Raw genomic sequence first — 365,677 nt, 5'->3', positions numbered from 1 at the left:
CTGTGCCTGGACGAGCCGGCGGCCGGCCTGAACCCGCGCGAGTCGGGCGAGCTGGCCGAGATCCTGACCTTCATCCGTGATGTGCAGACCCCGCAGGGCCACCGGACCGGCGTTCTGCTGATCGAGCATGACATGAGCGTGGTGATGCGCATTTCCGACCATGTTGTGGTGCTGGACTATGGCCGGAAGATTTCCGACGGCGATCCGGAGCATGTGAAGAACGACCCGGCGGTGATCCGCGCCTATCTGGGCGAGGACGAAGACGAAGCGCTGCCGCCGGAAGTCGCGGCGGACCTCAATCTTGCCCAGAAGGGGGCCTGAGCCATGTTGAAGGTATCGGGCGTCCATACGTTTTACGGCGCCATCGAGGCGCTGAAGGGCATCGACATCGAGATCGGCGCCGGCGAGATCGTCTCGCTGATCGGCGCGAACGGGGCGGGCAAGTCGACGCTGCTGATGACGATCTGCGGCAGCCCGCGCGCCCGCCAGGGCCGGGTGTTCTTCGAGGGCGAGGACATCACCGACCTGCCCACCCACGAGATCGTGCGGCGCGGCATCGCGCAAAGCCCGGAAGGCCGGCGCATCTTCCCGCGGATGACGGTGCTTGAGAACCTGCAGATGGGCTCGATCGTCGCCCAGCCCGGCAGCTTCGAGCGCGAGCTGGAGCGGGTGCTGACGCTGTTCCCGCGGCTGAAGGAGCGCATCAACCAGCGCGCCGGCACGATGTCGGGCGGCGAGCAGCAGATGCTGGCGATCGGCCGTGCACTGATGAGCCAGCCGCGCCTGCTGCTGCTGGACGAGCCGTCGCTGGGTCTGGCGCCGCTGATCGTGAAGCAGATCTTCCAGGTGATCCAGGAGATCAACCGGGAACAGAAGATGACGGTGTTCATGGTCGAGCAGAACGCCTTCCACGCGCTGAAGCTGGCGCACCGGGCCTATGTGATGGTGACGGGGAAGATCACGATGACGGGGACGGGGGCGCAGCTGCTGGCCGACCCGGAGGTGCGGTCGGCCTATCTGGAAGGGGGGCATTGAGATGGAGACGATCCTTGGCTCTTCCGTTCCGGTCTTCGTGTTCCTGACGCTTCTGGTGTTCGGCGGCTGCGGCGTGCTGACCGGCCAGACGCTGGCGGAGGGCTGGAAGCCGGTGTCGAACGTCCTGGCCTACTCGCTGCTGCTGGGGGTGGGCGACCGTTTCCTGGCCTGGGGCCTGTTCGGCGAGCAGCTGCTGGCGCCGTGGGGCTTCATCGTCCACACCGTGGTGCTCGGCCTCATCACGCTGACGGCGCATCGCATCGCCATCGCAAGGCGCATGGTCAACCAGTATCCGTGGCTCTATGAGACCGCCGGACCCTTCGGCTGGCGGGAGCGCAATCCGGCCCGCGGCTGAGACGCTATGATCCTGGGGTGTCCGGTCCCCATAGTGAGCCCGGACACCCCAGGACAACGCACAACCAAAAGAACAGAAGCCGGATTAGCGATATATCCGGCATTGAAAGGCGCCGCTCCGTCAATGAAACGGCGGCGTCTTCACTTTGGACGCGTCCGCCCACGACTTTGGGATTGCCATGACAACTGGCAACCATCCGAAAGTCAGAGAAGAAGATCATGGCGCAGACCATGACGCTCCGTTACAATACCATTTAAATTTTGCAGTTCGTTGACGCTTCGACAGCGAACGCCGGTCATTCCGGCGGCTGATCCGTCATGCCTTGACGGTCGATGCGACGCGAAGGCGGCATGGGAAGGGCAAGAGCATGGCAGTGGACAAGGCGGCCGCATCCCGGCCGCGTCGGTTCTGGAGCGTCGGGCGGAAGGTGACGGCGGCCTTCGTCGCGGCCATCGTCGGCGGATTCATCGTCATCATGGGGCTGCAGGCCAAGATGCAGTACGACGACGCGGTGCGGCTCGCCACGCACGACGCCCGCGTCAAGACGGACATGCTGGCCAACGCCACCAAGACCAGCTTCGTCGCGGGCGATGGCGCCTCCATTGAGACGGAGTTCATGCCGCTGGCCGACAGCCACGAAGTCCAACTCGCCTCGCTGCGCGCCGCATCGGCATCGGCGACGCTGGCCGACTTCTCCAACCCGCGCTTCGCCAAGTACGACCTGAAGGCCGACCAGGATCTGGTCGAGGCGGTGCTGGCCGGCAAGGGGGCGCAGACCCGCTCGGCCAAGGGCCACATCGTGGTGACGGTGCCGGTGGTGACCGGCAAGAGCAACCGGCTGGTCGGCGCCCTGCAGATCGCCTGGAGCCTGGACCAGCAGATCGACGCCATCGCCACCCAGATGCGCAACCAGATCGCCATCTGCCTGATCGCGCTGGTGGTGCAGATCGCCTTGCTGAACGTCCTGCTCGGCCGCATCGTCATCCGCCCGCTGCGCGCCATGTCGGCGGCGATGGCGAAGCTGGCCGACGGCGACACCGCCGTCGAGGTGCCCGGCAACGGCCGCTCAGACGAGATCGGCGCCATGGCCGGCTCGGTCACCGTCTTCCGCGACAACGCCCGCGCCATCGAGCGCATGCACGCGGCCCAGGCCGAAGCCGACGCCAGGGCGGAGGCGGCCAAGCGCGCGGCCCTGCTCGACCTCGCCGACCGCTTCCAGGGCACGGTGAAGCGTCTGGTGGAGGGCATCGCCGAGTCGGCGTCCGGCATGGCCGACAGCGCCGACCGCATGGCGGTGGTGGTGGGCGAGGCGTCCAGCCAGACCCGCAACGTCGCCCGCGAATCCGACGACATCCAGTCCAACGTCCGCTCCGCCGCGGCGGCGGCGACCGAACTCGCCAGTTCCATCGGCGGCATCACCGAGCAGGTCGGCCATTCCGCCCGCATCGCCGGCGAGGCGGTGTCCCATGCCGACCGGACCAACGCCACCGTCCAGGGGCTGATCGCCAATGCCGAGCGCATCGGCCAGGTGGTCGGGCTGATCCACGCCATCGCCAAGCAGACCAACCTGTTGGCGCTGAACGCCACCATCGAGGCCGCCCGCGCCGGGGAGGCCGGCAAGGGCTTCGCCGTGGTGGCGACCGAGGTGAAGGGGCTGGCCGACCAGACCGCCAAGGCCACCGACGAGATCGCCGCCCAGGTCAACGCCATGCAGTCGGTGACCCGCGAGGCGGCCGAGGCCATCGGCGCCATCGGCAGCACCATCACCGAGATCGACGGCATTTCCGGCACCATCACCCAATCGGTGCAGGAACAGAACTCCGCCACCCAGGAGATCGCGCGGGCGGTGGAGATGGCGGCGCTGGGCACCCAGGACGTGTCGGCGACCATCGCCGCGCTGGCCCACACGGCGGAAAGCGCCGGCAGCACGGCGCTGGGCGTGCAGGACGCCGCCCGCGGCCTGTCCGGCCAGACCCGCGCGCTGGCATCCGAGGTCGACCGCTTCCTGGCGGAGGTGCGCCAGCAGGCGACCGGAGATGTGAGGGCGGCGTGAGTTCCTGACGGACCTCACGCCAGCAGCAGGAATCCCGCCCCGGTGCCGATCAGGGCGCCCGCCCACAGCAGATCGAAATTCACCCAGCCGCGGCGCAGGATGCCGAGCCCGACGGTTTCGAAGACCGCCAGCCCGATGACGGCGATCACCGCCAGCATCGCCGCCATATGCACCAGAACCACCGCCAGCCCGGCCGCCGCCGATCCCAGTGCGGCGACCGGGCCGGTCATCTCCGTCCCCGGTCCGCACAGGGACAGCGCCATCAGCTGCGCCGGCGCCAGCATGCCCAGCAGCAGGGGCAGGATCATCAGCCCGGCCCCGTGGGCCGACGCCATCAGGAAGGACCAGAGCGTCAGCCCGGCAAAGCCGGTGCGCATGCCGACCCGCAGCCGGTGGCGGTATCCGCGCGCCAGCCGGTAGAGGCCGAAACCGATCAGGAGGGCGGGCGTGACCAGCCTCAGCGGGGCCGTCGTGACGACCAGCTGCAGGATGGCGAATCCCGCCACCACCACCAGCACCGACAGGGCATGGCCCAGCGCGATGGGGGGCAGAGCCCTGATGACGGCGCCCCGCCGCCCCTCCTGAAGGCCCAGCGCCACGGCAAAGAGCCATCCCATCGCCGGGTTTACTCCATGGAAGGCGCCGAGCCCGGCCAGCGCCAGCCATTGCCAAGGGTCATCCATGGAGAGGCGTCCCTCAGAGTGCGATCTCGGTCATGGATAGCAGTAGGAATCCGAAGAGGCGTCGCCCCCCTCCAGCCGGATCTGATGACCGCGGAACTCGTCGTCGAAGCGCAGGAAGAACCGCTCGTCGATGGTCAGGCCACCATCGGAGTCGGCATCGAGCTTGACCATCCAGCTCTTGATGCCGTCCGGATAGAACTGGTCGTCCCAGCTCCGGTACAGCGAGTTGGTGAAGTAGACCCGCTTGCCGTCGCGGCTGACCTCGACCATCTGCGGGCCGCCGTTGAGGTCGCCGCCATCGGCATCGCGGCCGGGATGACGGCTGCGCCCGACGATCCCTCCCAACCGCACCGAGCTGGTCAGCCTGGGCTGGAACGGATCGGACACGTCGTACCGCCGCATCTCCCCCGTGCCCCAGCAGGACACGTAGAGCCAGCGGTCGTCCAGCGACAGGTCGATGTCGGTGACGAGCGGCGGCACCGCCTTGAAGCCCTTGAGCATCGGCGGCAGCAGATCCGGGTCCGCCGGTTCGGCCGGGATGTCGATCACCTTCCGCATGGCCCACCGGCCGTCACCGTTCCCGCCGGTCTCGCGATGCCAGAGCCAGATCGACGAGGACAGGTCCGACAGGTTGACCACGGCATTCATGAACCCATGGGCCTTGGTCGGGTCGTGGGCCGGCCGCAGTTCCAGCGCCAGCTGGTATTCCGGCCCCAGATCGATGGTCTGCCGGTGCCGGCGCTTGCGCAGATCCCAGAAATGGACCTGATGGCCGTATTTCGCACCGAGCAGCAGTTCGGGGTTCAGCCCGTCCTCGATCATGTCGGGCGTGCCCCATTCGCTGGTGATCAGCGTGTCCTGGCCGAGATGCCACCAGACATCATAGGCCAGGAACTGCGGGCCGCGGTCGATCTCCCACTGGCCGAGCACCTCGAAGGTATCGTGATCCATCAGGAAGACGCCGCCGGGTCCGCCACCATCGCCCTTCCCGTTGCCGAGCGCGCTGACATAGATGCCTTCCGGTCCGCAATGCAGCGTGTGCGGGCGGGAATAATTGGCGCGCGCCGCGAGTTCCTCCGGCTCGATGACCTTGACGATCCTGGGGCTGGCCGGATCGGGCTTGGTGTCCAGGATGTGGATGCGCGAAGACCGCAGCCCGGGCACGATCAGGTAGCGCCGCTCAACATGCGGATGCGGGGCGTAGGGGCACAGGGCGGAACTGCAGGCGTTCCAGCCGAAATGGTGCAGCTCGTCGCCGACGTTCGGCATGTCGACCCGCCGGAGGAGCCGGCCGTAGCTGGCCGAGGATGGATCGACATCGACCACCCCCAGCGCATCCGGCCCCCCTCCGACATTCAGCATCGCCACATAGGCCAGCCGTTCCGATGGAGCCTGCATCGCCATGCGTGGCGAGGGGTAGAAGCTGGGATCAGGAGTCCAGGTTGCCATGGAAATTCCTCCCAAATCGGCATGCGCCGAATTGGAAAGAATACCTCAGCCTTGACAGACCACAGCGGAAGAAAAGGGAGTGGATTGTCTATATACCGCGCCGACAGTCACCCCAATTCTGAAGTAGTTTTTGGGGTGAACCGGCTGAGTCCTCTGGAACGCCCGGCACACAGTTGAAAAATTCCCGCCTCGGGACAAAGGAAGCCGGTGTCAGCAGAGAAGAGGGGCTTGCTCCGGGAATCCGCAACCACACCGATTCCCGCAAGGTCCCCGCGCATCCGCCGCATCACGCCGGCTCCCTTCCTCTCCCCGGCACCGGACGGATCTGAGATCCGCCCGATGCCGCCGGCAACGCATGCGTTGGCACGAGAGGCGGGAAAGGGGATGGACTTCCCGTTTAGAAGAACGCCTGCAGGCCCGTCTGCGCCCGGCCCAGGATCAGGGCGTGGACGTCGTGGGTGCCTTCGTAGGTGTTCACCGTCTCCAGGTTCACCATGTGACGGATGACCTGGAACTCCTCGGAGATGCCGTTGCCGCCGTGCATGTCGCGGGCGACGCGGGCGATGTCGAGCGCCTTGCCGCAGTTGTTGCGCTTGATCAGCGAGATCGCCTCCGGCGACCAGCTGCCGTCGTCCATCATGCGGCCGACCCGCAGGCAGGCCTGAAGGCCCAGCGTGATCTCCGTCATCATGTCGGCCAGCTTCTTCTGGACCAGCTGGGTCTGGGCCAGCGGACGGCCGAACTGCTTGCGGTCCAGCGTGTACTGGCGGGCGGCGTGCCAGCAGAACTCCGCCGCGCCCAGCACGCCCCAGGCGATGCCGTAGCGCGCCTTGTTCAGGCAGCCGAACGGACCGCCGAGCCCCGACACGTTGGGCAGCAGGTTCTCGTCGGGGACGAAGGCCTCGTCCAGCACGATCTCGCCGGTGATGGACGAGCGCAGCGACAGCTTGCCTTCGATCTTGGGCGTGGAGAAGCCCTTGGTCCCGCGCTCCACCACGAAGCCCTTGATCTTGTTGTCATGGGCGTCCGACTTCGCCCAGACGACGGCGAGGTCGGCGATGGGGGAGTTGGTGATCCACATCTTGGAGCCCGACAGCAGATAGCCGCCGTCGACCTTGGTGGCGCGGGTCTTCATGCCGCCGGGGTCGGAGCCGTGGTCCGGCTCGGTCAGGCCGAAGCAGCCGATCAGTTCGCCGGTGGCCAGCCGCGGCAGCCACTTCTTCTTCTGCTCCTCGCTGCCATAGGCGTAGATCGGGTGCATGACCAGCGACGACTGCACCGACATCGCCGAGCGATAGCCGCTGTCCACCCGCTCCACCTCGCGGGCGACCAGACCATAGGCGACATGGCTGACGCCCGGCCCGCCATATTCCTCCGGGATGGTGGGCCCGAGCAGGCCCAGCTCGCCCATCTCGGTCATGATCTCACGGTCGAACCGCTCCTCGCGGAAGGCGGAGATGACGCGCGGCTGCAGCCGGTCCTGGCAGTAGGCGCGGGCGCTGTCGCGCACCAGCTTCTCATCCTCGGTCAGTTGGGCTTCAAGGAGGAAGGCGTCGTCCCACTGGATGCTCTGCACGGTGCGTCTCCTGGTCGGGTGGCGGTTCGGCCGTCGGTGGTCTTTTGGCCGGTCATTTATTGGGACGCACTGTGCCGCGCCGGCGCCATAGCTGCAAACACATATTTTCTATCATCCCCATATCGTTTTGATATGGTCCAAAGGAAACAGTCGCTATGTCGCACGGTTCCATAAAAGTTTTAACGTGAAGCTTACCATTTCCTATGCAATTTTGCCGACGGCACCGTAACCGCCCCCTACCCAACGGACACCCCGCACGTGTTTGCTGCATTGCAACCAATAACCGCTTTCGCCGGTTTTCCCCTGTTGCTGGGCCTTGCTTTGCTTACGCTTCTGCACGAAGACGTTGCAATTGCGGTTGGAGCGAGCCTCGTCAGCGTCGGCACGGTCAGCATTGGCGTGACCGCCATCACGCTGCTGTGTGGGATTGTTATCGGCGATTTGTTCATTTATGTCCTCGGACTATTGTCGCTGCGGGTGTCATGGATCCGGCGGCGGACCGAAGGGCCTATGCTTGAACGCTGCCGCGGAGCCTTGCAGAGGAACCTGCTGCCGACATTGGTGACTTGCCGGCTGGTGCCCGGCGTCTTGTTCCCGACCTATTTCGCCTGCGGCGTGATGCGGGTGCCGTTCCTGCGCTTCATCGCCATCACGCTGGCGACCGCCGGGGTGCATGTCGGGCTGCTGCTGACGCTGATGACCTCGTCGCTCGAAGCGGCGGCGATCCAGGTGCAGGTGATCGGCATCGGCTGTGCCGCGCTGCTGATGATCCTGCGGACCAAGCGGGCGCAATCCGTCGTCCGCGCGCTGTTCGCCCGCATCCGGGCGGCGCTGGAACCGCTGCTGCCCGACGCCCTGCGCGATGCGCTGCACGGCAGCCCGACCCCGCGCGCCATCGTCCTGCCCGGCCTGCCGGTGGTGCCGGCCGGCGCCCCCACCATCGGCTGGGCGGAGCGCATTCCGCCGCTGCTGTTCTACATACCGCTGGTGGCGCAGTGGTTCGCGCTCGGCATCCGCCACCGCAGCCTGACGCTGCCGACCGCCGCCAACCCGTCGATCGAGGCCGGCGGCCTGCTGGGCGAGTCGAAGATCGCCTGCATGGACCTGATCGGGCCGCAGGCGCGCAAATGGGCGGCGAAATCCGTCGCCCTGGTCAACCGCCCGTCGCTGACCCCGACACAGCTGGAGTCGCTGGCGTCCGGCGCCGGGCTGTCCTTCCCGCTGGTCGCCAAGCCGGACATCGGCTGGCGCGGCATCGGCGTGCGGCTGGTGCGCGATGCCGCCGATCTCTGCACCTATCTCCGCGGCTTCCCGGCCGACGTCCGGCTGATCCTGCAGGAGCATGTGCCCTATGCCGGCGAAGCCGGCATCTTCTACGTCCGCAAGCCGGGGGAGCGGCACGGGCGCATCTTCTCCATGACCTTCCGCTATTACCCGCATGTGGTCGGCGACGGCCGCTCCACCCTGCGCCAGCTGATCGCCGCCGACCCGCGCGCCTCCTGGAAGGCGGACCTCCACCACGAGGCGCTGGCCGACCGGCTGGACGAGGTGCCGGAGGCGGGCCGCACGGTTCGGCTGTCGCTGGTCGGCAGCAGCCGCGTCGGCGGCCTCTACAAGGATGCCTGCGGCCATGTCACGGCGACGCTGACCGCCCGCTTCGACGAGATCGCCGACGAGATGCCGGGCTTCCATTTCGGCCGATTCGACGTCCGCTTCGCCTCGGTGGAGCGGCTGGCGGTGGGCGAGGATTTCCGCATCATCGAGGTCAACGGCGCCGGGGCGGAGGCCATCCACATGTGGGATCCGGAATTCAGGCTGGGCGACGCCTACGCGACCCTGTTCCACCAGCAGGCGCTGATGTTCGAGGTCGCCGACGCCTGCCGCGCCCAGGGTGCCCGGCCGCTGACCGCGCTGGAGCTGGTCCGCTATCAGCGCCGCCAGCAGACCTTGCTTCCGCTCTATCCCGCCTCCAACTGAAGCGCTGCAGCCTCGGCTGCAGGCAATCGTCGGAGTCGAGATGCGCGGCAGCCTGACCCATCTGCGCAACCGCCCGTCGCTCAGCGGGGCGCTGGCGATCGCCCTGTTGGCCGGGTGCGCCGCCGCCGTCTGGCTGCGGCCGACCACCGCAGTGCTGATCGGCTGGGATTGCGGGGTCGCCGTCTACATCCTGCTGGCCAGCATCCTGATGAACCGGGCCACTGTGGCCTCCATGCGCCGGCGGGCGAAGCTGCTCGATCCCGGCAAATGGGGGGTGCTGGCCGGGGCGGTTCTGGCCTCGCTCGCTGCCCTGGTCGCCATCGTGGCGGAACTGGTGTCGGCCAAGGGCTCCCCGCACGAGGGCGTGGCGGCGGTCCTGTCGGGGGTGACGGTCCTGCTGTCCTGGGGCTTCCTGCACGTCTTCTTCGCCCAGCATTACGCCCATGAATACTGGCTGGACGGCGAAGCGGACCGGGAGCGCAGCCTGGATTTTCCCGGCAACGACGCGCCGGACTACCTGGAGTTCCTCTATTTCAGCTTCACCGTCGGAATGACCGCGCAGGTGTCCGACGTGACCACCCGCGGCGCCGGCATGCGCCGCCTGGTGCTGATGCACGGCGCCCTGTCCTTCCTGTTCAACACCGCGGTGCTGGCGCTGGGCGTCAATCTGGCCGCCGGGCTGGTCAGCTAGAGTGCGATCGGTTCAGACGGAATCGTCTGAAGCGTGAATCGCACGGCAAATCAAAAGGCTAGAGACAATCACTGAGCCGGTTCAGCGGATCGGCCGCAGGTCGGCGACCGTCCGGCAGCCGAGCAGCGCCATGGTCCGGTCGAGTTCGTCCCGCAGGATCGCCAGCGCGTGTTCCGCCCCCGCCTGTCCACCGGCCGCCAGCCCGAACAGCGGCGCCCTGCCGAGCAGAACCGCCGCAGCACCTGCGGCCAGCAGCGTCGCTGCCGCGCCGCACGCCGCTGTCGGCCAGCACCGTCATCCGGTCGCCGACCGCGTCCATGATCCGCGGCAGAACGCCAAGCGGCGAGGGCGCGCAGTCCAGGTTGCGCCCGCCATGGTTGGACACCACGACGGCCTCGACCCCGGTCCCGGCCGCGCGCAGCGCATCCGCCGGCGCCAGCAGGCCCTTGAGGATGATCCGGCCCTGCCAGCGGCGGCGCAGCTCCGCCACGTCGTCCCAGTTCACCCGGTCGCACAGCCGGATCGGGTCGTGGGCGGCGGCGTCGCTGATGCGGGTGCGGAACTGCGGTGGATAATGGGCGTATCCCGGCCAGCCGCCGTCAGCGAGCAGGCGCAGCAGCACCCCGCCCGCCCAGGCCGGATGGCGCGCCACGTCCAGGGCGCCGCGCAGGGACGGCGTGACCGGCACGGTGAAGCCGTTATGCCGGTTGTACTCGCGTTTCGGCGAAACGGCGGTGTCAACCGTCAGGATCAGCGTATCGACGCCGCAGGCGGCGACGCGGTCGAGCAGGGCATGGGTCAGGCTGCGGTCGCGCCAGACATAAAGCTGGAACCACAGTTCGGCCCCGGCCTCGGCGATGGCCTCGATGCTGGTGATCGACTGGGTCGACACGCAGAAGGGAATGCCGGCGGCACGGGCGGCCCGCGCCAGCAGAACCTCCCCGTCATAACGGACCAGACCGGCGGCGGCGGTGGGCGCGATGACGAAGGGCAGCGGGCGCTCGCGGCCGAACAGCGTCACGCCGGTGTGGCGGTCGGCGCAGTCGACCAGCACACGCGGCGTCAGTTCGGCATGATCGAAGCCGTCGCGCAGCCGGCGCAGGGCGGTCTCGTCCTCGGTGCCGCGGTCGATATACTCGAACAGGCCGCGCGGCAGGAAGCGGCGGGCCTGATGCCGCAGTTCGTCGATGTTCAGGCATGCCTGATGGGCCGCCATCGGATCACCGCCTCCCGCGGGAAAGGACGCGTTATCTGGAATAGCTGCCGAACTTGTGGACGGAGATGGAGGCCGCGGCCACCTGCACATGGCGGGCGAGTTCCCGCTCGACCTGCTCCGGCGTCCAGCGCGTGGCCGGGACGGAGATGCTGAGGCCGGCCACGGCGCGACCATGCTCGTCGGTGATGGCGGCGCCGACGGAGATGTCGCCCATCACCGTCTCGTTGATCAGCAGGGCATAGCCCTTCTCCCCCGCCTCGCGCACGCGGGCGCGCAGACGGTCGGGGTCGCAGACGGTGAAGGGGGTCAGCGGGCGCAGGTCGGTGCGGGCCAGGATGTCCTCCCGCTCCTCCTCCGACAGACGCGACAGGATGGCGGTGCCGGACGCCGTGTAATAGGCGGGCAGGCGGCTGCCGACCATGAACTCGATGTTGACCAGATGCTTGCCGGGAAAGCGGGCGACGAAGACGATCTCGGCGCCGTCCAGCTCCTGCAGGTTGGTGGTCTCGCCGACGCTGCGGCTGATGTCCAGAAGGTAGGGAAACGCCTTCTCGATCAGTTCGTTGGCGCGCAGGTAGTTGTAGGAGAACTGCAGCAGCTTGGGCGTCAGCGCATAGTTGCGCGTGCCGTGGACACGGCGCAGATAGCCCAGCACCTCCAGCGTGTAGACCAGCCGCTGCGCGGCGCTGCGGTCCAGGTTGGCGGCCTTGGCGATCTCCGACAGTGGCATCTGCCGGTGCGGCCCGTCGAAGGCGTGCAGGATCTGGAAGGTCTTCTCGGTCGAGCCGACGAACAGCGAGGATTCGCGCGGGTCGGCCTTCTTCGTGTCCGGCTCCGCTGCCGCCGCGGCCGGGCCTGTTTCCGTCACGGACCCTTGCGCCTTCGGCATCCGTCCTGCTGTCCGCGTCATCGGCAATCCCCCAAGACTTCCTCATCCGACCGGGCCAGCGCCTTCACGCCATCGCCCGGCGCCTTCCGCGCTAACGCATAGCATCCGGCGGACCGATTGCCACGCGCCGCGCGGTTGCCACCCGTCATGCCGGCTGGGCGGCCGGCATTCCCTCATAGGTGACCAGCAGGCGCGACAGCTCGCGCCGCAGCGCCTGCTTCAGCGGCTCGGCCGGCTCGCGCAGCGGCGCCAGCATCGCCGGCGCATGCACGCCGACCAGATCCATCACCGCCTTCATCGGGCCGGGGTTGGTCTCGGCGAAGGCGAGGTTCATCATCGGGATCAGCGAGCGGTGGATCTCCAGCGCCTTGTCCAGCTTGCCGGTGGAGGCGAGGTCAAAGATCAGACGCCACGCCCGCGGCAGCAGGTTGGCCGTCACCACGATGCCGCCCCTGGCCCCGGCCGCCACCTGCAGCGGGAACAGCGTGTCCTCGCCGCTCAGCACCGCGAAGGAGGAGTCGACCCCCGCTACCGTCCGCAGGAAATGGTACATGTCGGTGTTGCAGGCCTTCATGCCGACGATCCGCTCGTGCCGCGACAGCTCGTGCAGGATCTCCGGATCGATGGCGATGCGGGTGCGGTAGGGGATCTCGTAGATCAGGATCGGCACCGGCGATTCGTCGGCATAGCGCAGGAAATAGTCGCGGATGCCGGCCTGCGTCGGGTTGGTGTAGTAGGGGGTCAGCACCAGCAGCCCGTCCACCCCCGCCGCCGCGAAATCGCGGCCGGCGGCCAGCGCATCGTAATAGCCGGTGTCGAGCACCCCGGCGATCACCGGCCCGCGTTTTTCCCCGGCCCCCGCCATCGCCTCGACCGACAGTTCGGCGAAGCGGATGCGCTGGTCCTTCGCCAGCGCGCCGTATTCGCCGGTGCCGCCGAGCGGGACCAGCCCGTCGATGCCCTGGCGGAACAGCCAGGAGAACAGCGCGCTAGAGGCCGCCACGTCGATGGTGCCGTCGGCGGTCACCGGCGTCGGGGTGGCGGGCAGAATGCCGCGAAGCTTCGTGGCGTCAAGCATGTCTTGTCCTTGGAAGAAGCGGGTGGTGATAAGCGGTTGGGGAGCCGGTCTCAGCCGGCGAGGCTGCGCCGCCGCAGCCGGTCCGCGACGAAGATCAGGGTGGCGACGAACAGCAGCAGCCCGGTCGACACCGCCGCGATGACGGGGGAGACCTGCAGCGTCACCTCGTCCCAGAACTGCTTGGGCAGCGTGGCGCTCAGCCCGCCCGACGAGAACAGCGAGATGGTCAGCTCGTCGAAGGAGGTGGCGAAGGCGAACAGGAAGGAGGACAGCATGCCGGCCCCCAGGATCGGGAAGGTGACGTGCCGCAGCGCCGCCAGCGGCCGGGCGCCCAGGCTCTGCGCCGCAAGGTCGAGCCGGGTGTCGTAGTTGCGCAGCACCGCCATCATCGTCATCACGACATAGGGCACGGCGACCACCGTGTGGCCGATGACCAGACCCAGGATCGTGCCGACCAGCCCCATCTGGGCGAAGACATAGAACATGCCGACGGCGATGATCATGCGCGGCACGACGATGGGCGACAGGATGAAGGCCAGCATGGCGCCCTTGCCCCGCATCCGCCCGCGCACCATCAGGAAGGCGGCGGGAACGCCGATCGCCATCGACAGCAGACCGGTGCCGAAGGCCACGACGATGGAACGCCACAGCGCCTGCATCCAGATCGGCGAGTCCAGCAGCTGCTGGTACCATTGCAGCGTGAAGCCCGACGGCGGCCAGGCCAGCCCGCCCTTGCCGAAGGACAGCGGGATCATCAGGAAGGCCGGCAGGCTGATCAGCACCAGCAGCAGCCAGACGAAGGCGGTCAGCGCCAGCGGACGCTCGGCACGGCCGCGGAGCGGATGGCGGCGCGGCATCAGGCCGATCAGCGCATCGCTGGCCGATCCCAGCGCCGCCAGCACGCGCCCGCCCAGCCGCCGCATGGCGGTGTCGCGGTTGCGCACCACGGCGCTCTCCCCGGTCAGCGAGGCGAAGCCGAAGACGCGGTCGTACAGCACGAACACCACCAGCACGACGGTCAGCAGCAGGACCGAGATTGCGCCGGCCAGCCCCCAGTTCAGCGTCTGCTGCACCTGATCGATGATCAGCTGGGTGATCATCGTCTCCTTCCGGCCGCCCAACAGGGCGGGCACGATGAAGAAGCCGATGGCCGACACGAAGACCATGATCGCCGACGCGGCGACGCCCGGCAGCGACAGCGGGAAATAGACGGTCCAGAAGGCGGTGCCGGGCTTTGCTCCCAGCGTGCCGGCGGCGCGCGGCAGGGTGCGGTCGATGTTCTCCATCACCGCCAGCATGGTCATCACCGCCAGCGGCAGCATGGCGTGCACCATGCCGACCAGCACCGCGCCGAAGCCGTAGAGCAGGTCGGCCGGGCTGTCGATGATGCCCAGCGACATCAGCGTGCTGTTGACGACGCCGTTGCGGCCGAGGATGACGACCCAGGCGAAGGCGCGCACCAGGAAGCTGGTCCAGAAGGACAGCAGCACCCAGAAGATCAGCCGGCTCTTCGCCGGTCCCTTGGCGATGGAGATCAGGTAGGCGACCGGATAGGCCGCGACCACCGCCACCAGCGTCGTCGCCAGCGAGATCTTCAGCGTGATCCACAGGACGGTGACGTAGAGGCTGGAGGCGAACAGCTGCGCATAGGGCGCCAGCGTGAAGCCCTGCCCGTTGTAGACGCTGAGCGCCAGCAGCTGCCCGACCGGGAAGACCAGGAAGGCGACGAGCAGCAGGACGAGCGGTGCGCCCATCAGCACCGGCTTGCGCCAGGCGGGCGGGGGCGAATGGCGTTTGGCGCCGGGGACGTGGGTCATGGCCAGGGACTGTCCGCTCATCTCACGCCGTCCCGGCCGCGCGGGCCCTGTCGGCGGTCATATCGGCGATCACCACGGCGTCACGACCGCTCCAGGACAGCGTCAGCACATCGTCGATGCGCACCGCGTCGGTCTCGTTGCGGGTGGGGAAGGCGGCGACCAGCGGCGGCAGCTTTCCGTCCAGCGGCTCCATGTAGACCTTGGTCAGGCTGCCGGTGACCATCACCTCCGACACACGGCCCTGCAGGCCGCCGACAGCGTTTCCGGCCCCGCGCGCGACCGTCAGGTTCTGCGGACGCACCATCACCCGCACCTCGCTGCCCGGCGGCAGGTCGTTGCCGTTGGCGAGCGCCCGCCCGGGAACGCCCAGCGTGCCCAGCCCGATCTCCACCTCGTCGCCGCTGCGGCCACGCAGGGCGGCGGGCAGGATGTTGGATTCGCCCAGGAAATCGGCGACGAACAGCGAGCGCGGACGGAAATACAAATCGGCCGGCGTGCCCAGCTGTTCGATCCGCCCGGCATTCATCAGGCAGATGCGGTCGGACATCGTCATCGCCTCTTCCTGGTCGTGGGTGACGTAGACGACCGTCGTTCCCAGCTCGCGGTGCAGGCGCTTGATCTCCAGCTGCATGTGCTCGCGCAGTTTCTTGTCGAGCGCGCCCAGCGGCTCGTCCATCAGGATGATCGACGGCTTGTAGACCATGCAGCGGGCCAGCGCGACGCGCTGCTGCTGGCCGCCCGACAGCTCGCGCGGGTAGCGGCCGGCGATGTGCGGCAGATGCACCATCTCCAGCGCCTCGCCCGCGCGCCGCTTGGCCTCGGCCGCCGCCACCTTCCGCATCTTCAACGGGAAGGCGATGTTCTCCTCGACGGTCATGTGCGGGAACAGCGCGTAGTTCTGGAACACCACGCCGATGTCCCGCTCGTAAGGCGGGGCATAGGTGACGTCCTGCGACCCGATGCGCACGCTTCCCTCGTCGGGCGGCACCAGCCCGGCCAGCAGGCTGAGCAGCGTCGTCTTGCCGGAGCCCGACGGGCCGAGCAGCGTCAGGAATTCGCCGTCGGCGACGACGAGATCCGTCGGGGCGAGCGCCACGAAGTCGCCGTAGCGCTTGGCAAGGCCCTGGACGGAAAGGCTGGAAGAAGACATGCGCGCCTCCTCGCGAAGGGGGTGGGGCCGAAGGGGGGATGGGAGGTGGGGCCGGAGCCTGTCGCCCCCTCCCCAACCCTCCCCCGCTGGGCGGGAGAGGGAGTTGGTCGCAGAGCGGCGGAGTTCCCTCTCCCACCGAAGGTGGGGGAGGGCTAGGGAGGGGGCAAAACCGAGGCTTAGCCTCAGCTCAGCAGCCAGGCGTTGTAGCGCTCCAGACCCTTCTGCTGGTTCTTCAGCCAATAGTCGGCGTTGATCTGCACGCCGCGCTCGATGTTGGCCGGGAAGGTCGGGCAGTCGGCGGCGATCTTGGCGTCGATGTGCTTGAAGGCGTCGGGCTGGGTCACGCCGGCCGGGAAGAACTTCACCAGCTCGGCCTGCCGCTTGGGATCGGAAGAGAACTTGATGAACTGGCGGCAGGCGTCGGCATTCGGCGTGCCGGCCAGGATCGCCCAGCTGTCCAGGCCCCAGATGTTCTGGTCCCAGACGATGCCGACCGGCGCGCCGGCGGCGATGGCGGCCTGCGGACGCGATACCCAGGTCGGGACCATGTCGACTTCACCGGACAGCAGCATCTGTTCGACCTGCGCGCCGCTGGTCCAGAACACCGCGATGTCCTTCTTGATGCTGTCCAGCGCCTTGAAGGCGCGGTCGAGGTCGCAGGGATAGACTTGGCCCGTGGGCACGCCGTCGGCCATCAGCGCCTGCTCGATGGTGTCGAACGGGTGCTTGCGCAGGGCGCGGCGGCCGGGGAAGTTGGCGACGTCGTAGAAGTCCTTCCACGAGGCCGGCGCCTTGCGACCCTTGAAGGCGTCGGTGCGGTAGGCCAGCACCGTGGTGTAGACGTTGGTGCCGACGCCGTATTCCGACATGTACTGCTTGGGGATGGAGGCGACGGCCGGGTCGGCCTCCAGCCCGTGCTTCTCCAGCAGCGGCTTGTCGCCGCCGGTCAGCATCAGGATGGCCGGCTGGCTGATCTTCGCCATGTCCCAGGTGTAGGACTTCGCTTCCACCATCGAGCGGATCTGCGCCGTCGGCTCCGCATTCGCCTGGACACCGACCACCTCGATGCCGGTCGCCGCGGTGAAGGGCTTGTAGAACACCTCGCCATAGGCCTTGGTGTAGATGCCGCCGTCGTCGCGCACGACGATCCGCTTGTTCTGCGCACGCGCCGGGCTCCAGATCGCCGGCATGGCAAGGGCGGATGCGCCGACGGCGCCGGCTTTCAGCAGGGTGCGGCGGGACCAACCGGATTGGCGGATGCTCATGTCGGAACTCCTCTTGGTGGGCCGGAACGGCGAAGGAACGGCGGAAGAATGGACGGAAGGCGGGCTCAGCCCGGCGGCAGCAGGCGGCCGGGATTGAAGAGGTTCTGCGGGTCCAGCGCCTGCTTCACCGCGCGCATCAGCGCCAGTTCGGCGGCGGGCTTGTAGCGCGCCATCTCGCCCAGCTGGACGCGGCCGACGCCGTGCTCGGCGCTGAAGGTGCCGTGCAGCCGGGCGGCCTCGTCGTTCACCGCGTGGCGGATGGCGGCGGCCATAGCTTCGCGATCGGCGACCGCATTCCCCACGGCATTCCAGGCGTCGAAGGTGAAGAAGGGGATGAAGTGGACGTTGCCGTCGCCGAGATGGGCGACGACGATCACCGGCAGGTCGGCCACCAGCGCCTGCACCGCGGCAGTCGCGGCGTCGATGAAGGCGGGCACGGCCGACAGCGGCACCGCGCAGTCGGTGGTCAGCCCGACGCCGGCCTTCTTGTTGGCCTCCGACACGCTGTGGCGCACCTCCCACATGGCGTGGCGCTGGGCGTCGCTGGCGGCGAGCGCCGCGTCGGTCAGCAGCCCGTCGCCGAAGGCGTCCTCCAGGATCAGCTGAAGTTCCATGTCCAGCGCGTCGCCGTCGCTGTTGTCGGACAGTTCGATCAGGACATGCCAGTCGGCCGGCGTCTCGATCGGGCTGCGGCGGCCCGGCACCTGCTCCACCACCAGATCGAGCTGGAGGCGGTTGATCATCTCGAAGGCAGACAGCCGGGCGCCGCAGCGTTCCTGCACGCGGGTCAGCAGGGTCAGCGCGTCGGCCGGATCCGCGATCCCGACCCAGGCGACGGCATGGCGCGTCGGCAGCGGGTGCAGCTTCAGCGTCGCCGCGGTGATGATGCCGAGCGTGCCTTCCGACCCGATGAACAGGTGCTTCAGGTCGTAGCCGGTGTTGTTCTTGCGCAGGCCGTACAGGCCGGACCAGATCGTGCCGTCGGCCAGCACCACCTCCAGCCCCAGCACATTGTCGCGCGTGTTGCCGTAGCGAAGGACCGAGGTGCCGCCGGCGTTGGTCGCGATGGTCCCGCCGATCTGGCAGGAGCCCTCCGCGCCCAGGCTGACCGGATAGAGCCGTCCCGCCGCCGCAGCCGCTTCCTGCACGGTGGCGAGCACGCAGCCGGCCTCGACCTCCATCGTGCTGTTGACCGGGTCGATGCCGCGGACCGCGCGCATGCGCGCCAGATTGAGGATGACCGGCGCCGGTCCCGTCTCCGACGGGGTGGCGCCGCCGCACAGGCTGGTGTTGCCGCCCTGCGGCAGCAGCGGAATCCCGCGCCGGGCGCAGCAGCGCACCACCGCGGCCACCTGCTCGGCGTTCGACGGCCGGACGAGGCAGAGGGCCGGCCCGCGGTAACGCCCGCGCCAGTCCTCCGTCGCGCCCTCGAGATCGGATTTTGATGTCAGAACGGCGTCGGCGCCGATCAGGCCCGACAGCTCAGCGATCACGTCCACACGCGATCTCCTTGATCTGCATGGTGTCTGTTTAAGTAATTGCTATTCGATTACAACAACTGAAATATGATACTCTGTGATTGGCACGCCAACAATCCACTTTTTGCATAGAGACCGAATTTTTGGTCGGGCGGCCGAGTTGGGCGCCATGCGGGCGAGCCATCCGGGATGCCTGTCCTGCGACGGCACGGACTCTCGACCTGCGGTGGCGGGCCCGCCTATAGTCGGCGCGTGTTTGACGTGGCAGGGCCGTCCTGCCCCCGGGGCGAGAGGTCATGAGCCGTTTGATCGATGCAGTGCGTGCCCGTCCGGCGGCGGCGAAGCCCACACCGACGCAATCATCCGCCCGCCGTTTCGTCGTGATCGACTGCGAGACCACCGGGCTGTCGCCGGCCGGCGGCGACCGCATGGTCAGCTTCGCCGCGATCGAACTGGCGGAGGCGACGCCGACCGGCCGCTGCCTCAGCCTCATCTTCAATCCGGGGCGCAAGTCGAACCCGCATGCGCTGAGGGTGCATGGGCTGCCGGATCACCTGCTGCGCCACCAGGATCCCTTCCACAGCGTCGCCCGGGACGTTCGCGACTTCCTCGACGGCGCGGTGCTGGTCGGCCACAATGTCGGCTTCGACATCGACTTTCTGCGGCACGAGTTCCAACTCTGCGGCCTTCCCTGGGCGCCGGGCCAATCGGTCTGCACGATGCAACATGCGCGGGCGCAGGTGGCCGGACGCGCGTCGCTCGACGCGGTGGCGACGCTGTTCGGCATCGATGTCGGCATCCGGGCGCGCTTCCACGGCGCCTTCGTCGACGCCGAGATCACCAGCCGCCTGTTCCAGAAGATGATCCTCGGCAGCGCCGAGATGCTGGCGGTTCCCCATCTGGCGCCGACCAACCAGATCGACCCGCCGTCGGTGGTCCGGCAATCGGCCGCTCCCATCACGCACGGCATCGATGGGCATGCTTTCGCCGTCACCGGTGAACTGACCGGCCTGTCGCGCGAGGCGGTGATGGCCCGCATCCTGGCGCTGGGCGGAATCTGGCATCACAGCGTCCGCAAGGACACCGACTATCTCGTCGTCGGCCACGCCCCCGGCGCCACCAAGCTGGACACCGCCGCCGCCCGGCGCGCCAAATACGGCAAGCCCGACATCATCGACGAGGCGCAGTTCTTCGCCATGGTGGCGGCGTCCCGCGCCGGAAAGCGCGGCTGACGCCGCCACCACCGCGTCAGCGTCGCCGGCCTCAGGCCGCGCGGACCTCGCCGATGAAGGCCTGGATCCGCTCGCGCAGGCGGTCGGAATCGCGGGACAGGCTGTCGGCGGCGCCCAGCACTTCCCCGGCGGCCTGACCGACCTGACCGGCGGAATTGCTGACCTCGGCGATGTTGCCGGTCACCAGCTGGGTTCCCTGGGCCGCCTGCTGGATGTTGCGGCCGATTTCCTGGGTGGCCGCGGTCTGCTGTTCCACCGCGGCGGCGATGGCGCCGGCAATGGAATCGACGTCGTTGATGGTGCGGCCGATGGTCTGGATCGCGGTCACCGTTCCGTCCGTCACCGTCTGGATCTCGGCGATCTGGCTGCCGATCTCCTCGGTCGCCTGCGCGGTCTGGGTGGCCAGCGCCTTCACCTCCTGCGCCACGACGGCGAAGCCCTTGCCGGCCTCCCCCGCCCGCGCCGCCTCGATGGTGGCGTTCAGGGCCAGAAGGTTGGTCTGGCTGGCGATGTTCTGGATCAGGCTGACGACGTCGCCGATCCTCTGGGCCGCCTGCACCAGCCGGGTGACCAGCGCATTGGTCCGTTCGCCCTCCTCCACCGCGTTGCGGGCGATGGCGGCGGCGGCGTTGACCTGCCGGCCGATCTCGCCGATGGAACTGCCGAGCTGTTCCGACGCCGCGGCGACGGTGGCGACGTTGGCGGAGGATTGCGCCGTGGTGGCGGCGACGGACGATGCCTGCTCCGTCGTGCGCGAGGCGATGGCGGTCATGGTCTCGGCGTTGCCGCGCAGATGGCGCGCGGCCGACGCCACCGCCTGCACCACGTCCTGCACGTCGGCGTCGAAGCGGTCGGCCAGCGCCCGCATGCCGGCCTGCCGGTCGCGCTCGGCCTGTAGCTTCTGCGCGTCCCGCTCCTCCTGCAGCGCTTGCATGGCAAGGCCGTTGCTCTTGAACACCTGCAGCGCGCGGGCGAGCAGCCCGACCTCGTCCCCGCGCCCGGCGCCCTGGATGTCGACCGCGAGATTGCCGTCGGCGATGGCGGTCATGTCGGCGACCAGCCGGTGCAGCGGCCGGACGACGAAGGCCACGATGATGGCGCCGAACAGGCCGAAGGCGACCAGCAGGCCGACGCCCGCGACCCCGTACAGACGGGCCATGACGCCGGAGGACAATGCCTGGGCCCGCTCCTGGGCGCGCCTTGTCTCCTCCAGGCTGCGCTCCACCCGCTCCGTCAACGCCATTGTCAACTTCTGCCGGACCGGGCGGCCGACGTCGATCGACACGCGGATGGCGCTGTCGGTGTCATAGGCCCGCGCCAGTTCGACCGCCTTCTCGGACACCCGCTCATACTCGCCGACGATGGACTTGATGCCGGCGATCGCCTCGCGGTCGGCCGGGGCGTCATAGGCGGCGGCAAGCCGGTCGATGGCGGTCAGCGCCGTGCCGATGTTCGACTTGTAGGTCGCGAAGGCGGCGTCGATGCGCTCGCGCGTGCCGCCGACCAGTGCGTTGGATTCCGCATCCATCGCGTCGCCCATGGCCGACTGGATGGCCAGCGCCGCCGACAGCCGGCCGGCCACCACGTCGGTCACCCGGCTGGTGGAGGCGGTCAGGTCGACCAGCGCCGACCGCGCGGTCCAGACCACGCTGCCCATGACGGCAAGCAGCAGGACCGCCGGGATCAGCAGCTTATGAACCAGTTTCCGGTCGGAAAACCAGCGGTGCAGGGCCATGGGATGTCTCTTTCCAAAAGACTCGGGTGGGCCGAAGGACTCGGGTGGGCCGAGCGGGAGCGTTCCGCCCGAGCCAGTCGGCGGGCAGCCATTCCCGGAATTTTTAATTGATATGCGATTGCTTTACGCGCATTATGATAGCGAAAGATCCGTTCCTAAACAAACGGATTTGTCATCGGCCACGCGCATGGCATCGGCGGCTGCGCCCGGCAGCCGCCGTTGGAGAAGACTCGGCGTCGAGGAAGATTGGAGCGCCGGCGGCCCGAACGCGCTACGCGCCCAGCAGTCCGCGGGCCTGCAGGTCGGCGAAACGCCCGGCATGGGCAACGCGGCCGCCGTCCAGAATCAGGATGCGGTCGGCGCCCCGGATGGTTTCCAGCCGGTGGGCGATGACGATCCGCGTGCAGTCGAGCGAAGTCAGGGTGCGGATGGTCGCCGCCTGGGTGGCGTTGTCCAGCGCGCTGGTCGCTTCGTCGAGGATCAGGACGTCGGGCTTGGTCACCAGCGCGCGGGCAAGCAGCAGCCGCTGCACCTGCCCGCCCGACAGCGTGCGCGACGCATCGGCGATGGGCGTGCGCACGCCCAGCGGCATCGCCCGGATCTCGTCGGCGATGGCCGATGCCGCCAGCGCATCCCAGATTTCCGCCTCGGTCGCCTCGCTCAGGCCGCGGACCACGTCGATCAGCGCGCCGGGCGGCAGCTGCGCACCCTGCAGCACGGTGCCGACCCGTCGCCGCAACAGTCCGAGATCGAGCGAGGACAGATCGTTGCCGTCATAGGTGACGCTGCCCACCCGCGGCCGTTCCAGCCCCAGCAGGATCCGGACGAGCGTGGACTTGCCGCAGCCCGACCGGCCGAGGATCGCCACATATTCGCCGGCGGCGATGGAGAGGTTCAGGTTGGCGAACACCGGAGTTTCCGCCTGGGCGTAATTGAAGTACAGGCCGCTGACCGCGATCTGGCCGGACAGCCGGCCGGGGTCGATCCGTCCCAGCGCCGGCTCCGGCGCGCATTGCAGAACCGGATCGGCGAAGGCGCGGGCGGCGTAGATCTGGTAGAAGGCGCCGAACCCGTCGCCCAGCGCCGCCGCCGCGCCGTTGGCGATCATATAGGCGGTCATCATCGCGACGATACTGGCGCTGTCGGTCCCGGCGGAATGGAAGACCAGGAACAGCGCCGCCATCGCCAGCACCGGCAGGGCGGAGTTGACCGCCGCCATCCGCCCTTCGATCTCCTGCACCTCCATGCGCTTCTCGCGCATGCCGATGAAGCGCTCCGACCAATGGGTCAGCGCCCAATGCTCGGCGGCGGCCAGACGCAGCTTGGCGATGCCGGTCAGGAACTGCATCGCCAGGGAATCGGCCTGCCCGCTCAGCGCCTCCCCCACCTTGTAGACCCGCGCCCGCAGCACCGCCGACAGGACCGCCAGCCCCAGCTGCACCGCCAGCGCCAGCACCGCAACCACCGCGCCGGCGCCATGGAAGGACGCCATCGCGAAGATGCTGGCAACCAGCACCGCGCCGGTCCCGATACCGGCGACCGTGAAGCCCTGGGCGGCCAGCGGCAGGGCCATCGCCATCCCCACCCGCGCCGCCATGTCGCCGGCCGAATGCTGGCGCAGCACCGGCATCGGCAGCCGCAGCACCCGGTCCCACAGGCCGGCATGCAGTCCGGCCTCGCGCATGGTCTGCATGCTCTGCCGCGTCACCTCGCCGACGAGCTGGATCACCAGCGTCACCGCGGCGACGCAGCCCAGCAGGATGCCAAGCTCCAGCAGGCCGCCATGGTCGCGCGCCGGCACCAGCGACGAGAAGGCGAATTTCATCCCGAACGGGCTGGCGAGGCCGAGCAGCGCGCCCAGCGCCGCCACCGCAAGCGTCAGCAGCCAGAAGGCCGGCGGGGTGCGGACGAACCGCATCAGCGACCCGACGGTCTGCGGCCGGTCGGGCAGCGGTTCGACCATGGTCCAGGCCGACGGCGACAGTCCGGCGGCGACCGGCGCGGTGATGCGGACCGGCCTGGCGCCCTCGCCGGCCAGCAGCTCGTAGCCGCGCCCTTTCGGCAGCAGCGCCACCGGCCGGCCGTCCAGCGTCGCGCCGACCAGCGGGCCGAGCGGGCGGCGCCACCAGCCCGCCGTCAGCGTCACCGGCCGCATGTGCTGGCCGGAGGCGCGGGCGATCTCCTCCATCGTCGGCTGCACGTCGAGGTCGCGTTCGCGCAGCAGAGTCGGCCGGCGCAGCCGCAGGCGGGGGTTGGTGCGGGCGGCGACCGCGCTCATCGCCGTGAACAGCGGATCGTGATGGCCGCCGTCCGCCGGCGCCGGCGCCTTGCGGGCATGGTCGAGCAGGCGCCCGGCCAGATGGACGAAACGCTCGCCCTCCTCCGCCTCGCGCGCGCTGCGCAGCGACAGCCGGCCGGCCTCGTCGGCTTCGGCCAGACCGCGGGCGCCCATCAGCATTTCGCCGCAGGCCGCGGTCAGCGCATGGATGCCGGTAAGGGCGGCGGGCAGGTCGCGCGGCAGCGGGCGGCGGCCGAAGACGATGCGCATCGGCCCCGCCGCCTTCAGCCACGCGCGCGGCGGCAGCGGCATGATGCCCTGGACGATCTCCTGCTCCAGCAGCAGGGCGCCGGGGGCGGGCACCGCGCACCACAACCCGGCTTCCTGCACCATCGCCAGTTGCCCGTCCGCCAGTTCGACCGCCATGCCGCTGCGGGCCTGCCGGTCGATGCGGTCGGGATGCCAGAGGATGGCGGCGATGCCGGAGATCAGGGTGGACGACCACGCCTCCATCCCGGCCAGCAGGGCGTCCGGCTCGATCTCCTCCAGCGGGTCGGCGACGGCCTCCAGCCGCGACCCGGCCGCCGGAACGGCGATCAACTCCTGCATGAAGGCATCGATGCCGACCAGCAGGCTGCCCGCCGGCAACCGGCCGAGGAACAGGCGGGAGCCGGCGTTGGCGCCCATGGCGGCGACGGCGAAGATGTCGGCCTCGCCCTCCTCCAGGAACCAGATCGATCCGGCAGGCTCCAGCGCCACGGCCGGCTGCTGGAAGGCGATGACGGGAGCGCCGGACACCTCTTGGATGTCGGATTCCGGCAGGGCGGCTTCGGCTGCTGTCGTCATCTGCGGCTCATCCGGTCAGGCCATGCTCAGCATCAGCGAGGAAAAGGCACCAGCGCGGCGCGCCAGCTCGGCCGGCGGACCGGACTCGACGATTTCGCCGCTCTGCATCACCAGCACCCGGTCGCAGTCGCGGATCGCCGTCAGCCGGTGGGCGATCACCAGCATGGTGGATCCCCGGCGGCGCAGGTTGGACAGCAGCTGCGCCTGGGTGTGGTCGTCCAGCGCGGCGGTCGCCTCGTCCATCACCAGGATGCGCGGGTTCTGCACCAGGGCGCGCGCCATCTCGATGCGGGCGCGCTGGCCGCCGGACAGGTTGGCTCCGCCTTCGCTGACCGGGGAGGCATAGCCGTCGCGGCGGTCGATGATGATGTCGTGGATCACCGCGTCGCGGGCGGCGGCGAACAGCCGCTCGTCCGACACCGTCGGATCCCACAGGGCGATGTTGTCGCGCACGCTGCCTTCGAACAGCGTCACGTTCTGATCGACGACCTGCACGCTCTGGCGCAGCACCCGGCGCGGGATCTCGCGCAGCGGCTTGCCGTCGAGCAGCACCTCGCCCGACCAGGGTTCGTAAAGCCCGGCGGTCAGCAGCGCCAGCGTCGATTTGCCGGAGCCGGAGCCGCCGACCACCCCGACCCGCTCGCCCGGCTCGATGGTCAGCGACAGGCCGCGGATCAGCGGCGGCGCCCGGCGGGAATGGCCGAAGGTCACGTCGCGCAGCTCGATCCGCCCGGTCAGCCGGCGCAGCACGGCGGGGGCCTGCTGCGGCTGCGGCTGCCGGAATTCCTCGGCGATGGGATGCTGCATGGTGTCGTCGAGCAGGCGCAGATAGGAGCGCGCCTCCTGGATGCGGGCGCCGAGCTGGACGAGGCGCGACACCGGCGCCAGGAAGGCCGACATCAGCACCATGAATCCCATCATGGCGCCGATGGTCATGCCGCCTTCCGCGACGATGCCGCCGCCGACGGTGACCACGGCGGCCGACGCCACCCCGCCGACGAAGGCCGGCAAGAGCCGCAGCACGGCGCGGCGCAGCATCAGCGACTGGCGGATGTTCAGCACGCGGGCATGGCGGGCGACCAGCCGCTCGAACAGCAGCCGCTCCGCCCCGGCGGCGCGGTAGGTCTCGATCATGCGCAGCCCCTGCTTGGCGTCGGCGCCCTCCTGCGCCGATTCGTTCAGCAGACGCTGCTGGCCCTCCTCCAGCTGGCGCGACAGCAGGGCCAGCGCCAGCGCCAGGCTGGCGGCGGCGGCCACGGCGACCAGCGCCAGCGCCGGCTGGTAGAAGGCCATCGCCGCCAGATAGGTCAGCGCGGTCAGGATGGCGAACAGGCAGCCGCCGATCTCGCCGGCCAGCAGCTCGGCCAGCCGGTCGCTCTGCATGATGCGGTCGGCGACCGCCGCCGGCCCGCGCTGGCCGAAGAACCCCATCGGCAGCCGCAGCACCCGCTCCATGAAGCCGATGCCGCCCAGCAGGGCCAGACGGGTCTCCAGCCGGTGCAGTACGCTTTTCTGCAGCCATGTGAAGGTGAGCGTGACCGCGCCGACCATCATCATCGCGCCGATCAGCGGCGTCATCCAGTCGGCCAGCCCGCCGACCAGCACGCTGTCCATGAAGATCTGGCGGAAGGCGGGGAACAGCATGCCGGGGATCGCCAGCAAGAGGCTGATCGCGGCGGCGAACCACACCGCCCTCCAGGATTTGCGCAGCCGCCGGGCGAGGCCGCGCAGCGCGCTGGGCGCCGAACCGCCCTTGCGGAACTCCGGCCCCGGCGCCATCAGCAGGGCGATGCCGGTGAACTGGCGGCGGAACTCGGCATCGTCGACGCGGCGCCGGCCGCGCGCCGGGTCGTTCAGATACCACCAGCGCCCGCGCCGTCCCTCCAGCACCAGGAAATGGTCCATTCCCCAATGCAGGATCATCGGCCCGGCCTGTCCGCGCAGTCCCTCCGGCTCGGTGCGGACGCCGCGGGCCTGCAGGCCCAGTTCGCGCGCGGCCTGGACCAGATTGGCGGCGCGGCTGCCGTCGCGCGAGATGCCGCAGCGCTCGCGCAGATCCTCCAGCGTCAGCCAGCGGCCGTAATGGGCGGCGACGATGCCCAGCGCCGCGGCGCCGCATTCCGCCGCCTCGATCTGCAGGATCGACGGGGTGCGCATCTCAGGCCCCGGACGCCGCCGGCGCGGCCTTGGGAGTCTTGCCCGCGTCCGGGGCCGGCTCCGTCGCCACGTCGGTCAGGTCCAGCCGGAGCCATTGCTGAAGGATGGGCAGGGCCAGCGCGATCAGCCGGACCTTCTGCACGGTGATCTCCACCGACACCAGCGTGCCGCCGTCCATCGAGAATTTCGGAGGATTGCCGGTGGACCAGCGCAGCGCGCCGCCCGGGTCGCGCTCCAGCCGGATCATGATCTCGAACGGGGTGCGCAGCGTCTTCTGGAACTCGCCGACCAGCGCGTCGTTCTGCAGGGTGCGCAGCATGCCGACGCTGCTGGCGGGAGTGTCGGCCACGCGGTCGACCCGTCCGATCAGGTGCCCGTGTTCCTCCTTGCGGACCGATGCCGGCGACACGTCGGCCTCCATGCCATGGCGCAGCTTCTTGCCGTCCTGCGCCCCGACATAGACCAGGGCCACCAGATCGCCCCCCTGGCCGGCCAGCGCGCCGTCGCGCTCGATGCTGACGATCGGCGCTCCGCTCGACACCACCTGCCCGATGTTCGCCTTCGCCTCCACCACCCGGCCGCCATAGGGCGACAGCACCGCGGCATAGCGCTTCAGCCGGTCGCGGGCGGACTCCACCGCGCGCGAGGCGGTCGCCACCCGCTGCTCGGCCGCCAGCATGTCCTTCTCGCGCTGGGTCTGGCGGCGGGCGGCGTCGAGCGTCATGGTCTGCAGCTCGTTCCGCTGGGCCTCCAGGTCGGAGCGGATGGTGAACAGCTCGATCTTGGCGGAGATGGCGCGGTCGCGGGTGATCAGTCCGCGTTCGGCGAGCTGGCGGACCAGCTCCTCGCGCTCGCTCATCATGCGCTGGCGTTCCTGCAGCGACGCGATGTTGCCGTTGACCGCCTGCTCGCGCGCCTGCCGCCAGACCTCGTCGGCATGCAGGTCGCGCTCCTGGAAGCGTTGCATGTCGTCGCGGGCGGCGATGGCGTCCTGCAATTCGCCCTCGGCCTCCGCCAGCTTCAGCTTCTGCTCGCTCTGGTCGACAAGCGCTACGACGTCGCCGGGGTGGATCACGTCGCCCGGCTTGAAGCGGATGTCGTTGATCCGGCCGCTGGATTCCGACACCACGTCGATGACGCCGCCCGGACTGACCAGGATGCCCTGCCCGGTGATCTTGATCGGCACGTCGGTGAAGGACGCCCAGACCACGACGCCGACCACCAGCAGGGCCAGCGTGACGCAGAAGGCCAGCACCGGCGGCCGCACCACCTCCAGCGCATCGTCCACCTGCGAGACGGAGGTGGCGGCCTCCGCGGCCTCGGCGCGGAAGCTCGCCTTGCCGCCATCCTTGCCGGTATTGCCGCCGGAAGCGGCCGGACCGCCGCCCCCGGCCGGCGAAGTCGCCGCAACCGGCCGTTCCGCCTGCCGTTCCGTCGTCGCGCTGTCGCTCATGCCGCGATGCCGTCCGCCGCCATGACCGCCGCCGATCCGCCCGGCATCACCACTTCTTCATCTTCTTCTTGATGGAGTTGGTGACGCTCTTCGCCGTGTTCGACACGCTGTTGACGGTGCTCTGCGCCGTGCTGGACACGTCGTGAACGGCCGTCTGCGCGGTGTTGCTGACCGTGCTGGCGGTGTTCTGCGCCGTGTTGGACACCGTGTGCGCCGCGTCGGTCACCGCCGGGGCCGCGGTGGTCGCGACCGACTGCGCGGTGTTGGCGACCGTGTGGGCGGCGTCGGTGACGGCCGGAGTGGCCGCGGTCACCGCCTGGGCGCCGGCATGTTCGAGCGGGGCGGTGTTGACGGTCACCTCCTGGCCCACCGTGACGCCGCCGATGCCGATCGCCGCCGTGGCGCCGAGCCCAAGGGTGACGTGGCCGTCGGCATAGCCCGCCGTCACCTCGGTGCCGGCACCGACCGATCCGGAATCGATGACGCCGACCGTGGTGGTGCTGCTGACGTCGTTGTTGCCGGCGGTGACCGATGCCGTCACCTCCACGTAATTGCCGGCATAGGTGCTGACGTCGCCATGGACGCCGCTCGCCCCGATGGAGCCGCTGACCTCGGCGCCGGCACCGACCGCGATGGTCTGGGTGACCGAGCCCTCCACCGTCACGCCATGGCCGACATTGCCGCCGACCGTGGTTTCCGTGGTCACCGAAACGCCGACCGAGCCGGATGCCGAGGCTTCCACCCCGGTGTAGGAAACCGAGACGCTGGCGCTGCCGCTGGCGCCGGCCTCATAGCTGATGGTCTGGGTGACCGGCCCGTTGGTTACCGTCACGCTGCCGTGGCTGCCGGCAAAGCCGTCCGCCGTCGCGGTGACGCCGCCCGAGCCGACGGTGACGCCGGCCGACCCGCTGGCGCCGGCCCCGACCTCGGTGGTCACGGTGGCGCCGCCGATGTCGTGGCTGGAGGAGGTGGAAACGCCGACGCTGCCCGAAGCGCTGGCGACCTCGACCCCGACGCTGACGCTGACCCCGTTCTCATCCTCCTGCGCATGACCGGATTGGGCGTTGGTCGATCCAGTTCCGCCCACCACCACCAGAAGCTCGTCATCGGAAATTTCGACCATCGCCGCCTGCGTCTTGCTCATGCCTGCAATCCCTGGTTATTGGATGATCGGAAGTGATTCGCCCCAGCATTGGCCACCGCCGGGATCCGCGCAAAGTTTGCGCCAAATCCTTTGTATGGGCGCCAGCCGTTCGAGGTAATCCCATGTTTATGGGAGATCTGGAGAAACCGGGATTCTCGCAAGTTCTGGTGGCGCCGAATCGATCCCTGCTCTATCGGATGCTTTAGAAGTCCGGCAGGCGGAATGGCAGATCGATGACGACCCGGGTTCCATCCGGACCGGTGGCCAGGGTCAGGTCGGCACCCAGCGACGCCGCGCGCTGGCGCATGTTGTTCAGCCCCTTGCCGGGCCTTGCGGCGATTCCGTCCGGAATGCCGCGACCCTCGTCTTTGACGACGATGCGGACCGCGAAGCGTCCGTTGCCGTCCGGAGCCGGCGCCATGACGATGCCGACCCGGCGGCAGCCGGAATGGCGCACCGCGTTGGTCACGGCCTCCTGCAGGATGCGGAACAGGGTCAGGGCATGTTCCGACCTGAGCCCCTCGATGTCGGGCAGCGGCGCCATCTGCCAGTCGAGTTCCATCCCCTGCGCCTGGAGCTGGGGACCGATGCGCTCGTGGAACTGCGCCAGCATCATGCCCAGGTCGTTGCCGACATCGTCCAGCGACGCCACGACCAGCCGCAGATCGTCCAGCGCCTGCCGGGCCGCCGCAGAGATGCGGCGGTAATCATGCTGCGGCAGCTCGCATTGGGCGACGATCGACACCAGCTGCCCGGCCAGCCCGTCATGCAGATCGCGGGTCAGGCGCAGCCGCTCGCTTTCCAGCGCGACGGCGCGGGTCTGCGCCTGTTCGCGGGCGAAACTGGCCCGCAGCTCGGCCTCCGCCGTCGCCACCTCGCGCCGCAGGATGTCGTTGAAGCGGCTGACCTCGCCCAGCGCCTGGGCGAACCGCCACATCAGCGTCGCGCTGACCACCGTCATCAGCAGCGGCGCCATGTAGCGGGTCATCGACGGCACGCGCAGGTCCAGAACGCCGGTCACCGCCAGGATGTCATGGCCGGCCATCAGCAGGATGACGATCAGGCCGCCAAGCACGAGCTGGGCGGCGGCATGGTTCCGCCGGATCGCCGCCGACAGCACGATCCGGCCCGACCAGCCCAGCATCGCCACCGCCCAGGGGATCCCGAGGACGAGCCACAGCCACGCGAACCACGGCTGCAGCGTCGGCGGATCGAATGCCGCGAGCAGGAACGCGCCGGCGACCACCGCCGGCACCACCAGCAGCCACCGGATCGGAACCGCCAGTTCGCGCCCGACCAGACGGGACATCACGAAGGGCAGCAGCGCCCCCTGCCACTGGCCGGCGAAATTGACGACGCGGAACAGCCGTTCCAGGCCGTTCGGCTCGGTGCTGAACATCGGCAGGCCCTGGAGCACGCCCAGCCCCAGGATCAGGCTCATCACCAGATGGATCGGCTCGTCGCGATGGCCGGCCCACACGATCAGCAGGGACAGGCACAAGGCCGCCTGCCACGCCACCAGCAGGCGCGGCAGCGTGACCATCATCCATTCGCGCTGGCTGTAGGCGGGACGAAGCAGGCGGTCGGGACCGACCACCACGGTGTCGAGAAAGCCGCCGGACTGGCTCCAGGCCGCGATGCGGATGTCGATCCGATTGTCGCCATCCTTCAACAGCGGCCGGGGGATCGGCTGGATCAGCGGCAGCGACTGGTTGACGACCACGTCGGACTGGATGGTCATGCTGTCGACCAGCAGCGCCCCGTTCAGCCACAGCGTCGCGCGCCCGGACAGGATCGGCACGTAGATCGACCAGAGGTCCCCGTCGCCCGGATCGTCGCCGGGATCATAAGGGAAAGTCAGGCGGAACAGGCCGGAACAGCCGACCGGATCGGGAACGGCCTTGCAGCGGTAAGGCAGCGGGACGGCGGCGGCCCCCGGCGGCATCGTCTCGGGCGGCGGACGTTCCATGGCCAGATCCATGGCCACCGGGGCGAAGGTCGCCTCGGCGACGGCCAATCCGCCGTCCGGCATCTCCGGGGTCGCCGTCACCAGACCGAGCCCGAAGATCGCGGCCAACCCGTAATACAGGAGCAGCAGCGGGCCGCGGCCTCTCAGCCATGCCCGCAGGCGCCCCGGCAGGGACGGACCGGACGCCGGCAACCCGGCGATGTGCTGGCTCACATTCGACTCAATGGCGTCAGTCCGACAGCTTGATGATTCTCCGCTCCACCGCAGTGTAGACCGCTTCGCTTCGGGAATTAACCTCAAGCTTGCGGTAGATGTTCTTGATGTGGCTGGGAACCGTTTGCCGGCTGATGCCCAGCCGGGCCGCGATGTCGTTGTAGGTGAAGCCCTTGGCGATGCCCCACAGGATGTCCATCTCGCGCGGGGTCAGGGCGGGCGGCGCCTCTTCCGCCAGGGCGGGCGGAGCGGTCTGGGTCTGCCGGATGATGTGGCGGGCGATGGAGGCGGAGATGGGGGAGCGGCCGTTGGTCAGATCGTGGATCGCCGCGATCAGGTCGATCGGCCGCGCGTCCTTCAGGATGTAGCCGGAGGCGCCGGCACGCACGGCCTGCATCACCGACGACTCGTCGCCCAGGACGGAGATCACCATGATCTCGGTCTCCGGCATGCGTTGCCGCACCTCGCGGATCAGATCGCTGCCATGGCCGTCGGGCAGCTTCAGGTCGGTCACCAGCACGCCCGGACGGCTGCGCTCCAGCGCCGCGCGCGCGTCCGCCAGCGTTCCGACCGAAGCCTGCAGACGGATCCCCTCGCCAGCGGCCAGCGACGCGGCCAGGAAGTCACGGGTCGGCGCGTCGTCCTCCACCAGGACCACGGAGATGACGCCGCCGGTCCCGGCGGCCGATCGTGCCTGATCCACTGTGACGACCCCATGCGGACTATCGGATCGAATCTTCGATTCGGAATTCATCATACCGGGCCGTGGCGGCAAATCGCCATACCATGAAAACGGGATGCCTTCCCCGGTATGCAGTCTGCCACCATGCACCGCACCGCCGCCACGACGACCGCATCGGGACCGCCCCAAAATGCCCAGGATGCCCACGCCGCCCGCCCCCCTTGCCGCTTCGCCTGCCGCCAGCGAACCGCCCGCCGACGCGCTGGAGGAGTGGCGCCGCATCGTCGGGCCGGAGCATGTCCGAACCGCCGAGGCCGAGCGCCTGGACTGGGGCCGGCGCACCTTCGCGCCGGATGTCCGGGTTTCGGCCGTCGTCAGTCCGGGCGATGCCGACCAGACCGCCGCCTGCCTCGCCGTCGCCACCCGGCACCGCCTGCCGGTCCATCCGGTCAGCCGCGGCGCCAACTGGGGGCTGGGGTCGCGGGCGCCGACGCGGGACGGGGCGGTGGTGCTCGATCTCCGGCGGCTCGACCGCATCTCCGGCTTCGACGGCGAGCGCGGGCTGGTGCGGGTGGAGGCCGGGGTGACCTTCCAGGCGCTGGCCGCCTTCCTGGCGGAGCGGACCGACCGCTTCTTCGTCCCCGTCATCGGCGGCCCGGCGGAGGCCAGCGCGCTCGCCAACGCGCTCGACCGCGGCGACGGCAGCATGGGCGAGCGCTGGACCTCGCTGTGCGAGCTGGAGGTCGCCCTGCCGGACGGCCGGCGGCTGCGGACCGGCTGCGGGCCGCTGGGGGCGGAGCGGACGGCCGGGCTCGACCCGGCGCCGGCCGGGCCGCTGATCGACGGGCTGTTCAGCCAGTCGAACCTTGGCGTGGTGACAAGCGCCGTCATCCGGCTGGAGGCGATGCCCAGCGACCTCGCCATCCTGTCGGTGGACATCGGCGGCCTCGACGCCCTGCCCGCCTTCCTGGAGCTGTGGCGCGACTGCCAATGCGAGCAATCCCTGCCCGACCGGTCGCTGACCCTGTGGAACGGCATCAAATGGCTGGCGCTCGACGATGTCCGCGCAGCCGTCCCGACCGACAGGCTGGCCCCGGCGGCCCTGAACGAGTGGCACGCCTCCGCCCTGATCCGCGCGGAGGCGCCGGAGGTGCTGGAGGCCCGCGCCGGCCGCCTGTCCCGCCGCTTCGCCGCGGTGTCCCAGACGGTGGAACTGGACATCGCCCGGCGGGACGGCGCCTGGATCGAGGGGTTCGAGGATTGGCTGGGCGTGCCGGACGGACGCAACCTGCGAACGGTCTATTGGCGCAAGGATCGGCACCCCGACCTCGCGGCGGCCGACCCCGACCGCGACGGCTGCGGCCTGATCTGGCTCTGCCTCGCCTTCCCCTTCGAATTCCAGGCGCTGGCCGATTACCTGACCTGGGCGCGTGAGCGGCTGGAACACGCCGGGATCGACCTCAATGTCGGGATCGAGTCCAACGGCTTCCGCTGCCTGCTGACCTATTTCACCCTGGGATTCGACCGCGAGATGCCGGGTGCGGACGAGGCGGCCCTCGCCGCTTACCGGGATCTGATCGAAACCGCGCTGGAACGGGGTTTCGCGCCCTACCGGCTGGCGAACGGCCTGCCGGTGCCCGAGGCGCTGCGCCGGTCACCCGCCGCCGCCCTGCTGACGGAGCTGCGCGCGGTGGGCGACCCGGCCGGCATTCTGTCGCCGGGCCGCAACGGCATCGGCTAGAGTGCGATCGGTTCAGACGGAATCGTCTGAAACGTGAATCGCACGGAAAATCAGAAGGCTAGGGTCTGTCCGATGCTTCAATAAGCATCGGACAGACCCTAGCAGACGGGGAGCCGGCCGGTCAGGAGGGCCACTGCCGCCACAGCTTGGCCGCGCAGACGGCCAGCGGCACCGACAGGGTCGCCCAACACAGCCAGTCCCACACCCCGTCGCCCAGGATGGCGGCGGCAAGCCCGATGACGGAGAGCACGGCCAGCGCGGCCGGAATGCGCCAGACCCCGGTCATGCCTTGCTCCCCAGCTTGGCGCCGGTTGCAGCCGATGCCGCCCGCGCCCGCGGCCGTTTCAGCCAGACGACGAAGCCGGTCACCGTCACCACGCCGGTGACGATGGTGAACAGCGCCCAGACGATCTGCAGCGGCAGCCCGCCGTAATCGCCGAAGTGGAACGGCCCCGACAGCATCAGCACCGTCATGTACCAGGGCGTGCCGGCCGTTTCCGCCACCACGCCGGTCTCGGCATCGACAAGGGCGACGCTGAGCAGCCGCTGGGTCAGTTCGGTGTGGCCGCGCACCAGCACGCTGAAATGGCGGCTGCCGGCATATTCGTTGCCGGGATAGGCGATGAAGGCCAGATCCTTGCCGGGAAAGGCTGCCAACCCGGCTTCGGCCACCCGGTCGATCGACACCGAGCTTCCGGTCATCGGCTCGGGATGGCGGGCGGTCATCGCCGCCAGCTCGGTCTTCTGCCAATAGCCGGTGATCAGCGGCGAGAAGGACAGGATGGCGCCGGTCAGCCCGACGACGAAGGCCCAGACCAGGGTCGCCACGCCGAACAGATTGTGCAGGTCGATGTTGCCGATGCGCGTTCCGCGGCCGAAGCGCAGGATGCCGAAGGCCAGCTTCTTCATGAAGGGGCCGTAGACGACCAGCCCGCTGACCGTGCTGACCACGAACAGCAGCCCCATCACCCCGACGAACATCTGCCCGGCGAAACCGGTGAACAGGTCGACATGCAGCTTTAGCAGAAAACCGACCAGCGTCTCCGTCGGCTGCTTCAGCATCTGGTTGGCGCCGGTGAAGCCGTTCAGCACCACCCAGCGCCCCAGCTCGAATCCGCTTTCCTCCGGCGGTCCCAGATAGATGTAGTTGACCGCCTTGTCCTCCGGATCGAAGGACAGCAGCTTGGGCTGCAGCGTCGGATCGGCCTTCTGCGCGATGTCGACCAGCGACTGGAGCGGCAGGCGGGCCTGCCCCTCCGTGTAGCTGCTGTCCAGCTCCTCCCCCATCAGATGCTGGATCTCGTGGTGGAACACCAGGATCAGCCCGGTCACGCAGAGGATCAGCAGGTTCGCCGAACAGATCAGGCTGGTCCAGCGGTGGACGAGGCGCCAGCCCCGCAGGCTCGCAGGCGTCATGACGGCTTCCTTCGGCAATGACGGAAGAAGGGGGGAAGGAGGGACGGCAAGGGGGCTTACCAGCGGTAGCGCAGGCCGGCGGTCACCGTCCGCTGATAGCCGTAGGCGCACCACTCGCCGTAATAGCAGGAGGCGACATACTCCTTGTTGAACAGGTTCTTGCCGTTGACGGTGACCTCCGCCCCCTGCAGCTTCGGCGACAGGGCGCCCAGGTCGTAGGACACGGTGGCGTCGACCAGGGTGAAGGACGGCACCTTGAAGGTGTTCGCCGTGTTCATGGTGCTGCCGGTGAAGCGCACGCCGGCGCCGACGCCGAGCCCGGTCAGCGGGGTGCCTTCCGGCATGTGGTACATGGCCCAGGCCGACGCCTGATGGCGCGGCACCGCCGCCAAGCGCTTGCCCTCCAGCCCGTCATTGTCCTTGGTGTATTTGGTGTCGAGGTAGGTGTAGGTGCCGATCAGCTCCAGGTCCCTGGTCACGCCGACCTTGGCCTCCAGCTCGATGCCGCGCGACCGCGCCTCGCCGCTCTGGATGGAGAAGCCGGGGTGGGCGGGATCGCTGGTCGTCAGGTTGCTGCGGGTCAGGTCGAACAGGGCCGCGGTGAACAGGCTGTTCAGGCCCGGCGGCTGGTACTTCACGCCGACCTCGTACTGGGTGCCTTCCTCCGGCTTGAAGGGCGTGCCGGCGAAATCGACGCCGCTGCTGGGCGTGAAGGACTCGGCATAGCTGATGTAGGGCGCGATGCCGTTCTCGAAGACATAGGTCAGGCCGGCGCGGCCGGTCCAGGCCTGATCGGACTGGGTGCTGCTGCCGAAGGCGGTGGTCGAGGTGGTCTTCGCCCAGTCGCGGCGCCCGGCCACCGTCAGGATGAAGCCGCCGAGCCGCATCTGGTCCTGCAGATAGATGCCGGTCTGCCGCCCGTCGATGTCGGTGCGGCTGACCGCCGGCGGGGTGACGGCGACGCCATAGACCGGGTTGAACACGTCGATCGACGGCGCCAGTCCGAAGCCGGCGGTGTAATGGCCGTCGAGCCGCTGGTAATCGACGCCGGCCAGCACGGTGTGGCCGACCGGACCGGTGGAGAAGCGCCCTTCGATCTGGTTGTCGAAGGCGTAGGCGTTCATCTCCTCCCGCGAGGTGGCGATACCGCGATAGAGTGTGCGGTAGTCCGCCGACAGGCCGTTGGCGTACAGGCTGTCGTAGGCGACCTTGGCGTTCAGCCAGCGCCCGTTCAGCCGTACGGTCCAGACGTCGCTCAGTTTCTTGTCGAAGGCATAGCCGACCGAGGCCTGACGACGGTCGAACTTCTCGAAATTCGGATCGCCGTCATAGAAATCGACCGGGATTTTGCCCAGCGGGTTGCTCAGCACCGTGCCCTGCGGCGGGATGCCGCCATAGGAATTGCCCTTCGGGTCATGCTGGTAGAAGCCCAGCAGGGTCAGGCTGGTCTCGGCATCCGGCCTCCAGGTGAAGGAGGGAGCGATGGCGACGCGCTCGTTCTCCGTCATGCGGATCTGGCCGTCCTCGCTCAGGCCGACGGCGGTCAGGCGGTAGAGGAACTTGCCGTCCTTGTCGATCGGGCCGGAGAAGTCGGCGGTGCCGCGCCAATGGTTGTCGGTGCCGTATTCGATCCCGACCTCGTTCAGCGCGGTGGCGGTCGGGCGCTTGGAAACCTGATTGATCAGACCGCCGGCCGGCGACTGCCCGTACAGCACGGAGGTCGGGCCCTTCAGCACCTCCGCCCGTTCCAGCAGATAGGGGTCGATCTGCGACGCCGCGTAGTAGAGCGACTGCAGCTTCAGCCCGTTCAGATAGGTGTCGGCGTCGAAGCCGCGGACCTTCAGCTGGTCATAGCGGGTCGCCACCGCGCCGCGCGTCTCCGCCGTGACGCCGGCGGTGTAGCGCACCACCTGATTCAGCGTCTGGGCGTTCTGGTCGCGGATCTGGTCGGCCGGAATGACCGAGATCGACTGCGGCGTCTCGATCAGCGGCGTGTCGGTCTTGGTACCGGTCACCTGCTGGTTGGCGACATAGCCGGTCACCGGCGACAGCGCCGTTTCCCCCTGCCCGGTCACCGTCACCGCCGGCATCTGCAGCGCGGCACCATTATCTGTGCTCTGCGCCCCCGCCACCGCCGGCACCATCAGACCGCCCAGCACCACGGCGCCGAACGCCGCCCCACGCGACACCAGGCCGCCCTCAACCCGTTTCTGCACTTGTTTGCCCCCAGCACGAATAAGAATCATTCGCAGTTAAAAGCCCTAATAATGCAACTCATTCTCAAATTCAATGCCTATTCGCGTATGTGCTGCGACAATCCCGCTCAACGTCCTCCGCCGGGTCGGGAGGGAGCCGCCACTCGGAAAAAATCTTCGCCGCTCCCCGACGAATCCCTCCCGCCGCTGCGTATCAGGAACGGACAGAAAGACCGTGGCGGGCGAAAGCGCCGTCCGGTCGAACGTCGGGGCAAGCGTCGGAACACGTCATGACGATTCGTTGGAAGCCGGTGGTCACCGGTGTTGTTCTTGCCGGACTGGTCGGCGGCGTCGGTTACGCGGTTCAGCAGAAGCTGGCCCCTCCGGCGGCGAAGCAATCGACCGGCGCCGGCGGCCCGCCGCCCGGCCCTCCCGGCGCACCTCCCGGCGGCCCCGGCGGCGGGCGCAACAGCGTGGTGGCGGTGCAGGCCGGCACCGTGGCGCGGGAGGACGTGCCGATCTGGTTCGACGGCATCGGCACAGTCCAGGCCTTCAACACGGTCACCGTGCGCGCCCGCGTCGATGGCGAGCTTCAGCGCGTCTCCCTGCAGGAAGGTCAACTGGTCAAGACCGGCGACCTCCTTGCGACCATCGATTCCCGCCCGCTCCAGGCCCAGCTCGCCCAGGCCGAGGCGAAGAAGGCGCAGGACGAGGCGCAGCTGGCCAACGCGCGGCGCGACCTCGAGCGCAACATGAACCTGAAGGAGTTCGCCTCCCGCCAGACCGTCGACACCCAGCGCGCGCTGGTCGCCCAGTACGAGGCTCAGATCCGTGCCGACGAAGCGGCGATCGAGGCGGTGCGGGTCCAGCTGAACTACACCACCATCACCGCCCCCATCAGCGGCCGCATCGGCCTGCGCAACGTCGACCAGGGCAACGTGGTACGGGCCAGCGACCAGAGCGGCATCGCCACCATCACGCAAATCCAGCCCATCGCCGTCATCTTCACCCTGCCGGAAAAGCAGCTGCAGGCCGTGCTCGCCGCCCAGGCGCAAGGGCCGGTGACGGTCGAGGCGCAGGACCGCGAGGGCCGCCGCGTGCTCGACACCGGCAAGCTGTCGGTGGTGGACAACCTGATCGACACCGGCACCGGCACCATCCGCCTGAAGGCCGAGATTCCCAACGACCCGCAAAAGCTGTGGCCGGGCCAGTTCGTCAATGTCCGCCTGTTGTCCGCCGTCCGCCGCGGCGCCACCACCGTGCCGGCCACCGTGGTGCAGCGCGGACCGCAGGGCACCTACGCCTATGTCATCAAGGACGACCTGACGGTGGAGCAGCGCCCGATCAAGGTCGCCCGCCAGGAGGAAACCAAGGCGATCATCGACGAGGGCCTGACCCCCGGCGAGCGGGTGGTGGTCGACGGCCAGTACCGTTTGCAGCCCGGCTCCAAGATCCGCATCGTCGAGCCCATCGCCTCGGCCGCACCGGTTGGCGCCGCCCCCGCCACCCCCGCGCCGGAGTCCGCACCCGCCGGCAAGACGCAGGACCCCGCCGCGCGTGAGGAACGGCGGCGCGAGCGCCAGCAGCAGCGCGAGAACAACGGCGCCCCTCCCGCCCCCGGAAACGCTCCCGGCCCCGCCGCCCCGCGTGAGGGACGGCAGCCCTCATGAACATCTCCGCCCCCTTCATCCTGCGGCCGGTCGCCACCGGGCTGCTGATGCTTGCGGTGGTGCTGCTGGGCCTGCTGGGCTACAGCGCGCTGCCGATCTCCTCGCTGCCGACGGTCGATTTCCCGACGGTGCGCGTCACCACCCAGCTGCCGGGCGCGGCGCCGGAGGTGATGGCGTCGTCCGTCACCGCCCCCCTGGAACGGCAGCTCGGGCAGATCGCCGGCATCTCCTCCATGGTGTCGACCAGCTCCTTCGGGTTGTCGGTCATCACCCTGCAATTCGACCTGACCCGCGACATCGACGCCGCCTCGCAGGACGTGCAGTCGGCGATCAGCGCCGCGTCGGGCACGCTGCCCAAGGGGCTGCCGAACCCGCCGGTCTACGACAAGGTCAACCCCGCCGACACGCCGGTCATGGTGCTGGCGCTGAGTTCGGACAGCTTGCGGCTGGAGACCGTCAGCGACGCCGCCGACACGCTGCTGGCGCAGAAGCTGTCCCAGGTCGACGGCGTCGGCTATGTCGGGATCGAAGGGGGCTTGCGTCCCGCCGTCCGCGTCCAGGTCAACCCCGCCGCCGTCGCCGGACTCGGCCTGACGCTGGAGGATGTGCGGACCACCATCACCCAGGCCAACGTCAACGCGCCGAAGGGCAGCTTCGACGGCCCGCGCCAGTCCTGGTCCATCGGCGTCAACGACCAGATCGAAAATGCCGCCGCCTACCGCCCGATCATCGTCGCCTACAAGAATGGCGGCCCGGTGCGGCTGACCGACATCGGCACCGTGGTCGATTCGGTGGAGAACACCCGGCTCGCGGCGTGGCATGACGGCAAGCCGGCGGTGCTGCTGAACGTGCTGCGCCAGCCCGGCGCCAACATCATCGACACGGTGGACCGCATCCGCAAACTGCTGCCCTCGCTCCAGGCCAGCTTGCCGCCGCAGATCCACATGGCGGTGCTGACCGACCGGACGGAGACCATCCGCGCCTCGGTGGTCGACGTGCAGAAGACGCTGGTGCTGACCGCCGGGCTGGTGGTGCTGGTGATCTTCCTGTTCCTGCGCAAGGCGTGGGCGACGGTGATCCCGGCGGCGGCGCTGCCGCTGTCGCTGATCGGCACCTTCGGCATCATGGCGCTGTGCGGCTTCAGCCTGGACAACCTGTCGCTGATGGCGCTGACCATCGCGTCCGGCTTCGTCGTCGACGACGCCATCGTGATGATCGAGAACATCGTCCGCCACATCGAGAAGGGCGAGAAGCCGATGCAGGCGGCGCTCAAGGGCGCCCGCCAGATCGGCTTCACCGTCGTTTCGCTGACCCTGTCGCTGATCGCGGTGTTCATCCCGCTGCTGTTCATGGGCGGCGTGGTCGGCCGGCTGTTCCGCGAATTCGCCATCACGCTGTCCATCGCCGTGCTGGTGTCGGCGGTGATCTCGCTGACGCTGACGCCGATGATGTGCGCCCGCCTGCTGAAACCGGAGGCGGAGACCAAGCCAAATGCCCTGTTCCGCTGGACCGAACGCGGCTTCGACGCCCTGTTGAACGGCTACGCCGCCTCGCTGCGCGTCGTCCTGCGCCACCAGCCGGCGACCTTGCTGGTCACCATCGCCACGCTGGCCGCCACGCTCTATCTCTATGACGTGGTGCCGAAGGGCTTCCTGCCGCAGCAGGACACCGGCGTCATCATCGGCGTGACCGACGCCGCGCCCTCCATCTCGGTCAAGGCGATGGCGGAGCGCCAGCGCGAGGTCGCCGACATCGTGCGGCGCGACCCCGACGTGGCCGGCGTGGCGAGCTTCGTCGGCACCGGCACGGTGAACGCCACCACCAACACCGGCAACCTGACCATCGCGCTGAAGCCGCGAGACCAGCGCAGTTCCTCCGCGGAGGAGATCATCGCCCGCCTGCGCGCCGCCACCGGCGACCTGAAGGGCGTGTCGCTGTTCATGCAGGCGGTGCAGGACGTGCAGATCGACAGCCGCGTCAGCCGCACGCAATACCAGTACGTCCTTCAGGACGCCGACCCGCGCGAGCTTGAGAACTGGACCCCACGCCTGCTGGACGCCCTGCGCGCCCGGCCCGAACTGACCGACGTGGCGACCGACCAGCAGCCCGACGGCTTGCAGGTCTACCTGACCATCGACCGCGACGCCGCCAGCCGCCTGCACGTCCTGCCCCAGGCCATCGACGACACGCTCTACGACGCCTTCGGCCAGCGTCAGGTCTCCACCATCTACACCCAGACCAACCAGTACCGCGTCATCCTGGAGGTCGAACCGTCCTTCCAGATGGACCCGGCGTCCTTGTCCAAGATCTATGTGAAGGCCAGCGGCGGCACGGTCGTGCCCCTGAATGCCGTGGTGTCGGTGGAGCGCAAGACCGCCCCGCTGGTCATCACCCACCAGGGCCAGTTCCCGTCGGTCACCCTGTCCTTCAACGTGGCGCACGGCGTCTCGCTGGGGGCGGCGGTGGCGGCGATCCAGCAGGCGCGCGACGGCATCGGCATGCCCGACACCGCGACCGCCCGCTTCGCCGGCACGGCCGCCGAGTTCCGCTCGTCGCTCTACACCCAACCCTGGCTGATCCTGGCGGCGGTGGTCGCGGTCTATATCGTGCTGGGCGTGCTGTACGAGAGCACGATCCACCCGATCACCATCCTGTCGACCCTGCCGTCCGCCGGCATCGGCGCGCTGCTGGCGCTGATGGCGACCGGCCACGACCTGTCGCTGATCGCGCTGGTCGGCATCGTGCTGCTGATCGGCATCGTCAAGAAGAACGCCATCATGATGATCGACTTCGCCCTGGAGGCGGAGCGCAACCAGGGCATGGCGCCGGAACGCTCGATCTATGAGGCGTCGCTCCTGCGTTTCCGCCCGATCATGATGACCACCATGGCGGCCCTGCTGGGCGCCCTGCCGCTGGCGCTGGAGAACGGCACCGGATCGGAACTGCGCAAACCGATGGGCATCGCCATCGTCGGCGGCCTGCTGCTCAGTCAGGTGCTGACGCTCTACACCACGCCGGTCGTCTATCTCTACATGGACCGTCTCGGCAACCGGCTCGGCCGCTTGCTGCGGCCATGGCGGCGGAAGCCGTCGGCCGAGCCGGGCAACGCCCAAGAGTCCGGCCACGCTCCCGGCCGGGCGGCGGCGGAGTAGCCGGCCATGCTCCCCGCAAATCTCCTGCCCTCCGGCGCCTCGCTCTCCGCCCCCTTCATCCGGCGGCCGGTCGGCACGTCGCTGCTGATGGTCGGGCTGATGATCCTCGGCATGGTGGCCTACCGCTTCCTGCCGGTGGCGCCGCTGCCGCAGGTGGAGTTCCCCACCATCATCGTCACCGCCTCGCTGCCCGGCGCCAGCCCGGAGACCATGGCCGCCTCCGTCGCCACGCCGCTGGAACGCAGGCTCTCCCGCATCGCCGGCGTGTCGGAGATGACCTCCAACAGCAAGCTCGGCAGCACCACCGTCGTCGTGCAGTTCGACCTGAACCGCAACGTCGAGGCGGCGTCGCGCGACGTGCAGGCCGCCATCAACGCCGCGGGCGGCGACTTGCCGGCCGACCTGCCCAGCCCGCCCAAGATGCGGCGCATCAACCCGGCCGACGCGCCGGTGATGACGCTGGCCATGACCTCCACCACCCTGGCCCCGGCCGACCTCTACAACCTTGCCGACAGCGTGATCGGCCAGCGGCTGAGCCAGATCGAGGGGGTGGCCCAGGTCTCCATCAACGGTGCGGAGAAGACGGCGGTGCGCGTGCGCGTCAATGCCGCTGCCGCCGCCAACATGGGCGTCAGCCTGGAATCGATCCGCAGCGTCATCTCCCAGGCCAATGCCAACGGGCCGAAGGGCAGCTTCGACGGCACTCATGAATCCTGGTCGATCGGCGCCAGCGACCAGCTGTTCGGCGCCGACGCCTACCGCCGGCTGATCGTGACCGAGAAGAGCGGCGCCACCGTGCGGCTGGGCGACGTCGCCGAGGTGATCGAGGCGCCGGAGAACAGCCGCACCGCCGCCTGGCAGGACGGCCAGCGCGCCGTCCTCATCAACATCCAGAAACAGCCCGGCTCCAACGTGGTGGAGACGGTGGACCGCATCCGGGCGGAACTGCCGACGCTGCGCGGCTGGATGCCGCCGGGGGTCAGCCTGTCGGTGCGCACCGACCGCACGCCGACCATCCGCGCCTCAATCGACGACGTGCAGAAGACGCTGGCGGTCACGGTGGCGCTGGTGGTGATGGTGATGGCGCTGTTCCTGCGCCGGCTGTGGGCGACGGTCATCCCGGCGGCGTCGGTGCCGCTGTCGCTGGCCGGCACCTTCGGCGTGATGTGGATCGTCGGCTACAGCCTGGACAATTTTTCGCTGATGGCGCTGACCATCTCGGTCGGCTTCGTGGTGGACGACGCCATCGTCGTCATCGAGAACATCGTCCGCCACATCGAAAAGGGCGCCAAGCCGTTCGAGGCGGCGGTGAAGGGCGCGCGGCAGGTTGCCTTCACCGTGGTGTCGATCAGCCTGTCGCTGGTCGCCGTCTTCATCCCCATCCTGTTCATGGGCGGCATCCAGGGCCGGCTGTTCCGCGAATTCGCCGTGGTGCTGTCGGTCGCCATCGCCGTCTCGGCCGTGGTGTCGCTGACCCTGACCCCGATGATGTGCGCCCATCTGCTGGCGCCGGAGGCGGAGCGCGGCCCTCCCGGCCGCCTTGCCCGTGCGCTCGCCTGGATCGGCGACCGCCTGTTCGGCCTCTATGCCGCCGGGCTGGACTGGGTTCTGGCCCACCGCCGCACCATGCTGGCGGCGACCTTCGCCATCGTCGGCGTCAGCGTCTGGCTCTACGGGCAGGTGCCGAAGGGCTTCGTGCCGCAGCAGGACACCGGCCTGCTGATCGGCTTCAGCGATCCGCCGCCCGACATCTCCTTCAAGGCGATGGTGACGCGCCAGCGCGCCTTGCAGGACGCGGTGGCCGGCGACCCGGCGGTGGACAGCGTCGGCGGAACCATCGGCGGCGGCGGTCCGGGCGGCACCTATTCCGGCCAGATCTTCATCGGCCTGAAGCCGAAGGCGGGGCGTGACGATCTCCAGACCGTCACCCAGCGGCTGCGCCAGCGCGCCGGCCGGGTGCCGGGGGTGCAGCTTTACCTGATGCCGGTGCAGGACATCCGCGTCGGCGGCTTCCAGGGGCGCAGCCAGTACCGCTACAGCCTGCAGGACGCCGACATCGGCGCGCTGAACGAATGGGCGCCCAAGCTGGTGGAGAAGATGCGCACCCTGCCGGAACTGGTCGACGTCGCCAACGACCGCCAGAACGGCGGCATCCAGGCCAATGTCATCGTCGACCGCGACGCCGCAACCCGCCTGGGCGTGTCGTTGAGCGCTTTGGAGGCGACGCTCTACGACGCCTTCGGCCAGCGGCAGGTCTCGACCATGTATCTGGCGCAGAACCAGCACAAGGTGGTGCTGGAGGTCGCGCCATCCGAGGCGCTCGGCCCCGACGACCTCAAGCGCATCTATGTGTCGGGCCGCAGCGGCATGGTTCCCCTGTCGGCGGTGTCGCGCGTCGTCATCGGCAATCAGGCCGCCAGCATCCAGCACCAGAGCGGCTTCCCGGTCGCCAACCTGACCTTCGACCTCGCCCCCGGCGTCTCGCTGTCCCAGGCGACCGAACTGATCCAGCGCGCGGCGGAGGACATCGGCATGCCCGCCAGCATCCGCGCCGGCTTCCAGGGCGACGCGCGGGCCTTCCAGCAATCCTCGTCCAGCCAGCCGCTGCTGATCCTGGCGGCGCTGATCACCATCTACATCGTCCTGGGGGTGCTCTACGAAAGCCTGATCCACCCGCTGACCATTCTGTCGACCCTGCCGTCGGCCGGGCTGGGGGCGCTGATCGCGCTGATCCTGACCGGCTACGACCTGTCGATCGTGGCTCTGATCGGCATCATCCTGCTGATCGGCATCGTCAAGAAGAACGCCATCATGATGATCGACTTCGCCCTGGAGGCGGAGCGGGAACGCGGCCTGTCGCCCTTGGAAGCGATCCGCGAGGCCGGACTGGTCCGCTTCCGCCCGATCATGATGACGACGATGGCCGCGCTGCTGGGCGCCGTTCCCCTGGCCTTCGATTACGGCACCGGCGGCGAGATCCGCCGCCCGCTCGGCATCGCCATCATCGGCGGCCTTCTGGTCAGCCAGATGCTGACGCTCTACACCACGCCGGTGGTCTATCTGACCCTGGAGCGGCTGGCCCTGCGGCGCACCCGCCGCGCCGCCATCGCCGCCCCGGCGGAATAGGGGGCGGCGGATGGGTGCGGCCCCCTCTCTTCACTTCGCGCTGCGCTGGCGCCCCTCCGCCCTGTTGGGCATAGTTCTCGCCCACGGCATGAGCGGAGCCCCGGTGGCCGACGACACCGACAGCGACGACGGGTTGATGGAGCGCGTGGCCGGTGGCGACGCCGCCGCCTTCGACCGGCTGGCCGCCCGCCACATGCGCCGCGCCGTGGCGCTGGCCCAGCGGATGACCGGCAACCCGTCCGACGCCGACGAGATCGCGCAGGAGGCCTTCCTGCGGGTCTGGCAGCATGCCGGCCGCTGGGACGCGGCGCGCGCCGCCTTCACCACATGGCTCTACCGCATCGTCATGAACCTCGCCATCGATCGTGGCCGCCGCCCCGGCTGGTCGCCGCTGGAGGAGGCCGGCGATCCGCCCGACGAATCGCCCGACGCGCTGGCCCGCATCGCCGAGCGCCAGACCGCCGAGCGGGTCAACCGGGCTCTGGCCGCCTTGCCCGACCGCCAACGCGCCGCCGTCGTGCTGTTCCACCAGGAGGGGCTCAGCCTGCGGCAGGCCGCCGAGGTCCTGACCATGAGCGAGAGCGCCTTCGCCTCGCTGCTGGCCCGCGCCCGCGCCGCGCTGAAGACCGCGCTCACCACCTCCGAGATCCTGTGAGGGAGGATGCCATGACCGACGAAGACTTCCTCCGCCACCTGGACGATTACGGCGCCTCGCCGGAGCGCTGGCCGCCCGAACTGCGCGCCGCGGCCGGCGCCGCGCTCGCCCGCTCCCCCGCCCTGCGCACGGCGCTGGAGGACGCTCAGTCCTTCGACCGCCTGCTCGCCGCCCCCGCCCCGCCGGTGGAGGACGCCCGCGTCGACCGCCTGCTGGCCGCCGTCGGCAAGGCGGCGCGGCGATCCCCGCAGGACAGCCTCGTCATGCTTCTGCTCGGCCGGATGCCGCGGCGGACGGTGGCCGGCTTCTGCGCCGCCCTGCTCGCGCTCGGCTGGCTGACCGGAGGCTGGCTGAGCGGCCAGCTCACCGGCCCCGCCCCCACCGCGCCGCGCAGCCAGGAACTGGCCCTGCTGAACGACGAGGTCGTCACCCTGTTCGACGGAGACTCCCGATGAGCGGTACCGCCGCCACCCATCGCCCCCAGCCGTCCGTCCTGACCAGGCTCCGCCGGTGGTTGGGGCAGCGGATCAGCCTGCGGACGCTGGCCCTGGCGTCGCTGGCGCTGAACCTGTTCCTCGGCGCCATGCTGGTCGCCACCATCCGCAACCCGCCGCCCCCGCCCTACCGGCCGATGCCCGACCGCTTCGTCGAGCATGTGGCCGCCGACCTGTCCGACGCCGACGCCGCCGTCCTGCGCGCGGCCTTCGAGCCGCTGCGCCCGCGTTACGACGCACTGTCCCAGGACTACCGCGAGGCCGGGCAGCGGGTGCGCGCCCTGTTGCAGGCCGAGCCTGTGGATTTCGACTCCCTGCGCGCCGCGACCTCCGCCGCCCGCGCCAAGCGCCGCCAGATCGGCGAACTGACCGAGGAAACCGTGCTGTCCATCCTGCCCGACCTGTCGCCGGCCGGCCGGCTGCGGCTGGTCGGCGGGCCGGGACCGGAGAGAGCGCTCAAGACGCCTAAAAAATAGGCAAACCCACTCATCCACAGGCCGGATGGGCCGGCCGGAAGGGTGCGGATGATTCTGTTCGGAGATTGCGCACACATCTATCCACAGATTCTGTGGAGAAGAAAACCGGATGAGATTTTATCCACACAAATTCACAAGTTATCATCCCCAAGTTTTATCGCCCGCCTTCCCATGGATCCTTGTATCCACCACCGATCCGGCATATCCAAATAACGTGGATCAGCAAGATTGGTGGGGGATCGTCATGATCGGAGATCCGTTTCATCCAAAGAAGGCGACGATCTCTTTGCGCGTTGATCGCCGAATCAAAGATGTCGCCAAGAATTACGCACGTCAGCGGCAGACGCCTCTGGCCGAGGTCATGCGCGACCTCTTGGCCCGCTACGTCGCCGAATGCGCGCGGGAGAATGCCCAGGCGACCCCGGACCTGTTGAAGGACCGGCCGGCGCAATATGTGGATTTCGCAAAGCTGGAAGGCCTGATGGGCCGGCAGGAGTAGGCCCGCCCATCTTGAGCGGGCGGCTCCGCCCCCATACATCGACGGTGGACAAGCTGCCAGGGGAAGGAGCCCCGCCATGCCGCCCACCGCCCATTCTTCCACAGGCCCCGGTTCGTCCACAGGCCCCGATTCTTTGGCCGCCGACAGCCTGCACATCGCCTGCCCGCATTGCGACACGCTGAACCGCGTGCCTCCGGCCCGTCTGGGCGGCGGCAAGTGCGGCCGTTGCGGCAACGCCCTGTTCGAAGGAAAGCCGGTGGCGCTCGACGCCCGCCGCTTCGCCGCCCATGCCGAGAAGAGCGACCTGCCGCTGCTGATCGACTTCTGGGCCGAGTGGTGCGGCCCCTGCCGCATGATGGCCCCCGTCTTCGCCCAGGCCGCGGCCCAGCTGGAACCCCGGGTCCGCCTCGCCAAGATCGACACCGAGGCCTCTCCCGACCTCGCCGGCCGCTTCGGCATCCGCAGCATCCCGTCGCTGGTCCTGGTCCACCACGGCCGGGAAATCGCCCGCACCGCCGGCGCGATGCCGCTGCCGTCGCTGGTGGCCTGGGTGCGTCAACAAATCCCCTCTCCCCCCCGGGGAGAGGGTTAGGGTGAGGGGGTCGCGCGGCGAGGATCTTCAAGCATCGCGTAGTTCCCGTTCCCCACCAAATCGACGCTGTGCATCCCCCTCACCCCGACCCTCTCCCCGGGGGGGAGAGGGGGATAGCGCACTCCCCCCTACGCCGCCCGCACCGTCGCGATAAAGGTCCCCACCTCCTTGCGCAGCCGCTCGGCCTCGACCGCCAGTTCCTGCGAGGTGCCGTGGACGCGGCCGGCGGCGTCGCCGGTCTCGTGGACGGCGGTGCTGACGCCGGCGATGTTGCTCGACACCTCCTCGGTGCCCTGCGCCGCCTGGGTGACGCTGGAGGCGATCTCGCGGGTGGCGGCGGCCTGTTCCTCGATGGCCGCGGCGATGGCGGTGGTGATCTCGCTCATATGGCCGATGGTCTTGCCGATGCTGCCGATGGCCTTCTGGGCGCCGCCGGTGGTCTGCTGAATCTCCTGCACCTTGGCCTGGATCTCGTCGGTGGCGCGCGCGGTCTGGCTGGCCAGCGCCTTCACCTCGCTCGCCACGACGGCGAAGCCCTTGCCGGCCTCTCCGGCGCGCGCCGCCTCGATGGTGGCGTTCAGCGCCAGCAGGTTGGTCTGCGCGGCGATGCCGCTGATCAGTTCCACCACCGCACCGATCTGCTCGGCGGCGGAGACCAGATCGCGCATGGTGCGGTCGGCGCCGTCGGCGTCGGCCACCGCCTGGGTGGCGATGCGGGTGGAGTTCTCCACCTGCTGGCCGATCTCGGAGATGGAGGCCGACAGCTCCTCCGTCGCGGTGGCGACGGTCTGCACGTTGGCCGAGGCCTGTTCGGAGGCCGAGGCGACCAGCAGCGACCGCTCGCTCGCCTCCTGCGCGGTGGCGGTCAGCTCCGTCGCCGCATCGCGCATGCCGGTGGCGGCGTGGGCGACGGTGTCGACGATGCCCTTCACCGTGCTCTCGAAGGTGTCGGCCATCTGCATCATGGTCTGGCGGCGCTGGGCGGCGGCCTGCCGCTCGCTCTCCTCCTGCGCCTTGCGCATCCGCTCCATCTCATAGGCGTTGGTCTTGAAGACCTGGAGCGCGCGGGCCAGCGCGCCGATCTCGTCCCGGCGCGCGTCGTCGGTGACGGCGACGCTCAGGTCGCCTTCGGCCAGACGGCCCATCGCCCGCGTGATGTTGCCGAGCGGCCTGGTGATCGCCCGCGAAATCGCCCAGGCCAGCAGCAGGCCGATCAGCAGGGCGGCGACCGTCACCATGGTGCCGCGGCCCTCGGCCGCCGCCACCTCGGCGGCGGCGCTGCTCTCCAGCTGAGACAGGAAATCGGCGGAGTGGGAGCGGATCAGCCCGATCTTGTCGCCGATCTCCTTGCCCGCCTTGCCCAGCGTCTCATTGTTCAGCGACTTCAGCTGGTCGCTCAAGCTGGCGATGCGGTCGATGCCGGCGCCATAGGCCGGAAGCTTGGCGACCGCGTCCGACAGCTTGGCCTTGACCGGCCCGTCCGCCATGGCGTCTCGCAGCGCCGTGGCCTTGGCGGTCACATCGGCCAGATCCTTGCGGATGCGCGCCAGATCCTCGGCCTGCGTCTCCGCCACGAAGCGGGCGACCAGCACGCGGACCAGCAGATACTGCTCGCTGACGTCGGCGGCCTTCACCGTGCGGTCGAGATCGCCCAGATCCTTCTCCGCCTTGACGGTCTCGCTCAGCGTGCGGCGGATGTCGGCGCCCAGCTTGTTCACCACCGACGCGACGATGGAGTCGCGCTCCGTCCGCGCGGCGACCAGCTGGTCGAAGCCGCCGGTCAGCGTCTTCTGCAGGCTGGCGATCTCCTGCGCCGCCTGACGGTCGGTCGCGCTGGTCATGCGCGCGGTGGCGGCGTCCAGCTTCCTGGCGAACTTGTCCACGTCGGCGCGGAAGCGGTCGGCCACCGCGGCGGAGCCGCTGGACACGAACTCCTCCGCCGCCCCCAGGGCGTCGGCCATGTTGGTGTCCGCCTCCGCCACCGCCATGGCGACATGCGACTGCCCGGCATAGCGGCGGAGCGCGTCGTCGCTGGATCGCAAGCCCGACCAGGACACCGCCCCCAAGCCGACCAGCAGCGCAAGCGTCACGCCGAAGCCGGTATAGATCTTGGTCGCCGTGCGCAGGTTGGCGAAGGGGCCGGCTTTGGTCGGTTGGGCGGCGGACTGCCGGCCTGGGTGGGTGGCGTTCATGGCTGGGGACCTCGTCTCTGACCCGGCTGCTGGCAAGTTTCCGATCTTTCGGGTGATCGGTTGTCAACGAGGTACCCTACAAGAACAATGCCAAAGGACCATTAACGCCGCGGTGTTTTTCTGCCCTGTGAAATCACCCTCTTTCCAATAGACAGCGATCCTCAACCATTCGCAATTCGCCAAGATCGTTGAGACCGCTTTGCATTTTGCCAAAGCTTGACCTTCGCAATTGCGAAAAACTACCCTTTAGTTATAGAACTGACCGCCATTTACCTCGATCGTTTGGCCGGTGATGTAGCCGGCCAGCCGGTTGGAGGCGAGGAACAGGTAGGCGCCGACGCAATCCTCGGCCGTGCCCAGCCGTTTCAGCGGGATGCGCGCCGCGGTCTGCGACAGTTTGTCCGCGGTCGAGTAGCGCTGATGGAAATCGGTGTCGATGGTGCCGGGCGACACCGCGTTGACACGGATGCCGTGCGGCGCCAGCTCCGTCGCCAGCGAGCGGGCGAGGCTGGCCTGGAACGCCTTGGCGGCGCTGTAGAGCGACGAGCCGGCGCTGCCGCCGGTGCGTCCGGAGATGGAGCCGGTGTTGACGATGGCCCCCTTCGCCGCGATCAGCGCCGGCAGGGCGCTTCGGCTGGCGACGACCGCCGAAGCGGCGTTCAGGTCGAACTGCTGTTGCAGGAACCCGTCGTCGATGTCGGCCAGCGCCACCCGGCCCAGCATGGTGCCGGCATTGTTGATCAGCACGTCCAGCCCGCCCAGCCGATCCACCGCCTGTTCCACCACCGCGCGGGCCTGGCCCTTGTCGGCGAAATCGCCGGCCAGCCCGACCACGCCGTTGCCCATCGCCGCCGCCACGGCGTCCACCGCCGCCCGGTCACGGCCATGGATGGCGACGCGGGCGCCGAGCTGGGCGAAGGCCGCCGCCACCGCGGCACCGATGCCGCGGCTGCTGCCGGTGACCAGCACCCGTTTGTCCCGGAACTCCCGGGCCAGCAGGTCGGCGGGCCAATTGGTGGTGTCGATTGCGGTCATTACGCGCGGTCTCCCTGCTGGCCGGCCGATTCCGTGTTCGGAATCGAAAGCCGGCTTGATTGTTCGTGTTCCAATCCGATCATAGGGGGCTGCGGCCCGCCGTCAATTGCCGGGTCGGCCGCGCCTCCTGGGATTTGCGAGAATCCTGTCGTAGACGGCCGGCCTTCGGGCTATGTAGGCGGGATGAACACCGACCAAGACAAGACCGCCGCCGCGCAGCCCTTCGAGATTTTCCTGGTGGCCGCCCCCGGCCTGGAATCCGTGCTGTGCGCCGAGGCGCGCGACCGCGGCTTCGCCAACCCCACCGCCGTGAAGGGCGGGGTGACGGTCAGCGGCGGCTGGCCGGAGGTCTGGCGGGCCAATCTGGAGCTGCGCGGCGCCACCCGCGTGCTGGCGCGCATCGCCAGCTTCCGCGCCCTGCATCTGGCGCAGCTGGACAAGCGCGCCCGCCGGGTTCCCTGGGCCGAGATCCTGCGCGCCGACGTTCCGGTGCGGGTCGAGGCGTCCTGCAAGGCCTCGCGCATCTACCATGCCGGCGCCGCCGCCCAGCGCATCGAGCGCGCCATCGCCGAGGAACTCGGCGCCCCCATCGTCAAGGCCGCCCCCAAGCCCACCGGCAAGAAGCCCGCCAAGGATATGGAGGCGGAGGCGGAGGACACCCGCGCCGTCCAGACCGCCATCCAGATCAAGGCGCGCATCGACGACGACCTGTGCACCGTCAGCGTCGACAGCTCCGGCGAGTCGCTGCACAAGCGCGGCCACAAGGAAGCGGTCAACAAGGCGCCGATGCGCGAGACCCTGGCCGCGCTGTTCCTGCGCCAGTGCGGCTATGATGGCCGCGAGCCGGTGGTGGACCCGATGTGCGGTTCCGGCACCTTCGTCATCGAGGCCGCCGAGATCGCCGCCGGCCTGAAGCCCGGCCGTTCCCGTCATTTCTCCTTCGAACAGCTCGCCAATTTCGACCCCACCCTGTGGCAGAGCCTGCGCGCCGGCGGCACGCCCACCGCGCCCACGGTGCGCTTCTACGGCAGCGACCGCGATGCCGGCGCCGTCGCCATGAGCCGCGCCAACGCCGAGCGTGCCGGCGTCTCCGCCTGGACCGAGTTCACCCACCACGCCATCAGCGACCTGACCCCGCCGGAGGGTCCCCCCGGCCTCGTCATCGTCAACCCGCCCTACGGCGCCCGCATCGGCGAGGGCAAGTCCCTCATCCCGCTCTACCACGCCATGGGCCAGACGCTGAAGACGCGGTTTGCAGGCTGGCGCGTGGGCATCATCACCAACGAAGCCGCGCTGGCGAAGGCGACGGAACTGCCGTTCGAGGAAGGCGGCGTGTCGGTGTCGAATGGGGGGATCAGGGTGACGCTGTACCAGACCGACCCCCTGCCCTGACCGCTCACCCGCCGGTCACGGGCGACAGCTGCAGGCGCAGCGGCTTGTCCGGCCGCAGCGACAGCCGCATGACCGGCCGCGGCGGCGCCACGCCGGCAGGGACCGAAAGGGCGAAGCATTGCAGCAGCATGGCCGCGATCACCGTCAGTTCGGTCATCGCCAGATGCTGCCCCAGGCACACGCGCGGCCCCGCCCCGAACGGCATGTGGGCGCCGCGCGGGATGGGGGGTGCGCCGGGCGCGAAGCGCTCCGGCCGGAAGGCCAGCGGTTCGGGGAACCAGCGCGCGTCGTGCTGCATCGCCTGCACCGGCAGCAGGAACAGCGTCCGGGCCGGGAACCGCCAGCCGCCCAGGCTGATCGGCCGGGTGGAGCGGCGGGTGCTGAGCACCGGCGCCGCCGGGTAGAGGCGCATGGTTTCCTGGATCGTCTGCCTTAGGTAGGGCAACTCCGCCAGCCGGCCGGCCGTCGGTTCCTGCCCATTCAGCACCCGCCGAACCTCCTCCCGCGCCGTGTCCTGCGCCAGCGGGTTCGCGGCCATGCACCACGCCCACCAGATCAGCGTGGCCGCCGTGGTCTCGTGGCCGGCCAGGAAGATCGTCATGCACTCGTCGCGCACCCCGTCCAGGCGCCACCCCGCCCTTTCGTCCCGGTGCGCCTGCAGCAGGCGGGTCAGCAGATCGTCCGGCCAGTCGTCGGGCGAAAGGTCCAGCCGCGCCCGCAGATGGCGGTCGATCAGCCCGCGCAGAGTCGCCAGGGCACGGCGCTTGGCCCGTTTCCAGGGCACCCAGTCCGGCCAGCCCGCCGGCCAGTACAGCTCCGCATTGGCGGCGCGCAGGAGAATCTCCACCGCCTCCTCCGCCATGCGGGCATCCCCGCCCAACGGAGTGGAGAACAGCATGCGGACGATCACGTCCATGGCGAGCGCGGTGAAGCCGCTGCCGACCTCGCAAATCCCGCCATCCGCCGGCCAGCCGGCCAGCATCCGCCCGGCCGCCCCGGCGATGGCGGGGACGAAGCCCTGCACCGCCCGGTGCTGGAAGGCCGGTTGCAGGGACTGCCGCCGGACGCGCCACTCCTCCCCTTCGGCGACGAACAGGCTGCGGCCCTGCAGGCGGCTGAACACGGCGGTGCCGCGTTCCCAGCGGATCAGCGCGTCATGGTGGGTGACCAGCAACTCGCGCGCCAGGTCCGGGTGGACGACGATGACCTGATGCTCCGGCCAGATGCGCAGATGCACCAGATCGCCATGATCGCGATGCCAAGCCTCCAGCGCCGCCGGCAGGTCGCGGGCCATCCGCGCCAGATGGCTCCAGCCGGTCAGGCGCGACGGCGGCCCCGGCGGCCAGCCTTTCAAGGACGGGGGTTCGGGATGATGTGAGGCCGGCACGGGGGACAGCGCATCCCCGTGGAACGGGCAGGTGGTGGGCGATTGCGTGTTCATGCCCGCCAGTCTCCACGCAGGCGAGCCGGTCGTATTGAACGCAACCGTCATCGACGTTCCCGGCCCCTTGCGGGTATGATCCCGTCATGATTTCGCTGTCGTCATTACAGCCATCACCGGCGCCGCCGGGCGTCGGCTGCCCCGATCCGCTGGCCCGCGCGCCCCGCGTTTCGCCAGGGTCCGACCGCGCAAGGCTGTATCCGGCACCGCCATCGTTACAGGGAGCGGCGACGGCGATCGTCTGCCGGGACACGCGCGGGCAGGTGTTGGACGATCGCCAACGGCTGTCGCATTTCCCGGCCTCGCCGCTGCTCTGCCTGTCCTGGTTCCGCGGCATGGAGTCCGGCCTTGTCGAGCGCACGGCCGGGACCCCGCGCTGGCGCCCGTTCGGAGCGGCGGTCCTGCTGTCCGGCAGCCAGTCGCGCCCGATTGTCAGCTGGTCGCCGACGACCGGCCGCGCCGGAATGCTGTGCTTCCCCGCCGATGTCGCCCGCCCCCTGTTCGGCATCGATCCGGCAGCCCTGCACGACCGCTTCGTCGATGCCCGCGACCTGCTGGACGCCAGCCTCCATCCGTTGCTGGACGCCCTGACCGACGCCGACAGCGACGCGGCCACCCTGTCGGCGCTGGAAAGCCATCTGGCGACGCGCTGGCAGGCGGTTCAGGGGCAGCAGTCGCCGGCCGCCGCCCTGCGCCGCTTCGGCCGCCATTGGGTCGAGCGCCTTGCGTGGCAGGCCCACCAGTGGCGGCGCACCCACGGTCCCCGTCAGGTCGAACGCCGCATCATGGCGCACAGCGGCCGGTCGCTGCGGCACTGGCAGACCTTGGTGCGGACCGAAGGCGTCTTCTTCACCGCCCGCGAGCGCCACGAGGCCGGCCTGCCGCTGGACTGGGCCGCCCTGGCCCAGGAGGAGGGCTTCGCCGATCAGGCCCACATGTGCCGCGCCGCCAAGCACGTCACCGGCTTCTCGCCGACGGACTTTGCCCGGCGGTTTGTGGAAGACGAGGCGTTCTGGCTTTACCGGGTGTGGGTTTGAACGCGATGACTGTGGAGCGACAAATAAAAAAGCCCCGCGAAATCGCGAGGCATAAGCATTCCGAAGTAAATCCAGATGAAGTGGCGTCCCCGACGGGAGTCGAACCCGTGTCGCCGCCGTGAAAGGGCGGTGTCCTAGGCCTCTAGACGACGGGGACGTTGTACCTTCAAGCCTGCGCTCAATAACGCATCCAGCGCGTGGATGGCGTCCCCTAGGGGATTCGAACCCCTGTTACCGCCGTGAGAGGGCGGTGTCCTAGGCCTCTAGACGAAGGGGACGTCTGGTCCCGATGCGTGGCTCGCGGCGGTGGAGGCTGCCACCGGCCGCGCGACCCAACCTTGGAAGGTTGGCGTCCCCAAGGGGAGTCGAACCCCTGTTACCGCCGTGAGAGGGCGGTGTCCTAGGCCTCTAGACGATGGGGACGTCATCGGCGTGGGCGGGTTTCTAACCAAGCCCGCCCCGCCGATCAAGCCTTTTCTTGGAATCGGCGCAAAATATCCAGCAACCCGTCAACCGCCGCCGCCGGCGTGTCGAACGCCGTCACGAAGCGCGCCGTGCCATCGTCCCAGCGGTAGAAGCCGTAACCGGCCCCTTCCAGCGCCTCGGCATAAGCGTCAGGCAGGCGGACGAACAGCTCGTTGGCCTCCACCGGGTGGGCCAGCTCGACGCCGGGCAGCAGGGTCAGCCCGGCGGCCAGACGGTCGGCCATGGCGTTGGCGTGCGCGGCCAGGCGCAGCCACAGTCCGTCGTCCAGCCAGGCGTCCAGCTGCGCCGACAGGAAGCGCATCTTCGACACCAGATGGCCGCCGCGCTTGCGGCCGAAGCCGAAATCCTCGGCCATCGCCGGGTTGAAGAACACCACCGCCTCGGCGGCGAGACAGCCGCCCTTGGTGCCGCCCAGCGTCAGCACGTCGACCCCGGCGCGCCACGTCACGTCGGCGGGCGTGCAGCCCAGCCGGGCGATGGCGTTGGCGAAGCGGGCGCCGTCCATGTGAACGGCCATGCCGTTGGAATGGGCGGTCTCGACCAGCGCCTCGACCTCCGCCGGGGTATAGACGGTGCCGGCCTCCGTCGCCTGCGTCAGGCTGAGGGCGGCGGGCTGGACACGATGGACGACGCCGACGCCTGCCTTGGCGATGTGGCGCGACACGCTGTCGGGAGTCAGCTTGCCATGCTCGCCGGCCAGCGGCACCAGCTTGGCGCCGCCGGTGAAGAACTCCGGGGCGCCGCATTCGTCGATGCTGATGTGCGCCTCGTCATGGCACAGCACCGCGCCATAGGGCGGCACCAGCGCCGACAGCGCCAGCGAGTTGGCCGCCGTGCCGGTGGCGACGGGAAAGACCGCCACCTCCGTCTCGAAGATCGCGCACAGCCGCTCGGTCACCCGCGCGGTCCAGGGATCGTTGCCATAGGGGGAGGCGGTGCCGGCGGACGCGGCCGCCAGCGCCGTCATCACCTGCGGGGCGGCACCGGCGACGTTGTCGCTGCGGAAATCATGCATGATCGCGAGACCTGTCTGTTACGGAGCGGCTTTGCCGCCTGCGGGGCCGGCGGTGACCGTCGCGGTGACGGCGCCGGTGCGCGGGTCGATCAGATAGAGGCGGTCCGGACCCTGCGGCAGGGTCACCTTGAACAGCACGCGGTTGCCGACCGCCAGCATCTCGCCGATGCGGGCGCCGGCCGGGACGTCCAGCGTCACCTCGGCCGGGCGGTCGATCACGGTGGTCGTGGTGGAGGGCCCGGTCAGGGAGGCGCGGTTGGGGTCCGACATCCGCTTGTACAGCTCCACCCCAAGATAAGTGAAGCCGGCGATGATCAGAACGCCCATGATGACGACGAGTGCCTTGAGGATCTGCACGGTTTGGGGTCCACTCCCGGACGATTGAAACAGGACGCGATACGCAAAGCCGATGGCCGCCGATAACTCCGAAGACCTGTCCGACGATTTCCTCGATGCGGACGACGACGCCGGCCCCCCCGCCTACGCCACTGCCCGCGCCCTCGCCTACACGATCCCCGACGAGGCGGCGGGCCAGCGGCTGGACAAGGCGTTGGCGGCGGGCCTGCCGGACCTGTCGCGGTCGCGCGTCCAGGCCCTGCTGGAACAGGGCTGCGTGCGCGGCGACGGCCGGACGATAACGGACCCGTCCCTGAGGGTCAAACCCGGCCAGCGCTTCGAGGTCGAGGTGCCGGGGGCGGAGGCCGCCGAACCGGTGGCGCAGGACATCCCGATCGACGTGGTGTACGAGGACGCCGACGTGCTGGTGATCGACAAGCCCGCCGGTCTGGTGGTGCATCCCGCCGCCGGCAATCCGGACGGCACGCTGGTCAACGCCCTGCTGGCCCATTGCGGCGACAGCCTGTCCGGCATCGGCGGGGTGAAGCGGCCGGGCATCGTCCACCGGCTGGACAAGGACACCAGCGGCCTGATGGTGGTCGCCAAGAACGACCGCGCCCATCACGGCCTGTCGGAACAGTTTTCCGACCGCACGCTCAGCCGCACCTATCTGGCGCTGGTCTGGGGCGTGCCGAATCCGCGACAGGGCCGGATCGAGGGCAACATCGGCCGCAGCAGCGCCGACCGCAAGAAGATGGCGGTGGTGACCGGCGGCGGCAAACCGGCTGCCACCAAATACCGCGTGGTGAAGAGCTTCGGCATGGCCGCCTCGCTGGTCGAATGCGTGCTGGAGACCGGGCGCACCCACCAGATCCGCGTCCACCTGACCCACATCGGCCATCCGCTGGTCGGCGATCCGCTCTATGGCCGCGGCCGGTCGGGGCGGCCGGGGGGCAAGTTCGCCTCGCAACTTCCGGAACCGGTCCGCGGCACCCTTGTTGGGTTTCCGCGACAGGCGCTGCATGCCGCGGCGCTGACCTTCCGTCATCCGGTCAGTGGCGAAATTGTGGCATTCCGCTCCCCAATTCCGGCGGATATTCATGAACTAATTGTCACCTTGGAGTCGCTTTAAAACGGTACACCGGGAAATCTTTCTTGGATAGACTCCCGGTCAATGGCGAGGTTCCGCCGCCCGCTCATTGCGAGGGGCCTTTGGAACCCGCGCTGAAGAATGGCCGCATGCCCATGAATTCCTTCTCATGGGTATACCGGCCGTCAGGAGAGGGGTTTGGTCATGGCGACGGCATCCAATCTTCCGGCCATCGGGTCCGAGAGCAATCTGTCCCGCTATCTCCAGGAGATCCGCAAGTTCCCGATGCTGGAACCGGAGCGGGAATACATGCTGGCCAAAAGCTGGCAGCAGCATGAGGATTCCGGCGCCGCCCATCAGCTCGTCACCAGCCATCTGCGTCTGGTGGCCAAGATCGCCATGGGCTACCGCGGCTACGGCCTGCCCTTGTCGGAGCTGATCTCCGAAGGCAATGTCGGCATGATGCAGGCGGTGAAGCGCTTCGATCCCGACCGCGGCTTCCGGCTGGCGACCTACGCCATGTGGTGGATTCGCGCGGCGATCCAGGAATACATCCTGCACAGCTGGTCGCTGGTGAAGATGGGCACGACGGCGGCCCAGAAGAAGCTGTTCTTCAACCTGCGCCGGCTGAAGGGCCAGATGCAGGCGATCGAGGAGGGCGACCTGTCGCCCGAACAGGTCCAGGCCATCGCCACCAAGCTGGACGTGCCGGAACAGGACGTCGTCAACATGAACCGGCGGCTGGCCAGCCCCGACCATTCGCTGAACGCCCCCCTGCGGGCGGAGAGCGAGGGCGAATGGCAGGATTTCCTGGTCGACGAGACCGCCAGCCAGGAAATCACGCTGGCCGACCGCGAGGAACTGGGCAAGCGCCGCAAGCTGCTGGCGAACGCCATGACCGCGCTGAACGACCGCGAACGCGACATCCTGACCGAACGCCGCCTGCGCGAGGCGCCGACGACGCTGGAGGACCTGTCGCAGAAATACGGCATCAGCCGCGAGCGCGTCCGCCAGATCGAGGTCCGCGCCTTCGAGAAGCTGCAGAAGGCGATCAAGGCCGCCGCGATCGAACAGAAGATGGAGACGGAGGCGTAAGGCGCGCCTCCCTCCCCTCACGCCTTGACGTAGACCCAGGCCTCCGCCCCCGACTTCAGCCGGACCATGACCCGCCTGTAATCCGCGACCTCGTACGAATCGGCAGCGGCCAGTTCTTCCGCGGTAATCTCGAACAGGGTGCCGGCGACCTCGTCGGCCGGATCGCCGCTTTCGCTCACCACCGGGTGGAAGCGCTTGCCGCTGGTGCGGATCACCTCCGGATCGGTGATCTCTAGCATGTCGCGGCGGTATCCCGGCATGGCGTCCGGCCGCCCGGCCAGCAGCCGGCCGAAGGACGCCATCTGCACATTCTCCTGCTGCAGGGTGCCGTAGGAGAACAAAAGGACCGTGTCCTCAGCCATCGCCGGCCTCCATCACACCAGGATCGAGCCTTCGAGATACAGCACCGCCTGCCCGCCGATCTTCACCCGGTCGCCGGCCAGTTCGCACAGCAGGTCGCCGCCGCGGGCCGAGACCTGACGCGCCGTCAGCACCGTCTTGCCCAGCCGCTCCGCCCAATAGGGGGTCAGCATGCAGTGGGTGGAGCCGGTGACCGGATCCTCCGGGATGCCCTGGGCCGGGGCGAACAGCCGCGACACGAAATCGACCCCGCCCTCCCCCGGTGCCGTGACGCAGACCGCGAACAGGTCCAGCTTCGCCAGCAGCGCCATGTCCGGCGCCAGCGCCCGCACCGCGTCGGCCGACTCGTAGACCACCAGATAGTCGCGCCCGCTCAACACCGCGGCCGGCGCCGGGCCGCCCAGCGCCGCCAGCAGGTTGGGATCGACACGCTCCGCCGGCTTGGCCGGGCGGTTGGGGAAATCCAGCGTGTAGCGGTCGCCGTCGCGGGTGACGGTCAGCGTGCCGGCCTGCCGGGTGGCGAAGTCCATGCGCTCGCGGCCCGGTTCCAGGATGGTGGAGATGACGAAGGCGGTCGCCAGCGTGGCATGGCCGCACAGATCGACCTCCACCGCCGGGGTGAACCAGCGCAGTTCGAACTCCTCGCCGCCCCCTTCGCCATTACGGATGAAGAAGGCGGTCTCCGCCAGATTGTTCTCCGCCGCGATGGCCAGCAGCTGCGCATCGGGCAGCCAGGATTCCAGCGGCACGACCGCCGCCGGGTTGCCGGCGAAGACGCGGTCGGTGAAGGCATCGACCTGATAAATGGGCAGGCGCATGGCTTTCCCGGTCATGGGATGGATCCCTTACGTCTTGGGGTAATCGGATCCCCTCTCCCCGGGGGGAGAGGGGGGATTCTGGCAACGCAAAAGCCTCTTCAGCCCGCAACCAGCGAGGCGAAGCGGCCGAGGTCGACGTTGCCGCCGGTGACGACGATGCCGACGCGCTTGCCGCGCACGTCGATCTTGCCGGACAGCACCGCGGCGGCGGCGAGGCAGCCGGTCGGCTCGACCAGCATCTTCATCCGGCTGGCGAAGAAGCGCATGGCATCGACCAGCTGGTCGTCAGTGACGGTGTCGATGTCGTCGACCAGCCGCTGCATCACCGTGAAGGTCAGCTGGCCGACATTCCGGCTCTGGGCGCCGTCGGCGATGGTCTTCGGCGGTTCGATGCGGACGATGCTGCCGCTGCGCAGGCTCTGCTGGGCGTCGTTGCCGGCCTCCGGCTCGATGCCGATCACACGGCAGCCGGGGTTCAGCGTCTTCGCCGCCACCGCGCAGCCGGCCAGCAGCCCGCCGCCGCTGGTCGGCACCACCAGCAGGTCCAGCGGTGCCCCACCGCCCTGGACGCCGCCCGCCAGAACCTCCTCGATCAGCTCCTTGGCGACGGTGCCCTGGCCGGCCATCACGTGCGGGTGGTCGAAGGGTGGGATGAAGATGCCGCCGCGATCCTCCAGAACGCGGGCGACGGCGGCGTCGGGCGGCTCGGCATAGCGGTCGTAGAGCACCACGTCGGCGCCATAGCCGCGGGTGGCCGCCAGCTTGGACGCCGGGGCGTCCTGCGGCATGACGATGGTCGCCTTCACCCGCAGCATCGACGCCGCCAGCGCGATGGCCTGGGCGTGGTTGCCGGACGAATAGGCGACGACGCCGACCGCGCGCTGGACAGGGGTGAAGCGGGCGATGGCGTTGTAGGCGCCGCGGATCTTGAAGGCGCCGGTGCGCTGGAAATTCTCGCACTTGAACAGCAGCTCGCCGCCGGTCAGCGTGTCGGCGGTGCGGCTGGTCAGCACCGGCGTGCGGTGGGCGACGCCGGCGATCCGCTCCGCCGCCCCGGCCACGTCGTCGTAGGAGATGGCGAGACCGGCGGTATCGGCCGCGCTCTTGATGATCGTATCGGGCATGGCGGCGGTGCTCCCCCCTTTGTCTTGTTCCTGGGCCTTGCTCCAGGGTCTTGCTCCGGAGTCTTATTCCAGATCGGTGAACAGGAAGGCCTGCTCGTGCCGCTTCAGCCCGGCCTGCTCGTAGAAGCTGATGGCCTTGGGTGCGGACAGCAGCAGGCACATGGTGCCCGGCCCCATCGCGTCGCGGGTGCGGCGCATCAGCTCCTTGCCGATGCCGCGCCCCTGCAGGGCGCGGTCGACGGCGAGATCGGACAGATAGCAGCAATAGACGAAGTCGGTGATCGACCGGGCGACGCCGACCAGCCGGCCCTGGTCCCTTGCGGTGACGATCAGGCCGGCATTGCGCAGCATCGCCTCCACCCGCGGACGGTCGCCCACGGGCCGGCGTTCCGCCAGCCCGGAGCGTTCCAGAACGTCGATGAAATCGTCGGCGCTCAGGTCCGGTTCGACCGCGTATTCGATCGGACCGGATTGTCCCTGAACGGATTCGCCCTGAATGGATTTGTCGGCCATCGTCTCATCCCCGCCAGAACGGCTTCGACACCTCCTGCTCCACCTCGGACCGGCTGACGCCGATGTCCTTGAGCTGATGGTCGTCGAGCCTCATCAGTGCATGACGTTGTTTGCGCCGTTCCATCGCGGAAAACAACACGTCGAGCAGCCGCCAGAGGGGGCGCGAGGCGACACGGGTGACGCGGTCGGCGGCCGGGACGGCGCCCGGGGCTGCCGTGTACGGGCCGGAACTGCTGGTCACATCGGTGTGGCGCATCGGATCCTCCATCATCTGGCGCACAACGCTCGAACAATCGAGACAATCAGGATTATGGAGACGTATTCGGCGGGGTCAAACGGAACATTGTCACCATTACATTTCCGATGTCGGATGTATCTTTTCGGCCACAGGCACAACCGCTGTCCCGCGACATGATTAATGAGACAACGACAGAGATAGTGAGACAACGCGACAGAATTAATGAGACTCCTGGGTTTTGAGGGCGCCCGCGGATGTCAGCGGGAGCGCTCAGCACGGCGACGGAGCGTTCGATGCCACAGGGGGTACAATCTGCGGCCTCGAAATGAGTTGTCACGCCGAACAGTCAGCGTTGGACAATTATCAAGCTCGCGGCGACGACCGCGCTTGCTCCAGGATAAACCGAGTACCGAGTGGTCTTGCCCGTTCATCCGGATCAGGCGCATTTAGCAGCGCGCTGCTGCTTTCCGGTCACCGTTCTCCTCGCCTACGTCGCCCGACTAAATGGTCGCCTGCATAGACATCTGGTTCCCAGAGATGTCTTGCAACGAGAGCTCGACGCCATATTCCTTTTCAACCAGCGCTCAAAAACTAAGCGCTTGCCCTCGGTTGCGCATGCGGGCAGCATCCCCACGTACTGATTAGGGAGACAGGAATGCGGATTGAACTCCGGAGATACCAACATGATGGGCAAGACTACTGGGTTGGCGCAGTTAATGGACTTACTGTAAGTGTAGCTCACTCATCATACGAGGCATTGACTGACAGCTTGGGAGTGGTCAACGGCATAACGAAAATGAAAAGGAAGCCACCTGCAAATTTTCAGGCACCTATGTACGGAACGGGACCGCTCACCGACGGCTCTTCGGTTTGGCAGGTGGCTCACGACGTGTTCGTGATTCTACATTCGGACGGAGTGCTATCAGAGCAAGCATTCTTTGGAACGGCCGAACTCATTCAGCATTTTGACTATTTAGGTGTAACCTTTATACAGGCTCCGCCTGGGAATCAGTAAGCATCCCACACACACGTTGCCGGTTCCACAGGTGTCGTGGATCAAGTGCACGGGGCAGTTCAAATGCCATGGTGACCTTGAGCAAAGTCGATTGCTCATCAGGCGTCGTGCCCTCAATCATATAGATCCTCCCATTAAGGGAACGCGCCTGAGCCATCGGAGCGGCGCCCTGCATTGCCTCATCGCGGATAGCCTTCACAGAATGAAGAGACAACGCGAGTATTGGTGGATTGTAGGAAACGCTGCTCTGGATGGTCCGGAGCACGTGCTCAATCTGATGATCATAAACATTCACAACATTTCTCCTTTGACATCACCACGCATCAGAACAAGGCATCGCGATTAGCCATATTTCGTTCGGTTTGAACCAAGCATAATTTGGCCATATGAAATAAAAGTTCATAAAATTTTTTGGTATATACAAGCAATTACCATATCTTATACGCCGTATTTTTGTAATTATTGAAGAATTTTGCCAAGATGACGAACTCATTTTGCCTGAAACCTGCCCTTCCTGTCTTTCGCACTTGCCCCAATAGAGCAATCCAAGCGCTCTCTTCCATTCTGGATCGAATCACGTTCAAGATGGAAGCCTCTGCCACCACATCGGCCAAGTATCAAGCTCGCGGCGAAGCCCCGTGCGCGACCGGCATCCGTTCGATGGCGAACCGTGCACCCATCGGGTCACGTTCATTCATGCGGACCAAGCTCTCGTAGCAATGCTGGGCCGTCGCCAAGTCAACGGCTTCCTCGCAGGCCCGCCCCAACGCGTAGATCGCTCGCATGTAAGGCCGTGTGCCCGGGAAATCCCACCAGGACATTTCCTTGCCGTATTCCTTCTCGACTGGCGCCCACAGCCTGCTGCCGACCTTCACGGCGCGCTTCAGCACCTCAAGTCTGCATTCCTTGTCCGAGGTGATGTACCCGGCTTTGGCAACCAGCGCCTCGATGTTATCCGGGTCGGCCTCAAGCGCCAACTTCACATACGCCAGACGTTGCAACCCCGAGGCTTCGCCCATGGTAGCCACGTACTCGTCACCGGGGCTTTCCACATAAGGTCCGAGCGCACCATAGGCGATGGCGCTGGCCAGTTTCGACGAAGCCGTCCGCATTGAAGCCTCCCTATTTGCCGTGAATGTCCTTGCAAACAGGATCAGACCGTCCTCAGCAAGGAACAAGCCCGCGTAGACCATTCTCCTATCCGGGCACTGCCGCCACCCTTCCTCCTGAGGAACATGACGGCCTTCATGGCAGCACCTTCTCGTCGCCCATGCGGTTCTGCGCGAAGGTGATGTCCACCAGGCCGTGCAGTACCTCCATTCTCCAGCACCGGAAGCACAGCGCGGGAACTGCGCTCCTGGTGCTGGAAAACTTGATTAAACCGTCAGTGGTTGGGCTGCTAGCCGCTAACCCATGCTGCAAAGGCATCGACATCGCCACGGATAGTGACCGCGGTAGACTGTCGGACGAGGTGGCCAGTCGCCGCGTCAATGCCGACCTCAAGGCTGGCCGTCCAGTTCCATCCGTTCACCGACAGCCGATTGCGGACCAAACCAAGCGACTTCAGTCCCAAGTCGAAGACGGTCGAGGCAATGGAGCGGCGGCGACCAAGATGGTCGAGTGTTCCACGCACCGAGCGGCAGTGATTCGCGGCACCAACCAACACCTCCGAGTACGCGGCCGATTCCGTCCGGTAGGTCTCGTGGCTCCCCAGGATTTCGACGATTTCCGGGTGCACGGTGGGCACTGAGGCGATGTTCAAATGGGCGTTAGGGCCGCCGTCGATCGAGTGAACATCGAACCCGCAGGAGATGGCAGCGGCGATGAACACGCCATTGGCGATGTAGCTACCGCGCTCCAGACCTAGCTTGCTGGCACGCTTCTCAATTTGATGCTTGAAGCCGTAGCTGGACACCTTTCGGAAGGGCTTCTGACGCTTGCCGCACAGAGCCAGCCACTCCTCCGCAGCAAGGAACTCATCGACAGCTCCAGGCGACAACAGGTTCTGTCGCGCCTCATCGAACTCACCCTGAGTCTTGTGGTGGGCAAACCTGCCGATGCCTTCGGAGATACCTGAATAGGTCAGGCGCGGCATCTTCTCGACGGCTGCTCGCAACCGCTCCAGCGGGTCAGAAGGACGCACCTGGATACTGGGCACGGACGTAAGAACCGAAGCCAGCAGACCAGGAGAATAGACGATCGAAGCCCCCACCACCGCCAGTCGGGGGGCGACCGCACTGTCGTCGAATCCCAAGGTGGCGGTGCCGTCTTTCAGCGCTTTGCGCAATGCCGCATTGTTTTTGTATCCGAAGCCTGCGGCGAGCGCCTCAGAGAGGTGGGACGAGCCGACCTCTGGCAAGGCCGCGCGGGCGGCAACCTTCACAAGCTTGAGATTGTCGAAATTTATGAGGTAGCGCATCGTCGATCTCCATTACGACGGTCAGCGCCTGCCGATTAAACGCCGACCGCATGGGATCGGTCGATGCAATGGGTACTCTTTTGAAGCGATTTCACCCGGCAGGACGTGACGCTCGCAATGCGCCTGTCCAGGGTGTCCCATTCAGCGGGCAAATGCAAGCCGAAGCTACACCAGATAATTCACTCAGTGATCCTCCCCGCCGTGAACAGGGGGCTTCCGTCGGTTACGCGGCTTGTGGAAGGCCGGTTGGCTGACGCTTCTTATTCCTGCCTCATGGCCCGGCCAGTGCCCAAGGCTCCGCAGGCTGCCACCGGCGATCCACCGGCGGTGACGACCAGGTCGCCGACGTTGTCGTTGATGGCCATCTTACCCCCGGCCAGGATGTTGCGCGCCGCGTTCACGTCCGCGTCGCACGCGAAGCTGCACAGCGGGCAAACGAACCGCTCCCGCCAGACACGACCGTGCGGTAGGAGAGCCGTCTCTGGGGAATCCTTGGGATGCCGTCCGCAGCACGAGCAGGTCTGGCTGGTGTAGGCCGGGTTGACCGCCACCAGCTTCCTGCCGTGCCGCTTCACCTTGTACTCGAGCATCCGCCGCACGGTTCCCGGCGCGACATCGAGCATCGCTCTGTTCAGCCCGGCCTTGGCGCTGACGTTCCGGCCGGGCTCCTCGACGGTCCACACTGCGGAGGCCGTCATGTTCCTCACCTTCAGATCCTCGATCACGACCAGCCGCTACGAGCGGGCGATCACGGCCGTCGCCTTGTGCAGGCCGTCCTGGCGGCGACGACGCAGCCTCGCCTCGAAGCGAGCCAGCGCCTGCCGGGCCTTGGCCCGATTGCGGGAGCCCTTCTTCTTCCGGGCCAGGCTCTTCTGAAGGCGGGCCTTGCGGCGCATCTCCTCCGGCGTGACGCGCGGCAGGTCTTGCACCGTCCCGTCGGACTGGACGATGGGCTGGGCCACGCCCAGGTCCAGGCCGACGGCGGTGCCGGTCGGCGCCTGCCGGACCCGGCGGCGGAGTGAGACGCAGATCGAGGCGTACCAGTGGTCGCCATCACGGCTGACGGTGATGTTGCGCACCTGCCCCTGGACGGGGCGGTGCGCCCGCATGCTGACCTTCCCAACCTTAGGCAGGTCGACGAAGTCCGGACTGACCTCGAATCGGCCGGGATCGGGGAAACGAAAGGAGTCCTCGCCTCGGTGCTTTGACTTGAAGCGGGGGAAGTCAGCCTGGCCGGAGAAGAACCTGGCGAAAGCCTTGTCCAGATCGCGCATGGTCTGCTGGAGGCAGTGGCTGGGCGCCTCGGCCAACCACTCCACCTCGCGGCGCAGGTCCTTCAGTTCGCTTGCCTGGGCCTTGAAGGAGATGGTCCGTCCGCGGCGGCCGTAGGTTTGGCGCTGTTCCAGCGCCAGGTTCCAGACGACACGGCAGCAGCCCGCCGTACGCCGGAAGAATTTCTCCTGCGCCGGGGTGGGGTAGAGCCGCAATTGGTGTGCCTGGATGAGCCGCATGTCCTGAGCATGCGGTCGGCGCTTAAAGGGACGCGCTTTGCGCGGTCCGCCTTACTCCGTCCTGAAGGACCGAGCTTGCGGCGGACGGCATCGGGTCAAGAGCCAAGGGTACGAGCCTCGCGGCCCAAACCTCCGGGACGCAACCGTGGATCGTGACCTTGGTGTTGCAGCAGCCGCGCACTGTGTGCACTCTGGCGCCGAAGGAGGACCGGCATGCGCAACCGCCATGAACCCGAAATTCGGCTTTCGGATTTGCATTTCCGGCGCCACATTGTCGAACTCCAGCCTCTTCAGGTGCTGCTCGACAGTTACCGACAAGCTGACGAGGCTCGCCATCACTCCGCGCTGTCGTCGGAGCAATATTATGAGACCGTTCTGAAGCCGATTGAGGATCGCATTCAGGCTGCGTTTCCAGCCGTTGCTACTGAGCGGCAGGTCTGGGAATCGATCCAGCGGGAGGAACACTTCAGGTATCTGCTGTCGAAGTGGCGGGGTAACGGCGAGGCATGGAACGAATACCGTCGGTTCGTGAGTGATCCGGATACCTTTCTTGATGAAGCAGCCGATAAGCATCTCGATCCTGACCAGAAAGCATGGTCGCCTTTCTGGATGATAGTAGTCGAGTTCACCTTCAAGCCTCGGGGACGCGGTCCGGCGCCCCTGTCCACGGCCGAGCTCTTGGACATGCCGTGGCTGCGGTTCGCATTGAGCTTTCCCTCGCACCGCAACACTGTGGCCGAAGCTGTCGAATACGAACGGCGACGGGGGCTGCCGATCGACACCTACTACGAAGAGGACAGCCACAACGATGACGACCTACGCCATGTCATCAGCCACCCCGAATACCTGGACGATGTTGTTCGTTTGGTCTTCAACGTCATGTGCTATCTGAACTGGCCTGACCGGGATCAGGAGCGGCGTCTGAATGATGCGCATGCGCATGCCCGCGTCGCTCGAGCCTTAACTCGCAAGGATCGTGATGTCGCCGAAGCCCGTGCATTGAAGGATGGTGCCCGCTGGATCGAGTTCTGCGGGTACCGGGCAGAACGTGGTGGTCATCTGGGGGCAGGCGGTGCCGTACCGGCTCACTGGCGCCGCGGGCACTGGCGGCACCATCGCCATGGCAAGGGGCTGACGGAGAGCAAACTGCTTTGGATTAGGCCGACCATGGTCGGTGGCTCGGTCGGCACGGCGACACCGACGGTCTACCAGATGGAAGGTTCTGCGCCGGGGCACTGACGGGTTTTCCGGCCTCCCTTGGTTCGGCCGGGCTCTGCATGATCTGTGGCAGTTGACTACCAGGAAGACCTAGCCATGGGCTACCATACCCGAACTATCGGCGGCACTGACGACATGGACGAGCCGGACGCCCTGTTCATCCCCTCGCCCCCGGAGGTCGCCTCCATGGTGAACTACCGACGCCCTTTCTGAACAGCAAAGGGCGAGGCGCATCCCACCAACGGGCCTCGATGCCACAAAGAGGTCGCCATCATGCCGCCTTGAGCGTGGCGTGGAATCTATCAACCACCAAGGCCGGTTGCATGTCTTGCAGGGTGATGCGGTCAAGTGCTGCTGGCGGACTGAACTGTCTGAAGACGGGGAGAAATTTCAAGGTGAAAGCGCTGGCGCATGAACCGCTTCTGCTGGTCGTCCAGTGTCGTTTGAATAGCGGTGCTCACCGCTTTTAGCAGCAGACGATCTATGTCCTGGGGGATGCCGCGATTGTTGTTGGATGCCCAATAAGCTTGGATACCATTAAGATCATGCGCATTCAAAGGCGCAACAAACGCGGCGACCGCCGACTCAATGTCCGAAGCGCTTGCCACAGTTGAAGCAACCGGTGCTGGAACAGTGCCAGTTGACGAAATGGATGCCTGAATGGGCGCTGGCCCCTGCTGAACTGAAAGGAAACTGCCAACCATTGCAGCACCCCATTCCGACAACGTATCCGCCTCTTGGCGAAGCCAACGATTCTGGTTTGTGTGGGCTGGTGCGAAGCCAAGCAGGTGCACCCGGACACCATAGGTCTGCGAAACCTGTACGCCGACACGGAGATCATCGTCACCGCCAATCAACACCGCATCGGCGATAGCCTTGTTTCGAGCAAGCTCGATCATGTCGGTGACAATCATCGCGTCCACGCCCTTCTGCTGACCGGAACCATTGACTTGCCCGAGGCGGAGCTTGATGTTGGGGGCCAAGCCCAGACGTGATTGGACAGTAGACAGGGCGCCGGTTGCAAGCATACCGTCGTACCAGTACACTCGCAGGAGGGGCATTTTAACTTCCTGTTGGAGGAAGTCCGTCAACTTCTCCATGAACCGGTGCTCATTAATGGAGATCAATTGACGGCTGGTGTTTTGACCAGAAAGCAACGTTGAGCCTTGGGCAAACAGGTACCCGGCATCCACAAAGACGGCAACGCGATCCACAACGCCTCCGGAAAATAGTAAGGGCCCCCGCAGGGGCCCTTGGTAGGCCAGCAAACCCGATGGAGAAATAAGCCGGGAGCGCTGGGTGATCCTCATATAGCGGTTTCACCGATTCTCTTCAAGGGAAAAATGAGGAATGGGCCGCGATTGTCCGAACGGATCATAATTTTCCCCAAGCTCACCGATCCCAGTGTGGTCAATCGAGAGTTCGTGCTTGCTCCTGCAAAGCTGGGTTGATGAGGGTGATGCGCGACGCGGAGGCCAGGTGCTTTCCGTGAACCTAATTCGAGATCAGCACCGATTATATGTGCTGGACGCCTACGGCTCCCCTTCAGAGTAGTGATTCTCCAGGATTCAGTGCGGTAAGGCGCTGGCCCCAATCGTCGCTCTTGAAGTCTGCGCAGCGTCCCTGGCTTGCCCCCAATGCAGCAACCGTTTCTCTTACGTCCGCCACATGCACAGCTCCACCCTTACCGCTGCGGGAGTCGTTGGGATGCAACCGTTGAAGCAGACACTCGAAGAACAAGCGCAGCCTATCCGATCGAATTTTCCTTGTTGCGATACACATGAGACACTATTTTCCATTTGAGACACAAAGAGCGGATCTGTCCCATGGAAAGCGCGCCGTCATTCCACGACCGCTGCCAGCACTTGTTCAGCGACCGACTTGGGCATGGCCGCCGGTGGAAAACCGCGGCGGCGCAGGCGCTTGGCATTGGACGCGCAACGCTGTACCGATACTTCGAGGAAGGTGCGGAGGTTGCTGCGGTCGTCCTGGCCCGGCTTGCCGACCTTGAGCGCGGTGACAAGCCGGTCCGGGACGACCGCTCCATGGTCGTGCTGTTGGCCAGCGCGCTGGTAGACGTCCAAAAGCAGATCGACGAGCGCGGTTGGCTCAAGGACGGCTACCCACCGGGCCTTCGGCGCGTCCTCGATCTCGCGGCGGCTCGCAACATCCAAGACGGCGATCTCTGGCCGACGAGCTTGGCGGATATGGCCCGGCTTGCCCAGAAGCCCCTCTACAAGTGGGGCATCGACCTGTCCTGGGACGTTGAGGGGGAGTTCACTGCGGCCAAGCTGATTGACGGCGGCGAGATCACCACCGAGTGCGTCGCCCTGGCGCAGCCCGGCAAAAACCCTGAAACCGAACTCGAAGAGAACCTCGGCTACAAGCTTCTGCTCGGCCTATGCCGTGACCGGCGCGATGGCCAACAGGTGTACGTTGCATGGCGCCGGGCTGTGGTCGAGAATCCTGTGCTGCCCAGTTGGACGACCACCCTGCTGTCAGACCCGGTTTTGGCAACTGTGGAACGCATCGACGAGGTCGTCGATGCGTTCTATCAGCGCGTCCCCGAAGCTATGGCCATCAGCGGCATGCTGCCGATCTGCACGGTGTCCGGTACCATCCTCCGTCAGGACGGCCGCGCCTTCCACACCGAAAGCCGAGATCCGGAGGCGCGCCGCCGAGCACGAGCAGGCAAGCACGCCACCATGCGCTTCCGGCCGGGTATGCTCTATCTGCGCCGCCCCTTCCGGACCTTCTGGTGCCTGCCTGGCAAGGCCGAACTGGTTCTGCACACCAAGCTGACCAAAGCTGGGTGGATGTCGTCGCTGTGGCCGGACCTCGACCGAGTGGATTTGGTCGCGATGTCGCCGGACGGTCAGACCCGCATCGCCGTTGACGTAAAGGACTACGTCTCTCCGGAAAATCTCGCCTCTCGTTTTGAGGGCTTCAAGGGCTTCGCCGAAACCCACCGCTGCTACGTCGCCATCCCCGACCACATCCCCGAGATCACTCCCAACTTCGAGGCGCGCTTCGAGGCCATCCGCGCCTCCCGCGCCAAGGCGAAGGTGCGGCTGCGCACCATCTCGGACCTGCTCGACGAACTGGAGATCGCCCCATGAGGACCGACCGCACGTTCGTCGCCGAATACCGAGACGCGCTGGCGTCCATCGACCCGACCTGTGGCGGTCTGGATCGGGAAACCATCCGCACCATGGCGGCGACCGAACTGTCCCTGCTGTTCCTGACCGAGTTCCTGCCGGGCGAAGGTGCCTCCGCGGTGCCGTCGCTGATGCTGGGGTATCCGCAGCTGCTCGATGAGCTCCGGACCCAGCGCGCCGTCCAGGCGCTGGCCACGGTACGCCACCTCTGCTCCCGCTTCATCTCGCTCTCGGCATGGCTCGATGCCCGCCTGCGGTACACGAGCATTTCCGAAGCGCTGCGATGCTTCGACGTTGTGGACGGCCGCGTCACTCTGCGGGCCACTGCGCCAGGCACTACCCGCGTTGTGCTCGAGGCTTGGCTATCGAAGCCAGTTCCCTGGGTCAGCCGCACGCTCAACGTCGCGGATCCCGGCGAGGCCCAGGTCCTGGTCGGCCGGGGCAGTGCAACCCTGGCCTACGACATCCCGGCGGTTCCCGCTGAACGGCGGGTGGTGCAGCAGCATGACCTGACGCCGCGGCGGACTAACCAGCCGATTCGGGTGCGCATTGCCGACCTGCTCGCTGTCGCCGCCACGGTCGACGAGCGTGAGGCAGCCGCAGACTGGCCGCACGAAAGCATGCCGCCTTTAAACATGGTCGAGCGCATCCGGAAGCTCCGCATCCAGGGGCTACTAGATGGATTCTACGAGGACGGCGTCATCACCCTGGACGGCACGACCCACTTGGTCGGCATGCTGTCGTCCGGCAAGTCCAGCTTGGTGATGGCGCTGCTGCTCGGCCTGACGCTGGGCAGCACCGGCAAGCGCATCGCTGTTCTAGTGCCCGACACCATCCACGGCGCCAAGCTGTCGGCGCGCCTGCGGCGCCATGGCGTAAAGGCGACCGTGCTGTCCAGTCTGCGTCAGCGCCCGCGGCACTTGAATGGCATCCACTGGCAGCGCAGCCTCGACGCGACCGGGTGGTCCCTGGCGTCGTTAGGTGACCTGTCCGACGGCTTCGGCACGGCCTGTCCACTGGACGGCTTCCAGCGCGAGCCGCAAGTCGTGCGCGGCTCCCAGGCGGAGGCGCGCTTCCCCGATTTCGACGAGAAGCAGTGCCACCGCCTTTACCAGAAGGCGGTGCCGGACGAGGACGCTGAGGACAAGGATCCCGACGACATCGGTGAGAGCAAGGGGCGCTCCTGCCCGCTGTGGGCGTGCTGCCCGGCCCAGGAGCAACAGCGCTCGGCGGTGGACGCCCAAGTGCTGATCATGACGCCGCAGGCCTTCATCCACATGACGCCGGATGTCTGGACGACGTCGGAGCGCATCACCATCCCGGAGCTTCTTCAGTTCACCACAGACTTGGTCATCATAGACGAGGTGGATGGTGTCCAGAAGGTGTTGGACGACATCTTCGCGCCCCGTTCCCCAATCATGGGCGACGAGCAGGACGTGTACGCCCCCTCCATCGGCCAACGGTCATCGGCGGCTCTTCGGGCACGCTCGGGCGCCCAGTTCCGGAAGTCGGTGAACGCGAAGTGGCAGAACAACTTCTTCACCTTCTTCCGTTTGGTCGGCATCATCTATGCCCTACTCCAAAATGAGCAGGAAAGCCTATGGCGGTTCTACCGCAATACGCCATTCACGGCTGCCAGCATCCTGTACGAGCTCTGGCGTCGCCACCTATCGGTATCCGGCGTCTCGACTGCGGAGATGCGGCTCGACTATGCGGAGAACGAGCAACAGTTTCTTGAGGTCCTCAAAGTCGCTACGGCGATCTCCCGCTTCTCTCATGCCTCGTCGGTGTCGACAGATGAGGCCGACGAAGCTGCGGTGAGGGACCTGGCAACATTCCGCGACGAACGGTTCCGCGTCGCCACCGAGACGCTCCAGGCGATTGCGCGCGACGTGCTGGTCGCTGATTATTACGATGAGATCGACCAGCGGATTGAGGCGCTGCTAGACGGCGCGCTGGCGGTCTTTTCCGCCGTCAGTAAGACCGGCCCAGCTCGGGACCGCCTTGATCGCCGCGCCAATGCCTTGGCGATCCTGCTGGCGGTTGTTACCGAACTGGCGCTTTCGCACTACAACTGGCTCATCAAGACCCAGCCCGCCGTAGCGAGCGACTTGGACATCGACGATACACAACTGCTGAGCCAAGCGAACAGCTTGATCAAGCACTACAGGACCCTGTTGCCCAGCAATCCAGCGGGTGCCGTCTTCGGCCTGTTTTACAACGAGCCCGACGACGACAGACAGGGTATACTTGGCGGCAAACTGACGCTGATCAACCACCTCGGCGTTGGCCGCCACCTGATCGCCCACCTGCATAACCTACTAGGCGACGAAGGCCAGGCTGGCCCGCACGTCTTGCTCCTGTCTGGCACCAGTTGGGCGGGCGGCGGAGTGCACTCCTTCGATCCAAAGACCAAGAAGCCGATCAGCGTGGCATCGCCGTCCTTTGATGTCCAGGTACCGGTGCGCGGCGTCCTCCTTCAGCCGGACGCCGAACTCGATGCGATCAGTCAGTCCGTCTTCTCGCTGGTCAACGTCCGGGACGGCGATGGCCGCCAGATCCGAGTGTCGGGTGTCGAGCAGCAGCGGCGGAGAGAAAACCTCTCCTTCATCAGCGAGCGTCTGGTGTCGCGCCGCGATGGCATCAACATGCTTGAGAATCACTGGCGCGTAATGACCGGGCGCTGGGGGGAGGAGGCGATCGCCGACCGCCGTCGAGCCATGCTGGTGGTGAACTCTTACGCCGACGCCGCAGTGGTTGCTGACACCGTCATGCAGACCCTTGAGGCGAACGGCTACGCCGATTGGCGCGTCTACTGTTTGGTGCGCGACCGGGCGGACGACGCAGGGCAGGCTGACGACGCCAAACTCCGCCTTGCCCGACCGATGCCGCGCTCAATGGTGGAGCGCTTCGGCCTGGAGCCGGAGAAGTCGATCTTGGTGGCGCCTATGCAAATTGTTGCCCGCGGGCACAACATCCTGAACGGTCGGGGTAAGGCGGCAATCGCATCCATCTACTTCCTGCACCGTCCGCACCCGCGGCCGGACGACCTGGGTCCAGTAATCGCACGTCTAAATCGGTACGCACTTGAACGCTATGACAAGGGCGTCGCACCGCTGCCGGGGGAGAGCCTGCCACGGCGCTCGAACCGCATGCGCCAAGCCGCAGCGTCAGTGGCTCAGATGGCGCTGGAGCGCACCCGATATGGCTACAGCAACATGTCGGCCGAGTATAAGGCCCAGTTCGCCTGGGACATGCTGACGCCGCTTTGGCAGACCGTCGGCCGCGGTATCCGCGGTGGGTGCCCGGTCTTCATCGGCTTCGTCGACTATAAGTTCGCGCCCCAGTCCTTCGACGGAAATCCTGATGGCGATACAGCCGACACCAGCGCGCTGGTCCAATGCATCAAGCAGTTGGATCTGGCTATGGACCCCACCAGCAATCCGACCGGGCACGATGTGGCGCGACGGCTTTACGAGCCGTTCCACGACGCCCTGAGCAAGACCGAGGGCCTTCAGTCATGACCGACGTGTCCAATCTCCACATCTCGGCCTGGGTGGCGGACCACCTCCCCGAGACGCTCCTCCTGACCCGCTTCCGCATGTCCGCGGAGGCGCACGGCACCCTAGTGCAATGGTGTCGCGAGAAGACGAACCGGCAGGAGCTTCCGGCGAGCGTTATCCTCAGCGGCCTGTCCGAAATCCTCGGCTTCTTCGTGCCCGAGACGGCATATATGAAGCTGGAAAACGACGGCAACGGAGAAGGAAGCACCCGGCTCAGCCTCTACTACCTGCGTGATCGCACGGCCGAGGCCGATCTGCGCGCCCGCATCCGCACCGGTATCAATGTCTGGCTCGGCATCCTGTATCCGGCCAAAGACCCCGATGTGCGCGGTGCGATCGCCGGGAGCGCGTTGGACGACGCGAACTGGCGGCTGATCGAAGTGCCCACCGGCTTGGCCCAGCACCGCGGCGCCTGTGCGATCCCGACCGATCCGATGCTGTTCGATGCGCTGACCGTACACGCGGTGGACCGCCTCGCGGGGGCAGCCCTGCGGTACCGCTCCGGCATTACCCGGACACTGGTGCCGCACACGCCGCTGTCGTCCCCTTTCAACGGCATTGAACTCGTCGCCTTCCCTCCGCGCGTCGACCGGGGCAGCGGTGCGGGCATCTGGAGCGAGGTGATCACCGTCTCCGCCGCCACCTTTCCCGAGCGATCAGACATTCACCTCCTCGCCAAGCCGTCCATCCGCAACTGGGGTCCAGTGAGGGGCTACGACGCCGACACTGCCCCCACCAGGTCACTCGACATCTTCATGCCGTCCGAGGGCGACGACGGCGACCACATGGCTTACAAGCACATGTCGTTCGCGTTTCGGGCGAAGCAGTTCGGACAGAAAAATGAACGGCGCATCGAGGCGGTTTGGGACTGCGACCGCGAGCAGCGCGCCTTTGACCTTCTGCGCCGCCTGGTCGGCAGCGAGCGCTTGACCGGTGCTGACCTGCTGAACCCGGTGCGGGGCGAGGAAGGTATGTGGGTCTTGCCGCGCTTGGCACCCGGGAGCGGCGACCGTTACTTGGCGGGCAGCAGCGGCTTTGCGTGGCCCGATCGCGAAGACGTGGCCGTTTCGTTAGACGCCCCTCTGGCCGTGGCTGGCTTTACCCGTGCCCCTGCCATGGCGCGCTTGAAGGGGCAGTTGCCGGTGACCAACCTGTTCAAGAAATCCGATGTCACCCTTCCGGCAAGGTTGAAGGACGCCCCAGACGAAGAGAAGAAGGCCTGGAAGGACGCTGAGTTCGCACGCAAGGAGGTGCTGCGGCACGCAGAGGTCCGGAAGGCCTTGCTTCGCACGCTGGAAGCGGTCGGCAACCGGAACGGGGAACTCGATCTCCTGATCTTCGCTCAGCAGGACAGCACAGTAACGTTGGTACGCGAAAACATCGTTAAGCTGCTCGGTCAACCGGATGCGGCCGATGGCATTATCATGCGCTGGGAGGACGGACTCACTCTGCACATCGCTTCTGCCCCGCCGGGGCCGCTGGCCGAACAACTGCCGTATATCGAACTGACGGACGCTGAAAAGGCTCGGCTGAACCAGAAGCAGCAGTCAGAGGTGTGGAAGACCAAACAAAAGGAGGCACACGAGGATGCAGCCCGCCAGATGGCAGCGCGCATCCGCGGAGTGCGAAACGGGCGTACCGGGATGGCCTGCGCTATTCTGGAGATGCACGAGAGCCTGAAGACTTGGGCGCGCCGCGACCCGTTCGCCATGGCGCGCCGCGAGCTCGCCAAGCAGGGGTGCCTGCCTCAGGTGGTGCTGATCGGAGAAAAGATCCCCGAAGACAAGTATCTCGCCTCACTCAAGGACTGGTTCCGCATGCTTGGCGTGCTACCAGTCTTCGATGATCGGCTGCCCTTGGCACCGGCGGCGATGACGGTCATCCAGCGAAACGAGGACGTGGTCGGCGGTGGCACCCAGAAGGCGCACGCCTTCCCGCTGGCCGCCCGGGTCCGCGGCGGCATCCTGGAGTGCGCCATCCCCGAGGAGAACGGCGACCCCTCCTGGATCCCGTACGCCAAAGCGGCTCTGCGCATCATGTCCGGGGACTACGGCAGGTTCGCCCGAAATCGCCAGGAAGAGAACCAAGCCAAGTTCGCCACCTTCTTCTCGGCAGCACTGGAGCAAATCGACCGCCGCGGCGGGGCGCTGGTGCTGACCGAGATGGACCAGATTGCCCACCGGCTGCCCGCATTGCTAAACGGCAAGCTCCTCTTCGACGACCTTCAGATCGGCAGCCGTAACTATCGGCCGGGAGACCTGCCGAACACCCGTGTGGTCCGGATCATCACCGAACCCAAGAAGCTGCCGTCCTACTACCACGGCGTCGACAACAAATGGCCGTCCGGCCTCTTCGTCTGGGAAGGCGCCGAGCGCACCGCCTACGGTCTGAAGCCGAAGCCTCCCACAGTGTCGAAGCCGTCGAGCTTCGCGTCGATGGTCTCGCGGCATCTCGAGCCGGGCAGCAACGAGGCCGTAGACGACGTACCGCGGGTATCCTCCCAACTTGACGAGATGTGCGTCGCCTTCATGCAGCCGACCGACGAAGCGGATGAGATCCTGCGCCTTACGCACAAGCTGCGCAATGCCCATGCCCAGTACGACTACAGCACCCGCAAGCCGTTCCCGCTTCATGAGCTTCGGCTACTCGGCGGCGCCATCACCTTCTCCTGACACGGATCCGGTGTAGTGCCCAAGCCGGGCTGCTGGACGACCGACGTCGACGGCCCATGTTGGGGGAACTATCCCCCAAAGCCACGTATCGAATAAGCGGAAAGAGATGCCTCCTCGAGGAGGCATCTCAAGGGTCATGCGCTCACTGGGTGTAAACGAGGTCGCTGATTTTGAATCGCTCCCCGTCGGTCAGCCGCTCAATGTCGGCACGGTACACGGCCTTAATCCAGTCGCCAACTTCGTCCCTGTAGACCATCAGGGCGGACTTGTAGCGAGCGTGCTCGGATCGAACCTTGTCGGTGTTCCCGCGGCTGAACAAGCGCCCAGTCCTGCCATCGTCCTTCACCTCGGCCAGCGCGATGTTGTCCTCCGACTTCCGCCGAGCATCCACCCCGATGACAAAGTCCGGGTAGTGCAGCCGTCCATTCGGCAGGACGATGGAAACCGCCCAGCGGGTATTTTCAACGTTGCGCAGCCACCACAAGACTGTCCCGGTCGTGTCAGCATCCAGCAAATCCGCGAACGCCCGCTCCTCACGGTTCATAGTTGACGGAAACACCCCATACACGGACTTTGCCGATCGTTGCAGAGTGCCCATTGCTTCGATGTGATCGGGAATGTCGACGTCCTGATGGATCTCGACCACGCTGGCGAGACAGGACCGGCAAGCGTCATGGAGGAGAGACGGCCGGGTCATTGCGATGAGATTCACCGCCCTGCGCAGGTCCTTCTCCTCGACCTCTTGCCCTCGGTCATCGAGCTCACGCCGGAGTCGACTGACCAATGCAGGCCTGAGTTCGCGCTCGTCGATGCCATCATTGAACCGGAAGGCCATCTGGGCTTCTTGAGCGATCCGGACATTGGAAATGGGAACGCTCTGTGTCCCGACCAACACCTCGTGGCCGAAGACTTCCTCCTCGGTCACGACCACCTTGCCCTTGGTACGGTTCACAAGGTTCACGACGGCATCGTCGATCTGAATGCGCTCGGCGATGCAGGCCACCAACCCGTCCATTGTGCGCGGTTTCACCTCGCGCGAGAGGCGCCGGGGGAACGTGATGTCGGTCCGCAGAGGATAGCGATGCACCTTGAAACTCGAAGTGCCAGGATCGGCGCTGGACAGCCTCTCCTTCCCGGCGCTGCGAACGAGGGACGGCTCGGGAGCCTCGAGAATGAAGTCGAGCGCCGACTGGACCCGGAGCGCCGCCGCGCGTTGCACCGTTTCCTTGGCGTGTCCGCCCGACGAATCGGGGTCCGATGTGGACTCCGGCTCTTCATGAACGTCTTCGTGGGCACTTGCGGCTTCCTGGGCGCCTTTGTCTCCTGAAGCCGGTGTGGGCGGAACCAGGAGTTCCGCGAAGCCGGACCGCGGATCGAAGAGGGCCGCCTTCGACGACCCGAAGTCAACAACCACGACGTTGTCGGTGACCGTTTCGATGCTGTCCTGAATGGTCTTGAGTTCCTCGGCCGCCGCAGTCATCGCAACCTGCTGGTCTGGGTTGGCGAGGAACACGTAGCCATGATCTAGGATATGGTTCGGCAGACGAGGCGGTTCCGACGCGAAGGCGTGCAGGTGCTGAACCCGGGGGTGGACGCGCATAATGCGCCCAAGAACCTGAAGGCCGAACTCCTCGCCCACCGATTTGCGCAGCGACACCAGCGTCCAAGCGCGCGGGGCGTCGAAGCCCGTCGCGGCCGCCATTTTGAAGATCAGAACTTCCTTGGTTTCGTCGTAGGCCAACGTATGGAAGTATGGGTCCGGCTCACTCGAGGTGTGCCAACCGATTGCCGAATCGGGAACCTTCAGCGTCTTCAGGAAGGTGACGACCTGCTTGACCCGGTCGTCCTCCCCCTCCTTGTCGTTCTCGACCTGGATCAGCAGCAACGGGGTGAGATCGACACCCTCGTCCTTTAAAGCGCGCTTGATGGCCAAGTGTCGCTCCCATCCGGCGTAGATGGCGACCTCTTCCATGTCGAACAGGTTCTTTTCCTTCTCCTCGGCCCGGAAGTGGACCGCGCGGACGCCAGGCTTGTTGAGGCAAGCCCGAACGACCTCCTCCCGGCCGACCTCTACGCGATTCGGCGTGCCGATGCGTGCGATCTTCGCGAATCGCTCGAGTTCCTCGTCCCGGGGCGTCGCGGTCGCAAGGATCGTGAAGTCCGGCTGGAGAACGTCGAGGTAGAACTCCGCTGCCCGTCGCGCACCGGTACCGAAGTTGAGGTGAGCCTCGTCGATGACCACGCCGATGTACCAGCCATCGGCGCGGAGGGCGGCGATGAACAGATCGACGCCCGCCAGCGTCTCCAGGTTCCTCCGGGCCTTCTTCGCGTCCTTCTTCGCGGATGCTACGCTGGCCCAAGTCGCAATGAAGACATCGCCATCTTTGGTTACCTTGAGGTGGCGGTCGGTCTTCAGGTCACGCATCCGAATGCTGCGGCACTGCGAGCGCAACGCGTCTTGCGTCTGCGTGACCAAGCCGGAATACGGTGTGAACCAGAACCAGCAAGTCTTTCGGGGCAGCCCGCCTACCATGCGTTCCAGCGTCCGGCCGACAGTGAGGGTCTTCCCGCTGCCTGTTGGCGCCCGCAGAAGGGTGACACCCTGCGCCTTGGCGATGTCCCGGCGCCGGTCGCGAGCAGCCTCTATTTTCGCTGCGGTGTCGCGCACGACGTTCAAAATGGTGTCCGACGCTTTCGTCTGAAATTTCCGGAGCGGCAGCAGGGACGGTCCTCCGACAAGGGAGGCGATAGCGGCTTCGGCGGTCATGCGTGGAACCTCTTCATGAACTCGTCCGGCACCGCTCGGACTTCGATGCTGTTGCTGCCACGGAACGCATCCACGACGAGGCCTGGCGTCCAGGTGTAGACAAAGACGCTGTGGTCGGCCGCGAGGCGGCGCAACATATCCTCGGCCTCTTGGGTGAACTTATTACAGTAGGCAACCGCCACCCGGTCGTCGGTGATGGCAGCGTTGACCACCCTGCCCGTGTCGAGCGGAACGATGGGCAGGTCATGCATCGCCAGGATGGAAACCCAGATCTGTTCCGGGGTGAAATCGTAAGCAATGTCTTCTAAGGCGATTCGCTCGGCTCGCAGGTACGCGAAGTCTCCGCCGAGTCCCTCGGTGCCGTTGAAGCCCCCGATGACCTTCCGGATCCGAGCAGCGCAGACATCGCGGCAAAGGTTTCGATTGGGGTCTTCGCCAGTTTTCTCGCGCGAGGAGACCAGGATGAACCGACGGTCGTCACCATCCTCAGCGTTTAGAGCCAATAAAGCATGGCCGGTCGTACCCGACCCGGCGAAGAAGTCGAGCACGATGTCCCCGTCGGATGCCACCTGCTTCAGCAGGTCGGTCATCAACGACAGCGGTTTTGGATAATCGAACACCTTCTCGCCGAACATCTTGTTCAGGAGCGTCGTTCCCTCTTCGCCCATGAGCGAGGACAATTCGATCAGACCGACTTCAGCACCGTGCTCATCCACCTTCGTGCGAACCCAGCTGGAGACTGGGCTGAACTCCGACTTGAGCTCGGACTTGTGGCGCCGGTATTTGGGGCTGCCCCAGCCGACAGTTTTGCCGACCCAGAATTCAAGGTTTGGCAATCCCTGACGGAGTACCGGGACACCCCCACGGAACGGCACGTCACGACGGTCGATGGCGTCGAGAAGTTCGTCCATCGTATTCCAGACGGCTGTGCGCTCACCAACGGGAAAGATCACCTTGTTATCGGCAATCAGATCCTCCATCGACGCCTTCTTGAGCTTCTGCCCCTTCTTCAGGAACTGCTTGCTCCCGAAACGCCACACACCGTTTGGATTGCAAGGATACCAGATGCCCGTCTTGGGATCGTGAAGTGGATAGTAAGCGTTGCCCGCGCGCTTATCGGTGTACTTGACGGAGACCGTCAGGTTGTCGGCGAACCAGTCGCCTCGCGGGTCGTTGTCCGAATTGGAATAATGCGCGAGTGCCTTCCGGTTGCCCCCGAAGCGGAACTTCGGACCGCCGTAAACTAGGACGTGCTCGTGGTTGACCGAGAAATAGCAATCTCCGGCATCGTTCCCGCCGATGCGTGAGCGCCAAACGAAGCTCCCCTTGCGCATTCCGGGGAAGACCTCTTCCATCAGCAGATCCAGCTTCGACCGGTTATCGTCGCTGATAGAGACGAGAACGACGCCGTCCTCGGTCAGAAGGTCGCGAGCGAGCATCAGACGCTGGTAAAGCCACTCCAGCCAAGTCGATTGCGGGTACCGGTCATCGGGGCAGCCGAAGTCATCGTTGTAGACCCAATCCTTGTTGCCGGTGTTGTACGGGGGGTCGATGTAGATGACCTTGATCCGGCCGGTGTGGGTCACCCTCAGCCAGCGAAGGGCGTCGTAATTGTCCCCTTCAATGATCAGGTTTCGGTATGGCGCGCCTCCGGCACAACTATCAGAATCGGCGAGGTTCATCGTCACGAAGTCAGCGTTCATGGCGGAGTCCGGCAGGTGGTCCCTGCGCTCCCAAACCAAACCGAGCTTGCTCTGCGCATCGCGTTTCACGAGCAAGTTGACCAATTGCTCGTGCGACAAATCCGTGTACTTCAAGTCAGCCCCCTTAGCGGCGCATTCTCTCCAGCGCGCAATGCGCGCATGGAGTATCATCGCCCGGCCGAAGTACACCTATCAAGCATATCAGCACAACAAAAATGTAGACTTAAAGATGTGCATCTGTTCATAAAAAGCGTTGACAGTGCAGCAAGCATGCTAGAGTTCTCGCATTTGCGAGTGACGAGCCGGTCACCGGCAGGAATGAAGCTAACGCCTGAGACCATATCGAATGCATGATGGCGCGCCCTCCGTACCGGGGAGGCTCCTGCGCACCTCCGCCGACGGAACCCTGGTGGAAATGCTGACCAACCTCGGCCGTGTCCTGCCCGTCGGCTGCCGCCCGGACCTCTGATGCCCGCTCAACATGTCGACAGGAGAACATCCAATGGAAACGGTCGAGAATAAACTGCTGCCGGTTATCTGATCCTGACGGACACCGAGGGACGGCGCTAAGCGGACCGCAAAACTGGCTCTTCAGCGACCTTGCTGTTGCAGCCTCAAGGTATCGGGAAGTTAACCCAATTTTCGACAGCTCCGAAAACTCGCCATCCGAACCTATACAGACCGAAAGCTGCATGTTGTGAGGAAGGCATAATAGATATACTGCCCTAAATTTTTAAGAACCCCGCATCCTACGCGCGACTAATTGCTTCAAGATTTCTATGCTCCAGACTTAGACACCTTGGTCATGATCGCGTGCGTGTTGGGTACGACCTCCGACAGCTTGCTGATCTACGACAAGGGTTCAGAACCCGACCAAGTCAGGACTGTTCTTGAGGCGTGGTTTCTTTCTGCTGCACATGCTCTGGTAAGGCTTTGGTGTTTTTCACTTGAGGGCGGCGAGAGGGGGAGGTGACAGGCACCTCCCCCTCTGAGGTAGCCGAGCCCTGCCTCGCCGAGGCTTGACATGCCAGAACACGCCCTGCCGGACCCGAGCTTACAATTTCTGTATTCGCCACGGCCTCTACAGAAAACCGGCCATAGCGGGGGCGGAAATCTCCAATACCGAGGAGATCGCCTCCTAATTTCAGCCACTCCTCGATAGAATTCTCGTCAACAACTGAGGGAAGGAATTTGATTTCTATAGTCGCTTGCCAATTTGGAAACGCCGGTCGGGTACGCATAACACGCCCTTTTGGCGTCCGAACGGGCATGCGCAACTGGAACCTGGGGTCTTTCCAGAGATCGTCCAGCGAGCTTGGCCCTTCGTAAACGAGCGGCGCATTGGCCGTGCAGATGAGGCCTGACCGGGCGTGCCCACCACGCTTCCGGGTGCGGGCCGCGGCAGCGATCATCCCCTCAATGACATGAGCGGGGATGCACGGCCGCCCATCATCCACCCAGACACTGCCGTGCCATTCGACTTGGGCCAAGCGTTCATGGTCGCTGATCGTCTTGTGTCGCTTTCCTGCGATGGCCGAGATTTCGCGTGAGTAGTCGTCCAGAGGATCGACAAGGCGGCTGTTGCGCATCAACAGCGGTGCAACTCCGCGAAGGCGGAAGCGCAAGGTTTCAGAGAACAACATGGCGCCATCCAGAGGTGCTGTCGATCAGCTGACGCTCCATGGGAGCGCCGACAGGAATGATGGGCGGCAGCCGCTTTCTCGAATATTTCCGTTTTCTGAGTTCTGCCGTAACCATTTCATGACAGTCATGGCAGAGCGTCGTGAGGTCAGAAACACTCTCCCGCCCCAGTCGAACGTATGTCCGGTGGTGCACCGTCAATCTTTGCTGCCGGTTACAGAGCCGACAACGGCCACCAGACAGCCTGAGCTCGGCTAGCCGGGCTGGGTTGGTCGACCACGCCGGGCTCTGAATGTACTTGCTGTACCGAGAGCTTCCCAACATCACCCCCATCAATTGGTGGACGCCGGTGCCGAGTCGCATGCCTTCTCTCCGCGACAAACCTATGTACCGCTTCGAAACAGGGTCAAGCAAGCATGAATCTTCTTATATGAGAAGATTAGTTCTTCTGAGAGAACCCATCTAGTGCGCCTGCATCTTCCGTTGGACATTCAGTCCCAACTGGGAATCTTTAGGCGCATGTTACCGAGCGCTAGCCAGATCCGGGCGGGGCGCGGGTTGCTCGGATGGTCTCGGACCGAACTCGCGTCCAGGGCCAGTGTTTCGAGCAAAACGCTCCAACTCATCGAAGACGAGGCGGTAAACCCGCGCGCTTCAACTCTTGAAGCGCTTGGCCGTGCCCTTGCCAAGGGCGGTGTTCTGTTTCTTACCCACAGCAAGTCAGGCGGCGAAGGCGTCCGACTTGCCCTGTCCAAAGATTCCGATCTCGAATAGCGCTCGGGCTCGCTTCAGGTCACAGGTAGGTTCTGCGCAGCCGTAGGGCGTTAGCAACCACGGATACCGAGCTCAACGCCATCGTGAAGGCGGCGATCACCGGCGACAGGGTCCAGCCGAACAGTGTGTATAAGACGCCCGCCGTGACCGGCGCGCCGAGCGCGTTGAGATGAACGCCAGAACCGGCATCTGCCAGATGTTCGCCTGATCGCCCGGTTCAGCACGCTGGTTATTGAGCCAAGCTAGTGCGCCGAACCAAACAGATCGTGTTGTTCTACAAACGATTCGATCTGTCCGGCGCACCACCAGGCGACCAACTCTTTCGGTGCATTTTCCCGCTTGCCGCATCATGGTGTCCGGCGGCAATGATGATGCCGCTTGCGGCGCTCCGGGAGGATCGGGTTCGTGCTTATCATATTTGCAGGACTGCCGGGGGTCGGCAAAAGTACCATCGCGCAACAGGTGGCGGCCTGCATCGGGGCGATTTATCTCAGAATCGATTCCATTGAGCAGGCCATCCAGTCATCTGGCATCCTGCTTCCCGGCGCAGACGTGGGGCCGTCTGGTTACATGGCGGCCTACTGTATCGCGGCCGACAATCTGCACTTGGGGCAGTTCGTCATCGCGGACTCGGTCAACCCCCTTAGGATCACGCGCGACGCCTATCGGGACGTCGCGGTGAAGGCTGGTGCCGGATTCATCGAAGTCGAAATTGTCTGTTCCGACCCGGTGATTCACCGCCACCGGTTGGAAACCCGGCCTCCGGGAGTCGAAGGCCTAAAGTCGCCGACCTGGGAGCAGGTTAAAACGCGTCCCTATGAAGCTTGGGACCGTACGCGCCTGCAACTCGACACCGCGCTTTTGCCGGTCGCGCGAAGTGTGGAGTTGATATTGGATGCCGTGTCAGCCGTCGGTCTGCGAAAGGTGCGTATCTGACGCCCGCTTCGCTTTGTTGACGCTGGCGATGATGCGGTCTGGATCAGCGGTCCAGATGAAGCGCTTGGCCGTCCGGTTGTGCTTGGCAATGAAGCGGTAGATGGCGGCCTGAAGGTCCACGATCCCACGGAAGCTGCCTCGGCGCAGGCGCTTTTGGGTCAGTTTGGAGAAGAACCCCTCCACCGCGTTCAGCCACGACGCCGAGGTCGGCGTGAAGTGGAAGACCCAGCGTGGGTGCGTCTCCAACCACGCGCGGACCTTGGGATGTTTGTGGTTGGCGTAGTTGTCTAGGATCACGTGCACGACCTTGCCGACCGGCACCGCCGCCTCGACGGCGTTGGGAAAGCGGATGAACTCCTGATGCCGGTGGCGGGCCGCGCACTGGCCAAGCACGGTGCCGTCCAGCACGTTCAGTGCTGCGAACAGCGTCGTCGTGCCATGGCGGGTGTAGTCGTGGGTCTGCGTGGCGGGTTGACCCTTGGCCAGCGGCATCCCCGGCTGGGTGCGCTCAAGGGCTTGAATCTGGGACTTCTCATCGACCGACAGCACCAGCGCGTGCTGCGGCGGGTCCATGTACAGCCCGACCACGTCCTGGACCTTCTCGACGAACTTGGGATCGCGCGAGAGCTTGAAGGTGCGCACCCGATGCGGCTTGAGGCCGTGAGCGCGCCAGATCCGGCGCACGGTGGTGCCGCTCACCCCGCTGGCGGCCGCCATCGTGCGGCTGCTCCAGTGTGTGGCTTCGCCGGGCGGCTCCTGGAGCGTCATCTCCACTACGCGCTCGACCACCTCCGGCGCCAAAGGTGGGATGCGCGACGGCCGCATCTTGTCGCGCACCAGCCCGTCCATGCCCTGCTCCTGAACGCGGCGTTGCCAGCGGTGCACGGTCGGCAAGGCGACGCCGACCTCCCGGGCAATGGCGCCGTTCAGGCGCATGCCGTCGCTCAGCGGAGCAATCCGGACGCGCGGCACCAGCTTCTGCGGCATGTTGCCGCTGCGGACAAGTGCCTCGAACCGATTCCGGTCGGCAGGCGCCAGCTTCAGGTCAATGGCCCACTGCGAGACATCCATGCCCTACAGCCTGCCAGCATCCTTTGTAGAACGTAGCTGCCCGTTCGGCGCGGACTACTAGGCACTCGTCTTGAAAGCCCCCGGCGAAAAAGAGGCGCAGGTATTACGTGGCACCCCCTTCGGCGAAACAGACGAAAACTTGGCTTGGTAGGCGGCTGAAGCCGTGTCGTCGCTCGGCAACCCTTTCTAAAACTTGATTGCCGCAGGAACGAAACAGGAACAATATCCTGAAGCCGACAATGGGAAGGAAGCAGTGTCAGACAGACAGATCGTATCTCTTGAGCGAACTGTATGAGGACGGGACCGACCGTTTCGTGACGCTGTCCTGCGGGCAGTTCCTGCCGGTGCCCCGCGCGCTTATCGAAGTCCTTGAGGAATTGAACTGACCAGCTTGCCAACGTTCCAACCGGCTCGAAAGACAACTCCATGGCTCCAGCGAGCGACATGAGCAGCGGATTCACCACGAAGCTCCATGGCCCCACGGTGATGGATTCAGGCTTGGATGCAGCGGTCCGCGACGAAACGCCTGACGACCCAGCAGAGGCAGCGGCTTTCGAACTCCTCCGCCGCGCACTGGACGCTGCACCGCAGCAGAAGGAAATGTTGGCGGCCAACGAGCCCATGGCCGTGATTGTCGAGGTTCCCGCGGCTGAGTGGGTTGATCTCATATCTATAGTCTGGGGCGAACTGGTCTGGCCGGATCTAATCAGAGGCGCAACCGGTGATGCCTTAAAGCGGTCATTCGGTTGGGAGCCATTCGAGGGCTCCTGCTGGGTGGCATACAGCCGCGACGGTACTGAGCAGCATCATCGGCCGGACGTGGGGAACGAGGGGGTATCAGCGATTCTCGGTGCAGGATGCTCGGTCGTGGGATTTAGCCAGTCGCCCGAACGACACCTTCCACGTGCCCTGATCCAGGTCGCCGAAATTCGTGTCGTTGTCCCACAGATGAACAGAGAGGCTTTGACCATGGTGGTCGGCATGCTGACCGGCTGTCGTCCATCGGTTGAGATCCCCGATCGACTACACAGCTTGATCACCATTGAGGCCCTGCGTTTGGCTTGGCGCCCCGACCGGAACGCGGATGCCTATGCGGCTCGCTTGCTGCGGCTTCTCGAGCGCAAGGCCAATCTTCGTCCTCAGCTGACCCTGGACCAGATGCATGGAATGGATGAGGCGGTCGCCTGGGGAACAGCGCTGGCGCGCGATCTCGCGGAATTCCGGCGCGGTTGTCTACCTTGGTCGACAGTCGACCGTGGCGCCCTGCTGTTCGGTCCACCCGGCACAGGCAAGACGACTTTCGCAAGGGCTCTGGCAGGGACGTGTGGCGTTCCGCTGATCTGCGGTTCCTTGTACCAGTGGCAGGCAGCTGGACACTTGGGCGACATGCTCAAGGCGATGCGTGCGACCTTCAACGAGGCGCGCGCCATGGCTCCGAGCATCCTGTTCATCGACGAGATCGACTCGTTCGGTGATCGGGCTTCCTTCATGCATGAATACAGGGATTACAGCACCCAGGTCGTAAACGGCTTCCTTGAAGAGCTCGACGGTGTCGGAGGACGTGAAGGCGTTGTCGTGGTCGGCGCCTGCAACACGCCGGATCGCATGGATCCGGCCATCCTCCGGTCGGGGCGGCTTGACCGAGCCATTCTTGTTCCGCGACCGAACCAGGAAGCGCTGGAGAGGATCCTTCGGCACCATCTTGGTGGTGACCTTCCGAACGTCGACCTTGCCGCCGCAGCGTTGCTGGCCCTGGGCGGCACCGGCGCTGACTGCGAGCGCTGGGTGCGCTGTGCTCGGAGACATGCCCGTCATAGCAGCCGAGCAATGACAGGAGACGACCTGCTGGAGGAGATCCGCGGGACACGGCATGCCCGATCCACCGAAGAGGTCTACCGTTACGCCATTCATGAGGCTGGGCACGCACTGGTGCTGGCAGTCGAGCGTCCGGGCGCCTTGGTCATCGCTTCGATCCGAGAAACCGGAGATGCCCAAGGTGGTGTCGTGTCCGACCGTAGGCACCGGGGGCTTATGACACGCAAGGAGATTGCCGGAGAGCTCCGAATGCTGTTGGGCGGTCGTGCGGCCGAGGAGGTGGTCTTCGGCGACGTGTCGGCTGGAGCGGGCGGCAGCGCGGACAGTGACTTGGCACGGGCGACTGCTCTGGCGGTTTCGGCACTACACGCCTATGGACTTGACGATGGTGAAGATGGGCTGCTCTGGCGCGGCATGCCAACACCGGATGCATTGGCGGCGATGCTTACTGCCCGCCCAGACCTAGGCAGGCGCATCACCGCTATGTTGGCGACCGCCTATGCCGAGGCCAAAGACCTGATCACCATTCGCCGCAAAGATCTGGATGCCGTGGCCCAACTGTTGATCGATCGGGAGACGGTTGGCGGCAGGGAGATCGACGCGTTGGTCAGCGACATGCGGATCTGACCGGCCGGTGTGTATCAGGCCTCAGTCCGTTTGGCCGGAAACGAGCGCTTGGCACTGGACCTTGTGAAAAGCAGCATTTATCGGCCGCTGCTGGGACGCCAAATAGGAGATGTCCGGGATGGCCCAGCGCCTGGATCGAGGAGGTCTCGTCGCCATGAGCTTCCCCAGCCGACAGAAGGCATCACGATGCCGGGGCGGACCCAGAGTCGACCGGTGCGCACGCTGCGGTCGGCGCCCGGACCAAGTATGGTTCGGACCCAATGCTCTGGATGGGCGGGACTGGTGGTTGATTTTCGAAATCGTAACGCTCTGCCCGGATTGCGTGGCTCGGTTGTGGCGCCGAGCGCCTGAGAAGGCGGACTGGGGTGACTATGAACAAGTCTGGGCGATGCTGCTGCGCGATGCCGGTCTACTGGATGACCGACAACGACGACCTCCCGGCACACCAACCATGCTCGACTGAGACCACCTTCTGCTCCCGGTGGGAAAGCCTCCTCCGGAGGATCGTGTCTGTGCATCGACGACTGGGCCGGAACCCGACACGTTCCGATGCACGAAGTCCTCGTCGGGCCGGTGACTGAAGCTCGCTGGATAGGGGGGAAGGTGGCCGCAGAACAGAATGCTGCGGCGCGGCGTAAATTTTCTTCATTCATATCAATGTATTATCTTGGGAAAACCGGTAGAATCATAGACTCTAAAGAGGGACCGCTGACGGTTAGGCAACTCTCGAGTTGTGCGCGCTTGGCGCACCGGCCACCCCCTTTGCTTTCACGGGTTCAAGGCCTGTACCACCCTTGGGCAAGATGAAGACCTTCCCACAACGGTCAGGCCGACTTTGCTAGAAGCCATTCCTTCAGCTTCGACCACCGGCGCCCTTCCTGCCGTGCCCGAACCGCCATCCCGAGCGCCTTCCGCTGCCCCACGATGACTACCAGTCGCTTCCCGCGGGTGACGCCGGTGTAGACGAGATTGCGCCTGAGCATGCTCCAGTGCTGCATCGCCAGCGGGATGACGACGGCCGGGTATTCCGAGCCCTGGCTCTTGTGGATCGTCGTCGCGTAGGCCAGTGATACCCGGTCGAGCTCGCCGAAGTCGTAGGGAACCTCCCGGCCGTCGAAGTCGATCAGCAGTTCGCTGTTCTCCGGATCCATGGCGGTGATGACGCCCAGGTCGCCGTTGTAGACCTCCTTCTCGTAGTCGTTCTCGGTTTGCATCACCTTGTCGCCAACGCAGTAGGTCCAGCCGAAGCGCTCCACCCGGACATCGCCCGGCGGGTTCAGGACCGCCTGGAGTTCCACGTTCAACGACCGGGCGCCGAGGCCCCCGCGGTTCATCGGACAGAGCACCTGGACATCGCGCACGGGGTCGAGGCCGAAGCGCTTCGGGATCCTGTTCCGAACGACTTCGATGACCTTGCGAACACCGTTCTCGGGTTCTGCCGCCTCGACGAAGTAGAAGTCCGAGCCCTCTATGGGTGTCAGATCCGGCATCTGGCCCTGATTGATGCGGTGGGCATTGACGATGATGCGGCTAGCCGCCGCCTGTCGGAAGACCTCGGTCAGGCGCACCACGGGCACGGCGCCGGAAGCGATCACGTCGGCGAGCACCTGCCCCGGCCCCACCGACGGCAACTGGTCGACATCGCCGACCAAGACGAGGGCCGACCTGTCGGGGGTCGCCTTCAGCAGCGCGTTCATCAGCGGCACGTCCACCATGGACGTCTCGTCGACGACGAGCAGATCGCATTCCAACCGGTTCTCCTCGCTGTGCTTGAAGCTTCCGGCAGCCGGGTCGAAGGCGAGCATCCGGTGGATGGTCCTGGCCTCCAGCCCGGTGCTCTCCGAGAGCCGCTTGGCCGCCCGGCCGGTCGGGGCGCACAGCAGGATGCGGATGTGCTTGGCGGCCAGAATTTTCAGGATGGAATTCACCAGGGTCGTCTTGCCAACGCCCGGGCCGCCGGTGATGACCATGACCTTGGAGGCCAGAGCAAGCCGGACAGCCTCCCGCTGGCTCGGCGCCAGCGTCAGTCCCGTCTTTCCCTCCACCCACTCCAGCGCCTTCTGCATGTCGATGGCGGGCCAGGGCAGCGTCCCGGCCGCAAGTCCCCGTAACCGGGCGGCGATGGCCTGCTCGGCCCGGTACAGTCCGGCCAGGAAGACGCAGTCCCTGCCCTCCAACTGATCGGCGATGACGGCCCCGTCACGAAGCTCGTCCGTCAGCGCCTCGGCCACCAGATCGGTGGCGACCTCCAGGAGTTCGCTGGCCAGCTTCTCCAGGTCCTCCACCGGCAGGCCGCAGTGCCCCTCGTCCATAGCCTCGGCCAGCGCATAGCCGATGCCTGCCCGGACGCGGACCATGGCCGTCTTCTCGATGCCCAGCTTGGCCGCGATGGCATCAGCGGTCTTGAAGCCGATGCCACGGATGTCCCTGGCCAGCCGGTATGGGTTCTCGGTGATGAGTTGGATCGCCTCCTGCCCGTAGGTCTTGTAGATGCGGACCGCCCTGGAGGTCCCGACGCCGTTGGCGTGCAGGAACAGCATGATCTCCCTGATCGCCCGCTGGTCGGCCCATCCTTTGACGATGCGGTCGGCCCGCCTGGGCCCGATGCCCGTGACCTCTTGCAGGCGACCGGGCTCGGCCTCGATGACGTCGAACACGGCCTCGCCGAATGCCTTCACCAGCTTCTTCGCGTAGACCGGGCCGATGCCCTTGATCATCCCAGATCCCAGGTACTTCTCGATGCCCTCCAGCGTGGTCGGCTGGGTTGCCTTCAGGAAGGTGGCCTTGAATTGGAGGCCGTGGGTGCGATCGTTGACCCAGCTGCCGCTCGCCTGGATCCATTCCCCGGCCGAGATCATCGCCGCATGGCCGACGACGACAACCAAGTCCCGATGTCCGCGGACCTTCACCCGGAGCACGCAAAAGCCGGTCTCGGCGCTGTGAAAGGTCACGCGCTCCACCAGCCCTGCCAGGGACTCCGTCGATGACGCGATGGCTTGCCCGCTCATGCCGGGATTGTGCTGGATTCCCGACCGCCGGGCCAGTCGCACTTGCGAAAACGATCATGCTGCTGAAGTGAGCGCCACGGCATCCGCACCGGCCGCAAGACGCATCGGACAGGATGGATCGTTCGCCACGCGCCACACCGCTTCCGCGACGTCGAGTGCCCGAGTGACAGTGGTGGACTGTTGCCAAGCTGCGAAGACGCTCTGCGCCATAGGCGCATACGGCTCGGGGATGTGGATGCGGGAACGAGCGCTTTCACCGAACGACGTCTCCGGCGCCCGTCCCGGAAGCACCAGGTGTGCACGTACGCCGAAAGGCTCCAACTCCAACGCCAAGGACTCGGTGAAGGCGTTCACCGCCGCCTTGCTGGCCGTGTAGACCGACAGAAGGTGCAGTGGCTTGAGGGTCACACTGGATGTGACGTTGATTATCACGCCGGACCTCCGCTCGCGAAACTGCGGCAGTACCGCCTGCGTCATAGCCATCGTGCCGAAGGTGTTCGTCTCGAAGACCTCGCGTGCCGTCTCCATCGGGACGCCCTCCAGGGCGCCCAGCAAGCCAATCCCCGCATTGTTGACCAGGACATCGATCGGCCCGGCCTCGTTCACGGCTCGGCGGATGCTGTCGGCATCCATTACATCCAGGGAGACGATGCGCAGTCGCTCGGAACGGGGCTGAAGGTCCTCGCGCGGCGTGCGCATGGTGGCGATGACCGTCCAGTCGCGATCAAGGAAGTAACGTGCCGTTTCCAGGCCGAATCCGGACGAACATCCAGTGATGAGAATGGTCTTCATGAGCATGTTCCTGTCGATGAATCGATCAACCAACCATAGACGGTCCCGCCCGGACTCCCTACCATCACAAGTCCAAGATTCATTTTCGCGAGTCCGGAATTGAGCGATCCACTGGCACAGGTGGTCGGCCTGCTACAGCCGCGGGCCTCCTTCTCGAAGATCGTTCAAGCGGCGGGTCCGTGGCGGGTCAGACGTTCGGAAGCCGGGCGTCCCTTCTACTGCGTGGTCCTGGGCGGCTCATGCCGCCTGACGGTCCGCGGAGGCGCCCCCATCACCCTGGAAAATGACGACTTCGTCTTGATCCCCGCTGCATACGACTTCTCCATGTCGAGCATGGAGCCGATGGCCGCGGACGCCGACGACACCGTGCCGGTCGAATTGGCCCCGGGCGAGTTCCTGCTCGGTCATAGAGACCGCCAGCCGGAGGTCCGCAATCTCATCGGCTACTGCGCATTCGGTTCGACCGACGCCGCCCTTCTGGTCTCGCTTCTTCCGCAACTCGTCCACATCCGCGGGGAAAAAAGGCTGACCGCGCTGGTGCAGCTGGTGAATGAGGAATCGCGTACGCACCGACCCGCTCGGGACGTCGTTCTGGCGCGGCTGCTTGAGGTTCTGCTCATCGAGGCACTCCGCTCCACGACGGGGGCGGGAGGGTCGCCAGGCCTGCTGCGGGGCCTCGGCGACGAGCGTATCGCCGTTGCCCTGAGGCGGATCCACGAGCGTCCAACCTGGCCTTGGACGGTCGCGCAGTTGGCGAAGGAAGCGGCGCTCTCCCGGTCGGCGTTCTTCGACAGGTTCAGACGGACCGTGGGCATGACGCCGATGGACTATCTGCTCGACTGGCGCATGGCCTTGGCAAAGGACCTGCTGCGGCGACGGGAAGGAGGCATCGTGGACATCGCCGAGCGCGTGGGCTATGGCTCGGCGAGCGCCTTCAGCGTGGCCTTCGCCCGTCATGTCGGCGTATCGCCCACGGCGTATGCGCGCGGATTGAGCTCAGCATGAAGACCCCGTCGCTACGCGATGATGCCCCGGTCCTTCGAGAACTAAATGTTGCGGCGCAGCATAAATAATATTCTTTTCTATCAATTCCTTACCCTCGGAAAACCGGTAGAATCATAGACTCTAAAGCGGGAACGCTGGCGAACAGGATACTCCGCGGCTGTCTGCCCAGCATGCCCTCTGACCTCTCTGCTTCCACCGGAGCAAGGCCTGTACCACGGTCAAACGTCAGACGATGGGAGCAATCACAGCGGATCCACCATGATGGAAGATGCAACTTAACCTCCTCCGGTTCTCCCGAACCAATTTCCGACCAGCGCACTGAATGCGACGAACACCAGGAATGCATTCACGACGATAAGCAGAGCGGGCGGAATGCGAGGCGTATCAGGATGCGGCGGCGGCCCAGCAAACAGCTGGCGGCAAACGGTTGCACCGAAGCAGGAAAAAAAATGCTGTGGTGCAGCATAAATTTTCTACATCTATATCAATGACTTATCTTGGTAAAACCGGTAGAATCATGGACTCTAAAGAGGGACCGTTGACGGATAGGCAACTCCCGAGTTGTGCGCGCTTGGCGCACCTGCTGCCCTCTTTGCTTCCACGGGTTCAAGGCCTATACCTCGAGGCGATGCTACCGACCGGCAGGTGACGGTGCATGTGCTGCCAACAGCTTCACCTTCGCACCGGTCACCGTAGGGTCGGCCGGAGTTTCGGCCTCCATGACTATCTCCAACGCGCGTTCCAAGTCAGTGATCCGGAACGGCTTCTCCAGGAAGGCGATGGCACCGGCAGCCCGCGCATCTTGGGCGGCCGCATGCCCGCTGCACACGATCACGGGAATACCGTTCCGGTCGGTCAAATGCCGGACGGCGGTCAGCCCATTCGAACCATAAGCCAGCCAGACGTCAATCAACGCCACGTCGAACGATTTTTCCGTGGTAAAGCCAATCGCAGCCTCGGCGGTGTCCACGACACCAACGACGCGGTGCCCCAGTTCATCCAGAATATCGGCCAGCATCGCGGCGATGCAGGGATCGTCCTCGGCAACCAGGATGTCCAGACAATCGGCCATTCCTTCCTCCCGTCAATGCGATCCTCTCTCACATGGCGGTTCGATGACAAAATTGCCTCCGCTCCGTAGGAGACGACGACACACTGTGTCATTTCAGCCTCCCTACTCCACCATGGCAGTTGCACCTTCTTCGCGCGAACGCGCGTCATGGTGTGTAGATCTGACAAAGCACTGCCCATCAGGGGCAGGAGCCGAGTCGTTCAGCGCCCAGCAACCGGTCCGGGATAAACCATTCGACCTCTTCCCTTTACTTCACTGCGTCAGGTCGCTGTCCTGCCTTCGCCTTGAATGCCCCACCGTCAACGACTTGCTGAAGATTCGGCGGTTTGCGCCCGATTTCCGCTTGTGACGCCGGGTCCATGATCACGTCAGCGGCCTGGAGAAACGTGACGCAACTGCCCTGACCTTGGCCGGAACAGGCTTAGTCTTGACTTATGTCCGGCTTATGGGGAACAAAAAGGGAACATAATCCTTCCCGGTCTGTCTCAAGAGACATGTATCCTGACCAGCCCCCTCGACCTGCCCTTCAGGACCTGCGTAACCGCATCCACCAGCTGGAACGCGGCGAGCAGCGCGTCATGCGCGTGCTGCCGTTCGGGCTCGCCGAGATCGACGATCGGCTGCCAAGCGGCGGGCTGGCGTTGGGAGTCGTGCACGAGGTGGCCGAGGGCGGCGACCTAGGCGTGATCCACGCCGCAGCGGCCACGTTGTTCGTCGCAGGGATCCTGTCCAGGATGACGGGGCCGGTGCTCTGGTGCCTGCGGGCGTCGGACCTGTTTGCCCCGGCGCTCTCCCAGGTCGGCTTGAACCCGAACCGGGTCATCTACGCCGAAGCTCCGGACGAGAGAATGCTGCCTCTGCTGATCGAGGAAGGCCTACGCCACCGCGGGCTAGCAGCTGTGGTCGGCGAGCTCGCCAAGTTGCCAATGGTTGCTTCCAGGCGCATGCAGATCGCCGCCGAGCACTCCGGCGTCACCGCCATCATCCTGCGCCGGTGGCGCAGCCCGGCCACGGCCGCCGTCGAGGTGGGCCAGCCTACGGCCGCCGTCACCCGTTGGCGGATCTCGGCCCTGCCGTCCAGCCCGCTGCCAGCGCCGGGAATCGGCCGAAGGCGATGGCGGGTGGAACTGGTGCGGTGTCGTGGCGGTGGGACCGGTGAGTGGGATTTGGAGGGCTGCGATGAGGAGGGTCGTCTCGGTCTACTTGCCAACCTGGCCGACGGATCTGCTGCGCGCCAGGGCACGCTCGTGGAAGAACCGCCATGGCAGGCCAGGCTCCGGATCGGCGCCTGACGCCGACAAGCCCTTCGTCATCGCGTCGACCGGCGCCCAGCGCGTCATCACGGCCGTGGACATGGCCGCCCATAGGCTCGACTTGCGCCGGGGCATCCCGCTCGCCCATGCGCGGGCAATGGTGCCGGACCTGACGATAGCCGACGCTGATCCCGATGCCGACGCCGAGGGCCTGCACCGGCTGGCGCTGTGGGCGCTCCGCTATAGCCCGATGGTGGCCGTGGACCCATCAGATGGCCTGTGGATCGACATCACCGGTGCCAGCCATCTGGTCGGCGGCGAGCGCCCGCTGCTCGATGACCTGGTCGGCCGCCTCGCCGGAATGGGCGTCGCCTCACGGGCAGCGGTCGCCGGTACACCGGGCGCCGCCAATGCCATCGCGCGCTTCGGTCACCGCCCGGTGTGTGTAGTCGACGATGCGCTGGAGGTTGTGTCCGCCTTGCCGCTGGCCGCCCTGCGGCTGCCGCCAGAGATGACGATGGAACTTCGACGCCTGGGTTTCGAGACCATCGGCGACCTGGAGGCAACACCACGCGCGCCGCTGGCCCATCGGTTCGGTACGTCGCTTGGCCGACGGCTGGACCAAGTCTTCGGCCGTGTCGCCGAACCGATCGTGCCCGTCATCCCGACCGAAGCCGTCCAGGCGCGCCGCAGCTTGGTCGAACCCATCAGCACGGCTGAAGCACTCCAGACCGTCGTCGGGGCACTGGTGACGGACCTCTGCGGACAGCTGGAGCAACGGGGGCTGGGCGCCAGGACGCTGGACCTGCTCTGGCATCGAGTCGACGGAACGATGCAGGGCATCCGGGTCGGGACGGCCAAGCCGGTCCGCAACGCGGTGCATCTCACCCGGCTGCTGAACGAGCGCGTCGACAAGGTCGACCCCGGATTCGGCATTGAGGCTGCCGTCTTGACAGCCACGCTTGCCGAGCCCCTGACGGCCGAGGAGGTCGGCCGCCTGGTCGGCGCTGAAACCGACCTTGCCGCCTCCGATGACGCGGCCACGATCGCCGGGCTGATCGATGTCCTGGGCAACCGGATCGGCCATGACCGGCTCTATCGGTGCGCACCCTTGGAGAGCGACGTCCCCGAGAGGTCAGTCGCGCGCATCCCCGCTCTGGCGCCACCGGTGCCGACTGGCTGGCCGACGCAATGGCCACGGCCGGGACGGCTTTTGTCGCCGCCGGAGCCCATCGAGACGCTGGCCCTGATGCCTGATCACCCGCCGATGGCTTTCACCTGGCGGGGTGTCAGACGGTTGATCCGCCGCGCCGATGGACCTGAGCGCATCCATGGCGAATGGTGGCGCAGGGACCGCGAGATGGCGGCGGCGCGCGACTACTATGCCGTCGAAGACCATGAAGGCGAGCGCTTCTGGCTCTACAGGTCTTGGGAGGGCTCGCCGGAGACCGGCCCAATGCGCTGGTATCTGCATGGGCTTTTCGGATGACGGCGGGGGACAAGGAGCCGATCACTGCGAGCGTGGCCTATGCAGAGCTCCAGGTGACGACGCACTTCAGCTTCCTCCGGGGAGCTTCGAGCGCGCAGGAGCTTTTTCTGACCGCCGCGGCGATGGGAATCCGGGCACTCGGCATCGTCGACCGGCACTCGATGGCGGGCATCGTGCGCGCCTACGAGGCGGCGCAGCAAACCGGCGTGCGGCTGGTGGTCGGCTCTCGAGTTGACCTGACCGACGGCACGGCCCTGCTGCTGTACCCGATGGACCGGGCAGGCTACGGGCGTCTCTGCCGGTTGTTGACCCTGGGCAAGAGCCGAGCGGGGAAGGGTGCCTGCGAGCTCACCTGGGAGGACTTGGCAGGCTGGGCTGAGGGACTGCTCACCATCCTGGTGCCGGGAGAAGCGGACGAGCACTGCGCCCGGCAGTTGGAGCGCCTGCGCCGGATCTATCCCGGCCGTTGCTACATGGGGCTGACCCTCCGGCGGCGGCCGGGAGATGCCATGCGCCTGCATCAGCTGGCGGCTATGGCTACCGCGCTGCGCGTGCCGACGGTAGCGACCAACGACGTCCTGTATCACGCGCCGGAGCGCCGGATCATGCAGGATGTCGTCACATGCATCCGCGAGGGCTGCACCATCGACGATGCCGGGTTCAAGAAGGAGCGCTTCGCCGACCGCCATCTCAAGCCCCCGGCGGAGATGGTGCGCCTGTTCGCCAAATACCCGGAGGCGGTGGCCCGCACGCTGGAGATCGTCGACCGCTGCCGCTTTTGCCTATCCGAACTACAGTACCAATATCCTGAGGAGGTGGTAATTCCAGGCCTGACGGCGCAGCAGTCGTTGGAGCAGCTGACCTGGTCGGCCGTTGCCGACCGTTATCCCGATGGCGTGCCGGAGAAGGTCCAGGCCGTGCTCCGGCACGAGTTGCGGCTCATCGGCCAGCTGGGCTACGCGCCCTATTTCCTGACCGTCCACAGTATCGTCCGGTTCGCGAGGGCGCAGGGGATTCTCTGTCAGGGGCGGGGTTCAGCCGCAAACTCGGCGGTCTGCTATGTGCTGGGCATCACCAGCATTGATCCCGAGCGCCACAACCTGTTGTTCGAACGCTTCGTATCGGCCGAACGCAGGGAGCCGCCGGACATTGATGTCGACTTCGAGCATGACAGGCGAGAGGTGGTCATCCAATGGATCTATGAGACCTACGGAATGCACCGCGCTGCTCTGACGGCAGTGGTCAGCCGGTACCGGGCTCGTGGCGCCATCCGCGACGTCGGGAAGGTCATGGGGCTCACCGAAGACGTCACAGCCGCGCTGGCCGGACAGATATGGGCTTGGTCCGACGAAGGCGTCGACGAGCAGCACGCGGCCGAACTGAAGCTCAACCTGGGAGACCGGCGTCTCAGATTGACCCTTGAACTTGCCCGGCAGCTGATGGGCACGCCCAGGCACCTGTCTCAACACCCAGGCGGCTTTGTGCTGACGCAGGGTCGGCTCGACGAACTCGTCCCCATTGAACCCGCCGCCATGGAGGACCGGCAGGTCATCGAATGGGACAAGGACGACATCGACGTCCTCCGCATCATGAAGGTCGACGTTCTCGGGCTCGGCATGCTTGGCTGCATGCGCAGGGCCTTCGAACTCCTGGAGGAGCACAAGGGCATCCGCATGGACTTGGCGAACATCCCGGCCGAGGACTCGGCGACCTACGAGATGATCCGGCGGGCCGACACATTGGGCGTCTTCCAGATCGAGAGCCGGGCGCAGATGGCCATGCTGCCGCGCATCAAGCCGCGGACCTTCTACGACCTAGTCATCGAGGTGGCCATCGTCCGCCCCGGCCCGATCCAGGGCGACATGGTGCATCCGTACCTGCGGCGCCGGGAGGGACTGGAGCCGGTGGAATACCCGAAGCCCGAGCTCGAGGCCGTGCTGGGGCCGACCTTGGGGGTGCCGCTGTTCCAGGAGCAGGCGATGCGGGTCGCCATTGAATGCGCGGGCTTCACCCCCGGCGAAGCCGACAAGTTGCGCAAGTCGATGGCCACCTTCAAGTTCACCGGCGGCGTCTCGGCTTTCCGCGACAAGCTGGTCAACGGCATGGTGGCGCGCGGGTACACCCATGATTTCGCGGAGGCGACCTTCAAGCAGTTGGAGGGCTTCGGCAGCTACGGCTTCCCGGAAAGCCACGCGGCCTCCTTCGCGCTGATCGCCTACGCCAGCAGCTGGATGAAGTGCCACCATCCCGAGGTGTTCTGCGCCGCCCTGCTGAATGCGCAGCCGATGGGCTTCTACGCACCCGCCCAGATCGTCCGGGATGCGCGCGAGCACGGCGTCGAGGTTCGGCCGGTCGACGTCCGCGCCTCGCGCTGGGACTGCACCTTGGAGCCGATGGCGGACGGCAGACTGGCCGTCCGGCTTGGCTTCCGGATGGTCAAAGGGCTGACCAACGCCGCCGGAGCCGGGATCGTTTCCGCCCGCGAGGACCGGCCTTATGGCAGCGTCGAAGACTTGTGGCGCCGAGCAGGGGTGCCGGTGGCGGCTCTTCGCCAGTTGGCGGCCGCCGATGGCTTCGCGGGCCTTGGCCTGAGGCGCCGGGAAGCGGTCTGGGCCATCCGGGCGCTCCGGGATGAGGCCCTGCCGCTCTTCGCGGCCGCCAGGGCCGAGCGGGAGGCTGAGGAACCGGAGGTCGCCCTTAAGCCCATGAACGCGGGCAGCGAGGTGGTCGAGGACTATTCGACGACGGGCTTGAGCCTGCGCAGCCATCCACTGTCGTTCCTGCGCCGGGATCTCCGACGCCAGGGCATCATCCCCTGCACTGACCTCGCTCGCACGCGCGACGGACGCCGGGTCACGGTGTCCGGCTTGGTGCTGGTCAGGCAGCGGCCAGGAAGCGCCAATGGGGTTCTGTTCATCACCCTCGAGGACGAAACCGGCATCGCCAACGTCATCGTCTGGCGACAACTGTTCGAACAGCAGCGCCGCGTCGTCCTGGGCGCCAGCATGATGGCGGTGAAGGGCCGTGTACAGGTCGAGGGCGAGGTCATCCACCTGATCGCCGAGCGGTTGACCGACCAGACGGACCTGCTGCGGTCCATCGGCAACCGAGGGGAGCCGATGCCGTTGCGGCCGTGCCGGTCCGACGAGGTCGGAACAGGAATAGCCGGACGGCAGATGCCGCAGGCAAAGGAGATGTACGACCCCAACCTGCGGCTCGGGTCCGGTATCAAGCCGCAGACGAGGGATTTTCGATAGGTCGCCTGAACCGTGATCGGCTTAGTTAAGGTTGGGCAGCTGAAAGCAGCGATCCGATCTCGAACAGGAGCATCGTCGCGAGACCGAAGGATGGAGGCTAACAGCCCGTTCTTTCCGGCGAACCCTCGACGGGTGGCGCGGGTGCGCAGGACTTTGCCGCACCATGTCCCACGTTACCATCGACGGCCGGTGTGGCACGGCCACCTACTCCACTCATGTCGTAACCGGTCCAGGCAAGATGGCCCGGCGACATCAGCAACGGCGCCCAGATTACGGCCGACAGGACGTTGAACGCTTGAAACTTCCGATGGGGCATCGCCATCATCCCAGCAGTCGTCGGCACCACCGCACGCAGCGGGCCGATGAAGCGTGCCAGGAACACGCTCTTGCTGCCATGCCGGAGAAAGAAGGCTTCGCCACGGCCGCGCAGTTCGGGATGCTTGCTGAGGGGCCACAGGCGGAACATGCGCTCACCGTAGCGGCGGCCCAGCCAGTAAGACGTGGCGTCTCCCAGGATGGCGCCGCCCGCGATCGCCAGATAGACCGGCCAAAAATCGAGAACACCCGCGGCAACAAGCGCGCCGCTCGCGGTCAGCATGACGACGCCGGGAATGAGAAGCCCGACGAGTGTCAGTCCCTCCGCGAACGCCATCAAAAAGATGATGACTTCGGCCCAGTCCGCGTGCGTTTCGATGAAGGTCGCGAGCGCGGCCCCATAGGCCGCGAAATCTGGAAGCCCCGTCAGCACGGTGTCTGCGCGCGCGTCGTCTCGCACCTCAATGAGGGTTGGCAGTCGAGGCAGGGCCGGTGCAGGTCGATCATGACGAGGGCTGAGTCCTTTCAGGGTTCAAGCGCTTCACACCTGGGCCCGGCGCCATGGCCGCACAAGACCGCGCTGTTCGGTTTATGGCGCGGGGACAAAAGGGACGGCGGTCAATGCCAAAGCCCGGAAACACGCCAGCGCGGTCGATGGACGGGCGGCGCGAGGTGACCAGGAAGCGTGATCGACCGCGCCTCATAAGCCGGTCGCAGGGATGCGACCTGAGGGAGCGCAAGAAGGCGCTCGATGCGCTCTTCGGTAGCCGGATGGGTGCGCAGCACGGACGGGTGGGGATTCCGCCGACCAGGGAACAGCATGCGCTCCCAAAAACTGGGATCGTAGCGCTGGAGCTTGGCCAGAGCGGAGGCCAGACCCGCAGGGTCCCCGGTGATCGCAGCCGCGTCCAGGTCGGCGTCGAACTCCCGCGTTCGAGACAGGGTGAGTTGGATGAGCGTGTTGACGGTGGGTGCCCCGAGAAGCAGGGCAATCAACAGCCAGGGGAACCCGACCTGCTCCGCCAGCATCAACGGCAGGCTGAAGAACAGCAGGATGATGCCGGTAGTTGCCATGGCTCCCGTGACCCGGCTGATGATGTCGGCCAGCCCCATGATGAACAGGTCATGGTTCCGGACGTGACTGACCTCGTGGGCCAGGACGCCGACGAGTTCGCGCAGGTTCATGACCCTCAAGAGGCCGTCCGTCAGGACGATGGCGCTACTGCTCGCGGAGCCTACGGCGAACGCATTCGGCACCGGCGTCGCGAGATAATGCAGTTCAGGGATGCTGGGCAGCCCAGCCTGCCGGGCCAATACCGCGAGGCTCTCCTGGACCTCTGGAATCTCGGATCGACGAAGGCGGCGGGCGCCGTATAGCCTCAGGATGACCTGGGGTGAAATGGTGGGGCTGAACACCAGCGCGATGGCGATGAGGATGATGACCCACAGGATCCCCGCCGCTCCGAAGAGCAACCAGCCGATGGCTGCGGCGAGAAGGGTCAGGCCTCCAACCAGCAGGATGGACTGCACCACGTTGCGGAGCTTGTGTCGACGAAGCTCCTGTTCATTGAGGTGGAGCGCGTACATGGTTGCCCGTGTTCCGGGTTTGCTATGCATGCAGATTTCGGAAAGGCCTACCTCCCGGTCAAGACAGCATGGCATCGTTGCGGCCTGTTCCAAGACCGAGGCCTCGGTCCAAGTTACCCCTGGCGTCGTCACGTCGCTGGACAATCGCAGGACATCGACAGGAAGACGCCTGCGGGGCCGGGCACATCAGCAAGCGCACGGGTTACGGTCATCCGTCCACCGCGAGACAGGCCGATGGGCTACGCGCGCACCCTTTCGCCGTCCTGCGCTGAGCGGGGGCACCATGGTGGTAAGCGGCGACCGCGCATCAGCACGGCCGCCGCCGACCGGTCACGCCGCCTTGAAGGCGCGCTGATTGACCTCGCCCTCGGCAAGCTGGGTCAGCTTCTCATCCGTCGCCTTTTTCTCGCTGAGGGTCTCATCAAGCAGCTTGGCGACATCCGTCATCCCGCACGTCTCCGCCAGCGTTGAGGGAGCCGTAGCTGGCGATCTCGTAATGTTCGACCTTCTGTGCGGCCATGATCAGGGCGACATCGAGAACCTCCGGCGAGAGCCCCTGCTCCATGATCTCCTCGGCCTCCTCGATCAGCCCCTGGGTGGCTTCGCAGGTGTTGCCCGCGGGGTCGGCCTGGAGGATCTGGAAGATCTGCTCCAGACGCTTCACCTGCCCATCTGTCTCCTTGAGGTGGGTCTGAAATGCCTGCTTCAGCTGAGGAGATGACGCCGCGTCCGCCATCGCGGGCAGCGCCTCGAGGATCTGGGTTTCGGAACTCTATGCGTCCTGAAGTTCCTCGATGAGTAGATCCTTCAATGCTTCTTTGGACATGGGGGTGCTCCTGACGACTGTTTTCGGTAAAGGCGGTTGGCGAGGGCGCCCCAACCTCAACAGGGATGCAGCACATTCCTTGCGAGCAAATCCTCGGATTGGTCGTCTGTACAGCAAGCACCGGTTGATCGCCGTGATTGGACTGCGGGCTTCGGTGACCACCGGTGCGCTGCTGTTGGCGGCTGGAGAGCATCCGCACTGGACGCGCATCGCGGGGTCTGTACTTGTCGTTACCGTTCCGACGGAATACGCCGCCAGGAGCATCCCATTACCTTAGATGGGCATCGGATTGAGCCGGGCGAAGCCTTCCTGCGTGCGGTACGGGTAATAGGGATAGGCGGGCATCACGTCGCTGGCCGCGTCGAGACGAGTGATCTGCCCGGGCTCGAGCGTCCAGCCGACGGCGCCCAGATTGTCCCGCAGTTGCGCCTCGTTGCGGGCGCCGACGATCACCGAGGAGACGGTCGGCCGCGCGAGCAGCCAGGCGATGGCGACCTGGGGAACGCTGCGCCCGGTCTCGGCCGCCACGGCGTCCAGCGCGTCGACGATGCGGTAGAGGCGGTCCTCTTCGACAGGCGGCCCCCACTGGGCGGTTTCGTGGAGGCGGCTACCCTGGGGGATCGGCTGACCACGGCGGATCTTGCCGGTCAGCCTGCCCCAGCCGAGCGGGCTCCAGACGAGCGCACCGACCTTCTGGTCGAGGCCAAGGGGCATCAACTCCCATTCGTAGTCACGTCCGGTCAGCGAATAGTAGACCTGATGCACGACATGGCGCGGCCAGCCATGGCGGTCGGCGATGGCGAGCGACTTCATCAGCTGCCAGCCTGCGAAGTTCGAGGCGCCGACATGGCGGACCTTTCCGGCACGGACGAGCGTGTCCAGCGTGTGCAGGACCTCCTCCACCGGCGTAAAGGCATCGAAGGCGTGCAGTTGGAGCAGGTCGATGTAATCCGTCCCGAGCCGCCGGAGCGCCGCCTCCACGGCGCCGATCAGCCGGTGGCGGGAAAGACCGGCATCGTTCGGCCCGTCGCCCATGGGCAACCCGGTCTTGGTCGAGATCAACACCTTATCGCGCCTCCCGCGGATCGCGGCGCCGAGCACCTCCTCCGAGCCGCCGTCTGAATAGACATCGGCGGTGTCGAAGAGCGTGACGCCAGCTTCAAGGCAGATGTCGATCAACCGCCGGGCGTCATCGACGTCGCTGTTCCCCCAAGCCGAGAACAGCGGCCCCTTGCCGCCAAAGGTGCCCGTCCCGAAGCTGAGCGCGGGCACCTTGAGGCCCGAGGCGCCGAGTGTCCGGTACTCCATGTCTTGTCCTTTCGTGATCGAAGCTGTCGCGGTCGCCGATGGCGGTGAGCGATGGGGGCTGCCGCCTGCCAAGGATATAGCCGACGGAACAGCTGTGAATTAGGCTGCCTCCAGTCTCAGGACTTGTGACGCAGGGTCATCATTGTGACGCGGATGGATGTCAACCGGGCGGCCGAGATGGAGGTTTTCACGCGGGTCGTCGATCTCGGCGGGTTCACCGCGGCCGCCCGTGCCTGCGGCCTCACGCCATCGGGTGTCAGCAAGCTGATCACCCGGTTGGAAGCACGGCTGGGTACTCGGCTGATCCACAGGTCGACACGCCGCCTCAGCCTGACGCCGGAAGGTCAGGCGTTCTACGCCCGAGCGGTGCGGATCCTGGGAGAGATGGAGGAGGCCGAGCGGGAAGCCTCGGCCGGTGCGGCGCCGCGTGGAAACCTGCGCGTTAACAGCAACGTCCCCTTCGGCATGCGCTACCTGATACCGCTGGTGCCCGAGTTCTTGGCCGCCCATCCCGGCGTCACCCTCGACCTCCTGCTGTCGGATGCGGTGGTCGACCTGATGGAGGAGCGGGCCGACGTTGCGATCCGGACCGGGCCCCTGCGAGATTCCAGCCTGATGATCCGCAAGCTAGGCAGCACCCGCATGGTCGTGGTCGCTTCCCCCGCCTACCTGGAGCAGCATGGAACACCGAGACACCCTGGCGACCTTGCCCGGCACAAGGGAATCGGCTGGACCTTCCCGCGGACCATCGGCGGTTGGCCGTTAAGAAACGGCGACGGAATCGAAGAACACATGCCGCCCGTCATCGCACGAGCAAGCGACGGAGAGGCCGCGCGCCTGCTCGCGCTGGGTGGCGTCGGGCTGGCGCGACTAGCACGTTTCCAGGTGGACGCCGACATCGGTTCTGGTGCGCTGATGCCGGTGCTGGAGGATGTGCATCCCGGCGGCAGCGAGGACATCCACGCCGTCTATCTCGGAGGCGTCAGCCCGCTGCCTGCACGCGTTCGCGTCTTTGTGGACTTCATGGCAAGCCGATGCCGCCTGACCGGAAACATCTAACTGGGAACCGGACAGCCGCTGCGGCCAGTGCTCGAAGGCGGGGGCGCCCGTCCTTATGACGATCGGGACGAACCTGATGGGGCGGCGCTGGCCGGACCGGAACGGAGATGGAGCAGACGAGGACGTTGCGCGACCAGATGAGCGCCATTATCGGACAGGATGACGCGGCGCGGTGACACGGAGAATCCTCCATTGATCACCTACTACGAAGGTCCCTAGCTTTTCAGGAAGTTCGCGGTCAGCGTAGCTGACCGGTATCGGTGTCTGCGGCCGCCCCCTTTAGAGTCAATGATTCTCCCGGAATTCTGCGATTAAGGCATTGAAGGTATTCAACATTTTATTCGTTGGACATGCTCCGACAGACGTAAAATATGTATTCTCTTCATCGTTGACGTTCTGCGGTTGTATCGCTAACGATGTCACTGTCCCGCTCATGGTTGGAGGATGTCGTGACCGTGACCACCAAAGCGCTGAACATTCTCCTGGCATGTAGCGTTGCCGCCAGCGCCTATCTGGCATGGGAGCTTCACAACCGTTTGCCGCCATCAACATCTGAGCTCGACCGCGACTTGGCCGCCTTGGCCGAGACGGCGCCCGTCGAGAACTCGGAAGACCCGCAGATCAAGGCGGAGCAGGGGCTGAGCACCGCCATCCGCGCCCAGACCCGCGACATGCTTGAACAGCGTCGGGCCGCTGCACTGCGCTTCATCGACGTGCGCTACACCGTGACCGGCGCGGCCGCCCCATCAGCCAACGCCGACCAACTGGCGTCACTCGAGGCTGACATCACCAAGCAGCGAGCCACCATGGCCGAGCGCAAGGCAGCGGTGGATGAGATGCGCGACGGGACCATCCGTACAGAACGCTTGGCCGCCTTGCGCCTCGCCGAAACAACGCTGGCGCTACTTGAGCGCCGTCACCTTGCCTTCAAGCACGGCATCACCCTGCCGACGGTGCCCACTGCCGCAACGGCCATTCCAGCCGCTGATAAGGACGCGATCGCCGCACTTGAAGCGGACATTGCGGAGCGCCGTCGCGTCATCGCCGACACCCGAAAGGACGCCGACCAATACAGCGGCGGCCTCATTAAGGTCACCCTGCTACAACGCTTGGCCACCGAGCAGACTACGTTGGCCGCGCTGGAGCAAGGTCTTCTATCACTCAAGCACGGCCTGCCCCCGGCTCCAGGCCTGACCCGTGTCGCATCCATCGCCGTGGCGCCAGAGGTTCTCGCACCCCTTGACGCCGACATCGCCGCGACGCGTGCCTCGATCGCAGCGGGCGAGCTCGAGGCCTCGCGCTACACCGGCGGGCTGATCTACGTGACCATTCTTAGCCGCGTTGCCACCGAGCGAATGACGCTGTCCATGCTCGAGCAGCGGCGACTGTCGATCAAACACGGACTGATGGCGGCACCGCCGAGCTTGGCAAGCAACGCCACGCCCAAGGTGCCGCCCGGCACCGTCGTAAACGACAAAGAAGCCCTGTGAGCGTGGAGAGAACCATGAACCGCTTTGCCGCTGTCGTGATGAGCTTTGCGCTCGGCGCTGTTTCGCCTGCTCTAGCCGCCGACCCGCCCAAGGCGGTACCCTCATCCCCCGCGGCTCCGGCTATGGCGGCCGCCCCCTTCGGACTGGAGTGGGGACTGTCCAAGGAGGATGTCGAAGCCAAAGGCATCAAGCTGGTCGAGGTGCCGAACAATGAGGGCAGCCAGCGATTCTCCGCAACCGGCCTGTCGAAGCTAGTCGCTGGGGTGGAGACGGTCGTCATCGACTTTGGTTTCGACAACCGGCTATGGAAGGTGATCGCGGCCAGCGAGGATTTCCCGAACGACCCGTACGGCTTTAAGATCAAGGCACGCTACGGGGAATTGAATGGCATCCTGACAGAAAAGTACGGTAGGGGAAAGGCGACCCACCATACCGGTGGCAGCATCTACGACGAGGCGCGCTATTTCCTGGCTGGCCTCAACGGCGGCAAAAGCTGGCACTTCACGACCTACAGCGCGCCCGGCTTAAACATCGAACTCAGCGTGCGTGCGAAGGACAGCGACACCGGGTATTGGGTGCTGATCTACGACAACACCGAACTGGCCAAGGGCTACGATAAGGCCAAGGCCAACCGCGAGAAAAACGCCCTGTAGGGCAAGCTGGCATCAGACAAAGGCTCGAGAGTTATCACCACATCCCGCAACACGTCGGTGCTCAGGGTGAGCACACGGTCCTGCGCTGCTGCTAAACAAGGAGGTCCGCCCATGGTCAACCGGCAACCCCTAACCTAGCCAATGTTGGGTTGTCCATCACCCCCGTGACCGCCAGCCCCTGGGCCCGCTGGAATGCCCGCAACGCCTCTTTGGTCCCTGGCCCCATCTTCCCGTCAATTTTGCCCTTGTAGTAGCCAAGCCTCATGAGTTCGACCTGCACCCGCATCGTCATCGCGATGGCGTCCTGCTGGCCCGCCCGAGGCGCCGCTGTCGTTCCAGACGAGTTCGATCCGACCGATGGTGTGGACGGCTGGTATGAAGGGGATGTCTTCGACGGGTTGGACCAGGACGGCGTCGTCACCGTCGAGGGCGCGCTGTAGACCGGAGGCGGCGGAGGAGGAGGAGGCCAATAGACCGGCGGGGAATAGGATGGGGACGTGTACCCGCCCGCGCTCGAGTGGTGGGAGCGATGGCTGCTGTGGCTCCGGTGGCTGGAATGACTGCGATGACCGATGTAGATCTTCGAGCCTTCCATCCAGTTCGGCATCACGAAATTCAGCGGCTGACGCCGGGTGTTCGACGGGTGCGCCCCAGGCAACAGTTGGCCGGGGGGGCGCGCATTACTGCCAGGAGTTCGTCGAAAAACTCAGCCTGACGCTCCGGCGATGTACTCGCAACCCAGTAGGCGAAGGCATCGCAGTGCCACTCCTCGGCGATGGCATTGTGATTGGACAGTAGCTTTCGCGATACCAGATCGGCGAGCTACGGGAGTCAGTCCGAGCGGATTGTAGTAGCGCTCTACGACCACGAGGGCGTTATAGACGTGTCATGGATCTACACCGTTATCACCCGCGCGGAACGATAGGTCGTGCTGGCAAGCGAGCCCGAGACTCTGGCAACCGCGCTCACCCGGCCGTCCGCCTGGATGGACAGGCGCGTTGCGTTCCGGCTTGGATCCGGGAGAGAAGAAGGCGACTCAGCAACCTGAGCCACCTACATTCACGTCGGCGCTCATCGGCCTCCTCCTTTCACCGTTCGCACAGGGAAGTGCACCTAAAGCGAGAAATAACTCCACATCCACTAACTTCACATGTACTGGGACAAATGCTGGATCTAGGTCCGGCAGAGTGGCAAAAGCCACTCAAACTTGGCCGGAAGATAGTAGCTGGCAAGAGCCTGACGACATACGATGCACTCGCCGAACTTGGCGCGATCAACGGTGTCGAGTTATTGAAGTGATGCTTCCGAACTGGTGCGAATAAGTCTACATGTTAGTGTCAGGTGCTTACTCTCCCGGAAGACGCACTGAGAGGTCATGCCTCTTGGTCAGTTGGGTAATCCAGAGGTGTCGCAACCACCCACCCCTTACGCAAAGGGATGTTCGCGTAGAAAATTTTCTGACCCTTCCCGTCATCAGTTGATACGACCCGCGCACCACGATGCATACATGCCCGTACGACTGCCTTCCGAGGATGATCTTCATCTTCGGATGCCGCACTGATGATCGCGGTAAATTTCTCTGAACCCTTCGGTACCGGCGTATCGAGGCGTTGGCCTAGCCATCTGTCGAGCAACTCTGTAGACACGTTTCGCCTGGACCCGTGATGTGGAACTTGAAAATAAGTAATTCCAGGAAGAAATAGGCCTGCTGTTGGAGCATAATCAGCAGCCTCGGCTAGACCGCCGCGTCCAGTGTCTCCTGTTAGCAAAATTTTCTTGTCGCAGATATTCGCATATTGAACGACGCTCATCTCATTTTCTGCGCTAGTTTCGTCGGTGGAGAAAACTTCAGCTCCCCACGCTGCTCGAATTAGGTTGATAGCCTTCTTGATGTATCCCTCTGCTGCGGTGGCGATTTCCTCAAGCACACCTCGTTCCGCAGGTTCAGCGGCTTCTGGTGTCTTGTCTGAAGCGACGACCAGATCAAGGAACCGAGTCCGAGTGGGAGCGAGCACCGTGAAGGCACCTATTTGGGAGCCTTGAAATGGCTCTTGGATATTAATTCCCCGTTCTTCAGCAATTTCCTCAAGAGCGGCAAGGTTGGAGTAGATGCTGCGCAGGCGGGATCTTAGACGATCCACTGAGTTGTAGGTTGCGAATCGCGGCAAAAGCTCTTCGGCGTATAGCCACGGTCTAAGCAACCAAAGTGTTCCAACCGGAAAACTCTCCAAAACCACACGTAATCCGCACGCATGATCGCCATCATTATGGGTTGCGACTACATGATCTATATAGCTAAGGGGTCCGTAATGATTATTAATATGTTCGACAATCTTCTCTCCAGTGGCTACGTAACCACCATCCACCACATGTATGAAGGTTTCGCCGCCGACCTCATACCGGATTGTGATTGCATCACCGCTTTTGGATGAGTGAACTTCCAAGAAATCAAGCTCAAAATAGTTCGCCACCGTCTTTTCCTTCGTACACAGTATAATCTTACAGTTGAGTGATATGGCAGGTTATATTCGAAAAATCAATTCTGTTCAACAGTGAAGTCATCTGAGATTGCATGCTTGCGGCAATGCTGGCAGATTCACGCGCCGCTTGGTTTAGGGGCCAACGGCGGTGGTATCACCACTAGTTATAACCAAAGTCTAAGGATGAGGACATGTCGCTGAAATCGCGTGTTGCGATGCAGTATATATTACCGTTGCTCCTGGCCTATATTGCTATCGTTACAGCATTCGCGGCGGGGGAGGAGCCATCCCTTGCTGTAATTACAAAAAAAACCGCCCCAGCTGCTATATTTTGCTTGGCGTGTCAGCTTCTGCAAGATTTTCTTCCAAGAAGCTGGAAAGAAGTGATTGTTTTTTGGAGGGTGAAAGATCGCCTGCCCGGGCACCGCGCATACACTGAAGTGTGTGATGGGGACACTCGAATTCCTGCAAGTTATATTGATAGGATCCGCCGTTCTGAAAATATGGATCCCGGAAGTCAGAACGCAATCTGGTACAGGCAATATTCCTCGGTTAGCAAGGAGCCTCAGGTTGCTCATGAAAACCTGCGGTACATTGCTTGGCGCGACACATCTATTGTACTCTTCTTACTCGCGGTGGGCGCTCCCCTTTTTGGCGCTTTTTCCATCATAAGCTGGGCTCAGGCGGGGGTTCTAGCGCTCGGTTGTTGCCTATGCGCGCTTGCTTCCATTCTCTGCGCTCGGAACACAGCCCACTCATTGGTGAGAAATGTCGTCGCAAGATGCGCGGTTCGCAGTTGATGACGGTAGCGTCGGCAGAGCGGTAGGTTTGAGGAGCAGATGGCGCTGTCTTCGGACCCCGTTGTGGCACAAGGACATCCTCACGGCCATCAGCGTGAGGCGGATGGCAATCCGCTCCGCCGAGCACGAAAATCCCACCCCGTCATCGTTTTGCAGATACCCCTGAGGACCTACCGATCCACCTAACCAATATAACCATCTGGTGAACAAATTCTCTGAGAATAATCCTACACCCGTTGGGAGCCCAGAACCTACCTACTCAAAATGAATAATCTCGCGACACATAATGAACGGCGCAGGAAATCGGCGTGTCCTGCCTCGGTATGTTGGCGCATTGTGCCGGGGATGGCTTTCCAAGCTACCAGAAACTCGAAAGCAGAATGGGTATATTCATGTAGTATGCCGAAGGTTACTTTCTGATCGAACCTGGCGCTCCACTGCGCCAGTTCGACAATCCAGGTTTATCCGGATGTTGGCTGTGCCATTGCCATGCAGACCGATCGTAGCGCCCGGCTGATGAACCTCAATGAAATAGCTGACGCTGCACGGCGGCAGGCCGCCCAGGCTCTTGGCATCCAACAGGCGGTTGTCCAGCGCTGCCGCGGGCGCGACGAACTCGTCGGCCACGCGCGACTGCCCGATGAACTGCGCCGACAGCAAAAATCTCATGTGACGTCTCCGTTTCCATAGGAAGCACATGGTGATGGATCGCGATGTTCCTACGGCTTGGCGCGGAGATCTGCGGGGCGCACCGTGTCCGCTGGCTCGGTCGCGGCGGTGAGGATGCGCTGTCCAACATGGTGTTGCTCTGCCCGAACCATCACCGAACTGTTCACGGTGTAGATGCGCCGTTCGATTTCGCGAACGGAGAGTTCCTCGTGGGCAGCTTCATTGAGCAATTCGCAGTGACCCATCACGAACTCGTCGCCTGACCGTCGTCGTCACGCTGCCTGCCACACCTTGTTCAGCACCTGTGCTGCGAGCGAGGCCTTGTCCGTCGGCAGGAAGCGCCCGTAGTGCTTTGCCACCACATCCGGCGTGTCCTGGATTGCGTAGCTGGCCTGCTCGTAAGATCCAGTCTGCTTCAATACGTGCGTGGCGAGCACATCGCGAACGTTGTGCGGACCATGGGGGAGCAGGCCTTTGATCGCCCCGCGGCCGGTGTAGGGATTGTAGATCCCAAAGCGCTGGATCGTGAGGCGCCATGCCTCATAAAAGGTCGTCTGATTGTAACTGGGATCGGCCGACGTTGCCTTGACGGTTTTCACGAAAAACGTTCCCGGATCGCGTGCGTTGCGGAGCAACCTGCCTCGATGCCGCCCCAGGTAGGCGTCGATAAAGCCATAGAGCCCGCTGAGGTCGGGAAGCGGAAGCCGGAAAGGGTTCTTCCCGAAGAAGGAGGACGTCGCGTTCTTGAATGCAGAAGCAGGGATAAAAAGCTCCCACGCGCCATCGCGGTCATTCCAACGGAGTTCGCCGCATTTTCGATCGGCCAGTTGGCGCTCGGTCAAATGAACTTGGCCGCGTGGGCAAACCAGCAGCTGCCGTAGGTTCTTCTGGCGCAGACCGGTGTGGAGGCCGAGCCGAAGCATTAAGATCGACCGGACAGATTCGGCGGCGGAGATCGGATAGCGCTTTTCATCAGGCATAAGCCGGATGATTTCATCGACGATTTTCCTGTATTCGGCGAGTGGACTATCGGCCTCCAGTACCGGCAGGATTGGCTCGAAGGGGTCGCGATGGACCCGAGCGACCCGATCGAGTTCCTTCGACCGAATGTGCGCGTGCTGATGCAACTGGGTACAGGCCTCACCCCAGTCTGCCCGGGCGCGATCGATTTCCTGGAACGACACCAACCCCTTGATCGGCTTCAGCCTATTGGCCAATTCAGGCGTCTGACGCAACCACCCGGTCTTTTCACGGGTGAGCGCGGCAGCTACCTGAAGCATGTCGATTTCCCAGTTGGTATAGAAGCCACGTCGGCGCTCCCGCCACTGGATGTACCAGTCCCACACAGCGGGGAAGACCAAGTGCGCGAAGGACATGTCGGTCAGCCGCATACCAAAGCCCTGAACGGGGCCAGTTGGCTTTGCGGCCAGCGCCCCGAATAGCAAGCCCAGGTGTTCGACCTTCTGGGCTGCCGTCTCTTCTCCCCAGACGCCGTTGCGTTGGTAGCCGATGGTCGTCAGCGTCGAGGTCTTGAACTGTATCAGGCGGGCCATCTCCTCATCGAGCGCTGGTGGGGCATTGACGCCACCACCCGTGAGGTCGGGATCAAGACCAGCGTGGGGATCGTCTTCATCAAGGTCCACCGCGTGCGCAGTCTCCCACCGGCGATGCGCAGATGAACCACATGAGAAGCGCACCCCGTATCGGTTTTTGACGGCAGCGGCTTGGAAGCGCCGGTACTCCGTAGAACCCGAGATGATCTTTTCGCGCACCCATTGCAGGATTTCTTCTTGCTCGGTTTCAGGACGGTCGTCGAAGTCGTCCGGAAGGTGCCAGGCGAGCCTGCGCCGCTCAGATGTAGAGATGCCCGGCATCGACAGACCCGAGGTAGAACGCGAAGGATGCGGTAGCTTGGCTTTGAAATAACCTAATGGGAGCCGATACCGCGCCTCAATTCGCGTGAGCATATTAAGGCTTTCAGCGCTTCGTGGGGCTTTCGTCCCACGACGCCAAGCGTAAAGGGTGGTCTGGTGAAAGGATTCACCCGGCTGGATGATGGACGCCCACAGAGCGTAGCTTCCTTCACCATGACGACGCATGTGCAGGTCCAAGGCCTCGTGAAAGGCATCCGGCTCATCCCACACATCCCAAAGAGCAGGCGGTGAATGCACACGCAGCTTCGGCTTAGGCCCTGTACGCTTTCTAAGCACTTTATTAGAGATACCGCTGGTCGATTCAGTTGGATTATGCTCTGTTTTGGGATCAATTATAGAATCTCTGACCTCACCACGACCCGCCCTCTCACCAGTTCTTTTGCCCGTCCCGGACGCCGTAACATTCTTTCTTGGCCTCCCCGCACCAGTCGTCGGTTGAGAGGAGGAGATCGGTTTAGGCGCCTCTCTGTACGGCGCCCGTTCGAGTTCGCGTTTCAGCGCGAGTAGTAGCGGCGCCACACAGTCCCTTTTTGCGCGCAGATGCTCTGGCTCGATCCCGCATCTGGTAGCGATCTCGGTCCAAGCCCATCCTGTGGAAGCCATAGGCGGACGTTTTCCCGACCTGAAGCAGTCTACGAGGTATTCTTCGAGCCTTTCCACTTCGCGGGGCGGGAAGGCAGCGGCAGCGCGCTGGCGACAAAACTGAGCGATGATGCGGGGAAAACGAGCGTTAGGCCGATTGGGCATAGATATGAACTCAAAAGCGTTGCTGACCACACGGTCGCCATTCAACAGGAAGAGCCGTTGATGGGGGATGTCGTGATGCCTTCGCAGCAGAGTGCCGCCAACAAACTTTCCTATGACATCGTAGAGTGCAGGCCCGACATCCGACCGTGTTAGCGCCTCTATTCCTAATCAGAAAGCGATGAGATCCACCGGTGGAGCATGACCAGCGTTGTCCTGCTCTCCACAAGACAATGACTCGGAACGGCCCGTTCAGGCAGTACCCAATGACCCTACAGGCCTGGAGTAGGGTTAGATTACTACAATGCTGATTCCCAATCAGAAGAAGACAAGGGACCAGCTTGGGGGCCGCTCCATTCCGGCAGTTGCTGCGTCGCTCTGAGCATCAACCGTTTCGCTGCGAGCGCTTCCAGGACTTGGGCTGGGCCAACATGCCCGTTTAACGCCGTCTCGACCGGCAATGACGCCGCCGCCTCCCGACCAAACCGGCGCGCAAGGAGATCCTCGCGTTGCAGATAGGCTCGCTCCCACCAACTCGAGATTTGGTCCGCCGACCGGTCCAAAAGCTCCGCGCTGATGAGCCGGTCGACTTTCTGGTGCCGGTTCACGCGCGCGTCGGCAGGCATCAGGTTCCAGAGATCGGCGTTGGGCCATGCGGAGAACGGCAGGCAATGGTCAATGTCCCACCTCTCCTGACGCAGCTTCCGGCCGGTCCACACGCAATAGACCGGCTGCCCGGCATCGAACATGGCGGCGGTGAGGCGCCGGACCTCTGCGGTGCCACGCTGGGGATCGAGCCAAGCGAGGGCCTCGGCGATATGCCCTTCAGGGACGGAGCGACCTTGACGGGCCAGATACTGCTGCATCAGCCGAGTCCACTCCATGGTGAGCGCGGGCTCGATCCAGGTGTTCAGTCGGGTCAGGGCGTGCCAGACGTTCAACGGAATCCGAAAATCGCCTACTGACCACAGATAGGGCGCGTCCAGCACCAGCCGTTCACCGATACGCGGGCCGCGCCGGGTCACGGCTCCGAACACTTGGCGGTCGCTTCCGGGGTAGGTGATGTAATGCGCAGGCATCTCGGCGATCGTCCTCGCCGCATCCCGGATGGCCCCCGCCAGCGCTTGGCCAGCGTCGCCCAGTAACTCTGCGCCGACCCGCAGTTCGGGCGGCGCAGTGCCAGCGAGCCGTCGGAAGGGCTCCTTGACGAAGCCCAGTCCAGCCCCGTTCCGGCTGGTCGGCGTCTGCGGCAGATCAGCCGCGACCAGCGGCAGGAACATCCTGATCCAGTAAAGAGCGATTAGCCCGAGCGGGAGAACCACACCATCATCGCCGTCGGCCATGGCAAGGCCAGGGGAGGCATCGGCCGCCCGCGCGACGACGCGCAACAGGGCCAGCTTATAGCTGCTGGATTTCGCGTCGTTGAGGACGATATGCCGGATCAGCGGCAACGCGCCGGTACCGTCATCCGCCAACTGGACAACGACGGTCTCCCAGCTGACGTCCGACCGGCCGAGATGGTCCGGCGTTCTGATGGCCCGGCTGACCATGGCGCTGTGCTCGGCGGCGAGGCGCTCGATCTCGGCGCGGCTTACGGGGAGCATCGGGCGTTCCGGATCGCTCGGCCCATGCCGCAAGCTGACGATCATCCGGCCACCCGGCTTCAGCAGCGTCACCAGTTTCCGGAAGGCACGCCGCCGGTCGGCCGGGTGAATGTGCATCCATACGGCGGCCAGAAGGATGAGATCGAACACCATACCGGTGCGGTGGACCCGCTCCAGGCCGGGCAACCTATCATCCATCCACTGGATCCCGGTTGCCGTGTGCCTGCGGGCGGCCTCCTCACGCATGCCCGCGGCGGGCTCGACGGCGACGACGGAATGACCACGACCTGCCAGCCAAGCCGCGTCGCGGCCAGACCCAGCCCCGACATCCAGCACGGCTGAAGGCTGGGACGGCATCAGGTCGAGGACGTCGGCGTAGAGCTCCTCGAAGGCGACGGTCTCGTACTGGGTGACAAACTCGCGGGCCCGGCGATCATAGGTCGCTACGGTGCCTGCGGGGTTGGGCTCGAAACCACCCTTGTCAGTGGGCGTACGTGGGATCATCAATTCCAACCTCCGGCTGCTCTTGGCCGGTTACGCCGCAGCTGCTTCCTGGAAATGCTGACCGATGGATAACCAGCCCCTCATACCCCAGCTGTTCACCGAGAGGCTCACGCTGCGCGGCGTCACTGAGGCGGACGTCAAAGCCTATGAGCGGAACTTCATTGATTACGAGGTGGTCCGCCATCTCTCCGCGGTCATTCCTTGGCCATATCCCGAGGATGGTGTCAGGACGTTCATCCGCGATCAGGTGCTTCCCGTTCAGGGGCGGGATCGCTGGGTATGGGGCCTGCATCTCAAGGACGTGGACGGCCTCATAGGCGCCATCGACCTCTGGCGGCCAGGACGGCCGGAGAACAGGGGCTTCTGGCTCGGTCGGTCTTTCTGGGGGCGCGGTTACATGACTGAGGCCGTTGTCCGCGTCACCGATTTCGCATTTCAGGATCTGGGATTTGACCACCTCGTGTTCACCAACGCCGTTGGCAATCGGCGGTCCCACGACATCAAGGCAAGGACGGGCGCCACTCTGGTCGGCGTTGCCCCAGCGAAGTTCGTCGATCCCGCCTACAACGAGCACGAGATCTGGCGGCTCACCAAGGCGCAGTGGTCGAAATGGCGTGGCCTGTCCGGGCCGGGCGCAACGGGAAAGACACCGCAGCCTTGAGGTCGGAAAAGGATAACGTTTTCGGCTCCGGTCGCTGAGCATGCCCAATGTCATCGGCTGCAAACTCAGGCGGCCATCTTGAACCGCTCGAACCGGAGTGCAAGGCGCTCTGGATCGGGCATCAGGGATTTTTCCTTCGGAGGCCGGATCACCTGTCCCTTTAGTGCCTTCAGGCCGAGTTCCAGCATCGGTCCGTCGTGCTGTTCGAGTAGGCGCTCGGAGATGTGGATGCGGTGGTCGGGGTCGATGCCGATCAAATCCGCATCGTAGGCAGCGTGATGCAGCTTGCTCATGCAGATGCCATTGCGGATGTCCGGCTGCCCGCGCTCGACGTCGCCGTCGGGAATGATGTGGGCGGCATCCACCAGGCGCACCTCAGGCAAGCCGGTCAGCGCACACCGACCGCCATAGGCCGCTACCACGCGCTCCCGGAATGCCGACTGGTGTAGCCGCTGCTTGACCTGCCTCAGAGCATACCGGCGCTCGTCCGGATTTGGCGGCGTCCAGAGGGTGGCGGTGTCTGCGAGAGGCTTCGGGGCGAGCTTCACCGACAGGGCCTTCGGATCCCACTCCACGACGTAGGACGGGAAGATCGGCTCGTATATCGCTGGGGCGACACCGAAGAAGTAGATGATCGGCAGTTGCCTGTCCCTGGCGTCGCGAAGGAGCCTGTTTTGCCTGCTATCGGGATCGGTGCCGTTGAAGGCATAGGACAACCCATCCGCCGCCATCGCCAACTTGGCTTCGGATTCAAGCTGGTCATGGTACCAAGCCCGCCGCCCGGCACGCGGGACCACCGTTGTAACGCTCAGCACGCCCGTCATCGGAGCCGGTTTGAAGATGCCCTCGGCTTTGGTAGCGAAATGAATTCGCGCACCCTCGTGGACGAAGCCCTCGTTGACCACGCTCCATGGTAACGAACCACCATGCAGCTGCACCAACAGCCTCAGGCGCTCGAAGGCAGCAAGCCGAAAAGAGGCGTCGGGATCGTTCATCGGTCCATGGGCTTCAGTTCAGACGTCGAAGGGTAGCAGTTTCATCGCCGCCGTACAGGCAGATTGTACTCTCTCGTGAAGGCTCGCGCACCAGATGTGAACTGAAGGCAAGTTGGCGAGAGGCACTGCTTATGGCTGACCGCGTGACCGAATACCGGCCTGGATTCCTTAATGGGATCTGCCCAGGGTAAAGAAACCATCAGCCTCGAACCGCGCTCCTGAACGCTGCCGATAAGGCCGCGAGCGCGGCGCGCGGTTGTCCGTCTCCGACCCTGGTGTGCAGAACCCACAGGCAGACGCGGAAGGGCCGGAAGCCCCCGCCGCGGGCCTACGTCGACGGCGCCGAATGGTACCATGCGCGGCGACAATGCCGCGATGCCGAGCTCGGCCATGGTGGCGAACCGGAACGGGCCAGCTTGGTGCCTGTTCTGGGAAACGGCGTCCTTCGCCACCACGCTGTATGCCATCGGAGACGTCGATGTTCGAAGGCTTCCGTCTTGAGATGGTGGATCTGCCGGAGGCTACCTTACGTGTGCGCTATGGCGGGAATGGCCCGCCGGTGCTGCTTCTCCACGGGCATCCCCGCACCCATGCCACATGGCACCGCGTCGCCCCTCTGCTTGCGGCGAATCACACCGTCGTCTGCCCCGACCTTCGTGCCTTCGGCCAGTCGTCGAAGCCCACCGATACGCCGGATCATGAAGGATCATCCAAGCGTGCAAAGGCCCGTGACTGCGTCGCGCTGATGCACCGCCTCGGCTTCGACCGCTTCGCCATCGTCGGGCATGACCGGGGTTCCTACACAGCCTTCCGCACGGCGATGGACCATCCTCAGGCGATCACGCATTTGGCGGTGCTGGATGGCGTGCCCATCGCCGAGGCACTGGGACGTTGCGATGCCCGCTTCGCCCAGGCCTGGTGGCACTGGTTCTTCTACGGCCAGCCAAACAAGCCGGAGCGGGCGATCCTGACCGATCCGGAAGCTTGGTACGGCGGCTCGTCTGACATGATGGGTGCCGAGGCCTATGTCGACTACCGGGCGGCCATCCACGACCCGGACACGATCCACGGCATGATGGGGGACTACCGCGCAGGCCTCGGCATCGACCGCGAGCATGACGAAGCGGACCGGCAGGCGGGGCGGACCCTTGCCTGCCCGACCCTCGCCCTGTGGTCGCTGCGCGATGACCTCGAAGCTCTCTATGGCGATGTCCTCTCGGTCTGGCGGCCTTGGGCGCCCGATCTGCGTGGCCGCGGCCTGGACTGCGGGCACCATATGGCCGAGGAGGCGCCGGAGGAACTTGCCCGGGAACTCCTGGTATTCCTGGCTACGGAAAGTGGACCATGAGTTGACAGGTTCGACCGAGGACGACGCACACCACCTTGTCAGGCCCAAGCAGCTGATGAGTTGCGCCTCCATAGACCGCCAACAAGGCACTCAGACAGGTTTGGCGTCGGATAAAGCGCCTTGAAGTCCAATGGAACGTGACGAAGCGGCCGGAACCGGGTGGCCTTGGTGCAAACTCCCAGCGAGAACGGCGAAAATCTGCGTTTAAGAGCGCATTTAGGTCGAATGCATACAGGGATACTCACACAATCCATCACCCAGCCCCCGTCGTTTTGCATGCCGAGGGGGCTTTGACACGATAGCTGCTTTACGTGTCTGCCCGGCCGTCCTTCGCCTCATGGTGCCGCGCCGGTGGCTCGGCGGGAAGGGTGCGCCAAGAGGCGATGGCCCTGACCGCCTGCAAGGCACTGGCGTTGTCAGCGATGTGGACATGGCGGCGCAGTTCCGCCACGGCGGGCCATTCACCCTGCTCATGGAAGACACGCTGCACGGCTTCCGCCATCTCCTTGCTCACGACGAACACCAGCAGACCCCACGAAAATGCACGCCTGGACAATGAACAGGCTCCGGCAGCCAAGCAAGCGACCTTTCGGCGGGCGCTTGGCGGGAAGGGGAAATTCCTGCATGACGAAGACGTGGCTGTTCGGTAGCATTAAGCTACAGCCGTTCCCTCATGAGTAGGCGCATGAACCTGCCATCCGCAGCGCTCCGCGGATTTCACCTAATTGCTCTTGCCGCCATGCTGATGCCTTTGGCCGGTCACGCAACCCTCGCGGCCGAGATCTCCGTGATCGCCGGAGACCGGATCGAAGTGGAAGGACGGGACATCCATCTCTGGGGCGTCCGGGCACCAGAGGCCGATGCCCTGTGCCATGGAAATGGCCAGGGGGAGCCCTGCGCCAGGGTATCCCGCCGCCTACTCCAGGCGCTCATCGGCAACGTTGATGTCATCTGCATCGTAAAGGACGGCAGCCCGGACAAGCCGGTCAGCGCCCAATGCTCGGTCGATGGCGCTGACCTCGGCCACCTGATGATCACCTCGGGATGGGCGACGGACGACCGGGCCGAGAGCGCGGGGTTCTACGAACTCCAGGAACAGGCCGCTCGGACCGAACGGGTGGGGATGTGGAAGTATCGGTGAGGCCAGCATCTGTTCAGCCGTCGATTGGGATCCTGGTCTCGTACTTGACCCGGCTGATCACCGTCAGAGTGATGAACCGCTTGACCAACGGACTGGCATAGAGCGTCGCCCGGGCGAATTTCTCGAACTCGCTCATGTTCCTGACGCAGACCACCAGGACATAGTCGGTTGACCCAGTGACCAGATAGCACTGCATCACGCAGTCCTGGGCGTGGATGGTCTTCTCGAAGGCATCCATCAATACCCGGTCGTCGCCCTTGAGCTCGACGGTCACAATCAGCTGGATGTGGCTGCCGAGCTTGCTGGGATCGACGATCGCGACATCCTTGGCGATGACCCCAGCCTCGCGCAACCGGCGGACCCGGCGCAGACAGGTCGGCGGCGACACCGCAACCGCGTCGGCGAGCTCCAGGTTGGTGATCTGGCTGTTCCCCTGAAGCAGGTTGATGATCTTCCGGTCGATCTGGTCAAGTTCGATGTCAGGCATGGGGCAACTGCTCGTGTGAAGAGATTTCACACTTATGAGTGTCGCGCGATGCGGCGTCAATTTTTCCATCGTGGCAAATCGAGTGGCAGAATTAGAAATTTCATACCGCCCAGATGGCGCTACAGTCTGCTCATCACGACGCAATGAACTGCGCCGCGGCGCAAACATCTTCCCAATAGTAGATAATTATCCCCGTTAGGCCGGGGACACTCACCTAAACACCAACAATAGAAACTGACCCATTCAGCGAAGAGGTTTCGAATGCCCGGAGATGTGATCTCTCGGTTTGCCTCCGTGCGCCTTGGCACCAGGGGAACTCAGCAAAAGGAACACGGTTTCGGCCAAGTCAACGGCCATCACGGCGAGATCCTCCAGGGAATCTTCCCGGACGATGCAGGCCGCCTGCACCGCGGTCTCGTCACGCTCCCGTGCAACATCGTTTCATCCACCGCCGTCTTCCGCCCGGCACCGGGAAATCTGGTCACCGTCCCGGACGACAAGCTCAAGGCGGCCGAGGCCGCGCGGCTGACGCTGGACAGCCTGGGCCTGCATGACCAGGGTGGCCACCTGACGGTGGAGAGCACCATCCCCGTCGGCCTCGGCATGGGGTCCTCGACCGCCGATGTGGTGGCCGCCATCCGCGCCGTCGCCGACGCCCATGGCGCGGCCCTCGGGGCCGACGAGGTCGCCCGGCTGGCCGTTCGAGCGGAAACGGCCAGCGACAGCATCATGCATGGAGACCTCGCCGTACTCTTCGCCCAGCGCGAGGGCAACGTGCTGGAGCATCTCGGCCCCGCCCTGCCGCCGCTGGAGGTCCTCAGCGTCAACACGGCTCCCGGCGCCCTTGTGGATACCGTGAAGCAGCCTCCCGCCGACTACGACGAGTGGGAGATCCAGGCCTTCCGGCCGCTGCGCGGCATGCTGCGGCGGGCGATCCGCATCGGCGACGCGGCGCTGCTCGGCCGAGTCGCCACGGCCAGCGCCCGCATCTCCCAGCGCCATCTGCCCAAGCCCGCCTTCGAGGAGATCAACGCCATCGCGACCTCCGCTGGGGCGCTCGGCATCCAGGTCGCCCACAGCGGCACCGTCGTCGGCCTGCTCTTCGACCCCCGCAACCCGGCCACGGTCCGCCGGGTCGCCGAGGCGGCCGCCAAGCTCGACGACATCGGCCTGCCCCCCGCTCTCCATTTCCGCACCGATGCCGCCGAGGTCCGCCATGTCGCTTGAGATGACGATGTCCCAGCCCCTGTCCCGCGAGTCCCGAGGCTTTCCCGACTATGAGCTCCCCCGTTTGGTGCGGCTGACGGACAACCTGCATGGCGCCGCCTTCTTCCTGATGAAGCTGCTCCCGGCGCGTCACATGCTGGACCGCGCGGCGGCTGACGGCCGCCTGAAGCCCGGCGGCACCATCTGCGAGACGACGTCGGGGACCTTCGGGCTGGCACTCGCCATGCTGGCGGCGGTGCGCGGCTACCGCCTCATCCTGGTCAGCGACCCGGCCATCGACGAGCACCTGCACAAGCGCCTGCTGGAACTGGGTGTCACGCTGGAGATCGTCGAGACGCCCTATGAGATCGGCGGCTTCCAGACCGCCCGCCTCGACCGGCTGCGCGCCGCGCTGGAGGCCAATCCGGGCAGCTTCTGCCCGTCCCAGTATGGCAACGCCGACAACCCGCGGGCTTATGCCGAGGTGGCCGAGCAGATTGCCGAACGCCTCGGTCATGTCGACTGCCTCGTCGGCACCGTCGGCTCCGGCGGCTCGATGTCGGGCATCGCCCGCTTCCTGCGCCACCTCAACCCCGATCTCCACGTCATCGGCGTCGACACCCCCAACAGCGTCGTCTTCGGCCAGCCCGACGGCAAGCGGCTGCTGCGCGGCCTCGGCAACAGCCTGGTGCCGCCGAACGTCGACCACCGCCAGTTCGACGAGGTCCATTGGGTCGGCGCCGCCGAGGCGTTCCTGGCCACCCGCCGCCTGCACCAGCACCATGCGCTCTACCAGGGCGGCACCAGCGGAGCAGCATACCTGGTGGCCGATTGGTGGGCGCGCACCCATCCCGACCGCAAGGTGGTGACGCTGTTCCCCGACGAGGGCCATCGCTACGTCGCCACCATCTACAATGACGACTGGCTCGCCGCGCTGCCGGGCTGGACCGGCGTGCTGCCCGAAGCCCCGCAACCGGTGGCGCATCCCAGCGACGTCCGGCCCAGCTGGAGCAGCTTCCGCTGGGACCGCCGGATGCTAGACGAGGTGCTGGCGGCAGGCACCCCGGTTGCGCACGACCTCGCGGAGGCCGCGTGATGCCGCGCCTCCTGCTGTTCATCGAGAGCAACACGTCCGGCACCGGCCGCCTATTCGCCCAAACCGCCCGTGCCCTCGGCTTCGAGCCGGTGCTGATTGGTCGCCAGCCCGGGCGCTATCCCTATGTCGCCGAAGACGCCATCCGCAGCATCGAGGCGAACACGGCGGACCTGACCGTCCTGCGCTCGCTGGTGCAGCAACTGGCGCGCAGCGAGGGGGTGGCCGGGATCACCTCCAGTTCGGAGTATTTCATCGCCACCGCCGCCCGCTTGGCCGCCGACCTCGGCCTACCGGGACCGGATGCTGACGCAGTGGCCGCCTGCCGCAACAAGGCGACCCAGCGCCGCCGCCTGGACGAAGCCGGTATCGACCAAGTGCGCCATGCCGAGGTCAGCGGCGTCGCCGATGCCGTCCAGGCCGCCATCGGCATCGGATTGCCCGTTGTCCTGAAGCCGGTGGCCGGATCGGGCAGCGTCGGCGTCCGGCTCTGCGCCACGATGGCCGAGGTGGCGGCCCACGCCAGAGTGTTGCTCGCCGACCCGACGTGTGGCGCGCTGCTGGTCGAGGAGGTCGTCCGGGGCGACGAGTATTCGGTGGAAATCTTCCACGACGCGGTCATCGGCGTGACCCGCAAGCACCTGGGCGCCCTGCCGCACTTCGTTGAGATGGGCCACGATTTCCCGGCACCTCTCGCCTCGACAGTGGCAGATCGGATCGCGGGCTTCGCGCTGGCCGCTACGCGGGCGCTCGGCCTCACCTGGGGGCCGCTGCATGTCGAGCTTCGCCTTGGCGAGGACGGCCCGCACCTGATGGAGGTCAACCCGCGGCTGGCCGGGGGATTCATCCCCGAGCTCGTCCGTCAGGCCACCGGCATCGACCTCATCCGGGCGACCGTCGAACTGGCCGTCGGCCGGACGCCGGAGGTGACGCCGACCCGGCAGGAGCACGCGGCGATCCGCTTCCTCACGCCACCCGACGACGGACTGTGGTTCGCCACCGAGGGTCTGGAGGCGGCACGGGGTGCGCCCTTCCTGCGCGACCTGCGGCTCTACCGTGCATACCCGCTGCTGATAGCCCGCCGCGGCGATTTCCAGGACCGCCTCGGCCACGCGCTCACCAGCGCCCCCACCCTGGAGGCAGCCGTGGCCGCCGCCGAACTGGCGCGCTGCGCCATCCGCTTCCGTGTCGCGGCCGACGGCACCGGATCCCTTGCCACCGTCGCCTGACCGGAACAGCAGCAGGAGCCCCCTTCCATGTCCTCAACCTCCATTGCGGCCGCCGGACCGTCGCGCGCCGGGGCGAACCCGGCGCTGCTCTCCCTGCTGGCGGGCGCGCTCGCCATTGCGCTCGCCCCCATCCTGGTGCGGGTCAGCGAACTCGAACCGATCGCCACCGCCTTCTACCGGCTGGTCATCGCACTGCCCTTCTTCTGGCTCGGCATGCTCGCCGAACGGAAGGCGCCCCAGTCTGCCAGCGCGCGCGTCACCGTCACCGACATGGCGCTGATGGGGGTGGCCGGGCTGATGTTGGCGGGGGACCTCGCGCTCTGGCATCTCAGCATCACCATGACCTCGGTGGCCAAGGCGACGCTGTTCAACAACTGCGCCCCAGTCTTCGTCGCCCTGCTCGGCTGGCTGCTGTTCGGCGAGCGGATCAGCCTCGGCCTGATCGTCGCCCTGGCGGTCTCGCTGTCGGGCATGGCGCTGCTGATCGGCGACGGGCTGTTCGCGTCGGTGGGAAGTGCTGCGGAGGGGCAATGGCAGGGTGACGCCATCGCAGTCAGCACCGCCGCCTTCTATGCCGTCTACCTGATGGCGGTGAAACGCCTGCGGGCCAGCCATTCGACCAGCGTCATCATGGCGGGATCGAGTGCTGCCGCCGCCCTGGTGCTGGCGGTGGCCGCTTGGATTGAGGGCGGCCCGCTGCTGCCCGCAACCGCTTGGGGTTGGGCCGTGGTGCTGGCGCTGGGCGTTGCCTGCCATGTTATCGGCCAAGGCCTCATCACCCATGCGCTGGCCCACCTGCCCGTAACCTTCTCCTCCATCGGCCTGCTCATCCAACCGGTCGCGGCGGCAGCGCTGGCCTGGATGCTGTTCGGCGAGGCCCTGGGGCCGCTCCAGTGGCTCGGCGGCGCGCTGGCGCTGGTCGGCATCACGCTGGCCCGCCGGACCTCCAGCCGCTGACCCGGCGACCAGCCTCGCTCCGACCAGCCATACACCCGAAATTCCTTCTCTCCGGGAGCCACCCTCATGGTGATCAGCAACGCCCAGATCCTGGCCCACCTCGGCGACACCGGCCGGGTGGCTGGGACGCTCAACCCGACCGCCCAGTCCATCCTGTTCGGCGACGTCGCCGATGACGCCATCGACCGTGACCTGCCCTGGATCACCCAGGTCGACCGGGCGCATCTGGTGATGATGGCCGAGACCGGCCTGCTGCCGGTGGCGCAGGTCTCCCCTCTGCTGCGGCGCATCGACGAGATGGAAGGATCGGGCTTCGCCGTCCTGCGCGGACGTTCGGCCCCGCGCGGCGTGTACCTGCTCTACGAGACCTATCTCATAGCCGACCTCGGCGAGGAGATAGGCGGCGTCCTCCAGACGGCGCGCTCGCGCAACGACTTGGGCGCCACCGTGCTGCGCCTGCGGTTGCGCAACGTCGTCTCTGACCTGCTGACCAGCCTGTCCAGGCTCCAAACCACGCTCCTCCGCCGGGCTGCGGCCTGCACCGACGCCGTATTCCCGATCTACACCCACTACCAGCCCGCCCAGCCGGTGACCCTGGCCCATTACTACGCTGGGGTCGCCGCGGCGCTGGACCGCGACGCCGAGTCCTTGCAGGCCGTGCTGGCCGATCTCGACCGCTGCCCGCTCGGCGCCGGTGCGGTGGGTGGCACCGGGCTTCCAATCGACACCCGGCGGACGGCCGCCCTGCTCGGCTTCTCGGCACCCTGGACGCACTCCATCGACGCCGTGGCCTCGCGCGATGCCGTCCTGCGCCTGCTGGCGGCGCTGGGCATCCTCGGCGTGACGCTCAGCCGCCTTGCTCATGACCTTCAGCTGTGGACCACCGGCGAGTTCGGCTTCCTGACGGTGGCCGACGATCTGGTCGGCACCAGTTCGATGATGCCGCAAAAGCGCAATGTCTACATGTTGGAGCACGTCAAAGGCTTGGCGGCAGCGCCGATGGGAGCGCTGACATCGGCAGCGATGGCGATGCACGCCACCCCCTTCTCCAACTCCATCGCCGTCGGCACCGAGGGCGTCAAGCCGGTGTGGTCGGCGGCCTCGGGAATGCTGGATGCGCTGACGCTGGTCCGGCTGATCGTAGCCGGGGCGGAGCCGAATCAGGGAGCCATGCGCCTCAGGGCGGTGTCCGGCCAGACCAACGCCACCGCGCTGGCCGACTGGCTGGTCCGGGAGCATGGCATGCCGTTCCGCCGCGCCCACCATGAGGTCGGGGACATCATCCGCTCGATGACAGTCCAGGGAGTGGTCGATCTGGAGACCGCCGCGCGCGAGGCCCGGCCCGAGTGGTTCCGCGGCACCCGGTCGCCGGTGTTGCGGCCGGTTGACATCGCCGCTGCCCAGGAGCATGGCGGCGGTCCCGGACGCGCATCCACTGCCAGCGAGATCGAGCGTGTGCGGGCGTCGCTCCGCAGCCGCCGAGGTGCGCTGATGGAGCAGCGGCGGCGCTGGCGCCAAGCACGCCGGTCCCTGCGTGCGGCGGTCGACGGCGTCCTCGGCATCGCCGTCCTCGACCGGACGAGCCGCGGCCGCTACAGCCAAGCATAAGCGGGAACGAGAGGTCGACCATGCCGAGTACGGCCAAGGCCTCGCCCCGGGCGAAGACCGGGAGACAGGCAGCCGCCGAAAGTCCCCGGCCGTTCCCGGTGATGAGGGACCCGAGGGTCGGCGGCAGCCTGGAGGGGATGCCGGACGAATCCTTGCTGTCCTCTTTGCTCGCGATGGCCGCCCCGGACGCCGATGGCGATCTCCTGGCCCTGCGCCTGCTGGCTGGGCATGGCTCATTGGAGACGGCAATCGCCGCGGCGTCAGCGGGGAAGCTGCCCGGCGGCATACCCTGGGACGATCATGCTGCCCTCCGCTTCCAGGCCGTGCTCGAACTAGCGGCACGCTTGGCAAGGCCTGTGCTTGAGCAACGCCCGATCCTGTCCTCTCACGAGGATCTGGTCACCTACGCTCGCCTTCGTGCCGCCTGCTCGGCGGTCCAGACGCTGCGCCTGCTGTTCCTCGACCGCCAGCGCCAGCTGATTGCCGATGAACTCCACCGGACCGGGTCTGTTGGTGACGTCGCCTTGTATGTCCGGGAAATCATGAGCCGTGCGCTGACCATGGACGCCAGTGGTTTGGTGATCGTCCACAGCTGCCCCAGCGATGAACCACCGAACCCGGCCAGCGTCAGGGTTTCCTGCGCGGACATCCAGAAGGCCGGGAGCTTGCTCGGGGTCGAATTGGTCGAGTACCTCCTCATCGGCAGGCGCTCTTACGTCACCCTGCTGGGCGAACCTGTCGTGAAGCGGCTGGCCCGCCTTGTTGCAGCGGAACGGGACGGTGCAACGGCGTCGCCGGAAGCCGCCGTCCGTTAGGCATCGGTTGCGGCCAGAAAGGCGTCTGCCGGGACGTCCGCTGCGGCAACCGCCCTGATCAGGTCCAGCAGCCGTCTGCGCAGGCCTCGGTCCTCAATGCGGTAATAGGCTCGGACGAGCTCAAGCGTCTCTCGCCTTGCCATCGGGTCCGGCTCTCCCGGTGTGCAGAGGTCGGGTTCGAGGACCACGTCCGGTAGATCGCCGTGGTCGGCAAATCCGTCGAAAAAGAAGGAAACGGGCACGTCCAGCGTCGCGCCGAACTGCCACAAGCGGGATGCTGAAACCCGATTGGCTCCCTTTTCGTACTTCTGGATCTGCTGGAACGTCAGGCCGACGGCTTGGCCCAGCGCCGTCTGGGTCATGCCCAGGAGTGTGCGGCGCAGCCGGATGCGACTTCCAACATATCGGTCAACCGTTGTGGCCTCTGCAATATCGTCTTTAGCCTGGGTTCCATTTCTTCGACGCGCCATGCTACCCAACCGATCCGGTTACGTGAGCGAATGTCGATCTTATACAACCTTTCTTCCTGCGCATCCAAATGCACTTTTCCAGACCGGGGTCGGGCACGGTAGGCAAGGAGTGCTTGATGGCATGCGCCGAGGGTCAGCGGGACAGCAAGGCTGTGAACTCTGTGCCCGCTGCCGTTCACCTGAACGGGTTGGAGTCAGGATGCAGCCATCTATCACCAACTTTGAGCGCTTTCCTCCAGCACCGCGATTTCGTCTCACGCCCAGGAGGTATGACGTATCTTCTGTCCGACGCCTGCGGGATCCCATTCCCCGGCTCACGGTGCCCGAGTATCGTCACTCCGGCGAAGCTGCGCAAATATCTCGGCCTGTCCGATCAGAACCTTTAGATCGCTGAGGTCCAAGGAGCGCGAAGCGGAGAGGAGACGCGCCTCAAGAGCCGCCCTGGCTGCGTCGGTTTCTGAACCTGTGTCGCCGGTCAGCAAGCTGTCGGTGGTTGCCCCTAACACCCGCGCGATTCTGACCAAGGTGTCGAGATCGGGCGCATGAACATCCCGCACGTAATGGCCATAGCGCTGCTCACTGAGCCCGGCCCGCCGTGCAACCTCGGCGTCGCTTAGCCCCAGCGCCTGCGCACGCGCCCGCAGTCTTCCACCGAATCCTTCCATAGGGCGGGTGTGCCCGCAGTGCGCTGTTCGGTCTATAAAGACATCCTTGCTGACAAAATAGGATTTCTTGTTTATGTGTCGCTGGACACAATTCAAGCAGAGGTCGGTATGCGGACGTTCCACATGTGCATCGCTGCGATAGCATTGGCGACCTCACCGGCCATGGCATTCGAGTGCACCATTGGCAAGGGAGCCTCCATCTACGACGGCGCCCCTGGCGGGAAGCTGCGCGCCGAACCTCGTGACGATGCTCCCATCATCGCGAAGCTGAATGCTGGAATGGCAGCCGTTGCTGTGCTGGAGGTCGCACCGACCTGCCGTCTTCCGAAGGGCTGGGTCCGCGCTGACCATAACGGTAAGAGCGGCTATGTCCGCGAATCCGATCTCAGGCCTCGCCTCCGGCCCGGACTGCCTGAGTAGCTGCGAAAATCATCAATCAATTGTAAGCAGCGGGCTCAGTGACTTCAAAGTCCGCTTACGGTATGTCGAGGAGCAATCGAAAATGACTTTGCGTCATTATCCGTTTTCCATCAACAACGACACCTTCGAGTTCAGTATTGTGTCCGGAACTGTCCTCAGCACCGACCAGCGGAGCGATACCAGGGTTTGGGGTGGTGGAGCGACAATCGTCGTCGATGGAACAGGTGGGGGCGGAACAACCATTGATTCGAGGGTCGACGTGGTATGCGACCTTTGGCTCCGTGCCGACAACGGTCAAGAACATCATTTCAGGTTCAATCAGGACATTCCACTTTGCGAAGGGCATCGCCTTTACTGCATTTTCCTCTCGGGGCGGGATCTAAATACACAGCAGAAATTTGAAACCGCCTACTCTGTCTTCGATGCTTCAGTCAATAAGTGCTGGCATCTCGGAGGCGTCGCAAATGCTGTGAAGATGCCTAAATATGTCAGCGGGGGCGATTGGTTCTTTGGTATCGTCCTGACATTTTTCTTTGGGATTGGCCTCCTGCTTCTGGCTTGGTTGATTTCGCTAAAATTCTCGGGACGCCCTTCGACTGAAGGGGCGAAGCGCATTCAATCGGCTTTGTTGTCGGGGATCAAAGATCACCATCAAAAGCTCATAGATGAATTGTACTCGGTGTATCAGTTGCAAAAGACGGAAGCGGTCGCAGCTGTACGGTAATCACCTTCTGGTCCGGTACCGAGGCGCCATACCCGGTGCCGGTGCGGGAGGAAGGTAACCTGGATAATTTACCGGCGAATGCTTGAAGGGGCACTTCAAGCGTTCGCCGTCCGCCGCTACGGCCCCGACGCTCCAAATGGTGTGGAAAAACCTGCGCGGTATTTGACGTTAGACAGGTGGGAAAGGAATGGCCTCATAGCGCGTGCTGACGGCTCTACGGAAATGCCGGTAGGCTTTGCATCCTCCGGCTCACCGATTACTGAAACGGGTTCTCGACCGTATCCGTCGGCTTCGGCGGAGGGATCTGATCGGGAAGGTCAGTCTCGTTCTCCAGGGATCTCACGACGGCAGCCAGCAGGTCACGCAGCTTGCGGGCATGCTCCAGTCCCTGCTTGTCGCGCGTGAGATCGATCGACCCATAGAGCGCCACCCGGTCGGTGCCGTTCTCGACCTCGATGTCCCCGATCTTCATGGCTCCGGCGTCGTCGGCATACGGCTTGATCATCGCATCAACTCCTTCAGGAACTTCAGGACGTCGCGTTCAGAGAAACCGGGCTCATCCTTCTTCCGTCCCCGCCCCGCGGCCTGGGGTTCCGGCAGAGCCAGCACCGTCGACTTGGCTGCGGCCGGGACGCCTGGAAAGACCGAGATGCCAGTTACCTCCTCCAGCTGTGCAATGGGGATGCGCTGGTAATCGTTCCCTGGCGCGTTGGGCACGAGATAGGCGGCAGCCTCACGACGGCGCGGATCGTAGATGGCCTTGAAGACGTGCGTCGGTACGAGAACACGGCCGCCGATGCGCTGGAGGTTGGCGCCCTGGAAGACGGGGCCGGTCACGACGTAGACCTCGCCGCGGGTGTTGGCGAGATGCCGGGTTGCCCCTTCAATAGCGCTCCAGATCCCACGGTTGCTCTCGCCGACCTGGGGGATCATGTTGGCCAGGGTAAAGCTCTCCTGCTGGGCCTTTTCCGTCGGCATGTCGCCATTGGGCGCCATGTGTCCGCGGTCGAATCCTGAGCGCTTGTAGTCGGCCAGTTCCGCCCGCTCGTCCCTCGGCAGGGCCGTTTCGGCGTGGAAGGCGCTGCCTTCCGGGCGCTCAAGGCCTTTGGCGGCCGCGACGCTGTCCCGGGTCAGGTGCTCGACCGCATAGAGCGGGGTGCGTGTCGCGCCGGAATGAAAAACGGCGAACGCCGAGTAGCAGAGTTCCCGCGTCTTTGCTGCCAGTTTGGGGTTGATCAGGTCCGGCGCCACGGCCCCGGCATAATGGGCCGGACATGCTGTTGGCGCGGCATCGACCGTCACCGGAAGGGCGAACAGAACGAGCGCCGGAAGCGCGCAGGCGACCGCCCATCGGGCAACGGCATGTGGTCCACGAGACATGTCTTCTCCGCTCCTTGGCGCGCTGAGGCTATGACGCTTTGAAGTGGGATGTCACGCGATGTCAGCGCTTTGACGACATGATGCGCAGGCTGCTCGCGGACATCGTGCGCGAACTCGGCATCGAGGTCAGACCTGCCCGAGGTCGGGAACGCTGTAGTCGCTGAGCTCATAGAGGCGTTCTCAGCCGGGCCGTCCATCCGCGATCTGAAGCGGGCCATCCGCCGGGCATTCGTCGCGACGGCCGACCTGCCACAGCCAGGCCATTGAGGTGACGGCAGATGCCATCATTGTGCGAGAGAGCATTGCAGACCCTTCGCTCAAACTATGATTATGCTGACTCAGCCGCCGCGGTTTCCAGGGCGCTCCGATCTGGTCCACCGGCCCCGCCGTCCGGTCCGAACCACAACAGCCCGATCCCTATGCTCTTCAGGTAGTCCTCGATCCAGTTTTGGATCGGCCTTTTGGACAGGACCAACCACAGCGACGCCGACGGGCGCCCGCTTCGCCAACGGTATTCCATCAGTTGGGACACCCCTGCCCGGACTTGGGCAGTCTCGTTGTCGTCGGTCAGCGACTTGACCTCGAAGATACCTATGAGGCTGCCTCGCGCGCCCAGCACGTCGATCCAGTCCACCTCCGCCTGAGCCCGCCACCTGTGGGCCTTCAGATACTGAATGAGAGCCTCGGCCACCCTGGCGTGTTCGGCGTTCGCACGCTCCGTCTTCAATCGGGCGTACTCGACCCTGACGAGGTGCTCGGCCGTACCAGCACCGGCAACGGCCGCGATGCTTGGCTTGGCTTGAAGGCGATCATCAACCGCTTCCTGAACGTCCGCAGGGGACTGAAGGACATGATGAACGGCGCCGTCATCGTCTCCGGCCTCCACCGCCTCGATGACGGCATCGAGTGTGGATGCATTCACCGAAGCAAGACCGGATTTACTGGCAGGTTTTGGCGGAATCGCCATCCAGCCTTCGCCTTTGGTCTCGGCGGCCGCTCGTATGATCGCACCGCGTATCCACCACGCGGCTACTGCAAGGCGATAGAGCAGATCGGGTGTCGCGCCGGGCACCGTCACGCCTGAGACGTTGATACGCCCGTGCGCCAGCAGTCCCAAAGAACGTGTCGGTTTCGCCGAGTGCTCAGCGGCACTCATGAGCCATATCTTGAATGCCTTTTGGCAATCGGTCCTCTCTTTGTGGATCAATCCGGGTACGAGGCTACGCATCCGGTCCGCCCCGGACACCTTGTCGAACCATTCGGAGCAGAACTTCAAGGCGGCGAAAGTAATAGTTGTGGGGTGAGCCAAGTGCCCAGTCGCGAGATAGCGGTCAAGTTCTTGAAGGGCCTGAACGTGGAGCTTCCGGATGCCATAGGCAGCAGGGCCTCGAGTGTGAGCTTTCGCGGCTTGTCGGGAGCCTCGCTTCTTGCCAGGACCGCCGACGCGCTTGATCTCACGCTCCCGGTCTACCCCAAGGCCGGAAACCGAAACCCGCGCGCTATTGCGGGCCATGTGCTGCATGAACCGGACCTGCCCCTTGCTCACGGCATCGCTCCTTTCTCCTCGCCTGCGACATGGATTCCTGCCCGCGGGGAATAGTCTTGCGGCTCCGTGATCAAGGCCGGTAGCAACGGCTTCAGGGCGGCAGCGTCGAGGCACCGGACGCCCCGGGTCGCGTCCGGGGTGCCGTCCCCTTCCCTCACGGCATCCAGCAGGCCAAGCCCGTCGAGGACGTACAGCACCATCGCCTTGCGGACCGGGACGGCGACCTCGCCGTCATGCATGCAGTGCTCGCGCTCGACCACGGCGCGCTGGGTGGCGCTCAGCCCCGGGTGCGGCGCCAGCCGGACGGTCACTGTCTCGTGCCACAGCGTGTCCGCCATCTGGTCCACCCAGGGGTATGACGGCTCCGGCTCGGCCGACAGGATACGACCCACGACGAAGTCCGTGAAGATCCGCCGCCGGTCATCCCAGGCCCGCACGTGAACCCGCGGCCCGTGGTCGACGATGTGGTGCGGGCAGATCACCCGCTGGCTCGGCTCGGCGCTGGTCAGGGACTGGTAGCGGATCGACAGGGCCGTCCGGGTCTCGTAGCCCCCGATCAACGCCATCATGATCTCCGCGTCCGCCCGCCGGGCCGGGATAGGCACCGACTCGCAGGGCAGAACCGAGAGGTCGCCGGTTTCGCGGCCCTGGCGCATCCAGACGAAGGCGTCCTTGAGGAACAGCGGCTGGAACCCCTCGGCCCGCACGTAGACCTTCGTCGAGGGGTCGAGGACCGCGTTCGAGGGGACGATCTGCTGGTATTGCGAAATGTCGGCGGAGGCTTGCTGCGGCGAGAGCGAGAAGCGCGCTACCATGTCGCTGCGGCGAAACGAACCATGCCAGTACAGCCTATCGTCTATCCATCTCAACCGACGTATGATGGCCGCCCCATTCCGCACACCTTTAAGATCGTCTACTGAATGGATTGACATGGTCCTGTTATCCGATCAAGTTCGCCCTTCCACTGGCTGAAGGCGACTATGGCCGAAGCATCCCCCGAAGTCACTGCGGTTCTGCTCGCCAAGGGTTTCTGCGACCTGCACGACCGCGCCGCCAACGACGGCTCGGCCGTCCAGCAGGACGCCTCCCTGCCGCCTGCGGCCCGGCGCGCGCTGTCCATGCTCTCCGGTCTCTCCCTGTCCGCCGGGATCGCTGACGACCTCGGGGCCAGCGTCCACACGGCGATGGATCTGGCCTGCGGACCCTTCCGCGACTGGGGCCTGCCGCAGTTCCGGCCGCCGTTCCGCCATGCCGACGTCGTCCTCGTCGAGCGCGACCTCGGCGTCCCCACCGCCGACTGCCGCGAGTTGGCGCGGGCGGGCGGCTCGGAGGCCGCCGCCCTGGAGGAAATCCACCACGAGGCGCTCCGGATGGCCTTGAAGGACTACCCGGCCCGCGAGCGTGGCCGGGCCTACACCAGCATCCGCGAGTTCGTGGTCCGCAACCCGGCCGTCCGCGACGAGGACCTTCACCGCTTCCTCGTCGAGGGCGGGCATGCCGCGGCCGCGCGCATCATCATGTCCTTCTACCGCCCCGTCCCGCAGGCCGCCCTCCACGGCGGGGTCGGCCGCCGCTGCGCCCATTGCGGCTCGCTGCTCTGGCCGGACCGCGACGCCGCGAGCTTCCCGGACGGCCGCTGCCGCATCCGCCAGTGCCGCCTCGCGAACCCCACGCCCGCCAAGCGGGACGACGTCGAGGCCCCCGGTCTCTGGCGCCTCGGCACCAACGCCGTCCTCGCCTACTGGGTCGGCCCCGGCCTCGACGAGATCCGAATACACGACGCGCTGAAGGCCGCGGGGCGGAAGGTCGTCCTCTACCCGCAGGCCGACGCCGCCGACGTCGGGGTGGACGGGCTGGACATCGGCATCGACGTCAAGACCTATGCCAGCCCGGTCGTGCTGGCGGCGAGGCTCAGCCGCTCCATCGGCCGCCTCGACATGTTCGCCCGCCGGATACTGGCCGTGCCCGACGACAAGCTGGACCTCAACCCCCGCTACCTCCAGCAGCTGCGCGACGCCTACCAGGGACAGCACGCGCTCGAGTTCATGACCTCCTCCCAGGCGATCCGGGAGTTCTCCTGATGAGGACCAAGTCCGAGGGATACGTGGGCGCCCTGGCCGCCCAGTGGCTCTGCGCCGCTGTCGAGACCCTGCTTGGCGAGCGTGACCTGTCGAACATCCCCACCCTGATGTCCGGCTATGGGTCCGTCCTCGACCATCCCAACGCCCGCGCCTTCGCCGCCGCGGCCTTCTCGCTGCGCCAGATGGGCGTCACCGCCTCCTCCGAGATCCAGCTGCGCCAGACGGTGCACGACGCGATCGGCTGGGAGGAGGCTCACGAGTTCGACGACGACTACGCGCAGCCGCCCTACGAGATCGACCCGGAGCGGCCGAACTACCCGTTCCGCCGCCGCTCCGGCACCGACCATGTCGTAGCCGACATGGTCCGCGCGCTGGTCGGCGGCCTGCCGTTCGCGGGCTGGGCCATCCCGGTGGCCGACCCGGCGCGGCCGATGCACGTGACGACCGGCGCCTCCGACGGCGCCGAGCGCATCGCGGTCGACCTGTCGGCGGTCGCGCCGCCGCCGGGGCCGCCCCGGCACGACCTAAGCCGCGAGCCGCGCGGCCCCATCGACGTGCCGCTCGCCGACCTTGAGGCCGTGGCCGCGCGCCTCGACGCCCTCGACGCCGCCCACCCCGAGCGGCCGCGCGGAAACTGGGCGGCCCGCCTGCGCGAGGCCACCGGCGAGCGCAAGTTCCATGTGCTGGCCCCCGACCGCGCCACCGGCGTGCTGGTCGAGGCCGACACCATCCGCCTCGACGGCCTGAAGCACCTGATCGGCCTGCCAGGCACCGGGAAGACCACGCTCATCGTCCTGCTCCTGGTCTGGCTGGACGCCAACGGCTATCGGACCGTCGTCCTCCTGCCGTCGATCGAGGCGTCGCTCAACCTACTCGGCGACCTCCGGTTCTACGGCGCCGACGTCGGCCTGCTCGTCGGCCAGTCGCCGCAGGCCCGGCTGGAGCACGCCCGCAAGCTCGGCGAGCGCATCGCCTCCGACGAGGCGCGGGGGTTCGGGCGCACCGCGCCCGGCGCCGACCTGCTCGCCCTCAACTGCGCGCTCGGCGCCTTCGACACCGACCCCGACGGCGGCCACGAGTTCCCCCACCTGGCGCCGCCCTGCACGACCGTGCGGCAGCGCAGCCTGAAGCGCGATGGCTCGCCCAAGGCCAAGGAAAGCAACCACCTGTGCCCGCTCTCGGGCTGGTGCGGCCGCCTCAAGGCCCCCCGCGAGCTCACCTCCCGGCGCATCTGGCTCGGCCACGTCCTGTCGCTCGACACCCGCATCAGCCCCCACTTCGCCGCCGACCAGATCCGCCACTTCGAGGCCGTCGCCATGACCGCCGACCTCGTGGTCGTCGACGAGGCCGACGGGGCGCAGGCCGTCCTCGACCGCAAGGCCATCTCCTCGCTCGACCTGACCGGCAGCGAGGACAGCTACGAGCACGCGCTCAACCGCGACCTCTTCACGCCGCTCTCGGCGGGCCGCAATGACATGACGGCGTCGAACCTGCGCCAGTACAGCATGGCGGCCAGCGACTTCCGCGAGCTCAACCACAGCCTCGTCCTCCAACTCCAGCGCGACCGCCAGCGCAACGGCCCGGAGGGTCCGCTGTCACGCTTCAAGGACACCTTCGTTACCGGCAACAACGTCATCACGGCCCTGTTCTGCCCGGAGGATCCGTCGGCCCTGCCGCCCGCGGCCTGCCTCGCCGAGGAGCGCCGCTTCAACGCCATCCGCGCCTTCTGGGACGGCTGCGTGCGCGCCGCCCTGTTCCGTCGCACCGACGTCGACGCCGACCTCGACCAGTACGACTTCGACCCCGAGCAGGTCGCGGCGAACCTCGGCATCAGCCGCGAGGAGGTCGAGCGGGCCGGTCTGCGCGTCGCCGCCCTCGTGCGCGACTGGATCTCCGAGCCGCTCCCGACGCGCAAGGACCGCATCGTCGACGAGATGCGCAGGGCGACCTTCGCCCTCGTCCCGCCGCGCGAGGGCCTCGGCCCGGAGACCGGTGCCGAGCTCTTCCGCTTTCTGGTCGGCGTGACCACCGTCATCATGCAGTTCCTCGCCCTCGTCCCGGCCCAGCAGGCCATGGTCGCCGAGGGCATCCACAGCGAACCCCTGTTCCGCCAGGGCATCTCCGAGGATCTCGCCCGCGTCGTCCCCGAGGCGCTCATCGGCCGCCTGTCGGGCATCCGCTTCCACATGGACGAGGGGGGCGGCCGCCCCAGCGCCCGCCTCCAGTACGTCTCCTTCCGCGGCGCGCCCCGAACGCTGCTATACCGCCTCCACCACCTGCTGCGCCACGATGCCGCCCAGCCCGACCGGCGGGGGCCCGCGGTGCTGCTGGCCAGCGCCACCTCCTTCCTCGCGGAGAGCCCGACCTTCCACATCCCGGTCGGCCCCGACCTGGTGCTGCGCCGCGCGGGCGCTGACGCCGGGTGGCGGGACAGCGCCTACGCCTTCGCCCCCATCCCCGATCCCGAGGAGCCGACGCGCGTCCTGCGCTTCAGCGGCGCGCCGCTCGGCCAGCGCGACCGCATCCTGCGCCGGATGACCGACCACTACTTCTCCGGCGAGGATCCGCTCGCCGTCGCCATGACCCGCGACTTCGACCCCGGCCGCAAGGTCGGCTTCGTGGTCAACAGCTACGCCCAGGTCCGCCTCGTCAAGGAGCACCTGCGGCGCACCCGGCCCGACCTCGCCCACCGCGTGGTCGCCGTCATCGACCAGACGCCGCCGGGCAACGAAGGCGACTGGATCACCGCGGCCCAGGTCGAGCGCCTCGGCCTGCGCGACGACTGGGACGCGCTCGTCTTCCCCATGAAAGCGCTGGCCCGCGGCGTGAACATCGTCTTCGAGCAGGGCCCGCGCCGCCGCGACGCCCTGCTCGGCACGCTGGTCTTCATGACCAGGCCCCATCCTGCCACCGAGAGCCTCGACCTCGTGGCGGGGCTGGCCGGGGCAGGGACGCTGGCCTTCGACACCGCCCACCTGCCGAACGCGATGCCGCTCCGCTCCGTCTCCGCAGCCTGGACCGACGCCCGCCGCCAGCTGATGGCGACGGCCCGCCAGCTGCTTCGCTTTCCCGTCCAGGCGAGCCGCCTCGGCCCGCTGGCCGAGCCGTTCACCGCAGACATCATGGTCGACGTCCTCCAGACCATCGGTCGCGCCATGCGCAATGGCTGCAAGGCCCGCGTGATTTTCGCCGACGCCGCCTGGGCGCCGGTCTCGGCGTCGGGCGACCCGTCCCGGCGCGACGGCCGTCAGACCAGCATGCTGGTGATGATGCGCGACATCCTGCGCGCCCGGGTGAACGACCCAGACCCGGTGGACCGCGAGGTCTACCGCGCCCTCTACGAACCCTTCCTGCATCCCCTCGAGCGCTGCTCCGGGGTCCGCTTCCCCGACGGAGCCAGCCTTGACGACGAGTGACGCCGACCTTCCCCCGCTCTACCGCGCGGTCAAGGGGAGCCGCGCGGGCAGCATCCAGCCGGTCGCCTGCGCCCTGACCGTCGAGCCGACCGGCAGCGTCCCCGTCGCCACGGTCCGGGTCTCCTGGTCCCCGCTCATGGCGGCCCGCCTGCGCGGCCTCGCGAGGCTGGCCGCGGACTCGGGCGAGCCCGAGGGTCGCTCTCTGCCCTACGCCTCGCTGCGCGCGGCCCTCCAGGCGCAGATCCCCGAGGCGGTTCTGCTCGCGCGGGATCTCGGCGCGCCCTGGAAACGGGAGGAGGGCTTCCCCTTCCTCGACGCCGAAGCGGTTCCCGGCGGCGCGCGCAATCCGGTTGCGCTCGCCGCCTCGGCGCTGCGGACCTGGATGACGATGGTCCTGCGCCCCTGGGCGGACCGCGTCGGCATCGACGAGGAGATGGTCGAGGCGGTCCACGCGCTCGCCACCCCCGCGGACGCCTTCACCGCCGAGACACTGGAGGTCGACCTCGGCGAGCGGCTCCGCGAGCAGGGCGGCTTCGACCGGGTGAAGCACAGCATCCTCCAGGTCGTCGCCCGGCGGCTGGAGGGCCGCGAGCTCTTCGACGGCCTCGGGCCGGTCCACCGCGTCGTGCGCGCCTCGTCCTCGGCCAACGAGGTCAGCTTCCAGACCTGGCCCGCCACCGCCTCGACGGGCGGGCTCTACTCCATGGTGGCCACGCTCTCGGTGGAGAGCAGGCCATACCTCGCCACCCCGGTCGTCACCGTGCACGCCTCGCGCCGCCGCTGGTACGACGCCGTGCCGGACGCCAAGAAGCTCCGCCGCCTGCGCACCCTGTCCGGAACCGTGATGGGGCGGGCGGGCGCCCCGGTGGCGGTGGATTTCACTACGCCGGTCCGGCGCGGCGTGCCGGAGGAGCCGTTCAGCCCCGCCTTCATGATCCAGGCCCTCAACGTCCGGCAGGATCTGGCGGCCGACCTCGCTGGGATGGTCGCCGCCCAAGGGGCGCGCGGGGTCTTCGTGGGCATTCCCTATTCCCCGCAGTTGGGCGGCTCCCACCCGGTCGGGGGCGGCGCCACGACGCGCGACCTGCTCGACCTGTTCGACGCCGTGACGGGCCTGCTGGCGGCGGACGGCTTCCGCCCCATGACCGTTCGGGAGGTCGTGGTAAAGGAGCGCGTGCCCAAGCGCGCGGAGGACCAGCACAAGGCGTTCCAGGCCGACATGATGATCGCCGACGTCGCGATCTCGCTGGGGCGCAACCACCTCGACGGCGAGGCCCTCGAGGACGCCTGTCGCAGGTTGATGACCGGCGGCGAGGTGCCTGATCTCAAGCCTGAGGCCGCCCTCAAGGCGAGGGGCGTGCTGGAGGACATCCGCGCGGCCAACCGCGACCGCATCCGCCGGGCCTTCGGCGGCGGGCGTCCCGTCGTCGCCCTCGTCGCCCGCACCGAGCGCGAGCGCGAGGTCATGAGGTCGTGCGTCACCGGTCTGTTCGGCCACGCCGTCGAGATCGCCGAGCACCAGCTGCCCGCTGGGGTCCACGGCCCCCGGGCGGACCTGCCGATGGCGGCGGGGAAGGCCGCGGAGCGCTTCGCCGCACGGGTCGCAGCCTGGCAGACGCTCGCGTCCGACATGGCCAGCGCCCACGGCGGCTGCCACGCGCTGGTCCAGGCCACCGACTGGTACGACCGGCGCAAGGACGACCCCGTCAACAAGCTCGCCGGTCGCTACGCCCTGGCCTCGGCGGCTGACGCCAACGTGCAGTACCTGCGGCCGCCGGAGACCGGGTGGCGCGGTCTGGCCAACTACCTCCACCGCATCCAGTCAGGCGTCTACGACCTGCTGTTCGGGCACTCCGGCCTCGTCTCCGAGGTGTCCAGCCTGCTCAAGGGATTCTTCCCAAGCGAGGCCGACCGGCCGCGCGCCATCGTCGGCATTTCCGTGGTGACCCAGGCCCGACTGCGGTACGGGGCGGGCGGCGGGCGCGTCTGCCTCGCCACCCGGATCGACGCGGCGACCGGCCGGACCACCGCGCGCGTCGGCTGGTACGACGGCCGCATGCTGTGGACCAAGACCTGGGAGCCGTTCTTCGAGGCGATGAAGCGCATAGCCAGCCCCGAGGTAACGGCGAGCCTGGGGGACGGCCGCAACGTCGAGCGGGATTCCTTCCAAAAGTTCGTGCGGACCGTGATCGACGACTCCGCCCTCGCCGGGGACCGCCCCCTCGTCCTCATCGATTCGACCAGCGCCGCCTCGCTGTGGCCCTGGCTGACCGACCGCGAGATCGGCGACGCGGTCACCATCGGCGGCGAGCGCGTGGACATGGCCTCGCGCTGGCCGGGCACCCGCATCGTCCGCGTCCGCACCGGCCGCGCTGGCCGCGTCGTCGAGCGCAAGACCTCGCGCTACGAGCGGGTCGACGCCGCGACCGGCGAGGCAACCGGAGAGTTCGTCGACCGCTACTGCCCGTCCATCACCGCGCGCGCGATCCGGCTGTCCGACGCCCCGGCAGGGCGCGGGGTCCATTACTGGATCACCTCCGGCTACTTCCAGATGTCGATCCCGCGCGGCCTCAGCGTCTACCGCAACCTCCACTCCTTCTTCCCGGCGAAGAAGGAGAAGGGGCTGGCCCTTCCGCGGGGCGTATCAGCGGCCGGGCTTTTCACCCGGCACGTCTTCGACATCGCCAAGGCCCTCTACCGGTTGCCCAACCCCATCGACGTGACGGTGGCGGCTTGCGCCGAGGGCGACGACCCCGACCGCATCGCCCACCTGGTGGCCAGCCTGCGCTACGGCTACGGGCACACCGGGGCAACCACCACGCTCCCGGCCCCGCTCTCGTTCGAATCCAAGGCGCGCGACTACATGACCCGCTTCGCCCTGGACGAGACGGACGCCGAGGACGCCCTGGATGACGAGGGCGGCGACGACCCGGACGACGACGGAGGCGGGGGGCCGGGAACCCCGGCATCTGACCCAGACGACGGCGACGATGCCCCCGACGGGGCCGCGGTCGACCCGGACACCGGCGGCCCAGACCCGGAGAGCGAGGCGCTGGGGGAGAGCGAAGGGCCGGGAGGGGACGAGCCGGGCGCCGCCGTCCTCCCGTTGGCGCGGCCGATGTCGACGGGACAGCCGCCCGAGGTCGGGAGCGATCGGTGGGCCGAGCTCCTTTCGGCATTCGCCGTCCCGAAGACGCTAAGCGCCCTGAGATCGAGCACGGCGCTCGGCGGGGCGCAAACGGCAATCGCCTGCGCCGGAGCAGGTGGCGCGCCGGGTGGATGGACGCGGTGGGAACAGGAAGAAACGGAGGACGAGGACATGGGCACGAACGGGCAGACGGGGACGGCTTGGGTGGCGAAGGCCAGGGAACCCGTGCTTCCCATCCCGGCCTTTGTCACCCGGGACTGGTTGAGGCCGAAGATCTCGATCTCGAACATGGCACTTCGTGAAATCCAAAACGCGCGTGCGGAGATCGAGCTCATCTCAGGCTTCCGATGGCCCGAGGAGCGGCCGACCCAAGAGGCGCTCCTTGACCTGATGCTGGATGGCCTGCGCTATCCCGGCTTCGTCCGCGCCGTCACCAGGGCCGCGATCCGTCAGGTCAAGAACCCGAAGAAGCTGGCAGACTACGGCCTGTTCGGCCCATTCAGGACGCAGGTTTCCGGCCTGCTCTTGAACTTGAGCAAACGTCTCCGCCAGCCATACCCGGCCAAACTGAGCGAATCCACCCCGATTTTGATAGAGGCCGATAAGGCGGACATCGCCGCCACCAACATCTACCTCAGATGTCACGGAAGCGGGTATTACGACAAGCTGCTCGACATGGCCACCGAGCATGAGAACGTGCTTGGCGACCTCATCCCCTTCCTGGAAGTCGCAAAGGACCATCTGGCCTACAAGGAATTCTCCTGGAAGGACGAGATCGTGGAGCAGCGCACGGTCTTGCCGTCCTCCGCCGTCGGCGCGGCGGTGCCGTCGGCCACCGCGACGGACATCCCCTTGATGGCTGCCTGCGACGAAGAGGCGCCTTCCGCCGGGACTCCCCCCGGCGAGCCGGACGGCATTTCGCCCGAACCGGCCCCGGCAGAAGTCGGCGCCGTGGTCGAGGCGGCACCCTCCCACGAGGAGGACCCCATGGAAGAGAATGACGCGGCCGGGCAAGCCGATGACGAGAAGCCCGAGTTGACGCCCTTGGAAGTCGCCCGGGAAGCCTGGGAACGGGCATTGCTGGACGTGGCGCTCCTGGCAGCGGTCGCGGCGGCCGGGGATCCGGATGACGGCGCCCTGGCTGCCCTGACCCCGGTGCTGGACAGGGCGCGCGCCGCGGCTCGGGACTGGGAGGATGCCAAGCCGAAGCTGGTCGACGTCGCGCCGCTCATCGAGGAGATGGGCGCAATGGCCGTGACGCTCGTCGACATCGCGGACACAGAGGAGGCCAAACCCGTCGACCTCCCGTCCGTGACGCTGGTGCTCGAGGAGGCCGCCGCCGCCGCCGGAAACGCCCTCGCCGAGGCGCGCGAGGCAGCGGCCGAGGCCGCCAAGGAGCGCGACCGGGCGATCTCCCTGATGGGCAACTACAAGAAGCTGGGGGAGGCCGCCGCCTCCAAGGAGCGTGGGGTGAAGCTCGCCCTCTCCGGCCTGGAGGCTGTCCGCCAGGCGGCCGCCCTGCTCGCTGATGGCGCGGCCACCCCCGCGTCCCCGCGTCCGACGGCAGCGACCGCATCGGCGCCCGGTGGCGCACGTCCGCAAACGCCTCCGGCGGACGAACCCCAGACCGCCATGGCCGTGGCGGTCACGCAGGAAGGCAATGGCGCCTCCGGCAAGCCGGACCTGCTGGATGTTGCCGAGGTACCCGCCGAGGAGGCCGACGGCACCGCCGCGGACGAGAAGCCCGGCTCCGGGCGCGACGTCCCGGCCGAGGAGCCGACGGCTTCCGCCGTTCCGTCCGATGACGAGTTCGGGCCGGAGTTCGACGCGGCCCTGGAACTGGCGAACGAGTTGGCCGCGGAGGGGGCGGACGTGATCGCGGCCGACGCGGCCATGGCTCCGGCGGCAATCGACGCCGCGGGCGAACCGGCCGAGGCCGCCGCCGATGCCCCTGAAGCGTTGGACGTCGCGTTCGAGGATCCGCTCGCGGCGTCGATCCGCAACAAGCTGTTGGTGCTGTTCGCAGAACAGGAGTTCGGGCTCGCTCACCACCTCTTGCTCGCCGCCGAGCGCATCTTCCCCAATGGCGACTTCGGTCTCTCGGTCGCCGAACTCAGGCTCGCTGCGGTCGCCGGTCACATCAACCACGCCTCCATTCAAGGCAACCCGGCCTTCCTCGATCTGCTGGAGGCCGTCCTCGCGAGCGCCGGGACGGTGCAGCCGGGGGCGGCCTCCGTGCCCGACGAGGTGGCCGCCGCCCGGCGCATCGTCCTGTTCGGCGCCACCGCCGCCATGGCCCTGTTCCATCCCGGCAGCGCCGCCGTCAAGATCCTTGAGGCAATCAACGGCGTCGCCACCGGCCTCGAGGAGCACATCTACCCGCTGCGCGACGCGCTGACCGAGGCGGAGCGGTCCGGCATCGGCTTCACCCCCGCGATTTTGCGGGCCGTCAGCCGAGCGGCCGAGAACGACCGCTACGGGGACGAGTGCCTGGCCGCGGCGATCGAGAAGATCGACCACATCGCGGGCCTGCACTTCCGCTTCAGCCTCGGGAACCGGATTCGAGCCGCCCTGGTGCATGGCGACGGGCTGCTCGGCGAGCTCAAGGAGAGCCTCGGCAGCGGCGATCGCGAGGCCGTGGATGCCGCGCGCACTTTCGCGGCGACCTACGCCGAGCGCAGCGCCGTCATTTTCATGTTCGACGAGACCGAAGCCAAGTTCCACTCCAAGATCCAGGGCATCGACGGGGACGCGCGCGAGCGCCTGCTCGCCAACATCCAGGATCTCGCCGCGCGGTGCGCCGAGTTCGTCCAGGCGCGCGAGGCGGCTCCGGCCATACGGAACCCGATGCAGCGCAAGCTGGTGGAGGGAATCCGCAACGCCCTGCTGACCGGCCTGACCCAGGCGCAGACGGCCATCTCCGGGATGACCGACCACGATGACCCGCTCATCGCAGCCGCCGCCGGGTTCGCCACGACCATGCTCGCGCGGATGCGCCTCGCTGTTGACGGGGACGCGCCGGTGCCCGGCCCGGTCGACCACCTGCTCGCCTTGCACGGTCCCCTGCTCTGGCTGCCGGGACTTCGTTACGGACGTTCCTGGCTGCCGTCGCCGTACCAGCCGGAAATCGTCACCAGCGCCATCCTGGAGGCTCCCGTCCCCCTGCTGCCGCCGCCGGGCGAACGCACCGAGGCGCTGGAGCGGGCCGTGCGCGATCGGCTGGACGAGAACTCCTTCGTCGCCGCCAGCCTGCTCGTCGAATGCGCCGCATTCCACGGCGTGCCGGAGGACGAGCGGGGGCGCCTGCGCGAGATCGCCGAGGTCGACGTCCAGACCCGGCGCGACGAGATGGGACGCAGCGTCGCCGAGGCCCGGCGCATGGTCGACCGGGTGCAGCGCATGGACATGCTCGCGGACGCGGACGAGGCCCAAGCGATGCTGTCCCTCCTCGACCGCATCGAGATCGACGCGCTCCCGGCGGCGCCCGACATCGACTCCCGTTCGGAGGCGGAAGAGGGAGAGGTGATCCTCGATTTCTCCTCGGCGCAGGTCGTCCTCGACGACGTGGGCGACCGGGTGGCGCGCCTCGCCGCCGAGCGCCGGGGGAATCTCCTCAGGCGCGTCGACGAGATGCTGGCCGCCGGTCAGGTCGGGGAGGAGGACGCCAGGCACGTCCGCGGCATCATCGGCAAGGACGACCTGATGACCGCCCAGGAATACCTCGACTTCCTCCGGGACGGCCGGAAGCTGACGACGGCCGCCTCGCCGAACACGCGCTTCCGCGCCTTCTTCCCCGCAGTGCCGACCGCCCTCTCCCGATCCGCCGCGCCGGGTCTCGAGGCGGTGGCGGACTGCATCGCGCAGGGACAGGATCTCGACGCACTGCCGTTCTCCCGCATCCCCGAGGGAGGGCGCGAGGACGCCCTGGACATCCTGTCCCAGTGGCGCAACCTTCGCACCAAGGTCCATGCCGGGAACTTCACGGAGAACGTGACCAGCCTGCTCCACAGCTTCCTGGAGCGCCTGGGCCTGACCGTCGCCTTGAAGGCGACCGAGGCCAAGCTCACCAAGCTGAGCCGCAAGGTCTACGTGACAGCGATGCAGATGAGCATCCCCACGGATCTCGAGAGCGTGCTCCTGCCCGACTTCGGGAGCCAGACCGGCGGCCATTACCGCGTCTGCATCGTCGCGAAGATGCCCACCGAGGCCGAGCTCACGGGGCTGTGCGACAGCACCGGCGTCATGGGCGTGATCGTCTTCGTCGCGGCGCCGGTCGACGCCGAGCGGCGGCGGCAGCTGGCGGCCAACAGCATCAAGCTGGGCCGCAAGGTGCTGGTCATCGACGAGGCCATCCTGCTCTTCGCCCTGTCCGAGCCCGAGTTCCGGCCCCTGACCATCTTCGAGTGCGCCCAGCCATTCTCGTTCGCGGCCCCTTACCGCGACTACGGGAACCAGGCGGTCCCCAGGGAGATGTTCTTCGGCCGCGAGACCGAGTACCGCAAGCTCGTGGAGCCGTCGGGCAGCTGCATCGTCTACGGCGGACGCCGCCTCGGCAAGACGGCGCTCCTCCAGCACATCAAGGCGACCAAGCACGACCCGGCCAGCGGCATGGCGGTGGGCTACGCCAACATCCTCGACATCGGCAACAACACGCTGCCCGCAAGGATCTGGGAATACGCCTCGCGCGAGCTTCCCACGGTGTTCCGCGAGCCGGTGTCGACGGCGGCCGATTTCGCGGCTGGCGTCATGGCCTGGCTCGACGCCGACACCCGCCGCCGCATCCTGCTGCTGCTCGACGAGGCCGACCGCTTCATCGAGACCGACGCCCGCGACAACGGCTTCCGCGAGTTCATCCGGCTCCAGCAACTGATGGACAACTCCAGCCGCCGCTTCAAGTTCGTCCTGGCGGGCCTGCACAACGTGACGAGGCTGGTCCACACCGAGAACCCGCCGCTCAAGCAGATCGCCTCCGACCCGCAGCGCATCGGCCCGCTGATGCACGAGGAGTTCAAGGACGCCGAGCTCCTCGTGACAAGGCCGTTCGCCGCCATGGGCTACCGCTTCGAGAACCGCGAGGACGTCTGGCGCATCCTCAGCCACTGCAACTACTACCCGGTGCTCGTGCAGACCTTCTGCAAGGGCCTCCTCGAGGCGCTCACCCGGCAGGTCGCGCAGGGTTCCCGGCCGCTCGACACCATCACCGCCGAGCATGTCCGCGCCGCCCTGGAGAATGAGCGGATCGCCCACGAGATCGGGGAGATGTTCGACTACACCATCAGCAAGATCGAGGACCGCTACGCCCTCATCGCGAACATCATGGCCGACCACGCGCTGAAGGACATCGCGGCCGGGCGCGTCGACGAGGGGGTGACGGCGGTCGAGGTCATGGACGCCGCCCGCAACTACTGGCCCGCCGCCTTCCAGCACGTCAACCGGCTCTCCACCGTCGAGGACCTACTCGACGAGATGGAGGGCCTCGGCGTGCTGCGCCGGGTCGGGAAGGACACGTGGGCGCTTCGCTCGCGCACCGTCCTGCGCCTGCTCGGCAACGACGACAAGGTGCTGGCGAAGCTGGTCGAGTTCATCGATCGCCCGGCCCCGCCCGTCTTCGAGCCGCGTTCCATGCGCCGGTCGCTCAACCAGTCCGACGTCCTGAAGATTCCCGCCGGATACACCTGCCCGCTGACGCTGGGACAGGAACACGACCTGCTGACGCTGGAGGCTCCCTCGCCGACGGCCGCCCTCGTCCGTGTCGTCTTCGGTAACGAACTGTCCGACGTCTCCATGGTCGGCGCCGCGATGACCACGGCGGGTCCCCTCGTCTCCGACGGCACCAAGGTCGAGGTGATCGCGCGCGTGTGGGGGAGCTCCGCCGACCTCAGGGAGGCGATCGGCCGGGTCAGGCCGAAGGAGGGCGAGAGCGTCCTGTACGTGGCGGACGCCAGGACGAACTGGGATTTCGACTGGATCGAACCCGTCCTCCGCAGCCAGGCGGTGAGCGGGCCGAACGGGCGCGTCCGCGTCGCCTTCGTCGGCGGCCCGAACCGCGCCCTGCGCTGGGTATCGGACGACAAGACCCGCTCCCTGCACCCGCAGGTCCGCGTCATGCCCCTCCAGACCTGGTCGTCGGCCATGGTGGCGCACAGCCTCAACCACGCGAACCTGCCGACCGAGCAGTTCGCCGACCTCCTGAGGCGCCAGACCGGCGGCTTCAACAAGCCGATGACGCACCTGCTCGGCACCGCCGGGACGCGCGACCGCTTCCCCGGCCGCGTCGAGAAGCATCACGAGAAGATGCTCGCCGACCCCGGCACCATTGCCGAGCTCGGCCTCGTCGAGCCGATGCGTGAGGTCTTCCTGCGCATCCCCGAATGGCTCGACAAGGCCGGGCGGATCACCGCCAGCGACATCGGCGCGGTCATCCTTCCCGAGGTCCCCACAGCCGCGGGCTTCACCGGGCGGCAGGTGGTCGAGTTCGGCGTCCTCATGGGCCTGCTCGAGGGCGAGGCGCTGGACCACGTCACCGAGGAGGAGGGCCGCCTCTACGCGCTGAACCCGCTCCTGGACGCCGTCTTGAAGTCCGCGCGGACGATGGAGGGCACGCGATGACGGACTGGCGCTCGCTCGACTGGTTCAGCCTCGCCGGACCAACCAGGTTCCTCGACCTGGCCGTCGCGGCCATCCTCGGGGCGGAGGCCCGCGTGGTCGGCCTCACTCTGCCCGGCCGACGCCCAGACGGCCTCCTCGACGCGCTCGCCGGTCGCCTGGAGGCCGCGACCGCTTCGGCGACCCTGCGGGTCGATGCCTCGCCCGGCCTGCGGGGGCGCTCGCCCACCACCGTGCTGGCCATGTCCGCAGGGGAGGGAATCTCCGGCGTCAGGTCGGTGGCGGATCTCCTCGACACCCCGCGTCTGGCCGGGAAGGTCATCCTCGTGGACGGGATCCTGCCGGAGGAATGGTTGCGCTGGGCATACGTGCTGCGGCAGGTTCCCCCCGAACGCGCCCGCCGCGCGCGCATGATGCCGCCGTCGCTGGCCGTGGTGTTCCCGCCGGGGATTGCCCCGAGCGACGCCCGCGCCGCAGTCGACCGCGACCTGCGCTGGAGCGGCCATGTCTCGCGCCTCGATACCCAGACCTTCGTGGAAGCCCTCCTGGGCTGGCCGGACGACAGCCTCGCGTCGCGGACGGCTGCCTCGGTGATCACGGAGATGACGGGGTGGGATCCCTCGATGGCCCGCCTCCTCGCCGACCTCAGCGTCGAGCAGCAGATCGACCCTCGTGCCACCATGGCCGCCCTGCCGGACGTTCTCGATGGCCAGCGTCCGTGCTGGGAGAACGGCATGGTCGATCGGTGGGACGGGGCTCCGTGGGTTCACACCGCGGCGCTTTCCTCGGCCAAGCGGCACGATTCCATCGCCCAGAGGGTATGGCGCGGGCAAGTGCGCACCGTCTTCCCCTTCCTCGACCAGATGCGCAACGCCTTCGTCGCCAAGTACCAGGACCGCATCCGCGCTCAGTTGCCCATCGTCAAGGACTACAATGGCCGGAAGGTCACATACGACGACCCGTGGACGCTGGAACTCTTCGACCTGAATGCACTGATCAAGGCCGACCTCCCGGCGAAGGAGGCGGCGTTGCTTTCGGTCTGCATCACCGTGCGCAGGGGGATGGCACACTACGATCCTGCCGACGGTGCTCTCATCCGGAGGGCGTCGGACCTGTGGGAGGAAATCGGCCACAGCTTCCCTGACGGCTGCGCCGCGTGGGAATGGCCGCGCTGCGGGCAGAAGCTGGTCCTCATGGTCGGCCCGACCGGGGCCGGGAAGTCCCGCTGGGCGCGGCGGCGCTTCGCCGAGAGTGACATCGTCGAGGCCGACGCCATCCGCAGGTCGCTCAACGGCTCCCTCGACATGGCCGGGGACCAAAGCCCCGTCTTCGACCGCATCCGCCGTGAGATCCTGGAGCGCCTGTCGGTCGGCCGGACCGTCGTCGTCGACGCCACCAACATGAGGCGCGAGGACCGGCTCGCCAACGCCCTGCTGGCCCCGCCCGACATCCCCGTGGAGTACGTGGTGGTCGACCGCCCGCTGGAGGAGAAGCTGGCCATGGCGGGATGGCGCGCCGACAAGCCCGGCCTCATCGAGGGCCACGCCAGGCTGTTCGAGGACAGCCTCCCGGACATCCTGGAGGGCGACGGCCTGCCGAACGTGCGGGTTGTGGACTTCCGGGTCCAGCGGGCCGGAGACGCACCGGGGGGCGCCTCCGGCCCGTCCCGGTGACCGGACAGCATCCCAGCCATCATCGAAAGCAGGACACAGGGAGATCAGACAGCCATGCCAATCGAAACCATCCGCCGCGGCCTCGACTACGCCGCCAAGGACTACGGCCTGATCGCGCTGCTCGACCACAAGGACGTCAAGCCGAAGGAGGACCAGATCAAGTGCGCGCTCTATCGCGCCTTGTCTGAGGACGGTTACTCCGTCCGGGTGGAATCCTCGACGTCGCGGGGCGGCTGCCGAAGCGACCTGCTCGCCGTCCGGGGCGACGACAGCATCGGCATCGAGATCAAGACGGCGTGGGCCGGTAGCGGCGGGTGGAATAACAAGTTTTCGGAGCAGAGCAACTCGTGGACGGCGGACATCGGGCGGCTCAAGGATCTGTGCCAGGGCCAGGCGATGAGCGCCGGGTACTTCGTCCTCGGCTTCGCGCATGAACGCGGCTCACGGGCCGAGGCGAACCTGCGGCGGTATATCGCCGTCATGGAGGGCGACGCCGTCGTGGAGCCGGTTCCCATGGACCTGCCGAACTGGAACGGGCTGGACAGCATGGAATTCCACGTCATGAGGGTCTTCCGGCGCACCTGACGGCACCCCGGCAACCTCGAAGGCCGAACGCGACCATGGCCAAACGCTCCCCCTCCGGCGGCCCAACCCGCCTCATCCGCGAGATCCTCCACGTCCCGACCGGCGAGCGCAGGCGGACCGACGACGGCTGGCTGGACGCCATGCCCGACGACGAGTTCGTCCGCGCCCGGCGCCGCGCCACCACGGCCCGGAACTCCGGCGCCTCCGAATGGGCTTGCGCGGCATGCGGGCACCCGGCCTACCCGTCCCGGCACCACCTGACGGGGCTGCGCCACTTCCGCCATTTCGCCGGGGCGCCAGCCGACTGCCCGTGGCACCAGGACGACGGCTTCGACCTCGCCGAGCTCGACACGCTGCGCTTCGGCGGGAAGGGCGAGGGCGCCCGCCACCGGGAGGTGAAGCGCTTCCTCATGCACATGACCTCCGTCGACCCCCGCTTCTCCCCACCCAATGTGGCGAACTACGATCCCTACAAGGAGCATTGGGTGACGGCGGCCAACGGGGACCGGCGCAGGCCGGACGTCTACCGTCACCTGCACGGGAACCCCATCGCCTTCGAGATCCAGCTGGCCCGGACCTACCTGAATGCCATCCAGGGTCGCGAGACCTTCTACCAGGAACAGGGCATCCGGCTCGCCTGGGTGTTCTGGGAGTTCGAGAAGGTCCGCGATCATCTGAGCGCGCAGGACATCTACCACTTCAACCGCTCCAACGCCCTGTCGCTCGACCAAGAGGCGGTCGAGCAGTCGCTCAGCACCGGCAGGCTCCAATTCCGGGTCTGGTGGTGGGAGCACGTCCTCGATTCCTGGGGGAAGCCCGGCCGGGTCTGGCGGGAGCGGTTCGTCGACGTAGACGAGCTCCTCTGGGATCCGGAGAGCGGGCTACCCTACCTGGTGGATCCCGAGGCGATGCGCGTGGCCGCCGAGGAGGAGCGCAAGGCAACCAAGGCCCGGCGCGTCGCCGCGCTGGCCGACGGTGTCGCGGCGATCTGGGCCGTCGAGGCGGACCGCCACCCCTGGAGACTGTCGGATCGCGGCTTCGATCGGGAAACCTACGAGCGTTTCACCGAGCCTCCCTGGCGGACCCTGGCCCGAGCCGTCGGCTGCACGGTTTCCTGGGACGAGGCATCAGAGGAATATGGCTGTTCCAGCGTCCTGCCGCTGCTCCACGCCATCCGCGACGGCCGCGGTTACGGAGGGATGAACTTGGCGGCGGTGGTCATGAACCTGCTGGAGCATCGGCGCTGGGCCACCCACGCGGTGGTCGCGGTGGCCAGGGCCTACGGCCGCCGGGATGTCCTGGAGGAGCGCCTGAAAGCCGCCACCAAGGTCCGCCGCAACATGCGCGAGGCGTTCCAGGGCGTCCCCGGCAGCACGCCGGTGCGCCAGATGGACGAGGTGCTCGCCACCCTGTTCCCCGAAGCGGCGGAGGCCATCAGGCAGCCCTGGCCGCCGCAGGTGGCCTTGGAGCACGTGCGCGCACAGGCGGAGGCGCCGGACCCGGAACGATAGGGCCGGGGGCGGACCGACGGTCTATCGCCACCATGCAGGCCGCCAGCGACGGGGGCGTTGCCATGTGCTGGCGAGCCAGAACACGCCCCTTGCTCCTGCGCTGGCAGCGGGGCAAGAGATCTCGGCAACCAAGGCGGAGCCGTCATGTCCAACTTCCTCGAGACCCTTGTCGCCGAATGGTATGAGTTCTCCGGCTACTTCGTTCGCCGGAACGTGCTCGTGGGTCGACGCCCGAACGGTGGGCACGACTGCGAGCTCGATGTCGTCGCGTACCATCCGGGGGAGCGCAGGCTGGTCCACATCGAGCCGTCCATGGACACCGACAGCTGGGCCAGGCGGGAGGAGCGGTACGCGAAAAAGTTCGCGGCCGGGCGCCGCCACATCCCCCAGCTGTTCGCCGGGATCGACCTGCCGGACGACATCGAGCAGGTGGCGCTCCTCGTCTACGGCTCGACGGCCAACCGGAAGCCGCTGGGCAGTGGCCGCATCGTGCCGATGGCGGAGTTCATGGCCGAGGTCCGTGCCATGCTCGCGGGCCGGGCCATCGAGCGCGCCGCCGTGCCCGAGGGGTTCCCGACGCTCCGGGCGCTCCAGTTCGCGGCCCACTACTGGAACGTGGCGCCGTTGCCTGTGTCCTGAACGCCATCCATGCTCTGCTCAGAGACTTTGAAACAATATATTAGTTAAATTTCATGTTTTCCATACCGCCAAAACCCCGCATGATTTCTTGTTCCTTACCGCTCAAGCGCACGGTCAGAAGTGCCATAAAAGCATCAGCTTGCTGCGCTTGGTCGAGCCAGACCGACTCCGCCGGATATGCTTTATCAGTTGTGTAAAACGTTATTTTGCGCCAATTATCATCTTTTTCCATTTTGAATTGAGTAATGGATTTGAATGGCATTGCTCGAATACGATTACTTCGAAGAAGTACGATTTCTTGCAAACCATCATCGAGAATGACGCTTGGGCGTCTGTGATAGTTTGTTGATGGCCAAACATAGGGATCCCCGCGCCCTTTCAGGGCGGTTTTTAACTGCTTCTGCATCCCGAACATTCGAAGTAGGAAGCGAATGAATATGAAAATGAATGGAGCAGCGCATATCAGATAAAACATTCATTCTCCCATTTCTAACTGAAGCACGGAGTGAGAAGGATCCAGAACAAGCTCAACGAAGGGGTCGAGGCTGTAGGGCTCAAGCGATTGGTTGTCGAGCAGCACCTCGGTGTCGAGGATAGGTTCCCGACAGTCGCGAACCCGTTCGCGGATCAGGGTAAGGGGGGCAGACATTACCATGTCTCACTCCGTCGCTCGAACGACATCGAGGGCCTTGCCCGCCGTCAGGCGCACTCGTTCATCCCTTGGGTCCGGTCGGACTTCCACGAGTTCCGCGGGGCCGTGATAGCCGTCGAGAAGCATGACGGCCCCATCCGCGGTGCGATACCGCACATCTCGGAGGTCGAGGGTCGAGGGGTCGATCACCACGGCCACAGTGGCGTGCTTGCCCACGTTCCGGACCCAATCGCCCCGCGTCGGGAACCCCGCGAAGGCGTACGCCGCCTTCCTTCCCTTGAGACCGACCGCGCTGAGCCTACCCGACGACGGCCGGACGTGAACCCAGCCCGGCATGCCGCCCGCCATGCTGGAACCGCCGCGCGCCATCTCCATCGCCCGCTCGGGGGTCGTGAAATGAACGACCGGCCCCCGCATCACCTCATCCCACTTCTCGCCGGTCATCCGTCGCGGCCAGTTTCCCGGAAGCTGGAACACGACCGGAACCACGATCAACAGGATCGCGACGACCGGAAGGTATAGCCATGGCAGGCCAAGCTGATACCCCCCCGAACAGGAGTGCGGCGAAGACCAGATCCCGTGTGAACGAGGCACGCATGATGGCGTGCCATTTGGATACTCGCATCCTTGCTCACCTCGGCATCATCGAAGGTTCATTGGTTGCCATGCCCCGGCGCCCCCCACTCGCGTCCGCCTATGCGGGAACCGGCCGCCGAGCCTGCCTCAAGGCGTCGTAGAGAAGCGCGAAGATCGCGTCGGCCTGGGCATGCGCGTCCTCGGGCAGAAGCCTCTCCACGTGCCCGGAGAAGGCGGTGACGTCGAATTTCGCCTTCGGCGACGAGGCTGCGTTCGCTCGGATGGCCCCGACGAGCCTGCCTACGAGCTTGCTCTCGTCATCGTCGCAAGCAACCCCGTCGAAGGCGGGGTTCACGGTGATCCAGTCCCAGTCCACGCGGACGTGCTGGCGGCCGGTCCTCACGTAGACGTAGGGGATGCCTCGCCGTTGGCACTCCCCGTGCCAGGCGTTGAGGGACAGGCGGTCGCCGTCCTTGAACACCGCCCAGATCCGGTCTGGGAGATCGGGCGAACGGGCGAGAGCGTCAAGCGCCGGGAGCGTCGCGACCCGATGCCGGAGGTCGGCCAACCGCGCGGCGAAGGCGGCCTGGTCGACGGTGGCGAGGGACGGCATCTCGGCCCCGTCCTCCCCCATGCGGGTGGCGAGCGTGATGCCCGTACGGCTGCCAAGGGCGGCGTTCAGCGCCTCGGACAGGTGCGAGGTTTCCACGGCGGGAAGGTCCGCCCGCAGGGAGCGCTTGATGAAGGCGAGGTTGTCGTTCGTGAGGGCAAGCAGGGCCATCTCGGATCCTAACGCTCGGTCGATGTCCGCCGATTACGCATCGACCGCGTGGGGATCGCGGCGACTCACGAACCGTCCTCTCAACCCGGCGGCAGGTCTGGTGGGACAACCGCACGAATGGTAGCCAAGTGACTTAGCTTCTGCAACCGCTATGCAAGCTGCCTTGGATGCAAATCGTCACCCAAGGGGATGATGGCAATCCGGGTTGTCAGGGGACGAGCAGCATGCACCTGAGAATACTGCCGCCCGCTTCAAATCTCCTCGAAGGTCGCTTCCATCGTTCTGATGAGCCTACTCGTGGCCCCGGGCTGATAGATGACGCCGCCGACCGCCGACCAATGAAATTTACGAGCAGGACGCGGTCCTTGCCATCCTCCTCCATAAGGCACCTATGACTCCTTGTGGAAGGCCGAGCGCATATAAACAGACAGGCGATCCAGCACGTTCTCGTATCTGTTTACAACACTGGGCGCAACGGCTATGTATGTGTAAACAGATGCAAAAGAATGGGAGTGGAGGACAAGATGGACGTAGCGAGAGAACAGACAGAGGTATTTTCGATGCGCCTATCGGCTGGCAAGGCCGCTGCATTCAGGCGACTTGCTTCGACCGAAGGGAGGGATCCGGCCGAGCACCTTGAGTATCTCGCCGTCGAAGCGATGATCGCTGCGGGGCTGCTCCCACCGCATGAGGTAGAGGTTCATCGCCTGCGTGAAGGGCTGGTCCGCCGCTTCGTGGATGCCGCCGTCAGGATCTACGCGGCGACACCGCGCACCGACATCACGGCTGAAGCGGCCAGGCAGATCGTTGCGGAAGCCAATTGGCTGAAAGATTACGAGAGATACAAAGAGCTACGGGAGATTAGGACGATCAACCCAACATTCGGGAGGCGGGTCAAGCTGAGGCTGAACCTGCTCACCGGCAAACAGTTTGCCGTACCGCAGCCGAACATCCTTAGCTATGCCTCACACCTTCTGCCCCAAGACGACGGGGGTCCCCATGTCCTCCCAGCGGGTGACGACTCATAATCTGACGGTGCGCAGGAAGGCGAACTTTGTCGCCATGGCTATTCCCGGCGGTTCTCAATCCCCCAGACTGCGAGAAGGTGGGCGACCTGAAGGCGCCCCGCGTGCCAATGGTCCCACCGCTTCGGTTTGCTGCATCATGCGCCCATTTCTGCGTTTGGCACAAAATCTAGTAACTCTTCTGCCGTGACTGTGCGAACATCCCCGGAACTTCGATGCAATCCAACTGCCCTTCCCTGATATGGCCCCTGAGGCCAAGGGCGGTGTTTCGAGAGGGGTGTCATGGTATTCCGCGATAATCACGACGGCATCGGCTCTCCGTTCAACGCTCGTGGTTTTCTGAAGGAAGACCTTGCGGCGCTCACAGCTTCGGCAAGATCAACGAGCGAAAGTCTTGCGACTGCGACCGCAAGGGCAGTATCTGGGCAGTTGCCGTGGGATCCTGCGACCCAGGCGGCGAGAGCTTGGAAAGACAATTGCGGGATGCGCGGGTTGGATGCCGCCATGGCCACGGCCAACGCCAGCGCAAGCATGTTGGCGGGTGTGCAAGGTGCTGCGTCGACCGCAATGGACCAAGCACGATTGTTGGCCGACCGGTATTCTACCGCCAGCTTAGGCGCCGGAGCACATTCATTGGATATGGCACTGTCGAAAAGCGCCTGGGCAACAGCCAAGTTGAGCGACCCTCTTGCCGACGCTTGGGCTTCTGTTTCCTCCTGGGGTGATCCCGCTGCAACGAAATCCGTTCATCCTGGGATCGCACGGGTTGCGGACGAGCGAGGGGGCGCGAGCTTGATTGATTCCGCAAGCCAAGCCCCTGTGCTGGAGAGAGCGGGACTAGTCGGAATGACGCCCTTGATAAATGATTTGATCACGAAGGCGCGCGACCACCTGAACCCCCTGTCCTTGTCAGCCCAGCATACATCAATTGCTTCGAAACAGGGACGAGCGAATGCGGCGGCGGAAGCAATGGGGGAGGTCTCGGAACGCTGGCGTCACATGGGAATGGCTTCAGCCACATTCATCGCAAGATCTACCCAAGACGCCATCGACGACGCGCGCCTCCATGTGCAATCTCTAGCGATGCAGGCGCAAGGCAGGCTCCAAACTTTCGGTGTTACCGAAACGATACGCTGGATGCTGAATGCGTCTCCTCATGTACGGGCCTACGACAATGGGTTGCTCACGCAGTCACTCGCAGCTGCGGCTTTGGTCGAGGTCAGCCGTTACGATTCGGCAGCCCTCGCAGCCCTGCACGGGAGGTCTTTCCTGGTTGATGCCTTCGCCGAGGTTGACAGTTTCCTCGTCGATGAGAACAAAGGTAGCGAGACCGAGACCGGAGATGAACCGAAGGTTCTAAGTCTGGTCGAAAGGATTCTTCTCATTTTCCAAGGCCACTTAGCAAAGGCCAGATCCGAATACGAGCAGAAATCACTGTTTGACATATTTACTTTTTTGATGACTACGGTCGGCTTGGTGGTGTCACTTCATCAGTCCTTGGATTCCAGCGTTGAACAGGCATTAGAAAAGCAGACGTCTTCCAACATCGCTCAGACAGAGCGGCTAGCAAAGATTCTGGAGGCGATTGATCAAAAACTTACGATGCCCAACAAGGAAATGGCAGGGAAGAAGGCCGACCATTATATCGTACGGCGGACGGTTCCGCTTAAAGAGTTACGGTCGATGAAGTCGAGGACGCTGGCCACGCTTTATCCCAACCAAGTAGTGCTCCTGGTCGAACGCGACCAGAATTGGATCGAAGTTGAATATTTTGATCATCTTGCCGGTGAGACGCGAACCGGTTGGCTAATCAAAAAATACCTGAAACTGATGGAGCGCTGATTTGGTGGCTTGATGCTGCGGATGGCTTTTCTTCCAGGCTCTCGGCCTGTCGGACCAGCCATTCGGCATCGGCCCATGAGTTCAGAATATGATGATCCGAAAGCGTCCACCAGTGCATGCCTCTTCATGGCTGATGGGACGAGGACGATTCCCTGCATCCTCGCGCCACTCAAAGCGCCACTCCAGGATGCATTTCGGACGGTGTAGATCTTGGAAGCCTCCCGCTGCCCCCCCGAAGGACGGTCTCCGTACACTCGGATTTAGGTCAGTGCCAGGAGGCGATAGTTCTCTCTACAGAAGTTCACCAAGATCGACCTGCATGAAGGCGTCGAGCCGGTATGGCGCCCCAGGGGCTGACGTAAACATTAACGTGCTCCGGCGGCACGGACATCATCGATCACCTGCTTCAGCAACCGCACGCCACGTCGGATGGCTTCCTCATCAAGGCTCGCGTAACCCATGACCAGCCCGGCGGCCGCTGGCTTTGGCGCGGCTGCGGCCGGGTCGAAGAGCGAACCGATGGCATAGATACCGAGACCGGCTGCGCGGGCCTTGGCGATCAGCATCTCCTCCAATGTCCGCGGCACCATGTTCAGCCAGACCACGACGTGAAGTCCGGCAGCAGCGCCGACGATCATGACATCGTTGCCGAAAGTGTCGGCCAAGGCTGCGAGAAGCGCCGCGCGGCGTTCTCCATTCCTGCGACGGATGCGCCGCACGTGCCTCTCGTAGGCCCCGTTCTCAATCAGGTCGGCCAGCGCCTCCTGTTCCGGCCCCGTGGTGTGCCGGTCCATCAGTCTCTTCGCCCGCGCAAAGACGGGAGCCATGGCCTCAGGGACGACGAGGTAGCCAAGGCGCAGGTCAGGCGAGAGGATCTTCGACACCGTGCCGAGGTAGATGACCCGGCGGGCATCGTCCAGCACCTGCAAGGCCGGAATCGGTGAGACGTCGAAGCGGTACTCGCCGTCGTAGTCGTCCTCGATGACATACCCGCCGCTTCGCTCGGCCCAGGCCAGCAGGTCACGGCGGCGCGCCGCCGACATGACAGCCCCGAGCGGGAACTGGTGAGAAGGCGTGGTGTAGGCCAGGCGCGCCGGGGGCAGCCCATCGGTCTTCATGCCCTCCTCGTCGACTGGGATCGGGACGACGTCGGCTCCCGCCGCCTGGAATACCTGCCGGGCGAGGCCATAGCCGGGATCCTCCATCAGGACCCCGTCGGCCCGGTTCAGCAGCAGCCGTGCACAAAGGTCGATGCCCTGCTGCGAGCCGTTGACGATGACGATCTGGTCCGGTTCGCACCGTATGGCCCTCGCCCTCCAGAGATAGCCTTGCAGGGCGACCCTGAGGCGCGGGGAACCGCACGGCTCACCATACCGCAGGCTCGGCCGCTTACGGAGCAGCGCGGCCGTGATCGCCCGCTTCCACATCAAGCGCGGGAAGTCGGCGCCCGCGATGTCGCCGTAGCGGAAGTCGACGGCCAGCGCCTCCCGATCGACATCGGCCGGGATAGCGAAAGCCGCTACCCGCTGGCCGTATGCGGATAGACCACCAACATGCTCAGCGCGCGACGAATGCTGCGGCCGAGGTGACGATGGGGAAAGCAATGGAGCGACCCTGGTGGCGGCTCCCTGGCGCGCTTCCAGGTAACCCTCGGCAATCAACTGATCATAGGCTGCGGTCACCGTGGTCCGTGACGCACCCCATTCGGTTGCCAAGGCACGGGTCGACGGCACCTGCGCGCCAGGAGCCAAGTCGCCGGAAGCGATCCGGTCCCGAATCGATTGGCAGATCCTGCGGGTGAGGCGGACCGGTAATGGGTGCTCCGACATATCGCTAAACTGGCCCAGCAAAAAGGTGGAAAACTGGATGTTTATCGTGAACCAGTTCCAGCCCATGGTCCAGCCCACGCCCTGACGTGGAGACACCCCGATGTATGTCCCGCCCGCATTTCGCGAGGATGATCTGCCGACCCTGCATGCGCTGATGCGGGAGACGCGCCTCGCCAACCTTGTGACCGCCACCGACGAGGGACTGATGGCGACGCCATTGCCGCTGTTCCATGCGCCTGATGAGGGTCCTTGTGGCACCCTCTACGGTCATCTGGCCCGCGCCAACCCGCAATGGAAGCAGCAGTCCCTAGGCGAGGCCATGGTCCTGTTCACCGGGCCGGAGGCATACGTCTCACCATCCTCGTACCCATCGAAGGAAGAGCATGGGAAAGTGGTGCCGACCTGGAACTACATCGCGGTGCATGCCTACGGCCCGGCCGAGTTCTTCGACGACGCGGATCGCCTGCTGGAGGTGGTCACGCGACTGACAGACCTGCACGAGGGTCGCCGCGCCGCACCATGGGCCGTCGCGGACGCACCGGTCGACTTCATCCGCGCGCAGCTGCGGGGCATCGTCGGGCTGCGGCTCCCGATCACGCGCATTCAGGGCAAGCGCAAGATGAGCCAGAACCGATCCGCCGAAGACCGAGCCGGGGTGGCTGCGGGACTCGCCGCCAGCGACCAAAACGCCGACCGGGAGGTCGCTGCCCTGATCCCAACCTGATCCAGCCTTCCCGACGCTTGTCGGCGCACATGCGGAACTCATCGCCTCCGATCTTGAAGCGGCGAGTTCCACCTTCAATCGGGCAGCTTGGGCATCTGCGCAAACGTGCTCACCAGCAAGAAGCCGGTTGCAGCGTTATTTGGCGCCCAACCCCGCCGGTTCGCGGGCAAGGCCGAGGGCGATTCGGGCCATCGCCAGCGCGCCCTCGCGCGAGCGGGCAGCGGCGATGAAGCGGTTCAGGTGGCAGAACACAGCATCCGACACCTTGGACACGCGGGCAAGTTCGGCGTCGCGCAGGCCTGCCCAGGCCGCGGGCAGCGGCAGCTTCTGGGCGAAGCTACCCGGCTCCGGCGGCATGCAGCCGACCATCCAAGCGTCGCCGCCCTTATCCGGGTAGACGGCGAACAGCACCGGCAGGTCTGCATCATGCGCCGGTCCCTGCCAGGGCATGCCGCGGTCGAGCTCCAGCACGCGCGGGTCGGCCGAGCGGGCATGCGCCTCCAGCACGATGTCGCGGGCGGCGATGCGGGCGCGGATCTGCTCGACGCGACCGTCGAGGAAGGCGCCCGCGATCTCGGCGGCCCGGGCGAAGCGCTCGTCCTCGGCCAGAGCCCGGTCGATCACGTCGGCATCCCAGGGCAGGTTCAGGACCTCGACCAGGGACGACAGAGCCATCCCGTCGGCGATTCGGGCCGCCCGGTCGAGGCCCTCGTCGCCGAAGTCAGGGACAGGGCGCTTGCCGTTGTCAGCTAGGTCGACGAGGCGAATTACCTGTTCGTCCATCTCCGTCCAGATCTTCCCGACGACGTTCTCGTCGCCACGTCCAGCCAGGATGGCGCGCACCGCGTCATGGCCGAAGGCGGCCCACAGCAGGCCCGCCGAGGAGTAGGGCGACCCGTCAGGACGCACCGGGGCACCGCGCTGATGGTGGTCGAAGCGCCCCCGCGTGGGATCGAAGACGCCGCCGACGTCCCAGACAATGTCAGCGGCCTCGATAACGCCCTGGTCGCGGGTGCGCATCAGCGTGGAGGCGGCCAGCGCCTCGGGCAGCAGGGCCCGGCACAGGATGGCGTATGCCAGCACCTCATCGCAGTGGAACGAGCCACCGTGGGTGACAAGCCGAAGGCACTTCGTCATGGTTTTCCTCCAGATGGATTCCAGGACAGCCCTCGGAAATCTGCATCTTACAGCCCTCTTTTAGGAGATGAACCATGGCCCGCACCATCGCAGAAAAGCGTGAGGCCTTCCTTGCACTCCATGAGGAGGGCTGCTTCATCCTGCCGAACCCCTGGGATGTCGGCAGTGCCAGGATGATGGAGCACATGGGCTTCAGCGCCTTGGCGTCGACGAGTTCAGGCTATTCCTGGTCGCAGGGCCGCCCCGAAAACGGTGTCGAACTCGACGATGTCCTGGAGCATCTTGGGAACCTCGTCCTCGCCACGGACCTCCCGGTGAACGCCGATTTCGAATCCGGCTTCGCCCACGATCTTGAGGAACTGGCTGCGAACATTCGCCTCGCGGTCGACGTTGGTGTCGCGGGCCTGTCGATCGAGGACATCCGCGCCGATGGCGGATCTGGCTTCTACGATACCGCCACATCCGTCGAACGCATCCGGACCGCGCGTGCCGCAATCGATCAGACCGGCGAGGATGTCATCCTGGTGGCGCGTACCGAAATCCTGCTGAGCGATCCCACGCGGGTATCCGAGGCGATCGACAAGCTGGTAGCCTTCGCCGATGCAGGCGCCGATTGCCTCTACGCGCCCGGCGTGATCGAGAAAGCCGACATTGCGAGCATGGTCCGCGCCGTGGCGCCCAAGCCGGTCAACCTGCTTGTGATGCGCCCGGACGCCACCCAGGCTGAGATCGCCGATCTCGGTGTGCGGCGGATCAGCGTCGGCGGCGGGCTGGCGCGGGCGGCCTGGGGCGCGGTCATGCGCATGGCGGAAGCGATGAAGGTCGGGTCGTTCAAGGGACTCGCATCCGGAACCTCAAATAAGCAACTCAACACAATCTTTGGCCGCGGAGATTGACCTGCCGCACCTTCATCCTCGATGTCGTCCCATTTATCCCCTACCTCTGCGTCGGCATCTCTCTGCCCCTGCTTCGACTGTTCGTGGCCGGAGACCTCGACCTCGGCAAACTCTCGGCAGGGGCTGGGTGTCGGCAGCGCCTTCCTCGCCACCATCCTCACATGTGGGTTCGCCGGAACGCTCTTGGATCGATGTGGTGCGAAGCCAGCCGTCAGCCGGGGACTGGTCTTCAACGTAGCGAGTGGGCTGGTCTCGATAGCCGCCGAATGCTGTCTCGGGCATCACGGCACAGGAGCCAGACTAAAACCTCGCTCTGTGCTCCGAGTTAGAGCCGCGCGCCACCCGCAAGAAACTGGAAATGCATTTATTCCTCTTTGACCCGCGGTTTCAGCCGCTAGGCGCTCTCCAAACCCGTTCATAAACCAGCGAAATTGCTGACCGATACATTTCCAATCCCGCGCTTGCCAACCGTCGCACCAGAGTCATTCACAAGGATTTCATAGCATTGAAAATCTCAGACAGGCGCCACGAGATTTCTTTGTCAACATAACTGCGGAAATATTCTCACAACCAGACCGTAATCATTTCGGATGGTGCAAATTTATGCTGACTATCACCCAATGGAAGTTTCCGGTAGCATGGCTCGCGGCGTTACAGATTCAGGATTGACATCCGAACACTTGAGGAACATTATCCCGCCTATGGATGACAGGAGGGATAAATGTCCTATCATGGAGCCATCATCTTACAGATGTACCGGTGCACCGCAGATGCCTCGGAACTGATGCGCGACGAGCCGGTCATCTGCCGCAATGAAACCGACGCTTGGAGCCGCATCGAGCGCATGATGGCCCGACCTCGGTATCGGGGAGCGCATATCCTCCGCACCAACGCCAACGGAACCCCGGTGGAGATCCTGGCCCACATTGGGCAGGTCCTGCCCATCAGCAACCTCCCGGACCTCTGATCGCCCGCTCAACAAGTCGACAGGAGGGCATCTCATGGAAGCGATCGAGGGTGAACGTGTCGCAGGCTACCTGATTCTGACGGACATAGAGGGGCGCCGCCACGCCCTACGGGCCTCCACAGTGCTGGGTATCAGCGAGGCCGACGACTTCGGCGACGAATGCCTGCTTCAAATGCCCGGCGGTCGCTTGTTGCGGGTGAAGCGCTCCCTGGACGAAATCCTGACTTGGTTGTGCTGAGCAGAACGAAGGTTCCCTGCCTCCGTGACGGTCTGAACCGATCGCGTGCAGGTCGAACTTGATAGCAAGGACAAAACCCATGTTGACAAGGATCGACAGCCGAGGGTACAAAGTGATCATGTCGAATCGCGCCCCCGCATATCATTGCTCTCTAGTCAGCCCGGTGGCTGGCTCGCGCGCCTTTTTCGGCATCATATCGGCCTAATCCCCTGCTTTGAACCTGCCGTCGGCTTCTGACGACGGCTTGCCACGTTCACAGTGGATTGGCGTCCTATGCGCAAATTCAGCCCCCTTGCACCTTTCGGTGCCACCCCTGAGCTTGGCATTTTCAAGCTTCAGGCCACGCGCTGCCGAAAACTCTTGCGCAGCCCTCAGAAGCCGAAGAAAGCGCCCACCAAAGAACGCAAACCCGTTCTGCTCTTTCCGAGCATGAAGGCTGGCCTGATCGGCGCCCGACGGTACTGGTACATTGACCTATTTTACCTGCTGGACGCTGACCCGGTCGTGGTGTCGTACACCACCGAAACGACACAGATGGTCTTCGGATCCGACGGCGCGGCGCGTACTCACCGGCCGGACATCGTGGTCGAGGAGCGGTCCGGCCGCCTTGCCCTCAGCTTGCTGCTCGAAGCCGAGGCCACCAACCCCGATAACGTCCACGGCATTGCCGTCCTGAAAGAACTCTACTCCGAACGCGGGATGCGGTTCCAGGTCATCACGGATGCCGACCTGAAGGGGTCCTCTCGGCTCAACAACGCGAAGACCCTGTTCCGGCACCGCGACATCCCCTTGCCGAGCACGATGAGCTTCGCTTTGGCCGCTGCGGTGGCGCGTGGCCCCTTGCCAACGCTCGGCGCTGTGCATCAAGCGCTGGGCGGAACCAACGAAGCCTGGATAGCGGTGCTTGGCCTGGTCGCCCGAGGGTTCATCGAGGCCGACCTCGGCATTCCGCTCGGCTCATCCACCCGAATCATCCGAATCGTTGGCGATGGAGTACGCTCATGACCGCCCAGCGTTTGCGCAAAGACCAATTCGTCGCCATCGACGGGAACATCTTCCAGCTTCGCCGGGTAGTCACCCGCCAAGCTGACGGTGCCCGTGCCTACCAGTTCGAGCATCCCGAGACCGGCGAAATCATCACCAAATCCATTGCCGAATACGAGCAGGGCTTCGTCGAAGGCACCATCGAACTGGCGGAGGATCCGGCCAAGGCATTGGATCCCGAGACCAAAGCGTTGCTGAACGTTGACTTCGGATCTGTGCCGGAGACCATGCGCAAGGCGGCCCAGCGTATCTTGCCCTACGTGCGCGGCTTCCATGACCGCTGCATCCGCAGCAAATCCAAAAAGCCGCTTACAAAATTCATCAATGAACTCGCCGCGGAGATCGGCGATACGCATCCGCCCGCCTGGAACTCCTTGTGCCGACATCTGGGCCAATGGGAAAAGGCAGGCACTCGCGACGTCCGCATCCTGGTTCCTAAATATCACAAGCGTGGTCCCAGACAGCGCCAGATGCACCCGTTCATCCAGGAAAAGCTGACGTGTGCAATCAACGAGGTCTACCTCACGACTTCCAAGAACAAGGCAAAGCATGTCCGAGCGGCGCTGTTCGAGGAGGTCAAACGCTGGAACGCTGAACACGGTCCCGAACAGCAGTTGGCCTGTCCGGCGCTGCGAACCATCCAGCGGGCCATCAAGGACATCGACCAGTACACGAAAGCCTTGAAGCGCTTCGGCAAGGCCTACGCCGACCATCACTTCAAAGCGGTCATGGTCGGTCCCGAGGCCAAAGACCTACTCGAGTTCGTGGAAATCGACCACACGCAGGTCGACCTCAAGGTGTTGGATGACGAAACGGGTTCGGTCCTGGGGCGGCCATGGATCACGGCGGTCATCGACCGCTACAGCCGGTGCATCGTCGGCTTCTACATCGGCTTCACCCCGCCCTCGGTCACGTCGGTGATGATGGCGCTACGGCACATGATGACGCCGAAGGAGTACGTGAAGCAACGTTACCCTGAGGTGCAATCCGAGTACCCGTGCTGGGGCGTGCCCGATCAGGTCATCTGCGACCATGGCGCCGAGTTCCACAGCGAGAGCCTCATTGAAGCCTCCCAACAGCTGGGCTTCACGATGACCTACGCCCCGGTCGGTTGCCCGGAGTTCAAAGGCAAGATCGAGCGCTTCTTCCGAACCGCCAACGAGAATGTCGGCCACACAGTCACCGGTACCGCTCATCCCGGTGTGCGGGATGCCTTGGTCGCGAAGACGGCAGGAGAAACGCAGATGCCGTTCAAAGTCTTCGTCGCTCGCTTCCACCGCTGGGTGCTCGACGTCTATCACCGCAGCGTTCACGAGGGCATCGTTGACGTCCCGTTACGCCGGTGGAAGGAGGCCGAAGCCCGTCGCGAACCGCGCCGCCCTCCGTCTATGAAGTCTCTGAATGCTCTGCGCCCGAGCGATAACGTCGCCATCACTCGTCAAGGCATTAAGCGGGGGCGTCTGCGCTGGAACAGCCAGGAGCTTCAAGCCATTCGGACGCTTCCCGATTTTAAGGCGCAAGACACCGTAAAGATCCGCATCAATCCGGATGATGTCCACACCATCGAGGTCATCCATCCGAAGTCCGGTCAGCCGTTTACCGTCGGACCTGCGGACCCGAACTTCCCGACGGGTATTACGCTGTTCCAATGGGAACGTGCCGTGAGCTTGGCCAACTCCCGAGCCTCGGGGGCAGTCAACCACGACATCATCATGACGACGCTGAACGACCTGCGCATCCAGGCTGACCAGCTTCTCCGCCAGAAGAACCGGTTCCACACGAAGAAAGTAGCCCGCTTCAAGAACATCGGCATGCAGCCCGGAGACTTCACTCCCAAGGATCCGGCCGATGGCAACGCTACTCCCGAGCCTGCGAACGAAATGCCTGCCTTGAGTGCACAGGAGGTCGCCGACCCCATGCCGCCGTCGGCTCCACCAGCACAGGCCTGGGCGACGAAGATCCTGCGCAAGAACAATCCTTCAACCATCTGAGGCCCGTCCCATGACCACCGAAGACAGCAAGAGCGCCCGCATGCGCGCCGTCGAAGCCATCCGAGCTTGGTATGTCCGCTACCCGGGGCTTGAGACCATCCGACAACAGTTCGACCGCATGCGCGACCGCGACAATTCCCCTGGCGAATCGGGATGCATGCTGCTGCATGGCCCTTCACGGTCTGGAAAAACGCGCCTCATCACGGACTATGTCGAAGACCACCCGCCTGTTCGTGGGGAAGACGGCGACCGCCAGGAGGTCGTTTACATCAAGGCGCCCTATCCGTGCACCCCGAAGAACCTGATGGAGCAGGTTGCCCGAGATCTTGGGCACCCGCGCCCGAACGCCATCCGCACCGGCCGTTACGGACGGGGTGGGCGCCTGTTCGACACCATGGACGTCGTGCTGAGCTATGCCCGTGAACTCGGGCTACGGCTCATGTTCATCGACGAGATCCATCAGATGATCGACCAGAAAAACAACCGCGCAGTGATGGATGGCGCGACGCTGCTCAAGGACCTCGTGAACGAGGCCACGTTCTGTCTGGTGGTATCCGGCACCTCGTCTGCCAAGCGCATTTTCGAGTGCCATGAGGAACTGCGCGGGCGAATGCTGGGGAACTTCGAACTCCAGCCGTTCCAATGGTATGATGTGGACCGGCGGGCCACGTTCATCACCTTGCTCGAGCGCCTCGATGGCGAGTTGCCTTTCGAGCGCTCCGGACTGGCCGACGACGATATGGCGGTGCGCATCCATGTCGCCTCGCGCGGTCTCATCGGTGAAGTGGCCAAGCTCATCGAGAACGCGGGGATCCTGGCGGTTCAGCAAGACGCCCCGCGCATTTTGATGCGGCACCTCGCCGAGGCCTTCGAGATGGCGGCTCTGGAAAAGGGCGGCGCCAACCCGTTCCTCGGCCCGACTCCCAAGCCGCAGAAGCTGGATGCACTACCTCCGGACGGCCTGATCATCCGCCATCCTGGGATGCGCGGTGACGAGGTCTTCCGCCCGTAGGAGTTCCAAATGTGCCCGCTCCGCCTACGCATCCGTCCAGAGAGTGGGGAGAGCTTGCCCGGTTTCCTGGTGCGGCAAGCGGAGCGCGCAAGGCTTCGGAGCGTGTCCGAACTCGCCGCCATCGCAGGCCTGCGCCAGCCCAGCTCGACGGTTTCCAACGACGACCTTACCCCTCTCGCTTTCCTGACCGGCATTCCATCCGACCGCCTGGACGCGATGGCCTATCGGCCAGTCGACGGTGGGCGGCACCGATACCTGGGCAGCGCCATCGACCGCGACCTGATCGCTCTTCGACCACGGCGGGTCTGCCCCGTGTGTCTGAAGGAGACGGGTTTTCACCGCATGGAATGGGACTTCGCACCCGCCACGGCCTGCCTTCGCCACCATTGCCGATTGGAAACGTCATGCCCGTTGTGCGGTCGGCGCTTCGGCTGGGAACATCCGTCGTTGACGGAGTGCCCTTGCGGCGCGTCGATCACAGCCCTGCTGCCACGGATTATACCTGATGCCGTGGTATCCGCGCTCAGCGACCTCTACGCCATCACCAGTGGCGCCAGTTTGCCATGGATACCCCCGGAGCTTACCGACTGCACGCCTTCGGATCTCCTGAAGGCGACGCTGATGATCGGGATGGTGGTCACTGGATGGAACGGGCGCCACCGTGTGGCGTCGATGGTCGCCGCCGGGGTCGAGGCCGTGGACGCCATCATGGTCGCCGGAGCCAACGGGTTGCACCGGTGGCCCGCGTCCTTAGAAGAGATACGTCGGACAGGAATTCGTCCACCATGGGTCTGGGCAGGCTCAGCGCCCTATCTGCTGCACCTCCGTAGGGTAATTGGATGATGGAGTCCATTATCGCCAGACTCTGGCACTCATACTTGTGATCAAATTCCTGCTCTTAAAGTAGCGCACTTCATTAAGAACGGTTAATAAAATCTTACTGCGCCAAAAAATGCAATTGCCCGGCTGGCAGAGGTTGCTAATATTGTGGCCCATTTGAATTGATGAGATGGTTGCAATGATTTCAAATAGCTATGGATTGTGTGAGGATGATTTTGAGATTGCTCATGATCCCGCAGAACGATGGCTCATCCGGCTTCCCACCTCCGACGGCGGAGTCGTTGTCATGGAAGTACGGCAGCGGGAATACCTCGTTGGCCCAAAGTGCTTTTTTCGAGCCGAAGCTCGCCCGATTTGGACGGAGTTCGCCGAGCAGCCATATTTTGAAGAGGAACGGAGTTTCATCCGCTGGCAGAACGCCGTCCAAGCAACAATCGACACCGTCAAGGGAACAGTCAAGTTCGGCCCCACGGGACACATCATTATGCATCCGCACGGATGCGGACTCGGCTCCTATCTCATGAACCGCGTCATTCGTTGGCTAAAGGGCAACTTCGCCGACTTCCAGGTTCTACATGGTGATCTCGCAGCATGGGATGCTAAGGACGAAACAAACAGAAAGCGGCGAAACCGTTTCTATGAGTCCCATAATTTTGACTTTGATTGGATAGAGGAAGGTATCTCGGGATACTTTTTCAAATCCCGAGCCGGTGACCTTATGGAAAGCGATGTTTCTAAGATTTCGGAGTTTTCCATTGACGACCTTGCCAAAAACTACTGCAAATCAGCTAGAGAAGCAAATAAACTATCTAACTCTCTTACCGCATCCAAAAGGCATCGAGTAGAATTGGAAAATTATGTTGCTAAACGAAACAACTATCTAACTATTATGTGCATTATTTCTTTTCTCCTTATCGTTTTTCCGGATCTGACAAGGAAAATCCACGATTTGGCCCTAGCATTAGTCAACATGCAGAACGTCTGAACAATTTTTTGATTCTCGACATGCTCAGAAAGCAGGTGTGGGAATCTGACCACCACCGGGTCAGAGGCAATCAAAATGCTTGCCCTGTCTGGGGTTGATGGGCTTCGACGCTGGCCAGTCTCGATCGACGACATGGTTCGCAATGGGCGTCTGCCGCCGGGACTGTGGCCGGGGACATCAAGCAGTCTGTTTGTCTGTCGGGCACACCAAAGTCCGAGCCAGTCTATAAGGGCATACCATCCGGTCGCTCTATTTCAACAGTTGATGACAACAGCAACTGTCGAGGCGGTCGGAGCAAAAAAAGATTGAATGTTGTGTATTTCCTTGGCTTTGTCGCGCAAACGGAGCCTGCCAAGGATTTCAGAAATTGTTGTCCCGACTGCGCTTTCGTGAAACGCCTATTGATGGCGAGAGCCTACTCGGGTTCCTATGGCGGGTTGCCGCCCGGAACTGTGCCACCTTGGGAACACTGCACGGTACAGCCGGGATCACCTATCGAACGAACAGCCCAACTCATCATGCTCTTGAGCGCTTGGCTGACCTAACAGGCGTAGCAGTCAACGTGCTCGACGAAATGTCCTGCCGAACCAATGCTCCGAGCCGGACACGCCGGTTCGGCAAGCATATTCTCCCCCGCCGCCTTGTGTCCTGGCAGCGCCGCCGCTTTTGCCCAGGCTGTATCGCTGAATCGCCGCACCACCGCGCCATCTGGGACATCTCCTTAGTATCCGCCTGTCCGCTTCACGCCTGTCGCTTGGTATTCCAGTGCGATGCCTGCGGAAAGTCCTTGGAATGGCTGGGCGATAATCTCTGGACCTGCCGGTGCGGACGAGATTTCACAAGAATTCCGGCAAAGTCGATCGCGCACGCGGATCTTGTTGGTACTCAGGTCGTCTATGGCATGCTCGACCAACCGTCGTTCAAGGCGGAAGTCCAAGAACTGAGGGTGATATTGCCCTTCGCGGACCTCGATGTCGGGCAAGGACTCGATCTGCTACACAGTTTAGCCATGACGCGTCCGGCACTGGCGCATTGGAGCGTTCCGGGGGATGAGGCTGACGAGAACGTGCACCTGGCCTTGAATGAAGCGCTCGAAGCGTGCCGCAGGTGGCCGACCGGAATGGAAGCGTTTCTAGCCTCGGCTGCTCAGCGCTTTAATGACCCAGTGCGGATCTGGGTGAGAGCACTGCCGAGCGGCGTCGGCGAGCAAGTAAAGTCAGACCTGCTGGAATGCTTGGCTACACCGGAGAATGAACAGCCAAAAGAGGCGCAAACCGTTTCTATAAAGGAAGCTGCGCCAATCTTGGGAATCCCTGTGGCGCGTCTCCAGCGCGCCCATAATGTTTGCACCTTCCTGAGCGGAAAACGTATGCGTGGTATGACGCGTGCTCCGCTGTTGCGGTCTCTTGTGTTCAAGCTTCTCTCGTCTACAGAGCGCCTACTGACAAAGTTGGAAGCCAGCGAGATCTTAGGCGTCCCACCCATGACATTCGAGGCCATCGTGCAAGCCGGACTGGTACTGGACGTAACCGGCAAGGCGCCGAGTTCCGGAACTTTGTACGACTCCGCAGAGGTCCACCGCTTCCTCGATGAGGTCCTCGAGCGCCTTATTGTTAACCCCGCACTCGATCGGGGCCAGGAGGTACGTCTCGGTTCGAGTACGACACAACCGGCGTTACATGGCAGACGCTGCATCCCAGTCCTGCGTGGAATTCTTGATGGGCGCCTGCGGTGCGCCCGGGTCGACGAACAAGCAATCGGCCTGCATCGCATCGTCCTCAACGCGATTGAGACATCCAGGTTCATCGCAAGCGAAAGCTGATCTCGGGGACACGCTCGACAGCTATCCCGCAGGCGATGATGACTCGCATGAACCGCTGCATTCCCGTCGGGCCGCATCATTCCACTTGAGCAACGCCCCTGAAAGGGGCTCCAGACGCGATTTCTGATCCAGACAGCGTCCAGTAGGACGACAACGGACTCCGCCATGGATCCAACATGTTCGGTCACCATGATAGGGGGGCGATATTCTTTCAATCATACCCCATCACCATCTGCCAGCTTCGCCTCCTCCCTTCCCTCGGCCTCAATCATGTTGTCTACAAAAGTCGTGGGCGTGGTCATCGAGATCAGCGGCGACGCAGGGGCCGCTGCCGTTCCCGCATAGCTTGGCCTTCATCAGGAGTGGGTCGATCAGCAGAAGCATCCTCTCCTTCGCTGGTGACGTCGAGCGAGGATGCGGTCGAGGTTGGCAAGGATCGCCGCCTGCATTGAGGTGGCTTCTGCTGTCAGCGGCGCGAAGAGAATGTTGCGCCAGCAACTTGCCGTCGGCATCTCGCTTGTTTATGGTCTCCCGCGCGTTCAGGGGAGCACAGCTATGAGTTCTGAGGGATTTGTGTACGACGCGTCTCCGTACGTGGTTGACGGAACCAAATGGTTCGTATGCAGGGGGCGGTGGGGGCTGCCCTCGCGGTCCTGCCGGTCGCAGATGGAAGCCGAAAGCGCCGCCGAAGACATCGACGAGGAGTTGGACCTTCTCGATTTGGCGATGAACGAGCACGTACCGCCGGATTGGCGGCCAAAGGGAAAAGCGAAAGGAAAGTCGGCGATCCGCGTCCTTGATCCGGAAATTCCAGAGAGCTATTGCGTCTGGAAGGTTGCGCCGACCGGCTTCGTCGTTGGAGACGATAATGGTTTGCTGCCAGGATGGTTCAAGACAGCAGAGAATGCCATCCAAGCAACCTTAAGTTATGCCGCGCGTCGCCCTCCAGGTCTCTAGTTCCTGGCTGCGGGTAGGCTTCCCGCGAAAGGCAAGAGCCTGCTCTACCCAAATCTCAGTTGGATGATCCCAATTAAGGATGCTGAAGGGGCCGTTCGCATCTTCGTACGCGATAGCTTCCGCGAGCCACTGCCTCATCTCGTCCATCTCGGCGACCTCATCGACAGTGCCTTCTGTTTCAACAAGCTCCCCAAACACTTCCAGCGTCCGAAGAAGTGCCCAGCAGTTGCGGGTTTCATGCCTTGAGTTCCGCAGCGAACACAATGCGCGTTCGGCCGTCTGGGGGACTTCGCAGACATCGGGCAAGGCTGCCCACTCCTCGTCGGTCATTTCCGGAGCGGCAGTCAGGGAGACGGTGTCTGGCATCTTGTTTCTCCACTCTACCCGCGGCGGCGAGTCATTGGGGTATCTTCAAATGATGGATCACGTCGGCTTCTGTTCGCCAGACTGTTGATCCTGTGGAGGGGCGTCGATGCGCTGCGCCCGGGTCGACAGCAAAGCCATCGGCTTGCGTCACATCGTCCTCAACGCGATTGAGACATCCACATTCATCACAAGCGAACGTTGATCTCAGGAATCGTGTCGTTTGCTGCGGGATGTCTCATTATTCGTGTCGCGGAGTCTCAAGAATAATGTCGCTGACCTCCGCAGAATCAATGGGTTAGCAGGCCACGAGTCTCGCTAATTCTGTCGCAGGACAACCGCCACCTTCGACGGACCGGAAAAACCCTTGCGATACGAAGGGTTGCGCCGGTCTCCACCGATATGGTTCGGCCTCGCAGATGGTTTGTGTGACAAGTGAAGGCCGGACCACCGGATTGTCATGGTAGCATTGTGCCGGTCGCGTGGCCCGATCCGCCGGCCGCGCTCTCCTTCCCTCCGCCATATGACCGGCCGCGCCATTGCGCCCGGCCCCACCCCCGCCCTATGCTGATATATCACTCAAGATCACATCGGGAGAACGCCATGCAGCCGCCCTACCTTGCCGCCGACCGGCGATACGACGGCATGAGCTATCGCCGCACCGGCCGCAGCGGGCTGGACCTGCCGGCCATTTCGCTGGGGCTTTGGCAGAATTTCGGCGGTACCGACGTGTTCGCCACCGGGCGCGCCGTGCTGCGCCGGGCCTTCGACCGCGGCGTCACCCATTTCGACCTCGCCAACAACTACGGCCCGCCGCCGGGCTCGGCGGAGGAGAATTTCGGCCGCATCCTCGCCACCGATTTCCGTCCCTACCGCGACCAGATGGTGATCTCGACCAAGGCCGGTTACGAGATGTGGCCCGGCCCCTACGGCAACTGGGGCTCCCGCAAATATCTGGTCTCCAGCCTGGACCAGAGTCTGAAGCGGATGGGTCTCGACTATGTCGACATCTTCTATTCGCACCGCGTCGATCCCCGCACCCCGCTGGAGGAGACGATGGGCGCGCTCGACCACATCGTCCGCCAGGGCAAGGCGCTCTATGTCGGCATCTCCTCCTACTCGCCGGAGATGACGCGGCGGGCGGCCGGCATCCTGAAGGATCTCGGCACCCCCTGCCTGATCCACCAGCCCTCCTACTCCATGCTGAACCGCTGGATCGAGGGCGGGTTGCTGGAGACGCTGGACGATCTCGGCATGGGCTGCATCGCCTTCTCGCCGATGGCCCAGGGCATGCTGACCAATAAGTATCTCGGCGGCCAACCTGCCGACGCCCGCGCCGCCAAGGGCGGGACCCTGCGCGCCAACTTCCTGTCGCCGGAAAACCTGGAGCGCATCCGCGCGCTCGACGCCATCGCCCAGCGGCGTGGCCAGACGCTGGCGCAGATGGCGGTCGCCTGGGTGCTGCGCGATCCGCGCGTCACCTCCGCCCTGATCGGCGCGCGGAATGTCGAGCAGCTCGACAACTCGCTGGACGCGCTGAACAACCTGTCCTTCACGTCGGAGGAGCTGGCGGAGATCGACACCCACGCCGTCGCCGACGCCGGCATCAATTTGTGGAGCGCGTCCTCCTCCGCCGAAGCCGGCTGAGCATCACCGCCTGAGAAGAAGGTTGGGAGGGACGGCCCCGGCCGCCCTCCCCCACCCTTCAAGCGGTTTCAGCCGGGTTGGCCGGCCGCAAGACGCCCCAAAATCGCCGCATGGCTGCGGATGCCGTTGCGCAGGCATTTCAGCTCGAACTTCTCGTTCGGCGAATGGATGCGGTCGTCGTCCAGTCCGAAGCCGACCAGGATGGTGTCCAGCCCCAGATGCTCGCGGAACCAGCCGACGATGGGGATCGACCCGCCGCCGCCGATCAGCACGCCGTCGCGCCCCGTCGCCTCCTTCAGCCCGCCGCGCACCGCCTCCATCCACGGCGTGTCCGTCGGCACCTCGATCCCCGGCGACGAGCTGAAGCTGCGGAAGCCGACCGTGCAGTCCGCCGGCAGCCGATCCTCGAAGAAGCGACGGACCGACGCCTCGACCGCCGCCGGGTCCTGGCCGGGCACCAGACGGCAGCTCAGCTTGCACGACGCCTTGGCCGGGATGACCGTCTTCGACCCCTCGCCGGTATAGCCGCCCCATATGCCGTTGATGTCGCAGGTCGGCCGGGTCCAGATCCGTTCCAGCAGCGTCCGCCCCGCCTCACCGTGGCTGCGCGTCAAGCCCAGCGCACCCAGGAACTGCGCCTCGTCCAGCGGCAGCCCACGGATCTGCGCCCGCAGTTCGTCCGGCAGTTCGCGCACGCCGTCATAGAACCCATCGAAGCGCACCCGCCCGTCGGCATCGTGGATCTGGCCCAGGATGCCGGTCAGCACATTGATCGGGTTGGGCACGGCGCCGCCGAACAAGCCGGAATGCAGGTCGTGGCTCGGGCCCGTAAGGGTGGCTTCCAGATAGAGCAGGCCGCGCAGCCGGGTGGTGATCGCCGGGGTGTCGACGTCCCAGGCGTTGGTGTCGGTGACCAGGCAGAAGTCGGCTTGCAGCTCGTCCGCATGCTCCGTCAGGAAGCGCGGCAACGACGGGCTGCCGGTTTCCTCCTCGCCCTCCAGCAGCACGGTGGCGCGGATCGGGATGGAGCCGTGGACGGCGTGCCAGGCCTCGAACGCCTCCATGAAGGTCATGGTCTGGCCCTTGTCGTCGGCAGCCCCGCGGGCGACGACGCGGCGGCCCCGCTCGGCCTCGACGATCACCGGATCGAAGGGCGGACTGTTCCACAGCTCCATCGGGTCGGCGGGCTGCACGTCGTAATGGCCGTAATAGAGCACATGCGGCGTCTTCACCCCCTCCGGCCCTGGGCCCGGCCCCGGATGATGGGCGACCAGGATCGGGTGGCCGGGAGTATCGTGGATGGTGACGGCGAAGCCCATCGCCGTCAGCCTGTCGGAACACCAGCGGGCGGCGCGGCGGACCTCGCCGGCATAGGCGGGATCGGTGCTGACCGACGGAATGCGCAGCAGCTCGCAAAGCCGGCCGACCGACTCCTCGAAGGACTCGTCGACCTTGCGCAGAACGGCATCGACAGGAAGCATGACGGCCTCTTCTCGTTGATCGTAGACGCACGCGAGTGCCCTCTCCCGCCCCGGGAGAGGGAGCGACTTACCCCCCCAACCCCGCCAGCAGCTTGCCCAGGATCGGCTGCCCCACGGCCGCCCCCAGCGCGAAGCCGGCGAGCAGCCCGATCACCAGCCCGATGACGCCGGCCCCCATTCCGCCGCCCGACCGCGATCCGCCGCGTTCCGCCTGCCGCGCCCCGTTGCCCCCGCCCGACGGCTCGTCGCCCTCGTCGATGGAGGAGGCGCGGCGCGCGCTGTAGGAGGTGTCGGTCGCCTCGTGCCACGCCTGGATGCGCTCCAGCGCCGGCTTCAGCTGGGCGTCGTCGGGGGTGCTGCCGCGGCCATGGACGATCTCCCAGGCCAGCGCGGCGAAGCGGCTGGTGGTCCGCCCGTCCGGCGTGAAGATCATCGCCGGCATGCGGCGGTAGGTCGCCTTCACCACGTCCACGTCATAGGGGAAGGCGGTGCGGAACATCTGCTCCGGGAACTCGTTGCGCAGCTGGTTCAGCGATTCGCGCCCGACCTCGTCGTTGGTGATCGACAGCATCAGGATGCCGGCCAGCGCCAGGCTGGGGTTCAGCCCGTTCTGGATATGCTCCACCACCTGCAGGGTGCGCCGCAGCCCGTCCAGCGCGTAGCGCCCCGGAAACACCGGCACGATCAGCCGGTCCGACGCCGCCAGCGCGCCGGCCGCCAGATGGCCCAGCGCCGGCGGGCAGTCGATGACGACGTAGTCCGGCGGGTTGCGCGAGAAATGCAGGGCCTTGCGCAAGCCCCGTTGCGAACCGCCGCGGCTGTCCAGCGCATGTTCCAGCGAATAGAGCTTGCGCGCGCCGACGATCATCGACAGCCCGTCGAAGGCGGTCGGGGTGATTGCGTCCTCGACGAAGGTTTCCTTGCGCAGCAGGTCGTTGATGCCGACCTTGGCCTTGTCGCGCAGCAGGAAGTTGCTGGTGGCGCTGCTCTGCGGGTCGAAATCGATCAGCACGACGTTCTTGCCCAGCGCCGCCAGCGCCAGCGCGAGGTTCACCGAGGTGGTCGTTTTGCCGACGCCGCCCTTCTGGTTGTAGACCGCCAGGATGGTCGGCTGCCGTGTCTCCGGCGTGTCGAAGACGTCTTCGTGACTGGTCATGTCCATTCCGCTTCGCCGTTTCTGCGGCTATCCCCTGCCCCGCACCCTTTGTCCTGATCCAGGGTTTCCCAGGGCTGGAGCGCGGGCGCACTATAAGCGCCGGGCGCGCCCAAGTCTCCCCACACGTTCGGGGGTTGCGGACGGCCATCGGAGGGCGCTTGCCGCATTCCTGCACAACCGATGCGCAAAGTTTCGGGTCGCCTCGAAGGGCCGCTCAGGTCCACATGGTGACAAACAATCCCGAGGGAGGACAATAGGATGACCACCGAACTTCAGCACCTGATCGGCGGCAAGCTGGTTTCCGGAACGTCGGGGCGGTTCGCCGACGTCTACTCCCCGATGACCGGCGAGGTGCGCGCCCGCGTGCCGCTGGCGAGCGTGGAGGAGATGCGCGCCGCGGTGGAGAACGCCAAGGAGGCGCAGCGCGGCTGGGCCGCCACCAACCCGCAGCGCCGCGCCCGCGTCCTGATGCGCTTCCTCGACCTCGTCCAGCGCGACTATGACGAGCTGGCGCTGCTGCTGTCGCTGGAGCATGGCAAGACCATCATCGACGCCAAGGGCGACATCCAGCGCGGGCTGGAGGTGGTGGAGTTCGCCTGCGGCATCCCACACCTGCTGAAGGGCGAGTTCACCGACGGCGCCGGCCCCGGCATCGACATCTATTCGATGCGCCAGCCGCTGGGCGTCGTCGCCGGCATCACGCCGTTCAACTTCCCCGCCATGATCCCGATGTGGAAGTTCGCCCCGGCCATCGCCTGCGGCAACGCCTTCATCCTGAAGCCGTCGGAGCGCACGCCGGGCGTCCCGATCAAGCTGGCCGAGCTGATGCTGGAGGCCGGCCTGCCGCCGGGCATCCTCAACGTCGTCCATGGCGACAAGGTGGCGGTGGACGCCATCCTCGACGACCGCGACATCAAGGCGGTTGGCTTCGTCGGCTCCACCCCGATCGCCGAATACATCTACAACCGCGGCTGCGCGGCGGGTAAGCGCGTGCAGTGCTTCGGCGGCGCCAAGAACCACGCGCTGGTGATGCCGGACGCCGACCTCGACCAGGCGACCGACGCGCTGATCGGCGCCGGCTTCGGTGCGGCGGGCGAGCGCTGCATGGCGATCTCCGTCGTCGTGCCGGTCGGCAAGAAGACCGCCGACGCCCTGATGGAGCGTCTGATCCCGCGGGTGGAAGGCCTGAAGGTCGGCCCCTCCACCGACAGCAGCGCCGATTTCGGCCCGCTGGTGACCGCCGAGCATCTGGCGCGGGTGAAGTCCTACGTCGATCTCGGCGTCAAGGAAGGCGCCAAGCTGGCGGTCGACGGCCGCGAGTTCAAGATGCAGGGCTACGAGAACGGCTTCTATATGGGCGGCTGCCTGTTCGACGAGGTGAAGCCGGACATGCGCATCTACAAGGAGGAGATCTTCGGCCCGGTCCTCTCCGTCGTCCGCGCCGACTCTTACGAGGAAGCGCTGGCCCTGCCGAACGACCACGAGTACGGCAACGGCGTGGCGATCTTCACCCGCGACGGCGACGCCGCCCGCGACTTCGCGTCCCGCGTCGATGTCGGCATGGTCGGCATCAACGTTCCGATCCCGGTTCCGCTCGCCTACTACACCTTCGGCGGCTGGAAGCGCTCGGGCTTCGGCGACCTGAACCAGCACGGCCCCGACGCGGTGCGCTTCTACACCAAGACCAAGACCGTCACCTCCCGCTGGCCCTCGGGCGTCAAGGAAGGCGCCAGCTTCGTCATTCCGACCATGGATTGATGGGCGTAACATTCCCCCTCCCGCCTCCGGCGGGAGGGGGGTTACACGAGGTGACGCATGTCCTTTGAACTGACCGAAGACCAGATCGCCATCCGCGACATGGCGTTGTCCTTCGCCCGCGACGAGCTGGCGCCCAACGCCGTCGAATGGGACCAGAAGAAGCATTTCCCCGTCGACACCCTGCGCGCCGCCGGCGAACTCGGCATGGGCGGCATCTATGTGTCGGAAGACCATGGCGGTTCGGCGCTGAGCCGCTTCGACGCCGTGGTGATCTTCGAGGCGCTGAGCCAGGGCTGCCCGACCATCGCCTCCTACATCTCCATCCACAACATGGTGGCGGGGATGGTGGACAATTTCGGCAATGACGAGCAGAAGGCCCATTGGCTGCCGAAACTCTGCACCATGGAATGGCTCGCCAGCTACTGCCTGACCGAGGCCAACGCCGGCTCCGACGCCGCGGCCTTGCGCACCAGGGCGGTGCGCGACGGCGACAGCTACATCCTGAACGGCGCCAAGCAGTTCATCTCCGGCGCCGGCAGCTCCGACCTCTACCTCGTCATGGCCCGCACCGGCGAGGACGGCCCCGGCGGCATCAGCGCCTTCCTGCTGCCGAAGGACACCCCCGGCCTCTCCTTCGGTGCCAACGAGCACAAGATGGGCTGGAACGCCCAGCCGACCCGCGCCGTCATCATGGAGGACGCCCGCGTCCCGGCATCCGCCCTGCTGGGTCAGGAGGGGATGGGCTTCAAGTTCGCCATGAAGGGGCTGGACGGCGGCCGCATCAACATCGCCGCCTGCTCCATCGGCGGCGCCCAGGCCGCGCTCGACAAGGCGCTGACCTACATGAGTGAGCGCAAGGCCTTCGGCCAATCGCTCGACCGCTTCCAGGCGCTGCAGTTCCGCATCGCCGACATGGCGACGGAGCTTGAGGCCGCCCGCACCTTCGTCCACCGCGCCGCCTCGGCGCTGGATGCTGGCGCCAAGGATGCGACGCGTCTGTGCGCCATGGCGAAGCGCTTCGCCACCGACACCGGCTTCGAGGTGGCGAACAACGCCCTGCAGCTGTTCGGCGGCTACGGCTATCTGGCCGATTACGGCGTGGAGAAGATCGTCCGCGATCTGCGGGTCCACCAGATCCTGGAAGGCACCAACGAGATCATGCGCCTGATCGTCTCGCGCAGCGAGATCGGGCGGATGTCCTGACCCAACACAGCACCTAGTCCCCTCTCCCCGCTATCGGCGGACCAAAGGTCCGCCTGTCGCGTCAGCGCAAACGAAGTTTGCGCGTGAGCGGGGGGGAGAAGGGGAAGCACCATAAAAACCAAAGCAACGGGAGACGCGACGATGGCGGTGATCGGTTTCATCGGATTGGGCAACATGGGCGGCCCGATGGCCGCGAACCTCGTGAAGGCGGGGCATCAGGTGGTTGGCTACGACCTCGTGCCCGCCGCCATCGACGCGGCCAAGGCGGCCGGCGTCACCATCGGCGACAGCCCCGCGGCCATCGCCGCCGCGGCGGAGGTGGTCATCACCATGCTGCCGGGCGGCCGCCACGTTCTGGGCGTCTATGACGGCGACACGGGCATCGTCGCGGTGGCGCGGCCGGGCACCTTGCTGATCGACTGCTCCACCATCGACGTCGATTCCGCCCGCAAGGCGCATGCGCTGGCCGCCGCCAAGGGCGCCGCCTCACTCGACGCGCCGGTGTCGGGCGGCGTCGGCGGTGCGTCGGCCGGCACGCTGACCTTCATGGCCGGCGGCGAGACCGACGCCTTCGAGCGCGCCCGTCCGATCCTGGAAGCCATGGGCAAGAAGATCGTCCATTGCGGCGGCGCCGGCGCCGGCCAAGCGGCGAAGATCTGCAACAACATGATCCTCGGCATCTCGATGATCGGTGTCTGCGAGGCCTTCGTCCTGGCGGAAAAGCTGGGCCTGTCGCATCAGGCGCTGTTCGACGTGTCGTCAACCTCGTCGGGCCAGTGCTGGTCGCTGACAAGCTATTGCCCGGTCCCCGGCCCGGTGCCGGCCAGCCCGGCCAACCGCGATTACCAGCCCGGTTTCGCGGCGGCGCTGATGCTGAAGGACCTGAAGCTGGCCCAGGAAGCGGCGCAGAGCGCCGGCGCCCCCACCCCGCTGGGTGCGGCGGCGGCGCAGCTCTACGCCATGATGAACGCCCAAGGCGAAGGCGGCACCGACTTCTCCGGCATCATCCGCATGCTGCGCGGCGAGGGGTAAGTCAGCCGGTAAATCAGGCCGCGGCAAATCAAATGGTCGGCGGGGGCAGGAACAGCGCCTGCTCCCGCCGCACCAGATCGGCGATGTAGTCGGCGGTCATCGAAATCCGCGCCAGCGAGCGCAGATCCTCGTGCACGATCAGCCAGAAGGACCGGGTGATCGTCACCTCTTCCGGCAGCACCTGCACCAAATCCGGCTCGCCGGCCGCGATGAAGGCGGGCAGCATGCACAGGCCGGCGCCGGCCAGCGTCGCTTTCAGCTGGGCGACGAGGCTGCTGCTCTTGATGCGCGGCGCCACCTCCCCGATGGTCTCGACATAGTCCAGTTCGGGCGCGAAGATCAGGTCGTCGATATAGCCGATGAAGGAATGGCCGCGCAGGTCGGCGCGGCTGCGGATCGATGGCCGCGCGTCCAGATAGGCGGCGGTGCCGTACAGCCCCAGCCGGTAATCGGTCAGCTTCCGCGCGTAGAGCCGCCCTTCCTGCGGCCGCGACAGGCTGATGGCGATGTCGGCCTCGCGCTTGGACAGGCTGAAGACGCGCGGCATGGCGACCAGCTGCACCTCCAGCTCCGGGTGGCGTTCACAGAGCGCGCCGATGCGCGGCGCCAGGAAACAGCTGCCGAAGCCGTCCGGCGCGCCGATCCGCACCGCACCGGCCAGCGAAAGGTCGCCGTCGGCCACCATCCCCTGCGCCAGAAGCGCCGCGCTCTCCATCACCTCGGCGGTCTGTTTCAGCCGCTCGCCCTGCGGCGTCAGGGTAAAGCCGCTGGGACGGCGTTCGAACAGGGTGACGCGCAGCGCGTCCTCCAGCGCGGTGATGCGGCGGCTGACCGTGGTGTGGTCGGCACGCAGGCGCTGGGCCGCCGTGGTCAGCGTGCCGGCGCGGGCCACCGCCAGGAAAAAGCGCAGGTCGTTCCAGTTGAAATCGGCCATGTCGCCGGCGCCGCCGTCCATTCTCGCAAGGGAAACAGGGGCCGAACTGTCCCACCAACCCGCCCGCCTGACAAGAGCGCCAACCCGCCCCTGCGACAACGCCGCACCCGGCACCCTGCCCCACCGCCGAAAGAGCCCGCCCGGAAGGAGTACCGCGTCTCCCGGACACCGCCCCCATTTCGCGCGGACGAACAGGCGCGCTGATGCGTTTATCTGTTGAGAGACGCGAGCGCGACAATCGAAAGGACGGAGGATGCCGGGCGAGGGCCGGACGACGACCGGAAGCGGGGCAATGATGGCGGCGGCACTCGCGGCCCTGCTTGCCCTGTCCGTTGCAGGACCGGCCTCTGCGGAACCGCTGCTGTACGCGCCGGAGACCGCCAGCCCCCTGCCCTCCCCCGCTCCTCCGGAGCCGGTGGCCGCACCGCCGGGCGCCCCGGTCGCTGTCGCGGTGCAGGCGCCGAAGCGGCCGCAGACCGACGCCTTCGACTGCTGGATTCTCGACCCCAACCGGCTGGAGCGGGCGGCCGACCGCGGCCTGTGCAGCGACGCCTTCGCCAGCGCACCGGAGACCGCCGCTTTACCGGACGCCCCTCCCCCGCCGGCGGTCACGCCGCTGCGCAAGCCGAAGGCCCCGAAGCGCCCTGTGCGCAGCGCCGGCCGCCAGTCCAGCCACAGCGAGGCCCACGAGATGACGACCTCCGCCGCGCGGGCATCCCGCAACGGCGGCGGCGTCGATTTCTTCGGCAATTTCCAGCGCGACTTCGGTGCGTTGACCGACCTGCTGAGCGGCGGTTCGTCCCCCGGCCGCGGAGGCAGCCGGAACGGCATCGCCTCCCATTCGTCACACGGTCACTGAAGCCGGATCAGGCCGCGCCGTCCGTACCGGGACCGATGTCCTCCGCCTCGACGTCGATGGTGACGCCGGTGCGGCCGGATCGGCCATGGTCATGCTCCGGGTCGATGCCATGGTCGCGGCGCAGCTCGTCGCGGACCTCCGCCATGCGGGCGCGCAGCCGGGCGTATTCGGCCAACAGTTGCCGGCGCCGGTCGTTCGGCGTCACGTCCTTCGGCGGGCGCAGCGACCGCTTGAAGTCGATCAGCTGCCGCCGGGTCACGTCGGGACGGATCAGCCCCTGCGCCTTGGCGCGTTCCAGTTCGTCCGGCGTCATGGTGACGATCTGGTAGGCGACGCTTTCCGCCCCCGGCAGCACCTCCAGCGACAGCCGGCCGGTGTCCACCGCCTCCGCCACCGCGCGGAAACGGAAGGCGGTCTCGACCGAAAACGGCATGTCGCTCTCGATCATCGCCTCGAAGTCGCCATGCGGCAGGATTTCCTTGGCGCGGTTCAGGTACCGGCCGATCGACAGGAACTCCTTGCGGCTGCGGTTCCAGTGATAGCGGATCTCCTGCGCGAACTCCTGCCGGGTGTGGCAGGGCACGATGGCGTCGCTGATGTCGGACGCCCGGCGGTCCGCCTTCGACGGCGCCACCGCCGTCCCTGACCGAACAGGGGTAGACGCTACCTCCGGCTTGGCCGCCGGCGGGGGAGCGGCCTTGCCCTGCTCCGCCACCTTCTTCATGAAGGACTTCACGTTGGCCATGCTTAAATCCCCAGCTCGTGCCGGATGAAGTACCAGGCGCCCAGGCATTCGTCGGCACCGTTCACCGCGCCGACATCGACAATGGAACAGCCGATGTCGTCGACCCGGTGCATGTCCTCGATGTCCGGCACCTCGTGCGGCACCAGCCGGCCGACCCGGCCCAGCTCCAGCTTGGCTTCGCGCAGGCTGACCGACCGGCGCTTGACCCGGTTCAGCAGGAAGGCGGCGGGGCGGCCGTAATCGCGCAGGAACTCCATCCAGGGGATGACGCTCATCTTGTCGAAGCGCCCGACCCCGGTCGGCACCAGCACCAGATCGGCGCGGCGCAGCAGGATCTTGGTCGCCTCCGGATACAGCTCCACCGACGGCGGCGTGTCGATGAACACCACGTCGTAGCGACCGGGGTCGATCTGGGCGAGCGCGGCGTCGATCTCGTCCAGCGTCCCTTCGTAATGGTCGATGGCCGCCACGTCGTGCGGACGGCGCAGCTCGTGCCACTGCCCCAGCGTGCGCTGCGGATCGAAATCCAGCGTCGCCACCCGCATGCCGTCCTTGGCCGCGGCGACGGCGGTGTTCTTGCAGCTGGTGGTCTTGCCGGTGCCGCCCTTCGGCGCACTGTACACCACCCAGCGCGCCGGCTTCGGCGCGGCTGCCTTTACCGGCTCTCCGGCACCCTGGGCCGCTTGCCTGCCGCTTGATTTCCCTAACGATTTGCCCGCAGACTTCCTCGTGGCGACGGCGGTCGGATCGGCCATCTGTTTCCCCTGCATCGCGTGCCAGTCTACTTGATGGCCTTCTTATTAGCGGATCGGCGGACGGCTCGAAAGGGCAAAGGCGATACCTGCGCCATGGAAATAGGCCATCTCTGTACCGCGAAATCCGTTACCGGTAACGCCTGCCGCCCCGGTTCCGTTACCGACATCCGTTACCGGTAACGCTTCCGGTGCCTGCACGCGCACAACCTCTGTTGCCGGCACGAAACATTCCGTCACCACTTTCGGGATTTCCGTACAGCCGCCGGGTCGCTAAAATGTTTCGTATCCATTGGATTGTGACAGCGTATTGCCTTCCCGTCGGGTTTCGGGGGCGGCGAGAGGATTGGATCGGCGATGCGGGTATCACGGGTGTTCGGCGGGACGGCGGGACGGCGCGGCAAGGCCCGGCACCGCACAGCGTTGCGCCACAGCACGGCACTGGCTGGGGCGGCCCGTTTCGCGATCGTCGCCGCGATCACCTCCTTCGCTCTGGGCCTCCCTCTGGCCCTGCCCCTCCCGGCCCTGGCCAATCCCGAAGGCGGCGTGGTCACCGACGGCACCGCCACCATCCAGGCGACCGCGCCCGGCCGGCTCGACATCATCCAGTCGACCTCCAGGGCGGTGATCGACTGGCAGCGCTTCGGCATCCGTGAGGGCGAACACACCAATTTCCAGCAACCCGACGCCGGCTCCATCACGCTCAACCGCGTCACCGGCCCCGACCCGTCGGCGATCCTGGGGCGGTTGACCGCCAACGGGCAGGTCTGGCTGGTCAACCCCAACGGCATCCTGTTCGGGCCGAACGCCCAGGTCGATGTCGGCGGGCTGCTCGCCACCACCCACGATATCCGCAACGACGACTTCATGGCCGGCCGCTACAAGTTCGAGGGCCGCGCCGGCTCCACCGCGACGGTGGAGAATGAGGGCACCATCACGGTGGCAGAGGCCGGGCTGGCGGCGCTGGTCGCCCCCGGCGTCGCCAACCGCGGCACCATCCAGGCCCGGCTGGGCGAGGTTTCGCTGGCCTCGGGCAAGCGCTTCGTCGTCGACCTGTTCGGCGACCAGAAGATCAACATCGCGGTGGACGCGAAAACCGACGCGCGCCCCGTCGGCGCCAACGGCAAGCCGGTGGATGCGCTGGTCAGCAACAGCGGCAGGATCTTCGCCGACGGCGGCCGGGTGCAGATGACGGCAAGCGCCGCCAAGGGGCTGGTCGACCGCGTCGTCAACATGTCCGGCACCGTGCAGGCGCGCCGGGTGGAGCAGCAGGGCGGCGACATCGTCCTGCTCGGCGACGGCGGCGAGGTCGAGGTCTCCGGCAAGATCGACGCCGGCGGCAACAGCCCCGGCCAAACCGGCGGCTCCGTCACCGTGTCAGGCAACCGCACGACCGTGGCGGCCACGGCGCGCATCGACGCCTCCGGTCCGGCCGGGGGCGGGGAGGTGCTGATCGGCGGCGACGTGCAGGGCGGCAAGGCGTCCGCCGCCACGCTGGCCGGCTACAACATCCGACCGGCGCGCAAGCCGGTGCCGCCCTCAACCGACACCGTGGTGGCCCCGGGCGCCACCATCACGGCCGACGCCACGCAGGCGGGCAGGGGCGGCAAGGTGGTGGTGTGGGCCGACAACTCCACCCGTTTCGACGGCACCGTCTCCGCCCGCGGCGGCGCGGCCGGCGGCGACGGCGGCTTCGTCGAAACCTCCGGCAAGCTGTCGCTGCATGTGCGGGGCAGGGTCGATGCGGGGGCCAGGGGAGGGGCAGCGGCAGGGAAGGGCGGTTCCTGGCTGCTCGACCCGACCAACATCATCGTGGCCGACACCGGCGGCACCATCACCGCCACCGAGATCCAGGCCTCGCTGAACAGCGGCACCAGCGTCACGCTGCAAACCGACACGACCGGGTCCGAGGCCGGCGACATCACCGTCGACCAGCCCATCCTGAAATCGTCCGGCGGCGACGCCTCGCTGACGCTGCAAGCCTACCGCAACATCTATGTGTTCGAGAGCATCACCTCCACCGCCGGCGCGCTGAGCGTCACGCTGAATTCCGCCACCGGGTCCGGCAAGGGCGTGGTCCAGGTGACCGGGACCTCCGCCAAGTCCGTCACCATCGACACCAACGGTGGCGCCTTCATCGTCGGCGGCGGGTCGGACCCGACGCAGAAGCCGGCGATCGGCATGTATGGCGGCTATTCCCCGTCGGACATCCGCGTCGGTGCCGCCTTCAGCTATGCCACCGTCAGCACGGGCGCCGGGGCCATCCTGATCAATGGCGAGGGCGGCGAGAACAACGGCGAGGGCAACCACGGCATCTCGCTCTACAACAGCCGTCTCGCGACCACGACCGGCGCCATCACCCTGAACGGGAAGGGCGGCAACGGCATCTATTACGGCGGCAATGGCGGCGTCGTGATCGCCGACTCCGTGCTGCAGACCGCGGGCGGCGCCGTTCAGATCACCGGTACGGAAGGTGGCGGCGAAAGCAGCATCGGCAGCGACGCCGTCAACATCGATGGCACCTCCACCATCACCGTGCTGGTGGGCAACGGCCCCATCACCATCCGGAGCGGCGAGAACTCCGACGGCGACATCGTGCTGAACGGTGCGGAGATCTCCAACGCCGCCGGGATCACCTTCGAATCCGGCGGCAATCTGCTGCTCGACTACGGCACCAGCCTCTATTCCGACGGCGCCGTGACGCTCAAGGCCGCCAAAACCGTCGCCCTGTCGGACAGCACCATCATGACCGGCGGCTCGGCGGTAACGCTCGACAGCAACGTCGGACAGTCGGGCGGGGCCGTCCGCCTGCTCTCCAGCCGCATCACGACATCGGGCGGCGCCATCACCCTGGGCGGCGGCAGCGACCCGACGCAGGAGGCGGCCAAGGGCGATTGGGACTACGCGGCCGGCGTGACGATCGAAGATGCCACGCTGGACTCCGGCGGCGGCGCCATCTCCATCCGCGGCGAGGGATCCGATTACGACAGCGAGGGGCACGGCGTCGCCATCACCGGGACCAGCGAGCTTCTCTCCGGCACCGGCAAGATCGCCATCCGCGGCAAGGCGGTGTCCAACTATGGCTGGAATGCCGGCGTGCTGATCGCCACCGGCTACAACGGCAACCCGCTGATCCGCTCCGAGTCCACCGCCTCCGACGCCGTCCTGATCGACGGCGACGCCGCCCAGGTGGATGCCGACGAGGCCTGGGGCGTGAAGCTCCACGGCACGGCGACGATCACCTCGTCCGGCGGTATCGCCATCATCGGCAAGGGCGGCACGTCGGCCGTCACCTACGAGGTCGCCGGCATCGGCCTCGATGCCGACACCGACGGCAGCATCCGCATCGCCGCGGGCGGCGGAGAGGCGAGCCTTCAGGGCACCGCCGGAACCGGCGAAAAGGCGATGGCGCTGTACAACAACGGGGACGTGGTGGTCACCAGCTCCCCGCCGCCCCCTCCTCCGCCGCCACCCCCTCCACCGCCACCGCCGCCTCCCCCTCCGCCGGTAACGCCCCCGGTCACACCGCCGGTGACGCCCCCGATTACGGATGACCCGACGACACCGACGACACCGACCACGCCGACCACGCCCACGACGCCGACCACCCCCGGCACCGACAACGGAGACGGAACCGGTACGCCAACCACCGGCACCGACACGACCGGGACGACCACCGGCGGGACGACCACCGGCGGAACCGGCACGACGGACACGACGTCGACCAACCAGTCCACCGTGACCGGCAGCAGTTCCGTGCAGACGGTGCTGCAGACGGTGGCGCAGATCGCGTCCAACCCGACGGGGACGACGGCCACCGGCTCGACCACGGCGGCGACCGGCACCACGACCGGCACCACAGCCACGGTCGCCACGACCGGCTCCCCGACCACCGCGACCACCCCGCAGACCTTCCTGGCAGCGCTGGAGCAAGGGGCAGGGCAGGGGACTGCACAAGGGACCGGGCAAGGGACCGGGCAAGGCGGCCAGACCTCCGACGGCACCCAGCCGGCCGGCAACGGCCCGACCTCTCCGCCTCCGCCTCCACCGCCACCCGCGCCCGCACCGGCGACGGTGGTGCTGCCGTCCGGACGCTCCGTCACCTTCACGGCGGAGGCGACGCAGGCCTACGCCTCCGGCGCCACCCTGTCGCAACCGGGGCCGCAGCTTCTCGCCTCGCCGCCGGTGCAGGCGGCTGCCGGCACCCTCATCCAGGCGGCCGGCAGCGGCGGCATGGTCCAGGCGGTGACGAGTCTTTCGACCGGCGGCCTCTCGCTGCCGGAACAGCGCGCGGTGCTGGCCAGCGTTCCCGTCCCCACCCTGATCGGCGGCCTGACCGCCAGCAACGACCCGGTGGCGGTGCGGGTCGGCGGCATCCTGCAGAACAGCGCGTCCGGCCAGCCCGGCGGCTATGCCCAGGTGCGCGCCGCGGTGACCCAGGCCAACCTGCCGCCCCAGGTCGCCCGCACCTACCTCGCCATGGTGCAGCGGGTGGAGCGCGAGCAGCGCACCCAGGCTTTCTCCGGCGCGCTGCGGCAGCTGGTGGCGAATCCGCGGGCGGCGGACATGTTCGGCCGGCCGACCGCCGCCTCGGCCCCGCCCAGCCTGCAGCAGGCGCGCGGCGGCCGCACCCGCGGCGGCAGCATGACCCTGCGCGGCATCGTCGCCGACAGCGCCAACCTGGCGGAGGCGCGGGTGAACGGCCGCTGGGTCTTCATCGACGAGAAGGGCCAGTTCCGCACCAGCATCCCGGTGGAGCCGGGGGCGACCGAAGCCACCCTGACCATGACCGACGAGGCCGGCAAGACGACCGAGCAGCGCATCGCCATCGACAGCGCTGCGGCCGCCCCCGATCCCGCCGCCCCGCCGAAGCCGCGCAAGATCGCCCTGATGATCGCGGTCGACAGCTACCGCGACGGCGCCATCCCGGCCCTATCCACGCCCGGCGCCGACATCAAGGCGGTGGCGCAGGCGTTGAACGACCATCTCGGCTACGAGACCCGGACCCTGCGCAACCCGACCAAGGCGCAGATCGGCGAGGCTCTGCGCAAGCTCGGCCGCGAGGTCGGCGAGCAGGATCAGGTGATGGTCTATTACGCCGGCCACGGCTACGAACTGGCGGAGACCGGCACCGGCTATTGGCTGCCGGCCGATGCGGAGACGACCAGCGCCCGCAACTGGGTGTCCAACAACGACATCGGCCGCTTCCTCAGCCGCATGCCGGCCAAGCATGTGATGGTGGTGTCGGACAGCTGCTATTCCGGCGCCTTCACCAAGGAACAGAAGATCGACGCCAGCCGCCTCGCCAGCGAGCAGGAGATCCGGCAGCGCCGCTCCGTCATGGCGCTGTCGTCGGGCGGCGACGAGCCGGTCGCCGACGGCGAGGTGAATTCCCCCTTCGCGGTGGCCCTGAAGAAGCGGGTGCTGGGCCTGCCGAAGGACAGCAACGGCTATGCGCTCTATCAGGAAGTCCGCCAGGACGTGACCAGCGAAGCGCCGCAGACCCCGCAATATGGCGTGATCCGCACCGCCGGCTACGACGAAGGCGGCGACTTCATCCTGGACCTGCCGGATCGCGCCATGAACTGAGATGGGGAGGGGAGGTTGCTGCGGAGGCCCCCTCCCCATCCCTCCCCCACCTTCGGTGGGAGAGGGGGTAGAACGCTTGTCGGCGTAGATCAGTCGCGAAGCGGCGGAGTTCCCTCTCCCGCGATAGCGGGGGAGGGTTAGGGAGGGGGCACGCGCAGCGACAACTCACAATTTTCCCCTGGCGCATAGTTTCAAAAGAAACTATATGAGCGACAAATGGTCGCGCCCGGCGCCCACGCCGGCCGCATCCCCCGGATCAGGGAGCTGCCCGCATGACGTCCCCCGCCTTCACCTACCAGTCCGGCTTCGGCAACGAGTTCGCGACGGAGGCGCTGCCCGGCGCCTTGCCCGTCGGCCGGAACTCGCCGCAACGCCCGCCCTACGGCCTCTATGCCGAACAGATCAGCGGCACCGCCTTCACCGCGCCGCGCGCCCACAACCGCCGTTCCTGGCTGTACCGCATCCGCCCGGCGGTGGTGCATGAACCCTTCCGGCCGCTGGAGTCCGGCCGCCTGACCAGCCGCTTCGACGAGGTGCCGGCGCCGCCGACCCAGCTGCGCTGGAACCCGCCGCCGATGCCGGACATGGCCACCGACTTCGTCGCCGGCCTCACCACCATGGGCGGCAACGGCGGACCGCAGGCACAGACCGGTTGCGGCATCCATCTCTACACCGCCAACCGGTCGATGCAGGGCCGCTTCTTCTACGATGCCGACGGCGAGCTGCTGATCGTGCCGCAGCAGGGCCGCCTGCGCCTCTACACCGAGCTCGGCGTGCTGGAGGTCGAACCGCAGGAGATCGCCCTGATCCCCCGCGGCCTGCGCTTCCGGGTGGAACTGCTCGACGGCACCGCGCGCGGCTATGTCTGCGAGAATTTCGGCGCGCCCTTCCGCCTGCCGGACCTCGGCCCCATCGGCTCCAACGGGCTGGCCAACCCGCGCGACTTCCTGACGCCCGACGCCTGGTACGAGGATGTCGACGGCGATTTCGAACTGGTGGCGAAGTTCGACGGCGCCCTGTGGACCGCCCGCATCGACCATTCGCCGCTGGACGTGGTGGCTTGGCACGGCAACCACGCGCCCTGCAAATACGACCTGCGCCGCTTCAACACCATCGGCTCGATCAGCTTCGACCATCCCGACCCGTCGATCTTCCTGGTGCTGCAATCGCCCAGCGACACCCCCGGCGTCGACAGCATCGACTTCGTCATCTTCCCGCCGCGCTGGCTGGTGCAGGAGGACACCTTCCGCCCGCCCTGGTTCCACCGCAACATCGCCAGCGAGTTCATGGGCCTGATCCATGGCGTCTACGACGCGAAGGAGGAGGGCTTCCTGCCCGGCGGCGCCTCCCTGCACAACTGCATGAGCGGCCATGGCCCCGATGCGGAGACCTTCGCCAAGGCGACATCCGCCGACACCGCCCGGCCCCAGCGGGTCGCCGACACCATGGCCTTCATGTTCGAAACGCGCGCCGTCATCCGTCCGACGCGGCACGCACTGGAAACTGCCGAGCTTCAGCACGATTATTACCGCTGCTGGCAGGGGCTGGCGAAGCGCTTCGACCCGAACCGGCCGTAAGCCGGGCCAGAAACCGGGCCAGAAACCGGGCTGAAACCAGGGAAGGCGCACCCGCCGGCCCCCGCCATGCGACGTTTTGTCTCGACGGCGCGCGCGCAGCCTTTCACACTGCTGCCGTGCCGTTCGTGCGCTTGGCGAGGGGAGGGGGCCGATGGCGGCCGAATTTGGTGATGGTGCGGAAAGCCGGTCGCTGCTCGACCGGATGATCGACCGGATGACGGTACAGCGCAACGCGCTGGCCTGGGCGCAGCGCGCGGTCGCCGGGCGCGACGGCATGGTGCTGGAGGTCGGGTTGGGCAAGGGCCGCACCTTCGACCATCTGCGCCACCTGTTCCCGCCGCGCGACATCCTGGTCTTCGACATGTGGGTACGCGTGCCGCCGGAACTGACACCGGACCAGGACCGCCTGTTCGTCGGCGATTTCCAGGAGACGATGCCGGCCGCCGCCGAACGCTTCGGCCGCTGCGCCCGGCTGGCCCATGCCGATTTCGGCAGCACCGACCGCACTCATGACGCCAGACAGGCGGCATGGCTGGCGCCGCTGATCGACGCGCTGATGCTGCCCGGCGGCGTCGTGCTGTCCGACCGGCCGCTGGAACGTCCCAACTGGACCCCGCTCCCCCTGCCGCGGGACGAACGCTGGACCTATCACGCCTGGGCGGTCGAAGGCTGAGCGGAGCGTCATCAGTGGAAAATGGCCCGGCCGACGCCAATCTTCCGTCCTTCATCCCCGCGCGCGACCCCTGCGGCCCTCACCGGCCGCGACGCTGAAGGCCATTGATGGACCGCAACATATTTCAGTTCATTTGGAAGCACAGCGGACGCCAGCAGATCCTGCTCGCCCTGTTGACGGTCGCGTCCTTCCCGGTGCTCTACGCCTCGCTTGAACTGCCGAAGATCATCATCAACCGGGCCTTGTCCGATCCCCAGCCGGTGCGCGAGATCCTCGGCGTCGCCATGGGGCCGGTGACCTATCTGCTGGTGCTGTGCTTCACCTTCCTGGCGCTGGTGCTGGCCAACGGCGCCTTCAAGATGCGGATCAACACCTTCAAGGGCGTGGTCGGCGAACGGCAGGTGCGGCGCCTGCGCTTCATGCTGCTGGACCGCATGCTGCGCTTCCCGCTGCCGCATTTCTCCAAGGTCAGCCAGGGAGAGCTGATCTCCACCATCTCGGCGGAGACCGAACCGCTGGCCGGCTTCATCGGCGATTCCTTCGCCCAGCCGCTCTACCAGGGCGGCACGATGCTGACCATCCTGCTGTTCCTGTTCATCCAGCAGCCGACCATCGGTCTGGTGTCGGTCGCGCTGATCCCGGTGCAGGCCTACATCATCCCGAAGCTTCAGATGAAGGTGAAGCTGCTGGGCAAGGAGCGGGTGCGCAAGGTCCGCCAGCTGTCCGAACGCATCGGCGAAAGCGTGGAGAACGTCCGCGAGGTCCGCGTCAACGGCACCGTCCGCTACGTGCTGGCGGAATTTTCCCAGTATCTCGGCAGCATCTACTGGATCCGCCTTGAGATCTACAAGCGCAAGTATTTCGTCAAGTTCCTGAACAACTTCATCAACCAGATTACCCCCTTCTTCCTGTTCTCCATCGGCGGTTATCTGGTCCTGCATGGAAACATGTCCATCGGTGCGCTGGTGGCGGCACTCTCCGCCTTCAAGGACCTGACCGCCCCCTGGAAGGAGCTGCTCGACTATTACCAGAACATGATCGACGCCCAGATCAAGTACGAGCAGATCGCCGACCAGTTCTCGCCCCCCTTCCTGTTCGAGTGGACGCCGCCGACGCCCGCCACCCCCGCCGACCTCAAGGCCCCCTTGCGGCTGGAGGCGGTGACCTGGGCCAACGAATATGGCGACCGCATGCTGCAGCGCCTGTCGCTGGAGGTGCCGCCGGGCTCGCTGGTCGGCATCGCCGGCACCAACGCGCTGGCGCTGCGCCGTCTGGCCGAGGTGCTGGTGCGGCTGTCGCCGCCGACATCCGGCCGGATCACCATCGGCGACCTGTCGCTGGAAACCATCCCGCTGGAACTGCTGGGACGCCGCATGGCCTATGCCAGCCCCGAGCCGCGCATGTTCACCGGCAGCATGATGCAGAACATCACCTACGGGCTGCGCCACCGCCCGCCGGCCGACGATCCGGACAGCATGTCGCCCGCCCGCCGGCGCGAGATCGTGGAGGCCGAGGCGTCGGGCAACTCCACCGACAGCATGGAGGGGATCTGGACCGACTTCGGCATGATCGGCGCCACCGACTGGACCAGCCTGCGGCCCTGGTTCATGCAATGCCTGGCGGCGACCGGCGGCGAGACCGCCGTCTACCAGCGCGGCCTGCGCGAGGTGTTCGATCCCGACGACTACCCCTTCGTCGCCCAGCCGCTGCTGCGCGCCCGCCACTGGCTGCGCGACGCCATCACCGAACGCGGGATGGACAAGCTGCTGGCCCGCTTCGAGCGCGATTGCTTCAACCCCTACGCCAGCCTTGCGGAGAACATGCTGTTCGGCCTGCCGGACGGCAAGCGGCTGACGGTCGCCCGCATGGTCTGCAACCCGACCGTCCGCGAGCTGATGGAGACCTACGGGCTGTGGGACTCCGCCGTCCGCATCGGCCGCCGCTTCGCCATGCGGGTGGTCGGCGTCTATCGCGACAGCGCCGACGGCGACGTCATGATCATGCGCTACCCGCACATCGACGACTCCCTGTTCGAGGAGCTGGTGGAGGCGGTCACCCGGCTGAAGCGCCGCTCCGAACGGCCGCAGCGCCGCCATCAGGAGGCGGACACCCTGCTGTTCGCCACCATGTTCCTGATGATCGTGCCCAAGCGCGACGGAATGGACTTCGTGCCCCCGGCGGAGCGCGAGGCGATCATGGCGATCCGCCACAGCCTGCTGAACGAGATGCCTTACGAGCTGCGCGACAAGGTCGCCGTCTTCGATCCCGACCTCTACCACCCGCGCCTGAACGTGATGGACAATCTGCTGTTCGGCCGCATCACGACGGAGGATCCGCGCGCCATCACCCAGCTGCGGGCACTGGTGGACGAGGCGCTGGAGCGGACCGACGCGCGCGCCTTCGTGCTGATCCTGGTGGCGCTGGGCGAGGTTGGCATCGGCGGCTCGCTGCTGCCGATCAGCGTGCGCCAGCGGGTGCAGCTGATCCGCGGCCTGATGAAGAAGCCCGACATCTTCGTCATCTATCAGGCGCTCAACAGCTACGATCCGGAGGAGCGGCTGCGCATCTTCCTGCGCATGAAGGAACTGCTGCCGACCATGACCCTGATCGTGCTGGAGGAGCGGATCGCCGACAACCCGGCCTTCGACGCGCTCTACGACCTGGAGGACGGCCGGCTGGTCCGGCGCGGCCAGCATGGCGCCGACCACGACGAGGACACCATGCCGGGCGAGGCGGAGGAGACCGACGAGCCGGCCCTGCGCCTGCTGTCGCGCTCCCCCGTCTTCTCCGACCTGCCGGAAACGGTTCTGCGCCGCCTGCTGACGGCGTCGGAATGGCGCACGGTGGCGGCCGGCGATTTCATCTACCGCAGCGGCGAGCAGTCGGAATTCACCTTCGTCCTGGCGGAAGGCGAGGCGGAGCTGGTGCGGCTGATGCCGGACAACCAGCCGCCGCTGCACATCGCCTACATCAAGCCGCCCGAGGTGATCGGCGATCTGGAGCTTCTGGCCGGCGTCCGCCGCTTCTCCACCATCCGTGCCCGCACCGACCTGCGTCTGCTGCGGCTGGACGGGGCGAACATGCTGCGGCTGCTGTCGTCGGTGCCGGATTTGCCGCTGCGGGTGATCCAGCAGGTCGGCAAGCGCCTGACCAGCGAAGCGCCGGCCGTCCCGCCTCCTGCGACCCAAACTCCTCTCCCGCCCCGGGAAGAGGGCATGGAGCCGACGGCCGCAGGCCGGGCGAACGCCGAAGGCGATCCCAGGCGGAATGCAGTCGCGAGACTTGCGAGCGACTTCGGGGGCCAGGCGGAGCTTGGGAAGGGTGAGGGGTGAGGCAAGGGATGCGATGAGCCTGGAGACACCAAGATGCTGACCGTCGAAGGCCTGACGATCCGCTTCCGCAACGCCCCCCGCCCGGTGGTCGACGGCGTCGGCTTTTCCATCGGCGCCGGGCAGAGCGTCGCGCTGGTCGGCGAGTCCGGATCGGGCAAGACGCTGACCTGCCGCAGCATCCTCGGCATCCTGCCGCGCGGGGCGACGGTCACCGGCGGCTCGATCCTGTTCGGCCAGGGTGCAGAGGCGGTCGATCTGCTGCGCCTGCCGGCGTCCCGCCTGCGCGACATCCGCGGCAGCCGCATCGCGATGATCTTCCAGGAACCGATGAGCGCGCTGTCGCCGCTCCACACCATCGGCGACCAGACGATCGAGGTGCTGCGGCTGCACGGCAACTGCAACAGGACCGGTGCGCGCGAACGCTGCCTCGCCATGTTCGACCGCGTCGGCTTCCCCGATCCGGTGCGCGCCTTCCGCTCCTATCCGTTCCAGCTGTCGGGGGGCCTGCGCCAGCGCGCGATGATCGCCATGGCGATGGTCGCCCGCCCGCAGCTGCTGATCGCCGACGAGCCGACCACCGCGCTCGACGTCACCCTGCAGGCCCAGGTGCTGGCCCTCATCAAGGAGCTGCAGGCCGAGACCGGCATGGCGGTGCTGCTGGTCACCCACGATCTGGGCGTGGTCGCCAACATGGCCGATGCCGTGGTGGTGATGCGCGCCGGCCGGGTGATGGAATCGGGGGCTTGCGCCGACGTTCTCGGCCGGCCGCTGCACGGCTACACCCGCAAGCTGATGGCCGCCGCCCCCTCCATCCCCGCGATGACCTGCGCGCCGCCGGGCGAGGACGTGCGCGACGCCATCCTGGAATTCCACGGCGTCGCCAAGACCTACGAGCGCGGCAACCAGCGTATCCGCGCGCTGGACGGCGTCGACCTGTCGGTCGGCCGCGGCGAGACGCTGGCCATCGTCGGCGAGTCAGGATCAGGCAAGACGACGCTGGCGCGGCTGGCCATGCTGGCGGAGCGGCCGGATCCCGGTGGCCGCCTGCTGTTCCGGGCATCCGCCGGGGAACCGCCGCTCGACCTCCTTTCCGCCACCGGGCCGGAGCTGACCGCCTACCGCCGCCGTGCCCAGATGGTGTTCCAGGACCCCTATGCCTCCCTCAGTCCCCGCATGAGCGTCGGCGAGATCATCGCCGAGCCGCTGGCGATCCACGGCGTCTGCGGCCGCGGAGAGGGGCGCGAGCGGGTGCGGGCGCTGATGGCGCAGGTCGGCCTCGATCCCGCCTGGACCAACCGCTATCCGCATGCCTTCTCCGGCGGCCAGCGCCAGCGCATCGGCATCGCCCGTGCGCTCGCCCTCGACCCGCAGCTGCTGATCTGCGACGAGCCGACCTCGGCGCTCGACGTGTCGGTGCAGGCGCAGGTGCTCGACCTCCTGGAATCGATCAAGCAGCGGCTCGGCCTCAGCCTGATGTTCATCTCGCACGATCTGGCGGTGGTGGCGCGGCTGGCCGACCGCGTCGCGGTGATGCGCGCCGGCCGGGTGATGGAGGAGGCGCCGCCCGCCCTCCTGTTCTCCGCTCCGCTGCACCCCTACACCCGCGCGCTGATCGCCGCCTCGCCGGAGCCGGACGTCGACCGTCCGATCGACATCGCCACCGTGGCCTTGGGCGCCGGCCGCCCCGACCTCTGGCCCGAACCCTTCCGCCCCACCCCCGACGGCGCCCCGCCCCCGCTGGTGGAAGCGGCGCCCGGACATTTCGTGAGGCGGGCGGCATGACCAAGCACTTTTGCGGCGCCGGAGCCTCTCACCCTCTCCCCCCCGGGGAGAGGGAAGGGGCCCACCGCTCTGCGGTGGGAAGGGTGAGGGGGACGCGCGGCGGGATGCTCGCGAAAATCCTGCAATGCATCCCCCTCACCCTGACCCTCTCCCCGCTTTCGGCGGACCACAGGTCCGCCTGTCGCGTCAGCGCAAACGAAGTTTGCGCGAGAGCGGGGGGGAGAGGGGAAAAGCTCCGGGTGGTCGCAACCCTCCTCATCACCCTCCTCCTCGCCACTCCCGCCGCCGCCTTCACCCCGCAGGAGCCCACCCTCCTGCGCGACGAGGTCGTCTACGGCCTGATCCCGCCGGTGCGCCAGCGCATGCCGGACGAGCCGCTGATCGTCGATCTGGAGGCGAAGGGCCGCGACCTCGGCCGCTCCGGCGGCTGGATCCGCACCTTCATCACCCAGCGGCGCAACAGCCGCATCGCCGTGCTCTACGGCTATGCCCGGCTGGTCGGCTACACCGAGACGCGGGAGATCGTCCCCGACATCCTGAAGGACGTGACGGTCCATGACGGCCGCGACTTCACCCTGACCCTGCGGGCCGGCCACCGCTGGTCCGACGGTGCCCCATTCACCAGCGACGACATCCGCTATTGGTGGGAGGACATCGCCAACAACCCGATGCTGTCGCCCTCCGGCCCGCCGCGCTTCATGCTGGTGGACGGCAAGCCGCCGGAGGTCAGCTTCCCCGACGCGGTCACCGCCCGCTTCCGCTGGGACGAGCCGAACCCCTATTTCCTCCCGGCGCTGGCCGCCGCCCGGCCGCCCTTCATCTACCGCCCGGCCCATTACCTGAAGCGCTTCCACGCCCGCTACACCAGCGATGCCGACCTCGCCCCGCTGATCGCCAAATACAAGGTCCGCAACTGGGCGGCTCTGCACAACGCCCGCGACGACATGTTCCGGATGGAGAACCCGGACGAGCCGACGCTGCAGCCCTGGATGGCGATCTCCAAGGGCACCGGCACCCATCTGCTGTTCCAGCGCAACCCCTATTACCACCGCTTCGACGCCCGCGGCATGCAGCTGCCCTACACCGACGGGCTGGACGTGACGGTGATGGCCGGCGGGCTGATCCCGGCCCAGGTCGCCACCGGCAAGGCCGACCTCCAGGCCGAAGGGCTGACCTTCTCCCAGGTGCCGGTGCTGGTGTCGGGGGAGCGGCAGGGCGACTACCGCACCCTGCTGTGGCCGGAGGGCAAGGCGGCGGAGATCGCGCTCTATCCCAACCTGAACTACAACGATCCGGTCTGGCGCGCCGTGCTGCGCGACGTCCGCTTCCGCCGCGCCCTGTCGATGGGCATCGACCGCCGCATCATCAACCGTTCGCTCTTCTTCGGGCTGGCGCAGGAAAGCGGCGTCGACGTGCTGCCGCGCAGCCCGCTCTACAAGCCGGAACGCACCGGGGTGTGGACCGGCTACGACCCGCGCCAAGCGGCGGCCCTGCTGGACGGGATGGGGCTGAAGCGCCCGCGCGGCGCCGCCTACCGCCGGCTTCCCGACGGCCGGCCGCTGGAGGTGATCGTCGAGACCGCCGGCGAGAAGCCGGAGGTGGCCGACGCGCTGCAGATCATCGCCGAGACCTGGCGCGACATCGGCATCCGGCTGCTGGTGCGCACGGTGGACCGCGACGTTCTGCGCAACCGGGTCTATGCCGGCCAGACGATGATGGCGGTGTGGGGCGGCTGGGACAACGGCATCCCGGACCCCGACAGCAGCCCGGAGGAGCTGGCGCCGATGACCCAGGAGAATTTCAGCTGGCCGAAATGGGGGCAGTATTACCAGACCTCCGGCAGCGCCGGTGAACCCATCGACATGCCGATTCCGCGGGAGCTGATGGAGCTGGCCCGCCGCTGGCGCCACACCACCGACGAGACGGAACGCCGGGCCCTGTGGTCGGCGCTGCTCGACATCCATGCCGACCAGCTCTTCGCCATCGGCGTGGTGTCGAAGACGCCGCAGCCCATCGCGGTCAGCAACCGCCTGCGCAACGTCCCGGACAAGGGGCTGTGGCTGTGGGATCCCGGCGCCTATCTCGGCGTCTACCGCCCCGACGAGTTCTATTTCGCCGACGCCCGCCCGGCCGATCCGGAGCCGGCCGGCAGCCACCGCGGGGGGGAGTGACCGCCCATGCTGCGCTTCATCCTGCACCGGCTGCTGGTGATGGTGCCGACGCTGGTCGTGGTGTCGATGCTGATCTTCATCGTCATCAACCTGCCCCCCGGCGACTATCTGTCCAACCAGATCGCCGAACTGCGCGCCACCGGCCAGGAGGCCGGTCTGGCGAAGGCGGAGTTCCTGCGCCACGAATACGCGCTCGACCGCCCGTTGGCGGAGCAATATCTGGTCTGGATCGGCGTCTGGCCGGGGCCGAACGGCTTCCACGGCCTGCTGCAGGGCGATCTCGGCTGGTCCTTCGAGTTCAACAAGCCGGTGGCGGAGGTGGTGGGGGAGACGCTGTGGTTCACCGTCATCCTCAACCTCGCCGCCGTTCTGTTCGTCTATCTGGTGTCCTTCCCGCTGGGGGCGCTGGCGGCGATCCGCGCCAACAGCTGGGTCGATTACCTCGCCGCCGCCGTCGGTTACATCGGTCTGGCGACGCCGAATTTCCTGCTGGCGCTGATCCTGCTCTATTACGGCCAGAAATGGCTGGGACTGCCGATCGGCGGGCTGGTCGACGCCCGCTACGAGGATCAGGCGCTCAGCTGGGCCAAGATCGGCTCGGTGCTGGAGCACCTGATCGTGCCGACCATCGTCATCGGCCTGTCCGGCACCGCCGCCATGGTGCGCCGCCTGCGCGCCAACCTGCTGGACGAGCTGGGCAAGCCCTATGTCGTCACCGCCAAGGCCAAGGGCGTGCCGCCGCTGCGCCGGCTGACCCGCTATCCGCTGCGCATGGCGCTGAACCCCTTCGTGTCCGACATCGGTTCGCTGCTGCCGTCGCTGGTGTCGGGATCGGTGCTGATCTCCGTCGTGCTCAGCCTGCCGACCATCGGCCCGGCCCTGCTGGAGGCGTTGCGGGCGCAGGACATCTTCCTGTCCGGCTTCATCCTGATGTTCATCTCGCTGCTGGTGCTGGTCGGCATGCTGGTCTCCGACATCGCGCTCGCCCTGCTCGATCCCCGCATCCGCCTGGGCAAGGCGAGGAAGGCGCAATCGTGAAAGACGAGGCCATGAAGGGTCCGGGCACGGAACACCCGGGCATGAAAGGCCCGGTCATGAACGGCGGCTGGGAGCATTACGTCGACAGCCGGCCCTATCCCGATCCGGAGGCGCCCGACGCCCCGGCCACCCGCTTCGATCCGGGCGCCTCGGCCGGGCGGCTGATGCTGCGCCGCTTCCTGCGCCACCGGCTGGCGGTGCTGGGGGCGCTGTTCCTCGGCCTGTCCTATCTCAGCCTGCCTTTCGTCGATTTCCTGGTGCCCTACGGCGCCAACGAACGCGACGTGGAGCATCTCTACGCCCCGCCGCAGGGCGTCCACCTGTTCCACGAGGGCACCTTCATCGGCCCCTTCGTCTACCCGACCATCGGCCATCCCGACCTGAAGGACTATCGCTGGCGCTACGAGACCGACACCAGCCGGCCGATGCCGCTCCGGTTCTTCTGCCCCGGCGCGCCCTACCGCTTCCTGGGTCTGGCAGAACTGCGGATGCGGCTGGTCTGTCCGCCGCCGGATGCCTCGCTGCATCTGCTCGGCACCGACCGGCTGGGCCGCGACATGCTCTCCCGCCTCGCCATCGGGGCGCAGCTGTCGCTGACCGTCGGGCTGCTGGGCATCGCCGTGTCCTTCGCCATCGGCATCACGCTGGGCGGCATGGCGGGCTATTTCGGCGGCTGGATCGACGCCGGGGTACAGCGCCTGTCGGAAATCCTGAAATCCCTGCCGGAGCTGCCGCTGTGGCTGGCGCTGTCCGCCGCGGTGCCGGCGCAATGGTCGCCGGTGACGGTGTTCCTCTGCATCTCCGTCATCCTCGGCCTGCTCGACTGGCCGTCGCTTGCCCGCGCCGTGCGCTCCCGCTTCCTGGCGCTCCGCGAGGAGGATTTCGTCATGGCGGCGGAGCTGATGGGCGCCAGCCCGGCCCGCATCATCCGCCGCCACCTGCTGCCCAACTTCGCCAGCCACCTGTTGGCCAGCGCCACCCTGTCGATCCCGGCGATGATCCTGGGCGAGACGGCGCTGTCCTTCCTGGGGCTCGGCCTGCGCCCGCCGGCGACCAGCTGGGGGGTGATGCTGAACGACGCCCAGAACCTGATGGCGGTGGAAACCTATCCTTGGGTGTCATTGCCGATGCTGCCGGTGATCCTGGTAGTCTTGTCCTTCAACTTCTTCGGCGACGGCCTGCGCGACGCCCTGGATCCCTATCATGGCGACTGACCCCCAGAAGCGACGCTCGAAACGGCGGGCCTCACCAAGCGTGAGCTTGGCCTTAACTCATATATCACAGTGCATAGCTGGGTTGCCGTCTCCTGGCCGGAAGGCGGGTTGATGCGCGGCGCGATCCATGTGAGGGGTTCTATCCAGGCTGGAGCGCTGCTGCCGGCATCTGGACCAGACGCGCAACCACCGGGACCGAGCCGGTCCTCAGACGAGTACAGTGAACTGTTCTGCAACGGCTTTTCGGTTCCGACGCAGTGCTGAAGCGGAGTGTCCGAGCATGCACCAGCCCCTGGCCCCCCTTCGCTCCATCCATCCCGACCGCACCCCGCCGCGCATCCTGCTCTACAGCCACGACACCTTCGGGCTGGGCCATCTGCGGCGGTCGCGGACGATTGCCCAGGCGCTGGTATCGGCCTTTCCCGATGCCTCGGCGCTGATCCTCACCGGCTCGCCGGTCGCCGGCCGCTTCGATTTTCCGGAGCGGGTCGACCATGTGCGCCTGCCCGGCGTGGTGAAGCTGCCGGACGGCGGCTATACCGCCCGCAACCTCGGCCTGCCGATCGAGGAGACCGCCGCCATCCGGGCGGAGATCATCCGCGCCACCGCCCGCGCCTTCCGCCCGACGCTGGCCATCGTCGACAAGGAGCCGACCGGCCTGCACGGCGAATTCCTGCCGGCCCTGGAGGAGATGCGGGCGACCGGCAACACCCGCGTGGTGCTGGGCCTGCGCGACGTGCTGGACGCGCCGGAAGCCCTGCAGCCGGAATGGGAGCGCAAGGAGGCGGTCGCCGCCATCGAGCGCTATTACGACCAGCTCTGGATCTACGGCCTGCCGGAGGTCTACCGCCCGCTGGACGGCCTCGACCTGCCGGCGGAGATCGCCGCGCGGGTGCGCTACACCGGCTATCTGAAGCGCGAACCGACCGAGGGCGGCGGTGCCGTCCAGGCCGCCGACTCTCCCATGGCGGCGCCCTATGTGCTGGTGACGCCCGGCGGCGGCGGCGACGGGGCGGCCCTGGTCGACTGGACCATCGCCGCCTATGAAGCCGATCCGGACCTCACCCCCCGCGCCCTGATCGTCTACGGCCCCTTCCTGGAGGATGCCCGACGCCAGGAGTTCGCCGCCCGCATCCGCCGGCTGAAGGGCAGGGTGGAGACCATCAACTTCCATTCCCGCATGGAGGATCTCTATGCCGGGGCCATCGGCGTGGTGGCGATGGGCGGCTACAACACCTTCTGCGAGATCCTGTCCTTCGACAAGCCGTCGGTCCTGGCCCCGCGCACCCGCCCACGGCTGGAACAGCGCATCCGTGCCGAGGCGGCGGAGGCCCTGGGCCTGCTGCGCACGCTGGACAGCGACCGCGACGGCACCGACCCGCTGGCGATGGCCGCCGCCATCCGCGCCCTGTCGAGCCAGCCGCCGCCCTCGGCCAGCCCGCTGCCCGGCCTGCTCGGCGGGCTGGACCGCATCGTCGGGCTGACCCGCGAGGTGCTGGAGGCGGATTCGGTGGTCGCCCGCGCCACCCCCGTCACCCCGATCCGCCGGGCGGCGGAACGGATGTCGCGCGCGATGGCGGGCAAGCGCGCATGAGTTCGCCGTCCGGCGTGCCGACCCGTTCGCCAATAAAGATCGCGGTGGTGGTCAAGGGCTATCCCCGCCTGTCGGAGACCTTCATCGCGCAGGAGCTTCTGGCCCTGCAGCAGCGCGGCGTCGAACTGGCGATCTGGTCGCTGCGCCACCCCACCGACAGCCGCCGCCACGCCCTGCACGACCGCATCACCGCTCCCGTGCACTACCTGCCGGAATATCTGCGCGACGAGCCGGGCCGCGTCCTGCGCGCGCTCGGCCGCCTGATCCTCCGCCACCCGGCCGGGCTGGTCCGCACGGCGGCGGCATGGCTGCGCGACCTCAACCGCGACCGCACCGCCAACCGGGGGCGCCGCTTCGGACAAGCCCTCGTCCTCGCGGCGGAACTGCCGGCCGACGTGCCCTTCCTCTACGCCCATTTCCTGCACACCCCGGCCTCGGTCGGGCGCTATGCCGCGTCGATCCGCGGCATCGGCTGGGGTTTCTCCGCCCATGCCAAGGACATCTGGACCACGCCGGAGTGGGAGAAGCGCGAGAAGCTGGCCGACGCCCGCTTCGGCGCCACCTGCACCGCCGTCGGCGCCGCCCATCTGCGTGGCCTTGCCGCCGATCCCGGCCGCATCGACCTCGTCTATCACGGCCTCGACCTCTCCCGCTTCCCCGCCCCGCCGGACCGGACGGACGCCACCAGCCGCGACGGTTCCACCCCCGACCGCGCGGTGGAAATCCTGTCGGTCGGCCGGCTGGTGGAAAAGAAGGGCTATGACCGGCTGCTCGACGCGCTGGCGACGCTGCCGGACGGCCTGCACTGGCGGCTGGTCCATATCGGCTCCGGCGATCTGAAGCAGGCCCTGCGCGCCCAGGCCGAGCGGCTCGGCCTGTCCGACCGCATCGACTGGCGCGGCGCCCAGGATCAGGCGACGGTGATCCAGGCGCTGCGCCATGCCGACCTGTTCGTTCTGACCAGCGTGGTGGCCGGCGACGGCGACCGCGATGGCCTGCCCAACGTGCTGATGGAGGCGGCGAGCCAGCGCCTCGCCATCCTCTCCACCGCCGTCTCCGCCATCCCCGAATTCATCGCCGACGGCACCCACGGCCTGCTGACCGACGGCACCCCGCCCGCCATTGCCGCCGCGCTGGAACGGCTCGCCACCGACCCGGCGCTGCGCCTGCGGCTGGGCGAGGCCGCCCATGGCCGCCTGCGCGCCGAGTTCGGCATGATTGCCGGCATCGACCGCCTCGTCCGCCGCCTGGAGGAGGCCGCGGCGTGACCGCACCCCGCGTCGCATTCTACGCTCCCCTGAAACCGGTCGACCACCCGATCCCCTCCGGCGACCGCCAGATGGCGCGGCTGATCCTGCGCGCGCTGGAGGCCACCGGCCCGGTGGAGGTGGCGAGCGGCCTGCGCGTCTATGACGGCGCCGGCGACCCCGCCGCGCAGGCCAGTCTGTCGGCCGCCGCCGCCGCCGAATGCGACCGCCTGCTGGCGCTCTATGCCGCCGAACCGACGCGGCGCCCGGCGCTGTGGCTCAGCTACCATGTCTATTACAAGGCGCCCGACCTGATCGGCCCGGCTGTCGCCCGCGCCCTCCGCATCCCCTATGTCGTGGTGGAGGCGACCCGCGCCCGCAAGCGCCTGAGCGGCCCCTGGTCCGCCTTCGCCGCGGCCGCCGAATCCGCCATCGAGCAGGCCGCCCTCGTCCTCTGCGTCAGCGCCCGCGACCGTCAGGCGGTGGAGGCCTACGGCCCGCCCGGCCAGCAGGTGGCGATGCTGCCGCCCTTCCTCGACCTCCCCCCTGCCGTCGAACGCACCGAACCGAACTCCCCACCGCGTCTTCTGACCGTCGCCATGATGCGGCCGGGCGACAAGCTGGCCTCCTATCGCCTGCTCGCCGGCTCCCTGTCCGGTCTCGCTGCCCGGCCCTGGACGCTCGACATCGTCGGCGACGGCCCGGCGGCGGCGGAGATCTCGGCCCTCTTCGCCCCCTTCGGCCAGCGCGTGCGTCTCCTCGGCGCCTGCGCCCCCGCCGATCTCGCCGCCCATTACCGCGCCGCCGACCTGCTGGCCTGGCCCGGCCTGAACGAGGCCTTCGGCATGGTCTATCTGGAGGCGCAGGCCCACGGCGTTCCCGTGCTCGCCATCGACAATGCCGGCACCGGAACCGTCATCCGCGACGGCGTCGGCGGCCGGCTGACCGGCCCGACCGCACAGGATTTCGCCGCCGCGCTGTCCGCCCTGCTGGCCGACCCGCCGGCCCTGCGCGGGCTCGGCCAGCGCGCCCGCGCCCATGTCGAGGCCCACCACGCCCTGCCGGCGGCGGCGGAGCGCCTGCGCGGCCTCCTGACTGGCCTGCTGTCATGATCCGGCTGGCTTTCCTGCGCCACGGCATCACCGCCTGGAACCGCGAGGGCCGCATCCAGGGCCGCACCGACATCCCGCTCGACCCGGAGGGCCGCGACCGTCTCGCCCGCCTGACCCTGCCGCCGGACTGGCGCGACGCCACCCTGCACGCCAGCCCCCTGTCGCGCGCCATCGAGACCGCCCGCATCCTCGGTAACAACCGCCCCGTCCACACCGACCCCCGGCTGATCGAGATGGACTGGGGCGCCTGGGAGGGCCGACACGGCCACGACCTCCGCGCCGACCCCGCCAGCGGCTACCGCGACCTCGAACACTGGGGCTGGGACTTCCGCCCCCCCGGCGGCGAAAGCCCCGCGGATGTGCGGGATCGGTTGATTGGGTGGCTGAAGGACTTGGTGGGGGAGGGGGGGCCCCACCAGCTCGTCGTCACCCACATCGGCGTCATCCGCGTCGCCCTGGCGCTCGCCTGGGGCTGGGACTTCCGCGGCCCGCCGCCGGTTCCGGTCAAGCGCGTCCGCCTTTACGCCATGGTGCTCGCCGACGACGGCACGCTCCACCCCGCCGGCCCAAGGGAGGGGCAGCGCCTGTCATGAAGCTCATGATCGCCGTCACCCACCTGCTCGGCACCGGCCATCTCAGCCGCGCCCTCGCCCTGGCCGAGGCCTTCGCCGCCCGCGGCTGGAGCGTCGATGTGGTCAGCGGCGGCCGTCCCGCCCCGCATCTCACCCCAAATCCCACCGGCGCCGGCGCCACCCTGCACCAGCTGCCGCCGCTGGCGAGCGACGGCGCCGACTTCGCCACCCTGCTGGCCGCCGACGGCCGCCCCGCCGATGCCGCCCTCTTCGCCGCCCGCCAGGCGATGCTGACCGGCCTGCTCGACAGCCTCCGCCCCGACGTTCTCATCACCGAACTCTTCCCCTTCGGCCGCCGCGCGCTGGCCGCCGAGTTCGACGCCCTGCTGGAGCGCGCCCGCGCCCTGCCGCGCCCGCCGCTGACCCTGGCATCGGTCCGCGACATCCTGGCCCCGCCCTCCAAACCGAAGCGCGTCGCCGAGACCGAAAGCCGCCTGCTGAGCTTCTACGACGGCGTGCTGGTCCATTCCGACCCCGCCCTGATTCCGCTGGAGGACAGCTGGCCGCTGACCCCGGCGATGCGCCCGCTACTGCGCTACACCGGCTTCGTCGTCCCGCCGCCGCCCGTCCCCGGTGACGGCACCGACGGCAATGCTGAGATCCTGGTCACCGCCGGCGGCGGCCCGGTCGGCCGCCCGGTCTTCGAGGCCGCCGCCCGCTGTGCCGCTTTCGGAGCCTTTCCGCAGCGCTGGCGCCTGCTGGTGGCGAAGGGCGACGCGGCGCTGGCCGACCGGCTGCGCGCCATGGCCCCGGCCGACCGCCTGCTGGTGGAGCCGGTGCGCCCCGACTTCCGCGCCCTGCTGGGCCGGGCCTCCGCCGCCGTCGGCCGCTGCGGCTACAACACCGCGCTGGACTGCCTGACGGCGGGCGTGCCCAGCGTATTCTGCCCCTTCGAGGACGGCAGGGAGGTCGAACAGACCATCCGCGCCGCCATCCTCGCCCGCCAGCCCGGCATCGCTACCCTGCGCGAGGCCGACCTCACGCCCGACAGCCTCGCCCAGGCGTTACAGTCCGTGCTGGGCGCCCGCATCCCGCCGCTCAGCCCCGCCTCGCTGACCGGTGCGGCGCGCAGCGTGGAGATCGTCGAAGCCATGCTGGCGGAGAAGACGTCATGACCAACTGGACCGCTACAAACTGGATTGCGGTGGACGACGAACTGGCGCGCTGGACCGATCTCGGCCGCCGCTGTTCCCTCTGGCTGCGCGACGACGACGCAATCGCCGCCAGCCCGCAGCTCGACCGCCTTCTGCACTGCTGCGCCCAGGCCGGCATCCCGCTCGGCCTCGCCGTCATCCCGGCCGACGCCGACCCCTCGCTGGCGCAAGCGCTCGCCGGCCACCCGAACGTCACCCCGCTGGTCCATGGCTGGTCCCACGCCGACCATGCCGCCCCCGGCGCCAAGAAGTGCGAGTTCGGCCCGGAACGCCCCGCCGACCTCCGCCAAGCCGAGGCCGAACGCGGCCTGTCGGTCTTGCGAGCCCTGTTCGGGGCCCGCCTGCTGCCGCTGTTCGTCCCGCCCTGGAACCGCATGGCCGCCGACATGCCGTCCCGCCTGTCCGCCGCCGGCTACCGCGCCGTCTCCGCCTTCGGCCCGGCGCCCGCAAGCCGCGACGGCATCGCCTGGGTCAACACCCACCTAGACCTGATCGACTGGCACGGCACCCGCTCCGCCGTGCCGTTGGATGCCCTGCTGGACCTGCTCTGCCGCGAACTCCGCGACCGCCGCGAAGGCCGCCAAGAGGGCAGGGGCAATCCCGCCGAGCCCATCGGCCTGCTGACCCACCACCGCGTCCACGACGCCGCGATCTGGGATTTGCTGGACCACCTGCTCGACCGTCTGGCAGCGCATCCGGCGGTGGAGTGGCCGGCAGTTGAAAGTCTTGGGTGACCATAGGGCAGCGGAAGCTAATGCCGCAGCTTCCTCCCATCCTGGGAGATTTCCGCTTGCTCCCATTTTGGGAGGCGTTACAATGGCGCGATGAGAATCATCGCCTACAAGATGCTTCGCGAGCATTGGGAACGGCCCGGCCGGGCCGATAGCCGGGAGCCGCTGACCCAATGGCATGCGGTGGTGGAGCGGGCGGATTGGACCGGGCCGGCACAGCTCAAGGACCAGTTCCGCAGCGCAAGCTTCGTCGGAGACCGGGTGGTCTTCAACATTGCCGGCAACAAATACCGGCTCGTGGTGGCGGTGAAATACAAATGGCGCATGGTTTACGTCCGGTTCGTCGGAACGCATGTCGAGTATGACGAACTGAATCGCTCGGGCAGACTGGAGAGCATCTGATGGAGTTGAAACCGATCAAGACCGATGCCGACTTCCGCGCCGCGCTCGCCGACATCGAAGCCCTGTGGGATGCGGAACCTGACACACCCGACGGTGACCGCCTCGACCTCCTGATGACGCTGGTCGAAGCGTACGAACGGCGCCACCACCCGATGCCGCCGGCCGACCCGATCGCCGCCATCGAGTTCATGATGGAACAGCGCGGCCTGACGCGCGCCGATCTGGAACCGATCATCGGCTCCAGCGGCCGTGTTTCGGAAGTCCTCAACCGCCGCCGCGCTTTGTCGCTGTCGATGATCCGCCGCCTGTCGGACGAGCTTCGCATCCCGGCGGAAATCCTGATCCAGCCCTACGACCTGAAGCAGGCCGCCTGAACACAAAAAGCCGGCCCGCGCCTTTCGACGCGGACCGGCCCCTTTGTTGCGGTAGAGGAACTGCCCCTTACGCCGCGTGGTCGGTGATGTAGCCCGTGGCGGTGCCGAGGTTGGCGGTGCCGTGGGTCAGGTGCAGCAGGAAGTTCTCCGTGCCCTCGGTGACGTTGTCGCCGTTGATGTGGACGGAGACCGTCTTGCTCGTCTCGCCCGGCTGGAAGGTCAGGCTGCCGTGGGCGGCGGTATAGTCGCTGCCGGCCTTGGCGGTGCCGTCCTCGGTCGCGTAGTCGATGGTGGTGGCGGTGGTGACCGCCTTGGCCAGCTGCACGGTGAAGACCGCCTCGTCGCTGCCCGGCACCGAACCGGATTGGCCGGAGCTGGACGCCAGACCCGCCTTGATGATGTTCATCTTGGTCGGATCGATGGTCTTGTAGTCCTTCTCCAGCAGGCCGCCGACGTCGCCCGATTCCGGGGTCCAGGCCCAATAGGTCCAGTTCATGCCCTGCTGGCCGGCCGGCAGGTCGCTCTTGCCGTCCAGGTTCCAGTCGCCGTTCATGTACTTGACGAAGGCGTTGGCCCAGGTCTGCTCGGCCGCGCTGTTCATCTGGCCGCCGAACTCGCCGATCAGGACCGGGGCGATGTTGTTCTTATAGATGAAGCCCCACATGCCGTCATACTGCGCCGGCAGGTTGTTGGGGAAGTTGCTGTCGGTCAGCCAGCTGAAGTTGCCGACGCTCTGGCCATAGGCGTGCGGCGAATAGACCAGCTTGTTCGGCACGTCGAACTCGATGGGATGGTTCTTCACGCCGGCCAGCGTGCTGCTCCATTCCGTGCCCTCGACCAGCAGCAGCCAGTCCTTGTTCACGGTCTGGATCGAGTTGCCGATGCGCTCGGCCGCCGCGGCCCAGTCGGTGGCCTGGTTGCCGTCGCCCCAGGTGGCGGTGACGCTCGGCTCGTTGTGCAGGTCGGCGCCGATCACCGCGTCGTTGCCGGCATAATGCTGGGCCAGCATCTTCCAGTCGGCGATCACCTTCGATTCCGGGTTGTTGGCGGTATACCACAGCCCATGCTCGTTGGTGCCGGCGCCGCCGTCGTTGCGGTGGTGGTCCAGGATCACCTTCATGCCGACCTTGCCGGCGTAATCGATGACCTTGTCATAGACCTGCAGGCGGGTCAGACCCTTCAGGTCCGGGTTCTTCGAGTAATCGATGCCGTTGGTCACGGCCTCGCTGTCGAACATGTCGTCGGCCCAGGTCAGGCGGATGACGTTGAAGCCCAGGCCCTTCATGCTGTCGATGTGGCCCTGGTAGCTGTCGGCCCACAGGCCGGCGGGCACATAGTTGTAGCCCTCGCCGCCGAACCAGTTCACGCCGGTCAGGCGGACGTTGTTGCCGCTTTCATCGACGATCTGGTTGCCGTTGGTGTGCAGGAAGCCGTTGATCGAGCCGCTGCTCTGCACCATGCCCGGATCGGACGCGGTGACGTTGCCGACCTTCAGCGACAGCGAGGCGTCGCCCGTCGAACCGCCAGTGGAGCCGCCCGTCGAACCGCCGGTGGACCCACCCGTGGACCCACCCGTGCTGCTGCCGCCCTTGCCCGCGTCGGTGGAGCCGCCGGTCGAGCCGCCCGTGCTGCTGCCGGTGGCCGCGAAATGGCTGGCGTCCAGCTTGGCGGTCAGCGTGGCGTCCCAATAGAGGTCGCTGGTGGCGCCCAGCTCGGCGCCGTCCGCCGTGCGGTGGACCGACATGGCGGCGTCGGTCGCCGCCACGGTCTTGCCGTCGACGCCGACGCTGTGGACATACAGGTTGCGGTCGCTGCCGCCGATGACGGCGTCATTGTCGTACTTCACCTCGACCGCATGGGCGGTGCCCTGCGCCAGATCGGCGGTGAACTTGAAGTCCTTGGCGTCCGGGCTGGTGGCCGTGCCCTCGCCGATCTGCTTGCCGTCGACCAGCACGGTGAAGTGCGCGCCTTCGCCGCCCGCCGAATTGCCGGCGGCGTTGACGGTGATGACGTTCTGCGCAGTGCCGGCGGCGGGCACCGCCGGAGTGGCGGCCACCGGGGCGGCGTAATGGCTGGCGGGGGTCTTGAAGGTCAGCGCGCCGTCCCACCACATGGCTTCCTGGCCGGCCTGGGTCGGCGCCGGGGCGGCATCGTCATGGCGCTCATAGACGGCGTCGGTCGGCTTCAGCGTGTGGCCGTTCACCTCGATCGACTGAACATAGAGGTCACGATTGGCGGCGTTCGCGGTGTCGTTGTCGTAGACGACCTGGACGGTATGCGCGGTGTTCGCCGCAAGGTCGGCGGTGAAGCTGTAGGCCTTCGACGAGGTGGCGGCCGCATTGGCCGAACCGACCTCCTGACCATCCACCAGAAGCTTGAAATGCGGCGCGACGCCATCCTGGGACTGGCCGTAGGCGTTGACGACGATCTTGCTCGGCGCGGTGGTCGTGCTCATGACTTCAATCCTATGTCCGTTGTGTTGAAGCCATGCTGGGGCTTGAATGGTTAACGAAACCTTTCCAAGTCCGGTTAACTTTTCTCGAAGCTTGTGGCAAATTTGGCCCAGCCGATCACAGGGCCGCTCTAGGGGGACGAGTCATGGCAGCAAACTATATCCCATCTTGGTCACAGGTTTTTCGATCATTCCCACAGTCTTCTTTTCATCACAACAGTATATTCTTTGTCTGCACTCACTTTTGCAAGATAATCTCGAAAGACATAGACCAACCAATCCCCGACAATATGTGCATACACGCATCATCCTTTCAAAAATACCGCCGATTGATGCCATATGTTCGCCGATTATACTGACCCATTTGGACACTGGATTGATAGATTGCTGTCGCGCTGGATTACGGCCATGGGGGTAAGCCGAATTCGAAAACGGCCTTTTTCGCCGACAAAAAAGTTAACACCCGTATCTTCGCAACGCCGCCCGCCGGGTTCGTTAAGAGATAAATTTACAGATTATATTCCTTTCATACCCAAATCGTTCGAGTGACGACCGTCACTTTCCTTCCGCCTGCCGCGCGGTATGATGGGATAAATCGATCGCCTGCGAAGGAACGGACCCATGGCCACCGGCACGCACGCCGCCTTTCTGAACAGCATCAAGGATGCGGCGCAATCGCGCATCAAGACGGGCGTCTTCGCCGATGCCGCGGCGTCGAAGGCGGAGATCGAGCAGGTCGGCCAGTCCATCGCCGCCAAATACCGCGGCGTCATCTCCGCCGCCCCGATCAAGAGCGAGGAGCGCGCGTCCCAGAAGGTCGGCATGGACTATGACGGCGACTGGCATTCCATCAAGGATCTGGCGCGCATGACCATCATCGTGCCGACCCTGGCCGATTGCCGTTCGGTGCTGGTCGATCTGAAGCGCGCCTTCACCGCCTCGCAGGGGCGCGGCCTGATCCAGGTGAAGGAGGTCGGCGCCGACGCCGATCCCTGCGGCTATTCCTCGACCACCGTCTTCGTCCGCACCTCGAACGGCCGTCCGGCGGAAATCCAGATCAACGTGCCGGAGATCATCTACGCCAAGCAGTCGGAGGAGAGCGTCCGCCGCATCCTGGGGCCGGTGCGCTTCATGAACATCAAGATGAAGTATCAGCTGGACGGCGGCCTGGGCCACGCCCTGTACGAGATCTACCGCGTCGCCCCCGGCTCCAGCCGCGGCCAGTCCGCCGCCGCCCTCAGCCGGAGCTATTACGCCTTCTTCCGCCAGACCGTTCCCAGCCCCGCCGCCGCGTCCGGCCTGCGCAAGGCGCTGCTGGACCTCGGCGTGCGCAAGCACTGACCGGGGCAGGGCGGGGGAAAGGGGCCGGAAGGGGAGGGCGCGCCGCTCAGCGCGCCGTTCAGCGTGCTTCCACCATGCCGATGAACTGCGCCAGTTCGGGCGTAGCCGGCCGGTCGAACAGCTCGGCCGGCGGTCCCTGTTCGATGATGCGGCCGCCATGCATGAAGACCAGCCGGTCGCAGACCTCGCGGGCGAAGCGCATCTCGTGCGTCACCAGGATCAGCGTCATTCCCTCTTCCGCCAGCTTGCGGACCACCCCCAGCACCTCGGCGACCAGTTCGGGGTCGAGCGCCGAGGTGATCTCGTCGCACAGCAGAACCTTCGGCGCCATCGCCAGCGACCGCGCGATGGCGACGCGCTGCTGCTGGCCGCCCGACAACTGCGACGGATAGGCGTTGAATTTCTGGCCCAGCCCGACCTTGGCCAGCGCCGCTTCCGCCGCGGCGCGGGTGGCCGCCTTGTCCTGCTTCTTCACCACCTTCAGCGCCAGCATGACGTTCTCGCCGGCGGTCAGGTGGGGGAACAGGTTGAACTGCTGGAACACCATGCCGACCTTCTGGCGCAGCGCCCGCAGGTCGATCTGGCCGGGATCGACGCATTCGCCGTCCACCTCGATGACGCCGCCGTCGATGCGCTCCAGCCCGTTGATGCTGCGCAGCAGCGTGCTCTTGCCCGATCCGCTGCGGCCGATCATGGCGACGACCTGACCCTCCTCCACCGCCATGTCGACGCCCTTCAGCACCTCCACCGGGCCGAAGGACTTGCGGATGCCGGACAGCTTCACAAGAGGCCTGCCGGTGGCGAGCCCACCGGCGACGGGCGTGTTAACGGGCGACATTGAGCTTCCTTTCCAGCGCCTTGGCCGACAGCGACAGCGGGTAGCACAGGGCGAAATAGATCAGCCCGACCAGCCCATAGACCAGGAAGGGCTGGAAGGTGGCGTTGGTGATCATCGTTCCGGCCTTCGTCACCTCGACGAAGCCGATGATGGAGGTCACCGCCGTGCCCTTCACCACCTGCACCGAGAATCCGACGGTCGGCGGCACGGCGATGCGCAGGGCCTGCGGCAGGATGACGTGGCGCATCTGCTCGCCGAAATTCATCGCCAGACTGGCGGACGCCTCCCACTGGCCCTTCGGCACCGCCTCGACGCAGCCGCGCCAGATCTCGGCGAGATAGGCGGCGGTGAACAGCGTCAGCCCGACGGCGGCGGCGGTCCAGGCCGTCGTCTCGATGCCGATCAGCGGCAGGGCGAAGAAGACGATGAACAGCTGCATCAGCAGCGGCGTGCCCTGGAACACCTCGATGAACAGCCGGGCCGCGACGCGCAGCGGCGGCACCGGCGACACCCGCGCCAGCAGCAGCAGCAGCCCCGCCACCCCGCCGGAAACGAAGGCGATCAGCGACAGCAGCACCGTCCAGCGCGCCGCCAGCAGCAGGTTGGACAGGATGTCCCACAGGGTGAACTCAAGCACGCGACACCCCCTTGGCGAACATCCGCCCGCCGACCAGGCTCAGGATCCAGCGCAAGGCCACCGCCAGCGCCAGATACAGCGCCGTCGCCAGGAAATAGACCTCGAAGGGGCGGAAGTTGCGGGACTGGATGAAGTTGGCGGCGAAGCTCAGTTCCTCCGCCGCGATCTGCGAGCAGACCGACGATCCCAGCATGACGATGACGATCTGGCTGGTCAGCGCCGGCCAGATCTTCCCCATCGCCGGCCCCAGCACGACGTAGCGGAAGATCTGCGGCCCGGTCATGCCCAGGCTGGCCCCGGCCTCGATCTGGCCCTTGGGCGTGGCGTCGATGCCGGCGCGGATGATCTCGGTCGAATAGGCGCCGAGATTGACGACCATCGCCAGCACCGCCGCCTGCCATTCCGCCAGCCGGATGCCCAGCGACGGCAGCCCGAAGAAGATGAAGAACAGCTGCACCAGGAAGGGCGTATTGCGGATCAGCTCGACATAGGCGCCGACCACCACCGCCAGCGGCTTGACCGTGGAGGTCCGCGCCGCCGCTCCGCCGATGCCGAGCGCCACCCCCAGCACCGTGCTGACCGCGGTCAGCCCGATGGTCGTCACTATCCCGTCCACCAGCACGGGCGTGTAGTCCAACAGGGACGAGAAATCGAAACTGTAGGCCATTATGCGGTGTCCGTAGGTGGGTGCCCCCTCCCCATCCCTCCCCCACCTGCGGTGGGAGAGGGGGTAGGACGCTTGTCAGGGTGGCTTTCCAGCGAGGCGGCGGCAGTCCCCTCTCCCGCGAAGCGGGGGAGGGTTAGGGAGGGGGCACCACGCCCCCGCTCACAGATCCTTCGGCAGCGGCGCATGCAGCCACTTCTTGGCGATGGCGTTCAGCGATCCGTCATCCTTCGCCTTGGCGATGATGGCGTTGACCTTCTCCATCAGCGGCCCTTCGTTCTTGTTCAGCCCGACGAAGCAGGGGGAGTTCTTGATCAGGAACTTCATGATCGGCTGGCGCGGCGGGTTGCGCTCGAAGATGGCGGCGGCGACGACGTTGCCGGTGGCGACCAGTTGCACCTGTCCCGACAGGAAGGCGGAGATGGTGCCGTTGTTGTCCTCGTAGCGGCGGACGGTGACCTTGTCCGACACGATCTTCGACAGCTCGATGTCCTCGACCGAGCCGCGGGTGACGCCGACGGTCTTGCCGTCCAGATCCTCCGGCTTCTCCGCCTTGATGTCGTCGGGGCCGAAGACGCCGTTGTAGAAGGGGGCGTAGGCGGTGGAGAAGTCGATGACCTTCTCGCGCTCCGCATTCTTGCCCAGGCTGGAGATGACCAGATCGACCTTGCCGGTGGTCAGGTAGGGGATGCGGTTGGTGCTGGTCACCGGAACCAGCTCGACCTTGGCGCCCATTTCCTTGGCGATCAGGGTGGCGGCGTCGATGTCGTAGCCGACCGGCTTCAGGTCGGTGCCGACCGAACCGAAGGGCGGGAAGTCCTGCGGAACGGCGACGCGCAGCACCTTTTCCTTGGCGATGCGCTCAAGCGCGTCGGCTTTTGCATGGGTCGGGGCCAGACCGCCGGCCAGAACCGCCGTTGCAAGGCCGAGAGCACCCAGAATCTTTGCGAACCGCATGGCACCTGATCTCCAGAGCGAAGGACGATGACCCCCTCCTTTTCAATCGGCGTGCCACTTCCGTCCTATGAATTCCGATGTGAGCCAAAGCACGGAAATGTTACGATTATCCCGTCATAGGCAAAATCCGTTACGCTTGTAACGCCACATAGGTCGCACTTCGAAAGCTGATTTTTTATGCAAATGCCGAAACCACGAGGCGATCAGCCTATGAAACAGGCAAACTCAGCCACCTCCGCGAGCGACGGCGCCGAGCCATCGCTGACCGCGCGCATCCGCGAGCGCTACGGCGATCTCAGCCCGCTGGAGCGGCAGCTCGCCGATGTGATCCTGGCCTGTCCGGGCGAGCTGTCGGGCTATTCGGCGACCGAGCTGGCGGGCCGGGCCGGCGTGTCGAAGATGACGGTGTCGCGTCTGGTCCGCCGCCTCGGCTATGCCGGCTTCGAGGAGGCGCGGCTGGCCGCCCGGCGCGGCGGCGACTGGGGCTCGCCCCTGTTCCTGCTGCCCCCCGGCGGCCCGGCTTCAACCTCCGAAAGCGATCCCGCGCCCTTGGAGGCGCATTTCCAGCGCAGTGCCGAGGCGCTCGCCGCCACCGCCCGCCAGACCGACCCGGCTCTGCTGGCCCAGGCCGCCCGCGCGCTTGCCGATGCCCGGCGGATCTGGGTCTGCGGTGCGCGCAACAGCGCCTTCCTGGCCGGCTATGCCCGCTGGCAGTTCATCCAGGTCCGCGGCGAGGTCCACCAACTGGCGGCATCCGGCGAGACGATGGCGGAGACGCTGGCCGACCTTAATCCTGGAGATCGGGGGCCCGGCGACCTGCTGTTCCTGGTCGGCATCCGCCGCCGCCCGCCGGCCATCGTCCGCCTGCTGCGTGCGGTGCGGGAGCGCGCGATTCCCACCATCCTGATCGCCGACAGCCACTCCGTCCTGGAGGCCCCGCCGCCGCCGCTGACCTTCCGCTGCGAGACGCGCAGCCTGGCGGCGCTCGACACCCATGTCGCCGCCCTGGCGGTGATCCACGCGCTGGCCGCCGAACTGATCCCCCTGACCGGCCCCGCCGGCCGCGCCCGCATCCGCGCCATCGAGGATCTGCACGAGCAGTTGGGGGAACTCTGACCCCGCCAGCCGCCTTGCTTTCCGGCTGCAATGGCGACACCTTGTTCAGGCACGCGAACAGTCGACGGGCTACTCCACCGGTTGCCCGCTCCGGCCGTTGCATTGCTGACCAGTCACCCCGCCGTCCCTCCAAGGTGGCCGCCGTCCCGTCGGCGCACCGGACGGCCCAGCCAAAGAGGACGGCCCCCGCGGCCGGAACCATATGCGCCGTCATCGCCGCGCCAAGATCGTCGCCACCGTCGGACCGGCCAGCAACTCGCCCGAGATGCTGAAGACCCTGTTCCTGGCCGGCGTCGACACCTTCCGGCTGAACTTCAGCCATGGCACCCACGACGACCACGCCAAGGTCCACCGCGCCATCCGCGAACTGGAGGCGGAGGTCGGCCGCCCCATCGGCATCCTTCAGGATCTCCAGGGTCCGAAGATCCGCGTCGGCACCATCCGCGACGGCAAGATCGCAGTATCCACCGGCGAGCAGATCCGCTTCGTGCTGAATGGCAGCGAGGGCGACAAGCGCTCCATCCCGCTGCCGCACCCGGAAATCTTCGCCGCCATCATGCCCGGCCACCATCTGCTGATCGACGACGGCCGCGTCCGCCTCGAGGTGACCGAGCTGGGCGACGACTGGATCGAGGCCCGCGTGGTCATCGGCGGCACCATCTCCAACCGCAAGGGCGTCAACCTGCCGGGCACCGTGCTCGACCTGTCGCCCTTGACCGCCAAGGACCGCGCCGACCTCGCCTTCGGGCTGGAGCTGGGCGTCGATTGGGTCGCCATGTCCTTCGTGCAGAAGCCGGGCGACATCATCGAGGGCCGCGGCCTGATCGGCGACCGCGCCGGCATCATGGCGAAGATCGAGAAGCCGCAGGCGCTGGAGCGGATCGACGACATCATTCGCCTGTCCGACGCGGTGATGGTGGCGCGCGGCGACCTCGGCGTCGAAATCCCGCACGAGGACGTGCCCGGCCGCCAGAAGGAGCTGGTGCGCGCCTGCCGTCTGGCGGTGAAGCCGGTGATCGTCGCCACCCAGATGCTCGATTCGATGGTCTCCGCCCCGACCCCGACGCGGGCCGAGGCATCGGACGTGGCGACCGCCATCTATGACGGCGCCGACGCGGTGATGCTGTCGGCCGAATCGGCGTCGGGCCAGTATCCGATCGAAGCGGTCACCATGATGGACCGCATCATCCGCTCCACCGAGCAGCACAAGCTCTATCACTCGCTGATCCAGGCGACCCATCCGGGGGAGGAGCACAGCCCGCCCCACGCCGTGGCCGCCGCGGCCGCCGATCTGGCCAACAGCCTGCATTCCTCGGCCATCGTCGCCTTCACCTCCAGCGGCACCACCGCGGCGCGCATCGCCCGCAAGCGGCCGGAGGTGCCGATCCTGGCGATCACCCCGGACAAGGCGGTGTCGCGCCGGCTCTGCCTGCTGTGGGGCGCCCACAGCGTGCTGTCCGACGACATCCGCACCTACGAGGAGATGGTCGACCGCGCCATCTCCACCGCGCGGGCGGAGGAGTTCGCCGGCCGGACCGGCACCATGGTCGTCGTCGCCGGCATCCCCTTCGCCCAGGCCGGCACCACCAACAACCTGCGCGTCATCCAGATGGACGGGAAGGCGTAAGGGCGGGAGGCCCCCGTTCCTTACCGGACGGGGGCCTCTCCTACCGTTCCATCTTCGTCGACAGCACGATCGACGACATCGTGCGCTCCACACCGGGCAGGCGGCCGATGCTGTCCAGCGCGGCGTCCATCGCGTCATGCGTCTCGGTGCCGACGGTGGCGCAGAGATCATACTGCCCGCTGATGCTGTGCAGCCGGATCACCTCCGGCATCTTGCGCAGGGCATGGACGGCGCGGTCGGCCAGCCGGGCGTTCACGCTGATCATCACCAGCGCCGACACCCCGCGGCGCGGCGCCGGGTCGCCCAGCTTCACGGTATAGCCGGCGATCACCCCGTGGCGCTCCAGCCGGGCGATGCGGTCCTGCACGGTGGACCGCGACAGCCCCAGCGCGCGGCCCAGCGCCGCCGTGCTGGTGCGCGCGTTCACCGTCAACAGATCGATCAGCCGCCGGTCGATGTCGTCCATGGAGGTCCGTCGCAGCAGGTCAGGGCGCGCAAAAAGGCCCTCTCCCGGGGCGGGAGAGGGGGGAAATACGCAGCCCCTCTTATCCCTCGCAGCCCGCCTGATAGCGCAGCATGGCGGCGCGGATGTCGTCGGGGATCGGCACCGCGGCGAAATCGTCCAGCGAGGTGGTGACCAGCGTCAGGCTGCCCGACAGCCGGACCTGCCCCTCATGCTCGCCGTTGATGCGCAGCTGAAGCGAGCTGCGGCCCAGACGTTCCAGCAGGACGCCAAGGGTCAGCGTGTCGCCCATGCGGCTGGGGATCACGAAATCGCATTCCGCATGCACGATCGGCAGGCCCAGGCGCCGCTGCAGGATCATCGTCGCATAGTCGATGTCCAGACCCTGGGTGAACCAGTCCTCCACCGCGCCGTTGAACATGTCGAAATAGACCGGGAAATAGACGATCCCGGCCGGGTCGCAGTGGGAAAAGCGAATGGGCCGCTGCATCCGGAAACAGCCCGGCGGCAACGGCCGGTGGCTGGGGTGATCGTCGGCGCGGCGCGGCCGCTCGCTGTACTCGTGCATCTCTCGGTCAATCCTCGTTCCGCTCGGCTTCCGGACATATGGGGGGCCGGAGCCTTACGGTCACCGCGTCTCATGCCGGCGGTAGACAGTTGTGGCTATTCCAAACAATCCGGGAAAAGCACCTTTCGTTCAACGGCTTCCTGCAGCAATAGGGGAAAGCCGCAATTTTCGCACGGCTCGCTGTTGCGGAAATGCTGCACTGCAATCACGACAACCGTGCGAATCGGCCCACGACAGGATTAGCCATAATTTGTCGCAGATTCGGCGCTTTTAAGCGAAAACATCACACAAAGATCCCGCCGGTCCTCGCCATCCTCCGCCGGCATCCGGGTTCAGGCCCAAAACGGACATCAGACCCCAGGGGCACGGCAATGCCCCGGGGCACATCAGGCGAGGACACCGAACCGATGGCCACCTCATCCACCAAGATCGTCGTCAACGCCCTGGGCAAGGCCGCAGGCGGCGTGAACGCCCATTTCACCCTGCTGGTCGACGGCCAGAAGGTGGGTGAGGGCACCGCTGGCACGACGGCGAAGGATTTCGTCTTCACGCCCGTGCTGACCACCGACACCGCGCACAAGGTGCAGATCCAGTACGACAACGATGCCGTCATCAACGGCCAGGACCGCAGCCTGACCGTCAACAGCATCAGCATCGGCGGCAAGACGGTCGCGCCGACCGCCGGCATCGTCAGCTACGACAAGGGCGCGCTCGACGGCAGGGACGTCGCCGCCGGCCAGTCGAACATGTGGTGGAACGGCACGTTGGTGGTGAACGCCGACAAGAGCTATTTCCCCGCCGCCACTCCCACCCCGGCGCCGGCCGCGTCCACGGGCGGCAAGGACACCATCGTCGTGAATGCGTCGGGCACCGCGGCGGGCGGCGTCAACGCCCACTTCAAGGTGCTGGTCGACGGCAAGCAGGTCGGCGAGGCGACCGCCGGCACCACCGCCAAGAATTTCACCTTCACCACCGATGCCGCCGACCGTGTCGCGCACAAGGTGCAGGTGCAGTACGACAACGATGCCATGATCAATGGCCAGGACCGCAGCCTGACCGTCAACAGCATCTCCATCAACGGCCACAGCTACGCCTCCACCAGCAGCGCCGTCACCTATGACAAGGGCGCGCTCGACGGCAAGGACGTGATCGCCGGCCAGAAGGGGATGTGGTGGAACGGCACGCTGGTGCTGAACGCCCCGGCGTCCGATTTCCCGGCCGGCACCACCACCACGCCGACGCCGACCACCCCCACCCCGACCACGCCGACGCCCACCAACCCGGCCCCCACCGGTCCGGCCTTCTACGTCGCCACCAACGGCAAGGACAGCTGGTCGGGCAAGCTGGCCGCCCCCAACGCCGACGGCACCGACGGTCCCTTCGCCAGCCTCGCCAAGGCGCAGGCGGCGATGCGCGCCGATCCCAACATCGACACCACCTACATCCGCGGCGGCGATTACCACCAGAACGGGCTGTGGCTGAACAGCCAGGACTCCGGCGTCACCTTCGCCGGCTACGGCAATGAGAAGGCGGTGATCCACGGCAGTTCTGCGGCGTCGGTGTCCTTCGGCCTCGGCGGCGCCAAGAACGTCACCATCGAAGGGCTGAGCTTCGCCGACGGCGTCACCACCGGCCATTACGTCTTCGCCGACAACGCCGCCGGCCTGACCTTCGCCAACAATGTGGTGAAGGGCGGCGGCTACGGCATCACGGTGCAGAACAGCGCCAACAGCAAGGTCACCGGCAACCAGTTCGACAACACCGGCGCCGAGTCGATCTTCGTCAAGGCCGGCTCCAACGCCACGCTGGTCTCCGACAACCTGATCCGGCATCCGAACGCCGCCGACCGCGGCGACGCCGGCATCTGGATCAACGGCAGCTCCGACGTCAAGGTCACCCACAACCAGATCGAAAACTCGCCGGAGAAGGCCATCGCCATCGGCTCGGTCCAGACGGATGGCAGCGACGCGGCCTATCGCGTGACCATCTCCTACAACAAGGTGATCAACGCCAACCTCGAGTCCAACGACGGCGGCGGCATCTACCTGATCAACCGCCAGCAGGATCTGGCCAATCACACCGTCGTCAACAACGACGTGTCCGGCACCACCGCGACCAACCCGACCGGGCAGGTGGCGAGCTGGGGCATCTATCTGGACGACTGGACCAGCGGCACCACGGTGAAGGGCAACGTCGTCCACGACAACATCGGCGGCGTCTTCCTGCATGGCGGCTGGAACAACACGGTCACGGAGAACGTGATCGCCGGCAACAGCGGCGCCCAGATCGGCCTGCAGCAGCCGGTGGCCTGGAGCGGCTGGAAGGGTCACGCCATGACCGGCAACGATATCTCCGGCAATGTCATCGACGTGCGCGAGGGCACGGCCGTCCACATCTATGGCCCGGCCAATGTCGGCAACCTGCACGACAACTTCTACAGCAGCCTGAACACCGCCGAGAAGGAGTTCGACGCCTGGCCGCAGGTGATGTCGAGCGGCGCCTGGGGCACCCTGTCGAACTGGCAGGCCGCCGGCTACGACAAGGGCTCGGTGATTCTGAACCCGGGCTTCGTCAATCCGGCTGCGGACGACTTCAGCCTGTCGTCGAACTCGCCGGTCTACGCCCATGGCTTCGACCACATCTCCGCCCACGACATCGGGCTGCTGGCCTGATCAACGCTTGTCGGCGACGGGAGATCCCCTCTCCCCCCGGAGGTGAGAGGGAGATCTCCCGTACAAGCCCTCATCCCCCGCCGGTCCTAAAACCTGCGGCCGGGCGGGGGCCGGCTGGAACCTTGGGGTGAACAAGGCGTTATGGCTTTCAGAAAGTCGCCCGGTCAGACGCCGGGGGTATCTTGAAGTGAAGACCGACCGCCCCAACCTGTCAGTCGTCATGCCGACCCCGCCTTCGAAAAGGACGGTGGGCGTCATCCCGAGAAAAACATCGGATGACCCGCCCGCGAAGCAGCTTCTGACGCAGAGTCCGAGGCAACTTCCGCAGGGGCGGCATGCCGCAGGTCTGCCCGGCATTCAGCCGGCGGCCAGCCAATTCAAGAGGAAACCATGGATCGCCAGGAATTCTGGATGAAGGACCCGGAGCTGAAGGCCGCCTACGAGGCTCTCGGCCCCAACTTCCGGCGCGAGGTCGAGCAAGCGCAACAGCGCCGCGGCCAGCGCACCCTGCAGGGTGCCGCCATCGCCTCTCGCGGCCGCTCCACCCGTCCCCACCAGCCCCATTCGGGCGCCGCCGCCCGCCGCTGAGGCCATATTTTCGCGCATGAACGGCCCCTTCGGGCCAGATCTGCGCGAGCGTGGATGGATCTGCGGAATAAAACGGACCTAAACTCGGCCCCCTGCCGTTTCATCCGTTCTTTTCCCCCGCTTCCGGCCTCAGTCCATGCCTTCTGCCAATCGTCCGCACCACCCGCTGCCCAACCGGCTGCGCCGGCCCCACCATGTCTGGATGTCACCCAGAAACTGGCGGCGGCGCCTGCTGTTCTGGTCCGGTGCCGGTGCGGTCGGGCTGGTCGCCGTGTTGTTCGCCGTCGCCGCGGACTATGCCCAGCAGCTGTTCCGGCTGGCGGAGTCGGCATCGCCCTGGCTGCCCTTCCTGCTGACCCCGCTCGGGCTGGCCTTTTCGGCCTGGGTGGCGTTGAAGGTCGTGCCGGGATCGCAGGGCAGCGGCATTCCCCAGGCCATCGCCGCGCGCCATGTTCAGGATCCGGCGGCCAAGCGCCGGCTGCTGTCGCCGCGCATCGCCGTGGGCAAGATCCTCCTGACCCTGGTCGGGCTGGCCTGTGGCGCCTCCATCGGGCGCGAGGGGCCGACGGTGCAGGTCGGCGCCTCGATCATGCTGATGGCCGGTTCCCTCGCCGGGCTGGGACGGGAGCCGGGTCTGATCCTCGCCGGCGGGGCGGCCGGCGTCGCCGCGGCCTTCAACACGCCGCTGGCCGGCATCGTCTTCGCCATCGAGGAGATGGCCCGCAGCTTCGAGAAGCGGACCAGCAGCCTCGTGCTGATCGCGGTGGTGGCGGCCGGTCTGGTCGCCGTCGCCATGCTCGGCAACTACGCCTATTTCGGCCACACCGCCGCCTCGGCCAGTTGGCACGACTGGAAGGCGGTGCTGGCGACCGGCATCGTCGGCGGACTGGCCGGCGGCGGGTTCAGTTCGCTGCTGCTGTTTCTGACGCGCTGGATCCGCTGCGGCCTCGGCGGGCGGGTGGCCCGCCACCCGCTGCTCATCGCGTCGGGCTGCGGCCTTGCCCTGGCGGCGATCGGCGCCGCCACCGGCGGCCTGACCTTCGGCACCGGCTACGAGCAGGCGCGCGCCGTGCTCGACGGGGTGGAGACGCTGCCCTGGTACTATGCGCCGGCAAAGCTGCTGGCGACCGTGCTGTCCGGCATCTGCGGAATTCCCGGCGGCATCTTCTCCCCCTCGCTGTCGGTCGGGGCGGGCATCGGCTCGATCATCGGCGGGCTGCTGCCGGACAGCTCGCTGGGCGCCGTGGTGCTGCTGTCGATGGTTTCCTATTTCGCCGGCGTGGTGCAGGCGCCGCTGACCGCCGTCGTCATCGTGACGGAGATGAGCGCCTCGCCGGAGATGCTGCTGCCGCTGATGCTGAGCGCGGCGCTCGCCACCACCCTGTCGCGGCTGGTCTGCCCGCATTCGGTCTATCACGCCATGGCCGACGCCTTCCTGGCGGTTCTGAAGACGGACGCGGCCGGCAAGCCGGCCCCGTCCAAAGCGGCGGCGATTCCCACTCCCTGACCGGCCGCCTCAATAAGCACTGGCCCGGTCGAGCCGCCCGATGTCCTCGGCATCCAGCCGTAGAGTGGCGGCGGCGATCAGGTCGCCCATCTGCTCCGGTTTCGACGCGCTGGCGATGGGCGCCGTCAAGCCGGGCCGCGCGATCAGCCAGGCGATCGCCACCTGGCCGGGCGTCGCCCCGTGCCGCCCGGCGACCTCGTCCAGCGCCGCCAGGATCGCCCGGCCGCGCTCGTTCAGATACTTCGACACCACCCCGTTGCCGCGCGCGCTCTTGCCGGCATCCTCGGCCGAGCGGTACTTGCCGGTCAGGAAGCCGGCGGCCAGCGAATAGTAATTGATGACGCCCAGCCCGTTCTCCCGGCAAATCCCCTCCAGCTCCGCCTCATAGCCCTCGCGGCTGTAGAGGTTGTATTCCGGCTGCAGGGTCTCGTAGCGCGGCAGCCCGGTGCGGGCGCTGACCTCCAGCGCCTCGCGCAGGCGGGGAGCCGTCAGGTTGGAGGCGCCGATCGCCCGGACCTTGCCCTGGTCGATCAGCTCCTTGTAGGCGCCCAGCGTGTCCTCGAACGGGGTCGCGGGATCGTCCCAATGGGACTGGTAGAGGTCGATGCGGTCGGTCTGGAGCCGCTTCAGCGAATCCTCCACCGCCGTCCGGATCCAGGCGGGCGACAGGCCCTTCTTCCCCGGCCCCATCTCCGACCCGACCTTGGTCGCCAGAATGATGCGGTCGCGGTTGCCCCGGCTCTTCATCCATTTGCCGATGATGGTCTCCGACTCGCCGCCCTGGTTGCCGGGCGCCCAGGCGGAATAGACGTCGGCGGTGTCGACGAAGTTGAAGCCGGCATCGACGAAGGCGTCGAGCAGCCGGAAGGAGGTGGCCTCGTCGGCGGTCCAGCCGAACACGTTGCCGCCGAAGCAGAGCGGGGACACCGTCAGGCCGCTGCGGCCCAGCGGACGTTGTTCAAGCTGGCGTCGATCCATTGCGTCGTCTCCTCGGATATCAAATCAGGCGGCGTGCCGCCCACGGAATTCGGTCAGGTAGAACAGCAGGCCCACCGCCGGAAAGGCGAAGCCGATCCAGGTCACCGGCGCCCAGCCGCCGACGGCGAAGGCATAGCCGGCCAGCGCCGAGCCTGCAGCACCACCCAGGAAGAAGATCGCCATATAAATGGCGTTCATCCGGCTGCGAGTCTCCGCCCCCAGCGAATAGATGGCGCGCTGCCCCAGCACCATGTTCATCTGCACACCCATGTCGAGCAGCAGCCCGGCCAGCACCAGCAGCGCGATGGAGCCCTCGCCGGCCCGCGCGACGAAGAAGGACAAGGCCGCCATCGCCAGCGCGAAGCCGGTCGCCGGCCGGGTCCAGCCGCGGTCGGCGATCCGCCCGGCGATGGGGGCGACCAGCGCGCCCGCCGCTCCCGACAGGGCGAACAGCGCGACGCCCCGCTGGCTGAGATGGAAGGGCGCCCCCATCAGCAGCAGCGGGACGGAGGTCCAATAGAGGCTGAAGGACGCGAACATCATGGTCTGATAGACGGTCCGCCGCTGCAGCACCGGCGTCCGCACCAGCAGCCGCCCCAGCGAGCCGAGCAGCGCGCCATAGCTGGATTGCCCCCTCGGCCGCCGCTGCGGCAGCACCCGCCACAGCAGCACGGCGAAACCGACCATCACCACCGCCGACAGGCCGAACACCGCCCGCCAGCCCAGGCTGTCGGCGATCAGGCTCGACACCGGCCGGGCCAGCAGGATGCCCAGCAGCAGCCCGCTCATCACATTGCCCACCACCTGCCCGCGCGAGGCCTCCGGCGCCATGTGGGCGGCCAGCGGCACCAGCATCTGCACGGCGACCGACGTGACGCCGATCAGGAAGGCCGCCGCCAGGAACAGCGAGGCGGTGGGGGCGACCGCCGCCACCAGCAGGGCCACCACCGTGCTGCACAGCGTCGCCACCACCAGCCGCCGGTTCTCCAGCAAGTCGCCCAGCGGCACCAGCAGCACCAGCCCGGCGCCGTAGCCGATCTGGGTCAGGGTGACCACGAGGCTGGCGGTTTCCGGCGACAGCCCGACCGCCGGGCCGATCAGCCCGACCAGCGGCTGGGCATAATAGATGTTGGCGACCACCACGCCGCAGGCCAGCGCCATCAGCACGACGAGCGAACGGGAGAGGGCAGGGTGGGCGGCGTCTTCCGTGGTGTGCGGAACAGCGGTGGGCGGCATCGCGCGGTCCTGTAGGGTCATGACTGTTTGGAACGGGCACAAAACAGCACGCAGCCTAAGTCGGCACCTGCGGCCCGCGCATCGGTCAATTGCGCCGCCCGGCCATGCGCCAAAAGGACCAAGGGGCTATTCCATCTCCGCGCACAGCGCATAGAGCCAGTCGCGGAACGGCGCCAGCCCCGCATCCTCGCGGCGGGAGGCGCGATGGACCAGATACCAGGAATGGACCATCGGCACCGCCAGCCCGAACGGCGTGGCGAGCCGCCCGGCGGCGATGTCGTCCAGGATGTAGAGCCGCGGCGCCAGCGCCACCCCGACGCCGTCGATGGCCGCCTGCAAGGTCATCGCATAGCTGCCGAAGGACAGCCCCCTTATTCCCGAGGCCGCTGCCGGATCCGCCACCCCGGCGGCGGCCAGCCAGCGCGGCCAGTCCTCCCCCCAATGCGACACATGCAGCAGGGTGGCGCCGGCCAGATCCGCCGGCCGGCGCAACTCCGCCGCCAGCCGCGGCGCGCAGACCGGCTGCAGGCTGGAGGAGAACAGCCGTTCCGCCTCATAGCCCGGCCACTGGCCGTCGCCCAGCAGGACGGCGCAGGTCCAGTCGTCGTTCATCGGCGCCCCCGCCCCGCCGGTGGCGATCCGCACCTCGATCTCCGGATGGGCGAGATGGAAGCTCGACAGGCGCGGAATCAGCCAGCGCACCGCCACCGTCGCCCCCATCCCCACCGTCAGCACCGGCCCGGCCCGCATCGCCGACACCTGCTCCACCCGCCGGGCGATGCCGTCGAAGGCCTCGGTCAATGTCGGCTGCAGCGCCCGGCCGCGTTCGGTCAGCACCAGCGCGTTGGCCCGCCGGTCGAACAGGGCGAAGCCCAGCCGTTCCTCCAGCAGCTTCACCATCCGGCTGATCGCGGCCTGCGAGACATGCAGCTCCGCCGCCGCCGCCGTGAAGCTGCCATGGCGGGCCGCCGCCTCGAACGCGCGCAGGCCGTTCAGCGAGGGCAATCGGCGCATGCGTCCATCCTTACTTCACCCCAACTTTTCCTGAGGCTGAGCATCGAACAATGCCGTTTGCGGCGCAACCGCGCGCGTGCGAATTTTCCCCATCATCTCCGACATTCAGGCAGATCATGCTGACGCTTCCGCTGATGGTGGGGCTTGGCCTCACCGTTCTCGTGACCTCGTTTCTGTCGGGCCTGTTCGGCATGGCCGGCGGCATGGTGCTGATGGGCCTGCTGCTGATTCTGCTGCCGGTGCCGTCGGCGATGCTGCTGCATGGCGTGACCCAGTTCGCCTCCAACGGCTGGCGGGCGTGGCTGTGGCGCCGCCATGTGGTCTGGCCGATCATCCTGCGATTCGCGCTTGGCGGATCGGTGGCCGGCCTGCTGTTCGCCCTGGTCGGCGCCGTGCCCGACCGTGCGGTGTCGCTGCTGATTCTGGGACTGACGCCCTTCCTGGCGCTGGCCATCCCCGCCCGCTGGGCGCTGAACGCGCAGAAGCCGCTGCACGGCGTGCTGGGCGGCTTCCTCTGCATGGGCATTCAACTGGTCGCCGGAATCTCCGGCCCCTTGCTCGACGCCTTCTTCATCCGCAGCGCCATGACCCGCCAGAGCGTGGTCGCCACCAAGGCCGCCATCCAGTCGGTCGGCCATCTGGTCAAGATCGCTTACTTCGCCCCGCTGGTGGCCGGCAGCGCCGACGAGACGGTGGAGTGGACGGTGATCCTGTTGTCGATCGCCATGGCCCTGCTCGGCACGAATCTCTCCCGCCGCGTTCTCGACCGCATGAGCGACGCCCAGTTCCGCCTGTGGAGCCGCTATCTGGTGATGGGAACCGCCGGCGTCTATCTCGGCCAGGGGCTGTTCCTGCTGGCGGCACATTGAAAAACATATTTTAAATCAATCTATTACCTGTTCCTGTTTTTCCATCCTTACTCCCTGGGGGCCCGATCCCGCCCTGGAGCCATCGAAAAGCCCGCCTCTCCAATCCTTACGGCTTGGGGGCGGGCTTCCTTACATCCTGGGGGCGGGTAAGCCCTTGAGACTCCTGACGCGCCCCAGAATCGAACTCCCAACTCTGCAGAATCCCGTGATCCTTACCTCTCGGGGGCCTGGATCCGGCATTGGGTGCCCCCAAGCCGTAAGGATGGCGCTTGTCCACCGACCCCCAGACAGCAAAAATGCCTGAACGCCCCCAGGCAGTAAGGATAGAGCAGGTCCCATAACGCCGCTCCGCAGACTCGAGTCGCTCCGATTCGCAGCATGAAGGCCTCCCGACCGGTCTGTCCGGCTGAGATTCGCAGATGGGAAGCCTTGCCGGATCCGGCACTTAGCGGGCGCATGCCTCTCCCTTTCCCTTTTAAGAGGATTCGTCGGCGCGAATCCCTAGGGGAGTCCGCGAGTCGCATCGAATCTTCCTTACAGGGTGGGGGAAACAGCCTTACCGGGTGGGGGCGAGTCGCACACCCCCCGGGGCGTAAGGGTCCCGCCCCCAGGATGTAAGGATGATCGGGATTCTGCGGCGCGACCCTTTCCTTACTTGTTTTTGGGGTAAGGATTGATTTAGCCTCGCTCGATTTCGCGGGAGGAAGGCGATGGCGGGTACGGGGCGCAGGAAGGCGCGCGGTGCGGTGGCGGAGGAGTCCGTCCCGTCGGACGCGGCTGCGCCCACCAAGGCGAACACGGCCCACACGGCGAAGACCGCTGCCCCCAACCTCGTCGTGCTGGGTCCGGAGGATCTGGCCGGTGGTGCTGTGATCGACGGCGATGGCGCCGCGGCCACCTTGCCGGCGGTCGGCACCGAATCCGCGGCTCCGGTCGCCGGCCTGACCGCCCGCGTCGCCAGCGCCACCTTCGAGCGCGACGGCTACAAGCATCTGATCAAGGCGGCGGAGGCGGTCTACAGCTATCCCGCCAACGGCACGCGCCTGTCGCTGCCGGCGCAGAAGATGCTGAACTTCATGATCCATCTGGCCGGCAGCCAGAATTTCGCCAACAAGCTCTACCGCCTGCCCAAGCGGGTGGTGCGCGGCAACCACAAGGGCAACGAGCGCATCTTCGACGCGCTGAAGGAGATCTTCGACTCCAGCCTCGTGGTCATCGGCCCCTTCCGCGGCCGCCGGTCGCGCGCCGAGCTGCGCATCCTCTCCAGCTATGTCCGGCCGGAGGAGGAGGAGGACAGCGACGCCGCCGACATCCATTTCCAGTTCACCGACGCCTTTCTGGAAATCCAGCGCTCGTCGCAGCTGTGGGCCAAGCTGTCCGGGCCGGCGATGGTCAAGGTCACCAGCACCTACGCGCTGAAGCTCTACGAGATCGGCATGCAGCGCTACCAGATGGACTATCCGTCTCTGGAGCTGGACATCGACACGCTGCGCAAGCTGATGAACGTGCCGGAGGGCGCCTACAAGGATTTCGGCATCCTGCGCACCCGCACCATCGACCGCGCCATCGCCGAGGTGAACCAGCTCGCCCCCTTCCGCGTCAGCATGCCGGAAGACAAGATGAAGCGGAAAGGCCGCAAGATCGAGGCGGTGACCCTCGATTTCAACGCCAAGGACGAGGAGGAGGCGGCCGAGACCTATCTGGAGCGCGAACGCCACAGCGCCGGCCGCCGTGCGCGGCGCATCGGCAAGGTCGACACCGTCGCCCCCGCCGATCCGGTGGAATCCGGCCTCGCCGATCTCGGCCCGCTGCCCGACGCCGACGACGTGACGGCCCTGTGGGCCGCCGTCCTCCACGCCCTGAAGGGCAAGGTCCCCGCCCCGCTGCTGGCCGAACTGGAGCCGGAACGGGTGGAGGAAGCCCCCCAGGGCGGCCGCCGCCTCGTCCTGAAGGCCAAGAACGCCGCCGTCGCCGACACCGCCCGCATGAACCACTGGCCGAGCCTGAAATCGGCCCTGTCGTCCCTCACCGCCGGCATGATCGAGGACGTCGCCTTCGAGGTCGCGGCCCGCAAGCCGAAGGCGGCGAAGGCAGCCTCCCCCGAGACGTAAGGATTGGGGTGCTCGTGATGAGAGGTCACTACGCGAGAGTTGTCAGGTCGTCCGGGATGTAAGAATCCGACTTGAGGGCAGGCTCACTAGTCCTGACCGAAATGGCTCTGGCCCGGCTAAGCCGGGCTTCAACTTCCGAGGGCTGGATGAGAGACAGTCGCTCACAAGATGTTGATTTCTGGCGGCCCAGCAGCTGCGGTGTAAATTCCGCCTCCATGCGAAGGCCAGCGGGACTAAGGACTTAGCCCGGTACAACCTGCACGCCGAACAGCGATTATGGAACATGGGGATTTGCAACCGCGCTTTGCGGCAGGCCTCAACGGTGTGATGATCACGATCACCGCCCACCATCTGGAGCCACCCCACGATGATCGACCTCGCCGCGCTCGCCGGACTCTTTCCGGCCGTGCTCCAGGCCACAAAAGAGTGGACCGAACCAAAAGTCGCCAGGATCGCCATGGGCACAGAGATGGAGGAGCCGGCCTATCTCGCCTTGAAGGAAAAGGGGCATGAATTCGGCTGGCCGCGCATCGAGCAGGTCCGCGACCGTTCACGCAAAGGGTGGGAGCCGGTAACCGAGCGCGACGCCCTCGGCCGCCCTACCATCTTCACCGACCCTCGGGAGGAGCTGCTGCTGGTTCACCGGCTTCCACCGACCAGCTGATCGAAAGAAAGCAACCAAGGGTGCCGCCAAACCGACCCGGGGACACTCCACAGATCAGTCTTCAGGGGAAGCGTGATTGCATCTGCCACCACGCAGTTCCTCAAGATCTTGCCATGAAATGGCAAGCGGCCCGCCAATCTGGCAGGTTTCGGCAGCGAGAGCCGCTCGGTAGAGCGCTGCAACCTCCATCTTCGATGGCTTCGAGATCCCATCCTCCGCCGACTGGCGCGCATAGCGGTACACCACGGTCACGCCGTCGATGACGACGCTGCGTTCCACCAAGCCGTGAAATCTCTGATCACGCAGATCCATCACCCGCCCCCTTTCGCGATAGCTGACGACTGCACACCCGGTGAGCGTGCGCCATCGTGCACGATACCACTGACACCGCGTAAAGCAGACTCCGGGCGTTATGACAAGAAGACCCTGTGGGTGGTCAAAGCACATGTTCTCACCGTGTCCTCAAATCCCGGACAATTTATGCATTTCCGTGTCGTCACTCCGTGAGAGGCGGGTGATTGAGGTGCTGACAACCGGTCGGCTGTGACGCCGGCTCGCCTGTGGCCGATCTTGTTGCACAGGGCACTTTAGCGACAGCATTACGACAGCCGAAGTCGCCCCTTCCCCTATTCCGCCGCTGCCGGCGGACGGCCGGGCCGGCGGGGGCGGTAGCGGGCGGCGAACAGCAGCGGATCACGGCTGAAGGCGCGGCAGACGATGCCGAGCATCGCCGGCACGGCGGTGGCGCCGGTGCGCCAGTTCGACCAGGTGTTGACATGCACCCCCACCAGATCGGCCGCCTCCTGGTTGGACAGGTCGTGGCGATCCTGCCAAGCGATCAGTTCGGGCTGACCAAAGGGGCGTTGCTGTTCGGCCAGCAGGGCGAGATGCATGCTGTCGATGGCCAGATCCTCGTCGCCGTTCCACTCCACCGTGGTGGCGTCGACCAGACGGGCGGAGGCGAAGAGGGTAGGGTCACGCAGCTGGTGGAAATAGGGGTGTCCGGACTCCAGCCAGCCGGTCAGGTCGACGCGGTCGGCGCGTCCGTCATCCCAGGTCAGAGCCAGGACGGTGCCGCCGGCCGACGCAACCGCGGCGAGCCGCGGGACCTTGCGGGGGCCTTGCGGCAGGACGGGCGGGATCATGGGCGCGCCTCCTTTCAGGCGAAGGGGATGTTGGGGTTCCAGGCGTTCCACTCGCTCACCAGCCGGTCCTTGTTGGCGGCGGCCCAGCTCTGGACCTCCTTGCGGATGGCAGTGGGCAAGTCGCCGGCGATGACCTCGAAGGTCTCGATCGAGACCAAGGCCTCGAAATCGGTATCCTTGACATGGAAATGCGGGGGAAGGTGGTCGTTGCCGAAGACCCGGATGGTCGCCTTTCCGATTGTCGCCAGCTTCCCCATCGTGCCCCCTTGTTGCCGGCTAAACATACCCCAATTATTGGGTGTGAAAAACACAAATTCTGTGTGAAGCCGTAGAAGGTGGGTATGGAAGTCCTCGCAACGGCCCGACCCATCGTCCGTAGCGAATTTCACAAAAACGCGCCATCGAGGGATAATTTTCCTATAACCTCTCCGCACCCTGTCCCATCACCTTGCGGAGCGACACCATGGCCCTCGACAGCCGTACCTTCCAGAACGACCACTTCCCCCTCTGGGCCGAAGAACCGCCGGTTCCCGCCGAAGGCTCGCTGGTTCCCGGTTCGCAGTTCCATGAGGAACAATGGATCATGGCCGCCGGCATGCTGGCGCGCGGCAGCAGCTTCCTCTATGTCGCCCGCGCCATGGGATGCAGCCGCACCACCCTGTGGCGGGCCTATTACGGGTCCAAGGATTTCCGTCACAGGGTCTGGTGGGAGCGGCAGGCCCTGAGCCGCGAGGCCGACCTGCGCCTGTCGTCGCTGCGCAGTCTGGTTGTCGAGCAGATCGAGCGGCTGGTTTCCTCCGGCGATCCGTCGACCGTGCGCTGGCTGGCCGACCGGCTCGGCATCCTCGACGGGCTCGGAGCCCAGCCGGCTCAACAGCCGCAAACCCCGCAGCCGTCGGATGACCCGTCCGCCGACATCGCCCCCGAACTCGACGACGACAGCATCCCCGGCGCCTTCCGGGAACGCACCGCGCCCGATCCGCGCGCCGTCGCCGCCATCCTTGCCCGCCCGGAATCGACCGGGCCGAAGGGCGTCTATCCCTGGACCCTCAACCCCGACGATCCCTACCCCAACCTCGGCTCGGCGCTGGAACGTCAGGGCGGAAAGGCCGCGTTCGGCCGTCTGTAAGGCTGGCAGGCCGGCAGACGGGCCAACGGGCCAACGGACAAAATGGAACAGCCGCCGGAAACCGTTCCACGCTGTTCCATCCCCCAGGAGGTAAGGATCAGCGGAGTCTCCCCCCGCCGATCCCTCGAACACTCAGCCCTGCTTGGCCTTCAGCGCCGCCAGACGGTCGGACAGGCTGGTCGGCATGGTCTTGCCCGACGCGGCGGCCAGGGCGGCGGCGATGTTGGGGTCTTCCTTCTCCGGGGTCGAGGGGTGCAGCAGCTTGGCTTTGGCCTTGGCGGCCTCGGCGGCGGCCAGATCCTTGGCGGCGGTGTCCTGCATCGCCTTCAGCGCGACGGTCAGGCCGCTGGTCGCGCCGGCGAGGCCGGCGGCCTGACGGGCGGCTTCGGCCTGGCGTTCGGCCATGGCGCGCTGCTGGTCGGCGCGGCCCATGTCGCGCTGGGCGCGGGTCAGTTCGGCGCGGGCGGCCTTCAGCTTGGCGCCGGCGTCGGCATAGTTCTTCTCCAGCATCTCCAGGAACTCGCGGGCCTCGACCGCATCGCGGACCTCGCGCTCGATCTCCGGAGCCATCTCCTCCAGCATGGCGACGACGGTCTCCAGGCTCTTTTCCAGGGCGGCCTTGCGCGACGGGTCGGTCTCGGCGTCGATCTGGCGCTGCAGATGCTCGGCCGCGGCCATGCGCTGGTTCGACAGCGCCTTGATCGCGTCGGCTTCGCGCTGCTCGCGGTCATGGATGGCGCGGGCCTCCGCCACCTGACGCCCCAGACCGTCCAGATGCTGCTCCATGGTCCGCAGCTCCGCCTCGGTCGCGGACTTCGGATCCCAGCGCACCAGCGCCTCCATGGCGCCCTGGACGGCTTGGTCGGTCTTGACACCCATAAGGTTGCGGATGAAGGCAAGCATGGCTGATTCCTGTCGAAGAAGGGTTGTTGGAGGCGCCCCTCGCAACGGGGCGACGGACGCTTCGCCTGCACAGATGGGGAGGGGGCGACCCCGGAACCAGACCCCCATCCTTACCTCTCGGGGGAGATAGTCTGACCTTCCTTGGCCCGCCCCTGTTATCCCGCCATGGCGGCGGCGTTGATCAGCGCCACCCCAAGCTGGACGCCGACCAGCGCCGCGGCCGACGCGACGTTGCCCGATTCGATCTGGCCGCGCAGGTCGCGGATCAGCAGGGTCGCCACGGCGAAGGCGACCAGCTGCAGGATCACCGCCACCACGCCCCACAACAGGATGTCCAGCACGAAGCTGCTGGTCGCCAGCGTCGCCGCCAGCGGAATGGCCAGCGCCACGATGGACCCCGCCAGCGTCAGGCCGCCGGCGGCATTGCCTTCCGCCACCAGCCGGCGCTCGTCGAAGGGGGTGATGCGGGTGTAGACGGCGACGCCCGCCACCAGCAGCGCCAGCGCGGTGGCGAGCTGGACCAGCAGCACCGGAAGTCCGGTGCCGAGCGCGGTCAGGATGGAACCGAAGGTGCTTTCCATGGGGCCGGCACTCTTGTCGTGTGGGTTAGGACAGGGAGAGGGAGGTGGGATTCACGTCGATGCCGGCGGCGATCTCGACCGACGCGCGGCCGGACCGCTCCACCGCCTCCACCAGGATGTATTCGGTGGCGGGCGCGGGGGACGCGGCGCCGGTGGCGGCGCCGTACAGCATCGACTGGCTGACCACCGTCTCGGTCCCGCGCAGGGTCTGGCGCGCCTCGCTGAGGGTGAAGGGCTGGATGCGGCTGGCGCCCGGCTGCCAGATGCGGGGATAGAGCTTGCCGTCCTTGGTCTGGAACTCCGGCCAGCCGATCATTCCCTCCGCATCGTCCAGCCAGAACCCCCACTCGCCCTCGTCGGACGGGGTGACGCTGTCGATCGGGGTGAAATAGCGGCACTCGTCCGGCTGCCCGTCGGGGCCGAGATGGATCTGGAAGAAGCCGCCGCCCGGAAGATGCAGGCGATAGACGGTCGCCGGGCCGGAGGTGACGGTGCCGACCGCCTCGATCGACACCAGCCGGTCGGTGCCGGTGTCCGGCGCCTTGACCTTGGTGGCGCCCTCCGCCAGCAGGAAGGGGGTGGGGTCGATGGTGACGGTCATGCCCAGCCGGAACAGCGACGGGCTGTAGGCCTTGCCGCTGAGCTTCTGGTTCACGTAATTGCCGATCGTTCCGAACAGGGGCACGTCCGATCCTCCCTTGGAGCCAGAGCCCTTGGAAACAGGGCTGTTGGAGACTGGACCCGATTTGGGTGGCGAATCCATCCGGCGCCGCGCCCGCCACAGCAGGAACAGCACCGCGACGCCGAGCAGCAGCAGGCCCCACCACCAGAAGCCGTGGCCGCCGGATCCGCCACCGACGTCGCCTGGGGCCTGCGCCGCGCTGGCGCTGTCCACCGAACTGGCGGAGTCGGCGCGGGCCAGATCCGCAGGCACGTCGGGCGGCAGCTGCCCCGCCTCGCGCGGGGTTCCGGCCTGGGCGGCCACCGACTGGTCGAGCTGGTCCAGCTTGGCGCGCAGCTCCGCATTGTCGCGGGCCAGCCGGTCGGCCTCCTGCCGCCATTCGCGATAGCCGGGGTCGTCGGCATTGTTGTGGAAGAAGGCCGCGTGGCCCGGCCGGGTCAGCGTGTCGAGCATGAACCACAGGAACAGCCCGTCCCAGATGCCGAAACGGCGCGGCGCGCTGTAGGCGTAGGGCGGCGGGCTCCAGCCGTAACCGCCATAGCGGTTGGCGGGGGCCGGCCGGGTGGACGGGGTGCGGTAGGAGGATCCGCCCGATCCCCAGCCCCACCCCCAGCCCGATCCGCTGGAGCCGTTGCTGCGGCCCTGGGTGGAGGCGGCGGGCGGCGGAGCGCTTGGCTGGGCCGGCGGCGTGCGGTCGCTCTCCTGCCGGGTGCGATAGCGGTTCAGCGCATCCGCCGAGCCCTGCTGGCTGAAGCTGCGGTCACCGGCCGAGCTGGGCGGGGCGGCGACCGGCGGGGCGCTGTTGCCCGGCCGGGCATAGCCGCCGCTGGAATTGGAAGAACCGCCGGAGAACCAGCCGCCGCCGCTTCCTGTGGAGGGCGTGCGCGGGGCGGAGGGGCGGGTGTAGCCGCCGCTGCCGCCGCCGACCGACGGGGTGCGCGACGGCCGGGAATAGCCACCCGACGACCGGCTGCTGGAGCCCGCGCGGGCCTCGGCCTCCGCCGGCGCCAGGGTGATGGCTGCAACGGAGGCGGCGATGGCAAGCGGAGCTGGGGCCGCGGGAGCGGTGAGGATTGCGCCGACGGGGACCGACAGCGGCTGCACCGTCATCAGAAGGGCGACGGCGGCGGCACGCCATCGGCCCGTCCAGCGGTCCTGACGCCGGGTGGGCCTTTGGGGCTTCTCGGTTTGCGTCATCTTCCTCTCGCGCGTCATCCGGAGCCGGTTCAACCGGCCCTTCCGGCGATTCGTTGCGCGAGCGTAGGCAGATACGCGGCCGTGCTCAAGGAATTAACCGTCGTGGCCCGTTGTTGGCGGCCGCCTTTACGAAACGGCGGTCACCGTGCGCTTGTCCCGTTCCGGTTCCGGCTGCGACGGGCGCAGGGTCGGTGGGCCGCCGGCGGCGGTGACGAGACGGTCGCTCGCGGCCTCCAGCCGCTCCTCCAGGTCGCGCATCGCCTCGGCGCGCGGGCGTCCGGGCATGATCGGCGGCAGGAATTCCACCACCACCGTGCCGGGGCGCTTCAGGAAGCTGTGACGCGGCCAATAGAGCCCGGCATTCAGCGCCATCGGCACGATGGGAATGCCCAGGCTGTCGTAAAGCACGCCGACGCCGATGCGGTAGGGCCGGTAGGTGCCCGGCGCGACGCGGGTGCCCTGCGGGAAGATCACGATCGGGCGGCCCTCGTCCCGCACCGGGCGCGAGTTGCGGATCAGCGACTTGATCGCCGCCCCGCCGGCGCCACGGTCGACCGGGATCATCTTGGCCTTGGCGGCGTACCAGCCCCAGATCGGGATCCACATCAGCTCGCGCTTCAGGATGATCGCGGGATCCTTCACCAGCAGGTGGAGCTTCATCGTCTCCCAGGCCGACTGGTGCTTGGCCGCCAGCAGGAAAGGACCGTCGGGCAGGTTCTCGCGCCCGCGCACCTCGTAGCGGATGCCGACGAGCGTGCGCTCCAGCCAGCCGACCGTGCGCAGATACCATTTCACGACCGCGACCATCTGCGGACGCGGCAGCAGCAGCATCCACAGCAGGGCGAAGCACATCAGCGCGGTCCAGAGATGGAACGCGATGTTGAAGGCAAGGGACCGGATCCAGATCATGGCCGGCAACTTGTCAGGTCTTCGCCGACTTCTCAAGTATTCCGCGTGGCCAGAGAGGGGACAGGGGGGCATCGCGGCAGGTTGCGGGGCGGGGTGGACTCCGCCCCCGGCCGGGTGCATTGTCCCCGGCGTGGAGGGGATGGCGAGCTGTGGTGGGATCGTGATTCGTTTCGAGAATGTCGGCTTGCGGTACGGCACCGAGGCGGAGGTGCTGCGCGACATCAGCTTTACCCTTCAGCCGGGATCCTTCCATTTCCTGACCGGCGCCAGCGGGGCGGGCAAATCGTCGCTGCTGAAGCTGATGTATCTGGCCCACCGGCCCTCGCGCGGGCTGGTCACCCTGTTCGGCCGCGACATGGCGATGGTGACCCGCCGCGACCTGCCGGAACTGCGCCGGCAGATCGGCGTGGTGTTCCAGGATTTCGCGTTGCTCGACCATCTGTCGGCGCTGGACAATGTCGCGCTGCCGCTGCGCATGGCCGGTACGCCGGAGGCCGACGTGGTCGCCCATTGCAGCGAGATCCTGCGCTGGGTGGGGTTGGGCAACCACCTGCACGCCAAGCCGTCGACCCTGTCGGGTGGGCAGAAGCAGCGGGTCGCCATCGCCCGGTCCGTCATCAACCGGCCGCGGCTGCTGCTGGCCGACGAGCCCACCGGCAACGTCGACGACGGCATCGGCATGCGGCTGCTCTATCTGTTCGAGGAACTGTACAAGCTGGGAACCACCGTGGTGATCGCCACCCACAACGAGGCGCTGATCCGCCGTTTCGACCATCCGCGCCTGCATCTCGACAATGGCCGCCTGATGGTGCTGCCGGCGCGCGGCCGCGTTGAGCTCCGCGCCAAGGATGCGCGGGCCAACGACTCGGCGTGGGAGTAGCGGCATGGCGCTTCGCCCCGTGCGTCCCCGTTCCGACCTGCCGCTGGCGGTCGATCCCTCCTCGCGCTTTCTCGGCTGGATCACCGCGCTGATGGCGTTCCTGGCGGCTCTGGCGCTGGCCGGCGCCATGCTGGTTTCGGACATGGCGCAACGCTGGGACAGCGGGCTGGCCGGCGGGCTGACCGTGCAGGTGGCGCCGATGCCGGGCGCTCCCGTGGCGCCACTGGACGAGCGGGCGGAGGCGGCGTTGACCGTGCTGCGTTCCACCCCCGGGATCGGGTCGGCGACCCTGCTGAGCGGGGGCGAGATCGCCCGGCTGCTGGAGCCCTGGCTGGGATCGGGGGCGTCGGACCCGCTGCTGCCGATGCCGCGGATGATCGACGTCGTCGCCGACGGGCCGGTCGACATCGCGGGCCTGCGCCTGCGCTTAGCCTCGGCAGCGCCGGGGGCGACGCTGGACGACCATGCGGTGTGGCTGGCCGACCTGCGCTCCTTCGCCGGGGCGATCCGGCTGGCGGCGCTGGGCGTGGTGGTGCTGATCGGGGCGGCGGCGGTGATGACCGTGGTCTTCGCGGTGCGCACCGGTCTTGCCATCCATCGGCCGGTGGTGGAACTGCTGCATCTGATGGGCGCCACAGACCGCTATGTCTCCCGCCAGTTCGAGCGTCACGTGGTGTCCCTGAGCCTGCGCGGCGGCGGGATCGGTCTGCTGCTGGCCGGCGGCACCATGTATGGGCTGCACCGCGCCTCCCAGGGCCTGCGGGCCAGCCTGCTGCCGGATCTGGCGCTGGAGCCCTGGCAATGGGTGGTTCTGCTGCTGGTGCCGGCGGCGCTTGCCCTGCTGGCGCTGGCGACCGCGCGCTGGACCGTGCTGCGCACGCTGGAGTCGATGCCGTGACGGGGTCGCGATGAGCCTCACCCACCACCGGCAGCGCGGCAGCGGGGTGATGGCGCGGGCGATCGGCCATCTGTTGACCGGCGCGCTGGTGCTGGCGGTTGCCTGGCTGGCCGGTCTGTTCTGGTATGCGGCCGACGTGCCGCGCTCGCCCCCCACCGGCGCCGATGCCCAACGGCCGACCGACGCCATCGTCGTGCTGACCGGCGGCAGCAACCGGCTGGTCACCGGGCTGGAGTTGCTGGCCGCCGGGCGGGCGAAGAAGCTGTTCGTGTCCGGCGTCTATGACGGGGTGGAGGTGCAGGAACTGCTGAAGCTCTCCCGCCATTCCCCGACCGAGATGGAATGCTGCATCACATTGGGCTATTCCGCCGACAGCACCATCGGCAACGCCTATGAGACGGCGGACTGGATGCGCGACCAGGGGTTCCGGTCGCTTCGTTTGGTGACGGCCAACTATCACATGCGCCGCAGCATGCTGGAACTGGCGATGGCGATGCCCGACGTGGAACTGGTCCCCCATCCCGTCGTCGCTCCCACCGTCCATCTGGACGATTGGTGGATGTGGCCCGGCACCGCCAACCTGCTGGTCAACGAATACAACAAGCTGCTGGTGGTGGGCCTGCGCTGGATGGTCCGCAGCATGGTTCGGGACTGACCGGGGCGATCGGATCGGAGCACCCTGAAAGCGAATGAGAATGACTTGCAATTAAGGTCGAGCGAGGGTAGGGTCCGGTTCAGGGTTCACGCCCGGACATCGCCGACCGCAACGTCCGTCCAGCAAGAAAGACACGCCATGCACGACATCGCCGTCTCTGCTCCCGCTTCCTTCATCGCCGCGTCCCTGCCGGTGGTCGAGTCCGCCCGTCTGATGTCGGGCAGCCGCGAGATCGTGATCCAGCACGCCGGACAGAGCTACCGCCTGCGCGTGACCCGCGCCAACAAGCTGATCCTGACCAAATAAAAGACCTTCAACGAACCTTCCGGGAAAACGTCACCGAGAATGGGCGCCGACCGCATGGTCCGGCGCCCATTTTCTTGTGCCGCCGACGCTTTACGCCCGGCCCTGCACCTCATAGCCGGCATCCTCGATGGCTTGCCGGATGACGGATTCGTCGGCGTTGCCTTCGATGGCAACCTCGCCGGCCTTCAGATCAACCAGCGCACGATCCACGGCAGGAACGGCTTCCACGGCCTTGGTCACGGTCTGGGCGCAGTGGCCGCAGGTCATTCCGGAAACCTTCAATGTCAGCATGGGTCTTCTCCCTTCGACGGCGTGTGATACCCGATTGGGACAGGCTGCGCCTTCCAGCGATTGGAAGGTCAAGCGGCATTCCATTGGCCCGCTCAACTGCCGGCCGCTGGGATCGTTTCACGCCGCCATCGCTGTCTGGAAAGTGAGACGAAATCTCAAATAGGAGATTTTTTGCCTGCGATTAGTCTCCAATGTGAGACATAAAACTTGGCTTGCAGTTTTGTGTGCAGTGCAAAAAGTCAGCGGTGTCAAAGGTTTCGCCTGCGACGACTGTGCTCCCTGCTGGTGGCATGACCCTTGCTCATATCGATGCATGTACCCGTAGCCGGGTCCACCACGAGAGGCTGCGCCGGCTGTCTCAGCCGCAATGCCCGGAACCGACATCCAAGACGTCGGCCATCCGAAAAGAACCACCGAGGGAGCATCGTCCAAATGAGTTTCCTGATCTGCTTGGGAGCGCTCGCGTTCCTCATGCTGGTCGCCTACCGGGGCTTCAGCGTCATCCTCTTCGCGCCGGTGGCGGCGCTGGCGGCGGTGCTGCTGACCGATCCGTCCGCCGTGCCGCCGGTCTTCACCGGCCTGTTCATGGACAAGATGGTCGGCTTCGTGAAGCTGTACTTCCCGGTCTTCCTGCTGGGCGCGGTGTTCGGCAAGGTGATCGAACTGTCCGGCTTCTCCAAGTCGATCGTCTCCGCCGTCATCAAGCTGGTCGGGCGCGAGCGTGCGGTGACCTCCATCGTCCTGGTCTGCCTGCTGCTGACCTATGGCGGCGTGTCGCTGTTCGTCGTGGTTTTCGCCGTCTATCCCTTCGCGGCGGAGATGTTCCGGCAGGGCGACATTCCCAAGCGCCTGATCCCCGGCGTGATCGCGCTGGGCGCCTTCACCGTCACCATGGATGCGCTGCCGGGCACACCGCAGATCCAGAACATCATCCCCACCACCTTCTTCAAGACTGACGCCTATGCCGCTCCCTGGCTGGGCCTGATCGGCTCGGTCTTCATCCTGACGCTGGGGCTGATCTACCTGGAGTGGCGGGTGCGCTCTGCCATCGCGCGCGGTGAGGGCTATGGGGCCGGCCACACCAACGAGCCGGAGCCGGTGGCGTCCGAACTGCTGCCGAATCCGATCCTGGCGCTGTCACCGCTGGTCGCCGTCGGCATGCTGAACAAGCTGTTCACCATGGCGATTCCCGGCATTTACGGCGCCACCAGCGAGGTGGCGCTGACCCCCGGCGCCAAGCCGCTGGTGACGCAGGTCTCCGCCGTCGCCGGCATCTGGGCGGTGGAAGGGGCGCTGCTCTGCGGCATCCTGCTGGTGCTGGCCTTCGCCTGGAAGCCGGTGTCCCAGCGCTTCGCCGAGGGCACGAAGGCCGCCATCGGCGGGTCGCTGCTGGCCTCGATGAACACGGCGTCGGAATACGGCTTCGGCGCGGTGATCGCGGCGCTGCCGGGCTTCCTGGTGATCCGCGATGCGCTGTCAGCCATCCCCAACCCGCTGGTGAACGAGGCGGTGACCGTCACCGCCCTGGCGGGCATCACAGGGTCGGCGTCCGGCGGCATGAGCATCGCGCTGGCCGCCATGGCCGACCAGTTCATCACCGCCGCCAATGCCGCCGGCATCCCGATGGAGGTGCTGCACCGCGTTGCCTCGATGGCCAGCGGCGGTATGGACACCTTGCCGCACAACGGTGCCGTCATCACCTTGCTGGGCGTCACCGGGCTGACGCACCGGCAGTCCTATGGCGACATCTTCGCCGTCACCTGCATCAAGACGCTGGCGGTCTTCTTCGTGATCGCCGTCTACTACCTGACCGGGATCGTCTGATCATGAAGAACAAACTCGTTTCCCTGGAAGAGGCCGTCACGCGCATTCCCGACGGCGCTTCCCTGCTGATCGGCGGTTTCATGGCCGTCGGTGGCCCCAACCGGCTGGTGGACGAACTGATCCGCCAGGGCAAGCGCGACCTGACCATCATCGCCAACGACACCGCCCGGCCCAACAACGGGCTGGGCAAGCTGGTGGTGGAGAAGCTGGTGCGCCGCGTTGTCACCAGCCACATCGGCCTGAACCCCGAGACGCAGAAGCAGATGATCGCCGGCGACATCGAGGTGGAACTGGTGCCGCAGGGCACGCTGGCAGAGCGCATCCGTGCCGGCGGCGTCGGGCTGGGCGGCGTGCTGACCCCCACCGGCGTCGGCACCACGGTGGAGGAAGGCAAGCGCAAGGTCGAGATCGACGGCGTGACCTATCTGCTGGAAATGCCGATCAAGGCCGACTTCGCATTGGTCGCCGCCAAGCAGGCTGATCTGTACGGCAACCTGACCTACGCTCTGACCGCCCGCAACTTCAACCCGCTGATGGCGATGGCCGGCGCCACCGTCATCGCCGAGGCCGAGGACATCCTGCCCGTCGGCTGCATCCCGCCCGACGCCGTGATGACGCCGTCGGTGCTGGTCGACCACATCGTCACCTCCAAGCCGCGCTGATCGGGGAGTATCGAGCCATGGATGAAAAGACCCTGATCGCCAAGCGCGTCGCGCTGGAACTGAAGGACGGCGACCTCGTCAACCTGGGCATCGGCCTGCCGACCCTGGTCGCCCGCTATGTCCCCGCCGGACGCCACGTGTTCTTCCAATCGGAGAACGGAATCGTCGGCATGTCCGGCCCGATCACCGGCGCGGAGAACCACGACCTGACCGACGCCGGCGGCTCGCCCATCTCGGCCCTGCCGGGGGCGGCGTCCTTCGACAGCGCCCTCTCGTTCGGGCTGATCCGCGGCGGCCATCTGGACGTCACCGTGCTGGGCGGCCTGCAGGTGGACCGCGAGGGGCGGCTCGCCAACTGGATGGTGCCGGGCAAGATGGTGCCGGGCATGGGCGGGGCGATGGACCTGGTCACCGGCGCCCGCCGGGTGATCGTCGCCATGCAGCACAGCGCCAAGGGCGAGGCGAAGATCGTCGAGCGTTGCGCCCTGCCGCTGACCTCGGTCCGCCGGGTCGATCTGGTGGTGACCGACCTCGCCGTCATCGAGCCGACCGACGCCGGGCTCGTCTTGAAGGAAACCGCCCCCGGTGTCACGGTGGAGCAGGTGATCGCCAACACCGGGTGCGAGTTGATCGTCGCTCCGGACCTCCGTTCCATGCCGATCGAAGGATAAAGAAGAATGACCAATCTGAAGGGGAAGGCCGCGCTCGTTACTGGGTCCACCAGCGGGATCGGCCTTGGGATCGCACGGCAGCTTGCGGGCCAGGGCGCCGACCTGATGCTGAACGGCTTCGGCGATGCCGGCTACATCGCCGAGCTGTGCCGGTCGCTCTCGACGGAGTTCGGCGTGCGCGTCGCCCACAACGGCGCCGACATGTCCAAGCCGGAGGAGATCGAGGCGATGGTCGCCGCCGCCGAAGCGGCCTATGGCCGGCTGGACGTGCTGGTCAACAATGCCGGCATCCAGCATGTGGCGCCGGTCGATGCCTTCCCGGTGGAACGCTGGGACGCGGTGATCGCCATCAACCTGTCGGCCGTCTTCCACGGCACCCGTGCGGCATTGCCGGGCATGAAGGCGCGCGGCTGGGGCCGCGTCATCAACATCGCGTCGGTGCACGGGCTGGTGGCGTCGGTCAACAAGTCGGCCTATGTGGCCGCCAAGCATGGCGTGATCGGCCTGACCAAGGTGACGGCCCTGGAACTGGCGGAGACCAACATCACCTGCAACGCCATCTGCCCAGGCTGGGTGCTGACCCCGCTGGTGCAAAAGCAGATCGATGCGCTGGCCGCCTCGCGCAACCTGTCGGTGGAAGAGGCCGGGCGCGAACTGCTGAGCGAAAAGCAGCCGTCCAAGTCCTTCGTCACGCCGGAACAACTGGGCGAACTGGCGGTGTTCCTGTGCTCGGAGGCCGCCGGCAACATGCGGGGTGCGGCCCTGACGATGGATGGCGGCTGGACCGCCCAATAAGACGGGCGGCGTAACGCATTGGGGGCGGGTCGATAGGCCTGTCCCCAAGAGTCCCGGCTTTTTTCAGGTGTCAGCTGTCGCTGGTGACCGGGATGATGTCGAAGGGTGTCGCGATGAAGGGGCGGCCCTGGCCATGACCGGCACGCGCATGGCCGCGTTCGGTCGCCGCCTGCCGGAAATAGCCGACGACGAACACACGCAAGGCATTGGCAAGCGACACGCCGGCCTGGGAAGAGCGGCGGCTCTGCTGCTCCATGCGGTCACGGACGTCGTAGCAGAGTTCGTCCACCGTCAGATCCTCCCGACGGCAGATTTCTTCGAGCCCTTCCCAATAAGACGGCTCCAATCGGATCGTGACATCGCGCCCGGACAATTTGAGCGTGCGGGACGTCAGTGAAGCGACGCCCGTAAATTGATCGACGCGAGATTTGTTATTCCCTTCGCTCGACATGCTCTTAAGCCCTCGTGCTACCCGTGCGATTGCCCCCAACGCATGCACACTATAACGCGACCACAACCCATTTTGGGAACAAAACTTTAGGCAGGTAAGGATTCCCCCTAGGGAACCCGTTCGGGGTCACCGGCCATGTCCTTTAGCAATGCCAGATCATTGATGACGATAAAACCTTTGGCATATGTCACCACTCCTGCCTTTCGCAGGGCGCCGAGGCACTTGTTCACCATTTCACGGGTGACGCCCAGCATGTTGGCCAGGGCTTCCTGCGACAGCGGCAGGGTCAGCCGCAGGCCGGCAGAAGTCTGCTGCCCATAGCTGTCCGACAGCAGCAGCAGCCGGCGGGCAAGCCGGCGCGGCACGTCGTGGAAGACCGCGTCCTCGATGTTTTCCGATACCCAGCGCAGCCGGTCGCACAGCACGACCATCATGCGGGTGCACAGGCGCGGATGGCGTTCCAGGAAGGGGATGAAGTCGGCACGGTCGATGCGGTAAAGCTCGACCGGCCGCAGGGCGATCGCGGCGGCCGTGCGTTCCCGCCCGTCGATCAGGCCGATCTCGCCCAGGACATCACCGGCTTCCAGGATGTTCAGCAGCATCGTCTTGCCGTCCGCCGAGGAAGTGCGGATGGCGATCTGCCCCTTCAACACGGCGAACAGGCTGTCGCCGGGGTCCCCCTTGTCGAAGATGATCTGGTCGGCATCGAAGCGGGCGATGCGGCCCAGCGTCAGCATTTCCGCCATCTGCCCGGCATCAAGTTCCCCGAGCAGCCGGTTGCGCCTCAGTACCGCCGCAATATCCATCGGCGCGTTCATCCATCCGTCCAGGCACAGTTTCGCGCCGGGCTGGCGGTCATCGCCACCCCGGCGCGATCAGTCTAGCGGATACGCCCTTACATCGCGAGCGGAGCCGCGTCGCGCAGGGCACGTTCCCAAAGGACGGTGCGCTCGAAGTGAAAACGGGCCTCCGGCGCCGCATCGTCACCCGTCGGACGGCCCAGCCGCCGGGCCATGGTGCGCAGCATCGCCTTGGCATCCTCGCGCTTCTGATCGAACCGACCCTGCGGCAACCAACTGCGGAACGCCGCCAATTCCAACGCCGGCAGGCCGATATCGCCGCCCAGCCGCAGCATCCGGCCGAAGCCGCGCTCGCGGTAGGGCAGTTCCTTGGCGATGGATTCCAGGCGCAGGGCCGTCTCGGCGGTCAGCACCCGGTCGGCCACCGCGTCGGACAGGGTGCGGCGGATGTTGACCATCGCCTCCGACAGGGAGGTGTAGCCCAGCTCGGCCGGGCCGTGGATCACCGCCACCTCGTCGTCATCCTCCAGCCGGCCGTCGCGGAACGCCTCGAAGATGGCGCCGACGCCGATCATGCCGAAGGGATACAGCTCCGCCGCGCGCAGCGCCCCCATGCTGGAGGCGCCGAACACCGGGATGCCGGCATGGATGGCATAGAGGATTTCCTTGTGCCAGACCGACGGCACGCTTTCGAAGAAACCGTCGATGATGCCGATGGCCGCAGGCTTTTCCGCGCACAGCCGCAGAACGTCGCCCTGGGCGACCGGCGGCAGATAGGTGGCGTCCAGCTCCCGCGCCGCGTCCTCACGCGGAAGGGTGGGGCCGAGAAAGACATAGACGCCGCTCATGCCGCCTTCTCCATGGCTTGGGCGCCGAGCACGCGCAGGCCGCGTTCGCCCAGCAGGTAATCGGGGGATTCGTCGGCACCCTCCAACCCCGGCACAACGACGCGCACGACGGGGATGCCGAATTCCGGCTTGGTCAGGTCGACCGCCACCGCCTCCTCGATGCCGACGGCGCGCAGCCGGTCGAGCTGGTGGGCGAGGTCGGCCTCGATGGTGGGGGCGGTGCTGGTCGGACAATGGTGGAAGGAGCGCCGGCCGGCGCCCTCCACGATCATGGCCTTCCAGCGGGCGTGATGGGCAGGGTCGAGGTGGCGCTCATACTCGGCGCGGGGCATGTCGTCGCGGGCGCCGGCGATGAAGGTCAGGCGGCTCTGCGCCGCCTCTGTCAGGGCGCGGGACAGGGCGATCTCGCGCGCCGCATGGCAACCCATGCCGGTGGCCGGGCGGATGGAGTGCTGGGGCATCTCCTCGCGCTCGACGATGCGGCAGAGGAAAGCGGGCAAGCCGACGTCGCTGGTGGTCTCCCACACGCCGACGGCGACGCCGGATGCTTCGAACCGGTCGATCAGCGAGCGGCAGACCGGATCGTCGATGCTGTCAAGGTCGATGCGGGTCGTCGCTTGGCCAATTGGATCCTGCAGGCGCCACAGGGTGGTCGCGTCGCGCTCCACCAGTTCGGTGACGGCGTGGCTGATCGCCTCCACCTTGTGGTTGCCCGACGCCAGCCCGTTGGAGCCGGCCAGGAAGGCGCCGTGGCCGGGGGCCATCGGCACGGTGAAATTCAGGTGGACCATCTCGAACGGAACCCATTTCGGGCCGCCGTTCAGCAAATCCTGCCCCTCGATCCACAGGATGGGGCTGTTGGGGTTGAAGCTGCCGGTCGACAGCCGGGGCAGGCGGTCGACGTCCACCACCGGGTGGGTCCAGCGCAGCTCCTCGAAGCTGGCGAACTTCAGCGGCAGGGTGATGCGTTCGGCGTGATAGCTCTCGATCGACTCCATGACCCCCGACGCCTTGGCGGCGGCGAGCGTCACTCCCTTGCCCTGCGACACCGAGATGGAGCGCGAGTTCGGCCGCGTCACCATCACCACCGGAATGCCGACGGCATCCAGTCCGGTGACGTTGGCGACCCGGGTGATCCCCATGATCGGCAGGAACGGGGCGACCCGTGCCAGGGTCTGTTCGGGCGCCATGACCCGGTGGGTGCCGACCGTGTGGGCCTTCACCGCATCCGAAACGGAGGCTTTGACATCGAGCAGATCGAAGGGCATCGCGGCTTGTCCGAGGCGGAGGAGAATCGAGAGGGCGCGTCCCGTTCCCGGGTCCGTGGCCGGTCAGCACCTGAAGCGGCGCTGGTGGCCACGGTCCGAAGAACCGGAACCGGGAACCCGATCAGGCGCCCGGGGTGATCAGGATGCGGGCAGCTTCATGGTCGGAGGACTGGAAGCCGGCGCGGTCACCGGAACGGATGTGGGTGCGGGCGGTGGCGATGGCGCTGTCGGCGACTTCCGACACGCCATGGGCGGTCACGGCATACAGACGGCCGTCGGCGCCGCGGATCATCGAAGCCTGGGAGATCGAAACGTTCATGAAGCTTCTCCTTCAAGTGTGTGGTGAATGGGCGAACTCTTCACATTCGAAGGGATGTTCGGCTGTGAAAAACTTCACAGTGCCGGTTTCGCATCCGGGGCTAGACAGATGAGCAGACAGAGTTGTGCCGCGCGCAAAGCTGTCCCATAGCGCACGGGAGGAGTGGGCCCATGTTCATTCAAAAGAAGGCCGTTGATCACATGCCTGGCATCATTGATCTCAGCGCCTTGATGACTTGGCCTACGATGGTGTCGCGTACCATTCCGTTGCCTGATCGGCGCGCCCGCCTTCGTTTGGAGGCTGTGGTTTGGAGCGGGTTGGACGATATTGCCCGTAAAGAGCGCAGACCTGTTCAGGAGCTTTGTCGAGACGTGGATGCACTGCGGCCGTCAGGCACGCCACTTACAAGTGCTATCCGCAACTACGTTCTTGATTATTACCGACAAGCCGAAAGCCGCTGATTGGTAGGTCGTAGCAGTGTTTTTTCCATTATGACCTTGAATTCATTAAATGGCGATTTCTCTCTTGCGTCTGGTGCATCTCGCCGCAACACGGGACATTAATAAATTGCGTGCGTCCTGTTCTGCCTGTGACAGCATTTGAGCTGCGTAGCCAGCTCCACCACTTTGGACAAATGCAGCCTCAGCTTCAAGAGCGCGTGCTTTTATAAGATAGCCATCTCTACCGGTTCTTTTCGCGGAATCCTGTACGAGAAGCGCTTGATGCAGGGCTGCCGACACGTCACCAGTTAACAAGCACGTCTCGCCAAACCAGATATGAACTTGGTGAATGTAAGCATTTCCGCCTTCGCTGCGAGCAGAAAGCAAGGAATCCTTAAGTAAATTCAGGCCATCATCTATTCGTCCGCAATGCACTTGTGCATAACCTGAGGCGCCAAGAAGAAAGGCTCTGTGGAGCTTTGAGTTGGTCGTGCCGCAGAGTTCCAGCGCCATCTCCAAGTGAGGTAGCGCATTGACATGATTGTCGAGCAGGAGATGCACCAAGCCTAAGTGTTCGAGCGCGAATAGTCTCGAAAAATTATGTGCACTAACTTCGGCAGCTTCCACCGCACTTAAAGCAATGGAGTTGGCCTCGGCCTCGCAGCCCATTTCAGCAAAACTGCGAGCTAGGTTTGCCAGTACTCCGACCTCACCGATGGTGGCAAGCCCGAATCGGTCCCTAGGTTGAGCACCTGTGAGCATCTTGCGCGCCACGCCGAGAATGCGGCAACTATCACTGAAACGACCTTTCTCGGCTAGAACACCGCCATACCGAACCAGAAGCTGAACGCGGGTGTTCAGATCAAATTTGCCGTTGTCGGCTCCCAGACCTTGCTCGCTGTACTGAATTGCTTGGTCGATGTTTCCATGCGCCCATTCCGTTGCTGCCATCATCGAAGAGGCCCGTGCGTAGCGGCGCACATCGGGTATTGCTAGTGAAAGTTGCCGAGCCTGTTCCAGTGGATGTGCAGTGTCTGTGAGTCCGCGCGGAAGATTGGCGCGCGCAAGCGCAATGGAGCCGTCAATCCGCCGCAGTCGATTGCGCGTCGTGTCCGGGCAGCGGTCAAGCGCGGCCAAGGCGTTTCGGTAATGCCGGCTCGCGTCCTCCAACCGGGAGCGCAGTTCCGCTCGCACACCGGCACGCCGGCCGAACAGGTGCGCGGCTGGCCAGTTCTCCGCCTTGAAGGCGTGGTGGGCCAGCAGGTCCAGGCGGTTGGGCAGGTCGGCGTCGCGGCGGTGGCGCAATGCCTCCAACACGCGGGCATGAAGCGCCCGGCGGTCGGACTTCGTCAGGGTGGCGTAGGCGACCTCCTGGATCAGCGCGTGCTTGAAGGAATATTCCAGGTTGGGCAGCAGGCGGGTGCGCAGCACGAAGCCGGCGCGTTCCAGATAGGCCAGAGTATCGGACAGGATCGGCATCGACAGAGGGGTCAGCGCATGCAGCAGCCCGACGTCGAAGGTGTTGCCGATCACGGCGGCGTTCATCAGCAGCCGGCGTCGCTCCAGCGTCATCAGGTCCATGCGCTCGCCCAGCAGCGCGTGCAGCGTGCGCGGCAGCTTGTCGACCACCAGCGGGTCGATCAGCCGGTAGGAACCCGGCGAACCTTCAATGGCGTTGGATGCCTCCAGCGTGCGCAGAACCTCTTCCAGATAAAGCGGAACGCCCTGGCAGCGGGTGGCGACCTGGACCTTCAACTCCACCAGCGACCAGTCCGGCCCCAGCCAATGGGCCAGGAAACTCTGCACCTGATCTGGCGACAGCATGCCCAATTCCATGCGCCGTCCGCCCGGCCGGCCGTTCCAGCCCTGCTCCCGAGATTCCGGTCCAAGCGGCGGCGGTCGCCGGGTGGCGAGCAGCAGCAGGCGCGACCCGGACCCCGGCAGCGCCTCCGCCAACCGATCCAGCAGCCGCACCATCACCGGCCGCGCCCAATGCGCATCCTCCACCAGGACCAGCAGCGGCCGGCCCACGATCCCCTCGCCATCGGTCTCGGCGCCATCATGCATTGGGACCGGAGCCGCCAGTTCAAGCGTCGCCCCCACCAGACCTTCGATGCCCAGCGACAGACGCTGCGCTGCGTCAAGTCCGCTCCACAGCGGGTCCAGCCCCGGCAGGCCGAACAGCGTCCGCACGGCGTCGCCCGCCAGCGAACCGGACCGGCGGCCCGCGGCCTCGCAAACCCAGCCGACACCCTCCTCGCTGGCGCGGCCGGCCACCTGCTCCGCCAGGCTCAGCGCCACCGCTTCGAGGTCGTCGGGATCGGCCAGCCGGCGGATCGGCATCTGCGGCCATTGCAGAAGGGTCCAGCGCCGGCTGCGCGGATCGCGCAGAAACTCTCCCACCAGCCGCGATTTGCCGATTCCGGCATCCCCCTGCAGCAGGAGCTGAGCCGACGCCCCGGCCTCCACCGAATCGGTGATGGCGAACAGTGTTGCCACCTCCTGCTCGCGGCCGACATAGGGGGCATCGGTTGCGGACAGCAGGTCGGTGGCGGTGCGGCGAACGGCGCGGGCTCCGTCGAGCAGGAAGGCCGGCATCGGCTCCACCTCGTCGGACAAACGCAGGCTTCCCATCGGGCGCGCCGTCACGCCGACCGGGATCAGGTCTAGCGTGTCGCGGCTGAGCTGAGCGGTGTCGGGGGCGGCGCGCTGCTGCAGCTTGGCGGCCATGTGCACGCATTCACCGACGGCACGATAGTCGGTCCACAGGCCGTTGGTCACCACATGGGTCACGGCGTCGCCGGAACTGATGCCGATGCGGATCTGGAAAAGCGGCTTTCCATGTTCATCACGGGTGGCGCTGAGGATGTCCTGGGCAGCCAGGCAGGCGCGCAGGGCGTGGTCCTCCTTGGCGCCGGGGGCGCCGAAGGTCGCCAGGAAACCATCGCCCAGCATCTGCGTCACCGTGCCTTCGAAACGCGGCACCGCCTCCGTCACGCGATCCAGAATGGAGAGGAGCAGGTCGTCCGCATCCTCCGGATCCCTACCGGCCACGATGGCGGAGGAGCGGACGATGTCGACGAACATCGCCGTTACCACCTTGCGCTCGCGCGGCTTGTCGCCCGGCAGGCGTGATGCCTCCTGCCAAGGACGGCCTTCGTCCGTCGCTGTGCCCAACATGGTGTCCGCCATGTCCGCCCCCTTTGCGGAATTCGCGTTGGCATATTAGAGCATGCAATTCGAATTTTGCGAACATCCGAGCGATGTATCGCCCTAAGATTTTCGCGCAGGCGGAAGCCAACATATCGGTGTATGTAATTCGGGGCAAAAAGAAAGCGCCGCGACTTGCGCGGCGCCTTGATTGTTACTTGTGATGAATATCCGCTGTGCCGGACTCGGCCGCGGTTGACGCTGGCCAGGGGCAACCTGGCTCAGCGGCGGACGGCGATATTCTCCACCTGGGACACGTCGCGCACGGCGCCTCGGTCGGCACTGGTCGTCAAGGCGGCATAGGCGCGGAGCGCCGGGGAAACCACGCGGTCGCGGCTGGCCGGCTTCCAGGCGTCGACACCCTTGGCGTTCATCGCATCGCGGCGGCGCTGCATCTCCTGGTCATCGACGGCGAGGCGGATGATGCGGTTGGGGATGTCGATCTCGATGCGGTCGCCGTCCTGCACCAGTCCGATGGCGCCGCCCTGCGCCGCTTCCGGCGAGACATGGCCGATCGAAAGCCCCGACGTGCCGCCGGAGAAACGGCCGTCGGTGACCAGTGCGCAGGCCTTGCCTAGCCCCTTCGACTTCAGGTAGCTGGTCGGGTACAGCATTTCCTGCATGCCGGGGCCGCCGCGCGGACCCTCGTAGCGGATGACCACCACCTCGCCCGCCTTGACCACGTCGCCCAGAATGCCGGCGACGGCGTCGTCCTGGCTCTCGAACACGCGGGCCGGCCCGGCGAAGACGAGGTTGGAGGCATCGACGCCCGCCGTCTTCACGATGCAACCGTTCTCAGCGATGTTGCCATACAGCACGGCGAGGCCGCCATCCTGGCTGAAGGCGTTCTCGGCCTTGCGGATCACGCCCTTCTCTCGGTCGAGGTCCAGCTCCGGCCAGCGGCGCTCCTGGCTGAAGGGCACGACGGTCGGGATGCCGCCGGGGGCGGCCCGGTACAGGGTGTGGACGGACTGGTCCTGTGTGCGCATCACGTCCCAACGGTCCAGCGCGTCACCCAGCGTCGGAGCATGGACGGTGGGGGCTTCGCGGTTCAACAGGCCGGCGCGGTCCAGTTCGCCCAGGATGCCGAAGATGCCGCCGGCACGGTGCACGTCCTCGATATGGACGTCGGCCACCGCCGGGGCGACCTTGCAGACGTTGGGGACGTGGCGCGACAGCCGGTCGATGTCGGCCATCGTGAAGTCGATGCCGCCTTCCTGCGCCGCGGCCAGGATGTGCAGGACGGTGTTGGTCGAGCCGCCCATGGCGATGTCGAGCGTCATCGCATTCTCGAACGCCGCCTTGCTGGCGATCCCGCGCGGCAGGGCGGTGGCGTCCTCCTCCTGATACCAGCGGCGGCAGAGATCGACGGCGAGGCGGCCGGCGGCGAGGAACAGTTCCTTGCGGTCGGCGTGGGTCGCCAGGATGGTGCCGTTGCCGGGCAGCGACAGGCCCAGCGCCTCGGTCAGGCAGTTCATCGAGTTGGCGGTGAACATGCCGGAGCAGGAACCGCAGGTCGGGCAGGATCCGCGCTCCATCTCCGCCGCCTCTTCATCGGAGACGGTCGGGTCGGCGGCGGCGACCATGGCGTCGATCAGGTCGACCGACTTGACCTTGCCGCGCCACTTGACCTTGCCGGCCTCCATCGGGCCGCCGGAGACGAAGACCGCCGGGATGTTCAGGCGCATCGCGGCCATCAGCATGCCGGGCGTGATCTTGTCGCAGTTGGAGATGCAGACCAGCGCGTCGGCGCAGTGCGCGTTCGCCATGTACTCCACCGCGTCGGCGATCAGCTCGCGCGAGGGCAGGCTGTACAGCATGCCGCCATGGCCCATGGCGATGCCGTCATCCACCGCGATGGTGTTGAACTCCTTCGCCACGCCGCCGGCCTTCTCGATCTCGCGGGCGACCAGCTGGCCCAGATCCTTCAGGTGGACGTGTCCGGGTACGAACTGGGTGAAGGAATTGGCGATGGCGATGATCGGCTTGCCGAAATCGCCGTCCTTCATGCCGGTCGCCCGCCACAGGCCGCGCGCGCCCGCCATGTTGCGGCCGTGGGTGGAGGTGCGGGAACGGTAGTGCGGCATGGATCGGTCCTCAGCTGGTCGATTCGGGCGAGTTGGCGAAAGGAATGGAACGAAACGGGTGGGCACCTTAGCAATCTCCTGTCGCGCGCGCCAGAGGCGCGATCCTGTCTCACATGCCTGAGGCGCGACGCCGGCGAGGCCCTGCCATGCACGCCGCGAGGATTGCCGATGATAAGCAGGCTTATTAATTCATCGAAACCGATAAGCAAGCTTATGATATGCCGATGTCCTCCGCCGCCGATTCCCGCTCTGCAAGCCCCCATTCGATGAGCTTGGGTGCAGTCCTGACCGATACGGCGCGCATGATGCGTGTCCGTTTCGACCAGCGCGCCCGCCATCTCGGCCTGACCCGCGCGCAATGGTCGGTGATCGCCACGCTGGCGCGGAACGAGGGGATCAAGCAGGCGGCTCTGGCCGATCTGCTGGAAATCGAACCGATTACGCTCTGCCGGCAGATCGACCGCATGGAGGAGGGCGGCTGGATCGAGCGTCGTGCCGACCCCACCGACCGGCGTGCCCGCCTGCCGCACCTGACGCCGAAAGCGCATGCGGTGCTGGAGCAGGGCCGGGCGCTCGCCACCGGGATCTATGCGGAGGCGCTGGCCGGTCTGCCGTCCGATGCCGAGGCCAAGCTGGTCGAGATGCTGGCCCACATGCGCGCCAACCTGTCCGACCGCCGGGCTGAACCGGCCGAGAAGACGGCTGCCGAGAAAATCGCCGCCAAGGCCTGACGCTTTCCGTTTTTTCCTTCGGGACCCGACCGCTATGACCGCCGTGACCGACCGCGATACCGAAACCCGTCCTGCCGCCAAGCCCGTTCGCCGGACGCGCTGGCGCCGCTGGCTGCTGATGGCCGCCTTGCCGTTGCTGGTGGCGGTCGGCGGCGGCTATGAGTATGTCGTCGGCGGACGCTACGTCTCGACCGACAACGCCTATGTCCAGCAGGACAAGGTGACGATCAGCCCGGATGTTTCCGGCCGCATCGTCGAGGTGGCGGTGCACGAGAACCAGCCGGTCCATCGCGGCGACCTGCTGTTCCGCATCGATGACGAGCCATACCGGCTGGCGCTTCAGCAGGCGGACGCCGCGCTGGCGTCGGCCCGGCTGAAGGTGGAGCAGTTGCGCGCAGACCTGGGCGAGGCGCAGGCCAAGCAAGCCGCGGCGGAGGAGAAGGTCGCCTTCGAGCAGCGCGAGTTCCAGCGCCAGCAGGACCTGCTGAAGACCGGCGTCGCCGCACGCGCGACCTATGATTCCGTGCGCCACGACCTGATGGCGGCGCAGCAGGACCTGAACACGGAGAAGCAGGCGGTGGTCAGCGCCCGTGCCGCGCTGGGCGGCGATCCCGACATCCCCACCGACCGCCATCCGATGGTGCTGGAGGCGCTGGCGAAGAAGGCCACGGCGCAGCGCGACCTCGACCATGCCGTGGTGACGGCGCCGGCCGACGGCGTGGTCAGCCAGACCGACCGGCTGCTGGTCGGGCAATATGCCTCGGTCGGGCTGTCGGCGGTCAGTCTGGTGATGAGCGGGTCGAGCTGGGTCGAGGCGAACTTCAAGGAAACCGATCTGACCCATATGGCGGTCGGCCAGACCGCGACCGTGGTGCTCGACGCCTATTCCGGACGCACCCTGACTGCCCATGTCGAGAGCATCGGTGCCGGTACCGGATCGGAGTTCTCGGTCCTGCCCGCCCAGAACGCCACCGGCAATTGGGTGAAGGTGGTGCAGAGGGTACCGGTCCGCCTGCGCATCGACGGGACGGACGGCGATCAGTCGGGGGCCGCAGCCGTGCCGCTCCGCACCGGCCTGAGCGCCGAGGTGGAGGTCGACACCCATTACAGCCGGCCGCTGCCCGGCGTGATCGGCAGCGCGGTCGCGGCGATCCGGTAAGGCCTTCGGCCCCCACCAACCGACAATCATCCGCAGGCATTCCATGGCCGCCAGCCAATCCCCTGCCGCCCCGCATGAGGTGAAGCATCGCGGCATGATCACCGTGTCGATCATGCTCGCCACCATCATGCAGGTGCTGGACACCACCATCGCCAACGTCGCCTTGCCCAGCATGCAGGGCAGTCTGGGGGCGGCGCAGGACACCATCACCTGGGTGCTGACCTCCTATATCGTGGCGGCGGCCATCGCGACGCCGGCCACCGGCTGGATGGCCGACCGGTTCGGGCGCAAGCGGCTGTTCCTGATCGCGGTGGCGGGTTTCACCGCCGCGTCGGTGCTGTGCGGGCTGGCGGGCAGCCTGACGCAGATGGTGGCCTTCCGGCTGGTGCAGGGTATCTTCGGCGCGGCGCTGGTGCCGCTGTCGCAGTCGGTGCTGCTGGACATCAACCCCAAGGAGCGGCACGGGCAGGCGATGGCGCTGTGGGGCGCCGGCATCATGGTCGGTCCCATCGCCGGGCCGACGTTGGGCGGCTGGCTGACCGACAGCTTCAGCTGGCGCTGGGTCTTCTACATCAACCTGCCGGTCGGGCTGCTCGCCTTCTTCGGCATGCTGGTCTTCCTGCACGAGACCAAGGGCCGGCAGCGCGGCTTCGACTTCTTCGGCTTCGCCATGCTGGGACTGGCGGTCGGCGCCTTCCAGATGCTGCTGGACCGCGGCGAGCAGCTGGACTGGTTCGGCGCGACCGAAATCTGGATCGAGACGGCGCTGGCTGCCTGCGCCTTCTGGATCTTCGCCGTCCACATCGCCACCGCCCACGGCAACACGAAGACCGAGCCCTTCATCGACCCGGCGCTGCTGCGCGACCGCAACTTCGTCACCGGCCTGATCCTGATCTTCGTGATCGGCGTGATCCTGCTGGCGACCATGGCGCTGCTGCCGCCGATGCTGCAGAACCTGCTGGGCTACCCGACGGTCACCACCGGGCTGGTGCTGGCGCCGCGCGGCGTCGGCACGATGATCTCGATGCTGGCGGTCGGACGGCTTGTGCGCAGGGTGGACGCGCGGTTGCTGATCCTGGCCGGCGTGCTGCTGACCAGCTGGTCGCTGTGGTACATGACCGGCTTCACCATCGTGATGGACCGTGAGCCGATCATCGTCAGCGGCGTGGTGCAGGGGCTGGGTTTGGGGCTGGTCTTCGTGCCGCTCAGCACCATTGCCTTCGCCACGCTGGAGCCGCGGCTGCGCACCGACGCCGCCAGCCTGTTCAGCCTGGTCCGCAACCTGGGCAGCAGCGTCGGAATCTCGGTGGTGATGACCCTGTTGTCGCAGAACACCCAGGTCAATCATGCCAGCCTGGCCGCGCATCTGACGCCGTTCTCCCAGGCGATGACGGAGCAGGTCACCGCCTCGCCCCAGGCGCTGGCGATGCTGAACGCCCAGGTCACGCAGCAGGCGGCGATGATCGCCTACATCGACGATTTCAAGCTGATGATGTACGTCGCGCTGCTGGTGATCCCGATGCTGCTGCTGCTCCGGCGGCCGAAGGCCGGGGCTCCGGCGCCGGAGGACACGGCGGTGATGGAGTAGGCCGTACGCTCAGGCGGCCATGCTCGACATCGAGCGGCAGCTTTCGGCGCAGCGGCGGCACATCTCGGCGCACCGCTTCATCATGGAGTCGTCGGTCATGCGGTCGCAGTCGTCGGCACAGGCGGCGCAGATCTCGGCGCAGGCACCGCAGGTGAGGTGGTGGAAGCGGGAGCCGCGGGTCATGAAATCCGCGCTGGTGCGGCAGATGTCGACGCAGTCCAGCAGCAGACGGATATGCCCGGCCTCCGCATGCGCACCGCCCTTGGTCAGGCAATGTGCGACGGTTTCCAGGCAGATCGTGTGGCAGTCGGTGCAGTTGCGGATGCAGTCGTCCATCGACGGCGTGCCGGCCATGACAGGTCCTCCGGAGAAGATTGCAGGATCGACCTGACAACCGGCTCCGGGGCCGCAGGGTTCCGCCGGTGGAGGGAAGAGCGGACTGGGGTCAGTCGGCAGAGGCGCTCTTGCCGCCGTCCTTTTTCGGGCTGCGCGGAGACTTGGCGGGGGTCGCCTTGGCGGTGGTCTTTCCGGCTGCCGGCTTGGGGGCATCCTCGGCCTTCGGCTTGGCCATGGCAGGCTTAGTCTTCGCGGGCTTGGCGGGGGTGGATTTGGCGCCATCCGCCGGGGCGCTCGCGACTTCGGACAGGGATTCGGCGGCGGCGCGGGTGCTCTTGCCGGCGGCCTTGGAGGTGGCCTTGGAGATGGGAGGCTTCTTGCGCGATCCGGCGGCCTTTTCCGTCGGCTCCAGCGCGCCGGCGCCGCGAATTTCCGCTTCCGCCTGGGTCCAATGGTCGGAATCGCGGCCGTGCGGGCGGCCCTCGCTCTCCCACAACTCGTGGGCGCGGCGTCGGATACGCTCCAGGATGTCGTCGGTATCGGCCATCGAGTCCCCCATGTGTCTGTCCGGCAATTGTCTGCGCGGCGCGGCTGCCATACCGTATTTTGTGGCAGTGCCCCGCCAACGTTGCAAAGCCACTCGTGAGAGGCACCACGAAAGAGACGGAGACTCCCGACTCCGCCGTTTCATGAGGGCAACACCGCAGGATCGCACTGGTTCCCAATCGTTCATTTCCGTGCCACAAGGCGCCCGCCGACCTGAACCGTGAGCGCAGCCCATCATGACGCCTGCACCTTCCATCGCCCGTCCCTCCCTGCTCGACCGTGTCGTGGCGGCGCCCTGGTGGCTGCTGTGTCTGGGGCTGGCCGCGGCGATGGCGCTGTCGGTCCTGTTGGTTGGGTTCCGGCTGCCTTACTGGGTGCATTCGGACCAGGATCTGGTGCTGGCCTATCATGGGCTGCTGTTCGGCGACGGGCTGCCGCAGGAGTATTTCGACCACCCCGGCTACGGCTATTTCCTGGTGATCGACGTCTGGTACCGGCTTCTGCATGCGGTCGGGCTGCTGCCGGTCGCCACCCTCTCGGCCTTGCCGCCGGGCAGCGACGTGGCGGCGACGCAGGCGGTCTGGCAGTCGCTGGTCCAGGCCGGGCGGGCGCTGTCGATCCTGCTGACCGCCGCCTTCGCCGTCAGCTATGCCACGCTGCTGCGCGGGCTGCTGGGCGACCGGCGGGTGGCGCTGCTGGCCGGGGTGCTGCTGGCCTTCGGCGTCGGGCTGACGGCGCAGGGGCGGCAGATGCGCACCGACCTGCTGTCGGCCGGCTTCGTCGTGCTGGGGCTGCTGCTGGTCCTGCGGGCGGTGCGGCCGGCGGAGGGCAGACCGTGCGGCGGCGCGTCGCTGCTGCAACTGGCGTTGGGCGGGCTGCTGGTCGGGCTGGCCATGGTGACCAAGGTGCAGGCGGTGTTCCTGGCGATGGGGCTGCCGGTGGCGGCGATCCTGTTCGGGCGACGGGCGGAGCCGGAAACCGCTCCGGGACCGGCCTGGGGCACGGCGGCCGTGGTCGGGCTGCTGGCGGCAGCGGCGGCGGTGCCGGCCTTCGGGCTGATCCAGGCGGGGTTGGCCGGCTGGGGACGCGCGGTCTATCCCTACACTCCCGTTGGCGGCGGGCTGTCGGGCGGCGGGTACCAGAGCATCGTCGCCGGCTGGGTGCTGGTCGGCATCCTGGTCCATGCGGTGGTGCATCGGGTGCCCCCGGTCCGCGCGGTGGCCGGGGCGGCGGCGGTGCTGCTGGGGCTGGCGGTCGGGCTGCTGGCGCTCGACATCCGCTGGAACGAGCAGAACGCCATCGCCGTTGCGAACTTCGTCGAGCACATGTTCGTCTTCTCCTCCTGGCGGCACGGGGCGGAGCTTCAGGGACAGGGCAACGTGGTGGGGCAGGGGACGCTGGCGCTTCTGCTGGCCGGCATCGGCCGCACGCTGGCGATCCGCACCATCGTCCTGCACCCCGACAACATCCCGCAGACCATCATCGTGGAGTGGTTCGCCATCGCCGGGGCCGTGGTGCTGTGGCGGCGGGGGGAAAAGCTGGCCGCGGTGCAGGCGCTGTTCCTGCTGCTGGTCGCCTGGGGGCTGGAGGCGCTGTTCTCGCTGCGCGGATTCCAGCGCGCCTATGCCGCCTACACCGACCCGCTGGCGATCCTGTCCGCCGCCTGGGTGCTGGCGCGAATGCCGGGGCTGCTGGAGCGGACCAAGCCGCGGCGCTGGATCCTGGGCGGAGTGGCGCTGGTGGTGATCGTAGCCCATGCCTGGCCGATCATCGAGACCCGGAAGCTGCCGAACCCGGCAACCCATTGCGAGTGGATCCCGATCTACATGCCCAAGGTGGCGCCGTTTCCCTTCTGTCATTAGGCCCCTTCTGCCGTTAGGGGACTCCCAAGTTCCGCGCGCGGTCCAGCGCCTCGACCACGCCGGCGCTGTCGATGTCGGCGAAGTCGGGGCGGTGGTGGATCAGCACCCGCGGGCCGGTGCTGTGGATCGGGTCGGAGGCGTCGGAGAACACCACCACGGTGGGGCAGCCGACCGCGGCGATCAGGTGGGTCGGGCCAGTGTCGTTGCCGACCGCCCCCCAGGCCCGGCGCGCCAGCCCGCCCAGTTCCGGCACGCTGGTGCGGTCGGTGAGATCGACAGCCTGCGGGCAATACTCGGCGATGCCGCGGGCGAGGTCGCTCTCGATTCCCGTGCCGATCACCACCGGAATGATGCCGCGTCCGGCCAGCGCCGCCGCCACCTCGGCATAGCGGCGGACCGGCCAGCGCTTGTCCGGCCGTCCGGGGGAGGAGCCGGGGACCAGCAGGGCGAAGCGTTCCGGCAGGTTGAACTTGGCGATGTCGGCGTCGAGCCAGGACAGGTCGGGCGTCTCGTCCGGCACGATGCCGAAGGGGGCGAGCTGGCGGACATAGCGGTCGCGCACCGGCACCTTGCGCCGCCCCTCGTAGCGGTCGGGATGGGAGGCGCCATGGGCGGTGCCCGACCATTCCGGCCAGGGGCCGGGGAACAGCAGCCGGTGGTACAGGTCGGTGCGCGTCTGCGCCTGGAGGTCATAGACGCGGTCGAAGCGGTGGGCGCGCAAGGTCCGGCGGATCGCCAGATAGGCCGACAGCGAACGCTCGCGCGGGTCCTCCAGCACCTCGTCGAACAGGCCGCTCATGCGGGCGAGCGGGGCGAGGGACGGCAGGGTCAGCAGCGTCACCCGGTCGCCGGCATGGTGGCGGCGGATGGCGGCGAAGGTCGTCTGGGCCAGGAAGAAGTCGCCGAAGGCGCCCAGCTTGATGACCAGGATGCGGAGCGGGCGCTTGCTCATCGTGTCTTGTCCCCGATACGGGCCCCGATACGGGTTGCCAGCCGCAACATCAGCGCGGCGGAAAGGAATCCTGCCATCCACCAGGGCTGCCAGATGCCGTAGGCGGTGCTGCCCATCGCCATCGCCGTGGCGAACAGGGCGAGCGCGAAGGGCTGGTCACGCCGCTCCAGCCGGGCGGTGGCGGCCAGCAGCAGCAGCATCACGGCCAAGGCCAGTGCCGCCCCGACCGCGCCGGTCTCCAGCCAGACCTGAAGGAAGGCGTTGTGGGGATGCAGCGGCAGCAGGCTGTCGCCGATCGGCGAGAAGTCCGACACCGCCCCTTCCGGCGGCAGGGAGCGCGAGGCGTCGATCCCCTGGCCGAACACCGGCGTGCGCAGCGCGCGGTCCGCCGCATGGCCCCAGATCTCCACCCGGTGCTGGGCGGAACGGAACAGCAGCGGCGAATGGTCGAGGTCGAGCGGACCGGAGAACAGCAGGGCGGCCGGCAACACCAATAGGAACGCGGCGGTCACCGCAGAGGCGAACAGCCGGCGGGTCCAGCGCGCTGACGCGCGGGCGGCGGCCAAGGTGACCAGCCCGGCGGCGATGCCCAGCATGGCCGAGCGGCTGGTCAGCGGCAGGCAGGCCAGCGCATAGCCCACCGGCACCAGCAGGGCCGGCATCCGGCGTCCGAAGCGGTCCACCGCCAGGGCGGCCGGCCAGACCAGCAGGCAGAGCAGCGCCGCCGTCCGTTTCGGCACATTGCCGTTCAGCAGGTTGGGCAGCTGGTCGTCGGGCACGCTGTTCCACCAGCGGTTCAGCGGGAAGTCCAGCGCCGCCTCCACCGCGAACAGCAGTCCGCCGGCCAGCCCGCCGGCCAGGAACAGCCCGCCCAGCCGCCGCGCGTCGGCCGCCGGCAGCCCGGCGATCCAGGCGCCGCCGGCCAGCGCGCCGAGCGCGATGTAGCCGATCTCCAGCACCGTCTCCAGCGCGCGGTCCGACGGGCTCCACAGGCTGGAGATCAGGGCCAGCAGCAGGAAGGCCGCCACCGCGGCCACCGCCGGGGTCAGCCGCAGCATGCGCCCGAAGGCCCCACGGCGGGCCAAACCGGTCAGCGACAGCAGAAGCATGAGGATGGCCCAGACCGGCAGCCCGCGCGGGGCGAGCGCCGCCAGCGGCCCCAGCACCAGGGCGGCGGCCCCGGCCAGACCCCGCAACGCGGCATCGACCCCGCTGCCGGTTGGGGGCGGGGCGGGAGACGGGGGGACGGGGCGCGACGCGGTGGCGTCCAGGGACTCGACGGGCATGAACTCGACGCGGATCAGCGGAAACCGGCGGGGACTTAACCGCACTCCCGCCGCGAAAGCAACGGCGCGCGGTCCGTGGCGGCGGGGCGCCGGGCAGGAGGTTTGGAACGGCGTGGAACAGGGTTTGGGGGGCTGTTCCATCGTTTCATCCGGCGGTGGGGTGGTCGGCGGACGGCGCCGGATGAGACGTTTGGAACACCGTGAAACAGGAATCCGGGCGGTGTTCCAGTGTTTCATCGGGAGTGAAGCCGTTGGTGGGGAACGCAGATCGGGCGGGCGGCATCCGGCGGGGCATGGCGGTCCCTTTCTGGTGGTGGCAGGATGGTATTCCTATCACAAGTGCGGAGCGATGGGGAAAGGGTGGGTGGAAAATGCGGCATCGGATTGCCCTGCGGCGAGGCCGGCGGTTACGCTCTATTCCATTCGTTCGAGGGAGGCGGCGATGGAACGTACCCAGGCGCAGGAGACGGACGGCTATCAGGTTCGGGTGATGAGCCGGGCCGACCTCGATCTGGCGGTGGATTGGGCGCGGGCGGAGGGGTGGAACCCCGGCCTGCATGATGCCGGGGCCTTCCATGCCGTCGATCCGGCGGGCTTTCTGGTCGGGCTGCTGGACGGCCGGCCGGTGGCTTCGCTGTCGGTGGTCCGCTATCCGGGGAATTTCGGTTTCCTCGGCTTCTACATCGTCCGGCCGGAAATGCGCGGGCGGGGCTATGGCTGGCGGCTGTGGCAGGCGGGGCTGCGCCATCTGGAGGGCTGCACCGTCGGCCTCGACGGCGTGGTCGCCCAGCAGGAGAACTATCGCAAATCTGGCTTCGCCCTGTCCCACCGGAACATCCGCTTCGGCGGCAGCGTGCCGGACGGCGGGGCAAAGGGCGGGGCGGGCGAGACCAGTCTGGTGGACGCGCGGACGGTGCCCTTCGACCGGCTGGCCGCCTTGGACGCCGAGCTGTTTCCGGCGCCGCGTCCCGGATTCCTCGCCAACTGGATCGCCCTGCCGGGCGCCACGGCGCTGGCGGCGGTTAGGGATGGCGCGGTGACCGGTTTCGGGGTGATCCGGCCTTGCCACAGCGGCTTCAAGATCGGCCCGCTCTATGCGGCGGATGGGACGGTGGCGCGGGATCTGGTGCTGGCGCTGGGACGGGCGGCCGGAACGGGGCCGGTGTTCCTCGACGTGCCGGAGCCGAACGGGGAGGCGGTGCGGCTGGCGCAGGAGTTCGGGTTGACGCCACAGTTCGAGACGGCGCGGATGTATCTGGGGGCGGCGCCGGTGACGGATCTGGGGCGGCTGTTCGGGGTTACGAGCTTCGAGTTGGGGTGAGGGCTTTCAGGCGCTCCCCAAAGGTGTTGTCCCTAAGCCGCGTTCAGGGTCGGGATCTCGTTCAACTCCTTGGCAAGTTCCCGGCCATAGCGATCGAGGTCGTAACGGGCCTGCAGGTTCAGCCACAGTTCGGGACCGTTTCCGCAGAGCTTGCCGAGGCGCAGAGCCATGGCCGGTGTCACCGGGGCCTCTTCCGAGAGGATGCGGTGGAGCATCTGTCGTGACACGCGGAGATGGGCGGCGAAGCTGCTCACCGAGATGCCGAGCGACGGCAGGATATCCTCGCGCAGCAGGGCGCCGGGATGGAGCGGGGGGAGGCCGCGCTTGAGAGGAGTGTCGGTCATCAGTGATAGTCCTCCAGATCGACCGCGATGGCATCCGGTGCTTCCCAGGCGAAGGTGATGCGGTAATTCGCCGTTACCCGCACCGACCAGCGTTCCTCACCCTCCAGGCCATGGAAGTGAAATCCTGGAAGGTTCAGGTCGTCCGGCTTGCTCGCGGCGTCAAGCGCCACGAGGATACGGCCGAGCCGGGTAATGTTCGCAGCACCCTGAATGGGAAGCTTATCGGACTTGCCTGTCTCGAAATAGCGTTTGAGCGCCTTGTTCCGGATATTGCGGATCATGACTGTAAACTATCGATTTACAGCCGCGAGGTCAAGCGGCCTGTAGATCGTCGGTTTACATATTGAAACAAGGACCAGCTAATTTTGGATCGCACTCACGCCAGCAGGTCGTCGTGCCGGTTGCGCCTGATCCACATCGCGGCGTAGCCGCACAGCGGGACGATCTTCAGCCCCTCGGTGCGGGCGGTTTCCACCACGCCCGCCATCAGGCGGCCGGCGGCGCCGGTGCCGCGCAGCGAGGGCGGGGCCTCGACATAGGAAATCACCAGGGTCCGGCCATTGCGGCGGTAGTCGGCGAAAACCGTCTGGCTGCCGACCGCCAGTTCGAACCGGTTCATCTCGCGGTTGTCGGTGACCGCCTGTCCCATCCTGTACGCTCCGTCGGTTGTGGGGCCTTCCCCCTTAACAATGGGATGCGGCGAACAGGCCGGCAGCCCCCTTTTGCGCGGAAGCCCTTTCACTGCCCCTGCCAGCCGCAGGCCGACAGCGCGTCCCGCATATGCTCCGGCGCCGGGGCGACGGCGCTGACGGCGTCATATTCGAAGGCCATGCGGAAGGCGACGGAGCGGGCCAGCAGGTGAAGGTTGCCGGGCGGCCGGCGCTCGGGGCCGTAGAAGGGTTCCCCCACCAGCGGGCAGCCGATGGCGGCGCAATGGACGCGGATCTGGTGGGTGCGGCCGGTGCGCGGGCGAAGCTCCAGCCAGGAGCGGCCGTCGGCGCTGGTGCCGAGGACCCGGTATTCGGTGACCGCCGGTTGGCCGGCCGGATCGGGCAGGATCGTCCAGGAGGAGCGCGACGCCCCCAACGAGGATTTGGGTTCGATCCGCTTGAGCAGGGGCAGGTCGATGACGCCGGAATCTGTCTCCGGGACGCCCTCGGCCACCGCCCAATAGGTCTTCTCGACATGGCCGGCGGCGAACATCTGGCCGAAGCGCTTCAGCGCCCAGGGGGTGCGGCCCAGGATCAGGCAGCCGGCGGTATCGCGGTCCAGCCGGTGGGCAAGCTTCGGCGGCTCGCCAATCGGGCCATCGCCAATCGGGCCATTGCCGTCCGCCTCGGCGAGATGGGGCAGGTACAGTTCCAGATGGTCGGTGATGCGGCCCGCCTTGTGGACGGCAAGGCCGGCCGGCTTGTCGATGACGAAGCACTCCGTATCCCGATGCAGGACGCGGGCGCGCAACTGGTCCGCGGTCAGCGAGGGCGCAGGCGGCGAGGGTGGGGGCGGCAAGATGGAGGTACGCGAGTCGGAGATCATGGCCGGCACCATGGCTGCCGGCGGGCCGCTTGCGCAAGTATTCGCGACGAAATCGCAATCGAGCGTCATACGGAAAGTCCGTAAGCGAAGCCATGGCGGCGGATTGCCAGCGGCACGGTGTCGCGCCCGTGGTTTGCCGCGCTTTTCCAAGCGTTACTGCCTATGAGAAAGGTCCGGGCCGACTTCGGACCTTGCGGATAAAGATCGGCTTGTACGAGGACATTCGGCCGGTTTTCTTTTGATTTCGGCCGCCGGGACTAGCCTTTTGCCCGGTCTCGGAAGGTTTGTTGCGCAGTCGCGGAAGGCGTGGCAGAAAGCCGGGGACCACGGCCCGTGCTTCCGCAGGCTTCGCTTGCGGTTGGGCGGTCCCGTGGGACCATGGAATTGATTTCGCCTCAACCACAAGAGACGTCCAATGCGGAAACCCGTGCGCAAGGTGGTGTTCCCGGTCGCCGGTCTCGGCACGCGCTTCCTGCCCGCCACCAAGGCCATCCCGAAAGAGATGCTGCCCCTGGTCGACCGCCCCCTGCTGCAGCATGCCGTCGAAGAGGCGCGCGCCGCCGGCATCGAGGATTTCGTTTTCGTCACCGGCCGTTCCAAGCGCGCCATCGAAGACCATTTCGACGCCGACACCGAACTGAACCGCACGCTTGAAGAGCGCGGCAAGTTGGACGCGCTGGAGGAGGTCCGCCACAGCGAGATCGCTCCCGGCCGCTGCTTCTACACCCGCCAGCAGGTTCCGCTCGGCCTCGGCCATGCCGTGTGGTGCGCCCGCGCCCTGATCGGCAACGACCCGTTCGCCATCGTGCTGCCCGACGATTACGTCCAAGGCAAGACCCCCTGCCTGAAGCAGATGGTCGAGGCCTATGAGGAAGTCGGCGGCAACATCGTCGCCGTCGTCGACGTGCCGCGCGAACGCACCAGCAGCTACGGCATCCTGGACGTCGAGAAGGACGACGGCCGTCTGGCCACCGTCCGTGGTCTCGTCGAAAAGCCGAAGCCGGAAGAAGCGCCGTCGACGCTGTCGATCATCGGCCGCTACATCCTGCAGCCGGAAATCTTCGACCATCTGGAAAAGCAGCAGCGCGGCACCGGCAACGAAATCCAGCTGACCGACGCCATGGCCAAGTTGATCGGCAACCAGCCGTTCCACGGCCTGCGCTTCGAAGGCACCCGCTACGACTGCGGCGACAAGGTCGGCTTCATCGAGGCGACGCTGGCCCACGCGCTGAACCGGCCGGACATGGCCGACAAGGTGCGCGAGATGCTGCGCAAATATTGCTGAGCGACGGGCTGCATCCCTGATGCCGTGCCCGCCCCCGTCCCCTGATCCGGACGGCGGCGGGCGCGTGCGTTTGGGCTGCGCCCCTGAGTGCTGGACGATGACAAGAGCCGGACAATCGAAAAGACCGGCCATGAGGAACGCCCCTTGGTAGGGCATCCCAGAGACATACAGGTTTCCTTATTTTCAAGGACATGAGGGGGACGCGATGCGCATAGCGATGATCGGCACGGGCTATGTCGGCCTGGTCTCCGGCGCCTGCTTTTCGGAGTTCGGCGTGCACGTCACTTGCGTCGACAAGGACGCCGGCAAGATCGAACGGCTGAAGCGCGGCGAGATTCCGATCTATGAACCCGGCCTGGACGATCTGGTCGCCCGCAACGTCGCCGCCGGCCGCCTGTCCTTCACCATGGATCTGAAGGAGGCGATGCAGGGCGTCGACGCCGTGTTCATCGCGGTCGGCACCCCGTCGCGCCGCGGCGACGGCCATGCCGACCTGTCCTATGTCTTCGGCGCCGCGGAGGAGATCGCCCAGCATCTCGACCACTACACGGTGGTGGTGACCAAGTCGACCGTGCCGGTCGGGACGGGCCGCGAGGTCGAGGCGATCATCCGCCGGGTGCGGCCCGACGCCGAGTTCGACGTCGCCTCCAACCCGGAATTCCTGCGCGAAGGCTCCGCCATCGGCGACTTCATGCGGCCCGACCGCGTCGTCATCGGCGCCACGTCGGACCGCGCGGGCGACGTCATGCGCCGGCTCTACCGGCCGCTCTACCTGATCGAGACGCCGATCGTGGTGACCTCGCTGGAGACGGCGGAGCTGACCAAATACGCCGCCAACACCTTCCTGGCCGCCAAGATCACCTTCATCAACGAGATCGCCGACCTGTGCGAGAAGGTCGGCGCCAACGTCCATGACGTGGCGCGCGGCATCGGGCTGGACGGCCGCATCGGCAAGAAGTTCCTGCACCCCGGTCCGGGCTACGGCGGGTCCTGCTTCCCGAAGGACACGCTGGCGCTGGTGCGCACCGCCCAGCAGGTCGGCAGCCCGCTGCGCATCATCGAGACGGTGGTGGACATCAACGACAAGCGCAAGAAGCAGATGGCCGAGCGCATCATCGCCGCCTGCGGCGGGTCGGTGGACGGCAAGACCGTCGCCGTGCTGGGCGTCGCCTTCAAGCCGAACACCGACGACATGCGCGACAGCCCGTCGCTGGACATCGTCCCGGCGCTGCAGGCGGCGGGCGCCCATGTGCGCGCCTTCGATCCGGCGGCGATGCACGAGGCCGAAAAGCTGCTTCCCGGCGTGGAATGGGCCAAGGACGCCTACGGCACCTTGGAAGGGGCCGATTGCGTCGCTATTCTCACGGAGTGGAACGAATTCCGCGCGCTCGACCTGCGTCGGGTCAAGTCGATGCTGAAGCGGCCGGTGATGATCGACCTGCGCAACATCTACAACCCCGAGGACATGGCGAAGGCCGGCTTCACCTACAGCTCCATCGGCCGGCCTGCGCCGGCGGGTGGAATGGACCGCGGCTAACGGTCCTGAGACGGCGTCCAACAGAGGACTAACGAGACGATGAGCGAAGCCCATACCTTCCACCCCACGGTGCTGCGCGAGTACGACATCCGCGGCATCGTCGGCAAGACGCTGACCCCCGCCGACGCCCGCGCGGTCGGCCGCTCCTTCGGCACCGTGGTGGTGCGCAAGGGCGGCAAGACGGTCTGCGTCGGCTACGACGGCCGTCTGTCCTCGCCGGAACTGGAGGAGGCGCTGGTCGACGGGCTGGTTTCCACCGGCCTGCACGTCCTGCGCATCGGGCTCGGCCCCACGCCGATGCTGTATTTCGCCACCCGCGACCGCGACGCGGCGGCCGGCATCATGATCACCGGCTCGCACAACCCGCCGGACTACAACGGCATCAAGATGATGCTGGGCAAGGGCCCGGTCTATGGCCAGCAGATCCTGGAACTCGGCACCATGGCGGCCAAGGCCGACTGGGAGCAGGGCCAGGGCTCGTCGGAGAAGATCGACGTCCAGGACGAGTATGTCGCCCGCCTGCTGAAGGACTATGACGGCACACGCGACCTGAAGATCGCCTGGGACGCCGGCAACGGCGCGTCGGGCGAGATCCTGCGCCGCCTGACCGCCAAGCTGCCGGGCAAGCATGTCCTGCTGTTCGACGACATCGACGGCAACTTCCCCAACCACCACCCGGACCCGACGGTCGAAGCCAATCTGGTCGACCTGAAGAAGGCGGTGGCGGAGCATGGCTGCGACATCGGCATCGGCTTCGACGGCGACGGCGACCGCATCGGCGCCATCGACCACAAGGGCCGCGTGGTGTGGGGCGACCAGCTGGTCGCGCTCTACGCCGCCGACGTGCTGAAGAGCCATCCGGGCGCCACCATCATCGCCGACGTCAAGGCCAGCCAGGCCCTGTTCGACGAGATCGCCAAGCATGGCGGCAACCCGCTGATGTGGAAGACCGGCCACTCGCTGCTGAAGGCCAAGATGGCGGAGACCGGGTCGCCGCTGGCCGGCGAGATGTCGGGCCACATCTTCTTCGCCGACAAGTGGTACGGCTTCGACGACGCGCTCTATTGCGGCGTCCGTCTCGCCGGGCTGGTCAGCAAGCTGAACACCACGCTGGCGGACCTGCGCGACGGCCTGCCGGACATGGTCAACACGCCGGAGACCCGCTTCCAGATCGACGAGGAACGCAAGTTCGCCGTGGTCGAGGAGGTCAAGGGCCGCGTCAAGGCGTCGGGCGCCAAGGTCAACGACATCGACGGCGTCCGCGTGACGACCGACGACGGCTGGTGGCTGCTGCGCGCGTCCAACACCCAGGACGTGCTGGTGGCCCGCGCCGAGTCCTACAGCCAGGAAGGGCTGGAGCGGCTGAAGAATGCGCTGATCGAGCAGCTGGTGGCGTCGGGGCTGTCGGCGCCGTCGTTTGAAGGCGGCGGGGCTGGGCACTGAGGTTTGGGGGGTGTTCAGGCTTCGGCTGACGAACGCCCCCTCACCTGAAACTTGCCAAGTGTCTTCTGAACCGCACCAGACTCCAGGCGAAGAACAGCGCGCCGATGCCGGCGGTCGCGGCGAAGCGCGGCCACACCACGTCGAAGCCGGCGCCGCGGAACAGGATCGCCTGGGCGAAGGCGACGAAATGGGTGGACGGTGACAGCTGCATCGCCATCTGCAGCCATTCCGGTTCGCTTTCCAGCGGGGTGAAGCCGCCGGACAGCATGTCCATCGGCAGCACGATCAGGATGAACAGCAAGCCCAGCTGCGGCATCGAGCGCGCCACGGTGCCGAGAAAGATGCCGAGCGCCGTCGCGAAGAACAGGTAGAGCGCCGTCCCGGCCAAAAACAGTGGGACCGAGCCGGCCAGCGGCACCGACAGCAGGCCGCGCAGCACCACATAGAGCGCCACCAGCGTCAGGCCCAGGATCACCGCACCATTCGCCAGCACCTTGGCGGCCATGATCTCGGCCGGGCGCACCGGCATCACCAGCAGATGTTCCAGCGTGCCGTGCTCGCGCTCGCGGATCAGGGCGGCGCCGGCCAGCAGCACCGCCAGCATGGTGACGTTGCTGACCACCGCCATGGTGCCGGTGAACCATTTGGTGTCGAGCGCCTCGTTGTAGGCGACGCGGATTTGAAGGCTGACCGGGGCGGCGGACCCCTCGGCCTCGCGGCGGACGAAGCGGCCGACCTCGTCATCGACGATGCCCTCGATGGTGCCGGCGCCGATGCCGGCCTGCATCATCGCGGTGGCGTCGATCAGCAGCTGGATCGTCGGGCTGCGTCCGGCCAGCACGTCGGCCTGGAAATCGGGCGGGATGTCGAGCACGAAGGTGTAGCGGGCGGAATCCATCGCCGGATCGACCTCGGCATGGCCGATCATCACCGGGGCCTGGAACTCCGGTTGGTGAAAGCTGGAGACCAGACGCTGCGACAGGGTGGAGCGGTCCTCGTCCACAATGGCGATGGCGGCGTTGCGCAGGTCATGCGAGATGCCGGTCGCCTCGCTGTAGACGGAGAAGGTGAAGGAATAGACGACGAAGCCCAGCATGAAGACGTCGCGCAGAAGGCTGATCCACTCCTTGCGCGCCAATGTCAGGCTGTTTCGGAGGAAGCGCATCATGGTTCAGCGCTCCTGTTTCGGCAGGAAGGCGACGCCCAGCGCCAGGAAGACGGGCACGAAGGCGGCGGTCGCCAGGATGAAGGGGAGAAGCTCCGGGAAGGCCAAACCCTTGGTGAAGGCGCCGACGGAGATCTTCAGGAAATGGGTGGTGGGGAACAGCGTGCCGAACAGCCACGCCCCGCCTTCCAGCGTCGCCACCGGTTGCAACATGCCGGAGAATTGGGTGGCCGGCAGCATGGTGACGATGGCGGTGCCGAACACCGCCGCCGTCTGCGTCGCGGTGAAGACGGAGATCAGCAGCCCCAGCGCCGTGGTCGCCACCACATAGACCAGCCCGCCGAGCAGCAGCCCGATCAGGCTGCCCTTCACCGGCACGCCGAACAGGGTGACGGCCATGGCGACCATCAGCAGCAGGTTGAAGGCGGCGAGCCCGATATAGGGCAGTTGCTTGCCGAGCAGGAACTCCAGCCGCGTCACCGGGGTGACGTAGAGGTTGGTGATGGAGCCCAGTTCCTTTTCGCGCACCACGCCCAGCGCGGCCAGGATGGCGGGGATGAAGACCAGCAGCAGGCCGATGGTGGCGGGGACCATGGCGTCCAGGCTGCGGAAGGCTTGGTTGTACCGGTAACGCATCTCCAAGGTGGCGGGCGCGGCGGGCAGGGTGGCTCCGGCGGCGAGGGCGGTATCCTGGATGAAGCGCTGGTGCAGGCCGGAGACGTAGCCCTGGATGGTCTCCGCCCGGAAGGGCATGGCGCCGTCGATGCGCACCGCGATCTCCGGGATGCGGCCACGGCGGAGGTCGCGGCCGAAGCCTTCGGGGATCTCGATGGTCAGCGACGCCTCGCCGCGTTGCAGGCGCAGCGCGAGGTCGCGGGCGTCCACGGCGGGCGGGGTGGCGCGGAAGCTGCGCGAGCCGTCGAACTGCTCGATGTAGGCGCGGCTTTCCGGCGAGCGGTCGTGGTCGAGGACGGCGAAGGTCAGGTTCTCCACATCCATGGTGATTCCGAAGCCGAAGACCAGCATGAGCAGCACCGTGCCGAGCAGGGCGACGGTGAGTCGGACTGGGTCGCGGCGCAGTTCGAGGGTTTCGCGCCATGCGTAGGCGAGCAGGCGGCGGCGGGAGAGGGGGGACACTCCCTCTCCCGTCCCGGGAGAGGGAAGGGGCCCATGCGGAGCATGGGAAGGGTGAGGGGTGGGGCACGAAGCGGTGCGGTTCGGGATTCTCGCATTCCCCCTCACCCTCCCCACTTCGTGGGTCTCCTCCCTCTCCCGGGGCGGGAGAGGGCGATTTTCGTCGGGTTCCTCCCCCTCCGCCAACTCCATAAATCCGATGAAGGCGTCGTCCAGGCTGTCGGCCTGCTGTTGGCGGCGCAGCTCGTCGGGGGGGCCGGCGGCGATGACGCGGCCGGCGTTCATGAAGGCCACCCGGTCGCAGCGCGCCGCCTCGTTCATGAAATGGGTGGAGACGAAGATCGTCACCCCCTGGTCGCGCGACAGCGCGATCAGGTCGCGCCAGAACTGGTCGCGCGCCACCGGGTCGACGCCGGAGGTCGGCTCGTCGAGGATCAGCAGCTCCGGACCGTGCAGGATGGCGACGGCCAGCGACAGCCGCTGCCGCACGCCCAAGGGCAGGCGGTCGGCCACCGCGTCGATGTAAGGCGACAGGCCGAAGCGCTCCACCAGCGCCGCCAGCCGGGTTTCGGCGTCGGGCAGGTCGAACAGGCGGGCGTGCAGGTCGAGGTTCTGGCGCACCGTCAGCTCGCCATAGAGCGAGAAGGCCTGCGCCATGTAGCCGACGCGGCGGCGGCTCTCCAGATCGGTGGCGTCCACCGGTTTGCCGAACAGCCGCGCCTCGCCGGCGCTGGCCGGCAGCAGGCCGGTCAGCATCTTCATCGTGGTGGTCTTGCCGCAGCCGTTGGAGCCCAGAAAGCCGAAGATCTCGCCGCGGCCGATGCGGAAGCTGATGTCCGACACCGCAGTGAAATCGCCGAAGCGGCGGGTCAGGCCGATGGCCTCGATGGCGGGGGCCGCACCGGCGGGCTCGGGCGGGCGGGGCGGGACGGTCAGGCGCTCGTGGCCGCGTTTGGCATCCTCCGGCAGCAGGGCGACGAAGGCCTCCTCCAGATCGGCGGCCCCGGTCTGCGCCTTCACCGCGGCGGGGGTGTCGTGGGCCAGCAGGCGGCCGCCATTCATCATGACGACCCGGTCGAAGCGCTCCGCCTCGTCCATATAGGAGGTGGCGACCAGCACCGTCATGCCGGCGCGGCCGGCGCGGATGCGGGCGATCAGGTCCCAGAACTGCCGGCGGGAGAGCGGATCGACGCCAGTCGTCGGCTCGTCGAGGATCAGCAGGTCGGGGTCGTGCAGCAGGGCGCAGCACAGGCCGAGCTTCTGCTTCATGCCGCCCGACAGCTTGCCGGCCGGGCGGTCGGGGAAAGGGGCGAGGCCGGTGGACTCCAGCAGGTCGGCGATGCGGCGCCGGCGTTCGGCGGCGTCGAGGCCGAAGAGGCGGCCGAAGAACTGGAGGTTTTCGGCGACGCTGAGTTCGGCGTAGAGGTTGCGGCCGAGACCCTGCGGCATGTAGGCGATGCGCGGCTGGAGGGCGGCGCGGCCGTGGCGGTCGGAAACGTCGGTGCCAAGGACGCGGATGCTGCCCCGCTGGATTTTCTTGGCGGTGGAGATCAGGCCGAGCAGGGTCGATTTGCCGACGCCGTCCGGGCCGATCACCGCGACGCTGGTCCCGGCGGGGATGTCGAGGGAGGCATCCTCCAGCGCCACCGTCCCGCCATAGCGGTGTCGCACGCCGGACAGCGAGACGGCGGGGGCGGGGGTCATGATCGGACATCCGGCGCTTCTTCCCCTCTCCCCCCCAACACAAGCTTCGCTTGTGTTGCCGACAGGCGAAGCGGAGCTTCGCCGAAAGGCGGGGAGAGGGTTAGGGTGAGGGGGATGCGTGGGGTGGATTGGGGGGCGGAGCGTGCCGTATTCTCGGCGAAGTCACGCAGTGCGCCCCCCTCACCCCGGCCCTCTCCCCGGGGGGGAGAGGGGGATACGGGTGGGGAAGAGGGAGAATCTTCCCGCGTCAGCTTCGATTCCAGCCAGTCCGGCCAGACCGCCTTGTCGTCCAGCTTCACATAGGCCATGCCGGTCAGGCCGGTCTTCACCCGCTCGATGTAGCGGGTCACCAGCGCCTCCGGCACGCGGGCCTTGACGCGGAACATCATGCGGTCGCGTTCGGACTTGGTCTCCACCTGCTTGGGCGTGAACTGGGCGCGCGGGGCGACGAAGGTGACGGCGGCGGGGATCGCGGTGTCGGGAACGGCGTCCAGCAGGATCCGGGCGTCGGCGCCGAGCGCGAGGTTTCCCGCCGTGTCGGTCGGCAGGAAGAAGGTCATGTAGACGTTGGACAGGTCGAGCAAGGTCGCCGCCTTGCCGCCCGCCGCCAGCACCTCGCCGGGTTCGGCCAGACGGTAGAGGACGCGGGACTTGCGCGGCGCCTTCAGAACGCCGTCGGCGACCAGGGTGGTCAGGCGGTCGGCATCGCCCGCCGCGGCGGTGATCGCCTCGTCGGCGCTGGCGAGATGGCTCTTGGCGGCGTCGAGGGCGGCGTCGGCGGTGCGGCGGCTGTTGCGGGCCTGATCGACGCGCTGTTCGGAGACATGGCCCTTGCCGAACAGGACCAGTGCCCGCTCCATCTCCTTGGCGGCGAAGTCGGCCTCGCTGGCGCGCTGGGCGACCAGGGCGACGGCTTCGTCGCGGGCGCGGCGGGCCTGGCGCAGCTGGGCCTCGGCGGAGCGGAGCTGCGCTTCGAGGTCGCGGGTGTCGAGCGTGGCGATGATGGCGCCGGCCTCCACCAGATCGCCTTCCTCGACCGGGATGGTCAGGACGCGGGCAGCGTATTTGGTGGCGATGTCGATCTCGTTCGCCTCGATCCGGCCATTGCCGGAGGCGAAGCCGGCGGGCAGCCGGTTGCCCTGCATCGCCCGCCAGCCATAGGCTGCGCCGGCGCCGAGCAGCGCCAGCAGGACCAGAGCGATGAGGATGCGCTTGACGGTCATGGCTGGGTTCCTTTCCCGGCTTTCTCGTTGGGGTCGAGAGCGCCCATGACGCCGGCCAGGATGCGTTCGCGCGCCGCATCGTCGGGGGCGGCGTCGAGCGTGCGGCGGAGCGCCAGCAGAGCCTCGGCATAATGGTTGTGCCAGTCGAGACCGGCGGCGAGATCGGCGGGGGCGAGGCGGGGGTGACGGTCGGCCGGCACCAGCGGGCGCGGCGCGGCGAGATCGACGCGGTCGTCCAGCGCCGGCTGGGCGATGCGCTCCGCCGACCAGCCCTTGTCGAGCAGGGCCTGGCGGATGGAGGCGCGGGCGGGCTCCTCGCCATGGACCAGGAACAGGCCGTGGCCGACGCCGTGGCGGGCCTCCACCCAGTCCAGCAGCGTGGAACGGTCGGCATGGCCGGAATAGACGTCGATGGAGCGGACCTTCGCCTTCACCGCGATCTCCTCGCCATGGATACGGACGCGGGGGGTGCCCTCCTGCAGCAGGCGGCCAAGCGTGCCGGGGGCCTGATAGCCGACCAGAAGGACGGTGTCCTGCGGACGCCACAGGCGGTTCTTCAGGTGGTGGCGGATGCGGCCGGCGTCGCACATGCCGCTGGCCGCCATGATGATGGCGCCGCCGGCGATGCTGTTGAGGCGCTGGCTGTCCGGCACGCCGCGGACATGGTGGAAATTGGCGCGGGTGAAGGGGTCGCCGTCTGTCTCCAGATCGTCGAGATGGCGGCGGAAGACGCCGGTCACCGCGTCGGCGAGCGGCGAATCGAGGAAGACGTCCACCGCCGGCAGCTGGCCGCCGTCGAACAGGCAGTCGAGGTCGTAGAGCAGTTCCTGCGTGCGCTCCACCGCGAAGACCGGGATCAGCAGGACGCCCCCGGCGGCCAGAGCCGTCGACACTTCGGCGCGCAGCACCGCCTGCCGTCCGGCCTCGTCCAGGTCGGTGCGGTCGCGGTCGCCGTAGGTGGTCTCCAGCACCATCCAGTCCGGCCGTTCCGGCCCCTCGGCATCGGCGTGGAAGCTCTTGCCGCCGGGGCCGAGATCGCCGGAGAACAGGATGCGGGTGGGTTCGGCGGCGCCGCCCCCGAAGCCGTCGAGTGCTTCGATTTCGATGGAGGCGGAGCCCAGGATGTGGCCGGCCTGCCAGAAGCGGGCGCGCAGGCCGGGCAGGATCTCGGTCCAGCGGTCGTACTCGACGCGGCGGAGGCGGCGCAGGCTGCGGATGGCGTCGTCCTGGGTGTAGATCGCCTGGACGGGTGGACGGCCGCGCTGGCGGTTGCGGCGGTTCAGCCGCTCCACCTCGCCCTCCTGGATGTAGCCGCTGTCGGGCAGCATGTATTCCAGAAGGTCCACCGTACCGCTGGTGGCGTGGATGCGGCCACGGAAGCCGAGACGGGTCAGCTTCGGCAGCAGGCCGGAATGGTCGATGTGGGCATGGGTCAGCAGGACCGCGGCGATCGAGGACGGGTCGAAGGGAAAGGGGCGGTAGTTCAGTTCCCGGATCGTCTTGGTGCCCTGGAACATGCCGCAATCGATCAGCACGTCGCCGTTCGGCGTGGACAGGCGGAAGCAGGAGCCGGTCACCGTGCCGGCGGCACCATGGAAGGTCAGCGACAGGGACATTGGTCGGCTCCTTGGCTTGTCAGTTCACCCTACCACCCGCACCCCATTGTCGTCGGCGGCATGGGCCTGGGCGAAGGTGAAGTCGGCGTTTGTGCTGGCGTGGATGCGGTACAGCGGTTCGCCCCGGCGCACCGGGTCGCCCACCTTGCGCAGCAGGTCGATGCCGGCGCCCTTGTCGGTCGGCGCGCCGGCCAGCCGCGCGATGCGGGCGAGGCGGTAGCAATCGAGCGACGACACGATGCCGTCGGCGGGGGACGCGATCTCCGCCACCAGCGAGCCCAGGGTCGCCACGGCGGGCGGCGGACCCTGCAGGGCGATGATCCGTTCCATCGAGGCCAGGGCGGCGCCGGATTCCAGCAGGTCCCGCGCCCGGCGGTTGCCGCTGCCGCCGCGCACCGCGGGGTCGAATTCCAGGATGCGGCCGGCCAGCAGCAGGGCGCGCTCCTTCAGGTCGGCGGGGCCGGCGGGGTCGTTGCGCAGGACGGCCATCACGTCGCGCGCCTCCAGCACCGGGCCGATGCCGCGCCCGACCGGCTGCGAACCGTCGGTGATTGCCACCTCCAGCGTCAGGCCGAGACGGTCGCCGACATGCTCGAACAGCTTGCGCAGGCGCACCGCATCACCGGCGCTGCGGATCTTGGCGCTGGGGCCGACGGGGATGTCGATCAGCAGATGGGTGGAGCCGGCCGCCACCTTCTTCGACAGGATGGAGGCGACCAGCTGTTCGCGGGTGTCGATGGCCAGCGGCCGTTCGACCGAGATCAGGATGTCGTCGGCCGGCGACAGCCGGACATGGCCGCCCCAGACCAGACAGCCCTTGGCCTCCCGCACCAGGGCCTGCATGCGCTCCATCGGCACGTCGACATTGGCCAGCACCTCCATGGTGTCGGCGGTGCCGGCGGGCGAGGTGATGGCGCGCGACGAGGTCTTCGGAATCGGCAGGCCGTGGGCGGCGACGATCGGCACGACGATCATCGAGGTGCGGTTGCCGGGAATGCCGCCGATGCAGTGCTTGTCGGCGATGGTTCCGAGACCTTCCCAGTGCAGCCGGGTGCCGGCGGCGATCATCGCGCGGGTCAGGCCCAGCACCTCGGCCGTCGTCATGAAGCTGGCGCAGGCGATCAGGAAGGCGGCGATCTCGATCTTGGAGTAACGCTGGTCGGTGACGTCGCGGATGATCGCGGCCAGCTGCTCGTCGGTCAGGGCGGCGCCGCCGACCTTGGCGCGCACCAGCTCGAAGCTTTCCGGCGGGGTCGGGGGGACGAGATGGACGGCGGAGCCCGCCGCCAATCCGAGCTGGCCGAAGGCGGGGTCGGACAGGCCGATCTCGTCGGGGGCGACGATGGCGGGGTCGTCGACGATGTTCAGCACCGCCAGCAGGGAACGGCCGTCGTTCCGCACCTCCACCCGGCCCAGCCCGAGGAAATCCTCGACATGGTAGCGGGTGCAGCGGCGGTTGAGGAAGGCGACGTTCTCCCGGACGGTGTCGATCGCCAGATGTCGAAGCGTCAGCATACGCACAGTCTACGCCCGGCCCCGCGGCTTAGCGACGCCGAGCCTGCGCGTCAGCCATGCCGGGCCTTACGCGCCGCGGTTGATCCGGATCATTGGCGGGGCGAAGGGGGTGTGCTCCCTCACGTGCTCTCCCGCGCGATGAAGGTCAGGCCGAGGTCGAGGCGGCGCTGCGGCGGCTCCTTGCCGTCCATCAGGTCGAGCAGCATGGCGGCGGCGTGGCGGCCGATGGCGTAGCGCGGCGTGGCGACGGTGGTCAGCGTCGGCGTGGTCCAGGCCGACGCCGGCAAATCGTTGAAGCCGGCGACGGCGAGCTGGTCGGGCACGCGGATGCCGCGGCGCTGGCACTGGAACAGGGCGCCCTGCGCCAGATCGTCGTTGCAGAAGAAGACGGCGTCGCAGTCGCTGTTCTCCGCCATCAGCCGGTCGATCATCGCCGCGCCCAGATGGATGGAGGACGGGTCGGGCAGGCGCCAGACGCGCTTTTCGTCATACAGCCCCGCCTCCTCCAGCGCGTGGCGGTAGCCGTCTAGGCGGGCGAGCGTGCGGGGGTCGAGCTGCACGGCGACGAAGCCGATGCGGCGATAGCCGCGCTCCAGCAGGTGGGTGGTCATCAGCCGGCCGCCCTCCTCCTGCGAACAGCCGACGCTGAGGCTGTCGGGGTCGTCCAGCAGCTCCATCATGTGGACGGTCGGGCTGGAGAGCGCCGACAGGTAGGTGCGGGCGATCTCCGTATGGTCGGTGCCGGTCAGCAGGATGCCGTCGGGCTGGAACTGCAGATAGGTGCGGATCAGCCGCTCCTCCTCCACCGGGGAATAGTGGGTGACGCCGATCAGGGCGCGATAGCCGCGTGGCAGCAGCATGTCGTGGATGCCGGCCAGCGTCTCGACGAAGACCATGTTGGTCATCGACGGGATCAGAACCGCCACCGTCATCGAGCGCGCCGAGGCGAGCGCGCTGGCGGCCTGGTTCGGCACGTAGCCCATCGATTGCGCGGTGTCGAGGATGCGCTGGCGAAGCTCCGGCGCCACCAGCTCCGGCCGCTTGAAGGCGCGCGAGACGGTGATGGCGCTGATGCCCACCCGCTCCGCCACGTCCGCCATGGTGGCGCGGCCGGTGCGCGAGGAGCGCGGCTTGCGCGTCTTGACCGCCGGGGTTGCTGGCCGATCACCGCCACGGGTCGTCACAGGGCTTCGTCCTTTCAGTTCCGGCGTTCTGATTCCGGCCGGCGCGACGGAAGGTCGCGCGGGCTCGCCAGTCACCGATGTGTATCATGCTCAGCAACAGCCGCATGCCACGCAGAGCTTAAGCCTGCAACCCGCGGCCATCCCCGATCAGTTTGTCCGCAACTCAAACAAAACTCTTTACGCGCGTCAAGGTTAGCGCTAACAGTATCAGCACCTCGTCTCGGCGTCATCCGTGCAGTCCGACCTCCATGGTCGTGGACCTCTCAGTGACCCGCGAATGATAGCGCTAACATAACCTTGTCAGTGCGTGGCCCGCCGCGACTTGCCGTCGCGGACGCCGTCCCGCACCGGTATTCGGGAATATGAGCCTCATGAACGGTCCCTCCATCGCGCCGTCCCCCGGCATGACCGCCATTCAGCCCGACCAGCCGGCCGCCCCGTCGGCCGGCGCCGGGCCGCAGATCGTCGTGGTGATGGGCGTGGCCGGCTGCGGCAAGTCCAGCGTCGGCCAAGCCCTGGCCCTGGCCCTGGGCGATGAATTCATCGAGGGCGACGCCCACCACCCGCCCGCCAACATCGAGAAGATGTCGGCCGGCATCCCGCTGACCGACGCCGACCGCGACGGCTGGCTGGGCACGCTGGCCGGCTTCATCGCCGATGCCGACCGCGAGGGCAGGGGGCTGGTCGTCGCCTGTTCGGCGCTGAAGCGGCGCTACCGCGACCGGCTGCGCGGCGACTGCAAACGGGTGGTGTTCCTGCACCTGCACGGCGACAAGGCGTTGATCGCCTCGCGCATGGGGGCGCGCACCGCCCATTTCATGCCAATGGCCCTGGTCGACAGCCAGTTCGCCGACCTGGAGATGCCGGCGGCCGACGAGCCGGTGCTGTCCTATGAGGTGACGCTGCCGGCCGAGGCCATCGTCGCCGATGCGCATGCCCGCCTGACCGGCGGCGCCAAAGTGAACAATAGCGGCTCCGCCGCTGGCCTGGAGAATAGCGGCCTCGCCGCTGGGAGGAACGCATGAAGCGCGTTGCTGATCTGCTGGAGCGGGTCACCGAATGGATCATGGCGCTGATGCTGGCGGTCATGGTCGGTCTCGTCTTCGGCAACGTCGTCCTGCGCTATGTCTTCAACAGCGGCATCGTCGCGGCGGAAGAGATCGCGCGGCTGATGTTCGTCTGGCTGGTGTTCCTGGGCGCCACCGTGGCGCTGCGTCACCAGCGGCACCTGGGGCTGGAGATCGTGCAGAGCCGCCTGCCGGCCAAGGTCCGGCGGGCCTGCGCGGTGATCGCGCACCTGATGATGCTGTACGCCCTGTGGCTGTTCGTGCAGGGAAGCTGGATTCAGCTGCTGATCGGGATGGAGACCTTCTCCACCGTCCTGCGCTTCCCCATGGCCTTCTATGCGGCGGCGGGCTTCTTCCCGGCCATCGCCATGGCGCTGATCGTGCTGGCGAATCTGGTGCGGATCGTCACCAACCAGCCGGGCGCCCGCGTCCCCGGCGACCCCGACACCACCCTGGACCATCCGGAATCGCACGGCCCCGCGGTTGCCCCGCCGGCACCCGCCGGCCACGGCAGCCCCGCCGTCGCCAAGCATTGAGCCCAGACCAATAGATTTCCTGCGGACGGAGACGCCGCCATGACGCTCACCATTTTCCTGGGCTCGCTGTTCGGCTTCATGCTGCTCGGCATGCCCATCGCCTTCGCGCTGATGCTGACCGGCGTCGCGCTGATGGTCCACCTCGACTTCTTCGACGCCCAGCTGGTCGCCCAGAACATGCTGAGCGGCGCCGACAACTATCCGCTGATGGCGGTGCCCTTCTTCATCCTGGCCGGCGAGCTGATGAATGCCGGCGGCATCTCGCAGCGCATCATCAATCTGGCGGTCAGCCTGGTCGGCCACATCAAGGGCGGGCTGGGGTATGTCACCATCGGCGCCTCGGTGATGCTGGCCAGCCTGTCGGGGTCGGCCATCGCCGACACCGCCGCGCTGGCGACCCTGCTGATCCCGATGATGCGCGACCATGGCTATCCGGTGCCGCGCTCCGCCGGTCTGATCGCGTCGGGCGGCATCATCGCCCCGATCATCCCGCCCAGCATGCCCTTCATCATCTTCGGCGTGACCACCAACACCTCGATCAGCGCGCTGTTCATGGCCGGCATCGTGCCCGGCCTGCTGATGGGCATCGGTCTGGTCTGCGCCTGGACGTTCGTCGTCCGCGACATGACGGTGAAGCTGCAGCCGAAGGCGAGCGGGCGGGAGCGGCTGAAGGCGCTGGGCGACGGCGTCTGGGCGCTGGCCCTGCCGGTCATCATCATCGGCGGCCTGCGCGGCGGCATCTTCACGCCGACCGAGGCCGCGGTGGTCGCCGCCGTCTATTCGCTGTTCGTCGCGCTGTTCGTCTACCGTCAGGTCACGCTGCCGCAGCTGGTCCCGCTGCTGGTCCAGGCGGCGCGCACCACCAGCACCGTGATGTTCCTGTGCGCCGCCGCGCTGGTGTCGTCCTACATGGTGACGCTGGCCGACCTGCCGCAGCAGATGACGGAGCTGCTGGCCCCGCTGATGAGCCATCCGAAGATGCTGATGCTGGCCATCGCCGTCCTGCTGCTGGCCGTCGGCACGGTGATGGACCTGACGCCGACCATCCTGGTGCTGGGGCCGGTGCTGACCCCTCTTGCGATCAAGGCCGGCATCGACCCCGCCTATTTCGGCGTGATGTTCGTTCTCGTCGGAACGCTGGGCCTGATCCATCCGCCGGTCTGCACGGTGCTGAACGTGGTGTGCGGCGTCGCCCGAATCTCGCTGGAAAGCGCCACCAAGGGCATCTGGCCCTTCCTTTTGACCTACATCGTGCTGCTCGGGCTGCTGATCGCCGTGCCGGAGATCGTCACCATGCCGCTGCACCTGTTCCACTGACGCCTACCAAGACCAATCAGAACGAAACACCAGACGTTAAGGGAGTTCGACACCCATGTTCCGCAAACTGCTGCTCGCCACCGGCATCGCCGCCGCGCTGCTCGCCCCGATCGCCGCCACGACCTCCGCTGCCGCCCAGGACGTGAAGACCCGCATCATCCGCTTCGGCTACGGCCTGTCGGAGAACAGCAACCAGGGCCGGGCGGTGAAGTATTTCGCCGAGGAGCTGTCCAAGCGCAGCGGCGGCAAGTTCAAGATGAAGGGCTTCGGCGACGCCAGCCTGGGCAGCGACATCCAGATGCAGAACGCCCTGATCGGCGGCGCGCAGGAGATGATGGTCGGCTCCACCGCCACGCTGGTCGGCATCGTCAAGGATTTCGGCGCCTTTGACCTGCCCTTCCTGTTCAACAACGAACGGGAAGCCGACGCCGTGCTGGACGGCCCGTTCGGCGAGAAGCTGCTGAAGTCGCTGAACGACAAGGGGCTGGTCGGGCTCGTCTATTGGGAGAACGGCTTCCGCAACCTGACCAACAGCAAGCGGCCGATCACCAAGGTCGAGGACATGGGCGGCATCAAGCTGCGCGTGATGCAGAACCCGGTCTACATCGACATGTTCAACCGCTTCGGCGCCAACGCGGTGCCGCTGGCCTTCTCCGAACTGTTCACCGCGCTGGAGACCGGCACGGTCGACGGCCAGGAGAACCCGGTCACCACCATCCAGTCGTCCAAGTTCTATGAAGTCCAGAAGTACCTGACCATCTCCCGCCACGTCTACAGCCCGTGGATCGTGCTGGCCAGCAAGCGCTGGTACGACGGCCTGTCGGCGGACGAGAAGAAGATCCTGAACGAGGCCGCCGTCGCCTCGCGCGATTTCGAGCGCAAGGACAGCCGCGAGGCCTCGGCCCAGAGCGTGGCCTACCTGAAGGAAAAGGGCATGCAGATCAACGAGCTGAGCCCGGCCGAGCTGGACCGCATGCGCGAGATGGTCAAGCCCGCCTTCGACAAGTACGCCGCCGACGGCGGTGCCGAGGTGCTGAAGGACCTGCAGGCCGCCATCACCGCCGCCCGGAAGTAATCACGGGCGACCTGTCGTGACGGTATGAAGGGGGCGGACCGGGACGACCGGTCCGCCCCTTTTCCTTGAGGACGCGGAGTGGAAGTTGTATGTGCCCGAAAGATTCGCGGACCAGTCCCAAAGTATGAATTGTTGATCCGGGTATGATTGATCGTCATTCATTTGAGAGTTGTTCTCACCATCTGTTGGGATGACAGATATATTAGCAATTAATTTACTTGAATTTAACGGAACCGCGGGACAGTCGGTCGGGGTGTCGGGCCCTTGTCCGGGTATGTCGCGGGGAATGTAGATGTTCAAGAAATTGCCATTGGTGACCAAGCTGGTGTTGGCGATCGGCGTGGTTCTGCTGGTCGGGCTGGGGGTCGGCACGGTCGTGATCTCCGCCAGGAGCGGGGCCGATACCGATGCCTTGTCCTTCAAGGTCGGGGACGAACTCGGCAAATACCATGCCGAAACCGTCGAGCGGCGTCTGAACGACGCCATGAACATCAGCCGCCTGATGCGGACCACCCTGCTGAGCCTGAAGCGCAACGGCGTCGCCGACCGCGCCAAGCTGAACGACTGGCTGAAGAGCCTGCTGGAGAGCAATCCCAACCTGATCGGCGTGTGGATCGGCATGGAGCCGAACGCGCTGGACGGCAAGGACTCCGACTTCGTCAACAGCGCCGGCAGCGACGCCAGCGGCCGCTTCATCCCCTATTGGAACCGCGGCAGCGGCAAGGTCCAGCTGGAGGCGCTGACCGGCTATGACGATCCCGGCCCCGACGGCCTCTATTACCAGCAGGCCAAGCGTACCGGCAAAGAGGTGATCGTCGAACCCTACAGCTATGCGGTGGCCGGCAAGACCGTCCTGATGGTGTCGCTGGTGGTTCCGGTCATGGAAGGCGGCAAGTTCGTCGGTGTCGCCGGCGTCGACATCGCCACCGACGAGATCTGGAACGAGCTGAAGACGGCGAAGCCCTTCGGGACGGGGTCGGTCTTCCTGATCTCCAACGGCGGGCTGTGGGCCGGCTACAGCAACGCCGACCATATGGGCAAGTCGATCCTGCAGACCAACGAACGGCTGAAGGAGGCGTTGCCGGCCATCCGCGACGGCAAGCCCTATGCCCACTTCTCGATGTCGGCCAGCCTGAAGACCGAGGTCAAGCAGCTGTTCCGGCCGGTCATCGTTGGCGACACCGGCACGCCCTGGTCGGTGCTGATCAATCTGCCGATGAACCAGATCGAGGCGCCGAAGGAGGAACTGCGCAGCTTCATCGCCGTCGGCGCCGTGCTGCTGACCGCCGGGCTGCTGCTGGCGCTGTGGCTGTCGACGCGGACCATCGTCGGCACGCCGCTGCGCCGGATCATCGCGACGGTGGAGGCGCTGACCGCCGGCCGGCAGGACGTGGAGGTGCGCGACCGCGACCGCTCCGACGAGATCGGGGCGATCAACAAGGCGCTGCAGCTGTTCAAGGAGAATGCCGGCCGCGTCGCCGAGATGGAGGAGCAGCGCCGCCGGGACGAGGCGCAGGCCGCCGAGCGGCGCAGGCAGGAACTGGCCCGGATGGCCGACCGGTTCGAGGGCACTGTCGGCGGCGTGGTCGCCAGCGTGACCGAGCAGGCGGAACTGATCCGCACCGATTCAGAAGGGCTGTCGGCCATCGCCGAGCAGACCAACGCCCAGGCCGCCGCCGTCGCCAGCGCCGCCGACGTCGCCAGCAGCAACGTGCAGACGGTCGCCGCCGCGGCGGAGGAACTGGCCCATTCCATCGAGGAGATCAACCAGCGCATCGCCGCCTCGTCGCGCATGGCGAACGACGCGGTGGGCGAGGTCGAGAAGACCAACGGCACCGTCGCCGGCTTGGCCGAAGCGGCGCAGAAGATCGGCGACGTGGTGAACCTGATCCAGTCCATCGCCGGCCAGACCAACCTGCTGGCGCTGAACGCCACCATCGAGGCGGCGCGTGCGGGCGAGGCCGGCAAGGGCTTCGCCGTCGTGGCGCAGGAGGTGAAGAACCTCGCCAGCCAGACCGCCAAGGCGACGGAGGAGATCGCCGCCCAGATCGCCGAGATCCAGTCGGTCAGCGGCAGCGCCGTCGGCGCCATCCAGGCCATCGGCCGCACCATCCTGGGCATCAGCGAGACGGTCACCGCCGTCGCCGCCGCGGCGGAGGAGCAGGGGGCGGCGACCCGCGAGATCAGCCGCAACGTCCAGCAGGCCGCCGCCGGCACCCGCGAGGTGTCGACCAACATCGAGGGTGTTACCCGCGCCGCCAGCGAGACCGGCAGCATGGCCTCCCAGGCCCGCGCCGCCGCCGACACGCTGTCGCACCAGTCGGCGCAACTGCGGACTGAAGTGCAGCGCTTCGTGGCGACGATCCGGGAGGGGTGATGTGGGGTGTCGGCTGACGATGCCCCCTCCCTAACCCTCCCCCACCTTCGGTGGGAGAGGGGACTGCCGCCGCTTCGGCAATTAGCTCCCGCTGACAAGCGTCCTACCCCCTCTCCCACCGAAGGTGGGGGAGGGATGGGGAGGGGGCACCCGGCGGCCTGAGTTCACCTCAACAATCAAAAAACACCGTCTCTCCCGCGCCCTGCAGGCGGATGTCGAAGCGGTAGACCACGCCGCCCGGCAGTTCGGCGCGCCGGGCGATCAGGGTGTCGCGGCGGTCGGCGGGGACGGTCGTCAGCACCGGGTCCGCGGCGTTCGCCGCAACCTCGTCGGAGAAGTGCAGGCGGGTGAAGGCGTGGCTCAGCATGCCGCGGGCGAACACCGTCACCGCGATGTGCGGGGCATGGCCGGGGTCGCAGGCGCCCGGCTTCACCGTGTCGAAGAAATAATAACCGGCGTCGTTGGTGCCGCAGCGGCCGAAGCCTGCCGCACCGGGGGCGTGTTTGCCGTCGGCGCCGGCCTGCCAGATCTCCACCACGCAGTCGCGGATCGGCGCACCCTCGCCGTCGTAAACCACGCCTTCGATGCGGATGTGCTCGCCGGGCATGTCGCGGGTGGCCAGCCGGTTGGTTGCCAGCGGGCGGCGGCCGTAGAGTTCCGGCGTCCAGGCATAGGCGAAATAGGGGCCGACGGTTTGGGACGGGGTCTGTTTCAGCATCTGGCTCATGTGGATCAGCCCTCCATCGGCGTGGCCTGGCGTCCGCGCAGGACGATGTCGAATTCATAGCCGAGCGCCCACACCGGCTCGGTCACGTCGATGGAGAAGCGGGAGATCAGCAGCTCGCGCGCGCCCTCCGGCACCCCGTTGTAGATGGGGTCGAGCAGCAGAAGCGGGTCGCCGGGGAAATACATCTGGGTGACCAGCCGGGTCAGGAAGGACGGCCCGAACAGCGAGAAATGGATGTGCGCCGGCCGCCACGCATTGTGGTGGTTGCCCCAGGGATAGGCGCCGGGCTTGATCGTGGTGAAGCGGTAGCGGCCCTCGGCGTCGGTGATGCAGCGGCCGGCCCCGAAGAAGTTGGGGTCGAGCGGCGCATCATGCTGGTCCCAGCGGTGGACGTAGCGGCCGCAGGCGTTGGCCTGCCAGATCTCCAGCAGCGTGTGCGGCACCGGCCGGCCGCTCTCGTCCAGCACGCGGCCGGTGACGATCATGCGCTCGCCGATCGGTTCGCCGTTGACGCGGCCGTTCTTCGTCAGGTCGTTGTCGAGCGGATCGACGCTGTCATGACCGAACACAGGACCGCTGCGCACCGACAGGCACTGCTTCATCGGGATCAGCGGCTTGCGAGGCGAGCGCAGTACCGTCGATTTGTAGAGCGGCGACAGATAGGGCGGGTGTTGCGCCCAATCGCGGGGGCTGAAATCTCCCTCCGCCTCGTGAACGGCTGTGTCCATCTCGGGGGTCCCTCCTTGGGAGCGGTCAGTTCTGCTGACGCTGTTGGTGCCTGTGGAGTGTCAGAACGCGGTCGATGAAGTGGGAGGCGGAGCCGGTGTAGTTCAGCGGGTCGAACAGGCGGTCGAGGGTGTCGGCGCCCAGCGCCTGCATCACTTCGGCATCCTCGGCCAGCACGTCACGCAGCGGGCGGGCGGTGTCGGCGGCGCGGCGGCTGGCCTCGGCCACGCGGGAATGGGCGGCCATCCGGCCCATGCGGTCGCCCAGCGCCATGGTGACGGCTTCGGCCAGGATCAGGCCGCGGGTGAGGTCGAGGTTGGCGCGCATGCGCTCGGCATCGACGGTCAGGCCGGCGATGGTCTCGCGGGCATGACGGGCGGCACCGGCGACGAGGCGGCAGAGGTCGGGCAGCGCCTGCCACTCGGCATGCCAGCCGCCGAGGCCGCGTTCATGCTCCTGCACCTGCGCCGCCAGCAGCCCGCCGACCATGGCGGGCGCGCGGATGGCGGTGGAGAGCAGGACGGCGCAGGACACCGGGTTGCGCTTGTGCGGCATGGTGGAGGAGCCGCCGCGGCCGGGCGCGGCAGGCTCGAAGGCTTCGGCGACCTCCATCTGCATCATCAGCGAGATGTCGCGGCCCAGCGTGCCCAGCGTGCCGGCGAGGATGCCGAGGGCCGAGGCCAGTTCGGTGATGCGGTCGCGGCTGGCGTGCCAGGGCAGGGCGGGCAGGGGGAGGCCGAGGTCGCCGGCCAAAGCCTCCGCCACCGCCGGGCCGGCGTCACCGAGGGCAGCCAGCGTGCCGGCGGCGCCGCCGAATTGCAGGGCGAGGCGGCTGCGGGACGCGGCGAGCCGCTGGCGGTCGCGGCCCAGCGCGTCGAGCCAGCCCGCCGCCTTCAGCCCGAAGGTGGTCGGCAGGGCGTGCTGCAGCCAGGTGCGGGCGACCATCGGCGTGGCGCGGTGGCGGTCGGCGAGATCGGCCAGACCATCGGCAAGGGCGGCCAGATCGGCGTCCAGACCGTCGAGGAAGCGGCGCAGTTGCAGCATCAGGCCGCTGTCCATCGCGTCCTGGCTGGTGGCGCCCCAATGGACGTAGCGGGAGGCTTCCTCGTCGGCAGCCTTCACCGCGCGGGTCAGGTGCCTGACCATCGGGATCGCGGTGTTGCCGGCCAGCGCCGCCTCCGCCCCCAGCGCGGTCAGGTCGTAGAGGTCTGCCTTGCACGCCGCCTCGATGGCCGGGACGGCGCGGGCGGGGATGACGCCGACCGCCGCCTCGGCCCGCGCCAGCGCCGCCTCGAACTCCAGCATGGCTTGCAGCCGCGCGGTGGCGGAGAAGGCATCGGCCGCCGCGTCGCTGGTGAAGAGCGGGTCGAGCAACGGGTCGGAATAGCGGTCGGCGGTCATGGCTTTTTACCCTTTCCGGGCGTCTTCCTCGTCCATCTCGGCATAGACGGCGCGGGCCAGCGCTATCGCGTGGTTTCCGGCGGGGACGCCGGCGTAGACGGCGGCCTGCATCAGGATTTCCTTCACCTCGTCGCGGGTGACGCCGGTGTTGCGGGTGGCGCGGATGTGCAGCTTCAACTCGCCATCCTTGCCCAGCGCCGCCAGCATGCCGATGGTCAACATGCTGCGCGTCCGGATGTCCAGGCCCGGCCGGGTCCAGATCTGGCCCCAGGCGGTCTTGGTGATGAACTCCTGGAAATCGGCGTCGAACCCGGTGGCGCGCTCCAGCGAGCGGTCGACATGGGCGTCGCCCAACACCGAACGGCGCACCGCCATGCCGCGGTCGTAGAGGTCCTTGTCCATCATTTCATGGTCGGCCATCAGAGGTCCCCCAGGAAGCCGCCGATCAGGGCGGCCAGTTCCGCCGGCTTCTCTACGCCGGGGATGTGGGCGGCGCCGGGCAGCAGTTCGAAGCGGGCGCCGGGGATGCCGGCCGCCAGTTCGCGGGCGGCATCGGGCGGGGTGGCGACGTCATGCTCGCCGCAGATCACCAGGGTGGGGGCGGTGATGGCGGCGTTGGCGGCGCGCAGGTCGGCGTCGCGGATCGCCATGGCGCAGCCGACATAGCCGTCCTCGGTGGTGCGCGCGACCATGGCGGTGTAGCCGCGGATCTGGTCGGGGCGGCCGTCGCGGAAGGCTTGGGTGAACCAGCGGGCCATGACCCCGTCGGAAATCGCGGTCATGCCGCGGGCGCGGATGGCGGCGATGCGGTCGGTCCAGACCGATTGCGGGCCGATGACGCCGGCGGTGTCGCACAGGATCAGGCCACGGATGCGGCCGGGCGCCTTGACGGCGAGGCGCTGCGCCATCATGCCGCCGATGGACAGGCCGCAGACATGGGCACGATCGATGCCAAGCGCGTCGAGCAGGCCGGCGGCGTCGTCGGCGAGGATATCCATGCTGTAGCCGGCATCATCGGTGACCGGCGTCACCTGGGTCAGGCCGTGGCCGCGCATGTCGTAGCGCAGGATGCGGTAGCGTTGCGACAGCAGGGGGATGACATCGTCCCAGATGTGGAAGCTGGTGCCGATGGAGTTGGCGAACAGCAGCACCGGCGCGTCCGCCGGGCCGGTCAGGTCGTAATGCTGGGTGATGCCGGCGGCTTCGATGAAGGGCATGGGGGCTTCCGCTGACGGTTATTGGGCGGTGATGTTTTTTGCCCCCTCCCTAACCCTCCCCCGCTTCGCGGGAGAGGGAACTCCGCCGCTCTTGCGCTTAACTCCCTCTCCCACCGCAGGTGGGGGAGGGTTGGGGAGGGGGCATTCGAAGCCTGAGGCTACACCCGCTCGATCATCACCGCGATGCCCTGGCCGACGCCGATGCACATGGTGCAGAGCGCGGTCCGGCCGCCGGACTGTTCGAGTTGGTAGAGCGCGGTGGTCGCCAGACGGGCGCCGCTCATGCCGAGCGGATGGCCAAGCGCGATGCCGCCGCCGTTCGGGTTCACATGGGCGGCGTCATCCGGCAGGCCAAGCTCGCGCAGGACGGCCAGCGCCTGGGCGGCGAAGGCCTCGTTCAGTTCGATCAGGTCGATGTCGGCGATGCTGCGGCCGAGACGTTCCAGCAGTTTGCGGGTGGCGGGGACCGGGCCGATGCCCATGACGCGCGGCGGGACGCCGGCGGTGGCGCCGCCGAGGATGCGGGCGCGCGGGGTCAGGCCGAAACGCTTCACCGCCACTTCGGACGCGATCAGCAGGGCGGCGGCGCCGTCGTTGACGCCCGACGCGTTGCCGGCGGTCACCGTGCCGCCGGGGCGGACGATGGGCTTGAGGGCCGACAGCGCCTCGATGGTCGTGGCGCGGGGATGTTCGTCGGTGGTCACCACCGTCTCGCCCTTGCGGGTCCTGATGGTGACGGGGGCGATCTCGCGGGCCATGCTGCCGTCGGCGATGGCGCGGGCGGCGCGGTCCTGGCTGCGCAGCGCGAAGGCGTCCTGGTCGGCGCGGGCGATCTTCCAGTCGTCGGCGACATTCTCCGCCGTCTCCGGCATCGAATCGGTGCCATAGGCCGCCTTCATCGCCGGATTGACGAAACGCCACCCGATGGTGGTGTCGAAGATCTCGGCCTGCCGGGAGAAGGGAGCGTCGGCCTTGCCCATGACGAAGGGGGCGCGGCTCATGCTTTCCACCCCGCCGGCGATCATCAGGTCGGCCTCGCCCGCCTTGATGGCGCGGGCGGCGGTGACGAGCGCGTCGAGGCCGGAGCCGCAGAGCCGGTTCATCGTCGTGCCCGGCACCGCGTCGGGCAGGCCGGCCAGAAGGGCGGCCATGCGGGCGACGTTGCGGTTGTCCTCGCCGGCCTGGTTGGCGCAGCCATAGATGACGTCGTCCACCGCGGCCCAGTCGACCGAGGGGTTGCGCTGCATCAGGGCACAGATCGGCATGGCGCCGAGATCGTCGGTGCGCACCGACGACAGGGATCCTGCATAGCGGCCGATGGGGGTGCGGATGGCGTCGCAGATATAGGCGTCACGCATTGCTTTATCCTTCTCCGCCGGTTTGACCATGGGCTGCAGCAGTGCGGGCGTGCAGGTCGCGCAGCGCCGTCAGGGTTTCGGCGTCCGGGATTTCGGTGGTCTTCAGGTCCGGCGAGATCCTCAGGTCCCAACCGGTGGCGGCCTTCACCTGCTCCACCGTCACGCCGGGGTGGATGCCGGTCAGGGTCAGCTCCTTGGTCACCGGGTCGGGGGTGAGGATGCCGAGGTCGGTGATGACCGCCGTCGGCCCGGCACCGGGAATGCCGGCCCTGGCCCGTGCGTCGCCGCCGTCGAGATATCCTGCGGAGGTGACGAAGGGCAGCTTGGCGACGAAGGCCTTCGGGCTGTGCTTCAGGACGATGAACACCTCCTTGGCCTGGGAGGCGATCTCCGGCGCGCCGCCGGCACCGGGCAGCCGCACCTTGGGCGCGTCATAGGGGCCGATGACGGTGGTATTGATGTTGGCGAAGTGGTCGACCTGGGCGGCACCGAGGAAGCCGACGTCGATCCGCCCGCCCTGCAGCCAGTAGCGGAAGATTTCCGGCGTGCCGACCACGGTGTCGGCGGTCAGCGCGAGGTCGCCGTCGCCGATCGACAGCGGCAGCACCGTCGGCTTGGCGCCGATCGGGCCGGATTCATAGATCAGCACCACCTCGGGCGCATGGGTCAGCCGGGCGAGGTTGGCGGCGGTGGAGGGCAGGCCGATGCCGACGAAACAGACGGTGCCGTCCTTCAGCAGGCGGCTGGCCGCCACCGTCATGATCTCGGTCGCGGTGAAATCGAGAGTCGATGTGGTGGTCTCGGCAGCACTCATCACACGGCCTCCTTCATGCTTTCGGCCAGCACGCGGCGGAAGCCGGCGAAATCGTCGGTGTCCAGCACATGGCGCTGCATCCAGGCCCGGAAGTCGTCGCGCGAGCGGGCGATGGGGTCCCAGGCCTTGTAGAAGCGGTTGTCGCGCTCCGAATAGCCCTGCGCGTAGGACGGATAGGCACCGCCGGGGACGGGACAGACGGCGGAGAGCGCCCAGCTCGGCAGCACGCAGGCATTCGGCGGCGCCTCCAGATCGTCGACGATCTCCTCCACCGTGACGATGGAGCGCTTGGCGGCCAGAACGGCTTCCTTCTGGACGCCGAGGATGCCCCAGAGCAGGACATTGCCGCGGCGGTCGGCCTTCTGGGCGTGGATGACCGTCACGTCGGGTCGGACGGCGGGGATGGCGGCCAGCTTCTCAGCCGTAAAGGGGCATTCGACGAAGCGGATGTTCGGGTTGACCTTCGGCAGGTCGGAGCCGGTGTAGCCGCGCAGCAGGGCGAAGGGCAGGTTGGAGGCGCCGGCGACATAGGCGTTGGCCATGCCGGCGTGGCTGTGCTCCTCGATCTCCAGCCGGTGCGGCCAGCCCTGTTCGACCGCGTCGCGGAAGCGGTGGAGGGATCCGACGCCGGGATTGCCGCCCCAGGAGAAGATCAGCTTCGCGGCGCAGCCCATGCCGATCATCTGGTCGTAGATCAGGTCCGGTGTCATGCGCACCAGCGTCAGGCCGCGCCGGCCCTGCCGGATGATCTCGTGGCCGGCGGCATGGGGAATCAGGTGCGTGAACCCTTCCAGGGCGACCGTGTCGCCGTCTTGCACGAGGCTCGCCACCGCCTCGCGCAGGGGCGTGATCTTCGCCATATGACCTCCTGATTGTGCGAAAACCGCACGAACAATCTTCTTTACGCACAGATTGGCGATGGTGCCGGCTTGGTGTCAAGGTCGAAAAGAGCGAATTCAGGGCGTTTATCGCCCATATTGCGCCGCAACATAAGATTCACGCGGTGTAGTGTACGGCGCTTTCACATAAAAACGTTCTGTTTCAGTGTTTTAGTGAAGAGGACGGTTTTGTGCGATTATAGAACATAGCATCAAATATCGCACTTGACGGTTCGTCCATCCCTCAGTACGGTTGGCACAACAGTCAATGACCGGAACCCAAGAATTCGGATTGGGATTCCGGCGCCGGCATATGGTCACATGTGGGAGGGACAATGACGAGGACTCTGCGCAACGCGCTGCTGGGTGCGGCGTTCGGTCTGGCGCTGGCGGCCGGTCCGGCCGGCGCCGCCACCATCAAGGTCGGTGTCGTGGCGCCCTTCTCCGGCCCGTTCGGTGTGGTCGGCAAGAGCTTCAAGGAAGCCATCGAGGTCTATCAGGCCGAACATGGCAAGACCGTCGGCAACGACACCGTGGAGTTCATCTACAAGGACCTCGACCAGCCGAATCCCTCCCAGTCCAAGGCGCTGTCGCAGGAACTGATCGTCAAGGACAAGGTGTCCTTCCTCGCCGGCTATTTCTTCACGCCGGACGCGCTGGCCGTCGCCCCGCTGATCGACGAGGCCAACATCCCCTGCGTGATCTTCAACGCCGCGACCTCCGCCATCACGGAGAAGTCGCCGCGTTATGTCCGCACCTCTTTCACCCTGTGGCAGAACACGGTGCCGCTGGCCGAATACATGGCCAAGCAGGGCATCAAGAAGGCGGTTTCGGCGGTCAGCGACTACGGCCCCGGCATCGACGGCGAGGCCGCCTTCAAGACCACCTTCGAGAAGCATGGCGGCACGGTGGTGGACACCATCCGCATGCCGCTGAAGTCCAACGACTTCGCCCCCTTCATGCAGCGCATCAAGGATTCGGGCGCCGAGGCCGTCTATGCCTTCCTGCCGGCCGGTCCGGCGACGCTGGCCTTCGCCAAGGCCTTCAACGACACCGGGCTTCGGGCCGCGGGCATCAAGTTCTTCGGCCCCGGCGACCTGACCCAGGAACCGGACCTGCCGGCGCTGGGCGACGCGGCGATGGGCATCACCACCAGCTTCAACTACAGCCGCGCCCATGATTCGGCGATGAACAAGGCCTTCGTCGCCAAGCACAAGGAGATGTTCGGGTCCTACGACAGCGTCACCTTCACCTCGGTCGGCGCCTATGACGGCGTTCACGTCATCTATCAGATGATCAAGAACGGCGGCGGCAAGATCGACGGCGCCAAGGCGGTGGAGTCGGTGAAGGGCATGAGCTGGGAAAGCCCGCGCGGACCCCTGACCATCGACCCGGACAGCCGCCACGTCACCCAGACGATCTATCTGCGCACCGTCGAGAAGGTCGACGGCAAATTGGAGAATGTCGAGAAGCAGGCGTTCCCGAAGCAGCCGGACTATGGGTACAAGTTGGCGAAGTGAGGGGGTTTTTGAAGCTGGCGTGGTGGTGAGTTAGACCCCCACCCTAACCCTCCCCCGCCCAGCGGGGGAGGGTTAGGGTGGGGGTAAGAGGCGGCAACGGGCATCAGCGCAGACGGACGCACATCATGGAAACCATGTTCGGGATCGCCGTCGACGGGGTCGCCTACGGCATGATCCTCTTCATCATCTCCGTCGGGTTGTCGGTGACGCTGGGGCTGATGCGGGTGGTCAATCTGGCACATGGCGCCTTCGCCATGGTCGGCGGCTATATCGCCTCCTATGCGGCGCAGGAGGCCGGGCTGCCCTATGCGGCGGCGCTGGTGGTGGCGGTGGCGCTGACGGTGCTGGCGACGCTGCCGCTGGAACGGCTGCTGTACCGCCGCATCTACGGCTCGGCCAACGAGCTGGCGCAGGTGCTGCTGACCATCGGGCTGACCTTCGTCATCGTCGCCGGCATCAATTACCTGTTCGGCCCGACGCTGAAGCGCATCCCGCTGCCGGACCTGCTGATCGGCACGGTGGAACTGGGTCCGAAGGCGATCCCGACCCACCGCGCTTTCGTGATCGCCGCCGGGGCGGTGACCCTGCTGGGACTGTGGTGGCTGCTGGAGCGCACCGATTTCGGCATCCGGCTGCGCGCGGCGGTCGATGACCCCGCGATGGCGGCGGCGCTGGGCATCCGGACGGAGCGGCTCTATCTGGCGACCTTCGCGCTCGGCACCGGGCTGGCGGCGCTGGGCGGCGTGCTGGGGGCGGAACTGCTGCCGCTGGAGCCCTATTACGCCATCCGCTACATCGTGCTGTTCCTGGCGGTGGTGGCGGTCGGCGGGGCGGGGAGCATCTTCGGCTCGGCGGCGGCGGCGCTGGCGCTGGGCATCGTCGACACCGCCGGCAAATACCTGATCCCGAGTTTCGGCGAGTTCTTCTTCTACGCCGCCCTGATCCTGATCCTGTTCCGCTGGCCCCACGGCTTCTTCAAAGGGAGGACGGCATGACCAGTGTCGCCGAGCGAGACGGCAAGGCCGGCCAGATGACCCGACGCACCCCGCTGGCGGCCCGCCGCGACCTGGACTGGATCGGCATTCCGCTGGTCGCCGCGGTCGGGCTGGCCGCCTATTGGTTGCTGCCGGACGATCTGGCGCTGCTGACCCGCATCGCCGCCTCGGCGCTGTTCGTGCTGTCGCTCGACCTCGTGCTCGGCTATGGCGGGATCGCCACGTTGGGGCAGGCGGCGATGTTCGGCACCGGCGCCTATGCCGCCGGCATCGTCGCGGTCAACTGGAACAACGACCCCTTCGCCATGCTGGCGGTTGGTGGGCTGGCCGGCGGGCTGATTGCGCTGGTCACCGGTGCGCTGATCCTGCATGCCCGTGGGCTGACCCTGCTGATGCTGACCATCGCGGTCGGGCAGATCGTGCAGGAGGTCGCCAACAAGGCGCGCGACTGGACCGGCGGCAGCGACGGGCTGTCCGGCATCGACCCGGCGCCGGTGCTGGGGCTGTTCCGCTTCGACATGTTCGGCCGCACATCGTACCTCTTCGCGCTGGCGGTGCTGGTGGTCGGGCTGCTGGTGGCGCGGCGGATCGTGCGCTCGCCCTTCGGGCTGGCCTGCCGCGGGGTGAAGGAGGATCCCTTGCGGATCTCCGCAATCGGCGGTTCGCCGAAATCCTATCTGGTGGTTCTGTATGGCGTGGCCGGGGTGTTTGCCGGGGTGGCCGGCGCCCTGACCGCGGTGACCAGCGGCATCGTCGGGCTGGACAGCGCCGGCTTCCCCTGGTCGGCGGAGGCGCTGGTGATGCTGGTGCTGGGCGGTACCGGGCGGCTCTATGGCGCGGTGATCGGCACGGCGGCCTTCATGGGCATCCACCATATCCTGGCCGCCAGCGACCCCTTCCACTGGATGGGCTTCATCGGCCTGTTCCTGATCGGCATCGTCCTGTTCCTGCCCGGCGGCATCGCCTCTGGGGTGGAGCGGCTGGGTGGGCTGCTGCGCGGGAAGGGGGATGGGGCATGACCAAGCTTCTTGAGGTCGAGGGGCTGAGCAAGAATTTCGGCGGCCTGCAGGTGTCGTCGGACATCTCCATGACGCTGAATGCCGGCGACCGCTGCGCCTTGATCGGACCGAACGGGGCGGGCAAGACGACCTTCGTCAACCTCGTCACCGGGGTGATCCCGCCCAGCGCCGGCACCATCCGGCTGGACGGTCGCGACATCACCCGGCTGTCGGCGGCGGAGCGGGTACGGCTGGGGCTGATCCGCAGCTTTCAGGTGGCGCGGCTGTTTAAGTCGATGACGGTGCGCGAGCATCTGGAACTGGCCGTCCTCCAGCGCGACCGCCGCACCTTCCGCCTGTTCGCCAACGTCGCCAAAGTGGCCGGGCTGGCCGACGAGGTGGCGGGGCTGCTCGACACCATGGGGCTGACGCAGGTGGCGCACACGGCGGTGGGCTCGCTGGCCTATGGGCAGCAACGGCTCTTGGAGATCGCGCTCGCGCTCGCAATGAAGCCGAAGGTGCTGATCCTGGACGAGCCGGCGGCCGGCGTGCCCCATTCGGAAAGCCAACGCATCCTCGACGCCATCGACCGGCTGCCCAAGGATCTGGCGGTGCTGATGATCGAGCACGACATGGATCTGGTCTTCCGCTTCGCCAGGACCATCGTCGTGCTGGCGCAGGGGCGGCTGCTGTGCAGCGGCACCGCCAAGGAGATCGTCGCCGACCCGCGTGTGCGCGAGGTCTATCTGGGGAGCCGCGCCAATGCCCACTGAACCGGTCGGAGCCCTGGAGGTTGCGGATCTGCGCGCCGGCTATGGCAAGACGCTGATCCTGGAGGGCGTGTCGCTGGCCGTGCCGGCGGGCGGGCGGCTGGCGCTGCTCGGCCGCAACGGGGTGGGGAAGACGACGACGCTGGCGACGCTGGTCGGCCAGACCACCCGCCATGGCGGCAGCATCCGGCTGGACGGGGTGGATCTCAGCGCGATGAGCAGTTCGGCGCGGGCGGCGGCGGGGCTCGGCTATGTGCCGCAGACGCGCGACATCTTCAAATCGCTGACGGTGGAGGAGAACCTCGTCACCGGGCTGAAGGGGCGCCCGCGCTGCGCCCTGGAGGAGGCGTACGAGCTGTTCCCCCGGCTCGGCGAGCGACGGCGCAACGGCGGCGGAGAGCTGTCGGGCGGCGAGCAGCAGATGCTGTCGGTCGCCCGCGCCCTGCTCGGCAAGCCGACGGTGCTGCTGCTGGACGAGCCGCTGGAGGGGCTGGCGCCGGTGATCTGCGACACGCTGATGGCGGCGCTGTCGAAGCTCGACATGACCATCCTGCTGGTGGAGCAGCAGGTCGACCGCGCGCTGGACTTCGCCGACCGCGTTGTCTTTCTCGACCGCGGCCGGGTGGTGCATGCCGGGCCGGCGGCGCAGGCGAAGGCGGACTCGGCACTGCTGGAACGCCATCTGGGCGTGGCGCTGGCGGCTTAGGGGGATGATGAAATCCCCCTCTCCCCGGGGGGGAGAGGGGATCTTGGGGGGCTCGGGGTGCGTTACCGGAACGGCGGCGCGTAGAGCAACCCGCCCTGGGTCCAGGGCCTGTTCTGCCCGCGGTCCATGCCGTAGGGGGTGCCGAGGTTGCGGTCGAAGATCTCGCCGTAGTTTCCGACCTGCGCCAGCACCTGCAAGGCCCAGTCGTCCGGCAGGCCCAGCGTGCGGGCGACGCTGCCGGCATGGCCCAGCATGCGGTGCAGTTCGGGGTCGTCGGGGATGCGGCCGGCCTGCACATCCGCCGCCGTGACGCCCTTGGCGTCGGCCAGCACGATGGCGTGGAGCACCCAGCGGGTGATGTCGTACCAGTTGCGGTCGCCCCGCGCGATGTAGGGGGTCAGCGGCTCGCGCGAGATCACGTCGGGGTAGATGGTGATGCCCATCCCGGCCTGGCGGTAGCCGGCCAGCGAGGTGACCAGCACCGTGCGGTCGGTGGTCAGCAGGTCGCATTCATGGGCGAGGAAAGCCTGCAGCGCCTCGTCCAGCGTCTGGAAGGTGCGGATCGTCCAGGGCAGGTCGGACTTGCGGATATAGTCCTCCAGGTTGCGGACGGTGGTGGTGGCGGTCTTGACGCAGACGGTGCGGGCGCCCAGCCGGTCGAGCGGCGGCGGCGCGCCGTCGCTGTGGATGGCGAAGCCCTGGCCGTCATGCAGAAGCGGCATCAGGAATTCGATGTCGTTCGACAGGTCGCGGCTGAAGGTCCAGGTCGTGGTGGTCAGCGCCACGTCGACCTCGTGCTTCTCCACCGCCTGGTATTCCTGCGGCTTTTCCGGCAGGCGGACGACGCGGATCGCCTGGGAATTGCCGAGCGTCGCCGCGGCGAAGACCCGGCAGACATCGACCAGGAAGCCGTCGAGATGGCCCTGCGGATCGGAGAAGGAGATGCCGCTGACCCCGCTGCGCAGGCCGCAGATCAGGAAGCCGCGGCTGTGGATGCGCTCCAGCGTGTCGCCGTCCTCGGCCCGCGCCGGTGGGGCCAGTGCCGGCGAGGCCGACACGATCGCCAGCAGCAGAAGCAACAGCAGCCGCATCCCGACACCCATCCCCAGACTCGTCCCCCCAACCAGTCCCCCGACCCGTCCCGTTCCCCGCCGTCCTGCGGCGGGCGGGGTCAGGCCGCCTGCCCGGCGCGCAGCGTGCCGAGCAGACTATGCAGCGAAGCCGCCTCCTCGGCCAGCGTGTTCGCCGTCTCGGTCAGCGAGGCGGCGATGCCGCCGGTGCGCGCCGCCTGGGCGCTGACGCCGTCGATCAGCGCCGCCACCTCCCCGGTGTTGCCGGCGATCACGCCGACGCGGTTGCGGATGTCGGTGGAGGATTCGGTCTGGCGGGCCACCGCCTCGCCGATCAGGTCCTGCACCTCGTTGATGCGCTCGACCGAGCCGGAGATGCGGGCGAAGGTGCCGACGGTGTTCTGGATGCTGCCGTTGATGGCGCCGACCGAGCTGGCGATCTGCACCGTGGCGTTGGCGGTTTCCTCCGCCAGCTTCTTCACCTCCGCCGCCACCACGGCGAATCCGCGCCCCGCGACGCCGGCCGCCGCCGCCTCGATGGTGGCGTTCAGCGCCAGCAGCTTGGTCTGGTGGGCGATGCCGGTGATGACGTCGACGATGCGGCGGATCTGCTCGGTGTTCTCGCCCAACTGGCCGACCACCTCGCGGGCGGCGGTCAGCTCGTCCAGCGTGGCGCCGACCACGCCGGCCGCCTCGGTCGCGAGGTTGGAGACGGTGCCGATGGTGTCCATCAGCGCCCCGGCGCTGTCGTTGCAGGTGGTGGCGTTGCGGTTGCTCTCGGCGACGAAGCTGCCGGCGCTGACCGTGCTGTCGATGGTGCCGGCCGATTCGCGGCGCAGCGCGTCGGCCAGCTCGCGCAGCTGGCCCGACTGGGTGGCGACGCCCGATGCGACGTGATGCACGTCATCCATCAGCTGGCGGGCCAGCGCGGCGGAGCGCATCTGCTCGCTCACGTCGGTCCAGGACAGGGTCTTGCCCAGCACGTTGCCCTGGTCGTCGAAGACGGTGTCGACATGGGCCTCCACCGTCGTCTCGCCGACCGTCAGCGTGCGGCGCGGAATCGGCGGGCGGGTGGGATCGGTGCAGTCGGCGGTGAAGTCCGGCCCCTGCGCCAGCAGGTCGGGACCGGCGGGGTCGATGCCGTGCGCCTCGCAGAAGGTCCGGGCGGCGGGGTTGACGAAGCCCACTTGACCGTCGGTGCGCAGGAGCGCCGTGGGCACCGGGCTGCTGTCGACCATCCGCTTCATCAGCAGCACCTGCTCCACGCTGCCGCGCAGGTGGCGGAGCGCGGTCGCCATCACCGCCAGCTCGTCGCGGCCGGTGCGGGGGATCTCGATGGAGAGGTCGCCGGCGGCGATCTGCTCCATGGCGCGGGCGAACTTGCGCAGGTTGGCGAAGACGGCGACGCGCAGCAGCAGGGCGGCGGCGATGGCGACGGCCAGCGCGAAGGCGCCGACCATTTCCATCGCGCCGTTGCGCAACTCCTCCGTCGCGCCGACGAAATCCGCGACGTCGCGCGAGATTTCCGCGGTCGCCCACGGCAAGCCACCGTCGCCGCCGAGCGCCACCGTGGTGGTGGACAGCTTGGCATGGTCGGACGGGTCGTTGCCCTTGGCCTCGAACAGCACGCCGCCCTTGCCGTCGGTGAAGCGGATGTCGGCGTCGAGAACGGCGCCCAGGCTGGACAGGGCGGGCAGCGGATCGGTCACCACCTCAAGGAAGCCCAGGACGCGGAAGCCGCCGATGGGGACGATCATGCTGAACAGCGGCCGGCCCTGGCCGTCGCGCCACAGCAGGCTGGCCGGGCGGCGCTTGTCGGCGATGTCGCGCGACTTCAGCGCCTCGAACAGCGGGGCGACGGTGGCGACGCTGTCCTGCTCCCCGCCGGTGGCGGCGATGCGCGCCATGTCGGCGTCGTACACGGCGACCGAGACCAGCCGAACCTCGCGGTCGACCACCACCGGTCGGGCGTTGATGTTCTTCAGCGCCAGCATCGTCTTGGCCGGGTCCTTCTGGTTGATGCTGTCGACCAGGAAGGCGTCGCGGCTCCATTCGTTGGCGTGGTTCTGGAGCCAGTCCGTGTAGTTCTTGCGGATGCGGTCGTTGGCCAGAACCCGCAGGGTCGCCGCCGCGCTGCTGTTGAAGGTTTCGAGCGCGAAGTCGGTGTAGCGTTGCGACACCCAGGCCTGGCTGGCGATCAGCGCCGCCACCAGCACGCCCACCACCGACACCATGGCGCGGCGCAGGGTCCAGAATCGGTGGCGCGCGCCGCCGTCGTCCAGGGTGCCGCCCGTTTTCGTCGAGATCGCCGTCATGCCCAAACCCCCGCCGCCAGTGAACGGTTTCAACGGATTGCTACACGCATATCGTCGCAGGGCCCTTTGAACGGTTTAGCGTTCATTTGTGAACAGTTCGTGTCTTTTCGTTTGCATTTGAGGCAATCGGGGAGGGACGGGGCAAGACATCAACCGGTTTTCCCCCGCTGCCAGACGATCTATGACTTTCCTATGGAGGAATGCTGCAAAACAAAAAGCAACCGGATGTGGTGAGTTGACTTCGGAATAAGCCGGTTTCCCGTTTCGATGCATAAAAAATGGGCCACGGAAGCGCGCGAAAAATTTCCGCGATTTCCGTGGCCCAGGTTGCCGAGCGCGTGGCCGCCGCAAGACTGAAGCGACGGGGGAGTTTGCTCGGGGTTCGGTGGATGCGCCCTCTCCCGCCCCGCTCTCCCTCTCCCCGGGGGAGAGGGGATCCAGGGGGAGAGGGAGTGTTTACCCGTCCTGCGTGACGTCGCCGGCGAAGAGGTAGCCGGTGCCGTGGACGGTGACGATCAGCCTCGGGTCGGCGGGGTCGGTCTCGATCAGGCGGCGCAGGCGGCGGACGAGGCTGTCGATGGTGCGGTCGGTCGCGTCCGTCTTCCGCCGGGTCGTCGCCGTCAGCAGATAGTCGCGGTTCATCACCCGGCCGGGATTGCAGACGAAGGTCGACAGCAGCTCGAACTCCGCACCGGTCAGCCGCACCGGATTGCCCTGCGGGTCGGTCAGGCGCATGCGGTCCAGCCACAGCGTCCAGCCGGCGAAGCTGCGCCGGCGGTCGTCGCGCTGGTCGCCCGGCGCCTTCAGCCGGCGCAGCAGATTCCGCACCCGCGCCAGGATCTCGCGCGGCTCGAACGGCTTGGCGATGTAGTCGTCGGCCCCCATCTCCAGCCCGATGATGCGGTCGAGCTTCTCCGCCCGGCTGCTGACCAGGATGATGCCGATCTCCGACGCCGCGCGCAGTTCGCGGGTCAGGGTCAGCCCGTCCTGGCGCGGCAGCCGGATGTCGAGCAGCACGAGGTCAACCGCCGTCGTCGTCAGCAGCTCCTTCAGCTCCTCGGCGCTTCGGGCCAGCAGGACGTCGAAGCCCTCGTCCGTCAGGTAGGACTTCAGCGTCTCGCGCGTCACCGCGTCGTCGTCGGTGATGGCAATGGTCGCCGGCATGGCCCTCTTATCCGCCTCTCAGCGCCCCTGTCGCCTCAATGTTCCAGGATCTGGCCCAGGAACTGGCGGGTGCGCTCGCTTTTCGGGTTCTCGAAGAATTCGGCCGGCGACCCGCTCTCGATGATCGAGCCCTCGGCCATGAAGACAATAGAGTCGGCGACCTGCCGGGCGAAGCCCATTTCGTGGGTGACGCAGACCATGGTCATGCCCTCGCCCGCCAGCTCGGTCATCACGTCCAGCACCTCCTTGACCATTTCGGGGTCCAGCGCGGAGGTCGGCTCGTCGAACAGCATGATCTCCGGCCGCATGCACAGCGCGCGGGCGATGGCGACGCGCTGCTGCTGGCCGCCGGACAGCTGGCCGGGGAACTTGTGCGCCTGATCGGGGATGCGCACCCGCTTCAGGTACATCATGGCGATTTCCTCGATCTCCGACTTCGCCATGCCGCGGACCCAGATCGGGGCCAGCGTCAGGTTCTGCAGGACGGTCAGGTGCGGGAACAGGTTGAAGTTCTGGAACACCATGCCGACCTTGCGGCGGATCTTCTCCACCGCCTTGACGTCGTCGGTCAGCTCGATGCCGTCGACGATGATGTGGCCGGTCTGGTGCGCCTCGAGCCGGTTGATGCAGCGGATCATCGTCGACTTGCCCGAGCCCGACGGCCCGCAGACGACGACCTTCTCGCCCTTCTTGATGCTGATGCTGACGTCGCGCAGCGCGTGGTAGCTGTTGTACCACTTGCCGACCTTGCGGAGTTCGATGATGGCGTTCTCGGTCATGACGTGTCTCCAGAAGGCCGGTCAGCGGCGGGTGTAGCGGTTGGCCAGACGCTCCAGCCACTGGCTGTAGCGCGACATGCTGAAGCAGAAGATCCAAAACATCAGCCCGGCGAAGACATAGACCTCGGCGAAGTAGGGGCGCCATTCGGGGTCGGTCGTCGCCACGGTGGCGGCAGTCAGCAGGTCGTACAGGCCGACGATGGTGACCAGCGAGGTGTCCTTGAAGGCGCTGATGAACTGGTTGACGATGGGCGGGATGACGATGCGCAGGGCCTGGGGCAGGACGATCAGCACCGTCTTCTGCCAGTAGCTGAGGCCCAGCGCGTCGGCGGCCTCGTACTGGCCCTTGGGGATCGCCTGCAACCCGCCGCGCACGGCTTCGGCAAGGTAGGCGGCAGTGAACAGGGTCATGCCGGCCAGTGCGCGCAGCAGCTTGTCCACCGTGACGCCTTCCGGCAGGAACAGCGGGAACATCACCGACGCCATGAACAGGACGCTGACCAGCGGCACGCCGCGCATCGTCTCGATGAAGCCGACGCAGAAGGTGCGGATGGCGGGCAGCGACGACTGGCGGCCCAGCGCCAGCAGGATCGACAGCGGGAAGGCGATGGCGATGGAGAAGACCGACAGCATCAGCGTGATCGGCAGGCCGCCCCAGCGGTCGTTCGGCACATAGCTGAGACCGGCGACGCCGCCCCACATCAGCACGCCCATGCCGACCAGCGTCAGCGCCCAGGCGCCGGCCAGCCAGGGCCGCCAGAAGGCGCGCACGCCGCTGGCGCCCAGCATCGCCACGAACAGGGCGCAGGCCAGGAAGGGGCGCCACTGCTCGTCATAAGGATAGGTCCCGAAGAAGATCAGCCGGTGCTTGACCACGATCACCGACCAGCAGGCACCGGCCGCCTCGCGGCAGGCCTCCGACGAGCCGGACCAGCTGGCCTTCAGCAGCAGCCAGTTCGCCGCCGGCGGCACCACCAGCCACAGCAGGCCGAGGCAGGCGAGGGTCAGGACGGTGTTCAGCGGCGTGTTGAACAGATTGTCCTTGGCCCAGCCGAAGGGCTTCAGCGCCGTCATGCCGTTGGCCTGGGGCGGGGCGGAGGCCTGGGTCGGCTCCTCCTCGTAGGAGGCGGCCCAATGGGCGGGGGGGACGGGACCGGTGGGAATGGGACCGGCGGAGACGGGGGCCTGATCGGCCGGGAACTGCTTGCTCATCGGGTCCCTCATCGCGTCACTAGGGCCACGCGGCGGTTGTACCAGTTCATGAAACCGGAGATCGCAAGGCTGATGATGAGATAGACGACCATCATCATCGCCACCGCCTCCACCACCTGACCGGTCTGGTTGGCCGAGGTGTTGGAGACGCTGACCAGATCCGGATAGCCGATGGCGACGGCCAGCGAGCTGTTCTTGGTCAGGTTCAGATACTGGCTGGTCAGCGGCGGCACGATGACGCGCAGCGCCTGCGGCAGGATGACGAGGCGCAGGATCTTGCCCGGCGACAGGCCCAGCGCCAGCCCGGCCTCCGTCTGGCCATGCGGCACGGCGAGGATGCCGGAGCGCACGATCTCGGCGATGAAGCCGGCGGTGTAGACCGACAGGCCGATCAGCAGCGCGGTGAATTCCGGGGTGACCGACCCGCCGCCTTCGAAGTTGAAGCCGGACAGCACCGGCACGTCGAAGGCCAGCGGCGCGCCGGTGGCGACGAACACCAGGGCCGGCGGCAGCAGCACCGCGGCGATGGCGGCCGGCAGGGTGGGGAAGGGCTTGCCGGTGGCCTCGCGGTGGCGGCGGCCGTGGCGGACGATGGCGATGGCGGCGGCGATGCCGGCGATCAGCGCCAGCAGGGCCCAGCCATGGCCGGCATGCTCCACCAGAACCGGGAACTTCATGCCGCGGTTGCTGAGGAAGATGCCCGGCACCACCTCCAGCGCCTCGCGCGGGCTGGGGAGCCGGTTCATGATGGTGTACCAGACCACCAGCTGCAGCAGCAGCGGCACGTTGCGGATCGTCTCGACATACAGGGTGGCGAAGCGGTTCACCATCCAGTTGGAGGACAGCCGCGCGATGCCGATCAGCACGCCCAGCACGGTCGCCAGCACGACGCCCGCGGCCGACACCGCCAGCGTGTTCAGCAGGCCGACGACCAGCGCCTTCAGATAGGTGTCGGACGCGGAATAGGACAGCAGGCTCTCGCCGATCTCGAAGCCGGCCTCGCGGTGCAGGAAGCCGAAGCCGGTGGCGACGCCGCGGGTGGCGAGGTTGGTCAGCGTGTTGGAAACGAGATACCAGGCGACGGCGAGGGCGCAGGCCAGGAACAATGCCTGATACAGCCACCCCCGCACGCGCGCGGAATTCAGCGCCTGGACCGGGTTTGTCATGGTGTTGCTCCGTGCGGGGGAGTGAGGCGTGGCGGACACTTGCCCCCACCCCGACCCTCCCCCGCTGGGCGGGGGAGGGAGTCTGTCGCGGGGTGGCGGAGTTCCCTCCTCTGCGATCGGACCGGCCTCTGGCCGGCCGAGAGCGGGGGAGGGTTAGGGTGGGGGCAATACGCGGCCTTACTTCATCGGCGGGGCGTACATCATGCCGCCTTCGGTGTAGAGGGCGTTCTGGCCGCGCGGCATCTTCAGCTTGGAGCCGGCGCCGACGTTGCGCTCGAAGCTCTGGCCGTAGTTGCCGACCTGCTTGATGACGTTGAAGGCCCAGTTCTCCTCGACGCCCAGCGCCTTGCCGTTGCCGGCGGTGACGCCCAGCAGGCGCTTCACGTCCGGATCGGGAGAGGTCATGGCGGCGTCGACGGTCTCCGACGTCAGGCCCTTCTCCTCGGCCTGGACCATGGCGTAGAAGGTCCAGGTGACCAGGTTCATCCACTCCTCGTCGCCCTGGCGGACGGCCGGGGACAGCGGCTCCTTAGAGATCAGCTCGGGCAGGATGACGTAGTCGTTGGGGTTCTGCACCTCGGCGGCGCGGATGGCGGCCAGCTGCGAGGCGTCGGAGGTCAGGGCGTCACAGCGGCCGGCGAAGAAGGCCTTATTCAGCTCCTCGTTCTTCTCGATGACGACCGGCTTGAAGGTCATCTTGTTGGCGCGGAAGTAATCCGACACGTTCTGTTCGGTGGTGGTGCCGGGCAGGACGCAGACAGTGGCGCCGTTCAGCTGCTTGGCGCTCTTCAGGCCCAGCTTGGCCGACACCATGAAGCCCTGGCCGTCGAAATAGTTGGTCGGGCCGAAGTTGAGGCCGTTGGCGGTGTCGCGGGTCAGGGTGCGGGTGGTGTTGCGGGCGAGGATGTCGATCTCGCCGGACTGGAGCGCCGGCAGGCGCTGCTGCGCCGACAGCGGGGTGTACTTCACCTTTTCGGCATCGCCGAACATGGCGGCGGCGACGGCGCGGCACATGTCGACGTCAAGGCCCGACCACTTGCCCTTGTCATCCGGGGCGGAGAAGCCGTACAGGCCCAGGTTGACGCCGCACTGGACATAGCCCTTCTGCTTCACGCCGTCGAAGGTGGCGCCGGCCTGGGCGGTGCCGGAGAGGGCGAGGGCGGAGACGGACAGGGTGGCCGCGATGGCGAGCGCGCTCAGATGGGACTTCACGGGGCGGGTCTTCACGGGGCGGGGCTCCTTCAGCCTTGGTCGTTCGTGGGGCGCCGGGGCGGAAGGCTCCGGCCGCCGCGCAACGTCACAATCGCTCCGTGGATTGAACAAAGTGCCCGCCCGGCATGAACGGATGTGGCGGAGTTGTGAACAGCTTTGGACGAATCGGGCGCGTGGGCGGCGAAGGCAGCCGCCGGGCTTCGCCCGACGATGGTCACGGGGGGCGGCCGTTATTTCACGTGCACGGACTTCTCCCTGACCTTACAAGCGACGAGTGCCGGTCATATGTCTGTGCAGGGAATTGGGGGAAGTGACGTCGATGGGGTCCGATCGGCCGGTCTTGCACTGGTTCGCGCGCTTTTCGCTGCTGCGGCGCGGCCCGGCGGCGCGCTATGGCATGGCCGTGCTGACCTTCGCCTCAGCCCTGCTGTTGCGCCGGCTGGTCGACAACACCCTGCCGCCCGGCTTTCCTTATCTCACTTTCTTCCCGGCGGTGATCCTGACCACTTTCATTGCCGGGCGGGGGCCGGGGGTGGTGACGGCGGTGCTTTCGGGGCTGGCAGCCTGGTATTTCTACATCCCGCCCTTCGACAGCTTCGCCCTGGATGGGGCGGTCGCACTGGCGCTGGTCTTCTACGCAGTGGTGGTCGCGGTGGATATCGCGCTGATCCATGGAATGCAGGTTGCGCTGGACCGCCTGCAGGAGGAGCGCCGCCGAACCGCCTCCCTGCTGGAGGCGCAGACCACCATGTTCCACGAACTGCAGCACCGCGTCGCCAACAACATGCAGTTCGTCTCCTCCCTGCTGGATTTGCAGAGGCGGTCGGTCGCCCGCTCGCCGGACGGGGCGATGGCGGCGCTGGAGGAGGCGGGACGGCGGCTCGACACCATGGCGCGGGTGCATCGGCGGCTGCACGATCCACGCTCCGGCGACGAATTCGGCAGCCATGTCGAGGCGCTGTGCCGGGACATGCTGGCGGCGGCCGGCGTCCCCGGCGTGGCCTGCCGCGTGGCCGTTCGGGCAGCGCCGCAATCGCCCGAACGGGTGCTGGCGCTGGCGATGCTGATCGTCGAGGCGCTGACCAACAGTCTGAAACACGCCTTCGCCGGCCGCGGCGGCGGCACCGTCACCATCGAACTGAACCCGGTGCCGGACCAGCCGGGCCAACTGCATCTGCTGGTGATGGACGACGGCATCGGCCTGCCGGACGGCTTCGATGTGCAGCGCCTGCCCAGCCTGGGCTGGAAGATCATCCAAAGCCTCGCCGCCCAGCTGTCCGGCGACCTGAGCCACGGTCCCGCCGACGGCAGCGGCACGCGGATCGATCTGCGCTTTCCGGCCTGACCGCCATGCTTGCCCCGACATCCCCCCGGCATCCCCCCGACATCCATGGTGGCTTTTCCATCGCCAGACGGCGAACTATCTGTGATCCTGCCGGTTGCTGCGGGGACCGGCAGGGGACGGACCAGCGACAGCGGGAGGGGGACTTATGGCGACGCTGAAGGAATTCGAGGACGCGCTGAAGGCGGCGGGCAACACGGCCGCGCTGGAGATCCTTGAGTCCCTGAGGGCGCGCGACCGCTCCCAGCGCTCCGTCCGGCCGGCCCGGCGCCTGACCGGGCGCAAGATGACGCCGGAGCTGGCCGCCGAGATCCTGCACCTGCACGAGACCACCAACATGACCCAGCAGGAGATCGCCTTCCAGCTGGGCGTGAACCAGGGCCGGGTGAACGAGGTCATCAAGCGCCGCAAATGGCTGACCGACAGTCCCGAGGCCCCGGAGGCCCAGGCCCGCGAAAAGGCCAAGCAGCGCGCCAAGGAAGGCGTCGGCGTCGCCCCGCGCCGGCCGCCCCGGAAGAAGAAGGAAAAGGTGGAGGCCGCTCCCGAGGCTGCACAGCCCGCCGAGCCGGCGGCGGAGGTGGCCGTGGAAGCGGTGACGGCGCCGGAACCGGTCGCTCAGGAACCGGCCGTGCAGGAACCGGCCGTGCAGCCGGAACCGGTGGCCGAACCGCCGATGCCGATGGCCGCGCCGGAATTGCCGGTGGAGCAGCCCGAAGCGGCAGCCGGATCGCCGGCCGAACCGGCACCCGAACTGCCGCCTGAGCTACCGCCCGACGTGGCGAAGGAAAAGGCGAAGGGGAAGGCGCGCAAGCGGGGCAAGGACAAGGAACCGCCGGCGCAGCTGCTGTTCAAGGATCTGCTGTAGGCAGCCTACAGCCCGCAGCCTATAGCCCGATGAAGGGCTGCATCAGCCGGCCCATCAGACCGGTGAAGCGCAGCGGCGCGTCCGTCGCGATCAGGCAGATGCAGTCGCGGTGGCTGTCGGCGATGGGCTGGTGGTTGGTGTCGCCGTCGACCTCCGCCAGATCGCCGGGGCCGTAGCGGCCGAGTTCGTCGGCGAAATGGCCGCTCAGCACCACGGTCAGCTCCAGCCCGCCATGGCCGTGGTGGGGCAGGGCGGTGCCGGGGGCGATGCGCAGAAGCTGGGCCGCGCCGCCCGACGACGTGCGCGGCAGCAGCTCCACCCGCCGCACGCCGGGAGCCAGCCGCTGCCAGGACAGGGTCTCCAGCGAGGGCACATAGGCGCGCAGCGGACCCGGGAGGGACGCGGCGGCAGGGCCGGCGGGGCGGCTGCATCGCGGCCGCATCCGCATGGCCTTGCAGGGATTGCCCGGCGCCTCCTCCCGCTCCAGCCGGTCGAGGGTGGCGGCGAGCGACAGGTTTTCCAGCGGAGCCGGCGGCAGATCCTCCAGCAGGGCGCCGCCCAGCGCCTCCACCTCCGCCAGGGTGGCGCGGCAGTCGGGGCAGTGGGCGAGGTGGACGGCGACGGCCAGCGACAGCCCTTCTCCCAGGCTGCCCGCGCCATAGGCCACCAGCAGGGCGTCGCTGGGGTGGTGGTTCGGCAGGACGAGTTGGCGGGCGGCGGGTTGGCGGGCGGTCATCGGTCGTCGTCTCCCAGCGCCTTGCGGATCTTGGCCATGGCCAGACGCAGGCGCGATTTCACGGTGCCCAGGGGAACGTCCAGCCGTTCGGCAATGGCCGGGTGGGCGAGGTCGGCGAAGAAGGACAGCTGCACCACCTCCGCCTGTTCCGGCGTCAGCGAGGCCAGTGCGCCGCGCAGCCGGCGGGCGCGGCGGTCGCCGTCCAGCACTTCGTCGGCGCGGGGGCGGTCGTCCTCATGCTCCTGCAACTCGTCGTCGGAAACCTCCGGATGGCGCTCGCGGCGCAGCATGTCGATGCGCAGGTTGCGCGCGATGGTGAATACCCAGGTCGCCGCCTCCGCCTTCGCCGGGTCGTAGAGCGAGGCCTTGCGCCAAACCGACAGCATGGTGTCCTGCGCCAGATCCTCCGCCCGCTGCGCCGGCATCCCCAGCTTCAGCATGTAGGCCTTCACCCGCGGGGCGAAGTGGGCGAACAGCCGGGCGAAGGCCGCGCGGTCGCCCGCCGCCACCGCGACCAGATCGGCCGACTGGTCCGCCGCCAGCCTTGCGGCGGCGGGATCGGCCGCCGCTGGATTGGCCGACACGCGGGCGGCCTGTCCGATCCTTTTGGGATCCGGCGTCCGGTCGGCTCCGGCGGCATGCGTCAGAAGGGAAGCCAATTGGGCGATCATGGCCACGATACGCCGCAGCCTGTGCTTCGGATCACCGCCGATCGCGTCTTTTCGACGCTGGCGGGAAAGCGTGGGCGTGGCGATGATCCAACCTCGATCGGTCGCCGTATCTCGATCACAGGCCGGCGCTACCCATTTCGGGTTAGGGTCCGGGTTCAAACGCCGCCAAGCCCCCCGACAAGATCCGCCCCCGACAAAATCTCCAAGGACCGCCCCATGCCGCTTTCCCCGCCCGACCTCACTGCACCGGCGCCACTCGACATCGCGGTGGTCGGGTCCGGCATCGCCGGGCTGTCGGCGGCCTGGCTGCTGTCGAAGGCGCACCGCGTAACCCTCTATGAGAAGGAGGACCGGCCGGGCGGCCATGCCAACACGGTGGAAGTGGAGGGGGAGGCTGAGGGCGCCACCCCGGTCGATACCGGCTTCATCGTCTACAACGAGCCCTGCTATCCCAATCTGGTCGCCCTGTTCGACCATCTGGGCGTGCCGACGCGGGCGACGGACATGAGCTTCTCCGCCTCGCTCGACGGCGGGCGGGTGGAGTATGCCGGCACGCCCGGCGCCCTGTTCGCGCAGAAGCGCAACCTGCTGCGCCCGCGCTTCTGGCGGATGATCGCCGACATCCTGCGCTTCTACCGCGAAGCGCCGGGCCTTCTGGCGGAATTGCAGCAAGGCCCGGCGGCGGAGACGCTGACGCTGGGCGACGTGCTGGACCGCGGCGGCTATTCCGACGCCTTCATCCGCGACCATCTGCTGCCGATGGCCGCCGCCATCTGGTCCAGCCCGGCGGACGCGATGCGCGGCCTTCCCGCCGCCGCCTTCATCCGCTTCTGCGACAACCACGGCCTGCTGAAGCTCAAGGGCCGGCCGGTCTGGCGCACGGTGGAGGGCGGCAGCCGCAGCTATGTCGGCCGCATCCTGGCCGACATGCCCGGCGCCCTGCGCCTGAACTGCGCGGTGGAGGGCATCGTCCGCGAGGAGGGCCGCGTGCTGCTGCGCGACCGCCGCGGCGACTTGCGCGCCCATGACCATGTCGTGATCGCCACCCATGCCGATCAGGCGCTGGCCCTGCTGGAGGATGCCGGCGGGGAGGAGCGCCGGCTGCTGGGCGCCTTCGGTTACGAGCGCAACCTCGCCATCCTGCACAGCGACCCCGCCCTGATGCCCAAGCGTCGGGCGGTGTGGTCGAGCTGGAACTATCTGGCCGAGCGGCGGGACGGCGGCCAAGACGGCGGACAGGACGCCCTGTGCGTGACCTACTGGATGAACCGGCTGCAGGGCTTCCTGCCGCGCGAGCGCGACCTGTTCGTCACGCTGAACCCCATCCGTCCGCCGCGCGAGGGCAGCATCCTGCGCAGCGTGCTCTACGACCACCCGATCTTCGGGATGGAGGCGCTGGCGGCGCAGCGGCAGCTGTGGAGCCTGCAGGGCCGGCGGCGGACATGGTTCGCCGGGTCCTATTTCGGCGCCGGCTTCCACGAGGACGGGGCGCAGGCGGGGTTGGCGGTGGCGGAGGCGCTGGGCGGCGTGCGCCGGCCCTGGACGGTGCCGAACCCGTCGGGCCGCATCCATCCGGGACCGGCGCCGGCAATCCGCAGCGCAGAGCTGGAGACCGCGTGATGGAGCCATCCCGCTTCGCCTCCGGCCTTTATGTCGGCACGGTGATGCATCACCGGGTGAAGCCGGTGCGGCACCGCCTGTCCTACCGGGTGTTCAGCCTGCTGGCCGATCTGGACGAGCTTCCCCGGCTGGACCGCGAATTGCGGCTGTTCGCCCACAACCGCTTCGGGCTGATCGGGTTCCGAGACCGCGATTTCGGGCCGTTGGGGGAGGATGCCGGAGAATCCCCTCTCCCCCCCGGGGAGAGGGTTAGGGTGAGGGGGGAGCGCGGCGAGGATCTTCAAGAGTCGCACACTCCACGTTCCCACGGAATCCACCCCATGCATCCCCCTCACCCCGACCCTCTCCCCGGGGGGGAGAGGGCGAGTTGGGCCATCAAGGGCTGGGCCGAAGGCCAGCTTGCCGCCGCCGGGATCGAGGGGGGCGGGCCGATCCGGCTGCTGTGCTTCCCACGGGTTCTGGGATTCGTCTTCAACCCGCTCTGCGTCTGGTTCTGCCACCGCCGGGACGGGACGCTCGCCGCCATCATCCATGAGGTGTCCAACACCTTCGGCCAGCGCCACGCCTATCTGATCCCGGCGGCGTCCGGACCGGACGGGCTGGTGCGCCAGCAGTGCGACAAGCGCTTCTACGTCTCGCCCTTCATGGATATGGAGACCGCCTATCATTTCCGCATCCGCCCGCCCAAGGGCGAAGCGGGGGAGCCGCTGGAGGTCGCCATCCGCCAGACCGACGCCGGGGGGCCGGTGCTGCATGCGTCGCTGACATTGAGGCGGGTGGAGCTGACCGACGGCGCCATCCTGCGCGCCTGGGCCCGCCACCCGCTGATGACCGCCAAGGTGGTGGCCGGCATCCATTGGGAGGCGCTGCACCTGTGGCGCAAAGGGCTGGCGATCCGCCCGCGCCCGCCGGCCCCGGCGCATCCCGTCACAGTCGTGAAAGATATCGTTGTTCCTGACCGTTTCCGAGAAGGCCATTCATGACCGACATCGCTACCGACATCGCTGCGACCGCGCCTCGACGTCACCCCCGGTGGCTGCGGCTGGTGACCGGACGCGACCTGTGGACCGGCGCCCTGATGAGGATGGCCGGCGGCATCCGCCGGGGTGAATTGACCCTGCGCCTGCCCGACGGGCGGACGATGTGCGTCGGCGATCCGGCCGAGGGTCCGCGGGCCGACCTGACGCTGCTCGACGATGCCGCGGCGCGGCGGCTGATGCTGGGCGGCGCGGTCGGCATGGCGGAGGCCTATGGCGACGGGCTGTGGCGCAGCGGCGACCTGCCGGCGCTGATCGAACTGGCCATCCGCAACGAGGCGGCGATCGGCGGTGGGGCCAGGGAGGGAGGTTTCAGGGGCACGGTCGCGGCGGCGGCGGCCAACCGGCTGTTCCACCGCAGCCGCGCCAACTCCCGCCGCGGCAGCCGCCGCAACATCGCCTTCCACTATGACCTGGGCAACGACTTCTACCGGCTGTGGCTCGATCCCGGCATGACCTATTCCTCCGCCCTGTACGAGCGGGAGGGGCAGGGCCTGGAGGACGCGCAGGAGGCCAAGATCGCCCGCGTCGCCGACCTGCTGCAACTCAGGCCCGGCGACCGGGTGCTGGAGATCGGCTGCGGCTGGGGCGGGATGGCCGAGCATCTGGCCGGCCGCCGCGGCGCCTCGGTCGTCGGGCTGACCCTGTCGGCGGAGCAGCTGGCCTTCGCCCGCGCGCGGCTGGAGCGGGCCGGGCTGGCCGGGCAGGTCGATCTGCGGCTGATGGACTATCGCGATGCTGGAGGCAGCTTCGACCGCATCGTCTCCATCGAGATGATCGAGGCGGTGGGGGAGGAGCATTGGCCGCGATATTTCGCCGCCCTGCGCGACCGGCTGGCGCCCGGCGGGGCGGCGGTGGTCCAGGCGATCACCATCGACGACGCGCGGTTCCCGCGCTACCGCCGCGGCTGCGACTTCATCCAGCGCCACATCTTCCCCGGCGGCATGCTGCCCTGTCCGTCGGCCCTGCGCGCCGAGGCGGAGCGGGCTGGGCTGGTGGTGGAGCATGTGGAGACTTTCGGCGACTCCTATGCCCGCACCTGCGCGGAGTGGCGGCGGCGCTTCCTGGAGGCCGGGCCGCAGGTGGCGGCGATGGGATTCGACGACCGGTTCCGCCGGCTGTGGGACTATTACCTCGCCTATTGCGAGGCCGGGTTCCGCGCCGGGACCATCGATGTCGGGCTCTGGCGCTTTCGCAAGCCGTGAGCGGAGGACCCCTGCAATGAAGATCGGGGATTTCGCCGGCAACACGCCCGAATTGCGGATCGAGCAGTATTTCGCCGGGCGCACCCATGCCTGGGGCGTGTTCGAGGACCGGTTCGGCACGCTGCGCCGCAGCTTCACCGTCGCCATCGACGGACGGTGGGACGGGCGGGAGCTGGTGCTGGACGAACGCTTCCTCTATGCCGACGGCGAGACCGACCGCCGGGTCTGGCGCATCGTCAGGACGGGCGAGGGATATTATGAGGGGAGGGCCGACGACGTGATCGGCACGGCGGTGGGGCGGTCGGCCGGCAACGCGCTGAACTGGACCTACGAGATGGCGCTGAAGGTGGGCGGCGACCGCTGGCGCGTACGCTTCGACGACTGGATGTGGCTGCAGCCGGGCGATGCGCTGATCAACCGCGCCAACGTCTATCGCTGGGGCCTGTGGATCGGCACGGTCAGCCTGTTCTTCCTGCCCGAAGGCCGGATGGTCCGGCCCGATACCGTCGTCAATCCGGCGGTGCGGCCCCCAGCCGCCGCCGAATGAGGCGAAGCGGGGCGCCCAGCAGCGGCAGGCGCAGATAGACATGCTCGCCGGAATCCCAATGGTCGATGTGCTCGGCCACCCGGCCGTCCGGGGCCTGCCGCACCTCGCTGGTGCCGATCACGTCCATCCGGCCGATGCCGGTCACCGTCGCTTCGAACCGCCAGCGCAGGATCGCCAGATCGGGTGCGAACAGCCGGTGGGTGACGGTGAAGCGCAGATCGCGGCAGCCGTTCAGCGTGTGGACCATTGCCGCGCGCACCGCATCGCGCCCGCGGGCGTCGTTGAAGGGGTCGCGGAAACGCACCTCCGGCACGGTCAGCGCCGGCAGCCGGTCGAGCGTATGGACGCTGAGTGTCTCGAAGAAGTCGACCCAGGCGTCCAGTCCCTGGATTTTGGGCCCGTGCCGTCGGGAATCGTCCATCATGTTCCGGTCGCCTTGCGCACCAGCGGGAAGTAAAGCCGATAGGGTAGGCAGCGCGCCAGCTTCAGCTTGCGGGTGAAGCGCTTGGGGAAGGTGATCTCGAAGCCGTCGCCCTCCATCTCGTCGGCCAACTGGCGGGCGGCATCCTCCACCGGCATCAGGTCCGGCATGGGGAAGGGGTTGCGGGCGGTCAGCGGCGTGTCGACGAAGCCGGGGCAGACCAGTTGCAGCCTGATCCCGGCGCGGTCGCAGTCTGGCTTCAGCGATTCGCACAGGTTGATGAGCGCCGCCTTGGTCGGGCCATAGGCCGCCGCCGTCGGCAGGCCGCGGTATCCGGCGACGGAGGCGACCACCGCCACCTGTCCGCACCCGCGCGCCCGCATCCGCGGCAGCAGCGCCTCCAGCCCATGGACCACGCCCATATAGTTGACCTCCATCAGCCGGCGGGCGGTGTCGGCGGAGAAATCCTCCAGCGACATCGGACTGTGGGTGCCGGCGTTCAGCACCGCCCGGTCGATGGGACCGAACCAGCGTTCGATGGCGGCGACTGTGGCGGTGGTGGCGACGCGGTCGGTGACGTCCAGCGGGAACAGGCGCATGCGGTCCGGGCTGTGTTGCACCGTTGCCGTCAGATCCTCGACCGAGCGGGCGGAGAGCGCCACCCGCGCACCGCCGTCGGCGAGGTGGATCGCCAGCGCCCGGCCGATGCCGCTGCTGGCGCCGGTGATCCAGGTGATGCCGGGCGCCTTGCCGTCCGGCTCGCTTTCCGCTTCGCCGCCAGTTCCATCCATGATGCGCTCCGCACTATCTAATTGGCGGTACGCGGCCGGGGTTCCGGCGGATCACCAGATGCGGCGGGACAGCTCGTCGCCACGCTCCGACAGGTCGCGCATCAGGGCGCGGGCCTCGTCCTCGCCGGTCCAGCGGGCGACGGAGGCGATGCCGTCGGGACTGTCGGAGGCGCCGTCGCGGCCACCCTCCGCGTCATCCGGCAGGCCGAACACCTGTCCCGCCCGCGCCTCCACCACGGCGAAGCGGCCATCGCAGGCCACCAGCCGGAAACTGCCCTTTTCCTCCAGGATCGACACGCGGTTCATCGGCACTCTCCCTGGCACTGTCTCGATTGGCGGTTCAACCGGCGGGAGCGCCGGAAGGTTGCACGGCGTCGAGATTCTCCACGACAGAAGGGCTGAATAATGGTATTGAGACTTATTCGCACTTGGTCGCAGTGGCGGTTCAGGCGCCCGAGACTGTTCGCAAGGCCAATCAAATCACGGTCTTAGCGCGGCGAATTCCCACAAAAACGCATGTTTCCCCGCCGGCAGCGGTCGATTTTCAGTGCGAGTGCGACTCATTCGCATTATAACCGCGTTGGGGTATCCACTCCGGAGCATAGCGCCGGAGTGCCGTCGGGATTTTTGCCTTGTGATTTTTACAGCGCGCGTGCCGGACACGCGCCGAGGGGGAGTTGGACCGCCATGCCGACATCGTTTCGCCACCGTCCTGCGCTGACCGCCGCACTTGCCGGTGCCGGGGCTCTGATGGCCGGCGCCGCCGCCCGCGCGCAGGAGGCCGCCGCGCCCGCCCCGGCGCCGTTGGGTGCGGCGCAGGGACCGGCGGGCGGAGTGGCGGGGGCGGCGCAGGCCGTTCCGGACGCGGCTGCCGCGGCTCTCGCCTCGCTGCCGCACGACCTGTCGCCCTGGGGCATGTTCGTCACCGCCAGCCCGGTGGTGCAGGCGGTGATGGTGGGTCTGGCGCTCGCCTCGGTCGTCACCTGGACCATCGCCATCGCCAAGACGGTGGAGCTGTCGTCGGCCAGGCGCAAGGCGCGCACGGCGCTGGCGATGCTGGAGGAGGCGCGCTCGCTGTCGCAGGCGGCGGAGCGGGTCGGCTTCAGCCAGGGCACCGCCGCGGCGCTGGTCCGCGCCGTGGTCGCCGAGACCCACCTGTCGGCCGACGCGCCGTCGCGCGACGGGTTGATGGACCGCGCCGCCTCGCGGCTGGAGCGGATCGAGTCGGCGGCCGGCCGGCGCATGGCGCGCGGCACCGGCATCCTCGCCACCATCGGCTCGACCGGCCCCTTCATCGGCCTGTTCGGCACGGTGTGGGGCATCATGACCAGCTTCATCGGCATCTCCAAGGCGCAGACCACCAACCTCGCCGTGGTGGCGCCGGGCATCGCCGAGGCGTTGCTGGCCACCGCCATCGGGCTGGTCGCCGCCATCCCGGCGGTGGTGGTCTACAACGCCTGCAGCCGTGCCATCGGCGGCCACAAGGCGCAGCTGACCGACGCGTCGGCGGCGGTGCTGCGCCTGCTGAGCCGCGACATCGACCGCCACGCGCTGCCGCGTCCCCACAGCAATTCCCGCGCGGCGGAGTAACGGCAATGGGTGCGCGCCTCGGCTCCAGCGGCAGCGACGACGATCTGACCGAAACCCATGAGATCAACGTCACGCCCTTCATCGACGTCGTCCTCGTCCTGCTGATCATCTTCATGGTCGCGGCGCCGCTGGCGACGGTGGATGTGCCGGTCGATCTGCCGGCCTCCACCGCCACGCCGACGCCGCGGCCGGACAAGCCGCTGTTCCTGACCATCCAGGCCGACAAGACGCTGTCGCTGGGCGAGACCACGACGACCAGGGAGGCCCTGGGCGCGGCGCTGGACGCCGCCACCCATGGCGACAAGACCCAGCGCGTCTTCCTGCGCGCCGACAAGACCGTCGATTACGGCGCGCTGACCGAAGTAATGAACAGCCTGCGCGCCGCCGGTTACCTGAAGATCGGCCTTGTCGGGCTGGAAGCGGCGCCGGCGCCATGAGTGCGGCCTTCGACCAGGAGGCGGCGGGGGGCTGGTCCGCCGACGGGGCGGAGCGTCCGGCGCGCGGGGCTTTCCGCTGGGGCGGCAGCCTGATGCTGGCATTGGGCGTCCATGCCGCGGCCGGCGTGGCGATGGTCGCCTGGCATGTGCCGATCACGCCGTCGGAGGCCGATCCGCCGGCCGTGCTGCTGGAACTGGCGCCGCTGCCGGTGGCGCCGCCGGAACCGACGCCGGCCATCGACATCCCCCTGCCGGAACCGATGCCGGAGCCGGTGATCGAACCGGAACCCGAACCGCCGCCGGAACCCGAACCGGTGGTCGAGGAACCGCCGCCGCCGGAGCCGCCCCCCGTGGTCGAGCCGGAGGTGGTGATGCCAAAGCCGCCGCCCGAACCGCCTAAGCCGAAGCCCGAGGTGAAGAAGGAAGCGCCGAAGCCCAAGCCGGAAAAGCCGAAGCCGCCCCGGCCGGTGGCCCAGCCGGTGCAGCCGGCCCCCGTGGCCGCTCCGCCCGCTCCGGCTCCCGCACCGGCGGCGCCGGCCCCCTCGGCCGCACCCAGCCGGGCGGTTCCGAGCTGGCAGGGACGGCTGCTGAGCCATTTGGAACGGCACAAGCGCTATCCGCGCGCCGCCCAGGCCCGCCGGCAGGAAGGGGTCGCCCAGGTCCGCTTCACCATCGACCGCGACGGGAACGTGCTGTCGGTCCGGCTCGACCGCAGTTCCGGCGTGCCGTCGCTGGACGAGGAGACGGTGGAGATGGTCCATCGCGCCTCCCCCCTGCCGGCTCCACCGGAGGAGATGGCGAAGGACCGCATCGAACTGGTGGTCCCGGTCCAGTTCTTCATCCGCTGAATGCGCTGAGGGGGACGGCTGAGGGGGGCGCCCCTCAGTCCAGCGTCGGTTCCACCCGCCGGCCGACGCGGCGCTGGGAATCGACGGCGGCGCGCAGGCGGTCGCGGGCCGCGCCCCGGCTGGAGCCGGCATTGGAGCCGCTGGCGGCCGCCGGGCGCAGGCCGTTCAGGGCGGCCAGGAAATTGGTGCCGGCGCGCGCCTTCTGTTCGCGGCCCTTCGGTTCGGAGACACGCCAGGCGGGCAGCGCCGGAATCTCCTGAGTGACCTCCTCCCGGTCGATGGCGGTGTCCGGTGCCGCAGCGGCCTTCGCCTGGGCGCGGGCCTGCTGCGCTTCCACCCGCGCACGGGCGACGATGCGTTCGCGCAGGTCCACATCCAGCGTGCGGAACACGCGCGACGCCTCGGTCAGTTCTCGTTCCCGGCCGCTGTCCAGGGTACGCTTCAGGGCGTTCGCCAGCAGGCGGCATTCCAGGACGCCGGGCACCCGCTCGCGCTCCACCGCGCGGGCGAGGACGCCGACGGCTTCCAGGGTTTCGCGGTCGAGGGTGCCCTGAGGCATGGTGCGGCCTGATCCGAAAGGGGTAGGGTCGACACTATCGGCGGGCAAGCGTCCGTATTCAAGCCGCTTGTTAACCTTTTGTGCGACGCACCGCGATTACCGTCCGGCCGTCGCTTCCGGCCGGTCCTGCTCCACCGCACCGCGGCGCTGCAGCCATTCGGCGACCATCCAGCACAGCGCCGCCCAGGCCGCGCCGACGCTCCAGCCCGCCAGAACGTCGGTCGGCCAATGGACGCCCAGATAGACGCGGCTCGCCCCGATGATGAGGGTCAGCACCATCGCCCAGCTCAGCAGATAGGCCTTGGTGCGCCGGCCCTCGACGAACTGGGTCAGCAGGGCGCCCAGCGTCAGGTAGACGACGGCGGACTGCATGGCGTGGCCGCTGGGGAAGCTGGCGGAGATCACCTGATCGCCATGCGGCACCAGATCGGGACGGGCGCGGTCGAACAGCATCTTCAGCACGGTGCTGAGCGCCCCGCCGCCGCCGACCGCCACCAGCACCAGCAGGGCCGCCGCCCGTTTGTGCAGAAGCAGCAGGAAGCCCAGCGTGGCGGCGGTGAGGATGGCGAGGATGGTGGTGCTGCCGAGCGAGGTGATGTCGCGCGCCATCCGGGCCAGCCACCACGGGCCGCCGGGCAGGTCGGGATTCAACGGATCGCGGAGCGCCAGCAGGATGCGCTTGTCGAAGGCGGTGGTCTCGCCCTCCATCACCTCGCCGGCCAGTTCGACGAAGCCGAACAGCAGGCCGGCGATGGCCGAGAGGCTGACGAGCATGCCCAGCTGGTGCCGGCTCAGCTTCGCCCAAAAACCGCTTGTGCCGCTGCCCCCGACCGTATTGTTCCGGCTCACCCGCACCCTCCATCCAGTTGCCCGTTCAGGCGGGAGAGAGCAGCCGCACCGGTGAGCCGGCCGTCCAGGCCAGGATGTCCTCCAGGGCGTCGCGGTAGAACACCGCGTAATTCTCCCGCGTCACGTAGCCCAGATGGGGCGTCAGCACGGTGTTGGGAAGGTCAAGCCAAAGGCTGTCTTTCGGCAGAGGCTCGATGGGGAAGACGTCGATGCCGGCGCCGCCGATATGGCCGTGGCGCAGCGCATGGACCAGCGCCGCCTCGTCCACCAGCCCGGCGCGCGAGGTGTTGACGAGGAAGGCGGTCGGCTTCATCGCGCCGATCTCCGCCGCCCCCACCACGCCGCGGGTGCGCTCGCTCAGCACGAGATGGACGCTGACCACGTCGGAGGTCGCGAACAGGTCGCGCTTTTCGACGCGGGTCACTCCGGCCTCGGCGGCGCGCTCGTCGGTCAGGTTGGGGCTCCAGGCCACCACCTCCATGCCGAAGGCCTGACCCACCTTGGCGACCTTGCTGCCGAGCTTGCCCAAGCCCACCAGACCCAGCCGCTTGGCCCCGAGATCGCCGGTCAGGCCGGTCTGCCAGCGGCCCTCGCGCAGGGCCCGCTCTTCGGCCGGGATGCGCTTGGCCAGCGCCAGGATCAGGCCCCAGGTCAGTTCCGCCGTCGGCGCCCCGACCATGCGGGTGCCGCAGACGGGGATGCCGCGGGCGGTGCAGGCCTTCAGGTCGACGGCGTTGTTGCGGGCGCCGGTGGTGACCAGCAGCTTCAGGTTCGGCAGCCGGTCGATCAGCGCGGCGGGGAACGGCGTGCGTTCCCGCATGATGACCAGCACGTCGAAGGGTTCCAGCGCCGCCGCCACCGCGTCCGGGTCGCCTTGGGAACCGGCCAGCGGCTGCTCGAAGATCGTCAGGTCGCTGCCCGGCGGCAGCTGCGACCAGTCGGCGAGGTCGCGGGCGACCCCCTGGTAATCGTCGAGGACGGCGACGCGCATGGAGCCCGACCCCCGCTTACTTGGTGAAGTAGGGCGCCAGATTGGCGCGGATACGGTCGAGGATCGGGACGGCGGTGGCCGGCACCTCGAACGGGCGGCCGGTGATGGTCTCGCCGGCTTCGATGTAGACGCGGGCCGCTTCCAGAACCACGTCGCCGGGGATCTCCGGGATGTCCTGGGTGTAGGGATCGCAGCGGGCGACGACCCAGTTGCGGACGAAGTCCTTGTCGAAGCTTTCCGGCTTCCCGCCGGCCTCGAACCGCTCCTGATAGCTGGCGGCGAACCAGTAGCGCGAGCTGTCGGGGGTGTGGATCTCGTCGGCCAGCAGGATGTTGCCGTCCTCGTCGAAGCCGAACTCGTACTTGGTGTCGACTAGGATCAGGCCGCGCTCCGCCGCCATCTTCTGGCCGCGGGCGAACAGGGCCAGCGCCTTGTCCGACACCTCGTCCCACTGGGCGCGGGTCAGCAGGTTGCGGCCCACGATCTCGGCCGCCGTCAGCTCCTCGTCATGGCCGGCGTCGAAGGCCTTGGTGGTCGGCGTGATGATAGGGGTTTCCAGCCTCTGGTTCTGGCGCAGCCCGTCGGGGAAGATGTGGCCGTACATCTCGCGCCGGCCCTGCTTGTACATCGACCAGATCGAGGTGCCGGTGGTGCCGGCCATGTAATCGCGGACCACGACCTCGACCGGCATGATGGTCAGGCGCTTCGCCACCACCACGTTGGGGTCGGGGTATTCCAGCACGTGGTTGGCGCAGATGTCCTTCGTCGCCTCGAACCAGAAGCGGGCGGTCTGGGTCAGCACCTGCCCCTTGAAGGGGATGGCGGTCAGGGCGCGGTCGAAGGCCGACAACCGGTCGGTGGTGATGAGGATGCGCCTGCCGTCCGGAAGGTCGTAGTTTTCGCGCACCTTGCCGCGGTAATGATTGGGCAGCTCCGGGATGAAGGCGTCGCGAAGAACGTTGGTCAGGTGCGGGGCGAGCAGGGCGGTGTCAACCATGGGATCCTGGTCCGGATGCAGGGGCGGATGCGAGAGGCGCGCATGATACCCGAAACCCTTGCCGGAGCCAGGACGCTAAATTGAGAGGGAGGATCGCTGTCCGATGCATGACGGGACCATCACGGAGGCCGCCGCCGGGACCGTAGCAGGGGGGGCCGGCGACTATGATCCGGCGCCCGGAGTCGTCCGCGTCTGGTTCGCCGATCTGGCAGCCCTGTCGGCCCACAGGGAGGCGATGCGTGCCCTGCTGTCCGCCGACGAGGTGGAGCGCGCCGACCGTTTCATGATGGAACGGCTGACCGACCGCTTCATCCTGCGGCGTGGGCTGCTGCGGCTGCTGCTGGGGCGCTGCACCGGCCGCGATCCGGCGGGGCTGGTCTTCGATTACGGCACGCACGGCAAGCCGGCGCTGGCCGGCGGCCCGGCCTTCAACCTCAGCGACAGCGAGGATGCGCTGGCCATCGCCGTGGCGGCGGAAGGGCGGATCGGCGTCGATATCGAGCGGCTTCGCCCGATCGAAAGCGCCGACGGCATCGCCGACCGCTTCTTCCACGCGACCGAGCGCGCCGCCTTGCAGACGCTGGGGCCGGAGCGGAGGGACGAGGGATTCCTGCTGGCCTGGACCCGGAAGGAGGCCTTCATCAAGGCGGCCGGCGTCGGGCTGTCGATGCCGCTCGACCAGTTCGCGGTGGAGGTGACGCCCGGTGCGCCGCCGGCCCTGCTGGAGATCGGCGGGGGCTTGCGCGGCGATGTCGGGGTGCCGGCGGACTGGAGCCTGTTCGACCGCCGGGTGCTGCCCGGCACCATCGCCGCCATCGCGGCGCATGGCACCGGCTGGACGGTGGAGACGCGGGTGATGGATGCGGGGTTCGTGGGGTAGGAAAACGCCCTCTCCCGGGGCTCTCAGCGGATCTCCGATCCGCCTGACGCCGTCAGCACAAACGAAGTTTGTGCGAGAGGCGGGAGAGGGAGATTTACTCCCCGCCGGCCAATGTTCCGGTCAGGCGGTTGCGGATGGCGGAGACGGCGCATTCCAGCGGGCGGTCGTCGTCGGGCTTGGGGGCCTTGTCCATCACGTCTGGGCACATGTCCTGGGCCAGCCACACCTGCGGTTTCGGCGGCACCGGTGCGTTGGCGTCGCAGGTGGCGGGGTCGGGGTGGGTTTCCTCGGTGCTGCCGTGGGTCGGCTTGACCTCCAGGTTCGGGGAGACGCCGAAGCAGTCCACCAGCGCCCCCGACGGGCGGTAGTAGCGGGCGGTGGTCAGGCGGATGCCGGTGTCGACGCTGAGCGAGGAGATCGTCTGCACCGACCCCTTGCCGTAGGAACGGGAGCCGAACAGCAGCGCCCGGTGATGGTCCTGCAGGGCGCCGGCCACGATCTCCGACGCCGAGGCCGAGCCGCTGTTGATCAGCACCACCACCGGCAGCCCGGCCAGCAGGTCGCCGGGGGTACCGCGGTAGTTGCGGGATTCCTCCGGATCGCGGCCACGGACGGAGACGATGTCCACCGTTTCCAGGAAGCGGTCGGCCACCTGCACCGCCTGCTCCAGCAGGCCGCCGGGGTTGTTGCGCAGGTCGATGACGGCGCCGGTCAGCCGGCCCTTCGCCTGCCGGCGCATGGCCTCGATCGCCGCGTCCAGTGACGAGGAGGTCGACTGGTTGAAGGTGGCGATGCGGACATAGGCGACGTTGCCCTCCAGCCGGTAGCGCACCGGCTGGATCTTCACGATGGCGCGGGTCAGCGAGACGCGGGTGTTGGCCTCGGTCGCCGGCGGCCGGCGGATCGACAGGGCGACGGAGCTGCCGACGGGGCCGCGCATGCGGGCGACGGCGTCGTGCAGGTTCAGCCCCTTCACCGCCACGTCGTCGATGCGGGCGATCAGGTCGCCGCTGCGCAGGCCGGCGCGGGCGGCCGGCGAGCCGTCGATGGGGGAGACGACCTTGATCAGGCCGCTTTCCTCGTCCATCGTCACCTCGATGCCCAGCCCGCCGAACTCGCCCTGCGTCTGTTCGCGCAAGTAACGGTAGCGCTCGGCGTCGAGGAAGCTGGAATAGGGGTCGAGCGAGCCCAGCATGCTGTCCAGCGCCGCCTCGGTCAGCATGCGGTCGCTGGCCTTCGGGTTCTCCGCCTTCTTCTTCTTCAGCCCGTCCTCGGCCTTGTCGATCAGCACCTGCGGATCGTAGGCCTTCACATGCTCCGTCAGGACGCGGCGCATGGCGTCCGAGAAGAGGACGTAATTGCGGTCGGCGGTGGACAGAGATCCATAGCCGCGGATCTTCGCGAAATCCGTCCGGTAGCGGTCGAGCGCCGCGACGGTGTCGGCACGGCTGGTGGGGGCCACGGCGCAGGCGGGACCGATCGCCACCATCATCAGCAGCAAGGCAGCCAGCAGCTTCGCCATCCTTGGACCCTCTTGACTGGCCGATCCGGCCGGCGGTCTTACGCGCATCGTTCACTTATACCAGTGTTTCGCCGGTTGCCGCGACCCTAGCACGTCGTCCGCCCATTCTCAAAATCCATCCCGATTTCGGCAAGAGGGTCATGTCCGAGACGGATCGGCCGAACCGCGCAAGTGGGCGGACTCCACAAATAGGGAGTGCAAACGGCGATGTCGCGCGCCCCAAGGGAGCGCGCGACCTGTCTGAACGGATGAGCGCTTTCGGAGAGGGCGGGCGTCAGTAGGCGCCGCTGCCCTTCACCACGACCCGCACCGTGCGCAGCATGATGCCGATGTCGGCCCAGAAGTTCCAGCCGACGACATAGGCGGTGTCGAGCTGGACGCGGCGCACGTAATCGACGTCGCTGCGGCCGCTGACCTGCCACAGCCCGGTCAGGCCGGGGCGGCAGCGGGTGTAGAAGGGGAAGCAGGCGTGGTAATAGGACACCTCGTCGTCGATGATCGGGCGGGGGCCGACCAGGCTCATGTCGCCGCGCAGGACGTTGATGAGCTGCGGCAGCTCGTCCAGGCTCGATTTGCGCAGGAAGCGGCCGACCGGGGTGATGCGCGGGTCGTTGCGCAGCTTGCGCGTCGCCAGCCATTCGGCGCGTGCCGTCTCGTCGGTGGCGAGCAGCCGTTCCAGCACCTCGGCCGAGTTGACCACCATGGAGCGGAATTTCAGGCAGGTGAAGGGGCGCCCGTCGGCGCCGATGCGCCGGTGGCCGAACACCGCCGGGCCGCCGTCGCGCGCCACCATCCAGGCGAGCACGAGCATCAACGGCCCGAAAACGGCAAGCAGACCCAATGCGCCGACGATGTCGAAGGCGCGTTTCACGCGGTGCCTGTGCAAGGGTGGGCAACCGGGAAGCCGGTCCATCGCCTGCATCGCCGACCGGGTTCCGGCCATCCGGCCGGGGTCCAGACGGGGAGCGCCCAGAAGGGCGATGTTGGACAACGCCATTATATTCTCTCGTCGCTGATCGTCTCTGGTCAGAGCATAGGACCATCCGAGAGAGGCAACGGCCAGCGCGCGAAAGGGGTCCCGCCAAAGGGACGGGACCTTTGGAAAGGGTGAGTTAGCCCGCCGGTACGGGTCAGCAGATCCGGGGAAGCTGTTCCCCGGTCAGCCAGTCCACGATCCGGCGGCCGCCGAAGCGGGTCTCCATCTGAACGAAGCGGTGGGGGTCTTCCACCACACATCCGATGCGGGCGGCGTCCCGTCCCAGCGGGTGGTCGCGCATGACGGAGAGCAGACGGTCGCACTCCTCCTCGGCGCAGATCGCGATCAGTTTACCTTCGTTGGCGGCATAGAGCGGGTCCAACCCCAACAATTCGCAGGCGGCCGCGACCTGCGCCCGCACCGGAATGTCCGATTCGCGCAGCCGCATGCCGACGCCGGACTGGTGGGCGATCTCGTTCAGCGTCGTCGCCAGCCCGCCGCGGGTGGGGTCGCGCAGCACATGCACGTCCGGCACCGCCGCCACCATCGCCGCGACCAGCCCGTTCAGCGCCGCGCTGTCGGACAGGATCGCCGTCTCGAAGCCCAGATTGTCGCGGGTCGACATGATGGCGACGCCATGGTCGCCCATGGTGCCGCTGACCAGGATCGCGTCGCCCGGCCGCGCCCGGTCGCCCGAGGGGGAGACGCCCGCCGGCACCATGCCGATGCCGGTGGTGGTGATGAAGATGCCGTCGCCCTTGCCGCGCTCCACCACCTTGGTGTCGCCCGACACGATGGCGACCCCGGCCTCGCGCGCCGCGGCGGCCATGCTGTCGACCACCCGCTTCAGATCGGCGAGCGGGAAGCCCTCTTCTATGATGAAGCCGGCGGTCAGGTGCAGCGGCACCGCGCCGGCCATGGCGACGTCGTTCACCGTGCCGTGGACGGCAAGCGACCCGATGTCGCCGCCGGGGAAGAACAGCGGCGAGACGACGAAGCCGTCGGTCGTCATCACCATGCGCCCACCCGGCACGTCGAAAGCGGCCTGATCGTTGCCCTGGTCGAGATACGGGTTGGCGAAGGCGGCGGCGAACAGCTCGCGCACCAGCTGCGCCATCGCCTTGCCGCCCGACCCGTGGGTCATGTCCACCGCCCCGCGGGCGATGTCGAGCTTGCGGGTGAAGAGGCGGCGGTCGGTCATGGCGGGGGTCCGGGTGGTCGGCGGGTGTGTGGGGGGAGGGACGTCAGGCCGCGGCGTCGGCGACTTCGGCCAGCAGAGCGAGCGTTCGCTCGGCCTCCTCGGCATCCAGGCGGGACAGGGCGTAGCCGACATGGAGGATCACATAGTCACCGACGGCGACATCCTCCACCAGCTCCAGCGAGCAGGTGGAGGTGACGCCGCCCAGGCTGACGGTGGCGCGGTCGTCGGGCAGCAGGGCGGTGACCAGGGCGGGGACGGCAAGGCACATGGCGGTGGTCCTCCGGTCAGACGGCGGCAGTATGGGTGGCGGCGTGGGAGGCGCGGGCCTCCGCCAGACCGTCGGCGATCCAGTCGTACCACTCCTCCAGCCCCTGGCCGGTGGTGGCCGAAAGCTGGATCACCGCCAGCGACGGGTTCAGGCGCTGGGCGTAGCCGATCATGCGCTCCACGTCGAAGCTCAGGTGCGGCAGCAGGTCGATCTTGTTGACGACCAGCAGGTCGGCGCGGACGAACATGTCCGGGTATTTCAGGGGCTTGTCCTCCCCCTCCGTCACCGACAGGACGACGACGCGGTGGGTCTCGCCCAGGTCGAAGCCGGCGGGACAGACCAGATTGCCGACATTCTCGACGAACAGCACGCCGTCCTCGGCGAACTGGCCCTCGGCCGCCAGCCTGTCGGCGGCCTGCGCCACCATGGAGGCGTCGAGGTGGCAGCCCTTGCCGGTGTTGACCTGTACCGCCGGGGTGCCGGTGGCGCGGATGCGGTCGGCGTCGAAGCTGGTCTGCTGGTCGCCCTCGATCACCGCGACGGGGAAACGGCCCTTCAGGTCGGTCAGGCTGCGGGTCAGCAGGGTGGTCTTGCCCGATCCGGGGCTGGACATCAGGTTCAGCACGAACACCCCGCGCTCGGCGAAGCGGCGGCGGTTGACCGCGGCCAGACCGTCGTTCTTCGCCAGGATATCGCGTTCGATGGTGACCAGCCGCGGCTGGTTCAGCGCGGCGCCGCCGTCGATGGCGTCGGCACGGTCGGGGCGGTGGTGATCGTGATGATGGTGCCCATGCTCGTCATGGCTGTGGCGGAACACCGTGCCGTCGGGGGCGACATGCTCGTGGGTGTCGTCATGGTGGTGATGGGCATGGTGGTGCGCCTCGCCATGGCGGTGGCGGTAGACCTTGCCGTCGGGGCCGATATGCTCATGCCCGGCATCGGCGGCCTTGCCGTCTATCCGGGTCTCGCCCTCGCCGCATCCGCAAACCGTGCACATCACGCGCTCTCCCGCTCTTCGATCCGCAATCCGTCCGCCCTGCCCATCATCGGCCTGCCCGCAGGCTTGGGCAAGCGCTCGTCATTCGTGTACTTCTATGCCGCAGGCGACGCAGGGGTCCAGCATCGCGACCAGCAGCCGCACCCGGTCCACCGCGTCGTCGCGGTCGCGCACCGCGGCCCCCGCCAGCCCGCGCGCCAGCGGGCCGCCGGCGGCGAAGTTCCAGTCGGTTGGCGCCACCATGCGGGCGTCGGCCAGCCGCCCATCGCCGTCCAGCCGCAGCCAGTGGGCCAGCCGCCCGCGCGCCGTCTCCGCCACGCCGCAGCCTTCGCCGGGAGCCAACGATCCGGCAACGGCGGGCTCGGCAGGGCCAAGGTCCGCGATGGCCGCCTCCATCCGCCGCGGCAGTTCCGCCAGATCGGCGAGACGCGCCGCGAACAGCCGGGCGAGCCCATCGCCGAACCGCTCCGTCACCGAGACGACCAGCGGGTGGTCGGCCTGCCGCTCCAGCGGGCCGGTCAGGGCAGTGGTATCCATGTAGCGGGGATTGGCGGCGAAGGACGGGTCGCCGCTCAGCGCCGCCGCGTACCAGCCGGGCGACCGCTCAGCCAGCAGCGGCGTTCCGCAGGCACCCCAGCCGGCCAGATCGGGCGACAGCAGCCGGGCGGCAAGCCGCGCCGCGTCGCTGCCGCCGCTTGCCGCCCAGCGGGCGAGGTCGTCGGCATCCTGCGGCGTCGGGCCGGCGAAGACGGTCGTCTCCAGCCAGCCGGCCATGTGAGCCAGCGCCTCGCGCAGGGCCGCCGTGTCCGGCCGCAGCCCGCCGCCGCCGGGCCGCAGCCCGTCCTTGGCCGGGTAGAGCGCCGGCATGACCGCGGACACCGCCGCCCGCAGATCGCGCAGGGCCGCCGGCCGGGGCGGTGCGCCGAGGCGCGCCGGCCATTCGACCACTGCCTGCCAGCCATGGCTGTCCAGCGCCTCCGCATCGGTCAGCAGGGCGCGGGCGGTCTCATGGTTGTTTGCATCGATGCCCAGCGCCGCCTCGCAGGCGCGGGCGACGGCCAGCCCCTGGGCGCTGCCGCACAGGCTGAACAGCAGGGGAGCCAGCCGCACAGCCTCCTCCGCCTTGCGGCCGACCAGGGCGGCGACGGCCCGCGGACGGCGGGTGGCGACCTCGGCCCGGCGGATGGTCATTCCGTCTTTTCCGCCCCCATCCCCATCTCCGCCGAGCCACAGCCGGACGGATACCGAACCCTCTCCGGGAAGCGTGGCTGCGGACATCGAGGATTCCTGTGGCAACGGGGAAGCGCATCGTGACGGATCGGGGGTGCAACACATTGACCTGCGTCAAACGACGTAGGTCCGGCGGGGTGGAACCGCTGTCCCGGCCATGGCCGGGCTGACGCTTTCTGCTACACTTCGCCGCGACAGCGCGACACGACCTCAGAGGATACTGGTCCATGAAACGTTTCCCCCTCGCCTCGGCCGTGCTGCTGGCCGGGCTGGTGCTGCCCGCGGTCGCCGACGCCCACACCTTCGGTGCCCATGACGCCGGCTTCGTCCATGGCTTCCTGCATCCGGTCGGCGGCTGGGACCATCTGCTGGCGATGGTCGCGGTCGGGCTGTGGGCGGCGCAGCGCGGCGGTGCCGCCCTGTGGGCGCTGCCGGCCGCCTTCGTCACCGCCATGATCGGCGGCGGCCTGCTGGGCATGGCGGGCATCGCGCTGCCGGCGGTGGAGCTGGGGATCGCCGGGTCGGTGATCGCGCTGGGCGCCCTGGTCGCCGCGCAGTCGCGCCTGTCGCTGTCGCTGTCGATGGCGGTGGTGGCGCTGTTCGCCCTGTTCCACGGCCATGCCCATGGCGCCGAGATGCCGGAGGCGGCGCAGCCGCTGCTCTATGGTCTTGGCTTCGCGCTGGCGACCGCGCTGCTGCACGGCGCCGGCGTCGCCGCGGCCCTGTCGCTGCGCGGGATCGCCCGCGGGACCGGGGCGGCCCTCGCCCTGCGCGGCCTGGGTGCGGCCATCGGCCTGGCTGGTGTCGGTTTGGGCGGCGTGGCGCTGGCCGCGCTGGCCTGATCCGGAGCCTTGCGACCGCAAGTTCATGAGGAAGGCCGGGCGGGAGACCGTCCGGCCTTTTTGCTGTGCATTTGCCGCGCATTCAGCGGCCGACCCATGCGGTACCGCGACATTTTTCCACCTGCACCGGGAGACAATGTTGCGCCGCCGCGTGTTCACGCGCTATAGGGCGGGCCTTCCACGCCCGCATCTTCTCAACTGAAAATCGACGGACAGACCGTGGACTCGCTGATTCCGGAATTGATCGCGCTTGCCCAGGTGGTGTTCATCGACCTGGTGCTGGCTGGTGACAACGCCATCGTCGTCGGCATGGCCGCCGCCGGGGTGGCGCGGGAGAATCGCGCCCGCGTGATCTTCTGGGGCATCGCCGCCGCGGTGGTCCTGCGCATCGGCTTCGCGCTGGCGGCGACCCGGCTGATGGACATCATCGGGCTGACGCTGGCCGGCGGATTGCTGCTGCTGTGGGTGTGCTGGAAGCTGTTCCGTGAACTGCGCAGCCAGCGAGAGGAGGCGGAGGCCGCCGCCCTGATGGGCGAGGACGGCGACGATGCCGCCGCACCCGCCGGGGGCGGCAAGGCGGTGAGCACCGCCATCTGGGAGGTGATCGTCGCCGACGTGTCGATGTCGCTCGACAATGTGCTGGCAGTGGCGGGCGCGGCGCGCGAGCATCTGTGGGTGCTGGCCATCGGCCTTCTGCTGTCGGTGGCGCTGATGGGCGCCGCGGCGACGGTGATCGCGCGGCTGCTGAACCGCTTCCACTGGATCGCCTATCTGGGGCTGGCGGTCATCGTCTATGTCGCCGTCCGCATGATCTGGCAGGGCAGCATGGAGGTCATGGCCTTCGCCCAGCATGTGACCTGATCTGGCGGGCTGACCGGGTGGGGTCCGGGCCGGCGCGGCCGGAACAATCGGCGTCTCCTGGTGTTGCAAGCCGGCAGCCCCCACAGGAGACGCCCGGCATGACCCATCACAACGACGCCATTCCGTCCGCCGCTCCGTCCGATGCGGCCGCCACAGCCACCTCCCCCCAGGGCCGCCGGCCGGAAGAGATCGAGCACGAGATCCAGTCGATCCGCGCCCGCATGGACTCGGTGATCGACGAGATCGAGTTCCGCCTGTCGCCCGGCCAGATGTCCGGCGGCGTGGTGCAGGTAGTACGCGACGTGATCCAGGGCGGCGGCGACGGCCTGTCCGGCCGCATCGCCCGCGCGGTGCGCGCCAACCCGATCCCGGTGGCGCTGATGGGCGTCGGCGCCCTCTGGCTTGCCGTGGCGGTCGCCCGCACACCGGAAGCGACCACCGGGTTCGACGATTACGATCCCCATGGCCGGCACCTCGACCCGCACAGCCGGCATCTGTTGACCGACCTGATCGCCGCCTGCCGCGACGGCTCGGAAGCCTTCCGCCGCGCCGACATGACCATCGCCGATACGGCCCTGTCCGCCCGTCTGGAGGATCTGGCCGACCAGCTCGACCGCAGCGCGATGGCGCTGGACGCCGAACTGCGCACCGGCGGCGGTTGGATCGAAACCGCCGGGGATGGGGGGCGCGTCTGGTCGCCCATGCATGGACTGGCCGAGGTCAGCGCGCGCAGCGTGATGGCCGGGGCCGGCGGGCCGGGGGCGCGCGGCGACCTGCTGGCCCGGCTGGAGGGCGGGCTGGACGGCACGCTGTCGCTGTTCCGCGACGCCCTGCGCGATGCGCCGGACGACCATCTGCAGGTCGTCATCGGCGCCCAGTTCCACGCCATCGAAACGGCGCGCCATCGCGTCGGCGCGCTGCGCGAAGCCGTGGTCTGAGGAGGGCGGGGCATGCTGGGGCTGAGCCGACGCCATTACTATGAGCACCGGAACGGCGCGGGCGGACGCGCCGCGAATGACGGCAGCGGGGACGGCCGCGGCCGGTCGGCGGACAGCCCGTCGGACATCCCCAAGAAGGGGTGGAAGGACATCCTGCTGCGGGTGTGGGATGAGCAGAGCAAGGACAACGTGTCGATGCTGGCGGCCGGCGTCGCCTATTACGCCCTGCTCGCCATCTTCCCCGCCGTTGCGGCGCTGGTGTCGATCTACGGCCTCGTCGCCGACCCGGCGATGATCGAGAACCAGCTGAACCAGCTGGGCAGCCTGCTGCCGCCGGAGGCGCTGTCCATCGTCAGCGACCAGGCGCGCAAGGTGGCGACCACCCCGTCGCAGGGGCTGGGCTTCGGCCTGATCTTCGGCCTGCTGCTGACGTTGTGGAGCGCCTCGCGCGGGACCAATTCGATGGTGTCCGCGCTCAACATCGCCTATGGCGAGAAGGAAACGCGCGGCTTCATCAAGCTGGCAATGCTGTCGATGGGGCTGACGGTGGCGGGCCTGCTGTTCGTCATTCTCGCCATGGCGATGATCGTCGCCGTTCCGGCCGCCATCAACATCATCGGGCTGAAGGACACGCCGATCGGCTGGATCGCCAGCCTCGCCCGCTGGCCGATCCTGGCGGTGACGATTGTGCTGGCGCTGGCCGTCTTCTACCGCTACGCCCCCGACCGCCGCGAGCCGCAATGGCGCTGGGTCAGCTGGGGATCGGCGGTGGCGACCGTGGTCTGGCTGCTGGGGTCGCTGGGCTTCTCGATCTATGTGTCGAATTTCGGCAGCTACAACGAGACCTACGGCTCGGTCGGCGCCGTCGTGATCCTGCTGCTGTGGTTCAACCTGACCTCCTACGTCGTGCTGATGGGGGCGGAGCTGAACGCGGAGATCGAGCACCAGACCGCCCGCGACACCACCGCCCGCGACGGCCGCTCCGCCCGTCCGATGGGCCGGCGCGACGCCTATGTCGCCGACACGGTGGGCGAGCGGAAGGCGGGCTGACCGGCAAAATATCCCTTGGCAAAAATCCTCCTTGGCGAAGCGGCAACCGCGCGTTATGGTCGCCCCCATGCAACAGACGCTTTCCATCACGTCCATTGGACGTTCCCGATATTTTGGCCGCTGGTTTCGTTCGGCGGCCTAGGAACGCGCATCTGTCGCTCACTCCCGAAGCCGCCCGGACCGACCCGCGGCGGCTTTCGTGTTTGTGACCCCGGCCCTTGATGGGCCTCACATCCTGAAAATCCGAACACGGGCGACCCGGGCGGCCTCACCATCCGCAAGAGAGGTTGTCATGTTCGATTTCGATGTCGTCACCGGCCCCACCCAGCCGCCCCACTGCCCGATCGCCGATCTGATCGCAGAAGACTCCGCCGCATCGGGGGCCGCCGAGTCGTCCCCGCAGCCGGCAGCCCTGGCCGCAACGGCCGGAAGCACCCGGTCGGAGTCGCTGCCGGACCAGGGGGAAAAACCGCGGTCCTGAGCCGGATGGGGCCGCCGACCGTGGCGTGCAGGTCCCGCATCCGGACTTTCGACCAAAAAAATCACGAATCCTGCCTATGTTCCGCCGGCTGTTGTCGTATACTCCCTTAGGGCAGACGTGTCCGGGTTACGGCTCAGCCGGCCGTACCTCTTGTTTGGTGCTCCTCGAACGGCGTTCGGATCGGGTTTTCGGACTTGGTTTCGGGCGCGGGGATCGGATCGGAAGAAGGATGACTGATCATGGCGGATGATGCTCTCTCAAGCGTCAACTCCCTGGTGTCCAGCCTCAACGCCTCGATCAACAATGCGGTCGAGGCGATCAAGAAATCGCAGAGCAATCAGGCGGTCGGCGAGGTCAAGGAATACTCCAAGACGGTGAGGAAGTCGGCGCTGAACACCAGTGGCGGCGCGACCGACATCGGCGTGATTTCCAAGAACACCACCCGCCTGAACGTCGCCAGCACGATGTCGGCGAACGACAAGGTGGATTTCTACAAGTTCAAGGTCGTCACCAAGGGCGAGCTGACCATGGGGCAGGTCGGCGACGACGGTGTGCATGTCCAGCTGATGAACCGGCTTGGCCGGGTGATGGCCGACAGCGACCCGAAGGCCGGCGACAATTATACCGCCTTCAGGAAGCTGCAGGCCGGCAATCTGTCGATCGACAAGGGCGACTACACCCTGCGCGTGACCCGCGACAAGGGCCAGTCCGACAAGGACCCCAAGAATTACGCGCTGCAGCTGGTCATGGGCAATTACAGCCAGGATTACGACACCGTGGCCAAGCCGCCGGCCAAGGGCGACACCGGCCTGGCGCTCACCACCGGCCAGCAGGCGACGCTCGATGGTCTGAATCAGGCCATCGGCAGCATGAATTCCATCCCCACCGGCCAGACGGGCACGCAGAAACTGATGGGCAGCTTCAGCCTGTTCGTGTGAAGCCGGGCTGTCGGCTGTGCTATGACCGGGCGGAGCCGATCCGTTCCGGAGCAGACCCTTGCAGTCCAAAGACCCGTCCATCACGCGCCTGACCCCGGCGGACCATCGCCGCGTTCCCTGGAAGAATGGCGGCGGCGTCACCACCGAACTGGCGGTGGAACCGGCCGCCGACGGGCGATTCGTCTGGCGCGTCAGCATCGCCGACGTGGTCGAACCCGGCCCCTTTTCCGCCTTTCCCGGCTATGACCGGCTGATCGCGGTGGTGGAGGGCGACGGCATGCGCCTGTCGGTCGATGGCGCCCCGCCGGTCGAACGCCGCCGCCTGGATCCCGCCTTCGCCTTCGCCGGCGAAGCGCCGGTCTGGTGCGAACCGACCGCCGGCCCGATCCGCGACGTGAACCTGATGCTCGACCGCGCGTCGGCAACCGGCACCCTGACGCTGCTGGCGGGACAGGCCGGCCACCGGGTCGCCGGCGACGTGCTGCTGGTCCATGCGCTGGCCGGAACCCTGACCGTCATGCCGGACGGTGGCGAGGCGCTGCCGGTTCCCGCCGGCCACAGCCTGCTTCTGCGCGGTATGGCGGCGCTGGTTGAGGCACCGGACGGGGCGGAGGGCGTCTGCGCGGAAGTGCAGCGGCGCTGATGGGAGGAATGGCCGTCAGGCGGCTTCCAAAGCTTTCACTTCGGTATCGAGCCGGTCGCCGAGCGCGCGTTTGGCGACCTCGATGTCGTAATGGGCTTGAAGACTGGCCCAAAACCCTTCGGACATGCGGAAGTAGCGCGAGAGGCGCAAGGCGGTGTCGGCGGTGATGGCGCGCTTGCCTTCCAGGATCGCCGTGATCCTGGTAAGGGGAACGCCGATGTCCTTGGCAAGGCGGTAGGCGGAAATCCCCTTCGGCGCCAGGAATTCCTCCCGCAGGATTTCACCGGGATGGATGGGCGCAAAGGGGATGGCGGCGACATCGACGACATCCGACAGGTCCGGATATCCGGCCTCAAGCTGTTCGCGGCGGATGGTCATGTCGATCCTCTCAGTCGTGATAATCGCAGAACTCGACATCATAGGCGTCACCGTCGACCCATGTCAGGCAGATGCGCCACTGCTTGTTGACGCGGATGCTGTGTTGGCCGGCACGGTCACCTTCCAGCGGTTCCAGCTTATTGCCCGGCGGGTTGCACAGATCGTCCAGCAGAGCCGACTTGTCGATCATGATCAGCTTGCGATGGGCACGCAGTGCAATGTCGGATGGCACTCCCTTGATCGGCTTGCCGAGAAACAGGGCCACGGTCCGCTTATCGGCGAAGGTCTTGATCACTGCGATAAACCTAGGAAAGCGGATTGGTTCCGTCAAGCGTTACCGTAACGCAAAGCGGAACCAGTCCGGATGACCGTCACGCCTTCGCCGCCCGGATCAGCTCCGCGTACCAGCGCGCCGAATCCTTCGGTGTGCGGGCCAGGGTCTGGAAATCGACGTGGACGATGCCGAAGCGCTGGCCATAGCCGCTGCCCCATTCGAAATTGTCCAGCAGCGACCAGACGAAATAGCCGCGCACGTCGGCGCCCTGGGCCATCGCGTCGCGCATCGCCGCGTTGTAGATGGTCAGGTAGTTGATGCGATGCGGGTCGTGGACCCTGCCGTCGGGGCTGACGGTGTCGCTGCCGCCGCAGCCGTTCTCCGTCACCACGATGGGCAGGCGGTAGCGGCGCTGGATTGTCAGCAGCTCGTCCCGGAAGGCGTCGGGGAAGATCGCCCAGCCGACGCCGTGGGTCGGCGAATCGGGCGGCGCGTCGCCCCAGCCATAGCCCCAGGTCCGGGCCGGGTCGGCCTTGGCGAAGATCGGGCCGTAGTGGTTCAGCCCGAACCAGTCCACCGGCCGGGCGATGCGCGCCATGTCGCCGGGCTGGACATGGGGCTCGATGGCGGCGGCGGTCTGCGGCGGGTAGTGACCCAGGATCTGCGGATCGCAGAAGACCAGGTTCCAATGCTCGTCCAGCAATGCTGCGGCGGCGCGGTTCTCCGGCGTGTCGGTCTCGGGGATCACGACCTGACGGTTGTGGATGGCACCGATGGAGGCCCCCGGCACCATGTCGCGCAGCACGTCCACCCCGGCGCCATGGGCGAGGTTGACATGGTGGATGGCGCGCAGATGCTGCGCCCGGTCGACGATGCCCGGCGCCGCCCAGGGGATGGCGTAGCCGAACAGGGTGAAGACCGAGAATTCGTTGAAGGTGATCCAGCGCTTCACCCGGTCGCCGTAGCGCCGGGCGCAGAGCGCGGCATAGTCGGCGTACCAGCCGGCGCAGTCGCGGGCCGCCCAGCCGCCCAGATCCTGCAGGGCCTGCGGCAGGTCCCAATGGTAGAGGCACAGCCAGGGTTCGATCCCGGACTCCAGCAGCCGGTCGATCAGCCGGTCGTAGAAGTCCAGCCCGGCATCGTTCACCGCGCCCTTGCCGCGCGGCATCACCCTGGGCCAGGAGACCGAGAAGCGGTAGGCGTCGACGCCCAGCCCCTTCATCAGCGCCACATCCTCCGGCATGCGGTGGTAGTGGTCGCAGGCGATGTCGCCGGTGTCGCCGTTCACCACCCCGCCCTGGGTGCGGCAGCGGACGTCCCAGATGCTGGCGCCGCGCCCATCCTCGGCCGTCGCGCCCTCGATCTGGTAGGCGGAGGTGGAAACGCCCCACGTGAAGCCGGGTGGATAAGAGGAAATCCGGTCGGTCATGGTCAGGCTGCGATCTGGTTGATGCTGCGGCAGCGGGCCTCGAACGCGTCGGAGATGAATTCGGGGCGCTTGTAATAGCCCTTGATCCAGCTCGCCAGCAGGCAAAGCTCCTCCAGCTTCACCAGCTCGTCCAGCGTCCCTTCGGGAAAGCGGATTGCGAAGCTTTCGGAAATGTATTCCAGGACCTGTTCGACCTGATCGATCGACAGCTGGATATCGGTCTCCAGAGTCGCATTGCGGGTCAGCAGAGCCTCGTCGACCCCATATTCGTCGCGGATCAGCTTCACGATCCAGCGGAACATGTGCATCCAGTTGGATACACCCTCGATCGACTTGCTCATCGCGACGCTCGGCTTCGGGTTGCGCGAAAGGGGTAGGCAACAGCGACTGTACGCACCGATCGTTAAAGAATAAAGCAGTCAGCATCGGGGTTTCCCGCCGGGCGCGGCAAAAAACCGCGTGGGATTTGCCACCTCCGCGGGCAGGGATCGCCGGAGTGTGCCCAGACATTGTGCAGGAGCGGACGGAGCCGGGGCTTGATCCGGGGCGGACCGGAACGGCACGCCCCATGCAGAACGAAGCCGATCCACCGGACAGCAAGGCTTCCGCCATGAAAAGCGCCGCCATCACTCCTGACGTCCATCCCGTCGACGAGGTCCTGCCGCCCTGGCGGCTGCTGGCGCTGGGGCTGCAGCATGTGCTGGTGATGTATGCCGGGGCCATCGCGGTCCCGCTGATCGTCGGCGGGGCGCTGAAGCTGCCCAAGGACCAGATCGCCATGCTGATCAACGCCGACCTGTTCGCCTGCGGCGTGGTCACGCTGATCCAGGCTGTGGGGGTCTGGCGCTTCGGCATCCGCCTGCCGGTGATGATGGGCGTCACCTTTGCCGCCGTCGGGCCGATGGTGGCGATGGCGACCAACCCGTCGCTGGGTCTGCTGGGGATTTATGGCGCGGTGATCGGGTCGGGCATCTTCGCCATCCTGGCGGCGCCGCTGGTCGGCCGGCTGCTGCCGCTGTTCCCGCCGGTGGTGACCGGCAGCGTCATCGCCATCATCGGCATTTCGCTCATGCGGGTGGGGGTGGGCTGGGCCGGCGGCGGGGTCGGCAACCCGCGCTTCGGCGATCCGGCCTTTCTGGGCGTGGCCGCCTTCGTGCTGCTGACGATCCTGGCGCTGATGAAGCATGGCCGCGGATTCGTGCGGAACGTCGCGGTTCTGCTGGGGCTGGTGGCCGGCATGGCGCTGGCGATGGCGCTGGGCATGGTCGATTTCAAAGGCTTGGCGGAAGCGCCCTGGGTGGCGGCGGTGCAGCCCTTCCAGTTCGGGATGCCGGTGTTCGATCCGGTCGCCATCCTGACCATGTCACTGGTGATGATCGTGGTGATGATCGAGTCGACCGGCATGTTCCTGGCCGTCGGCGACATGGTCGGCCGCCCGGTGAGCCGGGAGGATCTGGTCCGCGGCCTGCGCACCGACGGGCTGGGCACGCTGATCGGCGGCGTCTTCAACACCTTTCCCTACACCTCCTTCTCGCAGAATGTCGGGCTGGTCGGGGTGACGGGCGTGCGCAGCCGCTGGGTCTGCGCGGCGGGCGGGCTGATCCTGCTTCAGCTGGGGCTGCTGCCGAAGTTGGCCCATATCGTGGCGTCGGTGCCGGCCTTCGTGCTGGGCGGGGCCGGGCTGGTGATGTTCGGCATGGTGGCGGCGACCGGGGTGAAGATCCTGTCGCAGGTCGATTTCGCCAACCGGCGCGAGAACCTGATCGTCGTGGCGGTCAGCGTCGGCGTCGGACTGATCCCGCTGGTATCCGACAAGTTCTTCTCGCAGATGCCGGCCTTCCTGTCGCCGCTGCTGCACAGCGGCATCCTGCTGGGCACCCTGACCGCGGTGGCGCTGAACTGGTACTTCAACGGGCTGGCCGGCGCCGACCGCGCCCGTCACGAGGTTGCGGCTGCGGCGCATGGGGTGGAGGCTTGAGGCCGAGAAGAGGACCGAGAAATGACAAGGGCCTCACCGTTTCCGGTGAGGCCCGATTCTTGAGGTCCCGGCCAGCTTGTCATCGCCATCTGCCGGAACCTGCCACGGTCGCCCGTGGTCTTCCAAGCCCGTTGCCGACAAATGCCGACAGTGCGGGAACGTCACTATATGGTGACTTTTCTCGCGGATAGTCAAGGCCTTGCAGTGAGAGAAGTTTGCGCGTTAGCTAAGCCTTTACAGACCGAGCGCGATCCGGAGGCAGTTGTCGATTGCAGTCATGTCATCGGCAGGCATTGTGTAAACTAGGTATTGTCGTTGTCCATTCGATAGTTTCACTTTGACCCGGTCGAGACGACTGCAAGAAACCGTCACTGCCATATCACATTTGGCCCATATCGCTCCCCGAGCTGGCGGATAGGCGATTGGCGACAATTGGTGGTGATACGGTTCGAGAGGGTCCGGCTCGACGCTGCTCAAGGGCACCACGGTACACAGGCCCGGCCCACGACGGCGACGAGCGGAAACCACCACGACCGGCCGGACCTTGATCATCTCCGGGGGTTGGAAACCGGTATCGAAGTCGCAGATGAGAATCGAGCCACGGCGGGGATGGAAAGTGATCGGCATGTCCTCTGGGTAGCATTCATGCCGATTCTGTTCAAGCGGGAGGCTGTTCTCCGGTTGCTCTTACCTCCGCCGCAGCAAGTCCTTGCTGGCGAGCAGCGACCCGCCGGCGATCAGGGCGCAGGACACCCAGATGATGCCGGAGTTGGGGGCTAGGCCGAACAGGACCAGCAGCAGGGTCGACAACAAGGGCGCCAGATAGGACAGCGCCCCCAGCGCCCGGATGTCGCCGTGGCGCACGCCGTAATCCCAGACGAAGAAGGCCGCCCCCACCGGGCCCAGCCCCAGCAGCAGCATCGCCCCCCAGCCGGCAGCGGTCTCCGGCCACACCGTGCGCTCCAGCGCCAGATGGCAGAGCAGCGACAGGATCGCGGTGACGAGGCAGAAGGCGCTGACCGCGTCGGTCGGTGCCTCGCCGATCTGGCCCAGCCGACGGCGCAGCACCGAATAGCCGGCCCAGGTGACGGCGCTGCCCAGGGCGGCGGCATAGCCCGGCAGATGCGCCGGGTCGATGGAGAAGCCGCCCACGGAGTTGCCGGTCCCACCGCGCGCGATCAGCAGCACCGTGCCCGCCAGCCCGGCCAGCGCGCCGCCGACATGCCAGGACCGCAGCCGCTCCCCCGGCAGCAGGGCGGAGAACAGCACGATCAGCAGCGGCCACAGGTAGTTGATCAGGTTGGCCTCCACCGGCGGCGCCGCCTGCAGGGCCATGAAGTAAAGGAAGTGGAAGCCGAACAGCCCGCCCACCCCCAGCGCCCAGGCCGCAACCGGCTGGCGGAAATAGCGCAAGGGGTTGTCGCCGCGCGACGCGGTCCAGCCGCTGCCGACCAGGAAGGCCAGGAAAAAGGAGGTCGCCACCAGCTGGAACGGCGGCACCATCGAGGCCAGCGTCGCCAGCGGTGCCAGCGTCGCCCATAGCAGGATGGCGGTGAATCCGACCAGCGTGGCGCGGTTGACGGATCGGCGGTCGGCCATGGCGGAGGAGGGAGTGGCGGAGACGGTCATGATGCGTGTCGGTCGGTTGGCGCGAGGGAGGCGACCATAGCCGGCCGGCGGCGGCCTGTCTTGACCGGACCTCCGCCGCGCGTTGACCGGACCTCCGGTCTCACGCGGTGCCCTCAGGCGGTCATGGGCAGCGCCTCGTCGCGGGCGAAGGCGGTCATCACCATCGCTTCCGCCGCCTCGGCCGCCAGCGGACGCGAGATCAGAAATCCTTGCAGGCAGTCGCAGCCGGCCTCCGCCAGCCAGTGCCGCTGCTCGGCGGTCTCCACCCCCTCCGCCACGGTGGACAGCAGCAGCCGCTGCGCCAGCGCGATGACGGTGGAGGCGATGTCGGGGGCGTGCGGCAGGTCGTTGACGAAGCTGCGGTCGATCTTCAGCACATCGACCGGCAATTGGCGCAGATAGGCCAGCGAGGAATAGCCGGTGCCGAAATCGTCGATGGCGATGCGCACCCCCAGCGCCCGCAGCCGGTTCAGCGTCGGCAGATGGTGGCGCACGTCCTTCATGATGACGGTTTCGGTGATCTCCAGTTCCAGCAGGTGGGGCGGGGTGCCGTGGCGCTGCAGCACCTGTTCGACCAGCCGGGCGAAGCCGGGGTCGGCGAGCTGGCGGGCGGAGACGTTGACCGCCACCGGCACCGGGCCATGGTCCAGCGCCCAGCGGGTCGCGGTGCGGCAGGCCTCCTCCAGTACCCAGCGGCCGATCTCGATGATGAGTCCGGTATCCTCTGCCACCGGGATGAAGTCGGCGGGGGAGATCGCCGCCCCCTCGTGCCGCCAGCGGATCAGCGCCTCGAAGCCGGTCAGCCGGCCGCTCGCCGCCTCGATCTTCGGCTGATAGACCAGCTCGAAGGCCCGCGCCGCAACCGCCTCGCGCAGGCCGGATTCCAGCCGCAGCCGGGTCTCGGCGCGGTCGGTCATGTCGCGGGTGTAGAACACGAAACGGTCGCCGCCCGCCGTCTTGGCCGCCTGCATCGCCGAATCGGCCATCCGCATCAGGCCGGTGCTGTCGGGCGATTCGCCGTTGCCCTGCAGGGGATGGACGGCGATGCCGATGCTGGCGGTGAGGTGGACGCGATGCTCCCCCACCTCGCGCAGGGAGGACAGGCCGTCGAGCAGCCGTTGCGCCACCATCGCCGCCTCGTCGCGGTCGGCGACGCGCTCCAGCACCACCAGGAACTCGTCGCCGCCCAGCCGGCCGACGGTGTCGCAGCGGCGCACGCTGGCGCCCAGCCGCTCCGCCACCCGGCAGAGCAGCAGGTCGCCGACGCCGTGCCCAAGGCTGTCGTTGACCCGCTTGAAGCGGTCGAGATCGACATACAGCACCGCCAACCGGCCGGCGTCCGGTTCGCGGGCGCGGTTCGCCAGTTCGATGGCGTGGTCCAGCCGGTCGAGCAGCAGCGCCCGGTTGGCCAGCCCGGTCAGCGGGCAGCGCGTCGCCAGCCGCCGCAGTTCGTCATGCTCGCGTTCCAGCAGGGTCAGGGTGTGGTTGAAGCGGGCGATGACGAAGCCCAGCTCGTCGTCGGCATGGCCGCGCGGCACGGCCAGCGGCTGGCCATAGGGCTTTTCCGGGTCGATCCGCGCCACCGCCCGGCCGATCTGCAGCAGCGGCCGGGTCAGCAGCCGGTGGAACACCGCCGCCATCGCCAGCCCGATCAGCAGGTTGCGCAGGGTCCCCGCCACCAGCGCCGCCGAGACGTAAGCGAGGAAGCCGGACGCCGCCCGCCCGGTGTCGATGCCGACGATCAGCGTGCCGATGCGGGGATTGTCCGCGCCCTTCGGCGCGCTTGCCGGGGTCGTCAGGTCATGGGTCACGACCGGCCGGTCGATGAACAGCAGCGCCGTCGCCGCGCGCTCCAGCAGGCTCGCCGGTCCGGCCGGGCGTTCGCGGCGGGCGAGCAGGGTGCCGTCGCCCAGCCGGATCTCGGCCCAGGCGGCGTTGGCGCGGACCATGCCCTGCAGCACCTGCCCGGCCAGCTCCGCGTCGATCAGCCAGGCGGCGCTGGCGGCCGGCCCATCGACCAGGGCGACGGCGTCCGCCACCTGGGCCAGGGCCACGGTCCGCTCACGGGTGGCGGTCCAGGCGAATTCGGCCGCGGTGATGGTCAGGCCGATGACGAAGGCGGCGAGAACCGCGTGAATCGCCTGCTTCAGCGTCAGGCTGCGCAGGACTGGGATCGCCATCGCACCGTTCCTCGGCCGCATGTTTCGCACCGCCGCATCTACAAGGGCTAAGCCTTTCGGCAGAGGCGGCGAACCGAAGCATTAGTGGGATGGGCGATGACCGCGGCGCGGCGGTTCCGTGAAATTTTTGTAACCGGGGGCGCGCTCTATTGCTGAGAATGCATATTGCTGCATGGGCCCATTCCTGCGGCGCATGGCTACCATTCAGCATTGGTAATACCAGTTCGTGTGCGCCGCAGCATATCTTGGCCTTGCCCATTCTCGGGGCGTTTCCTCCCTAAACTATAGGGCCGCGCGATTGCGCGGCCCTTTTTCTTTTCGGGGATGGGAGGAAGGGGCGGGCGGGTCAGACCCGGCGGGCAAGCGCCAGCAAGCCACCGGCGCCAATCATCAGGCCGCCGGTCAGACGGTTCAGCGACTTGGCCGCCGACACGGTGGTCAGCTTCGCCGCCAGCCGGTCGCCGCCGGTGGCATAGGCCATGATCCAGCCGAACTCGATCACCACCATGGTGGCGACCAGCGCCATCAACTGCGGCGCCAGCGGGGCGGCGGCGTCGATGAACTGCGGGAACAGGGCGCCCATGAACACCAGCGCCTTCGGATTGCTGAAGGCGACCAGCGCGCCGCGCAGGAACAGGCGGACGGGCGTGCCCTCTCCCGATGCGGCGGCCGCGGCGCCACGCTCGCCGGGCTGTTCCACCGGCGCCAGCCATGCGGCGATGCCGAGCCAGGTGAGGTAGGCGACGCCGGCCCAGCGCACGATCTCGAAGGCCAGGACGGAGGTGGAGAGCAGGGCGCCCAGCCCGAAGGCCGACAGCGCCGCCATCACCGCCAGCGCCGCGCACATCCCGGCGCCTCCCCAGGCGGCACGCTTCGCGCCGAAGCGCAGGCCGAGGCTCATCGCCAGCAGCATGTTCGGCCCCGGCGTCGCCGAGATCACGAAGGCGGTGGCGAAGAAGAAGGCGAGCGTCTGCCACATCATGATTGGGGAGCCTCAAGAGCGGGGATACCGGGGGCGTGCAGCAATCTGCCGCACCACAGCAGCATGTGTCCGGCTCCGCCGCAAGCGGCTCCGGCGAAACACAGCCATGCTCGGCGGCGAGGATGGCCGGCCCGGGCGTTCCCGCTCAGGGCGCCGCCGCCCGCACCTGCCAGGCACGGAAGGCGAGGTTCGCCGAATCCTGGTCCGGCCGCTTGTAGGAGGCGAAGCGGCGGTCGCGAATGCGGCCCTGCGCCTCGCGCCATACCCCGTTCCAGTCGATGGCGCCGTCCGCCAGCAGCCGGTTTTCGATGATGCCCAGCAGGGCCTCGTTGACGGTCGACACGCCGATGTTCTGCGTCGCCAGCACCAGCGCGTCGGGCGCGCGTTCCAGCGTGGCGCGCAACCGCGTGTGCCCGCCGCAGGACCCCCAGAAGACCAGCGCCGTGGCCGGTGCGATCTCCGTCATGGTGGAGTCCTCGTGATAGCTGTGGCCGCGATGGATGACGATGGACGGGGTCAGCCCTTCGCGCGCCATCCAGTCCCAGGCGGCGGCACGGCCGGCATCGTGGGCGCCGGGCTCGTCGGCGACGATGACGATCCTGCGCCCGTGGCGGTCCGGGCTGACGGCGACGGTGAAGCCGGACTGGCTGTGGAGCGCCCAGCCCTGGGCACGATGCTGCCGCAGGAAGCCGCGGAAGGAGGCCCGCCCGTCGGGGTCGTCGTAGAAGGTCATCCGCTGGACGTTGATGCCGTTGCGGAACAGGCGCTGCCCGGTCAGGACGGGCAGGGCGGCCGGCGGATGGCGCTGGAGGAACCGTTCGGCCTCGAAAGCCGGGGTGGCCGGGCGGCCCGACAGGCGCATCGCATGCAGGCTGCCGGCAAGTCCGGCCATGGTCCGGGCCGGCGTCTCGCCGGTCCCCCGGGCCGGCGTCTCGCCGGTCCCCCGGGCCGGCGTCTCGCCGGTCCCCCGGGCCGGCGTCTCGCCGGTCCCGCCGGCCGGCGTCTCGCCGCTCCCGCGGTACCAGGCCGCCAGTTCGTCCTCCAGGGCGGCGCGGACGGCGCGGTTGTCCAGGTCCATGGCGTCGGCCAGCGCGCCGATCACCATGGCGGCGTCGGCTCCGGGCACCGGCGCGTCCTGGGCCGGCAGCAGAGCCCGCAGGCTCTCGCGCATCAACTCCCGCGCGGTGGCGGGATTGGTGCCGAACAGGCTGGCCGCCCGGCCGCCGCCGACCGTCGCCACGAAGAAGTCGGCCCACAGCGGCCGTGTCCGCTCGCCGCGCGCGAGGTCGAGAAGGCTCCGCCGCTCCTGCTTGAGCTGGATTTGCAGGATGTTGACCAGCCCGTCGAGCGAGGAGGTGTAGAGCTGCGGGCCGATCCGCGCGATCAGCCCGAGCAAATCCTCCGCCGACAGCGCCATGGCGATGCGGAAGCGGTCGGCCGGCGGATCGTCCACCATGTCGTCGAGCAGCGCGCCGATCTTCGGCGCCATCGCGGCCGGATCGCGCGCGAGCGAGGCGGCAAGCGCCTTCGACGCCTGGCTCTCCAGCGCCCGCAGCTCGGGCTTGCCCAGGCGTTTGCGCAGTTCGTGCCGCGTTTCGTAGAAGGGCAGCCCGGTGTCGAGCGCCCGCGACAGCAGTCCGAGGTCCAGTGCGAGGGCGACGATCGCCGCGCCGCCGGGACGGCCGATCATCTGGTCCGCGGCTCCGACCGCGTCGAAAGGCGCCAGCGCCGCCGCCCCGCGCAGGGCGGCCAGCGCCGCCTCGCCGGGGAACAGGCTGGAACAGCGGAAGGCGTCCGCCGGCGACCGGCGGGCCAGTTCGGCGAACGCCTCGTCCCCGCCGGACAGGGCATCGAGGACGGCCTGGCCCGCCGGTTCGTGATCGGCGCAGGTGCCGGGAGCGTCGGCGGGGCGCCCACCCGGTGCCTGTCCGGCCGGTGCCTGTCCAGTTGGAGTCTGTCCGGCCGGAGTTTGCCCGACCGGGACTTTCGGCTTTGGTGGAGCGGGTACGGTCAGCCCGGCGGACTGCAGCGGCGGGGGCAGGGTCTGGGCCGTCGCCATGACGGTCCAGCCGGCCGCCAGCGCCGCGCCGGTCAACCATGACAGCCGGCCAGCCCACCGGTGCGGAACCGGTGCGGCGGTATGGCCGGGGAGCGAGCGGGCAGGAGGCACGTCTGTGGCTGCTCGGAACATGGAATGGGAGGGGGACGGACGGCAAGGCGCTGCCTTACGGGCTACCCCTTAAGGAGTAAGCTACGCAGGCAATCGGCGTTTTGTCACCTCCCTATCGGTGCGAAGCCCCCGACCGCTGCGGTTTGCCGCCGGGCCCCAAGTCCGGCGGGCGGCGTGGAGTACCCCGCACTGGCCGTTCGCAACCGCCGGAATAGCCCGGCGGGGCATGGACAGAGAAGCTTCGCATACCAATCCTCAATCCTTCGTCCGGCGCGGCCCTTCTTCCGGCGTGGCAGCCAGGACACCGGTGGCGAGAAGGAGGGTGCGTATGCGTGCATACCGTCTCTTGGCCCATAGCCGTGCCTTCTTCCTCGCCTCGCTGCTTGTCGTCGCTCCTTTATGCTTGTGCTTATCCGCGGTTCCGGCAGCGGCGCAGATGCCGGTGGACCTGGAACTGATCCTGGCGGTGGACGTGTCCGGCAGTGTCGACCCGGACGAGGCGAAGCTGCAGCGCAACGGCTATGTCCAGGCCCTGCTGAACCCGAAGGTGCAGGCGGCGATCCGCGGCGGCCCCTTCGGCCGGGTCGCCGCCACCTATGTGGAATGGGCGGGCGAGAGCCATCAGCACGTCGTCGTCGCCTGGACCGAACTGAGCGATCCGGTCAGCGTCGAGCGTTTCGCCGCCATGGTGGCGGAGGCGCCGATGATGACGGAGCAATGGACCTCGATCAGCGCCGCCATCGACTATGCCGTTCCGCTGTTCGAGAACAACGGGTTCGAGGGCATGCGGCGGGTCATCGACATTTCCGGGGACGGCGAGAACAACCGCGGCCGCCCGGTGGAGGAGGCGCGCGACGCTGCGGTCGCCCGCGGCATCACCATCAACGGGCTGCCGATCCTGAACGACCGGCCCAACCCGTGGGGCGGCGCGGCGCCGAACGACCTGGAGGGCTATTACCGCGACCATGTCATCGGTGGCCCCGGCGCCTTCCTGGTGCCCGCCCGCGACTTCGACGCCTTCGCCGACGCGATTCTCAGCAAACTGCTGCTGGAGGTGTCGGGCGTCCAGCCGGTGGGGCGGGGGCGGGACCTCGCCGCCCGCTGAACGGGCCGTCCGGTTTCGATAAGGACCTCAGTTCACCGTCCGGTCGATGGCGCGGCCGGCCTTTTCCGCCGGACCCGGCGGGTCGATGGCGTCCTTCACGCGCTGGCCGGCGTTGTCGATGGACTCGCCGGCCCGTTCGGCCGGACCGTCCTTGTGGCAGGCGGCCACGGCGACCAGCGGCAGGACCAGGACGGCAGTGCGCAACAGCGTCAACATGACGGTCTCCTTCTTGTGGCGCGCGGCGTCCGCTGAGGGGCGGCGCGCTGCGGTGCGATAGGGAACGGCATGGCCGGGCCTTGGTTCGGCCGCCTAGCCGATTGCTCCGCTGACGCTTCCGCTTGTGCTTGGGAAGGCGCGGACGGGCTATCTCCCAACGCGGATCCCCGCATTTTGTGTTCTACGGTCAACTGCCATCCGCTTTGTCCGTGCCACTCTCGTCCCAGGATGAGACGGGCGGGAGGCCGGCATGGCTGGGTACCATCGCGATCTGGGGCGGCAGCGCCACCGTTTCGACGATCTGAAGGCGGTGATGGCCTGCGCCTCGCCGCGGCGGTCGGGGGACGAACTGGCGGGCATCGCCGCCGACAGCGACGAACGGCGGGTGGCGGCGCGCATGGTGCTGGCCGACCTGCCGCTGAAGATTTTCCTGACCGAGGCGCTGGTCCCCTACGAAACCGACGAGGTGACGCGCCTGATCATCGACCGCCATGATGCCGAGGCCTTCCGGCCGGTGGCGCACATGACGGTCGGACAGTTCCGCGACTGGCTGCTGTCCTATGACGCCGACACCGCGGCGCTGGCGGCGCTCGCCCCCGGCCTGACGCCGGAGATGGTGGCGGCGGTGTCCAAGCTGATGCGCAACCATGATCTGGTCTGCGTCGCCGCCAAATGTTCGGTCGTCACCCGCTTCCGCACCACGGTCGGGCTGCCGGGGCGGCTGTCGAGCCGGCTGCAGCCCAACCACCCGACCGACGACCCGACCGGCATCGCCGCCTCCACGCTCGACGGGCTGCTGTATGGCATCGGCGACGCGGTGATCGGCATCAACCCGGCGACCGACAATGTGCCGGCCTGCATCGCGCTGTTGGAGATGTTGGACGCCGTGCGCACCCGCTTCGACATCCCGGTGCAGTCCTGCGTGCTGGCCCATGTGACCACGACGATGCAGGCGATGGAGCGGGGCGCGCCGGTCGATCTGGTCTTCCAGTCCATCGCCGGCACCGAAAAGGCCAATACCGGCTTCGGCGTCACCCTGTCGCTGCTGGCCGAGGCGCAGGAGGCCGCGAAATCGCTGAAGCGCGGCACCATCGGCGACAATGTCATGTATTTCGAGACGGGGCAGGGGTCCGCCCTGTCGGCCGACGCCCATTTCGGCGTCGACCAGCAGACGGTGGAAACCCGCGCCTATGCCGTCGCCCGCGCCTTCGACCCGCTGCTGGTCAACACGGTGGTCGGCTTCATCGGCCCCGAGTATTTGTACGACGCCAAGCAGATCACCCGGGCCGGGCTGGAAGACCATTTCTGCGCCAAGCTGCTGGGCGTGCCGATGGGCTGCGACGTCTGCTACACCAACCATGCCGAGGCCGACCAGGACGACATGGACGTCCTGATGACGATGCTGGCGACCGCGGGCGTCAATTTCCTGATCGCGGTGCCCGGCGCCGACGACGTCATGCTGAATTACCAGAGCCTGTCCTATCACGACGTGCTCGGCTTGCGGCATCTGCTGAAACGCCCGCCGGCGCCGGAGTTCGAAGCGTGGCTGGACAAGGCCGGCTGGCTCGACGAGCAGCGCCGCCTGCCGCCCTGGCCCGACCAGAGCCTCGTCGTCTCCGCCCTGCTGGGGAGTGCGGCCTGATGAGCGACACCCAAAAGGATCCGTGGGCGCGCTTCCGCAGCGCCACCCGCGCCCGCATCGCGCTCGGCCGCAGCGGCGACGCCCTGCCGACCAAGGCGTTGCTGGAATTCCAGCTTGCCCATGCCCGTGCCCGCGACGCGGTGCACAGCGCCGTCGACTTCGACCGGCTGGCCGCCGACCTGTCGCCGCTTGAATGCTTGCGCGTCCACAGCGCCGCGCCTGATCGGCCGACCTATCTGCGCCGCCCCGACCTCGGCCGCCGGCTCGATCCGGCCAGTGCCGCCGGGCTGCCGGCGGGGGAGTGGGACCTGCTGTTCGTGATCGCCGACGGGCTGTCGGCCGCCGCGGTGCAGGTCAATGCCGCGCCGCTGGTCCATGCCTGCGTGGCGCGGCTGGGGCATCTGCGCATCGGGCCGGTGGTGCTGGCCGGACAGGCCCGCGTGGCGCTGGGCGACGAGGTGGCGTCGGCCATGGGCGCCCGGCTGGTGGCGCTGCTGGTGGGCGAGCGGCCCGGCCTGTCGGCCGCGGACTCGCTGGGGGTCTATCTGACCTGGGATCCCAAACCCGGCCGCGCCGATTCCGAACGCAACTGCATTTCCAACGTCCATGCCGGCGGCCTGTCGATCCAGACGGCCGCCGACAAGCTGTGCTGGCTCGCCACCGAGGCGGCGCGGCTGAAGCTGACGGGGGTCGCCCTGAAGGAGGACGCCCCGTCCCTTGCCGGTCCGGACAACGACAAAAAGCAACTGACCGACCGGTCGTGAGAGAGCGCCGCCATCGGCACCAATGCCGTGACTTTCAAAGCCTTTGAACAGGGGCAGGAGGCAACATGTCTGGGAACACGAAGCCTGAATTGAGCAAGAGCCTGAGCGGGCTCCATCTGTGGGGGATCGCCGTGGGGCTGGTCATCTCCGGCGAATATTTCGGCTGGAGCTACGGCTGGGCGGCGGCGGGGACGCTGGGCTTCCTCGTCACCACGATCCTGATCGCGGCGATGTACACCACCTTCATCTTCAGCTTCACCGAGCTGACCACCGCCATTCCCCATGCCGGCGGTCCCTTCGCCTACAGCTACCGCGCCTTCGGGCCGACCGGCGGCTTCGTCGCCGGCTTCGCCACGCTGATCGAGTTCGTCTTCGCGCCGCCGGCAATCGCGCTAGCCATCGGGGCCTATCTGAACGTGCAGTTTCCGGGGCTCGACCCGAAGACGGCGGCGGTCGGCGCCTACATCGTCTTCATGGGGCTGAACATCGCCGGCGTGTCGATCGCCGCCACCTTCGAGCTGTTCGTCACCATCCTGGCGATCATCGAGCTGGTGGTGTTCATGGGCGTCGTCTATCCCGGCTTCTCCTGGGCCAACTTCACCGCCAACGGCTGGGCCGGGTCGCCCAGCTTCAGCGCGGATGCCTTCGGCGGCATCTTCGCCGCGATCCCCTTCGCCATCTGGTTCTTCCTGGCGATCGAGGGCGCGGCGATGGCGGCGGAGGAGACCAGGGATCCCAAGCGCACGGTGCCGCGCGCCTATATCGGCGGCATCCTGACGCTGGTGGTCCTGGCCTTCGGCACCATGATTTTCGCCGGCGGCGTCGGCGACTGGAACGCGCTGTCGAACATCAACGACCCGCTGCCGCAGGCGATGAAGGCGGTGGTCGGTGAATCGAGCGGCTGGCTGCACATGCTGGTGTGGATCGGCCTGTTCGGGCTGATCGCCTCCTTCCACGGCATCATCATGGGCTATTCGCGCCAGATCTTCGCGCTGTCGCGCGCCGGTTTCCTGCCGCCGGTGCTGGCCCGCCTGCACCCGACCCGCAAGACCCCGCATTGGGCCATCCTGGCCGGCGGCGTGATCGGCATCGCCGCCATCTATTCCGACGAGCTGATCAAGATCGGCGGCCAGCCGCTGACCGCCAACATCGTCACCATGTCGGTGTTCGGCGCCATCGTCATGTACATCATGAGCATGGCGGCGCTGTTCCGCCTGCGCACCACCGAACCGGCGCTGGAACGGCCGTACCGCGCACCCTTCTATCCGGTGTTCCCGGCGATCTCGCTGGTGCTGGCGGTGCTGGCCCTTGTGACCATGGTCTATTACAACGCCCTGGTCTTCGGGCTGTTCGTGGCGCTGTTCGCGCTGGGCTACCTGTTCCACCTCGCCACCGCCGGCATGCGGGTGAAGGCCGGCGGCGCGTCGGGGCTGGGGCACATGGATGCGTTCACCGAGGCGCGGACGATGGTGGATTGAGCTTTCAACGCCGGAAGTTAGACCCCCACCTTAATCCTCCCCCGCTGGGCGGGGGAGGCGACCGGTGCTGATGTGGGAGAGGGCGGCAGTCCCTCCCCCGCCCAGCTCTCGCACAAAGCTTCGCTTTGTGCTGACGCGGCAGGCGGACCGTAGGTCCGCTGAGAGCGGGGGAGGTTAGGTGGGGGGCTGACTCCGCAAGGAACAGTTCGCCCTCACTCGCTGTCGTGGCTTTGGATGAAGCTGCGGATTTCCGGCAGGATCGCTTCGCGCCAGCGGCGACCGTTGAAGATGCCGTAATGGCCGACACCCTTCTGGAAATGCGTCTTGCGCATCTCGTCCGGCAACGACGAGCACAGGCGTTGCGCCGCGATGGTCTGGCCGGGGGCGGAGATGTCGTCCAGCTCGCCTTCCACCGTCATCACCGCCGTCTTGCGGACCGCCGCCGGCTCCACCTTGCGGCCGCGCGACACCATGGTGCCTTCGGGCAGGGCGTGCTTCTGGAAAACCGTCTCGATGGTCTGCAGGTAGAACTCCGCCGACAGGTCCATCACCGACAGATATTCGTCGTAGAAGCGGCGATGCTGCTCGGCCGAATCGCCGTCGCCGCGGACGAGGTGGCGGAACAGGCCGACATGCTCGTTGATGTGGCGGTCGAGGTTCATCGACATGAAGCCCGACAGCTGGATGAAGCCCGGATAGACGCGGCGGAAGGCGCCCGGATAATAGACCGGGACCGTGGTGATCACGCTGCGCTCGAACCACTTCAGCGGGCGTTCCATCGCCAGCTTGACCGGAACCGTCGGGTTGGCCATCGGGTCGATCGGGCCGCCCATCAGGGTCATGCTGCGCGCCTGCACCGGCTCGTCCGCCGCCGCCATCAGCGACACCGCCGCCATCACCGGCACCGCCGGCTGGCACACCGCGATGACGTGGGTGTTCGGCCCGAGGAAGCGGATCAGCTCCGCCACCGTGTCGATGTAGTCGTCCAGGTCGAAGCGCCCGGCCGATATCGGCACCAGCCGCACATCGATCCAGTCCGTGATGTAGACGTCATGGTCGCGAATCAGCGCTTCAACGGTGCCGCGCAACAGCGTGGCGTGGTGGCCCGACATCGGGGCGACCAGCAGCACCTTGGGCTGGCGCGGCGTGCCTTCCGGCTTGGCGAAGTTCAGCAGCTTGCAGAAGGGGGACTGCCAGACGAAACGCTCGGTAACCGGCACCGTCTGCCCATCGACCACCGTCTCCGCCAGACCGAATGCCGGCTTGCCGAAGCGTCGGGTCGTCCGCTCCATCAGCTCGGCCCCGGCGGCGACCGCCCGGCCAAGCTTGGTGTAGGACAATGGCATCAGCGGGTTCTGGAAGGTGTGCTGGGCAGCCTCGGCCCAGAAACGCATCGGCCGCATGGCGGCGTGTTGCATGTCGTACAGATGGTACAGCAAATCAGATCCTCACGTCACGGCTGCCCCCGGTCGGCCAGGGTCGGTTATACCTTCGATCAGCTTATTGATCGTATTACCAACCATATCCTTCGTCAGGGGTCGCGTATAGGTCAAGAGCTTCTTCGCATTTGCAAAGCTCTGTTGTTAAAAGAACATTGCGCTGCACAAAAAATTATCAACCGCAACAATCCCGCTATGCCCAAGGCGCGCGACTCCGTTGGTCATACTGACGTTCTGGAATGACCGCTGACGATCAGGGGACGGCGAGCACCGCGCGGACCGGCAGATGGTCCGATGCCCGACGGGTGAGGATGGTTCGGACCACCTCGAAAGCGGGGATTTGCAGGCCTCCTGTCACATAGATGCGGTCGAGCCGCAGGGTCGGCATGCGGGCGTGGAAGCTGCGCGGATTGGCGACGTCGGCGAAGGAATCGGCCAACTGGCGCAACCGGGGGGAGCTGGGCGTCCATTCGTTCAGGTCGCCCATGAACAGGGTGGGCAGCTCCGGGCGGCTCTCCACCCGCGACACTATGTCACCAACCTGTTTGGCGCGCTCCCAGGGGTCGAGGCCGAGATGGGCGACGATCACCCGGACGGGGCGGCCCTGCACCTCCACCACCGCGTCGATGGCGCCGCGCGGCTCGCGCTTGCCGACGGACAGGTCCATCGACTCCATCGACCGCACCGGCAGGCGGGTCAGCAGGCAGTTGCCGTAATGGGCGCGCTCGCTGTGCTTGGTCGGGCCGGCATAGGCCTTCAGCCCGGTGCTGCGTTCCAGGAAGGCGAACTGATCCATCCCCGATTCGCCGCGATGGTGCCAGCCGACCTCCTGCAGGCCGATCAGGTCGACGTCGAGATCGCGGATCACCTGGGCGATGCGGTCGGGGGCGAATCGGGCGTCGAGCCCGACGCAGCTGTGGATGTTCCAGGTGGCGACGCTGAGCGCCGCCATGCCGTCGGGAACGGGGTTGCTGCGGCGGTCGGCACGGCGGGGACGGCGGGCGCGGGCGGCGCGCAACGCGGCGGCGATGCGCTGGACACGGTCACGGCTGAAACGGATCACGGTTCCAAATTCCTTCCCTTTGGCCTTTCGTCTGACCTGTCGTCTTGCCGGCGGTCCGCCGTGCTCTTCCGTCCGGAGCGGCCGAGAAGGCGGCTGGTCACCCAGCCGAGCCCGATCGCCACCGCCGCCATCCCCACCAGCAGCGCCATGTCGCCGGCCCCGGGGTTGGTGATGGTGCGCTCAAGCTGGTGCCCGAGCAGATTGAAGGCAAGGATGCCGGGCGCAAGACCGACCATGGTGCCGATCACATAGTCGCCGAAGCGCAGCTTCGACGCGCCGGCGGCGAGGTTCACCACCGTATAGGGCGCGACCGGCACGGCGCGCACGCCGGCCACCGCGGCGATGCCGCTGTCGGCCAGCTTCTCGTTGATGCGGGCGATCAGCGGGCCGCCGTGGCGGTCCAGCAGGTCGCGTCCCGCCATCCGCCCGGTCCAGAACATCGCCACCGCCGAGGCGACCGCCCCGGCCATCGCGGTGGGAAAGCCCCACCACGGCCCCATGACGATGGCGGTGGCGGCGATCATCACGGTCAGCGGGAACATGACGTAGCCGCCGGCGACATAGGCCAGCATCAGCCACAGCGGCGCCAGCGGGCTCTCGCCAAGGCTGTGGAAGACGGTCAGCACGGCGTCCAGCGTCGCCCATTCCCGCAGTGCCGTGTAGCGCCACATGCCCCACAGCCCCAGCAGGGCCAGGACGCCGGCCATCATCAGCCAGTGGCGGGTGCGCGGGATGCGCGACGGCAGCACCCGGCGGACGATGTCCACCGCGCCGACCGGATGTTCGGGATCGAAGACGCGGGCGTCGGCGACGGCGGCGGCCAGCCCGTCGGGTTCGGGGTCGTGCAGCGGTTCCAGCGTCCGGCCGATCGGCTTGCGCAGCGACTCGATGGCTGCGGTGAGCGACCCCAGCCGCCGGTGCGCCGCCGCGACCGCCGCCGCCGTGGACCCCAGATGCTCGGCGATCAGGTCGTCGCGGGTGTGCCGGATGGCGCGGCGGGTGTCCGCATGCTCCGGCCCCGGCCCGGCCTCCAGCGCCAGGTCGCACTCGGTGTCGAGACCCATGGAGCGGTTGTTGAGGTTGGCCGAGCCGATGCGCAGCAGCCGGTCGTCCACCACCATCACCTTGGCATGGACGGTGATGCAGGCGCCGTTGTCGGTCAGGGCGGCGAACAGGCGGAAGCGGCCATGGCGGTCGGCCTCGCGCAGTTCGCGGGTCAGCCGGGCGCGGGCGCCCAGCATGACGGTGTTCTCCAGCCAGCTGGTGGTGCGCACCGGGTTGACGACGATCACCTCCGGCCCGTCCGGTTCCGCCAGCCGCGCCTTCAGCGCCTCGGCCACCGCGGTGGAGGCGAAATACTGGCTTTCCAGATAGATGACCTCGCGCGCCTGGGCGATGGCCTCCAGATAAAGCGACTCCACCTCGCGCACCGCTTCGCGCCCGTTGCAGGCGGGGTCGGTGCGGGCGATGCCGACGCGCACGCCGCGCAGCATCGGCTCGAAGCCGGGCGGCCAGGGGTCGGCGGCCAGCGGGTGGCGCCGCGGCGGCCGGCCGGGCGAGGCGGCGGGCGGCCTCAGCGTCTCGCCGGTGGCGCGCGCCCAACGCTCGCGGAACATCTCCCCCAGCGCGCGGGCGGCGTCGCCGTCCACCGCCATCATCACGTCGTGGAACGGCTCGTAGGGCTTGCCGTCGGGCTGGCGCCGGCGCGGGTCGTGCCCGTGATGGGCGCGCGTGTCCCAGCGGTTGGCGGTGATGTCCAGCCCGCCGCAGAAGGCGACCTGATCGTCGATCACCAGCATCTTCTGATGATGACAGGCGCCGGTCGGATGGTCGCTGTCCAGACGGTATTGCAGGCGCCGGTGGGTCAGCCAGTTGCGCAGCATGAAGGGGTGCGACCAGCGGGCGAGGTCGAACAGCTCGGCATAGTCCCATTTCAGCACATGGATGTGCAGGTCGGGCCGCGTCGTCGCCAGCCAGTTCAGCAGCGTGCCCAGCCGGTCGGGCCGGCGCGGGCGGCGGGTCTGCGGCATCAGCCGGATGCGGGCGTCGAAATCCCAGGCGGTCATGTAGATGCTGCGCCGGGCGCGCCGCATGGCCGCCTTGGCCAGCGCGAAATAATCCTCCGCATCGACGATGACGCCCAGCCTCGCCGTGTCCTCCACCCGCCAGCAGGTCCGCCCCGGCTCCAGGATCGGCCGCAGTGCGCCGATGGCCCCGATGGGGTCGGGCGGCGATCCGGCTGACGGGATTGGCTGGGGCGAATGGGCGTACATGGGGTCCGATCGGCTGCGTGTCCTGGGTCATAACATGTGGGAAGGCCTTTCCTTCCCCGCCCTTCGCCATTTGGTGAAAGCCGGTGGGAATTGCAGCCACCCGAACCGCGCCGCCGGTCGAAAAATCCGCCGGAGGACCGGCATTTCAGGGCGGCAAGGCCGCCGATTGACCTCGCTCAGTGCGGGCGGGGATCTGGCGTGGCAGGACTGCGCCGTCGCCGGGCACCACCTTCGAGGGGACCGCAGAGCATGAAGATCGCCGTCGGCACCAAGGATTTCGCCACCATCGCCACCCATGGCGGCCGCACCCGCCGCTTCCTCGTCTATGAGGCCGAGGCCGGTACCGACCCGGTCGAGACCGGGCGGATCGAACTGGGTGAGGAGGAGGTGCTGCACCTCTGCGGCGACGGCCGGCCCCACCCGATCGACGCGGTGCGGGTGGTCATCACCGGTTCGTCCGGCGCCGGATTCGTCGCCCACTTGAAACGCCGCGGCATTGAACCGGTGACGACGACGGAGACCGACCCGGTGCGGGCCATCCGCGGCTGGCTCGCCGGCACGCTGGAGCCGGCGCCGGAACCCGCCCACCCGCACGAGCATGATGATGGTGAGGGACACCGGCACTGAGGGGGGCGGGAGGATTTCCCTCTCCCGGGGCGGGAGAGGGAGATTTAAGGATCACACCGGAAAGCTGACGCTGGCGGTGGTGCCGGCGGCGTCGCTGTCGGTGGACAGTGTGTCGCCGAGCTGGCCGGCCAGCGCCTCGGCCAGCATCATCCCGTCTTCCGACGTGGTGTCGAAGCCGGCAGGCAGCGCGCGGCCGTTGTCCTCCACCGTCAGGCGGGCACGGCCGCTGTCGCCCTGCTGGCGCACGGTGATGCGGATCCAGCCGTCGTCGGGGAAGGCATGGTGCAGGCAGTTCGTCACCAGCTCCGCGATGATGAGGCCGAGCGGCATCGCCTCGTACAGGCCGATCTGGATCGGGTCGGAATTGACGGTCACCGGCACGCGCGACAGGGCGCCCGGCGTGCCTTCCCGCACCGCCTCGCACAGCGCGGTGACGTAGCGGCCGAGGTCGACATGGGTGCCGGCGCCGCTCTCGTGCAGCTGACGGTAGAGGATCGCCAATGCCTCGATGCGGACCATGGTCTGCTCGTAGGCGGCGCGGGCGTCGGGGTCGCGGATGCGGCCGGCCTGCAGCTTCAGCAGGCTGATGACCAGCTGCAGGCTGTTCTTGGCGCGGTGCTGCAGTTCCCGCAGCTCCGCTTCCAACTCCTGGATGCGCGCCGCCAGCCGGTCGGCCAAGGGCATACCGCCGGACACGCCACCCGACGCGCCGGACGCGACGCCGTCGCCGGTCTGGTCCGGAGGAGAATAGGCGGTCTGCGACCGCGGAAGCATCGGCATGGGAACGGGCTCGGCTCGGTCGTCATGGATAGGCATCGTCGAAAACATTCGTCAATCTAAGCGCTTGTCCCGCCGACCCCACCGGTTCTGAGGGAGTAATCCGCCGCGCCTAGCCGGTATGATGGATGTGCCGTAACGGTCGCGCCTCAGGTGGCCGTATGCACGAAATAATCCTCAAAAGAAAGATTGTGTCTGTCGATTGCACTGACAAGAGTCGCGCGATGACGATACGACAGACAGTGGTATGGAGCCTGCTGCTGGTGGCCCTGTCCGGCGGCTGTGCCGCCGTGGTCGGTGCCGGCGGAGGGGAGCCCGAATCGGTCAAGGCCGCCGCCGTTCCGCTCGACCGCGGGCGGCCGGGCAAGCTGGCGGTCGGGCCGCTGCGCTTCCTGGGCGGGCTGGACATCGCCGGGGGCGACCGGGTCGGCGGGCTGTCCGGCCTGTGGGTGGACCCGGCCGGCGACCGCCTCGTCGCCATCGGCGACACCGGGCTGGTGGTCGATGGCCGGCTGCAAACCGATGCCGGGGGGCGGCTGACCGGCCTTTCGGAGGTCCACGCCCGTCCGCTGACGGTGGAGGAGGGAATCTCCCGCAGCAAGCGCCGCACCGATGCGGAGGATCTGACGCGGCTGCCCGACGGCGGCTGGCTGGTCTCGCTGGAGCGCGACCACCGAATCCTGCGTTATAAGGGCGGCGACCGCGGGCCGGAGGGTACGCCGACGCCGATTCCACTGCCGCCGGGCATGGACAGCGCGCCGGAGAATGGCGGGCTGGAGGCGCTGACCCGCCTTCCCGACGGACGGCTGCTCGCCATGGAGGAGGGGAAGGACGACGGCCGCCGGGAACGCCGCGCCTGGATCACCAAATTGGGGATCACCAAGCTAGGAGTTACGGGAGACGGGGTTCCGCGCAGTGCCGCCGACTGGCAGCCCTTCACCTATCTTGCCGCGCCGCGCTACCGCCCGACCGCCGTCGCCCCGCTGCCGGACGGCGGCGTTCTTGTGCTGGAACGCTGGGTGTCGCTGCTGGGCGGATGGTCGTCGCGGCTGGTCCGCGTGGCGCCGCGGCAGCTGACCGCCGGCGCGGTGGTGGAGGGGGAGGAGCTTGGGCGGCTGGAGCCGCCGCTGGTGAACGACAATTTCGAAGGCATCGCCACCCGGCCGGGGCCGGCGGGGGAAACGCTGGTTTATCTGATTTCCGACAACAATTTCAGCTCGCTCCAGCGCACCTACCTGCTGCTGTTCGCCCTGCACGCCCCGTCCTCGTGACCCGGCTTTCCGACCAAAGTCGGACGGGAGCGGCGAGGCTCGGCATTTGACAGGGCGGCGGCCCTGCGGCTAGCTGGCGTGAAATGGTTGCAGGGAAAACAATCATGGCAGCGAGCGATAAGGTGGGGGCCGCTCCGACTCCGACTCCGAATCTGGCCCCGGCTCCGCACCCGGCCATTCCCGGCGCCGGGCGTGCGGCGCTGCTGACCCTGCTGGCGATGCTGGCCTTCGCCGCGAACTCCATCCTGTGCCGGCTGGCGCTGACCCAGACCGACATTGACCCGGCCGGCTTCACCCTGGTGCGCATCGTGTCCGGGGCCGCCAGCCTGTGGCTGATCGCCCGTGCCACCGGCCATGCGAAAGCGGGTGCCGGCAGCTGGCGCGGGGCGGCGGCGCTGCTGGCCTATGCCGCCGCCTTCTCCTTCGCCTATCTGACCATGACGGCGGGGACCGGGGCGCTGCTGCTGTTCGGAGCGGTGCAGGCGACCATGATCCTGGTCGGGCTCTATCGCGGCGAAAAGCTGGTGCCGCTGCAATGGGGCGGGTTGGCGCTGGCGCTCGGCGGGCTGGCGCTGCTGCTGGCGCCCGGCCTGTCGACGCCGGACCCGCTGGGGGCGCTGCTGATGATGGCGGCCGGAGCGGCCTGGGGCGTCTATTCCCTGCTGGGGCGCACCAGCCGCGATCCCATCGCCACCACCGCCGGCAACTTCCTGCGCGCCGCGCCGATGGCGGCGGTCCTGGCCCTGCTGGCGGCGCTGGCCGGTCCGCTGTCCGGCGGCCCACTGTTCGGCGCGCCGATGGGAGGTGGCGTGCGCTGGGACCAGGGAGGGTTGGTCTATGCGGTGCTGTCGGGGGCGCTGGCGTCGGGCGTCGGCTATTCCATCTGGTATGCGGCGCTGCCCGCCCTGACCGCCGCCCGCGCCGCCTCGGTCCAGCTGAGTGTCCCGGTCATCACCGCGCTGGCCGCGGTGCTGGCGCTGGGCGAGCGGATCACGCCGGTTCTGGCGCTGTCGTCGGTCGCCGTGCTGGGAGGCATCGCCCTGGTCATCGTCGGTCGGGCGCGGCGGGCCTGAAGGCTCTCACGCCGGGGCGGCCTGCACCCGTTCCAAGGCAGGATGGTCGTCGTGACAGGTGCGCAGCCGCGACTGCGGGAACAGCACGGTGGCGGTGGTGCCGCGCCCCAGCACGCTGGACAGCACGAAGCGGCCGTCCTGCAACTCCACCAGCGACTTGACCAGCGGCAGCCCCAGCCCCGTCCCGGCATAGCGGCGGGTGTGGGAGTTGTCGACCTGATGGAAGGGCTCCATCACCTGTTCCAGCTCAACGGCGGGGATGCCGATGCCGGTGTCGCTGACCCGCAGGCGCAGGCTGCGCGCCGCCCTGTCGGCCTCCACCGCGATCCGCCCGCCCGGCGGGGTGAACTTCACCGCGTTGGACAGCAGGTTCAGCAGAATCTGCCGCACCGCGCGGGCGTCGGCATGGAGGATGGGCAGGGAGACGGGCAGCGCCGCCGTCAGGGTCACGCCCTTTTCCACCGCCAGCGGCTCCATCTGGCGCAGGCATTCGCCGATCAGCTCGCCGACTGCCAGATCCTCCTGGTGCAGCACATATTTGCCCGATTCGATCTTGGTGGTGTCGAGGATGTCGTTGATCAGGCTCAGCAGATGCTGGCCGGATCGGCGGATGTCGCCGACATATTCGGTCTGCTTGCCCGACATCGCGCCGAAGATGCCGCTTTCCAGCGCCTCGGCGAAGCCGATCACCGCATTCAGCGGCGTGCGCAGCTCGTGGCTCATGTTGGCCAGGAACTGGGTCTTCGCCCGGTTGGCGGCGTCGGAGACCTGCTTGGCGGCGATCAGCTCCGCCTCGATCCTGTGGCGGGCGGCGATGTCCTGGATCAGCCTCTGCTGGCTGACGCGCAGCGCCTGCTCGCTGTTCTGGAGGTCGGCGATGGCCCGTTCCCGCCGCTCCGCCTCGCGCAGCAGGGCCAGCGTCATCGCCGCCAGAACCAGCGTCCCGGCGAGGTCGGCCGCCGCCAGCGTCATCGCCTTCGACCACCAGGGGGCCAGCACCGCGTCCTGCGACGAAGACACCGTCACCACCAGCGGCATCTCGGCGGAGGCGCGGTGGCTGAGGATGCGGCGCGGTCCGTCGACGGTGCCGTCCAGCATTGCGGTCCCCGCCCGCGCCTTCTTCAGCAGGTCGGTGAACAGCGGCAGGAATTGGGCAGAGCGGCCGATGAAGCCGTCATGGTCGGGGAAGCGGGCGATCACCGTCCCGTCGGCGTGATAGAGCGTCACCACGGCGTCGCCGGCCAGGGGAAGCGACTGGTAGAAGCCGCGGAAGGCCATCGGCTCCAGCACGGCGACCACCACGCCGGCGAAATGGCCGTCGCTTGAGTCCAGCTGCCGGCTCATGCTGAAGAACCATGTGCCGGAGGTCCGGCCGCGCACAGGATTGCCGACGAAAATCCCGCCGTCGGGAACCAGCCGGTCGCGATGGGCCATCAGGTAATCGCGGTCCGACAGGTCGACGTTCGCCGGCTCCAGCGTTTCGGTGTCGTGGATCAGCCGGCCGTCGGCGGACACCACCAGGATGGCGCGGACCAGCGGCGACAATGCGGCCTGACGGCGCAGAAGGGCATGGATGTCGGCATCGCCGCGGCTCCAGCTGTCGGTCCTGACGGCCAGCACCTCCACGGCGCCGGCGAGGATCTTCGACACGCCGGACAGGGAGTCGCTCGCCTGGCGTTCCAGCACCAGCGCCATCGACGCGGTGTCCTCCCGCGCCCGGGCGATGGTCTGGTCACGCTGGTGCAGCAGGTCGTAACCGACCATGGCGTTCAGGCCAAGGATCAGCGCCACACCGAATGCGCCCATTCCCCCTTTGAGACGCGAGATCAAGCAATGCCCCGCCGTGTCCGGTCATGGATCGACCGATCCTACACCGTGCGCCGGGCAGCCGGAAGTCGCCTTTTCGTGGAACGGGGCGGCGTGATTTTCGCCTGCGCGATTTCCTCCTAGAGGCGGACGGACGTGCTGGAATAACGCTCCGCGGTCGAATGGCCGAAGGAATTCAGCACGGCAGCCGTGCCCAGCGCGATCACCGCCGCGGCGGCGAAGCCGAGGATCATTGCCTTCATGTGGTCTCTCCCAAACAGGCGTCCGAAATCATTCGCATAAAAGCAAAGCTGCCGGTGCCGCGCAATCCGCGCTTTCCCGGAGTGCGGAGCCCCAAACCCTCGAATGCCGGGCCTCAGATCGCGTCCGGATCGACCACCGTCAGCGAGATGACGTCCGAATCGATCAGTACCTTGCCCGCATGCTCGAAATTCACCGTGATGCGGTTGCGGATGGCCGACTGCACCTGTCCCAGCCCCCAGTCGGGCCGGTCCGGGTGGCGCACCCAGGCGCCGGGCACCAGCGAATCGTCCATGTCGCGTCCCATCCATGCCGCTATTCTACATAGGAAATGCGACCGCCTGTGCGGCGGCGCCCGGAGAGTATAGAGTCTCCGGCACCGCGCCGTCGCCGTTCCTTTTTTCCCGGAGTCCGCCCTGTGACCGAAACGTCCTCCCGCCCCGTCAGCGTCGACATCCGCGTGCTGGAACTGCTGGCGTCGAAGCTCTGCCACGATCTGGTCAGCCCGGTCGGCGCCATCCGCAACGGCCTGGAACTGATCGAGGAGATGCAGGAGGAAGAGGAAGGCGGCCCGGCCGGCGGCGGTTCCATCGGCGGCTTCCTGGGCGAGGCGGTGAAGCTGATCGACCATTCCTCCGGTCAGGCCGACCGCCGGCTGCGGGTGTTCCGGCTGGCCTATGGAGTCGCCGGGCGCGACCAGAAGGGATTCGGCGACGCCCGCGCCGCCGCCGCCGGCTATGTCGAGGGTGGGCGCACCCGGCTCGACTGGCCGGAGCGGGTGCCTCACGACATGACCGCCCAGCGCCGCGGCGTGGTGAAGCTGGTGCTGAATCTGGTGATGCTGGCGGACGAGGCGCTGACCCATGGCGGGCTGGTCTCCGTCGCCGCCGACGGCGACGAGACCGCCGGCCGCATCACCGTGACCGCCGCCGGCCGGCCGGGCACGCTCAACCCGGAGGCCGCGGCGGCGCTGGCCGGCACGGCGGGGGCCGATGCGCTGACCCCGCGCACCATCCACGCCTATCTCGCCGGCCGGCTGGCCGAGAGCGACGGCTTCCGCATCGCAGTCGCCACCGAAAGCAGCGAGCGGCTGGTCTTCACCGCGGAATGGTGAGGCTCTTCGCCGCTCTTACGGCAGTCATCACAGCTGTTTGAAGATCCGCGGCTCCAGCACGACCTGCTCCACCCCGCCGGTGGTCTGGTGGGACGTGGTGCGCAGCGTGACCGCCAGATTGTGGCGCGCGGCCTCCGCCAGCGCGGCGTTGAGGCGTTCCACGGCTTCGCGCACGGATTGGGCGAGTTCGGCGTCGGTCATCGATCCTCCCTGTGACAATGAAACCCCGATCCTACCGGTGGAAGCTCCGGGAGGACTCCCTATCGGAAGAGGTAAGGTTCTCTTAATCAGTGTTTGACAGGCTCCCACCCTACCTGGACTGGAGCGCAACCGGCGGTCGGCAAAGCCGCCCGTTCGAGCCGCAGGCCGGCGCGGACCATAAACATTGGGCCTGGGGAATGCGACATGGATGATCTGCTGTCCGAATTTCTGACGGAAACCAACGAAAACCTCTCGGTGCTCGACGTCGAGTTGGTCCGGTTGGAGCAGAACCCCAACAATCCGGAACTGCTGTCGAACATCTTCCGGCTCGTTCACACCATCAAGGGCACTTGCGGCTTCCTCGGCCTGCCCCGCCTGGAGAAGGTGGCGCACGCGTCCGAGAACGTGCTGGGCAAGTTCCGCGACGGCGAACTGACGATCAACCCGGAAGCGGTGTCGCTGATCCTGCAGGCTCTGGACACCATCAAGAGCCTGCTGGCGGTCCTGGAAGCGACCGAGGCGGAACCGCCGGGCGACGACCTGCCGCTGATCGAGCGGCTGAACCTGTGCGCCGAAGGCAAGCTGGGCGGTCCCGCCCCGGCCGCCGCCGCGCCGCCCCCGCCGCCGCCGCCGACCGCCCCCGCGGTCGCCGCGTCGGAGTCCCGTCCGGTGACCCTGGACGAGCTGGAGGCGCTGTGGAACTCCACCCCCGGCCCGAACGACATTCCCGCCCCGGCCGCCGCTCCCGCCGCCGGCACGGCGGTCGCCACCCGCGCGCCCGAGCCGGTTGAGGAGCCGGCCCCGTCGCAGGACCTCGTCGTGCCCGACGCCGAGCCGGCGGCCGCCAAGATGCCGGCCCCGGTCGCCCCGATGGCGAACGCCGGCGGTTCGGGCGGCGGTTCGGCCGGCGGCGGTGCCGCCGATGCGGGCGCCGAGGCCGCGACCAAGGAATCGGCGGTCGCCGCGCAGACCATCCGCGTCAACGTCGACCTGCTCGAAAACCTGATGACCATGGTGTCGGAGCTGGTGCTGACCCGCAACCAGCTGCTGCAGATCCTGCGGTCGCAGAAGGAGAGCGAGTTCGCCGCCCCGCTGCAGCGCCTGAACCATGTGACGTCGGAGCTGCAGGAAGGCGTCATGAAGACGCGCATGCAGCCCATCGGCAACGCCTGGGCCAAGCTGCCGCGTCTGGTGCGCGATCTGGCGCACGAACTGAACAAGAAGATCGACCTCCAGATGCTCGGCGCCGACACCGAGCTGGACCGCCAGGTGCTGGAGCTGATCAAGGACCCGCTGACCCACATGGTGCGCAACAGCGCCGACCATGGCCTGGAGATCCCGGCGGAGCGCCTGAAGTCCGGCAAGTCGGAGACCGGCCGCATCACGCTGAACGCCTATCACGAAGGCGGCCACATCATCATCGAGATCCAGGACGACGGTAAGGGCCTTGCCATCGACCGGATCAAGCAGAA

The 365,677-nt window shown here is 67.3% G+C and carries 307 protein-coding genes, 3 tRNA genes and 3 pseudogenes (1 of these 313 running past the window's edge); 150 read left to right on the top strand and 163 right to left on the bottom strand.

What is annotated here, in order from left to right; all coding sequences use genetic code 11:
• The 4 genes from FZ938_RS13590 to FZ938_RS13575 all read left to right on the top strand — a co-directional run.
• A partial coding sequence (locus FZ938_RS13590; protein ID WP_486187576.1) for an ATP-binding cassette domain-containing protein occupies positions 1-321 on the top strand: 321 nt, incomplete at its 5' end.
• Positions 322-324: 3 nt separating this feature from the next.
• Positions 325-1,035 (top strand): ABC transporter ATP-binding protein, encoded by a 711-nt coding sequence (locus FZ938_RS13585; protein ID WP_012978041.1) that lies wholly within the window; start codon positions 325-327, stop codon positions 1,033-1,035.
• Position 1,036: 1 nt separating this feature from the next.
• Entirely contained in the window at positions 1,037-1,390 is a 354-nt protein-coding gene (locus FZ938_RS13580; RefSeq protein ID WP_149199008.1) for a DUF6867 family protein, read from the top strand.
• A gap of 367 nt (positions 1,391-1,757) precedes the next feature.
• Positions 1,758-3,443, top strand: coding sequence for a methyl-accepting chemotaxis protein (locus tag FZ938_RS13575; protein WP_149199007.1), 1,686 nt, complete (start codon positions 1,758-1,760; stop codon positions 3,441-3,443).
• 14 nt (positions 3,444-3,457) lie between these two features.
• Here FZ938_RS13575 and FZ938_RS13570 read toward each other — a convergent pair whose 3' ends face one another.
• The 3 genes from FZ938_RS13570 to FZ938_RS13560 all read right to left on the bottom strand — a co-directional run bounded on the left by FZ938_RS13570 (position 3,458) and on the right by FZ938_RS13560 (position 7,151).
• The gene (locus FZ938_RS13570; protein ID WP_149199006.1) at positions 3,458-4,126 is read right to left on the bottom strand and encodes a hypothetical protein; all 669 of its coding nucleotides are present in this window, start codon (positions 4,124-4,126) and stop codon (positions 3,458-3,460) included.
• A 30-nt stretch (positions 4,127-4,156) separates the two neighbouring features.
• Positions 4,157-5,575: a selenium-binding family protein gene (locus tag FZ938_RS13565; protein WP_149199005.1), complete on the bottom strand. Its 1,419-nt coding sequence runs from the start codon at positions 5,573-5,575 to the stop codon at positions 4,157-4,159.
• Between the two features lie 397 nt (positions 5,576-5,972).
• Positions 5,973-7,151 (bottom strand): acyl-CoA dehydrogenase, encoded by a 1,179-nt coding sequence (locus FZ938_RS13560; protein WP_149199004.1) that lies wholly within the window; start codon positions 7,149-7,151, stop codon positions 5,973-5,975.
• A 258-nt stretch (positions 7,152-7,409) separates the two neighbouring features.
• Between FZ938_RS13560 and FZ938_RS13550 the strand changes: the two genes are divergently transcribed.
• Positions 7,410-9,128, top strand: a complete 1,719-nt coding sequence (locus FZ938_RS13550; RefSeq protein WP_149199002.1) for a VTT domain-containing protein — start codon at positions 7,410-7,412, stop codon at positions 9,126-9,128.
• A 40-nt stretch (positions 9,129-9,168) separates the two neighbouring features.
• A complete protein-coding gene (locus FZ938_RS13545; protein ID WP_149199001.1) occupies positions 9,169-9,819 on the top strand; it encodes a DUF1345 domain-containing protein in 651 nt (216 codons plus the stop codon).
• A 58-nt stretch (positions 9,820-9,877) separates the two neighbouring features.
• Here the strand turns inward: FZ938_RS13545 and FZ938_RS13540 are convergent, their stop codons facing one another.
• The 7 genes from FZ938_RS13540 to FZ938_RS13510 form a co-directional block, all read right to left on the bottom strand.
• The gene (locus FZ938_RS13540) at positions 9,878-11,035 is read right to left on the bottom strand and encodes an alpha-hydroxy acid oxidase (protein WP_425492000.1); all 1,158 of its coding nucleotides are present in this window, start codon (positions 11,033-11,035) and stop codon (positions 9,878-9,880) included.
• Positions 11,036-11,066: 31 nt separating this feature from the next.
• Positions 11,067-11,903 (bottom strand): IclR family transcriptional regulator, encoded by an 837-nt coding sequence (locus tag FZ938_RS13535; protein WP_246457288.1) that lies wholly within the window; start codon positions 11,901-11,903, stop codon positions 11,067-11,069.
• 166 nt (positions 11,904-12,069) lie between these two features.
• Complete coding sequence (locus tag FZ938_RS13530; protein WP_149198999.1) at positions 12,070-13,002, bottom strand: dihydrodipicolinate synthase family protein; 933 nt, start codon at positions 13,000-13,002, stop codon at positions 12,070-12,072.
• 50 nt (positions 13,003-13,052) lie between these two features.
• Complete coding sequence (locus FZ938_RS13525; protein WP_149198998.1) at positions 13,053-14,840, bottom strand: ABC transporter permease subunit; 1,788 nt, start codon at positions 14,838-14,840, stop codon at positions 13,053-13,055.
• Position 14,841: 1 nt separating this feature from the next.
• Positions 14,842-15,969 (bottom strand): ABC transporter ATP-binding protein, encoded by a 1,128-nt coding sequence (locus tag FZ938_RS13520; RefSeq protein ID WP_149198997.1) that lies wholly within the window; start codon positions 15,967-15,969, stop codon positions 14,842-14,844.
• Positions 15,970-16,151: 182 nt separating this feature from the next.
• Positions 16,152-17,234, bottom strand: a complete 1,083-nt coding sequence (locus FZ938_RS13515; protein WP_149198996.1) for an ABC transporter substrate-binding protein — start codon at positions 17,232-17,234, stop codon at positions 16,152-16,154.
• A gap of 65 nt (positions 17,235-17,299) precedes the next feature.
• Complete coding sequence (locus FZ938_RS13510) at positions 17,300-18,733, bottom strand: FAD-binding oxidoreductase (protein WP_149198995.1); 1,434 nt, start codon at positions 18,731-18,733, stop codon at positions 17,300-17,302.
• A gap of 275 nt (positions 18,734-19,008) precedes the next feature.
• Here FZ938_RS13510 and FZ938_RS13505 point away from each other — a divergent pair, with 275 nt between their 5' ends.
• Entirely contained in the window at positions 19,009-19,944 is a 936-nt protein-coding gene (locus tag FZ938_RS13505; protein ID WP_149198994.1) for an exonuclease domain-containing protein, read from the top strand.
• A gap of 31 nt (positions 19,945-19,975) precedes the next feature.
• Here FZ938_RS13505 and FZ938_RS13500 read toward each other — a convergent pair whose 3' ends face one another.
• From FZ938_RS13500 to FZ938_RS13470, 7 genes are all read right to left on the bottom strand, one after another.
• Positions 19,976-21,679: a methyl-accepting chemotaxis protein gene (locus FZ938_RS13500; protein WP_149198993.1), complete on the bottom strand. Its 1,704-nt coding sequence runs from the start codon at positions 21,677-21,679 to the stop codon at positions 19,976-19,978.
• Between the two features lie 271 nt (positions 21,680-21,950).
• Positions 21,951-24,803, bottom strand: coding sequence for an ATP-binding cassette domain-containing protein (locus FZ938_RS13495; RefSeq protein WP_149198992.1), 2,853 nt, complete (start codon positions 24,801-24,803; stop codon positions 21,951-21,953).
• 15 nt (positions 24,804-24,818) lie between these two features.
• Positions 24,819-26,960 (bottom strand): NHLP family bacteriocin export ABC transporter peptidase/permease/ATPase subunit, encoded by a 2,142-nt coding sequence (locus FZ938_RS13490; protein ID WP_149198991.1) that lies wholly within the window; start codon positions 26,958-26,960, stop codon positions 24,819-24,821.
• A 1-nt stretch (position 26,961) separates the two neighbouring features.
• Entirely contained in the window at positions 26,962-28,413 is a 1,452-nt protein-coding gene (locus FZ938_RS13485) for an NHLP bacteriocin system secretion protein (protein ID WP_149198990.1), read from the bottom strand.
• A 46-nt stretch (positions 28,414-28,459) separates the two neighbouring features.
• Positions 28,460-29,557, bottom strand: a complete 1,098-nt coding sequence (locus FZ938_RS13480) for a RodZ family helix-turn-helix domain-containing protein (RefSeq protein WP_149198989.1) — start codon at positions 29,555-29,557, stop codon at positions 28,460-28,462.
• A 202-nt stretch (positions 29,558-29,759) separates the two neighbouring features.
• Positions 29,760-31,739, bottom strand: coding sequence for a sensor histidine kinase (locus FZ938_RS13475; RefSeq protein ID WP_149198988.1), 1,980 nt, complete (start codon positions 31,737-31,739; stop codon positions 29,760-29,762).
• 16 nt (positions 31,740-31,755) lie between these two features.
• Positions 31,756-32,442, bottom strand: coding sequence for a response regulator (locus tag FZ938_RS13470; RefSeq protein WP_246457286.1), 687 nt, complete (start codon positions 32,440-32,442; stop codon positions 31,756-31,758).
• Between the two features lie 169 nt (positions 32,443-32,611).
• On the opposite strand from FZ938_RS13470, the gene FZ938_RS13465 reads away from it, so the two are divergent.
• On the top strand, positions 32,612-34,162 hold the full coding sequence (locus FZ938_RS13465; RefSeq protein WP_174757088.1) for an FAD-binding oxidoreductase: 1,551 nt from the start codon (positions 32,612-32,614) through the stop codon (positions 34,160-34,162).
• A 121-nt stretch (positions 34,163-34,283) separates the two neighbouring features.
• Here the strand turns inward: FZ938_RS13465 and FZ938_RS30535 are convergent, their stop codons facing one another.
• The 3 genes from FZ938_RS30535 to FZ938_RS13455 are packed head-to-tail and all read right to left on the bottom strand — an operon-like array spanning position 34,284 to position 37,794.
• On the bottom strand, positions 34,284-34,448 hold the full coding sequence (locus tag FZ938_RS30535) for a hypothetical protein (RefSeq protein WP_169054732.1): 165 nt from the start codon (positions 34,446-34,448) through the stop codon (positions 34,284-34,286).
• Entirely contained in the window at positions 34,445-35,578 is a 1,134-nt protein-coding gene (locus FZ938_RS13460; RefSeq protein ID WP_149198986.1) for a PepSY-associated TM helix domain-containing protein, read from the bottom strand. Before FZ938_RS13460 ends, FZ938_RS30535 begins: the two co-directional genes overlap by 4 nt.
• Before the next feature lie 56 nt (positions 35,579-35,634).
• Positions 35,635-37,794 (bottom strand): TonB-dependent siderophore receptor, encoded by a 2,160-nt coding sequence (locus FZ938_RS13455; RefSeq protein ID WP_246457284.1) that lies wholly within the window; start codon positions 37,792-37,794, stop codon positions 35,635-35,637.
• Between the two features lie 269 nt (positions 37,795-38,063).
• Between FZ938_RS13455 and FZ938_RS13450 the strand changes: the two genes are divergently transcribed.
• The 8 genes from FZ938_RS13450 (at position 38,064) to trxC (ending at position 48,437) form a co-directional block, all read left to right on the top strand.
• Entirely contained in the window at positions 38,064-39,443 is a 1,380-nt protein-coding gene (locus FZ938_RS13450) for an efflux RND transporter periplasmic adaptor subunit (RefSeq protein WP_149198984.1), read from the top strand.
• Positions 39,440-42,595 carry a multidrug efflux RND transporter permease subunit gene (locus FZ938_RS13445; protein WP_149198983.1) on the top strand — a complete coding sequence of 1,052 codons (3,156 nt, stop codon included), beginning with the start codon at positions 39,440-39,442 and terminating at the stop codon, positions 42,593-42,595. Before FZ938_RS13450 ends, FZ938_RS13445 begins: the two co-directional genes overlap by 4 nt.
• A 6-nt stretch (positions 42,596-42,601) precedes the next feature.
• Positions 42,602-45,721 (top strand): efflux RND transporter permease subunit, encoded by a 3,120-nt coding sequence (locus FZ938_RS13440; protein ID WP_149198982.1) that lies wholly within the window; start codon positions 42,602-42,604, stop codon positions 45,719-45,721.
• A gap of 103 nt (positions 45,722-45,824) precedes the next feature.
• Entirely contained in the window at positions 45,825-46,376 is a 552-nt protein-coding gene (locus FZ938_RS13435) for an RNA polymerase sigma factor (RefSeq protein WP_149198981.1), read from the top strand.
• 11 nt (positions 46,377-46,387) lie between these two features.
• Positions 46,388-46,831 (top strand): hypothetical protein, encoded by a 444-nt coding sequence (locus FZ938_RS13430; protein WP_246457283.1) that lies wholly within the window; start codon positions 46,388-46,390, stop codon positions 46,829-46,831.
• On the top strand, positions 46,828-47,346 hold the full coding sequence (locus FZ938_RS13425) for a periplasmic heavy metal sensor (RefSeq protein WP_149198979.1): 519 nt from the start codon (positions 46,828-46,830) through the stop codon (positions 47,344-47,346). The genes FZ938_RS13430 and FZ938_RS13425 overlap by 4 nt, the downstream gene beginning before the upstream one ends.
• A gap of 244 nt (positions 47,347-47,590) precedes the next feature.
• Positions 47,591-47,845, top strand: a complete 255-nt coding sequence (locus FZ938_RS13420) for a hypothetical protein (RefSeq protein WP_246457282.1) — start codon at positions 47,591-47,593, stop codon at positions 47,843-47,845.
• 76 nt (positions 47,846-47,921) lie between these two features.
• Complete coding sequence (gene trxC, locus FZ938_RS13415; protein ID WP_246799021.1) at positions 47,922-48,437, top strand: thioredoxin TrxC; 516 nt, start codon at positions 47,922-47,924, stop codon at positions 48,435-48,437.
• A gap of 128 nt (positions 48,438-48,565) precedes the next feature.
• Here trxC and FZ938_RS13410 read toward each other — a convergent pair whose 3' ends face one another.
• A complete protein-coding gene (locus FZ938_RS13410; protein ID WP_149198978.1) occupies positions 48,566-50,629 on the bottom strand; it encodes a methyl-accepting chemotaxis protein in 2,064 nt (687 codons plus the stop codon).
• Between the two features lie 246 nt (positions 50,630-50,875).
• Complete coding sequence (locus FZ938_RS13405; RefSeq protein WP_149198977.1) at positions 50,876-51,664, bottom strand: SDR family NAD(P)-dependent oxidoreductase; 789 nt, start codon at positions 51,662-51,664, stop codon at positions 50,876-50,878.
• Positions 51,665-51,847: 183 nt separating this feature from the next.
• Here FZ938_RS13405 and FZ938_RS13400 point away from each other — a divergent pair, with 183 nt between their 5' ends.
• A complete protein-coding gene (locus FZ938_RS13400) occupies positions 51,848-53,056 on the top strand; it encodes a THUMP domain-containing class I SAM-dependent RNA methyltransferase (protein ID WP_149198976.1) in 1,209 nt (402 codons plus the stop codon).
• A gap of 4 nt (positions 53,057-53,060) precedes the next feature.
• Here FZ938_RS13400 and FZ938_RS13395 read toward each other — a convergent pair whose 3' ends face one another.
• Positions 53,061-54,497, bottom strand: a complete 1,437-nt coding sequence (locus FZ938_RS13395; protein ID WP_149198975.1) for a cytochrome P450 — start codon at positions 54,495-54,497, stop codon at positions 53,061-53,063.
• Between the two features lie 263 nt (positions 54,498-54,760).
• Between FZ938_RS13395 and FZ938_RS13390 the strand changes: the two genes are divergently transcribed.
• Complete coding sequence (locus FZ938_RS13390; protein WP_211101054.1) at positions 54,761-55,534, top strand: helix-turn-helix domain-containing protein; 774 nt, start codon at positions 54,761-54,763, stop codon at positions 55,532-55,534.
• 81 nt (positions 55,535-55,615) lie between these two features.
• Here the strand turns inward: FZ938_RS13390 and FZ938_RS13385 are convergent.
• The 5 genes from FZ938_RS13385 to FZ938_RS13365 form a co-directional block, all read right to left on the bottom strand.
• Positions 55,616-55,691, bottom strand: a tRNA-Glu gene (locus FZ938_RS13385).
• A 45-nt stretch (positions 55,692-55,736) separates the two neighbouring features.
• Positions 55,737-55,812: transfer RNA gene (locus tag FZ938_RS13380), tRNA-Glu, on the bottom strand.
• Positions 55,813-55,881: 69 nt separating this feature from the next.
• Positions 55,882-55,957, bottom strand: a tRNA-Glu gene (locus FZ938_RS13375).
• Positions 55,958-56,000: 43 nt separating this feature from the next.
• Entirely contained in the window at positions 56,001-57,035 is a 1,035-nt protein-coding gene (locus tag FZ938_RS13370; RefSeq protein WP_149198973.1) for a threonine aldolase family protein, read from the bottom strand.
• 18 nt (positions 57,036-57,053) lie between these two features.
• Positions 57,054-57,392: a hypothetical protein gene (locus tag FZ938_RS13365; RefSeq protein WP_149198972.1), complete on the bottom strand. Its 339-nt coding sequence runs from the start codon at positions 57,390-57,392 to the stop codon at positions 57,054-57,056.
• A gap of 52 nt (positions 57,393-57,444) precedes the next feature.
• On the opposite strand from FZ938_RS13365, the gene FZ938_RS13360 reads away from it, so the two are divergent.
• The gene (locus FZ938_RS13360; RefSeq protein WP_149198971.1) at positions 57,445-58,503 is read left to right on the top strand and encodes an RluA family pseudouridine synthase; all 1,059 of its coding nucleotides are present in this window, start codon (positions 57,445-57,447) and stop codon (positions 58,501-58,503) included.
• A gap of 162 nt (positions 58,504-58,665) precedes the next feature.
• Complete coding sequence (gene rpoH, locus FZ938_RS13355) at positions 58,666-59,556, top strand: RNA polymerase sigma factor RpoH (protein WP_109155187.1); 891 nt, start codon at positions 58,666-58,668, stop codon at positions 59,554-59,556.
• 17 nt (positions 59,557-59,573) lie between these two features.
• Here rpoH and FZ938_RS13350 read toward each other — a convergent pair whose 3' ends face one another.
• The 9 genes and pseudogenes from FZ938_RS13350 to FZ938_RS31470 form a co-directional block, all read right to left on the bottom strand.
• Positions 59,574-59,918 (bottom strand): gamma-glutamylcyclotransferase family protein, encoded by a 345-nt coding sequence (locus FZ938_RS13350; RefSeq protein ID WP_149198970.1) that lies wholly within the window; start codon positions 59,916-59,918, stop codon positions 59,574-59,576.
• A gap of 12 nt (positions 59,919-59,930) precedes the next feature.
• On the bottom strand, positions 59,931-60,749 hold the full coding sequence (locus FZ938_RS13345; RefSeq protein ID WP_246799019.1) for a PhzF family phenazine biosynthesis protein: 819 nt from the start codon (positions 60,747-60,749) through the stop codon (positions 59,931-59,933).
• A gap of 83 nt (positions 60,750-60,832) precedes the next feature.
• Positions 60,833-61,858 (bottom strand): threo-3-hydroxy-L-aspartate ammonia-lyase, encoded by a 1,026-nt coding sequence (locus FZ938_RS13340; protein ID WP_149198969.1) that lies wholly within the window; start codon positions 61,856-61,858, stop codon positions 60,833-60,835.
• A gap of 63 nt (positions 61,859-61,921) precedes the next feature.
• On the bottom strand, positions 61,922-62,371 hold the full coding sequence (locus tag FZ938_RS13335) for a GNAT family N-acetyltransferase (protein ID WP_149198968.1): 450 nt from the start codon (positions 62,369-62,371) through the stop codon (positions 61,922-61,924).
• 4 nt (positions 62,372-62,375) lie between these two features.
• Positions 62,376-62,627 (bottom strand): DUF1127 domain-containing protein, encoded by a 252-nt coding sequence (locus tag FZ938_RS13330; protein ID WP_246457281.1) that lies wholly within the window; start codon positions 62,625-62,627, stop codon positions 62,376-62,378.
• A gap of 968 nt (positions 62,628-63,595) precedes the next feature.
• Entirely contained in the window at positions 63,596-63,919 is a 324-nt protein-coding gene (locus FZ938_RS13325; protein ID WP_149198967.1) for a hypothetical protein, read from the bottom strand.
• Positions 63,920-64,241: 322 nt separating this feature from the next.
• Positions 64,242-64,817: a hypothetical protein gene (locus tag FZ938_RS13320; RefSeq protein WP_149198966.1), complete on the bottom strand. Its 576-nt coding sequence runs from the start codon at positions 64,815-64,817 to the stop codon at positions 64,242-64,244.
• Between the two features lie 206 nt (positions 64,818-65,023).
• Positions 65,024-66,043 (bottom strand): hypothetical protein, encoded by a 1,020-nt coding sequence (locus FZ938_RS13315; protein WP_149198965.1) that lies wholly within the window; start codon positions 66,041-66,043, stop codon positions 65,024-65,026.
• A 260-nt stretch (positions 66,044-66,303) separates the two neighbouring features.
• Positions 66,304-67,554 (bottom strand): annotated as a pseudogene (locus FZ938_RS31470) (RNA-guided endonuclease InsQ/TnpB family protein).
• A 213-nt stretch (positions 67,555-67,767) separates the two neighbouring features.
• Here FZ938_RS31470 and FZ938_RS13300 point away from each other — a divergent pair.
• On the top strand, positions 67,768-68,793 hold the full coding sequence (locus FZ938_RS13300) for an AcrVA2 family anti-CRISPR protein (protein ID WP_149198962.1): 1,026 nt from the start codon (positions 67,768-67,770) through the stop codon (positions 68,791-68,793).
• Positions 68,794-69,116: 323 nt separating this feature from the next.
• On the opposite strand, the gene FZ938_RS13295 is transcribed toward FZ938_RS13300, so the two are convergent.
• Entirely contained in the window at positions 69,117-69,986 is an 870-nt protein-coding gene (locus FZ938_RS13295; protein ID WP_174757087.1) for an NYN domain-containing protein, read from the bottom strand.
• Positions 69,987-70,598: 612 nt separating this feature from the next.
• Between FZ938_RS13295 and FZ938_RS13290 the strand changes: the two genes are divergently transcribed.
• The 3 genes from FZ938_RS13290 to FZ938_RS13280 are packed head-to-tail and all read left to right on the top strand — an operon-like array spanning position 70,599 to position 78,165.
• The gene (locus FZ938_RS13290; protein WP_149198960.1) at positions 70,599-71,891 is read left to right on the top strand and encodes a pPIWI_RE_Y domain-containing protein; all 1,293 of its coding nucleotides are present in this window, start codon (positions 70,599-70,601) and stop codon (positions 71,889-71,891) included.
• On the top strand, positions 71,888-75,454 hold the full coding sequence (locus tag FZ938_RS13285) for a pPIWI_RE_Z domain-containing protein (protein ID WP_174757085.1): 3,567 nt from the start codon (positions 71,888-71,890) through the stop codon (positions 75,452-75,454). The genes FZ938_RS13290 and FZ938_RS13285 overlap by 4 nt, the downstream gene beginning before the upstream one ends.
• Positions 75,451-78,165 (top strand): RNaseH domain-containing protein, encoded by a 2,715-nt coding sequence (locus tag FZ938_RS13280; protein ID WP_174757084.1) that lies wholly within the window; start codon positions 75,451-75,453, stop codon positions 78,163-78,165. The genes FZ938_RS13285 and FZ938_RS13280 overlap by 4 nt, the downstream gene beginning before the upstream one ends.
• A 142-nt stretch (positions 78,166-78,307) precedes the next feature.
• Here FZ938_RS13280 and FZ938_RS13275 read toward each other — a convergent pair whose 3' ends face one another.
• The 4 genes from FZ938_RS13275 to FZ938_RS31540 all read right to left on the bottom strand — a co-directional run bounded on the left by FZ938_RS13275 (position 78,308) and on the right by FZ938_RS31540 (position 84,600).
• The gene (locus FZ938_RS13275) at positions 78,308-80,932 is read right to left on the bottom strand and encodes a DEAD/DEAH box helicase family protein (RefSeq protein ID WP_149198958.1); all 2,625 of its coding nucleotides are present in this window, start codon (positions 80,930-80,932) and stop codon (positions 78,308-78,310) included.
• Positions 80,929-82,749, bottom strand: coding sequence for a site-specific DNA-methyltransferase (locus tag FZ938_RS13270; protein ID WP_174757082.1), 1,821 nt, complete (start codon positions 82,747-82,749; stop codon positions 80,929-80,931). Before FZ938_RS13270 ends, FZ938_RS13275 begins: the two co-directional genes overlap by 4 nt.
• A 764-nt stretch (positions 82,750-83,513) precedes the next feature.
• Positions 83,514-84,278, bottom strand: coding sequence for a hypothetical protein (locus FZ938_RS13265; RefSeq protein ID WP_149198956.1), 765 nt, complete (start codon positions 84,276-84,278; stop codon positions 83,514-83,516).
• Entirely contained in the window at positions 84,265-84,600 is a 336-nt protein-coding gene (locus FZ938_RS31540) for an HNH endonuclease (RefSeq protein ID WP_425492005.1), read from the bottom strand. Before FZ938_RS31540 ends, FZ938_RS13265 begins: the two co-directional genes overlap by 14 nt.
• 855 nt (positions 84,601-85,455) lie before the next feature.
• Here FZ938_RS31540 and FZ938_RS13250 point away from each other — a divergent pair.
• Positions 85,456-85,986, top strand: a complete 531-nt coding sequence (locus FZ938_RS13250) for a P-loop nucleotide/nucleoside kinase family protein (RefSeq protein ID WP_149198953.1) — start codon at positions 85,456-85,458, stop codon at positions 85,984-85,986.
• Here the strand turns inward: FZ938_RS13250 and FZ938_RS13245 are convergent.
• The gene (locus FZ938_RS13245) at positions 85,954-87,057 is read right to left on the bottom strand and encodes an IS630 family transposase (RefSeq protein WP_149198952.1); all 1,104 of its coding nucleotides are present in this window, start codon (positions 87,055-87,057) and stop codon (positions 85,954-85,956) included. The genes FZ938_RS13250 and FZ938_RS13245 overlap by 33 nt on opposite strands.
• Positions 87,058-87,501: 444 nt before the next feature.
• Between FZ938_RS13245 and FZ938_RS13240 the strand changes: the two genes are divergently transcribed.
• Complete coding sequence (locus FZ938_RS13240) at positions 87,502-89,499, top strand: AAA family ATPase (RefSeq protein ID WP_174757081.1); 1,998 nt, start codon at positions 87,502-87,504, stop codon at positions 89,497-89,499.
• Positions 89,500-90,323: 824 nt separating this feature from the next.
• On the opposite strand, the gene recD2 is transcribed toward FZ938_RS13240, so the two are convergent.
• Together recD2 and FZ938_RS13230 are read right to left on the bottom strand one after the other, a co-directional pair.
• A complete protein-coding gene (gene recD2 / locus FZ938_RS13235; protein ID WP_149198950.1) occupies positions 90,324-92,507 on the bottom strand; it encodes an SF1B family DNA helicase RecD2 in 2,184 nt (727 codons plus the stop codon).
• Between the two features lie 54 nt (positions 92,508-92,561).
• Positions 92,562-93,299, bottom strand: coding sequence for an SDR family oxidoreductase (locus tag FZ938_RS13230; protein WP_149198949.1), 738 nt, complete (start codon positions 93,297-93,299; stop codon positions 92,562-92,564).
• A gap of 99 nt (positions 93,300-93,398) precedes the next feature.
• Between FZ938_RS13230 and FZ938_RS13225 the strand changes: the two genes are divergently transcribed.
• Positions 93,399-94,304 (top strand): AraC family transcriptional regulator, encoded by a 906-nt coding sequence (locus FZ938_RS13225; RefSeq protein WP_149198948.1) that lies wholly within the window; start codon positions 93,399-93,401, stop codon positions 94,302-94,304.
• Between the two features lie 631 nt (positions 94,305-94,935).
• Here FZ938_RS13225 and FZ938_RS13220 read toward each other — a convergent pair.
• The gene (locus FZ938_RS13220) at positions 94,936-95,376 is read right to left on the bottom strand and encodes a response regulator (RefSeq protein ID WP_149198947.1); all 441 of its coding nucleotides are present in this window, start codon (positions 95,374-95,376) and stop codon (positions 94,936-94,938) included.
• 494 nt (positions 95,377-95,870) lie between these two features.
• Between FZ938_RS13220 and FZ938_RS13215 the strand changes: the two genes are divergently transcribed.
• The 3 genes from FZ938_RS13215 to FZ938_RS13205 are packed head-to-tail and all read left to right on the top strand — an operon-like array spanning position 95,871 to position 101,375.
• Complete coding sequence (locus FZ938_RS13215; RefSeq protein WP_149198946.1) at positions 95,871-96,668, top strand: ImuA family protein; 798 nt, start codon at positions 95,871-95,873, stop codon at positions 96,666-96,668.
• A complete protein-coding gene (locus FZ938_RS13210) occupies positions 96,556-98,118 on the top strand; it encodes a Y-family DNA polymerase (protein WP_149198945.1) in 1,563 nt (520 codons plus the stop codon). The genes FZ938_RS13215 and FZ938_RS13210 overlap by 113 nt, the downstream gene beginning before the upstream one ends.
• Entirely contained in the window at positions 98,115-101,375 is a 3,261-nt protein-coding gene (locus FZ938_RS13205; RefSeq protein WP_149198944.1) for an error-prone DNA polymerase, read from the top strand. The genes FZ938_RS13210 and FZ938_RS13205 overlap by 4 nt, the downstream gene beginning before the upstream one ends.
• Before the next feature lie 97 nt (positions 101,376-101,472).
• Here the strand turns inward: FZ938_RS13205 and FZ938_RS13200 are convergent, their stop codons facing one another.
• The 4 genes and pseudogenes from FZ938_RS13200 to FZ938_RS13185 form a co-directional block, all read right to left on the bottom strand.
• Positions 101,473-102,123, bottom strand: coding sequence for a DedA family protein (locus FZ938_RS13200; RefSeq protein ID WP_149198943.1), 651 nt, complete (start codon positions 102,121-102,123; stop codon positions 101,473-101,475).
• A gap of 185 nt (positions 102,124-102,308) precedes the next feature.
• The gene (locus tag FZ938_RS13195; protein ID WP_149198942.1) at positions 102,309-103,277 is read right to left on the bottom strand and encodes a zinc metalloprotease HtpX; all 969 of its coding nucleotides are present in this window, start codon (positions 103,275-103,277) and stop codon (positions 102,309-102,311) included.
• Positions 103,278-103,607: 330 nt separating this feature from the next.
• Positions 103,608-104,013: pseudogene (locus FZ938_RS13190) on the bottom strand (YciE/YciF ferroxidase family protein).
• Positions 104,014-104,376: 363 nt separating this feature from the next.
• A complete protein-coding gene (locus tag FZ938_RS13185) occupies positions 104,377-105,411 on the bottom strand; it encodes an aldo/keto reductase (RefSeq protein WP_149198941.1) in 1,035 nt (344 codons plus the stop codon).
• Positions 105,412-105,564: 153 nt separating this feature from the next.
• Between FZ938_RS13185 and FZ938_RS13180 the strand changes: the two genes are divergently transcribed.
• The 3 genes from FZ938_RS13180 to FZ938_RS13170 all read left to right on the top strand — a co-directional run bounded on the left by FZ938_RS13180 (position 105,565) and on the right by FZ938_RS13170 (position 108,613).
• Positions 105,565-106,470 (top strand): LysR family transcriptional regulator, encoded by a 906-nt coding sequence (locus FZ938_RS13180; protein WP_211101053.1) that lies wholly within the window; start codon positions 105,565-105,567, stop codon positions 106,468-106,470.
• Between the two features lie 449 nt (positions 106,471-106,919).
• Positions 106,920-107,960: a hypothetical protein gene (locus tag FZ938_RS13175; protein ID WP_149198939.1), complete on the top strand. Its 1,041-nt coding sequence runs from the start codon at positions 106,920-106,922 to the stop codon at positions 107,958-107,960.
• Positions 107,961-107,974: 14 nt separating this feature from the next.
• Positions 107,975-108,613 carry a hypothetical protein gene (locus FZ938_RS13170; RefSeq protein WP_149198938.1) on the top strand — a complete coding sequence of 213 codons (639 nt, stop codon included), beginning with the start codon at positions 107,975-107,977 and terminating at the stop codon, positions 108,611-108,613.
• 115 nt (positions 108,614-108,728) lie between these two features.
• On the opposite strand, the gene FZ938_RS31535 is transcribed toward FZ938_RS13170, so the two are convergent.
• The 3 genes from FZ938_RS31535 to FZ938_RS13155 form a co-directional block, all read right to left on the bottom strand.
• A complete protein-coding gene (locus FZ938_RS31535; protein WP_425492004.1) occupies positions 108,729-109,208 on the bottom strand; it encodes a peptidoglycan-binding protein in 480 nt (159 codons plus the stop codon).
• 778 nt (positions 109,209-109,986) lie between these two features.
• Positions 109,987-111,084, bottom strand: a complete 1,098-nt coding sequence (locus FZ938_RS13160; RefSeq protein WP_149198936.1) for a ComEC/Rec2 family competence protein — start codon at positions 111,082-111,084, stop codon at positions 109,987-109,989.
• 1,199 nt (positions 111,085-112,283) lie between these two features.
• Positions 112,284-112,562, bottom strand: coding sequence for a hypothetical protein (locus FZ938_RS13155; RefSeq protein ID WP_149198935.1), 279 nt, complete (start codon positions 112,560-112,562; stop codon positions 112,284-112,286).
• Positions 112,563-112,606: 44 nt separating this feature from the next.
• Here FZ938_RS13155 and FZ938_RS13150 point away from each other — a divergent pair, with 44 nt between their 5' ends.
• Positions 112,607-112,825, top strand: a complete 219-nt coding sequence (locus tag FZ938_RS13150; protein WP_149198934.1) for an HNH endonuclease signature motif containing protein — start codon at positions 112,607-112,609, stop codon at positions 112,823-112,825.
• A gap of 9 nt (positions 112,826-112,834) precedes the next feature.
• Here FZ938_RS13150 and FZ938_RS13145 read toward each other — a convergent pair whose 3' ends face one another.
• On the bottom strand, positions 112,835-114,673 hold the full coding sequence (locus FZ938_RS13145) for a hypothetical protein (RefSeq protein WP_246799017.1): 1,839 nt from the start codon (positions 114,671-114,673) through the stop codon (positions 112,835-112,837).
• A gap of 866 nt (positions 114,674-115,539) precedes the next feature.
• Positions 115,540-117,348 carry a class I SAM-dependent methyltransferase gene (locus FZ938_RS13140; protein WP_149198933.1) on the bottom strand — a complete coding sequence of 603 codons (1,809 nt, stop codon included), beginning with the start codon at positions 117,346-117,348 and terminating at the stop codon, positions 115,540-115,542.
• Between the two features lie 64 nt (positions 117,349-117,412).
• Between FZ938_RS13140 and FZ938_RS13135 the strand changes: the two genes are divergently transcribed.
• Positions 117,413-118,009 (top strand): GNAT family N-acetyltransferase, encoded by a 597-nt coding sequence (locus FZ938_RS13135; protein WP_149198932.1) that lies wholly within the window; start codon positions 117,413-117,415, stop codon positions 118,007-118,009.
• 65 nt (positions 118,010-118,074) lie between these two features.
• On the opposite strand, the gene FZ938_RS13130 is transcribed toward FZ938_RS13135, so the two are convergent.
• The gene (locus FZ938_RS13130) at positions 118,075-119,004 is read right to left on the bottom strand and encodes an HNH endonuclease (protein ID WP_149198931.1); all 930 of its coding nucleotides are present in this window, start codon (positions 119,002-119,004) and stop codon (positions 118,075-118,077) included.
• Between the two features lie 478 nt (positions 119,005-119,482).
• Between FZ938_RS13130 and FZ938_RS13120 the strand changes: the two genes are divergently transcribed.
• Positions 119,483-120,352 (top strand): alpha/beta fold hydrolase, encoded by an 870-nt coding sequence (locus FZ938_RS13120; protein WP_149198930.1) that lies wholly within the window; start codon positions 119,483-119,485, stop codon positions 120,350-120,352.
• Between the two features lie 307 nt (positions 120,353-120,659).
• Here the strand turns inward: FZ938_RS13120 and FZ938_RS13115 are convergent, their stop codons facing one another.
• Positions 120,660-120,866: a hypothetical protein gene (locus tag FZ938_RS13115; RefSeq protein WP_211101052.1), complete on the bottom strand. Its 207-nt coding sequence runs from the start codon at positions 120,864-120,866 to the stop codon at positions 120,660-120,662.
• A 171-nt stretch (positions 120,867-121,037) separates the two neighbouring features.
• On the opposite strand from FZ938_RS13115, the gene FZ938_RS13110 reads away from it, so the two are divergent.
• Positions 121,038-121,493 carry a thermonuclease family protein gene (locus FZ938_RS13110; protein ID WP_174757078.1) on the top strand — a complete coding sequence of 152 codons (456 nt, stop codon included), beginning with the start codon at positions 121,038-121,040 and terminating at the stop codon, positions 121,491-121,493.
• A 13-nt stretch (positions 121,494-121,506) separates the two neighbouring features.
• Here the strand turns inward: FZ938_RS13110 and FZ938_RS13105 are convergent, their stop codons facing one another.
• The gene (locus FZ938_RS13105; RefSeq protein WP_246457279.1) at positions 121,507-121,980 is read right to left on the bottom strand and encodes an Lrp/AsnC family transcriptional regulator; all 474 of its coding nucleotides are present in this window, start codon (positions 121,978-121,980) and stop codon (positions 121,507-121,509) included.
• A gap of 294 nt (positions 121,981-122,274) precedes the next feature.
• On the opposite strand from FZ938_RS13105, the gene FZ938_RS13100 reads away from it, so the two are divergent.
• The 6 genes from FZ938_RS13100 to FZ938_RS13075 all read left to right on the top strand — a co-directional run bounded on the left by FZ938_RS13100 (position 122,275) and on the right by FZ938_RS13075 (position 128,888).
• Positions 122,275-123,207 carry a GHMP family kinase ATP-binding protein gene (locus tag FZ938_RS13100; RefSeq protein WP_174757076.1) on the top strand — a complete coding sequence of 311 codons (933 nt, stop codon included), beginning with the start codon at positions 122,275-122,277 and terminating at the stop codon, positions 123,205-123,207.
• A gap of 7 nt (positions 123,208-123,214) precedes the next feature.
• Entirely contained in the window at positions 123,215-124,282 is a 1,068-nt protein-coding gene (locus tag FZ938_RS13095; protein ID WP_149198925.1) for a cysteine synthase family protein, read from the top strand.
• Complete coding sequence (locus FZ938_RS13090) at positions 124,282-125,508, top strand: ATP-grasp domain-containing protein (RefSeq protein ID WP_149198924.1); 1,227 nt, start codon at positions 124,282-124,284, stop codon at positions 125,506-125,508. The genes FZ938_RS13095 and FZ938_RS13090 overlap by 1 nt, the downstream gene beginning before the upstream one ends.
• A 27-nt stretch (positions 125,509-125,535) precedes the next feature.
• Entirely contained in the window at positions 125,536-126,465 is a 930-nt protein-coding gene (locus tag FZ938_RS13085) for a DMT family transporter (RefSeq protein WP_149198923.1), read from the top strand.
• A 66-nt stretch (positions 126,466-126,531) separates the two neighbouring features.
• A complete protein-coding gene (argH, locus tag FZ938_RS13080; protein ID WP_149198922.1) occupies positions 126,532-128,073 on the top strand; it encodes an argininosuccinate lyase in 1,542 nt (513 codons plus the stop codon).
• 137 nt (positions 128,074-128,210) lie between these two features.
• Positions 128,211-128,888, top strand: coding sequence for a JAB domain-containing protein (locus FZ938_RS13075; RefSeq protein WP_174757075.1), 678 nt, complete (start codon positions 128,211-128,213; stop codon positions 128,886-128,888).
• On the opposite strand, the gene FZ938_RS13070 is transcribed toward FZ938_RS13075, so the two are convergent.
• Both FZ938_RS13070 and FZ938_RS13065 read right to left on the bottom strand, forming a co-directional pair.
• The gene (locus FZ938_RS13070; RefSeq protein ID WP_149198920.1) at positions 128,885-129,358 is read right to left on the bottom strand and encodes a helix-turn-helix domain-containing protein; all 474 of its coding nucleotides are present in this window, start codon (positions 129,356-129,358) and stop codon (positions 128,885-128,887) included. The two genes, FZ938_RS13075 and FZ938_RS13070, sit on opposite strands and share 4 nt — an antisense overlap.
• A 314-nt stretch (positions 129,359-129,672) precedes the next feature.
• Positions 129,673-130,146 carry a helix-turn-helix domain-containing protein gene (locus FZ938_RS13065; protein ID WP_211101051.1) on the bottom strand — a complete coding sequence of 158 codons (474 nt, stop codon included), beginning with the start codon at positions 130,144-130,146 and terminating at the stop codon, positions 129,673-129,675.
• Between the two features lie 379 nt (positions 130,147-130,525).
• On the opposite strand from FZ938_RS13065, the gene FZ938_RS13055 reads away from it, so the two are divergent.
• Positions 130,526-131,167 (top strand): hypothetical protein, encoded by a 642-nt coding sequence (locus FZ938_RS13055; RefSeq protein WP_149198917.1) that lies wholly within the window; start codon positions 130,526-130,528, stop codon positions 131,165-131,167.
• Between the two features lie 256 nt (positions 131,168-131,423).
• Here the strand turns inward: FZ938_RS13055 and FZ938_RS13050 are convergent, their stop codons facing one another.
• The 4 genes from FZ938_RS13050 to FZ938_RS13035 form a co-directional block, all read right to left on the bottom strand.
• Complete coding sequence (locus tag FZ938_RS13050; protein ID WP_149198916.1) at positions 131,424-131,672, bottom strand: hypothetical protein; 249 nt, start codon at positions 131,670-131,672, stop codon at positions 131,424-131,426.
• Positions 131,669-132,469 carry a DNA/RNA non-specific endonuclease gene (locus FZ938_RS13045; RefSeq protein ID WP_211101050.1) on the bottom strand — a complete coding sequence of 267 codons (801 nt, stop codon included), beginning with the start codon at positions 132,467-132,469 and terminating at the stop codon, positions 131,669-131,671. The genes FZ938_RS13050 and FZ938_RS13045 overlap by 4 nt, the downstream gene beginning before the upstream one ends.
• Positions 132,470-132,875: 406 nt before the next feature.
• On the bottom strand, positions 132,876-134,093 hold the full coding sequence (locus tag FZ938_RS13040) for a hypothetical protein (RefSeq protein ID WP_149198914.1): 1,218 nt from the start codon (positions 134,091-134,093) through the stop codon (positions 132,876-132,878).
• On the bottom strand, positions 134,090-135,025 hold the full coding sequence (locus tag FZ938_RS13035; RefSeq protein WP_149198913.1) for a BrxR family helix-turn-helix transcriptional regulator: 936 nt from the start codon (positions 135,023-135,025) through the stop codon (positions 134,090-134,092). The genes FZ938_RS13040 and FZ938_RS13035 overlap by 4 nt, the downstream gene beginning before the upstream one ends.
• A 48-nt stretch (positions 135,026-135,073) precedes the next feature.
• Here FZ938_RS13035 and FZ938_RS13030 point away from each other — a divergent pair, with 48 nt between their 5' ends.
• From FZ938_RS13030 to FZ938_RS13000, 7 genes are all read left to right on the top strand, one after another.
• Complete coding sequence (locus FZ938_RS13030; protein ID WP_149198912.1) at positions 135,074-136,174, top strand: restriction endonuclease-related protein; 1,101 nt, start codon at positions 135,074-135,076, stop codon at positions 136,172-136,174.
• Positions 136,174-139,590, top strand: a complete 3,417-nt coding sequence (locus FZ938_RS13025) for an ATP-binding protein (protein ID WP_149198911.1) — start codon at positions 136,174-136,176, stop codon at positions 139,588-139,590. Before FZ938_RS13030 ends, FZ938_RS13025 begins: the two co-directional genes overlap by 1 nt.
• Entirely contained in the window at positions 139,577-149,347 is a 9,771-nt protein-coding gene (locus FZ938_RS13020) for an RNaseH domain-containing protein (protein ID WP_149198910.1), read from the top strand. Before FZ938_RS13025 ends, FZ938_RS13020 begins: the two co-directional genes overlap by 14 nt.
• Positions 149,344-151,017, top strand: a complete 1,674-nt coding sequence (locus FZ938_RS13015; RefSeq protein WP_188093913.1) for an AAA family ATPase — start codon at positions 149,344-149,346, stop codon at positions 151,015-151,017. The genes FZ938_RS13020 and FZ938_RS13015 overlap by 4 nt, the downstream gene beginning before the upstream one ends.
• 54 nt (positions 151,018-151,071) lie before the next feature.
• Positions 151,072-151,602, top strand: coding sequence for a hypothetical protein (locus FZ938_RS13010; protein WP_149198908.1), 531 nt, complete (start codon positions 151,072-151,074; stop codon positions 151,600-151,602).
• Between the two features lie 35 nt (positions 151,603-151,637).
• Entirely contained in the window at positions 151,638-153,113 is a 1,476-nt protein-coding gene (locus FZ938_RS13005; RefSeq protein ID WP_149198907.1) for a DUF6035 family protein, read from the top strand.
• 144 nt (positions 153,114-153,257) lie between these two features.
• Entirely contained in the window at positions 153,258-153,752 is a 495-nt protein-coding gene (locus FZ938_RS13000; RefSeq protein ID WP_149198906.1) for a hypothetical protein, read from the top strand.
• 40 nt (positions 153,753-153,792) lie between these two features.
• Here the strand turns inward: FZ938_RS13000 and FZ938_RS12995 are convergent, their stop codons facing one another.
• From FZ938_RS12995 to FZ938_RS12980, 4 genes are all read right to left on the bottom strand, one after another.
• Positions 153,793-154,227, bottom strand: coding sequence for a hypothetical protein (locus FZ938_RS12995; protein WP_149198905.1), 435 nt, complete (start codon positions 154,225-154,227; stop codon positions 153,793-153,795).
• Positions 154,228-154,407 carry a hypothetical protein gene (locus FZ938_RS12990; RefSeq protein ID WP_149198904.1) on the bottom strand — a complete coding sequence of 60 codons (180 nt, stop codon included), beginning with the start codon at positions 154,405-154,407 and terminating at the stop codon, positions 154,228-154,230.
• Between the two features lie 3 nt (positions 154,408-154,410).
• Entirely contained in the window at positions 154,411-154,848 is a 438-nt protein-coding gene (locus tag FZ938_RS12985) for a hypothetical protein (protein WP_149198903.1), read from the bottom strand.
• 250 nt (positions 154,849-155,098) lie between these two features.
• Positions 155,099-155,761, bottom strand: a complete 663-nt coding sequence (locus FZ938_RS12980; RefSeq protein WP_149198902.1) for a hypothetical protein — start codon at positions 155,759-155,761, stop codon at positions 155,099-155,101.
• Between the two features lie 512 nt (positions 155,762-156,273).
• Here FZ938_RS12980 and FZ938_RS12975 point away from each other — a divergent pair.
• On the top strand, positions 156,274-156,789 hold the full coding sequence (locus FZ938_RS12975) for a hypothetical protein (protein WP_149198901.1): 516 nt from the start codon (positions 156,274-156,276) through the stop codon (positions 156,787-156,789).
• A gap of 279 nt (positions 156,790-157,068) precedes the next feature.
• Positions 157,069-158,628, top strand: a complete 1,560-nt coding sequence (locus FZ938_RS12970) for an SH3 domain-containing protein (protein ID WP_149198900.1) — start codon at positions 157,069-157,071, stop codon at positions 158,626-158,628.
• A 365-nt stretch (positions 158,629-158,993) separates the two neighbouring features.
• On the opposite strand, the gene pdxR is transcribed toward FZ938_RS12970, so the two are convergent.
• The gene (pdxR, locus tag FZ938_RS12965; protein ID WP_246799015.1) at positions 158,994-160,553 is read right to left on the bottom strand and encodes a MocR-like pyridoxine biosynthesis transcription factor PdxR; all 1,560 of its coding nucleotides are present in this window, start codon (positions 160,551-160,553) and stop codon (positions 158,994-158,996) included.
• A gap of 4 nt (positions 160,554-160,557) precedes the next feature.
• On the opposite strand from pdxR, the gene FZ938_RS12960 reads away from it, so the two are divergent.
• A complete protein-coding gene (locus FZ938_RS12960) occupies positions 160,558-161,181 on the top strand; it encodes an FMN-binding negative transcriptional regulator (protein ID WP_149198899.1) in 624 nt (207 codons plus the stop codon).
• 135 nt (positions 161,182-161,316) lie between these two features.
• Here FZ938_RS12960 and FZ938_RS12955 read toward each other — a convergent pair whose 3' ends face one another.
• The gene (locus tag FZ938_RS12955; RefSeq protein WP_149198898.1) at positions 161,317-162,318 is read right to left on the bottom strand and encodes an MYG1 family protein; all 1,002 of its coding nucleotides are present in this window, start codon (positions 162,316-162,318) and stop codon (positions 161,317-161,319) included.
• 74 nt (positions 162,319-162,392) lie between these two features.
• Here FZ938_RS12955 and FZ938_RS12950 point away from each other — a divergent pair, with 74 nt between their 5' ends.
• The 11 genes and pseudogenes from FZ938_RS12950 (at position 162,393) to FZ938_RS30800 (ending at position 173,070) form a co-directional block, all read left to right on the top strand.
• On the top strand, positions 162,393-163,214 hold the full coding sequence (locus FZ938_RS12950; protein ID WP_149198897.1) for an isocitrate lyase/PEP mutase family protein: 822 nt from the start codon (positions 162,393-162,395) through the stop codon (positions 163,212-163,214).
• A 721-nt stretch (positions 163,215-163,935) separates the two neighbouring features.
• On the top strand, positions 163,936-164,181 hold the full coding sequence (locus FZ938_RS12945; protein WP_149198896.1) for a hypothetical protein: 246 nt from the start codon (positions 163,936-163,938) through the stop codon (positions 164,179-164,181).
• A gap of 34 nt (positions 164,182-164,215) precedes the next feature.
• Positions 164,216-164,419 (top strand): hypothetical protein, encoded by a 204-nt coding sequence (locus tag FZ938_RS12940; RefSeq protein WP_149198895.1) that lies wholly within the window; start codon positions 164,216-164,218, stop codon positions 164,417-164,419.
• A 273-nt stretch (positions 164,420-164,692) separates the two neighbouring features.
• The gene (locus tag FZ938_RS12935) at positions 164,693-165,424 is read left to right on the top strand and encodes a hypothetical protein (RefSeq protein WP_149198894.1); all 732 of its coding nucleotides are present in this window, start codon (positions 164,693-164,695) and stop codon (positions 165,422-165,424) included.
• Positions 165,421-167,454 carry an integrase catalytic domain-containing protein gene (locus tag FZ938_RS12930; RefSeq protein WP_149198893.1) on the top strand — a complete coding sequence of 678 codons (2,034 nt, stop codon included), beginning with the start codon at positions 165,421-165,423 and terminating at the stop codon, positions 167,452-167,454. The genes FZ938_RS12935 and FZ938_RS12930 overlap by 4 nt, the downstream gene beginning before the upstream one ends.
• Positions 167,455-167,464: 10 nt before the next feature.
• Positions 167,465-168,466 carry a TniB family NTP-binding protein gene (locus FZ938_RS12925; protein WP_149198892.1) on the top strand — a complete coding sequence of 334 codons (1,002 nt, stop codon included), beginning with the start codon at positions 167,465-167,467 and terminating at the stop codon, positions 168,464-168,466.
• A gap of 9 nt (positions 168,467-168,475) precedes the next feature.
• Complete coding sequence (locus FZ938_RS12920) at positions 168,476-169,309, top strand: TniQ family protein (RefSeq protein ID WP_149198891.1); 834 nt, start codon at positions 168,476-168,478, stop codon at positions 169,307-169,309.
• A 166-nt stretch (positions 169,310-169,475) separates the two neighbouring features.
• A complete protein-coding gene (locus FZ938_RS12915; protein ID WP_149198890.1) occupies positions 169,476-170,291 on the top strand; it encodes a hypothetical protein in 816 nt (271 codons plus the stop codon).
• A 367-nt stretch (positions 170,292-170,658) separates the two neighbouring features.
• Positions 170,659-171,036, top strand: a pseudogene (locus FZ938_RS31530) (TniQ family protein); the annotation flags it as partial.
• Between the two features lie 42 nt (positions 171,037-171,078).
• Positions 171,079-172,113 carry a hypothetical protein gene (locus tag FZ938_RS12910; protein WP_246457277.1) on the top strand — a complete coding sequence of 345 codons (1,035 nt, stop codon included), beginning with the start codon at positions 171,079-171,081 and terminating at the stop codon, positions 172,111-172,113.
• 666 nt (positions 172,114-172,779) lie between these two features.
• The gene (locus tag FZ938_RS30800) at positions 172,780-173,070 is read left to right on the top strand and encodes a hypothetical protein (RefSeq protein WP_211101049.1); all 291 of its coding nucleotides are present in this window, start codon (positions 172,780-172,782) and stop codon (positions 173,068-173,070) included.
• Here the strand turns inward: FZ938_RS30800 and FZ938_RS12900 are convergent.
• On the bottom strand, positions 173,035-173,436 hold the full coding sequence (locus tag FZ938_RS12900; RefSeq protein ID WP_149198888.1) for a hypothetical protein: 402 nt from the start codon (positions 173,434-173,436) through the stop codon (positions 173,035-173,037). The genes FZ938_RS30800 and FZ938_RS12900 overlap by 36 nt on opposite strands.
• Positions 173,437-174,036: 600 nt before the next feature.
• Here FZ938_RS12900 and mgrA point away from each other — a divergent pair.
• Positions 174,037-175,080 (top strand): L-glyceraldehyde 3-phosphate reductase, encoded by a 1,044-nt coding sequence (gene mgrA / locus FZ938_RS12895; protein ID WP_149198887.1) that lies wholly within the window; start codon positions 174,037-174,039, stop codon positions 175,078-175,080.
• Positions 175,081-175,148: 68 nt separating this feature from the next.
• Here the strand turns inward: mgrA and FZ938_RS12890 are convergent, their stop codons facing one another.
• Together FZ938_RS12890 and FZ938_RS12885 are read right to left on the bottom strand one after the other, a co-directional pair.
• Positions 175,149-176,561 (bottom strand): M20/M25/M40 family metallo-hydrolase, encoded by a 1,413-nt coding sequence (locus tag FZ938_RS12890; RefSeq protein WP_149198886.1) that lies wholly within the window; start codon positions 176,559-176,561, stop codon positions 175,149-175,151.
• Positions 176,562-176,628: 67 nt separating this feature from the next.
• Positions 176,629-177,717 carry a ParA family protein gene (locus FZ938_RS12885; protein ID WP_281399500.1) on the bottom strand — a complete coding sequence of 363 codons (1,089 nt, stop codon included), beginning with the start codon at positions 177,715-177,717 and terminating at the stop codon, positions 176,629-176,631.
• A gap of 258 nt (positions 177,718-177,975) precedes the next feature.
• On the opposite strand from FZ938_RS12885, the gene FZ938_RS12880 reads away from it, so the two are divergent.
• From FZ938_RS12880 to mmsB, 3 genes are all read left to right on the top strand, one after another.
• Positions 177,976-179,475, top strand: coding sequence for a CoA-acylating methylmalonate-semialdehyde dehydrogenase (locus FZ938_RS12880; RefSeq protein WP_149198884.1), 1,500 nt, complete (start codon positions 177,976-177,978; stop codon positions 179,473-179,475).
• A 57-nt stretch (positions 179,476-179,532) separates the two neighbouring features.
• Positions 179,533-180,678, top strand: a complete 1,146-nt coding sequence (locus FZ938_RS12875; protein WP_149198883.1) for an isobutyryl-CoA dehydrogenase — start codon at positions 179,533-179,535, stop codon at positions 180,676-180,678.
• A 141-nt stretch (positions 180,679-180,819) separates the two neighbouring features.
• Complete coding sequence (gene mmsB / locus FZ938_RS12865; protein ID WP_149198881.1) at positions 180,820-181,710, top strand: 3-hydroxyisobutyrate dehydrogenase; 891 nt, start codon at positions 180,820-180,822, stop codon at positions 181,708-181,710.
• A 28-nt stretch (positions 181,711-181,738) separates the two neighbouring features.
• Here mmsB and FZ938_RS12860 read toward each other — a convergent pair whose 3' ends face one another.
• Positions 181,739-182,644 (bottom strand): LysR family transcriptional regulator, encoded by a 906-nt coding sequence (locus FZ938_RS12860; RefSeq protein ID WP_149198880.1) that lies wholly within the window; start codon positions 182,642-182,644, stop codon positions 181,739-181,741.
• 253 nt (positions 182,645-182,897) lie between these two features.
• Between FZ938_RS12860 and FZ938_RS12855 the strand changes: the two genes are divergently transcribed.
• Positions 182,898-183,503, top strand: coding sequence for a hypothetical protein (locus FZ938_RS12855; RefSeq protein ID WP_149198879.1), 606 nt, complete (start codon positions 182,898-182,900; stop codon positions 183,501-183,503).
• Positions 183,504-183,510: 7 nt separating this feature from the next.
• Here FZ938_RS12855 and FZ938_RS12850 read toward each other — a convergent pair whose 3' ends face one another.
• Positions 183,511-184,248: a DUF3102 domain-containing protein gene (locus tag FZ938_RS12850; protein ID WP_149198878.1), complete on the bottom strand. Its 738-nt coding sequence runs from the start codon at positions 184,246-184,248 to the stop codon at positions 183,511-183,513.
• Between the two features lie 2 nt (positions 184,249-184,250).
• Positions 184,251-185,003 carry a ParA family protein gene (locus FZ938_RS12845; protein ID WP_246457275.1) on the bottom strand — a complete coding sequence of 251 codons (753 nt, stop codon included), beginning with the start codon at positions 185,001-185,003 and terminating at the stop codon, positions 184,251-184,253.
• 354 nt (positions 185,004-185,357) lie between these two features.
• On the opposite strand from FZ938_RS12845, the gene FZ938_RS12840 reads away from it, so the two are divergent.
• From FZ938_RS12840 to FZ938_RS12760, 16 genes are all read left to right on the top strand, one after another.
• A complete protein-coding gene (locus tag FZ938_RS12840; RefSeq protein WP_246457274.1) occupies positions 185,358-190,589 on the top strand; it encodes a two-partner secretion domain-containing protein in 5,232 nt (1,743 codons plus the stop codon).
• Between the two features lie 272 nt (positions 190,590-190,861).
• Positions 190,862-192,166, top strand: a complete 1,305-nt coding sequence (hmgA, locus tag FZ938_RS12835; protein ID WP_149198876.1) for a homogentisate 1,2-dioxygenase — start codon at positions 190,862-190,864, stop codon at positions 192,164-192,166.
• Between the two features lie 151 nt (positions 192,167-192,317).
• Positions 192,318-192,839: a class I SAM-dependent methyltransferase gene (locus FZ938_RS12830; RefSeq protein ID WP_149198875.1), complete on the top strand. Its 522-nt coding sequence runs from the start codon at positions 192,318-192,320 to the stop codon at positions 192,837-192,839.
• 107 nt (positions 192,840-192,946) lie between these two features.
• Positions 192,947-196,171, top strand: coding sequence for an ABC transporter transmembrane domain-containing protein (locus FZ938_RS12825; protein WP_246457273.1), 3,225 nt, complete (start codon positions 192,947-192,949; stop codon positions 196,169-196,171).
• Between the two features lie 33 nt (positions 196,172-196,204).
• Positions 196,205-197,953 (top strand): ABC transporter ATP-binding protein, encoded by a 1,749-nt coding sequence (locus FZ938_RS12820; RefSeq protein ID WP_149198874.1) that lies wholly within the window; start codon positions 196,205-196,207, stop codon positions 197,951-197,953.
• 239 nt (positions 197,954-198,192) lie between these two features.
• Positions 198,193-200,124: an ABC transporter substrate-binding protein gene (locus FZ938_RS12810; RefSeq protein ID WP_149198873.1), complete on the top strand. Its 1,932-nt coding sequence runs from the start codon at positions 198,193-198,195 to the stop codon at positions 200,122-200,124.
• Between the two features lie 6 nt (positions 200,125-200,130).
• Positions 200,131-201,162, top strand: a complete 1,032-nt coding sequence (locus FZ938_RS12805) for an ABC transporter permease (RefSeq protein WP_149198872.1) — start codon at positions 200,131-200,133, stop codon at positions 201,160-201,162.
• Between the two features lie 41 nt (positions 201,163-201,203).
• Entirely contained in the window at positions 201,204-202,376 is a 1,173-nt protein-coding gene (locus tag FZ938_RS12800) for an ABC transporter permease (protein WP_246457272.1), read from the top strand.
• A gap of 280 nt (positions 202,377-202,656) precedes the next feature.
• A complete protein-coding gene (locus FZ938_RS12795) occupies positions 202,657-203,970 on the top strand; it encodes a glycosyltransferase family protein (RefSeq protein ID WP_149198871.1) in 1,314 nt (437 codons plus the stop codon).
• Positions 203,967-205,238, top strand: a complete 1,272-nt coding sequence (locus tag FZ938_RS12790) for a glycosyltransferase family 4 protein (protein WP_149198870.1) — start codon at positions 203,967-203,969, stop codon at positions 205,236-205,238. Before FZ938_RS12795 ends, FZ938_RS12790 begins: the two co-directional genes overlap by 4 nt.
• Positions 205,235-206,329, top strand: a complete 1,095-nt coding sequence (locus FZ938_RS12785) for a glycosyltransferase family 4 protein (protein ID WP_149198869.1) — start codon at positions 205,235-205,237, stop codon at positions 206,327-206,329. Before FZ938_RS12790 ends, FZ938_RS12785 begins: the two co-directional genes overlap by 4 nt.
• The gene (locus FZ938_RS12780) at positions 206,326-206,922 is read left to right on the top strand and encodes a histidine phosphatase family protein (RefSeq protein WP_149198868.1); all 597 of its coding nucleotides are present in this window, start codon (positions 206,326-206,328) and stop codon (positions 206,920-206,922) included. The genes FZ938_RS12785 and FZ938_RS12780 overlap by 4 nt, the downstream gene beginning before the upstream one ends.
• On the top strand, positions 206,919-208,076 hold the full coding sequence (locus tag FZ938_RS12775) for a glycosyltransferase family protein (protein ID WP_149198867.1): 1,158 nt from the start codon (positions 206,919-206,921) through the stop codon (positions 208,074-208,076). Before FZ938_RS12780 ends, FZ938_RS12775 begins: the two co-directional genes overlap by 4 nt.
• Positions 208,073-208,849: a polysaccharide deacetylase family protein gene (locus FZ938_RS12770; protein ID WP_149198866.1), complete on the top strand. Its 777-nt coding sequence runs from the start codon at positions 208,073-208,075 to the stop codon at positions 208,847-208,849. The genes FZ938_RS12775 and FZ938_RS12770 overlap by 4 nt, the downstream gene beginning before the upstream one ends.
• 90 nt (positions 208,850-208,939) lie before the next feature.
• Complete coding sequence (locus FZ938_RS12765; protein WP_149198865.1) at positions 208,940-209,248, top strand: type II toxin-antitoxin system HigB family toxin; 309 nt, start codon at positions 208,940-208,942, stop codon at positions 209,246-209,248.
• The gene (locus FZ938_RS12760) at positions 209,248-209,622 is read left to right on the top strand and encodes a helix-turn-helix domain-containing protein (protein WP_149198864.1); all 375 of its coding nucleotides are present in this window, start codon (positions 209,248-209,250) and stop codon (positions 209,620-209,622) included. Before FZ938_RS12765 ends, FZ938_RS12760 begins: the two co-directional genes overlap by 1 nt.
• Positions 209,623-209,689: 67 nt before the next feature.
• On the opposite strand, the gene FZ938_RS12755 is transcribed toward FZ938_RS12760, so the two are convergent.
• Entirely contained in the window at positions 209,690-212,077 is a 2,388-nt protein-coding gene (locus tag FZ938_RS12755) for a cellulase family glycosylhydrolase (protein WP_149198863.1), read from the bottom strand.
• Positions 212,078-212,695: 618 nt separating this feature from the next.
• On the opposite strand from FZ938_RS12755, the gene FZ938_RS12750 reads away from it, so the two are divergent.
• A complete protein-coding gene (locus tag FZ938_RS12750) occupies positions 212,696-213,415 on the top strand; it encodes a nucleotidyltransferase family protein (protein ID WP_149198862.1) in 720 nt (239 codons plus the stop codon).
• 58 nt (positions 213,416-213,473) lie between these two features.
• On the opposite strand, the gene FZ938_RS12745 is transcribed toward FZ938_RS12750, so the two are convergent.
• The 4 genes from FZ938_RS12745 to FZ938_RS12730 form a co-directional block, all read right to left on the bottom strand.
• Entirely contained in the window at positions 213,474-214,253 is a 780-nt protein-coding gene (locus FZ938_RS12745; protein ID WP_149198861.1) for an amino acid ABC transporter ATP-binding protein, read from the bottom strand.
• On the bottom strand, positions 214,240-214,890 hold the full coding sequence (locus FZ938_RS12740; protein WP_149198860.1) for an amino acid ABC transporter permease: 651 nt from the start codon (positions 214,888-214,890) through the stop codon (positions 214,240-214,242). Before FZ938_RS12740 ends, FZ938_RS12745 begins: the two co-directional genes overlap by 14 nt.
• Positions 214,883-215,557, bottom strand: coding sequence for an amino acid ABC transporter permease (locus tag FZ938_RS12735; RefSeq protein ID WP_149198859.1), 675 nt, complete (start codon positions 215,555-215,557; stop codon positions 214,883-214,885). Before FZ938_RS12735 ends, FZ938_RS12740 begins: the two co-directional genes overlap by 8 nt.
• Positions 215,558-215,716: 159 nt before the next feature.
• Entirely contained in the window at positions 215,717-216,511 is a 795-nt protein-coding gene (locus tag FZ938_RS12730; RefSeq protein WP_149198858.1) for a transporter substrate-binding domain-containing protein, read from the bottom strand.
• A gap of 210 nt (positions 216,512-216,721) precedes the next feature.
• On the opposite strand from FZ938_RS12730, the gene FZ938_RS12725 reads away from it, so the two are divergent.
• Both FZ938_RS12725 and pyk read left to right on the top strand, forming a co-directional pair.
• Positions 216,722-217,627, top strand: coding sequence for a MurR/RpiR family transcriptional regulator (locus FZ938_RS12725; RefSeq protein WP_149198857.1), 906 nt, complete (start codon positions 216,722-216,724; stop codon positions 217,625-217,627).
• 202 nt (positions 217,628-217,829) lie between these two features.
• Positions 217,830-219,254, top strand: a complete 1,425-nt coding sequence (pyk, locus tag FZ938_RS12720; protein ID WP_149198856.1) for a pyruvate kinase — start codon at positions 217,830-217,832, stop codon at positions 219,252-219,254.
• A gap of 40 nt (positions 219,255-219,294) precedes the next feature.
• Here pyk and FZ938_RS12715 read toward each other — a convergent pair whose 3' ends face one another.
• Positions 219,295-219,720 carry an Lrp/AsnC family transcriptional regulator gene (locus tag FZ938_RS12715; RefSeq protein ID WP_149198855.1) on the bottom strand — a complete coding sequence of 142 codons (426 nt, stop codon included), beginning with the start codon at positions 219,718-219,720 and terminating at the stop codon, positions 219,295-219,297.
• 79 nt (positions 219,721-219,799) lie between these two features.
• The gene (locus tag FZ938_RS12710; protein ID WP_246457271.1) at positions 219,800-220,285 is read right to left on the bottom strand and encodes an acyl-CoA thioesterase; all 486 of its coding nucleotides are present in this window, start codon (positions 220,283-220,285) and stop codon (positions 219,800-219,802) included.
• Positions 220,286-220,692: 407 nt separating this feature from the next.
• On the opposite strand from FZ938_RS12710, the gene FZ938_RS12705 reads away from it, so the two are divergent.
• From FZ938_RS12705 to FZ938_RS12695, 3 genes are all read left to right on the top strand, one after another.
• Positions 220,693-222,957 carry a right-handed parallel beta-helix repeat-containing protein gene (locus FZ938_RS12705; RefSeq protein WP_149198854.1) on the top strand — a complete coding sequence of 755 codons (2,265 nt, stop codon included), beginning with the start codon at positions 220,693-220,695 and terminating at the stop codon, positions 222,955-222,957.
• 390 nt (positions 222,958-223,347) lie between these two features.
• Complete coding sequence (locus FZ938_RS12700) at positions 223,348-223,545, top strand: hypothetical protein (RefSeq protein WP_174757065.1); 198 nt, start codon at positions 223,348-223,350, stop codon at positions 223,543-223,545.
• Positions 223,546-223,681: 136 nt separating this feature from the next.
• Complete coding sequence (locus FZ938_RS12695) at positions 223,682-225,052, top strand: chloride channel protein (RefSeq protein ID WP_149198853.1); 1,371 nt, start codon at positions 223,682-223,684, stop codon at positions 225,050-225,052.
• A gap of 9 nt (positions 225,053-225,061) precedes the next feature.
• On the opposite strand, the gene FZ938_RS12690 is transcribed toward FZ938_RS12695, so the two are convergent.
• The 3 genes from FZ938_RS12690 to FZ938_RS12680 form a co-directional block, all read right to left on the bottom strand.
• Positions 225,062-226,030 (bottom strand): aldo/keto reductase, encoded by a 969-nt coding sequence (locus FZ938_RS12690; RefSeq protein WP_149198852.1) that lies wholly within the window; start codon positions 226,028-226,030, stop codon positions 225,062-225,064.
• 24 nt (positions 226,031-226,054) lie between these two features.
• Positions 226,055-227,266: an MFS transporter gene (locus tag FZ938_RS12685; protein WP_149198851.1), complete on the bottom strand. Its 1,212-nt coding sequence runs from the start codon at positions 227,264-227,266 to the stop codon at positions 226,055-226,057.
• Between the two features lie 126 nt (positions 227,267-227,392).
• Positions 227,393-228,280, bottom strand: coding sequence for a LysR substrate-binding domain-containing protein (locus FZ938_RS12680; RefSeq protein ID WP_149198850.1), 888 nt, complete (start codon positions 228,278-228,280; stop codon positions 227,393-227,395).
• 116 nt (positions 228,281-228,396) lie between these two features.
• Between FZ938_RS12680 and FZ938_RS12675 the strand changes: the two genes are divergently transcribed.
• The 3 genes from FZ938_RS12675 (at position 228,397) to FZ938_RS12665 (ending at position 231,924) form a co-directional block, all read left to right on the top strand.
• Positions 228,397-229,149: a sulfite exporter TauE/SafE family protein gene (locus tag FZ938_RS12675; protein ID WP_149198849.1), complete on the top strand. Its 753-nt coding sequence runs from the start codon at positions 228,397-228,399 to the stop codon at positions 229,147-229,149.
• Between the two features lie 710 nt (positions 229,150-229,859).
• Complete coding sequence (locus FZ938_RS12670) at positions 229,860-231,260, top strand: replication initiation protein (RefSeq protein WP_149198848.1); 1,401 nt, start codon at positions 229,860-229,862, stop codon at positions 231,258-231,260.
• Between the two features lie 367 nt (positions 231,261-231,627).
• Positions 231,628-231,924 (top strand): hypothetical protein, encoded by a 297-nt coding sequence (locus tag FZ938_RS12665; protein WP_149198847.1) that lies wholly within the window; start codon positions 231,628-231,630, stop codon positions 231,922-231,924.
• Between the two features lie 54 nt (positions 231,925-231,978).
• Here FZ938_RS12665 and FZ938_RS12660 read toward each other — a convergent pair whose 3' ends face one another.
• From FZ938_RS12660 to FZ938_RS12650, 3 genes are all read right to left on the bottom strand, one after another.
• Positions 231,979-232,236: a hypothetical protein gene (locus FZ938_RS12660; RefSeq protein WP_149198846.1), complete on the bottom strand. Its 258-nt coding sequence runs from the start codon at positions 232,234-232,236 to the stop codon at positions 231,979-231,981.
• 314 nt (positions 232,237-232,550) lie between these two features.
• Positions 232,551-233,069 (bottom strand): DUF2442 domain-containing protein, encoded by a 519-nt coding sequence (locus FZ938_RS12655; protein WP_149198845.1) that lies wholly within the window; start codon positions 233,067-233,069, stop codon positions 232,551-232,553.
• Positions 233,070-233,083: 14 nt separating this feature from the next.
• Positions 233,084-233,326, bottom strand: a complete 243-nt coding sequence (locus FZ938_RS12650) for a DUF4160 domain-containing protein (RefSeq protein WP_149198844.1) — start codon at positions 233,324-233,326, stop codon at positions 233,084-233,086.
• Between the two features lie 206 nt (positions 233,327-233,532).
• Here FZ938_RS12650 and FZ938_RS12645 point away from each other — a divergent pair, with 206 nt between their 5' ends.
• Positions 233,533-234,198, top strand: a complete 666-nt coding sequence (locus tag FZ938_RS12645) for a hypothetical protein (RefSeq protein ID WP_149198843.1) — start codon at positions 233,533-233,535, stop codon at positions 234,196-234,198.
• A 132-nt stretch (positions 234,199-234,330) separates the two neighbouring features.
• Here the strand turns inward: FZ938_RS12645 and FZ938_RS12640 are convergent, their stop codons facing one another.
• From FZ938_RS12640 to FZ938_RS12625, 4 genes are all read right to left on the bottom strand, one after another.
• Positions 234,331-235,101: a hypothetical protein gene (locus FZ938_RS12640; protein ID WP_149198842.1), complete on the bottom strand. Its 771-nt coding sequence runs from the start codon at positions 235,099-235,101 to the stop codon at positions 234,331-234,333.
• Positions 235,102-235,256: 155 nt separating this feature from the next.
• On the bottom strand, positions 235,257-235,682 hold the full coding sequence (locus FZ938_RS12635; RefSeq protein WP_149198841.1) for a DUF350 domain-containing protein: 426 nt from the start codon (positions 235,680-235,682) through the stop codon (positions 235,257-235,259).
• A gap of 25 nt (positions 235,683-235,707) precedes the next feature.
• Positions 235,708-237,561: a DUF2491 family protein gene (locus tag FZ938_RS12630; RefSeq protein ID WP_246457270.1), complete on the bottom strand. Its 1,854-nt coding sequence runs from the start codon at positions 237,559-237,561 to the stop codon at positions 235,708-235,710.
• Positions 237,562-237,687: 126 nt separating this feature from the next.
• Positions 237,688-238,470 carry a lysophospholipid acyltransferase family protein gene (locus tag FZ938_RS12625; RefSeq protein WP_149198839.1) on the bottom strand — a complete coding sequence of 261 codons (783 nt, stop codon included), beginning with the start codon at positions 238,468-238,470 and terminating at the stop codon, positions 237,688-237,690.
• Positions 238,471-238,630: 160 nt separating this feature from the next.
• On the opposite strand from FZ938_RS12625, the gene ftsE reads away from it, so the two are divergent.
• The 4 genes from ftsE to hemP all read left to right on the top strand — a co-directional run bounded on the left by ftsE (position 238,631) and on the right by hemP (position 241,209).
• Entirely contained in the window at positions 238,631-239,350 is a 720-nt protein-coding gene (gene ftsE, locus FZ938_RS12620) for a cell division ATP-binding protein FtsE (protein ID WP_149198838.1), read from the top strand.
• A 4-nt stretch (positions 239,351-239,354) separates the two neighbouring features.
• Complete coding sequence (locus tag FZ938_RS12615; RefSeq protein ID WP_149198837.1) at positions 239,355-240,248, top strand: cell division protein FtsX; 894 nt, start codon at positions 239,355-239,357, stop codon at positions 240,246-240,248.
• 10 nt (positions 240,249-240,258) lie between these two features.
• Positions 240,259-240,903, top strand: coding sequence for a YdcF family protein (locus FZ938_RS12610; protein ID WP_149198836.1), 645 nt, complete (start codon positions 240,259-240,261; stop codon positions 240,901-240,903).
• Between the two features lie 138 nt (positions 240,904-241,041).
• On the top strand, positions 241,042-241,209 hold the full coding sequence (gene hemP / locus FZ938_RS12605; RefSeq protein ID WP_014189385.1) for a hemin uptake protein HemP: 168 nt from the start codon (positions 241,042-241,044) through the stop codon (positions 241,207-241,209).
• Positions 241,210-241,299: 90 nt separating this feature from the next.
• On the opposite strand, the gene FZ938_RS12600 is transcribed toward hemP, so the two are convergent.
• Positions 241,300-241,500 carry a heavy-metal-associated domain-containing protein gene (locus FZ938_RS12600; RefSeq protein WP_149198835.1) on the bottom strand — a complete coding sequence of 67 codons (201 nt, stop codon included), beginning with the start codon at positions 241,498-241,500 and terminating at the stop codon, positions 241,300-241,302.
• Between the two features lie 432 nt (positions 241,501-241,932).
• Here FZ938_RS12600 and FZ938_RS12595 point away from each other — a divergent pair, with 432 nt between their 5' ends.
• Genes FZ938_RS12595 through FZ938_RS12580 form a run of 4 tightly spaced genes read left to right on the top strand, consistent with a single transcriptional unit; the run spans position 241,933 to position 245,452 of the window.
• Entirely contained in the window at positions 241,933-243,324 is a 1,392-nt protein-coding gene (locus tag FZ938_RS12595; RefSeq protein ID WP_149198834.1) for a GntP family permease, read from the top strand.
• A 2-nt stretch (positions 243,325-243,326) separates the two neighbouring features.
• Positions 243,327-243,986, top strand: a complete 660-nt coding sequence (locus FZ938_RS12590; protein ID WP_149198833.1) for a CoA transferase subunit A — start codon at positions 243,327-243,329, stop codon at positions 243,984-243,986.
• 17 nt (positions 243,987-244,003) lie between these two features.
• Positions 244,004-244,657 (top strand): 3-oxoacid CoA-transferase subunit B, encoded by a 654-nt coding sequence (locus FZ938_RS12585; RefSeq protein WP_149198832.1) that lies wholly within the window; start codon positions 244,004-244,006, stop codon positions 244,655-244,657.
• A gap of 6 nt (positions 244,658-244,663) precedes the next feature.
• On the top strand, positions 244,664-245,452 hold the full coding sequence (locus FZ938_RS12580) for a 3-hydroxybutyrate dehydrogenase (RefSeq protein WP_149198831.1): 789 nt from the start codon (positions 244,664-244,666) through the stop codon (positions 245,450-245,452).
• A gap of 70 nt (positions 245,453-245,522) precedes the next feature.
• Here the strand turns inward: FZ938_RS12580 and FZ938_RS12575 are convergent, their stop codons facing one another.
• The 5 genes from FZ938_RS12575 to FZ938_RS12555 all read right to left on the bottom strand — a co-directional run bounded on the left by FZ938_RS12575 (position 245,523) and on the right by FZ938_RS12555 (position 249,138).
• Positions 245,523-245,903 carry a ribbon-helix-helix domain-containing protein gene (locus FZ938_RS12575; RefSeq protein ID WP_149198830.1) on the bottom strand — a complete coding sequence of 127 codons (381 nt, stop codon included), beginning with the start codon at positions 245,901-245,903 and terminating at the stop codon, positions 245,523-245,525.
• Between the two features lie 107 nt (positions 245,904-246,010).
• A complete protein-coding gene (locus FZ938_RS12570; protein WP_149198829.1) occupies positions 246,011-246,721 on the bottom strand; it encodes a Crp/Fnr family transcriptional regulator in 711 nt (236 codons plus the stop codon).
• A 77-nt stretch (positions 246,722-246,798) separates the two neighbouring features.
• On the bottom strand, positions 246,799-247,551 hold the full coding sequence (locus FZ938_RS12565) for a TfuA-like protein (RefSeq protein ID WP_149198828.1): 753 nt from the start codon (positions 247,549-247,551) through the stop codon (positions 246,799-246,801).
• Entirely contained in the window at positions 247,548-248,819 is a 1,272-nt protein-coding gene (locus FZ938_RS12560; RefSeq protein WP_149198827.1) for a YcaO-like family protein, read from the bottom strand. The genes FZ938_RS12565 and FZ938_RS12560 overlap by 4 nt, the downstream gene beginning before the upstream one ends.
• A 121-nt stretch (positions 248,820-248,940) precedes the next feature.
• Positions 248,941-249,138 (bottom strand): hypothetical protein, encoded by a 198-nt coding sequence (locus tag FZ938_RS12555; RefSeq protein ID WP_149198826.1) that lies wholly within the window; start codon positions 249,136-249,138, stop codon positions 248,941-248,943.
• Between the two features lie 170 nt (positions 249,139-249,308).
• Between FZ938_RS12555 and FZ938_RS12550 the strand changes: the two genes are divergently transcribed.
• Positions 249,309-249,599 (top strand): ribbon-helix-helix domain-containing protein, encoded by a 291-nt coding sequence (locus FZ938_RS12550; protein WP_149198825.1) that lies wholly within the window; start codon positions 249,309-249,311, stop codon positions 249,597-249,599.
• Between the two features lie 45 nt (positions 249,600-249,644).
• Here FZ938_RS12550 and FZ938_RS12545 read toward each other — a convergent pair whose 3' ends face one another.
• The gene (locus FZ938_RS12545; RefSeq protein ID WP_149198824.1) at positions 249,645-252,770 is read right to left on the bottom strand and encodes an ATP-binding protein; all 3,126 of its coding nucleotides are present in this window, start codon (positions 252,768-252,770) and stop codon (positions 249,645-249,647) included.
• Positions 252,771-253,009: 239 nt separating this feature from the next.
• Positions 253,010-254,875, bottom strand: a complete 1,866-nt coding sequence (gene ilvD / locus FZ938_RS12540) for a dihydroxy-acid dehydratase (protein WP_149198823.1) — start codon at positions 254,873-254,875, stop codon at positions 253,010-253,012.
• A 266-nt stretch (positions 254,876-255,141) separates the two neighbouring features.
• Between ilvD and FZ938_RS12535 the strand changes: the two genes are divergently transcribed.
• From FZ938_RS12535 to FZ938_RS12525, 3 genes are read left to right on the top strand one after another with little or no spacing between them, the layout of a single operon-like run.
• Positions 255,142-255,606: a MarR family winged helix-turn-helix transcriptional regulator gene (locus FZ938_RS12535; protein WP_246457269.1), complete on the top strand. Its 465-nt coding sequence runs from the start codon at positions 255,142-255,144 to the stop codon at positions 255,604-255,606.
• Between the two features lie 34 nt (positions 255,607-255,640).
• Positions 255,641-256,765: an HlyD family secretion protein gene (locus FZ938_RS12530; protein ID WP_149198821.1), complete on the top strand. Its 1,125-nt coding sequence runs from the start codon at positions 255,641-255,643 to the stop codon at positions 256,763-256,765.
• A 43-nt stretch (positions 256,766-256,808) separates the two neighbouring features.
• Positions 256,809-258,353: a DHA2 family efflux MFS transporter permease subunit gene (locus FZ938_RS12525; protein WP_149198820.1), complete on the top strand. Its 1,545-nt coding sequence runs from the start codon at positions 256,809-256,811 to the stop codon at positions 258,351-258,353.
• A gap of 9 nt (positions 258,354-258,362) precedes the next feature.
• Here FZ938_RS12525 and FZ938_RS12520 read toward each other — a convergent pair whose 3' ends face one another.
• Both FZ938_RS12520 and FZ938_RS12515 read right to left on the bottom strand, forming a co-directional pair.
• On the bottom strand, positions 258,363-258,707 hold the full coding sequence (locus FZ938_RS12520) for a four-helix bundle copper-binding protein (RefSeq protein WP_149198819.1): 345 nt from the start codon (positions 258,705-258,707) through the stop codon (positions 258,363-258,365).
• 91 nt (positions 258,708-258,798) lie between these two features.
• The gene (locus FZ938_RS12515; protein ID WP_149199024.1) at positions 258,799-259,236 is read right to left on the bottom strand and encodes a DUF2934 domain-containing protein; all 438 of its coding nucleotides are present in this window, start codon (positions 259,234-259,236) and stop codon (positions 258,799-258,801) included.
• 235 nt (positions 259,237-259,471) lie between these two features.
• Between FZ938_RS12515 and FZ938_RS12510 the strand changes: the two genes are divergently transcribed.
• A complete protein-coding gene (locus tag FZ938_RS12510) occupies positions 259,472-261,097 on the top strand; it encodes a phospholipid carrier-dependent glycosyltransferase (protein WP_149198818.1) in 1,626 nt (541 codons plus the stop codon).
• 13 nt (positions 261,098-261,110) lie between these two features.
• Here the strand turns inward: FZ938_RS12510 and FZ938_RS12505 are convergent, their stop codons facing one another.
• Both FZ938_RS12505 and FZ938_RS12500 read right to left on the bottom strand, forming a co-directional pair.
• Positions 261,111-262,049, bottom strand: a complete 939-nt coding sequence (locus tag FZ938_RS12505; RefSeq protein WP_149198817.1) for a glycosyltransferase family 9 protein — start codon at positions 262,047-262,049, stop codon at positions 261,111-261,113.
• Entirely contained in the window at positions 262,046-263,335 is a 1,290-nt protein-coding gene (locus FZ938_RS12500; protein WP_246457265.1) for an O-antigen ligase family protein, read from the bottom strand. The genes FZ938_RS12505 and FZ938_RS12500 overlap by 4 nt, the downstream gene beginning before the upstream one ends.
• A gap of 442 nt (positions 263,336-263,777) precedes the next feature.
• Here FZ938_RS12500 and FZ938_RS12495 point away from each other — a divergent pair, with 442 nt between their 5' ends.
• Positions 263,778-264,656, top strand: coding sequence for a GNAT family N-acetyltransferase (locus FZ938_RS12495; protein WP_149198815.1), 879 nt, complete (start codon positions 263,778-263,780; stop codon positions 264,654-264,656).
• Positions 264,657-264,688: 32 nt separating this feature from the next.
• On the opposite strand, the gene FZ938_RS12490 is transcribed toward FZ938_RS12495, so the two are convergent.
• The 4 genes from FZ938_RS12490 to FZ938_RS12475 form a co-directional block, all read right to left on the bottom strand.
• Positions 264,689-265,000 carry a HigA family addiction module antitoxin gene (locus FZ938_RS12490; RefSeq protein WP_149198814.1) on the bottom strand — a complete coding sequence of 104 codons (312 nt, stop codon included), beginning with the start codon at positions 264,998-265,000 and terminating at the stop codon, positions 264,689-264,691.
• On the bottom strand, positions 265,000-265,281 hold the full coding sequence (locus tag FZ938_RS12485; protein WP_149198813.1) for a type II toxin-antitoxin system RelE/ParE family toxin: 282 nt from the start codon (positions 265,279-265,281) through the stop codon (positions 265,000-265,002). Before FZ938_RS12485 ends, FZ938_RS12490 begins: the two co-directional genes overlap by 1 nt.
• Before the next feature lie 95 nt (positions 265,282-265,376).
• Entirely contained in the window at positions 265,377-265,649 is a 273-nt protein-coding gene (locus FZ938_RS12480) for a GNAT family N-acetyltransferase (RefSeq protein WP_149198812.1), read from the bottom strand.
• 89 nt (positions 265,650-265,738) lie between these two features.
• Complete coding sequence (locus tag FZ938_RS12475) at positions 265,739-266,536, bottom strand: RluA family pseudouridine synthase (protein ID WP_149198811.1); 798 nt, start codon at positions 266,534-266,536, stop codon at positions 265,739-265,741.
• A gap of 415 nt (positions 266,537-266,951) precedes the next feature.
• Here FZ938_RS12475 and galU point away from each other — a divergent pair, with 415 nt between their 5' ends.
• The 3 genes from galU to pgmG all read left to right on the top strand — a co-directional run bounded on the left by galU (position 266,952) and on the right by pgmG (position 270,801).
• Positions 266,952-267,821: a UTP--glucose-1-phosphate uridylyltransferase GalU gene (gene galU / locus FZ938_RS12470; RefSeq protein WP_149198810.1), complete on the top strand. Its 870-nt coding sequence runs from the start codon at positions 266,952-266,954 to the stop codon at positions 267,819-267,821.
• A gap of 205 nt (positions 267,822-268,026) precedes the next feature.
• Entirely contained in the window at positions 268,027-269,358 is a 1,332-nt protein-coding gene (locus tag FZ938_RS12465) for a UDP-glucose dehydrogenase family protein (protein WP_149198809.1), read from the top strand.
• 39 nt (positions 269,359-269,397) lie between these two features.
• Positions 269,398-270,801, top strand: a complete 1,404-nt coding sequence (gene pgmG / locus FZ938_RS12460) for a phosphoglucomutase/phosphomannomutase PgmG (RefSeq protein ID WP_149198808.1) — start codon at positions 269,398-269,400, stop codon at positions 270,799-270,801.
• A gap of 40 nt (positions 270,802-270,841) precedes the next feature.
• Here the strand turns inward: pgmG and FZ938_RS12455 are convergent, their stop codons facing one another.
• From FZ938_RS12455 to gntR, 6 genes are all read right to left on the bottom strand, one after another.
• Positions 270,842-271,969 (bottom strand): ABC transporter permease, encoded by a 1,128-nt coding sequence (locus FZ938_RS12455; protein WP_149198807.1) that lies wholly within the window; start codon positions 271,967-271,969, stop codon positions 270,842-270,844.
• A 3-nt stretch (positions 271,970-271,972) separates the two neighbouring features.
• Complete coding sequence (gene rbbA / locus FZ938_RS12450; RefSeq protein WP_149198806.1) at positions 271,973-274,804, bottom strand: ribosome-associated ATPase/putative transporter RbbA; 2,832 nt, start codon at positions 274,802-274,804, stop codon at positions 271,973-271,975.
• Entirely contained in the window at positions 274,801-276,027 is a 1,227-nt protein-coding gene (locus FZ938_RS12445; protein ID WP_246799013.1) for an HlyD family secretion protein, read from the bottom strand. Before FZ938_RS12445 ends, rbbA begins: the two co-directional genes overlap by 4 nt.
• Entirely contained in the window at positions 276,024-277,643 is a 1,620-nt protein-coding gene (locus tag FZ938_RS12440) for an MBL fold metallo-hydrolase (RefSeq protein WP_149198805.1), read from the bottom strand. The genes FZ938_RS12445 and FZ938_RS12440 overlap by 4 nt, the downstream gene beginning before the upstream one ends.
• Positions 277,644-277,667: 24 nt before the next feature.
• Positions 277,668-279,158 carry a thymidine phosphorylase family protein gene (locus FZ938_RS12435; protein WP_149198804.1) on the bottom strand — a complete coding sequence of 497 codons (1,491 nt, stop codon included), beginning with the start codon at positions 279,156-279,158 and terminating at the stop codon, positions 277,668-277,670.
• 119 nt (positions 279,159-279,277) lie between these two features.
• On the bottom strand, positions 279,278-280,342 hold the full coding sequence (gntR, locus tag FZ938_RS12430; protein WP_149198803.1) for an HTH-type transcriptional regulator GntR: 1,065 nt from the start codon (positions 280,340-280,342) through the stop codon (positions 279,278-279,280).
• A 371-nt stretch (positions 280,343-280,713) separates the two neighbouring features.
• Between gntR and FZ938_RS12425 the strand changes: the two genes are divergently transcribed.
• From FZ938_RS12425 to FZ938_RS12405, 5 genes are all read left to right on the top strand, one after another.
• Complete coding sequence (locus FZ938_RS12425; protein WP_149198802.1) at positions 280,714-281,367, top strand: gluconokinase; 654 nt, start codon at positions 280,714-280,716, stop codon at positions 281,365-281,367.
• Positions 281,364-281,945, top strand: a complete 582-nt coding sequence (locus FZ938_RS12420) for a TRAP transporter small permease (RefSeq protein WP_149198801.1) — start codon at positions 281,364-281,366, stop codon at positions 281,943-281,945. The genes FZ938_RS12425 and FZ938_RS12420 overlap by 4 nt, the downstream gene beginning before the upstream one ends.
• 39 nt (positions 281,946-281,984) lie before the next feature.
• Positions 281,985-283,262: a TRAP transporter large permease gene (locus FZ938_RS12415; protein ID WP_149198800.1), complete on the top strand. Its 1,278-nt coding sequence runs from the start codon at positions 281,985-281,987 to the stop codon at positions 283,260-283,262.
• A 55-nt stretch (positions 283,263-283,317) separates the two neighbouring features.
• A complete protein-coding gene (locus FZ938_RS12410) occupies positions 283,318-284,337 on the top strand; it encodes a TRAP transporter substrate-binding protein (RefSeq protein WP_149198799.1) in 1,020 nt (339 codons plus the stop codon).
• 292 nt (positions 284,338-284,629) lie between these two features.
• Positions 284,630-286,714, top strand: coding sequence for a methyl-accepting chemotaxis protein (locus tag FZ938_RS12405; RefSeq protein ID WP_149198798.1), 2,085 nt, complete (start codon positions 284,630-284,632; stop codon positions 286,712-286,714).
• Between the two features lie 169 nt (positions 286,715-286,883).
• On the opposite strand, the gene pcaG is transcribed toward FZ938_RS12405, so the two are convergent.
• The 8 genes from pcaG to FZ938_RS12365 all read right to left on the bottom strand — a co-directional run bounded on the left by pcaG (position 286,884) and on the right by FZ938_RS12365 (position 293,817).
• Positions 286,884-287,441 carry a protocatechuate 3,4-dioxygenase subunit alpha gene (pcaG, locus tag FZ938_RS12400; RefSeq protein WP_149198797.1) on the bottom strand — a complete coding sequence of 186 codons (558 nt, stop codon included), beginning with the start codon at positions 287,439-287,441 and terminating at the stop codon, positions 286,884-286,886.
• Between the two features lie 5 nt (positions 287,442-287,446).
• Positions 287,447-288,169, bottom strand: coding sequence for a protocatechuate 3,4-dioxygenase subunit beta (gene pcaH / locus FZ938_RS12395; RefSeq protein ID WP_149198796.1), 723 nt, complete (start codon positions 288,167-288,169; stop codon positions 287,447-287,449).
• 25 nt (positions 288,170-288,194) lie between these two features.
• Positions 288,195-289,568, bottom strand: coding sequence for a 3-carboxy-cis,cis-muconate cycloisomerase (locus tag FZ938_RS12390; RefSeq protein ID WP_149198795.1), 1,374 nt, complete (start codon positions 289,566-289,568; stop codon positions 288,195-288,197).
• Positions 289,569-289,574: 6 nt separating this feature from the next.
• Positions 289,575-289,988: a 4-carboxymuconolactone decarboxylase gene (pcaC, locus tag FZ938_RS12385; protein WP_425529366.1), complete on the bottom strand. Its 414-nt coding sequence runs from the start codon at positions 289,986-289,988 to the stop codon at positions 289,575-289,577.
• Positions 289,988-290,785, bottom strand: a complete 798-nt coding sequence (gene pcaD / locus FZ938_RS12380; RefSeq protein ID WP_149198794.1) for a 3-oxoadipate enol-lactonase — start codon at positions 290,783-290,785, stop codon at positions 289,988-289,990. Before pcaD ends, pcaC begins: the two co-directional genes overlap by 1 nt.
• 158 nt (positions 290,786-290,943) lie before the next feature.
• The gene (gene pcaF, locus FZ938_RS12375) at positions 290,944-292,143 is read right to left on the bottom strand and encodes a 3-oxoadipyl-CoA thiolase (protein ID WP_149198793.1); all 1,200 of its coding nucleotides are present in this window, start codon (positions 292,141-292,143) and stop codon (positions 290,944-290,946) included.
• A 4-nt stretch (positions 292,144-292,147) separates the two neighbouring features.
• A complete protein-coding gene (locus FZ938_RS12370) occupies positions 292,148-292,957 on the bottom strand; it encodes a CoA-transferase subunit beta (RefSeq protein ID WP_149198792.1) in 810 nt (269 codons plus the stop codon).
• Positions 292,957-293,817, bottom strand: a complete 861-nt coding sequence (locus tag FZ938_RS12365) for a CoA transferase subunit A (protein ID WP_149198791.1) — start codon at positions 293,815-293,817, stop codon at positions 292,957-292,959. Before FZ938_RS12365 ends, FZ938_RS12370 begins: the two co-directional genes overlap by 1 nt.
• Positions 293,818-294,170: 353 nt before the next feature.
• Between FZ938_RS12365 and FZ938_RS12360 the strand changes: the two genes are divergently transcribed.
• The 5 genes from FZ938_RS12360 to FZ938_RS12340 all read left to right on the top strand — a co-directional run bounded on the left by FZ938_RS12360 (position 294,171) and on the right by FZ938_RS12340 (position 298,824).
• Positions 294,171-295,355, top strand: a complete 1,185-nt coding sequence (locus tag FZ938_RS12360; protein WP_149198790.1) for an ABC transporter substrate-binding protein — start codon at positions 294,171-294,173, stop codon at positions 295,353-295,355.
• Between the two features lie 125 nt (positions 295,356-295,480).
• Positions 295,481-296,350 (top strand): branched-chain amino acid ABC transporter permease, encoded by an 870-nt coding sequence (locus FZ938_RS12355; RefSeq protein WP_149198789.1) that lies wholly within the window; start codon positions 295,481-295,483, stop codon positions 296,348-296,350.
• Complete coding sequence (locus tag FZ938_RS12350; protein WP_149198788.1) at positions 296,347-297,369, top strand: branched-chain amino acid ABC transporter permease; 1,023 nt, start codon at positions 296,347-296,349, stop codon at positions 297,367-297,369. The genes FZ938_RS12355 and FZ938_RS12350 overlap by 4 nt, the downstream gene beginning before the upstream one ends.
• On the top strand, positions 297,366-298,121 hold the full coding sequence (locus FZ938_RS12345; protein ID WP_149198787.1) for an ABC transporter ATP-binding protein: 756 nt from the start codon (positions 297,366-297,368) through the stop codon (positions 298,119-298,121). Before FZ938_RS12350 ends, FZ938_RS12345 begins: the two co-directional genes overlap by 4 nt.
• A complete protein-coding gene (locus tag FZ938_RS12340; protein WP_149198786.1) occupies positions 298,111-298,824 on the top strand; it encodes an ABC transporter ATP-binding protein in 714 nt (237 codons plus the stop codon). Before FZ938_RS12345 ends, FZ938_RS12340 begins: the two co-directional genes overlap by 11 nt.
• Positions 298,825-298,886: 62 nt before the next feature.
• On the opposite strand, the gene FZ938_RS12335 is transcribed toward FZ938_RS12340, so the two are convergent.
• The 7 genes from FZ938_RS12335 to FZ938_RS12305 form a co-directional block, all read right to left on the bottom strand.
• Positions 298,887-299,915, bottom strand: coding sequence for an amino acid ABC transporter substrate-binding protein (locus tag FZ938_RS12335; RefSeq protein WP_246457329.1), 1,029 nt, complete (start codon positions 299,913-299,915; stop codon positions 298,887-298,889).
• Positions 299,916-299,995: 80 nt separating this feature from the next.
• A complete protein-coding gene (locus FZ938_RS12330) occupies positions 299,996-302,209 on the bottom strand; it encodes a methyl-accepting chemotaxis protein (RefSeq protein WP_149198784.1) in 2,214 nt (737 codons plus the stop codon).
• Between the two features lie 456 nt (positions 302,210-302,665).
• The gene (locus FZ938_RS12325) at positions 302,666-303,373 is read right to left on the bottom strand and encodes a response regulator (protein ID WP_149198783.1); all 708 of its coding nucleotides are present in this window, start codon (positions 303,371-303,373) and stop codon (positions 302,666-302,668) included.
• 35 nt (positions 303,374-303,408) lie between these two features.
• The gene (locus FZ938_RS12320) at positions 303,409-304,152 is read right to left on the bottom strand and encodes an amino acid ABC transporter ATP-binding protein (protein WP_085091901.1); all 744 of its coding nucleotides are present in this window, start codon (positions 304,150-304,152) and stop codon (positions 303,409-303,411) included.
• 21 nt (positions 304,153-304,173) lie between these two features.
• On the bottom strand, positions 304,174-305,376 hold the full coding sequence (locus FZ938_RS12315) for an amino acid ABC transporter permease (RefSeq protein WP_149198782.1): 1,203 nt from the start codon (positions 305,374-305,376) through the stop codon (positions 304,174-304,176).
• On the bottom strand, positions 305,373-306,530 hold the full coding sequence (locus FZ938_RS12310; protein WP_149198781.1) for an amino acid ABC transporter permease: 1,158 nt from the start codon (positions 306,528-306,530) through the stop codon (positions 305,373-305,375). Before FZ938_RS12310 ends, FZ938_RS12315 begins: the two co-directional genes overlap by 4 nt.
• Positions 306,531-306,707: 177 nt before the next feature.
• Complete coding sequence (locus FZ938_RS12305) at positions 306,708-307,757, bottom strand: amino acid ABC transporter substrate-binding protein (protein ID WP_149198780.1); 1,050 nt, start codon at positions 307,755-307,757, stop codon at positions 306,708-306,710.
• A gap of 304 nt (positions 307,758-308,061) precedes the next feature.
• On the opposite strand from FZ938_RS12305, the gene FZ938_RS12300 reads away from it, so the two are divergent.
• On the top strand, positions 308,062-309,087 hold the full coding sequence (locus FZ938_RS12300; RefSeq protein WP_149198779.1) for a sensor histidine kinase: 1,026 nt from the start codon (positions 308,062-308,064) through the stop codon (positions 309,085-309,087).
• Positions 309,088-309,232: 145 nt separating this feature from the next.
• Entirely contained in the window at positions 309,233-309,949 is a 717-nt protein-coding gene (locus FZ938_RS12295; protein WP_149198778.1) for a hypothetical protein, read from the top strand.
• Positions 309,950-309,968: 19 nt separating this feature from the next.
• On the opposite strand, the gene FZ938_RS12290 is transcribed toward FZ938_RS12295, so the two are convergent.
• Entirely contained in the window at positions 309,969-310,685 is a 717-nt protein-coding gene (locus FZ938_RS12290) for a ChrR family anti-sigma-E factor (RefSeq protein WP_149198777.1), read from the bottom strand.
• A complete protein-coding gene (locus FZ938_RS12285) occupies positions 310,682-311,356 on the bottom strand; it encodes a sigma-70 family RNA polymerase sigma factor (protein ID WP_149198776.1) in 675 nt (224 codons plus the stop codon). Before FZ938_RS12285 ends, FZ938_RS12290 begins: the two co-directional genes overlap by 4 nt.
• A gap of 216 nt (positions 311,357-311,572) precedes the next feature.
• On the opposite strand from FZ938_RS12285, the gene FZ938_RS12280 reads away from it, so the two are divergent.
• Genes FZ938_RS12280 through FZ938_RS12265 form a run of 4 tightly spaced genes read left to right on the top strand, consistent with a single transcriptional unit; the run spans position 311,573 to position 315,765 of the window.
• Positions 311,573-312,976, top strand: a complete 1,404-nt coding sequence (locus FZ938_RS12280; RefSeq protein WP_149198775.1) for an NAD(P)/FAD-dependent oxidoreductase — start codon at positions 311,573-311,575, stop codon at positions 312,974-312,976.
• Complete coding sequence (locus FZ938_RS12275) at positions 312,976-313,959, top strand: DUF1365 domain-containing protein (protein WP_149198774.1); 984 nt, start codon at positions 312,976-312,978, stop codon at positions 313,957-313,959. The genes FZ938_RS12280 and FZ938_RS12275 overlap by 1 nt, the downstream gene beginning before the upstream one ends.
• Positions 313,956-315,218: an SAM-dependent methyltransferase gene (locus tag FZ938_RS12270; RefSeq protein WP_149198773.1), complete on the top strand. Its 1,263-nt coding sequence runs from the start codon at positions 313,956-313,958 to the stop codon at positions 315,216-315,218. The genes FZ938_RS12275 and FZ938_RS12270 overlap by 4 nt, the downstream gene beginning before the upstream one ends.
• A gap of 16 nt (positions 315,219-315,234) precedes the next feature.
• Positions 315,235-315,765, top strand: a complete 531-nt coding sequence (locus FZ938_RS12265; RefSeq protein WP_149198772.1) for a DUF3833 domain-containing protein — start codon at positions 315,235-315,237, stop codon at positions 315,763-315,765.
• Here the strand turns inward: FZ938_RS12265 and FZ938_RS12260 are convergent.
• From FZ938_RS12260 to FZ938_RS12250, 3 genes are read right to left on the bottom strand one after another with little or no spacing between them, the layout of a single operon-like run.
• A complete protein-coding gene (locus FZ938_RS12260; protein ID WP_149198771.1) occupies positions 315,728-316,189 on the bottom strand; it encodes a nuclear transport factor 2 family protein in 462 nt (153 codons plus the stop codon). The genes FZ938_RS12265 and FZ938_RS12260 overlap by 38 nt on opposite strands.
• Positions 316,186-316,977 carry an SDR family NAD(P)-dependent oxidoreductase gene (locus FZ938_RS12255; protein ID WP_149198770.1) on the bottom strand — a complete coding sequence of 264 codons (792 nt, stop codon included), beginning with the start codon at positions 316,975-316,977 and terminating at the stop codon, positions 316,186-316,188. The genes FZ938_RS12260 and FZ938_RS12255 overlap by 4 nt, the downstream gene beginning before the upstream one ends.
• 51 nt (positions 316,978-317,028) lie before the next feature.
• Positions 317,029-317,283, bottom strand: a complete 255-nt coding sequence (locus tag FZ938_RS12250; protein ID WP_149198769.1) for a hypothetical protein — start codon at positions 317,281-317,283, stop codon at positions 317,029-317,031.
• 381 nt (positions 317,284-317,664) lie between these two features.
• On the opposite strand from FZ938_RS12250, the gene exbB reads away from it, so the two are divergent.
• Genes exbB through FZ938_RS12235 form a run of 3 tightly spaced genes read left to right on the top strand, consistent with a single transcriptional unit; the run spans position 317,665 to position 319,852 of the window.
• On the top strand, positions 317,665-318,567 hold the full coding sequence (exbB, locus tag FZ938_RS12245) for a tonB-system energizer ExbB (RefSeq protein WP_246799011.1): 903 nt from the start codon (positions 317,665-317,667) through the stop codon (positions 318,565-318,567).
• 5 nt (positions 318,568-318,572) lie between these two features.
• Positions 318,573-319,004, top strand: coding sequence for a TonB system transport protein ExbD (gene exbD / locus FZ938_RS12240; RefSeq protein ID WP_109076478.1), 432 nt, complete (start codon positions 318,573-318,575; stop codon positions 319,002-319,004).
• On the top strand, positions 319,001-319,852 hold the full coding sequence (locus FZ938_RS12235) for an energy transducer TonB (protein WP_149198768.1): 852 nt from the start codon (positions 319,001-319,003) through the stop codon (positions 319,850-319,852). Before exbD ends, FZ938_RS12235 begins: the two co-directional genes overlap by 4 nt.
• Positions 319,853-319,886: 34 nt before the next feature.
• Here the strand turns inward: FZ938_RS12235 and FZ938_RS12230 are convergent, their stop codons facing one another.
• The 4 genes from FZ938_RS12230 to FZ938_RS12215 all read right to left on the bottom strand — a co-directional run bounded on the left by FZ938_RS12230 (position 319,887) and on the right by FZ938_RS12215 (position 323,248).
• Positions 319,887-320,411, bottom strand: coding sequence for a hypothetical protein (locus FZ938_RS12230; RefSeq protein ID WP_149198767.1), 525 nt, complete (start codon positions 320,409-320,411; stop codon positions 319,887-319,889).
• Positions 320,412-320,507: 96 nt separating this feature from the next.
• Positions 320,508-321,260 carry a phosphatase PAP2 family protein gene (locus FZ938_RS12225; RefSeq protein WP_246457328.1) on the bottom strand — a complete coding sequence of 251 codons (753 nt, stop codon included), beginning with the start codon at positions 321,258-321,260 and terminating at the stop codon, positions 320,508-320,510.
• Positions 321,261-321,285: 25 nt separating this feature from the next.
• The gene (locus FZ938_RS12220; protein ID WP_149198766.1) at positions 321,286-322,251 is read right to left on the bottom strand and encodes a D-2-hydroxyacid dehydrogenase family protein; all 966 of its coding nucleotides are present in this window, start codon (positions 322,249-322,251) and stop codon (positions 321,286-321,288) included.
• A 16-nt stretch (positions 322,252-322,267) separates the two neighbouring features.
• Positions 322,268-323,248, bottom strand: a complete 981-nt coding sequence (locus FZ938_RS12215) for a phosphoribosylaminoimidazolesuccinocarboxamide synthase (protein WP_149198765.1) — start codon at positions 323,246-323,248, stop codon at positions 322,268-322,270.
• Between the two features lie 103 nt (positions 323,249-323,351).
• Here FZ938_RS12215 and FZ938_RS12210 point away from each other — a divergent pair, with 103 nt between their 5' ends.
• The gene (locus FZ938_RS12210) at positions 323,352-324,128 is read left to right on the top strand and encodes a 4'-phosphopantetheinyl transferase family protein (RefSeq protein ID WP_149198764.1); all 777 of its coding nucleotides are present in this window, start codon (positions 323,352-323,354) and stop codon (positions 324,126-324,128) included.
• A gap of 94 nt (positions 324,129-324,222) precedes the next feature.
• Here the strand turns inward: FZ938_RS12210 and FZ938_RS12205 are convergent, their stop codons facing one another.
• The 6 genes from FZ938_RS12205 to FZ938_RS12180 all read right to left on the bottom strand — a co-directional run bounded on the left by FZ938_RS12205 (position 324,223) and on the right by FZ938_RS12180 (position 330,283).
• Positions 324,223-325,650, bottom strand: coding sequence for a S41 family peptidase (locus FZ938_RS12205; RefSeq protein WP_149198763.1), 1,428 nt, complete (start codon positions 325,648-325,650; stop codon positions 324,223-324,225).
• A 274-nt stretch (positions 325,651-325,924) separates the two neighbouring features.
• Complete coding sequence (locus FZ938_RS12200; protein ID WP_246457327.1) at positions 325,925-326,647, bottom strand: sugar transferase; 723 nt, start codon at positions 326,645-326,647, stop codon at positions 325,925-325,927.
• A 133-nt stretch (positions 326,648-326,780) separates the two neighbouring features.
• Positions 326,781-327,827: a hydrogenase expression/formation protein HypE gene (gene hypE, locus FZ938_RS12195; protein ID WP_149198762.1), complete on the bottom strand. Its 1,047-nt coding sequence runs from the start codon at positions 327,825-327,827 to the stop codon at positions 326,781-326,783.
• A gap of 43 nt (positions 327,828-327,870) precedes the next feature.
• The gene (locus FZ938_RS12190) at positions 327,871-328,095 is read right to left on the bottom strand and encodes a HypC/HybG/HupF family hydrogenase formation chaperone (RefSeq protein ID WP_149198761.1); all 225 of its coding nucleotides are present in this window, start codon (positions 328,093-328,095) and stop codon (positions 327,871-327,873) included.
• A 16-nt stretch (positions 328,096-328,111) separates the two neighbouring features.
• Positions 328,112-329,092, bottom strand: a complete 981-nt coding sequence (gene hypB / locus FZ938_RS12185; protein WP_149198760.1) for a hydrogenase nickel incorporation protein HypB — start codon at positions 329,090-329,092, stop codon at positions 328,112-328,114.
• Positions 329,093-329,173: 81 nt separating this feature from the next.
• Positions 329,174-330,283, bottom strand: a complete 1,110-nt coding sequence (locus FZ938_RS12180; RefSeq protein WP_246457326.1) for a nickel-dependent hydrogenase large subunit — start codon at positions 330,281-330,283, stop codon at positions 329,174-329,176.
• A gap of 266 nt (positions 330,284-330,549) precedes the next feature.
• Between FZ938_RS12180 and FZ938_RS12175 the strand changes: the two genes are divergently transcribed.
• The 7 genes from FZ938_RS12175 (at position 330,550) to FZ938_RS12145 (ending at position 336,075) form a co-directional block, all read left to right on the top strand.
• On the top strand, positions 330,550-331,164 hold the full coding sequence (locus FZ938_RS12175) for a HupE/UreJ family protein (protein WP_149198758.1): 615 nt from the start codon (positions 330,550-330,552) through the stop codon (positions 331,162-331,164).
• 219 nt (positions 331,165-331,383) lie between these two features.
• Complete coding sequence (locus FZ938_RS12170; RefSeq protein ID WP_149198757.1) at positions 331,384-332,025, top strand: YjbE family putative metal transport protein; 642 nt, start codon at positions 331,384-331,386, stop codon at positions 332,023-332,025.
• A 98-nt stretch (positions 332,026-332,123) separates the two neighbouring features.
• Positions 332,124-332,963, top strand: coding sequence for a DUF3618 domain-containing protein (locus tag FZ938_RS12165; protein ID WP_149198756.1), 840 nt, complete (start codon positions 332,124-332,126; stop codon positions 332,961-332,963).
• Between the two features lie 12 nt (positions 332,964-332,975).
• A complete protein-coding gene (locus tag FZ938_RS12160; RefSeq protein WP_149198755.1) occupies positions 332,976-334,013 on the top strand; it encodes a YihY/virulence factor BrkB family protein in 1,038 nt (345 codons plus the stop codon).
• 292 nt (positions 334,014-334,305) lie between these two features.
• A complete protein-coding gene (locus FZ938_RS12155; protein ID WP_149198754.1) occupies positions 334,306-334,494 on the top strand; it encodes a hypothetical protein in 189 nt (62 codons plus the stop codon).
• Between the two features lie 239 nt (positions 334,495-334,733).
• On the top strand, positions 334,734-335,432 hold the full coding sequence (locus FZ938_RS12150; protein WP_149198753.1) for a hypothetical protein: 699 nt from the start codon (positions 334,734-334,736) through the stop codon (positions 335,430-335,432).
• Between the two features lie 58 nt (positions 335,433-335,490).
• Entirely contained in the window at positions 335,491-336,075 is a 585-nt protein-coding gene (locus tag FZ938_RS12145; RefSeq protein ID WP_149198752.1) for a HutD/Ves family protein, read from the top strand.
• A gap of 15 nt (positions 336,076-336,090) precedes the next feature.
• On the opposite strand, the gene FZ938_RS12140 is transcribed toward FZ938_RS12145, so the two are convergent.
• From FZ938_RS12140 to FZ938_RS12125, 4 genes are all read right to left on the bottom strand, one after another.
• A complete protein-coding gene (locus tag FZ938_RS12140; protein ID WP_149198751.1) occupies positions 336,091-336,453 on the bottom strand; it encodes a HigA family addiction module antitoxin in 363 nt (120 codons plus the stop codon).
• Positions 336,454-336,463: 10 nt separating this feature from the next.
• On the bottom strand, positions 336,464-336,748 hold the full coding sequence (locus FZ938_RS12135) for a type II toxin-antitoxin system RelE/ParE family toxin (RefSeq protein ID WP_149198750.1): 285 nt from the start codon (positions 336,746-336,748) through the stop codon (positions 336,464-336,466).
• Between the two features lie 76 nt (positions 336,749-336,824).
• Entirely contained in the window at positions 336,825-338,156 is a 1,332-nt protein-coding gene (locus tag FZ938_RS12130; RefSeq protein WP_149198749.1) for a GH1 family beta-glucosidase, read from the bottom strand.
• 2 nt (positions 338,157-338,158) lie between these two features.
• Positions 338,159-338,497: an acyl carrier protein gene (locus FZ938_RS12125; RefSeq protein WP_085091864.1), complete on the bottom strand. Its 339-nt coding sequence runs from the start codon at positions 338,495-338,497 to the stop codon at positions 338,159-338,161.
• A 227-nt stretch (positions 338,498-338,724) separates the two neighbouring features.
• On the opposite strand from FZ938_RS12125, the gene FZ938_RS12120 reads away from it, so the two are divergent.
• On the top strand, positions 338,725-340,134 hold the full coding sequence (locus FZ938_RS12120) for a nucleobase:cation symporter-2 family protein (RefSeq protein WP_149198748.1): 1,410 nt from the start codon (positions 338,725-338,727) through the stop codon (positions 340,132-340,134).
• Positions 340,135-340,368: 234 nt separating this feature from the next.
• Here FZ938_RS12120 and FZ938_RS12115 read toward each other — a convergent pair whose 3' ends face one another.
• The 5 genes from FZ938_RS12115 to FZ938_RS12095 all read right to left on the bottom strand — a co-directional run bounded on the left by FZ938_RS12115 (position 340,369) and on the right by FZ938_RS12095 (position 347,095).
• Positions 340,369-340,761, bottom strand: a complete 393-nt coding sequence (locus FZ938_RS12115; RefSeq protein WP_149198747.1) for a type II toxin-antitoxin system PemK/MazF family toxin — start codon at positions 340,759-340,761, stop codon at positions 340,369-340,371.
• A 60-nt stretch (positions 340,762-340,821) separates the two neighbouring features.
• Positions 340,822-341,763 (bottom strand): aromatic amino acid exporter YddG, encoded by a 942-nt coding sequence (gene yddG / locus FZ938_RS12110; RefSeq protein WP_149198746.1) that lies wholly within the window; start codon positions 341,761-341,763, stop codon positions 340,822-340,824.
• A gap of 113 nt (positions 341,764-341,876) precedes the next feature.
• Positions 341,877-343,943 (bottom strand): putative bifunctional diguanylate cyclase/phosphodiesterase, encoded by a 2,067-nt coding sequence (locus FZ938_RS12105; protein WP_149198745.1) that lies wholly within the window; start codon positions 343,941-343,943, stop codon positions 341,877-341,879.
• Between the two features lie 346 nt (positions 343,944-344,289).
• Positions 344,290-344,925, bottom strand: coding sequence for a LysE family translocator (locus FZ938_RS12100; protein WP_149198744.1), 636 nt, complete (start codon positions 344,923-344,925; stop codon positions 344,290-344,292).
• Positions 344,926-345,070: 145 nt separating this feature from the next.
• The gene (locus FZ938_RS12095) at positions 345,071-347,095 is read right to left on the bottom strand and encodes a hypothetical protein (protein WP_246457325.1); all 2,025 of its coding nucleotides are present in this window, start codon (positions 347,093-347,095) and stop codon (positions 345,071-345,073) included.
• A 436-nt stretch (positions 347,096-347,531) separates the two neighbouring features.
• On the opposite strand from FZ938_RS12095, the gene FZ938_RS12090 reads away from it, so the two are divergent.
• Positions 347,532-348,200, top strand: a complete 669-nt coding sequence (locus FZ938_RS12090; protein WP_246457324.1) for a DUF1194 domain-containing protein — start codon at positions 347,532-347,534, stop codon at positions 348,198-348,200.
• Positions 348,201-348,227: 27 nt separating this feature from the next.
• Here the strand turns inward: FZ938_RS12090 and FZ938_RS12085 are convergent, their stop codons facing one another.
• Positions 348,228-348,416 (bottom strand): hypothetical protein, encoded by a 189-nt coding sequence (locus FZ938_RS12085; RefSeq protein WP_149198742.1) that lies wholly within the window; start codon positions 348,414-348,416, stop codon positions 348,228-348,230.
• 250 nt (positions 348,417-348,666) lie between these two features.
• Between FZ938_RS12085 and FZ938_RS12080 the strand changes: the two genes are divergently transcribed.
• The 3 genes from FZ938_RS12080 (at position 348,667) to eat (ending at position 352,300) form a co-directional block, all read left to right on the top strand.
• Positions 348,667-350,058, top strand: a complete 1,392-nt coding sequence (locus tag FZ938_RS12080) for an ethanolamine ammonia-lyase subunit EutB (protein ID WP_149198741.1) — start codon at positions 348,667-348,669, stop codon at positions 350,056-350,058.
• On the top strand, positions 350,058-350,822 hold the full coding sequence (eutC, locus tag FZ938_RS12075) for an ethanolamine ammonia-lyase subunit EutC (protein WP_149198740.1): 765 nt from the start codon (positions 350,058-350,060) through the stop codon (positions 350,820-350,822). Before FZ938_RS12080 ends, eutC begins: the two co-directional genes overlap by 1 nt.
• Positions 350,823-350,887: 65 nt before the next feature.
• Complete coding sequence (gene eat, locus FZ938_RS12070) at positions 350,888-352,300, top strand: ethanolamine permease (RefSeq protein WP_149198739.1); 1,413 nt, start codon at positions 350,888-350,890, stop codon at positions 352,298-352,300.
• Between the two features lie 212 nt (positions 352,301-352,512).
• Here eat and FZ938_RS12065 read toward each other — a convergent pair whose 3' ends face one another.
• The 3 genes from FZ938_RS12065 to FZ938_RS12055 all read right to left on the bottom strand — a co-directional run bounded on the left by FZ938_RS12065 (position 352,513) and on the right by FZ938_RS12055 (position 357,075).
• Complete coding sequence (locus FZ938_RS12065; RefSeq protein WP_149198738.1) at positions 352,513-353,739, bottom strand: polyhydroxyalkanoate depolymerase; 1,227 nt, start codon at positions 353,737-353,739, stop codon at positions 352,513-352,515.
• Positions 353,740-353,992: 253 nt separating this feature from the next.
• On the bottom strand, positions 353,993-354,802 hold the full coding sequence (locus FZ938_RS12060) for an endonuclease/exonuclease/phosphatase family protein (RefSeq protein WP_149198737.1): 810 nt from the start codon (positions 354,800-354,802) through the stop codon (positions 353,993-353,995).
• On the bottom strand, positions 354,799-357,075 hold the full coding sequence (locus FZ938_RS12055; RefSeq protein WP_149198736.1) for a VTT domain-containing protein: 2,277 nt from the start codon (positions 357,073-357,075) through the stop codon (positions 354,799-354,801). Before FZ938_RS12055 ends, FZ938_RS12060 begins: the two co-directional genes overlap by 4 nt.
• Positions 357,076-357,324: 249 nt before the next feature.
• Between FZ938_RS12055 and FZ938_RS12050 the strand changes: the two genes are divergently transcribed.
• Positions 357,325-357,702, top strand: a complete 378-nt coding sequence (locus FZ938_RS12050) for a NifB/NifX family molybdenum-iron cluster-binding protein (protein ID WP_149198735.1) — start codon at positions 357,325-357,327, stop codon at positions 357,700-357,702.
• 51 nt (positions 357,703-357,753) lie between these two features.
• Here the strand turns inward: FZ938_RS12050 and FZ938_RS12045 are convergent, their stop codons facing one another.
• Complete coding sequence (locus FZ938_RS12045) at positions 357,754-358,482, bottom strand: sensor histidine kinase (RefSeq protein ID WP_149198734.1); 729 nt, start codon at positions 358,480-358,482, stop codon at positions 357,754-357,756.
• 221 nt (positions 358,483-358,703) lie between these two features.
• On the opposite strand from FZ938_RS12045, the gene FZ938_RS12040 reads away from it, so the two are divergent.
• Positions 358,704-359,750, top strand: coding sequence for an esterase-like activity of phytase family protein (locus tag FZ938_RS12040; RefSeq protein ID WP_149198733.1), 1,047 nt, complete (start codon positions 358,704-358,706; stop codon positions 359,748-359,750).
• Between the two features lie 104 nt (positions 359,751-359,854).
• Positions 359,855-360,823 carry a DMT family transporter gene (locus FZ938_RS12035; protein WP_149198732.1) on the top strand — a complete coding sequence of 323 codons (969 nt, stop codon included), beginning with the start codon at positions 359,855-359,857 and terminating at the stop codon, positions 360,821-360,823.
• A gap of 6 nt (positions 360,824-360,829) precedes the next feature.
• Here the strand turns inward: FZ938_RS12035 and FZ938_RS12030 are convergent, their stop codons facing one another.
• From FZ938_RS12030 to FZ938_RS12025, 3 genes are all read right to left on the bottom strand, one after another.
• Complete coding sequence (locus tag FZ938_RS12030) at positions 360,830-362,629, bottom strand: sensor histidine kinase (RefSeq protein WP_149198731.1); 1,800 nt, start codon at positions 362,627-362,629, stop codon at positions 360,830-360,832.
• Between the two features lie 140 nt (positions 362,630-362,769).
• Positions 362,770-362,892: a hypothetical protein gene (locus tag FZ938_RS31375; RefSeq protein ID WP_281399533.1), complete on the bottom strand. Its 123-nt coding sequence runs from the start codon at positions 362,890-362,892 to the stop codon at positions 362,770-362,772.
• Between the two features lie 113 nt (positions 362,893-363,005).
• Positions 363,006-363,185, bottom strand: coding sequence for a DUF3553 domain-containing protein (locus FZ938_RS12025; protein ID WP_174757102.1), 180 nt, complete (start codon positions 363,183-363,185; stop codon positions 363,006-363,008).
• 123 nt (positions 363,186-363,308) lie between these two features.
• Between FZ938_RS12025 and FZ938_RS12020 the strand changes: the two genes are divergently transcribed.
• Positions 363,309-364,004, top strand: coding sequence for a histidine phosphotransferase family protein (locus FZ938_RS12020; protein WP_149198729.1), 696 nt, complete (start codon positions 363,309-363,311; stop codon positions 364,002-364,004).
• A 27-nt stretch (positions 364,005-364,031) separates the two neighbouring features.
• Here FZ938_RS12020 and FZ938_RS30530 read toward each other — a convergent pair whose 3' ends face one another.
• Positions 364,032-364,205 (bottom strand): hypothetical protein, encoded by a 174-nt coding sequence (locus FZ938_RS30530; protein ID WP_174757062.1) that lies wholly within the window; start codon positions 364,203-364,205, stop codon positions 364,032-364,034.
• A 204-nt stretch (positions 364,206-364,409) separates the two neighbouring features.
• On the opposite strand from FZ938_RS30530, the gene FZ938_RS12015 reads away from it, so the two are divergent.
• Positions 364,410-365,677, top strand: partial view of a hybrid sensor histidine kinase/response regulator gene (locus FZ938_RS12015; protein WP_149198728.1) — the 5' end (the start) only. 1,540 nt of this gene lie beyond the right edge of the window; 1,268 of the gene's 2,808 nt are visible here — the first part of the coding sequence; it begins with the start codon at positions 364,410-364,412; the stop codon falls past the right edge of the window.

Source organism: Azospirillum oryzae, assembly GCF_008364795.1.
In the GTDB taxonomy this organism is placed as follows: domain Bacteria; phylum Pseudomonadota; class Alphaproteobacteria; order Azospirillales; family Azospirillaceae; genus Azospirillum; species Azospirillum oryzae.
The sequence above is the reverse complement of the archived record's forward strand: the minus strand, read 5'-3'. Positions and strand labels throughout refer to the sequence as shown.

Bases quoted from the DNA above. Each gene is read 5' to 3' on its own strand.
- FZ938_RS12200 (WP_246457327.1), bottom strand. From the start codon at position 326,647: ATGGCGTTGTCCAACATCGCCCTTCTGGGCGCTCCCCGTCTGGACCCC.
- FZ938_RS13075 (WP_174757075.1), top strand. From the start codon at position 128,211: ATGCCGGACGAATCCTTGCTGTCCTCTTTGCTCGCGATGGCCGCCCCG.
- FZ938_RS12290 (WP_149198777.1), bottom strand. From the start codon at position 310,685: ATGACCGCCCGCCAACCCGCCGCCCGCCAACTCGTCCTGCCGAACCAC.
- FZ938_RS30535 (WP_169054732.1), bottom strand. From the start codon at position 34,448: ATGACCGGGGTCTGGCGCATTCCGGCCGCGCTGGCCGTGCTCTCCGTC.
- FZ938_RS12415 (WP_149198800.1), top strand. From the start codon at position 281,985: ATGACGCTCACCATTTTCCTGGGCTCGCTGTTCGGCTTCATGCTGCTC.
- FZ938_RS12520 (WP_149198819.1), bottom strand. From the start codon at position 258,707: ATGGCCGGCACGCCGTCGATGGACGACTGCATCCGCAACTGCACCGAC.
- FZ938_RS13030 (WP_149198912.1), top strand. From the start codon at position 135,074: ATGGCCGAAGCATCCCCCGAAGTCACTGCGGTTCTGCTCGCCAAGGGT.
- yddG (WP_149198746.1), bottom strand. From the start codon at position 341,763: ATGACCGTCTCCGCCACTCCCTCCTCCGCCATGGCCGACCGCCGATCC.
- FZ938_RS12440 (WP_149198805.1), bottom strand. From the start codon at position 277,643: ATGTCCCTGTCGCTGACCTTCCATGGTGCCGCCGGCACGGTGACCGGC.
- FZ938_RS12700 (WP_174757065.1), top strand. From the start codon at position 223,348: ATGGATCGCCAGGAATTCTGGATGAAGGACCCGGAGCTGAAGGCCGCC.
- FZ938_RS13095 (WP_149198925.1), top strand. From the start codon at position 123,215: ATGTCCCAGCCCCTGTCCCGCGAGTCCCGAGGCTTTCCCGACTATGAG.
- pyk (WP_149198856.1), top strand. From the start codon at position 217,830: ATGCGCCGTCATCGCCGCGCCAAGATCGTCGCCACCGTCGGACCGGCC.
- FZ938_RS12500 (WP_246457265.1), bottom strand. From the start codon at position 263,335: ATGCCCGTCGAGTCCCTGGACGCCACCGCGTCGCGCCCCGTCCCCCCG.
- FZ938_RS12295 (WP_149198778.1), top strand. From the start codon at position 309,233: ATGGCGACGCTGAAGGAATTCGAGGACGCGCTGAAGGCGGCGGGCAAC.
- FZ938_RS12840 (WP_246457274.1), top strand. From the start codon at position 185,358: ATGCGGGTATCACGGGTGTTCGGCGGGACGGCGGGACGGCGCGGCAAG.
- FZ938_RS13275 (WP_149198958.1), bottom strand. From the start codon at position 80,932: ATGACCGCCGAAGCCGCTATCGCCTCCCTTGTCGGAGGACCGTCCCTG.
- FZ938_RS12530 (WP_149198821.1), top strand. From the start codon at position 255,641: ATGACCGCCGTGACCGACCGCGATACCGAAACCCGTCCTGCCGCCAAG.
- FZ938_RS12325 (WP_149198783.1), bottom strand. From the start codon at position 303,373: ATGCCGGCGACCATTGCCATCACCGACGACGACGCGGTGACGCGCGAG.
- FZ938_RS13445 (WP_149198983.1), top strand. From the start codon at position 39,440: ATGAACATCTCCGCCCCCTTCATCCTGCGGCCGGTCGCCACCGGGCTG.
- FZ938_RS12080 (WP_149198741.1), top strand. From the start codon at position 348,667: ATGGCTGGGTACCATCGCGATCTGGGGCGGCAGCGCCACCGTTTCGAC.
- FZ938_RS12045 (WP_149198734.1), bottom strand. From the start codon at position 358,482: ATGCCGATGCTTCCGCGGTCGCAGACCGCCTATTCTCCTCCGGACCAG.
- FZ938_RS13035 (WP_149198913.1), bottom strand. From the start codon at position 135,025: ATGTCAATCCATTCAGTAGACGATCTTAAAGGTGTGCGGAATGGGGCG.
- FZ938_RS12680 (WP_149198850.1), bottom strand. From the start codon at position 228,280: ATGCGCCGATTGCCCTCGCTGAACGGCCTGCGCGCGTTCGAGGCGGCG.
- FZ938_RS12340 (WP_149198786.1), top strand. From the start codon at position 298,111: ATGCCCACTGAACCGGTCGGAGCCCTGGAGGTTGCGGATCTGCGCGCC.
- FZ938_RS12705 (WP_149198854.1), top strand. From the start codon at position 220,693: ATGGCCACCTCATCCACCAAGATCGTCGTCAACGCCCTGGGCAAGGCC.
- rbbA (WP_149198806.1), bottom strand. From the start codon at position 274,804: ATGACCCCCGCCCCCGCCGTCTCGCTGTCCGGCGTGCGACACCGCTAT.
- FZ938_RS12920 (WP_149198891.1), top strand. From the start codon at position 168,476: ATGTGCCCGCTCCGCCTACGCATCCGTCCAGAGAGTGGGGAGAGCTTG.
- FZ938_RS12265 (WP_149198772.1), top strand. From the start codon at position 315,235: ATGAAGATCGGGGATTTCGCCGGCAACACGCCCGAATTGCGGATCGAG.
- FZ938_RS12600 (WP_149198835.1), bottom strand. From the start codon at position 241,500: ATGCTGACATTGAAGGTTTCCGGAATGACCTGCGGCCACTGCGCCCAG.
- pcaG (WP_149198797.1), bottom strand. From the start codon at position 287,441: ATGAGCCAGATGCTGAAACAGACCCCGTCCCAAACCGTCGGCCCCTAT.
- FZ938_RS13055 (WP_149198917.1), top strand. From the start codon at position 130,526: ATGACTTTGCGTCATTATCCGTTTTCCATCAACAACGACACCTTCGAG.
- FZ938_RS12190 (WP_149198761.1), bottom strand. From the start codon at position 328,095: ATGTGCCTTGCCGTCCCCGCCCTGGTCACCGCCCTGCTGCCCGACGAC.
- FZ938_RS13050 (WP_149198916.1), bottom strand. From the start codon at position 131,672: ATGATCAAGCCGTATGCCGACGACGCCGGAGCCATGAAGATCGGGGAC.
- FZ938_RS13360 (WP_149198971.1), top strand. From the start codon at position 57,445: ATGGCCGCCGATAACTCCGAAGACCTGTCCGACGATTTCCTCGATGCG.
- FZ938_RS12215 (WP_149198765.1), bottom strand. From the start codon at position 323,248: ATGGTTGACACCGCCCTGCTCGCCCCGCACCTGACCAACGTTCTTCGC.
- FZ938_RS31540 (WP_425492005.1), bottom strand. From the start codon at position 84,600: ATGTTGGGAAGCTCTCGGTACAGCAAGTACATTCAGAGCCCGGCGTGG.
- FZ938_RS12845 (WP_246457275.1), bottom strand. From the start codon at position 185,003: ATGGCCGATCCGACCGCCGTCGCCACGAGGAAGTCTGCGGGCAAATCG.
- FZ938_RS12165 (WP_149198756.1), top strand. From the start codon at position 332,124: ATGACCCATCACAACGACGCCATTCCGTCCGCCGCTCCGTCCGATGCG.
- FZ938_RS13285 (WP_174757085.1), top strand. From the start codon at position 71,888: ATGAGGACCGACCGCACGTTCGTCGCCGAATACCGAGACGCGCTGGCG.
- FZ938_RS13220 (WP_149198947.1), bottom strand. From the start codon at position 95,376: ATGGCCGATTGTCTGGACATCCTGGTTGCCGAGGACGATCCCTGCATC.
- FZ938_RS12780 (WP_149198868.1), top strand. From the start codon at position 206,326: ATGATCCGGCTGGCTTTCCTGCGCCACGGCATCACCGCCTGGAACCGC.
- FZ938_RS13395 (WP_149198975.1), bottom strand. From the start codon at position 54,497: ATGAACACGCAATCGCCCACCACCTGCCCGTTCCACGGGGATGCGCTG.
- FZ938_RS12890 (WP_149198886.1), bottom strand. From the start codon at position 176,561: ATGCTTCCTGTCGATGCCGTTCTGCGCAAGGTCGACGAGTCCTTCGAG.
- FZ938_RS30530 (WP_174757062.1), bottom strand. From the start codon at position 364,205: ATGACCGACGCCGAACTCGCCCAATCCGTGCGCGAAGCCGTGGAACGC.
- FZ938_RS12730 (WP_149198858.1), bottom strand. From the start codon at position 216,511: ATGCGGTTCGCAAAGATTCTGGGTGCTCTCGGCCTTGCAACGGCGGTT.
- FZ938_RS13425 (WP_149198979.1), top strand. From the start codon at position 46,828: ATGAGCGGTACCGCCGCCACCCATCGCCCCCAGCCGTCCGTCCTGACC.
- FZ938_RS13150 (WP_149198934.1), top strand. From the start codon at position 112,607: ATGTTCCTACGGCTTGGCGCGGAGATCTGCGGGGCGCACCGTGTCCGC.
- FZ938_RS13405 (WP_149198977.1), bottom strand. From the start codon at position 51,664: ATGACCGCAATCGACACCACCAATTGGCCCGCCGACCTGCTGGCCCGG.
- FZ938_RS13155 (WP_149198935.1), bottom strand. From the start codon at position 112,562: ATGAGATTTTTGCTGTCGGCGCAGTTCATCGGGCAGTCGCGCGTGGCC.
- FZ938_RS12285 (WP_149198776.1), bottom strand. From the start codon at position 311,356: ATGATCGCCCAATTGGCTTCCCTTCTGACGCATGCCGCCGGAGCCGAC.
- FZ938_RS12435 (WP_149198804.1), bottom strand. From the start codon at position 279,158: ATGCTGACGCTTCGACATCTGGCGATCGACACCGTCCGGGAGAACGTC.
- FZ938_RS12800 (WP_246457272.1), top strand. From the start codon at position 201,204: ATGAAAGGCCCGGTCATGAACGGCGGCTGGGAGCATTACGTCGACAGC.
- FZ938_RS12490 (WP_149198814.1), bottom strand. From the start codon at position 265,000: ATGACCGACACTCCTCTCAAGCGCGGCCTCCCCCCGCTCCATCCCGGC.
- FZ938_RS12970 (WP_149198900.1), top strand. From the start codon at position 157,069: ATGGTATTCCGCGATAATCACGACGGCATCGGCTCTCCGTTCAACGCT.
- FZ938_RS12120 (WP_149198748.1), top strand. From the start codon at position 338,725: ATGCAGAACGAAGCCGATCCACCGGACAGCAAGGCTTCCGCCATGAAA.
- pcaH (WP_149198796.1), bottom strand. From the start codon at position 288,169: ATGGACACAGCCGTTCACGAGGCGGAGGGAGATTTCAGCCCCCGCGAT.
- FZ938_RS12715 (WP_149198855.1), bottom strand. From the start codon at position 219,720: ATGGACGACATCGACCGGCGGCTGATCGATCTGTTGACGGTGAACGCG.
- FZ938_RS13370 (WP_149198973.1), bottom strand. From the start codon at position 57,035: ATGCATGATTTCCGCAGCGACAACGTCGCCGGTGCCGCCCCGCAGGTG.
- FZ938_RS13575 (WP_149199007.1), top strand. From the start codon at position 1,758: ATGGCAGTGGACAAGGCGGCCGCATCCCGGCCGCGTCGGTTCTGGAGC.
- FZ938_RS13430 (WP_246457283.1), top strand. From the start codon at position 46,388: ATGACCGACGAAGACTTCCTCCGCCACCTGGACGATTACGGCGCCTCG.
- FZ938_RS13450 (WP_149198984.1), top strand. From the start codon at position 38,064: ATGACGATTCGTTGGAAGCCGGTGGTCACCGGTGTTGTTCTTGCCGGA.
- FZ938_RS13185 (WP_149198941.1), bottom strand. From the start codon at position 105,411: ATGGAGTACCGGACACTCGGCGCCTCGGGCCTCAAGGTGCCCGCGCTC.
- mgrA (WP_149198887.1), top strand. From the start codon at position 174,037: ATGCAGCCGCCCTACCTTGCCGCCGACCGGCGATACGACGGCATGAGC.
- FZ938_RS13240 (WP_174757081.1), top strand. From the start codon at position 87,502: ATGAGCAGCGGATTCACCACGAAGCTCCATGGCCCCACGGTGATGGAT.
- FZ938_RS13350 (WP_149198970.1), bottom strand. From the start codon at position 59,918: ATGGCTGAGGACACGGTCCTTTTGTTCTCCTACGGCACCCTGCAGCAG.
- FZ938_RS13120 (WP_149198930.1), top strand. From the start codon at position 119,483: ATGTTCGAAGGCTTCCGTCTTGAGATGGTGGATCTGCCGGAGGCTACC.
- FZ938_RS12280 (WP_149198775.1), top strand. From the start codon at position 311,573: ATGCCGCTTTCCCCGCCCGACCTCACTGCACCGGCGCCACTCGACATC.
- FZ938_RS12745 (WP_149198861.1), bottom strand. From the start codon at position 214,253: ATGTCGCCCGTTAACACGCCCGTCGCCGGTGGGCTCGCCACCGGCAGG.
- FZ938_RS13025 (WP_149198911.1), top strand. From the start codon at position 136,174: ATGAGGACCAAGTCCGAGGGATACGTGGGCGCCCTGGCCGCCCAGTGG.
- FZ938_RS12485 (WP_149198813.1), bottom strand. From the start codon at position 265,281: ATGATCCGCAATATCCGGAACAAGGCGCTCAAACGCTATTTCGAGACA.
- FZ938_RS12390 (WP_149198795.1), bottom strand. From the start codon at position 289,568: ATGACCGCCGACCGCTATTCCGACCCGTTGCTCGACCCGCTCTTCACC.
- FZ938_RS31535 (WP_425492004.1), bottom strand. From the start codon at position 109,208: ATGGAAGGCTCGAAGATCTACATCGGTCATCGCAGTCATTCCAGCCAC.
- FZ938_RS12980 (WP_149198902.1), bottom strand. From the start codon at position 155,761: ATGGCCCTGCTTGCCCTCACGAACGACAACCTCGCCTTCATCAAGCGC.
- FZ938_RS12410 (WP_149198799.1), top strand. From the start codon at position 283,318: ATGTTCCGCAAACTGCTGCTCGCCACCGGCATCGCCGCCGCGCTGCTC.
- FZ938_RS13420 (WP_246457282.1), top strand. From the start codon at position 47,591: ATGATCGGAGATCCGTTTCATCCAAAGAAGGCGACGATCTCTTTGCGC.
- FZ938_RS12940 (WP_149198895.1), top strand. From the start codon at position 164,216: ATGGAAGCGATCGAGGGTGAACGTGTCGCAGGCTACCTGATTCTGACG.
- FZ938_RS12085 (WP_149198742.1), bottom strand. From the start codon at position 348,416: ATGTTGACGCTGTTGCGCACTGCCGTCCTGGTCCTGCCGCTGGTCGCC.
- FZ938_RS12945 (WP_149198896.1), top strand. From the start codon at position 163,936: ATGTCCTATCATGGAGCCATCATCTTACAGATGTACCGGTGCACCGCA.
- FZ938_RS12050 (WP_149198735.1), top strand. From the start codon at position 357,325: ATGAAGATCGCCGTCGGCACCAAGGATTTCGCCACCATCGCCACCCAT.
- FZ938_RS13070 (WP_149198920.1), bottom strand. From the start codon at position 129,358: ATGGCGCGTCGAAGAAATGGAACCCAGGCTAAAGACGATATTGCAGAG.
- FZ938_RS13580 (WP_149199008.1), top strand. From the start codon at position 1,037: ATGGAGACGATCCTTGGCTCTTCCGTTCCGGTCTTCGTGTTCCTGACG.
- FZ938_RS12105 (WP_149198745.1), bottom strand. From the start codon at position 343,943: ATGGCGATCCCAGTCCTGCGCAGCCTGACGCTGAAGCAGGCGATTCAC.
- FZ938_RS12660 (WP_149198846.1), bottom strand. From the start codon at position 232,236: ATGGATCTGCGTGATCAGAGATTTCACGGCTTGGTGGAACGCAGCGTC.
- FZ938_RS12900 (WP_149198888.1), bottom strand. From the start codon at position 173,436: ATGCCAGACACCGTCTCCCTGACTGCCGCTCCGGAAATGACCGACGAG.
- FZ938_RS12610 (WP_149198836.1), top strand. From the start codon at position 240,259: ATGAGCCTCACCCACCACCGGCAGCGCGGCAGCGGGGTGATGGCGCGG.
- FZ938_RS13345 (WP_246799019.1), bottom strand. From the start codon at position 60,749: ATGACCGGGAAAGCCATGCGCCTGCCCATTTATCAGGTCGATGCCTTC.
- FZ938_RS12555 (WP_149198826.1), bottom strand. From the start codon at position 249,138: ATGAACGTTTCGATCTCCCAGGCTTCGATGATCCGCGGCGCCGACGGC.
- FZ938_RS12615 (WP_149198837.1), top strand. From the start codon at position 239,355: ATGGCGCTTCGCCCCGTGCGTCCCCGTTCCGACCTGCCGCTGGCGGTC.
- FZ938_RS13440 (WP_149198982.1), top strand. From the start codon at position 42,602: ATGCTCCCCGCAAATCTCCTGCCCTCCGGCGCCTCGCTCTCCGCCCCC.
- FZ938_RS13500 (WP_149198993.1), bottom strand. From the start codon at position 21,679: ATGGCCCTGCACCGCTGGTTTTCCGACCGGAAACTGGTTCATAAGCTG.
- FZ938_RS12150 (WP_149198753.1), top strand. From the start codon at position 334,734: ATGGCGGATGATGCTCTCTCAAGCGTCAACTCCCTGGTGTCCAGCCTC.
- FZ938_RS12855 (WP_149198879.1), top strand. From the start codon at position 182,898: ATGCCGGGCGAGGGCCGGACGACGACCGGAAGCGGGGCAATGATGGCG.
- FZ938_RS12830 (WP_149198875.1), top strand. From the start codon at position 192,318: ATGGCGGCCGAATTTGGTGATGGTGCGGAAAGCCGGTCGCTGCTCGAC.
- FZ938_RS12275 (WP_149198774.1), top strand. From the start codon at position 312,976: ATGGAGCCATCCCGCTTCGCCTCCGGCCTTTATGTCGGCACGGTGATG.
- FZ938_RS13570 (WP_149199006.1), bottom strand. From the start codon at position 4,126: ATGGATGACCCTTGGCAATGGCTGGCGCTGGCCGGGCTCGGCGCCTTC.
- hypE (WP_149198762.1), bottom strand. From the start codon at position 327,827: ATGACCGACCGCCGCCTCTTCACCCGCAAGCTCGACATCGCCCGCGGG.
- FZ938_RS12575 (WP_149198830.1), bottom strand. From the start codon at position 245,903: ATGTCGAGCGAAGGGAATAACAAATCTCGCGTCGATCAATTTACGGGC.
- FZ938_RS12090 (WP_246457324.1), top strand. From the start codon at position 347,532: ATGCCGGTGGACCTGGAACTGATCCTGGCGGTGGACGTGTCCGGCAGT.
- FZ938_RS13480 (WP_149198989.1), bottom strand. From the start codon at position 29,557: ATGAGCAAGACGCAGGCGGCGATGGTCGAAATTTCCGATGACGAGCTT.
- pcaC (WP_425529366.1), bottom strand. From the start codon at position 289,988: ATGGCCGACCATGAAATGATGGACAAGGACCTCTACGACCGCGGCATG.
- FZ938_RS13085 (WP_149198923.1), top strand. From the start codon at position 125,536: ATGTCCTCAACCTCCATTGCGGCCGCCGGACCGTCGCGCGCCGGGGCG.
- FZ938_RS12710 (WP_246457271.1), bottom strand. From the start codon at position 220,285: ATGCACGAGTACAGCGAGCGGCCGCGCCGCGCCGACGATCACCCCAGC.
- FZ938_RS12025 (WP_174757102.1), bottom strand. From the start codon at position 363,185: ATGGACGATTCGCTGGTGCCCGGCGCCTGGGTGCGCCACCCGGACCGG.
- FZ938_RS12125 (WP_085091864.1), bottom strand. From the start codon at position 338,497: ATGAGCAAGTCGATCGAGGGTGTATCCAACTGGATGCACATGTTCCGC.
- FZ938_RS13400 (WP_149198976.1), top strand. From the start codon at position 51,848: ATGAACACCGACCAAGACAAGACCGCCGCCGCGCAGCCCTTCGAGATT.
- FZ938_RS12505 (WP_149198817.1), bottom strand. From the start codon at position 262,049: ATGAGCAAGCGCCCGCTCCGCATCCTGGTCATCAAGCTGGGCGCCTTC.
- FZ938_RS12725 (WP_149198857.1), top strand. From the start codon at position 216,722: ATGAAACAGGCAAACTCAGCCACCTCCGCGAGCGACGGCGCCGAGCCA.
- FZ938_RS12180 (WP_246457326.1), bottom strand. From the start codon at position 330,283: ATGACCATCCGCCGGGCCGAGGTCGCCACCCGCCGTCCGCGGGCCGTC.
- FZ938_RS12445 (WP_246799013.1), bottom strand. From the start codon at position 276,027: ATGACCGTCAAGCGCATCCTCATCGCTCTGGTCCTGCTGGCGCTGCTC.
- FZ938_RS13530 (WP_149198999.1), bottom strand. From the start codon at position 13,002: ATGCTTGACGCCACGAAGCTTCGCGGCATTCTGCCCGCCACCCCGACG.
- FZ938_RS12260 (WP_149198771.1), bottom strand. From the start codon at position 316,189: ATGATGGACGATTCCCGACGGCACGGGCCCAAAATCCAGGGACTGGAC.
- FZ938_RS13505 (WP_149198994.1), top strand. From the start codon at position 19,009: ATGAGCCGTTTGATCGATGCAGTGCGTGCCCGTCCGGCGGCGGCGAAG.
- FZ938_RS12590 (WP_149198833.1), top strand. From the start codon at position 243,327: ATGAAGAACAAACTCGTTTCCCTGGAAGAGGCCGTCACGCGCATTCCC.
- FZ938_RS13215 (WP_149198946.1), top strand. From the start codon at position 95,871: ATGTATCCTGACCAGCCCCCTCGACCTGCCCTTCAGGACCTGCGTAAC.
- FZ938_RS13465 (WP_174757088.1), top strand. From the start codon at position 32,612: ATGCCCAGGATGCCCACGCCGCCCGCCCCCCTTGCCGCTTCGCCTGCC.
- FZ938_RS12525 (WP_149198820.1), top strand. From the start codon at position 256,809: ATGGCCGCCAGCCAATCCCCTGCCGCCCCGCATGAGGTGAAGCATCGC.
- FZ938_RS13170 (WP_149198938.1), top strand. From the start codon at position 107,975: ATGAACCGCTTTGCCGCTGTCGTGATGAGCTTTGCGCTCGGCGCTGTT.
- FZ938_RS12560 (WP_149198827.1), bottom strand. From the start codon at position 248,819: ATGCCCTTCGATCTGCTCGATGTCAAAGCCTCCGTTTCGGATGCGGTG.
- FZ938_RS12550 (WP_149198825.1), top strand. From the start codon at position 249,309: ATGTTCATTCAAAAGAAGGCCGTTGATCACATGCCTGGCATCATTGAT.
- FZ938_RS13205 (WP_149198944.1), top strand. From the start codon at position 98,115: ATGACGGCGGGGGACAAGGAGCCGATCACTGCGAGCGTGGCCTATGCA.
- FZ938_RS12650 (WP_149198844.1), bottom strand. From the start codon at position 233,326: ATGGGGAAGCTGGCGACAATCGGAAAGGCGACCATCCGGGTCTTCGGC.
- FZ938_RS12580 (WP_149198831.1), top strand. From the start codon at position 244,664: ATGACCAATCTGAAGGGGAAGGCCGCGCTCGTTACTGGGTCCACCAGC.
- FZ938_RS12695 (WP_149198853.1), top strand. From the start codon at position 223,682: ATGCCTTCTGCCAATCGTCCGCACCACCCGCTGCCCAACCGGCTGCGC.
- hypB (WP_149198760.1), bottom strand. From the start codon at position 329,092: ATGTGCACGGTTTGCGGATGCGGCGAGGGCGAGACCCGGATAGACGGC.
- FZ938_RS12750 (WP_149198862.1), top strand. From the start codon at position 212,696: ATGGCCACCGGCACGCACGCCGCCTTTCTGAACAGCATCAAGGATGCG.
- FZ938_RS31375 (WP_281399533.1), bottom strand. From the start codon at position 362,892: ATGAAGGCAATGATCCTCGGCTTCGCCGCCGCGGCGGTGATCGCGCTG.
- FZ938_RS12140 (WP_149198751.1), bottom strand. From the start codon at position 336,453: ATGACCATCCGCCGCGAACAGCTTGAGGCCGGATATCCGGACCTGTCG.
- FZ938_RS13195 (WP_149198942.1), bottom strand. From the start codon at position 103,277: ATGTACGCGCTCCACCTCAATGAACAGGAGCTTCGTCGACACAAGCTC.
- eat (WP_149198739.1), top strand. From the start codon at position 350,888: ATGTCTGGGAACACGAAGCCTGAATTGAGCAAGAGCCTGAGCGGGCTC.
- FZ938_RS12820 (WP_149198874.1), top strand. From the start codon at position 196,205: ATGCTGACCGTCGAAGGCCTGACGATCCGCTTCCGCAACGCCCCCCGC.
- FZ938_RS13015 (WP_188093913.1), top strand. From the start codon at position 149,344: ATGACGGACTGGCGCTCGCTCGACTGGTTCAGCCTCGCCGGACCAACC.
- FZ938_RS12405 (WP_149198798.1), top strand. From the start codon at position 284,630: ATGTTCAAGAAATTGCCATTGGTGACCAAGCTGGTGTTGGCGATCGGC.
- FZ938_RS13485 (WP_149198990.1), bottom strand. From the start codon at position 28,413: ATGAGCGACAGCGCGACGACGGAACGGCAGGCGGAACGGCCGGTTGCG.
- FZ938_RS13140 (WP_149198933.1), bottom strand. From the start codon at position 117,348: ATGATCCCACGTACGCCCACTGACAAGGGTGGTTTCGAGCCCAACCCC.
- FZ938_RS12270 (WP_149198773.1), top strand. From the start codon at position 313,956: ATGACCGACATCGCTACCGACATCGCTGCGACCGCGCCTCGACGTCAC.
- ilvD (WP_149198823.1), bottom strand. From the start codon at position 254,875: ATGCCGCACTACCGTTCCCGCACCTCCACCCACGGCCGCAACATGGCG.
- FZ938_RS13105 (WP_246457279.1), bottom strand. From the start codon at position 121,980: ATGCCTGACATCGAACTTGACCAGATCGACCGGAAGATCATCAACCTG.
- FZ938_RS12685 (WP_149198851.1), bottom strand. From the start codon at position 227,266: ATGCCGCCCACCGCTGTTCCGCACACCACGGAAGACGCCGCCCACCCT.
- FZ938_RS12040 (WP_149198733.1), top strand. From the start codon at position 358,704: ATGACGATACGACAGACAGTGGTATGGAGCCTGCTGCTGGTGGCCCTG.
- FZ938_RS12160 (WP_149198755.1), top strand. From the start codon at position 332,976: ATGCTGGGGCTGAGCCGACGCCATTACTATGAGCACCGGAACGGCGCG.
- FZ938_RS12565 (WP_149198828.1), bottom strand. From the start codon at position 247,551: ATGAGCGGCGTCTATGTCTTTCTCGGCCCCACCCTTCCGCGTGAGGAC.
- mmsB (WP_149198881.1), top strand. From the start codon at position 180,820: ATGGCGGTGATCGGTTTCATCGGATTGGGCAACATGGGCGGCCCGATG.
- FZ938_RS12420 (WP_149198801.1), top strand. From the start codon at position 281,364: ATGAAGCGCGTTGCTGATCTGCTGGAGCGGGTCACCGAATGGATCATG.
- FZ938_RS12035 (WP_149198732.1), top strand. From the start codon at position 359,855: ATGGCAGCGAGCGATAAGGTGGGGGCCGCTCCGACTCCGACTCCGAAT.
- FZ938_RS12360 (WP_149198790.1), top strand. From the start codon at position 294,171: ATGACGAGGACTCTGCGCAACGCGCTGCTGGGTGCGGCGTTCGGTCTG.
- FZ938_RS12585 (WP_149198832.1), top strand. From the start codon at position 244,004: ATGGATGAAAAGACCCTGATCGCCAAGCGCGTCGCGCTGGAACTGAAG.
- FZ938_RS12760 (WP_149198864.1), top strand. From the start codon at position 209,248: ATGGAGTTGAAACCGATCAAGACCGATGCCGACTTCCGCGCCGCGCTC.
- FZ938_RS12985 (WP_149198903.1), bottom strand. From the start codon at position 154,848: ATGACCGGCGAGAAGTGGGATGAGGTGATGCGGGGGCCGGTCGTTCAT.
- FZ938_RS13320 (WP_149198966.1), bottom strand. From the start codon at position 64,817: ATGGTCTACGCGGGCTTGTTCCTTGCTGAGGACGGTCTGATCCTGTTT.
- FZ938_RS13340 (WP_149198969.1), bottom strand. From the start codon at position 61,858: ATGCCCGATACGATCATCAAGAGCGCGGCCGATACCGCCGGTCTCGCC.
- FZ938_RS12220 (WP_149198766.1), bottom strand. From the start codon at position 322,251: ATGCGCGTCGCCGTCCTCGACGATTACCAGGGGGTCGCCCGCGACCTC.
- FZ938_RS13180 (WP_211101053.1), top strand. From the start codon at position 105,565: ATGGATGTCAACCGGGCGGCCGAGATGGAGGTTTTCACGCGGGTCGTC.
- FZ938_RS13545 (WP_149199001.1), top strand. From the start codon at position 9,169: ATGCGCGGCAGCCTGACCCATCTGCGCAACCGCCCGTCGCTCAGCGGG.
- FZ938_RS12990 (WP_149198904.1), bottom strand. From the start codon at position 154,407: ATGGTAATGTCTGCCCCCCTTACCCTGATCCGCGAACGGGTTCGCGAC.
- FZ938_RS13210 (WP_149198945.1), top strand. From the start codon at position 96,556: ATGAGGAGGGTCGTCTCGGTCTACTTGCCAACCTGGCCGACGGATCTG.
- FZ938_RS12345 (WP_149198787.1), top strand. From the start codon at position 297,366: ATGACCAAGCTTCTTGAGGTCGAGGGGCTGAGCAAGAATTTCGGCGGC.
- FZ938_RS12480 (WP_149198812.1), bottom strand. From the start codon at position 265,649: ATGGGACAGGCGGTCACCGACAACCGCGAGATGAACCGGTTCGAACTG.
- exbB (WP_246799011.1), top strand. From the start codon at position 317,665: ATGCCGACATCGTTTCGCCACCGTCCTGCGCTGACCGCCGCACTTGCC.
- hmgA (WP_149198876.1), top strand. From the start codon at position 190,862: ATGACGTCCCCCGCCTTCACCTACCAGTCCGGCTTCGGCAACGAGTTC.
- FZ938_RS12950 (WP_149198897.1), top strand. From the start codon at position 162,393: ATGGCCCGCACCATCGCAGAAAAGCGTGAGGCCTTCCTTGCACTCCAT.
- FZ938_RS12230 (WP_149198767.1), bottom strand. From the start codon at position 320,411: ATGCCTCAGGGCACCCTCGACCGCGAAACCCTGGAAGCCGTCGGCGTC.
- FZ938_RS13315 (WP_149198965.1), bottom strand. From the start codon at position 66,043: ATGCGCTACCTCATAAATTTCGACAATCTCAAGCTTGTGAAGGTTGCC.
- FZ938_RS12735 (WP_149198859.1), bottom strand. From the start codon at position 215,557: ATGGCCTACAGTTTCGATTTCTCGTCCCTGTTGGACTACACGCCCGTG.
- FZ938_RS12960 (WP_149198899.1), top strand. From the start codon at position 160,558: ATGTATGTCCCGCCCGCATTTCGCGAGGATGATCTGCCGACCCTGCAT.
- FZ938_RS12315 (WP_149198782.1), bottom strand. From the start codon at position 305,376: ATGAGGGACCCGATGAGCAAGCAGTTCCCGGCCGATCAGGCCCCCGTC.
- FZ938_RS30800 (WP_211101049.1), top strand. From the start codon at position 172,780: ATGGAAGCCGAAAGCGCCGCCGAAGACATCGACGAGGAGTTGGACCTT.
- argH (WP_149198922.1), top strand. From the start codon at position 126,532: ATGGTGATCAGCAACGCCCAGATCCTGGCCCACCTCGGCGACACCGGC.
- exbD (WP_109076478.1), top strand. From the start codon at position 318,573: ATGGGTGCGCGCCTCGGCTCCAGCGGCAGCGACGACGATCTGACCGAA.
- FZ938_RS13330 (WP_246457281.1), bottom strand. From the start codon at position 62,627: ATGCGCCACACCGATGTGACCAGCAGTTCCGGCCCGTACACGGCAGCC.
- FZ938_RS12790 (WP_149198870.1), top strand. From the start codon at position 203,967: ATGAGTTCGCCGTCCGGCGTGCCGACCCGTTCGCCAATAAAGATCGCG.
- FZ938_RS12320 (WP_085091901.1), bottom strand. From the start codon at position 304,152: ATGACCGAGAACGCCATCATCGAACTCCGCAAGGTCGGCAAGTGGTAC.
- FZ938_RS13585 (WP_012978041.1), top strand. From the start codon at position 325: ATGTTGAAGGTATCGGGCGTCCATACGTTTTACGGCGCCATCGAGGCG.
- FZ938_RS12255 (WP_149198770.1), bottom strand. From the start codon at position 316,977: ATGGATGGAACTGGCGGCGAAGCGGAAAGCGAGCCGGACGGCAAGGCG.
- FZ938_RS13290 (WP_149198960.1), top strand. From the start codon at position 70,599: ATGGAAAGCGCGCCGTCATTCCACGACCGCTGCCAGCACTTGTTCAGC.
- FZ938_RS12515 (WP_149199024.1), bottom strand. From the start codon at position 259,236: ATGGCCGATACCGACGACATCCTGGAGCGTATCCGACGCCGCGCCCAC.
- FZ938_RS13520 (WP_149198997.1), bottom strand. From the start codon at position 15,969: ATGTCTTCTTCCAGCCTTTCCGTCCAGGGCCTTGCCAAGCGCTACGGC.
- FZ938_RS13005 (WP_149198907.1), top strand. From the start codon at position 151,638: ATGGCCAAACGCTCCCCCTCCGGCGGCCCAACCCGCCTCATCCGCGAG.
- FZ938_RS12805 (WP_149198872.1), top strand. From the start codon at position 200,131: ATGCTGCGCTTCATCCTGCACCGGCTGCTGGTGATGGTGCCGACGCTG.
- FZ938_RS13300 (WP_149198962.1), top strand. From the start codon at position 67,768: ATGCGCAACCGCCATGAACCCGAAATTCGGCTTTCGGATTTGCATTTC.
- FZ938_RS12690 (WP_149198852.1), bottom strand. From the start codon at position 226,030: ATGGATCGACGCCAGCTTGAACAACGTCCGCTGGGCCGCAGCGGCCTG.
- FZ938_RS12310 (WP_149198781.1), bottom strand. From the start codon at position 306,530: ATGACAAACCCGGTCCAGGCGCTGAATTCCGCGCGCGTGCGGGGGTGG.
- FZ938_RS13280 (WP_174757084.1), top strand. From the start codon at position 75,451: ATGACCGACGTGTCCAATCTCCACATCTCGGCCTGGGTGGCGGACCAC.
- FZ938_RS12860 (WP_149198880.1), bottom strand. From the start codon at position 182,644: ATGGCCGATTTCAACTGGAACGACCTGCGCTTTTTCCTGGCGGTGGCC.
- FZ938_RS12825 (WP_246457273.1), top strand. From the start codon at position 192,947: ATGGACCGCAACATATTTCAGTTCATTTGGAAGCACAGCGGACGCCAG.
- FZ938_RS12115 (WP_149198747.1), bottom strand. From the start codon at position 340,761: ATGCCGATCACTTTCCATCCCCGCCGTGGCTCGATTCTCATCTGCGAC.
- FZ938_RS12635 (WP_149198841.1), bottom strand. From the start codon at position 235,682: ATGGAAAGCACCTTCGGTTCCATCCTGACCGCGCTCGGCACCGGACTT.
- FZ938_RS12915 (WP_149198890.1), top strand. From the start codon at position 169,476: ATGGTTGCAATGATTTCAAATAGCTATGGATTGTGTGAGGATGATTTT.
- FZ938_RS12300 (WP_149198779.1), top strand. From the start codon at position 308,062: ATGGGGTCCGATCGGCCGGTCTTGCACTGGTTCGCGCGCTTTTCGCTG.
- FZ938_RS13515 (WP_149198996.1), bottom strand. From the start codon at position 17,234: ATGAGCATCCGCCAATCCGGTTGGTCCCGCCGCACCCTGCTGAAAGCC.
- FZ938_RS12595 (WP_149198834.1), top strand. From the start codon at position 241,933: ATGAGTTTCCTGATCTGCTTGGGAGCGCTCGCGTTCCTCATGCTGGTC.
- FZ938_RS12755 (WP_149198863.1), bottom strand. From the start codon at position 212,077: ATGAGCACGACCACCGCGCCGAGCAAGATCGTCGTCAACGCCTACGGC.
- FZ938_RS12925 (WP_149198892.1), top strand. From the start codon at position 167,465: ATGACCACCGAAGACAGCAAGAGCGCCCGCATGCGCGCCGTCGAAGCC.
- FZ938_RS12665 (WP_149198847.1), top strand. From the start codon at position 231,628: ATGATCGACCTCGCCGCGCTCGCCGGACTCTTTCCGGCCGTGCTCCAG.
- FZ938_RS12510 (WP_149198818.1), top strand. From the start codon at position 259,472: ATGACGCCTGCACCTTCCATCGCCCGTCCCTCCCTGCTCGACCGTGTC.
- FZ938_RS12655 (WP_149198845.1), bottom strand. From the start codon at position 233,069: ATGATCCCGCCCGTCCTGCCGCAAGGCCCCCGCAAGGTCCCGCGGCTC.
- FZ938_RS12850 (WP_149198878.1), bottom strand. From the start codon at position 184,248: ATGGCCAACGTGAAGTCCTTCATGAAGAAGGTGGCGGAGCAGGGCAAG.
- FZ938_RS12055 (WP_149198736.1), bottom strand. From the start codon at position 357,075: ATGTACGCCCATTCGCCCCAGCCAATCCCGTCAGCCGGATCGCCGCCC.
- FZ938_RS12205 (WP_149198763.1), bottom strand. From the start codon at position 325,650: ATGGCGAAGCTGCTGGCTGCCTTGCTGCTGATGATGGTGGCGATCGGT.
- FZ938_RS12250 (WP_149198769.1), bottom strand. From the start codon at position 317,283: ATGAACCGCGTGTCGATCCTGGAGGAAAAGGGCAGTTTCCGGCTGGTG.
- FZ938_RS12350 (WP_149198788.1), top strand. From the start codon at position 296,347: ATGACCAGTGTCGCCGAGCGAGACGGCAAGGCCGGCCAGATGACCCGA.
- FZ938_RS12475 (WP_149198811.1), bottom strand. From the start codon at position 266,536: ATGATCTCCGACTCGCGTACCTCCATCTTGCCGCCCCCACCCTCGCCG.
- FZ938_RS12210 (WP_149198764.1), top strand. From the start codon at position 323,352: ATGCATGACGGGACCATCACGGAGGCCGCCGCCGGGACCGTAGCAGGG.
- FZ938_RS12630 (WP_246457270.1), bottom strand. From the start codon at position 237,561: ATGACGCAAACCGAGAAGCCCCAAAGGCCCACCCGGCGTCAGGACCGC.
- FZ938_RS13410 (WP_149198978.1), bottom strand. From the start codon at position 50,629: ATGAACGCCACCCACCCAGGCCGGCAGTCCGCCGCCCAACCGACCAAA.
- FZ938_RS12935 (WP_149198894.1), top strand. From the start codon at position 164,693: ATGCGCAAATTCAGCCCCCTTGCACCTTTCGGTGCCACCCCTGAGCTT.
- pcaD (WP_149198794.1), bottom strand. From the start codon at position 290,785: ATGCCCTTCATCGAAGCCGCCGGCATCACCCAGCATTACGACCTGACC.
- eutC (WP_149198740.1), top strand. From the start codon at position 350,058: ATGAGCGACACCCAAAAGGATCCGTGGGCGCGCTTCCGCAGCGCCACC.
- FZ938_RS12570 (WP_149198829.1), bottom strand. From the start codon at position 246,721: ATGAACGCGCCGATGGATATTGCGGCGGTACTGAGGCGCAACCGGCTG.
- FZ938_RS13495 (WP_149198992.1), bottom strand. From the start codon at position 24,803: ATGACGACAGCAGCCGAAGCCGCCCTGCCGGAATCCGACATCCAAGAG.
- FZ938_RS12370 (WP_149198792.1), bottom strand. From the start codon at position 292,957: ATGAGTGCTGCCGAGACCACCACATCGACTCTCGATTTCACCGCGACC.
- trxC (WP_246799021.1), top strand. From the start codon at position 47,922: ATGCCGCCCACCGCCCATTCTTCCACAGGCCCCGGTTCGTCCACAGGC.
- FZ938_RS12795 (WP_149198871.1), top strand. From the start codon at position 202,657: ATGCACCAGCCCCTGGCCCCCCTTCGCTCCATCCATCCCGACCGCACC.
- FZ938_RS13335 (WP_149198968.1), bottom strand. From the start codon at position 62,371: ATGGCCGACAAATCCATTCAGGGCGAATCCGTTCAGGGACAATCCGGT.
- FZ938_RS12640 (WP_149198842.1), bottom strand. From the start codon at position 235,101: ATGCTTGCCTTCATCCGCAACCTTATGGGTGTCAAGACCGACCAAGCC.
- FZ938_RS12365 (WP_149198791.1), bottom strand. From the start codon at position 293,817: ATGGCGAAGATCACGCCCCTGCGCGAGGCGGTGGCGAGCCTCGTGCAA.
- FZ938_RS12995 (WP_149198905.1), bottom strand. From the start codon at position 154,227: ATGTTTTATCTGATATGCGCTGCTCCATTCATTTTCATATTCATTCGC.
- FZ938_RS13565 (WP_149199005.1), bottom strand. From the start codon at position 5,575: ATGGCAACCTGGACTCCTGATCCCAGCTTCTACCCCTCGCCACGCATG.
- FZ938_RS12355 (WP_149198789.1), top strand. From the start codon at position 295,481: ATGGAAACCATGTTCGGGATCGCCGTCGACGGGGTCGCCTACGGCATG.
- FZ938_RS12765 (WP_149198865.1), top strand. From the start codon at position 208,940: ATGAGAATCATCGCCTACAAGATGCTTCGCGAGCATTGGGAACGGCCC.
- FZ938_RS12875 (WP_149198883.1), top strand. From the start codon at position 179,533: ATGTCCTTTGAACTGACCGAAGACCAGATCGCCATCCGCGACATGGCG.
- FZ938_RS12645 (WP_149198843.1), top strand. From the start codon at position 233,533: ATGGCCCTCGACAGCCGTACCTTCCAGAACGACCACTTCCCCCTCTGG.
- FZ938_RS12535 (WP_246457269.1), top strand. From the start codon at position 255,142: ATGAGCTTGGGTGCAGTCCTGACCGATACGGCGCGCATGATGCGTGTC.
- FZ938_RS13010 (WP_149198908.1), top strand. From the start codon at position 151,072: ATGCCAATCGAAACCATCCGCCGCGGCCTCGACTACGCCGCCAAGGAC.
- FZ938_RS12885 (WP_281399500.1), bottom strand. From the start codon at position 177,717: ATGACCAGTCACGAAGACGTCTTCGACACGCCGGAGACACGGCAGCCG.
- FZ938_RS12425 (WP_149198802.1), top strand. From the start codon at position 280,714: ATGAACGGTCCCTCCATCGCGCCGTCCCCCGGCATGACCGCCATTCAG.
- FZ938_RS13130 (WP_149198931.1), bottom strand. From the start codon at position 119,004: ATGAACGATCCCGACGCCTCTTTTCGGCTTGCTGCCTTCGAGCGCCTG.
- FZ938_RS13230 (WP_149198949.1), bottom strand. From the start codon at position 93,299: ATGAAGACCATTCTCATCACTGGATGTTCGTCCGGATTCGGCCTGGAA.
- FZ938_RS13525 (WP_149198998.1), bottom strand. From the start codon at position 14,840: ATGAGCGGACAGTCCCTGGCCATGACCCACGTCCCCGGCGCCAAACGC.
- FZ938_RS13135 (WP_149198932.1), top strand. From the start codon at position 117,413: ATGGATAACCAGCCCCTCATACCCCAGCTGTTCACCGAGAGGCTCACG.
- FZ938_RS12330 (WP_149198784.1), bottom strand. From the start codon at position 302,209: ATGACGGCGATCTCGACGAAAACGGGCGGCACCCTGGACGACGGCGGC.
- FZ938_RS12775 (WP_149198867.1), top strand. From the start codon at position 206,919: ATGAAGCTCATGATCGCCGTCACCCACCTGCTCGGCACCGGCCATCTC.
- FZ938_RS12495 (WP_149198815.1), top strand. From the start codon at position 263,778: ATGGAACGTACCCAGGCGCAGGAGACGGACGGCTATCAGGTTCGGGTG.
- FZ938_RS12175 (WP_149198758.1), top strand. From the start codon at position 330,550: ATGAAACGTTTCCCCCTCGCCTCGGCCGTGCTGCTGGCCGGGCTGGTG.
- FZ938_RS12930 (WP_149198893.1), top strand. From the start codon at position 165,421: ATGACCGCCCAGCGTTTGCGCAAAGACCAATTCGTCGCCATCGACGGG.
- FZ938_RS12335 (WP_246457329.1), bottom strand. From the start codon at position 299,915: ATGCGGCTGCTGTTGCTTCTGCTGCTGGCGATCGTGTCGGCCTCGCCG.
- FZ938_RS12625 (WP_149198839.1), bottom strand. From the start codon at position 238,470: ATGATCTGGATCCGGTCCCTTGCCTTCAACATCGCGTTCCATCTCTGG.
- FZ938_RS12880 (WP_149198884.1), top strand. From the start codon at position 177,976: ATGACCACCGAACTTCAGCACCTGATCGGCGGCAAGCTGGTTTCCGGA.
- FZ938_RS12670 (WP_149198848.1), top strand. From the start codon at position 229,860: ATGGCGGGTACGGGGCGCAGGAAGGCGCGCGGTGCGGTGGCGGAGGAG.
- FZ938_RS12455 (WP_149198807.1), bottom strand. From the start codon at position 271,969: ATGATGCGCTTCCTCCGAAACAGCCTGACATTGGCGCGCAAGGAGTGG.
- FZ938_RS12955 (WP_149198898.1), bottom strand. From the start codon at position 162,318: ATGACGAAGTGCCTTCGGCTTGTCACCCACGGTGGCTCGTTCCACTGC.
- FZ938_RS12675 (WP_149198849.1), top strand. From the start codon at position 228,397: ATGCTGACGCTTCCGCTGATGGTGGGGCTTGGCCTCACCGTTCTCGTG.
- FZ938_RS12235 (WP_149198768.1), top strand. From the start codon at position 319,001: ATGAGTGCGGCCTTCGACCAGGAGGCGGCGGGGGGCTGGTCCGCCGAC.
- FZ938_RS12155 (WP_149198754.1), top strand. From the start codon at position 334,306: ATGTTCGATTTCGATGTCGTCACCGGCCCCACCCAGCCGCCCCACTGC.
- FZ938_RS12100 (WP_149198744.1), bottom strand. From the start codon at position 344,925: ATGATGTGGCAGACGCTCGCCTTCTTCTTCGCCACCGCCTTCGTGATC.
- FZ938_RS12770 (WP_149198866.1), top strand. From the start codon at position 208,073: ATGACCAACTGGACCGCTACAAACTGGATTGCGGTGGACGACGAACTG.
- FZ938_RS13090 (WP_149198924.1), top strand. From the start codon at position 124,282: ATGCCGCGCCTCCTGCTGTTCATCGAGAGCAACACGTCCGGCACCGGC.
- FZ938_RS13245 (WP_149198952.1), bottom strand. From the start codon at position 87,057: ATGGATGTCTCGCAGTGGGCCATTGACCTGAAGCTGGCGCCTGCCGAC.
- FZ938_RS12545 (WP_149198824.1), bottom strand. From the start codon at position 252,770: ATGGCGGACACCATGTTGGGCACAGCGACGGACGAAGGCCGTCCTTGG.
- FZ938_RS13000 (WP_149198906.1), top strand. From the start codon at position 153,258: ATGTCCAACTTCCTCGAGACCCTTGTCGCCGAATGGTATGAGTTCTCC.
- hemP (WP_014189385.1), top strand. From the start codon at position 241,042: ATGCACGACATCGCCGTCTCTGCTCCCGCTTCCTTCATCGCCGCGTCC.
- FZ938_RS12030 (WP_149198731.1), bottom strand. From the start codon at position 362,629: ATGGGCGCATTCGGTGTGGCGCTGATCCTTGGCCTGAACGCCATGGTC.
- FZ938_RS12465 (WP_149198809.1), top strand. From the start codon at position 268,027: ATGCGCATAGCGATGATCGGCACGGGCTATGTCGGCCTGGTCTCCGGC.
- rpoH (WP_109155187.1), top strand. From the start codon at position 58,666: ATGGCGACGGCATCCAATCTTCCGGCCATCGGGTCCGAGAGCAATCTG.
- pcaF (WP_149198793.1), bottom strand. From the start codon at position 292,143: ATGCGTGACGCCTATATCTGCGACGCCATCCGCACCCCCATCGGCCGC.
- pgmG (WP_149198808.1), top strand. From the start codon at position 269,398: ATGAGCGAAGCCCATACCTTCCACCCCACGGTGCTGCGCGAGTACGAC.
- FZ938_RS12130 (WP_149198749.1), bottom strand. From the start codon at position 338,156: ATGACCGACCGGATTTCCTCTTATCCACCCGGCTTCACGTGGGGCGTT.
- FZ938_RS13540 (WP_425492000.1), bottom strand. From the start codon at position 11,035: ATGGCGGCCCATCAGGCATGCCTGAACATCGACGAACTGCGGCATCAG.
- FZ938_RS13265 (WP_149198956.1), bottom strand. From the start codon at position 84,278: ATGTTGTTCTCTGAAACCTTGCGCTTCCGCCTTCGCGGAGTTGCACCG.
- FZ938_RS13490 (WP_149198991.1), bottom strand. From the start codon at position 26,960: ATGCGCACCCCGTCGATCCTGCAGATCGAGGCGGCGGAATGCGGCGCC.
- recD2 (WP_149198950.1), bottom strand. From the start codon at position 92,507: ATGAGCGGGCAAGCCATCGCGTCATCGACGGAGTCCCTGGCAGGGCTG.
- FZ938_RS13460 (WP_149198986.1), bottom strand. From the start codon at position 35,578: ATGACGCCTGCGAGCCTGCGGGGCTGGCGCCTCGTCCACCGCTGGACC.
- galU (WP_149198810.1), top strand. From the start codon at position 266,952: ATGCGGAAACCCGTGCGCAAGGTGGTGTTCCCGGTCGCCGGTCTCGGC.
- FZ938_RS13110 (WP_174757078.1), top strand. From the start codon at position 121,038: ATGAACCTGCCATCCGCAGCGCTCCGCGGATTTCACCTAATTGCTCTT.